The 457,163-nt window shown below is 69.6% G+C and carries 425 protein-coding genes, 3 tRNA genes, 10 pseudogenes and 1 riboswitch (2 of these 439 only partly in view); of the genes and pseudogenes, 228 read left to right on the top strand and 210 right to left on the bottom strand.

What is annotated here, in order from left to right; all coding sequences use genetic code 11:
* The 3 genes from Q0Z83_RS26815 to Q0Z83_RS26805 all read left to right on the top strand — a co-directional run.
* A protein-coding gene (locus Q0Z83_RS26815) for a hypothetical protein (protein ID WP_317796766.1) crosses the window boundary here: on the top strand, positions 1-730 show its 3' portion. 575 nt of this gene lie to the left of the window's left edge; only the last 730 of its 1,305 coding nucleotides appear in the window; its start codon lies off the left edge, out of view; its stop codon occupies positions 728-730.
* Positions 731-840: 110 nt separating this feature from the next.
* Positions 841-1,938 (top strand): LLM class flavin-dependent oxidoreductase, encoded by a 1,098-nt coding sequence (locus Q0Z83_RS26810; protein WP_317796765.1) that lies wholly within the window; start codon positions 841-843, stop codon positions 1,936-1,938.
* Positions 1,935-2,549 carry an FMN reductase gene (locus Q0Z83_RS26805; RefSeq protein ID WP_317796725.1) on the top strand — a complete coding sequence of 205 codons (615 nt, stop codon included), beginning with the start codon at positions 1,935-1,937 and terminating at the stop codon, positions 2,547-2,549. Before Q0Z83_RS26810 ends, Q0Z83_RS26805 begins: the two co-directional genes overlap by 4 nt.
* A gap of 455 nt (positions 2,550-3,004) precedes the next feature.
* On the opposite strand, the gene Q0Z83_RS26800 is transcribed toward Q0Z83_RS26805, so the two are convergent.
* From Q0Z83_RS26800 to Q0Z83_RS26775, 6 genes and pseudogenes are all read right to left on the bottom strand, one after another.
* The gene (locus Q0Z83_RS26800) at positions 3,005-3,244 is read right to left on the bottom strand and encodes a hypothetical protein (RefSeq protein ID WP_317797422.1); all 240 of its coding nucleotides are present in this window, start codon (positions 3,242-3,244) and stop codon (positions 3,005-3,007) included.
* A 130-nt stretch (positions 3,245-3,374) separates the two neighbouring features.
* Positions 3,375-3,494 (bottom strand): annotated as a pseudogene (locus tag Q0Z83_RS26795) (DUF397 domain-containing protein); the annotation flags it as partial.
* A 47-nt stretch (positions 3,495-3,541) separates the two neighbouring features.
* Positions 3,542-4,468: a Scr1 family TA system antitoxin-like transcriptional regulator gene (locus Q0Z83_RS26790; protein ID WP_317796764.1), complete on the bottom strand. Its 927-nt coding sequence runs from the start codon at positions 4,466-4,468 to the stop codon at positions 3,542-3,544.
* A 77-nt stretch (positions 4,469-4,545) separates the two neighbouring features.
* The gene (locus Q0Z83_RS26785; protein WP_317796763.1) at positions 4,546-4,866 is read right to left on the bottom strand and encodes a PHD finger domain-containing protein; all 321 of its coding nucleotides are present in this window, start codon (positions 4,864-4,866) and stop codon (positions 4,546-4,548) included.
* Positions 4,867-5,035: 169 nt separating this feature from the next.
* On the bottom strand, positions 5,036-5,476 hold the full coding sequence (locus Q0Z83_RS26780) for a hypothetical protein (protein ID WP_317796762.1): 441 nt from the start codon (positions 5,474-5,476) through the stop codon (positions 5,036-5,038).
* A 54-nt stretch (positions 5,477-5,530) separates the two neighbouring features.
* Complete coding sequence (locus tag Q0Z83_RS26775; RefSeq protein ID WP_317796761.1) at positions 5,531-5,869, bottom strand: hypothetical protein; 339 nt, start codon at positions 5,867-5,869, stop codon at positions 5,531-5,533.
* On the opposite strand from Q0Z83_RS26775, the gene Q0Z83_RS26770 reads away from it, so the two are divergent.
* The 5 genes from Q0Z83_RS26770 to Q0Z83_RS26750 all read left to right on the top strand — a co-directional run bounded on the left by Q0Z83_RS26770 (position 5,870) and on the right by Q0Z83_RS26750 (position 9,381).
* A complete protein-coding gene (locus Q0Z83_RS26770; protein ID WP_317796760.1) occupies positions 5,870-6,097 on the top strand; it encodes a hypothetical protein in 228 nt (75 codons plus the stop codon).
* A gap of 32 nt (positions 6,098-6,129) precedes the next feature.
* Complete coding sequence (locus Q0Z83_RS26765) at positions 6,130-6,684, top strand: hypothetical protein (RefSeq protein ID WP_317796759.1); 555 nt, start codon at positions 6,130-6,132, stop codon at positions 6,682-6,684.
* Between the two features lie 120 nt (positions 6,685-6,804).
* A complete protein-coding gene (locus tag Q0Z83_RS26760) occupies positions 6,805-8,085 on the top strand; it encodes an IS701 family transposase (RefSeq protein ID WP_396349889.1) in 1,281 nt (426 codons plus the stop codon).
* 340 nt (positions 8,086-8,425) lie between these two features.
* The gene (locus tag Q0Z83_RS26755; protein WP_317796758.1) at positions 8,426-8,557 is read left to right on the top strand and encodes a hypothetical protein; all 132 of its coding nucleotides are present in this window, start codon (positions 8,426-8,428) and stop codon (positions 8,555-8,557) included.
* 131 nt (positions 8,558-8,688) lie between these two features.
* Entirely contained in the window at positions 8,689-9,381 is a 693-nt protein-coding gene (locus tag Q0Z83_RS26750) for a GNAT family N-acetyltransferase (RefSeq protein ID WP_317796757.1), read from the top strand.
* Between the two features lie 42 nt (positions 9,382-9,423).
* Here the strand turns inward: Q0Z83_RS26750 and Q0Z83_RS26745 are convergent, their stop codons facing one another.
* The 4 genes from Q0Z83_RS26745 to Q0Z83_RS26730 all read right to left on the bottom strand — a co-directional run bounded on the left by Q0Z83_RS26745 (position 9,424) and on the right by Q0Z83_RS26730 (position 14,153).
* Positions 9,424-11,184, bottom strand: a complete 1,761-nt coding sequence (locus Q0Z83_RS26745) for an ABC transporter substrate-binding protein (protein ID WP_317796756.1) — start codon at positions 11,182-11,184, stop codon at positions 9,424-9,426.
* Positions 11,185-11,803: 619 nt separating this feature from the next.
* The gene (locus tag Q0Z83_RS26740) at positions 11,804-13,174 is read right to left on the bottom strand and encodes an IS30 family transposase (RefSeq protein WP_317796754.1); all 1,371 of its coding nucleotides are present in this window, start codon (positions 13,172-13,174) and stop codon (positions 11,804-11,806) included.
* Positions 13,083-13,610, bottom strand: a complete 528-nt coding sequence (locus Q0Z83_RS26735; RefSeq protein ID WP_317796753.1) for a DDE-type integrase/transposase/recombinase — start codon at positions 13,608-13,610, stop codon at positions 13,083-13,085. The genes Q0Z83_RS26740 and Q0Z83_RS26735 overlap by 92 nt, the downstream gene beginning before the upstream one ends.
* Before the next feature lie 243 nt (positions 13,611-13,853).
* On the bottom strand, positions 13,854-14,153 hold the full coding sequence (locus tag Q0Z83_RS26730) for a transposase (protein ID WP_317796752.1): 300 nt from the start codon (positions 14,151-14,153) through the stop codon (positions 13,854-13,856).
* A 154-nt stretch (positions 14,154-14,307) separates the two neighbouring features.
* On the opposite strand from Q0Z83_RS26730, the pseudogene Q0Z83_RS26725 reads away from it, so the two are divergent.
* Positions 14,308-15,707: pseudogene (locus Q0Z83_RS26725) on the top strand (IS30 family transposase).
* An 18-nt stretch (positions 15,708-15,725) separates the two neighbouring features.
* Here Q0Z83_RS26725 and Q0Z83_RS26720 read toward each other — a convergent pair.
* The 6 genes from Q0Z83_RS26720 to Q0Z83_RS26695 form a co-directional block, all read right to left on the bottom strand.
* Positions 15,726-17,312 carry an amino acid adenylation domain-containing protein gene (locus Q0Z83_RS26720; protein ID WP_317796751.1) on the bottom strand — a complete coding sequence of 529 codons (1,587 nt, stop codon included), beginning with the start codon at positions 17,310-17,312 and terminating at the stop codon, positions 15,726-15,728.
* 319 nt (positions 17,313-17,631) lie between these two features.
* Positions 17,632-17,973, bottom strand: coding sequence for a phosphopantetheine-binding protein (locus Q0Z83_RS26715; protein WP_317796750.1), 342 nt, complete (start codon positions 17,971-17,973; stop codon positions 17,632-17,634).
* Positions 17,973-19,847, bottom strand: a complete 1,875-nt coding sequence (locus tag Q0Z83_RS26710; protein WP_317796749.1) for a hypothetical protein — start codon at positions 19,845-19,847, stop codon at positions 17,973-17,975. Before Q0Z83_RS26710 ends, Q0Z83_RS26715 begins: the two co-directional genes overlap by 1 nt.
* Positions 19,844-21,100 (bottom strand): MFS transporter, encoded by a 1,257-nt coding sequence (locus tag Q0Z83_RS26705; RefSeq protein ID WP_317796748.1) that lies wholly within the window; start codon positions 21,098-21,100, stop codon positions 19,844-19,846. The genes Q0Z83_RS26710 and Q0Z83_RS26705 overlap by 4 nt, the downstream gene beginning before the upstream one ends.
* A gap of 1,001 nt (positions 21,101-22,101) precedes the next feature.
* Positions 22,102-22,287, bottom strand: coding sequence for a hypothetical protein (locus Q0Z83_RS26700; RefSeq protein WP_317797421.1), 186 nt, complete (start codon positions 22,285-22,287; stop codon positions 22,102-22,104).
* 134 nt (positions 22,288-22,421) lie between these two features.
* A complete protein-coding gene (locus tag Q0Z83_RS26695) occupies positions 22,422-23,126 on the bottom strand; it encodes an ISAs1 family transposase (RefSeq protein ID WP_378079234.1) in 705 nt (234 codons plus the stop codon).
* Positions 23,127-23,581: 455 nt separating this feature from the next.
* On the opposite strand from Q0Z83_RS26695, the gene Q0Z83_RS55925 reads away from it, so the two are divergent.
* The 3 genes from Q0Z83_RS55925 (at position 23,582) to Q0Z83_RS55915 (ending at position 24,926) form a co-directional block, all read left to right on the top strand.
* On the top strand, positions 23,582-24,220 hold the full coding sequence (locus Q0Z83_RS55925) for a hypothetical protein (RefSeq protein WP_378079233.1): 639 nt from the start codon (positions 23,582-23,584) through the stop codon (positions 24,218-24,220).
* 138 nt (positions 24,221-24,358) lie between these two features.
* A complete protein-coding gene (locus Q0Z83_RS55920; protein ID WP_378079232.1) occupies positions 24,359-24,646 on the top strand; it encodes a hypothetical protein in 288 nt (95 codons plus the stop codon).
* A complete protein-coding gene (locus Q0Z83_RS55915) occupies positions 24,528-24,926 on the top strand; it encodes a transposase (RefSeq protein WP_378079236.1) in 399 nt (132 codons plus the stop codon). Before Q0Z83_RS55920 ends, Q0Z83_RS55915 begins: the two co-directional genes overlap by 119 nt.
* 181 nt (positions 24,927-25,107) lie before the next feature.
* On the opposite strand, the gene Q0Z83_RS26685 is transcribed toward Q0Z83_RS55915, so the two are convergent.
* Complete coding sequence (locus Q0Z83_RS26685) at positions 25,108-26,121, bottom strand: LuxR C-terminal-related transcriptional regulator (protein ID WP_317796747.1); 1,014 nt, start codon at positions 26,119-26,121, stop codon at positions 25,108-25,110.
* Between the two features lie 268 nt (positions 26,122-26,389).
* Here Q0Z83_RS26685 and Q0Z83_RS26680 point away from each other — a divergent pair, with 268 nt between their 5' ends.
* Genes Q0Z83_RS26680 through Q0Z83_RS26640 form a run of 9 tightly spaced genes read left to right on the top strand, consistent with a single transcriptional unit; the run spans position 26,390 to position 37,855 of the window.
* Positions 26,390-27,529: an aldehyde dehydrogenase family protein gene (locus Q0Z83_RS26680; protein WP_317796746.1), complete on the top strand. Its 1,140-nt coding sequence runs from the start codon at positions 26,390-26,392 to the stop codon at positions 27,527-27,529.
* Between the two features lie 55 nt (positions 27,530-27,584).
* Positions 27,585-28,502: an iron-containing alcohol dehydrogenase gene (locus Q0Z83_RS26675; protein WP_317796745.1), complete on the top strand. Its 918-nt coding sequence runs from the start codon at positions 27,585-27,587 to the stop codon at positions 28,500-28,502.
* Positions 28,496-30,007: an arginine--tRNA ligase domain-containing protein gene (gene argS / locus Q0Z83_RS26670; RefSeq protein WP_317796744.1), complete on the top strand. Its 1,512-nt coding sequence runs from the start codon at positions 28,496-28,498 to the stop codon at positions 30,005-30,007. Before Q0Z83_RS26675 ends, argS (Q0Z83_RS26670) begins: the two co-directional genes overlap by 7 nt.
* A 13-nt stretch (positions 30,008-30,020) precedes the next feature.
* On the top strand, positions 30,021-30,944 hold the full coding sequence (locus Q0Z83_RS26665; protein ID WP_317796743.1) for a methyltransferase domain-containing protein: 924 nt from the start codon (positions 30,021-30,023) through the stop codon (positions 30,942-30,944).
* Positions 30,941-31,750, top strand: a complete 810-nt coding sequence (locus Q0Z83_RS26660; protein ID WP_317796742.1) for a hypothetical protein — start codon at positions 30,941-30,943, stop codon at positions 31,748-31,750. The genes Q0Z83_RS26665 and Q0Z83_RS26660 overlap by 4 nt, the downstream gene beginning before the upstream one ends.
* The gene (locus tag Q0Z83_RS26655) at positions 31,725-32,978 is read left to right on the top strand and encodes an MFS transporter (RefSeq protein ID WP_317796741.1); all 1,254 of its coding nucleotides are present in this window, start codon (positions 31,725-31,727) and stop codon (positions 32,976-32,978) included. The genes Q0Z83_RS26660 and Q0Z83_RS26655 overlap by 26 nt, the downstream gene beginning before the upstream one ends.
* A complete protein-coding gene (locus tag Q0Z83_RS26650; RefSeq protein ID WP_317796740.1) occupies positions 32,975-34,840 on the top strand; it encodes a hypothetical protein in 1,866 nt (621 codons plus the stop codon). Before Q0Z83_RS26655 ends, Q0Z83_RS26650 begins: the two co-directional genes overlap by 4 nt.
* A 10-nt stretch (positions 34,841-34,850) precedes the next feature.
* Positions 34,851-36,635, top strand: coding sequence for a non-ribosomal peptide synthetase (locus Q0Z83_RS26645; protein WP_317796739.1), 1,785 nt, complete (start codon positions 34,851-34,853; stop codon positions 36,633-36,635).
* A complete protein-coding gene (locus tag Q0Z83_RS26640; protein WP_317796738.1) occupies positions 36,632-37,855 on the top strand; it encodes a condensation domain-containing protein in 1,224 nt (407 codons plus the stop codon). Before Q0Z83_RS26645 ends, Q0Z83_RS26640 begins: the two co-directional genes overlap by 4 nt.
* Positions 37,856-37,885: 30 nt before the next feature.
* Here the strand turns inward: Q0Z83_RS26640 and Q0Z83_RS26635 are convergent, their stop codons facing one another.
* Positions 37,886-39,127, bottom strand: coding sequence for an MFS transporter (locus Q0Z83_RS26635; protein ID WP_317796737.1), 1,242 nt, complete (start codon positions 39,125-39,127; stop codon positions 37,886-37,888).
* A gap of 534 nt (positions 39,128-39,661) precedes the next feature.
* On the opposite strand from Q0Z83_RS26635, the gene Q0Z83_RS26630 reads away from it, so the two are divergent.
* Entirely contained in the window at positions 39,662-40,915 is a 1,254-nt protein-coding gene (locus Q0Z83_RS26630) for an ATP-grasp domain-containing protein (protein ID WP_317796736.1), read from the top strand.
* 107 nt (positions 40,916-41,022) lie between these two features.
* Here the strand turns inward: Q0Z83_RS26630 and argS (Q0Z83_RS26625) are convergent, their stop codons facing one another.
* On the bottom strand, positions 41,023-42,789 hold the full coding sequence (gene argS / locus Q0Z83_RS26625) for an arginine--tRNA ligase (RefSeq protein WP_317796735.1): 1,767 nt from the start codon (positions 42,787-42,789) through the stop codon (positions 41,023-41,025).
* Positions 42,790-43,507: 718 nt separating this feature from the next.
* Here argS (Q0Z83_RS26625) and Q0Z83_RS26620 point away from each other — a divergent pair.
* From Q0Z83_RS26620 to Q0Z83_RS26555, 14 genes and pseudogenes are all read left to right on the top strand, one after another.
* A complete protein-coding gene (locus Q0Z83_RS26620; RefSeq protein ID WP_317796734.1) occupies positions 43,508-43,648 on the top strand; it encodes a hypothetical protein in 141 nt (46 codons plus the stop codon).
* 137 nt (positions 43,649-43,785) lie between these two features.
* Positions 43,786-44,598 carry a phytanoyl-CoA dioxygenase family protein gene (locus tag Q0Z83_RS26615; RefSeq protein WP_317796733.1) on the top strand — a complete coding sequence of 271 codons (813 nt, stop codon included), beginning with the start codon at positions 43,786-43,788 and terminating at the stop codon, positions 44,596-44,598.
* A gap of 67 nt (positions 44,599-44,665) precedes the next feature.
* Positions 44,666-45,646 carry a heme oxygenase-like domain-containing protein gene (locus Q0Z83_RS26610; protein ID WP_317796732.1) on the top strand — a complete coding sequence of 327 codons (981 nt, stop codon included), beginning with the start codon at positions 44,666-44,668 and terminating at the stop codon, positions 45,644-45,646.
* A complete protein-coding gene (locus Q0Z83_RS26605) occupies positions 45,634-46,788 on the top strand; it encodes a class I SAM-dependent methyltransferase (RefSeq protein WP_317796731.1) in 1,155 nt (384 codons plus the stop codon). The genes Q0Z83_RS26610 and Q0Z83_RS26605 overlap by 13 nt, the downstream gene beginning before the upstream one ends.
* A gap of 20 nt (positions 46,789-46,808) precedes the next feature.
* Positions 46,809-48,440 carry a carbamoyltransferase family protein gene (locus tag Q0Z83_RS26600; protein WP_317796730.1) on the top strand — a complete coding sequence of 544 codons (1,632 nt, stop codon included), beginning with the start codon at positions 46,809-46,811 and terminating at the stop codon, positions 48,438-48,440.
* Positions 48,437-49,459, top strand: coding sequence for an aldo/keto reductase (locus Q0Z83_RS26595; protein WP_317796729.1), 1,023 nt, complete (start codon positions 48,437-48,439; stop codon positions 49,457-49,459). The genes Q0Z83_RS26600 and Q0Z83_RS26595 overlap by 4 nt, the downstream gene beginning before the upstream one ends.
* A 39-nt stretch (positions 49,460-49,498) precedes the next feature.
* Complete coding sequence (locus Q0Z83_RS26590; RefSeq protein ID WP_317796728.1) at positions 49,499-50,626, top strand: aminotransferase class I/II-fold pyridoxal phosphate-dependent enzyme; 1,128 nt, start codon at positions 49,499-49,501, stop codon at positions 50,624-50,626.
* A gap of 36 nt (positions 50,627-50,662) precedes the next feature.
* Entirely contained in the window at positions 50,663-51,889 is a 1,227-nt protein-coding gene (locus Q0Z83_RS26585; protein WP_317796727.1) for a cytochrome P450, read from the top strand.
* Complete coding sequence (locus Q0Z83_RS26580) at positions 51,886-53,031, top strand: GNAT family N-acetyltransferase (RefSeq protein ID WP_317796726.1); 1,146 nt, start codon at positions 51,886-51,888, stop codon at positions 53,029-53,031. The genes Q0Z83_RS26585 and Q0Z83_RS26580 overlap by 4 nt, the downstream gene beginning before the upstream one ends.
* A gap of 62 nt (positions 53,032-53,093) precedes the next feature.
* Positions 53,094-53,615 (top strand): annotated as a pseudogene (locus Q0Z83_RS26575) (LLM class flavin-dependent oxidoreductase); the annotation flags it as partial.
* The gene (locus Q0Z83_RS26570; protein WP_317796725.1) at positions 53,612-54,226 is read left to right on the top strand and encodes an FMN reductase; all 615 of its coding nucleotides are present in this window, start codon (positions 53,612-53,614) and stop codon (positions 54,224-54,226) included. The pseudogene Q0Z83_RS26575 and the gene Q0Z83_RS26570, both read left to right, overlap by 4 nt.
* A 265-nt stretch (positions 54,227-54,491) precedes the next feature.
* Complete coding sequence (locus Q0Z83_RS26565) at positions 54,492-56,189, top strand: phosphatidylglycerol lysyltransferase domain-containing protein (RefSeq protein WP_317796724.1); 1,698 nt, start codon at positions 54,492-54,494, stop codon at positions 56,187-56,189.
* Complete coding sequence (locus tag Q0Z83_RS26560; RefSeq protein WP_317796723.1) at positions 56,186-56,863, top strand: hypothetical protein; 678 nt, start codon at positions 56,186-56,188, stop codon at positions 56,861-56,863. Before Q0Z83_RS26565 ends, Q0Z83_RS26560 begins: the two co-directional genes overlap by 4 nt.
* Positions 56,860-57,933 (top strand): alpha/beta hydrolase, encoded by a 1,074-nt coding sequence (locus Q0Z83_RS26555; RefSeq protein ID WP_317796722.1) that lies wholly within the window; start codon positions 56,860-56,862, stop codon positions 57,931-57,933. The genes Q0Z83_RS26560 and Q0Z83_RS26555 overlap by 4 nt, the downstream gene beginning before the upstream one ends.
* Before the next feature lie 12 nt (positions 57,934-57,945).
* On the opposite strand, the gene Q0Z83_RS26550 is transcribed toward Q0Z83_RS26555, so the two are convergent.
* The 4 genes and pseudogenes from Q0Z83_RS26550 to Q0Z83_RS55905 all read right to left on the bottom strand — a co-directional run.
* Positions 57,946-59,238, bottom strand: coding sequence for an RICIN domain-containing protein (locus Q0Z83_RS26550; protein ID WP_317796721.1), 1,293 nt, complete (start codon positions 59,236-59,238; stop codon positions 57,946-57,948).
* Positions 59,239-59,352: 114 nt separating this feature from the next.
* Positions 59,353-60,138: an SAM-dependent methyltransferase gene (locus tag Q0Z83_RS26545; RefSeq protein ID WP_317796720.1), complete on the bottom strand. Its 786-nt coding sequence runs from the start codon at positions 60,136-60,138 to the stop codon at positions 59,353-59,355.
* A gap of 13 nt (positions 60,139-60,151) precedes the next feature.
* A complete protein-coding gene (locus Q0Z83_RS55910; protein ID WP_378079257.1) occupies positions 60,152-60,508 on the bottom strand; it encodes a methyl-accepting chemotaxis protein in 357 nt (118 codons plus the stop codon).
* A 150-nt stretch (positions 60,509-60,658) separates the two neighbouring features.
* Positions 60,659-61,606 (bottom strand): annotated as a pseudogene (locus Q0Z83_RS55905) (GAF domain-containing protein); the annotation flags it as partial.
* 269 nt (positions 61,607-61,875) lie between these two features.
* On the opposite strand from Q0Z83_RS55905, the gene Q0Z83_RS26535 reads away from it, so the two are divergent.
* Positions 61,876-62,649 (top strand): RNA ligase family protein, encoded by a 774-nt coding sequence (locus Q0Z83_RS26535; RefSeq protein ID WP_317796718.1) that lies wholly within the window; start codon positions 61,876-61,878, stop codon positions 62,647-62,649.
* A gap of 3 nt (positions 62,650-62,652) precedes the next feature.
* Here Q0Z83_RS26535 and Q0Z83_RS26530 read toward each other — a convergent pair whose 3' ends face one another.
* Together Q0Z83_RS26530 and Q0Z83_RS26525 are read right to left on the bottom strand one after the other, a co-directional pair.
* Positions 62,653-63,144, bottom strand: a complete 492-nt coding sequence (locus Q0Z83_RS26530) for a transcriptional regulator (RefSeq protein WP_317796717.1) — start codon at positions 63,142-63,144, stop codon at positions 62,653-62,655.
* Positions 63,145-63,294: 150 nt separating this feature from the next.
* The gene (locus Q0Z83_RS26525) at positions 63,295-64,083 is read right to left on the bottom strand and encodes a LamG domain-containing protein (RefSeq protein WP_317796716.1); all 789 of its coding nucleotides are present in this window, start codon (positions 64,081-64,083) and stop codon (positions 63,295-63,297) included.
* A gap of 121 nt (positions 64,084-64,204) precedes the next feature.
* Between Q0Z83_RS26525 and Q0Z83_RS26520 the strand changes: the two genes are divergently transcribed.
* Both Q0Z83_RS26520 and Q0Z83_RS26515 read left to right on the top strand, forming a co-directional pair.
* Positions 64,205-64,663, top strand: a complete 459-nt coding sequence (locus Q0Z83_RS26520) for a hypothetical protein (RefSeq protein ID WP_317796715.1) — start codon at positions 64,205-64,207, stop codon at positions 64,661-64,663.
* Between the two features lie 285 nt (positions 64,664-64,948).
* Positions 64,949-65,278, top strand: coding sequence for a hypothetical protein (locus tag Q0Z83_RS26515; RefSeq protein WP_317796714.1), 330 nt, complete (start codon positions 64,949-64,951; stop codon positions 65,276-65,278).
* Positions 65,279-65,285: 7 nt separating this feature from the next.
* On the opposite strand, the gene Q0Z83_RS26510 is transcribed toward Q0Z83_RS26515, so the two are convergent.
* The 5 genes from Q0Z83_RS26510 to Q0Z83_RS26490 form a co-directional block, all read right to left on the bottom strand.
* Entirely contained in the window at positions 65,286-65,711 is a 426-nt protein-coding gene (locus Q0Z83_RS26510) for a cupin domain-containing protein (protein ID WP_317796713.1), read from the bottom strand.
* An 18-nt stretch (positions 65,712-65,729) separates the two neighbouring features.
* On the bottom strand, positions 65,730-67,184 hold the full coding sequence (locus Q0Z83_RS26505; RefSeq protein ID WP_317796712.1) for an FAD-dependent oxidoreductase: 1,455 nt from the start codon (positions 67,182-67,184) through the stop codon (positions 65,730-65,732).
* Positions 67,185-67,206: 22 nt separating this feature from the next.
* Entirely contained in the window at positions 67,207-67,413 is a 207-nt protein-coding gene (locus Q0Z83_RS26500) for a hypothetical protein (RefSeq protein WP_317796711.1), read from the bottom strand.
* Between the two features lie 37 nt (positions 67,414-67,450).
* Entirely contained in the window at positions 67,451-68,353 is a 903-nt protein-coding gene (locus Q0Z83_RS26495) for a S66 peptidase family protein (RefSeq protein ID WP_317797136.1), read from the bottom strand.
* 74 nt (positions 68,354-68,427) lie between these two features.
* Entirely contained in the window at positions 68,428-68,724 is a 297-nt protein-coding gene (locus Q0Z83_RS26490) for a hypothetical protein (RefSeq protein ID WP_317796710.1), read from the bottom strand.
* Between the two features lie 74 nt (positions 68,725-68,798).
* Between Q0Z83_RS26490 and Q0Z83_RS26485 the strand changes: the two genes are divergently transcribed.
* Genes Q0Z83_RS26485 through Q0Z83_RS26475 form a run of 3 tightly spaced genes read left to right on the top strand, consistent with a single transcriptional unit; the run spans position 68,799 to position 71,340 of the window.
* Positions 68,799-70,121, top strand: a complete 1,323-nt coding sequence (locus Q0Z83_RS26485) for a hypothetical protein (RefSeq protein WP_317796709.1) — start codon at positions 68,799-68,801, stop codon at positions 70,119-70,121.
* A gap of 11 nt (positions 70,122-70,132) precedes the next feature.
* Positions 70,133-70,765 carry a response regulator gene (locus Q0Z83_RS26480; protein ID WP_317797135.1) on the top strand — a complete coding sequence of 211 codons (633 nt, stop codon included), beginning with the start codon at positions 70,133-70,135 and terminating at the stop codon, positions 70,763-70,765.
* Between the two features lie 47 nt (positions 70,766-70,812).
* Positions 70,813-71,340 carry a D-alanyl-D-alanine carboxypeptidase family protein gene (locus tag Q0Z83_RS26475; protein ID WP_317796708.1) on the top strand — a complete coding sequence of 176 codons (528 nt, stop codon included), beginning with the start codon at positions 70,813-70,815 and terminating at the stop codon, positions 71,338-71,340.
* Here the strand turns inward: Q0Z83_RS26475 and Q0Z83_RS26470 are convergent.
* Positions 71,337-71,801, bottom strand: a complete 465-nt coding sequence (locus Q0Z83_RS26470; RefSeq protein WP_317796707.1) for a GNAT family N-acetyltransferase — start codon at positions 71,799-71,801, stop codon at positions 71,337-71,339. The genes Q0Z83_RS26475 and Q0Z83_RS26470 overlap by 4 nt on opposite strands.
* A gap of 39 nt (positions 71,802-71,840) precedes the next feature.
* Here Q0Z83_RS26470 and Q0Z83_RS26465 point away from each other — a divergent pair, with 39 nt between their 5' ends.
* From Q0Z83_RS26465 to Q0Z83_RS26455, 3 genes are all read left to right on the top strand, one after another.
* The gene (locus tag Q0Z83_RS26465; RefSeq protein WP_317796706.1) at positions 71,841-72,197 is read left to right on the top strand and encodes a hypothetical protein; all 357 of its coding nucleotides are present in this window, start codon (positions 71,841-71,843) and stop codon (positions 72,195-72,197) included.
* Positions 72,198-72,327: 130 nt separating this feature from the next.
* Positions 72,328-72,798, top strand: a complete 471-nt coding sequence (locus tag Q0Z83_RS26460; RefSeq protein ID WP_317796705.1) for a hypothetical protein — start codon at positions 72,328-72,330, stop codon at positions 72,796-72,798.
* The gene (locus tag Q0Z83_RS26455; protein WP_317796704.1) at positions 72,795-73,112 is read left to right on the top strand and encodes a winged helix-turn-helix domain-containing protein; all 318 of its coding nucleotides are present in this window, start codon (positions 72,795-72,797) and stop codon (positions 73,110-73,112) included. Before Q0Z83_RS26460 ends, Q0Z83_RS26455 begins: the two co-directional genes overlap by 4 nt.
* Here the strand turns inward: Q0Z83_RS26455 and Q0Z83_RS26450 are convergent.
* Both Q0Z83_RS26450 and Q0Z83_RS26445 read right to left on the bottom strand, forming a co-directional pair.
* Entirely contained in the window at positions 73,105-73,434 is a 330-nt protein-coding gene (locus tag Q0Z83_RS26450) for a hypothetical protein (RefSeq protein ID WP_317796703.1), read from the bottom strand. The two genes, Q0Z83_RS26455 and Q0Z83_RS26450, sit on opposite strands and share 8 nt — an antisense overlap.
* 115 nt (positions 73,435-73,549) lie before the next feature.
* A complete protein-coding gene (locus Q0Z83_RS26445; RefSeq protein ID WP_317796702.1) occupies positions 73,550-74,566 on the bottom strand; it encodes a hypothetical protein in 1,017 nt (338 codons plus the stop codon).
* Between the two features lie 115 nt (positions 74,567-74,681).
* Here Q0Z83_RS26445 and Q0Z83_RS26440 point away from each other — a divergent pair, with 115 nt between their 5' ends.
* The 5 genes from Q0Z83_RS26440 (at position 74,682) to Q0Z83_RS26420 (ending at position 79,954) form a co-directional block, all read left to right on the top strand.
* Positions 74,682-75,059, top strand: coding sequence for a helix-turn-helix transcriptional regulator (locus tag Q0Z83_RS26440; protein WP_317797134.1), 378 nt, complete (start codon positions 74,682-74,684; stop codon positions 75,057-75,059).
* Positions 75,056-75,466, top strand: coding sequence for a VOC family protein (locus Q0Z83_RS26435; protein ID WP_317796701.1), 411 nt, complete (start codon positions 75,056-75,058; stop codon positions 75,464-75,466). Before Q0Z83_RS26440 ends, Q0Z83_RS26435 begins: the two co-directional genes overlap by 4 nt.
* Before the next feature lie 61 nt (positions 75,467-75,527).
* Positions 75,528-75,863 carry a VOC family protein gene (locus tag Q0Z83_RS26430; protein WP_317796700.1) on the top strand — a complete coding sequence of 112 codons (336 nt, stop codon included), beginning with the start codon at positions 75,528-75,530 and terminating at the stop codon, positions 75,861-75,863.
* 20 nt (positions 75,864-75,883) lie between these two features.
* Entirely contained in the window at positions 75,884-78,226 is a 2,343-nt protein-coding gene (locus Q0Z83_RS26425) for an excinuclease ABC subunit UvrA (RefSeq protein ID WP_317796699.1), read from the top strand.
* A 432-nt stretch (positions 78,227-78,658) separates the two neighbouring features.
* Positions 78,659-79,954 (top strand): hypothetical protein, encoded by a 1,296-nt coding sequence (locus Q0Z83_RS26420; protein WP_317796698.1) that lies wholly within the window; start codon positions 78,659-78,661, stop codon positions 79,952-79,954.
* 99 nt (positions 79,955-80,053) lie between these two features.
* On the opposite strand, the gene Q0Z83_RS26415 is transcribed toward Q0Z83_RS26420, so the two are convergent.
* Complete coding sequence (locus Q0Z83_RS26415; protein ID WP_317796697.1) at positions 80,054-80,836, bottom strand: MBL fold metallo-hydrolase; 783 nt, start codon at positions 80,834-80,836, stop codon at positions 80,054-80,056.
* A gap of 453 nt (positions 80,837-81,289) precedes the next feature.
* On the opposite strand from Q0Z83_RS26415, the gene Q0Z83_RS26410 reads away from it, so the two are divergent.
* The 10 genes from Q0Z83_RS26410 (at position 81,290) to Q0Z83_RS26365 (ending at position 91,375) form a co-directional block, all read left to right on the top strand.
* Entirely contained in the window at positions 81,290-82,753 is a 1,464-nt protein-coding gene (locus Q0Z83_RS26410) for an APC family permease (RefSeq protein ID WP_317796696.1), read from the top strand.
* Positions 82,754-82,779: 26 nt separating this feature from the next.
* Positions 82,780-83,733 (top strand): hypothetical protein, encoded by a 954-nt coding sequence (locus tag Q0Z83_RS26405; RefSeq protein WP_317796695.1) that lies wholly within the window; start codon positions 82,780-82,782, stop codon positions 83,731-83,733.
* Positions 83,730-85,004 (top strand): histidine decarboxylase, encoded by a 1,275-nt coding sequence (locus tag Q0Z83_RS26400; protein WP_317796694.1) that lies wholly within the window; start codon positions 83,730-83,732, stop codon positions 85,002-85,004. The genes Q0Z83_RS26405 and Q0Z83_RS26400 overlap by 4 nt, the downstream gene beginning before the upstream one ends.
* Positions 85,005-85,035: 31 nt before the next feature.
* Complete coding sequence (locus Q0Z83_RS26395) at positions 85,036-85,569, top strand: AAA family ATPase (RefSeq protein ID WP_317796693.1); 534 nt, start codon at positions 85,036-85,038, stop codon at positions 85,567-85,569.
* A gap of 84 nt (positions 85,570-85,653) precedes the next feature.
* Positions 85,654-86,283 carry a lysophospholipid acyltransferase family protein gene (locus tag Q0Z83_RS26390; RefSeq protein WP_317796692.1) on the top strand — a complete coding sequence of 210 codons (630 nt, stop codon included), beginning with the start codon at positions 85,654-85,656 and terminating at the stop codon, positions 86,281-86,283.
* A gap of 159 nt (positions 86,284-86,442) precedes the next feature.
* Entirely contained in the window at positions 86,443-87,981 is a 1,539-nt protein-coding gene (locus tag Q0Z83_RS26385; protein WP_317796691.1) for an ABC transporter substrate-binding protein, read from the top strand.
* Positions 87,978-88,943 carry an ABC transporter permease gene (locus Q0Z83_RS26380; RefSeq protein WP_317796690.1) on the top strand — a complete coding sequence of 322 codons (966 nt, stop codon included), beginning with the start codon at positions 87,978-87,980 and terminating at the stop codon, positions 88,941-88,943. The genes Q0Z83_RS26385 and Q0Z83_RS26380 overlap by 4 nt, the downstream gene beginning before the upstream one ends.
* Positions 88,936-89,808 (top strand): ABC transporter permease, encoded by an 873-nt coding sequence (locus Q0Z83_RS26375; protein ID WP_317796689.1) that lies wholly within the window; start codon positions 88,936-88,938, stop codon positions 89,806-89,808. The genes Q0Z83_RS26380 and Q0Z83_RS26375 overlap by 8 nt, the downstream gene beginning before the upstream one ends.
* On the top strand, positions 89,805-90,731 hold the full coding sequence (locus tag Q0Z83_RS26370; protein WP_317796688.1) for an ABC transporter ATP-binding protein: 927 nt from the start codon (positions 89,805-89,807) through the stop codon (positions 90,729-90,731). The genes Q0Z83_RS26375 and Q0Z83_RS26370 overlap by 4 nt, the downstream gene beginning before the upstream one ends.
* Entirely contained in the window at positions 90,728-91,375 is a 648-nt protein-coding gene (locus tag Q0Z83_RS26365) for an ABC transporter ATP-binding protein (protein WP_317796687.1), read from the top strand. The genes Q0Z83_RS26370 and Q0Z83_RS26365 overlap by 4 nt, the downstream gene beginning before the upstream one ends.
* Here the strand turns inward: Q0Z83_RS26365 and Q0Z83_RS26360 are convergent.
* Entirely contained in the window at positions 91,359-92,057 is a 699-nt protein-coding gene (locus Q0Z83_RS26360) for a hypothetical protein (protein ID WP_317796686.1), read from the bottom strand. The two genes, Q0Z83_RS26365 and Q0Z83_RS26360, sit on opposite strands and share 17 nt — an antisense overlap.
* 117 nt (positions 92,058-92,174) lie before the next feature.
* On the opposite strand from Q0Z83_RS26360, the gene Q0Z83_RS26355 reads away from it, so the two are divergent.
* Positions 92,175-93,332 (top strand): FAD-dependent oxidoreductase, encoded by a 1,158-nt coding sequence (locus Q0Z83_RS26355; protein ID WP_317796685.1) that lies wholly within the window; start codon positions 92,175-92,177, stop codon positions 93,330-93,332.
* A 297-nt stretch (positions 93,333-93,629) separates the two neighbouring features.
* On the opposite strand, the gene Q0Z83_RS26350 is transcribed toward Q0Z83_RS26355, so the two are convergent.
* Positions 93,630-94,001, bottom strand: coding sequence for a nuclear transport factor 2 family protein (locus Q0Z83_RS26350; protein WP_317796684.1), 372 nt, complete (start codon positions 93,999-94,001; stop codon positions 93,630-93,632).
* A 125-nt stretch (positions 94,002-94,126) separates the two neighbouring features.
* Here Q0Z83_RS26350 and Q0Z83_RS26345 point away from each other — a divergent pair, with 125 nt between their 5' ends.
* The gene (locus Q0Z83_RS26345; protein WP_317796683.1) at positions 94,127-94,348 is read left to right on the top strand and encodes a hypothetical protein; all 222 of its coding nucleotides are present in this window, start codon (positions 94,127-94,129) and stop codon (positions 94,346-94,348) included.
* A 1,093-nt stretch (positions 94,349-95,441) separates the two neighbouring features.
* Here Q0Z83_RS26345 and Q0Z83_RS26340 read toward each other — a convergent pair.
* Positions 95,442-97,601, bottom strand: a complete 2,160-nt coding sequence (locus Q0Z83_RS26340) for an MMPL family transporter (RefSeq protein WP_317796682.1) — start codon at positions 97,599-97,601, stop codon at positions 95,442-95,444.
* A gap of 85 nt (positions 97,602-97,686) precedes the next feature.
* Here Q0Z83_RS26340 and Q0Z83_RS26335 point away from each other — a divergent pair, with 85 nt between their 5' ends.
* The 4 genes from Q0Z83_RS26335 (at position 97,687) to Q0Z83_RS26320 (ending at position 101,077) form a co-directional block, all read left to right on the top strand.
* On the top strand, positions 97,687-98,259 hold the full coding sequence (locus Q0Z83_RS26335) for a TetR/AcrR family transcriptional regulator (RefSeq protein WP_317796681.1): 573 nt from the start codon (positions 97,687-97,689) through the stop codon (positions 98,257-98,259).
* Between the two features lie 9 nt (positions 98,260-98,268).
* Positions 98,269-99,663: a serine/threonine-protein kinase gene (locus Q0Z83_RS26330; protein WP_317796680.1), complete on the top strand. Its 1,395-nt coding sequence runs from the start codon at positions 98,269-98,271 to the stop codon at positions 99,661-99,663.
* Positions 99,664-99,767: 104 nt separating this feature from the next.
* On the top strand, positions 99,768-100,118 hold the full coding sequence (locus Q0Z83_RS26325; protein ID WP_317796679.1) for a GntR family transcriptional regulator: 351 nt from the start codon (positions 99,768-99,770) through the stop codon (positions 100,116-100,118).
* Positions 100,115-101,077, top strand: a complete 963-nt coding sequence (locus Q0Z83_RS26320; protein ID WP_317796678.1) for a hypothetical protein — start codon at positions 100,115-100,117, stop codon at positions 101,075-101,077. The genes Q0Z83_RS26325 and Q0Z83_RS26320 overlap by 4 nt, the downstream gene beginning before the upstream one ends.
* Here the strand turns inward: Q0Z83_RS26320 and Q0Z83_RS26315 are convergent.
* Both Q0Z83_RS26315 and Q0Z83_RS26310 read right to left on the bottom strand, forming a co-directional pair.
* Entirely contained in the window at positions 100,988-102,424 is a 1,437-nt protein-coding gene (locus tag Q0Z83_RS26315; RefSeq protein WP_317796677.1) for an MFS transporter, read from the bottom strand. The two genes, Q0Z83_RS26320 and Q0Z83_RS26315, sit on opposite strands and share 90 nt — an antisense overlap.
* Positions 102,421-103,377 carry an EamA family transporter gene (locus tag Q0Z83_RS26310; RefSeq protein ID WP_317796676.1) on the bottom strand — a complete coding sequence of 319 codons (957 nt, stop codon included), beginning with the start codon at positions 103,375-103,377 and terminating at the stop codon, positions 102,421-102,423. Before Q0Z83_RS26310 ends, Q0Z83_RS26315 begins: the two co-directional genes overlap by 4 nt.
* Positions 103,378-103,446: 69 nt before the next feature.
* Here Q0Z83_RS26310 and Q0Z83_RS26305 point away from each other — a divergent pair, with 69 nt between their 5' ends.
* Positions 103,447-103,989 (top strand): CGNR zinc finger domain-containing protein, encoded by a 543-nt coding sequence (locus tag Q0Z83_RS26305; RefSeq protein ID WP_317796675.1) that lies wholly within the window; start codon positions 103,447-103,449, stop codon positions 103,987-103,989.
* 380 nt (positions 103,990-104,369) lie between these two features.
* On the opposite strand, the gene Q0Z83_RS26300 is transcribed toward Q0Z83_RS26305, so the two are convergent.
* Positions 104,370-104,978 (bottom strand): TetR/AcrR family transcriptional regulator, encoded by a 609-nt coding sequence (locus Q0Z83_RS26300; RefSeq protein WP_317796674.1) that lies wholly within the window; start codon positions 104,976-104,978, stop codon positions 104,370-104,372.
* A gap of 8 nt (positions 104,979-104,986) precedes the next feature.
* On the opposite strand from Q0Z83_RS26300, the gene Q0Z83_RS26295 reads away from it, so the two are divergent.
* Positions 104,987-105,121, top strand: a complete 135-nt coding sequence (locus Q0Z83_RS26295) for a hypothetical protein (protein ID WP_317796673.1) — start codon at positions 104,987-104,989, stop codon at positions 105,119-105,121.
* 132 nt (positions 105,122-105,253) lie between these two features.
* Positions 105,254-105,895, top strand: coding sequence for a sensor domain-containing protein (locus tag Q0Z83_RS26290; protein ID WP_317796672.1), 642 nt, complete (start codon positions 105,254-105,256; stop codon positions 105,893-105,895).
* On the opposite strand, the gene Q0Z83_RS26285 is transcribed toward Q0Z83_RS26290, so the two are convergent.
* Both Q0Z83_RS26285 and Q0Z83_RS26280 read right to left on the bottom strand, forming a co-directional pair.
* Positions 105,819-107,048 (bottom strand): RNA polymerase sigma factor, encoded by a 1,230-nt coding sequence (locus Q0Z83_RS26285; RefSeq protein WP_317796671.1) that lies wholly within the window; start codon positions 107,046-107,048, stop codon positions 105,819-105,821. The genes Q0Z83_RS26290 and Q0Z83_RS26285 overlap by 77 nt on opposite strands.
* Positions 107,041-107,382 (bottom strand): YciI family protein, encoded by a 342-nt coding sequence (locus tag Q0Z83_RS26280; protein WP_317796670.1) that lies wholly within the window; start codon positions 107,380-107,382, stop codon positions 107,041-107,043. The genes Q0Z83_RS26285 and Q0Z83_RS26280 overlap by 8 nt, the downstream gene beginning before the upstream one ends.
* Before the next feature lie 80 nt (positions 107,383-107,462).
* Here Q0Z83_RS26280 and Q0Z83_RS26275 point away from each other — a divergent pair, with 80 nt between their 5' ends.
* Positions 107,463-108,557 carry a GNAT family N-acetyltransferase gene (locus Q0Z83_RS26275; RefSeq protein WP_317796669.1) on the top strand — a complete coding sequence of 365 codons (1,095 nt, stop codon included), beginning with the start codon at positions 107,463-107,465 and terminating at the stop codon, positions 108,555-108,557.
* Here the strand turns inward: Q0Z83_RS26275 and Q0Z83_RS26270 are convergent.
* From Q0Z83_RS26270 to Q0Z83_RS26255, 4 genes are all read right to left on the bottom strand, one after another.
* Positions 108,542-109,012: an NUDIX hydrolase gene (locus Q0Z83_RS26270; RefSeq protein ID WP_317796668.1), complete on the bottom strand. Its 471-nt coding sequence runs from the start codon at positions 109,010-109,012 to the stop codon at positions 108,542-108,544. The genes Q0Z83_RS26275 and Q0Z83_RS26270 overlap by 16 nt on opposite strands.
* Before the next feature lie 672 nt (positions 109,013-109,684).
* On the bottom strand, positions 109,685-110,170 hold the full coding sequence (locus Q0Z83_RS26265) for a cupin domain-containing protein (RefSeq protein WP_317796667.1): 486 nt from the start codon (positions 110,168-110,170) through the stop codon (positions 109,685-109,687).
* Positions 110,171-110,180: 10 nt separating this feature from the next.
* Positions 110,181-111,221 (bottom strand): NAD(P)-dependent alcohol dehydrogenase, encoded by a 1,041-nt coding sequence (locus Q0Z83_RS26260; RefSeq protein WP_317796666.1) that lies wholly within the window; start codon positions 111,219-111,221, stop codon positions 110,181-110,183.
* Positions 111,222-111,224: 3 nt separating this feature from the next.
* Complete coding sequence (locus tag Q0Z83_RS26255) at positions 111,225-111,692, bottom strand: DUF4334 domain-containing protein (RefSeq protein WP_317796665.1); 468 nt, start codon at positions 111,690-111,692, stop codon at positions 111,225-111,227.
* Between the two features lie 152 nt (positions 111,693-111,844).
* Positions 111,845-112,030, top strand: a riboswitch (cobalamin riboswitch).
* Positions 112,031-112,155: 125 nt separating this feature from the next.
* On the opposite strand from Q0Z83_RS26255, the gene Q0Z83_RS26250 reads away from it, so the two are divergent.
* Together Q0Z83_RS26250 and Q0Z83_RS26245 are read left to right on the top strand one after the other, a co-directional pair.
* Positions 112,156-114,510, top strand: coding sequence for a ribonucleoside-diphosphate reductase subunit alpha (locus Q0Z83_RS26250; RefSeq protein ID WP_317796664.1), 2,355 nt, complete (start codon positions 112,156-112,158; stop codon positions 114,508-114,510).
* Positions 114,510-115,505, top strand: coding sequence for a ribonucleotide-diphosphate reductase subunit beta (locus Q0Z83_RS26245; RefSeq protein ID WP_317796663.1), 996 nt, complete (start codon positions 114,510-114,512; stop codon positions 115,503-115,505). The genes Q0Z83_RS26250 and Q0Z83_RS26245 overlap by 1 nt, the downstream gene beginning before the upstream one ends.
* Positions 115,506-115,561: 56 nt before the next feature.
* On the opposite strand, the gene Q0Z83_RS26240 is transcribed toward Q0Z83_RS26245, so the two are convergent.
* Complete coding sequence (locus Q0Z83_RS26240; protein ID WP_317796662.1) at positions 115,562-116,575, bottom strand: hypothetical protein; 1,014 nt, start codon at positions 116,573-116,575, stop codon at positions 115,562-115,564.
* Positions 116,576-116,689: 114 nt separating this feature from the next.
* On the opposite strand from Q0Z83_RS26240, the gene Q0Z83_RS26235 reads away from it, so the two are divergent.
* From Q0Z83_RS26235 to ligA, 3 genes are read left to right on the top strand one after another with little or no spacing between them, the layout of a single operon-like run.
* Positions 116,690-117,307 carry a TetR/AcrR family transcriptional regulator gene (locus tag Q0Z83_RS26235; protein WP_317796661.1) on the top strand — a complete coding sequence of 206 codons (618 nt, stop codon included), beginning with the start codon at positions 116,690-116,692 and terminating at the stop codon, positions 117,305-117,307.
* Positions 117,308-117,318: 11 nt separating this feature from the next.
* Positions 117,319-117,843 carry a hypothetical protein gene (locus Q0Z83_RS26230; RefSeq protein ID WP_317796660.1) on the top strand — a complete coding sequence of 175 codons (525 nt, stop codon included), beginning with the start codon at positions 117,319-117,321 and terminating at the stop codon, positions 117,841-117,843.
* 40 nt (positions 117,844-117,883) lie between these two features.
* On the top strand, positions 117,884-119,884 hold the full coding sequence (gene ligA, locus Q0Z83_RS26225; protein WP_317796659.1) for an NAD-dependent DNA ligase LigA: 2,001 nt from the start codon (positions 117,884-117,886) through the stop codon (positions 119,882-119,884).
* Between the two features lie 447 nt (positions 119,885-120,331).
* On the opposite strand, the gene Q0Z83_RS26220 is transcribed toward ligA, so the two are convergent.
* From Q0Z83_RS26220 to Q0Z83_RS26210, 3 genes are all read right to left on the bottom strand, one after another.
* A complete protein-coding gene (locus Q0Z83_RS26220) occupies positions 120,332-121,174 on the bottom strand; it encodes an SDR family oxidoreductase (protein WP_317796658.1) in 843 nt (280 codons plus the stop codon).
* A 104-nt stretch (positions 121,175-121,278) separates the two neighbouring features.
* A complete protein-coding gene (locus tag Q0Z83_RS26215) occupies positions 121,279-121,803 on the bottom strand; it encodes a hypothetical protein (RefSeq protein WP_317796657.1) in 525 nt (174 codons plus the stop codon).
* Positions 121,800-121,994 (bottom strand): hypothetical protein, encoded by a 195-nt coding sequence (locus Q0Z83_RS26210; protein ID WP_317796656.1) that lies wholly within the window; start codon positions 121,992-121,994, stop codon positions 121,800-121,802. The genes Q0Z83_RS26215 and Q0Z83_RS26210 overlap by 4 nt, the downstream gene beginning before the upstream one ends.
* A gap of 215 nt (positions 121,995-122,209) precedes the next feature.
* Here Q0Z83_RS26210 and Q0Z83_RS26205 point away from each other — a divergent pair, with 215 nt between their 5' ends.
* Complete coding sequence (locus tag Q0Z83_RS26205) at positions 122,210-122,446, top strand: hypothetical protein (RefSeq protein WP_317796655.1); 237 nt, start codon at positions 122,210-122,212, stop codon at positions 122,444-122,446.
* Positions 122,447-122,871: 425 nt separating this feature from the next.
* Positions 122,872-123,603: an aminoglycoside phosphotransferase gene (locus tag Q0Z83_RS26200; RefSeq protein ID WP_317796654.1), complete on the top strand. Its 732-nt coding sequence runs from the start codon at positions 122,872-122,874 to the stop codon at positions 123,601-123,603.
* Between the two features lie 48 nt (positions 123,604-123,651).
* On the opposite strand, the gene Q0Z83_RS26195 is transcribed toward Q0Z83_RS26200, so the two are convergent.
* The 3 genes from Q0Z83_RS26195 to Q0Z83_RS26185 are packed head-to-tail and all read right to left on the bottom strand — an operon-like array spanning position 123,652 to position 125,579.
* Positions 123,652-124,317, bottom strand: a complete 666-nt coding sequence (locus tag Q0Z83_RS26195; RefSeq protein ID WP_317796653.1) for a hypothetical protein — start codon at positions 124,315-124,317, stop codon at positions 123,652-123,654.
* A gap of 6 nt (positions 124,318-124,323) precedes the next feature.
* Positions 124,324-124,803: a SigE family RNA polymerase sigma factor gene (locus Q0Z83_RS26190; protein ID WP_317796652.1), complete on the bottom strand. Its 480-nt coding sequence runs from the start codon at positions 124,801-124,803 to the stop codon at positions 124,324-124,326.
* A 50-nt stretch (positions 124,804-124,853) separates the two neighbouring features.
* The gene (locus Q0Z83_RS26185; RefSeq protein ID WP_317796651.1) at positions 124,854-125,579 is read right to left on the bottom strand and encodes an alpha/beta hydrolase; all 726 of its coding nucleotides are present in this window, start codon (positions 125,577-125,579) and stop codon (positions 124,854-124,856) included.
* Between the two features lie 87 nt (positions 125,580-125,666).
* Here Q0Z83_RS26185 and Q0Z83_RS26180 point away from each other — a divergent pair, with 87 nt between their 5' ends.
* The 3 genes from Q0Z83_RS26180 (at position 125,667) to Q0Z83_RS26170 (ending at position 129,140) form a co-directional block, all read left to right on the top strand.
* Positions 125,667-126,626, top strand: a complete 960-nt coding sequence (locus tag Q0Z83_RS26180; RefSeq protein WP_317796650.1) for a GlxA family transcriptional regulator — start codon at positions 125,667-125,669, stop codon at positions 126,624-126,626.
* Between the two features lie 242 nt (positions 126,627-126,868).
* Positions 126,869-128,029 carry a DJ-1/PfpI family protein gene (locus Q0Z83_RS26175; protein WP_317796649.1) on the top strand — a complete coding sequence of 387 codons (1,161 nt, stop codon included), beginning with the start codon at positions 126,869-126,871 and terminating at the stop codon, positions 128,027-128,029.
* 112 nt (positions 128,030-128,141) lie between these two features.
* Positions 128,142-129,140: a GNAT family N-acetyltransferase gene (locus tag Q0Z83_RS26170; protein ID WP_317796648.1), complete on the top strand. Its 999-nt coding sequence runs from the start codon at positions 128,142-128,144 to the stop codon at positions 129,138-129,140.
* A gap of 261 nt (positions 129,141-129,401) precedes the next feature.
* Here Q0Z83_RS26170 and Q0Z83_RS26165 read toward each other — a convergent pair whose 3' ends face one another.
* Positions 129,402-130,613: an alpha/beta hydrolase gene (locus Q0Z83_RS26165; protein ID WP_317796647.1), complete on the bottom strand. Its 1,212-nt coding sequence runs from the start codon at positions 130,611-130,613 to the stop codon at positions 129,402-129,404.
* A 143-nt stretch (positions 130,614-130,756) separates the two neighbouring features.
* On the opposite strand from Q0Z83_RS26165, the gene Q0Z83_RS26160 reads away from it, so the two are divergent.
* Positions 130,757-132,016: a sensor histidine kinase gene (locus Q0Z83_RS26160; protein WP_317796646.1), complete on the top strand. Its 1,260-nt coding sequence runs from the start codon at positions 130,757-130,759 to the stop codon at positions 132,014-132,016.
* A 453-nt stretch (positions 132,017-132,469) separates the two neighbouring features.
* Positions 132,470-133,114, top strand: coding sequence for a response regulator transcription factor (locus tag Q0Z83_RS26155; protein ID WP_317796645.1), 645 nt, complete (start codon positions 132,470-132,472; stop codon positions 133,112-133,114).
* A gap of 577 nt (positions 133,115-133,691) precedes the next feature.
* Here Q0Z83_RS26155 and Q0Z83_RS26150 read toward each other — a convergent pair.
* Positions 133,692-139,069, bottom strand: a pseudogene (locus Q0Z83_RS26150) (ATP-binding protein).
* Positions 139,070-139,323: 254 nt separating this feature from the next.
* Positions 139,324-139,758: a GNAT family N-acetyltransferase gene (locus tag Q0Z83_RS26145; RefSeq protein WP_317796644.1), complete on the bottom strand. Its 435-nt coding sequence runs from the start codon at positions 139,756-139,758 to the stop codon at positions 139,324-139,326.
* A 47-nt stretch (positions 139,759-139,805) separates the two neighbouring features.
* On the opposite strand from Q0Z83_RS26145, the gene Q0Z83_RS26140 reads away from it, so the two are divergent.
* The gene (locus Q0Z83_RS26140; protein ID WP_317796643.1) at positions 139,806-140,585 is read left to right on the top strand and encodes an MOSC domain-containing protein; all 780 of its coding nucleotides are present in this window, start codon (positions 139,806-139,808) and stop codon (positions 140,583-140,585) included.
* Here the strand turns inward: Q0Z83_RS26140 and Q0Z83_RS26135 are convergent.
* The gene (locus Q0Z83_RS26135; protein ID WP_317796642.1) at positions 140,582-141,364 is read right to left on the bottom strand and encodes a GNAT family N-acetyltransferase; all 783 of its coding nucleotides are present in this window, start codon (positions 141,362-141,364) and stop codon (positions 140,582-140,584) included. The two genes, Q0Z83_RS26140 and Q0Z83_RS26135, sit on opposite strands and share 4 nt — an antisense overlap.
* Positions 141,365-141,443: 79 nt before the next feature.
* On the opposite strand from Q0Z83_RS26135, the gene Q0Z83_RS26130 reads away from it, so the two are divergent.
* Positions 141,444-141,983 (top strand): hypothetical protein, encoded by a 540-nt coding sequence (locus tag Q0Z83_RS26130; RefSeq protein ID WP_317796641.1) that lies wholly within the window; start codon positions 141,444-141,446, stop codon positions 141,981-141,983.
* A gap of 106 nt (positions 141,984-142,089) precedes the next feature.
* On the opposite strand, the gene Q0Z83_RS26125 is transcribed toward Q0Z83_RS26130, so the two are convergent.
* From Q0Z83_RS26125 to Q0Z83_RS26110, 4 genes are all read right to left on the bottom strand, one after another.
* Entirely contained in the window at positions 142,090-142,785 is a 696-nt protein-coding gene (locus tag Q0Z83_RS26125) for a GTP pyrophosphokinase (RefSeq protein ID WP_317796640.1), read from the bottom strand.
* Positions 142,782-144,674 (bottom strand): GGDEF domain-containing protein, encoded by a 1,893-nt coding sequence (locus Q0Z83_RS26120; RefSeq protein WP_317796639.1) that lies wholly within the window; start codon positions 144,672-144,674, stop codon positions 142,782-142,784. Before Q0Z83_RS26120 ends, Q0Z83_RS26125 begins: the two co-directional genes overlap by 4 nt.
* 207 nt (positions 144,675-144,881) lie before the next feature.
* On the bottom strand, positions 144,882-145,751 hold the full coding sequence (locus Q0Z83_RS26115; RefSeq protein ID WP_317796638.1) for an excalibur calcium-binding domain-containing protein: 870 nt from the start codon (positions 145,749-145,751) through the stop codon (positions 144,882-144,884).
* Positions 145,752-146,057: 306 nt separating this feature from the next.
* Positions 146,058-146,768, bottom strand: a complete 711-nt coding sequence (locus tag Q0Z83_RS26110) for a hypothetical protein (RefSeq protein ID WP_317796637.1) — start codon at positions 146,766-146,768, stop codon at positions 146,058-146,060.
* A gap of 60 nt (positions 146,769-146,828) precedes the next feature.
* Here Q0Z83_RS26110 and Q0Z83_RS26105 point away from each other — a divergent pair, with 60 nt between their 5' ends.
* From Q0Z83_RS26105 to Q0Z83_RS26095, 3 genes are read left to right on the top strand one after another with little or no spacing between them, the layout of a single operon-like run.
* On the top strand, positions 146,829-147,527 hold the full coding sequence (locus Q0Z83_RS26105; RefSeq protein ID WP_317796636.1) for a GNAT family N-acetyltransferase: 699 nt from the start codon (positions 146,829-146,831) through the stop codon (positions 147,525-147,527).
* Positions 147,528-147,540: 13 nt separating this feature from the next.
* Positions 147,541-148,377, top strand: coding sequence for an MEDS domain-containing protein (locus tag Q0Z83_RS26100; protein WP_317796635.1), 837 nt, complete (start codon positions 147,541-147,543; stop codon positions 148,375-148,377).
* A 4-nt stretch (positions 148,378-148,381) separates the two neighbouring features.
* Positions 148,382-149,002: an HAD family hydrolase gene (locus Q0Z83_RS26095; RefSeq protein ID WP_317796634.1), complete on the top strand. Its 621-nt coding sequence runs from the start codon at positions 148,382-148,384 to the stop codon at positions 149,000-149,002.
* Here the strand turns inward: Q0Z83_RS26095 and Q0Z83_RS26090 are convergent.
* Positions 148,997-149,362, bottom strand: coding sequence for a DoxX family protein (locus Q0Z83_RS26090; protein WP_317796633.1), 366 nt, complete (start codon positions 149,360-149,362; stop codon positions 148,997-148,999). The two genes, Q0Z83_RS26095 and Q0Z83_RS26090, sit on opposite strands and share 6 nt — an antisense overlap.
* 112 nt (positions 149,363-149,474) lie before the next feature.
* On the opposite strand from Q0Z83_RS26090, the gene Q0Z83_RS26085 reads away from it, so the two are divergent.
* Positions 149,475-149,855 carry a winged helix-turn-helix transcriptional regulator gene (locus tag Q0Z83_RS26085; RefSeq protein ID WP_378079249.1) on the top strand — a complete coding sequence of 127 codons (381 nt, stop codon included), beginning with the start codon at positions 149,475-149,477 and terminating at the stop codon, positions 149,853-149,855.
* Here Q0Z83_RS26085 and Q0Z83_RS26080 read toward each other — a convergent pair.
* The 5 genes and pseudogenes from Q0Z83_RS26080 to Q0Z83_RS26060 form a co-directional block, all read right to left on the bottom strand.
* A complete protein-coding gene (locus Q0Z83_RS26080) occupies positions 149,828-150,217 on the bottom strand; it encodes a VOC family protein (protein ID WP_317797132.1) in 390 nt (129 codons plus the stop codon). The two genes, Q0Z83_RS26085 and Q0Z83_RS26080, sit on opposite strands and share 28 nt — an antisense overlap.
* Positions 150,218-150,229: 12 nt before the next feature.
* Positions 150,230-150,679, bottom strand: a pseudogene (locus tag Q0Z83_RS26075) (DinB family protein); the annotation flags it as partial.
* Positions 150,672-152,183: a PEP/pyruvate-binding domain-containing protein gene (locus tag Q0Z83_RS26070; protein WP_317796632.1), complete on the bottom strand. Its 1,512-nt coding sequence runs from the start codon at positions 152,181-152,183 to the stop codon at positions 150,672-150,674. The gene Q0Z83_RS26070 and the pseudogene Q0Z83_RS26075, both read right to left, overlap by 8 nt.
* Positions 152,180-152,779 carry a transcriptional regulator gene (locus Q0Z83_RS26065; protein WP_317796631.1) on the bottom strand — a complete coding sequence of 200 codons (600 nt, stop codon included), beginning with the start codon at positions 152,777-152,779 and terminating at the stop codon, positions 152,180-152,182. Before Q0Z83_RS26065 ends, Q0Z83_RS26070 begins: the two co-directional genes overlap by 4 nt.
* Positions 152,772-154,325 (bottom strand): TetR/AcrR family transcriptional regulator, encoded by a 1,554-nt coding sequence (locus Q0Z83_RS26060; protein WP_317796630.1) that lies wholly within the window; start codon positions 154,323-154,325, stop codon positions 152,772-152,774. The genes Q0Z83_RS26065 and Q0Z83_RS26060 overlap by 8 nt, the downstream gene beginning before the upstream one ends.
* Before the next feature lie 325 nt (positions 154,326-154,650).
* Here Q0Z83_RS26060 and Q0Z83_RS26055 point away from each other — a divergent pair, with 325 nt between their 5' ends.
* Positions 154,651-156,144: an ABC-F family ATP-binding cassette domain-containing protein gene (locus Q0Z83_RS26055; protein ID WP_317796629.1), complete on the top strand. Its 1,494-nt coding sequence runs from the start codon at positions 154,651-154,653 to the stop codon at positions 156,142-156,144.
* On the opposite strand, the gene Q0Z83_RS26050 is transcribed toward Q0Z83_RS26055, so the two are convergent.
* On the bottom strand, positions 156,122-156,841 hold the full coding sequence (locus Q0Z83_RS26050) for a hypothetical protein (protein ID WP_317796628.1): 720 nt from the start codon (positions 156,839-156,841) through the stop codon (positions 156,122-156,124). The two genes, Q0Z83_RS26055 and Q0Z83_RS26050, sit on opposite strands and share 23 nt — an antisense overlap.
* Before the next feature lie 191 nt (positions 156,842-157,032).
* The gene (locus tag Q0Z83_RS26045; RefSeq protein WP_317796627.1) at positions 157,033-158,643 is read right to left on the bottom strand and encodes a methyl-accepting chemotaxis protein; all 1,611 of its coding nucleotides are present in this window, start codon (positions 158,641-158,643) and stop codon (positions 157,033-157,035) included.
* A gap of 180 nt (positions 158,644-158,823) precedes the next feature.
* Between Q0Z83_RS26045 and Q0Z83_RS26040 the strand changes: the two genes are divergently transcribed.
* The 7 genes from Q0Z83_RS26040 to Q0Z83_RS26010 all read left to right on the top strand — a co-directional run bounded on the left by Q0Z83_RS26040 (position 158,824) and on the right by Q0Z83_RS26010 (position 169,557).
* Positions 158,824-159,588 carry a 3-hydroxybutyrate dehydrogenase gene (locus Q0Z83_RS26040; RefSeq protein ID WP_317796626.1) on the top strand — a complete coding sequence of 255 codons (765 nt, stop codon included), beginning with the start codon at positions 158,824-158,826 and terminating at the stop codon, positions 159,586-159,588.
* Position 159,589: 1 nt separating this feature from the next.
* Positions 159,590-161,506 carry a helix-turn-helix domain-containing protein gene (locus Q0Z83_RS26035; protein ID WP_317796625.1) on the top strand — a complete coding sequence of 639 codons (1,917 nt, stop codon included), beginning with the start codon at positions 159,590-159,592 and terminating at the stop codon, positions 161,504-161,506.
* Positions 161,507-161,606: 100 nt separating this feature from the next.
* Entirely contained in the window at positions 161,607-162,917 is a 1,311-nt protein-coding gene (locus Q0Z83_RS26030; protein WP_317796624.1) for an MFS transporter, read from the top strand.
* A 52-nt stretch (positions 162,918-162,969) separates the two neighbouring features.
* A complete protein-coding gene (locus Q0Z83_RS26025; RefSeq protein ID WP_317796623.1) occupies positions 162,970-163,368 on the top strand; it encodes a PLD nuclease N-terminal domain-containing protein in 399 nt (132 codons plus the stop codon).
* Between the two features lie 108 nt (positions 163,369-163,476).
* Positions 163,477-166,065: an MMPL family transporter gene (locus Q0Z83_RS26020; RefSeq protein WP_317796622.1), complete on the top strand. Its 2,589-nt coding sequence runs from the start codon at positions 163,477-163,479 to the stop codon at positions 166,063-166,065.
* Complete coding sequence (locus Q0Z83_RS26015) at positions 166,062-168,299, top strand: YhgE/Pip domain-containing protein (protein ID WP_317796621.1); 2,238 nt, start codon at positions 166,062-166,064, stop codon at positions 168,297-168,299. The genes Q0Z83_RS26020 and Q0Z83_RS26015 overlap by 4 nt, the downstream gene beginning before the upstream one ends.
* A 136-nt stretch (positions 168,300-168,435) precedes the next feature.
* Entirely contained in the window at positions 168,436-169,557 is a 1,122-nt protein-coding gene (locus Q0Z83_RS26010) for a 5-methyltetrahydropteroyltriglutamate--homocysteine S-methyltransferase (protein ID WP_317796620.1), read from the top strand.
* Here Q0Z83_RS26010 and Q0Z83_RS26005 read toward each other — a convergent pair.
* The 3 genes from Q0Z83_RS26005 to Q0Z83_RS25995 are packed head-to-tail and all read right to left on the bottom strand — an operon-like array spanning position 169,516 to position 173,189.
* Positions 169,516-171,153 carry a hybrid sensor histidine kinase/response regulator gene (locus Q0Z83_RS26005; RefSeq protein ID WP_317796619.1) on the bottom strand — a complete coding sequence of 546 codons (1,638 nt, stop codon included), beginning with the start codon at positions 171,151-171,153 and terminating at the stop codon, positions 169,516-169,518. The two genes, Q0Z83_RS26010 and Q0Z83_RS26005, sit on opposite strands and share 42 nt — an antisense overlap.
* Positions 171,154-171,196: 43 nt before the next feature.
* Complete coding sequence (locus Q0Z83_RS26000) at positions 171,197-172,354, bottom strand: aminotransferase class I/II-fold pyridoxal phosphate-dependent enzyme (RefSeq protein ID WP_317796618.1); 1,158 nt, start codon at positions 172,352-172,354, stop codon at positions 171,197-171,199.
* On the bottom strand, positions 172,296-173,189 hold the full coding sequence (locus tag Q0Z83_RS25995; RefSeq protein ID WP_317796617.1) for a DMT family transporter: 894 nt from the start codon (positions 173,187-173,189) through the stop codon (positions 172,296-172,298). The genes Q0Z83_RS26000 and Q0Z83_RS25995 overlap by 59 nt, the downstream gene beginning before the upstream one ends.
* An 83-nt stretch (positions 173,190-173,272) precedes the next feature.
* Here Q0Z83_RS25995 and Q0Z83_RS25990 point away from each other — a divergent pair, with 83 nt between their 5' ends.
* Positions 173,273-173,743, top strand: coding sequence for an Lrp/AsnC family transcriptional regulator (locus Q0Z83_RS25990; RefSeq protein WP_317796616.1), 471 nt, complete (start codon positions 173,273-173,275; stop codon positions 173,741-173,743).
* Positions 173,744-173,769: 26 nt separating this feature from the next.
* Here the strand turns inward: Q0Z83_RS25990 and Q0Z83_RS25985 are convergent, their stop codons facing one another.
* The 3 genes from Q0Z83_RS25985 to Q0Z83_RS25975 all read right to left on the bottom strand — a co-directional run bounded on the left by Q0Z83_RS25985 (position 173,770) and on the right by Q0Z83_RS25975 (position 175,650).
* Positions 173,770-174,522: a hypothetical protein gene (locus Q0Z83_RS25985; protein WP_317796615.1), complete on the bottom strand. Its 753-nt coding sequence runs from the start codon at positions 174,520-174,522 to the stop codon at positions 173,770-173,772.
* A 183-nt stretch (positions 174,523-174,705) separates the two neighbouring features.
* Entirely contained in the window at positions 174,706-174,936 is a 231-nt protein-coding gene (locus tag Q0Z83_RS25980) for a hypothetical protein (RefSeq protein ID WP_317796614.1), read from the bottom strand.
* A gap of 72 nt (positions 174,937-175,008) precedes the next feature.
* Entirely contained in the window at positions 175,009-175,650 is a 642-nt protein-coding gene (locus Q0Z83_RS25975; RefSeq protein WP_317796613.1) for a nuclear transport factor 2 family protein, read from the bottom strand.
* Positions 175,651-175,908: 258 nt separating this feature from the next.
* Here Q0Z83_RS25975 and Q0Z83_RS25970 point away from each other — a divergent pair, with 258 nt between their 5' ends.
* The 5 genes from Q0Z83_RS25970 (at position 175,909) to Q0Z83_RS25950 (ending at position 180,517) form a co-directional block, all read left to right on the top strand.
* Positions 175,909-177,384, top strand: coding sequence for an FAD/NAD(P)-binding protein (locus tag Q0Z83_RS25970; RefSeq protein ID WP_317796612.1), 1,476 nt, complete (start codon positions 175,909-175,911; stop codon positions 177,382-177,384).
* A gap of 100 nt (positions 177,385-177,484) precedes the next feature.
* The gene (locus Q0Z83_RS25965) at positions 177,485-177,907 is read left to right on the top strand and encodes a TOBE domain-containing protein (protein WP_317796611.1); all 423 of its coding nucleotides are present in this window, start codon (positions 177,485-177,487) and stop codon (positions 177,905-177,907) included.
* Positions 177,904-178,680, top strand: a complete 777-nt coding sequence (modA, locus tag Q0Z83_RS25960; RefSeq protein ID WP_317796610.1) for a molybdate ABC transporter substrate-binding protein — start codon at positions 177,904-177,906, stop codon at positions 178,678-178,680. The genes Q0Z83_RS25965 and modA overlap by 4 nt, the downstream gene beginning before the upstream one ends.
* Before the next feature lie 5 nt (positions 178,681-178,685).
* Positions 178,686-179,474, top strand: coding sequence for an ABC transporter permease (locus tag Q0Z83_RS25955; RefSeq protein WP_317796609.1), 789 nt, complete (start codon positions 178,686-178,688; stop codon positions 179,472-179,474).
* Positions 179,471-180,517, top strand: a complete 1,047-nt coding sequence (locus Q0Z83_RS25950; protein ID WP_317796608.1) for an ABC transporter ATP-binding protein — start codon at positions 179,471-179,473, stop codon at positions 180,515-180,517. Before Q0Z83_RS25955 ends, Q0Z83_RS25950 begins: the two co-directional genes overlap by 4 nt.
* A gap of 36 nt (positions 180,518-180,553) precedes the next feature.
* Here Q0Z83_RS25950 and Q0Z83_RS25945 read toward each other — a convergent pair whose 3' ends face one another.
* A complete protein-coding gene (locus Q0Z83_RS25945; RefSeq protein ID WP_317796607.1) occupies positions 180,554-181,111 on the bottom strand; it encodes a hypothetical protein in 558 nt (185 codons plus the stop codon).
* Positions 181,112-181,295: 184 nt separating this feature from the next.
* Complete coding sequence (locus Q0Z83_RS25940; RefSeq protein WP_317796606.1) at positions 181,296-182,057, bottom strand: enoyl-CoA hydratase/isomerase family protein; 762 nt, start codon at positions 182,055-182,057, stop codon at positions 181,296-181,298.
* Positions 182,058-182,163: 106 nt separating this feature from the next.
* On the opposite strand from Q0Z83_RS25940, the gene Q0Z83_RS25935 reads away from it, so the two are divergent.
* On the top strand, positions 182,164-184,071 hold the full coding sequence (locus Q0Z83_RS25935; RefSeq protein ID WP_317796605.1) for a GMC family oxidoreductase N-terminal domain-containing protein: 1,908 nt from the start codon (positions 182,164-182,166) through the stop codon (positions 184,069-184,071).
* Positions 184,072-184,131: 60 nt separating this feature from the next.
* Here Q0Z83_RS25935 and Q0Z83_RS25930 read toward each other — a convergent pair whose 3' ends face one another.
* The 3 genes from Q0Z83_RS25930 to Q0Z83_RS25920 are packed head-to-tail and all read right to left on the bottom strand — an operon-like array spanning position 184,132 to position 186,290.
* Positions 184,132-184,839, bottom strand: coding sequence for an OmpA family protein (locus Q0Z83_RS25930; RefSeq protein ID WP_317796604.1), 708 nt, complete (start codon positions 184,837-184,839; stop codon positions 184,132-184,134).
* Positions 184,836-185,546: a helix-hairpin-helix domain-containing protein gene (locus Q0Z83_RS25925; protein WP_317796603.1), complete on the bottom strand. Its 711-nt coding sequence runs from the start codon at positions 185,544-185,546 to the stop codon at positions 184,836-184,838. The genes Q0Z83_RS25930 and Q0Z83_RS25925 overlap by 4 nt, the downstream gene beginning before the upstream one ends.
* Before the next feature lie 48 nt (positions 185,547-185,594).
* The gene (locus Q0Z83_RS25920; protein ID WP_317796602.1) at positions 185,595-186,290 is read right to left on the bottom strand and encodes a GAP family protein; all 696 of its coding nucleotides are present in this window, start codon (positions 186,288-186,290) and stop codon (positions 185,595-185,597) included.
* An 83-nt stretch (positions 186,291-186,373) separates the two neighbouring features.
* On the opposite strand from Q0Z83_RS25920, the gene Q0Z83_RS25915 reads away from it, so the two are divergent.
* Both Q0Z83_RS25915 and Q0Z83_RS25910 read left to right on the top strand, forming a co-directional pair.
* Positions 186,374-187,552, top strand: coding sequence for a sensor histidine kinase (locus Q0Z83_RS25915; RefSeq protein WP_317796601.1), 1,179 nt, complete (start codon positions 186,374-186,376; stop codon positions 187,550-187,552).
* The gene (locus Q0Z83_RS25910) at positions 187,549-188,190 is read left to right on the top strand and encodes a response regulator (protein WP_317796600.1); all 642 of its coding nucleotides are present in this window, start codon (positions 187,549-187,551) and stop codon (positions 188,188-188,190) included. The genes Q0Z83_RS25915 and Q0Z83_RS25910 overlap by 4 nt, the downstream gene beginning before the upstream one ends.
* Here the strand turns inward: Q0Z83_RS25910 and Q0Z83_RS25905 are convergent.
* Entirely contained in the window at positions 188,187-188,846 is a 660-nt protein-coding gene (locus Q0Z83_RS25905) for a pentapeptide repeat-containing protein (protein WP_317796599.1), read from the bottom strand. The genes Q0Z83_RS25910 and Q0Z83_RS25905 overlap by 4 nt on opposite strands.
* Positions 188,847-188,869: 23 nt before the next feature.
* Between Q0Z83_RS25905 and Q0Z83_RS25900 the strand changes: the two genes are divergently transcribed.
* Complete coding sequence (locus Q0Z83_RS25900; RefSeq protein WP_317796598.1) at positions 188,870-189,184, top strand: MazG-like family protein; 315 nt, start codon at positions 188,870-188,872, stop codon at positions 189,182-189,184.
* Between the two features lie 139 nt (positions 189,185-189,323).
* The gene (purU, locus tag Q0Z83_RS25895) at positions 189,324-190,229 is read left to right on the top strand and encodes a formyltetrahydrofolate deformylase (RefSeq protein ID WP_317796597.1); all 906 of its coding nucleotides are present in this window, start codon (positions 189,324-189,326) and stop codon (positions 190,227-190,229) included.
* Positions 190,230-190,232: 3 nt separating this feature from the next.
* Here purU and Q0Z83_RS25890 read toward each other — a convergent pair whose 3' ends face one another.
* Positions 190,233-191,180 carry an Hsp70 family protein gene (locus tag Q0Z83_RS25890; protein ID WP_317796596.1) on the bottom strand — a complete coding sequence of 316 codons (948 nt, stop codon included), beginning with the start codon at positions 191,178-191,180 and terminating at the stop codon, positions 190,233-190,235.
* A 104-nt stretch (positions 191,181-191,284) separates the two neighbouring features.
* A complete protein-coding gene (locus Q0Z83_RS25885; protein WP_317796595.1) occupies positions 191,285-194,284 on the bottom strand; it encodes a serine/threonine-protein kinase in 3,000 nt (999 codons plus the stop codon).
* A 110-nt stretch (positions 194,285-194,394) separates the two neighbouring features.
* Here Q0Z83_RS25885 and Q0Z83_RS25880 point away from each other — a divergent pair, with 110 nt between their 5' ends.
* Positions 194,395-194,622, top strand: coding sequence for an NUDIX hydrolase (locus tag Q0Z83_RS25880; protein WP_317796594.1), 228 nt, complete (start codon positions 194,395-194,397; stop codon positions 194,620-194,622).
* 12 nt (positions 194,623-194,634) lie between these two features.
* Here Q0Z83_RS25880 and Q0Z83_RS25875 read toward each other — a convergent pair whose 3' ends face one another.
* Both Q0Z83_RS25875 and Q0Z83_RS25870 read right to left on the bottom strand, forming a co-directional pair.
* The gene (locus tag Q0Z83_RS25875) at positions 194,635-195,843 is read right to left on the bottom strand and encodes a hypothetical protein (protein WP_317796593.1); all 1,209 of its coding nucleotides are present in this window, start codon (positions 195,841-195,843) and stop codon (positions 194,635-194,637) included.
* Between the two features lie 28 nt (positions 195,844-195,871).
* Positions 195,872-196,546, bottom strand: coding sequence for a DNA alkylation repair protein (locus tag Q0Z83_RS25870; RefSeq protein WP_317797131.1), 675 nt, complete (start codon positions 196,544-196,546; stop codon positions 195,872-195,874).
* 63 nt (positions 196,547-196,609) lie between these two features.
* On the opposite strand from Q0Z83_RS25870, the gene Q0Z83_RS25865 reads away from it, so the two are divergent.
* Complete coding sequence (locus Q0Z83_RS25865; RefSeq protein WP_317796592.1) at positions 196,610-197,098, top strand: GNAT family N-acetyltransferase; 489 nt, start codon at positions 196,610-196,612, stop codon at positions 197,096-197,098.
* Here the strand turns inward: Q0Z83_RS25865 and Q0Z83_RS25860 are convergent.
* The gene (locus Q0Z83_RS25860) at positions 197,083-198,249 is read right to left on the bottom strand and encodes an MFS transporter (protein ID WP_317796591.1); all 1,167 of its coding nucleotides are present in this window, start codon (positions 198,247-198,249) and stop codon (positions 197,083-197,085) included. The two genes, Q0Z83_RS25865 and Q0Z83_RS25860, sit on opposite strands and share 16 nt — an antisense overlap.
* Positions 198,250-198,331: 82 nt before the next feature.
* Between Q0Z83_RS25860 and Q0Z83_RS25855 the strand changes: the two genes are divergently transcribed.
* From Q0Z83_RS25855 to Q0Z83_RS25825, 7 genes are all read left to right on the top strand, one after another.
* Entirely contained in the window at positions 198,332-199,222 is an 891-nt protein-coding gene (locus Q0Z83_RS25855) for a LysR family transcriptional regulator (RefSeq protein ID WP_317796590.1), read from the top strand.
* Between the two features lie 11 nt (positions 199,223-199,233).
* Positions 199,234-200,172 (top strand): serine hydrolase, encoded by a 939-nt coding sequence (locus tag Q0Z83_RS25850; protein WP_317796588.1) that lies wholly within the window; start codon positions 199,234-199,236, stop codon positions 200,170-200,172.
* Between the two features lie 56 nt (positions 200,173-200,228).
* Positions 200,229-200,600, top strand: coding sequence for a hypothetical protein (locus Q0Z83_RS25845; protein WP_317796587.1), 372 nt, complete (start codon positions 200,229-200,231; stop codon positions 200,598-200,600).
* Positions 200,601-200,701: 101 nt separating this feature from the next.
* Entirely contained in the window at positions 200,702-201,424 is a 723-nt protein-coding gene (locus tag Q0Z83_RS25840) for a hypothetical protein (protein WP_317796586.1), read from the top strand.
* Between the two features lie 11 nt (positions 201,425-201,435).
* Positions 201,436-202,119 carry a hypothetical protein gene (locus Q0Z83_RS25835; RefSeq protein WP_317796585.1) on the top strand — a complete coding sequence of 228 codons (684 nt, stop codon included), beginning with the start codon at positions 201,436-201,438 and terminating at the stop codon, positions 202,117-202,119.
* A 113-nt stretch (positions 202,120-202,232) separates the two neighbouring features.
* Entirely contained in the window at positions 202,233-203,540 is a 1,308-nt protein-coding gene (locus Q0Z83_RS25830; RefSeq protein ID WP_317796584.1) for a radical SAM protein, read from the top strand.
* On the top strand, positions 203,537-204,841 hold the full coding sequence (locus Q0Z83_RS25825) for a M20/M25/M40 family metallo-hydrolase (protein WP_317796583.1): 1,305 nt from the start codon (positions 203,537-203,539) through the stop codon (positions 204,839-204,841). Before Q0Z83_RS25830 ends, Q0Z83_RS25825 begins: the two co-directional genes overlap by 4 nt.
* On the opposite strand, the gene Q0Z83_RS25820 is transcribed toward Q0Z83_RS25825, so the two are convergent.
* Entirely contained in the window at positions 204,819-205,409 is a 591-nt protein-coding gene (locus Q0Z83_RS25820) for a helix-turn-helix domain-containing protein (protein WP_317796581.1), read from the bottom strand. The two genes, Q0Z83_RS25825 and Q0Z83_RS25820, sit on opposite strands and share 23 nt — an antisense overlap.
* Before the next feature lie 140 nt (positions 205,410-205,549).
* On the opposite strand from Q0Z83_RS25820, the gene Q0Z83_RS25815 reads away from it, so the two are divergent.
* Positions 205,550-206,494 carry an NAD(P)/FAD-dependent oxidoreductase gene (locus Q0Z83_RS25815; protein ID WP_317796580.1) on the top strand — a complete coding sequence of 315 codons (945 nt, stop codon included), beginning with the start codon at positions 205,550-205,552 and terminating at the stop codon, positions 206,492-206,494.
* A gap of 15 nt (positions 206,495-206,509) precedes the next feature.
* The gene (locus Q0Z83_RS25810) at positions 206,510-206,728 is read left to right on the top strand and encodes a hypothetical protein (protein WP_317796579.1); all 219 of its coding nucleotides are present in this window, start codon (positions 206,510-206,512) and stop codon (positions 206,726-206,728) included.
* Here the strand turns inward: Q0Z83_RS25810 and Q0Z83_RS25805 are convergent.
* On the bottom strand, positions 206,687-207,097 hold the full coding sequence (locus Q0Z83_RS25805) for a VOC family protein (protein WP_317796577.1): 411 nt from the start codon (positions 207,095-207,097) through the stop codon (positions 206,687-206,689). The genes Q0Z83_RS25810 and Q0Z83_RS25805 overlap by 42 nt on opposite strands.
* 65 nt (positions 207,098-207,162) lie before the next feature.
* Between Q0Z83_RS25805 and Q0Z83_RS25800 the strand changes: the two genes are divergently transcribed.
* Positions 207,163-208,032: a hypothetical protein gene (locus tag Q0Z83_RS25800; protein ID WP_317796576.1), complete on the top strand. Its 870-nt coding sequence runs from the start codon at positions 207,163-207,165 to the stop codon at positions 208,030-208,032.
* On the opposite strand, the gene Q0Z83_RS25795 is transcribed toward Q0Z83_RS25800, so the two are convergent.
* Positions 208,020-208,619, bottom strand: a complete 600-nt coding sequence (locus tag Q0Z83_RS25795; RefSeq protein WP_317796575.1) for a hypothetical protein — start codon at positions 208,617-208,619, stop codon at positions 208,020-208,022. The genes Q0Z83_RS25800 and Q0Z83_RS25795 overlap by 13 nt on opposite strands.
* Positions 208,620-208,643: 24 nt before the next feature.
* On the opposite strand from Q0Z83_RS25795, the gene Q0Z83_RS25790 reads away from it, so the two are divergent.
* The 6 genes and pseudogenes from Q0Z83_RS25790 to Q0Z83_RS25765 all read left to right on the top strand — a co-directional run bounded on the left by Q0Z83_RS25790 (position 208,644) and on the right by Q0Z83_RS25765 (position 214,183).
* A complete protein-coding gene (locus tag Q0Z83_RS25790) occupies positions 208,644-209,279 on the top strand; it encodes a DUF998 domain-containing protein (RefSeq protein WP_317796574.1) in 636 nt (211 codons plus the stop codon).
* A gap of 60 nt (positions 209,280-209,339) precedes the next feature.
* Positions 209,340-211,019, top strand: a complete 1,680-nt coding sequence (locus Q0Z83_RS25785; RefSeq protein ID WP_317796573.1) for a S8 family serine peptidase — start codon at positions 209,340-209,342, stop codon at positions 211,017-211,019.
* A 222-nt stretch (positions 211,020-211,241) separates the two neighbouring features.
* Positions 211,242-211,685, top strand: coding sequence for a protein kinase family protein (locus tag Q0Z83_RS25780; protein ID WP_317796572.1), 444 nt, complete (start codon positions 211,242-211,244; stop codon positions 211,683-211,685).
* Positions 211,598-212,869, top strand: coding sequence for a serine/threonine protein kinase (locus Q0Z83_RS25775; RefSeq protein ID WP_317796571.1), 1,272 nt, complete (start codon positions 211,598-211,600; stop codon positions 212,867-212,869). The genes Q0Z83_RS25780 and Q0Z83_RS25775 overlap by 88 nt, the downstream gene beginning before the upstream one ends.
* Positions 212,870-212,928: 59 nt before the next feature.
* Positions 212,929-213,739: pseudogene (locus Q0Z83_RS25770) on the top strand (alpha/beta hydrolase); the annotation flags it as partial.
* A 36-nt stretch (positions 213,740-213,775) separates the two neighbouring features.
* Complete coding sequence (locus tag Q0Z83_RS25765) at positions 213,776-214,183, top strand: hypothetical protein (RefSeq protein WP_378079255.1); 408 nt, start codon at positions 213,776-213,778, stop codon at positions 214,181-214,183.
* A 10-nt stretch (positions 214,184-214,193) separates the two neighbouring features.
* Here Q0Z83_RS25765 and Q0Z83_RS25760 read toward each other — a convergent pair whose 3' ends face one another.
* Positions 214,194-214,862 (bottom strand): HAD family hydrolase, encoded by a 669-nt coding sequence (locus Q0Z83_RS25760; RefSeq protein ID WP_317796568.1) that lies wholly within the window; start codon positions 214,860-214,862, stop codon positions 214,194-214,196.
* 109 nt (positions 214,863-214,971) lie between these two features.
* Positions 214,972-215,346: a PH domain-containing protein gene (locus Q0Z83_RS25755; protein WP_317796567.1), complete on the bottom strand. Its 375-nt coding sequence runs from the start codon at positions 215,344-215,346 to the stop codon at positions 214,972-214,974.
* 74 nt (positions 215,347-215,420) lie between these two features.
* On the opposite strand from Q0Z83_RS25755, the gene Q0Z83_RS25750 reads away from it, so the two are divergent.
* Positions 215,421-215,885, top strand: a complete 465-nt coding sequence (locus Q0Z83_RS25750) for a MarR family transcriptional regulator (protein WP_317796566.1) — start codon at positions 215,421-215,423, stop codon at positions 215,883-215,885.
* 34 nt (positions 215,886-215,919) lie between these two features.
* Positions 215,920-216,696, top strand: a complete 777-nt coding sequence (locus Q0Z83_RS25745; RefSeq protein ID WP_317796565.1) for an ArsR/SmtB family transcription factor — start codon at positions 215,920-215,922, stop codon at positions 216,694-216,696.
* Here the strand turns inward: Q0Z83_RS25745 and lipB are convergent.
* On the bottom strand, positions 216,676-217,392 hold the full coding sequence (gene lipB / locus Q0Z83_RS25740) for a lipoyl(octanoyl) transferase LipB (RefSeq protein ID WP_317796564.1): 717 nt from the start codon (positions 217,390-217,392) through the stop codon (positions 216,676-216,678). The genes Q0Z83_RS25745 and lipB overlap by 21 nt on opposite strands.
* An 18-nt stretch (positions 217,393-217,410) precedes the next feature.
* On the bottom strand, positions 217,411-218,295 hold the full coding sequence (locus Q0Z83_RS25735) for an AraC family transcriptional regulator (RefSeq protein WP_317796563.1): 885 nt from the start codon (positions 218,293-218,295) through the stop codon (positions 217,411-217,413).
* Positions 218,296-218,388: 93 nt separating this feature from the next.
* Here Q0Z83_RS25735 and Q0Z83_RS25730 point away from each other — a divergent pair, with 93 nt between their 5' ends.
* Complete coding sequence (locus tag Q0Z83_RS25730) at positions 218,389-219,024, top strand: class I SAM-dependent methyltransferase (protein WP_317796562.1); 636 nt, start codon at positions 218,389-218,391, stop codon at positions 219,022-219,024.
* Between the two features lie 70 nt (positions 219,025-219,094).
* Positions 219,095-220,255 (top strand): MFS transporter, encoded by a 1,161-nt coding sequence (locus tag Q0Z83_RS25725; RefSeq protein ID WP_317796561.1) that lies wholly within the window; start codon positions 219,095-219,097, stop codon positions 220,253-220,255.
* A gap of 205 nt (positions 220,256-220,460) precedes the next feature.
* On the opposite strand, the gene Q0Z83_RS25720 is transcribed toward Q0Z83_RS25725, so the two are convergent.
* The 3 genes from Q0Z83_RS25720 to Q0Z83_RS25710 form a co-directional block, all read right to left on the bottom strand.
* Complete coding sequence (locus tag Q0Z83_RS25720; RefSeq protein WP_317796560.1) at positions 220,461-220,925, bottom strand: hypothetical protein; 465 nt, start codon at positions 220,923-220,925, stop codon at positions 220,461-220,463.
* 191 nt (positions 220,926-221,116) lie between these two features.
* Positions 221,117-222,013, bottom strand: coding sequence for a hypothetical protein (locus Q0Z83_RS25715; RefSeq protein WP_317796559.1), 897 nt, complete (start codon positions 222,011-222,013; stop codon positions 221,117-221,119).
* Positions 222,010-222,618 carry a cysteine hydrolase family protein gene (locus Q0Z83_RS25710; protein ID WP_317796558.1) on the bottom strand — a complete coding sequence of 203 codons (609 nt, stop codon included), beginning with the start codon at positions 222,616-222,618 and terminating at the stop codon, positions 222,010-222,012. The genes Q0Z83_RS25715 and Q0Z83_RS25710 overlap by 4 nt, the downstream gene beginning before the upstream one ends.
* 17 nt (positions 222,619-222,635) lie before the next feature.
* Here Q0Z83_RS25710 and Q0Z83_RS25705 point away from each other — a divergent pair, with 17 nt between their 5' ends.
* The 4 genes and pseudogenes from Q0Z83_RS25705 to Q0Z83_RS25690 all read left to right on the top strand — a co-directional run bounded on the left by Q0Z83_RS25705 (position 222,636) and on the right by Q0Z83_RS25690 (position 226,548).
* The gene (locus Q0Z83_RS25705) at positions 222,636-223,592 is read left to right on the top strand and encodes an NAD-dependent epimerase/dehydratase family protein (RefSeq protein WP_317796557.1); all 957 of its coding nucleotides are present in this window, start codon (positions 222,636-222,638) and stop codon (positions 223,590-223,592) included.
* Positions 223,589-224,860, top strand: coding sequence for an XRE family transcriptional regulator (locus Q0Z83_RS25700; RefSeq protein ID WP_317796556.1), 1,272 nt, complete (start codon positions 223,589-223,591; stop codon positions 224,858-224,860). The genes Q0Z83_RS25705 and Q0Z83_RS25700 overlap by 4 nt, the downstream gene beginning before the upstream one ends.
* Positions 224,861-224,929: 69 nt before the next feature.
* Positions 224,930-225,634: pseudogene (locus tag Q0Z83_RS25695) on the top strand (alpha/beta hydrolase); the annotation flags it as partial.
* Positions 225,538-226,548 carry an alpha/beta fold hydrolase gene (locus Q0Z83_RS25690; RefSeq protein ID WP_378079246.1) on the top strand — a complete coding sequence of 337 codons (1,011 nt, stop codon included), beginning with the start codon at positions 225,538-225,540 and terminating at the stop codon, positions 226,546-226,548. The pseudogene Q0Z83_RS25695 and the gene Q0Z83_RS25690, both read left to right, overlap by 97 nt.
* Here the strand turns inward: Q0Z83_RS25690 and Q0Z83_RS25685 are convergent.
* The 6 genes from Q0Z83_RS25685 to Q0Z83_RS25660 form a co-directional block, all read right to left on the bottom strand.
* Positions 226,529-226,699, bottom strand: a complete 171-nt coding sequence (locus Q0Z83_RS25685) for a hypothetical protein (protein ID WP_317796553.1) — start codon at positions 226,697-226,699, stop codon at positions 226,529-226,531. The genes Q0Z83_RS25690 and Q0Z83_RS25685 overlap by 20 nt on opposite strands.
* A 27-nt stretch (positions 226,700-226,726) precedes the next feature.
* On the bottom strand, positions 226,727-227,452 hold the full coding sequence (locus Q0Z83_RS25680) for a phosphotransferase (protein WP_317796552.1): 726 nt from the start codon (positions 227,450-227,452) through the stop codon (positions 226,727-226,729).
* Positions 227,453-227,470: 18 nt separating this feature from the next.
* Positions 227,471-228,061 carry a hypothetical protein gene (locus Q0Z83_RS25675; protein WP_317796551.1) on the bottom strand — a complete coding sequence of 197 codons (591 nt, stop codon included), beginning with the start codon at positions 228,059-228,061 and terminating at the stop codon, positions 227,471-227,473.
* A 96-nt stretch (positions 228,062-228,157) separates the two neighbouring features.
* Positions 228,158-229,324 carry an RtcB family protein gene (locus Q0Z83_RS25670; RefSeq protein WP_317796550.1) on the bottom strand — a complete coding sequence of 389 codons (1,167 nt, stop codon included), beginning with the start codon at positions 229,322-229,324 and terminating at the stop codon, positions 228,158-228,160.
* Between the two features lie 137 nt (positions 229,325-229,461).
* Positions 229,462-229,941: a GNAT family N-acetyltransferase gene (locus Q0Z83_RS25665; protein ID WP_317796549.1), complete on the bottom strand. Its 480-nt coding sequence runs from the start codon at positions 229,939-229,941 to the stop codon at positions 229,462-229,464.
* Positions 229,942-230,072: 131 nt separating this feature from the next.
* The gene (locus tag Q0Z83_RS25660) at positions 230,073-231,347 is read right to left on the bottom strand and encodes an MFS transporter (RefSeq protein ID WP_317796548.1); all 1,275 of its coding nucleotides are present in this window, start codon (positions 231,345-231,347) and stop codon (positions 230,073-230,075) included.
* A 51-nt stretch (positions 231,348-231,398) separates the two neighbouring features.
* On the opposite strand from Q0Z83_RS25660, the gene Q0Z83_RS25655 reads away from it, so the two are divergent.
* Together Q0Z83_RS25655 and Q0Z83_RS25650 are read left to right on the top strand one after the other, a co-directional pair.
* On the top strand, positions 231,399-231,689 hold the full coding sequence (locus Q0Z83_RS25655; RefSeq protein ID WP_317796547.1) for an ArsR/SmtB family transcription factor: 291 nt from the start codon (positions 231,399-231,401) through the stop codon (positions 231,687-231,689).
* Between the two features lie 262 nt (positions 231,690-231,951).
* Entirely contained in the window at positions 231,952-233,163 is a 1,212-nt protein-coding gene (locus tag Q0Z83_RS25650; protein ID WP_317789516.1) for an ISAs1 family transposase, read from the top strand.
* A gap of 14 nt (positions 233,164-233,177) precedes the next feature.
* Here Q0Z83_RS25650 and Q0Z83_RS25645 read toward each other — a convergent pair whose 3' ends face one another.
* Positions 233,178-234,590, bottom strand: a complete 1,413-nt coding sequence (locus Q0Z83_RS25645) for an RICIN domain-containing protein (protein ID WP_317796546.1) — start codon at positions 234,588-234,590, stop codon at positions 233,178-233,180.
* Between the two features lie 121 nt (positions 234,591-234,711).
* Here Q0Z83_RS25645 and Q0Z83_RS25640 point away from each other — a divergent pair, with 121 nt between their 5' ends.
* Positions 234,712-235,713: a substrate-binding domain-containing protein gene (locus tag Q0Z83_RS25640; RefSeq protein ID WP_317796545.1), complete on the top strand. Its 1,002-nt coding sequence runs from the start codon at positions 234,712-234,714 to the stop codon at positions 235,711-235,713.
* A 417-nt stretch (positions 235,714-236,130) separates the two neighbouring features.
* Positions 236,131-236,559, top strand: coding sequence for a hypothetical protein (locus Q0Z83_RS25635; protein ID WP_317797130.1), 429 nt, complete (start codon positions 236,131-236,133; stop codon positions 236,557-236,559).
* Positions 236,560-236,654: 95 nt separating this feature from the next.
* On the opposite strand, the gene Q0Z83_RS25630 is transcribed toward Q0Z83_RS25635, so the two are convergent.
* On the bottom strand, positions 236,655-237,743 hold the full coding sequence (locus Q0Z83_RS25630) for a substrate-binding domain-containing protein (protein WP_317796544.1): 1,089 nt from the start codon (positions 237,741-237,743) through the stop codon (positions 236,655-236,657).
* Positions 237,740-239,473, bottom strand: a complete 1,734-nt coding sequence (locus Q0Z83_RS25625) for a heparinase II/III domain-containing protein (protein WP_317796543.1) — start codon at positions 239,471-239,473, stop codon at positions 237,740-237,742. Before Q0Z83_RS25625 ends, Q0Z83_RS25630 begins: the two co-directional genes overlap by 4 nt.
* Positions 239,474-239,714: 241 nt before the next feature.
* Here Q0Z83_RS25625 and Q0Z83_RS25620 point away from each other — a divergent pair, with 241 nt between their 5' ends.
* From Q0Z83_RS25620 to Q0Z83_RS25580, 9 genes are read left to right on the top strand one after another with little or no spacing between them, the layout of a single operon-like run.
* Positions 239,715-241,073, top strand: coding sequence for a DUF2264 domain-containing protein (locus tag Q0Z83_RS25620; protein WP_317796542.1), 1,359 nt, complete (start codon positions 239,715-239,717; stop codon positions 241,071-241,073).
* The gene (locus Q0Z83_RS25615) at positions 241,070-241,528 is read left to right on the top strand and encodes a hypothetical protein (RefSeq protein WP_317796541.1); all 459 of its coding nucleotides are present in this window, start codon (positions 241,070-241,072) and stop codon (positions 241,526-241,528) included. The genes Q0Z83_RS25620 and Q0Z83_RS25615 overlap by 4 nt, the downstream gene beginning before the upstream one ends.
* 2 nt (positions 241,529-241,530) lie before the next feature.
* Positions 241,531-242,817 (top strand): ABC transporter substrate-binding protein, encoded by a 1,287-nt coding sequence (locus tag Q0Z83_RS25610; protein ID WP_317796540.1) that lies wholly within the window; start codon positions 241,531-241,533, stop codon positions 242,815-242,817.
* A 55-nt stretch (positions 242,818-242,872) separates the two neighbouring features.
* Positions 242,873-243,763: a carbohydrate ABC transporter permease gene (locus Q0Z83_RS25605; protein ID WP_317796539.1), complete on the top strand. Its 891-nt coding sequence runs from the start codon at positions 242,873-242,875 to the stop codon at positions 243,761-243,763.
* Positions 243,763-244,644 (top strand): carbohydrate ABC transporter permease, encoded by an 882-nt coding sequence (locus Q0Z83_RS25600; RefSeq protein ID WP_317796538.1) that lies wholly within the window; start codon positions 243,763-243,765, stop codon positions 244,642-244,644. Before Q0Z83_RS25605 ends, Q0Z83_RS25600 begins: the two co-directional genes overlap by 1 nt.
* A complete protein-coding gene (locus Q0Z83_RS25595; protein ID WP_317796537.1) occupies positions 244,641-245,270 on the top strand; it encodes a hypothetical protein in 630 nt (209 codons plus the stop codon). The genes Q0Z83_RS25600 and Q0Z83_RS25595 overlap by 4 nt, the downstream gene beginning before the upstream one ends.
* Positions 245,267-246,415 carry a glycoside hydrolase family 88 protein gene (locus Q0Z83_RS25590; RefSeq protein WP_317796536.1) on the top strand — a complete coding sequence of 383 codons (1,149 nt, stop codon included), beginning with the start codon at positions 245,267-245,269 and terminating at the stop codon, positions 246,413-246,415. Before Q0Z83_RS25595 ends, Q0Z83_RS25590 begins: the two co-directional genes overlap by 4 nt.
* Before the next feature lie 14 nt (positions 246,416-246,429).
* Positions 246,430-247,254 (top strand): 5-deoxy-glucuronate isomerase, encoded by an 825-nt coding sequence (iolB, locus tag Q0Z83_RS25585; RefSeq protein ID WP_317796535.1) that lies wholly within the window; start codon positions 246,430-246,432, stop codon positions 247,252-247,254.
* 3 nt (positions 247,255-247,257) lie between these two features.
* Positions 247,258-247,944 (top strand): SDR family oxidoreductase, encoded by a 687-nt coding sequence (locus Q0Z83_RS25580; protein ID WP_317796534.1) that lies wholly within the window; start codon positions 247,258-247,260, stop codon positions 247,942-247,944.
* Between the two features lie 109 nt (positions 247,945-248,053).
* Here Q0Z83_RS25580 and Q0Z83_RS25575 read toward each other — a convergent pair whose 3' ends face one another.
* Both Q0Z83_RS25575 and Q0Z83_RS25570 read right to left on the bottom strand, forming a co-directional pair.
* Positions 248,054-249,010, bottom strand: coding sequence for a CU044_5270 family protein (locus tag Q0Z83_RS25575; RefSeq protein ID WP_317796533.1), 957 nt, complete (start codon positions 249,008-249,010; stop codon positions 248,054-248,056).
* The gene (locus Q0Z83_RS25570; protein ID WP_317796532.1) at positions 249,007-249,555 is read right to left on the bottom strand and encodes a SigE family RNA polymerase sigma factor; all 549 of its coding nucleotides are present in this window, start codon (positions 249,553-249,555) and stop codon (positions 249,007-249,009) included. Before Q0Z83_RS25570 ends, Q0Z83_RS25575 begins: the two co-directional genes overlap by 4 nt.
* 190 nt (positions 249,556-249,745) lie before the next feature.
* On the opposite strand from Q0Z83_RS25570, the gene Q0Z83_RS25565 reads away from it, so the two are divergent.
* On the top strand, positions 249,746-250,378 hold the full coding sequence (locus Q0Z83_RS25565; RefSeq protein ID WP_317796531.1) for an NADPH-dependent F420 reductase: 633 nt from the start codon (positions 249,746-249,748) through the stop codon (positions 250,376-250,378).
* Between the two features lie 62 nt (positions 250,379-250,440).
* On the opposite strand, the gene Q0Z83_RS25560 is transcribed toward Q0Z83_RS25565, so the two are convergent.
* The 3 genes from Q0Z83_RS25560 to Q0Z83_RS25550 all read right to left on the bottom strand — a co-directional run bounded on the left by Q0Z83_RS25560 (position 250,441) and on the right by Q0Z83_RS25550 (position 253,791).
* The gene (locus Q0Z83_RS25560; RefSeq protein WP_317796530.1) at positions 250,441-252,864 is read right to left on the bottom strand and encodes an MMPL family transporter; all 2,424 of its coding nucleotides are present in this window, start codon (positions 252,862-252,864) and stop codon (positions 250,441-250,443) included.
* A gap of 19 nt (positions 252,865-252,883) precedes the next feature.
* Positions 252,884-253,483, bottom strand: a complete 600-nt coding sequence (locus Q0Z83_RS25555) for a TetR/AcrR family transcriptional regulator (protein WP_317796529.1) — start codon at positions 253,481-253,483, stop codon at positions 252,884-252,886.
* 86 nt (positions 253,484-253,569) lie between these two features.
* Positions 253,570-253,791: a hypothetical protein gene (locus Q0Z83_RS25550; RefSeq protein WP_317796528.1), complete on the bottom strand. Its 222-nt coding sequence runs from the start codon at positions 253,789-253,791 to the stop codon at positions 253,570-253,572.
* A gap of 74 nt (positions 253,792-253,865) precedes the next feature.
* Here Q0Z83_RS25550 and Q0Z83_RS25545 point away from each other — a divergent pair, with 74 nt between their 5' ends.
* Complete coding sequence (locus Q0Z83_RS25545; protein ID WP_317796527.1) at positions 253,866-254,639, top strand: PhzF family phenazine biosynthesis protein; 774 nt, start codon at positions 253,866-253,868, stop codon at positions 254,637-254,639.
* 78 nt (positions 254,640-254,717) lie between these two features.
* Here the strand turns inward: Q0Z83_RS25545 and Q0Z83_RS25540 are convergent, their stop codons facing one another.
* The gene (locus Q0Z83_RS25540) at positions 254,718-255,884 is read right to left on the bottom strand and encodes a trans-sulfuration enzyme family protein (RefSeq protein WP_317796526.1); all 1,167 of its coding nucleotides are present in this window, start codon (positions 255,882-255,884) and stop codon (positions 254,718-254,720) included.
* 59 nt (positions 255,885-255,943) lie between these two features.
* Between Q0Z83_RS25540 and Q0Z83_RS25535 the strand changes: the two genes are divergently transcribed.
* Positions 255,944-256,159 (top strand): hypothetical protein, encoded by a 216-nt coding sequence (locus tag Q0Z83_RS25535; protein ID WP_317796525.1) that lies wholly within the window; start codon positions 255,944-255,946, stop codon positions 256,157-256,159.
* Between the two features lies 1 nt (position 256,160).
* Here Q0Z83_RS25535 and Q0Z83_RS25530 read toward each other — a convergent pair whose 3' ends face one another.
* The 14 genes from Q0Z83_RS25530 to Q0Z83_RS25465 all read right to left on the bottom strand — a co-directional run bounded on the left by Q0Z83_RS25530 (position 256,161) and on the right by Q0Z83_RS25465 (position 273,438).
* Positions 256,161-257,639, bottom strand: coding sequence for a serine/threonine-protein kinase (locus tag Q0Z83_RS25530; protein ID WP_317796524.1), 1,479 nt, complete (start codon positions 257,637-257,639; stop codon positions 256,161-256,163).
* A gap of 77 nt (positions 257,640-257,716) precedes the next feature.
* Entirely contained in the window at positions 257,717-258,781 is a 1,065-nt protein-coding gene (locus tag Q0Z83_RS25525) for a hypothetical protein (RefSeq protein ID WP_317796523.1), read from the bottom strand.
* Entirely contained in the window at positions 258,778-259,335 is a 558-nt protein-coding gene (locus Q0Z83_RS25520) for an RNA polymerase sigma factor (protein WP_317796522.1), read from the bottom strand. Before Q0Z83_RS25520 ends, Q0Z83_RS25525 begins: the two co-directional genes overlap by 4 nt.
* Positions 259,336-259,398: 63 nt before the next feature.
* A complete protein-coding gene (locus Q0Z83_RS25515; protein ID WP_317796521.1) occupies positions 259,399-259,875 on the bottom strand; it encodes a hypothetical protein in 477 nt (158 codons plus the stop codon).
* Positions 259,876-259,992: 117 nt separating this feature from the next.
* Positions 259,993-262,701 carry an exo-rhamnogalacturonan lyase family protein gene (locus Q0Z83_RS25510; protein ID WP_317796520.1) on the bottom strand — a complete coding sequence of 903 codons (2,709 nt, stop codon included), beginning with the start codon at positions 262,699-262,701 and terminating at the stop codon, positions 259,993-259,995.
* A gap of 5 nt (positions 262,702-262,706) precedes the next feature.
* Positions 262,707-263,543 carry a carbohydrate ABC transporter permease gene (locus Q0Z83_RS25505; RefSeq protein WP_317796519.1) on the bottom strand — a complete coding sequence of 279 codons (837 nt, stop codon included), beginning with the start codon at positions 263,541-263,543 and terminating at the stop codon, positions 262,707-262,709.
* On the bottom strand, positions 263,540-264,436 hold the full coding sequence (locus Q0Z83_RS25500; RefSeq protein WP_317796518.1) for a carbohydrate ABC transporter permease: 897 nt from the start codon (positions 264,434-264,436) through the stop codon (positions 263,540-263,542). The genes Q0Z83_RS25505 and Q0Z83_RS25500 overlap by 4 nt, the downstream gene beginning before the upstream one ends.
* Entirely contained in the window at positions 264,433-265,707 is a 1,275-nt protein-coding gene (locus Q0Z83_RS25495) for an ABC transporter substrate-binding protein (RefSeq protein ID WP_317796517.1), read from the bottom strand. Before Q0Z83_RS25495 ends, Q0Z83_RS25500 begins: the two co-directional genes overlap by 4 nt.
* A 251-nt stretch (positions 265,708-265,958) precedes the next feature.
* Positions 265,959-267,101 (bottom strand): alpha/beta hydrolase family protein, encoded by a 1,143-nt coding sequence (locus tag Q0Z83_RS25490; RefSeq protein ID WP_317796516.1) that lies wholly within the window; start codon positions 267,099-267,101, stop codon positions 265,959-265,961.
* Between the two features lie 80 nt (positions 267,102-267,181).
* Complete coding sequence (locus tag Q0Z83_RS25485; RefSeq protein ID WP_317796515.1) at positions 267,182-267,319, bottom strand: hypothetical protein; 138 nt, start codon at positions 267,317-267,319, stop codon at positions 267,182-267,184.
* The gene (locus Q0Z83_RS25480) at positions 267,304-268,215 is read right to left on the bottom strand and encodes a trypsin-like serine peptidase (RefSeq protein WP_317796514.1); all 912 of its coding nucleotides are present in this window, start codon (positions 268,213-268,215) and stop codon (positions 267,304-267,306) included. Before Q0Z83_RS25480 ends, Q0Z83_RS25485 begins: the two co-directional genes overlap by 16 nt.
* A 20-nt stretch (positions 268,216-268,235) precedes the next feature.
* Positions 268,236-269,114 carry an alpha/beta hydrolase family protein gene (locus Q0Z83_RS25475; RefSeq protein ID WP_317796513.1) on the bottom strand — a complete coding sequence of 293 codons (879 nt, stop codon included), beginning with the start codon at positions 269,112-269,114 and terminating at the stop codon, positions 268,236-268,238.
* Positions 269,115-269,288: 174 nt separating this feature from the next.
* Positions 269,289-271,058, bottom strand: coding sequence for an aa3-type cytochrome oxidase subunit I (ctaD, locus tag Q0Z83_RS25470; RefSeq protein WP_317796512.1), 1,770 nt, complete (start codon positions 271,056-271,058; stop codon positions 269,289-269,291).
* Between the two features lie 127 nt (positions 271,059-271,185).
* Positions 271,186-273,438, bottom strand: a complete 2,253-nt coding sequence (locus Q0Z83_RS25465; protein ID WP_317796511.1) for a putative bifunctional diguanylate cyclase/phosphodiesterase — start codon at positions 273,436-273,438, stop codon at positions 271,186-271,188.
* 130 nt (positions 273,439-273,568) lie between these two features.
* Here Q0Z83_RS25465 and Q0Z83_RS25460 point away from each other — a divergent pair, with 130 nt between their 5' ends.
* The 9 genes from Q0Z83_RS25460 to Q0Z83_RS25420 all read left to right on the top strand — a co-directional run bounded on the left by Q0Z83_RS25460 (position 273,569) and on the right by Q0Z83_RS25420 (position 285,597).
* Entirely contained in the window at positions 273,569-274,585 is a 1,017-nt protein-coding gene (locus Q0Z83_RS25460) for a LacI family DNA-binding transcriptional regulator (RefSeq protein ID WP_317796510.1), read from the top strand.
* A gap of 140 nt (positions 274,586-274,725) precedes the next feature.
* Positions 274,726-276,870, top strand: a complete 2,145-nt coding sequence (locus Q0Z83_RS25455) for a carbohydrate-binding protein (protein WP_317796509.1) — start codon at positions 274,726-274,728, stop codon at positions 276,868-276,870.
* A gap of 88 nt (positions 276,871-276,958) precedes the next feature.
* Positions 276,959-278,989: an alpha-galactosidase gene (locus Q0Z83_RS25450; protein WP_317796508.1), complete on the top strand. Its 2,031-nt coding sequence runs from the start codon at positions 276,959-276,961 to the stop codon at positions 278,987-278,989.
* A complete protein-coding gene (locus Q0Z83_RS25445) occupies positions 278,986-280,287 on the top strand; it encodes an ABC transporter substrate-binding protein (RefSeq protein WP_317796507.1) in 1,302 nt (433 codons plus the stop codon). Before Q0Z83_RS25450 ends, Q0Z83_RS25445 begins: the two co-directional genes overlap by 4 nt.
* Complete coding sequence (locus Q0Z83_RS25440; RefSeq protein WP_317796506.1) at positions 280,284-281,132, top strand: carbohydrate ABC transporter permease; 849 nt, start codon at positions 280,284-280,286, stop codon at positions 281,130-281,132. The genes Q0Z83_RS25445 and Q0Z83_RS25440 overlap by 4 nt, the downstream gene beginning before the upstream one ends.
* Positions 281,129-281,941 carry a carbohydrate ABC transporter permease gene (locus tag Q0Z83_RS25435; protein ID WP_317796505.1) on the top strand — a complete coding sequence of 271 codons (813 nt, stop codon included), beginning with the start codon at positions 281,129-281,131 and terminating at the stop codon, positions 281,939-281,941. Before Q0Z83_RS25440 ends, Q0Z83_RS25435 begins: the two co-directional genes overlap by 4 nt.
* A gap of 25 nt (positions 281,942-281,966) precedes the next feature.
* Positions 281,967-283,865, top strand: coding sequence for a ricin-type beta-trefoil lectin domain protein (locus Q0Z83_RS25430; RefSeq protein ID WP_317796504.1), 1,899 nt, complete (start codon positions 281,967-281,969; stop codon positions 283,863-283,865).
* Between the two features lie 96 nt (positions 283,866-283,961).
* The gene (locus Q0Z83_RS25425; RefSeq protein ID WP_317796503.1) at positions 283,962-285,173 is read left to right on the top strand and encodes a hypothetical protein; all 1,212 of its coding nucleotides are present in this window, start codon (positions 283,962-283,964) and stop codon (positions 285,171-285,173) included.
* On the top strand, positions 285,127-285,597 hold the full coding sequence (locus Q0Z83_RS25420) for an NUDIX hydrolase (protein ID WP_317796502.1): 471 nt from the start codon (positions 285,127-285,129) through the stop codon (positions 285,595-285,597). Before Q0Z83_RS25425 ends, Q0Z83_RS25420 begins: the two co-directional genes overlap by 47 nt.
* Positions 285,598-285,603: 6 nt before the next feature.
* On the opposite strand, the gene Q0Z83_RS25415 is transcribed toward Q0Z83_RS25420, so the two are convergent.
* Positions 285,604-286,482, bottom strand: coding sequence for a LysR family transcriptional regulator (locus tag Q0Z83_RS25415; protein WP_317796501.1), 879 nt, complete (start codon positions 286,480-286,482; stop codon positions 285,604-285,606).
* An 84-nt stretch (positions 286,483-286,566) separates the two neighbouring features.
* On the opposite strand from Q0Z83_RS25415, the gene Q0Z83_RS25410 reads away from it, so the two are divergent.
* A complete protein-coding gene (locus Q0Z83_RS25410; protein WP_317796500.1) occupies positions 286,567-287,865 on the top strand; it encodes an aspartate aminotransferase family protein in 1,299 nt (432 codons plus the stop codon).
* Here Q0Z83_RS25410 and Q0Z83_RS25405 read toward each other — a convergent pair.
* Both Q0Z83_RS25405 and Q0Z83_RS25400 read right to left on the bottom strand, forming a co-directional pair.
* Positions 287,860-288,120 (bottom strand): hypothetical protein, encoded by a 261-nt coding sequence (locus tag Q0Z83_RS25405; protein WP_317796499.1) that lies wholly within the window; start codon positions 288,118-288,120, stop codon positions 287,860-287,862. The genes Q0Z83_RS25410 and Q0Z83_RS25405 overlap by 6 nt on opposite strands.
* 68 nt (positions 288,121-288,188) lie before the next feature.
* A complete protein-coding gene (locus Q0Z83_RS25400) occupies positions 288,189-289,661 on the bottom strand; it encodes an MFS transporter (RefSeq protein WP_317796498.1) in 1,473 nt (490 codons plus the stop codon).
* Positions 289,662-289,809: 148 nt separating this feature from the next.
* Between Q0Z83_RS25400 and Q0Z83_RS25395 the strand changes: the two genes are divergently transcribed.
* Positions 289,810-290,712 (top strand): nitroreductase family protein, encoded by a 903-nt coding sequence (locus Q0Z83_RS25395; RefSeq protein ID WP_317796496.1) that lies wholly within the window; start codon positions 289,810-289,812, stop codon positions 290,710-290,712.
* 3 nt (positions 290,713-290,715) lie between these two features.
* Here Q0Z83_RS25395 and Q0Z83_RS25390 read toward each other — a convergent pair whose 3' ends face one another.
* The 7 genes from Q0Z83_RS25390 to Q0Z83_RS25360 form a co-directional block, all read right to left on the bottom strand.
* Positions 290,716-291,021, bottom strand: coding sequence for a DUF3349 domain-containing protein (locus Q0Z83_RS25390; RefSeq protein WP_317796495.1), 306 nt, complete (start codon positions 291,019-291,021; stop codon positions 290,716-290,718).
* A gap of 4 nt (positions 291,022-291,025) precedes the next feature.
* Positions 291,026-291,307, bottom strand: coding sequence for a hypothetical protein (locus Q0Z83_RS25385; protein ID WP_317796494.1), 282 nt, complete (start codon positions 291,305-291,307; stop codon positions 291,026-291,028).
* A 12-nt stretch (positions 291,308-291,319) separates the two neighbouring features.
* On the bottom strand, positions 291,320-292,537 hold the full coding sequence (locus Q0Z83_RS25380; RefSeq protein ID WP_317796493.1) for an inorganic phosphate transporter: 1,218 nt from the start codon (positions 292,535-292,537) through the stop codon (positions 291,320-291,322).
* Between the two features lie 106 nt (positions 292,538-292,643).
* Entirely contained in the window at positions 292,644-293,285 is a 642-nt protein-coding gene (locus Q0Z83_RS25375) for a DUF402 domain-containing protein (protein WP_317796492.1), read from the bottom strand.
* Positions 293,286-293,295: 10 nt separating this feature from the next.
* Positions 293,296-294,072, bottom strand: coding sequence for a hypothetical protein (locus tag Q0Z83_RS25370; protein WP_317796491.1), 777 nt, complete (start codon positions 294,070-294,072; stop codon positions 293,296-293,298).
* Between the two features lie 3 nt (positions 294,073-294,075).
* On the bottom strand, positions 294,076-294,231 hold the full coding sequence (locus tag Q0Z83_RS25365) for a hypothetical protein (RefSeq protein WP_317796490.1): 156 nt from the start codon (positions 294,229-294,231) through the stop codon (positions 294,076-294,078).
* A gap of 149 nt (positions 294,232-294,380) precedes the next feature.
* A complete protein-coding gene (locus tag Q0Z83_RS25360; RefSeq protein ID WP_317796489.1) occupies positions 294,381-295,169 on the bottom strand; it encodes a leucine-rich repeat domain-containing protein in 789 nt (262 codons plus the stop codon).
* Between the two features lie 80 nt (positions 295,170-295,249).
* Between Q0Z83_RS25360 and Q0Z83_RS25355 the strand changes: the two genes are divergently transcribed.
* From Q0Z83_RS25355 to Q0Z83_RS25340, 4 genes are read left to right on the top strand one after another with little or no spacing between them, the layout of a single operon-like run.
* A complete protein-coding gene (locus Q0Z83_RS25355; protein ID WP_317796488.1) occupies positions 295,250-295,642 on the top strand; it encodes a hypothetical protein in 393 nt (130 codons plus the stop codon).
* Positions 295,643-295,652: 10 nt separating this feature from the next.
* The gene (locus Q0Z83_RS25350; protein ID WP_317796487.1) at positions 295,653-296,087 is read left to right on the top strand and encodes a hypothetical protein; all 435 of its coding nucleotides are present in this window, start codon (positions 295,653-295,655) and stop codon (positions 296,085-296,087) included.
* Between the two features lie 47 nt (positions 296,088-296,134).
* A complete protein-coding gene (locus tag Q0Z83_RS25345) occupies positions 296,135-296,644 on the top strand; it encodes a hypothetical protein (protein WP_317796486.1) in 510 nt (169 codons plus the stop codon).
* Between the two features lie 48 nt (positions 296,645-296,692).
* The gene (locus Q0Z83_RS25340) at positions 296,693-297,052 is read left to right on the top strand and encodes a hypothetical protein (RefSeq protein WP_317796485.1); all 360 of its coding nucleotides are present in this window, start codon (positions 296,693-296,695) and stop codon (positions 297,050-297,052) included.
* Here the strand turns inward: Q0Z83_RS25340 and Q0Z83_RS25335 are convergent.
* Positions 297,049-297,720, bottom strand: coding sequence for a DUF2306 domain-containing protein (locus Q0Z83_RS25335; RefSeq protein WP_317796484.1), 672 nt, complete (start codon positions 297,718-297,720; stop codon positions 297,049-297,051). The two genes, Q0Z83_RS25340 and Q0Z83_RS25335, sit on opposite strands and share 4 nt — an antisense overlap.
* Positions 297,721-297,853: 133 nt before the next feature.
* On the opposite strand from Q0Z83_RS25335, the gene Q0Z83_RS25330 reads away from it, so the two are divergent.
* Positions 297,854-298,966, top strand: coding sequence for a sensor histidine kinase (locus tag Q0Z83_RS25330; RefSeq protein WP_317796483.1), 1,113 nt, complete (start codon positions 297,854-297,856; stop codon positions 298,964-298,966).
* Positions 298,963-299,604 (top strand): response regulator, encoded by a 642-nt coding sequence (locus Q0Z83_RS25325; protein WP_317796482.1) that lies wholly within the window; start codon positions 298,963-298,965, stop codon positions 299,602-299,604. Before Q0Z83_RS25330 ends, Q0Z83_RS25325 begins: the two co-directional genes overlap by 4 nt.
* A 2-nt stretch (positions 299,605-299,606) precedes the next feature.
* Here Q0Z83_RS25325 and Q0Z83_RS25320 read toward each other — a convergent pair whose 3' ends face one another.
* Positions 299,607-299,843 carry a hypothetical protein gene (locus tag Q0Z83_RS25320; RefSeq protein WP_317796481.1) on the bottom strand — a complete coding sequence of 79 codons (237 nt, stop codon included), beginning with the start codon at positions 299,841-299,843 and terminating at the stop codon, positions 299,607-299,609.
* 224 nt (positions 299,844-300,067) lie between these two features.
* On the opposite strand from Q0Z83_RS25320, the gene Q0Z83_RS25315 reads away from it, so the two are divergent.
* The 3 genes from Q0Z83_RS25315 (at position 300,068) to Q0Z83_RS25305 (ending at position 303,505) form a co-directional block, all read left to right on the top strand.
* Entirely contained in the window at positions 300,068-301,660 is a 1,593-nt protein-coding gene (locus Q0Z83_RS25315; protein ID WP_317796480.1) for a lysyl oxidase family protein, read from the top strand.
* Positions 301,661-301,760: 100 nt separating this feature from the next.
* Positions 301,761-302,423: a response regulator transcription factor gene (locus Q0Z83_RS25310; protein WP_317796479.1), complete on the top strand. Its 663-nt coding sequence runs from the start codon at positions 301,761-301,763 to the stop codon at positions 302,421-302,423.
* Entirely contained in the window at positions 302,420-303,505 is a 1,086-nt protein-coding gene (locus tag Q0Z83_RS25305) for a sensor histidine kinase (RefSeq protein ID WP_317796478.1), read from the top strand. The genes Q0Z83_RS25310 and Q0Z83_RS25305 overlap by 4 nt, the downstream gene beginning before the upstream one ends.
* Here the strand turns inward: Q0Z83_RS25305 and Q0Z83_RS25300 are convergent.
* Together Q0Z83_RS25300 and Q0Z83_RS25295 are read right to left on the bottom strand one after the other, a co-directional pair.
* Positions 303,466-303,891: a DUF6010 family protein gene (locus Q0Z83_RS25300; protein ID WP_317796477.1), complete on the bottom strand. Its 426-nt coding sequence runs from the start codon at positions 303,889-303,891 to the stop codon at positions 303,466-303,468. The genes Q0Z83_RS25305 and Q0Z83_RS25300 overlap by 40 nt on opposite strands.
* Positions 303,892-303,966: 75 nt before the next feature.
* Positions 303,967-304,461 (bottom strand): MarR family winged helix-turn-helix transcriptional regulator, encoded by a 495-nt coding sequence (locus Q0Z83_RS25295; RefSeq protein ID WP_317796476.1) that lies wholly within the window; start codon positions 304,459-304,461, stop codon positions 303,967-303,969.
* A 326-nt stretch (positions 304,462-304,787) separates the two neighbouring features.
* Between Q0Z83_RS25295 and Q0Z83_RS25290 the strand changes: the two genes are divergently transcribed.
* The 6 genes from Q0Z83_RS25290 to Q0Z83_RS25265 all read left to right on the top strand — a co-directional run bounded on the left by Q0Z83_RS25290 (position 304,788) and on the right by Q0Z83_RS25265 (position 313,728).
* Positions 304,788-306,545 (top strand): S8 family serine peptidase, encoded by a 1,758-nt coding sequence (locus Q0Z83_RS25290; protein ID WP_317796475.1) that lies wholly within the window; start codon positions 304,788-304,790, stop codon positions 306,543-306,545.
* 98 nt (positions 306,546-306,643) lie between these two features.
* On the top strand, positions 306,644-307,615 hold the full coding sequence (locus tag Q0Z83_RS25285) for an Acg family FMN-binding oxidoreductase (protein ID WP_317796474.1): 972 nt from the start codon (positions 306,644-306,646) through the stop codon (positions 307,613-307,615).
* Between the two features lie 35 nt (positions 307,616-307,650).
* Positions 307,651-308,898, top strand: a complete 1,248-nt coding sequence (locus Q0Z83_RS25280) for a sensor domain-containing phosphodiesterase (RefSeq protein ID WP_317796473.1) — start codon at positions 307,651-307,653, stop codon at positions 308,896-308,898.
* Positions 308,899-308,999: 101 nt separating this feature from the next.
* Positions 309,000-310,055: a D-alanyl-D-alanine carboxypeptidase family protein gene (locus tag Q0Z83_RS25275; RefSeq protein WP_317796472.1), complete on the top strand. Its 1,056-nt coding sequence runs from the start codon at positions 309,000-309,002 to the stop codon at positions 310,053-310,055.
* Positions 310,056-310,183: 128 nt separating this feature from the next.
* Positions 310,184-312,301 carry a transglycosylase domain-containing protein gene (locus Q0Z83_RS25270; protein WP_317796471.1) on the top strand — a complete coding sequence of 706 codons (2,118 nt, stop codon included), beginning with the start codon at positions 310,184-310,186 and terminating at the stop codon, positions 312,299-312,301.
* 146 nt (positions 312,302-312,447) lie between these two features.
* Complete coding sequence (locus Q0Z83_RS25265) at positions 312,448-313,728, top strand: IS701 family transposase (protein WP_396349889.1); 1,281 nt, start codon at positions 312,448-312,450, stop codon at positions 313,726-313,728.
* 304 nt (positions 313,729-314,032) lie between these two features.
* On the opposite strand, the gene Q0Z83_RS25260 is transcribed toward Q0Z83_RS25265, so the two are convergent.
* Genes Q0Z83_RS25260 through Q0Z83_RS25250 form a run of 3 tightly spaced genes read right to left on the bottom strand, consistent with a single transcriptional unit; the run spans position 314,033 to position 316,658 of the window.
* A complete protein-coding gene (locus tag Q0Z83_RS25260) occupies positions 314,033-314,458 on the bottom strand; it encodes an SRPBCC family protein (RefSeq protein WP_317796470.1) in 426 nt (141 codons plus the stop codon).
* Positions 314,459-314,496: 38 nt separating this feature from the next.
* Complete coding sequence (locus tag Q0Z83_RS25255) at positions 314,497-316,251, bottom strand: hypothetical protein (RefSeq protein WP_317796469.1); 1,755 nt, start codon at positions 316,249-316,251, stop codon at positions 314,497-314,499.
* 53 nt (positions 316,252-316,304) lie between these two features.
* Positions 316,305-316,658, bottom strand: coding sequence for an STAS domain-containing protein (locus Q0Z83_RS25250; RefSeq protein ID WP_317796468.1), 354 nt, complete (start codon positions 316,656-316,658; stop codon positions 316,305-316,307).
* A gap of 85 nt (positions 316,659-316,743) precedes the next feature.
* Here Q0Z83_RS25250 and Q0Z83_RS25245 point away from each other — a divergent pair, with 85 nt between their 5' ends.
* Both Q0Z83_RS25245 and Q0Z83_RS25240 read left to right on the top strand, forming a co-directional pair.
* Complete coding sequence (locus tag Q0Z83_RS25245) at positions 316,744-317,019, top strand: hypothetical protein (protein WP_317796467.1); 276 nt, start codon at positions 316,744-316,746, stop codon at positions 317,017-317,019.
* Positions 317,016-317,339, top strand: coding sequence for a hypothetical protein (locus tag Q0Z83_RS25240; protein ID WP_317796466.1), 324 nt, complete (start codon positions 317,016-317,018; stop codon positions 317,337-317,339). Before Q0Z83_RS25245 ends, Q0Z83_RS25240 begins: the two co-directional genes overlap by 4 nt.
* Before the next feature lie 113 nt (positions 317,340-317,452).
* Here Q0Z83_RS25240 and Q0Z83_RS25235 read toward each other — a convergent pair whose 3' ends face one another.
* From Q0Z83_RS25235 to Q0Z83_RS25225, 3 genes are read right to left on the bottom strand one after another with little or no spacing between them, the layout of a single operon-like run.
* Positions 317,453-318,109, bottom strand: a complete 657-nt coding sequence (locus tag Q0Z83_RS25235; RefSeq protein WP_317796465.1) for a response regulator transcription factor — start codon at positions 318,107-318,109, stop codon at positions 317,453-317,455.
* On the bottom strand, positions 318,106-319,308 hold the full coding sequence (locus tag Q0Z83_RS25230) for a sensor histidine kinase (protein ID WP_317796464.1): 1,203 nt from the start codon (positions 319,306-319,308) through the stop codon (positions 318,106-318,108). The genes Q0Z83_RS25235 and Q0Z83_RS25230 overlap by 4 nt, the downstream gene beginning before the upstream one ends.
* Entirely contained in the window at positions 319,305-319,544 is a 240-nt protein-coding gene (locus Q0Z83_RS25225) for a hypothetical protein (RefSeq protein WP_317796463.1), read from the bottom strand. The genes Q0Z83_RS25230 and Q0Z83_RS25225 overlap by 4 nt, the downstream gene beginning before the upstream one ends.
* 118 nt (positions 319,545-319,662) lie before the next feature.
* Here Q0Z83_RS25225 and Q0Z83_RS25220 point away from each other — a divergent pair, with 118 nt between their 5' ends.
* Both Q0Z83_RS25220 and Q0Z83_RS25215 read left to right on the top strand, forming a co-directional pair.
* Positions 319,663-320,454 (top strand): SAM-dependent methyltransferase, encoded by a 792-nt coding sequence (locus Q0Z83_RS25220; protein WP_317796462.1) that lies wholly within the window; start codon positions 319,663-319,665, stop codon positions 320,452-320,454.
* 19 nt (positions 320,455-320,473) lie between these two features.
* Positions 320,474-321,322, top strand: coding sequence for a polysaccharide deacetylase family protein (locus Q0Z83_RS25215; protein ID WP_317796461.1), 849 nt, complete (start codon positions 320,474-320,476; stop codon positions 321,320-321,322).
* A gap of 13 nt (positions 321,323-321,335) precedes the next feature.
* Here Q0Z83_RS25215 and bfr read toward each other — a convergent pair whose 3' ends face one another.
* The 3 genes from bfr to Q0Z83_RS25200 form a co-directional block, all read right to left on the bottom strand.
* On the bottom strand, positions 321,336-321,818 hold the full coding sequence (gene bfr, locus Q0Z83_RS25210) for a bacterioferritin (RefSeq protein WP_317796460.1): 483 nt from the start codon (positions 321,816-321,818) through the stop codon (positions 321,336-321,338).
* A gap of 55 nt (positions 321,819-321,873) precedes the next feature.
* The gene (locus tag Q0Z83_RS25205) at positions 321,874-322,062 is read right to left on the bottom strand and encodes a (2Fe-2S)-binding protein (RefSeq protein ID WP_317796459.1); all 189 of its coding nucleotides are present in this window, start codon (positions 322,060-322,062) and stop codon (positions 321,874-321,876) included.
* Positions 322,063-322,482: 420 nt separating this feature from the next.
* Positions 322,483-322,641: a hypothetical protein gene (locus Q0Z83_RS25200; protein WP_317796458.1), complete on the bottom strand. Its 159-nt coding sequence runs from the start codon at positions 322,639-322,641 to the stop codon at positions 322,483-322,485.
* 235 nt (positions 322,642-322,876) lie between these two features.
* On the opposite strand from Q0Z83_RS25200, the gene Q0Z83_RS25195 reads away from it, so the two are divergent.
* Together Q0Z83_RS25195 and Q0Z83_RS25190 are read left to right on the top strand one after the other, a co-directional pair.
* Positions 322,877-323,194 (top strand): DUF3311 domain-containing protein, encoded by a 318-nt coding sequence (locus tag Q0Z83_RS25195; protein WP_317796457.1) that lies wholly within the window; start codon positions 322,877-322,879, stop codon positions 323,192-323,194.
* On the top strand, positions 323,191-324,897 hold the full coding sequence (locus Q0Z83_RS25190; protein WP_378079160.1) for a sodium:solute symporter family protein: 1,707 nt from the start codon (positions 323,191-323,193) through the stop codon (positions 324,895-324,897). Before Q0Z83_RS25195 ends, Q0Z83_RS25190 begins: the two co-directional genes overlap by 4 nt.
* Here Q0Z83_RS25190 and Q0Z83_RS25185 read toward each other — a convergent pair.
* The 5 genes from Q0Z83_RS25185 to Q0Z83_RS25165 form a co-directional block, all read right to left on the bottom strand.
* Entirely contained in the window at positions 324,845-325,354 is a 510-nt protein-coding gene (locus Q0Z83_RS25185) for a hypothetical protein (protein ID WP_317796456.1), read from the bottom strand. The two genes, Q0Z83_RS25190 and Q0Z83_RS25185, sit on opposite strands and share 53 nt — an antisense overlap.
* A 111-nt stretch (positions 325,355-325,465) precedes the next feature.
* On the bottom strand, positions 325,466-326,062 hold the full coding sequence (locus Q0Z83_RS25180) for a DUF3558 domain-containing protein (RefSeq protein ID WP_317796455.1): 597 nt from the start codon (positions 326,060-326,062) through the stop codon (positions 325,466-325,468).
* Positions 326,063-326,142: 80 nt separating this feature from the next.
* On the bottom strand, positions 326,143-328,845 hold the full coding sequence (locus Q0Z83_RS25175) for a BTAD domain-containing putative transcriptional regulator (RefSeq protein WP_317796454.1): 2,703 nt from the start codon (positions 328,843-328,845) through the stop codon (positions 326,143-326,145).
* 58 nt (positions 328,846-328,903) lie between these two features.
* Positions 328,904-329,197, bottom strand: a complete 294-nt coding sequence (locus Q0Z83_RS25170; protein WP_317796453.1) for a hypothetical protein — start codon at positions 329,195-329,197, stop codon at positions 328,904-328,906.
* Between the two features lie 11 nt (positions 329,198-329,208).
* On the bottom strand, positions 329,209-330,897 hold the full coding sequence (locus Q0Z83_RS25165; protein WP_317796452.1) for a hypothetical protein: 1,689 nt from the start codon (positions 330,895-330,897) through the stop codon (positions 329,209-329,211).
* A 138-nt stretch (positions 330,898-331,035) separates the two neighbouring features.
* Between Q0Z83_RS25165 and Q0Z83_RS25160 the strand changes: the two genes are divergently transcribed.
* Both Q0Z83_RS25160 and Q0Z83_RS25155 read left to right on the top strand, forming a co-directional pair.
* Complete coding sequence (locus tag Q0Z83_RS25160; RefSeq protein WP_317796451.1) at positions 331,036-334,380, top strand: DUF4132 domain-containing protein; 3,345 nt, start codon at positions 331,036-331,038, stop codon at positions 334,378-334,380.
* 52 nt (positions 334,381-334,432) lie between these two features.
* The gene (locus tag Q0Z83_RS25155; protein WP_317796450.1) at positions 334,433-337,768 is read left to right on the top strand and encodes a DUF4132 domain-containing protein; all 3,336 of its coding nucleotides are present in this window, start codon (positions 334,433-334,435) and stop codon (positions 337,766-337,768) included.
* A 417-nt stretch (positions 337,769-338,185) separates the two neighbouring features.
* On the opposite strand, the gene Q0Z83_RS25150 is transcribed toward Q0Z83_RS25155, so the two are convergent.
* The 4 genes from Q0Z83_RS25150 to Q0Z83_RS25135 form a co-directional block, all read right to left on the bottom strand.
* Positions 338,186-338,761, bottom strand: a complete 576-nt coding sequence (locus Q0Z83_RS25150) for a sigma-70 family RNA polymerase sigma factor (RefSeq protein WP_317796449.1) — start codon at positions 338,759-338,761, stop codon at positions 338,186-338,188.
* Between the two features lie 401 nt (positions 338,762-339,162).
* The gene (locus tag Q0Z83_RS25145; protein WP_317796448.1) at positions 339,163-340,389 is read right to left on the bottom strand and encodes an enoyl-CoA hydratase/isomerase family protein; all 1,227 of its coding nucleotides are present in this window, start codon (positions 340,387-340,389) and stop codon (positions 339,163-339,165) included.
* Between the two features lie 55 nt (positions 340,390-340,444).
* Complete coding sequence (locus Q0Z83_RS25140; protein WP_317796447.1) at positions 340,445-340,954, bottom strand: SigE family RNA polymerase sigma factor; 510 nt, start codon at positions 340,952-340,954, stop codon at positions 340,445-340,447.
* Complete coding sequence (locus Q0Z83_RS25135) at positions 340,951-342,015, bottom strand: hypothetical protein (protein WP_317796446.1); 1,065 nt, start codon at positions 342,013-342,015, stop codon at positions 340,951-340,953. Before Q0Z83_RS25135 ends, Q0Z83_RS25140 begins: the two co-directional genes overlap by 4 nt.
* A 239-nt stretch (positions 342,016-342,254) precedes the next feature.
* On the opposite strand from Q0Z83_RS25135, the gene Q0Z83_RS25130 reads away from it, so the two are divergent.
* The 6 genes from Q0Z83_RS25130 to Q0Z83_RS25105 all read left to right on the top strand — a co-directional run bounded on the left by Q0Z83_RS25130 (position 342,255) and on the right by Q0Z83_RS25105 (position 348,982).
* Positions 342,255-343,778 carry a GGDEF domain-containing protein gene (locus tag Q0Z83_RS25130; RefSeq protein ID WP_317796445.1) on the top strand — a complete coding sequence of 508 codons (1,524 nt, stop codon included), beginning with the start codon at positions 342,255-342,257 and terminating at the stop codon, positions 343,776-343,778.
* 122 nt (positions 343,779-343,900) lie between these two features.
* On the top strand, positions 343,901-345,106 hold the full coding sequence (gene hppD / locus Q0Z83_RS25125; protein ID WP_317796444.1) for a 4-hydroxyphenylpyruvate dioxygenase: 1,206 nt from the start codon (positions 343,901-343,903) through the stop codon (positions 345,104-345,106).
* Positions 345,106-346,302, top strand: coding sequence for a homogentisate 1,2-dioxygenase (locus Q0Z83_RS25120; RefSeq protein WP_317796443.1), 1,197 nt, complete (start codon positions 345,106-345,108; stop codon positions 346,300-346,302). The genes hppD and Q0Z83_RS25120 overlap by 1 nt, the downstream gene beginning before the upstream one ends.
* Complete coding sequence (locus Q0Z83_RS25115) at positions 346,257-347,084, top strand: hypothetical protein (RefSeq protein ID WP_317796442.1); 828 nt, start codon at positions 346,257-346,259, stop codon at positions 347,082-347,084. The genes Q0Z83_RS25120 and Q0Z83_RS25115 overlap by 46 nt, the downstream gene beginning before the upstream one ends.
* On the top strand, positions 347,081-348,277 hold the full coding sequence (gene fahA, locus Q0Z83_RS25110) for a fumarylacetoacetase (protein WP_317796441.1): 1,197 nt from the start codon (positions 347,081-347,083) through the stop codon (positions 348,275-348,277). The genes Q0Z83_RS25115 and fahA overlap by 4 nt, the downstream gene beginning before the upstream one ends.
* Before the next feature lie 123 nt (positions 348,278-348,400).
* The gene (locus Q0Z83_RS25105) at positions 348,401-348,982 is read left to right on the top strand and encodes a DUF3455 domain-containing protein (protein ID WP_317796440.1); all 582 of its coding nucleotides are present in this window, start codon (positions 348,401-348,403) and stop codon (positions 348,980-348,982) included.
* Between the two features lie 45 nt (positions 348,983-349,027).
* Here Q0Z83_RS25105 and Q0Z83_RS25100 read toward each other — a convergent pair whose 3' ends face one another.
* Positions 349,028-349,558 (bottom strand): snapalysin family zinc-dependent metalloprotease, encoded by a 531-nt coding sequence (locus Q0Z83_RS25100; protein WP_317796439.1) that lies wholly within the window; start codon positions 349,556-349,558, stop codon positions 349,028-349,030.
* Positions 349,559-349,678: 120 nt separating this feature from the next.
* Between Q0Z83_RS25100 and Q0Z83_RS25095 the strand changes: the two genes are divergently transcribed.
* Complete coding sequence (locus Q0Z83_RS25095; RefSeq protein ID WP_317796438.1) at positions 349,679-350,335, top strand: DUF4190 domain-containing protein; 657 nt, start codon at positions 349,679-349,681, stop codon at positions 350,333-350,335.
* Positions 350,336-350,678: 343 nt separating this feature from the next.
* Here Q0Z83_RS25095 and Q0Z83_RS25090 read toward each other — a convergent pair whose 3' ends face one another.
* Together Q0Z83_RS25090 and Q0Z83_RS25085 are read right to left on the bottom strand one after the other, a co-directional pair.
* Positions 350,679-350,954, bottom strand: coding sequence for a cold shock domain-containing protein (locus Q0Z83_RS25090; RefSeq protein WP_317796437.1), 276 nt, complete (start codon positions 350,952-350,954; stop codon positions 350,679-350,681).
* A 9-nt stretch (positions 350,955-350,963) separates the two neighbouring features.
* Positions 350,964-351,446, bottom strand: a complete 483-nt coding sequence (locus tag Q0Z83_RS25085) for a DUF4265 domain-containing protein (protein WP_317796436.1) — start codon at positions 351,444-351,446, stop codon at positions 350,964-350,966.
* Between the two features lie 135 nt (positions 351,447-351,581).
* On the opposite strand from Q0Z83_RS25085, the gene Q0Z83_RS25080 reads away from it, so the two are divergent.
* Positions 351,582-353,531, top strand: coding sequence for a sensor histidine kinase (locus Q0Z83_RS25080; protein WP_317796435.1), 1,950 nt, complete (start codon positions 351,582-351,584; stop codon positions 353,529-353,531).
* Positions 353,495-354,142, top strand: a complete 648-nt coding sequence (locus Q0Z83_RS25075) for a response regulator (RefSeq protein WP_317796434.1) — start codon at positions 353,495-353,497, stop codon at positions 354,140-354,142. Before Q0Z83_RS25080 ends, Q0Z83_RS25075 begins: the two co-directional genes overlap by 37 nt.
* A 58-nt stretch (positions 354,143-354,200) precedes the next feature.
* Here Q0Z83_RS25075 and Q0Z83_RS25070 read toward each other — a convergent pair whose 3' ends face one another.
* Positions 354,201-355,508, bottom strand: a complete 1,308-nt coding sequence (locus Q0Z83_RS25070; protein WP_317796433.1) for a TolB family protein — start codon at positions 355,506-355,508, stop codon at positions 354,201-354,203.
* Positions 355,509-355,698: 190 nt separating this feature from the next.
* On the bottom strand, positions 355,699-356,826 hold the full coding sequence (locus Q0Z83_RS25065) for an NAD(P)/FAD-dependent oxidoreductase (protein WP_317796432.1): 1,128 nt from the start codon (positions 356,824-356,826) through the stop codon (positions 355,699-355,701).
* A 232-nt stretch (positions 356,827-357,058) separates the two neighbouring features.
* On the opposite strand from Q0Z83_RS25065, the gene Q0Z83_RS25060 reads away from it, so the two are divergent.
* Complete coding sequence (locus Q0Z83_RS25060) at positions 357,059-357,880, top strand: helix-turn-helix domain-containing protein (RefSeq protein WP_317796431.1); 822 nt, start codon at positions 357,059-357,061, stop codon at positions 357,878-357,880.
* A gap of 183 nt (positions 357,881-358,063) precedes the next feature.
* Here the strand turns inward: Q0Z83_RS25060 and Q0Z83_RS25055 are convergent, their stop codons facing one another.
* Both Q0Z83_RS25055 and Q0Z83_RS25050 read right to left on the bottom strand, forming a co-directional pair.
* Positions 358,064-359,554 (bottom strand): SMP-30/gluconolactonase/LRE family protein, encoded by a 1,491-nt coding sequence (locus Q0Z83_RS25055; RefSeq protein ID WP_317796430.1) that lies wholly within the window; start codon positions 359,552-359,554, stop codon positions 358,064-358,066.
* Positions 359,542-361,308: a flavin-containing monooxygenase gene (locus Q0Z83_RS25050; RefSeq protein ID WP_317796429.1), complete on the bottom strand. Its 1,767-nt coding sequence runs from the start codon at positions 361,306-361,308 to the stop codon at positions 359,542-359,544. The genes Q0Z83_RS25055 and Q0Z83_RS25050 overlap by 13 nt, the downstream gene beginning before the upstream one ends.
* Before the next feature lie 92 nt (positions 361,309-361,400).
* On the opposite strand from Q0Z83_RS25050, the gene Q0Z83_RS25045 reads away from it, so the two are divergent.
* On the top strand, positions 361,401-361,997 hold the full coding sequence (locus Q0Z83_RS25045; protein WP_317796428.1) for an RNA polymerase sigma factor: 597 nt from the start codon (positions 361,401-361,403) through the stop codon (positions 361,995-361,997).
* Positions 361,982-362,746, top strand: a complete 765-nt coding sequence (locus Q0Z83_RS25040; RefSeq protein ID WP_317796427.1) for a hypothetical protein — start codon at positions 361,982-361,984, stop codon at positions 362,744-362,746. Before Q0Z83_RS25045 ends, Q0Z83_RS25040 begins: the two co-directional genes overlap by 16 nt.
* A gap of 238 nt (positions 362,747-362,984) precedes the next feature.
* Here the strand turns inward: Q0Z83_RS25040 and Q0Z83_RS25035 are convergent, their stop codons facing one another.
* Positions 362,985-363,533 carry a TetR/AcrR family transcriptional regulator gene (locus Q0Z83_RS25035; RefSeq protein WP_317796426.1) on the bottom strand — a complete coding sequence of 183 codons (549 nt, stop codon included), beginning with the start codon at positions 363,531-363,533 and terminating at the stop codon, positions 362,985-362,987.
* Positions 363,534-363,671: 138 nt separating this feature from the next.
* On the opposite strand from Q0Z83_RS25035, the gene Q0Z83_RS25030 reads away from it, so the two are divergent.
* Together Q0Z83_RS25030 and Q0Z83_RS25025 are read left to right on the top strand one after the other, a co-directional pair.
* Positions 363,672-364,691, top strand: a complete 1,020-nt coding sequence (locus tag Q0Z83_RS25030; RefSeq protein ID WP_317796425.1) for an aldo/keto reductase — start codon at positions 363,672-363,674, stop codon at positions 364,689-364,691.
* A 1-nt stretch (position 364,692) separates the two neighbouring features.
* The gene (locus Q0Z83_RS25025; RefSeq protein WP_317796424.1) at positions 364,693-365,751 is read left to right on the top strand and encodes an LLM class flavin-dependent oxidoreductase; all 1,059 of its coding nucleotides are present in this window, start codon (positions 364,693-364,695) and stop codon (positions 365,749-365,751) included.
* Between the two features lie 251 nt (positions 365,752-366,002).
* On the opposite strand, the gene Q0Z83_RS25020 is transcribed toward Q0Z83_RS25025, so the two are convergent.
* The 7 genes from Q0Z83_RS25020 to Q0Z83_RS24990 all read right to left on the bottom strand — a co-directional run bounded on the left by Q0Z83_RS25020 (position 366,003) and on the right by Q0Z83_RS24990 (position 370,207).
* Positions 366,003-366,266 carry a hypothetical protein gene (locus Q0Z83_RS25020; protein WP_317796423.1) on the bottom strand — a complete coding sequence of 88 codons (264 nt, stop codon included), beginning with the start codon at positions 366,264-366,266 and terminating at the stop codon, positions 366,003-366,005.
* Between the two features lie 110 nt (positions 366,267-366,376).
* The gene (locus Q0Z83_RS25015) at positions 366,377-366,823 is read right to left on the bottom strand and encodes an OsmC family protein (RefSeq protein WP_317796422.1); all 447 of its coding nucleotides are present in this window, start codon (positions 366,821-366,823) and stop codon (positions 366,377-366,379) included.
* A 10-nt stretch (positions 366,824-366,833) separates the two neighbouring features.
* The gene (locus tag Q0Z83_RS25010) at positions 366,834-368,081 is read right to left on the bottom strand and encodes a multicopper oxidase family protein (protein ID WP_317797128.1); all 1,248 of its coding nucleotides are present in this window, start codon (positions 368,079-368,081) and stop codon (positions 366,834-366,836) included.
* Positions 368,015-368,329, bottom strand: coding sequence for a hypothetical protein (locus Q0Z83_RS25005; RefSeq protein WP_317796421.1), 315 nt, complete (start codon positions 368,327-368,329; stop codon positions 368,015-368,017). The genes Q0Z83_RS25010 and Q0Z83_RS25005 overlap by 67 nt, the downstream gene beginning before the upstream one ends.
* Positions 368,326-368,721, bottom strand: coding sequence for a hypothetical protein (locus Q0Z83_RS25000; RefSeq protein ID WP_317796420.1), 396 nt, complete (start codon positions 368,719-368,721; stop codon positions 368,326-368,328). The genes Q0Z83_RS25005 and Q0Z83_RS25000 overlap by 4 nt, the downstream gene beginning before the upstream one ends.
* 162 nt (positions 368,722-368,883) lie before the next feature.
* Entirely contained in the window at positions 368,884-369,117 is a 234-nt protein-coding gene (locus Q0Z83_RS24995) for a hypothetical protein (protein WP_317796419.1), read from the bottom strand.
* Between the two features lie 67 nt (positions 369,118-369,184).
* Positions 369,185-370,207: a zinc-dependent alcohol dehydrogenase family protein gene (locus Q0Z83_RS24990; RefSeq protein WP_317796418.1), complete on the bottom strand. Its 1,023-nt coding sequence runs from the start codon at positions 370,205-370,207 to the stop codon at positions 369,185-369,187.
* A gap of 134 nt (positions 370,208-370,341) precedes the next feature.
* Between Q0Z83_RS24990 and Q0Z83_RS24985 the strand changes: the two genes are divergently transcribed.
* A complete protein-coding gene (locus tag Q0Z83_RS24985; protein WP_317796417.1) occupies positions 370,342-371,208 on the top strand; it encodes a helix-turn-helix transcriptional regulator in 867 nt (288 codons plus the stop codon).
* Here the strand turns inward: Q0Z83_RS24985 and Q0Z83_RS24980 are convergent.
* The gene (locus Q0Z83_RS24980; protein WP_317796416.1) at positions 371,193-371,756 is read right to left on the bottom strand and encodes a dihydrofolate reductase family protein; all 564 of its coding nucleotides are present in this window, start codon (positions 371,754-371,756) and stop codon (positions 371,193-371,195) included. The two genes, Q0Z83_RS24985 and Q0Z83_RS24980, sit on opposite strands and share 16 nt — an antisense overlap.
* Before the next feature lie 47 nt (positions 371,757-371,803).
* Between Q0Z83_RS24980 and Q0Z83_RS24975 the strand changes: the two genes are divergently transcribed.
* From Q0Z83_RS24975 to Q0Z83_RS24955, 5 genes are all read left to right on the top strand, one after another.
* Complete coding sequence (locus Q0Z83_RS24975) at positions 371,804-372,382, top strand: TetR/AcrR family transcriptional regulator (RefSeq protein ID WP_317796415.1); 579 nt, start codon at positions 371,804-371,806, stop codon at positions 372,380-372,382.
* 114 nt (positions 372,383-372,496) lie between these two features.
* A complete protein-coding gene (locus Q0Z83_RS24970; RefSeq protein WP_317796414.1) occupies positions 372,497-373,711 on the top strand; it encodes a pectate lyase in 1,215 nt (404 codons plus the stop codon).
* Between the two features lie 93 nt (positions 373,712-373,804).
* Positions 373,805-376,159, top strand: coding sequence for a glycoside hydrolase family 65 protein (locus Q0Z83_RS24965; RefSeq protein ID WP_317796413.1), 2,355 nt, complete (start codon positions 373,805-373,807; stop codon positions 376,157-376,159).
* Between the two features lie 76 nt (positions 376,160-376,235).
* Entirely contained in the window at positions 376,236-377,159 is a 924-nt protein-coding gene (locus tag Q0Z83_RS24960; protein WP_317796412.1) for a hypothetical protein, read from the top strand.
* 9 nt (positions 377,160-377,168) lie between these two features.
* Positions 377,169-378,383 carry an alpha-amylase family protein gene (locus Q0Z83_RS24955; protein WP_317796411.1) on the top strand — a complete coding sequence of 405 codons (1,215 nt, stop codon included), beginning with the start codon at positions 377,169-377,171 and terminating at the stop codon, positions 378,381-378,383.
* Here Q0Z83_RS24955 and Q0Z83_RS24950 read toward each other — a convergent pair.
* Entirely contained in the window at positions 378,304-379,995 is a 1,692-nt protein-coding gene (locus Q0Z83_RS24950) for a sensor histidine kinase (protein WP_317796410.1), read from the bottom strand. The two genes, Q0Z83_RS24955 and Q0Z83_RS24950, sit on opposite strands and share 80 nt — an antisense overlap.
* A gap of 189 nt (positions 379,996-380,184) precedes the next feature.
* On the opposite strand from Q0Z83_RS24950, the gene Q0Z83_RS24945 reads away from it, so the two are divergent.
* Entirely contained in the window at positions 380,185-383,403 is a 3,219-nt protein-coding gene (locus Q0Z83_RS24945; RefSeq protein WP_317796409.1) for a chemotaxis protein CheB, read from the top strand.
* Here the strand turns inward: Q0Z83_RS24945 and katG are convergent, their stop codons facing one another.
* The 5 genes from katG to Q0Z83_RS24920 all read right to left on the bottom strand — a co-directional run bounded on the left by katG (position 383,404) and on the right by Q0Z83_RS24920 (position 388,883).
* A complete protein-coding gene (gene katG, locus Q0Z83_RS24940) occupies positions 383,404-385,629 on the bottom strand; it encodes a catalase/peroxidase HPI (RefSeq protein WP_317796408.1) in 2,226 nt (741 codons plus the stop codon).
* Positions 385,626-386,060, bottom strand: a complete 435-nt coding sequence (locus Q0Z83_RS24935) for a Fur family transcriptional regulator (protein ID WP_317796406.1) — start codon at positions 386,058-386,060, stop codon at positions 385,626-385,628. Before Q0Z83_RS24935 ends, katG begins: the two co-directional genes overlap by 4 nt.
* Before the next feature lie 52 nt (positions 386,061-386,112).
* Positions 386,113-387,162 (bottom strand): hypothetical protein, encoded by a 1,050-nt coding sequence (locus Q0Z83_RS24930; protein ID WP_317796405.1) that lies wholly within the window; start codon positions 387,160-387,162, stop codon positions 386,113-386,115.
* A gap of 32 nt (positions 387,163-387,194) precedes the next feature.
* Positions 387,195-387,854, bottom strand: a complete 660-nt coding sequence (locus Q0Z83_RS24925; RefSeq protein ID WP_317796404.1) for a DivIVA domain-containing protein — start codon at positions 387,852-387,854, stop codon at positions 387,195-387,197.
* 108 nt (positions 387,855-387,962) lie between these two features.
* On the bottom strand, positions 387,963-388,883 hold the full coding sequence (locus Q0Z83_RS24920) for an AEC family transporter (RefSeq protein ID WP_317796403.1): 921 nt from the start codon (positions 388,881-388,883) through the stop codon (positions 387,963-387,965).
* 222 nt (positions 388,884-389,105) lie between these two features.
* On the opposite strand from Q0Z83_RS24920, the gene Q0Z83_RS24915 reads away from it, so the two are divergent.
* Positions 389,106-389,531 carry a DUF6188 family protein gene (locus Q0Z83_RS24915; RefSeq protein ID WP_317796402.1) on the top strand — a complete coding sequence of 142 codons (426 nt, stop codon included), beginning with the start codon at positions 389,106-389,108 and terminating at the stop codon, positions 389,529-389,531.
* Positions 389,532-389,579: 48 nt separating this feature from the next.
* Here the strand turns inward: Q0Z83_RS24915 and Q0Z83_RS24910 are convergent, their stop codons facing one another.
* On the bottom strand, positions 389,580-392,387 hold the full coding sequence (locus Q0Z83_RS24910; protein ID WP_317796401.1) for a S8 family serine peptidase: 2,808 nt from the start codon (positions 392,385-392,387) through the stop codon (positions 389,580-389,582).
* 122 nt (positions 392,388-392,509) lie between these two features.
* Entirely contained in the window at positions 392,510-394,087 is a 1,578-nt protein-coding gene (locus Q0Z83_RS24905; RefSeq protein WP_317796400.1) for an MFS transporter, read from the bottom strand.
* A 156-nt stretch (positions 394,088-394,243) separates the two neighbouring features.
* Between Q0Z83_RS24905 and Q0Z83_RS24900 the strand changes: the two genes are divergently transcribed.
* The 3 genes from Q0Z83_RS24900 to Q0Z83_RS24890 all read left to right on the top strand — a co-directional run bounded on the left by Q0Z83_RS24900 (position 394,244) and on the right by Q0Z83_RS24890 (position 396,478).
* Positions 394,244-394,414 carry a hypothetical protein gene (locus Q0Z83_RS24900; protein WP_317796399.1) on the top strand — a complete coding sequence of 57 codons (171 nt, stop codon included), beginning with the start codon at positions 394,244-394,246 and terminating at the stop codon, positions 394,412-394,414.
* Between the two features lie 295 nt (positions 394,415-394,709).
* The gene (locus tag Q0Z83_RS24895) at positions 394,710-395,813 is read left to right on the top strand and encodes a sensor histidine kinase (protein WP_317796398.1); all 1,104 of its coding nucleotides are present in this window, start codon (positions 394,710-394,712) and stop codon (positions 395,811-395,813) included.
* Positions 395,810-396,478, top strand: a complete 669-nt coding sequence (locus Q0Z83_RS24890; protein ID WP_317796397.1) for a response regulator — start codon at positions 395,810-395,812, stop codon at positions 396,476-396,478. The genes Q0Z83_RS24895 and Q0Z83_RS24890 overlap by 4 nt, the downstream gene beginning before the upstream one ends.
* Here Q0Z83_RS24890 and Q0Z83_RS24885 read toward each other — a convergent pair.
* From Q0Z83_RS24885 to Q0Z83_RS24870, 4 genes are read right to left on the bottom strand one after another with little or no spacing between them, the layout of a single operon-like run.
* The gene (locus tag Q0Z83_RS24885; protein ID WP_317796396.1) at positions 396,453-397,919 is read right to left on the bottom strand and encodes a tetratricopeptide repeat protein; all 1,467 of its coding nucleotides are present in this window, start codon (positions 397,917-397,919) and stop codon (positions 396,453-396,455) included. The genes Q0Z83_RS24890 and Q0Z83_RS24885 overlap by 26 nt on opposite strands.
* A gap of 9 nt (positions 397,920-397,928) precedes the next feature.
* Entirely contained in the window at positions 397,929-398,759 is an 831-nt protein-coding gene (locus Q0Z83_RS24880) for a patatin-like phospholipase family protein (RefSeq protein WP_317796395.1), read from the bottom strand.
* A complete protein-coding gene (locus tag Q0Z83_RS24875; RefSeq protein WP_317796394.1) occupies positions 398,756-399,142 on the bottom strand; it encodes a VOC family protein in 387 nt (128 codons plus the stop codon). The genes Q0Z83_RS24880 and Q0Z83_RS24875 overlap by 4 nt, the downstream gene beginning before the upstream one ends.
* Positions 399,139-400,665 carry an FAD-dependent oxidoreductase gene (locus tag Q0Z83_RS24870; RefSeq protein WP_317796392.1) on the bottom strand — a complete coding sequence of 509 codons (1,527 nt, stop codon included), beginning with the start codon at positions 400,663-400,665 and terminating at the stop codon, positions 399,139-399,141. The genes Q0Z83_RS24875 and Q0Z83_RS24870 overlap by 4 nt, the downstream gene beginning before the upstream one ends.
* Positions 400,666-400,741: 76 nt before the next feature.
* Between Q0Z83_RS24870 and Q0Z83_RS24865 the strand changes: the two genes are divergently transcribed.
* Entirely contained in the window at positions 400,742-401,920 is a 1,179-nt protein-coding gene (locus Q0Z83_RS24865) for a glycosyltransferase family 4 protein (protein WP_317796391.1), read from the top strand.
* A gap of 198 nt (positions 401,921-402,118) precedes the next feature.
* Positions 402,119-403,651 (top strand): glucuronyl esterase domain-containing protein, encoded by a 1,533-nt coding sequence (locus Q0Z83_RS24860; RefSeq protein ID WP_317796390.1) that lies wholly within the window; start codon positions 402,119-402,121, stop codon positions 403,649-403,651.
* A gap of 46 nt (positions 403,652-403,697) precedes the next feature.
* Here the strand turns inward: Q0Z83_RS24860 and Q0Z83_RS24855 are convergent, their stop codons facing one another.
* The 6 genes from Q0Z83_RS24855 to Q0Z83_RS24830 all read right to left on the bottom strand — a co-directional run bounded on the left by Q0Z83_RS24855 (position 403,698) and on the right by Q0Z83_RS24830 (position 411,330).
* On the bottom strand, positions 403,698-404,678 hold the full coding sequence (locus tag Q0Z83_RS24855; RefSeq protein ID WP_317796389.1) for a glycosyl hydrolase: 981 nt from the start codon (positions 404,676-404,678) through the stop codon (positions 403,698-403,700).
* 72 nt (positions 404,679-404,750) lie between these two features.
* On the bottom strand, positions 404,751-407,300 hold the full coding sequence (locus Q0Z83_RS24850; protein ID WP_317796388.1) for a glycoside hydrolase family 2 protein: 2,550 nt from the start codon (positions 407,298-407,300) through the stop codon (positions 404,751-404,753).
* Positions 407,297-408,109, bottom strand: a complete 813-nt coding sequence (locus tag Q0Z83_RS24845) for a carbohydrate ABC transporter permease (RefSeq protein WP_317796387.1) — start codon at positions 408,107-408,109, stop codon at positions 407,297-407,299. Before Q0Z83_RS24845 ends, Q0Z83_RS24850 begins: the two co-directional genes overlap by 4 nt.
* Positions 408,106-408,978 (bottom strand): carbohydrate ABC transporter permease, encoded by an 873-nt coding sequence (locus Q0Z83_RS24840; RefSeq protein WP_317796386.1) that lies wholly within the window; start codon positions 408,976-408,978, stop codon positions 408,106-408,108. Before Q0Z83_RS24840 ends, Q0Z83_RS24845 begins: the two co-directional genes overlap by 4 nt.
* Positions 408,975-410,282, bottom strand: a complete 1,308-nt coding sequence (locus tag Q0Z83_RS24835) for an ABC transporter substrate-binding protein (RefSeq protein ID WP_317796385.1) — start codon at positions 410,280-410,282, stop codon at positions 408,975-408,977. Before Q0Z83_RS24835 ends, Q0Z83_RS24840 begins: the two co-directional genes overlap by 4 nt.
* 151 nt (positions 410,283-410,433) lie before the next feature.
* A complete protein-coding gene (locus tag Q0Z83_RS24830; protein WP_317796384.1) occupies positions 410,434-411,330 on the bottom strand; it encodes a LacI family DNA-binding transcriptional regulator in 897 nt (298 codons plus the stop codon).
* Positions 411,331-411,337: 7 nt separating this feature from the next.
* On the opposite strand from Q0Z83_RS24830, the gene Q0Z83_RS24825 reads away from it, so the two are divergent.
* Complete coding sequence (locus tag Q0Z83_RS24825) at positions 411,338-412,498, top strand: ROK family transcriptional regulator (protein WP_317796383.1); 1,161 nt, start codon at positions 411,338-411,340, stop codon at positions 412,496-412,498.
* A 317-nt stretch (positions 412,499-412,815) separates the two neighbouring features.
* Positions 412,816-413,442, top strand: coding sequence for a DUF4190 domain-containing protein (locus tag Q0Z83_RS24820; RefSeq protein ID WP_317796382.1), 627 nt, complete (start codon positions 412,816-412,818; stop codon positions 413,440-413,442).
* Between the two features lie 144 nt (positions 413,443-413,586).
* On the opposite strand, the gene Q0Z83_RS24815 is transcribed toward Q0Z83_RS24820, so the two are convergent.
* From Q0Z83_RS24815 to Q0Z83_RS24805, 3 genes are all read right to left on the bottom strand, one after another.
* Positions 413,587-413,667: transfer RNA gene (locus Q0Z83_RS24815), tRNA-Tyr, on the bottom strand.
* Positions 413,668-413,681: 14 nt separating this feature from the next.
* Positions 413,682-413,754 (bottom strand) — tRNA-Gln (locus tag Q0Z83_RS24810).
* 22 nt (positions 413,755-413,776) lie between these two features.
* A tRNA-Trp gene (locus Q0Z83_RS24805) sits at positions 413,777-413,850 on the bottom strand.
* Between the two features lie 252 nt (positions 413,851-414,102).
* Here Q0Z83_RS24805 and Q0Z83_RS24800 point away from each other — a divergent pair.
* Positions 414,103-415,185: an aldo/keto reductase gene (locus Q0Z83_RS24800; protein ID WP_317796381.1), complete on the top strand. Its 1,083-nt coding sequence runs from the start codon at positions 414,103-414,105 to the stop codon at positions 415,183-415,185.
* A pseudogene (locus tag Q0Z83_RS24795) lies at positions 415,172-415,291 on the top strand (TetR/AcrR family transcriptional regulator); the annotation flags it as partial. The gene Q0Z83_RS24800 and the pseudogene Q0Z83_RS24795, both read left to right, overlap by 14 nt.
* Before the next feature lie 164 nt (positions 415,292-415,455).
* Here the strand turns inward: Q0Z83_RS24795 and Q0Z83_RS24790 are convergent.
* Positions 415,456-415,707, bottom strand: a complete 252-nt coding sequence (locus Q0Z83_RS24790) for a hypothetical protein (RefSeq protein WP_317796380.1) — start codon at positions 415,705-415,707, stop codon at positions 415,456-415,458.
* A gap of 25 nt (positions 415,708-415,732) precedes the next feature.
* A complete protein-coding gene (locus Q0Z83_RS24785) occupies positions 415,733-419,761 on the bottom strand; it encodes a PAS domain S-box protein (RefSeq protein ID WP_317796379.1) in 4,029 nt (1,342 codons plus the stop codon).
* 105 nt (positions 419,762-419,866) lie between these two features.
* On the opposite strand from Q0Z83_RS24785, the gene Q0Z83_RS24780 reads away from it, so the two are divergent.
* Positions 419,867-421,900, top strand: coding sequence for an ATP-binding response regulator (locus tag Q0Z83_RS24780; RefSeq protein WP_317796378.1), 2,034 nt, complete (start codon positions 419,867-419,869; stop codon positions 421,898-421,900).
* On the opposite strand, the gene Q0Z83_RS24775 is transcribed toward Q0Z83_RS24780, so the two are convergent.
* Positions 421,888-422,691 carry a helix-turn-helix domain-containing protein gene (locus tag Q0Z83_RS24775; protein WP_317796377.1) on the bottom strand — a complete coding sequence of 268 codons (804 nt, stop codon included), beginning with the start codon at positions 422,689-422,691 and terminating at the stop codon, positions 421,888-421,890. The genes Q0Z83_RS24780 and Q0Z83_RS24775 overlap by 13 nt on opposite strands.
* A 360-nt stretch (positions 422,692-423,051) precedes the next feature.
* On the opposite strand from Q0Z83_RS24775, the gene Q0Z83_RS24770 reads away from it, so the two are divergent.
* Complete coding sequence (locus Q0Z83_RS24770; protein ID WP_317796376.1) at positions 423,052-423,249, top strand: hypothetical protein; 198 nt, start codon at positions 423,052-423,054, stop codon at positions 423,247-423,249.
* A gap of 42 nt (positions 423,250-423,291) precedes the next feature.
* Here the strand turns inward: Q0Z83_RS24770 and Q0Z83_RS24765 are convergent, their stop codons facing one another.
* Together Q0Z83_RS24765 and Q0Z83_RS24760 are read right to left on the bottom strand one after the other, a co-directional pair.
* A complete protein-coding gene (locus Q0Z83_RS24765) occupies positions 423,292-426,468 on the bottom strand; it encodes a DUF4132 domain-containing protein (RefSeq protein ID WP_317796375.1) in 3,177 nt (1,058 codons plus the stop codon).
* Between the two features lie 61 nt (positions 426,469-426,529).
* Entirely contained in the window at positions 426,530-428,560 is a 2,031-nt protein-coding gene (locus tag Q0Z83_RS24760; RefSeq protein WP_378079163.1) for a cellulose binding domain-containing protein, read from the bottom strand.
* A gap of 54 nt (positions 428,561-428,614) precedes the next feature.
* Between Q0Z83_RS24760 and Q0Z83_RS24755 the strand changes: the two are divergent.
* Positions 428,615-430,060: pseudogene (locus Q0Z83_RS24755) on the top strand (diguanylate cyclase domain-containing protein); the annotation flags it as partial.
* Here the strand turns inward: Q0Z83_RS24755 and Q0Z83_RS24750 are convergent.
* On the bottom strand, positions 430,061-430,582 hold the full coding sequence (locus Q0Z83_RS24750; protein WP_317796374.1) for a hemerythrin domain-containing protein: 522 nt from the start codon (positions 430,580-430,582) through the stop codon (positions 430,061-430,063).
* Positions 430,575-431,765, bottom strand: a complete 1,191-nt coding sequence (locus Q0Z83_RS24745; protein ID WP_317796373.1) for an MFS transporter — start codon at positions 431,763-431,765, stop codon at positions 430,575-430,577. The genes Q0Z83_RS24750 and Q0Z83_RS24745 overlap by 8 nt, the downstream gene beginning before the upstream one ends.
* A gap of 173 nt (positions 431,766-431,938) precedes the next feature.
* Between Q0Z83_RS24745 and Q0Z83_RS24740 the strand changes: the two genes are divergently transcribed.
* From Q0Z83_RS24740 to Q0Z83_RS24715, 6 genes are all read left to right on the top strand, one after another.
* Positions 431,939-435,556, top strand: a complete 3,618-nt coding sequence (locus Q0Z83_RS24740; RefSeq protein WP_317796372.1) for a nitrate reductase subunit alpha — start codon at positions 431,939-431,941, stop codon at positions 435,554-435,556.
* Positions 435,556-437,226 (top strand): nitrate reductase subunit beta, encoded by a 1,671-nt coding sequence (gene narH / locus Q0Z83_RS24735; protein ID WP_317796371.1) that lies wholly within the window; start codon positions 435,556-435,558, stop codon positions 437,224-437,226. Before Q0Z83_RS24740 ends, narH begins: the two co-directional genes overlap by 1 nt.
* Positions 437,223-437,816: a nitrate reductase molybdenum cofactor assembly chaperone gene (narJ, locus tag Q0Z83_RS24730; RefSeq protein ID WP_317796370.1), complete on the top strand. Its 594-nt coding sequence runs from the start codon at positions 437,223-437,225 to the stop codon at positions 437,814-437,816. Before narH ends, narJ begins: the two co-directional genes overlap by 4 nt.
* Positions 437,813-438,544 (top strand): respiratory nitrate reductase subunit gamma, encoded by a 732-nt coding sequence (gene narI, locus Q0Z83_RS24725; RefSeq protein ID WP_317796369.1) that lies wholly within the window; start codon positions 437,813-437,815, stop codon positions 438,542-438,544. The genes narJ and narI overlap by 4 nt, the downstream gene beginning before the upstream one ends.
* Positions 438,545-438,603: 59 nt before the next feature.
* Positions 438,604-438,933: a cupin domain-containing protein gene (locus tag Q0Z83_RS24720; protein ID WP_317796368.1), complete on the top strand. Its 330-nt coding sequence runs from the start codon at positions 438,604-438,606 to the stop codon at positions 438,931-438,933.
* Between the two features lie 136 nt (positions 438,934-439,069).
* On the top strand, positions 439,070-439,978 hold the full coding sequence (locus tag Q0Z83_RS24715) for an aldo/keto reductase (protein WP_317796367.1): 909 nt from the start codon (positions 439,070-439,072) through the stop codon (positions 439,976-439,978).
* Positions 439,979-440,167: 189 nt separating this feature from the next.
* Here Q0Z83_RS24715 and Q0Z83_RS24710 read toward each other — a convergent pair whose 3' ends face one another.
* Positions 440,168-441,631, bottom strand: coding sequence for an MFS transporter (locus Q0Z83_RS24710; RefSeq protein WP_317796366.1), 1,464 nt, complete (start codon positions 441,629-441,631; stop codon positions 440,168-440,170).
* A gap of 97 nt (positions 441,632-441,728) precedes the next feature.
* Here Q0Z83_RS24710 and Q0Z83_RS24705 point away from each other — a divergent pair, with 97 nt between their 5' ends.
* Together Q0Z83_RS24705 and Q0Z83_RS24700 are read left to right on the top strand one after the other, a co-directional pair.
* Positions 441,729-442,355 (top strand): TetR/AcrR family transcriptional regulator, encoded by a 627-nt coding sequence (locus tag Q0Z83_RS24705; protein WP_317796365.1) that lies wholly within the window; start codon positions 441,729-441,731, stop codon positions 442,353-442,355.
* Positions 442,356-442,428: 73 nt separating this feature from the next.
* Positions 442,429-443,637 (top strand): helix-turn-helix domain-containing protein, encoded by a 1,209-nt coding sequence (locus Q0Z83_RS24700; RefSeq protein WP_317796364.1) that lies wholly within the window; start codon positions 442,429-442,431, stop codon positions 443,635-443,637.
* Here the strand turns inward: Q0Z83_RS24700 and Q0Z83_RS24695 are convergent.
* Positions 443,627-444,697, bottom strand: a complete 1,071-nt coding sequence (locus Q0Z83_RS24695) for a hypothetical protein (RefSeq protein ID WP_317796363.1) — start codon at positions 444,695-444,697, stop codon at positions 443,627-443,629. The genes Q0Z83_RS24700 and Q0Z83_RS24695 overlap by 11 nt on opposite strands.
* Position 444,698: 1 nt before the next feature.
* Positions 444,699-445,337: a DUF7003 family protein gene (locus tag Q0Z83_RS24690; RefSeq protein ID WP_317796362.1), complete on the bottom strand. Its 639-nt coding sequence runs from the start codon at positions 445,335-445,337 to the stop codon at positions 444,699-444,701.
* 94 nt (positions 445,338-445,431) lie between these two features.
* On the opposite strand from Q0Z83_RS24690, the gene Q0Z83_RS24685 reads away from it, so the two are divergent.
* Positions 445,432-446,001 carry a hypothetical protein gene (locus tag Q0Z83_RS24685; RefSeq protein WP_317796361.1) on the top strand — a complete coding sequence of 190 codons (570 nt, stop codon included), beginning with the start codon at positions 445,432-445,434 and terminating at the stop codon, positions 445,999-446,001.
* On the opposite strand, the gene Q0Z83_RS24680 is transcribed toward Q0Z83_RS24685, so the two are convergent.
* Genes Q0Z83_RS24680 through Q0Z83_RS24655 form a run of 6 tightly spaced genes read right to left on the bottom strand, consistent with a single transcriptional unit; the run spans position 445,968 to position 451,982 of the window.
* Positions 445,968-446,780, bottom strand: coding sequence for a class I SAM-dependent methyltransferase (locus Q0Z83_RS24680; protein ID WP_317796360.1), 813 nt, complete (start codon positions 446,778-446,780; stop codon positions 445,968-445,970). The genes Q0Z83_RS24685 and Q0Z83_RS24680 overlap by 34 nt on opposite strands.
* Positions 446,773-447,153 (bottom strand): VOC family protein, encoded by a 381-nt coding sequence (locus tag Q0Z83_RS24675; protein WP_317796359.1) that lies wholly within the window; start codon positions 447,151-447,153, stop codon positions 446,773-446,775. The genes Q0Z83_RS24680 and Q0Z83_RS24675 overlap by 8 nt, the downstream gene beginning before the upstream one ends.
* A gap of 24 nt (positions 447,154-447,177) precedes the next feature.
* Complete coding sequence (locus Q0Z83_RS24670) at positions 447,178-447,840, bottom strand: response regulator (RefSeq protein WP_317796358.1); 663 nt, start codon at positions 447,838-447,840, stop codon at positions 447,178-447,180.
* Positions 447,837-449,021, bottom strand: a complete 1,185-nt coding sequence (locus tag Q0Z83_RS24665; RefSeq protein ID WP_317796357.1) for a sensor histidine kinase — start codon at positions 449,019-449,021, stop codon at positions 447,837-447,839. The genes Q0Z83_RS24670 and Q0Z83_RS24665 overlap by 4 nt, the downstream gene beginning before the upstream one ends.
* A 19-nt stretch (positions 449,022-449,040) precedes the next feature.
* Positions 449,041-451,302, bottom strand: coding sequence for an ABC transporter permease (locus Q0Z83_RS24660; protein ID WP_317796356.1), 2,262 nt, complete (start codon positions 451,300-451,302; stop codon positions 449,041-449,043).
* Positions 451,299-451,982 carry an ABC transporter ATP-binding protein gene (locus tag Q0Z83_RS24655; protein WP_317796355.1) on the bottom strand — a complete coding sequence of 228 codons (684 nt, stop codon included), beginning with the start codon at positions 451,980-451,982 and terminating at the stop codon, positions 451,299-451,301. The genes Q0Z83_RS24660 and Q0Z83_RS24655 overlap by 4 nt, the downstream gene beginning before the upstream one ends.
* Before the next feature lie 224 nt (positions 451,983-452,206).
* Between Q0Z83_RS24655 and Q0Z83_RS24650 the strand changes: the two genes are divergently transcribed.
* Positions 452,207-455,944 (top strand): GTPase, encoded by a 3,738-nt coding sequence (locus Q0Z83_RS24650; protein ID WP_317796354.1) that lies wholly within the window; start codon positions 452,207-452,209, stop codon positions 455,942-455,944.
* A protein-coding gene (locus Q0Z83_RS24645; RefSeq protein ID WP_317796353.1) for a GTPase domain-containing protein crosses the window boundary here: on the top strand, positions 455,941-457,163 show its 5' portion. The gene runs 352 nt beyond the window's last position; 1,223 of the gene's 1,575 nt are visible here — the first part of the coding sequence; it begins with the start codon at positions 455,941-455,943; its stop codon lies off the right edge, out of view. Before Q0Z83_RS24650 ends, Q0Z83_RS24645 begins: the two co-directional genes overlap by 4 nt.

The raw sequence follows: 457,163 nt of genomic DNA, 5'->3' as shown, positions 1-457,163 counted from the left end.
GAAACCGGAGGCGGTCAGCACCGACGGCGGCCGCACCTGGCAGCTCATCGAGGAGCCGGAGCCGGTCCCGTGGACCTCGCAGATCGGGCAGGTCACGTCACGGCGGCCCGCGCCGCCTCCGACTCTGTCACCGTCGACCTCGCTCTCCTGGCCGACCGCGGCCCCGCCCTGCTCCCGATCGGTCCCGAAGGTCTGTTATCGGGTGGTGCCCGGGCAGCTCGCTGTGCAGAGCGACACGGGTGACGCCGGCTGGCCGGTCAGCTGGCGGATCGACGGGCCGGACCGGGAGGCGCTGCTCCAGCAGTACGAGGGGAGCAAGCTGGCCTCGGTGTCACTCGCCGTGGCGGACGTGCCGGGCGGGCACGTGGTGGTGGTCGCGAACGGCCGGGACGGTTTCGCAATGCGTGACGTCGACGGCAGGTGGGCGCGGATCGGTTTCCCCGGTTTCGCCCCGGCCGAGGCGATCACAGCCCCGGAGCCGGCTGTCGACTACACGGTTCTTTCGATCGTGATCCTGCTGGTCGGCCTGGCGCTGACGACCTTTCTGATCCGGCGGCTCGGTCGGGGATGGGGGTGGCTGTTCCTCCCGCAGCTGGTGGTCTTCATTCTGCCCTTCACGGACGTCCACACGGTTTCCGTCCTGGTCACGGTCTTCGTGGTGTCGGTCGGATGCGTGGTGATCGCCGGGGTGGCGGGTGGCGCCTCGCGGCCTGACCACTATCGGATGTGACCCCCGCCGCAGCCCAACTTGTTTGAATCTGAAATAGTTGCGCAGTCAAACGCGTTGTGCGGGGCAGTCCGGGAAGTCAGATCCCCGGCCGATCAGTCCAGGAGCCGGTCATGCAGTTCGGAATCTTCAGCGTCAGCGACATCACGACGGACCCGACCACCGGCCGGACCCCGACCGAGGCCGAGCGCATCAAGGACATCGTCACCATCGCCAAGCACGCGGAGCAGGTCGGCCTCGACGTCTTCGCGCTCGGTGAGCACCACAACGAGCCGTTCTTCTCGTCGTCGCCGACCACCACGCTGGCCTACATCGCCGCGCAGACCTCGACCCTGCAGCTGTCCACCGCGACCACGCTGATCACCACGAACGACCCGGTGAAGATCGCCGAGGACTTCGCGATGCTGCAGCATCTCGCCGACGGCCGGGTCGACCTGATGCTCGGCCGCGGCAACACCGGCCCGGTCTACCCGTGGTTCGGCAAGGACATCCGCGCCGGCATCCCGCTCGCCATCGAGAACTACAGCCTGCTGCACAAGCTGTGGCGTGAGCACGTCGTCGACTGGCAGGGCAAGTTCCGCACGCCGCTGCAGGGCTTCACCTCCACCCCGCGCCCGCTCGACGAGATCCCGCCGTTCGTCTGGCACGGCTCGATCCGCAGCCCGGAGATCGCCGAGCAGGCTGCCTACTACGGTGACGGGTTCTTCGCCAACCACATCTTCTGGCCGGCGTCGCACACCCAGCGGATGGTGCAGCTCTACCGGCAGCGGTTCGAGCACTACGGGCACGGCTCGGCCGACCAGGCCATCGTCGGCCTCGGCGGGCAGGTGTTCATGCGTAGGAACAGCCAGGACGCGGTCAAGGAGTTCCGCCCCTACTTCGACAACGCCCCGGTCTACGGCCACGGCCCGTCGCTGGAGGACTTCACCCGCGAGACGCCGCTGACCGTCGGCAGCCCGCAGCAGGTCATCGACAAGACCCTCGGCTTCCGCGAGTACGTCGGCGACTACCAGCGCCAGCTGTTCCTGCTCGACCACGCCGGCCTGCCGGTCAAGACCGTCCTCGAGCAGCTCGACCTGCTCGGCTCCGAGGTGGTCCCGGTACTGCGCAAGGAGTTCGCCGCCCGCAAGCCGGCCCACGTGCCGGACGCACCCACCCACGCCTCCCTGCTCGCCGCCCGCGACGCCGCCAAGGAAGAAGTGAAGGCATGAAGCAGCGCAAGCTCGTCGTCATCAGCGCGGGCCTGAGCCAGCCGTCGTCGACCCGCCTGCTCGCCGACCAGCTGTCGGCGGCGGCGGCCGGCGCCGCCGCCCGGCTCGGCGTCACCCTCGACGTCCAGTTCATCGAGCTGCGCGACCTGGCCCACGAGATCACCGACAACATGCTCACCGGGTTCCCCGGCACCTCGCTCAAACAGGCCCAGGAGGCGGTCACCGCGGCCGACGCCCTGATCACCGTCACCCCGGTGTTCTCGGCGAGCTACAGCGGACTGTTCAAGTCGTTCTTCGACGTCCTCGACAAGGACGCCCTGGTCGACAAGCCGGTTCTGCTCGCCGCCACGGCCGGCACGGCCCGCCACTCGCTGGTCCTGGAACACGCCATGCGGCCGCTCTTCTCCTACCTGCGCGCGGCGATCATCCCGACCTCGGTCTTCGCCGCCAGTGACGACTGGGGCGCGAACTCGGTCGAGGGCCCGCTGCGCGCCCGCATCGACCGGGCCGCCGCCGAACTCGCCCGCGAGGTCGAGCGCCGCGAGCCCGCGGTGGTCACCGACCCGTTCGCGCTGACCGCGGACTTCGAGGACCTGCTGAAGAACCTCTGACCACCACCACCGACGATCGGCGCGGGACACCGGGACACCCGGGGTCCCGCGCCGATTGGACGACTACACGTCGCACCATCGTGACCGGCCCGAAGACCCCTGGGCCTGCTGGTCGCCCGAGTCCTGAACGAATCCTGATCTCGCGATTCGGGCAGTGCGACAGGTCCCTCCGGTTCACGAAGATCGGTCATCAGTGTTGCGTGGCCAGCGATCGGACCAACGCAGATCGGTTGTAGGGGCCGCTGCAACCCGGCGCGGTGCCACAGAGTGGCGTCCCGATGTGTCGTCGCCAGCGGTCTGGGCCCGCCGATTCGGCGCACAAGCTCGCTCTACTCCCCACCCTCGAATACTTCGTCGGCTCCGGCTCCACCGGCGCCCGAGCACCTGCACGGCGTCCCGATTCCTCCGGGGTGAGGGCTGGTGCGGGCCGACCGGGAAGCCAGCCCGCACCATTATCAAACGCTCCTGATGATGTAGATGCCGGCCACAATCAGCGCACCGAGCATGATTACGCCGAACACCGCCAGCGCCACCATTGCGAGAGATGTGTGAATCGCCCCGAAGGCCGAAGCCGTCAAGATGCCAATGATCGCGACGCCGGAACCCCCAGCCGTCCTGAGTGCCGCCTTGGTGACGCCAGGCCCTTGATCGGGATTCTTCTCGCCAGGTCCAGGCGGGGTGGTTACCGTGTCCATGCTGCTCCTTCATCTGATGTCCGTTGCGTGGCCATTTGTGAACTCGGGCAGCACGGGCGGCCCGCTGCAACGGGCCGCCCACCGCCCACGAGCGCCCGTCGGCGCAGGGAGCGATCTTGAAACCGGTCCGTTCGCCCGGGGTGAAAACCACGGCGGGCAGATCGGGGTTCGTGCTGTCACGCAGTTGAACGGTGCCGTCGACCCGCGCCACTTCGACACAGACCCCGCTGTTGCAGTAAGAACTACGCATCCACGCCGTTGTGGTGTCTCTCATGTCGAACCTCTCTTGCAGGCGACTCAGGACCGGTTGTCCTGAACCTGGTCGAGCCCTCTGGCGATGCGTGCGCGAAGGGTGTAGACCCGCTCCAGCAGGAGCACCCGGGTCGCCTCCTCGGGCAGCGACAGGCGCCAGTACCGCTCGAAGACATCACGGTGATACTGCACTTCGGGGAGGTCCTCGACCAGCTCATCCCGGATGTACGACTCCCGGTACAGCACGGCGTCCTCCGGGTCGTCGGCGAGATCGAGCACGGTGAACGCGCCGAACGTGCCGATCAGACCGCCCTCGTCCATCGGCACCACACGCACCCGCACATTGCGCCGGCGACTGGCCCCGGCCAGATCCTCGAACTGATCGGCGGAGATCGTCATGTCGCCGACCGTCCGCAACAGCGCCGACTCGTCGAGCAGGAGACGGGAGTCGGGTGCACCCTCGTCGCGCTCGATCACCCGGGACCGGCGCGCCAGGCGCACCTCACGCCGGACCCGCCGCCGCTCACCGCCGAGGTTGAGCTCATGGCTGGCCAGCATCGCCTCGGCGAACGCCGGCGTCTGAAGAAGCCCGGGAATCAGCGTGGGCTCGTAGGCCCGGATCGTGGTCGCCGCCATCTCGAACTGCATCAGCTGCAACAGCCCGGTCGGAAGATGATCACGATGCTCGGCCGCCGTCCAGTACCGCTCGCGGCGAGCGACCCGCGCCTGCTCGACGAGCTCGGCGATCCACGCCTGATCGGTCAACTGGTAGATGTCCACCAGGACGACGCGGCGATCGGTGGGCGAGATCGTGACCTCACCCAACTCGATGCGCTGCACTGTGGAGAGTGACCAGCCCAGCTTCTTGGCGACTTCGCTCTGGCTGAGACCGGTTCGTTCACGGGCCGCGCGCAACGCCAACCGCACCCGCCGTCGCGACACTGCGGGAAGGTCGTCACGCGCGACCGACATTCAGCTCCCACCAAACCCTCAAAAGCCGCCAATCGCCCTTGATTGCGACAACGCAGAGAGCAGCGCGTTCAGCCGTTTCATTCGAAACTCCTCGCGCCAGCCACAACAGCCCCGAGGCCGTCCCGCGCAGAAACGTCCTCGGGGCTTCTTTCTGCGCGCTCTGCGCCACCCCGAAACTGATCGCGCTCGTCGCTCTGCTCCGCGACCATTACGACGCCGTCGAGGCTGACCTTCAGCCCTTCTACAGTGTCGACCTTGCGGGCCTCTGGCGCGGCGAGCTGTCCGCACGGCGCGTGTATGCGCTCGTCAGGCACCTTCCTCCTGAGTCCGCCACGTGGACCGCAGAGCAGGGGCATCCCGGCCGGCACGACGGCGACGGCGATCCTGCTCGGCGACATCTTCCAGGCCGTAACCGGCCAGGCGCACCCGCTCCGGCCGCTGCCGTCGAGCACAGGCGCCACGAAGCACGAGTCCACCGCAGCCCGCCTCCGCGCTCAGCGTGCCCTCGTGGCAGCTCAGCGCCGGAAGGAGGCGTCATAAGCAACGTCGGCTACGCGACGCTCTCGATCATTCCGAGTGCGAAGGGCTTCCTGAAGAAGCTCCAGGCCGAGACCCACGCGCCGCCTGGCGAGCTTCGGCAAGGAGATCGGCGCGGCCATCAGCGAGCAGGTCGCCGAGGCTGTCAGCGATGGTCTCGGGGATCTCGACCTGCAGGGCCTGAGCGACCGGCTCAAGAAGTCCGCTTCGGAGTCCACGTGTGAGGGCCTGGGCACCGGCGCCGATGAGGGCGGCTCGGATCTCGAAACGAAGCTCCAGCACAGCGTCACGCGAGCGCTCGGCCGCGGTTTCAAGACCGGCTTTCGCAAAGCCTTTGCCCTCTCGCGGGAACAGGACGACCGCTTCCGCCGAAGTCTCGGGCTCGGTGTGGGCGGCGGCGTGCTCGGTGGTCTTCGAACCGCGTTCAGCGCCGCGCGTTCGCTGATCAGTGGCTTCGCCGAGAAACGTCACCGACGCGCTACGTGAGGGCGGCAAGGTCGCCCTGTCCGCGCTGACCGGCGCGATTCAGGCAGGGGCCGGCACCGTCGCGACCGGCGGTCTCAATCTGCTCGTCGGCGCGCTGCTGGCCGTGGCTACCGCGATTCCGGCGGCGATCGTGGGCTTTCTGGCGCTCGCGGCCGCGGTCATGTTGGTCGGCGGGGCGCTCGGTTCCGTGACGACTTTGATGTTCGGCACCGTCGCCGCGCTGGGCGTTGTGATCGTGGCCTCGGCGACGCGTTCTCCGAGCCGGGCGAACAAGGATTCGTCACTCAGAAGACCCTCGACAAGCTCGCGCCGAGCGCGCAGAACTTCGTCAAGGCGGTCGCGAAACTCCGCAAGCCGTTCCGCGACATTCAGCGCCACGTGCAGGGCCAGTTCTTCTCGGGCCTCGGCGGCGTGATCACCAAGCTGGCGAAGGTCTGGCAGGCGCCGCTACTCAAGACGCTCGGCGATCTGGCCTCAGACTTCAACGGGCTACTCAAAACCTCGGTGCGGCCCTGGGCAAGGCCAGCTTCGTCAAGAACATTCAGCGGGCGGTCGGTGGCTTCGGTGACTTCCTCAGCCGGATCGGCCGGTCTCTTGGTCCGCTGACGGACGCGTTCGGCCGGCTGGCCGCCAACTCCGTGCCATTCCTCGCCCGGCTCGGCGGCGCGATCGAGCGTTTCTCAGCCTGGATCGCCCAGGCCGACAAGAGCGGCGCCCTGGCGAACTTCATGCGCGACGCCGCAGACAGCCTGGCGCAGATCTGGCGCATCGGTGGTCTCGCGCTGCGCATCGTCGGCATCCTGTTCAAGCCGTCGCAGGAGGCCAGCGGCGGCGTTCTCGCTGGCGTCGAAACGACGCTCCAGCGCATCCACGACTGGCTCTCGAGCCCGGAGAATCAGAGGAAGATCGAGGAGTTCTGGCAGAACCCGAATGCCGGGGCGGAGAAGGCAGTCACCGAGCGGATCCCCGCGCTCGGCGACGCGTTCTCCACGGTCGAGGGCTGGATCAACAAGCTCGATTCCTGGGGGAAGTCCTGGGAGAACTTCAGTAGGCACGTCAACGCCGTAACTCGCGGCCTCGCAGCGGGCTTCGGCCTCTCGATCGGCAACATCGTCGCGACCTTCACCAACCTGCCCGTCATGCTCCTCGGTGCACTGGCCGGTCTAGTACGGCAGCCGCCGTTCGTGAGGTGACCTCGGATCCTGCGGGAACAAGGACGGCCACCGCATGATCGTCTGTGCGTTGTGGACACAACATCAGACCTTGCGGTGGCCGAGAGCCACAGCGTAGAGCCTGCTCGGTGGCGACGAACCATCGACCTGGTGATCGACTCGTTCGCGGGCCGGTTCTGCCGGGTTGAGCCCCGCCGGGCGGCGGCCGGGTTCGTCACCGGGCTGCTTGCCGACCTGGAGGTCAAGACGTGTTGGCAGGTGGCTGAGCAGGCCGGACATGCCCGACCGGATGCGATGCAACGGCTGCTCTACCGGGCCAAGTGGGACGCTGACGCGGTGCGTGACGACGTTCGCAAGGTCGTCGCTGACCGACTCGGTGACCCTGACGGTGTCCTCGTGGTCGACGAGACCGGCGATCTGAAGAAGGGCGTGCACTCGGTCGGTGTCCAGCGTCAATACACCGGAACCGCCGGGCGGATCGAGAACGCCCAGGTCGGAGTGTTCCTCGCCTATGCGAGCAGGCACGGTCACACTCTGATCGACCGCAGGGTTTACCTGCCGAAGTCCTGGACCGATGACCGTGACCGGTGCGAGCGGGCCGGCATTCCGCAGGACGTCACGTTCGCCACCCGCTCGGAGTTGGCCGACGACATGATCAACGCCGCGGTGAATGCCCTGGTCCCAGCCCGGTGGGTCGCCGCGGACGAGGCCTACGGCAATAACACCCGGCTCCGCAGTGAACTGCGCAAACTCCGCCTCGGCTACGTGCTGGCAGTCTCCTGCGATCACCTCGTGCCGATCGACGCAGGCAAGACCCGCTGCCGCGTCGACCGCCTCGCCGAGAACCTGCCCGCCACCGCCTGGACCCGGCGCAGCGCTGGTGACGGCTCGAAAGGACCACGGTTCTACGACTGGGCCTGGCTGGCCGACGTCGGCGCCGACGGTGACCCCGACGACGATGGCCGGCACAGCCTGCTCATCCGACGTAACACCACGACCGGTGAGCTGGCTTTCTACCGCTGCTGGGCACCGGGGCCGGCCACCCTCGCCCAGTTCGTGCGGGTCGCGGGAGTTCGCTGGATCGTGGAGGAAAGCTTTCAGGCCGGAAAAGGCCAAGTCGGCCTTGACCAGCACCAAGTCCGCCGGTGGACGTCCTGGCACCGGTTCACCACCCTGGCCCTGGCCGCCCTCGCCGTCCTCGCGATCTGCGCCGCCGACGCCCGCACCGCAGATCGTCGCGGTCAGCCCGACATGATCGACCTGACCGTCAACGAAATCCGCCGTCTGATCAACGTCCTGCTGATCCGGCCAACCCGCAGCATCGCCTACCGTCTGCGCTGGTCAAACTGGCGACGCCGCCACCAGGCACGAGCCAGACGAGCCCACTACGCCCGCCGCCTCACCCTCGAACTCCAACCATGATCACGAATGGCGGCTGCCGTACTAGGGCCAGTTGCGATCACGAGATGAGGGCCAGAACCAGAACCCAAATGCAACCGCCATAGCCAGAGAGCTGCGACGAGCACTAGGAACTCTGTCAACACACACATCGGCGCGAGCGGGCACCGGACGGCGGACCAGACGCGGGGCAACGAGTGAATCGCGGCAAGAGAGTTCGTTCTCCGAGGCACGATCTCAGCGGTGTGGCGGTCTTCGTGGTGGTCGGCCCGGCCGGCCTGCTCGGGTTCGTGCTGGCCAGCCAGTTCTCCGCGACGGCGGGCCTGATCGCCCTTGCCGGCCTGCCGGCCATCGCCGCCGGCTGGTGGGCCGGCGACCGGCTGTCGCCCGCCTCACCGACCCGTCCCGATTCCGCACGGTCGTCCTCTGGAGCCTCGCCGCCGCGTCGGCGATCACCCTGGTCCGGGCGTTGGCCCCGGTCTGGTGGACCCCGTGAGAGGCTGGCGGTTGCGCCTTTCGGAGGGGCGATTGTCATGTGGTGGACGGCGATCGTCTGAGATCGCTGGCGTTCGGTGTGGCCGCCGCCGCAAAAGGGACGCTGATTTCGGTAGCGGTATAATCTGGTGAATGGAAACGATGGGGCGCGGAGTGGCGGTGGCCGAGGAGCCGAAGTCGCCCAGCTGGCCAAGTGTGCAACCAGTCCTGTTCGGTGACAGGGTGACACTGCGCCCGTGGCATCCCAATGATGCGGCCATCGTGTATCGCATTTGCCAGGATCCTGACATTCAGTATTGGACCCGTATCCCCGTGCCGTATGAGCGCGGGCACGCCGCCGAGTTCACGGGACTTCACGCTCCCCGCTCATGGTCGGACGGAGCCGGGGCGGCGTTCGCCGTGACCGACTCACACAGCGCGGAAGTCCTCGGCTCCGTGGGTTTGGTCGCCATCGATGCTGAGGACATGGTCGGCGAGGTCGGCTACTGGATCGCTCCGGCAGCCCGACGTCGTGGCGTTGCGACCGCGTCCATTGCCATGCTCGCATCATGGGCGTTGGGCGAGGTCGGCTTGGCGCGGCTGGAGCTATTGATCGAGCCCGAGAATATCGGCTCGCGGAAGGCGGCCGAACGCGCCGGCGCTGTCCTGGAGGGCGTCATGCGCTCGAAGGCGAAGAATCGTGCCGGGCAGCGCTGCGACCTGTCCCTCTACGCGATTCTGCCTGACACCTGCCTGATCGACGGATTCAAGCAGAAGGTCTGTGGCGATGGTGCTGGGTCCAGCGGCCACGCCGGGCCATTCACCATCCTCGGCCGCACCGGATGATGTCGAAACGGCCGTGAGGGCTGCCGTTGCCCGGCGCAGCGATCAGCGAGTGGTTTCATCCGTTTTCGAGGCAGGACGTAATCCCATCACCGCATAGTCGTGCATCTGCAGGGCCGAGCTGACTCGGACGTTGGTGACATCCGGGTTCCGGAAAACTAATGACCGTGAATGGACAATCGGAAGAAATGCCGCCTGCTCAGTGATTCTCTCGGCCACTCTGCGATAGATGTCGTGGCGTTCCGTGGCGCTCTCGATCGTCATCACCACATCGAGCAGCGCGTTTACCAGCGGATCGTTCAACTCAGATATGTTGGAGTTGCTGGTCGGCAGGATGGCATCCCCATGGCAGATCGCGTGAAGAAAACCGAACCCGGACGGCCAGTCGGATCCCCAGCCAGTGATGTTGATGCCGAGGTTGTTCTCGTGCACGAAGGCGGGCGTACCCGGATATACGTCGATCTCGCCAGACGGATAGCCGAGAAGGTCCGCCTTGATACCGACGCGGGCCAGTGAATCCCTTAGCGCCTCGGCTGCGGCCTGTTCCTTCGGCCGGTTGTTCCGGAATGAGATGGCGGTGGCAAATCCGTCAGGGCAGCCGCCCTCGGCCAGAGCAGCTGCGGCCTTCTTCAGATCTCCGCGCGGCTTGCTGTGGAAGCCGTAGGGGTCAAAGGTCTCGGGTGGGGCTCCCGGAATTGTCTGCGGCAGCATGGTGGATACGATCTCGCCACCGGCGGAGCCGCCGAAGGCTTCCTGGAGTGCGACGTGGTCGGCTGCATACAGCACGGCACGCCGGCAGTGAACGTTGTCGAGAGGTGGAATGACGGTGTTGATGGCTGCGTACCAGACGAAGCCGTTGGTCGGGTTATCGGCATTGCTCCTGAGTGCGGGACTTGCCATGATCCTCGCCTGACCACGGTGCTGGACACCGCCGCCTTCCACCGCCAAGTGAGATCTGCCCGTGAAAAGTCTCTCGTCGATTTCGTCGGCATCGACGTTCAGATTGACGACGATCTTGTCGACTAGTTGCTTCCGGGCCGGATCGGTTGACGGGTCCCATTGAGGATTTCTAACCAGTGTCAACTGCTTTCCGGTAACGTAATGGTCAAACATGTAGGGTCCACTGGACAACGGATGCCTGTAGTATTCGGTACCCGTGTCCTTGGCGGGCGGGACTGGGGCGGTTTGTGGCATGCTAACCAGATGGTCGAACTCCGCCATAGGCCTTCTGAGGTGGAATACGATAGTCAACGGGTCGGGAGTGGAAATACCGACCTGTTCGCCCGTCCCGGAGGTGTCCTCGCCTGAATCCCCGAAGGAGGCGAGGAAGGTGCGCCAGTACACCGGCCCGATGGGAAGCGTGTCGGAATAGCTGGCGCTCCGCTCGACAGCGTGTTTGATCATGTATGAGGTGATCAACTCGCCGTCTTCCATCCGAAGATTCGGCTTGAGCCGGTACGTCCACGTGCGCCGGTCGGGGCTGACCTCGCCGAGATCGCGAGCCAGGTCCGGCACCAGTTCCTCTGCGCCCGAACCCGCTTTCGCCGAGTACGTGGTCAGGGTGCGTGTATACAGACGGGCGAAGTTCCACGCGTAGGCGACGTAGGAGTTGCCTGGATCGGTGGAGTCCCAGTCGCCGGAATTGTCGAAAACGAGCGTTCCACCGCGGTGACTGCTGGGATTCGCTGTGCCGTTGACCGCGGCGTTGAATCCGCATCCCGTCATGCTTGCGCCGCTGCGCGCTGCCGAAACGAGATCCGTCTTGACTTTGACATCGGCTAATGAGTTGGACCGTGTTTTCCTCACGTTCGCAATGCTAGACGAAGTGACCGCGACACTCCGGAGCCGATGAGGCACGAATATCGCCGTTGCCGCCGGGCGGGCACGAGGAGAGGAAGAGTCGAGGCTCTGACTGCAGTCATGGTCTAGAGACCGGTGGTGTAGCAAAATACGTGCGCCCTCCGACTGCCACCTGCTGGATGAGCCCCTACTGCTGCGAGTAGGTGCCAGACCCGCGGAGCCTGCCGTCCATCACTCGTAGGATCTGCGCGCCTATAGTGAAGTCCGTCTCTGTGCCGGGGTGGATGGGGGTTCGTGGGTGAGCGGAACGGGCGCGGTGGAGCAGCTGGTACTTGGAGCGGTGGCGGGTGCGGGTATCTGCGGCGAGTAGGCGGTTCACTGAGCCGGGATGGTCGTACGAGGAGCCGGTTGTCCGGCCATGCCCGGTCTGTGAGGGCCAGCTGCACAGCCCGCGGAAGCCGTACGAGAGCCGCGGCCGGCGCCGGCGAGCAACTCGAACTCCAAGGTCGAGTTGAACGACTCGGCGACCGCGTTGTCGAGGGCCGATCCGGTACGGCCCATCGACTGGCGTACCTTCGCCCGCCGGCAGGCCGCCTTGAACAGATTTCCGGTGTACTCCTTAGGTTCAAGGAGTCGTTGCAACACTGGCTCTCTGGAGCGATCTTAGATGCTCCTCGAAGGCTTCAGCAGGAGTTTTCCATTCCAGCATTTTGCGCGGTCGGCCGTTGAGTGCGGCGGCGATGGCGTTGAGGTCGCTGACGGTGTGTCGTGATAGGTCGGTCCCCTTCGGGAAGTACTGGCGCAGCAGGCCGTTGGTGTTCTCGTTCGTTCCGCGTTGCCAAGGACTGTGCGGGTCGCAGAAGTAGACGTCGAGGCCGGTGTCCAGTCGCAGTTGGACATGCTGGGCCATCTCGGCCCCTTGGTCCCAGGTCAACGAGCGTCGCAGTTGCTCGGGCAGGGTGAGGATCTGCTCCGCGATCGCGTCGCGCACGGCCTCGGCGCCGTGCCCGGCCAGCGGTGGACCGTTCTTCACGACAGGCTGCTGACCATGTCCTTCCATCCGGGGAAGATGCAGCAGCATCGTGAACCGTGTGGTCCGCTCGACCAGCGTGCCGATCGCGGACTTCTCGAGGCCGATGATCAGATCGCCCTCCCAGTGCCCGGGAATCGCCCGATCGGCGACCTCCGGCGGCCGCTGGCTGATCATGACCTCGGGGCTGACGAAGTGCTTCCCGCGGCGGCGTGTGCGTGCTCTCGGCGCCCGCAACGCCCGGCCGGTCCGCAAGCACGCCGTCAGCTCCCGACGCAACGCGCCTCGTCCTTGGACGTACAGTGCCTGGTAGATCGCCTCGTGCGAGATTCGCATCGACTCATCATCCGGGAAGTCCCGCCGAAGCCGGCGGCTGATCTGCTCCGGGCTCCATGCCGTTCCCCAGCGCCGATCCGCGCGACGGCCATGCCGGCGGCCTTTCCACGGGACGTTCGGGCCGGGGATCGGCCGGCCCTCACCATCGGTGATCGCCCCGGCGAGCCGTTCCTGCACGTAGTCACGAAGCCGCTCGTTGACCGCCAGCTTCGCAACCTTCGGGCGGCGGCCACGCCGCTCGGCGTGCCACTGCGCATTCACCGCACGGTAGTCGATGCGACCACCCCTGGTCGCCGCGTTGCGGCGCAGCTCCCGCGAGATCGTCGACGCGTCACGGCCCACCGCCCGGCTGATCTCGCGCACGCCCTTGTCCTGCGCTTTGAGCAGGGCGATCTCCTCACGCTCAGCGAAGGACAGATACCGGCCCGACAGCGGCGCGAGCGACAAAGGTGGCATACCGCCACCCTGGCGAAACCAGCGCCCGCCTACGGGCTGCGACACACCGCACGCCGCGGCAGCCTCCTCACTCGACAGCCCTTCAGCGATCCGCAGCCAGAACTGCCGCCGCACCTCCCGGTGCTCGTTCACGCCCGGACGGCCCGGCGACCGCAACGCCGGCCTGCCCGTCATCGCCGTTGTCCAGCCCGGAGGTCTTCCCATGACACACCCCTCGATCAGGGTGTTGCGACGACCACTTGAATCCGCCCTCCCCGCCCTGATCGCTGTGGAAGATCACCCCGGCCACGTCAACACCGCGGACCGCGATCGCGACCTGCAACGCGGCCGTGGCCAGAGCCGCATCGTGACGAGCGCCCATGGCGAACCCGACCACTCGGCGCGAGTGCAGGTCCAGCACGGTCGCGAGATAGAACCTGCCCTGCTCGCACGGGATCTCGGTGAGATCACCGACCCACACCGTGTTCGGCTCCGGCGGCGGGCTGAAGTCGCGGTTGAGCAGGTCGGGAGCCTTCCGCGCGGACTTGTCCGGCATGGTCAGGTTCCGGCGGCGCGGCTTCGGCCGGGCGACCAGGTGCTGCTCGGCCATGATCGCAGCGATCGTGTTCACGCTGACCTTCCAGCCCATCGCCCCGCAGATCTTCGGTGATCCGCGGGGAGCTGTAACGACCCTTACGCCGGTGAAACAGTGCGATGACCAGTGTGGTCAGCGCCTGACGGCGGGCCCGGCGCAGCGAGCCGTCACCGTGCAGCCACTTGTTCAGCCAGGCCGACGACACGCCGAGTGCCCGGCACGCGGTCGCGTGCGGGATACCGTGCTGTGCCCTCTGGGCGGCGATGAACCCGGCCATGACTACCGGATCATCGAGTCCTCGACCCAGAGGGCCAGACTGCGCTTGAGCACATCACACCGCATCCGCAGCTCGGCGTTCTCCCGCCGCAACCGGGCCAGTTCAGCCCGCTCGTGCTCACCGAGGCCGTCGCCGGGCGCGTTCTCTCGGCGGTGCCGGTCCAGGGCCACCCAGTTCGCCAGGGTCCCGTCCTTGATCCCCAGATCCCGGGCCACCTGCGCGATCGGCTTACCGGTCTCCCGGACCAGCCGCACCGCACCGTCTCTGAAGTCCTGATCAAACCTTCGCCGTGTCTCCGCCATCGCCAGTCACCAATCCTTTAAGGCGATGTCTCCACGGTACGAGGGGAAGCTCAGTCCGCGGTGGTGACGTGGCCGGGGTGATCTTCCACAGCGATCAGGGCGGGGAGCATGGATTCAACCGGTCGTTGCAACACCTCGTCAGAGGGGTGGGGCCATGGCTTATGGGCCGAGGCAGAAGCGGGTTCGGGCATACCGGGGTCAGATCCCGTGGCCGGGGCGTCCGACGGTGGCGTGGCGGGAGGACCGGGTCAAGTTCTGGGCCGCGATCAAGTCGGGTGTGATGACCGAGGACGCGGCCGCGACGGCGGGCGTGTCGGCGCCGGTCGCGTTCCGGTGGTTCCGGCACGCTGGCGGCGTGAATCCTGGACTCGCCGCGACGGTGTCGGGCCGGTATCTGTCGTTCAGTGAGCGTGAGGACATCGCCCTCATGAAGGCCCGGGGTATGGGCGTGCGAGAGATCGCCCGGGCAATGGGCCGGGACCCGTCGACGGTGTCACGGGGACTGCGGCGCAACGCCTCGACCAGGGCCTACCACCTTGATTACAAGGCGTCGACGGCGCAGTGGCATGCCGAACGTCGAGCCCGCCGGCCGAAAGCCGCCAAGCTGCTGACCAACGAACGGCTCCGGGAGTACGTCCAGGACCGGCTCGCCGGTGAGATCCGGACCCCGGACGGACGCGTGGTCGCTGGACCGCAAGGCCCACAGTTCAAAGGCCGCAACAAGCCGCACCGCGGTGACCGGGCCTGGGTGAGCGGGTGGAGCCCGGAGCAGATCTCGCGCAGGCTGCGGGCCGAGTTCCCGGACGATGAGTCCATGCGGATCAGTCACGAAGCGATCTACCAGGCACTTTACGTCCAGAGCCGTGGAGGCCTCAAACGGGAACTCGTCGCGTGTTTGCGCACCGGGCGGGCGCTTCGCGTTCCCCGGGCCCGGGCGAAACAACGTGCCTGGGCGCACGTCACCGACGCCACGCTGATCAGTGAAAGGCCCGCCGAGGCAGACGATCGTGCTGTCCCCGGGCACTGGGAAGGTGACCTGATCATCGGGTTGCAGCGCTCCGCTATCGGGACTCTGGTCGAGCGGAGCACCCGATTCACGATGCTCATCCACCTGCCCCGCGAAGAAGGCTGGGGTGTGATCCCACGGACGAAGAACGGGCCGCCGCTGGCCGGATACGGGGCTGTCACGATGAGCCGCGCCCTCGCCGCCACGATCACGACACTGCCGCAGCAGTTATGGCGATCGCTGACCTGGGACCGCGGCAAAGAACTGTCCGCGCACGCCGCGTTCACCGTCGAGACCGGAGTCCCGGTGTCTTCGCCGAGCCGCACAGTCCCTGGCAGCGCGGCACCAACGAGAACACCAACGGACTGCTGCGCCAGTACTTCCCGAAAGGCACCGACCTATCCCGATGGACTGCCGAAGAGATCAACGCGGTCGCTCACGCACTCAACAGCCGGCCACGGAAAACACTCGGCTGGAAGACTCCCGCCGAAGCCCTCGACGAACATCTACGATCACTTCAACAGGACGGTGTTGCGACGACCAGTTGAATCTGAGGGTGTATTTTCTCATCGGTGGTTGCCTTTCGTCTGAGAAACCTCGGCCAGCGCGCGACGGTCGACCTTGCCGCTGGGCGTTCGGGGTAGTTGGCGATCCCAGCAGACGAACCGCTGCGGCACCATGTGGGCGGGCATCACGTCGGCTAACGTGCCCCGCAGCACTTGCTCGGACAAGTGGGTGTTGTTGTTGGGTAGGTAGTGGGCGGTCAGATGGCCGCCAGCATTAGGCGAGTGCACGACAACGGCGTCTGCAATCCCGGGGACCGACCGCAGCACACTCTCAATCTCACCAAGCTCAACCCGATGGCCGCGGACCTTAACCTGGTCGTCCTGTCGGCCGAGTAGTTCGATCTGGCCGTCTGGGAGGAGCACGGCAATGTCACCGGTGCGGTACATCCGGTCGCCGCTCAGCGGCGCGGGCAGGAACCTCTCCAGGGTCTGGACGGGTGCATTGTGGTATCCACAGGCCACCGCGTCCCCGACGACGCAGAGTTCGCCCGGCACGCCGATCGGCTGCGGCCTCTGCTCGTCGTCCAGCACGCCGATCCGCACACGGTCGATTGGACGGCCCACTGATGGCCGGGCCGGCCAGGTCACCGGATCTCCGCTCAGTTCCAGGGCGGTCACCACGTGTGTTTCGGTGGGTCCGTATTGGTTCACCAGTCGCGCGTCGGGAAGATTAGCGAAGAACCGCCGTACGGCTGGAGTCACGTGCAACGCCTCACCCGCAGTGATTACTTCGGTGAGCGCTGACGGCGACTGCAAATCCAACACCTGAGCGTAGTGGCAGAACGCCTGTAGAGCGACGAATGGCAGGAAGATCCGTCGTACTGCCTGCGCCTCCATTAACGCAACGAGCGCGTCGAAGTCGAACCGAACGTCGGTGTCAATGAGTACGAGCGCACCGCCGGATGCCCAGGTGCTGAAGATCTCCTGGAACGATACGTCGAAGCTGAGCGCGGCGAACTGTAGGGTACGGTCCCCGCTACCGCAGCGCGAATGTCGGCACTGCCAGTCGATCAGGTTGGCCAAGGCACGATGCGGCATCGCCACGCCCTTCGCCCGACCGGTGGACCCGGACGTATACATCACATACGCGAGGTCGTCGCGGTCGATGGGGACCTGTATCGCCAGCGGCGCGCCCTCGCGGGGCCAGTCTGCAGCGTCTAGCGTGCGCACGTCATCATCGAGGACTACGGCGCCAGCCGCCGACTTGGAGGTCAACAGGATTCGCAACCCGCTGTCCGCGATCATGTGCTCCAGGCGCGCCGCGGGGTAGCTTGGATCCAGCGGCACGTACGGTCGACCGGACTTGAGGACGGCGAGGACCCCCACGGTGAGGTCGAACGAGCGCTCGAGCAGGATGCCGACGGGTCCGCCCGCCGGATCCAATTTGTTCAGGTGCACGGCGAGCCGGTCGGCTGCGGCGCCAAGCTCGTCGTAGGTCAGTAGCCTTTCGCCCCACACCACAGCGGTGGCGTCCGGTGCGGTGCGGCGCGCTCGTTCGAAGGCCTCTGTAACGAGCAACGCCTCGCCCTTAGGGAATCTACCGGCCGTCATCGCGGTGTCAGTGAATTCCTCACGGACCTGATTCATCATCATTCCTTCGAACAAAAGTGACTGGCCGGGCGGCGCCCCGCGGCTCCTCGAAAGCCGAGCGGCGCCACGGCCGGATGAGGCATGGACCGTGTAAGACACCGCCTTGGACGAGATCAACACCGCCTGACAGACTCAGGTGAAACCTCGGCATGCCACAATCCGCGAAGAAGTCATTAGGCTTAACCGCGGACCGCGAGTGGGGCGACCTAGACGTTCTACGGGAGGCGACTCGGATGATCCAGGAGACCGGTGCCATGTACAGCGAAGACGCGAGTCGAACTCTGTTCCTGCGCCCATAGGCTAAGTTTCTCCGCGGTTAAAGACGTGAAGGTAACGTCATCGGACGACCGGGTCCAGTTGTCGGCGCGGTGCTTTCCGCGTCGAGCCAGCCAGCGATGGCCGCAGCACTGCGGTGCCGCACGATGACGCGCAGCGGGATCTTGCGGTGTAACTGCTCATACAGGCGTGACGCGACGATGGGGACCAGCAGCGAGTTCCCGCCACGTAGGAAGAAGTCATCGTTCTCATCCAGCGAGTCCTCGCCCAGTTGCTGCTCGGACAGCACCGCCGCGAGCACACTGCGAACCAGCTCCGTGGTGTCCTTCCCAGCGTTCACATCCTCGGGAACGGTGTCATCTGACATCGGGCTGTTGGTCATTACCGGACTCCTGTCGTCATGTACGAACTGTCGAGAATCGCCGGGCTGGCGGCCACCCACAGGTACCGGCTATATGCGCTAATTCGCCCCTCCGCCACAGCGAACAGCCGGAGTCCGTGCCGATCTGCAACGTCGAAGTCGGCGGGGATGTGCCCTCCTACCTCGACGATGCGCACTTCGTGGGGGGCGAGAGTCAACAGTTCAGTACGCGCCCATTCAGTGCCGTACAACTCCTCGTAGAGCAGCGCGTATCCAAGATGAGCGCGGACGGTGCGGCCAGTGCGGTTATGCAGCACGGCTTGCTGCTTCAGGTGTTGAGTACGAGCGGTGTGCTGCACACCCACCAATCGGCACGTGACGACGGCGTCGGCGTCCTCGTCAGTCACCTCTCCACAGACGGCGCACAACAGCATGAGCCTTTCGACGTCGGCGTCCAGCACATGCCGCCAGCGGATCAAAACGGCAGAGTCGTTACACTCCGGGCACCGGGCGGGCCGCTTCTCGACGCGTTCACAGCTGTCCGAATAGCTGTCCATGAAGTGGTAGCGACTGCTAACGGTGAGATCGGTGAGCTGAGCCGCGACCGTGCGGTCGGCTGCATCGAGCAGCTTCTCGGCGCGGTCTAGGGCCGCTGCAGCCGTCTCAGAGACGAGAGTGTCGGCGAGTTCGGAATATGCCTCGGCGAGTGCTGCCCGGGCCCGCCCTGGATCCAGGTCGGGACCTACCAGGTCGTACGCCCAAAGCCGGGCGACGGCGCGGGCACGGGCCGCCAGCCGGCGCATGACGTCCCATAGTGGTTCGGTGGCGAGACCGGTGCTCACCTGCGCCGGGCCGCCTCGCGGGAGCACCAGCGTTTGGCCGTCACGTAGCCGCACGACATCTGCCAAGCCTTGCACGACGAGGCATTCCGGAGCGTCGAGCGGCGCGGGCCGGATAGCGTTGTCTTCGATAAAGAAGGGCGTCCTCGGGTCGGCGGCGGTGAGCCGTGTGCTCGGAAACGGTCGCAGGGATGCGTCACCGAGGAGAACGAACCGCCCGATCGCGCGGGTGTTGGCGTCGATCTCCTCGTTGACGACGGCCACCGCGCGACCCAAGGACATGCCGTCCTGGAGCAGAGCAGTGAACAGCGGGCCCGCCACGCGGTAGCCACCGCGGACCCACGGGCTGGCTACCACAGCAAAAGTTTCGCCTTCTAGCATGGTCAGGGCCAGCGTGGTGTCGCTGGTGAACTGGCTCGAACCCACTTTCTGCACCATGCAACTGTCGAGCAACACGATTCCGGCGCTGATCTCGGCCGCGGAAATCACCTCGTCCGGGCCGTAGTGCAATCGGTAGCAGCCCTCGTTCTGAACACAGGAGGTGAGCCCAAGCATCCGGCGGCCGTCCGGCCGCACCGATGGCTCCGATTCGGAGCGCCCACAGATGACACCGTCGGATAAGTGAACCAGGCACTCACGGCCATGCGCCCGTAGGGTGAGGGTTCCGGTATGCGGGGTGGTTGACGTGAGATCCGCACGAGCCACCGCGTTTGTTATCGCCTCAAGGTGCACCGACGACGTGGACAATTGGTCGTGCGCCCGCAGGGTCCGAGACACCAGTGCCGCCAGCCGACTGTGGTCGCGGGCGGTGAGAAGCCCCAAGCCGGCCCGTTCTGAGGCGGCGCCCAGCCAGTGGTCGTTGACAGTATCCGCTGTCGCGAGGAACGTAGTGGTGACAGCGTCGACGTCGAGCACGGCTTCAATACTCGGAACAGTCACGTGCTCGCGTCCGGTCAGGCTTGCCAGACTGATCGCGAGGTTGGTAATGGCGTCTCCAGCAAGGGACACCACGACCCCGGCGTCCCAAAGCGGGTGCTCCGCCGGATGGGTGCTCATGCCAGACCCTCCTTCGAGTCAGCCGAGGGCAAGGGCTGCCTGCCCAACATTCGAGACGGCCGCAAGGAGGCGGTGATCGCGGCGGTTGTGATCAGTGCGAGGGCAGCGGCGGCGAACGTGGCAACCATCCCTGCGGTCTGCGCTACGAACCCGACCAGGCCCATGCTGACTGGCCGAGACAGTGTGTAGCCGAGAAGGTCCCAGGACAGCACTCGAGAAAGCACGGCATCGGGCACGTGCGCCTGCATGGTGCTCTGCCAGAGGATGTCGGTGAACATGGTGGCTGCGCCGGCGATCACCTCCGCCGTGACGAGGACTGCGAACGGGGATCGGAGGCTGAATGCGAGCAGCAGTGGCGCGATGAGAACGGCGCAGCACAGCATCGTCAGCATCGGACGGCGCGGTTCGAACCGGGCAGCCACCAGACTGCCCAGTACACCGCCGCCGGCGAACCCCGTCAGCAGGATCCCCCAGGCGGCGGCACCGCCGAGGTGTTGTTCGGCCAGCACTGGTCCGAGAACAAAGAGCGGTCCCGTTATGCACAGCTGACTCACCACGAAGTAACCGACGCCAGCGGTCAGCCATGGACGGCTGAGCACTTCCCTTCCACCGGATCGCAGCTCGTGCAGAACCGACTCGCCTGACCGTTTCTCACCGGCCCGCTCGAACCGTGGCATCCTGCTCTGGCACGAGGCGATGAGCATCGCGCTGCCCAGGAAGGTCAGCGCATCGATACCCAGGGCCCAGGCAGGGCCGACAGTGGCGGTGAGTGCCCCGGCGAGAGCCGGTCCCGCCACGTTGGCGATCCCGGCCGCGGTGGTGATCGCTGCATTGGTCCGTTGCAACTGCTCCGTCGCCACCAGGCGCGCGATGAAACCGCCATAGGTGGGCAGAAAGCAGCCGGAGGCCAGCCCGTGCACGAGCTGCAGACCAATGATCACGGGCACTCCGACGTGGCCACTGAGCAGGCCAGCGGCCAGCACCGCCTGTGCGACGAAGCGAATCAGATCAGACCAAATCAGGATCGAACCGCGATCGAATCGGTCCGCCATCACCCCGCCGAAGAGCAGCGAGACGGTCAGGCCTACGACGCGGGCGGCCAGGGCGGCCGACAGCAAGGTGGTCGAGTCGGTCAGCATGACGACCGCGAAGGCCAGCGCCACGCTGTTGCACCCGTCGCCGATCACGGACAGCGCCTGGGCCGTCGACAACCGTCTGATCAACGGGTCACGAAGGGCGGTACGCAGTGTCATCGGCCCCTCCTCCTTGAGGAATATTCGTCGTGGTATGCCTGGCTGGCAGCTCGGCAGTACTGCGTCTGATAGGCGTCCAGCGGAGGGGGGAGTACGGGCGGGACCAGCGACTCCACCCAGCGCTCGACGCGCTCCGCACGCACCGCGAGTAGGTCGTCACGCAGAACGACATCGCCAACCGCCGCCAGGCGGGCGAGGGCGTCAGTGATGTTGGCGACGACGAGCTGCCCCCGAGGAGAGTGGCCGGTGGGCAGCCGCCACTGTTCCCACAAGCTCTGGGCGGAGAGTAGATCCTGGACTGAGATTTTGCCCCCAGGCGGCAACGCCAGACTCAGCTGCTGCCGCACGATCGCCTGGGCGCAGTGCGCCGCCACCTCAGCGTGCCGGTCGTGACCCGCGACCGCGGTCCCCGCGGCGACCATGCTGATCCAATACCGCCACGGCGCGTCCAGCGAAGCTGGCTCGAAACCCCCGTTCTGTTCCGCTGGAACGCGGCACCCGCTAGCGCCACCTCCAAGTCCGAAGAGTACGTCACCTCACCAGGCCATTCGAAGTCCGGCCGACGGGTGAATCGGCGGTGCAGCCAGCTGTATTCGGCGCTGAAGTGCAGACGCATCCGTACCGCTTCGTTCACCGGGGTCGTCGTCTTCAGCACGGCGATGACGTCGATGTCGGCGTCCGGGTCGTACCTGTCCGCCGCGCTGCCGGTCAGGCAGGCGAAGTCGAGGCACCGGCCGAAGGTCCGTCGGCCAACCACTCCGCCAAGACGCTGACCAACAACATTATGGCCACTCCAATTAGGATCAGGAATTAATTCGATGCACATTCGGATCCGGCGTATCCGCCTGCGCATGACCATGCTTCAACAAGATCCGCCGCCTGGTCTACATGATCATGCTGGCCTATAGTTGCCATCCTCTTGATGACAGCGGGAAGAGCCGGATGCAGCACTCAGCCTCGATCCACCGCTGAATGCTGAGACGGCGGGGCCCCGGGCAGGGTCATTGCGTTCTCGGGTAACTGCTGGTCACGGCGGCTATCAGGTCGTGTGATCGGCGGTTGGCCTGCCGGGTAGCGCGGGCGATGTTGGTCGCGCCGCTGATCCGGTGCCAGCCGATCGCGGTGTTACGCAGCGTCGCGATGATTTGTGGGTCCGTTGCCGGTCCGGGCTTGATGCAGGTCTTCACGGAAAGTCACATCGCGGACGTGGTGGAGACGGTTCTCGATGTGCCAGTGGCGGCGGATCCAGGTCTGCAGGTCGACCGGCAGGGCGTGGCCGGCGGGTAGCGACACCGTCAGGTAGGCCGCTTCGCGGCTGGTCTTACCAGCGACGATGCGGGTCCGGGCTACCCGGACGGCCTGCTGCGCGTGTGGAAGGCGATACCGCCGGGCGTGCGGACAGTGACGGCTTTGAGAGTGCGGGTCTCGCGGCGTCCGTGCCCGCGGTCACGGGTCCTGTCACCGACCGGGATCTGTGCCCAGGAAGCTGTTTGAGCTGCTTGAATAGGGCCGGCTGGTTACCCTTCACCTGAACGAGCAGGTGCGCGTGCCGGGCGGTGACCTCGTCGGCGTGGTCGGTCTGACTGTGCAGGGCATCCGCCATGAACAGCACCCCGGCGAGGGTTCCGAGCACCTTTTCCACCGCGTCGAGCAGCGGTGCGAACGACGTGATCTCGTTCGACTTCGTGTCCACCGTGACCTGGGCAATCACGATGCCGGTAGTGGTGTCCAGGGCGGACAGCAGATGAACCTGACGGCCATCGCGGAGGCGGGCGCCCCGCAGAGTCTTGCCGTCGATCGCGATCACCCGGCGATACCTGCGCGGCGACAGACCCAGCGGACGGGTCATGGAGTGCAACCAGCCGGCGAGAACGCTGGTCAGCAGGGTCGGATCCAGCCGGATCAACAGCCGCCACATCGTCGTGCCGGCGGGCACACCATTACCGAAACCGAACCGTGCCCGGGCCTGGTCATCGAGGTCATACAGCCAGTCGGCGATCGACGCGAACGAGGATGCGCCAGCCATGACCGCGCAGACCGCGACGGCGAGACCGCCGACAACGGGTAACGGACCCCGCGCGGGTCACGCGGGTCGGGGACCTTCGTCAACGCAGTCAGCAAACCGTTCTCGTCACCGTCAGCGACCAGGATCGGTGTAGTAATGGGGCGGGGGTGTCGTGACGGTCAGTGCGGTGATGAGAGATGATGCCATCGGCGGGTGAGGTCCTCGGGGTTTTGTAGCGTAGAGAACTTCATCATCACCGACGTGATCTCACCCGCTACCTTCGCCTCCACAGAGGCCATTCACCTCACGAATCCCCAGTTCAGGGCCTTGCAGTCCGACTATGCAATGACCCTGGGGCCCCGAGAGATAGAAAGTGCCCTCTGAACTGGGAGGATAGGAGTTCTGACGCTTCTATTCCGTCGGTCCGAGAGGGCACCTCGCAGGTGAGATTGCGCTATGACGCGCCAGTGACGGCCGTGACGTTCGATGACCGGAATCTGGTGTCGTGTGCCGGGCTGGTTCCGGTGATGCGCCTAACCCAGGAGGCCGGCCTGCACGACGCGGTCACCGACCGGGTCACCCTGCCGACCGACAAGGGCGTCAACCCGGCCGGGAAGATCGCCACGATCGTCGCGGGCATGCTCGTCGGGGCCGACAGCATCGACGACCTCGACATCGCCCGGCACGGCGGCATGCGGTCGTTGTTCAGCAGCGTGTACGCGCCGTTGACGCTCGGATCGTTCCTGCGCACGTTCACCCACGGCCATGTCCGTCAGTTGCAGGCCGCCGCCCGCGAAACCCTGATCGGCCTGGCCGCCCGGGTACCGCTGCTGGCCGGCGCCGACGTACTGGCTTTCATCGACGTCGACTCGATGCTGCGCCGGGTCTACGGCAAGCAGAAAGAGGGCATCGGGTTCGGCCACACCAAAGTCGGCGGCTACAACGTCATGCTGCGCGGCTACAACCCGCTGATCGCCACCCTCTCGACACCCCTCGCGCCGCCGGTGATCGCCGCCACCAGGCTGCGTGGCGGTAACGCCGGATCCAGCCGGGGGCGCGGCGAGCATGATCGCCGAGACGATCACCACGGCCCGCGCCTGCGGCGCAACGGGTGAGATCGTGCTCCGGGCCGACTCGGCGTTCTATGCCAAGGTCGTCATCGCCGCCTGCCGCCGCCGGGACGTGCGGTTCTCGGTCACCACCCGCATCGACACGAAGATCCGCACCGCCTGCGACGGCATCGCCGCCGATCAGTGGATCGACATCGCTATCCGCAGGCCGTCTGGGACGAGCAGGAACAGCGGTGGATCTCCGACGCGCAGATCGCCGAAACCGGGTACACGGCGTTCGCTGGCACCCGCCACGCCGTCACCGCCCGGCTGATCGTGCGCCGGATCCGCCGCGACGACCCCAGCCAAGCCCCTGGCCAGGAAGAACTCTTACCGGCCTACCGCTATCACGCGGGGTTCACCGACAGCCCGTTCACCCTGGTGCAGGCCGAAGCCCAGCACCGGCAGCACGCGGTCATCGAGCAGATCTGATCGCCGGCCCCTCGCGCACCTGCCGTCAGGGCGGTTCTCCGCCAACGACGCCTGGCTGACCTGCGCAGCGATCGCCCACAACCTCACCCGAGCGGCAGGACACCTGGCCGCTGGCGCTAATGCGACCGCCCGGACAGCCTCGATCCGGACCCGAATCATCAACGTCGCCGCCCGCCTCGCGCACCGGGCCCGGACCGTCCACCTGCACTTACCCGAACGCTGGCCCTGGCAGACCGCGTTCGAGAACCTGTTCACCGAGGTCCAGGCCACACCCGCCTGAAAACCCTGAACCTGCCGAAATCAGGCGGCCCACCTGCAGGCCACGAACCCCGCTCCGTCCCTTCGAAACCGCCACCCGGAGCAAGCCGTTCACGCAGTCGGCGATTTCGCATGCCCAGAAACATCCGACAACGCCCACCATTCACCAACGTTCGGCCTCAACCGCGTCGGTGGATCGAGGCTCAGGGCGCGTCGACGAGGCCGGACTGTATGGCGGCTACCGCTACCTGGAATCTGCTGGATGCTCCGAGTTCCGTCATGACAGCCGCCAGGTGGCGGCGGAAGGTCCTGGTGGACATACCGAGGCGACGAGCGGCGATCTCGTCCGTGGCGCCGGTCACCAAGGCTTGGAGGATGGACCGTTTCGTCTCATCTATGATCTTGTCCTCACCCGCATCCGAATTGAACGGGATTCCGGCTTCCCAGAAGCGCTCAAATAGGTCGCAGATGAAGGTCATCAGCTGTTGCTTCCGGATAACCACGCCCGCTGGGGTCCCGTTATCAGATGGTCGACTGGGCACGATGCAGAGTCGCCGGTCAATGATGATCATGCGATCTGGCAAGGTGTTGACGGTGCGAACCTCGGCGCCGCTTCGGGCGATCCGCTGGACGAAAGCCTGCGTGGACATGTTCTTGCGAGCGGTGTGCTGGTAGAGAACCCGGCGCCGAACTCCGCGTTTGAGGGCGGTCAGCTCCAGATCGAGGACTTGGTTCAGGGTGGCGGAAGGGCGGGCCCCGCCCGGCTGGATCGTCAGTACTTCGTCAGTTGCCCGCCCGAGCTCCTTGTCCACGAAGATCTGTACCTCTGAGGGTGGCAGCACCATTTCCCAGGAGTCGTCTGCCGAGTAATAGGGCAGGCAAGCAGCGTATTCGGCGCGAATCTCGTCGATGCGGTGCAGGCGTCGCCGAGTTTCTCGGGCGGCCTCGCCGAGCATCCGTTCGGCCGCTACCTCCGGGTAGACCACCGTCGCCAGGCCGCTTCCTGTGTCGGACTGGACCAGCCCCAGTCTGATCAGCCGATCTATCAATTGGTGAGCTATCGCCGGTGTGGTTCCCACATGCACGGCTAGGTCGTGGGGGTCGGCTCGACGCGTGTTGGCGACGTAGGCATACGCGAGTGTGTCGTCCTCGCTCAGCGACAACTCCGCGCTGAGGTAATCGTCTGTTGGCTCCATCAGGCTCTTTTCCGCTGACATAAAGACGACGGCAAGTATAGGCCAGCATGATCGTCTAGACCATGCCGCTGATGATGTTGAAGCATGGTGATGCAACGGGGAACGTACGTTTCCGGTGGTCAAAGTGGTGTACTCGCTTGATTGGAGCCGGCATGTTGGTAGTCAGGATCTCGATGGGGTTGGAGACCGGAACCCGGGTGGGTGCCGCAGTCGCACAGATGTCTCGTGACATCGGGTGGGACTAGTGGTCGAAACATTTGCGCAACGTTCCGTGCGAACTCGGAGCGCCGTGAAGTACTCGGACGAAGTTGCGGCCTTCCGCCGCTTGCTGGTGGCGAACCGGGCGGACCTCATTGAGCTCTGCATGTCGGTCGAGACGCTCCGGACCGCGGAAGTGGAGTGGGCATGGGCTCTTACGGATCCGGAGTATCGGCGTGTCGCCTGGCTGAGTGAGCGCCGCCCGCTCGGCACGATCTATGTGCGGATGCCGGCCACGCTTCCGGTGTACTCCTTCTTTCTTTTCGTGGTCGGCTCTCTGCTACCGGGTAACCGCGTCGTGGTGCGGCCCGCTGCCGCCAGTCGTCATGTGGTCGCGGCAGTGGGAGAGCTCGCTGTGGAGTCCGGCCTTCCTGTGGACGTACAGACGGGAGACTGGTCCTCGTTCGAGGCCTCTGCCAAACAGGAGGCCGATGGTGTGGTCTTCTGCGGCGGACCTGAACGCGCTGACCAGCTCGACTCGGTACTACCGGAGCGGGTTCGTCTGCTCTATCAAGGGCCGGGATCCTGTGCATTCGTTGTCACCGCGGAGGCAGACCTGGAACAGGCCGCGGCGGCGGTCGTGCGAACCAGGCTCTTCAACAGCTCACAGGATTGTCTGGCGACGGAGCGTGTCTATGTGGCCGAAGCGGTACGCGACGGCTTCTTCGCAGCGCTCGATGCTGTGCTCGACCGAGTGCGCTACGGCGAGAACCGCGACCCGCGGGTCGACGTCGGGCCTCTGCTGTTAGACAAGCATGCCGACGACTGGTACGGGCGGGTCGCCGGCGGTGAAGGGCGCGTCCACCGTGCCGGACGTCATCTCGGTGGATCGTTGTACGAGGCGTGCGTGGTGGAGGCTGCCCCGGATAGTGAACTCATGCTGGCAGAGAAGTACTGCCCGATCATCCCGGTGGCTACTTATGAGTCCGACCGGCGACTGCGCGACATGCTCTCGTTGGGGGACTATGCGCTCGGGCTGACTGTTTACGGCCGCCTTCCGTCCTTCGGAACCTTGGATTTCGGTCATGTGGCGATCAATAAGACGCAATACGACCTAGAGAATCCCATGTCGCCCTTTGGTGGGCGCCGACGCACCACGTTCGTACGAGCCGGCTCCGGTCGCCGCAGCGGTCCGGCGCTCGTGCCTTTTGAGATGTCCCTACCTCTTTGAATACCGGCTGAAAATCGCGGCTCGGAGGATCATGCCTACCAATAGAATCGTCGTATTGGACGACCTCGACCATATCGGCCTCGAACGCAGCGACGTAATCGTCACATCACCTCGAGCATGGCAAACGGTCAGCTCACGATTCCCTAAAGACGTGCGGCTCCTCGATGCCGACGGTCTGGCGGTGCACGGAGCCAGCCGTATCGTAGCCGTCGGGGCGGGCCGAACCATGGACCGGGCGAAAATATTGGCGGCAGATAGCGGCCTTCCGTTGATCACCATCCCTACGGTCCTTGCCACTGACGCTGCTTTCAGCTCCGTTGCCGCTTTTCGTGACCGCGGATTTGTCGAGTACCGCGAGACCGGTCTCCCCGAGGCCGTCGTCATCGACTCGAAGGTGCTGGCCCAGGCTCCGTTAGCTTGGCACCGGTGGGGTTTGGGCGATTTGATTAGCGTCGTCTCCGCGCTGAGCGACCGTCGCACGATCACAGGTGTTGATCCGTACGTCGAGGAGGCGGCGGCCGTTCTGGTCGGGGACACCCTGAAATGGGCTGGTGAAGCCACTGACGATCTCGTGGCGCTAGCCGATTTGCTGGTACGGAAAGTGGAACTCGGTCTCGCTGTGGACGCGGCCTGGCTGGAGGAGGGAACAGAGCACTACCTCGCATATCTGCTGGAAACCAAGATCAACAAATCGCTCTGGCATGGTGAGCTGATTCTTGCCCTGATGCCGGTGTGTGCGGCTGTTCAGCAGTGGCCAGCGAGCCAGGTCGCGACGGTCTCCGACGCGTTGCGCGCCTGCGGTGCGGTACGGCCTGCCAGGTGTCTACTGACCTCGGCGGCCTTTGTCGACATGGTGAACAGCATGCCCGAATACTGCCGTGAGCATGGCTACGACAACACTGTGCTGCGGGATGACCGGGTACTAGACGAAATCCGCACCGAGGCGATTCGGGCCTGGGAGACGGGATGGTGAGGCGCTACCGCGACCTGTCGGCCTCGCTCAACCCGATTTTGCAGGTCCTTCTTGACGGCCGTGCCAGCATCAGCGAACCGGTGTGGTGGGAGACCGATGGTTGGCTGAGCTACCGCGACCTCCGTGGGCGCCGGACTCGAACTCGTATTCAGTGGAGCGCACTGGCCGGACATAGCGTGCGGCATGGCCCTCGGGGCTACTGGGCCGATTGGGCTGCGCACCGCAGCGGACAACGGGCATTGGTGGAACACACCAGTATCAACCCGGTGCATCCGATGCATCTCGGCGCTCTGCGGAGCACCTTGATCGGCGGAACGCTTGCGCGTCTGCTCCGGTCATCTGGCGCTGACGTGACGGTCCACTACTTCGTGAACGATCTCGGTCGGCAGGTCGTGCTGCTCGACTGGATCCTGGCTCGGACCAACCTTTCCGTCGTGCCCAGCCATCTCCGGTTCGATGTCGTCGCTGGAGTTCTGTACTCCCTGGTCAACATGATCCTCGGCGAGCGTGGAAAGGACATCGACCGGCTTACCGAGGCGCACTCCTGGATCGCTTCAGCGGTTCCGCAACAAGTACGCGACCGGTCTGACCTGCAGCGCCGTCTTTCAATGGCGAAAGGGCCATCGGCCGGCTTCGTGTCCGACATGGTGCAGCTCGTGGTCGACGACATGGCGGCCGTGGGGGCCGGTGTGGACGTCTTCGAGCGGGAGAGCGACCTTCCTGACCCACTGGACACCCTGCTGTTCGAGATCCTTGCGGCCGAGGACGCGGTGTCGGTCAATGGCACCTGGTGCCTGCGCCGCGACGGTGGGCTCGTACCTGTCGGCCGGTCGAACGGATCGTCACTCTACTTCTTGCGCGACCTGGCGAACTGTCAGCGACGGGATGCGCGTATCACGCACATGTACCACGTGATCGGCGACGATCAGGCCCTGTTGCAACGCACGCTGCGCGACCTGCTCGCCCGTCGAGGTGTCGTCTCGGAACACGTTTCCTTCGGCGCGATCACGTCAGCCGGAAAGCGATTCTCGTCCCGCCAGAACCGACTGATCACAGTTGCCGAAATCCTTGGTGAGGAAGGCGATCGGCTCCAGGAAATTTCATTCGAGATGGCGTTGCGCCGACCGGACCGGGCAATTGACGTGGCGAAACTCGCCGGCTGGCCGTACCAACGGGTCAGGCGTGCGCATCAGGTGGCGCGAGACGGTGTGGGCGTGCGCCGTACCGCGGCAGCCATGAGCGACCCCCGTGCCCGGGTGCTGGCGATCTCACTCGCTCGCGGAATTGGTGCGACGCACACCGCCTTGCATAAACGCAGCCCCCATCCACTCGCCCGTTACCTGCTCGAACTCTCGGAGGCCTACTCGCGGGCCGCAGCCGCTGACGTCGTCATGCCGTGGGCGCGTGATTGGTACCTCGATACATACGACCGGTTCTCGGTCCTGATTGGAATCTCCGGTAACGGCTCTGAAAGTTCCGCATCGCGCATCACGCGAGCGGCGTAATTGAGGAGGAATTGTGTCTTTGGAATCGTTCAACATCGGCTACCGTAGTGCCGAAACCTACGAGACCATGCTGCCACCGCATTTCTATGGTGGGGTTGAAGACGTCGACATCGTCGCCGGGATCATGCGGGATGTCTACGGTCCGCACGTGCCCGGCGCCGCCGGCCTTCGTATCCTTGACCTCGGTTGTGGCCCAGGCCGCGTCACCGAGGTGCTTGCACCCTACGCCAGTGACTTGCACGGCACCGACAAGAGCGAAGGAATGGTGAGGCAGTTCGCCGCGACCTTCCCCGGAGCGAAGGCGACCGTAGGCGACACCGAGAGCGTCGTCGCCGCCCTTCTGGGCAGCGGGCACGCCGGAACCTACGACGTGGTCGGTTCGTTCTGGTCGATGAGCTATCCGCTGCTGGAATGTTTCGAGGAGACCGGCGCGGATGGGGTCTTCGTTGTCGGCGAGCGTGACGCAGGCGTACAGAGGGCCGAGCGGATCGTGGACGGGCTGACTCGTTTGCTCGGCGAGAACGGCAATCTCGTCATGATGTTCTTCGACGCATCGTCCGCTGAGCAGCAACTGGTCACCAGCCTCTGGGAGCGGGTGGCACCGTTCCCGGGAACCGGCCGGGACTACACCTGGCGACTTCTGGAGGAAGGCCTCCAGGGCGCAGAGCGGAAAGGCCGTGGAAGCCTCACTACGAGCCGTCTCTCCGGTGTCGCCGTGGCAGCCGATGCTGCCGCCGCGCGGGACTGGTTCCTGATCGGGCACCTCAACTCGTTCCCTGACTTGATCAACGACCCGGAGGTGGTCGCCGAGATCGACGAGTTCGCCGCCCGGCACACCGGCGCCGATGGCAGGGTGTTCATTCCCAGCGGCGTGCATGTGGTTCACTTCCGCGCCGGAAAGGGACCCGCGGATCACCTACCGTCCGCTGCCGAATGAACTCTGAGCTGGTGGACGTCGTTGCTGCCCTCACGGATGGCGCTTTCGGGGCGTACCTGGACTTCGCCTGCCTCACCGGTAGCGCTGTGGACAGAGCCGACCCGGACGCCGATGTCGATGTGATCGCCGTGTTGAAGGTTGCCACGCCACCGGATGAGGCGGTGCGGATGCGTCTCGACTTCAGCGCTGAATACGGTCGGCTGCACTACAGGCTGGGCCGGCGGCCCGATCTCGAGTGGCCAGGCGAGGTGGCCTTCGCATCCGATGTGGTGTCTGCTCGTACCGGAGCCGCGTTCCAGAGAGGCCGGCCCAGCGGCATCGAACCGGCGCCGCTCGACACGCCGTGGCGGTACTGGATAAGTATGGTCGCCTCGGGATTCCCGGTGTCCGGGTTTGAGAGACATGCCGACGAGGCTGGTCTATGTTCTCAGGCGATCGTGCGGCAGCAGCTCAGCTCGAAGCTGCCGCTCGGAGGATCGATCAGCTTGTCAGAGTTCCTGGCCGCTGAGAGCTGGTGGAAGCAGTGGCGTCTACCGACTGGATCGTCACTGCGAGGCAGATACGTGGTGGCGAACGTGACGCACGCGCTAGCTGCATTGAGTGCCACCCGGGAAGTCTCCATCCGAGATGGTGTCATCGCGGTGGATTCGCGAGGAGTCCGGCGTTGGGAAGAATCGCTGCGCCCCCCTGTCGAGCCGCCTTTTCTCGACGGATTCCAGCCTCAGTATTGCATCGCTGCCGTGCGGGCTCACGACGAGATTATCGAAAGTGAAGGAACCGATGAAGATTCACATCGCCCTTCGTGATCCGACGATCAGAAGGCTGTCGACGGCACAGGCTCTTTCGGTGATCGGCGATGGATGTAACAGCGTGGCGTTGGCATTCGCCGTTGTCATGCTGACGGATTCCACCACCCTGCTGTCCATGGCGTTGGCGGCTCGCGTGGTCGGCCTGACGATTTCCCTGCTGGCCGGCGGCGTAATGGCAGACCGATTCGATCGGCGGCGGATCCTCATCTGTTCCGATCTTGTTAGATTCGCCGCGCAGGGCGCGCTGGCATTGCTGCTTCTCGGCGATTCGACCGGCGTGCCGGCCATCGTCGGCCTGCAGTTGGTGCACGGACTCGCCTCTGGCTTTTTCCTCCCCACCTACGGTGGGTTCGTGGCACGTCTCGTGTCAGCGGATCAGTTGCAGCAGACCAATGCTGCGATCACCACCGTCGCGGGTATCGCCAGCGTGGTCGGTCCCGCACTCGCCGGCTCGCTCACCGCCGCAGTGGGACCGGCCTGGGCCCTTGGTCTCGATGCGCTGACCTTCCTGGGAAGTGCCGCGATCATCGCCTCGTGTGGACACTTCCTGCCGAGAGCCGACTCTCTTGCGGTGATGGACCGGCCGGCCCGGTCCGCATTGCAGGATATGTACTCGGGCTGGCGCGAAGTACTTCGGCGTCGCTGGCTGTCCGCCGGAATCAGCTACTTCGTCATCAGTCAGCTCTGCATCACGGGACCGCTGTACGTGCTCGGTCCGTTGATGGCGGATCAGCATCTGGGGGGAGCTTCGATCTGGGGCCTGCTACTCACCGCCTTCGCTATAGGAGGCGTCCTGGGCGGCATGCTCGCTGCTCGATATGAGCCGCGTCGTCCGATGGTGGCGATGCTGATCTGTGCCGTGTTCATCTGTCCGCTGCTGATTGCCTTCAGTGTTCGGTCGCATGTCGTCGTCCTGATCGCCGTGGAGATCCTCGCCGGCGCGGCGATCATGTTCACCGACATCCTGTGGCAGAGCACTATGCAGACACACGTTCCAGACGCCGTCCTGTCGCGAGTGCTGTCCTGGGACCTCCTGGGCTACACCGTGTCCCGGCCACTCAGCATCGGCCTGGTGGGACCGGCGGCACAGGCAGTCGGGGCCGGCGCCACCTTCATGGGCGCAGCAGTGGCACTGGGCGTGGTCGCTGCGCTGACGATGTCCCTGCGTGAGGTGCGCACGCTTGGCCGGCGAGCCACTGATCAACCGCTGGAGAGTTCGGTATGAGCAGACAGGACAGTGGTGTCCATGGCTGGGACAGCGGAGTGGTGGTCTCTCTTCCCGGCGCCTTCACCGCCGGTCTCGCGGCCGACCTGGCGAGATCAACCGGTCGTGAGCACCTCATCGTCCCCGATATCGAGGCGGCGCTGCGGATCAACGCCAGCACCACCACATTCGTCGCTACCGCCGCAACAGTGAACGACCACTGGTTGGCTGCGGCATCCGGCCGGGATCGGTTCGGGCTGCTGACCGCTCGCGACACCGACCGGTTGACAGCCCTGGTTTCCCGGACACTCCGCGCACACGAACAGCGCAGGACGGCTTCGGTCCATGTCGAGGCGATGGCCGATTCGGTCAGCCGTGCGGAACTGCGATCATCTCTGGCGCCGGCGGCGACCCTCGTCCTTCGGGCACACGGCCGCGAGTGCCTGATACATCTGTCCGACGGGGTGATATGCGGTCGGTCCGAAGCACCGCCCGTCGTACAACCGGACGGCCGGCGGATGCTCGGTCTGACCTCATGCGTCCAAGGCGAAGGCTGCTACCGCCTCCACTACGACCCGGAGCAGATGATGCCAGCGGCCGCAATGGGCGCAGGCATCGTGATGCTGGACAGCTGCATGGTCCAGAAGGTTGGGTCCAGCCAGTTCACCAGCGACACGACACTCGCCCTGAGCATCCTGGAAGGTGAGACCTACGCCGTTGTCGCGAGTCCATGGATTCGCGGCGGCTACCGCGCGGCGGGACCGTTGTTCACCGCGCTTCTCCGAGACGGAATGTCGCTCGGTGGTGCGGTCGCAGCAGTCAACGATGAGATCGGCGCCAATGTCCGGGCGATCGGGCGTCTGGTCCTGCTCGGCGATGCCGCCCTACGGCCGTTTCCCGTGGCGCGCCTCGGCACAGCTGATCCGCGGACTTCCGTTTCGATCGCAGACAATGCGGCTTGGCTGGCGCCGTTGGGAGCGGGTCAGCTTCTCGAGGTGGATGGCCAAGCCGATGTGGTACGGCTGCTGGACGGCCGGACGCTGGCACTTTCACAGGGTGGTCCCGTGCAGGTCAAGGTCGCGGGACCAGGCGAATCGCCACTTGAGAGGTTCCGGTGCTTGACGGACCGGACCCAGGCTGTGGCCCGGCTCTGGGCGTACGGTCTCGCTGAACCGTCATGTGATCCAACCGAGGCGCGGGCTGCGCTGTCTGCGGCATATCAGGAGCTTGCTGAAACACTTGTCTCCAAGGCGGCCTCCGCGTGCATCGAACGCGCCGAGAAGTCACTTTGCGACGCTGACCGCGCAGTGGCGGCGCGGCTCACCGCATTGACGGCGAGCAGCCGTTTCCATTTCGTGGACAGCTACTCGGATGACTGTGAGCGCATCGAGGAGCAACCTGCGCGTTGCCCTGAGTGCTACGGGCAGGCCGTGCTGATCAAGTGGCGGCACGTCCTGGACTCCGGCATCCAGCGTTTGATGCTCTCCTGCCCGGTCTGCGGTGAGGTGACCGACGAAGACTCGGAGGCAACTGTCACCTGTCGTCTGGTCGGTCCCCAGCACACCGCGCGAACCGCAGATCTGGTGCAGCAGGCGGTACTGACCAATCGGTCCCATCGGACCGTTGTGGCTCATCTCGGATACGCATTGCTGTACGAGGAGCTCTACGGCACGGAGTGGGCGCAGACGCGTCAGGTGACGCTCGCTCCGGGCGAAATCTGGACCGCCGAGGTCGGTGGGCACGTGCCGGCTGATTTCGATGTCGCCGATCGGCATGGGTTGCGTCTTTTCGTTGCAGCAGATGGCCGGATCAGTACATACAGCAGATACCTCTGGGTGACTGTTTCCCCGTCGATTCTCAATTCCCGCTACGCGACACGATAGGAGTCCGCTGATGATCGCCCTCAGAACGGCGCCCACCATGTATGGGCTGTTCGCTCATGTTGCCGACAGACACACCGACCGGGCCGCTGTGGTGACGCCAACCGGCGTGTCGACCTACGCTGAATTGGATGCCGCCGTCACGCGGCAGGCCGGAGGGCTGGCCGAGCGAGGCGTCGGGCCTGGTGACGTCGTTGCCATTTTCATGGGACGCGGCATGGAATTGATCACCGCGGTTCTGGCGGCCAGTGCCTGCGGCGCAGCCTGGTTGACCATCGATCCCGCGAATCCGAGGCGACGCGTCCAATCGATTGTGGAGCAGGCCGCACCGAGTCTGGTGTTGGTCGACGACACGACCGCCGGAGTGCTCGCGGGCTTCGAGACCACCACGAGCCTGGAACTGTCGACATCACCGATCAGTGGCCTGGTTCGAGAGGCGCCTGCTGACGACGTCGCCTACCTGGTGTTCACCTCGGGATCCACCGGTGTGCCGAAGGGGGTTCGTGTGCCGCAGGCGGGACTTGAGAACCTCTCGGCCGGTATCCAACAACACCTCGACATCGGTCCGGATGACCGCCTCCTTCAGTTCTCCAGCACCGGATTCGATGCCTTTGTCTTTGAAATCCTGATGGCTCTCACTACGGGAGCGTCGCTCTGGCTTGGCCCGCCCGAGTCGCTGATTGTCGGCGAACCGCTGGAGAACACCATTCGGGAACACGGGATCACCGCGGTCGTGTTGTCACCGACCGCACACGGGGCCATCAACCCCAGCAGGGTGCCGGCGTTGAGAATCCTCGTTTCCGGGGCCGAGCAGTTGACTCCGGCCGCCGTCGCCCGATGGTCTGCCCCCGGCCGCAAGATCATCAACGCGTACGGCCCCAGCGAGGCCACCGTCGCGGTCTCCATGGGCGTTGTGTCCGAAGGTGGACGGATCGATGTGGGACTCCCGCTTCCCGGGTTCACGGTCGCTATCGCCGACGGGGACGGTTGTCTGCACAATGAACCAGGGCGTGTCGGAGAACTGGTTGCCATCGGTGACGGAGTAGCACTGGGCTACCTGCCGGGAGCCGGGGAACGGATTGACGCCTTCCGCCTCATCGCTTCCACGGACCGTGCCGAGCCGGTCCGTGCCTACCACACCGGCGACCTTGCCGACTTGGCCTCGGACGGTCGAATCATGATCAGAGGTCGCATCGGTGACCAAGTCAAGGTGCGTGGGCATCGAGTGGAACTCGGCGAGGTCGACGCCGCCGCCGAACTCAGCAGTGATGTCGTGATGTGCCGGACGCGGGCGATGCCGGGCCCCGAGGGCGGCCTCGTGCTGCACAGTTTCATCGTGGCGGTCGACGGTACAGCCGATGCCGGCCTGGTGATCCGGTTGCGCAAACACCTCGCCGACTATCTCCTGGCCGCCATGATCCCCTCGGTGATCACCGTGGTGCCGGCTATTCCTCTGACCGTCAACGGCAAGACCGATTGGCAGGCGCTGGGGAGTCGGCAGGGTGTCGTCGGCGAGCCGGGCACCGTCAGGCAGGGAACCCTGGAAAGGGTGCTCAGCGTGCTTGCTGTGGTGCTTTCCGAGCACGAATTGGGTGAGGGCCGATTGGGGTCTACCGATGACTTCTTCATGAGTGGCGGACACTCCCTGCTGGTACCCATGGTAGCGGACCGCTTGCAGGAACAATTTGGGCGCAAGGTGCCACTGCGGGTGATCGTACGGTATCGAAGTGCCGCAGGCATCGCTGAATGGCTCGACAACAGTGAACCGGGCCTCCTAGACACACCGGCATCCCGATGAGCGTGATGTCCCGTCGGTTGACTCCGGAAGAGTTCAGTCTCTGGATCCACGAGCAGAGTTCCGACGTTCCTTCTCTTTACAGCGAGCCGACGACCTTCCTCATTCGGGGAGAACTGGACGCTCACCGTCTATGCGAATCCGTCGCGAACGTGCTGGCATCCCATCCCATCCTCGGCGCGTCGGTCCGGCTGTCCGGCGTGTGGCCGGTGTTGGAGGCTGGAGCCGAGGCCCAGTTACCAGGGCCTGTTCCTCTCGTCGAGTACCCGCTTCCACCCGGTGCCGACGCTCAAGAGCGCTTGAGCGACTATGTGCGGCGATGGTGGGCGGACGGGCTCGACCTCGAGGCTGGAGTCGTCTGCCGGGCCCGGGTACTCCGGCTCGGCCCGGAGATCCACGCTTTGGCCCTTCTGCTGCACCATCTGGTTACCGACGGCTGGTCGATGCGGGTGCTCGCCGCAGAGGTCGTTGCTTCCTACACGGGCCTCGACACGCTGTCGTCGTCGAGCTCTCTCGCTCCGCGGCCCTCGGCCGAGGCGGCCATGCCGGAGATCGGGGCCGACCCGGGATCGTTCGCCGATCCCTTTCCCGGGCACACCTCCTTCGGCAGCGGCGGATCGTTCGCTGTGCCGTGCCGCCGATGGAGCTTGCCCGCCGTAGCCGCCAGCCTCGGCGTGACACCATTTACGCTCCATGTGGCGGCATTCCAGCGCGCAATCCGGGAGATCAGCGGAGCGTCCCGCTATCTCATGGTCTTTCCGGAGTCGGGGCGTCGATCGTCGGATGCCCGATCGGTCGGCTATTTCGTCCGGACTCGCCTGCTCGTGGCGGACCTGTCACCGTCCGGCGATGGCGACCCAGCAGTCGGCCAGTTGTGTGACGCAATTCTCGACAGTATCGAAGGCGTCTCGCTCACTCCCGACGTTCAGGCGCACTTGGCTGCACTGGGACTGCCGGCGCCGGCCGTGTCCTTCGCTGTGGACCTGCAGGTCGACCTGCCGATTCCCGGCTGCCAGGCCGAATGGTTGCCGTTGCCGCTGCCACGTGCCAAATTTCCCCTCGCCCTCCTGCTCTCCCAGCCCTCTGACGATCGGACCGGCCAGACGTGGCTGGTTGTGGAGCACGATCCAGCCCGCGTGCCGGAGACCACGGCCAGAGCGGTGGCAGAACGCTATCTCCAACTCGTGGCGGAGCTCTCCGACGGCGGGCGTGGCACGCCATGATGTACCTCGACAGCATGCTCGACACATTGATCAGCGACTTCCGGGCCGGCGCCCGGCTGCGGTAGTCATCCAACCGGCCACAAGGAACAACCCGGCCAACGACAGCCACCCTGCCGCGCCCAACTGATGGATCAGCGCTGCCATGACGATCGGCCCGATAATCATCTGTGCCGTCAGGGTGGCGCTGAACAGGCCCAGGTACTGGCTCTTCGAACCCGCCGGTGACAATTCATACGAGAGTTCCCATCCAGCGATGGAATGTAGGTTCTCCCCAATGGACAGGGTGGCTACGGCAAAAAATGCTACGGCGATCGCCGCCGCAGTGGACACGCGCTCGGCGGCTAGGAACAGAACGCAGGAGAATGCCAGCAGTGCCGCGGCCCATCGAATCAGCCGCAGCGATGCGCTGAGACCTTGACTGAACCGGGCGAGATAGATTTGCAGAAGAACGGTGAGGGCAGTGTTGACGGCAAGCAGCACTGAAGCGGTGCTAGCCGGAAGTCCCGCGCTCTTTACCACCCAGATGGGCAGCAGTACGAAGAGGATGGAGTCGTGTAGTGATAGCATGATGTTGGCCGCGCAGACGATGAGAAACCGTCTGTCTCGGTAGAGCGAGAATTTCTGCGCATCAGGCTCCGGCCCGCTTTCCCTGGCCGATTCCTCTGACGCCGGTTCAGATTGTGAATGTAGACGGCTCTCCGTCAGCCGCAGCGCCCTCGCCAGGAAGAGAAGTGAAAGGCTGTTGGCCGCGAAGAGCGCGATGAATGCAATGGGAGTTTGAAATGCGATGATCGATCCGCCCGCGAGCAGCCCCACGGCCATCCCCGCGTTGCGCATGGTGCGAATCGACGCCATGGTCCGTGGTCGTTCTTCATCGGTCTCCATCTCGCCGACGATGACCTGCAGTTGTGGTGCGCAGGCTCGGTCGAGAATCGTGATAATGCATGTGATGGTCACATATGCTGCGACGTCTGTTGCAAACGGATATGCGGCATAGCCGACAGATCGGATCAAGAGCAGTATGCGATACACCGTCATGACGCCGATGCGGTCGACCATGATCCCTACCAGGACGGGACTCAGGAGACCGAGAAAGTTGGCTACTGAAATGGTAGCTCCGATAATCGTCGAGTCGATTCCGACGATGCTCACAAAATAGATTACGCCGCCAGCCAGGAAGAGGCCGGATCCTGCCGAGTCCACCGCAGCGGCCAACGCCAGCGTTCGGATCTGACGACTTTTCGGAAGAACACTATTTAGTATCAAGCTCATGGATGTCTCCGATGCCTTTAGGTGGTCTCAGGCGGCTGCATGGCATCGCTACTGCAACAGGCGTGTGAATTCATCAATTCGCGTTCATGACAGTCTGGAGGGTGGGGTGGGCAGCCGGTCACTACGCCCGTTGATCGTACTACGTAGATCGATCAGCTTGATCCAGGGCTCACTTCCGGGAGGCCGGGGGCGCAGTTTCACCCCGATGACGTCGGGCAATGTAATCGTGTGTGCCGGCGTGATAGCGGAAAGTAGCGTAGTCGTCGCTACTCCGATGTGAGTGCCGGCCGGCCTCATCCTCGCGGAATGATGAGGTGATACGCACTTCACCATTGGTTCACGTCAGCGTGTTGTTCCTGGTTCACCGAAGGTGACCGAGCGCTTGAGTGGTCAAGTCTGATCGATGTTGACCATCATCCGGTGCTGGTATAAATTCGGCATATAGGGCTGGGGCGCCTCGGTCACTTCTTGGCGCTAGGGTGCAGCAGGGTTGTGTGGGTGGCGAACCTGCCGGTGAATAGGGAAGAGTGATTAGTGCCAGCGCATGTCCTCGTCGTCGGTCCCGGTGCCGAGTTTCCCGGAATCATTCGGAAAATCGGCGGTCCCGATACGCGCACATCGGTGATATGTCGTAACAGCCGAGTCAAGCTGATCCAGGAACCCGATCGGCAAACGCGGATTGTCGCGCTACCCGCCGATGCCACTGCTCAGACTTGGGTGCAGTGGGCGCGCTCGATTCATGACACCGACCCGGTCACTGCGGTGGGTGCTTTCGGTGAGCAGGATCAGGATCGAGCTACGGACATCGCTCTCGCTCTCGGGCTGCCCACGCATCATCCTGACACCGTAGCGGCGATCCACAATAAAGCATTGATGCGGGCGCGCCTGAAAGATGCCGGCATCGACGACACGCCTGCCGCAGTCGTCAGCGACCATGAAGAGGCGCGCCGGTTCGCCGAACAACATGGATATCCTCTCATCGCTAAGCCGGTACAGGGAACGGCAAGCTCCTTCGTTGCCCGGATCGAGTCTGACAGTGAGCTTGCCGCGGGTTTCAACTACGCGGGAACAGCCTCCGATCGGTCGTCGGGAACCGTGCTGCTCGAAAAGTTCATGACCGGTCCCCAGGTCAGCGTCGAGGCCCTGAGTGAGAACGGCGAGCACCTGGTCGTCGGCGTGACGGCGAAGTTCTCCGATCCGGAGCACCTGATCGAGGTCGGGCATGCCTGCCCGGCCGACCTCGACATGGCGATGCACGATGAAATCGTCGCCTATGTGACCGACGTTCTGAATGCTCTGGGAGTACAGTTCGGAGCGACACATACCGAACTCGTGCTGACGGCTGAGGGACCTCGGATCATTGAGAGTCACCTCCGTCTTGGCGGCGACAGGATCGCAGACCTCGTCCGAGAAGCACTCGGCGTCGATCTGGTCGACTGCGTGGCGAAGCAGACGCTCGGGGTGGCAGTTCTCGAGGATGTGGCCAAGTCGCTTGCGACGGGCCCGCTGTGTGGCAGTGCCATCTGGTTCGTCGCTCCAGATCTCCGCGGCACGTTGCATGCGATCGAAGGCGTTGCGACCGCGACAGGCATGGCAGGAGTGACCGAGGTTGAGACGCTGATCATGCCGGGAGACGTCACCAGGCCGCTACGATCCTCCTTCGACCGCGGCGCATCGGTGCGGGCACAGGCCGGGACTAGTGCTGAAGCCGTTCGGCTTGCGCGAGTAGCAGCCGAGTCCATCGACTTTCTTGTCCGGAGCGATCAATCGGGTGCACTGACGCTCTGAGCCGGTCAGGTCTGCAAAGGCGGTTGCATAGCTGTTGCGTGGTGGCCCTTCTACTCCGATCAGGTGCCACCGCGCGACAGCCGCCAGGAAAGCTCAGCGCACTCGAATCACAGCTCGTCAGGAGCCTCGATGCCGAGCAATGCCAGACCAATTTTCAACGTATCTCCCGTCAGCCGGCAGAGAATCACTCGATTCGCACGTACTTCATCCGTCGGGGCACGGAGAACCGGGCATGCTTCGTAGAAGTCGGTGAAGGCCTGCGCGAGTGAGTAGAGATAGCCACACAATCTGTGTGGTTCCAGAGTGTCGGTCACTGAAACGATGGCCGGCGCTAGCTCGTCGAGCAGCATCGCCAGGCGACGTTCCGCGGGCTCCAGCGCACCGGTGGTGTCGATCGAAGCGGCCAGGTCTGCTGCGGATGCCTTCCGGAGGATGGAATGAATCCGGGCATGGGCGTACTGCAGATATACGCCGGTGTTGCCGTTCAACGAGACCATGCGGTCAATGTCGAAGACATAGTCGCGGGCCCGGCCGGTCGAAAGGTCCGCATACTTCACGGCGCCGATGCCGACCTCTCGTGCCCGCTGATCCAGTAGCTCGCCGACAAGGGACTGATTCTTTTCCTGCACCGTTATCCGGGCGCGGTCGAGGGCCTCGTCCAGTAGAGAGATTAGCCTAACCGTGTCGCCCGCCCGAGTCTTGAACGGCCGGCCGTCGGGGCCGAGGACCGAACCGAACGAGACGTGTACGGCCTCGACGCTGTCAGGTAGATAGCCGGCCCGTCGCGCGGTCTCGAAGACCATGCGAAAATGCAGCGCCTGGCGTGAGTCGACCACATACAGCAGGCGTGATGCCCCTAGTGTGCCGACCCGGTGACGGATCGCCGCAAGATCTGTGGCAGCGTACCCGAAGCCGCCGTCACTCTTCTGGATGATGAGGGGTGTCGGGTTGCCGTCCGGCCCGTTGACGCCATCGAAGAACACGCAGAGCGCACCGTCGCTGCGCTGCGCTACACCACGTGTCTCCAGGTCTTTGGCGATGTCCTGCAGCATTGGGTTGTAGAAGCTTTCGCCTACGGCGTCGGCGTCATCGAGCAGGACTCCGAGCCGATCGTAGACCTCGTTGAAGTAGACCTTCGACTCCGCAACGATGCGCTGCCAGCTAGCCAGGGTGGTTGCGTCCCCAGCCTGGAGTTCGACCACACGGGCGCGAGCGCGTTCGGCGAACTCGCTGTCGCTGTCGAACTTCGACCGAGCCGTTCGGTATAGGGCATTCAGCCGGGAGATCGCCTCCGATCCCGACTCGGCTCGGTCCGGTGCGGCCTGGTCGTCGGTGTGTTCGAGTAGGTACTGGATCAGCATCCCGAATTGAGTACCCCAATCTCCAAGATGGTTCTGCCGGACAACCTTGGATCCGTCGAATTCCAGGATGCGCACCAGGGCATCCCCGATGATGGTGCTGCGGAGATGCCCGACGTGCATCTCTTTTGCGATATTGGGCTGCGAATAGTCGACGACCGTGACTCGACCCGGGTTGCCCGGCCGCAAACCAGCTCGGGCGTCGCCGGATCGAAGGGCGACCTGGTTCAGGATCGCGGCATCGGTCAGTGTGACATTGAGGAAGCCAGGTCCCGACACTTCGCACGACGCGATGAGTTCGTCATTTGCGACGGACGTAGCGATCCTCGCCGCGAGCTCACGCGGATTCGTGCCGAGCCGTTTGGCGAGGGCCAGGGCGCCATTGGCTTGGAAATCGGCATGGTCGGAGGGGCGCACGATCGGATCGGCGTCGGCGGCCCCAGTGGGTAGGACGGCGGCCATCGCCCGCCGGAGACGCTGGTCAAGGGAAGCCGCGAGTGGGGTTACCGTGCTCATGTTGTGCGTGCCACTTCCTGTTCTGAGCTGTCGTCGAATCGGGTGAGTCGCGACCTGGCCTGCCGGATCGATCTGGCGCAGTCGTGTGGCAATACTGCCAGTCCGGGCTGCTGAGTCGTTTCTGGACGGTTACCTCAGCGCCGGAGTCTGGGGTCTGCGCAGGTCGGTGCCGCCGGCGGTCACCTCGATGCTCTTGAGACCGTCGCCGCCAGCATCCACCTGTTTTTGCATCGCCTGCAATCTACCGCATACATAGGCGAGCGCCTGGTTGCTGCCAGGGGTCTGAAGGCCTCGTGGTGTCGTCCGGTCTGGATTGGATCCGAGGGATGTACAGCTTGACCAGCGGAATCTGGTTATCGGCATGGCATAGGTGCTCGCCATCGTCCCTCGGAGGTGCGGATGAGTGCTCGAGTGGTCATTGACAGTGATCTGAAGCGATGAGTATGGTCGCTGCAAGATCATGCAGCCGGGCTTGCCCGGTGAATCTCGTCAACATTCGTGTCTACTGTGTTTCCGGCATTTGAGCTGGCTGAATCCCGTCGATCGAGTGAAGAGTCCGGTAGCTTCGATTGGTTTTGCCTACTCCATTGTGAGACCCAGCCGTGCGAAAGACGGATGCGTTCATTCAATTCCGCGGCGCCGGTGGTGCAGATCTTCGTGGCCAAATCGCAGAATTCCCAAAATTTTGTCGGCATCCCCATGGAAGGAGGTGAACAGAATGGCTGAAGATCAGACAGTCGATGGTCTCGATGAGACGCGTGAGACCAACACGTCGACCCTCGACGAGTCCTGGGCTGAGAACGAGGACATCGTCAGCGTGCCGAAGCGCTGCTTCTACGACCCGTTGACCCGGCTCTAGTCCGTCGGATTCAACGGTGTCAGCAATTTGGCAGCCGTAAAGAACCTGTTGTTGCGTTGCCGCCGATCGGCGGCAACGCAACAACAGGCCGCCAACCTGTTCATGATTGCAATCCGACGCGAATCAGGAGACCGACCGTGACGGTAGACGCCGCCCGAGTAGGGCCAGCATCGCTGACCTGGAGTGACGACGCTGGCGTGCGTGCCAGTGGTCACGCCGCATACTTCAAGGAGAACGGCTTCACAGTCGTTCGCGGCCTCCTCTCGGCATCCGAGGTTGCGGAGTGCGGGGCCGAGGTCGACCGAGTGATGGCGACCTGGAACGAGTTGCCCAACGTCCGGGTCATCGGGAAGCGAAACCCTCTTGCGCCGTCCTACGACTTGGAGGATCAAAAGGCGCCGGACGGGTCGCCGGTCGTCCGCAAGCTGACCGGCTTCGCGGCGCTTTCCCCGGTGCTCGAATCGAATCTCATCCAGCATCCGGCCCTACTCGATGTCCTCCATCAAGTCCTTGGCCCTCGCATTGAGCTCTACCGGGACGCTCTCATGTTGAAGTCGGCCCTGGTCGGACAGGAAAAGCCCTGGCACCAGGATGCTGTCTACTGGCCCTTCCGGCCGATGTCGCTGGTGAGCGCGATGATCGCGATCGACCCATCCACGTTGGCTAACGGGTGTCTTCAGGTCGTACCCGGCTCGCACCTTGAGGTGGCCGACCACGAGAAGATCAACTGGGAGCTCCAAGTGGATCCGGCGTCTTGTGAGCCGGACTCGGTGTACCTGCCGCTCGAACCAGGTGACTGCCTCGTCTTCCACAGCCTGATCTTGCATGCGTCGGAGAACAACCGATCCACAGACCAGAGGAGAGTCTCCATTACCAGCTACAGCCCTGGTGGACTCGAAATCCTCGATCCGGACATTGATGCACCGACCCTGATCAGCGAGCGGCCGTGACGTCGCCGCCCATCGCGAGGTTCTCTTCCCGAGTCTGAGCCACCTACTTACAACAAGAGGATCTCCCATGACCGAAGCGCAGGACAAAGGGCTGCTCTCGTACGACGCCAAGCCGGTGACGATCGTTCCGGTCAGCTACGAGAGCGGTGTGCTCGAGCCCATTGACATGGGCTGGTGCGAGTACCGATTCGGCGGCGCCACCGGATCACGGCTTGCGAGGATCATTGCTCACTGCGATGGTGAGCGGACCGTACGAGACATTGCAACGGCAGTCAGCGCCCCAGCGGAGGCCGTACTGCGCAGTCTCACCGCGCTGTACGAACGCGGTGTCGTAGCCGACGCAGGATTTGCACCGGTTCCCGCACAGTTGTACCAGGAGCACGCTGTCGCCTATGGGCGAACCCTACGGACCCGAATGAGCGAGAAGGCCGACCTGCTCGGCGGGGAGCTCAATCGGCGGATGCTGCTTGGCTCGCTGGTGGAGACCTACCACTTTGTGTCGTCCGCCCCTTACCACATCGGTGCTGCTGTCGCGCACGCTGCCGACGCAAGCGTCCGCGATGCGCTAGCGGAGTTGTTCAGCTCTGAGGCCCGCCATGGACGTGATCTCGAAGTCGGACTTCTGGCGGCTGGCATGACACCGGACGAGATCGCCCGATCCCTTCCCCTTCCGGGAACCCAGAACGTCATGAACTTCCTCTACGCATTGGCGTCGACGGACCTGCTCTCCTACGCGGTGTGTGCTTCCGTGAACGAAAGCCCGAAGACCGATACCGCGATCAAGGAGGGCTGGGACGAGCTAATCGCATTGGACCTGCTGCCTCGGGCGGCGCTCGAACCGTTCCGTGGCCATGAGCTGGAAGACGAGGAGTCCGACCATGCCAGCATCGCTCACGACATCTTCGGGGATCGAGCGACATTGTCCCCGACGGAGCAGCGGCGAATTCGGGCAAAGGTGGAGTCCTTCACCGCGGTGCAGCACGGTTGTTACCAGGAAATGAAGGAGTTCTACGGTACCCACGACGGACCGGCTGCGTGGAACCTCTGACGGATGAATCACTGACTCGCCCTGCCGAGGACCCGCTGTATCGGATGAATCCGGCTACCGTTCTCGTCGGAACCGGTTCCGGCTTCATCCTCCTCAGGCAGATCGACGGTGGCCGCAGCGCAGTTACCCGCGTCTCCCGAGGCGAGTTGTACGACCTCGTCACGCACTTCAACCAGCCGCGGACCGCGGCCTCGTGGCTCGCGCGGAGGCCTGGACGCGAGCAATCGGCGGTGCAGATTCTAGAGTCCGCGCTTGCTCGTGGGGTGCTGCTGCCGGCCGACGAGATGGCGGTCGTACCTGAATCGACGCCGGAAGAACTGGACGCCGTCCTTGAGTCTCTCATCGTTGATATGGCCCGTCTCCGCACCCGGTTGCGTACCGCGAACAAGGCTGATCTCGCGGAGATTCATAATGAGAGTGACATCCCACCCGGGCAGGTGTTCCAGCTCTTCCACCTGCTGATCGGAGACCTCGCCACCGGGGTGTCGAAACAACTGACGGAACGTATCCGGGCCGCCGCCGGCGAACTGAGAGACTCATCGACCGAGCCTTTACGACTGCACCTCGGATGCGGAAGTCACCGAATGACTGGATGGGTGAACATCGACCTGTTCGGGACCGGCGCCGACCTGCATCTCGACGTGCGGGACGGACTGCCTTTCCAGGACTGTTCGGCCGGTGCTGCGTATATCGCCCACCTCCTGGAACATCTCGAGTTCCCCGAGGAAGCCATGAGTGTGCTTCAGGAATGCCGCCGAGTGTTGCAGCCCGGCGGAACCATTCGGCTCGCTGTTCCGGATGTTCGGTCCTTCGCCACCGCTTATGTGCATCGTTCGGACGCCTTCTTCAGCCGCTTCCAAGAACTGTGGGAAAGGCCGGCCGCACCTTCGCAGCTCGCCTCATTCCTGCACTATGCAGGTGCTGGTGAATTCCCATGGGTAGGAGACCGGCATCGTTTCGGCTACGACGAGGAGACCCTGGCTGCTCTCCTCCGATCTGCCGGATTTGTGGACGTGCGCCGTTGCCTTCCTGGTGACAGCTCGATCGGTGATCCAGAACTTGACTACTCGTGGGCGAATAGCGCGAGCAGCGGCGGGCTGCCGTATTCGCTCATCATGGAAGCGGGGGTGCCAGGCTCGTGATCCCAACGGATCCGTACATCGTGGGTTTCTCAGACTCAGTGCACGACCGGTCCGTCTGCCTGTTCCACGGCACCCGGCCGGTCGTTGCGATCGAGGAAGAGCGGCTGACCCGCCAGCGTTATGGCATCGACTTCGGAGGCCTTGACCGTCGTGATGAGGGGGTGTTCAGGAAACTGAAGCTGGACGCCGGTTCCGGTGACGACCATGGGAGGAGGCTCAAGCCCCTCATCGACTACTGTTTGAATGCCGCCGGCATCAGAGAGTCGGATGTGACTCTTTGGATCGGAAACTCGCTGCACACCGCGTTCCCGCTATATGACCGGGCGGTGTACATCAACCATCACCTCGCGCACGCCGCGTCGACCTATTTCGGCTCCGGGGCCGCTCGTGCCGCGGTGCTCGTCATCGACGGGTACGGCGACAGTGTGTCGAGTGAATCCTACGAGACCGTATCGATCTATCGTGCCGAAGGCGCCGAGATGGAGCTCGTCCATCGGGTGGCAGGTGTCCCGGACGGCCTGCACCTCAGTAACTCCCTGGGCATCTTCTACCGCATTGCCACTCTTCTCTCCGGCTTCGGTGTGGTGGATGAGGGCAAGGCGATGGGCCTTGCCGGTCACGGTCAGCCCCGGTACTCCGCGGATATCATGAAGCACGTCCGTTTCGAGACGGACCGCGTGCTGATCGACAATGAGGCGATCTGGGCGGGCTGTCAGCACCTCCGCTTCGACGCGACCGGTGACCAGGCTGATGTAGCCGCTAGCTTCCAATCGGTTCTTGAGGAGATCGTCCTCTACTATGCGCGCCTCGCCAAGACTTTGACCGGTGAAGATCATCTATGTCTGGCCGGTGGAGTCGCGCTCAACTGCGTATCGAATCAGAGGGTGCTCGAATCTGCTGGACTCGCTACCGTCTGGGCGTTCCCGGCAGCAGCCGATAATGGGATCTCGTTCGGGGCCGCCTACTTCGGGGCTCACGTCCTCTATCGAGGCGGTCCGGCAGCCGGCCTCAAGACACCATTCTTGGGTCGCGGTTACACCCGGGACGAAATCCTTGCCGCGTTGGAGACCATCGCGGATGGGGTGGTGGTGGAAGAGGTCGGCCCGATGGAGTGCTCTCGCCGCGCCGCGGTGGCCATCGCTGACGGTCGCCTCGTCATGTGGTTCCAGGAGGGTTCGGAGATCGGCCCTCGTGCCTTGGGTCACCGGAGTCTGTTCGGTGACCCGCGCCTTCCGCACGCGCGCGATTACATCAATGCATCGGTGAAATCTAGGGAGTCGTTTCGACCGCTCGCTCCCATGGTGCTCGAGGAGGAGGCGCCCGAGTGGTTCTCCTGTGAACGCTCCCCGTACATGATGTTCACGCCGTCCGTGCGGTCTCAAACCCGACGGGTTACTCCGGCGGTGGTCCACGCCGACGGAACAGCGCGTGTGCAGACGCTCACTGCCGATGACAACGCGGTGGTCCACGCGATGCTGTGTGAGTTCAAGCGTCTCACCGGTGTTCCGATGGTGATCAACACGTCCTTCAATATTCATGGCGAGCCGATCGTGGAGACGCCGCTTGACGCGGTCCGCGCATTCGCTGACTCTCCGGTCCCGGTCCTCTGCATCGACGGCTTCCACGTCGTGAAACGCGAGCATGAGCAATGATCCCGCGACGCCGAGTGGGGGCCTCGGGCCTGCAAGTCAGTGCGCTCACCCTAGGAGCGATGACGTTCGATCGGAGCGGCCCCTTCGGGGCGATCGGTAGCGATCCGTCAGAACTGTCACGCATCGTGTCCGCAGCCGTGGAAGCCGGCATTGACACCTTTGACACCGCAAACGTGTACGGCGAAAGTGAGGAGTTGCTCGGACGCATACTCGGGCCCTTCCGTGAGGATGTAGTTATCTGTACGAAGGTTCGCTTCCCCTTCGCCGTGGGAAAATCGGAGAGCCTGCCGCCTTCGAATACGTACGGTCTCTCCCGTCGAGCCGTCATCCGATCGGTGGAGGAATCCTTGCGCCGGCTGGGGACCGAATATCTGGATGTCCTCTGGTTGCATATGCAGGATCGGTCGGTGCCCATCGAAGAGACTCTGGTAACCCTGGATAAGATCGTGCAGCAGGGCAAGATCCGGTACTTCGGGATATCCAACTTCATGGGCTACCGTCTGACGGAAGCGGTATTGCGCGCACAAATGCGGGATTTGGAAGGTCCCGTCGGGGTCCAGCTGTCCTGGTCTCTCGTGGAGAGAGGCGCCGAGCAAGAAGTTGTTCCGGCTGCCAGACACCTCGATCTCGGGATTTTCGCTTACAGCCCGCTGGCTCGCGGATTCTTGAGCGGCAAGTATCAAAGAGGAGCTGTGCCGGCCCACGGGAGCAGGCTCGCCGAGTGGCGTGACGAGTACGAACGCTACGACGTGGATCGCAACTGGGCGGTCCTTGCCGAACTGGTGCAGGTCGCTTCGGAACACAACGTCCCGGTCGGTGCCGTGGCGATCGCATGGCTGCTGGCCAAGAACCGGGTAGCGAGTGTGATCGTCGGGGCGAGGACCGAAGCCCAGCTGAGGGAGAACATCGTTGCGGCGCGGCTGGTGTTGACCAGGTCAGAGATCGATCGCCTCGACAAGGTATCGAAGCCGGATTGGGGATACCCCTGCGACTTCATCCAGCGCTTCGAGCCTTGGTGACGGGTAGACGTGCCCACATATCAGAGTCGCCGCCATTCTTTGGCCGCGGTCGAGACGGCCCCCGGCGCAATCGGCCTCTGGCTCGCCGAGATGGGATTCGCCCCGCCGGAATGTATTCGTGATGCGGTCATCGAATATCTGCACGGTAATGATCTCAGCTATGCGGCAGATCTCGGATTCGCCACCGATAGCATTCGACGATGGGTATCGCAGCGGTACGGTTGGCAGGCCGGCGAGGATCAGTTCCGCTGGTACTCGGGAGTGCTGCACGCCACCGCATGTGCGGTGATGGCGCTGACCCAGCCAGGTGAATCGGTCGTGGTGCTGTCGCCAGGTTACCCGCCCATGTTTCGCCTGGTCGAAGAACTCGGACGGCGCTTGATCCGATGGTCATTATGGGAAGAGCAGGGCAGATACCACCTCGACGCTGATGCCCTCGCGACGATCATCGATCAGCATCGACCCGGTCTGGTAATTCTCAATACGCCGCACAACCCGACCGGACGAGTGTTCACCCGTACCGAACTGCAAACGGTTGCCGAGGTGGTCGAGTCGACAGAGACCGCGGTGGTTTCCGACGAAATCTTTGCGGACGTGGTGTACGCGCCGGCATTTCATGTGCCCTTCGCTCTGGCCGCCGGCGAGAACGTCGCCGCGCGCACGGTCACAGTCCTGTCAGCTAGCAAGGCCTTCAACATGGCAGGGATGAAGTCGGCGGTGTGCATCGCCGGGTCGGCGGACTTGATGCAGAGGCTGACTGCGGTGCCGTCCTCATTGACCGGTACCACCGCTGTCGTCGGCGCGGTTGCCAGTGCAGCTGCGTGGGATGGCGGTGGTCAGTGGCTGGCAGAGACGAATGCACGCCTCGTGGTCAATCGGGATCTCGTCTTCCGGGCACTCGGTGACCGGATACCACTTCTGACGGGAACGCCCCCCGAAGGAACGTATCTCGCCTGGTTGCGGTCACAGGGAGCGTTGTCGGCCACGAGCGACGTGCACGCGGCGATACTCGGGGGCGCCGGTGTGGACCTGGCCGCCGGCGAGGCGTTCGGCGATGAATCCGGTCGCCGTGTTCGACTTTGTTTCGCCCATTCGCCGGAGCTGATAACTTCAGCGCTGGACTCGATAGGCGACGCCTTTAGTGGACTCACCACGAGGCGTCCATAACAGTGTGGACGCTGCCGGCGGCAGATAAGGACGACAATGGCAGTTCGGCAAGTCGACTTCGGTCGAAAGGAATTCCGTTCGGATCCCTACCCGCTATGGGAAGAACTGCGCCACGCCGGGCCCGTGCATCGAGAAGTCTCCGGTGGCTGGCTCGTGGTGACCCACGCAGCGGCAGAACAACTCCTTCGTGACCCGCGAACCGGTAAAGACCTCCGGCTCCTGAACGACGGGAGTGATCCGGGAGTTCCGAGCAGTGCGTCTCAGCGCTATATGGACCTTTGGACCGAGTGTCGGCTGCCGTCCATCCACCGCCAGTGGCGGCGCTTGGTCCAGCCCGGTTTCACTCCCAAAGCCGTCGCCAGCCTCCGGGAGCCGATGCGCCGGATCGCCGAGGATCTTCTTGACGCAGCACCGGCCGACGGCTCATTCGACCTGATGACTGGCTTTGCCCGTACCTTCCCGGTGGCAGCAGTCGCATCCGTTCTCGGGCTGGATAGCCCGGGAACGCAGACTCTCTTGCAGTGGTCGGATGCTATCGGGGCAGTACTGGAACCCGGTGTTGACGCCGGCACGCAGGCAATCGGTGACGCCGCCTTCGACGCTTTGGCCGACTGCATCATCGGCGGGATCAGCAGGCGCCGGCGGCAGCCCGCGGATGATTTTCTCACTGGCCTCATCGCCGGAGCCGACGAGACGCTGACAGATCAGCAGTTGGTCGCCACCATCATGCTGTTGTTCCTGTCCGGTATCGAGACGTCGGCGGCCCTCGTGGGGAACGGAGTCCTGGCGTTGTCCGATGCCCCGGAACAAGCCGACCTTCTGCGAACACGTCCGGAATTGATGCCCTCGGCCATCGAGGAGATCCTTCGATTCGACGGTCCGGCGTGTATCGTCGTCCGGGCCACGTACGAGCCTGTGAGGGTAGACGGCGTCCAGGTTCCGGCCGGGGAGCTTCTGTTGTTCGCTCTCGGTTCCGCCAACCGCGACCCGGCCCGATTCCACGACCCAGATCGACTCGTCCTCGACCGCCGCCCGAACCGGCATCTTGCCTTCGGTACAGGTGACCACCACTGTGCGGGTACCGGGCTGGCTCGGATGGAGGCCACCGTGGCGATGGAGGCCCTGATCGCCAGGTTCCCGTTGCTGGAGGTCGACAAGGAAGCGGTGCGCTGGATGGACTCCCAGTACCTGCGCGGCCCCGCATACCTGCCGGTGATGACGCATTCCATGATGCCCAGCGGGGAAGGAAAGAAGTGCCGTTGAAGCTGAGTACGTTCCGCGACATTCGGGAGATCGGCATCGATGACTGGGCTTCGGTGTCCGGTCAGGGTTCAGCCTTCTCGGGTTACCACTGGTTGGCCTATGTGCAGACCCATCGTGACGCGGAAGCAAGTTATCTGGTCGCGCAGCAGCGCAGAACCACGATCGCTGCCTTGCCCACATACTTTTTCGCTGATGAAGTGCCGCGATATTATGACCCTCATTGGCTATTGCGGGATCAGTGGCAGGGGAAGCGTCGGCCAGTCCTGCTCGGGGGGTGTCGGGAAGGATACCTGACCGATATTCTGGCGAACGATGCCACACCTGATGATGAGCGTAGTGCCGCCGTGTCGGCGATCGTCGAAGAGATACGCCGCCGTCGCGCTGAGGTCGATGCGGTAGCCGCCATTCTGTACCTGCCGGATACCGCGATGGAGAGGCTGGGGTCGGCTCTAAAACCAACTGACCGCAGGTTTGTGGTCGACGCCGAGGCGATCGTCACCGTGCCGGACGGCGGACTTCGGTCACACGTTGACAGCCTGCCGCGGAAGAGGCGAGCGTCAGTGCGTCACGATATGGAGCGCTTCGCCCGCAGCGGATGCCGGTTGGAGGTCGCCACGCTTACTGATTGTTATCAGAAGATTGGCCGGCTCTCGGCGGCATTGCTTGACCGGTACGGTCGCGTGGTCGACCCGGTCGAAGAGGTGGAACGTTTTCGGAGGCAGGCGGAGAACACGGTGGGAATGAATAGGGTGTTCTGCGCTTATCTCGGAGATGAAATGGTGGGGTTCGCGCATTTTGTTAGGTCGCGAGACGTTCTCTATGCACGCTCGGTTGGTTTTGACTATACCGTTGCTCGTGAGGCCGCTCTCTATTTCAACCTCACCTACTATGCGGCAATAGATTTTGCTGCTGAGAATGGCGTTCGATCCATCAACTACGGTTGCGACTCGTTTCAGACAAAAGTCTTCAAGGGCGCGAAACTTCATCCGCTCTGGGCGGTTGTTCTGGACGCTGATCAGTCCGGGTTCGATCGCATCGACTACGCGGTCGCGGAACAACGAGTCCTTGGCCCCATCCGAGATCTTGATGAATCGGTGATCACCGAGACGGTGAAAGAATGGTCGCCGGGAACCTGGACCTAGTGCGCCGTTCCGCAAATGGGTGACTATCGGTTGATCTGTCTCCTCCGTGACGATTGATGAAGTACGCCGACGGGTTCTTCGCCAACCACATCTTCTGGCCGGCGTCGCACACCCAGCGGATGGTGCAGCTCTACCGGCAGCGGTTCGAGCACTACGGGCACGGCTCGGCCGACCAGGCCATCGTCGGCCTCGGCGGGCAGGTGTTCATGCGTAGGAACAGCCAGGACGCGGTCAAGGAGTTCCGCCCCTACTTCGACAACGCCCCGGTCTACGGCCACGGCCCGTCGCTGGAGGACTTCACCCGCGAGACGCCGCTGACCGTCGGCAGCCCGCAGCAGGTCATCGACAAGACCCTCGGCTTCCGCGAGTACGTCGGCGACTACCAGCGCCAGCTGTTCCTGCTCGACCACGCCGGCCTGCCGGTCAAGACCGTCCTCGAGCAGCTCGACCTGCTCGGCTCCGAGGTGGTCCCGGTACTGCGCAAGGAGTTCGCCGCCCGCAAGCCGGCCCACGTGCCGGACGCACCCACCCACGCCTCCCTGCTCGCCGCCCGCGACGCCGCCAAGGAAGAAGTGAAGGCATGAAGCAGCGCAAGCTCGTCGTCATCAGCGCGGGCCTGAGCCAGCCGTCGTCGACCCGCCTGCTCGCCGACCAGCTGTCGGCGGCGGCGGCCGGCGCCGCCGCCCGGCTCGGCGTCACCCTCGACGTCCAGTTCATCGAGCTGCGCGACCTGGCCCACGAGATCACCGACAACATGCTCACCGGCTTCCCCGGCACCTCGCTCAAACAGGCCCAGGAGGCGGTCACCGCGGCCGACGCCCTGATCACCGTCACCCCGGTGTTCTCGGCGAGCTACAGCGGACTGTTCAAGTCGTTCTTCGACGTCCTCGACAAGGACGCCCTGGTCGACAAGCCGGTTCTGCTCGCCGCCACGGCCGGCACGGCCCGCCACTCGCTGGTCCTGGAACACGCCATGCGGCCGCTCTTCTCCTACCTGCGCGCGGCGATCATCCCGACCTCGGTCTTCGCCGCCAGCGACGACTGGGGCGCGAACTCGGTCGAGGGCCCGCTGCGCGCCCGCATCGACCGCGCCGCCGCCGAACTCGCCCGCGAGGTCGAACGCCGCGAACCCGCCGTGGTCACCGACCCGTTCGCGCTGACCGCGGACTTCGAGGACCTGCTGAAGAACCTCTGACCACCACCACCGACGATCGGCGCGGGACACCGGGACACCCCCGGAGTCCCGCGCCGATTCGCATCGGCGCGTCCCACGCCGGTCGGCGGGATCATCCCCGCCGATCGGCTGGCATGCCGTCGCGCCCCTTGGCGACCACGAGTCGGCGGGCAGGATGGCTTGGCCTCTCGGCTTGCGCGAGGCGGGCATGCTGCATGCAGCGGGGGACGGGGAGAGACGAATGTCATCGGTACGGCAAGCGAGCAGGGCGGAACAGTCGGGCGAGGTGGAGGCACCCGCTCGATGGTCACGCCCGCCGTCGTCACGGCGGATGGTCGCCCGGCTGGTGCAGTTCGTCGGCACGGTCGGCGCGGTGATGTCGGTGCTCCCGCCACGGCACCACCAGCGGGTGACACTGCTCGCCGACATGGTGCCCACCGCCGGGCTGCTCACCGCCCGGATCGCGTCCGCCGTCATCGGCGTGCTGCTGGTCTACCTCGGTTCCGGGCTGCGCCGGGGCAAACACCGCGCCTGGCAGGTGGCGCTCGTCCTGTCGTTGATCAGTGTCGTCCTGCACCTGGTCAAGGGCGGCCTGGTCCCGGTCCTGATCGCCGGGTCGATCGTCGTGGTGCTGGTGTGGCAGCGCGACGAGTTCACCGCTCCGGACGATCCGCGCAACCGGTGGCGGGCCGTGCGGGCGTGCGCCACGTTCCTCGGTGCCGGGTTCGTGCTCGGGTTCGCCGAGATCGCGGTGCGCGGTAACCACCTGGACGGCCACTTCGGGGTGTGGAGCTGGGCCGAACATGCCGCCCTCGGTCTGATCGGGGTCACCGGTCCGGTCCGGTTCGTCTATCCGCTGGGTGACCTCACCGTGTCGATCACCACCGGCGCGTTCGGGCTGCTGGCGTTCGCGTCCGGTGGGCTGTTGCTCCTGCGGCCGAGCACCGGCACCCGGCGCGAGCCCGCCGACGAGGACGTCCGCCTGCGCGAGATGCTGGACCGGCACGGTGACGGCGACTCCCTCGGCTACTTCGCCCTACGTCAGGACAAGCAACTGGTCTGGGCGCCCTCGGGTCGGGCCGCCGTGGCGTACCGCGTGGTCAACGGGGTGAGCCTGGCCTCCGGCGACCCGATCGGCCTGGGGTCGGAGTGGCCCCGGGCGATCGCCGAGTGGTTGGCCGAGTGCGCCGCGCACGGCTGGACCCCGGCCGTGCTGGCCTGCGGTACCGCCGGTGGCCGCGCCTACCAGAAGGCCGGCCTCGACGTGATCGAGCTGGGTGACGAGGCGATCGTGGAGGTCGCCGGTTTCACCCTGGAGGGCCGGCCGATGCGTGGCGTACGGCAGGCGGTGGCCCGGATCCGGCGGGCCGGCTACACGTGCACCGTGCTCCGCCAGCGCGACCTGTCCGCGGAGACTCTCACCGAGGCGATGGCCTGTGCCACCGCGCTGCGCGAGGGCAAGGTGGAGCGGGGCTTCTCGATGGCGTTGTCGCGGCTGGGCGACCCGGCCGACGGCGAGTGTGTGCTGGTGCTCTGCCGGGACGAGGCCGGTGCCCTGCGCGGTCTGCTGCAACTGGTCCCGTGGGGCCGGCGGGGACTGTCGCTGGACCTGATGCGCGGTGACCGGACCGCGCCGAACGGCTTGACCGAGCTGATGGTCGTCTCGGTGATCGAGGCCGCGGCCGGGCTGGGGGTGGCCCGGATCTCCCTCAACTTCGCCGTGCTGCGGTCGGTCTTCGCCCGGGCCGAGGAGCTGGGCGCCGGGCCGGTGATCCGGCTCTGGTCGCGGATCCTGCGGGCCGCGTCCCGGCTGTGGCAGATCGAGTCGCTCTACCGGGCCAACGCCAAGTACCAGCCGGACTGGCAGCCGCGTTTCCTGTGTTTCCCGTCCGCACGTGACCTGCCCCGGATCGCGATCGCCGCGCTGACCGCGGAGTCCTTCCTGCCCGGCCCGGGTTCCCGCCGTCCCTCCGGTGCCGCGTGAGCCTGACCGGATTGCCGCTGATCCTGAGCGCCTGGTCCCTGCTTGTCGCGGCGGCGGTGGCCACGGTACGGCTGTGGCGCCGGATGCCGGCCCGGATCACCGGCCTGGTGCTGGTCGAGGTCCTGACCGTGCTCGCGATCGCGCTGACCGCCAACCGGGCCGAGAGCTTCTACCCGTCCTGGCGGTCGCTCGTCGGTGACGCGACGGCCGCCACGGTGACCGAGCCGACCGAGTCGGGGCGGCTCGACCGCTCACTGGACGCCGGCACGGTCGTCTGGTCGCCCCCGGAGGCCGCCGGCTGGCACCTGGCCGTACCGCCTGCGCTGATCGCCGGGTCCGACTACGCCCGGCTCCCGGACCGGCGTTTCCCGGTCGTCGTGGTGCTCACCACCGAGGACGCCCTGACCGCCGTCAAGCACACCGCCGCCCGGGCCACCGGCGTGCTGACGGTCGTCCTGGTGCCGACCGGGAAGACCGATGCGGCGACCCTGTCCGGGTTGTCCGCCGTCCTGTCCCGCGACGCCCGAGCCACCGACGGCATCGCGGTCGTGGCGGCCCCGGCGTGGCGGAAGCTCGCCACCGCGTGGCCGGCGCACGCCGCCTTCGCCGACTTCGACGAGGCGGTACGGATGTCACCGCCGCCGCTGGCCGCTCCGATGCGGTTGCCGTCGTGAGCATCGACTCGGCAGCGACGATCACCCTGGCGGTGCTGCTCGTCCTGGCCCTCACCGCCGGGCTGGCCCTGTCATGGGACCGGCTGCGGATCGTCTGGCGGGCCCTGCTGGCGTTCGCCGTCGTGATGAGTCTCGCCGGTACCGCGGCGCTGCAGCTCAACCGGCTCACCGAGGCGTATCCGAGCTGGGACTCGCTGGCCGGTGCCACCCCGGACGGCCCCGGCCTCGACGAGCCGGACCTCGACGAGACCGTCCCGCCGGAGTCGCACGACAGCGAGCCGGGCCAGGGCCGTCTGGTGACCTATCAGGTGCCGGGGCCGGCCAGCGGCATGCACATGCCGATGCTGGTGTACCTGCCCGCCGCCTACTTCGACCCGGCACAGCAGACGGTCGCGTTCCCGGTGATCGAGGCGCTGCACGGCTATCCGGGCACACCGGAGACCTGGGCCCGCCGGCTCGACATCGCCGGACACCTGGACCGGGAGATCGCGGCCGGGCGGATGGCGCCGACCGTGGTGCTCCTGCCCTATCAGACACCCGATCGTCTGCTCGACACCGAGTGTCTCGACCTCACCGACGGGCCGAAGGCCGAAACCTATGTCACGCGGGACGTGCCCGCCTGGGCGCTGTCCCACCTGCGGGTACGTGGCGAGCGGGAGGCGTGGGGACTGATCGGATACTCGGCCGGGGCGTACTGTGCGATGAACCTCGCCCTCAAACACCCGGACCGGTACTCGGCCGCCGCTGCCCTCTCCGGGCTGGCCGGGCCCGGCATCAAGGTCGGCGACCAGAGTGAGAACACCACGAACGACATCGCCTGGCGCCTGCGTCACCTGCCGGCACCGGACGTCGCACTCTGGATCGGCTGGGCCGCGGATGAGAAGAACGCCCGCCTCGGCTCGCAGCAGGTCGTGGAGGCGGCCCGGCCGCCGCTGACGGTGGAGACCGCGGTGGTGGCGCACGGCGGGCACAGCCACGCGACGTGGCGTCAGATGGAGGCCCCGGCCCTGGACTGGCTGTCGGCACGACTGGCGCGCCCGGCTGTGCCAGTCGGCACAGCCGGGCGGTAGAGGAACCGGTCGTCACCCCAGGCGGAAGCTCTGGGCGGCCGTTCCGTTGCAGGTGTACTGGACGAGCTGGACGCTGTCGGCCGTGCTCGCGGCCGGTACGTCCAGGCACTTGCCGCTGTTGCGGTTGACGAAGTGGTAGTGACCGCCGCCCTCGGCGACGGGCTGCCACTGCTGGTTGGTGCCACCGCCGTACGCCCAAGTCTGGATCTTGGCATTGTCGGCCGTGGAAACGCCCGTCACGTCGAGGACCTGGGTCGCGTTGCCGCGGTTGTTGATCCGGACGTATCCGTTGCCGGCACTGGCGAACTGGTACTGCTGCGCGTTCGAGCCATTGCAGGTGTACTGCTGGATGGCGGTGCCGTTGACGGTTCCGGCCGCGCGGGCGTCGAGGCACTTGCCGCTGTTGCGGTTGGTGACCGGGTACCAGGCGGCCGGGTCGATCGGGCTGTCGGTGGGCGGAGGCGAGGTCGGCGGGGTGGTCGGATTCTGGCCGCCCAGCCACTGCAGACCCTGGATCAGCCACTGGTTCTGCTGTGCGCTGTCGAACGTCGACGACGTCCGCGTGTTGGTCTCGTAGTTCATGCCGTTGTGGCCGAAGTTGGCGTACAGCATCTTGTAGTTCTTGTTGGTCCACAGGATCGGGTAGTAGCCGCTGCGCCACTGCTGGTTCGGGTCTGTCCCGACCGGGAAGGTGGACGCGTCGAGCGAGGCCAGGACGTCGATGTTCGGGTTCTGGCGCAGGTCGTTGCTCCACGAGTACCACTCGCTGACCGACGACTGGATGGTGGCGGGCAGCCCGGCCGTGGACGGGTGGTTCCGGTTGTCGATCCGCAGGGTCTCGGCGGTCGGCCCCCACGTGTTGGTGGCGAAGTTCCCCGAGCCCAGGAACGTGTTGTAGTACCAGCTCCAGGAGCTCGCGCTGGTGGTGAACGCGCTCACGTGGAACCCGAGGAACCCGCCGCCGTTCTGCATGTACGTCTGGAACGCGGCCCGGCGCTCGGCCGGCGGCCCGTCGTCCAGGAACATGATCACCTGGTATCCGGCCAGGCCGGTGGCGCTCAGTCGGCTCCAGTCGGTGGTGGCCTCCCAGGTGAAGCCGTACTGGGCGCCGGCCCGGGGGAACCAGTCCCGGGCCTCTTTGTCGAAGTCGATGTGCGCGGCGTCCCAGGTGCCGTTGTAGAAGGCGAGCACCTTGAACGGTGCCGCGGCGGTCGCCTGGACGGTGTGGGCGAGCAGGCCGGTGGTGACTGCGGTGAGCAGGGCCAACGACGCCACCAGGGCGCGTTTGAGCAGCTTTGTGGCCAACGTGGATACCTCGGAGGACGGAGGGGCGGGGAGGGCGGCGCCGCTTGGCGTTCATCCTCAGGTATCGATACCCGGCCTCGCAAGGTTAACAGTCCTAATAGTTAAAACATCTTCCTAACCAGCCTTGCGGGCCACCCCGCCGTAGAGGGCGACCTGCGCGTCGGTGAACTCGACCACCTCGTCCGGCCGCCAGCGGGCGATCGGCAGCACCCCCGGATCGACCAGCTCCAGCCCGGCGAAGAACCGGGACACCTCGGCGTGGTCACGCAGCCGCGAGGTGATCCCCTGCCGGCGCATCACCTCGGCGAACCGGGCCCACGACTCCGGATCGTGGTCGGCGGTGATGTGCGAGATCACCAGGTGGCTGCCCGGCGCCAGCCCGGCCGTCAGCTCGTCGACGATCCGGTACGGCTCGTCGTCGTCGGCCAGGAAGTGCAGGACGGCGAAGAGTAATACCGCGACCGGCTGCCCGAAATCCAGCACGTCCCGCGCGCCGGCCAGGATCTTCGCCGGATCCCGCAGGTCGCCGTCGACATACGCGGTCCGCCCCTCGGGTGAGCTCGTCAGCAGCCCCCGGGCGTGTGCCAGCACCAGCGGATCGTTGTCGGCGTAGACGACCCGCGCCGCCGGGTCCACCGACTGAGCGACCTCGTGCACGTTCGGTGAGGTGGGCAGCCCGGTCCCGATGTCCAGGAACTGCCGCACCCCCGACTCGGCGAGAAAACGCACGGTCCGCCGCAGGAACGCCCGGTTCTGCCGGGGCGCGGTGGCGGCGTTCGGATTGACCTTCAGCCCCTCCGCGGCGGCCGCTCGATCCGCGGCGAAGTTGTCCTTGCCGCCCAGCAGCACGTCATACACCCGGGCGGGGTGTGGCCGCCCGGTGTCCAGGCCCTCGGTCATCCATAGAGGATACTCAGTTCAGGATCGCGCCGGTGACCGCGACCTGCTCCTTGAGGACGCCGCTGATCAGCCGCTGGGTCTGGTTGATCTCGTCGACCGCGTGGTGGATCTGGGCCAGCGAGGCGGTCACCGCGTCGACCCTCGCCTGGATCGCGTTCACCTTGGCGCTGACCTCGTCGGTGGCCCGCTCGGTCTCCGTGGACAGCTCCTTGACCTCGCCCGCGACCACGGCGAACCCCTTGCCCGACTCACCGGCCCGGGCCGCCTCGATGGTCGCGTTCAGCGCGAGCAACTTGGTCTGCGCCGCGATCGTCTGGATCGCCCGGACCACGTTGTTGATCTCGGTGCTGGCCTGGCCGAGTGCCGCCACTTGCTCGTTCGCCTCGGCCGCCAGGCTCTCGCTGTTCTCCGCGACGGCCGACGCGGACGTGACGTTGCGCTCCACCTCGGCGATCGAGTCGAGCAGGTCCCGACCGGCCTGGTGCAGCTGCTCGGTCGAGGCGAACCGCTCCAGAGCCTGCCCGACCAGGAACGCCGTGTTGCGCAGGGCGCTCTCCCGACCCGGGTACATGATCAGCGTCCGGGTGGCGAAGAAGTCCATCGTGCCGACGATCCGGCCACCGACCTTGATCGGCAGGCAGACGCCCGATTTGACCCCGACCGCCTGTGCCGCCGGGCGTCGGACACAGTCGGTCAGCTCCCCGAGATCCTCGACGAAGACCAAGTCGCCGCGGTCCCAGGCGCGACCGGACAGGCCGACCCCCCGGGCGAACGACGCGGTCATCGTCACCTGCCGGAACTCCGCGCCGGCGTCGCCGGACTCCAGGGCGAACCGCAGCACCTGGTCGCCCTCGTCGAGCGCCCAGAACGAGCCGTACTGCCAGTCGAAGTCGCGGCGGATCGTCTCCAGCGCCGACCGCAGCGCCTCGTCCCGGCTGGTCGCCTGGGTCATCTGGCGGATGACGGTGGACACCGCCTCCACGTCCTGCGCGGTCTTCTCCTGCTGGACCAGCTCGTGCAGGCGCACCAACGTGGCCGAGGCGAGCACCCCGATCGCCCGCAGCGCCGACAGCCGGCCCTCGGACGGGTCGAGTCGTTCGGTGGTGAAGAAGTCCATCGTGCCGACCACCCGGCCGGCCTCGATGATCGGGAAGCAGATGCCGCTGCGCACCCCGGCCCGCAGCGCGTCGGGCGCCCGCACGCAGTCCTTCACCTCGGCGAGATCAGGAACGAAGACCAGGTCACGGGTACGCCACGCGCGTCCCGACAGGCCCACCCCCTCGGCGAACGACGCGGTCAGGGTCACCTTCCGGAAGTCCTCGTTGACGGTCCCGCTGTCCTGCGCGAACCGCAGCACCCCGGCGTTGTGGTCGAGCTGCCAGTAGGAGCCGTACGCCCACCCGAACCGCTGCCGCACCAGCCGCAGAATCGCGGCGATCGCCTCGTCGGGCGAGGTGACCTTCTCCATGGCCGACACGATCGCGGTGACCGCTTCGACGTCCGCGGCCGCCTCGGCGAGCTCCGACTGGAGTCGGGTGATGGCGTGCGGCTTCCGCGGTCCGAACATGCAGGCTCCTCCGAGCGGGGAGTGGCCCGGCGCCACTCAGCCTCATCTTCGGGTCGCACCCGCTGCTCTTGAGCGTGACGAGCCCCGACGGAAAAGGTCAGGGCAACGCCTTCGCAACGTACGCCGAAAACCGATCGCCGTGGACCCGGCCGGCTTGCGAGCATCTCGGCATGTCCGGCTTCGATGTCCGTGCGGTGGATCTGGCCGCGCTCAATTCACTGACCAAATACCCGTCGATCCCCACCTACCACGCCCTCGACCCGAGCAACGGCGGCCTCACCGAGCAGCCGGTCCCGTTCACCGGGGCGGTCCTCGGCACCGAGAAGGTCGACGGCACCAACTCGCGGATCATCGTCCTGCCGGACGGCTCCTACCTGCTCGGCTCCCGGGAGGAGCTGCTCTACGCGCAGGGTGACCTGATCGGCAATCCGGCCCTCGGCATCGTGCAGCACCTGCGGCCCCTGGCCGAGCAGCTGGCCGGTTCCGGCGGCGACGGCCTCCGGGTCTACTACCTGGAGCTGTACGGCGGCAGGATCGGCGGTCAGGCCAAGCAGTATTCGGCCCGCGGCGCGCACGGCTGGCGGCTCTTCGATGTGGCGCTCGTCGACGACCTCGACGAGCGGCTGACCTGGGCGCCGCAGCGGATCTCGGCGTGGCGGGAGGGCGGTGGCCAGGCCTACCTGGGTGAGGACGAGTTGTCGGCGACCGGGCTCGACCTGACACCGCGGCTGTTCACCGTCGACGCCGCCGAACTCCCGGCGACGGTCGAGGGGATGAGCGCGTTCCTGGCCGAGCGGCTGCCCCGGACCCTCGTGGCGCTCGACGACTCGGGCCTGGGCGCCGCCGAGGGTGTGGTGCTGCGGGCCGCCGACCGTTCGGTCATCGCGAAGGCCCGCTTCCAGGACTACACACGCACGCTGAAGCGGCGGGCCGCGCGGGGCTGACGGTCAGACCGGCGGCCCGGCGATGATCAGGGCGGAGACGGCGAGCCAGCCGATGTGCCAGGCCTGGTCCAGCTCGAACAGCCCGGTGCCGGGTCCGCTCGTCGCCGGGCCGGACGCGCGGACCACCCCGACGTGGTCGAGGTAGCCGCCGCGGCCCAGGCGGCGGCCGAGACGGATCAGCGGGGTGCGCAGGTCGGCGATGAAGTGGGTGACCGCGTTGACCGCGATCCCGGCGACGAGCCAGCCCGGCTGGAGCGGCAGCCGCAGCCACAGGCCGGCGCCGAGCAGGAAGATCGTGGTGGTCGCGGTCCATGACATGACGTGCTTCGCGCAGTGCCAGAGCGCCACCGACCGGACGCAGCCCTCGTTGTCGAGGCCCTTGCCGTACGCCTGACCGCTCGTCTGCACCCAGTGGTCGCCGATGTAGTGCCCGGCCAGCATCACCCCGAACGCCACCGCAGCGGTGACCGCCCTGACCAGATCTTCGTGCTCCATGCCGCGATCCGCCTCCGCCGAGAGTGCCGTCTCATAAACCACTCCAGCACTACGACGCGGCTGGAACCCGCAAACGTGTCCGCGCACACTGCGTCACGTCCGTCACGCTGCAAACCTTAAAACCTTCGAAAACCCCCATGTGGTACGGGATCAGGCCCCGGTCCAGCCGCGGACCCGGTGGATCCGAGCCGTCCTCGGGTAGCGGCCGCTCACCGACCGGCCGCCGGTCTCGAAGAGGTCGACCATCAGGATCATCGGATAGTCCGGGGCCTGCGCGAACCTTCCGACGACCACTCCTTCGCAGCCGATCACGGTGCCGCCCGGACCCCAGATCGCGGTCCACGTGTGCGGGCCTGCCGCGTCGACCGGCACCGACACCTCGGTCATGTCGGTGCGTAGACGGTCGTCGTGGTGCGCCTTGATCCCGATCCGCGCGGTCGTGGTCCGGTCGCCGACCGCCTCGGCGTCGATCTCGAAGACGCAGATCTCGCCACTGTCCCGGGGGCTGAGGTGTTCGCTGCCGACCAGCCAGACGGCGAGCATGCCGCCCGGGTCGGCGGGGGCGGTCACCGTCACGTCCACCCGACCGGCCGACGGCGTCCAGAGCAGCCGGGTGGTGTCCGGGGTGCGCACGGCCAGCCCGTCCGGCCGGTGCCGGTGGGTGCCGCGAGTGGTTCCGGCCGTACCGGAGAAGTTGCCGGTCTGGATGTTGGAGACCCGTAGTGGTGCGTCCTCGGGCCGCCAGTCCGGCTGGTCCTCGTCGATCCGCAGCAGCAGCCCGTCGCCGTCCAGCGCGTAGCGTGCCCGGGACCGCTCGGGGGTGCTCCAGTGCGGCAGGTAGTGATCGATCCAGCGGTCCTCGCGCAGAACCGGATCGGTGAAGTCGTCGGCCAGGTCGGGTGCCTGGGTCGGCGGCGCGGGCAGCGCTTCGAAGGTCACGCCACATCCCACCACACGGGGTTGTCGGTGACGGTGCGTGACTCCCAGGATGCGGACGACTGCGTCACATCCGAACGGGGGTCGGGCCGGTTCAGGGTAAGGGGCAGGTAGCCTCCCGGTCATGCGAGGAAAGACCACCGCGGCCGTCGTCACCAGCACCCTTCTGGCGATGTCCGGCTGCGCTACCAGCGGACAGTCCGTCGAGCCGGCCGCCACCGCGGCCCCGGCGGTGACCATCAGCGGCCTGGACGAGGCGACCGCGACCGTGTGTGGCATCGCCAACCAGGCCACTCTCGGTGAGGGCGGCTACGATTTCGACGTCGCCACCGCCAACCGGATCGTGACTGTCGGCAATACGTCGAAGAGCACGGTGATCACCTCGGCGGCGAACGTGCTGGCGGTCTCCACCCGGCAGGCGCAGGCCTCGGCCGGGCAGCCGGAGGAGGCCTCTCACCTGGCCGAGCTGCGCACCGCGATCCTGAAGTTCCAGACCATCTGCCAGGACGTGGACGCCCTGGTCGGCAGCATCGAGCAGAGCGAGCACGCGGTCGACGACGACTCGGTCAAGTCGACCCGCTGACCGCCCGATCGTGGAACCCCCGGCCCGTACCGCGGCCCGGGGGTTTCTTGTTTTCCGCCTCCGACTCGGCGAGTGTCCACTATCGATCGACGCTCGTCATCGCGATCGACCGGCGTGCCCCGCCTGACATGGGCCCCGACGTGCTGATACGGTTCCGGGCGCTCACTGGCGAAGGAGTCGTTTGTTCGATGGGGAGGATCGGCTGTCCGGCCCATGTGAGCGGAACCGGTGTGGCGGTAATTTCACCGTCCACACGTCACCTGGCCTTGGGGGAGTGCCTTGCAGGTGAACGATCCGGCCCGGGACGCGTTACAGCAGGTGGAGAGCGCCGCACACCTGTACGCGGCGGGCGAGGACGAGATAGCGGCGTTCCGGGAGATCCTGTCCCGGCAGCACCCGAACGACCGTGGCACGTACGCCTGTGCCGCCCTGGACCGGGTGATCACCGACATCGCCTTCGATCACCGGACCGAGTGCGACGGCGGCCCGGACTGCCGGACCTGCGCGGGCCTGCGTGACGCGTTGACGATCGCGGTGGCCAGCGTCCGGTCGATGATCGCCGACGAGATGACCTGGCGGAACCGGCGGAACCGGCGCTGGTTCTGGAACCGCTGATCAGCCGTCACTGCAGGCGGAAGTCGGCGAAGTCGAAACCGGGCGCGACCACGCAGCTGACCAGGACCGGTTCGGTTCCGGCCGGTTCGGCGGCCTGCCAGACACCGGGCGGGATCAGCACCTGCGGCTCCTGACCGGCGGCGATGTCCGGCCCGAGCAGCACCTCGTCACCGTCGGCGGGCTGCTCGCCGGCACCGCCCCGGCGCAGCAGCAGCGGCCCGCCGGAGTGCCAGAACCACAGCTCGGCCGAGCGCACCACGTGCCAGGCCGACTGCTCGCCCGGGTGCAGCAGGAAGTAGATGGCCGTGGCGGCGTGCCGCGGGCCGCCGTAGCCGTCCGGCTCGAACGTGACGGGTGAACGCCAGGTCTCCCGGTACCAGCCGCCCTCGGGGTGCGGTTCCAGACCGAGGCGCTCGACAAGATCAGAAGCCATGGATCGGATCCTATGCCTTCACAGGGTGTACGTCGTACGGAACAGCCCGTCCGGGTCGACCGAGGCCTGGAGTCGCCGGAGCCGGTCGAGATGGGTGCCGTGGTAACGGGACGGGTCGACCGGTCCCGGCTCCAGGTAGTTGACGTAGCGGCCGGACGACCACGGTGCCACCGCGCGATGCCCGGAGTCGATCCACGTGTAGCCGTCGGCCACCGCGGCGGGATCCGCGGCCGGCAGGTCGACCAGCCACTGGAGCATGGTGCTCGCGCCGTGCCAGGGGAACGCGTTGGTGTCGGCCCTGACCCGGGCCGGCGCGCCGGTCATCCGTTTGAGCTTGGCCAGGCCCGGCCGGCGGGTCGCGGCCCGTGCCTGCACCACGGCGATCAGCGCGTCCACTCCGGCGGGCGGCACCGTACCGGTGAAGATCTCACTGCCGATGACGTGCGTGCCCCGTGCCGCTCCGGCCGCCCGGTCCTGCAGTAGCCGTACGTGCGGCTTGCTCTCGACGGCGGTCGTGGCGGGTTCCCGGCCGATCGCCTCGACCAGGGCGGCGGCCTCGGCCCCGGCGTCGCCGTCGAGGACGTAGCCGCCGATCCGCACCGACGGCGTCCCGGTCGCGTCGGAGACGAACTGGCACGCCGACCAGCAGTCGTCCGGCGCCACGACGTTCCGGGCCTGCCAGCCGGCGGCGACCGCGGCGGCATCCGTCCACGGATAGGTCAGCTGAAACGTGCTCGTGGTACCGGCCGGGTAGGTGCGTATCCGCCAGGACGTGACCACCCCGAACCGCCCGCCGCCGCCACCGCACAGCCCCCAGAACAGCTCCGGCTCCCGCTCGGCGTCCACCGTCCGGGAGTTGCCGTCGGCCGTCACCACGTCCGCCGCCACGACGTTGTCGCAGGTCAGGCCGTAGGCCGAGGCGGCCACTCCGATGCCGCCGCCGCTGGTGAGCCCGCTGATGCCGACACTTCCGCAGGTGCCCGCCGGAACCGACACCCCGTGTACGCCGAGCCCGGTGTACACGTCGATGAGCGGCGCGCCGCCACCGATCGTCGCGGTCCGGGTGGGCGCGTCGAACTCGACGGTCCGCATCGGCCGCACGTCGAGAACCAGCCCGACGGCGGTGGTCGACGCCCCCACGTAGGAGTGCCCGCCGCATCGGGGAACGATCGGCAGCCCCATCCGGGCCGCGAACCGCACCCCCTCGACCACGTCGGCCGGCCCGGCACAACGCAGGACCGCCGGCGGCAGCACGGCGTCGAACCGCGGCGAGAACAGCCGCCGAGCCTCGTCATATCCGGCGTCCCCGGGAAGTTCGAGGCTTCCTTGCACACCGTCGGCGAGCGCCTGCCAGTCGGCCGGCGTGGGCTCCGGCCCCGGCCTGATCACCTTCGGACCGGCCGGCCACCCGGTCTTCGGTGCAGCCAGCCCGACAAGCCCGGCCCGAAACAGCCCACGACGGGACAACAGCATACAAACATCCTGACATAAGCTGTTATGTCCGTTTGGGGCTTTCCTGGTGTGCCGCGCCGTCGGTCAACGGCTCACCGGTGGCGGCCGCCACCCAGTAGAGCTGCTTGTGCCCCCGGGCCTCCATCTCGGACGCCACCTCTTCGGCCTCCACCCGGGACGCCCGCCGCGTCACCACGAACCGGTTCCCGTTGTCGTCCTGCCGCCACACCACCCAGACCCCGTCAGTCACCCCACCATCCTCCCGTACGGCCCGGCCGGCCGCGGGATCAGTGGACCGCGGGCTCGACGGTGAGGGTTCCGGTGTCGGCGTTCAGAGCGGCCGGGACTCCCAAAGGGACGGCCAGTTGGGTTCGGCCGTGGCCGATCGGGAGGCCGGCCAGGACCGGGATGCCGCGGTCGTTCAGGTGTTCGGCCAGGACCTCGTCGGCGCCGGGGCAGGCCGTGAACGAGCCGACGGCCACCCCGGCCAACCCCTCGAACCAGCCGGAGCGTTCCAACTGGACGATCATCCGGTCGACGCGGTAGGCGGCCTCGTTCACCTCTTCGAGCAGCAGGATCGCGCCGGTCAGGTCGGGCTGGTGACGGGTGCCCGCGGTGGCGGCGAGCAGGGTGAGGTTGCCGCCGAGCAACGTGCCGTGCGCCTGACCGGGATGGTGCACGACCACCGGCGGCGCCGGATCGGGGCCGGGCTCGGCGGTGATGGTCAGTGGGGTCGTGGTGGTCAGGGACTGGCGGGCGGCGGCGGTGGTCGGCGGGTCGTTCAGCAGGGTGCTGCCGGTCGGGCCGTGGACCGTGGCCAGGCCCGCCTCGTGCCACAGGGCCAGGTGCAGGGCGGTGATGTCGGAGAAGCCGACCACCAGTTTCGGGTCGGCGCGGATCGCGGCGTAGTCGAGGTGGTCGACGATTCGCTGGGTGCCGTAACCGCCCCGCAGGCACAGGATCCCGCGGACCTCCGGGTCGCGGAAGGCCGCCTCCAGGTCGGACCGGCGCTCGTCGTCCGTACCGGAAAGGAAGGATCGCCGGCCGAGAGCGTGCGGGCCGCGCTGTGTGCGCAGCCCCCAGGATTTCAGGATCCCGGCCGCGTCGGCGGCCTGCGCCTCGGTGACCGGGCCGGCCGGTGCCACCAGGGCGACCAGGTCGCCGGGTTCGAGACGTCGCGGGCGGATCATCGTGCCGGCCCGGGCGGTGTCACCGGCGGCGGTGGAGACGGCGGACGGCAACGGAACGGGGGACGGCGGCCGGATCAGCGGCGGTCGGCGGCGGCGTAGGAGACGGCGGCCGTGACGGCGGAGACCGCGATCACCGACGGCCACGAACCGATCCGTCTGGCCAGCGGGTGGGAGACCGCGAACGCGCCGAGATAGGTCGCGACCAGCGCGCCGGTGGTGACCGGGCCGGTGCGGCGGGCCCACTCCCGGCCGGCGAGGAGACCACCCGCGGCGAGGACGGCACCACCCAACGGGCGGATGCCGGTGCGGCGGGCGATCTGCCAGCCGCCGATCAGGGAGCCGGCGGTGATGACCGCGGTCGGTACGCGCATGACCCCGACCGTACACCGCGGCCGGGCACCGGACGGGGCGGCGCGACGGGCGCCGGTCCGACATGATCACGGGTATGAATCAGTGGAGGTCCGTGCTGGCCGGCGTCGGTGGGGCGATTGTCGTCGTCGTCGCCGGCAGTGCCTTCTTCAACAACAGCCTCCTGCCGAAATACCATCAGGATGCGATCAACCCGACCGGCGTGTTCGCCCTGGCACTGCTCGTGATCGTGGTCGGTGCGCTGCTTCTGCTGCGCTGGTGGCCCTACCTGCTGCTGGTCGCCGCCCTGCTCGCGGTCCTGATCGTCGTCCTGGTCCTACCCGACGCGGACGAGGCGTTCTACTCCATCCCGGATCCGTTGTTGCTGCTGCTCCACTACGGTCCGTACCCGCTGGCGCTGATCGGCGCGCTCGGCTGCGCGCAGAGCCTGCGTGATCGGGGCGCCGTGGTGGCGGGGCTGACCGGCGGGGCGATGGTGTTCGCCGGTGCGCTGACCGGTTCGATCCGATGGCTGCACGGTCCGATCGACGCGTCGTGGCACACCGTCCTGATCGCTGTCGGTCTGGTCGCACTCCTGCCGGCGCTGTGGACGCTGCGTCACGGTGACACGGCGGCGGCTCTGCCGGCGGGCCCGCGCGGAGTCTGGCAGGCCGTCGCGACCGGGCTGGTGTTGTCGCTGGCAGTCCCGGCCGGCTGGATCGGTGACCAGATGATCGCGCTGCACATCGTTCCGTGGGAGGACCCGGGGCGGGTGGGTCTCCTGATCGGTCCGGCCATCGTGGTCGTGGCCACCGGGCTGATCGGGCTCGGTGGAGCGTGGACGGTCGCCGGCACCCTGACCGGCGCCGCGATCCTGGTGTCGGTGGCGATGCCGCTGTACCTCGCGGTCGGGAGCCTGCGGCAGGACGGACCGGCCGGATGGCTCGCGGCTGCGGCCGGGTTGGCGCTCGGCGCGGCGGTCGCGGTGACCCGCTGGCGGGTGTACGGCGCGGTGGCCCTGACCGTGGCTGCGGCGGTCACCCTGGTGCTGACACGTGACCTGATCTGGCTCGGTCTGCTCGCCGGCGAGCGGGACCCCCGGGCGTACCCGCTGGTGGTGGTCTGTGTCGCCGCGACCGTCGCGGTGTTCGCGGCGACCGCGACGGTCCTGGCCCCGCACGGCGCGGTCCCGGCGGCGCTGGGTCCGCTGGCCGTGACGGTCGCCATCGGCGGGCTCCACACGATCAACGGCGCGGCCCTGTGGTCCTCCGGATCCGAGGGCGTTCACTTCACCGTGTCGGCGGCCCTCGCCCTGGTCGCCGGCCTGGGTGTGGCGGGCCTCGGCCTGGCCGGGTACCGGATCGGGCGGCGTGCGAGCGCCGGTGACCCGGTGCCCGACGCGGCTACTGTGGCGCCGTGACGGTGCGGGTGATGGTGGTCGATGACCACCCGATGTGGCGGGACGGGGTGGCCCGCGATCTGACCGAGGCCGGTTACCTGGTCACCGCCGCGGTGAGCGAGGGCGTGCAGGCGCTGCGGGTCGCCCCGGCCGCCGCCCCGGAGGTGGTCGTCCTCGACCTGCAGCTGCCGGACCTGTCCGGGGTCGAGGTGATCCGGGGGCTGCTGGCGACACTTCCGGGCGTCCGCATCCTGATGCTCTCGGCCAGCGGCGAGCAGCAGGACGTGTTGGATGCGGTGAAGGCCGGCGCCAACGGCTACCTGATCAAGTCGGCCGGGCGGGCCGAGTTCCTGGACGCGGTCCGGCGCACCGCCGACGGCGACGCCGTGTTCACCGCCGGTCTGGCCGGTCTGGTGCTGGGGGAGTACCGGCGGCTGGCCGCCACCCCGGCCGCCGACGACCGCCCGCAGCTGACCGACCGGGAGACCGAGGTGCTGCGGCTGGTGGCGAAGGGCCTGACCTACAAGCAGGTCGCCGACCGGCTGGTCGTCTCACACCGCACGGTGCAGAACCATGTGCAGAACACGCTGGGCAAACTCCAGCTGCACAACCGGGTCGAGCTGGTCCGCTACGCGTTGGAGAACGGAATACTCAGCACCGATTGAGTACGCGTACTCATGCTCGCGGATCCACCTTCGGCGATCTTTCTTGCATGTCTGAAGAACGCCGCCGGGATCCGGTCTACCGCACTGTCACCCGGGTCACCGCCTATCTGCTGTCCCCGCTCGCCTGTCTGGTCGCTCCGGGCCGGGCCCGGGTCACCGCGTGCCGGTGGGCGCTGTCGTTGCGGTTCCCGGCGGAGAGTCTGGACGGGCTCCGGCCGGAGGCGCGGGCGGCGTTCGAGGCGGCGCGGACCCGGGCGCTGTGGAGGCACGGCGAGCTGATCGGCCTGACCTCCGGTTTCCGGACGGCGGCCCGGCAGGCCACGCTCTACGCCGAGGAGGTGCGACGCAGCGGGTCGGTGGCGGCGGCGCGGCGGTGGGTGCTGCCGCCGGGCGAGTCGCGGCACGTCGCCGGGACGGCCATGGACGTACGGCCCACCGAGGGCGCCCGCTGGCTGGAGGAGCACGGCGGCCGGCACGGGCTCTACCGGATGTACGACAACGAGTGGTGGCACTTCGAGTACTGCCCGGACGGCCCGCCGGTGCGGCTGCCGCATCCGGGAGTGGTGGCCGGTTAGCCCAGTTTCAGCACCACGAACTCGTCCGAGCCGTCCCGGACGACCTCCAGCTCGTCGAACCCGCAGCGTTTCAGCGCCCGGATCGACGGCACGTTGTGGACGGCGGCCTCGGCGTAGAGCGGCCGGGTCTCCTCCTGCCCGGCGCCGAGGAACTCGGCCAGCGCCCGCGTCCCGAGGCCGCGCCCCCAGAACTCGCGGCCCATCCAGAATCCGACGAGCCGCCGCCCGTCCTGCCACCAGGCCACGATGTTGCCCGCCACGGCGCCGTCCACGGTGATCGCCCGGGCACGCGCGGTCGGGTCACCGAGCACCCGTTTCGCCCAGTGCTCGACGAAGGCCTGCCGCTCCCGAGCCGGGAAGCTCGCCTGTCGCTGAGCCTCGGGGTCGCTCTGCTGCGCGAAGAAGACCTCGATGTCGCCGGCCTCGACCGGCCGGAGCCGAACCGACCCACTGTCGTCCACCCATCGACTCTACGCGTCGTCCGAGGCAGGATCACGATCGTGTTCCGTCGAAGCATCCTGCTGTTCAGCGCCATCGCCGTGGTCACCACGGCGCTCATCACGTGGGCGGTCGCCGAGGTCGTGCACGACATCGGCCTGGACCGCTGCGTCAGCGGGCGCCGGGTGGTGAGCTGCGGCGGCGACGGGTCCGAGACGTCCGGGGTGATCAGCTCACTGCTCGCCGTTCCGGCACTGTTCACCCTGGTCGGGGCCTATCTGTATCTGGCCGCACGGCTGGTCCGGGCGGCCCGCCCGAAGAACCGCGAGGCGTTGCGCAAGACGGTCCGCGTGCGGTTCACCCTGGCGTTCCTCGCCGCCGCGGTCATCTCCGTGCCCGCGACCCTCCTGCTCCTTTAGGGGTACGGCCACCCGTACCCCGATCGAGCGGCGACCGACACCCGTACCGTCCGTATCAGAAAGTACTTGCCCGCCTGGAAAGTGCTCGTGTACTTTCCAGTTAGGAAAGTTGATGCCTGAGGAGGAAGTGATGGACATTCCACCTGTCGACGCCGAGCTCGCCCTGGCCGAGATGCAGGCCCGCCGTGCGCAGGTCGTCGACACCAACCTGGTGCCGCAGTGGTTCTGGCCGGCGATCGGCGGCCTGATGCTGCTCTTCGTCGGCGCGGTCGAGACCGGCATCGGCTGGGTGATCGCGGTCGGCACGATCGTCTACACCCTGGGCCTGGGCGCGGTGATCCTCGCCGTCGTCCGCAAGGCCCGCGTGCAGGTCCGGTTCGACCTGCTGGGCGCACGCGGCATCGGCGCGATCCTCGGGTTCGCCGCCGGCCTGACCGCGCTCGGTGTCGGCCTCGGGTTCCTGCTGGAGGCGCTGTCCGCTCCGGTCCCGGCGTTCCTGGCGGTGATCCCGGTGGCTCTCGGCCTGACGGTCGGCGGTCCTCGCCTGATGTCCTACCTGCGCGGGCTGATGCTCTCCCGCCCGCTGGCGGGCTCCCGGTGACGCCCCGCTTCGACGACCTGATCCACGCCCCCACCCGGCTCTCCCTGGTGAGCCTGCTGGCGGCGACCGACTGGGCCGACTTCAAGTTCCTCCGCGACAGCCTGGAGATGTCCGACTCGGCCCTGTCGAAGCAGCTCGCCACGCTGGAGGAGGCCGGCTATGTGGAGATCCGCAAGTCGTTCGTCGCCAAACGCCCGCGCACCTCGGTCAAGCTGAGCGACCGCGGCCACGAGGCGTTCGCCGGTCATGTGGCGGCGTTGCAGGAGATCGTCGCCCGCGCCGGGCTGGCGGTCCTGCCCGACCAGGTCAGCTGAGCGGCAGGTCGATCCGGCGCCCCAGCCCCCACTCGGCGGCCTCGTCGTCGGTGACCATCGCGAACGCCCCGTCCGGCACGTCGTCGAGGGACACCGCCCGTGACGCGGTGGCGAGCAGTTCCGCCTCGGCGGCTCCGGCGATGAAGAAGACGTACACGTCCCCGAACTCCTCCCCGTCGTCGGCGACCTCGACCGTCCCGTCCTCCTCCAGTTCGGCGAGGAACTCCTCGATCTGGTCGATCCAGGGATAGGGGTAGGCGCCGCGGTCGAGCCCGGCGACGGGGGTCAGCGGGACGTGGATCTCGACGACGACTTCAGCCATACCCCCATGCTCAGTCACCCCGCCGTCGCCCGCAGCCCGTTCCACCTGTTGTCCGGCCGGTCGCCAGGGTTGTCCCGACGTCCGGCGACAACCCTGACGACCGGCCGCATCCCGGTCAGTCGGTGACGGCGGGCAGGCTCTGGGCGGCCTTGAGGGCGGCCGCGGCGGCCTGGTACGGGTTGTACGTGTAGCTACGTGACAGCGTCCCGGTGCCGCTGAAGTAGGAGGCGGCGAGCTTGGCCGGGTCGGTGGCGATCTCGCCGCGTCCGGGGGCGTCGTTGCCGTCGTCCCAGCCCCACGGCGCGTTGGCCGAGTTGGTGCCGCAGGAGAAGGTGCCGGTCCCACAGCCGCCCGAGGTGTCCCCGGCGAACGTGCCGAGCGAGGCGAACAGGTTCGTGTTGTTGCGCTGCGCCCACAGCCCGCCGTCGGCGAAGACGTCGATCAGCCGGTACCTGACGTCCCGGTCGTTCGCGTTGCCGGGCGACTCGGAGACGCTCGACGACGGGTAGTACACGACACCGTCGCCGTCGATGTCGTACTGAGGCCACGCCTTGAGCCCGTGCCCGCCCCGCTCCTGGGCGGTGACCGGGTGCTGGAACGAGTCGTGCGGCGACGACTGCAGCTGCAGGGTCCCGTCGATGGTCTCGGTCCCGTTGGCCCACCCGCTTGCCGACGGCTTGTACGAGTAGAAGTCGCTGTGCGCCACGGTGACCGCGGCCTTGAGGCTGCCGTACTCCGAGCCGTCCTTCTCGACGATCTCCAGCACGCCCTCGCCGTCGTTCTCGTGCTCGGTCTCGAAGAACGGGTGGTCGATCCAGTCGCGCGGGTGGAAGAACAGGTACGTCAGGTACCAGTGGGTGCTGGTCTCGACGACCGAGTAGTAGACCGCGGCGTCAGTGTTCGTCCCGGTGTTGTCCCAGTTGTCCCGGCCGTTCAGGTTCCCGTCGAAGTCATACCGCGTGATGTAGTCACTCTTGCCCGCGAGCGCGTGCGAGCCGGTCGTGTCGACGTCCTGGTAGTGGATCGGGGCCCAGCGCAGGGCGATCTCGGCCCGGCTGTGCGCCGCCTGCGCGGGCGTGGCCAGCGTGACCGCGACCAGGGCGCCGGCCGCCATTGAGCGGATGATTCGCACACGTCCTCCTTGTATCGGTGGACGTGAATATAAAAGATTCTTCACATAAAGAGGTGGAGGGCAGGTGAACTAGTCTGGGCCGGTGACCGACGCCCGCCTGCGCGAGTTGGTGCTGATGCGCCGCGTCCGCGACCGCATCGACCGTGACTACGCCCAGCCGCTGGACGTCGAGGCGCTGGCCCGGCACGTGCACCTGTCCGCCGGGCACCTGAGCCGGCAGTTCAAGGCGGCGTTCGGCGAGTCGCCGTACAGCTATCTGATGACCCGCCGGATCGAGCGGGCGATGACCCTGCTGCGCCGGGGCGATCTGAGTGTCACCGAGGTCTGCTTCGCGGTCGGCTGCTCGTCGCTCGGCACGTTCACCACCCGGTTCACCGAGCTGGTGGGCATCTCTCCGGGGGCGTACCGTCGGATGCCGTCCGGTCCGGTCGAGGGCCTGCCGGGCTGTGTGGTGAAACAGGCGACCCGACCGGTCAGGAGCCGACAGCAATGAGTCTCGTCATCCATTCCGCGTTCCTGCCCACCGACGACCACGAGAAGTCCCTGGCGTTCTACCGCGACGGCCTCGGCTTCGAGGTGCGCAACGACGTGGGGTATGGCGACATGCGCTGGATCACGGTCGGCCCGCCCGACCAGCCGCTGACCTCGATCGTGCTCACCCCGCCCGCCGCCGACCCGGGCATCACCGACGCCGAGCGCCGCACCATCGCCGAGATGATGGCCAAGGGTAGCTACGCCGGGATCGTGCTGGGCACGACCGACCTGGCGGCGACCTTCGACAGGCTGCAGGCCACCGGTGCCGAGGTGGTCCAGGAACCGGCCGACCAGCCCTACGGCGTGCGTGACTGCGCCTTCCGTGACCCGGCCGGAAACATGGTCCGGATCAACCAGCTGACCTGACCCCTCACCTGATCAGGAATCAAGAAGCGCGGCCGGCCGACGACCACATAGCGTGACTGGCATGACGAACGAAGGCATCAAGACCGTCCTGCACCCGGTCACCGACCTGGAGAAGGCCAAGGCCGTCTACACCGCCCTGCTGGGCGCCGAGCCGAGCGCCGACAGCCCGTACTACGTCGGCTACGACGTGGCGGGTCAGCACATCGGCCTGGTGCCGGGCGGCCCGAAACAGACGGTGGCCTACTGGCACGTGTCCGACATCGATGCCAAGCTTGCCGAGCTGACCGCGGCCGGCGCGACCGTCGCCGAGGAGCCGAAAGAGGTCGGCCCGGGCCGCCGGGTCGCCACCGTGACCGATCCCGACGGTAACGTTCTCGGACTGCTCCAGGACAGCTGAGTTTCAAGGGGGAGAGACTGTTGAGCGCCCATCGCTCGATCCGGGTGCACGGCGCCCGGGTCAACAACCTCAAGGACGTCAGTGTCGAGATCCCGAAACACCAGCTCACCGTCTTCACCGGGGTGTCCGGCTCGGGGAAGAGCTCGCTGGTGTTCGGCACGATCGCGGCCGAGTCACAGCGGCTGATCAACGAGACGTACAGCGCGTTCGTGCAGGGGTTCATGCCGAGTCTGGCCCGGCCGGACGTGGACGTGCTGGAGGGCCTGACCACGGCGATCATCGTCGACCAGGAGCGGATGGGGTCCGACCCGCGCTCCACGGTCGGCACCGCCACCGACGCCAACGCGATGCTGCGCATCCTGTTCAGTCGTCTGGGTGACCCGCACATCGGCTCCCCGCAGGCGTATTCGTTCAACGTCGCCTCGATCTCCGGGGCCGGTGCGGTCACCGTGGAGAAGCACGGCGCCACCGTCAAGGAGCGGCGCAGTTTCAGCATCACCGGTGGCATGTGCCCGCAGTGTGAGGGCCGGGGCAACGTCAACGACTTCGATCTGACCCAGCTGTACGACGAGACGAAGTCCATCAACGAGGGCGCCATCTCGATCCCCGGGTACAGCATGGAAGGGTGGATGGGCCGGATCTTCCGGGGCTGCGGGTTCTTCGACGTGGACAAGCCGATCGGCAAGTTCACCAAGCGCGAGCTGCACGACCTACTCTACAAGGAGCCCACCAAGATCAAGGTGGATGGGATCAACCTGACCTACCAGGGTCTGATCCCGGGCATCCAGAAGTCGTTCCTGTCCAAGGACGTCGACGCGATGCAGCCGCACATCCGCGCCTTCGTGGAACGGGTGATCACGTTCACCACCTGCCCGGAGTGCGACGGCAGCCGGCTGGCCGAGCACGCCCGCAACTCGAAGATCAAGGGCGTGAGCATCGCCGACGCCTGCGCGATGCAGATCAGCGACCTGGCCGAGTGGGTCCGCGCCCTCGACGAGCCGTCGGTCGCCCCGCTCCTGGAGAAGCTGCAGGCCACGCTCGACTCGTTCGTCGAGATCGGTCTCGGCTACCTCTCACTGGACCGGCCGGCGGGCACGCTCTCCGGCGGCGAGGCGCAGCGCACCAAGATGATCAGGCACCTCGGATCGGCGCTGACCGACGTCACCTACGTCTTCGACGAGCCGACCATCGGCCTGCACCCGCACGACATCCAGCGGATGAACGAGCTGCTCCTGCGGCTGCGCGACAAGGGCAACACGGTGCTCGTGGTCGAGCACAAACCCGAGGCCATCGCCATCGCGGACCGGGTGGTCGACATCGGCCCGGGCGCCGGCACGGCCGGCGGCAACATCTGCTTCGAGGGTACGGTCGACGGCCTCCGCGCCAGCGACACCATCACCGGCCGTCACCTGGACGACCGTTCGCAGCTGAAGCCGTCGGTCCGGACGTCGTCGAGCGCCCTGGAGATCCGCGGCGCGGCCACCCACAACCTGCGGGCCGTCGACGTCGACATCCCGCTCGGGGTGCTGGTCGTGGTGACCGGGGTGGCCGGCTCCGGCAAGAGCTCCCTGATCCACGGCTCGGTGGCCAAGCGCGACGGCGTGGTGGCGATCGACCAGACCGGGATCCGCGGGTCGCGGCGGAGCAACCCGGCCACGTACACCGGTCTGCTGGAACCGATCCGCAAGGCGTTCGCCAAGGTCAACGGGGTGAAACCGGCCCTGTTCAGCGCCAACTCCGAGGGCGCCTGCCCGACCTGCAAGGGCGCCGGAGTGACGTACACCGACCTGGGCATGATGGCCGGGGTGGCCACCCCGTGCGAGGAGTGCGAGGGCAAGCGGTTCGAGGCGTCGGTGCTCGACTACAAGCTCGGCGGCAAGGACATCAGCGAGGTCCTGGCCATGCCGGTGCTGGAGGCGGAGCGGTTCTTCGCCGAGGGCGAGGCCCGCATCCCGGCCGCACACGCCATCCTGAAACGCCTGGTCGACGTGGGCCTCGGCTACCTCACCCTGGGCCAGCCGCTGACCACGCTGTCCGGCGGTGAGCGGCAGCGGATCAAGCTGGCCACCCACATGGGCGACAAGGGCGGCGTCTACGTGCTCGACGAGCCGACGACGGGCCTGCACCTGGCCGACGTCGAGCAGTTGCTCGGCCTGCTGGATCGGCTGGTCGACGCGGGCAAGTCGGTGATCGTCATCGAGCACCACCAGGCGGTCATGGCGCACGCCGACTGGATCATCGACCTGGGTCCGGGCGCCGGTCACGACGGTGGGCGGGTCGTCTTCGAGGGCACCCCGGCCGACCTGGTGAAATCCCGTTCCACGCTGACCGGTGAGCACCTCGCGGAGTACGTCGGCGCCTGACTTCCTTTCCGGGCCGACCGCATCGTGTCTGATCGAGACCATTCTGTGTCGTGATATTGAGCACGCGAAATGGCTCGCCGCGGTCGGCTCGGTGCCGGTTTCGCCGGTTTACACGGGGTGAATTGCGGCAGGCCGTTCTGCTTCGGCAAAGGGATCTCCGTGACGATCGGGATACGGAGCGTGCGGACCGGGCGATCTGAGGGATCCTCCGACGGGTCACCGGACCGGCTCCGGACGTGCCCGGCGCAACCGCCCGGTAGGCCTGGCGGCACCGGTCGGAAGGCCGGTATCGGGAGACTGCATGGCGCGACTGGGCCGCCGGACGACCATGACCGGGGGAATTGACGCGCATCGTCTTGGCGGGTACTCGTACACTGCCAATTCGCGGCACGGGGGAGTGTCGCCCGAACTCTCGAATGGAGATCTCTGCGCATGAAGCGCTTCGTGGCCGGCGCGGTCGCCAGTATCACCGCCCTGACCCTCACGGTCGGGTGTGCGAACCAGATTCAGCAGCTGGAGCCCAAGCTCGAGCTGAAGAAGGCCGCGGAGGACCTCGGCGCCGCGGAGAAGGTCGGCTTCACCATCAAGGCGGGCGGGAGCGTCGACGACCTGATCGCCGTCGCGAAGAAGGAGTCCGCCGGTGACGAGGAGCCCTTCACCGACGAGGACGCCGACATCCTGCGCAAGCTCTACAACTCGTCGTTCACCGTCGCCTGGGACAAGGCCGGCGAGGGTGTCACCGACGACAAGGCGCTGATCAACGCCACGATCGACGGTGTCACCGGCGCCGAGGTCCGGGTCGTCGACCAGGTCGCCTACCTCAAGATCCCGGTCAAGGACCTGGCGACCAAGTTCGGCGCCACCGCGGCCGATGTCGACGAGATGGCCGCCGAGGCGAGCGCCGAGGTTCCCGGTGTGGAGAAGCTGGTCGAGGGCGGCTGGGTGTCGATCGCCGCGGCCGACCTGGAGAAGTTCACCTCCGAGGCCGGTTTCAACGTGACGCCCAGCGCGTCCTCCCAGGCGGAGAACGACAAGGTCGCCGCCGAGCTGAAGACCAGCGCGGAGAACCTGCTCAACGGCGCCGACGTGGTCCGCGACGCGGCCGACTCGACCCACCTCACCGTCACCACGACCACCACCAAGGCGTTCGCCGAGGTCAAGCGCTTCGTCGAGGCGCTCGAGAAGATCGCCACGAAGGACCAGGCCTCGATCCTGGACGAGGCGATCGGCAGCGAGCTCGACACCCCGCCGGCCGAGAAGCCGATCGTCCTGGACCTGTGGATCGACAACGGCAAGTTCAAGGCGTTCGAGGTCAACTACCTCCAGTTCGTCGACGGCGCCACCGGCCGTGCCTCGGTCCGGGTGGAGATCTCCACCGGCGCTGAGATCACCGCCCCGACCGACGCGACCAAGCTCGATCTGGCCCCGATCTTCGAGGCGTTCGGCGGCCTCGGCGGCGCTGGCCTCGGCACCGGCGGCGAAGGCGGCAACGACGCGAAGGTGTGGGCGGAACTGGTCGGTCAGCAGGCCGTGCTCTCCGCGCTCGCCCAGGGCGGCAAGCCCGCCAAGTACCTGAAGCAGGCCGCCGACGAGACCGCCTTCGGCGACATCAAGATCAAGGTAGTCCGCACCGGCGTCGCCCAGGTCAACTCGGGCGCCAGTGTCGCCTGCGTGACCGTCCCGGCCACCACCAGCGGCAAGCCCAAGGTCGTCGAGGCCGCCTGCTGACGCCCTGAGCCCTGACCGGAGCCCGGCCCGCCTTCACGGCAGGCCGGGCTTCGCCGTTTCGTGGACCGTGTCGGTCCCGGCGGAGTGGTTCCGGGATCGTCAGGCGGTGCGGGCCCGGCGGAGCAGTTCCGGGTCGTGGGCGTTGACGATGGTCAGGTCGGGGTCGGCGGCTGACCACAGCTCGGCCAGCCGTTCGTGGTTGGCCCGGACCAGGGCGCGGTCGTAGGCGATCATCCGTTCCGAGGCGGCCAGCATTCGCGGATGAGGGGTGGTCCCGTCGATCTGGCCGCGGTGGTAGAAGGCGTCCCCGGCGTGCAGGATCCACCGGTCCCCGGCGTCGACCGCGACGGCCGCGTGCCCCCGGGTGTGTCCGGCCAGGCCGATCAGGACGACACCGGGCCGCACCTCGACGGCCGAGGCGAAACCGCGCCACCCGTCGCCGGACGCCGGATCGTGTTCGATCAGATCGGGGCCGTGCGAGCGCTGCGCGGCCGGGTAGCGGTACCGCTCGTTGGCGGTGCGCGGGCGCTGAGCGGCGTCCGACTCGGCGGCCGTCAGGTGCACCCGTGCGTGCGGGAAGTCGGCCAGGCCGCCCGCGTGGTCGACGTCGAAATGCGTGAGCACGATGTCCCGTACCGAAGCCGGGTCGTGACCGAGACGCTCCACCTGCCGCAAAGCCGTCTCGGAGACGTCCAGGACCGGCTTGATCAGGTGGCGCGCCGTGCCGATCCGGCGGGCCGGATCGGCCGCGTCCTGCAGGCCGAAGCCGGAGTCGACGAGCAGCAGGCCGTCGCCGGTCTCGACGAGCAGGACGTGGCTGACCAGTCCGCCCGGTGTCAGGGCCGGCCGCATGGTGCCGCAGTTGAGGTGGTGGACCCGCATCGGCCGCCTCCGATCTTTCATTCATCCGGTGAATTCACCGGGGTCCGGAAATCCTATGCGCTGAGATCCAAAAGTGATGTCACGGTCTGTGGTCGACGATTCTTTCAGCGCTGAAAATCGGTTTCCATCGCTCGCGCAGGTGCTGTCGACGGATTCCTGCTTGCGATACCTGGTGCCGGTTCCGAATTCCGGTGTGTGCCGGAGAGTGTGCAGGCGGGGTGCGAGGTTACCGGTGCGGACGGTCACCCAAGGTGATCGGCGTGCGCGGAGTGCATTGAACGTCACTGATAGCCATACCCGTTCTTCACCACGTAAGGTTCTTCCGGCTCAGTTGATCAACTGTGGGCACGACCCTCGCGAAGGAGGCTGAACAGGACCAACTACTCTTCTGGCTTCGTCCACAAAGGACAACTTTCCTGCTGACTCCTTCCCCCCTCAAGGAGATAGACAAATATGGCTACAGTAGCCGCGGCCATGGCCCGCCGTACGGTCACAGCGGGCGCTGCCTGGGCACTGGGCGCCACCACGTCCGCCCCGATGGTCGTTCTCGTCGGCGGTATCGTCGCCACCTACGCCGGTTCCGAGGTGACGGCGCTTCCACTCCTCTTCGCTCTGGTCGGCGGTGTGGTCACACTGCTGCTCGTCGGATATGCCGCCATGGTCCGAGCGGTGCCGCACTCGGCCCCCTACTACGCCATCACCGCCCGCGGGCTCGGCGCGACGAGCGGTGTCGCGGCCGGCTTCGTCGCCCTGCTCGCGTACAACGCCCTGCAGATCAGCCTCTACGGACTGTTCGGCGCGATCATGTCCGGGATCACCGGCGTCGGCGCGTGGTGGCTGTTCGCCGCCATGGCGATCGGTGTCGTGACGGTCCTCGGTACCCGTCGCATCGTCCTGTCGACCCAGATCGTGATGGGCGTACTGGTGGCCTCGCTCCTGGTCGTCGGTCTGTTCGTCGTCTTCGGGTTCGTCGACGCGCAGAACGGCATCCCCACCGCCGCCTTCGATCCGGCCGGCCTCAGCGTTCCCGGTCTCGGCCTCGCGGTCGCCCTCACCCTGGCCGCCTACACCGGCCCCGAAGGCATGGCCGCGTTCATCGAGGAGGAGGACAGCGGCGAGGGCAAGCGCGGCCGGGCGATCAGCCGCGGCATGATGATCTGCGCGCTCAGCCTGATCGGCATCTACACCGCGGCGGCGTGGGCCATGCAGGCCGCGACCGGTTCCGACGAGGTGGCGGCGGCCGCCCTGGCCGACGACAACCTGCCGGTGACGCTGCTGTCCGACCGGGTGCACCCGGTCTTCGGCATCCTCGGCGTGGTCATCCTGGTCCTGGCGATCCTGACCTCACTGATCAGCTTCCACAACATCATCAACCGGTACGCCTTCGCGATGAGCCGCGAGCAGGTCCTGCACCAGTTCCTGTACCGCACCGGCGCCGGCACCGCGGCCGACGCCCCGGTCGGCGCGAGCCGGGCCCAGAACGCGCTCGCCGCCGTGGTGGTGCTGGTATGGGCGATCTCCGGCGCCGACCCGCAGAAGACCCTGTTCGCCTGGGCCAGCACCGTCGGCGCGATGGGCCTGCTCGCCCTGCTGATCGTCTCGGCGGCGGCCGCGCTGCGCTACTTCGCCCGTAACTCCGACTCCGGTGAGAGCGGCTGGGCCACCACCGTCGCGCCGCTGTTCGGTCTGGCCTTCGGCATCGCCATCCTGGTCACCATGCTCCTTCAGCTCGACGCCCTGGCCGGCGCCGAGCCCGGCTCACTGGCTCCGTACACGATGCCCGCTCTGCTCGTCGTCGCCGCGATCGCCGGCATCTGGCGAGCGCTGATCCTGCGCCGGTCCCGGCCACAGGTCTATGAGGGCATCAGTCACGGCGTGCCCAGCGTGTACGCGGTTCCCGACCGCATCGACCTCTGAGCCCCGCGAAGGGAAACCGAGACCCCATGTCGTACAACTTCCCCGGCCGACATGCTCAGCCCTCCCGGGACGACGGCTCCTCGACCCCACCCTGGGGGTCGCCCGTCCCGCCGCAGCAGTCCCAGCAGTATCCGACCCAGCAGTATCCGACGCAGCAGTATCCGCCGCAGCAACCACCGGCCTGGCATCAGCACGCGACTCCGCAGGCGCCGCCGCAGCAGCAGTGGCAGCAGCCGCAGAACGGTCCCTCCCCGGAGGACCGGCGCTGGGCGTATCTGCGGCACAGTGCCGGCACCAGTCTGCGCGGGATCAACGCCATCCACGTCACCCGGGCGCTGGAACGGCTGCACTCCCGGGACCAGCCGCTGGCCCCGCACGGCGTGACCCTCTTCTTCATCACCGAGGCGCCCTCGCAGCACCTGGGCTACCAGGTCCTCAGCGCGTCCCGGTGGGGTTACGCCGGTCCCGAGTACGACAACCTGATCGCGTTCCTGACCGGCCTGAACGCCACCGCGCGGACCTTCATCGCCCAGCACGAGAAGGCCGACCGGGTGTGGGATCCGCGTGACCCCGACTATCTGATGGTCAACGTCGGCGACATACAGCGTCCGTCGACACCGACCCGCTATGTCGGGATCGGCATGGAAACCCTCAACACCGACTCCCGGCAGTGGTACGACGTGGTGCCGGTCCTGCTCAGCTCGGGCATCAGCAGCCTTCAGGCGATGAGTTACGTACCGGGCGAGGGGGCGGCTCTGCTCGTCGACGGATCCGAGATAAGGGTGGTCCGCGACGACAACAAACGCGGCCGGGGCAACGACCTGATCTGCAACAACCCGCTCGACGCGACTCAGGTTTACTCCACCACCCAGAACGTGCCGGAGCGGTTCGGCGGGCAGTTGCGCCAGGCGTGGCCGGCGTTCCAGGAGTTGGCGCAGACCCTGGCCGCCCATCTGAACCCACACGGTCAGGTCTGGTGAATGAGGTGGACGCGCCTGCGATATGGCCGGGGGACTGGTCGGAAGCACTGAGGCTGGACCGGGCCCCCGGTCTGGCCGACGTCGACGCCGTCATGACCATGCTGATCGCCCGGGCCGATCAGGCCCAGCGCCGGACCATCGGGTTCCCGGCGGCCACCGACATCGACTGGAGCCGTACCCAGGGGTTGTTCACCAGGCTCTTCAACAACGTCGGTGACCCCGGTACGGCCCCGTCCGGTGCGGCGCACACCAACGCGCTGGAGGTCGAGGTCATCCGGTGGTTCGCCGACGTCGTCGGGCTGCCGCAGAACGACCGCTGGGGGTACGTCACCTCCGGCGGCACCGAGAGCAACATCGCCGCGCTCCGGGTCGCTCGTGACCGCTACCCGGACGCGGTGCTCTACCTGACGCACGCCAGCCACTACTCGATCCGTAAGACCGCCGGGCTGCTCGGCATCCACCCGCACGACGTGGCCATGGTCCGGGACAGCTGGTACGGCGAGATGGACTACGGCCACTTCGAGCAGCTGGTGGCCAGGCATTCGGGCCGGCCGGCGATCGTGGTGGCCACCGCCGGCACCACCCTGTGGGAGGCGGTCGACCAGCCGGACCGGATCGAGAGGATCCTCGACGAGTACGGGGTGACCCGCCGGCACGTGCACGTCGACGCCGCCCTGTCGGGCATCCCGCTCGCTCTGGACGGGATGCTTGGCCTGGGCGCCGGCAGCCCGGTCGACAGCATCGCCATCTCCGGGCACAAGTTCCTCGGTACGCCGATCCCGTGCGGCGTGGTGGTGATGCGCGACAGCGTCCGGGTGGAGCGGGGCGAGCACATCAGCTACACCGCCACCCTGGACAGCACGATCCTCGGCTCCCGCTGTGGGCAGGCGGCGGCCCTGCTGTGGACGGCGATCGCCGTCTACGGCCGTAACGGCCACCAGGCGCGGGCGCTGCGGGCCCGGCGGATCGCCGCGTACGCGGTGGAGCGGATCAGTTCGATCGGTTGGCCCGTCTATCGGCATCCGGACGCGTTCACCGTGGTGCTGCAGACCCCGCCGGCCGCGCTGACCGCCGAGTTCGGTTGGGTGCTGTCGGTCGACGGCGACTTCTGCCACATCATCTGCATGCCGGGCGTGACCAAGGAGGTCGTCGACGAGTTCGTGGCCGACCTGGGTCGGGTCGTGGCCCGCTGGGCGGTGATGGCCGAGTGCCGCAGCCGGCCGGTGTGGCGGGGCCTGGACGCGGGGGAGGACCGCATCCTGTCCGCGTGATCACTGCCCCGGGCGGCGCCCGGGTGACAACATGCAGTCTGTGGCGCACCGGCTGATACTGATCAACGGGCTTCCCGGGTCCGGCAAGAGCACCCTCGCCGGGCGGCTGGCGTCCGCGTTACGCGTACCGCTGATCGGTAAGGACGCCTTGAAAGAGGCGATGGCCGGAGCCGTGCCGGGTGTTCCGCCGGGTGCTCTCGGGCCGCTCGCCGCGCAGCTGATGTGGGAGCTGGCGACCGCCACACCCGGTGTGGTCATCCTGGAGAGCTGGTGGTTCCGGCCCCGCGATCTCGGGTACGTGGCCGAGGGGGTGGCCCGGTCGGGTGCCCGCAGCACGGTCGAGATCTGGTGTTCGGTGCCGCCCGAGGTGGCCGCCGAACGATACCGGGCCCGGGGCCGGCACGCCGTACACGAGGATGATCGTCGTCTTCGGGAGGACTGGCCGCGCTGGGCCGCCGAGGCCGAGCCGCTCGGTCTCGGGCCGACGATCGTGGTGGAGACCGATCGGCCGGTCATCGCGACGCACCTCATCCAGGCGATCACCGAGGCCATCGGTGGTGTGTAGCAGTTGGTAAGGCGTACGACCCCCCACGGTTGTACGAGCCGACGAGAATGGCATGGGTCAGCGGGGTTCACGGAGAGGGCGGACGTGTACGAACTGGTCAAGAGGGTCGTCCGATTGCGGGTGGAGGGGGCGGAACACGTGCCGGCCGACGGGCCGCTGCTGCTGGCCTCGAACCACCTTTCCATCACGGACTCGACGTTCCTGCCGATGGCGGTGGCCCGGCACGTCACCTTCATGGCGAAAGCCGAGTACTTCACCGGTCGCGGGCCGTTCGGGCGGTTCGTGTCCTGGTTCATGTCGCGGGACGGGCAGGTCGCGGTGGACCGGGACGACAAGCGGGCCGCGGTCGCCTCGCTCGACACCTGTCTCGACGTGCTGAACCGGGGGAACGCGTTCGCGATCTACCCGGAGGGCACCCGCTCGCCGGATGGCCGGCTCTACCGCGGCCGGACCGGGGTGGCCTGGTTGGCGCTGAAATCGGGGGCGCCGGTGGTGCCGGTGGCGATGTTCGGCACCGACCGGGTGCTGCCGCCCGGCTCGGTGATCCCGCGGCCGGCCCGGGTCCGGGTCGTGTTCGGTAAGCCGGTGCAGCTCGCGGCGATCGCGACCGACCCGGAGAACGCCCGTGAGCGACGCATCGCCACCGAGGCGATCATGGCTGCGATCGGCAAGATCTCCGGCCAGGAGTACGTACCGAAGTACGCCCGCGCCTGACCACACGAAGGGCGTCCCAGCTGCTGGATCATCGCGGCGGGACGCCCTTTCGCATGCCTGCTGTGCCCATCCTGCTGTAGTTGCCAGAAGTTTGCAATAGAATCGTCGGACTGATCACCCCTTGTTGCCATCAATATGCAACTACTTGAGGATGGCGACATGCTTCGTCTCCTCGGGACCGCCGCCGTGGCGCTGCTGGCCCTCACCGCCTGCTCGGCGCCGGCCACCCCCGGCTCCACATCGGCCGGCGGCGCCATCGTCGTCGCCACGTCCGGCGAGCCGGACACCCTCAACCCCATCCTCGGGTACGGCAGTGACGGCGCCGCCTTGATCTTCGACGGCCTCGTCGCCCGGGACGCGGAGAACAACCTGATCCCGGCACTGGCCGCCGAGCTGCCGGCCGTCTCCGCCGACGGTCGAACCGTCACCGCGAAGCTGCGCACCGGCGTCACCTTCCACGACGGCGGTCCACTCACCGCCGACGACGTGGTCTTCACCTACACCTCGGTGCTCGACCCGGCCGTCGACTCGACACTCCGCTCGGATCTGGACATGCTCACCGGCGTCACCGCCACCGACCCGTCCACCGTGGTCTTCACGCTGAAATACGCCTACGCCCCGTTCCTGCAGCGCCTCACTCTCGGCATCGTCCCGGCCAAGGCGCTGAGCGGCCAGGACGTCAACAAATCCGGCTTCAACCAGAAACCGGTCGGCACCGGGCCGTACCAGGTCACCTCGTGGACCCCGGGCGACCGGCTCGTCCTCGCCGCCAACGACACCTGGTGGGGCGGCAAGCCGGCCAACAGTGGTGTGATCGTCGCGTTCGTCGCCGACGACAACGTCCGCGCCCAGCGGGCCCGGTCCGGCGAGTTCGACGCCGTCGAGCTGGCCCCCAAACTGGCCACCGGGTTCGCCGGCTTCACCGTGCACAAGGTGCCGACCGCCGACTACCGCGGTGTCATGCTGCCGATGAACGACCCGGTCACCGGCGACGTCACCATCCGCAAAGCGCTCAACGCGGCCGTCGACCGGCAGGCCATGGTCACCGGCGTGCTCGCCGGCGCCGGCGAACCCGCCTACGGGCCGGTCCCGCCCACCTCGCCGTTCCACGTCGCCACCCAACCCGCCCCGGTGAACCTCGACGAGGCCGGCTGGGTCGCCGGCGCCGACGGCATCCGGGCCAAGAACGGGCAGCGTGCCGAGTTCACCCTGATGTACCCGGCCACCGACAGCCTGCGCAAGGAACTCGCGCTCGCCGTCACCGCCGACGCCAAGAAGGCCGGCATCGAGGTCAAGCCGGAGGGCCTCACCTGGGACGCGATCGAGCCGCGGATGAAGAACGACGCGCTGATCATGGGCTGGGGCACTCCGTACGACCCGGACTTCGTCTCGTACAAGCTGTTCGGCGGCCAGTTCGCCGGTCAGGGCTTCTTCAACCCCGGCTCCTACCGGTCGGAGGTCGTCGACAAGGCGCTGCAGGCGGGCCGCGACAACGCCGACCCGGCCGAGCGCAAGACCGCCTACGCCACCTTCCAGCAGCAACTCGCCGCCGACGCCCCGTGGGTGTTCCTCACCTACCTCCAGCACACCTATGCCGTCCGAGACGACCTCGCCGGGGTGACGCCGCGCGTCGAGGCGCACGAACACGACGTCGCCAACAGCCTCTGGTGGAACGTCCACACCTGGACCCGCAAGTGATCAGAGTGATCCGGCGGCGGCTCGCCTTCGCGCTGCCGGTGCTGATCGCCACCAGCATCGGCATGTTCCTGCTCGGCGCGGCGTCCCCGATCGACCCGGCCAAGCAGTACGCGGGCGCCGCCGCCTTCACCATGAGCGAGGAGAACCTGCGGCAGATCCGGGAGAACTGGGGAGTCGACGACCCGCTACCCGTGCAGTATGCGCGCTGGCTCGGCAACCTGCTCCAAGGCGACCTCGGCTGGTCCACCTCACGGCACCAGGCGGTCACCGAGGTGATCGCCGCCCGCGCGGGCTGGACGTTGTTGCTGATCGGGATCACCCTCGTCGTGGTCCTGGCCGGCAGCCTGCTGGTCGGCACCCTGGCCGCCTACCGACGCGGCGGCCTGCTCGACCGCGGGGTCCGCACCGTTGCGTACGCCGTCGAGTCGATGCCGGTCTTCTGGCTGGCGCTCGCCGCGATCGCCGTGTTCGCGCTGGGCCTCGGCTGGTTTCCGGCCGGCGGCCTGACCGACGTCCGGGCCACGTCGACGTCGTTCGGCGACGTGGCCCACCATCTGGTGCTCCCGGTGACCGTGCTGGCGATCTCCCAGGCGCCGTGGTTCGTGCTGTTCGTCCGTGACTCGGTCGCCGAAAGCCTGCGCGAGGACCACGTGCTCGCCGCCCGGGCCCGTGGCCTGGCCGGACGGACCGTCCTGTTCGGGCACGCTCTGCGCACCGGGCTCCTGCCGTTCCTCACCCTGATCGGCACACACCTGCCCGAACTCGTCGGCGGCTCGGTCCTGGTCGAGACGGTCTTCTCGCTGCCGGGGCTGGGTGCGGTGAGCGTGCAGGCGGCCCTCGGCAGCGACTTCCCGTTGCTGGCCGCGATCACCCTGATCACCACCGCGGTGGTACTGACCGCCAACCTGTTGACCGATCTGGCCTACACGGCCGCCGACCCCCGGGTACGAATCGATGGCTGACCTCGTTGCCACCCGCACCGCCACCGGGCGGCTTCGCCCGGCCGGGCTCCGCCCCGGCACTCTGCTCGCCGCCCTCGTCCTCGCGGCCGGTGTCGGTGCGGCCCTTCTCGTGCCGGTGATCGCCCCGCTCGACCAGAGCGCCGTCGCCCTCGACCGGGTCGCCCTCCCGCCCTCCCTCACCCACCTCGGCGGCACCGACGACCTCGGCCGCGACGTGCTGCACCGCAGCCTCTACGGCCTGCGAGTGTCGCTGCTGGTGGGCGTGGTCGCCGCCCTCGCCGCCACAGTCGTCGGCGGTCTCGTCGGCGGCCTCGCCGGACTGCTCGGCGGCTGGGTCGACCGCACCCTGATGCGGGTCGTCGACACCATCGCCGCCCTGCCGCACCTGCTCCTCGGCATCTTCATCGTGGCGATGCTCCGGCCCAGTCTGGGCGCGGTGATCCTGTCGATCGGCCTCACCCACTGGCTGTCCACCGCCCGGATCGTCCGCTCCGAACTACTGTCGCTGCGGACCCGCCCGTTCATCGACGCCGCCATCGCCGGGGGAGCCGGCCGGACCCGCGTCCTCACCCGGCACCTGCTTCCGCACGTGCTTCCGAAGATCGCCCTCGCCACCACCCTGATGATCCCGCACGCGGTCTGGCACGAGACGTCTCTGAGCTTCCTCGGCCTCGGCCTGCCACCCCACCTGGCCTCCCTCGGCAACATGATCAACGACGGTCAACGGTCGCTGCTGACTGGTGCCTGGTGGGCGAGCATCGTCCCCGGCGCGGTAATCGTCGTCGTCACCCTGGCCATCGCGGCGCTGGCCGCCCGCTGGCGCGACCACCTGGATCCCCGAGTCCGCGCGGAGCTGAACCTGTGACCGACCTGCTGACCATCTCCGGTCTCACCGTCCGCTTCCAGCTCCGCGACGCGGTGGTCGAGGCGGTGACCGACCTCGATCTGACGGTACGTCCGGGCGAGCTCCTGGCTGTGGTCGGCGAATCCGGCTGCGGCAAGTCGGTGCTGGCCCACGCACTACTGGGTCTGCTCCCGGCCAACGCGACAGTGACCGGCCGGGCCCACCTGGCCGACGGGCCCGTGGATCTGCTCCGCTGCGGCGAGAAGACGCTCGCCAAGACCATTCGCGGGCGGCGGATCGGGCTCATCCCGCAGAGCCCGGCCACGTCGCTCACCGGCGTCCGGCGTGGGCGGCGGCTGCTCGCCGAGACGCTCAAGGCGCACGGCCGTGATCCCGGTCTGGCCGATCACGTCGCTGAACAGGCCGGGCTCGACCCGGCGGACCTACACCGGTATCCGTTCGAGTTGTCCGGCGGCATGGCCCAGCGGCTGGCCACGGCACTCGCGCTCGCCGGTGAACCGCCACTGCTGATCGCCGACGAACCGACAGGTGGGCTGGACCGGCCGCTCGTCGAGCACACCCTCGACCTGCTCCGGAGCCGGTGCGACGGCGGGGCCGCGGTCCTGCTGATCACCCATGACCTGGCCGCTGCGGAACGCGTCGCCGACACCGTCGCCGTCATGTACGCCGGCCGCATCGTCGAGCACCGGGCGGCGGACGAGTTCTTTCGGGGGCCGGGTCACCCGTACAGCCGAGGGTTGTTGAACGCCCTGCCGGACCGGGAGTTCCGGCCGATCGCCGGCCATCCGCCGATGTTGACCGCGCTCCCGGAGGGATGCGCGTTCGCGGCGCGCTGCGATCGGGTCACCGCCGCGTGTGCGCGCCGGCCGACCGGGACGGTCGCCTGCCATCACCCGCTGACCGGTGCGGAGGTGCTCGCATGAGCCTCATCGCGGATTGTGTCAGCGCCGGGTATCGAGGCCGGCGCGTCCTGCACGACACGTCGCTGACCGTCGAGGCGGGTGAGACGGTCGGCCTTCGTGGTCCGTCCGGGAGTGGCAAATCCACGCTGGTACGGGTCCTCGCGCTCCTGCACGAACCCGACGCCGGGCACGTCATCCTGGACGGCGAACGGGTCACCGGGGTGCGGCATCGGGTGGCGGCGGGCGTGCGAACCAGGATCGGCGTCCTGTTCCAGAGCCCGCGCGCGGCCAGTGACCCGCGCCTGACCCTCGCCGACCTGATCGCCGAACCGCTCCGCGCCGTCGCACATCCCCGTGAGCGGATCGCCGGACGGGTAGCCGAGCTCGCCGACGCCGCCGGACTGACCGCCGACCTGCTGGCCCGCCGCCCGCACGCGGTCAGCGACGGTCAGCTGCAACGCGCCTGCCTGGCCCGCGCCCTGGTGCACCGGCCCCGCTACCTGCTGTGCGACGAGGCCACCACGATGCTCGACGCGTCCACGCAGGCGCTGGTCGCGGCCGTGATCACCGCCGAGCAGGAGGCGACCGGCCTGGGTGTCCTGGTCGTGTCGCACGATCCGGCGCTGCTCACCCGCTGGGCCGACCGGGTCACTGAACTTCGTTGAACCTCTTACCCGCCCGCAAGTCGTTGATCATGGTGAGGACGCCCGGCGCGCCACCGTGCTCATCCACCCAGTGGGTGACCACGCACGCCGCCAGCAGGTACTTGCGGTCGGATCCGGCCGGGCCGAACGTGTCCCAGTCGACGGTCGTGATCGGCGCCGCCTCCTCATACGGCACACGGCAGCGGTTGCCGCCGTTCGCCGGATCCAGGTAGCGGGTGTCGTCGGAGATCAGCACCGCTAGACCCTCGTCGAACCAGTCGGGCACCGACTCGTACGCCGAACCGAGCCGTTTGTGCAGTTCGATATGGGCCAGCTCGTGGGTCGCGATCGTCTCGTTCGCCCCGGCCGGCGACAGCCGTAGTGCCCAACGACCGAACGCCTGCCCCTTCTCCCCACCGCCGCCGATGCTCCGGTAGCACTCCTCGGTGGCGCAGATCAGCACCCGCGCATCCGAGACCCGCTCGCCGTAGAACCCACGGATCCGCTGCTCGGCCGCCGACACGACCCGCTGATAGGCCTCGTCGTCGCGCTCCGCGTAGACGCCGCCGCCCAGGCTGGAGAGCCCGTAGCATTGCGGGCAGGCGATCGCCGCGATCGACGGGGCGGCCACCGCGGTCGCGCCGATCGCGAGGCCGAGCAGACCCGCAACCACCCCGGTGATGATCCAGCGACGCTTGGGCATGCGGCCGAGGATAGCCCCTCGACCTGTCGGGTGATTCGCCGAATGCGACCCGGGTGGCCCATCGACAGGGCGCACCGCAAGCCTCCACTATGGCCTGAAGATCGGCTAGGGGAGAGAATGACGACATACGATGTGATCGTGGTGGGGGCCCGTGTGGCCGGGTCCCCGTTGGCCGCCTTGCTGGCCGAACGCGGTTTCCGGACTCTGCTCGTGGACCGCGACACGTTCCCGAGCGACACGGTTTCGACCCACGTCCTGCACCCGCCGGGCGTCGCCGCGCTCCAGCGGTGGGGTGTGCTCGACCAGGTCATCGCGACCGGCGTTCCGCCGATCAGCCGCTACACCACGGATTTCGGTCCGGTCACCGTCGGCGGTGCTCCCGGCACGCCCGACAACCCTTATGCGTACGCACCCCGCCGCACCCTCCTCGACAAGATCCTCCTGGACGCGGCCGCGGCCGCCGGAGCCGAGATCCGGGAGGGATATTCGGTCGAGGAACTCCTCGTCGACGACGACGGCCGGGTCACCGGCATCCGTGGCCTCGACGGAACCGTCGAGCACGCCCGCATCGTGGTCGGCGCCGACGGCCGTAACTCGATGGTCGCGAAAGCGGTGAACGCCCCCGCCTACGAGGACCGGCCGCCGCTCACCGTCGGCTACTACGCCTACTTCAGCAACCTTCCGATGGACGGCACCTTCGAGGCGTACAGCCGACCCGGCCGAGGCTGGGCGGTGTGCCCCACCAACGACGACCTCACCATGGTGATCGGCGGCTGGCCGCACTCCGAGCTGGCCGAACACCGCAACGACATCGACGGCACGTTCGCCGCGATGTTCGAGACGGCCCCCGCCTGGGCGGACCGTTTCCGGGACGCCAAGCAGGAGACCCGCTGGGTCGGCGCCTCGGTGCACAACTACTTCCGGGTTCCTCACGGGCCGGGCTGGGCGCTGGTCGGGGACGCCGGTTACTCCCGCGACTACATCACCGCGCAGGGCATCACCGACGCGTTCCTCGACGCCGAACTCCTCGCCGACGCCATCGCCGACGACGACCTGCCCGGCTACCAGACTCGGCGAGACGCGCGGGCGATGCCGTTCTACCAGATGACGTTGGGCATCGCGTCGCTCCAGCCGCCGGACGAGCAGATGGTCCAGCTGGTCATGGCGATCGCCGGCGACCAGGAGAAGATGGACGCCTTCACCCGCCTCAACTCGGGCGTGACGTCCCCGGTCGAGTTCTTCGCCCCGGAGAACATGGGCCGCCTCTTCGCCTGACGACTCATCCGCGACACACGCCCGGCCGCACCCCGCAGCCGGGCGTGCGCCGTTCCGCGCCGGTCGTGCCCGCCAGCGGTGCCCGCTGGTCGTTCCCGTCGGTCGTGCCCGCCGCCGGTGCCCGCTGGCCGTTCGCGTCGGCCGTTCCTGGTGGCCGGGCATGCGCCGTTTCCGCAAGGGCTCGGATCGCCCGGAAGAGACGAGTCTCGCCCGCTATCCCGGCACAGCGCGCGGCCCTCGTTCCTCCCGACGCCTTCTTCGCGTCGATCGGCCAGGCGAGGCGGGTGGGGTGGGCGGTCAGGCGGGGGAGAGCTGGGCGGCCACGATTCGCCAGCCGGCTTCGGGGTCGAACGTCCAGGTGCGTGCGTAGCGGAGCCGGGCCGCGAACGGCTCGCCGTTGAACGTCCCGGACACCGCGCACAGCGCGAACGTCGCCCCGGTCGTGCCGGCGACGAGAACTTCCAGGTCCTCCTCGATCAGGGAGTCGATCTTCGAGCTTCCGGACCGGTACGCGTCCAGGTCGTCGTCCTTGCGGAATCGGGTGCCGTCCGGCCCGATCGCGATCAGGCGGTCGTCGAGAAGCTCGTCGAGCACATCCACGTCACCGTCACGCTGTGCCTGCTGCAAGCGGTGCTCAGCGTCGAGAAGCCCGGCTTCGGTAGCACTCACCGTACCCTCCGTTCAGGAATTCTCCGCTGGTCCGATGATGGCACCCTACCGCCCGGTGCCTGCCGTAATTGATCAAGTAGGCTGCGCGCCCGGAAGATCCACTGTCGACATTCCGTGGAGGAAACGTGGCTGTCACCGCCGACCTGCAGAAGGTGCTGGACAAGGCGTACCAGGACAAGTCCCTGGAGGAGATCCTGGACGCCCCGGTCGAGGCGCTGGCCGGTGTGAGCGTGTCCGGAGGCAAGCTGATCCGCGAGGCCCTCGGCGTCAAGACCATCGGTGAGCTGGGCCGCAACAAGTACTTCCGGGCCGCCCAGGCCCTCGCCGCCCTGGCCGACGCCAGCTGACGAGCCGTCCGCCGGCTCAGTCGTCGTCGAGGTGGTGACAGCTTCGGGGTTTCTCGAAGCGGTCACCACCGCGCGATCTTCAGGCACGAGGTAGGCGCCCGGGACGGAATCTTCGTCGGCAGTCGGCCGCCCACCGGCCAGAGAGCCTCCGGAATCAGGGCCTGATCGGTTCACCGGTTCGGCCGCGATGGCTCCTTCCAAAGCCCGCCCCCAACGCGTCGCAGGCCTCGCGGCGAGCGACACGCCATGGCTGCTTCCGGGCCGGGGCGCAGCAGCGAGTGGCACGCCATGGCTGCTCCGGGTCTCGTTGTAGCGGTGAGTGGCACGCCATGGCTGCTTCCGGGTGTGGTTGTAGTGGTGAGCGGCATGCGACGGCTGCTTCCGGGCCGGGTTGTAGCGGCCAGCGGCACGGCATGGCTGCTTTCGGGCGTCAGGCGATCGGCCAGCGGCACGGCATGGCTCCTTCCTGAGCGTTTTAGGGTTCCTCCAGCACCGCAGGGGCGGCTTCGGCGGCGTTTAGGGTTCCTCCCGCACCGCCCGGGCTGAGGCTGTGCTGATGTTGATCTTCGGATGTTCAGGGGCGGCGTCGGCGGGCTGTCGGCGCTCGTCGCCGGGTGGGACTTCGGCCGCGAACTACTCACGAGGCCGCCGGGTGAGCGAGGCGGTCGCCGCGTGGAGGTGGCCGCGAACCGAGACGGGAGTGGTGGCCGGACCCTGATTGCGGAAGATCTCTTCAGGCAGCCCCCGTTCACCCGATCCGGGACTGGGCGGCCTGCCGCGGCTCGCTCACCGAACGACGACCGGTCCCGGCCGCTCGGAACGGTTCCGGAATCTGGCGGGTGGCGTCTCGACTGCTCAAACCGCGGTCTCGGCGGCCCACGGCGTCCTTGCCCAGGACACCACCGGCGGCGTTGATCTCCTTGATCGCGAGGTCGACACCGGCGAACTCCGGCGGGCCGAAGAACGCGAGCGAACCGGTCTGCGGCGAGCCGTGGCGTCGGCGGCCTGAGCCATGGCGGCGGCGGTGACCGGGCGCTCACGGGCAGCGAGCCGCTGAGGGTCATCAGGTCGTCGGGTGTGCGGCTGAGGGGCATCAGTTCGTCGGGTGGGGTGGGCGGCCGAGGGTTACCAGTTCGTCGGGTGGGGTGGGCGGCCGAAGGCCATCGGTTCGCCGGGTCGGGGGGAGGGCGGAGGGCCACCAGTTCGCTGGGCCGGCCAGGCGCATCAGGGCCGGGACCAGGATTGCGCGGATGATGGTGGCGTCGACCAGGATCGCCACGGCGGTGCCCACGCCGACCATCTGGAGATACATGACCTCGCCGGTCGCATAGAGGGCGAACGAGACGGCCAGGATGGTGGCCGCCGCGGTCACCAGTGGGGCGCTGCGCTGCAGGCCGTCCAGGACGGCGCGGGTGTTGTCGCCCGTCGCGTCGTAGCGCTCCTTGATGCGGGAGAGCAGGAACACCTCGTAGTCCATGGAGAGGCCGTAGGCGACGCAGAACATCAGGATCGGGAACGCCGGGTCGAGGGTGCCGATCGGGGTGAAGCCGAGAACGTCGGCGAGGAATCCGTTCTGGAAGACCGTCACCAGGACGCCGAACATGACGGCCAGGCTCAGCAGGTTGAGGATCGTCGCCTTGATCGGGATGAGCAGGCTGCGCGACATCGTGAACAGCACCGCGAACGAGATGGCCAGCAGCACCGCCGCGACCAGTGGAATGCGGTCGGTCAGCATGGCGCGGAAGTCGGTCAGCTCGGCCGGATAGCCGCCGACCTGTGCACCGCCCGGTGGTGCCGGGACCGCGCGGACGGCGGCGACCAGGGCCGGCGTGCCGGTGCCGGAGAGCACCTCGCGGGTGGGCACGGCCTCCAGTCGGGTGCCGGTGAGCCCGGCTGGGGCGGGGCCGATGCGGGTGCCGGCGACGAAGACCCCGGCCGCCGAGTTGACCCGGGCTATCCCGGAGATCTGGGAGACGGCGGCGGCGTAGGCGCCGGAGTCGGCCGAGGCGGTGACTATGTGCAGGGCGTCCTGGGGCTCAGTGGGCAGGACGTCGCGCATCACGTCATACGTCTGTCGGGTCGAAGCCGTCGGCGGCAGCACCCGGTCGTCGGGTAGGCCGAGCCGCAGGCCGAGCGCCGGGGCGGCGAGGACTCCGACGATCAGCAGGCCCAATGCGGTGAACAGGATCGGACGCCGCATGACGAGCCCGCCCGTGCGGGTCCAGAAGCCGTCCTCCCGAGGCGGAGGTGGGCGGCGGCGCAGTGCCCGCGGCCCGAGGGCGGCGAGGGCGGCCGGCAGGATGGTGAGCGTGCCGAGAACGGCCAGGATCACCACCAGAATGCCCGCATAGGCGAACGATCGCAGGAACGCGAACGGGAACAGCAGCAGCGCCGACAGTGAGGCGGCGACGGTCAGTCCGCTGAAGACGACTGTGCGGCCCGCGGTGCGTACCGTATCGAGGATCGCGGCCGGAACGGACGCGCCCGCGGTGAGCTCCTCCCGGAAGCGTGCGATGACGAAGAGGCTGTAGTCGATGCCGAGCCCGATGCCCATGACCAGGGTGATGTTGGCGGCGAACGTGGCCACCTCGGTGACCCCGGCGAGCAGGCGCAGCCCGGCGAGGGTGCCGATCACCGCGAACAGCCCGATGCCGAGGGTGAGCAGGGCGAGCCGGAACCGTCGGTAGAGGACGACCAGCAGCACGATCATGACGGGCACGATCAGCAGCTCGGCGCGCAGGAAGTCGCGGGTGGCCTGCTCGCTCACCTGGCCGGCGACCGCCTCGGCGCCGCCCACGCGGACCTGGATCAGACCGGTGTCACGGGTGTAGGCGGGCAGGATCCGCTCGCGGATGTGTAGGCGCGCGCTGGTGGCGTCGCCGGTGACGTGCGCCAGGATCAGCGCGTGCCGGCCGTCGGCGCTGCGCATCGTCGGATCCTGACCGCGAGACCAGTACGACCAGACGTCGAGCACCGCCTCCTCGGCGCGCAGCTCGGTCGCGACCGTCTGTGCGGCGGCGGCCACCGAGGGGTCGTCGATCACGCCGCTGACCAGGAGCACGAGGTTGGCGTTGCCGGTGCCGTGGTCGCGGTCGAGTAGCTCCTGGACCCGGACGGACTCGCTGCCGGGAGCCTCCCACCGGCTGAGCACGAGCACATTCATCGCACCGGCGGCGACGGCGGCGAGACCGGCGGTGAGAAGGGCGGCGACCAGCAGGATCAGGCGTCGATGACGGAAGAGCACAGGACTCACCCCTGTTAAGCTCCCGGTGAATACGAGCGGTCGCTCGTGAAACGAAAATACGAGCGACCGCTCGTAAAAGTCAAGGCGGTGCCTCTTGGTCAGACGGCAGGCGCGTGGCCGGCAACGCATCGCGGAGATCCTGGACGCGGCCCTCGTCCTCTTCGCCGAGACCGGTTATGACAAGACGTCGACGAACGCCATCGCGGCTCGGGCCGGCATCTCACCCGGCTCCCTCTACCAGTACTTTCCGAACAAGCAGGCGATCGCCGACGCGCTGTCCCAGCGGCTGCTCGACGAGCTACGCGAGGCGCACGCGACCGCTTTCGACGACACCGCGGTGACCGAGCTGCCGCTGCCCGACCTGGTCTCCCGGGTGGTCGATCCGCTGGTCTTCTTCCACGTGGCCAACCCCGGCGCCAAGGTGCTGATCGGCGAGCGTGGCCAGCCGCTGCACACCGGCGTCACCGACCGGGTCGCGGCCCTGCTGCGGGCCCGGTCGCCGGAGTTGCCCGACGACGACGTGCGGCGTAGCTCGACGGTCGCCGTGCAGATCGTGGCCGCGCTGATGGGCGGCATCGTGGCTGCTCCCGAGCCGGAGCGGGCGGCCCTGGTCCACGAGCTGAAAAGGGCGCTCACCGGATACCTCAACACGCCGGCCGGCCTCTAAGCTGTCGCGGTGCTTCAGGCCGGTGGGCGACTCGGAAACCGTTACCTCCTCCAGCAGCGCCTCGGCGCGGGCGGGATGGGTGAGGTGTGGCTGGCCGTCGACGAGGTGCTGCGGCGCACCGTCGCGGTCAAGGTGATGCTGCCGACGGTCGCCGACGACCCGGATTTCGCGAGACGGTTCGAGTCGGAGGCCACCTCGATGGCCAGGATCAACCACCCGGCCGTCGCCTCGATTCACGACTTCGGTCGTGACCAGGGCATTCACTACCTGGTGATGGAGTTCGTCGACGGTGAGTCGCTGGCGCAGCGGCTGGCTCGGGAGGGGCGGATCGCCCCCGAGGAGACGATGCGACTGATCGAGCAGGCCGCCATCGGGTTGCAGGCGGTCCACGACGAGGGCCTCGTGCACCGCGACATCAAACCGGCGAACCTGCTGGTCCGCCGCAACGGATCGGTGGTCATCACCGATTTCGGCATCGCCCGGCACGAGGCTGCCAGCCGCCTCACCGTTTCCGGCGCCATTCTCGGTACGCCCACCTACCTCTCCCCGGAGCAGGTGCGCGGCGAGCCGGCCGGCGCCCACAGTGATGTGTACTCGCTGGGCCTGGTCGCCTACGAGTGCCTGGCCGGGGAGAAGCCGTTCGTCGGTGACAGTCCCTATGCGGTGGCGCTCCAGCGCCTCCAGGACGGCCCGCGGACGATCAAGGTCAACCTCCCGGTGCCGGTGCAGGCGGCGGTCGAGCGGGCACTGGCGATCGAGCCACGGGACCGCTGGCCGTCAGCGGCCGCGTTCGGCGCCGCGGCTCGTGATTCGGTGCTGGTGGCCGTACCGAAGCCGGCTCTGACGCCACCGGCCGCGAAGCCGGCGGCGAACCGCCTGCCGGTGCTGCCGGCCGCGCTGTCCGTGGCTCTTCTCGCCATCGTCGGGGTGCTGGGATGGGGTCTGCTGTCCGAAAACGACAAGGGCGAGGCCACGATGCAGGTGCCGTCGACGTCGGCGGCGAAGCAGGGCCAGGAGTGGGAGCCGCAGGGGTTCGTGGCGTGCGGTGACGCCTATTGCCCGGTGGAGCCGATGTGCTGGGGCGGCCTGACCGCGAACAGCGGCGTCGCGGTCCCGCCGAGTCCGGTCGACTGCGCCGAGCCGCATTACTGGGAGACGTTCCGGGCGGTCGCGATGCCCGCCGGCGGGGTGCGCATCTCCGACGCGGACCCGCTGATCGAACGGTCCGGTCTCGCCGAGGCGTGTTCCGCGCAGGCGATGGCGTCGCGCAGCAGCGAACCGACCAAGACCCGCAAATGGCGGCGCGACGTGTGGCCGATTCCGGTCGGCGCGGACACCATGCTGCACTGCGTCGCGAGCGCGCCCGGCGGCGAGTCGACGGGCGGCTACTTCCGCCAGCCGTGACCGTTCCAGCCGGCTGAGCGACCACGGATTCCACTGGGTGAGGAACCCGCGCCGCCGCGTGCCCGGGATGGCAGTTGTTTTGATTGTTCGCATAGAATGCGAACATGTTGGTTCGCATCGACCCGGCTTCCGGGGTCCCTCTGGCCGATCAGATCGCCGCCCACGTGCGTGGCGCGGTCGCCGCGGGCACGCTCACCCCCGGTGACCGGCTGCCCGCCGCCCGAGATCTGGCGGAGTCGCTGCAGGTCAACATGCACACCATCCTTCGGGCCTACGCGCGGTTGCGCGACGAGGGCCTGATCGAGCTACGGCGCGGCCGCGGCGCCACGGTCCGGCGCGGTGACGCCGCCGACCGGGCCCGCCTGGTCGACGCCGTGCAGAACCTGCTCGATGCCGGCCGGCGACTCGGCCTCGGCGTCGAGGAACTCGTCGACGAGGTACGGAGGCTCGCGTGAACCCCATGAACAAAGCCCTGGCGTTTCTGCTGGCGGCCGCTCCGGTGCTGGTCGTGCCGCTGACCGAGCGGCTCTGGGGCGACCGGCTGCCCGACCCGCTGCCCAGCCACTGGGACTTCGCCGGCCGGGTCGACCGCACCACGAGTGTGTCGGCGCTGGTGACCGCGCTGCTGGTGGTGGCGGCGGTGCCGTTGGTGGCCGCCCTCGCCGCACTGCTCATCAAGTCCGTTCCGTGGCGGGTCCGGCGTACCGTCATCGCGATTGCCGGCGGGGTGACCGCCGGGGTCGCCGCGATCTGGCTGATGACCGTCTGGTTGTCGCTCGGCGCGGCCGTCGCCGCCGACGTGCCCAGTCCGTCCTGGCACATCATGGTGCTGCTCCTCGTCCCGGCCGGCTGGGGCGCGCTCACCGCTCTGGCCTGCGGGACGGCGCCCGAGCAGCCCGCCGCCGACGGCCGCCCGCCGGCCGGGCTGGCCCGGCTCGATCTCGCGCCGGGTCAGCGGGCCGCGTGGAGCGAGGCGCCGTCCCTGCCCGGGGCCGCGTACCTGGTGCTGGTCCCGTTACTGGTGACGGCGGTGGCGCTGGCTGTCGGGGCGGGCTTCTGGGCCGCCGTGCCGCTGTTGTTCGCCACGGTGGCCGTGCTGCCGGCGATGCGGACCCGGTTCACCGTCGACGCCAGTGGCGTGACCGTCGGGTTCGGACCGTGGAGTCGGCCGCGTGTCCGGATCCCGATGCGCGAGATCGTCTCGGCCGCGCCGACGACGGTGCGTTTCAGTCAGTGGGGTGGCTGGGGCTACCGTCGCAGCCTCGACCTCCGGGGTCGTGGCCTGATCCTGCGCAGCGGCCCGGGAGTGCGTCTCGAGCTCTCCTCAGACCGCTACTTCGTCGCCACGGTCCGCGACCCCGAGACCGTTGCCGCGCTGGTCAACACGCTTGTCGACACCGCTCGGACCGGTTAGGCCGAGCGCCGCGCACACCGCCGAGGCGGTCATCATGACCAGGCAGATCGTCAGCGCCGGGGTGACGCCGTGCCGGGTGGCCATCAGACCGGTCACCGCGGCCGTCGCCAGGGTGGCCGAGATCCGCTGGGAGACCTGCAGGAACGCCCCGGCCAGCCCGGCCGCCCCGGCGGGAGCGTGGGCCAGGGTGAGCGCCTGATTCGGTGACATCATCAGCCCGCCGGAGAACCCGGAGAGGAACTGGGTGCACGACAGGGCGATCCCGATCACCGCTGCCGGGGCGGTGTGCAGGACGACGATGGTCGCGGCGATCGAGAATGCCGAGCCGACCAGGGCGGCCACCACTCCGGCGCGACCGAAACGGGCCAGCAGACGCCGGCTCTGCGAGGAGGCCAGCGCGAAACCGATCGCGCCGGGCACGGTCGTCGACGCGGCGGCCAGCGGTGACCAGCCGAGTACGTCCTGCAGATAGAGCACCAGGACCAGGACGGTGGACAGCGACGCTCCGAACTGGAACATCGCGGTCAGCGTGCCGAGACTGAAACCGCGGGAGCCGAGCAGCTCGGGCATCAGGACCGGGGTGCGGCCGGACCGGGCATACCGACGCTCCCACCACCACAGCACCACCAGCGCGGCGACGACGATCAACGGCCAGACCACCGTCGCCGGCCCCTGCCCGGCCGGCAGCACGAACGGCAACAGCAGACCCAGCGTCACCGCCGCGAGGAGGGCCAATCCGGGCAGGTCGAGGGTGGTGCGGCGAGACGTCGCGGGCCGCCCTCCGGGCAGGAATCGCACGGCCAGGGGTACGGTGATCAGCCCGAACGGCACGGTCAGCAGGAGTACGACACGCCAGCCGCCGGTATCGCCGACCGCCCCGAGCACGGCGCCGCCGACGAGCGGCCCGAGGATCGCGGCGATCCCGCCGACGGTGGCGTAGGCGCCGAGGGCTCGGGCCCGGTCCCGCCCGGTGAACAGGTCCTGGATGATCCCGTACACCTGCGGGTTGACGATGCCGGCCCCGGCGCCCTGGACCAGCCGGGCGACGGCGACCACCCACGCCTGCGACGCGGTCCCGGCGACGACCGCGGCCGCCGTGAACAGGGCGATCCCACCGGCGAACAGCCACTTGCGGCCGTGCGCGTCACCGAGCCGACCGGCCGGAACCATCGCCAGCCCGAACGTCAGCGAATATCCCGCGATGATCCACTGGAGGGTCGACGGCCCGGCCCCGAGCTCGCTGCGCAGGGCCGGGATCGCGGTGTTCAGGCTGGCCTGGTCGACGAGCGTGGTGAACGCGGCGGCGAGACAGACGAGAAGGACCGGCCGGTTCCGGGCACGGGTCATATGGGCAGGGTCGCCTTTTCCGCGACGGGCTCGTCATCGACCGGCTGTGCCGCGGCGGGCTCAGCCGGAATCGACGCGATCCCGGCGAGGATCAGCACGCCACCGGCCATCTGCAACGGCGTGAGCCGCTCACCCACCACGATCCAGGCGAGGACCGAGGCGAACACCACTTCGAGCAGCCCGACGAACGACGCCAGCCGCGACCCGAGCCGCCCCGATCCGAAGATGCCCGTCGCGTACGCCACCGCGGTCCCGAAGAACGCCACCACCATGAGCGGCACCCACCACGGCACGACCGTCCCGAGCAGCGGAACCGCTCCGAACCGCATCTCCAGCGGCACGATCCCGGCCAGCCCGGCGAGCCCGAGCGTCAGCCCACCGAGCAGCAACCCGACCCCGGCGAGCGCGACCGGCGGCAGCCCGTCCGCCGGCCGGGCGGCGACCACGAAGTAGACCGCGCACCCGACGGCGGCGGCGAACGCGAGCGCCACCCCGACCGGGTCGACCGCACCGAGCGCACCGGGCCCGATCACCAGCACCAGACCGCCGATGGCCAGCACCGATCCGACCAGGACCATCGGTCGCGGCACCCGGCGGGTGGTCACGGCGACCCAGATGACCAGCAGCAGCGGCGCCAGATATTCCACCAGCAGCGCCGTCGACACCGGGATGAGCCGGATCGCCGCGAAATAGGTGAGCTGCGTGAACGCGACCGCGATGACACCCATCCCGGCGATCCGCCAGCGTCCCCGCCACAGCGCGTCCCACCGGCCGCGCAGCGAGAACAGCACGAGAGGCAGCAGCAGGACCCCGGCGACGATCGCCCGGGCGGTCACGGCGGCGGCCGGCGACCAGCCGGATTCGAGGAGCGGTTTGATGAACGCGCCGGAGGTGGCGAAGGTGGCGGCCGAGGTGACCGCGGCGGCCAGCCCGACGAGCTGCGGCGATTTCACGACGACCCCCAGTGATGGGCTATGTTGCTTACACCCCTGACGCTAGGTCGCCCTGGATAAGGAGTCAAATTGCTTTTTGCCCCTGACACAGAGGAGGCGCTGCACTTCGTCGTGGACCTCGCCAACACCACGCCCAGCGCCTCCCGCTCCGGCGAGGATGAACTCACCACGCCGGCCGAACTCGACGTGCTGCTGGTCGGCTACTCCGGCCGCAAAGACCGCGACCAGGCCGAACTGGACGCCGTCCGGGAGACCCGCGACCTGCTGCGCGAGGTGTGGACACTCGACCGCGACGACGCCGTGGAGGCGGTCAACCGGATGCTGCGTGAGGCGCACGCCGTGCCGTACCTCACCCGCCACGACGGCTCCGACTGGCACATCCACGCCACCGGGTCCGACGCGCCGCTGGCCGAGCGCATCCGGGTGGAGGCCGCGATGGCCCTGATCGACGTGATCCGCATGGACGAGACGGGCCGCCTCCGCGTCTGCGCCGCCGACGATTGCGACGGCCTGTTCGTCGACCTTTCCCGAAACGGCTCGAAACGCTTCTGCTCGGTCCGTTGCGGCAACCGGGTCAACATGACGGCATTCCGAGCCAGACGAAAACCATGATTTGGTACGGCTACCGAGAGCACCGTGGCTGTCCCCGCGACGCAGGCGAAACTCCAGGCCTCCAGAGCGCCCGCCGGGCGTATCCGGTCGAAGCGTTCCCGCGTTGACGCCTCACTTACGCGCTGCGCGAGAATCTCTCTTCCTCGTTTCGGGGTGATCCACCCTCTTCCTTATAGCGCGCAACCGTCCCTCTTCTTTGTTGCGCGTGAGCGTCTCTCCCGCGCCGCGCGTCAGCGTCTCCCGTTCGCGTTGCGCGCGATCGTCTCTCCCATGTTGCGGGCGAGCGTCTCACTCCCCGGCTCCGCGGGAACGTCTCGCTCCGGGTTTCATCTCGCGCCCGTGCCCGGCTCTCCGTGCGCCGTGCGTCGAGCGGGCGTGGGTCAGCCTCGATGTCGGGTTTGGGGCAGGGCGTCCAGGTGGTGGCGGAGCACTCTGCGGACGTGCCGAGGCTCGGTGAGCCCCTGCAGCGAGAGGCCGTCCAGTAGGGCGTGCAGACGGGCGGTCTCCAGGCCGATGTCGATTTCGGGGGAGAGGCCACCCTGGTCGCGGGCACTGGTCAGCACTCGATGGATGATCGCGATCATGGTGTCGCGCAGTGCCTCGGCGTGCGGACTCAGCTCGGCCCGGGTTCGAGCCGCGACGGTGAAGGTGTGCCGGAGAACCGTCTCCCTATGACGATCACCGTCGAGCGGTAGCCATTCCTCGAGTAGGGCCTCGCTGAGGCGCCGGCGCTCGGCGCGGTTGTCGGCGTTCGCGAAGATCTGCTCGGCGTGTGCCCGGACGCGCTGGCTGATCCGCCGGCCGAGCTCCTGTGCGGCGAAGATGATCAGCTCATCGTGCCCGTCGAAATAGTGCCTGATCGAGCCGATCGCCAGATTCGCCTCGGCGGCGACGTTACGCAGGGTCGCCGCCGCGAGACCGTCGCGGGCGCGACGGCCGCTCCTGGCAGCGTTACGACGGCCGGACATTCGCGGCCGTCGCCGGCTCACTCGCGATCATGGCCGCGTTCGGGGCGGCCGCAACGGCGTTCGGCGCCGCCCCCGACGCCCGCCCGATCCAGCTCGCCATTGGCCTCAGTTTCCTGGGCGAGGCCCTGGCGGTCACCCGCCGCGCAGTGACCGGCGCACTGTGACCCGCCGCGCGATGACCCGCCGGGCGGTGCGGCCTGGCCGTCCGGACGATCCGAGTGGTAGTGCCAGCACTACCACCGAAGCTAGCGCCTGCCGTATCCACAACGGACCACCCCCTGCCTAACGTCGACACCATGACAACGACGCAGATCGAACCGGCTCTCACACCCGCCCCGGTCGCCCGTGTCCTGCCCCGGCTGGCCGCCGACACCCGCTACGTGCTGACCGGCCTCCCACTGGCATTGGCCGCGGTTCTCGTCTGCGTCACAGCGCTGTCGATCGGCCTCGGGCTGGCCGTGCTCTGGGTCGGCGTCCCGCTGAGTTTCTTCGGGCTGATGCAGGCCCGCGGCTTCGCGACCGCTGAGCGGGAGCGGATCGCACCGGTCCTGGAGCGGGAGATCCCAGCCCCCGGCTACCGCACAGCCGGGGCGCCGACCCTCCCAGCGAGGCTGTTCGCGGTTCTGGCCGACGCACAGACCTGGCGCGACCTGGCCCACGCCGCGCTGCGCTGGGCCCCGAGCTCGATCGCGTTCACCGTGCTCGCCACCTGGTGGGCGGCGGTCCTCGGCGGCCTGACCTGGGTGCTGTGGGGCTGGTCGCTGCCGACCGACAGCAAGGAGCTGCCCGAGTTGCTCGGTTTCGGCGACGCCTATCTGACCAATGTCGCCTTCTACGGCGTCCTGGCCGTGGTCTTCCTGGTCACTCTGCCGGCTGTGGCGCGGTGGGCGGCGCTGTTCGAAGCCCGGTTCGCTGAGCGGCTGCTAGCCGGTGACTGAGCAGCTGTCGTTCCGCCTCGGTCGGCGCCAGTTCCAGCGCACGGCGCCAACTGTCGACCGCTTCATCGTCGCGACCGGCTCGGCGCAGCAGGTCGGCGCGGGTGGCGTGCAGCAGGTGATATCCGTCGAGCTCATCGATGGCGTCGACCAGTTCGAGTCCGGCATGTGGTCCGGAGGCCATCGCGACGGCGACGGCCCGGTTGAGGTCCACGACTGGGCTCGGCGCGACTCGGCGCAGATGTTCGTAGAGCCCGGCGATCTGCGTCCAGTCCGTATCGTCGGTGCCGCTCGCGGTGGCGTGACAGACCGCGATCGCCGCCTGGAGTTGGAACGGCCCGGCCTTCCCATGCCGCAGGGCTCGTTCGCAGAGCGTGGCGCCTTCGTCGATCCGCTCCCGGTCCCAGCGGGTCCGGTCCTGTTCGTCCAGGGTGAGCAGGGTCCCGTCGGCGCCGGTCCGGGCCTCGCGACGGGCGTCCTGCACCAGCATTAGGGCGAGCAGCCCGAGCGCTTCCGGCTCGTCGGGCATCAGCCCGGCCAGGGTCCGTCCGATCCGGATCGCCTCCCGGCACAGTTCTCCCGCGCCCGAGTATCCCTCGTTGAACAGCAGGTAAAGCACATGCAGCACCGCCGACAGCCGTTCCGGCAGCAGGTGGCCCGGCGGCACCCGGAAGGGGATGCCGGCCTGCTTGATCCGCTGCTTGGCCCGGAAGATCCGCTGCCCCATGGTCTTCTCCGGCACCAGGAACGCACGGGCGATCTCGGCCGTGCTCATCCCGGCGACACCGCGCAGGGTCAGCGCCACCTGAGCCTCCACGTTGAGCGCCGGGTGGCAGCAGGTGAACATGAGTTCCAGCCGGTCGTCCGGGATTTCCGCGTCGACCGTCCACGGTGCCGGCTCCATCGCCACCTCCCGCAGTTTCTCCCGCTCCACCGCCGCCCGGCGCACCCGGTCGATCGCGGTGCGCCGAGCCACCGTGGTGAGCCAGGCGAGCGGCTGATCGGGTGTCCCGCTCTCCGGCCAGACGCGCAACGCGGTCGCGAAGGCCTCCTGGGCGCACTCCTCCGCGAGGCTCCAGTCACCGGTGAGCCGGATCATCGTGGCGACGATCCGGCTCCACCCGTCGGCGTAGACCGCGGCGATGTCTTTACTCATCGCCCCAGGGCCACACCGGCCGCAGTTCGATCGCTCCGGCCCAGGCCATCGGGTGTTTCGACGCCACCTCGATCGCCTGGTCCAGGTCCTCGCACTCGAGCACGTCGAACCCGGCGATGACGTCTTTCGTCTCGGTGAACGGCCCGTCGGTGACCAGCACCTCCCGATTCCGCACCCGGACGGTGGTGGCGGCACTCGACGGCCTGGTCCGGTCGCCCATCAGCCGGATTCCCTTGCCGTCCATTTCACCGGCCCAGTCGTCGACGTCCGGCTTGCCGTCGTCCTCGCCCGGCGTGAAGTCCGGGTCGACGCACACCAGCATCAGATACTTCATCCTCGTTCTCCTCTCTTCACGAACACCCCCATGACGAACGAGCCCCCACGGTTTCTACCGGACTGCCTAAAGTTTTTTGAGTGACTGAGGTGACTGTGCGACAGATGACCGTGAGCGAGTACGACGAGTGGCAGCACGATCTCGCCACCGACTATGCCGAAGAGCAGGTCACAGCTGGGAACTGGCCGTCCGAGGGAGCCTACGAGCGGGCCCGCGAGGGGAATGCGGCACTCCTTCCGCAGGGCGCGGCCACCGACGGCATGCTGACCTTGATCGGCATGGTCGACGACGAGCCGATCGGCCGCCTGTGGATCGGGCTGACCCACCCGCGTGGCGTTCCGGACTGTGCCTTCCTCTACGACATCGAGGTGTCCGCCGAGCACCGGGGTCGCGGTCTGGGCCGGGCACTGCTCGCCGCGGGCGAGGTGGCGGCCCGTGACCGTGGGGCGCACGCGCTGGAGCTCAACGTCTTCGGGGCGAACCCGACCGCCAACGATCTCTACCGGACTTCCGGCTACCAGGTCGTCACCCAGCACATGCGCAAGGACCTGCGCCGGCCCGCCCCGCGTTTCGTGCCGTCGGCCGCCTATCGGCAGGCCGCGTTCGCCGGTGATCCGAGTGCCTTGGCCGGCGCCGACCGGCGGCTGACAGTCCAGGAGGCCGAGACCTGCCTGGACCGGGCGAAACTGGCCCACGCCAGGTTCCTCACCGGTTCCGGCGACCACGACGAGGAGTTGCCGCTGCTGGATCGGGCGGTCGCCCTGTTCCGCCGGGCCGGTGACGTGACGGGCGAGGCCGAGGCGCTGTGCTGGACCGGCATCTTCCACCAGGTGGTGCGCCAGGACGACACCGAGGCGGTGCCGTTCTACCGGCAGGCCGCCGAGCGCGGTGATCCGCTGACGCGTTCGTTCGCACTGCGGCACCTGGGTGTCGCCGAGCATCGGGCAGGCAATCTGACGGCCGCCCGCGAGTTGCTGGAGGAGTCGACAGCAATACGCCGCGAGCACGACTTCCCGATCGGCATCGCGGCGAACCTGGTGGGGCTGATCTACATCGCGGCCGCCGAGGGCCGCGACACCACCGAGATGATCACCGAGGCGCGTGCGCTGGCGACGGCGGCCGGCGCGACGTCCGTCTTGGCCGAGGTGGAGGAGGCGGCTCAGGCGACATCGTAACCTTCCTCCAGATAGGCGCAGATCCCGGCTTCGCGGGCCCGAATCGCCGCGGCGATCCGCCGCGCGAGCAGCGGCGACAGTCTCTCGCCGGCCTCCGCCTCGGTGCACCAGGCCCATCCGCGCAGTTCGTCGGCGGGCAGACGAATGGCGTCACCATCCGCGACGGTGCCGCCATCAAAGATCAACATCAATCCTTCGGTACGGCCATCGCGCGGCCCGATCCAGTCGACGACGAGCACGCGCCCGACGTCGACGGAAAGCCCCAGTTCCTCGCGGATCTCGCGCTGAGCCGCAGCCCGAGGCGACTCATCGGCTTCGACGCACCCACCGGGAACCTCCCAGTCCGGTTTGTACGACGGCTCAACCAACAGCACCCGCCCCCGCCCATCCCCGAACAGCACCCCGGCCCCCATCCGCTTACGCGGCAACGTGGCAGTCCACTCAGCAGCACTCACCGCCCGAGGCTATCCGCCGCCCACTCACTGCCCGAGGCTATCCGCCACCTCGTCCCGCCACGTCGTTACGCACGCCTATGTTCACCGGCTACTTCCAGCCGACTTCGACATATCGCCGACCACTCGGCCTCCGCAGGAGTCCCCTCAGCGTCCCCAAACGACGGGACGGTAATTTGTCGGCGGATCTCGATGTCTAGGGAGACGCCAAGATGACGACCGAACACCCTGGTCAGGAGCCTGCTGACAGCCTGTCGGTGGAGATTTCGGATGACCAGCTCGTCGCGATGCTGGTCGACCGGGCCGCGGCAAGGATCTGAAGCTGAGGGCCTGGCAAACGGCCGGCTGATCTTGATCTGTGAGTTGATGAGTGGGTGGCCGGGTCGAGGCGGCCTTCGAGGCGGTCTGGAGGGCGTCCAGAGGTGCTTTGCCGCGCTGCCGCCAGCCAGCGCCGGTCGGGTCGAGACTCACCAGGGCCAGGTAGATGCATTTCAGAGGCGGCGGTTTCGGTCGGGATGTGGCCGTAGGCCCGGATGGGGCAGGTGCTCTTGGGGTCGGCGGTCTCATTCGGGAAGTGGCCGCGAGCCTGGGCCGGAGTTCTGGTGGGCGTCGGGTGACGATCGATCGAAGCGGTCGTCACCCGACGCCGCCGCGGCGGGTGGATGCGGTGCCGGGTCAGTCGAGCCAGATGTTGTCGTGCTTCGCGTAGAACTCGGCTCGTTCGGTTTCGGTCATCTCGTCGACGTGTGCGATTCCCTCGAAATAGCTTTCCCGTGGGGCTCCGGGGGAGAAGTGCAGCAGCATCGACACCGGGGCGCCGGACCGGTTCTTGAAGCCGTGAATGCCGCCGATCGGCACGTGCACCCAATCGCCCGGTTCGGCCTCGATCCACTTGTCGCCGTTGAAGATGTTCATGACGCCGGACAGGATGTAGAACGACTCGCTGATCGTACGGTGGAAATGGGGGTTCGGGCCGGTCACGCCCGGGCCGCACTCCCACCGGTAGAGGCCGAAGAGACCGCCCGTGGACGCACCCGTGGCCAGGTGGTGCACCCTGGTGCCGTTGTTCGGGTAGACGAACTCGGGTGGTGTGCCCGCGGGCCGGTAGAGAGCCGTCTTCTCACCGGTTACCCCGTGGTACCGCGGTGGTGGATAAGTCATAGATCAATGTCTACCCGAAAGTCAGCACCGGTTTGACGACCTTTCCGGCGGCGGCGTCCCGTGCGGCTGACTCGATGGCCTCGAACGGGTATTCGGTGATCAGTTTCTCCACCGGGAGTCGTCCGAGACGGTGCAGGTCGACCAGTTGCGGCAGGAACACGGCAGGGGTGGCGTCGCCCTCGATGACACCGCGGATGCGCAGGCCGTTGTACATCACGGTCATGATGTCGAATTCGGCTTTCGTGCCGAGGCCGACCAGCGCGAGCGTGCCGCGGCGGCGCAGCAGCCCGATGGCCTGGGCGATCACGTCGGCCCGGCCGGTCGTGTCGATGACGTGGTGGGCGGTTTTGGGTTCGGTGCCGGCCGCGCCGAGTTCGACGGCCAGCTCACGGCGCGCGGCGACCGGGTCGACGGCGATCACCTCGCAGCCCAGCGAGACGGCGGCCATCACCGCGGACAGGCCGACACTGCCGGCTCCGAACACGAGAACCGTCTCGCCGGGGGAGGGGCGGAGCACGTTGAGGACGGTTCCGGCGCCGGTCTGAACGCTGCAACCGAGCGGCGCGGCTACTGTGGGTGACAAAGTGGGCGGTACCCGTACCACATTGGTTTGATAGGCCAGCAGATGTGTCGCAAAGCTGGACTGGCCGAAGAAGTTGCCGAAGACTTTGTCTTCGCCGCTGGTCAGCGGTGTGCTGCCGTCGGCGCGCGTGCCGCGCATGTTGAGATCGCTGAGCAGGCAGTACGCCGGATGGCCGGCCCGGCACAGTTCGCACTGCCCGCAACTGCGGTAACTCACCGCAACCGTGTCGCCGACGGTGACCGTGGTGACCGCGTCGCCGACCGCTTCGACGACGCCGGCGCCCTCGTGGCCGAAGACCATCGGGGAGATCCGGGCCGGCCAGCGTCGCCGCATGCTGAGGTCGGTGTGGCAGATGCCGGCCGCGGTGACCCGGATCAGCACCTCGTCGGCGCGCGGCGGTTCGAGGTCGAGGTCACGGAGGGTGAAGGGTCCGCCGGCCGTTTCGACGAGTGCCGCCCGGATGCGCACCGGTCAGTCCCGTTCGAGGACGAAGTAGTAGTGCCGGCCGGCGTCGAGCACGCCCTTGCCGTTCATCACGCCGAGCAGGGTGTCGTCGTCGACGCGTTTGAAGTGGTCGAGGACCGGTTGTCCGTCGTAGACCATGGTCGCGGTCGCCTCGCCACGGAACTCGACGGTCCACAGGCCGGCGCCGCCCTTGGCGCGTTCCTCGTCGTCGAACAGGTCGCCGTCGTCGTCGCGGCAGACCAGTGGCGCGACTTCGGTGAGTGAGGTGAAGCGTTTGCCGTACCACCGGATCTTTGGAAGATAACCCTCGAAACGGTGTCCGCTCACGAATTCGCTGCCCCGCCATTGGCCGAGGATCTCTTCGGGGCGGACTGTCGGCAGGGCGGCCCAGAGGGCGTCGAGTTCATCGATGGTGGTCTTTCCGGCATCGGCGCGGATGTCGGCGATGCGGCTGCGAGCGGTTGCGGCGTCCATGTCCCACCCCTCTTATTGGCGTCCCGCCAATATAGGGCGGCGGTCGTCGCGGGCGCTACGGGGCGATTGCGGTACCGCCGGGGAGTGACATGGTCAACACACCATGTTGGGTTAGGAAATTCGGATGTCGCCCATATATGGTGGCCCACGCAGCTGGTTCGGACAGGTCGCACAGGCCTGCCCGAGGCAACAAGGGAACCCGGTGCAAATCCGGGACTGCCCCGCAGCGGTGAGTGGGAACGAAAGTCGTCATCAAGCACTGGGCATCGCGAAGAAGCCTGGGAAGCGACGGCCGGTAGGACCGAGCTGGACGCCCACGAGTCCGAAGACCTGCCAGCGCGCCGCACGCCACCGTGGTGTGCGGCGGTCGAAGGCCGCGTGGGACGGCCGACGCCGAAGCGTCCCCGCATGCCCGGGGACCGTTGGTGTCTGCCCCCGCGCGCCCAGCTCGCGAGGAGAGGGCATGACACTCACGCCGCAGAAAGCGGGCGTGCCGGAGCAGCGACGGCACGTGATGCAGGTGCGCAAACGAAACGGCGACCTGGAGCCGGTCGACGTCAACAAGATCGTCAAGGCGGTCGAGTTGTGGGTCGCCGACCTCGGCGAGGTCGACCCGCTGCGCGTGGCGACAAAGACCATCAGCGGGTTGTACGACGGAGCGACCACCGCTGAGCTCGACAAACTCTCGATCCAGACGGCCGCTGAGCTGATCGGCGAGGAGCCGCAGTATTCGAAGCTGGCGGCTCGGCTGCTCGCCGCGTACGTCGACAAGGAGGTCCGCCTCCAGGGCGTGGCGAGTTTCAGCCAGTCGATCCGGTACGCGCACGGCCTCGGTCTGATCGGGGACGAGACCGCCGCATTCGTGGCCGCCAATGCCCGGAAACTCGACGACGCCGTGGACGCCGACGGTGATCTGCGGTTCGAGTATTTCGGGCTGCGCACGGTCGCCGACCGCTATCTGCTGCGCCATCCGCATGAGCGGCTGGTGGTGGAGACGCCACAGTATTGGCTGTTGCGAGTCGCCTGCGGCCTGTCGAAGGACGCGCGGGAGGCGATCGGGTTCTATCGGCTGATGTCGTCGCTGGCCTATCTGCCCAGCTCGCCGACCCTGTTCAACTCGGGGACCCGGCACACCCAGATGTCGTCGTGTTTCCTGGTCGACTCGCCGAAGGACGAACTCGACTCCATCTACGAGCGGTACCACCAGGTCGCGAAGCTGTCGAAATTCTCCGGCGGTATCGGGATCGCGTGGTCGCGGATCCGCGGCCGGGGCGCGCTGATTCGCGGCACGAACGGCCGGTCGAACGGCATCGTCCCGTTCCTGAAGACCCTCGACGCCGGGGTGGCGGCGGTCAATCAGGGCGGCCGGCGCAAGGGCGCGGCGTGTATCTATCTGGAGCCGTGGCACCCGGACGTCGAGGAGTTCCTGGAACTGCGCGACAACACCGGCGAGGAATCCCGGCGCACCCACAACCTCAATCTGGCCAACTGGATCCCGGACGAGTTCATGCGCCGGGTCGAGGCCGACGAGGAATGGTCGCTGATCGACCCGTCCGACGCCCCGGAGCTGCCCGATGTGTTCGGCGAGGCGTTCACCGAGGCCTACCGTGCGGCCGAGAAGAAGGCCGTCAAAACCGTCAAAGCCCGGGATCTGTACGGGCGGATGATGCGCACCCTCGCACAGACCGGCAACGGGTGGATGACGTTCAAGGATCGGTCGAACGCGCTGTCCAACCAGACCGGGGAGCCGGGCAACACGATCCACCTGTCCAACCTGTGCACCGAGATCCTCGAGGTCAACAACGACGACGAGACGGCGGTATGCAATCTCGGGTCGATCAATCTCGATGCACATGTCACCGTCGACGGTGTCGACTGGGAGAGATTGCGGGAAACCGTCCGGACGGCCGTCGTCCACCTGGACCGGGTCATCGACATCAACTATTACCCGTCGCCGCAGGCCGCTGCGTCGAATCCGCGCTGGCGTCCGGTCGGGCTCGGGCTGATGGGTCTTCAGGACGCGTTCTTCACGTTGCGGCTGCCGTTCGACTCCGACGAAGCGCGTTCGCTCTCCACCCGCGTTCAGGAGGAGATCTTCCTGACCGCTCTGGAGACGTCGGCCGATCTGGCCGCGCGGTTCGGCGCGCATCCGGCCTACGCCGAGACGCGTGCCGCCAAGGGGCGATTGCACCCTTCGCTCTGGGGTGCCGAGGTGTCGCAGGTTTCGCGCTGGGAGGACCTGCACGCCCGGATCGCCGAGCACGGGCTGCGCAATTCGCTGCTGATCGCGATCGCGCCGACGGCGACGATCGCGTCGATCGCCGGCGCCTACGAATGCATCGAGCCGCAGGTCTCCAACCTGTTCAAACGGGAGACGATGTCCGGCGAGTTCCTGCAGATCAACACCTATCTGGTACGGGAGTTGAAGTCCCGCGGACTGTGGACCGCCGCCATTCGGGAGCAGATCAAGCGGGCCGAAGGTTCCGTGCAGGGCATCACCGAACTCCCGGCCGATGTGCGGGAACTGTTCCGGACGGCGTGGGAACTGCCGCAGAAGTCGCTCATCGAACTCGCCGCCGCCCGGGCGCCGTTCATCGACCAGTCGCAGTCACTGAACCTGTTCATGGCCGCGCCGACCATCAACAAACTGTCGTCGATGTACCTCTACGCATGGAAGGCCGGTCTCAAGACCACCTACTACCTGCGTTCCCGCCCGGCGACCCGGATCCAGCAGGCGACCGTCTCGGTGATCCCGGCGCTGACCCCCGCCGAAGCCTGCTCCCTGGAAAACCCCGAATCATGTGAGGCCTGCCAGTAATGCTGCTCGACCCCGGAATGGACCTGACCCTGCGACCGATGAAGTACCCGCACTTCTTCGACAGGTTCAAGGACGCCATCAAGAACACCTGGACCGTCGAGGAGGTCGATCTGCACTCCGACCTCGCCGACCTGGCTCGCCTCAGTGCTGCCGAGAAACATCTCGTCTCACGGCTGGTCGCGTTCTTCGCCACCGGCGACACGATCGTCGCCAACAACCTGGTGCTCAACCTGTATCAGCACGTCAACTCGCCGGAGGGCCGGCTCTATCTGTCGCGGCAGCTGTTCGAGGAGGCCGTGCACGTCCAGTTCTATCTGAACCTGCTCGACACCTATGTGCCCGACGAGCAGGAACGGTTCGAGGCGTTCGCCGCGGTCGAGAACATCCCGTCGATCGCGCGCAAGGCCGAGTTCTGCTTCAAATGGATCGACTCGGTCTTCGACTTGCGGAAACTGGAGACCCGCGAGCATCGGCGGGCCTTCCTGCTCAACGTGATCTGCTTCGCCGCCTGTATCGAGGGGCTGTTCTTCTACGGCGCTTTCGCGTACGTCTACTTCCTGCGCTCGCGCGGCGTTCTGCAGGGGCTGGCGTCCGGCACCAACTGGGTGTTTCGCGACGAGAGCATGCACATGGCGTTCGCTTTCGACGTGGTCGACCAGGTGCGGGCCGAGGAGCCCGACCTGTTCGACGCCGGAATGGAACAGCAGGTCCGTGACATGCTCGCCGAAGCCGTCGAGTGCGAGGTCCAGTTCGCCGCGGATCTGCTCGAACAGGGGGTGAGCGGGCTGTCCCTGGCCGACATGCGCGAATACCTCCAACACGTCGCCGACCGGCGGCTCGCGGCGCTCGGTATCGACCCCGTTTACGGCAGTTCCAACCCGTTCGCGTTCATGGAGCTGCAGGACGTTCAGGAGTTGTCCAACTTCTTCGAGCGGCGCGTTTCGGCGTACCAGGTGGGGGTCTCCGGAAGCGTCTCCTTCGACGACGATTTCTAGAAACGATCAGCGGCCGCCCTCGGTTTTCCGGAGGCGGCCGCTTGCCGGACTGCTTCTCAGACCGTGACCGCCTCGGACGGCCGCGTGGTCGGCTCGGCGGCTGCCGGAGCCGACCGGCGGCCGGAACGCAACGCGCTGGCCAGGCAGAGCAGCGCGCCGAAGACGAGCCAGCCGGACAGGACGACGATCGGATGGGTCGCGGCGGCGCCGTCGAAAAAGGCGGTCGAGCGCAGCAGCGAACCACCCGCGCCCGGCGGCAGCAGCTGGCCGAGCTCGCCGGACCAGCCGGGCAGCATCTGCGGGGCTGACGACACGCCCGACAGCGGGTTGCCGACCAGCATCATCGTGGCCGCGCCGAGGCCCAGCCCGGCCGCACCGAGCAGCGATTCCAGGCCGAGCAGGGTGAGCGCGGTGGCGCCGATACTCAATGCGATCGCGCCCGCGTTGGCGAGGTAGTCGCCGTTGAGCGAACCCAGCCAGAACTGCAGGATCGCGGCCATCGCCAAGCCACCGGCGACCGCGAAGGCCAGCGCGCCGGTCACCCGCTGAGCGGTACCGCGGAGGCGGGCGGTGAGCAGGGCGGCGGCCATGATCCCGCCGATCACCAGGGGGAGGGCCCCGGCGGCCAGGCCGGCGCCGCGCGGGTCGTCGGCGGGCAGCGGCACCAGGTCGCGGGCCGCGACCGCCGGTGACTCACCCTGGGCCAGACCGGCGGCCAGCGCGGTCAGGGTCTGCGAGACCGGAGCGCTGGCCGCGGACGCCGTGATCACCTGAGGCTTCCCGCTGGTCAAATCGATGGCGCCGTACGCCTCCCGGTCACGGATCAGCTCCTCGGCCGCTGCCGTGGTGTCGACCGCGGTGATCTCGAAGGCGTCCGGCAGGCGCTGTTCGAGGGCGGCGGTGACCTGCTGGACCGCCGGAGCGGGACCGGCCACGGCGATCGGGATGTCGTGCACCGTGGACCTGACCGCCGGCCAGGCGAAGGCCGTGAGCAGCACGCTGATGATGACCGTGAGCAGCCCGACCGTCGCGGCTACCTGCGGCCAGGACGACGGTTTGTCGCTGGTCATGTCGACTCCTTCGCGCATTGTTCGTACCTGCGTAAGAGAACGGTTGTTCGTTTTTGAGAGTCCTCGAGGTGGCGGCGTTTGTCAAGAACGATCGTTCGTTTTAACTTGGGACGCATGCCACGCGTCACCGAGACACACCGCGCCGAACGCCGAGCCGAGATCCTCGCGGCTGCCGCCCGGCTCTTCGCCGACAACGGATTCCATGCCACCTCGATGGCCGGGATCATCGCCGAGTCGGGGCTGTCGGCCGGCGCCGTGTACAGCTACTTCCGCAGCAAGGAGGAGCTGATCGGAGCGGTCGCCGGGCTGGCCATGTCGACCGCTGACGAGGTGTTCGGCGAACTGCTCGCGAGAGACGCGGTGCCGTCACCGGCCGAGGTGACGACCGCCATGGTCGAGGCCGTCACCGAACGGTTCATCGAGGATTCGGTCATCGGGGTCGACATGACACGTCTGGCCGTACAGGTGTGGGCTGAAGCTCTTCGTAATCCGGACGTGCTCGCCCGCGTCTCGCACGTCGTGGTCCGGCTGCGCGGGCACTGTGCCGAGGTGGCCCGGCGTTGGCAGGCGGCCGGAAACCTGCCCGATTCGGCGAACCCGGACCAGGTCGGAGCGGCCATGCTCAGTCTCGTACAGGGGTACATCCTGCAGCGACTGCTCCTACCGGAGACCGACGCGCCCTACTATGTGGCCGGAATCGACGCACTGCTCTCGGGAAAGCCGCACTCGTGATACCTGTCTGGTTGCTCGACGTCGACGGGGTGATCAACGCCTTTCGCGCCGGTTGGTGGCATACCCGGCCCTGTCTGGTGCAGGTCTGGTCGACGGCTGACGCCTATGACTACCGGATTAGGTACGAGCCACGCCTGATCGATGTCATCCGTGAGGTGCATGCGCAGGGGCTCGCCGAGGTCACCTGGTGTACCACCTGGTGCAGCGATGCCGACGCTCTCGAGGAGGCGCTCGGGCTGCCCGTGCTGCCCCGGGCGTTCGACGAACCGGTCAAGGGGGCGGACGCCTGCGCGGCCAAGATCGCAGCGGCTCGGCGTGTGATCGCGTCCGGGCGGCTGCTCGTCTGGACCGACGACGTCGAGGTCGGGCATCACGCCGGCGAGTGCGCGGCCTGGGCGGAGACCGGAAAGGCGCTGGTCATCGCGCCTGATGAGAGCCGCGGGCTGCGGCCCGGTCATGCGCGGCGGATCCGGTCCTACCTCACCGGCAGACCGGTGCCGCCGCTCCGCTCGGCCGGCTCGCCCGCCCTGGACTGAAGCGGCGATTTTTGTCAGACCCTGGCCGTACCCTTCGGGCATGGTCAATCGTTCACCGGAAACCTTTGCTGATCGCGCTGCCTTCGACGCGGCGGTGGAGCTGGCGCGCGGCGCCGCCCAGGCGTATTACGACACCGGTGACGCGGTGATGACCGACGCGGAATATGACGAGTTGGCCGACCGGATCGCGGCGTCGGTGGCCGAGCACCCGGCGTGGGACGACCGTGGCATCACCACCGCAGTGGCCGCGGGGGCCTCTGCGGGCGGCGACGTGCGGCATCCGACGGCGATGCTCTCCCTCGACAAGATCAAGACGCCGGAGGAGGTCGCCGAGTTCGTCGCCACCCTCGGCGGTGACGGCTGCCTGGTCGAGGTCAAGCTCGACGGCCTCGCCATCCGCGCCGAGTTCGTCGACGGCAGGCTGGTGTTGGCCGCGCTGCGCGGCGACGGTGCCACCGGTGAGGATGTGACCGCACAGGTGCGGCGGGGCGTCGCCGGGTTGCCGGCCGAGCTGGGCACGTCCTGGAGCGGCGAGGTGCGCGGCGAGGTCTACATGACCGTCGACGACTTCGAGGCGGCCAGCGCCAACCGGGTCGCCGCCGGGGGTAAGGCGTTCGTCAACTCACGGGGCGCGGTCGCCGGGGCGATTCGCAGCATCGATCGGGCCTATGAGGCGCCGATGACCTTCGCCACCTATGAGATCACCGGTGACGGGGTGGATCCGGCCGGCACCCACCTCGGGCGGATGGATCGGGCCGAGGAGCTGGGCTTTCCGGCCGCCTGTCGGCTGATTCCCGAGGTCGCCGGGGAGTGCTTCACCGCTGAGCAGGTCAACGCCGCCATCGAAGTGATCGGCGGGCGGCGGGCCTCCCTGGTGTTCCCGATCGACGGTGCGGTCATCAAGGCCAACGCCGAGGCCACCCGCCGTCGGCTGGGGCTGGCCAGCCGCACTCCCTATTGGGCGGTCGCCTTCAAATATCCGCCGGACACCGCGTCCACCTACCTGCGTGACATCGAGGTTCGGGTCGGGCGGACCGGGCGGATCAGCCTGCGTGCCATCATCGACCCGGTCGTCGTCGGTGGCACCACCGTCACCAAGGCCACCCTGCACAACCCGCAGTGGGTTGCCGAGCAGGGTCTCGCCCTCGGGCAGAAGGTCGCGGTGTGGCGGGCCGGTGACGTCATCCCCCGAGTGACCTCGCCCATCGGTGATCAGCCACATGGCCTCACCCCCTGGGTCGCGCCTGAGCTGTGCCCGCAGTGCGGTGAGGCGTGGGACAAGTCGAGTCTGCTCTGGCGGTGTCACACGGCCTCGTGCGCGGCGGCGAACGCTCTGGCCTACTGGTGCAGCCGGGAAGCCCTCGACGTCGACGGGGCCGGGGATTCGTTCTGTGACGCGGTCATCGAGGCCGGGCTGGCCCGCAATGTCGCCGACCTCTACGCGTTGAGCGTCGACGACATCGCTGAGCTGCCGGTGGGGAAGACCGTCGCCGGTGGCACGGTGATGCTCGGGCGATCCAACGCCGAGCGGATCGTCGCCGGGCTGGCGGCCAGCAAGCAGCAGCCGTTCAACCGGGTCGTCACCGGTCTGGGCATCCGGATGACCGGCCGTAGTGTCGGGCGGTGGCTGGCGGCCCGCTTCAAGTCGATGTCCGCTTTGCGGGCGGCCTCCGTCGAGGAGATCGCCGAGATCGACAAGATGGGGTTGATCAAAGCCCAGCATGTCGTCGACGGGCTGGTCGCCATGGGCGATGTGATCGATCGTCTCGCCGAGTTCGGCCTGACCATGGAGGTGGTCGACGACGGCGGTGCCAAACCGCTGTCGGGGCAGACCTATGTGGTGTCGGGTTCGGTGCCCGGCTACACCCGGACCACGGTCAGCGAACGGATCGAGGCGCTCGGCGGCTCGGCCAGCAGCAGTGTCTCGGCCAAGACCACGGCTCTCGTCACGTCGGAGACGACTACCAGCAAGGCCAAGAAGGCGGCTCAGCTCGGCATTCCTGTGATCGAGCCCGAGGAGTTCGCCCGCATGCTCGCCTGACGTTCTTCCGTCGGCGCGGCTGTGTCGTGTTGTTGCGCGGTCGCGCGGCTGTGTCGTGTTGTTCCAGGTCGCGGGGCCGTGTCCTGTTGTTCCGCGTTTGTCTGGACACATTCACGTCGTGGAGATGGAGATCACACGATCGTCTGCAGCGGCGGCAAGCGGAGCCTTCGTGTCGTCTGCCAAACGATCCGAGGCACTGCCACTGGATCTGGGGCATCCTGGGCGCCGGAGCCGGTCGAACATTCAGGGCAATCCGGTGACCTGCGGAGACACGGTGCGCCTCGTGCTGGTTTGCCTCAACTCAACTGGCAGAACGAGCGTTCCGGCCCTGCCAATCAAGTTGAGGCACCGCAGGTCAGAGCCCATGCCGTGCCTCGGAACAACTGGCAGACGACACTTCGTAAAGAAGAACTCGACTCCTCCGGGGGTGCGTGCTCCAGCGTCGGGTTACTCGCGTGACGCCGATGGCGTCGCTGCGAGGAACTCGCGTGCGCCTCGGAGGCGCGTGTTCAGGCGTGCTTGAGTGTTGGCACTGTCCAACCGGACGTCGATGGGTCCGGGGAGGCCGGTGCCGGCGCGGAGCCCGGCAGAAAGGGTCGCCGGGTCGAGACCGTCCCGGCGTGCGATGAGCACTCCGAGTTCGTAGCGGCTGATGGCATCCGCGCCGGCGACGTGATGGACTCCGGCATAGGACGACGCGGCCAGCTCGATCAGTGCGCCGGCGAGGTCGGTGACATGCACCGGGCACCGCATGTCGTCGGTGAATAGGACACCGATCACGGCGCCGGTTGCCAATGCGTGCACGTGTCTCTCGTGCGGCGAATCCCCGTTACCGATGATCAACGAGGTCCGGGCGATGACGGCGGTCGGCGCAATGCCCTTGATCGCTGTCTCGGCGGCGGCCTTGGCGGCGCCGTATGGCGTGATGGGGTCTGGGACGTGCGCCTCGTCGTAGCGAGCGGTCGCGCCGGAGAACACTGCGTCACTGGACACATGCACCAGGCGAGCTCCGACCGCTGCCGCTGCGACGGCGACATGCATGCCGCCGTCAGCGGTGGTTGCCCAGTCGGATTGCCGGTAGGCAGCATTAATGATCACGTCAGGCCGTATCGCGTGGGCCAGGGCCATCACGTCGTCGCCGCGGCGGATGTCCAAACTTCTCCAGTCGACGTCGGCGACGTCGGGAACACGACTGTGGAAGGTCGCCGCGACGCCGTGACCGGCCCGCCGCGCCTGACGGGTGAGTTCCAGTCCGAGGAAACCGCTACCACCTACCACGAGAAGATCCACTCGGTCACGGTATAGCCTTTCGTCAGCCTCAAGCCATGCGGTGGCTCCGGTAGATCACATCACGGGCATACCTGCTCACAGCGGACAGTCGGCTGATTGGCCGATCACTCCGCGTTCGCAGCCGTCTCGTTGCCTGAGTTGGCCGGTGTGGTGGTGTTGAGTTCGTCGAGGAGTCTGCGGATGCGGTCGGCGGCGCAGCGGTGTCGTTCGATCTCGCGGGCCCAGCCGCGCTCGGTGGCGTCGGCGATGAGTCGTTCCTCGGTGCGCAGCCGTTCTTGTAGCCGAGGGACGTACTGGGGAGTGGCGACGAACTTGGGGCAGGTCAGATAGATGTCCCACTCGCATGGGCCTTCCTGGGGCAGGCGCAGGCAGTGGCCGAGTTCGAGTCCGGTCTTGTAGAAGTTGGTCTGCAGCCAGTCGAGCGTGGTTCGGTCCAGTTCACCGCGACGCAGCGTGTCAGCGAGGGCCGCTCCGGCTTGCAGGACCCCTTGATAGTCGGCCGCCAGCAAGTGGCCGTTCCCGGCGGTCAACGCGAGGTCCAGCTGCTGGGCCTTGCGGCTCGACGAACGGGTTCGCAACCACTCGATGAAACTCACCGCCAGCGCGGGCCGGAACTCCTCGACCGTCAAGCCACGCTCATGCAAAAACGGTACAGCTTCTGCAAATCGTACGCATAGGCACGGACCGTGTTCGGCGAGTAGTCCCGCACCGGCAACAGGCGGAGGATCCCGGTCACATCGGCTACCGGCACGCCGGCGTAGTCAACCAACTCGACCGCCGGCCGCCCGGGCCGGGCATCAACAACCTTCGTCACACGCACGCTGGACAACGTAGGGCTCCACGAACCGCTCGCAGAATCGCCAAACCTCGACTGTCCAGATAAGAAGGTCGCGCTGGTCCTGGCATTGCGTCGCGTGAGGTTACGCCGGGCTTTGCTCCGGCCGGCCGGCTTGGTGTCGGGTGGTCACGCATGGTATTCGTTCGTCCTGGGTAGACGGAGGGCATCAAGCAACTGCCGCCTGGGAGGAGCCCGAGATGTCGTACAGCACCAGCCGTCGGAGTGCTTCCGCTGCCCGAGTCTGCACGATCATCGCCTTCGTCTTCGCGGGGCTGGCCGTGCTGTTCTGGCCGTTCATGTTCGGCCTGGTCGCGATCATTCTCGGTCTGGTCGGCGGTTTCCTCGGCGACCGGCCGCTCGGCTTCTACGCCGCTGTCGCCGGTGCTGCCGGTGCCGTGCTCGGTATCGTGCTGGCCGCCGCTCTGCTCGGTTGATCCCGGCGCCACGCCGGCCTGCCGGGATCCTGACATCCACTCGCCTCGCGGGGCAGCACGCCTGGGTTCTTGTTGATCATCAGGTTCGCCTTCGTGCCTGAACAGCTCTTCGGCACCGCGGTGATCGGTGTCGGCGTAGGAATTTCAAGATGCGCGGATTCGGTCCGTCTACAGTGGCGGCGGTGAGTGTCGATCGGCGTTCCTCGCCTGACGGCCGGTTTGATGTCCGGTCTGTGTTTGGTGACCAGTCCGTGTCTCGTGGGGCCTTCCTGCCTGATCGGCGGCCCCTACTCGGGGCGGCGCCGGAAAGTGTTCGGGACGCGGTGGCCGGGGTGCTCGGGGAACCGGTCGTGAAGGAGTGGGCTGCGGAGGCTGGGTTCACGCCTTCGATCGCTTCGGTGGTGGTGGGGCGTTCCGGAGCTCGGATGTTCGTCAAGGCCGCGCCGGTGGGGGACGGCCTCGGCGAAGCCGTGGAAGCCGGGGCGGTGCTGGCTGATGCGGTCGGTGATCTCGGGCCTCGGCTCCTGGGCGCTGTCCGCTGTGAGGATTGGCGGGTCGCCGCCTACGAAGTGGTGGACGGGGTAACGGTCGATGCCTGGAGCTCGGCTGACGTCGATCAGCTGCTTCGGGTCATCGATCGGATGCGGGAGCGGCTCGAACCCTGCCCGGTCGGGGGCGTTTGGCCGTACGCGCGGGATTTCGTGCCCTTGCTTGGGGATTGGGCGACGCTCGGGGTGAGGCGGCCGCCGCCGGTCTCCGTGCCAGTGGCGCGGCTCGCCGAGCTGGAGGCGCGTTGGATGGAGGTGCTCACGTCGGGCGTCGCGCTGCACCACGGTGACCTGCGGCGTGACAACGTGATCCGGGAACCCGACGGGCGGCTGCGGATCGTCGACTGGACCCACATGTGGACCGCCCCGGGCTGGATGGACCTGGTCCGGCTGCTGCCGGACCTGGCGTCGGCCGAGCACGACCCGGAAACCGTGCTGCGGCGATCATGCTGGCGGGACACGCCTGACGAGGACGTGAACGTGGCACTGGCCGGGCTTGCCGGGCGAGCCTGGCGTGACTGCGCGTTGCCGGGTGACCAACGCCTCCGGCGCATGCAGCGTGAACAGGCTGAACACCTCCTGTCGTGGTTGGACACCCGGCTCGGATGAGAGTGACTCCGGATTCTCGGCGAGCTGGAGCCTGGGCACGGACCGTGGTCAGGCGGGCGTGATGCCGGCGGCGACCGACTTCAGGGTTTCGGCGGGGACGCGGGTGTTCGCCTCGATGGTGATCACGGTGCGGTCCGTGCCGGCGATGACGATGCCGTAGCCGGCGGCCTCCGCGGCGGAGGTTCTCGTCAGGCTGGCCCTTCCGGTGGGGACGTCGAACTTCTCGACCGTCGTGGTTCCGATCAGTTGGCGGTTCAGAAGAGCGTTGAACGTGGTCGCCGGAACCGTCTGGGCTGGTGGTGACGATGGGCGATACACCGTGATCCACATGTACGAGCCGCCGTTGGCCTGCTCGAACCGGCGCATCGACACCGCCACGTTCAGGTCCTGCGGGCCGGATGACGTACCCGCGTCGGTGCCGTCCGGCCTGACCATCAAGCTGCTGCTGCCGCGCTGTTCGTCGAGCCGGATGCCGTCCGGGATGTAGCCGATCAGGAAACGGTCCACATCGGCGATCGTGGGCGAGGCGGCCGCGACCGGATCCGGCACCCGCCTCGTCTGAGTCACGGCCACGACGCCTGTGACGGCCAGGACGGCCAGCCCCGCGGCGGCGACCCGGAACGCCTGGCGGCGCCGGACACCCCGCTGGACCCGGTGCAGGAACTCCTCCGTCACCGGAAGATCGAAATCGGTCGTCTTCAGAATGTCCGGCATGTGAGATCAGCCTTCCGCCGTCATGCGTTCACGAAGTGTGGCCAGGCCCCGCGAGAGGTGGGAACGGACCGTGCCCGCGCTGCAGCCGAGCACCGCCGCGATCTGGTCGTCCGGTTGATCGGCCAGGTAGCGAAGCGCGATCGCCGCCCGCTGCTGTGGTGGTAGGCCGGCCAGGAGTTGGCGGACCACCGCGGTGTCGTCGATCGACGCTAGTGCCGCGTCCTCATCCGCCCGATCCGGCAGGTCGGCCACCGGAATCGGCCATCGGCGGCGACGCTCGTTCAGGAACAGGTTGACCATGGTGCGCTGGGCATACCCGACCGGATTGCCGTCCCGGCGCACCCGCGACCAGGCCAGACCCACCCGGATCAGCGTCTCCTGGGCCAGATCCTCGGCGGCGGCCCGATCGAGGGTCAGCGCGTTCCCCAGACGCAGCAGCGCGGGGGCACTCTGCCGCAGGAACGCTTCGAACCCGTTACCTCTCATACCTATGACTACACGGCGGCCCCACGGATTTGTTGAGCTCCGGCGGCTATTCAGTGGCCGCCCCGGCCGAGATGGGCCAGTACGGTGTCGAAAGCCTGAAACACGGCGTTCCGGGACTCCTCGGTGTGATCGAGCATGTCGAAACCGTGACGGCCGTTGGGCACGTCGATCACATCCAGCCGCGTACCGTCGGCCGCCCTCACGAATTCCTCGACCCCCGCGGCGACCTCCGGCCGTTCGAGCCCAGCCCTGGTCAGCACGATCGGCGGCGTGACAGCGCCGGTGACCGCCTCCACCGGGCGAAACGCCGGATCGACCGGCCAGCCCGGCAGCGGCGCGAGCAGAGGGTAGGTGGCGGCCAGACAACGCAGCCACGACGGTGCGCCACGCAACCAGTCGGAGAGCAGCAAGCCGCCGCCGGAGAAGAACCAGACAGCGATCCGGTCCTCGTCGACCTGCGGTGACTCCCGTGCGATCCGGACCGCTTCGGAGACGTCCTCGGCGGCTGCCGGGTAGGCGGTCGGATGGTGTAGCCGGTGATCGACTGTCACGCCGACCACGCCACGGGTTGCCGCCAGCGAGCCGTATCCCCGATACACCGGCCAGTCGCGTGGGGTCGGGCGCAACTCGGCCGGCACCGGTCCGCCGTGCACGAACACGATCGCCGGCCGTGGCTCCTCCGCCTCCGGCAGATACACGTCGACGGATCCGCGACGATCCGGACCTACGGTCTCCACGGACAGGACGAACGGTTGAAGATGGTCCGGAAGTGCCATTCGGGCAGCCTATCGCTACCGGATCCGTCCGGTGGGTGACGTTCACGGCCCTCCTCCCGGCCGCGCCGATCGCCTAGCGTCATTGCCGTGAGCGGCGAGAACAGACCTAGCGGCCGGGTGGTCGTGCTGGTGCTGCCGGACGTCAACCTGCTCGACCTCGGTGGTCCGGTGCAGGCTTTCGACACGGCGGCGGAGCACGGTGCCGGGTACCGTCTGGAGTTCGTAGCCGCGGCATCCGGTGAGGTGCGGTCGGCGCAGGGTCTGCTGCTCGCCGGGCTCGGACCACTGCCCTCGGTTGTCTCCGGAGACCTGGTGCTGATCCCCGGTCCACGTCTGCGTGCGTCCGGGCCGGATCTGCCGGCGGCCGCCGTGACCTGGGTACAGGAGGCGGTCCGGGCGGGCGCCCGGGTGGCCTCGGTGTGTACCGGGGCGGCGCTGCTCGCCGAAGCCGGTCTCCTCGACGGTCGCCGGTGCACGACACACTGGGCGCTCGTCGACCTGATGCGAGCGCGATATCCCCGGGCCCGCGTCCGGGACGCGGTGCTCTACGTCCACGACGGGCCGGTCAGCACCAGCGCGGGAATCGCCGCCGGCATCGATCTGGCCCTGTCGCTCATCGAACGTGACCACGGGCCGTCGCTGACCGCGGCGGTGGCCCGGGACCTGGTGGTCTACCTGCGACGGGACGGATCTCAGCGACAGGTCAGCCCGTTCCTCCAACACCGTGGCCATCTGCATCCCGGTGTCCACCGGGTCCAGGACCATCTCGCTCAGCACCTTGACCTCCCGCACACCCTCGATGACCTGGCCCGACTGGCGAACCTGTCGCCGCGCGGACTGAGCCGAGCCTTCACTGCGGCGACCGGCTGCACTCCGCTCGAATACCAGCAACGCCTGCGCCTGGATCTGGCCGCCAATCTGCTCGCCGAGACGACTCTGACGGTTGAGGCGGTCGCCGCACGCTGCGGATTCCGCGACGCTCGGCATTTCCGGCGGCTGTACGGCGCCCGATACGGCATGCCGCCCTCGGCCGGTCGCCACACCTGACTCGCCTCACACCCGTGGCTCCACTGTGCTGCTCGGGCTGCCCGGAATCTCGTCATCCGCCCATGGAAAGGGCCGTCATGCTTCGGTTTCTTCTCGGATTGCTCCTGGCGACAGCTGTTCTCGGCGGTGCCGCTTTCGGCGGGGTGACGGTCACCATGGGTGACAGCTACCCCGTGGAGCTTGCGGCTGCCGGCGCTTGGCCGACACCACGCGGCACACCAGCGGGAACGACCGTCGTCGCAGTGATCCTCGGTAGCGGTGGGACGGTGATCAGCGACGCCTTGCTGCCCTACGAGGCGTTCGCCCGTACCCCTGGATTCTTCGTCTATACGGTGGCCGCGGAACGCCGGCCCGTTCCGCTCTCCGGTGGGTTGCAGGCCGTGCCCGAACACACCTTCGACACTGCTCCGCCGCCGGACGTGGTGGTCGTTCCCGCAGTCGTCCAGCAGGAGCCGGAACTCCTGGCATGGCTCACCGACCAGGCCGCTCGCGGCTCGTACATCCTCGGGGTCTGCGCGGGATCCGAAGTGCTCGCTGATGCCGGGCTGCTGGCCGGGCGACGGGCGACCTCGTTCTGGCAACGGCTCGGCGGTCTTCGCGACAGTCACCCTGAAACGGTCTGGGTTGGCGGCGAACGGTTCGTCGAGGACGGACGAATCGTCACGACCGCGGGCGTCAGTTCCGGGCTGGCCGGCAGTCTGCGGCTCATCGAGCTGATCGCCGGCTCGGCCGAGGCCTCCCGGGTCGGGCACGCGGTCGCCTATCGGGACTGGGCGCCGGCCATGCCCACCCGGATTTCTGAGCGAAGCCTGGCGATCGACGACCTCCCGTACGCCTTGAACGCCGCATTCCCCTGGCTGCGGCCGACCGTGGGTGTCGGCCTCGTCGATGGGGTCGGCGAGATCGACATCGCGTCGGCCTTCGAGACATACGCCGGAACATCCTTCGCCACCCGGACCGTGCCGATCGCAGCCCGGCCGACGGTGACCACCCGGCACGGCCTGTTGTTGACCGCCGACCTTGCCCCCGTGGATCGGTTGATCATGCCCGGTGTCGACGAGCCCAGCGCAGATCTGCCCGGTGCGGACCTGGTCGCCTGGGCCGCTGACCGTGCCATCCCGGTCTCGTTCCCGCACGCGAAGCGGCAACCTGGTGAGTTCTCGTTCGACCCGCTGTTGCGTGACCTTGCCGCGCACACCGATCGCGCGACCGCCCGCACCACAGCGAAGTTCACTGAGTATCCGGCCGATCATTTGCAGCTCACCGGAGCCTCTTGGCCTTGGCGATCGACGGCGCTCGGAGTCCTGGTTGCCGCGGCTGCCGTAGGTGCCGGACTGCTTCCTCGGCTGGTCTTTCGTCTTCGTCGCCGAGAAAGAGTCGAACCTTCGGCGGATCGTCGGTGACCTGCCGGAGTCCGGTCGGGGCTTCGACGGAGGTTGCGGCGGGATCCACGCGGCCTCGAAACGGTCGATAATCGCTGTCGATGACATCGGGGGCATCGATAGTCTCCCTTGGATGGAGATCCGGAAGCTGACGACTTTCGACGGGACCGAGGCCTCAGCCTGGTACGAGGCGCGGCACGCGGGGGCGACGGCCGACCGGCATGCGGCACTGGTGACTGCTCGTGACACCGAGCTGCGGTCGCTCGCCGCCAACGGCACCAACCCGAACCGGCATCGTGAGGCCTGGGGCGCCTGGGAGGGCGACACCTGCCTCGGTGGGATGCTCGTCGAGTGGGCGCGGCAGGAGAACCTGCATCGGGCCGAGATCGACATCGCCGTCCCGCGGCCGAACCGCGGGCGGGGTGTCGGCGCCGCGCTCTGGGAGGCGGGAGCACGACGTGCCGTCTCCACTGGGCGGGCCACCGTCAACGTCGAGGTGCACGTCCCTCGCGGGCGTACCCTCCAGGAATGGCCGGGTGGGCGGTTCGCGTTGGCCCGTGGCTTCGCCTCCGGACTGGCCGAGGATCGGCTGGTGCTCGATCTGCCAGTGCCCGAGCCGATCCTGGCCGCCCATGATCTCCCGGCTTCCGGCTATCAGACCCACTCCTGGCACGGGCCGATACCCGCCGAATGGCTGCCCACGCTCGCCGAACTCACGAGCGAGATGGCCGCCGACGTGCCGTCTGGTGAACTCGACGTGGAGGCGGCACGCTGGGACGCCGAACGTGTCGGCACCAACCAGGCACGGCTCAGCAAGATCGGGTACGCCCTGGTCACCACGATGGTCACCACGGACGGTGGAGAACCGGCCGGATATACCCAGTTGCTCGTGGAAAGCGACGGTCTCCACGTGCACCAGGACGACACCTATGTACGCCGGGCCCACCGCGGTCACCGACTTGGCGGCCTTGCCAAGACCCGTAACCTGCGTGAACTCGTTGCCCGACACCCGCGGGCGCGACACGTGCACACCTGGACCGCCGAGTCCAACGACGCCATGCAGGTGATCAACGAACGGTTCGGTTTCCGCTCGGTGGAGACCAGTCACTCGATGGAGTCGTCCGTCAGCTGATCGCCGCGGCATCAGGGGCCGATCGATTCGTCGGGTCCGGGGGCGTGTCCCGGCAAGGTGGATGCCCATGGAGCGGTCCTCCTGACGTCAGGTTCTCGGGCGAGCCGGCCGTTCCGTCGTTGTCTGAGGTTTCGGCCTCGAGGACGTCCGGGCAGCGGTCGGCGCTACTACATGACCCTGGCGAGGCCCTGACCTGCCGTGGCCGAATGATCGGAGTCTGTGGTCGGCCCCAGCGGGCCAGCAATTCGAAGGCATCCATGATCATTGCGGCTCTCCAGACGACGGGAGCCCTATGCCCGCACCATCGGTTGCCTGATCCGTGGCGCCTCCACCGGTTGTCACAGCCCTGCCGACACCTGACGGGGCGCCGGCGAGTGCCAGGCGCTCGTACGTCTGGTCGGTGGACGCCCGGCTATTGAGCGGCGGGCCCTCCGAAGCCTGGCCGATCGCGATTGCGGCCATCGCCGGCAGGGCGGACGCGTTGGGGTCGAAGTATCCGTCGTGGCCCTGGACGTCGTCGCATGGCAGCTGGTGCGCACCGAATCCCGGGTCGGAGGGCAACCGCCCGTGCCCGAGACCCAGCAGCCGCATGCCCGGGACCCGGCGGATCCAGTCGCCGGGCGCGGCACAGGACCACACCCGCGCCGATGTGCCCAGGTCGGAACTGCTGGACACGCCCATACCGGGACTGCCGACCGAGATCAGATCGGTGACCTGCCCGCTCAGCCGAGGCACCGCCAGACCGGCGACGGTGGAGCCGTAGCTGTGGCCGATGACGACGATCGAGCGGTGCGGAGCGTCGAGCACGAGACCATCCATGAAACGCTGGAGAGAATCGGCTCCGGAGGCGGCCCGGTCCTCCCGCACGGCGTTGATGTCGAGCCCTTCCGGGGAGTCGTAGCCCAGCCAGGCGATGACGGCGACCTGTGCGCTCGGGGCGATGGCGTGGATCCTGTCGAACAACTGCCGCGCCTGCCATGCCGGTGCCCGGCGCTGGACCCCGCCGTGGCCTGTGGCGAACTCGGGCAGCTCGTTGTCGGAGCCGGGGATGAGGATCACGATGTGGTCGGCGGTCTCGAGGTCACCCAGGACCTCGGCGATGCGTCCGTCGCCCCGGTCGTCGTAAAGGAGGGTCTGCCGGCCGGATGCCTCCGAAGGGCGCCGAGCCTGATTGGCGGCATAGCGCAGCGCCACGGGGGCGCCGTCGAGATTGCCGACGATCTCCGGATAGCGAGTGGTGAGCCCGGCCGCCTCGGCTGTGGTGAGGTGCTCGAAGAACAGAGCGATCTGCTCCGGCGTGGCCGTGACCGGATCGGGTGGAGCGGTGGGCTCGGCGAGCCAGGCGGGAAGCGAGACCGGCGGCATCGACGGCTCCGGACGGGCCGGGCCGAGCAGCGAGCCGCCGATCAGGCCCAAGCCGGCGAGCGTGGATGCCACCAGGGCTTTCCGGGAGGTGAATGCGATGCGAGGCATGGCATTGAGGCTCGCCGGGAAACGGACCGGGCACAGTGGAGCAGGCACGCGCTTGAGGGTTCGGTTATCCGAACCCTCAATGCTAGTGCTGGCACCATCGCGTTCGGCCGCCCGACGGGGCATGCTTTTGCGCGATGAAGCTATTGAGCACGATCTTTGACAGTCGTTCGCGCAAGGGCCTGGCATACCTGCTACTGGTCCTGCCGATCGATCTGCTGAGCTTTGTCCTCCTGATGTTGGGGAGTCTGCTCGGCGCCGTGCTGCTGCTCACTCCACTCGGGACGTGGCTGCTCGCGCTGGTGCTGCGTGGGGCAGCCGGTCTCGGCGGAAGCCGGAGGGCTCTGGCGGCACGGATGCTCGGCGATCGGGTTCCCGCGCCGGTTCGTCCGGTCGTGGCCGGCATCGGACTGTTCGGGTGGCGACGGGCGATCCTCAAGGATCCGGTCAGCTGGCGGGTGCTCGCATATGCGCTGGTCAAACCGCCGGTGGCGGTGCTGTCCCTGGCCCTGGCCGGTGGCTTCTACCTGTATGGGTTGATCAGCCTGATCTACCTGCCGTTCTATGACGATGAGCTGGGGGCCGAGGCGCTCGGCATCATGGTGACCAGCGTGATCCTTCTGCTGCTCGGTCCATGGATGCTGCGGTCCGTGCTCGCCGTCGAGCGGCTGATGATCCGTGGGCTGCTCGGGCCGACCCGGGCAAACCAGCGGATCAGCGACCTCCAGGACTCCCGTGACCGGGCGGTCAAGGACGCCGACAGCACACTGCGACGGATCGAGCGCGATCTGCACGACGGCGCCCAGGCCAGGCTGATCGGGGTCGGGATGCATCTGGCGATCGTCCGGGAGCTCGTCGGCGCGCAGGCGTCCGCCGAGCAGGTGGTGGCTGCTGTCGACACGGCCCAGGAGACCCTTGCCACGGCGGTCGCCGAGCTGCGTGATCTGGTGCGTGGCATCCACCCGCCGGTGCTGGATGCCGGGCTGGAGGCAGCGTTGGCCACCGTCGCGGCGGGCAGCACTGTGCCGGTGACGGTTGAGATCGACCTGCCGAGACGACCACCGCCGGCATTGGAGAGCATCGCCTACTTCACGGTGTGTGAGTTGCTGACCAACGCCGGGCGCCACGGTGGAGCTCGCGACGCTTCGATTCGGGTCGATCTCCGAGACGGGGTTCTTCGGCTCCGGGTTCATGATGACGGGCAGGGCGGTGCGCATCGGCGGCCCGGTGGTGGGCTGGCCGGGTTGTCCGAGCGGGTCCAGGTCGTCGACGGCCATCTGGTGATCGACAGTCCCGCCGGCGGGCCGACCACCATCACGGTCGAGATCCCATGTCCAGCGATGGATGATCCATCAGGATCGATAGAGGAGCCGAAGTTTTCTGAGATGCCGGTTCTCCGGGCGTAGTCGGTTCGGAATGTGGAGGCGGTGGGACATGGTCGGGTCTTTCGGGCCTCGGAGCGGCTGGTTGCCGGGGCGAGTGGAGGCCGGGGCCAGTCGACTTCCGGAAGTAGCCGGCGATTGGGAGCTGTCCGATCCGCGGGTCGGCGGGCGGACACGAGCGCCTGGTCGGTCGGGGTGAGTGACAGCCCGGGTGGGGAGATGGCCCGGGCCAGCTGATGGGCCGGAGTGACGGATGGTCCGGCCCAGCAGATGGTCAGAGGCGGCAGATGGCCCGGGAGGACGGATTTGTCGGGCAGCAGTGGCCTACGGACAGGCGTGGGGCCGGTGGCCGGTGGAGCCGGGTTGGGGTGGTCGATGGATTGGGCGTTCGGTGGCACGGGTGCAATGACCTGAGCGGGAAGGGGACTTGACCGGCGCGTGCGGGCGGACTTTTGGGGAAGGGCCGGAGGTGGAGAGATGCGCGTTGTCATCGCTGAGGACTCCGCGATTCTGCGGGAAGGCCTTGCCCAGTTGCTCAGTATGCGGGGGCATGAGGTGCTGGCTGCCGTCGTTGATGTGCCGGCGTTGTTCGAGGCCGTTGCCGTTCAGGCGCCGGATGTGGCGATCGTGGACATTCGGTTGCCGCCCAGTCATACCGATGAGGGGTTGAGGGCGGCGGTTCGTCTACGGCGTGAATGTCCTGGGGTCGGCGTTTTGATCTTCTCGCAGTATGTGGAGACCGCATTCGTGGCCGAGTTGTTGGCGGGTGGGTCCGAGGGAGTCGGCTATCTACTCAAGGAGCGGGTGGTTCAGCTGGACGACTTCGTTGATGCGCTGGATCGGGTTGCGGCCGGGGGTACGGCGCTCGATCCCCAGGTGGTGACTCAGATGTTCGGCCGGAGTCGGCATCGCGAGGTGCTCGCCGAATTCACTCCGAGAGAACGGGAGGTGTTGGCTCTGATGGCGCAGGGGCGGTCGAATACGGCGATCGCTACGGCGATTCGAGTCAGTGAGCGGGCCGTGGAGAAACACGTGACCAACATCTTCGGGAAGTTCGACCTGCCGCCATCTGATGCCGATCATCGGCGGGTGCTCGCGGTCATCCGCTATCTGCAGAACTGAATAGGGCGACCGGGCAGGTCGAAATTGGGTGGAAACGGCCTGGGGTGCCAGGGTCGAAAGTGGGTGGAAGCGCGACCTGGGTGGCGGGTTCGAAGAGGGGCCGAAGCGGCCTGGAACGGCGGGTCGAGCTGACGGAAGCGGCCTGGAATGGCGGCGCTGGAGTGTCGGTCCTTAAGGTGACAGCGAGGGGACGGATTCAACCCGGAAGGCGCGTTTCGGTCGGGAGGGGGGTGCGTTCGTGCGGTGTGGTCTGCGGCCTTGCGGGGCGTACCAGATGGGGAACGCGGCGGCCCGGGGTCGGCCGAGGGCTGCCGCAGCCGGCCGCGGGTTGGCCGAGGGCTGCCGCAGTCGGCCGCGGGTTGGCCGAGGGCTGCCGCAGTCGGCCGCGGGTTGGCCGAGGGCTGCCGCAGTCGGCCGCGGGTTGGCCGAGGGCTGCCGCAGTCGGCCGCGGGTTGGCCGAGGGCTGCCGCAGTCGGCCGCGGGTTGCCCGAGGGCTGCCGCAGCCGGTCGCGGGGTTGCCCGCAGGCTGATCGAAGCCTGCCGAAGCGGGCTTCGATCAGCCTGGACCGGGCTTTGATCAGCGCTTGAGGCCGTGTTCGATGGCCTCGATGATGCGGGGACGCAGGTCCTCGGTGCTCACGATCGCGTCCACCGAGCCGACCTCGACCGCCCGCTGGATGCTGTGGACGCGGTCGAATTCGGCGGCCACCTCGCCCAGCTTTTCGGCTCGGACCGAACCCTGCACCTCGGCCAGGCGGGCGTTCAGTGCCGCGCGGTCGGTTGCCGACGCGGCTGAGGCCTGGGCCTGGAGTTCGGTGACGCGCGGGTCGTTTGCGGTTCGGTTGTTGACCTCGCCGGAGAAGACCACCGCCGCCGCGGGGGCGCCACCCAGCACCGAGGCGAACGAGCCCTCCAGCGCCAGGACCGTCATGTTCGGGTTCAGGGCCTTGGAGAAGACCACGAACGCGCCACCGTGATAGCGGGAGATGACCGTGAAGACGATCGGGCCGTCGAAGTTGACGATCGCGCGGCCGATCTCGGCGCCGTATTCGAGCTGCAGGTTCCGCATCGACTCGGGGGAGCCGTCGAAACCGGACAGGTTCGCGAGGACCACGAGCGGGCGGTTGCCGGACGCCGCGTTGATCGCGCGGGCCGTCTTCTTCGACGAGCGGGGGAACAGGGTGCCCGCCGTGTACGTGTCGGGGCCGTCGGTGGGCGGGAAACCCCGCCGCGGAACGGACCGGGACTCGATGCCGATGAGACAGACCGGCCGGCCGCCGATGTGCACGTCCTGGACGACCGAGGTGTCGGCGTCCGCCATACCTGCCCAGCGCTCCAGGACCGGGTGATCCTGATCGGACACCGCCCGCATCACGGTGCGGATGTCGAAGGCCTTCTTACGGTCCGGGTTGTGTGTCGCCGAGAAGATCTGCCCGACCGTGGTGAAGTCGCTTCCGGCCCAGGTGTGCGGGAAGTCGGACACGTCCCGGTCGGCCGGGTCGGTGGTCGCTGCCGGGCGCGGGCCGGTCTCGCCGGGAGCGACATACGTGTGGTCGTAGTGCGCCATCAGCACGTCACGGGCGGCGGGCAGGGACGGCGCCCAGTACTGCGCCTGACCGTTCGGGCCCATCACCCGGTCGTAGCCGCCGATGCCGAAGTTGTCCTCGGCCGACACCCCACCGGAGAAGTCCAGCGACTGTTTGCCGGTCAGCACCATCGCCGAGTCGGGCGTCATGACCAGGATGCCCTTGGTGTGCATGAGCATCGTGGCCTCGGCGTTCCAGTACGGCTGGGCGCCCACGTTGATTCCCGCGACCACGATGTTGATCTCGCCACCGGCCTGGGTGAACGTGACGATGCGCTTGAGAGCGGCGGCCACCCAGTCCATGTTCTCGGTGCCGGACGTCATCGAGATCCGCGCACCCGCGGACAGCGCGAACCATTCGAGCGGGACCCCGAGCGACGCCGCCAGGTCGAGGGCGGCGATGACCCGCGCGCACTCCGGCTCGGACAGTGCACCGAGCGACTTGGTCGGGTCACCGAGCAGCACCACCCGGGTGATGCCCTCCGGATAGCGGTCGGTCGGTGTGGTCACCACACCGGCCACGATGGCGGCCGTGTTGCGCCCCTTCGGCCGGTCGACCGGCTCCAGCACACCGGAGGAGGCGAGGTCGTACTCGGTGAAACTGCCGAGGAGACCGGTCAGCTCGTACGGGTAGACCGTCCCGCGCCGAGCCGCCCGCAGCACCTTCTGCCGGTAGTCGTCGAGCGGCTGCACCGGATCGGTCGACGGCTCACCGACGTGCAGGTGTGCCCCGTTACCCGGCTCCAGCGTGATGGTCACCGCTACCTCGGTGAGTTCCCCACTGGACCGGCGCTGCCGCGCGATGAACTGGACCTCCTCCAGGCCGGCCCCGGAGGCGGTCGGCAGGATGCGCTGGACCAGGGCGTTCAGTTCGTCGATGGACAATTCGGTGACCGGCCAGACGTACATCATGATCCGGTTTGTGTCGAATCTCTTGTTCTGGGGCCGTTGCGCCTGGATGTTGCGGATCGCGTCGAGCGTGAGGGTGATGCCCTCCTCCAGAGCGGGCAGCGCGACGAGCCGGCCGTCCGTCTCGCGGAGTGCGGTCAGGTCGCGGACCTGGTACATCGCGATGAGCCGCTCGTCGGACGGGTTCGACTTGGCGACCGCCTTGAAGAGGTACATCTCCTCGTCGGTCGACGGCAGGCGGGTGAGGTCGAACTCGCGCAGTCGTTCGAGTTGGAGACGCAGCGCGATCTGCGGATGCAGCCCCCGGATAAGCCGGTCTTCAGTGAAATGTCCGTCCTGGTCCGCACGGAACGTGAAGTGGTGGTGCATGACGGCGCCGCTCGTGCCCGCGATGGTCGCGGTGATCCGCCGCGTTGCCGGGAGCCGCAGCCCGTCGAAGAGCCGGCTCAACTCAGAAGCCATCTCATCGGCCCCGGGCTGCCCGTCCCAGGCGACATAGATGTCCGCGACATCCGACGAAACCGCGGCCAACGTTTCCGGCAAGTCCGAAATGTCGACGGCGGCGGCCGAAACGCGGGTCACCCGCGTGGCAAGAGAGTGCGTCGTAGTCATGAAGCGGCCATCAGTCGAGAAATCCGACAGATCCCGGTTCTCGTAGTAGCGGCGAGTCAATACCTCGAGCAGCGGCATGTGATCCCGCCCGGGTCGCCCGATCCGCTGCCCCACCAGCCGGACCAGCGGCTCCGAACAGGCGACCATCCGCTGGATCCGCTCGGACCGGTCCGGCGAATCCGGGTGATGATCGAGATGCCGCAGATCAGCGCGGACGGCCGCATAGACCTCAGCCCGGGTACGCCGGAGCAGCGGCTGCGCGTACCACCGGAAGACGATGCCCCGAGCCAGGTCGGACACCGACGGGAACCGCACCTGCGTCGCCTCGATCAGGTGCTCCAGGGCGATACCGGCCCGCTCGGCGAGCGGCTCCGCCGGCGGCGATCCGGCGATCCACTGTCGGAGCAGGGCGGACACGATGTTGATGTTCGCGGCTGACTTCTGCAGTGCCAGGAAGATCCGGAAGACCGCGTCCTCCAGCTCCGGAGTCCGATCAAGACCGGTCACGCCGTAGTGCGCGAGCACCCGGGTCAGCCGGTCCTGGAACGCGGTCGGCACCCCGGCCCGCTCCACGTCGAGGCTCTGGAGATAGGTGTGGAAGTTCTCCCGCGGGCTGTGCACCGCGCTGCCGGGCTCACTCTTCCACCCGTCACCGGGCTTGTTGCGGCTGAGCTCGAGCAGGTCGGCGCTGATCGTGAGCAGGTCGATCTCTTCGGCGACCGGCCGCCGGCCGTGCGCGGCCGGGACCACCGGCTCGACGTCGTACCCGAGCAGCAGAGCCCGCAGATCGTCCAGCCCGTGATCGGTGGGCGATCCCGACGGCAGGTCGATCTCGACCGCGGCGGCCGGTGCGGCGACCTCTTCGGAGTCGGACGAGGCGAGTGGTTCCAGGCGCATCAGCGGCGCACCGGTCTCCACCTGGCTGCCGACCGCGACCGGGCACTCACGCACCCTGGCCCGGAACGGCGCCCGCAGCACGTTCTCCATCTTCATGCTCTCCAGCACGAGGATCGGAGCACCCGCTTCCACCTCGTCGCCGACGGCGAGCGGGGTCGCCACCACCAGGGCCGGCGCGGGGAGCGGACCACGCCGCCCTCGTCCCGGCTGACCCGGTGAGTGACGCCGTCGACCTCGATGGTGTGGATCGGCCCGTGCGTGGCGGTGGTCAGCCGGAAGCGGTGGCCGTTGACGTACATCTGGCCGCTGTGTTCGTCGAACCGCTCGCTGATCACGTCGGCGTGCCCGTGTGAGGCGCCGGAGAAGATGCCGACCCGGAACCGCTTGAGCCCGAGCCGGGACACCTGCACCCGGTAACCGACACCGCGCAGCTTCAGATCGAGCGGACGGCCGGTGTCGTGCTGGACCTGCGGGCGACCGCCGTGCGCGGTGGTGAGCAGCCGCTGCCGACTGATCTCCTCCTCGTCCAGGTAGGCCTCGATGCCGGCGGCGGCCAGCGCGATCGCCGAGTGCCGGTGGCTGACCAGGCGACCCTCGGCGCGCACGCGATCGATCCACCCGGTGTCGGCCGAACCGTCGATCACCTCGGGCTGGTCGAGCAGGTCGAGGACGAAGCTCTTGTTGGTGGAGCCGCCCTCGATGATCACGGTGGTCTCGGCCATCGCCCGGCGGAGGCGGCCGAGTGCCTCGTCACGGTCTTTGCCGTACGCGATGATCTTGGCAATCATCGAGTCGAACGCAGCGGGAATGCTGTCGCCCTCGCTGACGCCGGTGTCCACCCGGATACCGGGCCCGGCCGGCAGCGCCAGCCGGGTGATGCGGCCCGGCGACGGCGCGAAGTCACGGTCCGGGTCCTCGGCGTTCAGCCGCGCCTCGACGGCGTGGCCCTGCTCGGCCGGCGGCGGACCGTCGAGGCGGCCGCCCGCCGCGACGTGCAGTTGCAGCTTGACCAGGTCGGTGCCGGTGGTGATCTCGGTGATCGGGTGCTCGACCTGCAGACGCGTGTTGACCTCGAGGAACGCGAACAGCCCGTCACCGGGGTGGTAGAGGAACTCGACGGTTCCGGCGCCGCGGTAGCCGACCGCCAGCGCCAGCCGGACCGCCGACGCCTTCAGTTCGGCCGCCTGCTCGGGCGCCATCACGACCGACGAGGACTCCTCGATGATCTTCTGGTTGCGGCGCTGGACCGAGCAGTCCCGGACACCGAGCGCCCACGCGCCGCCCTGCCCGTCCGCGATCATCTGGACCTCGACGTGCCGGGCCCCGGTCACCAGGCGCTCCAGGAACACCACGCCCGAGCCGAACGCCCGCAGCGCCTCCTGGCTGGTCCGCTCGTAGGCGTCGGTCAGATCCTCGGCGGAATCGACGCGCCGGATGCCGCGTCCGCCACCGCCGGCGGTCGCCTTCAGCATCAGCGGATAACCGATCTCGTCACCGGCCCGCAGCGCGTCCTCGAGCGTCGCGACCTCGCCGCGGCTCCACGGCGCCACCGGAACGCCCACCTCTTCGGCGATCAGCTTCGAGCCGATCTTGTCGCCGAGCTTGCGCATCGCCTCCGCGCTCGGCCCGACGAACGTCACCCCGATCCGGTCGCACAACTCCGCGAACACCGGGTCCTCGGCGACGAAACCCCAGCCCACCCAGGCCGCGTCGGCCTCGGTGTCCTTGAGTGCCTGCTCCAGCAGCGCGTGGTTGAGGTAGGGCCGCGCGGCCGCCGGACCCAGCGGATACGTCAGATCCGCCTCGCGCACGAACGTCGACGTCCGGTCCTCGTCGGTGTAGAGGGCGACCGTCTCGATCCGGGTCCCGGTCTCCGCGGACAGATCCCGCACGGCGTGGATGAGCCGCATCGCGGCCTCTCCACGGTTGATGATCGCGACACGCCTGAACACTTGCCGAGCCTCCCTGACACCATCAGCAATCTCCACCCCCACCCTCCCGGCTACTGCCCGGTCGAGCCATGGGCCGGATCATGCATGTCGCGCAGCGTTAGTTGTAGGAATCCCACAAACCCCATTGTCTCCGACGGCAAACGGTCTGGTACGGGCCATCGCAACGACAACCGCACGAAACCCCGAACCGTGCCCTATCCCGCGACGCGCTCCGGACACCGGACCGCAGCGCGACCGCCGGGCTGAGGCGGCCCTCACCGATGTGACAGCCGAAACACTTTCGAGTCGCGGACCTGGAAACCGAGCCGTTCATACAGGCGATTCGCGGCGACCCGCGACGGCCGGGACGTGAGGTCGACGGTCCGCGCGCCGGCCGCCCCGGCGATCCGGACCGCCTCGTTCGTCAGCGCCGCACCCACCCCGTGGCCGCGGGCCTCCCCGTCGACCACGACGTCCTCGATCCAGGCCCGCAGCCCGGTCGGAATCGGGAAGGTGACGAGTGTCAGAGTGCCGACAATCCGGCCGTCGACCCGGGCCACCAGCACGTGGTTGCCCGGCCAGGCGATCAGCTCGCGCAGCGCCGCCGAGTCGAGGGCCGGCGCCGACCGGGACAGCTGCGGCAGCAGGCGTCCGAACGATTCGACCAGCTCATCGGTGACCGAGCGCACGACCTCGATGACCACACTCACACCGCTGACCCTAACAATCGGATTTCCGGATCCCCTACTGTCGGCGCGTGCAACTCGTCGAGATACGTCGCTACCCGGTGAAGTCCCTGCTCGGAGAAGTGGTCGAGACCGCCGGAGCCGACTCGCGAGGCCTGGCCGGTGACCGTCTGTGGGCGGTCCGTGACACCGACGGCAAGGTCGGCAGCGGCAAGAACACCCGCCGTTTCCGCCGCATGCCGGGCCTGTTCGACCTGCGAGCCCACACCGCCCCGATCCCGGCCTCGGCTGCGCTCCCGCCTGATGGCTCGCCGACCGGTGCCCTCGCCGGCCCGTCGAACGGTGCTCTCGCCGTTCCGTTTGTCGAATTGCCGGACGGTCGTCGTTTCGCCGCCGACGATCCGGACGGTCACCAGGCGATCAGCGACCACCTGGGCCGCCCGGTCACGCTGGTCCCGGAGTCGACGGTCCCGCACCACGACGAGGGTCCAGTCAGTCTGATCACGACCGCCGGCCTGCGCGCCCTGACCGGCCTGGCCGGCGCCGAGACTGACGGCGCCCCGGTCGACCCGCTGCGCTTCCGGGCCAACCTGCTGCTCGACGTGCCGGGCGTCGGTTTCCCGGAGGACGACTGGACCGGCCGCCGCCTGCGCATCGGCCCCGACGTGGTGCTGCGGGTGGTCCGCCCGCTGACCCGCTGCGCGATGGTCGACATGGCCCAGGAACAGGCCTCCGAACGCAGAGACCTGCTGAAAACCCTCGCCGAACACAACGACATGACCTTCGGAGTCTTCGCCACGGTGGAAACCCCGGGCCACCTGACCGTCGGCGACACCACGACCTGGGTCTAATGCGGTTCCTTGTTGTACGGGGTGGTGCTGGTCAGGACGGCGAAGCCGAGGCGCTCCAGGATCGGGCGGCTCTGGGACGAGGCGTCGACCTGCAGGTATTCGTAGCCCAGGTCGGCGGCGATCCGGGCTCGTTCGGCCACCAGGGCGCGGTAGATGCCGCGGCCCCGCCACTCCGGCGCGGTGCCGCCACCCCACAGGCCGGCGAACGCGGTGCCCTCGTTGACGTCCATCCGGGCGCCCGAGACCGGGGTGTCGCCGGCCATCGCCACGAACAGGTACGCGTTGTCCGGGTCGTTCGCCAGCTGGTCGAGCAGGCGGTGGCGGAGCCAGTCGGCGTTCTCGCCGAACGCCTGCTCGCTGGCGGTCACCATCAGCTCCACGCCGGCCGGATCGGTGACCCGGTCGATGCGAACGCCGTCGGGTAGGTCGGCGTCCAGGGACAGATCGCTGATCGCGGCGATCATAAGCGTCTCCTCGTCGTCGGCGACGAAACCGGCGGCGGTCAGTCGGGTACCGAGGTCAGCGGGCCTGTCGTAGCCGTAGTGCTTCCACTCGAAGGGAAAGCCCAGCTCGGCGAAACGGCGCACCGAACCGGCGATCGCTTCGTCCGCGGTGGTCTCGTCGAGATCCGACCAGACGACGGCGTTCCAGGCCTGCGGGCCGCTGCCGACGTGTCGCACCACCGGGCCGTCCCGTTCGATCCGGGACCCGTCACCTTCGGTTCGCATGTCCCGCCGCATCTGCCTGTCGAACAGGTCCAGCACCTTTTGATGATCCACGTGCTCAACCCCAGCACCCGCACCCCACCCGGGCAATGCATTTTCAGCATCTTGCCGCGCCCCGGCTACAGTGCTCGGCGTGCTGACCGACGACAGGCCGGCCGGCTGGGCCGCCCGCCTCGACGACGCCGTCCGGCAGGCCCTGACCGACGTCGTGTCGACATTCCCGTTCGAGGCTGACGAGCACTCGGTGGGGCCGCCCACCACCGCCGCTGACCTCAGCGAACTGCTCAGCCGGATGCCGTGGGCGCCGGACGGGCTGGTCGCCCTCCAGCGGTCGGTGGGACCGGTGTCGTTGCCGGACATCGGCAACGGCTACTTCCTGTACGACGTCCGTGGCCTGACCGGTGTCGTCGACCACGACGACGGCCGGCCGGATCGTCTCGCCGGACCGCATCAGGTGGACGTCGTGGTGTTCGGCGGGGACGGCGGCGGCGCTCAGTACGCGATCGCGCTCGACGACGGCCGGGTCCTCCGGCTGCGGGAAGCGGCCTATACCGGCGGCGAATACGACGGGCCGGGGATCACGGTCATCGCCCGTGACCTGCCGGACTTTCTGGAGAAGCTGCTCGGCGCGGTGCAGGCTTTCGGGGACGGCGGGCGGATCACCGATCTCTGAACCACCGCATCAGCCCGGCGGTCGCGTTTCGGTCGTGACCCGCCGCGGATCTCGCGCGGAGCAGACGGGGCGGGATGGGTTCGGCGGGCGGTGTGGCCGTACCGAATCAGCGTCTTGGTCCGTGGATTTCGCGGTGTAACCGTTCCATCCGGATGTCGAGACGCGCGGCATCCTCGGCCGCCGCGGTCAGCTCGTCGCGCAGGCGGGGTGGAACGACGTCCGGATCGTGCTTGTAGTAGATCTTGTGTTCGAGGCTGGCCCAGAAGTCCATGGCGACCGTGCGCAGTTGGACCTCGACCGGCACGGCGACCACCCGGTCGGACATGAAGACCGGGATCTCGACGATGAGATGCAGGCTGCGGTAGCCGTTGGCCTTCGGCTTGGCGATGTAGTCCTTGGTGACGACCAGATTGACGTCCGGCTGGCGGGTCAGCATGTTCGCGACCGTGTAGACGTCCGAGACGAAACTGCAGACGATCCGGATGCCGGCGATGTCACGGATCCGGGCGCGCAGGTCGTCGAAGTGCAGCGGGCAGTTGAGGCGGTGCGCCTTCGCGGTGATGCTGGCCGGTGACTTGAGACGTGGGCTGACGTGCTCGATCGGGTTGCCGGAACCGCGGTGGGTGAGCTCCTCGGCCAGGATCGTGATCTTCGTGTTGATCTCGGCGAGGCCGAACTTGTAAACCATGAGGAAGTGGTTCAGATCGGTCCACTGCTCGTGCCAGGCCTCGGGGTGACCCCGGCGCGCCAACTGGCCGGGCTGGTCGGTCGTCACGTCGCGCTTCTCCACGAAATCCGTCATCGTCGGCGGCTGGCCGATTTCGCCTGGTACATGGCGGCGTCGGCCTCCCGCAACAGCAGGTCGGGGTCGGCCGACCCGTCGCCGGACACCGCCGACCCGATGCTCAACCCCACCTCGACGACATGCCCGTCGATCGTGTACGGCTCGACCACCGCGGCCTCGATCCCGGCCCGGACCACACTGTCCCCTCCCGGCCCGGAGACGTCGTCGATCAACACGACGAACTCGTCCCCGCCCAGCCGAGCTACCGTATCGGTGCGCCGCAACAGCGCCGTCAACCGCCTCGCCACCTGGATCAGCAGTTGGTCTCCGGCGGCGTGCCCGAGACCGTCGTTGATCGCCTTGAACCCGTCGAGGTCCATGAGCAGCACCGCGAACCGGTAACCGGGCTCGCGCGCCGCCCGCAACCCGGCCTGGGCGAGCCGGTCCTCCAGCAGCAGCCGGTTCGGCAGACCCGTCAGGTGGTCGTGCATCGCGGCCGTACGCAGCCGTTCCTCGACCACCCGGTAGTCCAGGGCCTTCGCCAGCAGCGACCCGGAATGGTTCATCATCTCCCGGCCCGGTGGGGTGGTCGACTGGATCCGGCCCACCGCGGCGAGCATCCCCCAGTCGCGCATGCGGCTGCGGACCGGCACGGTGAACACGATGTCGCCGTCCGTCCCATCGGCGAGCGCGAACAGTTCGGCGGGTGGAAATTCATCCACCGGGAGGACCCGGCCGCCGGCAGCGGGGAAGCGGAAGGTGCCGACCGTCTCCAGCTTCTCCGGTTCGTCCGGATGCCACATGCCCAGACAACCGGCCCGGGCCGGCGTGCGGTCCAGCCAGTCCAGGTGTGCCGGGTCGCCGCCCTGCTCGCCGAGCAGCGCGATACCCAGCTCGTACTGCACGTTCAGGGTGTCCTGCAGATAGCGGACCTGCCCGAACAGCTCGCGGGTGTTCGCCTCCGACAAGGGCAGCCCATCCGAGGCGCAGCCGCACGACTCGCGCGGCTCGAATAGGGTCGCCACCTGGCGTTTCTGTGGCGGCTCGGACATCAGGTCGTAGACCGTGGCGCCCAACGCGTCGAGCGGCTGCCGCACACTCGACAGCGCCGGCTTCAGGTAGGCGGCGTCGGCGATGTCGTCGAACCCGACGACCGCCAGGTCCTTCGGCAGGTCGTAGCCGGCCGCGGTCAGCCGTCCGATCAGGCCGATCGCGTTCCGGTCGGTGCCCAGCACGATCGCGGTCACCGGCATGCCGGCCCGGATCAGTGCGTCGGCCACCGCCTCGCCACCCGACTCGTGGTTGTCGCCGGTGTCGAACACCATCGGGCTCAGATCACGCTCGGCCAGGCCCGCGCGATACCCGGCAAGTCGCTCACGCAGGTCGAAATGCACCATGTAGCCGGCGAAGGCGATGCGCTCATGACCGTGTTCGATCAGATGGGCGACGGCGTCGCGGACTCCGCTGCGGTTGTCGGCGGCCACCACGGACATGCCTTCGCCGGACGTCTCGGCCGCCACCAGCACTACCGGCAGCCCGGCCCGGCGAGCCGCCTCGGCATACTCCGAACCCACCGCGCCGGGCAGCACCGCCAGCCCCGACAGATGCCGCCAAGCCACCGGCCGGTGGAATTCCGGCAGGCCACTGCGGTCGGCGCTGTGGGCGCCGGGGTCCAGCGTCTGCACTGCCATCACCCGGTCCCCGCCGGCGACGGCCGCCGCGTTGATCCCCTCGATGATCGCCCCGTAGTAGTCCCCTCCGACGAACGGCGACAGGATCCCGAACGTGCGCCCACCACTCACACCGGTCATGATCCCGCAAATCGCCCGCGTCCACGCCCGGACCCGCTGTCCGTATTCGTTCGGCGCGGTCCGGTCCGGCGGTTTCGCGTTCCTGGTTGATTTCATTCAGGACAAATTTGTTGGTACGGGACAAAGCGTCGAGTTGATGTGGGTCGTCCCGTCGGCTACCGCGCGAGGTGTGCTGCCGGGCGCGGCCGCAGCGCGAGTTCCGGGCTGAGGCCGCTGGTCACCATTCCGGGGTCGTCACCGATTGGAGTCTTCGGCCGCTGGTCGTCGCCCGGGGTCGTCACCGATCGGGTTTTCGGTCACGGGTCATCTCTCGCAGACGATCCCGTCGCCGTCCCGGTCCTGGTACCAGTCGTACTCCGGGTCGACGCCGCGAACGTAATCGCCGTAGCCCGCGCTGTTGGCCGCCTTGCAGGTCGAGAAGCGCGGGTCGGTTCCTCCGGTGGGCTCGTCGTCCTCGATCGGTTCCTCGTCGTCGCCGCTCGACTCGCACGCGATTCCATCGCCGTCCCGGTCCAGGGCCTTGCGGTAGCCCGGGTCGCTGCGGCTCAGTTCGCCCGGTGCGGCGTCGCAGTTCGCGTAGTAGACGGCCTTCGGTGATTTCGACGCCGTCCTGGTCGGGGTCGCCTTCGGGTTCGTCGTCGCAGTGGGTTTCTTCGGGGCTGTCGACGTGGTCGGCCCGGCCTCCGGGGTCGCCCCGGCTTCCGGGGTCTTCGTGGCGGCTTGTTGTAGTGCGGCCACCTCGGGACTGTCCGCCGGCGCCGATGTCTTGTCGGTTTCCTGGTCCGGGCTGAACAGGGCCACCCCGCACACGCACAGCGTCAGCACACCGAGCACGCCGAGGAGCGGTTTGTGCCAGGATTTCCGGTTCGTGGTCGGAGCTGGCTGGGCCGCGAACATCGCGGTCGGCGGTGGGCCGAAGGGTGGCGGCGTTCCGTAGGCGGGCTGCCCGGAAACCGGCGGCCGGCCGTAACCGGCTGCCTGGCCGTAGGCGGGTGGCCGGCCGTATCCCGGGTGTGGCACGCCAGGCCGGCCCGGGGCGATCGGCGGACCGTAGTCGTGGTTCGGGTCGTTCGACGCCGTGGGTGGTGCCGGTGGGGTGGGCGGACCGTTACCGGGACGTGGTTGCGGTGGTTGTCCCGGCTGGCCGGCCCATGGGTCCTGGGGAGGCGGCAAGTTCACACGGTGAGCTTGCTGTCGACTGGTCACCTACGGTACTGGCCGTCCGGTTCGGGTCCGTAGACATACGTAGCTGTCTGTCCGGGTGAATCGCCAGGCACCCTTCGCCCGGGTGCGAACGCTGGTGGCCGTAGTGGGGTGGTCGGCGTCTCGGCTTGGTGGGGCGGACATCCGGGGTGACCGTGAGCCGGGGGATCGGCCCGGCGGGCGCGGGGGCGGGCGGGAGTGGGCAGCCCCGTCGCGGTGTAGTTCGGGGACGGCTCTCGTGCGGTCGGGTCTGGGGTGGTCGTACCAGATGAGGGGTTATCGGAGGCCCAGGGCGGAAAGGGCGGAGCGGATCGCGGCGCCGGTGGGGCGGAGGATTTCGTCGCGGAGCCAGCGCGCGGTGGGGGTGATGATGTGGCGCCAGACCGCGCCGAACGTGTATCGCCAGGTCACCGCGATGGCGATGCCCAGTGGGCGGAGCAGGAGGCGGTAGATCTGGCGGAACAGCCAGGTCGTGCCGTCCCAGCCGGTCTGCAGGAACCACAGCAGGGTGCGGCCGATCGGGACCAGGATCCACGACCACAGGAGAACGCCGGCTGGGCGGAGGACCCGGCGGTAGAGGGGGACCACGGCGTTCTCCCACAGCCACATCAGTGGTACGCCGATCAGCATCACCGGGATCGCCAGCAGCCAGCCGAAGACTGTGACCAGGGCCTTTCCGAGCCAGCGGGCCGGTGGGCGGAGCACGTTGATCCAGAGCCAGGTCAGCGGGACCACGATCAGCCATCGCCAGATCCAGGTGGCCGGGACCACGATCAGCCAGTGCCACAGCCAGAGCGCGGGGATGACGATCAGGTGGCGGCCCAGCCAGGCCAGCGGCATGATCAGGTAGCGGTGCAGGAAGCGGCCGATCGCCTCGAAGGCCATGCCGAGCAGGCGGAACGGCAGCACCACGACGACCGCGACCGCCCGGACCGGCCACAGCAGCCAGTCGGGGGCGGACTCGTGGGGCTCGTCGGCTCTCGGCATCGGCCCAAGGTATCGGACGCGGCAAACCGTTCCGGCAGGTGATCCATAAGATCATCGATCATGGGAAGCATCGCGAGGATCGAGGAACACGCCGTCGCCGCCTGGCCGGCCACCCACGCTGAACAGGCCGGGGGCTGGCTGCTGCGGCACACACCGGGCGTCGGGAAGCGGCGCAACAACTCGGCGCTGCCGTCCGGAGCCGAGGTGGCCGTCGAGGTGGCCGAGGCGTTCTATCGGGATCGCGACATTCCGGTGATCGTGCAGATCAGCCCGGCCGAGGAACACGCCGAGTTGGACGCCGCGCTGGCCGGGCGGGGCTACCGATTCGACGCTCCGACGCTGGTGCTGACCGCGCCGGTGGCCGAGGTGGCCGCCGCGGATCCCGTCGTCGTGATCGGGCCGGAGCTGACACCGCAGTGGCGGGCGGCCTACGGCAACCCGGCGGTCAGCGAGCACGTCCTCGAACACATCGCCGTGACCACCGGTTATGCGTCGGTCACCGTGGACGATGAGATCGCCGCGCTCGGGCTGTTCGTCGTGGCGGACGGGATCAGCGGGGTGTTCTGCATGGCCACCGATCCGCGGCACCGCCGGAAGGGATACGCCGAGTCGATTCTGCGGGCCGGTGCGTCCTGGTCTGCCGGGCAGGGCGCCGACCTGCTCTATCTCCAGGTCGAGGAGGACAACGCGGCGGCCCGGGCGCTGTACGGGAAAGTCGGCTTCACGCACTCCCACAGTTACCATTACCGAGTCAGCTGACAGAGGGGTCGTCATGATCGAGGCAGGGATGCTCGGGCGGCTCCGGCCGGGCGACCACGCATGCGTGATCATCGACGATGACGACGTCCGCATCAGAGGCCTGGCGACGTACATCAACGCCGGCATCCGTGCCGACGAGCGAATCCTCTATTTCGGACCCGACCCGGAGCGGCTCGCTGACGAACTGGGCGTGCACGACGCGATCGACCGCGGCCAGGTCGTGATGGTGACGGCCGAGGACTCCTATCTCGCGGGCGGCCGGTTCGACCCCGAGGCGACGATGGACGGCTGGCGCACCGAGGCGGCCCGGGCCCGCGCCGACGGATTCCGGAGCCTCCGGGCGATCGGTGACATGTCGTGGGCGGCCGGTCCGGTCGCCGGAGCCGAACGCCTGGCCTGGTATGAGGCGAACGTCAACCGGGTGTTCGCCGAGCGGCAGGCGATGGCGATCTGTCTCTACGATCGGCGGCTGTTCTCGCCGGCCGAGCTGCAACGAGTGACCTGGGCGCACCCGGCGGCCGTCGACCACAACACGGGCGCCGAGGCCGAGCCTGCTCTCCGGTTCGCCCGCCTCGGCGACCCACCCGGCATCCGGATCCGGGGCGAGGCCGACCTGTCGAACCGGCAGGCGCTGCGATCCGTGCTCGAACGCCTCGTCGACGACACCCCGGCCGGTGACCAGCCGATCGTCGTCGACGTGTCGGAGCTGCGGTTCGCCGACGCCGCGACGGTGCGGATCCTGCTGGAGGTCGCCGTCGCCGGCGCACCCCGGCTGCGGGTCGTCGGCTGCTCGCCCGGCCTGCGGCGGTTGCTCGTGTTCAACGGCGCCGACGCGATCTGCGAGTCGTGATGCCGTGTCGCGGCTGCTCGTGGATCTCGACAACACGCTGATCGACCGGGATGCGGCGTTTCGTGGAGCGGTGGTGGAGTTCCTCGACGAGCACGGGCTGCCGGCTGCCGACGTGGAGTGGGTGATGGGCGTCGACGCGAGCGGCTACGCTGCCCGGTCCGTGGTCGCCGACGCGATGACCAGCCGCTTCCGGGTCTCGGGGCGGGCCGTCCGGACTCTTCTGGACGTCGGTGCCGCCGATCGAGCCACCCTCACCGGGGCTACCGCCGACGCCCTCCGCCGGGTCCGCGCCGCCGGCTGGGTGTGTGTCATCGTCACCAATGGCCGTACCGTCCAGCAGGAAGCCAAGATCCGTAACACCGGGCTGGACCGCCTGGTCGACGGCTGGGTCGTCTCCGAGACGGTCGGCTGTAAGAAGCCCGATCCGGCGATCTTCCGCGCCGCCGCCCCGGATCTGGACGGTGCCTGGATGATCGGCGACTCGCCGCACGCCGACATCGCCGGATCGTCCGCGCTCGGCCTGACCAGCGTCTGGATCTCCGCGGGGCGGCCGTGGCCCGAGACCGCCTACCGCCCGACGCATACGGCAGCCGACATCGTCACCGCCCTTGACCTGCTCCTATAGCCAGATTGTGGCCAGCCACCCGGTGACCGCGCTCGCGATCAGCAGCCCGATGTTGAGCCCGATCACCTTCACCTCGCCACGCGAGACGTGCACGACGATCCCGCCTATCTGAACGACGGTGAGTCCGGCCGCCGCGGCCACTGCCAAGGCCGGTGCGATGCCGGTCAGTGGCGGCAGGATCAGACCGGCCGCGCCGGCGAGTTCCAGCCAGCCGATCGTCCGGACCAGCGGCATCGGCATGGAGTCGACCCAGCCCATCATCGGCTGGAGCTGTTCCCGGCTCTGGCTGACTTTCTTGCCGCCCGCGTAGCCGTAGAAGACCGCGAGGAGGACAGCCAGCACCCAGTAGGCGATAAGCATGGAAAGGCCCTTCGAAATCGATGGTTACCATCGGTAAGTGACCCCATCATGGGGTACTTTCGAGGGCCTTACAAAAGGCACAGAAATGTGCCTGACCGACAGGGGTGTCACCGTGGAGTACGAGCACACCTGCATGATCCGTGGCGACGGCGGCCGTGCGCTCCGCGCGATCCTCGACCAGATCTGCAACAAATGGACGCTGCTGGTGGTGGCCACCCTCGACCAGGGCATACTGCGCTTCACCGACCTACACCATCAGATCCCGGGCATCTCCCAGCGCATGCTCACCCTCACGCTGCGCAACCTCGAACGGGACGGCCTGATCACCCGGACCGTCCACGCCGAGGTGCCGCCCCGGGTCGAGTACGCGCTCACCCCCACCGGCGAAAGCCTCATCCCGCCCGCGTTGGCGCTGGCCGGCTGGGCCATCGCCAACGCCCCGGGCATCGAGGCGAGCCGCGAGGCCTACGCCGAGTACAGACAGAACGGGTGACCGGCCGGATCCAGCAGCACCCGCACGTTCTTCTGCGGCTGGTGAGCCGGTAGCTCCGCGCCGAGACCGACCGCGTGCGCCACCGCCGCCTCCAGGTCGGTGACCTCGAAATCCAGGTGCGACATCATCTGCTGGCGGCTGCTCTCGGTGGGCCACGCCGGGCGTACGAAATCGGGATTCTCCTGCACCGCGAGATAACCGACACCCTCACCGGCGTCGAGCACGATGTGCCCCGGATCCCGCCGCCAGATCGACCAGCCCCGCAACTCCGCATAGAACGTGGCCAGCGCGTCGATGTCGGGCCCGTCGAGCACCACACCCCACCAGTCGGACCGCGCCCACCTGTCGGCCGGCTGGGCCAGGATCTGCTCGCGGAGGATGTCGGCGTGCCCGCAGTGCTGGGCGATCTCCCGCAGGAAGTGCAGGTAGACCCAGCGCAGCGGCACCGGCCCACGACGGTTGCCGGTCACGATGTCGTCGAGGTGAAGGTTCGCCACGGCGGCCCGGGACGCCTCGCAAGCCTCCCGATACGCGGCTTGAACACCGGCGATGGTGTCCGACTCGTCGAGCGCGAACGACTCGTGCGGCGTGTCGGGGATCCCGATCTCGCTGCGTGGCCGCCCGGTGATCGCCTCGTCGAACCACACCCTCTCCACGAAGGTCATGTGCTTGACCAGGCCGAGCAGCGTCGTCTCGGACGACACGAGCCGGCGCCTGGCCTGTTCCTCGGTCAAGCCGTCCAGGCTGTCGTGCAGTGCCGTCCGATGTTCCTCGAGGAACGACTCCCACTGGACCCGAAGCGGCTGGTCGATGACTTCATCCATAGGCACGGGCCCAGGATAGAAGGCGATCCAGGTGCGGATCGGCGTCACCGGTGACACTCCCGGGATCACCGGCCACCACCTCGCCACCGGTGCCGTCGATGGTGATCACGGTGCCCTCCGGGAAGGAACCGGCCGGGGTGTGCACACAACCGGCGTCCGGGTCGACGGTGAGGGCCGCCGCGCCGACCACGGCCGGCCGACCCATCGAACGGGCCACGACCGCGGCATGGCTGGTGGGGCCGCCGATCGTGGTGACGATGCCGGCGGCGGCGGCCAAGCCGTGCATGTCGAGCGGCGACGTGTGCGGCCGGACCAGGATGACCGGCCCGGCGGCGGCCATCCGGGCGGCCCGGTCGGCCGTGACCGCGATCCGGCCGGAAGCCACCCCGGGACTCGCTCCGATGCCCCGCGCCAACTCCTCTGCTCCCGCACGGATCCGTGGGGTGCGGGCGGCCCGCAGTTGCCGGTCGGAGACCCGCCGCACCGCGGTCGCCCGGTCGATGACTCCCTCGTCGGCGAGGTCGACCGCCACCCGCACCGCCGCCCGCCCGGCCAGACCACCCGGCCGCACCTGAAGGAACCACAGCCGCCCGGCCTCGAACGTGAACTCGACGTGGCACACGTCCCGGTGATGCCGCTCCACCCGCCCGAGCCCGTCGAGCAGCGCGGCCCACACCTCCGGTTCACGCTCGGCGAGCTCGCCGAGTGGCCGAGTGGCGACCCGGCCCGACACGACGTCGTCGCCCCGGTGCCCGAACAGCACGTCACCATACGGAGTGCGGTCGCCGGAACGGGGATCTCGACTGAACGCGACCCCACTCCCACTACCTAAATCAAGATCACCAAAGACCATCAGCTGTACGACCACAGCCGTCCCCAGATCGTGCGGGATGCCGTGCACCTCCCGATACGACGTGGCGCGAGGGCTGTGCCACGACGCGAACACCGCCTCGACCGCGTCCCGGACCGGGCCGATTTCGCCGACCACATTCAGAAAGGTGCTCATCATGCCCGGCATCGACACCGAAGCCCCGGACCGCACCGACACGCGAGCCACACGCCGATCGTGTCCCGGCGCGGTGGCTGCGTTCGGCGTGGGGGTCGCCTGTCGGTCGTGTTCTGGTGCGGTGGCTGTGTTCGGCGCTGGGGCTGCATTTCGGTCGTGTCCCGGCGGGGTGGCTGTGTTCGGCGTGCGGGTCGCCTGTCGGTTGTGTTCTGGTGCGGTGGCTGTGTTCGGGTCGTGCATCGGCGCGGGGGACGCCTGCTCGTCATGCGTCGGCGCGACGGTTGCGGTCAGATCGCGTACCGCGTCGGCGAGCGCGGCTTCGAGACCGGGCGGCATGCGTCCGGTGTGCAGGAACTCCCGGCACGCCACAGTCGACACCACGAACCCGGCCGGCACCGGCAGCCCGAGCCGCATCATCGTGACCAGCCCGGCCCCCTTGCCGCCGAGCAGGTCGGGGTCGGCAGACGTCCGCGGGTCCAGCAGATGGATGTGGGTCATCGCGGAATCCCCAGCGTGACCAGCAGATCCTCGTGCAGCTGGAACCAGACGTTGTGATACGACGTGGTGGTGTCGGCCAGGTGCTCCAGCTTGCCGGACTTCGCCAGATCGAGCGCGCCGGTGAGCCGCCCGCGATATCGCCCGAACCGGGGCAGTGCCACGGTGAGCGCCGCACACACCGCCGCCGCCCGTTGATCGAGATCGACGAACCGGGCCAGCACCCGCCCGTCGTAGGCGGCGTCACTGTGGTCGTTGAGCTCGCTGACCCCATCGACCGGCCGCATGTGCCAAGCCGTGCAGAGATCAAGTAGCTCCGGGTTGAGCAGCAGAAACGCCTCGAACGCCACCCCGACCGCATCCCGTGCCCCGGCGTCGTCCAATTCGGTCGCCACGAGCCGGGCATCCGCGGCCTTGCCGGCGTCGGTGAGACCCCAACCCCCGAACGCTCCGGGGGTACGGGTGACAAGCCCCTCAACCGCAAGATCAATAAGCCGTGACTCGGCGTCGGACGTGTCCAGCCCCGCGGCCTCGGCGATCCGCTCCAGATCGGTGAACCCCATACAGCGCAGGGTGTGCAACACCAGCAGATCAGTCACGACCACTCACCCCACCGTCACGAAGAGCAACCGCCACCGCATGCCCGGCCCCACGCCCCGAGGCCCGGGCGACAACCCGGCCATCTTTGACCCGCACAGCAATCTCGGTGTCATCCCCGACCGAGAAGTCGGCCCACGCCCAGTCGCCGGCACTCGCCCACTGCGACGCGATCCGAGGCACCGGAACAACGGCTGGCGTGTCATCGGTGGCGCCGAGTGCGGCGTTCGACAGGCGCGCCGGCGCCGAGTCCGATGGCGGCGGCGACGTTGACGGAGGCTGGGGCGGTGACGCTGATGGGGTGCCGGGCGACGGGGCTGATGGGGGCTGGGGCGGTGACGCTGATGGGGTGCCGGGCGATGGGGCTGATGGGAGCTGGGGCGGCGACGTTGACGGAGGCTGGGGCGGCGAAGCTGATGAGGCGCCGGTCGACGGGGCCGAGGGGGGCTGGGGCGGCGACGTTGTTGGGAATTGCGGCGGCGACGTTGTTGGGGATTGAGGCGGCGAAATTGACGGAGGCTCGGGCGGCGCGGCTGATGGGGTGCCGTGCAACGAAACCGATGGCGGCTGGGGCGGCGACGTTGACGGGGGCTGGAGTGGCGGCGCGCTGAATGCGGCGGCGATGGCGGTGGCCAGGGCTGGGCCGTCGTCGAGCTCGATGTGCAGTGGGCGGGCGACGGCGGGTGGGAGGGACCGGCGCAGGCGCGCGGTCAGGGTGGTCAGCCGCAGGCGGACCAGGGCTCCGGTCTCGGCCGGGTCGCCGGCGACCACCGCCACGGTGACCTGGTCGTCGGGGCCGGCCGCTCGGATCACCTCCTCGGCGGCGCCGAGACGGGCCGTGCCGAGGACCACGAACAGGCCGTCATCGGTGATGCCGTCGGCGGGCTCCCACGGGGCGTCGCACAGCTCGGCCGGTCGCACGAACGGCAGGTGAGGTGGAGCCCAGTGATCGTCCAGAGTGATCTCGGCCAGATGGGCGCAGGCGCGGCTGAGGTCGAAGAGGTCGCCGAAGCCGGGAGCGGTGTCGGCCAGATGGTCGGCGCCGTGCAGGAGGGTGAGGATCAGCTCGGCCAGCCGGACCCGACGCGGCGCGACCGGTGGGCAGGACTCCAGTGCGAGAGCCAGCAGCAGCGCCTCCAGTCGGGTGATCTCGGCGAGGGCGGCGCGGCCGGGCTCGTCATCGAACACGCCGGTGACCGATCGTGATCGCAGCCGCCCGCCGGCCGCGGTGTCACCGGCCAGCGGGAGATGCTCGAGCCAGGCACGGGCGAAGCTCTCCACGGCCGTCGCCAGCGGAATGACCTCGGGCATGTCGGCGGCCGGTGTCAGCGGGGCGCCCGGCGGCGCGTAGTCGAGCAGGACCGCGAGATAGAGCGACCGTTTGCTCGCGAAATTCGAATAGACGGCCCCGCGGGTCAGGTCGGCGCGCGCGGCGATCCGATCGATCTTGGCGTCGGCGAACCCATGCTCAGCGAACTCCTCGACCGCGGCATCGAGCACGGCGGCCCTCGTGCGGGCCTGCTGCTGCACTCTCGTCAACCGAACCATGCCGCCAAGATACCTCCACCATCGGGATGATGAGAACATCCGAGTGGAAATCCTGTGGCCGTGGTCCGGAGTGGGCGGCTAGCCTCGTCGGCATGTCTCAAGGAGCTGTGCACATGGGGTTCGTGTTCATGAGGATTCGCGGCGGCCGCTGACGGCGGCGCTTCGACACTGATCTGCGAACTGCCCGCCGTCTCGGCGTTCTGCCGGGCGGCCACATCCGGCTACCCGGCTCGTTCTCGAGCTGCGGAGCACATCCATGTCCCTTGCGCATCTTCGTGCCGACGACGTCACCGTTCGTCTCGGTGCTCGACTTGTCCTCGACCGCGTGTCCGTCACCGTTTCGGCGGGGAACCGCCTTGCCGTCGTCGGGGAGAACGGGCGTGGCAAGACCACACTCCTGCACGTCCTCGCCGGTCTGATCGCCCCCGACGCCGGGCAGGTGCATCGGGCCGGCACCATCGGGCTGGCCGCCCAGGCGCTCCAGGCCGGGGTCGGTGACACCGTCGGCAGCCTCACGTCGGCGGCGCTGCTGGAGTCCCGTACCGCGCTGAATGATCTTGAAGTGGCGGCGGGTGACCTGGTCGCGGGCCGGACCGGCGCGGACGATCGGTATGCGGCGGCTCTCGAAGCCGCCGGGCGGCTGGACGCGTGGGACGCCGAACGCCGCGTCGACATCGCGCTGGAGGCGCTCGGCGCGTGTACCGAACGTGACCGTGAGCTGCTCACCCTTTCCGTCGGGCAGCGATATCGGGTTCGGCTGGCGTGTCTGCTCGGCGCGCACCACGACCTGCTTCTGCTCGACGAGCCGACCAATCATCTGGACGCGTCGGGGCTGGCGTTCCTGACCGGGCGGCTGCGGGCCCATCCCGGCGGGATCGTGCTGGTCAGCCATGATCGGCAACTGCTGCGCGACGTGGCGGACGAGTTCGTCGATCTGGATCCGAGTCGGGACGGGCGGGCCCATACCTATGCCGGCGGTTATGACGAGTGGCAGCGCGGCCGTCGCCGTGACCGGGAGCGATGGTCGCAGGAATTCGACGAGCAGCAGGCCGAACACCGTCGCCTGGCCGAGGCCGTCGATCGTGCGCGGTCCCGGCTGAGCACCGGCTGGCGTCCGGACAAGGGCGTCAACAAGCACAAACGACAGTCACACACGCCCGGTGTGGTACAGGCGCTGAACCGGGAGAGGGAGGCGCTGGAAGCACATCGGATCACCGTTCCGACGCCGCCCGCCGTGTTGCGGTGGCCGGAATTGAACACCCGCAAAGGGGTGCCGCTGCTTCGTGCCGACGGGGTGCGGGTGACCGGCCGCCTGGACCGGCCGGTCACCCTCAGTATCGACGGCGGCGACCGATTGCTGGTCACCGGCGCCAACGGCGCCGGCAAGTCGACACTGTTGGCGCTGCTGGCGGGGCGCTCGGAGCCGTCATTCGGTACGGTCCACCGCTCCCCGGAGGTCCGGATCGGGCTGATCGCCCAGGAGGTCCCGGACTGGCCTGAGGACACCACGGCACACCGGTTGCTCGCCGGTCGGGGCGGCCTGGGACTGCTCGACGCGGAGGCGCTGCGTACCCCGGTGCGGTTGCTCTCCCAGGGTCAGCAGCGCCGCCTCGACCTGGCCCTCCGGTTGGCCGGCGGCCCGGATCTGCTGATCTTCGACGAGCCGACCAACCATCTGTCCTCGGCGCTGGTCGACGAGCTGACCGAGGCCCTGCTGACCACCCCGGCCGCGGTCGTGGTCGCCACTCACGACCGTCAGTTGCTCGCCGACCTGGCCACCTGGCCCCGACTGCACCTCACCGCCGAGGCGGAGAGGTGAGCGCCTCCATGTCCGCGGCGAGCTTACGGGCGAGCGCGAGGACCTCGCCGAACTGAGGCCGCCGTTCGGCGGCCTCCGCCGGGACGACGACCGCCGAAGAGGGGGCCACGGTGGGCGAGGGGAAGGCGAATGGGAGGCCGGTGGCCGAAGAGGATGTCGCGGTGCGGGAGGGGAAGGCGGGTGAGTGGCCGGCACCGGCGGGGAAGGCCGCGGCGGGGGACGAGGACGCGGGAGAGAGGACAGCGCTCGAAGGTGAGGCGGCGGTCGGTGAGGGAGCCGTGGCAGGGGCGGAGAAGCGAGCCGAAGGCAGGGTGCCGGCGGGCTGGAGGGTGGCGGCCACCGCGACCGGCCGATCGAGCAGTCGGGAAAGGACCAGCGCGAGATCCGCCCGCAGGCCACCACTCTCGATCATGATCTGGGTGTAATGGTCGGGCGCCCAGATCAGGGCCGTCCCACCCACGACGGCGAGTAGCCGAGCCTCCCGCAGCACGGTGATGCGGCTCGGCGAGTGGACGGTGGCGGCCAGTTCGTCGAGGGCGTCCGACCAGACCCGGAGAAGGTCGGTGGCACGCGGGTCGCCGAGCCATGTCCGGTTGCGAAGGGCCTGGTCCAGCCACTGCCGGGGCGAGATCCCGGCAGCCGAGGCCGCCGATTCCAACTCGGTGAACGCATCGTCGGTGATCTTCACTTTGGGCATGCGGGCCATCAAACCCGAGGCGACGGTACGGCCGCCAGGCACCGATTCTTCGGGCCCGAACGTCCACTGTCATCTTCGGGTGCGTGTCATCTGGGAGGGCAGAGAACCGGGCCGATGGCAACGTACGCTCGTCGCTCGGATTGCAGCCGGAAGGACGACATGCTCGACGGTCGGCAGCCGGGACGCGGAGTTCACAGCCGGTAGTTGCTGACCGCGCTGCCGAGCCGCTGGGCCATCCCGGCGAGTTCGGCCGCGGTGGTCCGGGCCTCGTCGGCGCTCTGCGTGGTCTGGTTGGCGGTGGCGGCCACGTTGGTGATGTCGGCAGCGATGTGCCCGGAGCCGCTGGCCGCCTCGGCCACGTTGCGGCCCATCTCGCCGGTGGTCGCGGTCTGCTCCTCGACGGCCGCCGCGATCGTGGTGGCGTAGTCGTTGATCTGGGCGATCACGTCGCCGATGTCGCCGATCGCGGCGACCGCCGCGTCGGTGTCGGACTGGATCGCGGCGATCCGTTTACTGATGTCCTCGGTGGCCCGTGCGGTCTCCTGGGCCAGGTCCTTGACCTCGGACGCGACCACGGCGAACCCCTTGCCCGACTCGCCGGCCCGGGCCGCCTCGATGGTGGCGTTCAGGGCGAGCAGGTTGGTCTGCTCGGCGATGCTGGTGATCGCGTTGATCACCTCGGTGATCTCGGCGCTGGCCTGACCGAGTTTGGCCATCGTGTCGCTGGTCCGCTGGGCGGCCGTGGTGGCCGAGCCGGCGACCTGGGCGGAGGCCCCGGCGCTGGTGGCGATCTCCCGGATCGAGGCGCTCATCTCCTCGGTGCCGGCCGCCACCGTCTGCACGTTCGAGGAGATCACCTCGGCCGCCGCGGACACCGACCCGGCCTGTTCGGCGGTGGTCTGCGCGGATCTGGTGAGTTCCTCGGCGATCACCGACAGCCGGGCCGAGGTGCTGGAGAGGGCCTCGGCGTCGTCCCGGACCTGCCGCACGGTGGTGGCGACCGCCCCGGCGGTGTGGTTGAGGGCGGTGGCGAGCTCGCCGATCTCGTCGCCGCCGCCGATCTCGGTACGCGCGGTCAGGTCACCGTCGTCGATCCGGCGCAGCACCTGTACGCAGTGCGCCAGGGGCCGGGTGATGCCGCGGGCGAACAGCACCGCGACCGCGGACCCGACCAGTAGCACGACCACGATCGAGGTGATGATGATGGCCCGGCCGCTGCTGTACGCACCGTTCGCGCCCTCGTGAGAGTCACGGGCCTCGGCCACGGCGGCGTTGGAGAGCGCGGTGAGATCGTCGCGCATCGAGTCGACGAGTGGCTTGATGTCTTGGGCGCGGATGGTGCGGACCTGATCGATCCGGCCCTGTTCGGCAAGGGGGAACAGTCGGTCCGTGACGAGGGCGAGGTAGTTCGTCCAGTCGCCGGTGAACGATTCGATGCTGTCCCGTTCGGCCGGGGTCCCGGCCAGGGCCTGGTAGCCATCGGTGAGGGTGGCGATGTTCGCCACCTCGTCCTGGAACTCCTTCTGCTCGGTGGCCCGGGTGGTGTCGTCCCCGGCGAGCAGGTATTCCAGCGCGTTGATCCGGGTCCGGTTGAAGGCCGAGCGCATGTCGGCGATCGCCTGGGCCTTCAGAGTCTGGGCGTATTCGCCCTCGGCGGCGTCGGAGAGGGTGCTCATCTGGCGCAGCGCGAACAGTCCGACCGCGCCGCCGAGCGCCGCCACCATGAGAACGACCACCAGGATCTTGGTGCCGATGCGCACGTTGCCGGCCAGGCGGGCCGCGGATGGTACGGGCTCGCTCATGACGTCGTCCCCCTCGTCTGGAATCTGCCCCGAAAGGAATCATTGGCCATCGCCACCGGCTCGACAGGCTGATTGCGGGGAAAACGGGCCGGTGTTGTGGCTGGAGGCCATATCTGGGGCGGCCGGGATGTCGATCTCACACATGGATGTGTGTCGTGTGCGGCTCGTAGGGTGTGCGGCATGACGACGCGAGTGGTCTCGCTGGACCTCGACGGCCGGACCGCACTGGTGACCGGGGCCGGCAGCGGCATCGGCCGGGCCTGCGCGGCCCGACTCGCCGCGGCGGGGGCCGAGGTGCTGGTGGCGGACGTCGACGAGACGTCGGCCAAGGAGGTGGCGGCGGCGGTCGGCGGGCGCCCGCTGGTCGTCGATCTGGCCGATCCGGGCGCCGCGGATCGGGTCGGTGCGGATGTGGACGTGCTGGTCAACAACGCCGGGCTGCAGCATGTGGCGGCGGTCCAGGATTTCCCGCCGGACCGGTTCGCGCATCTGCAGAAGGTGATGGTGGACGCTCCGTTCCGATTGGCCCGGCGGGTGCTGCCGCACATGTACGCCCGGGGCTGGGGTCGGATCGTCAACATCTCCTCGGTGCACGGGGTGATCGCCTCGCCGTTCAAGTCGGCCTATGTCGCGGCCAAGCACGGCCTGGAAGGGCTGTCGAAGGTGATCGCTTTGGAGGGGGCGCCGCACGGGGTCACCTCGAACTGTGTGGGGCCGGCGTTCGTGCGGACCCCGCTGGTCGACCGGCAGATCGCCGACCAGGCCCGGGTGCACGGCATCGCGGCGGACCGGGTGGTCGAGGAGATCATGCTGGACCGGGCGGCGATCAAACGGCTGATCACCCCGGAGGAGGTGGCCGAGCTGGTCGCCTACCTCTGTACGCCGGCCGCGGCCCTGATCACCGGGGCGTCGGTGCCGATCGACGGCGGATGGACCGCGCACTGACATGCCGGACGGCCTCGACTATCTGGACCTGCTGGCCCGTGAGGCGGCGCTGATCGAGTTCGAGCGGCCGGTGGTGGCGGCCCGCACCGCGGGCGCGTCCGGCGCGGCCCTCGACGATCTGGAAAAGGCCAAGATCCTCGCGCTCCGGGTACGGGCCCTGCTGGAACGCCGCCGTCGGCGTGAGGAGGAGTTGTCCGCCCTCTACGACACGGCCGGTGACCTGGCCGGGCTGCGTGATGTGGACGCGGTGCTGCGGGCCATCGTCCATCGGGTGCGGACACTGCTCAACGTGGACGTGTCGTACATGACGCTGGACGACGCGGAGCGCGGGGACACGTACATGCGGATCACCGACGGGTCGGTGGCGGCGAGTTTCCAGGCGCTGCGACTGCCGCCGGGGGCCGGGCTGGGTGGTCTCGTGGCGTTGACCGGGGCGCCGTACGCGACCGCGAACTACCCGACCGATCCACGGTTCCGGCACACCGGCGAGATCGATCAGGGGGTGGCCGACGAGGGGCTGGTCGCGATTCTGGGCGTACCCATGCGATTGGGGTCGGCCGTGATCGGCGTGCTCTTCGCGGCCAACCGGGCCGAGCGCCCGTTCGCCCGGGAGGAGGTGGCGCTGCTGTCGTCGCTGGCCGCACACGCCGCGGTGGCGCTGGACACGGCCCGCCTGCTCGCCGAGACGCAGACCGCGCTGGCCGAACTGTCCGCGGCGAACGCGGTGATCCAGGCGCACAGCGCGTCGGTGGAACGGGCCGCCGCGGCGCACGACCGGATGACCGCCGTGGTGCTGCGCGGCGGCGGGGTCGAGGATGTCGCCGCCGACCTGGTCGACGTGCTGGCCGGCGCGCTGCTGGTGATCGACGCGGACGGTCGGGCGCTGACCACGGCCCGCAGCCCGGAGGTGTCGGCCGAGGTGCCGGAGCCGACCGGTGCCACGGTCGGCGAGGCGGTGGCCGCGTCCCGGGGCGAGGGCCGCAGCGTGCGCCGGGGCGAGTTGGTGATCGCCGCGGTGGTGGCCGGCGCCGACAACCTGGGTGCGCTGGTGTTCCGCCCGGAGCGGCCACTGGCCGATGTGGATCAGCGGATCCTGGAGCGGGCCGCCCAGGTGACGGCTCTGCTGCTGCTGTTCCGGCGGACCGTCGCCGACGCCGAGGCGCAGGTCCGCGGCGACCTGCTGGACGACCTGATCAGCCGCCCGGTCCGTGACCCGGACGCGGTCCGGTCCCGGGCCGCCCGGCTCGGCCTGGACGTGGACGCCCCCTGGGTGGTGGTCGCGGCCGGCGACGACACCGGGGACGGGCTGGGGCAGCGGGCCGCGTCGTGGGCGCGGACGTTCGCGGCGGCGAGGCGGGGGCTGGCGATGCCCCGGGACGGGCAGGTGGCGCTGCTGCTGCCGGGTGACGATCCGGCCGGGACCGCCCGGCTGGTGGCGAGGGAGCTGAGCCGGACCCTGGGGAGGCCGGTCACCGCCGGCGGCGCCGGACCGGGCCGGGGCTCGGCGGGGGTGGCCGGTGCCTATCGGGAGGCCGTTCGATGCCTGAGCGCCCTGGTCACCCTGGGCCGGTCCGGCGGCGGCGGGGGAGCGGCCGATCTGGGGTATGTGGGCCTGCTGCTCGGTGACCGCCGGGACGTGACCGGGTTCGTCGCCGGAACGGTCGGTCCGGTGATCGACTACGACCTGCGGCGGGGCACCGCGCTGGTGCGCACTCTGGAGGCGTACTTCGAGGCGGGCGGCGGGCTGGCCCGGGCCGCCGAGGCGCTGCACGTGCACGTCAACACGGTCAACCAGCGCCTGGAGCGGGTCGCCCAGCTGCTCGGCGACGACTGGCAGCGCCCGGCTCGTGCTCTCGATCTCCAGTTGGCGCTGCGGCTGCACCGGTTGAGCGGCCCCCTGGCGGACACCGACACCTGAACGGCCGTCAATGTGTGGACCGGATCCATGGGTTCACGGTTGGTCCCGGACGTAGCGTCCCGGTACCACCGAATCCTGTGAACATCCGAGAGGATCGCCCATGGCCACGATCGCCACCGAACGGGCCCCCATCGTCAAGGTCGTCTTCGCGTCCCTGGTCGGTACCGCCGTGGAGTGGTACGACTTCTTCCTCTACGGCTCGGCCGCCGCGCTCGTCTTCGGCACGCTGTTCTTCCCGTCGTCCGATCCGGTCACCGGCACCCTGCTGGCGTTCGGCACGTACGCGCTGGGGTTCGTCGCCCGCCCGCTCGGCGGCATCGTGTTCGGCCACTTCGGTGACCGGGTCGGCCGTAAGCGGATGCTCGTCGTGTCGCTGTTCCTGATGGGCCTGGCCACCGTCGCGATCGGACTGCTGCCCACCTACGCCACGATCGGCCTGGCCGCGCCGGTGCTGCTGCTGGTCTGCCGGCTGGCGCAGGGCTTCGCGGTCGGCGGTGAGTGGGGTGGTGCGGTGCTGATGGCCGCCGAGCACGGTGACGACGCGCGGCGCGGCTTCTGGTCGTCGTGGCCGCAGGCCGGGGTGGCGCTGGGCAACCTGCTGGCCACCGGGGTGCTGTGGCTGCTCGCTCTGGTGCAGTCGGACGAGGCGTTCAAGGCATGGGGCTGGCGGGTCCCGTTCCTGCTCAGCGCGGTACTGGTGCTGGTCGGCCTGTGGGTGCGGCTGAGCGTCGAGGAGTCGGCGGTCTTCAAGGAGGCCCAGGCCGCCGTCAAGAAGGATCACCAGCCGCTGCGCGAGGTGATCCGTCGCTACCCGCGGGAGATCCTGGTCGCGATGGGGATGCGGCTGGCCGAGAACATCGGCTACTACGTGATCACCGTCATCTCGATCACCTACCTCACGACGTACGCCGGAACGAGCGCCGACAAGAGCATGATCCTCACCGCCCTGCTGATCGGGTCGGGCGTGCAGTTCGTGATCATCCCGCTGCTCGGTGCGGTGTCCGACCGGGTCGGCCGACGCCCGCTCTACCTGGCCGGCGCGGTCGGGCTGGCGATCTGGTCGTACGTCTTCTTCGGCCTGCTGGAGAGTCGCTCCGAACCGAAGATCATCCTCGCCGTGGTGGTCGGTCTGTTCCTGCACGCGCTGATGTACGCCCCGCAGGCGGCGTTCTTCGCCGAGCTGTTCGGTACCTCGGTGCGCTACACCGGCGCGTCGGTCGGCTACCAGCTGGCGTCGATCCTGGCCGGGGCGCTGGCGCCGATCATCGCGCTGAAGCTGCTGGGCGACGTCACCGACCCGAACCCGACCGCGGTGGCGATCTACATGACCGTCGCGTCGGTGCTGACCGTGGTCGCGGTGCTCGCCGCGAAGGAGACCGCCCGGACGTCGCTGCGTCACGACCGGAGTTAGCACCTGCGCAATGGGGTCACGCCGGGGGTGATGCTCTGTCATCATCTCCGGCGTGATTCGCCTCTACTCACTGCTCGCGCTGATCGACCTCGTGTTGATCATCTGCGCGTTGATCTCTTGCCTGTCCGCCGAGGAGTATGAGATCCGGGCCCTGCCGCGGATCGTCTGGGTGATCCTCATCCTGCTCTTCTCCCCGATCGGCCCGATCGCCTGGTTCGTCGCCGGGCGTCCGGCTCGTCCGATCAAGCTCAGCAACGGCACCGTCTGGAAGCCCGGCAGTGGCTTCCCGGAGAACGAGCGGCCCCGCCCCATGGCGCCCGACGACGATCCCGAGTTCCTCAAGCGGGTCGCCGAGCGCAGCCGGAAGGAGGACGAGGACATGATGAAGAAATGGGAGGCCGACCTGCGGAAACGTGAGGAGGACCTGCGTCGGCGGGAGGCCGGCGAGTAACCCGTAATTGCACACCGGTGAGCAAGTAAGTAACCTGCACTTGACTGTGCAGTTTTTGCTCACCGGAGGTCGGCCCTGTCTACGACCCTGTACCGCGTCGCCGCAGCCGTGATCCGGCGCCGCGCCCGGACCATCGGCATCTGGCTCCTCGTGATCCTCGCCCTGGCCGGCGCCGGCAACCTGATCTCGGCCGGCGCCGACGACGAGTTCACCATCCCCGGTTCGTCGTCACAGGCCGCCCTCGACACCCTCTCCCGGGTATTCCCGCAGGTCAGCGGCGCGTCGGCGAAGATCGTCCTGACCCTGCCGGACGGCCGCGACGTCCGCGACCAGCAGATCCGCGAGGCCGTCGAGCACACCGCCGACCGGGCGAAGGGTGTCGAGCACGTCGTCGCCGTCGTCTCGCCCTACGACGAACGGATCAAGGGCGCGGTCTCCGCCGACGGGACCGCCGCGATCATCACCGTCCAGCTCGACGTCTCGGTCACCGAGGTGCAGCCGGTCACCCGCGAGCGCCTCGCCGCGGTCGCCGACGAACTCCGGCGGGACGCCGGACCGGGCGCCCAGGTGCTCGCGGGCGGCGACGCCTTCGCCGACCGGGTGCCGAGACTCAGCCCCACCGAAGGGCTCGGTCTGCTCGTCGCGCTCATGGTTCTGCTGATCACTTTCGGCTCGATGCTCGCCGCCGGGATCCCGCTGCTCACCGCCGTCCTCGGCGTCGGGCTGTCCGTGTCGCTGCTCTACGGCGTCACCGCGTTCACCGGGGTGCCGTCGACGGCGATCATGCTCGCCGTGATGCTCGGCCTCGCCGTCGGCATCGACTACGCGCTGTTCATCCTCTCCCGGCACCGGGACCAGCTCCGCGACGGCCTCGACGTGGACGAGTCGATCGCCCGGGCCACCGCCACGGCCGGCTCGGCGGTCGTCTTCGCCGGGCTCACCGTCATCATCGCCCTGGTCGGGCTGATGGTCGCCGGCATTCCGTTCCTCACCACGATGGGGCTGACCGCCGCCCTCGCGGTGGTGGTCGCCGTGCTGATCGCGGTCACCTTCATCCCGGCGTTACTGTCCGTCGCGGGCGAGCGGCTCCGTCCCCGCAGCCCTGTCAAGAGCCGACTTCGGAAGATCAACATCTTCGATCATTGGGTACGGCTGTCGACCCGCCGGCCCATCATCACGATCCTCGTGATCGTTCTCGGACTGGGCGCAGCGACCCTGCCCGCCGCCGACCTGCGCCTCGCCCTGCCCGACAACGGCAGCGAAGCCCACGGCAGCCCGGCCCGGGTCACCTACGACACCATCACCGAACACTTCGGACCCGGCTACAACGGCCCGCTACTCGTCACCGCGAACATCATCTCCAGCCGTGACCCGGTCGGTGACATGAACCGGCTCGGCACCGAGATCGCCGGACTACCCGGCGTCGCCCTGGTCGCCCTCGCCACCCCGGACCCGAAGGGCCAGGTCGGCATCGTCCAGGTGATCCCGGACAGCGCCCCCGACTCGGCGGCCACCACCGACCTCGTACTCCGGTTGCGCGACCACTTCGCCGGCTCGGACATCGCGGTCACCGGGATCACCGCCGTCGGCATCGACGTGTCGGCCCGGCTCGGTGGCGCACTCGTCCCGTTCGGGCTGCTCGTGGTCGGGCTGTCCCTGGTGCTGCTGACCATGGTGTTCCGGTCGATCGCGGTACCGATCAAGGCGACCGCCGGATATCTGCTGTCGGTGGGCGCCGCGTTCGGGGCCACCGCGCTCGTCTTCCAGCACGGCCGGCTCACCGACGTGCTGCACGTGTCACACACCGGCAGCGTGATCAGCTTCCTGCCGATCATCCTGATGGGCGTCCTGTTCGGCCTGGCCATGGACTACGAACTGTTCCTCGTCTCCCGGATCCGTGAGGAATACGTGCACACCGGGGACGCCGACCACGCGATCGACGCCGGATTCAAGGCGTCCGCCCCGGTCGTGGTCGCCGCCGCGCTGATCATGTTCGCGGTCTTCGCCGCGTTCGTGCCGGACGGCAGCGCCACCATCAAACCCATCGCGTTCGCCCTGGCCGTCGGGGTGTTCGTGGACGCGTTCATCGTCCGGATGACCCTGGTCCCGGCGGTGCTGCGGCTCCTCGGCGACCGGGCCTGGTGGCTGCCGTCGCGACTCGACCGGGCGCTGCCCTCCCTCGACGTCGAAGGGGAGGGGCTCACCCGGGAACTCGCCCTCGCCGACTGGCCCGCACCCGATGCCGACGACATCGTCGCCGTCGCCGGGTTCACACCCGACGTGTTGCGGATCGGTGCGGGCGAGATCGTCGAGATCGTGGGGGAGCCCGCCGTCACCCGGGACCTGCTCTACGCGATCGGCGGGCGGGTCACCGACCTTCCCGGGGCCGCGAAGACGCTCGGGTTCGTGTTGCCACAGCGCGCTTCGGCCGTACGACGACGGGCGGTCCTGATCAGGTGTCCCGCGCTCGCCGAACCCGGCCGGGAAACGGTGACCGCCGCCTGCCTGGCGCCGCCGTTGTTGCTGGTCGAAGGCCTTGACCGGATTTCCGGGCGCGCCGACCGGGACGACGCGCAGCGGGCCCTGCGGGCCGCCGCCCGCACCGGAACCACCGTGATCGTCACCGCCCGCGACCACGATCCGCGTCTCGACGCGACCCGCACGATCGATCTCGACCCCTCCGAGGTGTACGCATGACCCGCCTCCGCCGTATCGGCATCCTCCTCGCGCCGGTGGTCATCGCCGGTGCTCTGATCGGCGCCTTCGAGGGCCCCGCGGACCGGCTCGGCACGGTCACCGCGGCCGTGGTCAACGACGACGAACCGGTGCAGCGCGACGGGCAGACCGTGCCGCTCGGCCGGGAGCTCGCCGGACGCCTCGTCAACCACACCGGCGACGACTACACGTGGGTGCTGACCGACGCCGACGACGCCGCCGAGGGTCTGCGCACCGGCGCCTACGCCGTCGCCGTGACCATCCCGTCGAACTTCTCCGCCGCGGCCGTCTCCACCGGCGGCCCCTCCTCCGCCGCCGCCCAGGCCCGCATCGACGTCACCGCCTCCCGGACCGTCACCGGCGTCGACCCGGTCATCACCCGCACCCTCACCGACTCGGCCGTCACCACCCTCAACCGGACCATCGTCGAGACCTATCTGGACAACGTGTACCTCGGCTTCAATCGGATGCACGACCAGCTCGGCCGGGCCGCCGACGGTGCCGGTGACCTCTCCGACGGCGCCGGCCGGCTCGCCGACGGCAGCGAACGCCTCGTGGTGGGCCTGAACCGGCTCGCCACCGGCAGCGACGAACTCGCGGCCGGGCTCGGACGGCTCGACGCGGGCAGCCGGGAACTCGCCGACGGGCTCGAACAACTCGACGACGGCGCCGGTGACCTCGCCGGTGGCGCCCGCGAGCTGGACTCCGGCGCCACCGCACTGGCCCGCGGCACCGGCGCGCTCGCCACCGGCACCAAGCAGCTCGCCACCGGCGCCGGAAAGCTCTCCACCGGGCTCGGCACCCTCGCCGACAGCACCGCCGCCCTGCCCGGACAGACCCGGGCGCTGGCCGACGGGGCTCGGCAGGTCGCCGACGGCAACCGGAGACTCGCCGACACCGTCGTCCCGCTCGCCGACCGGGCCGTCGACGGCATCGACGCGCTACCCGACCTGACCGCCGAGGCGGCCCGCATCCGGCAGCTCGCCGAGCAGTGCGAGACCCCCGCCGACCTGTGCACCCGGCTGCGGGCCCTGGCCGACCGGATCGTCGCCCGGGCGGGTGACGCCGAAAACGCCAAAGCGGGGGTACGGGGTCAGGTCACCGAGGTCCGCGACGGCATCACCGCCCTGGCCGACGGGTCGCAGAAGGTGGCCGACGGGACCGCCACCCTCGCTGGACAGACTCCACGCCTGGTCACCGCCATCGGCCAGGCCGCGACCGGCGCCGACTCGCTGGAGCGTGGCGCCCGCCGAGCCGCCACCGGCGCCGCCTCCGTGGACCGCGGCGCCCGGCGACTGTCCACCGGCGCGGACACGCTGTCCCAAGGCGCGGGCCGGCTCGCCTCCGGCACCGGTGACGCCGCCTCCGGGGCACAGCAGCTCGCCGACGGCACCGCCTCGGCGGCCACCGGGGCCGGACGGCTCACCGGCGGCGCCCACGAGGCGGGCGCCGCCGGGCAGAAGATCTCCGACGGATCGGGCAAGCTCGCCGAAGGTGCGGGCAGCCTCGCCGGGGCGCTCGGCGACGGGCGTGACCAGGTCCCCACCTACACCGACGCCGACCGTGACCACCTCAAGACCGTCGCCGCCACCCCGGTCGCCGCGGTCACCGGCGACGACGCCGGGATCGGCGACCTGATCGCCGGCGCGGTCATCGCCATCGCACTGTGGATCGGCTCCATGCTGATCTTCCAGCTCCTCCCGGCCGCCGCCCACGATCCGCTGGCCTGGCACGGCAGCACGGCACGGCTCGCCCTCCGCAACGCCCGCCGCCCCCTGCTGCTCGCCGCCGGCCAGGCCGTCCTGGTCACCGCCGTCGCCGGGGCGCTGCTCACGCCCGGCCCGGTCGAGCTGCTCGCCCTACTGCTGGTCGACATCCTCGTCGCCGTCACGTTCCTGCTGATCAACCAGGCGATCGCGGTGGCCTTCAGCAGCGGCGGCCGCCTACTGGCGATCATCGTCCCGGTGCTGACCCTCGCCGCCGCCGTGGTCTCCAGCGTGCCCCCGTGGGTGACCGCCCTCGACGGCCTGCTTCCCGGCCACGGCCCGGTGCTGGCGATCCGCGCGATCACCGCCGACGCCGGCCTCGGCCCCACCGGAGTCGCGCACACCCTGGCCTGGCTGGCCGCCGGAGCGGTCGGCTACCTGCTGGCCACCGCCCACCGCCGGACGACAAGCCCGGGCCGGCTCACTCCACTGCCCGCCCACCCGGCCTGACGACCACCGCCTCGCGGTCGCCGCGCCTGGTCGAGAGGGGCTCGGGGAATCGACACGCGGAACGTTGCGACATCGATGGTCATTGATCATCCTCCGGCGTAGGTTGACATCGGAACCTTACTGAGGAGGCCAGCCGATGACGCTCCGTGACAAACCTCCGTTCCGGGCCGACCACGTGGGCAGCCTGCTCCGGCCACCGCAGCTGTTGCGGGCCCGTGAGCAGCGCGCTCTCGGTGAGATCAGCGCCGAGCAGTTGCGTTTCGTCGAGGACGACGCGATCCGCGAGGTGGTCCGGATGCAGCGCGACGTCGGCCTGCGTTCGGCCACCGACGGCGAGTTCCGGAGAACGTCCTGGCACATGGACTTCATCTACCGGCTGGGCGGGATCCGCCCGACCGACGAGAAGATCCAGGTCCACTTCCGCAACGCGACCGGCGAACTCGACTTCGAATCAGCCGCCCTGGCCGTCGACGCCCCGATCGAACTCACCGAGACGATCTTCGGCGACGACTTCGCCTTCCTGAACGCGGAGACCGCCGACGGGGTGACCGCGAAACTTACGATCCCGTCACCGAGCATGGTCCACTACCGGGGCGGTCGGGCCGCCATCGATCCGGCGGTCTACCCGGACGAGGAGGAGTTCTGGGCCGACCTGAGCGAAGCCTACGCCGAGCAGATCCGCCGGGTCGCCGCCCTCGGCTGCCGCTACCTGCAACTCGACGACACCAGCCTGGCCTACCTCAACGACCCGGCCCAGCGGCGGCTGCTGACCGACCGCGGCGACGACGCCGAACACCAGCACCTGCGCTACATCAGGCAGATCAACGCGGCGATCGCCGACCGCCCGGCCGGGCTGAACGTCACCACCCACATGTGCCGCGGCAACTTCCGGTCGTCGTGGGCGGCCGAGGGCGGCTACGACTTCGTGGCCGAGGCGCTCTTCAGCGAACTGGCCGTCGACGGGTTCTTCCTGGAGTACGACGACGACCGCTCCGGAGGTTTCGCCCCGCTGCGCTTCGTGCCGCCCGGCAAGATGGTGGTGCTCGGCCTGGTCACCACGAAACGGGGCACGCTGGAGTCCAAGGACGACCTGAAACGCCGCATCGACGAGGCCGCCCGCTACGTGCCGCTGGAGCAACTGTGCCTGTCCCCGCAGTGCGGCTTCTCCTCCACCGTCGAGGGCAACGTCCTCACCTACGACGAGCAGGTCGCCAAGCTAAGACTGATCGCCGAGACCGCCGACGAGGTGTGGGGCTAGCGCCTCGCCGACGGTGGCCAGTAGTTCTACGGCGGTGAAGGGTTTCTGGACTATGCGGGTCGCGGGTGGGATGTCGTAGCGGCGGCGCAGCTCGGTGTCGCTGTAGCCGGACATGAACAGCACCCGTAGGGCGGGGCATCGGGTTCGCAACTGGGCGGCGACGGTCGGGCCGGAGCGGCCGGGCAGCACCACGTCGGTGATCAGCAGGGCGACGTCGGTCAGATCGGCGGCGCCCACGGCGTCCTCGCTGATCGCCGTGGTGCGGTAGCCGTTCTCCTGGAGGATCCGGACCACCAGGTCGCGGACGTAATCCTCGTCCTCGATCACCAGCACCCGTCGCCCGTCGCCGCTCGGACAGGCCCGCAGCGGCTGCCCGTCGGCCCGGTCCGCCCGCCCGGCGGCGTGCGGCAGCAGAATCCGGAACGTGGTGCCCACCCCGGGTGTCGAGTCGACGCCGATGTGCCCTCCGGCGTCACCGACGATCCCGTAGACCGTGGACAGACCCAGTCCGGTGCCGCGATCGGCGGGTTTCGTGGTGAAGAACGGCTCGAAGAGCCGATCACGGACCTCCGCGGTCATCCCGGTTCCGGTGTCACTCACCGTCAGCCGGGCATAACGACCCTGCGGCAGCGGTACGCCCGACCCGCCCCGAAGCTCGACGAGGTCGGTCTCCACCACCACGACCCCGCCGTCCGGCATCGCGTCCCGGGCGTTGATCACCAGGTTGAGCAGGATCTGATCGAGCCGTCCCCGGTTGGCCCGGACCGGAACCGTCTCCCCGCACGGCCTGCACACCAGCCGGATGTCGGCGCCGATGGTCCGGGCCGGCAACTCCCCGGAGCCGGTCACCACCTCGTTGAGGTCGACCACCTCGACCTGGGTGGGTTCGCGTTTCGCGAAGAGCAGCAACTGCCCGGTCAGGGAGCGGGCCCGGTCGGCGGCGTCGCGGATCCTGGACAGGTCGGCCGCACCGTCCCCGGTGACCTCGTCGGCCAGGAAGTCCGCGTAGTTCAGGATGATCGCGAGCAGGTTGTTGAAGTCGTGGGCGACCCCGCCGGCGAGCTGCCCGAGGCTCTCCAGCCGGGCCGCCCGTACCGACCGCTCCATGGCCTGTCTCTCCTCGGCCTCGAACCGGCGCTTCTCGGTGATGTCGCGTTCGGTGGCGGCCGCCGCGACGACGACACCCTGCTCGTTGCGGATCGGCGAGACGGTCACCGACACCAGCAGGGTGCTGCCGTCCCGCCGGACCCGGCGACTCTCCTCCAGGTGGATGTGCCCGCCCGCGGCCAGCACGGCGAGCGCCTGGTCGAGAGCGGGACCGGCACCGGGTGGCAGTATTCCGCGGAACGGGGTGCCCAACACCTCCTCGGCGAGCCAGCCGTACATGGCCTCGGCGCCGCTGTTCCACACGGTGAGCGTGCCGTCCAGGGTGCACGCGATGATCGCGTCGGCGGACTGGTCGGCGACGGCGGCCAGCATCTCCCGCTCCTGGGTGTAGCCGGCGGCGGGTCCGCGCAGGTAGCGGCCGGTGAGCCAGCCGAGCAGCCCGGCTCCGGCCGCGGTCGCGGCGGCCAGGGCGCTGACTCTCGGAAGCATGACCACCTTCCCGTTTCGCCGAATAACGCGAACGGTAACCCGCTTAGGCCGACATTTCGTGGTTTCGTACGCCAACCGACCTGATGGCTGAGGCGACCGCCTCGATTCGGGAGGACGGGATGCCGGCCAGGTTGATCCGGCCGGACGGCAGCCCGTACACCCCATGGATCTGCCGTAGGCGAAGCATCGCCGCAGCGTCCAGGGGGAGGGTGAGGAACATGCCGCGCTGATTTCCGAGCCCGGCGAAGCCGGTGCCGGTGGCCAGACCGTCACGCAGGCGGCCGAGCCGACGGCGCATGCCCTCGAGCTCGTCGCGCCAGCTCACAGAGAGGATCGGATCGGTCAGGATCTCCTCGACGATCGCCGCGCCGTGCGCCGGTGGCTGCGAATAGGAGATCCGGGCGATCGTCTCCAGCATGGTCCGCGCCCGCTGTCGCCGCCCCGCGTCGGCACTCAGCACGAGCGCGCAGCCGGTGCGTTCGCTGTACAGGCCCCACGCCTTCGACGCGCTCACCGCGACGACCGCTTCCGGCACGACCCGCAGCAGTCGCCGCATACCGGCCAGGTCCTCGTCGAGGCCGTCGCCGAGACCGAAATAGGCCTGGTCGATGAAGGGCACCACACCGCGTCGGCTCAGGGCCGCGGCCAGCTCGTCCCACAGCGCGAGCGACATGCCCAGACCGGTCGGGTTGTGGCAGCAGCCCTGCAGTAGCAGCACGTCACCGGGCTGCGCGGCGTCGACCGCGGCCAGCATCGCGGCACCGTCGGCGGTCACCGGATACCGCGTGGTGCGCAGGCGGGCGGCGGCCAGGATGGCCGGATGGTTCACGTAGGCGGGTGTGCCCAGCAGTACCGTGCGGTCCGGGCCGGTCGCCGCCAGCAGCTCGGCGAGCAGCCGCAACGCGCCGGTGCCGGCGACCGTCTGGAGACCGTCGGCCCGGGCCTCCAATGCCGGGTCGGCCAGGAGCAGCCTGGTCATCTCGTGCCGGAAGCGAATGTTGCCGGACGGGCCCACGTACTCCTTGGACCGGGCACGATCGGCCAGCCGCAGTTCGGCGGCATGGACCGCGGCCGGCACCGGGGCGGCACCCGAGTCGTCCCGGTAGACACCGACGAGCAGGTCCAACCGGTCCGGGCGGGGGTCAGCGGCGCAGTCCGCCGTCAACTGCCAGAGCGGGTCGGGGGCGGTCGTCGACAGCATGCGGTTCTCGTTTCAGCAGGTTGAAGAGGATGACACCGGCGACCACGACGGCCAGCGCCGGAAGACCGGTCAGCGGTTCGCCCAGCAGCGGGACGGCGGCGAGCGCGGTCACCACCGGGCTCAGCGCGCCCAGCGTCGCGGCGGTGCGACTACCGAGGCGCCTGATCGCGATCGGGTAGCAGATCCCGGCCAGCACGCCGACACCCGCGCCCTGCACGATCAGGTAGAGCGTCAGGTCGGCCGGGTTCGCGTGGACCAGGTTCGAATCGACGGTTCCGGTCGTGATGAGCAGGGCGGTCAGCAGGGACGACGGCAGGCAGAGCACGATGGCCGTACCCCTGGGGTCGAGAACGCCGGCCCCCAGCGACAGGGTGTAGACCGCCCAGATGGAGCCCGCCAGGAGAAGGACCGCGGTGCCGGCGTCGGGCGGCCCGCCGCCCGCGACGGCGACACCCGCGACGATCCCGCCGAGTGCGGCCAGCTGCGGCAGACTGATCTTCTGTCGGTACGTGAGAAGCGTGACGAAGATCGGGACGGTCCCCGGGATGATCAGGCCGACCAGGGCCGCGCTGGTCATTCGCCCACCGGCCGCGGCCACCAGGAAGTAGGGCAGCCCCGCGCCGACGAACAGCCCGATGAGGACGATCGGCCGTTCCCGCCGCACTGCCCTCACGGTCTGCGGAATCCACGGTGCGAGGATCAGCAGCGGAACCGTGAACCGGATCAGCGCCGCGTCCATCGTGGTCAGGCTGGACGCCCCGATTCCGCGCACACTCAGCGCGAATCCCGCCCACACCACGACGGTCATCGCCATCGCGATCAGCCCTCTACCCATGGGTTGAAACGCTAGGCTTTCGGTCGGGGCAGACGATTGCCAATTCGTGCTCGCAGCGGCCCGGCTTTGGCAGAATCTGCCACGTGAAAGCCTTGGACGAGATCGACCGCCGGATTCTGCTCGAATTGCAGCGCGACGGCCGGATCAGCAACCAGGACCTCGCCGACCGGGTCGGCCTGTCCCCGTCACCGTGCCTGCGCCGGGTCCGCCTGCTGGAGGAGGCCGGGGTGATCGCCGGCTACCGGGCGGTCGTCGACCAGGCGGCGGTCGGCCTGCCGATCACCGCGTTCGTCCGGATCACCCTGGAGACCCACGGCCGCGACGCGGTCGAACGTGTCGAATCGGAGATCCGCCAGGTCCCCGAGATCGTCGAGGCCTACCTGCTGGCCGGCGACCAGGACTACCTGCTCAAGGTGACGATCGACTCGTTCGCCTCGTACGAGACCTTCGTCCGCACCCGCCTGCGCACCATCCCGGCCCTGGCCTCGATCCAGACGACCTTCGCCTTCGGGGTGACGAAACCCTCCGCCCCACTGCCCCTACCCACCCGGTAGCCGGCCCATCGTCCGAGCGACAGCCGTTACTTGCCGGCCTTCAACAGGATCTTGCCGTCCGAGCGCGTGCACCCGCCCCACCGGTCGTTGGCGGTGCTGACCTTCAGCACGTAGGCACTCTTCGGGTCCAGACCCGTGTATTTCAAGCTGCGACCGTTCGCGGTGTAGGTGGCGGTCGGAGTCGAGGTGACGACTCTGTTGTCGGCCATCCGGATCAGCGTCGGGGTCATCGCGACCGACACCGGCATGATGTGGTCCGGCCAGCGAATCCCGATCTTGGGGCTGCCGGACATACCCCGCCACTGCGGCCAGTCGTAGGAGAAGGTCGCGGTGGCGGGGTCGGTGCCGCGGACCGCCTTCGCCTTGACGACCATGGAGGGCATCAGCGACCCGATCCAGGAGCTCTGCGGCTTGCCGGCGCCGTTCGCGTTCTCCGGCGTCACCGTGATGCGGTAGGAAGCACACTTGTCCGGGGTGGCGATGGTGAGGCCCATCATCTGCCCGGCGGCCACGTCCGCGGGCACGACGGACTCTGTCGTCTTGGTGCCCTCCACGACCGAGACCCGGTAACGGGTCGCGTCCGCCTGCGAACGCCACTGCACGTACGTCTTCTCGCCCAGCAGGGCGGCATTGTTCGGGGCCTGGGTTCCCCGAACGGCCGCGATTCCCTTCAGTGCGCCCGGAGCTGACGCCGTTGCGGCGTAAGCGGACTGCGGGGCGACCAGGGTGGTGCCGGCCAGGGCCACACCGAGCGCGGCGACGAGGCGCGACATCTTCATGAGGACTTCCCTTCGAGTCTTCGTGCTGACTCAGGGAACCATCGGCCGCGACCTCAAGCTGCGCTCAAGCGTGCCTCCAGGTTGCCTACAGATGCATCACGCACCGTGCCGTCGAGCGACCGCGCCGTCAGGGAACGCACCCTCGCGCGATTTGGTGGCGCTGACCGCCTCATGGAATACGCCTCAGTCGGTGGGGGAGGAGGAGCCTCCGCCGAGGCCGCCGCCTCGTAGGGAGCCCTTCTGCAGGCGCTTGTTGTCGCGGGTGATCTGGCCGGAGGCCTGGCGGGCGCGACGCAGCAGTTCGTCGCGGTCCGCGGGGTGACGGTTCGCCCGGGTGCGCCGGACCAGGAGGGTGGTGACGAGCAGGATGACCAGGAGTGCCGCGCCGATCCCGCCGATGAGGTAGCCGGTCATTCTTCGGACGGTAACCGGGCCGGTCAATGAAACGGCCCGGGCCGGCGGGGAGGCCGGCCCGGGAACGGGACGTCAGTGCGCGACCGGGCAGCCGCCGGTGAGCGAGCCGAGGAACGCGTTCGGGTCGTAGTAGTGCTCGACCTCGAGGAGTTTCAGGTCGTCGTCGACCTTGGCGACGCTCATGCCGAACATCTCGATGGTCTTACCGTTCGGCTGGAAGCCGTGGTACTCGCCTTCGAAGGCGCCCCAGTGCCGCCACTTGAAGGCGACCACCGGCGGCGGGCTGAGAACCTGGAGGACCTCCCAGTAGAAGCCGCCCGGGAACGCCCCGTGGAAGATGTCGTGCTGGCTGTCGAACGACTCCTTGCCGACCCGGTAGAACGGGCTGTCACCGATGAGCACGTTGTAGCTGCCCTGGTCGGCGATGTCCTGCGCGGAGGCCCAGCCGCCACCGTTGATGTTGGTGCGGAACTTCTCGGAGACCATCGAGACCCAGGTCGCCGGGTCGTGCTTGTGCGAGACCTCCATCTCGAAGACCTGCACGATCGACTCGACGATCGCCTCCAGGGAACCGGGCGCGTGGTCGGTGGTGCGCTGCCCGGGCATGACCGTGTGTGACAGGTGGTAGTCGGGCGTGCCGTGCCGGAATTCCGACGGGTCAGCGGCTTCGATGACGGCCGACCGGCCCTGCAGCCACAACGGAGTCTCAGACAAGACGAAATGTCCTTCCGGAATGAGGGAAGGGGGTATCAGTTTGTTGCGCTTCGGTTACCCCCCGTAGTGCCAAAGGCGGTGATCACCATATCCACGTTGGACTGGACAGGGAAGGCCGTAAATGTTAACAACTGAATTCGCTCCAGATAGCCTATAAAGCCGACGGGTTATGTGGTTTGCTTGGGGCGGGAGCGAACCGCAGGAGGAACCAATGCACTGTTGCTGTACCGAGCGGCCGGCGATCGAGGTGGCAGCGCGATGACCAGTGTCGTTGCCCGCAATACGGTCACGGCCGCAGCAACCGGACGGCATCGGAATACCGTCGCGATCATCGGCGGTGGGTTCAGTGGGGCTCTCGCCGCGGCGGCGATCACGCGAAATCCCGCATGGCGGACAGTTCTGATTTCACCTGAGGAGCGTCCCGGCCGGGGTGTCGCCTACGGCGCCGCCGAACCCTGGCACCTCCTCAACTCCCGCGTCGCCACGATGTCCGCCGATCCGGCCGACCCCAAGCACCTGCTGCGCTGGTGCCGGACCCGCGGCCTTCCGGCCGACGCGGCGACCTTCCTCCCGCGTGCCTGGTACGGCGACTACCTCTCCGACCATCTCGCTGCCGCGGCGTCCGCGGCCGGCTCCCGGCTCGTCCATCACCGATCAACCGCAGTGGAGGTACGGCCAGAGCACTCCGGTTACACCATCACCGACGCCAACGGTTGCCGGATCCACGCCGACCAGGTGATCCTCGCTCTCGGCAACCCGCCGCCCAGCCCGCCGTCCGCGGTCTCGGCAACCGCCCGCCGAAGCCCCGCCTTCGTAGCCGACCCATGGATCCCCGGCGCCCTGACCCGGGCCCTGGCCGCCGCTTCGGCCGGGGCCGCCGCCGTCCCGAGCGGCACCGGCGCTGTCTCGGCCGGGATCGTCGCCGATGCCGTCTCCGAGGCGACGTCCGACGCCACGCCGGGTACGGGCCGTCCGGCGTCGGTGCTGCTGCTCGGCACCGGGCTGACCGCGATCGACGTGGCGCTGACGATCAACGAGCAGGTGCGCGGCGTACAGCTGGAGGCTCTTTCTCGCCGCGGACTGCTGCCGCGGACCCACCCGCAGCGACCCGCGCCCGCCGTCGATCTCGCGCTGCCGGAGGCAGCCGAGCTCGGCCCACTGTTGCGCCGCGTCCGGGCCGCCGTCGCCGAAGGCGCCGATTGGACCGCGGTCGTCGAGTACGTCAGGCACCACGCCGACCGGTTGTGGAACGGCCTGAATCCGGACGCTCAGGAGCGGTTCCTGCGGCACGTCCAGCGGTACTGGGAGGTGCACCGGCACCGGATGGCCCCGCCGATCGCCGCCCGGATCACCCGCCTCCGCGAACAGGGCACCCTGCGGATCCGCTCCGGTCGCCTGCTCTCGATCGAACCGGACCCGCGCGGCGGCCTCCTGGTTCACATCGAGGGCGAGGCACCGCGCCGCTACGCCGCCGTGATCTCCTGCACCGGCCCGGCCCCGCTGCCGTCCTCGGCCGGACCGCTGCTCTCCGACCTGCTCGCCGCGGGCCTGGTCGAAACCGGTCCGCACGGCCTGGGCCTGGAGTCCGACCCGGACGGCCGGATCCGCACCGGCCTGTGGTTGGTCGGTCCGCTTCGGCGCGGCCGCTCCTGGGAGTCCACCGCCGTTCCGGAGATCAGATCCCAGATCGAACGCCTGGTGGCGGCCCTCCCGCAGCCTGCCCCGGCTCGATAGCCACCTCGCAGGTGCGATGATAGAGATGCGGTGAGGGCCGAATCTGCCAGTGATCAAGGCCGCCTATGGTTGCAAGTGCGAAACCGATAGAGTGCCGTCCGTGACGGAGTTTCGGATCGGTGAGGCGGCAGAGCTGCTCGGGGTCAGCGCGGATACCGTGCGCCGGTGGATCGACGCCGGTCGGCTGCCCGCGGGACGTGACGAGGCCGGTCATCGGGTGATCGACGGGGTGGAGCTGGCCGGGTTCGTCCGGGCCAAGGGCAACGATCCGGACGATCGGGCCGACGAGTCGTCGGCCCGCAACCGGCTCCGGGGGATCGTCACCGCGGTCGTCAAGGACACCGTCATGGCTCAGGTGGACATTCAGGCCGGGCCGTTCCGGCTGGTGTCGCTGATGAGCCGGGAAGCCGTCGACGAGCTGGACCTGCAGGTCGGCTCGGTCGCCGTGGCAGTGATCAAATCGACCACTGTCGTGGTGGAGCGTTCGCACCCGACGGTGGCCCACAAGGGGAGGCCCAGTTGAGGATCGTGGCCATCGGCCTGGCGGCCCTGATCGCGCTCGCCGGATGCGGCGACAGCGGCACCGACGAGCCGGGCACGACGAGCTCCGGCAGCGCGGTGACCGGCTCGGTGAACGTCTTCGCGGCGGCGTCGCTGACCGAGTCGTTCACCACCATCGGCAAACAGTTCGAGACCGCCCACCCGGGCACCACCGTGGTGTTCAACTTCGCCGGCAGTTCGGCCCTGGCCACCCAGATCAACGAGGGCGCCCCGGCGGACGTGTTCGCCTCGGCCTCCCCGAAGAACCTGAAGGTCGTCGTCGACGCCGGCAACAGCGAGGGCACGCCCACCACATTCGTGAAGAACCAGCTGGTCATCGCGGTCGCCAAGGGCAACCCGAAAGGGATCGCCGGGCCGGCCGACCTCACCAGGCCGGACCTCAAGGTCGCGCTCTGCGCCGAGGCCGTGCCGTGCGGTGCGGCCGCGAAGACGGCGATCGAGGCGGCCGGCGTCAAGGTCACCCCGGTGACGTTGGAGCAGGACGTGAAAGCGGCGCTGTCCAAGGTGAAACTGGGCGAGGTGGACGCGGCACTGGTCTACCGGACCGATGCCAGGGCGGCCGCGGCCGACGTCGACGCGGTCGAGTTCCCCGAGTCGGCCAAGGCGATCAACGACTACCCGATCGTGGCTCTGAAGGACGCGAAGAACGCGGCCGGGGCGCAGGCGTTCATCCGGTACGTGCTGTCCGCCGAAGCCGGCCGGGTCCTCACCGAGGCCGGGTTCCAGGCACCCTGATCACCATGAAGACGGCACGTGTACCCGTACCCCTGCTGGTGCCTGCGGTTTTGGGTCTGTTGTTCCTGATCCTGCCGTTGGTGGGGTTGCTGGCGCGCACGCCGTGGTCGACCCTGCCGGCTCGGCTGGCCGAGCCGCAGGTGGTCGAGGCGCTGAAGTTGTCGCTGCTCACCTCGACGATGGCGACGGTGCTGTGTCTGGTGTTGGGGGTGCCGTTGGCGTGGATGCTGGCCCGGGTGACGTTTCCGGGGCGGCGTCTGGTCCGGGCGCTGATCACCGTGCCGCTGGTGCTGCCGCCCGTGGTCGGGGGCATCGCGCTGCTGCTGGCGCTGGGCCGGCGCGGCCTGGTCGGGCAGTGGCTGGACTCGACGTTCGGGATCACGCTGCCGTTCACCACGACCGGGGTGGTGATCGCCGAGTCGTTCGTGGCGCTGCCGTTCCTGGTGATCGCGGTCGAGGGGGCGCTGCGCGGCGCCGACAGCAGATACGAGGAGGCCGCCGCCACCCTCGGGTCGACCCGCTGGACGACCTTCACCCATGTGACGTTGCCGCTGGTGGCGCCCGGGATCGCGGCCGGTGCGGTGCTGTGCTGGGCGCGGGCGTTGGGGGAGTTCGGGGCGACGATCACGTTCGCGGGAAACTATCCGGGCATCACCCAGACGATGCCGCTCGCGGTCTACCAGACGATGGAGAGCGGTGACCTGGAGGGAGCGGTCGTGCTCAGCCTGATCCTGCTGATCGTCTCGGTCGCCATCCTGGCCGGGCTGCGCGACCGCTGGCTGACCGCGCCGTGAGTGCCCTGCTGGACGCCCACCTGGTGGTCCGCCGGGGCACGTTCCTCCTGGACATCGAGCTGCGGATCGCTCCCGGCGAGACGGTGGCGTTGCTCGGGCCGAACGGCGCCGGGAAGACCACCGCGCTGCGTGCCCTCGCCGGGCTCGCGCCGCTCGACGACGGCCACCTCACCCTCGACGGCCGCGACATCCGCGACGACCCGCCGGAACGACGGCCGATCGGCGTCGTCTTCCAGGACTACCTGCTGTTTCCGCACCTCACCGCCCGCGACAACGTGGCCTTCGGCCCACGACGGCAGGGTCAGGATCGCAAGCAGGCGTACGCCGTGGCCGACCGCTGGCTCGACCGCGTCGGACTCGCCGAGCACGGCCGCCGCAAGCCCCGGCACCTGTCCGGCGGGCAGGCGCAGCGGGTCGCGCTGGCCCGGGCGTTGGCCGTCGACCCGGTCCTGCTGCTGCTCGACGAGCCGCTCGCCGCCCTGGACGCCCGGACCCGTCTGGAGACCCGCGGTGAGCTGCGGCGGCACCTGTCCGCCCATCCCGGCGCGACTCTGCTGGTCACCCACGATCCACTCGACGCCCTGGTGCTCGCCGACCGGCTCGTCATCGTCGAACAGGGCCGGGTCGTGCAGGAGGGTGACGCGGCGACGATCACCGCCCGGCCGCGGACCGACTACGTGGCGCGGCTCGTCGGCCTCAACCTCTACCGGGGCCGCGGCGACGGCCACACCGTCACGATCACCGACGACTTCGCGCTGACCAGTACCGACCGGGTCGACGGGGATGCCTTTGTGGCCTTCCCGCCGGCGGCCGTGGCGTTGCACCCGAGCCGCCCGGACGGCAGCCCGCGCAACACCTGGCCGGCGGTCCTGGCCGACGTGCAGCGGCACGGGGACAACCTGCGGGTCCGGCTGGACGGTCCGATCAGCGTGTCCGCCGACATCACCCCGGCCGCGGCCGCCCACCTGCATCTCGAACCGGGCCGTGAGCTGTGGGTGGCGGTCAAGGCCGCCGAGACCCGCGCCTACCCCGGAGACGGCTGAGGCCGGCGCCGGTCGCGGCGCCGGCCTTTCACCGGGTCAGACCCGGCACTGCCAGGTGGACGCGTCGTAGAAGTTCACGAACCGGTCCAGCTTGGCGTAACCGTGGGTGAGGGTGTTGCACGCCGCGGCGATGTCGATGTCGTAGTAGGTCGGGCCGGCCCGGCTGTACTGGACGCAGTGCCAGTCGTAGACGGTGGTGCCCAGCAGGGCGGCGTCGCTGTAGCCCTTGCCGGTGCAGTAGTCGGCGAAGACCGGGGTGACCACGTCCCGCTGCACCAGCCAGCAGCGCACCGAGGTCGGGTCGTAGAAGTCGCCGATCCGGTCGACCGCGTAGTCGGAGGAGTACGTCCACCGGCACGCCGCGTCGAAGGCGAGGGAACCCTGCTGCCCGCTGCCGCTGACACAGTGCCAGTCGTACGCCGTCGACCCGGTCAGGGTGGCGTCCGAGTACCCGATCGACCGGCAGTAGGCGCCGAGGTCGAGCCCACCGAGGTCGGTGGGCGGAGGCGGGGACGCCGAGGCCGGTCCGGCGACCGCCAGAACGCCGGCCAGCCCGACGAGCAGGGCGAGCAAGAACTTGCTGACAGAGCGCATAGCTCTCCCGAAATGACGATGGTCCGGCTGAACAGCGTGAATCAGCCGGAGCCTCCTCAGTGGAGGGGGCGGTGTCAGCTTAGTGAAGGTCGATGGGTTTGCAAGTTCTTGCACCCATTGCGTCTTTGTTTCGTAAGCTGTGGTTCGCGGCCGTGTCATCGACGCCGCGGCGAGGGGCGGGCGGTCACACGCCTCGGAAGATCGGGGGGCGACGGGCCAGGCTTGCGGCGATGCCCTCGGCGCTGTCCTCGGTGGCCCAATGGATCTTCTGCTCGGCCAGTTCGTGGGCCAGGGCCTCGCGGACCCGGGCGGCCAGGCCCGCCCGTAGCGTCGCCCGGATCGAGCGGACCGCCAGTGGGGCCGCCGCCGCGATCTCGGTGGCCAGGGCGAACGCCGTCTCCCGTAACGTGCCGGGAGCGGCCAGGCGGTCGGCCAGGCCGATCCGCAGGGCCTCCTCGCCGGTGATCCGGCGGCCGGTCAGCAGCATGTCGGCCGCGGCCTGCCGGCCGACGATCTCCGGCAGGGTCACACTGGTGCCGAAACCCTGATGGAAGCCGAGGCGGGCGAAGTTCGCCACGAAGCGGGTGGACGGCTCGGCGACCCGGAAGTCGGTGGCGCAGGCCAGCCCCAGCCCACCACCGACGGCGGTGCCCTGCACGGCGGCGACCATCGGGGTACGCACGTCGAACAGCTCCGCCGCCCGCCGGTAGAGGCGCTCCGCCGCCGCCACGTGATCGTCGGCGAAGTCGCCGCCGCCGAAGTCCGCGCCGGCGCAGAAATGCCGGCCCTCGGACGCCAGCACGATCACCCGGCAGGCCGGGTCGTCATCGAGGCCCGTCGCCGCGTCGACGACCTGGCCGATCAGCGTCTCGTCGAAGTGGTTGGCCGGCGGACGCCGCATCTCGAGCAGCGCCACACCATCGGAGACCGAGACGGAGAGATCCACGTTCCCATCGTCGCACGTGCATGATCAGCAGGGCGGACCGTACCGCAAAGTGTGATTCTCGATTTACATTGTGGGCACTTCTCCACCGAAGCAGGAGGACCGACACGTGCTCACTCCGGAACAGACCGACGTCTTGCGACTGCTCTGCGACACCGTGGTTCCCGCTCTCGACCATCCTGACGACCACGACGGGTTCTGGGCCCGTAAAGCCACCGACACCGGCGCCGACCAGGGAGTCCTCGCCCTGATCGGCGGCCTGCCGGCCGAACACCGGCAGGGCCTGGCCGCCCTTTTCGACGCACTCGCCGCCAACGGCTTCACCACCGGCCCGCAGGCCGCCCGAGAGCAGATGCTGGCGGCGATCCCGGAGACCGGCCCGCTGGTCAGCATGATCCTGCTGATGACGTACGGCCTGGCCGGGCCGGACGGGCGCAACCCGAACTGGACCCGGTTCGGCTATCCGGGCCCGGCGCCTGTCACGGCGCCGGGTGGCCGTACCGCCGAGGTTTTGAGAATCGACGGGGACCAGGACCTGGACGCGGACGCCGTGGTGATCGGATCCGGCGCCGGAGGCGGGTTGATCGCCGGGCGGCTCGCCGCCGCCGGCCTGCGCGTCGTCGTCCTGGAGGCCGGCCGGCACCGCACCGCGGCCGACTTCCACCAGCTGGAACTCGCCGCGTACCAGGCGTCCTACTGGCGCGGCGGACCGGTGCCGACCGCCGACGGCAACATCAACCTGGTGGCCGGCGCGGGCGTCGGCGGCGGCACGGTGATCAACTGGACCAACTGCCTGAAGACCAGGGCGGGGGTACGGCGACAGTGGGCCACCGAGCACGGTCTGACCGATGTCGCGACGAGCGATTTCGACAGGCACCTGGACGCGGTGTGGCGGGAGCTGTCGGTCAACGACAGGTGCTCGGAGTTCAACCGGATCCACGAGGCGATGGCGCGGGGCGCGGAGAAGCTCGGCTGGTCGTTCGCCACGATCTTCCGCAACTGGGACGAGAAACGCCATGACGCGCGGGTGGCCGGGCATCTCGGGTTCGGTGATCCGTCCGGGGCGAAGCAGTCGACGCTCAAGGTCTACCTGGAGCCGGCGATCCTCGACCACGGCGCCCGGCTGATCGACGACTGCCGGGTGGAACGGATCCTCGTCGAGGGCGGGCGGGCCGCCGGGGTCGTCGGGCGGACCGGCTCCCAGAATGCGACAGTCACGGTCCGTGCCCCGATCGTCGTCGTCGCGGCCGGCGCCCTCGAATCACCAGGGGTGCTGCTGCGGTCCGGGATCGGTGGCCCGGCCGTCGGGCGGTACCTGCGACTGCACCCGTGCACGGTCACCATGGGTGACTACGGCGAGGACATGCGCGGCTGGTGGGGACCACCGCAGGCCGGGCTGGTCAACGAGTTCGCCGAGGTCGACGACGGCTACGGCTTCCTGATGGAGAGCGTCCAGTACGCGACCGGGCTCGGCGCGTCGTCGGTGCCGTTCACCTCGCCCGCCGAGCACAAGGAGGCGATGGCCGGGTACCGCGACAACGGGTCGTACATCGGGCTGATCCGCGATCACGGGCACGGCCGGGTCACCCTCGACCCGGCCGGCAACACCGTCGCCTGGTACGACCTCACCGACGAACGCGACATCGGCAACACCCACCGGGCGCTGGAGGCGCAGATCCACCTGCACCGGGCCGGTGGGGCGCGGCGGATCCAGGCGTTCGGGCGCGGACTCGGCCCGTGGACCGAGGGTGACGACCTCGACGCCTACATCGCGCAGGTCAAGCGGGTGCCGTTGCGGGCGGGCGGGATGACGCTGTTCTCGGCGCACCAGATGGGCAGCTGCCGGATGGGAACCGACCCGGCCACGAGTGTCGCCGACCCGCGCGGGGAGCTGCACGACACGCCCGGCGTGTGGATCGGCGACGCGTCGGCGTTCCCGACACCGTCCGGCACCAACCCGATGATCACCATCATGGCGCTGGCCTCGCGGACGGCGTCCCACATCACGTCCTCCTGAGGCCGGTCGTCGGTGCTGTCCCAGCCGGGCCGGGACGGCACTGACAACCGGCCGGTTCCCTCACGCCACGGACAGTTCGACGCGGCGGTTGGCGGCTCGGTGCTCGGCGGTGTCGTTCGGCACCACCGGGCGGGCCTCGCCGTGGCCGGTCGCGACCATCCGGTCGGCGGTCACCCCGAATTCCCGCAACGCCGACCGGACCGCATCCGCCCGATCCCGGCTGAGCTGCAGGTTCGGCTCCTTCGAACCCCGAGCGTCGGTGTGCCCGTCGATCCTGATCCGGGCCTCCGGATGGTCCGCGAGCGCGGCCGCGACCTTGCCGAGGGCGGCGCGCGACTCGGCGGTCAGTTCGTCACCACCGGTTCTAAACCGCAGCGGGGGTACGGCGGAAAGCCGCTCGCGGAGCACGAAGAGGTCAAGTGTGGCCTTGACGTTCTCGGTCATGGCCAGTACCTGTCGCGGGGCGGCATGGGTCACCACCACCGCGGTCGGGACCAGGCGGGTGTCGACCGCGCGCACCCCGGACACCGCCTCGACGACCGTCCGGGCCTGAGCGGCGTCGGCCTCGGACGCGGTGATCAGAGCGTCCCGGCCGGTGAACTCGACCCGGGTGCCGGTCTGGCCGGCGGCGGTCAGGGCGGCGGTCGCGCGGCGGGTCAGTTCGTCCTCGATGTGGTGGCGGTTCGGGCCGAGCTGGACGGTGATGATCGCGGCGAGTCCGAGCAGGACGGCCAGGCCCGCGATCCAGCGGCTGACGGCCCGGCTCATCGGATGGCGGCCTTCTCGTCGGCGCCGGCCTTGTCGTGGGCGTCGGCTTTCTCGTGAGTGCCGGCCTTGTCGTGGGCGTCGGCCTTCTCGGAGGCGTCGGCCTCGTCGTGGGGGTCGGCTTTCTCGTGGGCGTCGGCTTTCTCCTCGGTGCCGGCCGGTTGGGGCCTCGGCCTCGGCCGGGGTTTGCCCGCCGCCTGGGTCGTGCCGGCCCGGGTCGTGTCACGGCCCGCGATCAGTCGGGCGGTGAGTTCCGCGAACGCCACCTCGTCTCCGTCGGCGAGCAGCCGTGCCTGCCGGCTCCACGTGGTCAGGCTCGGCGCGAAGCTGAGCCCGGCGACCCGGATGGCGTCCCGCTTGGTGTCGTCTCCGGATTCGGCGAGCTGTTCGAAAGTGCGGATCCCGGCGGCGCGCAGTGCATTCGCCATGGCCGGCCCGACGCCTTCGATCCGCTCCAATTCGTCGTCAATTGTCACCGCCGGTTCCGGTGCCTTTTTGGCGGACCATCGGGAAAGGCGTCCGGTAATGACGCCGAGAACGAATGCGAGCAGGATGAAGACGAGCGACTGGCCGATGAACCAGGCCACGATGACCTCCGGAAACGCGTGGGAAACCGCACCTTGACGCCCGCATGCGAAGGCGGTGCGGCAACGGTTTCCCGCGTCCGGGAGCCGTGACGACGCGATCATGCTAACGGTCATGATCGTCATTTACAAAATGGACTGTCGACGCCTTTGAGTGATTACTTCGCTACAATTTCAGCGACCGATGAGCATCAGTTTGGCGGCGGCGTCCCGGGCCAGGAGGAAACCGACGATCCCGACGATCCAGGCGATCGTCTCGCTGTTGGACATCCAGTCACCGATCCGGGTCAGCAGCGGGTCCAGGCGCTTGCCGGCGAGCAGCCGCCCGGCCAGCAGCAGGAGGGCCGGCGTGATCATCACCAGGCAGTAGCCGGCGAGCGTCAGAGCCACCGTGGCCGTTGGCAGCGCCGCCGTCGTGATCAGACCGATCGCGGCGATGTACGGCAGCATCGAACCCACCTCCACGGCGGCCGCGGTCAGCGCCAGCCCGGCCAGCGGCAGCGCGCCACCCTCGTCGTTCAGCGCCCGCTCCCGCCACCTGTGCATCCGCCCCTGCCCGGCCGGTTTCTTGTTGCGGCCCATCACGAAACTCCAGAAGAACAGCGCCACCCCGAGCACCAGTTGTGCCCACTGCACCGGCCGGGTCGCCAGCAGGGAACTGATCTGGGGGAGCAGGGCGCCGGCGCTGAGCGTGACGATCAGGCCCAGTGCGAAGTAGAAGGCGGCGACCGTACCCAGGAAGATCAGAATGCGGCCGGAACGCACCCGGCCCGGATGCAGCAGCAGCCAGATCGGGATGAGCAGGGTCCCGAAGCTCGTCGAGTCGATCAGCGCGAGGACGGCCAGCGAGGCCGGCAGGGTGGCATCCATGGCTGTCACGATGGCCGTCCCGGCGGCCGGGCGCGTCCGCCGAAGGATGCGCGGCGGAATACATCTTTCGATGGACGCCGCACGTGACCGGGCGTGATGGGATGGTCGTCGTGAACGTGCGGGAGTTGCTGCGGAAGGACTACGTCCCGGCGCTCGGCACGTTCGCGGCCGGGGTGCTGCTCGACATCGTCGGCCTGACCGACGTCTGGGACGTCCCGCACATCGAGGCCCCGGAGAGTTGGCATCTGGTTCCGCTGGCCGCCGGATGCCTCGCGATGCTCGGCGCCCGCCGCCACCCGATGCTCGCGCTCGCCGCCGGGACCTGCGCGTTCGCCGCCGACCTGGTGCTCGGCGGCAGCATCGCGTTCATCCTGGTGATCTTCGATCTGCTGTTCTCGGTGGGCCGGTTCGCGTCGCCCCGGGCCCGGGCTGCCGTGACCACCGCGGTGTTCGTCCTGGTCGGTACGGTCAGCGTGGTCGGCGGGCTGGCCACCGGTCAGATACGGATCGCCGTGTTCCTCGTCCTGCAGCTGACGTCGGTGCTGTTCGTGCCGCTGTGGTGGGCCGCCAACATCCGTCAGCAGCAGCAGATCGGCGCGCTCGACGCGGAACGCATCGCCGGGGAGGCCGTCGTCGCCGAGCGTGCCGCGATGGCCCGCGACCTGCACGACGTGATCGCCGCCCACCTGGCCACCACGGCCATGCACTCCGGCGCGGCGCTGGCCATGCCCCCGGACACCGGCCGGGACCGCGCCGCCCTGCAGGCGGTCCGGACCAGCAGCCTCGCCGCCCTGGAGGAGATGCGATCCATGATCCTGCTGCTACGTGCCGCCGCCACGTCCGCCGCCTCGTCCGCGGACCGGGACGCGGTGCTGCCCGGCGGCCTGGACCGGCTGCCCGACCTGGTGGCCGCCGCGACCGCCGGTGGACTGCGGGTCGACGTGCGCACCGGTGACGTCCCGGACATCCCGGTGGTGGTGGCGCACACCGTCTACGGCATCGTGCGGGAGGCGCTCACCAACGCGGGTAAGCACGCCCCCGGTTCCGAGGTCGATCTGGACGTGCGACGTGCCGGCGGTCGGGTCACGGTCACCGTCACGAACACCCTGACCAGGGCCGGTCTCGACCATCAGGCGCTGAGTGCGGGCACCGGCCTGTGGTCCATCCGCGAGCGGGCCGCCCTGCTCGGCGGCGAACTCACCGCCGGCCGCTCCGGCGACCGTTGGCGGGTCCACGCCTCGTTGCCGACGGCCGCCGCATGATCCGGGTCCTGGTCGCCGACGATCACGCCGCGATCCGGGCCGGGATGCGGCTGATGCTGGAGCAGGCCGACGACATCGAGGTGGTCGGGGAGGCCGCCGACGGCGCGGTCGCGATCCGGCAGGCGAACGCGCTGCGGCCGGACGTCGTGCTGATGGACATCCGGATGCCCGGCACCGACGGCATCCAGGCCACGCGGGAGATCACCGCGGCCGGGCTGGCCGACGTGTTGATCCTGACCACGTTCGACCTGGACGACTATCTGTTCGGTGCGTTGCGGGCCGGCGCGGCCGGGTTCCTGCTCAAGTCGGTCGAGCCGGCCGCGCTGGTCGAGGCGGTTCGCCGGGTCGCCGCCGGGGACGGTTTCCTCGCGCCGGAGGTGACCCGCCGTCTGCTCAGCGCGTTCGTCGGCGCGACACCGCGCCCGACCCGGGCGCCCGCGGAGTTGAGCGGGCTGACCGGCCGCGAACGCGACGTCCTGGCCGGTCTGGGCCGTGGCCTCTCCAACGCCGACCTGGCCGCCGCCCTGTCCATCACCGAGGCCACCGCGAAGACCCACGTCTCCCGGGTGCTGGCCAAACTGGGCTGCACCTCCCGGGTCCAGGCCGCCATCCTGGCCCGCGAGGCCGGCCTGGCCTAACTCCGGACGACGATGCCCAGCGCCCCGGCCAGCACATACGACAGGCCGATCAGGTCGTCCGGGTGGACGATCGCGCCGGTCCAGCTGGTGATGCCGCCGATCCCGGCCAGTTCGCAACGTTCGAACCGGGCGCCCTGCATGGTGGCGCCGCTGAACTGGGCGCCGGTCAGGTCACAGTCGGTGAACCGGGCGCCGCGCAGGTCCGCGTTGGTGAAGTCGGCGCCGGTCAGGTTGCAGCCGGTCAGCGTGACCGCGTCGAAGCGGGCCATCCGCCAGTTCGTCAGGTCGATCTTGCTGTCGGTGGCCGTCACGTCGCGGAGCAGCCCGCCGTTCCAGGCCAGGCCGGTCATCCGGCAGCCGGTCAGCGCGACCCGTTCCATCGTCGCGTTCTCGGCGCGCAGGTTCGACCAGTCGCAACGCTCGACCACACAGTCGGTGAGCCGCACCTTCGGCAGCGTCGCCCCGGCCAGTCGCGCTGATCGGAATCGGACCTGACCGAACTCGACCGACTGCGCGAACACCCCCGACAGGTCGGCGTCGGCGAACATCACCTTCTCGTGCAGATCCTCGGACTCGAGGTCGAAGAGAACCTCCGGAAGCGCGTCGGGCACGATGGGCGCCCGAGGCGAGGCAGTGGAAGCCCCGAACCGTGACATCAGGCCACTCTACGAGGACACGCATGGACGACATGATCTGGGACGCCGCCCGCCGCTGGCAGCGGTTCCTCGACGACCAGAACGGCGACGACCCGTTGGAGATCGCCTGCCGGATCATGAAGGTCACCGAGGAGGCCGGTGAGGCGACCCAGGCCTGGATCGGCATGCTCGGCCAGAACCCGCGCAAGGGCGTGACGCACACCAGGGACGACGTGGTGGGCGAACTGGCCGACGTGGTCTTCACCGCGCTGGTCGCCATCGCGAGCCTGGGTGCCGACCCTCGGCAGGCGATCCGAGACGTGGTGACCAAGGCGAACGGCTACCTCCCGACCCCCTAGGCGGTACGGCCGGCCGTACCGCCGCACGGGTTTGATCTCGGGGTGATGCTTGCCTCGCGGGGTGACCTTCCGCCGGGCGGGCGGGTTAGGTTTCTAGACTTCGGTGGCCGATGGACGAATCGCGGAAGGACGCCTCGACGTGACCCTGACCCAGCACGCCCCCGCCTCGCACGAGACGCAGCCGAGCCCCGGTGACCAGGCCGTGCTCATCGTGCACGGGCGCGACCGGACCGGGATCGTGGCGGCCCTCAGTGCGGTGCTCGGGCGGCACGGGGCGAACATCGTGTCGCTCGACCAGTACTCGGACAACCCGCAGGGTGGGGCGTTCTTCCAGCGGACCGTCTTCGGCCGTCCGGACCTGAAGGCGGCACTCCCGGCGATCGAGGAGGACCTGCGGCGGGAGCTGGCGAACGGGTTCGAGCTGGAGTACACCCTGCGGGACCTGTCGGTCCCGAAGCGGGTGGCGATCTTCGCGTCCAAGGCCGATCACTGCCTGCTCGACCTGCTGTGGCGTAACCGTCGTGGTGAACTGCCGATCAACATCAGCATGGTCATCTCGAACCACGCGCACACCGCCGACGAGGTGCGCTCGTTCGGGATCCCGTTCTTCCACGTGCCGTCGCAGGGGCCGGACAAGACCGCCGCCGAGGCTCAGCACCTGCAGCTGCTGACCGGGAACGTGGACTTCATCGTGCTGGCCCGCTACATGCAGATCCTCTCCGCCGACTTCATCGAGAAGGTCGGCGTGCCGATCATCAACATCCACCACAGTTTCCTGCCGGCGTTCATCGGCGCCGACCCGTATGCGAAGGCCCAGCACCGCGGCGTGAAGCTGGTCGGGGCGACCGCCCACTACGTGACCGAGGACCTGGACGAGGGCCCGATCATCGAGCAGGACGTGGTCCGGGTGAACCACGCGCACACGGTTGCCGAGCTGCGCCGCCGGGGCGCCGACGTGGAACGGGCGGTCCTGTCCCGGGCGGTGCTGTGGCACGCCGAGGACCGGGTCATCCGCCACGGCAACCACACCATCGTCTTCCAGTAGAGGTCAGCGGCGCCACCAGAGGCGCCTGGCCGGCGGCTGGGTCCGGGCCAGCCCGCGCAGCAGCGCGTGCGGGTCGCGGACGGTCCGCTCCGGCGCCAGGCCCAGATCCGACAGGGCCGTGCTGACCTGGGCGTCCTCGCCGACCTGGACGACCGCGCCGACCCGGTCGACGCCCGCGTCGGCGAGCAGCAGCTTGACCGCGTCCGGCAGGCGGTCCAGGTGGACCGCCTTCGTCGCGGCCAGGTCGTCGCGGGTCAGGACGACCGCCTGGTGCGGTTCGGGCAGCAGCATCGCGGCTCGGCGCTGCAGGCCCAGGGTGGCCCGGGCGCGTTCGATCTCGCGGGTCAGCCGCCAGTCGTCCGGGTCGGCCTCGGCGCCGCCGCGGGTCGCCGCCACCCGTAGCAGGGCCTCGTCGATGGCCGGTGCGCCGGGCGCCCGCACGGCTGAGGTGGCGAGTTGCCGCTGACCGTCCAGCACGGTGATCTCCGGCCAGGCCGAGCCGGCCACGCACACCAGCACCGGCCCGGACCCGGCCGGCGCGGCGGCCGCGGCGGCGGTGGAGACGATGCGGGGGCGGGGGAGCCCGGCGGTGCCGGCGGCCTGTTCGAGGCGGGCGCGGGCCGGGCGGTCCCATTCCTGGGCGGTGACGACGGTGAGGGCGGCCGGCCGTCCGGTGCGTTCGGTGACGTGGGAGAGGACCGCGGCGACGGCCGCCGGTGGGCCGCCGTGCCGGAGCAGTGTCATCGGATCAGGTCGATATGCCTCGGGGTTGGCGAGGCCGGCGCGGAGGGCGGTGGCACCGGCGGTGTAGACACCGGATCCCTGGAAGACCCCGCTGGGTGCGCGGGCCCGCCCGTCGAAGAGGACGGGACGGTCGAAACCCTCGGACTCGAACACCGCGGTGACCCACCATGCGGCGATGTCGACGACCACAAGATCCGTCGCTGGCATGTCCGGCAGTGTCTCAAATGGACGAATCTTCTGGCACTCCTTGTCCGGAATTTTCCACGCATAGTGATAGATCGTCAACACTACGTTAGTCTGGCCGGATCGGTTCAGGAGCAGGCCGGTTCGTAGCGCAGTGTGGGCACCTGACCGGCCCATTCGCTCGAGGTGAGACCGCCCTGCCGCAGGCAGGCCTCGGAGTGCGGATCGCTCAGCGTCATCTGCAGGGCACTCACGTCCCAGACCGTGGTGCCACCCGGATCGCCGACCGCCAGCAGCGGCCCGCGCGGGCTGAACGCGGCCGACGTCGGCTCCCCCGGCAGCACCGCCACCAGCAGCGGGTCGGCACCCGGCGGCAGGCTCCACAGCTCGGTGCCGGACCGGCCGGTGATCGCCAGCAGCGTGCCGTCGGCGGACAGGGTGACCGCGCCGACCCCGGCCACCCGGTTGCCCGGCCGAGGCGCGGACCGGACCGTGCCGGCGGCCCACGTGACCACGTTGCGGTCGACGGTGACGACCGTGCCGGCGCGGGCCTCGAGCGCCTGCACCCCGCCCTGAGCGGCGAGGACCGCGACCCGGCGTGGGACGGGGGCGGTCAGGTCCCAGACGGTCAGCGCCGACTCCGCGCCACCGTTGTCGTCGGCGATCACCACCTGGCCGGTGACCTGGTCGAACACGACCGCGGCCAGGTACGCGGCGGGGATCTCGGCCAGCGGTATCGGCTCGGCACCGGCCGCCAGCCGGTAGATCAGCACCCGTTCGCCGTCGCGCAGCACCGCGGCCAGGCCCCGGTCCGGGTCGGCGTCGACCACCCCGGCCAGCAGTCTCCGGGGATCGTTTCCGGACAGGTCGTAGACCGAGCCGTTGGCGAAGAGCAGCCCCGTCGACGGGCGGACCCGGGACGCGCCGGACGACGACGTGAACCCCGGCCGGGCCGGGACCGGACGGGACGGGTCACGCAGATCCCAGAACTCGACCCGCCCGCCGTCCGGGGCCGCCACCGCCAGCACGTCCGTGCTGGAGACGCCGACCAGCCGGATCGGGTCCGGTGCGGCGTCGATCCGGGACCGCTGGACCGGGGCGAACGGGGTCACCCGCCACAGTGCCGCCGACCGGGCGGTGCCCTGCCGGCCCGCGATCAGCAGTCGGTGCCCGTCCGGGGTGAAGTCGATCGAGGAGATCCAGCCGCCGTCGCGGCGCAGTGTCCGCAGCGGCTGGGGACGGGCCGGTTCGGCGACACTCCACAGGCCGACGGTGCGCTGCTCACTGCCGACCGCCAGCAGTGTCCCGGTCCGGTCGAACGCCACCGTCGTCGCCGTACCGCCGTCGGCCGCGAACGTCGACAGCAGCCGTGGCCGGGCCGGATCGGCGAGGTCGTAGAGGCGTACCCCGTCGCTGACCGTCGCCGCCGCGAGCCGTTTCCCGTCGGGGCTGAACGCCAGGTTGATCACCGCGTCGGCGTCGTTGATCACCGCGAGCCGCCGCGGAGTGCCGTCCACCGCCCACACCGTGAGCAGCTCACCCTCGGCCACTCCGGCGAGTAGCCGACCGTCCGCGCTGAGCCGCGCGCCACCCCGGGTCGCGGTGCCGGCCGGGGCGCTCCAGACCGATCTCGGGTGCGCCCGGTCCCGGACGTCCCACAACTCGAGCCGATCCGCCACGGTGAGCAGCCGATCACCGCTGAACTGCACTCCGTCCCACGCCTGCCCGGTCAGCTCGGCCAGCGGATACGCCCCGGCGGTGTCCCACAGCTGCAGCCGGGCCCCGGCCGTGGCGATGGTCCGTCCGTCCGGGCTGAACGACAGATCGGTCGTCTCCTGACCGGCCGTCGCCAACGTGCCGACCCGGGTGAAGCGGGTGCCCTGGACCGACCACAGCCCCACGTCACCGGCTCCGGCGGCGGCCACCATCGCCCCGTCCGGGCGGAACTCGGTGGTGTAGACGGCCTCGTCCGGGTTCAGTTCACCCTCGTAGCCGGTGGCCAGGGCGGCGTCGATCGCGGCCCGCCCCCGGTCCGACGGGCTGACCGTCTCCGCGCTGACCGCCAGGCGTAACGCCAGCCCCGGATCGGTCTCCAGAGCCTTCGCCGACCGGTCCAGCAGATCCCGCTGGACCAGCGCCCGGTCCTGGCGGACCACCTCGTCCGACGAACGGGCCACCGCGACACCGGCCGCCACCAGCAGACCGGCCACCAGTACGGCCGCGGCCCGGCCCAGCCAGCGGCGGGTCCGGCGGTTCCCGGCTTGCGCGGCCAGGGCCACCCGACGCAGTTCCGGGGTCATGTCCGGGCGACCGGCCGAGAGCAGGGCGTCCAGCAGCTCGTTCGCGGTCGGGCGCCGGACCGGGTCCTTCTCCAGGGCGGCCGCGGCCAGTCGGCGCAGCGGCTCTGGAACACCGTCCAGATCGGGCGGCTGGGTCAGGATCCGGCCGATCGTCGCCAGCGGGGACTCCCCACCGAACGGGGTACGGCCGGTCGCCGCGAACCCGACCAGGACACCCCACGCGAACACGTCGGCCGGTGGGCCGACCCGCCCGCGCCGGTCGGTGTCCAGGCACTCCGGCGCCAGGTAGCCGATCGTGCCCACCACGTGGTCCGGGCCGGTCAGTTCGGCGCTCAGATCGGTGCCCCGGGCGATCCCGAAGTCGATCACCTTCGGCAGGCCGACCGCGAGCAGCACGTTCGCCGGTTTCAGGTCCCGGTGCACGACACCCGCCCCGTGGATGGCGACCAGCGCCGTGGCCACGCCGACCGACACCGCGTACGCCTCGGACGGGGGCAGCGGCCCGTTCTCCCGGATCACCTCGGCCAGGCTCGGCCCGTCGACATACTCCACGACCAGGTATGGCGGATCGTGCTCCAGGTCGTCGTGCAGCACGGCCGCGGTGCAGAACGGCGGCACCTGCCGGGCCCGACGCACCTCACTGTGGAACCGGGCCAGGAACCTCGGATCGGCGGCCTGCTCCGGACGGACCACCTTGATCGCGACCCGCCGCCCGTCGGGTGACCGGCCCAGGTAGACGGTGCCCATCCCGCCGGAGCCGAGCCGTCCGGCGAGCACGTGCTCCCCGAGCCGCTCCGGGTCGCCGGCCAGCAGCGGGGTCACCGGCACGGTCGGTTCCCCGTCCCGATGGTGCGCGACCGGCAGCCCATGATGAAGAGTCTCGACAGGATGAACGCGTCCCGTCAACGCCACCGGCGCCGGGTTTCTGTCGTACCCCCGTGGTGGAATCCGGGCATGCCGACGCACCGCATCCCCGCCGTCCGGGCCGCCCGACGCATCCGGTCGACGTGCTGCTCCTGCTCACCGACGGTGAGCATGTCCTGATGGCGCTGCGCTCCGGCACCGGTTATGCCGACGGTCAATGGCCGGCCTCGACCTACCCGTATTCGGCGGCGTGCGTCACGGCCTGGCGGGCCAGCACGCCGTTGACGCTGAGCGGCTGGTGATCTCTGTGGCGATCAAGCCGGTTGATCAATCGCGGGGCGGGCGAAGCCCATCGTCGGGTGGGGGTGGGAGCCCAGCGCCGAGGAGATCGCGTCGACCACCGTCCAGTACTCCTCCTTGTTCCTGTCCCATGCCTTCGCGGCCAGATCGTGGACGATCTCATGCCAGTCCCCGCCGGTCAGCGTCACCGTGATCCGTTTGGTCTTCCGCTTGGCCTTCTTCACCGCGTTCTCGATCGGCACGTGAACCGACGCCCCGTCGCCGACATGGTTGATGACCGGTCCCATCGCTTCCAGGACGGTCCGCCAGTCTTCAGTGGGCAGTTCGACCGAGTATTCCTGATCATTCGTCAATCCCAGATCGTCGCGCGTCTTCTCGGCGACGGTGAACTCGCACCACGGCGACCAGTCGTCGCCGGCGATCTGCTGCGGAGTACCACGAATCCGCCACCGGTACGTCTCGCCGTGCTCGAGTGGCCGGATCAGGTGGAAGTCGAGTTGGGCGGTGAGCCCGGAGGCGGTGGGCTGTCCCGAGGTGAGCAGGTCGACGGTGATGGCCCGGCCGAGCCCCCTGACCTGAAATGTCGGATAGACCGTGGTCAGGCCGGGCACCTCGGTGAAGGAGGCAGTGAGTTTGGGGGAGACAGTCTCCAGCACGGGCCGGTTCGGACCTGTCGCGCAGATGGCGCCGTCGGAGGCCAGGTCGGTCGGCAATGCCGCCCCGAAGTACCGGAGATCGGAGAAGTCCGCGGCCGGCTGGTAATTCGGGTGACGTGCGCCGGTCGTGGGGTAACCGCAATCCGGCCCGGAGCGGCTGGTCCACTGCTTGAGGAGCTCGGCCTGGCAACGTGCCAGGGACAGGGGCGTCGTCTGCGGCGACGGCACGACGGCGGTCGGCGCGTCCTCGGGAATCGCGGCGACGCCGACCGCAGCGGCGACCGCCACTACCGTCAGAGCCGCCGCCCCGGTGACGATCCGGACCGGTGTCCTCGTCCGCCGCGGCGCGGACCGCGGTTCCAGGGCGGATGGGCCAGGCGGGAGCGGCAGGCCAGGCGGGAGCGGCAGGCCAGGCGGGAGCGGCGGGTCAGGGGGCGCCGCGGCCCGCAAGCGTCGGTCGACGTACACCGCGGCTGCTCCGGCCACGGCAACGCCCGTCGCGGCGATCAGGGCCACCCGCCATACCCGGCGTGGCGGCTTGCGTGGCGTCGTCATGACCCGGTGCATCGGCCGATCGTGGCCGAAAAGGAGGGTTTCAGGCCGGTTGCCCGCGGCGGACCATCTCGGTGATCCAGATCGGGGCGTAGGGGGAGGTGCAGTTCGGCGGGGTCGGGTAGTCCTTCAGGACCTCCAGCCGCTCGCCGATCTCCAGGGCGCGGGCCCGCTGCGACGGGTGGGAGATGCCGATCTGGGCCAGGCAGTGGTTCATCGCCCACTGGAGGCGGTCCGGGGCGTCCTTCATCTGCGCGTCGATCACGTCGAGTAGGCCGTCCAGGTCGAGGCCGTCGGGCTTCTTCGCGACCCGTTCGACGGTCAGGGCCCAACCGGCGCTCGCCACCACCGGGTCCGGGTCGGCGGTCCACGTGACACGCAGCGCCTCGGCGTGCGGGCTCTTCTTGACCACGTAGTTGACCAGCCAGTCCTGCACCTTGGGGGTGCGCGACTCCCGCAGCATGGTGTCCAGCTCGTTGCGCTCGAAGGCCCGCGGACGGCAGATCAGCAGAGCCAGCAGACGGGCCGCGCCGTCCCCGGTGGCCCACAGCTCGCGGGCCAGCTCCGGCTGGGTCTTGAGGCGTTTCGCGATGGCCCGCAGCGCGCCCAGGTTCACCCCGTGGTCGTCGCCGTGCCGTTCGTTGACGGCTCGCGCCTTCGGATCGTCCAGGGCTGCGAGCTCCGCCATCAGTCCGGTCACCGTCGTCTCGGCCACGATCTGCCCCCCGATCCGTGCGCATCTGCGGTAGAACGCTATCTCAAGCCAGGGCAAGGGGAACCGGTGACTGAAGTGGCACTGCGGCCGGTCGAGGACGCCGACCTCGACGCGCTGTTCGAGCAGATGCGTGACCCGGAGTCGGTCCGGATGGCCGCCTTCACCGCGGCCGATCCGGACGATCGGGCCGCCTTCGACGCGCAGATGGCGCGGGTCCGTACGTCACCCGGGGTCACCCACCGGGCGGTCACCGCCGACGGGACGCTGGTCGGCACCGTCGCCGCCTTCGTGATCGAGGGCGACACCGAGGTGACGTACTGGATCGATCGCTCCCGCTGGGGGCAGGGCATCGCGGGCCGGGCGCTCGCGCTGCTGCTGGCGGCGGTTCCGGAGCGGCCGCTGTTCGCCCGGGTGGCCGGTGACAACGCCGGTTCGCTGCGGGTTCTGCGGAGGGCCGGGTTCGAGGTGATCGGCACCGAGGTCTCCTACGCGAACGGACGTGGGGCCGAGATCGAGGAGACGATCATGCGGCTGGACGGTCAGGCGGCCGACTGACGGGTCAGCGCGGCGACCGCCGCCAGCATGCTCAGCAGGACGCCCGCGAACCAGGTCATCACCGTGATCACCGGGGTGGTCACGGCGGCGATGCCGATGGCCAGGGCGGAGACGGCCAGGGCCACGTAGGCGATCAGGAAGATCCCGGCGAGTGCCGCGCCTCGCTCCGGTGCGGTGGCGAGGGCGGCGACCGTACCGATGCTCGCTTTGAAGAGGACGCCGGCGCCCGCGGCGGCGAGCAGGCCGCCGAGCAGGAAGGTCGGCAGGCTCGCCTGATGCATTCCGGTCACCAGGGTGATCGTGCCGACCGCCTGGGCGGCCAGGCCGAGCGTCGTGCGGCGTCGCGCGCCGAGCCGGGTGGTGAGGGTCTGCGCGGCCGCCGAGCCGCCGAAGACGGCGAAGACGATCAGGCCGGCTACCGCGCGTGACTCGTGGTGCAGGGTGCCGGCGACGAAACCGGGCGCGACCGAGGTGAAGAAGCCGAACACCGAGAACGCCGCGAAGGCACCTGTCGCGGCGGCGAGATAGGCGGGGCCGTGGCCGGTGCTCACCCGCTGCGGCCGGTACCGGTAGGCGGGATTCGGACGCACGGTCTCCGGTGCCGACGCGACTGCCGCGATGGCTGCCATCAGCAGAAACACAAACAGGAGGTACGGCGTACGCAGCGGCGTGGCCACGAGAGAGGCGATCAGGCCGGCGACGAGCGTACCGAGCCCCAGGCCCCCGATGTTGGCCGCCGTCGACACGATCTCGAAGCGCGCGGGCGAGGCTCCGTTGAGTTCGAGCAGATGCGCGGTGGCCGTGGCGGTGATCATCCCGACCCCGAGCCCGGTGATCAACCGAGCCGCGAGCAACACGGGCAGTGACGTCCCGGAGAGGAACAGCAGCGCCGCCACGAGTTCGAGACCGAGTGCCGGGATCAGGATCCGCCGCCGCCCGATCTGATCGGAGACGTGCCCCGCGAGCAGCAGGCTGACCACCACCCCCACCGCGTAGGCCGCGAACACGACGGTGACGGTGAACGTCGAGTAGCCGTAGAGCGGGTAGAGCGGCGCCGGGACCGTCGAGAACGCCATCGCCACGGTGAACGCGAACGCGACCGGCCAGAATCCTGCGTTCCGGGTCGGGACCCGGGCTTCCAGAAGTGCCATGCGCCGACTGTGCGCCGCACCGATCATCACCGCCAACGAAAGTCGATGACCGTACCGATCGCGATCGTTGATACTTCGATGCGTGGAACTCCGCCAGCTCGAATACTTCGTCGCGGTCGCCGAGGAGCAGCACTTCACCCGCGCGGCCGCCCGCCTGCACGTGGTCCAGTCCGCGGTGTCGGCCGCGATCAAGTCGCTGGAACGGGAGCTCGGCGCACCGCTGCTGGACCGCAACGCCAAACGGGTCCGGCTCACCGACGCCGGCCACGCCCTGCTGCCTCGGGCCCGGGTCGCCCTGGACGCGGCCCGCGACGCCCGGGACGCGGTCGCCGAGGTGCGCGGCGGCCTGCGTGGCACGCTGCGGATCGGCACGCTCACCTCGATCCGGGTCATCGATCTGCCCGCGCTGCTCGGCGAGTACCACCGCCGGCATCCGGGGGTGCTGATCCAGACCGCGGTGTCGCCGATGGGCTCGCGCGGGCTGGTCGGCCTGCTCGCCGAGCACCGGCTCGACCTGGCGTTCGTGTCGGTGCCCGGGCCGCGGCCGGCCGGGGTGCAGTTGGTCGAGCTGACCAGTTCGGTGATGGATCTGGCCGTGCCGCCCGATCACCCGCTGGCCGGGCGGGCCTCGGTGCCGATCGAGGAACTGGCCGGGCTCGACTTCATCGATCTGCCCGCCGGTTACGGCAACCGGGACGTCGCCGACCGGGCGTTCACGGCGGCGAGTGTGCGCCGGCACGTGACGATTGAGATAACCGACATCGGAACGAGTGCGGATTACGTACGAAATGGTCTCGGTGTTGCTCTTCTGCCGCGTTTTCTGCTGGCCGGTGGAAAGGGACTGGCGACGATTCCGGTGACCGGCGCCGATCTGCGGTGGCCGTTGTCGCTGGCGGTTCCGGCGGATCGTCCGCCGGGCGCCGCCGCGCGTGCCCTGATCGCCCTGACCGCGGATTTCCTGCCGGTGCCATAGAGTGGGCCGCCATGAAGGTCTGGATTCTCGCGGTGGCAACGGTCGTCACGCTCGGTGGAGGTGGCCTGATCGTGGCCGGTCTGACGGACGACGCACCGCAGGCGGCCCAGCGGGGTAACGACGGTCCGGTGGTCGCCGCGGCGGTGGTCCGGCCCGCGACACCCGCGCCGTCCTCGGCCGCTCCGGTCGCCTCGTCGGCCGGCTCTCCGGTCGCCTCCTCCGCGGCGATCGACCGGGCCACCCGGGTGAAGAATCTCAACGCGGCATTGAAAGCGGTCAAGGGCGATTTCGCGGTCGCGGTTCTCGATCGCAAGACCGGTCAGCGGTACGTGTATCGCGGCTCCGTTCAATACGACACCGCCAGCATCGTGAAGGTGCAGATCCTGACCTGCATGCTGCTCAAGGCCCAGGACGCCGGCCGCGCACCGACCGCCGCCGAGATGAAGCTGGCCCGGCCGATGATCCGGCTCAGCGACAACACCGCCACCACGTCGCTCTACCAGCGGATCGGTGGCAAGACCGCGGTCACCAGATGCAACAAGCGGCTCGGCCTGACGCAAACCGTCGTCAACAGCCGGTGGGGCCTGACCCGGACCACCGCCGCCGATCAGGTCGTCCTACTGTCCGAACTGGTCGACACCCGGGGGCCGCTGTCGGCGAGTTCCCGCAAGACGGCGTTCACCCTGATGAACACGGTCTCCACGGCGCAGGACTGGGGCGTCCCGGTGCTGGCCCGCACCGGTGAGGTCTTCACGGTCAAGAACGGATGGGACACGCGTACGGCCGACGGCGGCCTGTGGGCGGTCAACACCATCGGCCGGATCACCGCGAAGAACGGCACCGTCGACGTGTCGGTGGCCGTCCTGACCCGCCGCAACAAGAACATGAGCGCGGGCGTCACCCTGGTCGAGAAGGTCGCCAAGCTGACCCGCAAGCACCTGGCCTACTGACGGCGACCGATACTGACGACGACCGGCGGATACCGGTCGGGGTCGAGGGGTTGCCGATGGTGACCGACCTGCGCGAGGCTGATCGGGTGGGAGAACCGGGTGCCCGGGCCGCGCTCGGGTTCGTGCGTGCCGTTGCCGTCCTCGCCTCCGACGCCGAGGTGCAGGTGGCCTGGCTGAGCCGGGTGCACGCGGTCGTCGACGAGTTGGTGCTGGAGTTCGACCAGGGGTTCCGGCTGCTGTCCACCTTCGTGGACCGCGACTGGATCGACGCCGGGGCGGTGCCGGCACTGGCCGAACTCGACAGGCAGCTGGCCGACATGGGCGGCGATCATCAGCGTGTGCTGTGGACCGCGGAGGCGCTGGCCACCCGTCCGGAATGGGACCGGGTGCGGATTCTGGCCCGGGCGGCGCTGATCCTGTTGCCCTGATGTGGCGGCCGGGTCTTGCGGCGTACGGCCCTGGGCTCGATCGTGGTGACGAGCGTCGCTATCGTGTGCGGCGCCCGCTGGTTCGATCATGGGGAATGCCGATGTCGTTGCGTCGCTGGACCCGGCTGTTGGGACGCTGGGCACTGACCGTCCTGGCCGCGGTGACCTGGTTCGGCGCCGTGTGCGGGCTGGGGCTGATCTTCATGACCGGCACCGGCGCGCTCAGCGACACCACGCCGGGCCGGATGTGGGCGGTGTGGCTGCTCCTGGTCGCCGCCTGTTTCCTGACCCTGCTGGCCGACCGCACCCGGCCCGGCGGGGTGCTGGCCCGGCACGCGGAATCGGCCGGCTGGGAACAGGCCGACACCGATCGGCGGAAGTGGCCGTGGGCCGAGCCGGTCGGCGGCACGATCCGGGTGCGTCAGGCGTGGTCGTTCACGGCCGGCGGCTTCCCGGTCACGGCGGGCGAGGTGCGCTGGACCGGCCGGGCCTTCGGCGGGGCCACCGACGACGCCGACGGTCGGGGTGTGGTCGTGGTGGTGCACCTGTCCACGCCGGTGCCGTCGATGGCCTATCACGTGCCGTTCGAGCGGATCGGTGACTCGCCGTTGCTCGACCGGGTCGAGCTGCGCAAGGCGTTCCTGACTCGGCGGATCCCACCGTGGACGATCCGCGAGCAGTGCCTGTTCACCGTCGAGCCGGCCCACGAGGGGATCACCCCGGCCCTGATCGGCTCGGCGGTCCGGCGGGCCCGGCTGGTCGCCTCGCTGCTGGATCTGACCACCGAGGTCAGATCCAACGGCCGGGCCGGTGTGGCGGCCTGACCTTGCGCGCCGTGGGCCGTTTCCTGGGCGTGGTCGCCGTGATCTTGTTCGGCACTCTGCTGGTCGGGTACGTGATGTCGTACGTCGATTGGGGGTTGCGGACGCTCTTCTACAGCTACCCGGGACCGACCTGGGGCGGGTTGCTGCTGATCATCGCCATCCCGTTCCTGGTCCGGCTGATCAACCGCACCGGCGCCGTGCTGGCCATGGACCGGCACATCGAGGAGTCCGACTGGCAGCCGATCGATCCGGTGGGCCGGGAGTGGCCGTGGACCGACCTGCGGCTGCGCGGCACGATCCGGGTGCTGCGGGCGTGGTCGTTCGAGACGAGCGGCTTCCCGATCACCGCGGGCGAGATCAAATGGACGGGTAACGCCCTCGCCGGCGCGGTCGTCCCGGAGCGGGGCAAGGGCGTGTTCGTGATCGTCCACCTGCCCACCGAGGTGCCGTCGATGGCGATGCGCAACAGGTTCGACCGGGTCGGCGACTCACCGATGCTGGACAGTTCCGCGTTGCGGCTCGCGCTGCTGAACGACGACATCCCGCCGTGGACCGCCCGGGGCCGCACGCTGTTCACGATCGAGGTACCGAAGGCGTGGATCCACCCGTCCGTGGTCGACGGGATCGTCCGCCGCGCCCTGCGTGTCGTCGAGCTGCTCGGCCTGACACCCGACCAGGCCCCGGACCGATCGTGACCTGCCCGGAAGTGGTGACCATGCCGCTGACCTGGGGTTTGGTGATTTGTGACACGGGTGCCTGGCTCCGGGTGTAAGGACCTGGGCGTGCTACGGTCCGTCGGGGAGGACGCATGCAAAGGCGCACGGATCTCATCGAAGATCTGATGGGACGGTTCCCGCACATCCCGCGTGAGGCGGTGATCAAGGAAGACCTGCTGCGGGGCGGGCTGGCGTTCGACGACTCGGCGCTCACCGACAACGAGAACGGCGACGTGAAGCCGAAGTCCTACTTCATCTTCTCGTTCGACCACCGGACACTGCCCGAGCTGGGTGAGGCGGCCCTGCGGCGGCCGCCGGAGGAGATCGTGCTCACCGGCGGGCCGTATGACCTGCGCCGCACGGTCGTGTCGGTGCGGATCAACCCGTCGTCGCCCTATCGGGTCAAACCGACCGACGACGGCAAGCTGATGCTGCACCTCGACGACCGGCCGATCGCCGACGTCGGGTTGCCGCCGATGCCGGATTACTACCGGCACACGCTGGCCAACGGCAAGCAGGTGATGGAGGTCGCGCCCACCATTCAGTGGGGCTATCTCGTCTATCTCACCGTTTTCCGGGTCTGCCAGTATTTCGGCGCCAAAGAGGAATGCCAGTACTGCGACATCAACCACAACTGGCGTCAGCACAAGGCGGCCGGGCGGCCCTACACCGGTGTGAAACCGGTCGACGAGGTGCTCGAGGCGCTCGCGATCATCGACAAGTACGACACCGCCAAGACGTCGCACGCCTACACGCTGACCGGCGGCAGTGTCACCAGCAAGGTCGACGGGCTGGCCGAGGCCGACTTCTACGGGCGGTACGCCCAGGCCATCGAGGAGCGGTTCCCGGGCCGGTGGATCGGCAAGGTCGTCGCGCAGGCGCTCCCGAAAGAGGACGTGCAGCGCTTCTACGATTACGGCATCCGGATCTACCACCCCAATTACGAGGTGTGGGACAAGTATCTTTTCGAACGTTACTGTCCCGGTAAGGAACGCTACGTCGGCCGGGAGGAATGGCACCGCCGCATCCTTACGTCGGCCGAGGTGTTCGGGCCGCGTAACGTCATCCCGAACTTCGTGGCCGGCATCGAGATGGCCGCGCCGTTCGGATTCACCACCGTCGACGAGGCGATCGCGTCGACCACCGAGGGCCTGCAATATTTCATGTCCCGGGGGATCACTCCGCGGTTCACCACCTGGTGCCCGGAGCCGACCACCCCGCTGGGCAAGATGAACCCCGAGGGCGCTCCCCTGGAGTACCACATCCGGCTCCTGGAGGCGTACCGCGCGACCATGGAGGCCAACGGACTGAGCAGTCCGCCCGGTTACGGCCCGCCCGGCGCCGGTAACGCGGTCTTCTCGGTCAGCTCGTTCATGGACACGCTGCCGGCCGCTGAATGATCGAGGCGTTCCGTGACCTGCTCCGCATTCCGACGGTTTCCACCAGGGATGCCGCTGCCTGGGATCATGCCGCCTTCGACGCCTTCCTGGAGGCGTTGAAGCGGCATTTCCCGCGGCTGCACGAATTGCCGCTGACCCGGGTCGGCCGGCACGGTCTGCTGTTCCATTGGGCGGGCACGTCGAGTGCGAAACCGATCGTGTTGATGGCCCACAGCGACGTCGTGCCGGTCGAGGGGGAGTGGACCCATCCGCCGTTCGACGCGGTCGTCGAGGACGGGATCGTCTGGGGCCGCGGCACCCTCGACTGCAAGGGCAGCCTCGTCGCGATCTGCCAGGCCGTCGAGGACCTGCTGGCCGCCGGGCACACCCCCACGCAGGACGTGTGGCTGTCGTTCGGCTGTGACGAGGAGGTCGCCGGTGACGCGGCACCGCTCGCCGTCGAGGAGTTGCGGCGACGTGGTGTGACCCCGTGGTTCGTGCTCGACGAGGGTGGCGCGGTCGCCTATGACGCGTTCCCCGGTGTGGAGAAACCGATCGCGGTCATCGGCGTCACCGAGAAGGGCATCACCTCCCTCGAGTTGCGTGTCGACGGCCGCGGCGGGCACGCGTCCACCCCGGCGCCGCTCGGCCCGACCGCTCGTCTCGCGCGGGCCATCACCCGCCTCGACCGGTCGCCGATGCGGGCATCGGCGCCGGACGCCACCGTCGAACTCTTCCGGCGGGCGGCCCCACACGCCAAACCTCCGATGCGGTACGCGTTGACGACCGCCGTCCGCAGCCGTGCCCTGCTGACCCGGCTGCTGTTGGCGGCCGGTCCCGAGTCGGCGGCGATGGCCCGCAGCACCTTCGCGGTGACCACGCTCAGCGGTTCCCCGGCGATGAACGTGGTCGCCGCGACCGCCACCGCCGGGGTGAACATCCGCATCCTGGTCGGCGACACGATGGCCGGGGTGATCAGGCACGTCCGCCGGGTGATCAAGGACCCGCAGGTGCGGATCACCGTGATCGACGAGGGCGAGCCGTCCCCGTCGTCACCGCTGGACGATGCGTTCGACCTGCTCGCCGACGTCACCTCGGCACATTTCCCGGAGGCGCTGACCTCGCCGTACGTGATGATGGCGGCGACCGACGCCCGCCACTTCACGAAGATCAGCGAGCGGGTCTACCGATTCACCCCGTTCGAGATGACCAAGAGGCAGCGCGAGTCGATCCACACCAACGACGAGCACATCACGGTCGACGCCTACCTGAAGGGCGTCGCCTGGTACGGCAGCCTCATCAAGAGTCTTCCCGCTGCGTAGTCGATCTGGCCCGGACGTGCATCCGTTCGCCCTGCCGACCCAGGATGCTGATGATCTCGACGGCGTTCTCGCCGGTGCTACCGAACCAGTGCGGCAGCCGGGTGTCGAACTCGGCCGCCTCCCCGGCACCGATCACGAAGTCGTGGTCGCCGAGGACCAGCCGTAGCCGTCCGGACAGCACGTACAGCCATTCGTAGCCCTCATGGGTCTTCGGTTCCGGCTCGGTCTGGTCGGCCGGGATGATCACCTTCCAGGCCTGCAGCGAGCCGGCGTGCGGGGTCAACGGCAGCACGATCCGCCCGTTGACCCGCCGTGGCGCCGGCCGGACCCGTGGGTCGGCGATCTGCGGCGCCCCGATCAGCTCGTCGATCGGCACCCGGTGCGCCTGGGCGATCGGCAGCAGGAGCTCCAGGCTGGGTCTGCGCTGGCCGCTCTCCAACCGGGACAGGGTGCTCTTGGAGATCCCGGTGGTCTCGGCGAGCGCGGTCAGGGTGATGTTGCGCTGGGTGCGCAGCCGCCGGAGTCTCGGCCCCACCTGGGCCAGTGCGGCGGTGATCGCTTCTTCCACCCGGCCATTGCACCCTCGCCGTCCCGGAATCGGCAACCCGGGTTGCTGAATCTGCGACGCGCGACACGCCTGCGGCAGTGATTTCCCGGAAACGGCAACAATGATTGCCGGATCCGGCGGCCCACCCGACGCTTGGCCGCATGAACGAATACGACGTGGTAGTGGTGGGTGGCGGCGCCGCCGGACTGAGCGCCGCCCTGGTCCTGACCCGGGCCCGGCGCCGGGTCGCGGTGCTCGACGCGGGCCGGCCCCGGAACGCTCCGGCCGCGCACATGCAGGGGTTCCTGTCCCGGGACGGCATGCCCCCGGCCGAGTTACTGGCCGCGGGCCGGGCCGAGGTCACCGGATACGGCGGCGAGCTGATCAGCGGTACGGTCCGCGAGCTCCTTCCGACCGGCGCCGAGGGCTTCCGGGTCCGTACCGCCGAGGGTCGTCTCCTCTTCGCCCGCCGGATCGTCGTCGCCACCGGGCTGCGCGACGAGATCCCGGACATCCCCGGCCTGGCCGGGCGGTGGGGCCGCGACGTGCTGCACTGCCCGTACTGCCACGGCTACGAGGTCCGTGACCGTCCGCTCGGGGTACTCGGCGGCAGCCCCGAGACCGTGGGGCACGCCCTGCTGATCAGGCAGTGGTCGGACGACGTGACCTTCTTCTCGAACGGCTATGAATCGACCGCCGACGAACGGCAGCGCCTCGCCGCCCGTGACATCCGCATCGTCGACGGGGCGGTGAGCAGGATCGTCATCGACGGTGACCGGCTGGCCGGCATCGAGCTCGACTGGGCGAGCGTGGTCGCCCCGCACGCCCTCTTCGTCCGGCCCCGGCTCGTCCCCGCCGACGGCCTGCTCGCCGCCCTGGGCGCCGAGGTCATCGACGTCCGTACCGGCCGGACCAGCGTCGCCGGCGTGTGGGCGGCCGGGAACGCCGTCGACCCCCGAGCCCAGGTGATCACCGCGGCCGGGGCTGGTTCGGCAGCCGCCATCGACCTGAACGCCGACCTCGTCGACGAGGACGTCCGCGCCGCCCTGCCGTTCTCGGCCGCCCAGGAACGCCGGGTCGCCGCCATCCTCGCCAACACGCACTGACCAGGAGAAATCGCCATGCCGAATAAATCGAGCCGCCACCAGACGGCCGTCATGATCTGGCTCGCCGTCGCACCGACCCTGATCGTCCTGCAACTGCTCCTCGGTGACCTGCTGCGGGACGCCCCGATGGTGGTCCGCACCCTGATCACCGCCACCATCGCGGTGCCGATCGTGGTGTACGGGCTGCTGCCCCTACTGCAGCGCCTCCGGGCTCGGCTGATGGAACCGTCGTAGCGCCACCGGATTCTGCACCAGCTCGAAGACCTTGCCGTCCGGCGCCCGGAAGTGCTGCCACCGATATCCGTCGCCGCCGTCCTCCACCGGCCCGATCAGCTCGATTCCGGCCTCCCGGAGTTCGGCGGCGGCCGCGGCGACATCGTCGACGAGTAGTCCGGCGACGACCTTCTCCCGGGCGAACTGCTCCGGCGGATCATCCGCGCCGGACCCGAAGATCTCCACCTTGCCACCGTCGGGCAGCCCGAACACGGCGAATTCACCCCGCTCACCGTCGAGCCGCAACCCGGCGACCTCGGCGAGGAAGTTTCGCATCGCCCGATACGAATCGGTCTTCACCCCGACCCAGGAGATTCCGTGAACACGCATCCGCCCAGCCTCCAGCCTGAAGTCGGGTTCAGGTCAACCCTCCGTCGGCCGGGTAATCTCTCCTGGTGAGAAGTCGTAGGTTCGCGCTGGTCCGGGCGGATCTGGAGGATACGGTCTGCCCTCTGCCGGATGATCTGGCCGCGACGGTCGCCGGCCGTGAGTCGGTCACCGTCGTGCTGGAGCACCGGGAGCTGGGCGTCACCCCGGTCCGCGAGTCGTTCGAGTCGGCGATCGCACCGGACCCGGGGCTGCACCTGACCGGGATCGCCTGGCCGGCCGACGTGCGCCCGGGTGTGCTGGTCACCGTGGCCTGGCGCCCGTCGGAGGAGTATGTGGTGGTCAAGACCACGCCTCTGGACGAGCCGCTGCGGGTCGACGGCGTCGACTACTTCCACGACTACGACCCGAAGGTGATCACCCGAGAGTTCGATCCGGGGCTTTCCAATCGGGGGCAGGTGCTGAAAGCGGTCCGCCGGCTGGGCCGGGTCTTCGACGACGGCTCGGCGGTGTTCCCGGAGGCGGAGCTACCCGCCCACTGCGGTCTGGGCCGCGGCAAGAAGGGCACGTTCCTGCTGCGCAACGCCGTCGACCAGCTGCTGCGCGAGGGCTATGTCACCCGGGTCACCGGCAGCACCGGGCCGGAGGGCGAGCTGAACTATCCGGCGGTCGACGGCGAGGACCCGATCGACCTGCTGTTCTACGCCCCGCTCGTGGAGGAGGCGCCGCTACCCGGCGAGGGCGGCGGGGACGGTCACGGCGACGCCGGCGATCGCCGTGACCACTGGGTGAACGGGTTCGTGCGGCGCCTGCCGGCCGGCGCCCACGCGTCGAAGAAACAGCAGAGCCTGCATCAGAAGGCGATCGAGAAGGAGCAGATAGACGGCTTCACGCTGGAGCCGGGTTACACCTTCGTCAAACGCCATCACCGGGGATAGTCGATCTCCGCGATGTCGTCGTCGAGGTACTCCACCGTCACGTCCGGGTTGAGCCGCCGCACCAGCTCGTCGGTCAGTGGCCGCAACCCGAAGACCGCGGTGACCGCCTCCAGGTCGACGTCCTCCTCGTAGTAGTCCTCGGCGAACTCCCGGTACGCCTCCGGGGTGCCGTCGACGAGCATCTCGAACACCCACGACACGTCGTCGAGCCCGCGGCCGTGCCATTGCTCGTCGCCGGTCTCCCGCCACAGGCAGATGTTGGCGCCACCACTGAACGCCGGTTCGCCGACCTGGCCCGCGAACACCGCCGGCACGTCGTCGAACAGCCCCGGATCCTGGTGCGCCTCGTGGTCGAGCCCACGGATCCAGACTCCGGCGGGGGAGAACACGATCGAGTACTCGTCACCCGACCCGTTTCGCATCGACGCCAGGTGCTCGCCGCGCTCGATGCTCCACCTGGAGTCGTACGAGTAGTAGCGACTCTCCCAGTCGGGACTGATGATCGCCTCGCACATGGCCAGCGCCTGCGACCGTCGCCGCAGCTCCTCGGCACCGGGCAGGGCCCGCACCACCTCAAGAACACTCACAGGAAGATCCTGCACCCTTGGCGGATGAAAGCCCTCGCCGGCCTCGGTGTCCTCGGTGTCCTCGTCTCGCTCGGCCTGTACGCGTCGCTGCACGTGCTGCCGCCCTCGGCCGAACTGGACTGGACCCGCCGCACCATCAGCCAGTACGCGCTGATGCCGGACGGCTGGGTGTTCGACGCCGCGACCCTGCTGCTGGCGGCCGGCTCGGCGGCGATCCTGGTGGCTCTCCAACGGACCGGCCGGCTGACCCGGGCCGCACTGACGGTGCTCGCCCTGTGGGTGGTCGGCCTGGTCGGGGTGGTCTGGTTCGAGAAACACAACTGGCAGGCCGGCCCGTCGTCGAGCGGCACCGTGCACCGGGCGGCGAGCGTGGTCGCGTTCCTCAGCCTGCCGATCGGCGCGTTACTGGCCGCGGGGCGCAAAGCCGGGGCGGCTCGCTGGGTGGCCGCCGGCGGGGTGGTGTCGCTGCTCTGCCTCACGCCGATCCTGTGGGCGGTGCTGGCCGAGCCGTGGACCGGGGAGCGCTGGTGGCGGGCCATTCCGCTGGGCACCGTGGAGCGGCTGCTCGGCCTGGCCGAGGTGGTCACGGTGCTGTTGCTGGCCTGGTGGGCGGTCCGCTCCGAGAAGGTTCGGGGGAGCGTGCCGGTAATGTCCGACTGATACCTGACGGCAACCGATCCGCACGGCTGTTGCACTCAGGCCTCCGTAATTTTTCGAACCATGCGGTATCGAACCCTGACGGTCGCGGCGGCTCTGACCGCGGCCTCCCTGACCGGCGTCACCCCCGCCGAAGCAGCCGCGACGAGCACGACCGTGACCATCGGCCTGCGGACCGGTGCGTCCGCCGCCGGCACGGTCGCGGCCCTCGACGCGGACCCGACGGTCCGGGTCCTGGACAGCGATGTGTCCCCGCAACTGGACGCGGTCACGGTGAACGTCACCGGCGATGTGGCCACGGCACTGGCCGGTCGTCCGGAGGTGAGCTATGTGGAACCGGTGCCGGTGGCGCGGGTCACCCGTACCCCGGATGATCCGCTGCAATCGCAGCAGTGGGGCAACCTGGTGACCGAAGGCACCGCGGCCTGGGATGTCACGACCGGGTCGGCCGATGTCACCGTGGCGGTCCTCGATACGGGCGTCACCGCGGTCAGCGAACTCGCGGGCCGGGTGCTGCCCGGATACGACTTCGTCAACGACGACGCCGACCCGGCCGACGACAACGGGCACGGCACGATGGCCGCCTCGGTGATCGCGGCGGCCGGCGACAACGGCGCGGGCCTCGCCGGTCTCTGCTGGACCTGCCGGATCCTGCCGGTCAAGGTGATGGACGCGAGCGGCTCGGGCGGGCACGACCTCATCGCGAAGGGCGTCGTCTACGCCGTCGACCAGGGCGCCGACGTGATCAACATGTCGCTCGGCGGGCCCGGGGCGTCGCAGATCCTGTCCGACGCGGTCGACTACGCGGCCGAGCGCGGGGTGCTCGTGATCGCGTCGGCCGGGAACGACGGAGTGACCACCCGGTCGTATCCGGCGGCCTATCCGAGCGTCGTCGCGGTCGCCGGATCCACCGCTGCCGACGCCCGGCAGGACTGGTCCAACTACGGTTCCGACTGGGTCGACGTGGCCGCGCCGGGGGTCAACGTGGCGCAGGGGCGGGACGGCGCCTACTACTGGTTCTCCGGCACCTCGTCGGCCGCGCCGATGGTCGCCGGGGTGGCCGCGCTCGGTCTCGCGGCGCGTCCCTCGGCGACCGCGGCGCAGTTACGGACGGCGATCGAGACGACCGCGGATCCGGTCGGCTCGTGGGTGGACAGGGGGCGGGTCAACGCTTCCGGCACGGTGCACGCCCTGCTCCCACCCGATGTCACCGCGCCCGCGGTGGGCTGGTCATCACCCTCCGCGAGCAGCACCCCGCGTCGCGGGAAGATGGGCGTCACCGCCTCCGCCACCGATACGTCAGGAATCGCCTGCGTCGAACTGCTCCGCGCCGGGCGCGTCGTCGCCACCGACACGACGGCGCCGTGGACGTTCACCTTTGACAGTGCCGGCCTCGACGGAACGCACACGCTGACGCTGCGCGCGACGGACCGGGCCGGCAACACCCGAACCGCGAACCGGACGTTCCTCTTCGACAACACCGCCCCGACGATCTCGAAAGTCAAGATCACCCGCTCCTCGCGGACCGTGACGATCACCCCGTCGATCCGGGACAACATCGGTCTCCACCAGGTGAAAGCGGTGATCACGGCCGGTTCCAAGAAGATCACCCAGGCGTCCGCGAAGTCCCCGTGGACCCTGAAATGGAAGCCCGGCACCCGCCACGGAACCAACCCGCTGACCCTCACCGTCACCGACCGCGCCGGAAACACCAAGACCTTCAAATCCAAGATCAAGACCTGATTCCGGTACGGCTACCCGCCCCCGGCGACCAGCCGGATCTTCGGTGAGGGGCCGCCTCCGCCCGAGAGGCGCCCTGGTGGGCAGGAGGAGACGCCTGCGTCGCGTCGTAGTTCGGGACGGCCCGGGTTCGGCGGGGCTGGGTGGCCGTACCGGATGAGGGTTGTTCGGAATCGGGGTTTCCTGGGGCTGCGAATGGTCGACATTGGCGGCAGACTGGCGGGGATGAAAGATCCCGGTGCATACGAAGGGCTGCTTCTCGGCGGGCGTTATCGGCTGGTCGCACCGGTCGGGGTCGGGGGGATGGCCGTCGTGTGGCAGGCGCGCGACGAGGTGCTCGGGCGGGCTGTGGCGGTGAAACTGCTGGCTCCGGCGCACACCGGCGATGCGCGTTCCCGAGAGCGGATTCGGCGTGAGGCCCGAGCCGCCGCGGCATTGTCACATCCGAATATCGCGCAGGTTCACGACTACGGGGAGACCGGTCTGGCCGGGCAGGTCTTCCCGTATGTGGTGATGGAGTCGTTCCGGGCGGGACCCTTTCGGCCCGGCTTCGGGCGGGTGCGCTGGCACCTCAGTTCGCGATGCGGATCGGGGCCGAAATCGCGGCCGCGCTCGCCGCCGCGCACGCTGAGGGGCTGGTGCATCGGGACATCAAGCCGGGCAACGTGATGCTCGCTCCGACCGGGGCGAAGGTCGTCGACTTCGGGATCGCGGCCGCCGTCGCACCCGACGGGTCCGGGCTTCCCGATGATCCGGAGGAGGTGCTCGGCACACCCGCCTATCTCGCGCCGGAACGGCTCGTCGGGGATTCGGTGGTGCCCGCCTCCGATGTGTATGCGCTCGGCGTCGTGCTTTATCGGATGCTTTCCGGGCGTTCGCCGTGGAGCAGTGAGGACACCCGGCAGATGGTCCGGGCGCATCTTTACATTCCGCCGGCGCCGCTGCCGTCCGTCCACGGGGTTCCGGAGTATGTGGTGCGGCTCGCCGATCGGTGCCTGGCCAAGAATCCGGGGCAACGGCCCAGCGCTGAGGAAGCCGCTTCGGTTCTCGCGCATGGGGCGGGGATCCGCGTCGTCGCTGATGCCGCTCCGGCGCCTCCGAATTCCGAATCGCCCTCCGCGGCGCTTCCCCTGCTTTCCGCAACGCCGCCTGTGGCGTCGTCCGCTGTTTCTTCCGCGACGCCGCCTGTAGCGTCGTCTGTTGTTTCTTCGGGGGCGCCGCCGGTGGCGTCGTCTGTTGTCTCTTCGGGTGCGCCGTCCGGTTCGGTGTCCGAATTGTCGCCGTCGCGTCGGCGAATCGCGGCGATCTGGTGGATCGCCGCCGCATTCGCCGTGATCGCGGCAGTCGGTGTCGGTGTCTGGCTGCTCGCCGACCGGCCGATCGACGAGGCCTCCCAAGCCGACGACCGGACCGTCGCGGCGGGCTCCTCGGCGCCGGTCCCGCCCGTCCCGCCCGGAGCGACTGCCGGCGCGACGACCGCGACCGCCGGCCAGGCCCCGGGAACGAAGCCTGAGCAGCGATCCCGTCCGGCAGTGGTCGAGCAGGCGCCGTCCCGGCAGCAGATTCCGTCGCCGGGCACCGTGGCGCCGACCGCGACCACCGCCTCGCCGTCGCCCACCCCCACGGTGGAGCGCACGCTCTCCTCCGACGGCGGGACCGTCGTCGCCACGTGCACCGACCCGGCGACCGCCCGGTTGCTGTCTTGGACGCCGGCCCGGTCCTACCGCGTGCAGTCGGTCGACCCGGGCCCGTCGACTTCCACCAGCGTCGCGTTCAAGCACGGCAACGACGTGATCACCATGACGGTGACGTGTGTCGATGGGATTCCGGCCGCGGATATTGCCCAGCCCTGACCCGCCCGTAATACTTGCACAGACCGTGCAGAAATCACGGCTGTCTATCGGGAGGGTCGATGGGGATTACTCGCCGAAGTCTGATGGTGGTCCCGGCCGGCGTGGCACTCGCCGCCGGAACGGGCGCACCGGCACTGGCGGGCGGAGGTCGGCCACCACGCCCGCTGATCTTCATCCACGGCAGCGCAGGGTCGGCTATGCAGTTCCGGGTCCAGGCGAAACGCTTCGCGAGCAACGGCTATCCAGCGAAGATCATCGAGGCCCACGAGTACGACTCGCCGAACATCGCCACGATCGTCCAACAGGTCTGGGCGAGCCTCGACGAGCGGATCACTCGCCTCCTGGCGCTGACCGGATCTGATCAGGTCGACCTGGCCGCGCACTCGCTCGGCACCTTCGTCACCCAGGGCTACCTCAACAGCTCGCCGGAGCGCGCGGCCCGGGTCGCCCACTACGTCAACCTGGACGGGCGACCCGCCACTGCGCTGCCCGGCGGTGTGCCGACGCTCGCGATCTGGGGCGAGGGCGACCCGTCACGAACCGTGGTCGGCGCATCAAACGTGTACCTTTCCGATCAGTCCCACACGCAGACCGTGTCGTCGACCGAGTCGTTCCGGGAGGTCTTCCGATTCCTGCGCGGGCACCGGCCGCACACCACCGACGTCCGCTGGGAAGGGGTCGCGCACGTCTCCGGCCGGGCCGTGCTGTTCCCCAGCAACGCCGGCGTGACCGAGGCGTCGCTGGAGATCTTCCGGGTCGACGGTCGGACCGGCCGCCGTCGGTGCCGACGGCCGCTTCGGGCCGGTGGCGCTCTCACCCCATGAGAGGTACGAGTTCGCGCTGCTCCGCGCCGGGCAGTCCACCCACCACTTCTACTTCCAGCCGTTCCGGCGCTCGGATTCGTTCGTGCGACTGCTGACCAGCCGTCCCGGCGAAGGCCTCGGCGGACTGGTCGACACCAGTGACCGGCACACGGCGCTGACGTTCCAGCGGCAGAAGGAGTGGTGGGGTGGCGAGGGCGACCATCTGTGGATCAACGGGCAGGACATCCTGAACCCGGCGACCGCCCCGCACAACCGCCGGGTGATCGGCGTGTTCGCGTTCGACGACGGCAGCGACGGGGTGAGCGACCTGACCGCGCCGCTGCCCGAGTTCATCGCGCAGACGTTCATCTCCGGGGTCGACCTGTTCATCCCGGCCTCGGCCCGGGGAACGGTGTCGATCGTGGCGCAGGAACGCGGCGGCGGCCTGACCCGGTTGCCGGTACCGGCCTGGCCGTCCAGCGGGCATCGGATCAGCGTCGAATTCGGCTGAACCGGCCAGGTCACCGCCGACCTGTGCCGAGCGCCTCCACCACCGCCACCACCTCGGGGAACGCGGCGACCGACGCCGTCACGTAACGGCTCTCGAAGTCGTCGGGACGCCGCACCCCGCTCTGCATGCACGCGATGAACGCGAGACCCGCCCCACCGGCCGCGACCGCGTCACCTGGCGAGTCGCCGACGTAGACACATTGCGCCGGCGACAACCCGGTGTGCGCCAGCAACTCGTCGAAGGCCCGTGGGTCGGGCTTTCCATGCCTGGTGTTGCCGCGATGCCAGATGCCGCTGATCCGCGTCGCCAGCACATGGTCCGGCTCCAGCATGTGCCGGACCTCGTGGCCCTCGCGGGAGGTCAGCAGCATCACGCTGCGGCCGGAGAGGACCAGCTCGTCGAGGGCGGCCAGGTTTTCCGGCGGGATCACGTCGAGCCGACCCTGCTCCAGGTAGCGGTCCATCATCGTCTGGAACAGCGGTGCGAACACGGCCAGATCGATACCCGGCGAACGGTGCGGCATCGCCTCCAGCAGCGGCTCGCCCCACGTCGCCAGGTGCAGGCTCCGCGGCATCGCCGGCCGGCCCATCGCGGCCAGCACCTCGTTCTCCAGTTCGAACGACGCCGCCTCGGTCATGCACAGGGTGTCGTCGACGTCGATCACGACTGCCTTGATCATCCCGCGAGGGTACCGCCGCGGCCCGTCCGTCGATGTCTCCGTTGCCGGCGTCCCGGGTGCCGGGGCCCCGGGGGTGCCGGCCTCTCGGGTACCGGCCTCTCGGGTGCCGTCAGAGGATGAAAGCGGCGATCATCTGGCCCAGGGCGCGGATGTCCGAACTGGACTTGAACTCCAGCCGCACCTTGCCGAGGCCGCTGAAATACAGCTCCAGCTCGGCGTCCCGGTCGAAATTGCCGGCCGTCTCGATCGAGAAGGCCTGGATCTTGTTGTACGGCAGGGAGGTGAAGTCGACCTTCTTGCCGGTCATCCCCTGCACGTTCACGGCGATCAACCGCTTGTTCGTGAACGCCACGAAGTCGCGGGTCGTCTTGAACGCGTAGATCAGCTGCTCGCCCTGGATGAGCAGCGGCGCCACCTGTGAATACACCGCCCCGGGGTCGACCTGGGTGAGCTTGAATACCGACGGGCTGGAGAAATCGATCACGGGACCACGGTAGCCCGCGCCCGCCAGCCGTCGGGCTTGATCTCAAGCCCGGTTGACGTCCTACCGTTCGCCGCATGACCGTTCACCAGCTATCCGACGACGAACTGGCCGGGCAGCCCGCCGCCTACTGGACCGGGGTCGCCTACGAAGCGCTGATCGCCTTCACCCGGGCCCGGCAGGAGGAGGCGGGCTTCCGGCAGCCGCAATTCTGGCTGCTGCGCAACCTGTCTCCGAACGACCTCTCGCCGGACGGGGCAGGGCGCACCATCGCCCAACTCGAAGCGGCGATGAGCAGCTATCTGCGGGCCGAGGACGACCTGGTCGTCGAGGCCGAGGCGCTGGTGGAGCGCGGCTGGCTCACCCGCGACGGCGATCGGCTGTCGATCACCGGAGCCGGTGAGACGGCCCGCCTGGAGATGAAGAAGGCCGGCCCGGCCATCCGAGCCCGGATCCACGAGGGCATCCCGGACGCGGACTACGTGACGGCCCTCAAGGTGCTGCATCGGATGATCGCGAACGTCGGCGGGAGGCATGTTTGACATTATGCAGTCTGCGGACTGCATAATGCACGTCATGGACTTGGTTTTCCGGGCGCTCGCCGATCCGACCCGCCGCCGACTGCTCGACCGGCTCCGCGAGGAGACCGGGCAGACGCTGGGCCGGCTCTGCGAGAGCCTGGACATGACCCGGCAGTCCGTCACCCAGCACCTGACCGTGCTGGAGGAGGCGAATCTGATCAGCACCGTCCGGCGCGGGCGGGAGAAGCTGCACTACCTCAATCCGGTCCCGATCTACGACTTGCAGATGCGCTGGATGGCCCCGTTCGAGGAGTCGCGGCTGCGGATCCTCTACGACGTCCGGCGGCACGCGGAGGAGCACAGGGTGAAACCTGATTTCGTGTATGTGACGTATATCCACGCCACCCCCGAGCGGGTCTGGGAGGCGCTGACTTCAGCCGACCTGACCGGCGAGTTCTGGGGGCACAGCAACGTCTCCGACTGGCGGCCGGGCTCGCCATGGGAGCATCGGCGGACCGACGGGTCCGGCATCGCCGACGGTGGTGGCGTGGTCCTCGAGGTCGACCCGCCGACCCGGCTCGTCATGACGTTCGGCGAGCCGGGCTCCGGCGCCGGGCCCGATGCGTCGACGGTCACCTTCCTGATCGAGCCGCATCAGGAGATCGTCCGGCTGACCGTCACCCATGTGCGGCTGGCGACCGACGCCGACGTGGAGGCCGTCTCACACGGCTGGCCGGCCGTGATGGCCAACCTCAAGTCACTGCTGGAGACCGGCCACGTCCTGCCACAGGCTCCATGGGAGATGCACGCCTCACTGCGCGCGGGCGGGTGAGCGTTGCTCGCCGACGGGTGAGCGTTGTTCGTGGGCGGGTGAGCGCTGTTCGCGGGCTGCGGCGCCCGCCGTCAGCTCGGCCGTGATCGCGTCACGGATCTCGGCCTCGGTCGGCATCCGCAGGCCCTGTTCGTCGGCGAGCCTGCGCAGCGAGGTCATCGCCACGTCGTCCAGGCTGCACGCCACGAATCGGTCGAAGACAGAGAGGTCAGGGTCGATGTTGAGGGCGAATCCGTGAGTCGTCACCCCACCTCGGATGCGCATGCCGATCGAGACGAGTTTCCGTCCGTCGGGTGTCCACACACCGACCAGGCTGGGCGAGCCCGGGGGCGTGTCCCGGCGCTCGGTGGTGAAGCCCAGCCCGGCCAGCGCGTCGATCAGGCCGTTCTCCAGCCAGCGGATCACGTCGACAGGTCCCCACTCACGCAGGTCCATCACCAGATATCCGACAAGCTGTCCCGGCCCGTGATAGGTGGCGTTGCCGCCCCGGTCCACCTCGACGACCGGGATCGCCGACAGGTCCTCCGGCAGGTCACCGGGTGGGGTCCGGCGGCCGTAGGTGATGACCGGTGGATGGCTGAGCAGGAAGAGGCGATCCGGTGCGGTGCCCGCCCGGCGTTCCTCGGCCCACCCCGCCATCCACGTGACGGCCGTGCCGTAATCCACCTCGTTCAGATCAACCCGATGGAGTCGCATGGACTCCATCAAACACCGTCAGGCCGGTTCGACAGGAAGCCACAGCTCGGTGGTGGCGGTGCTGAAATCGTCGGCCCGTTCCAGGATCGTGACGATCGACGGTCCCGGCCGCAGCCGCCACGGGTTGGACGGGAACCATTCGGTCGCCGTCGCCGCCCACGTCGCCTGCAGCACGTCCGGGAAGGGGCCGCTGGCGCGGAACACCGCCCACTTCCCGGCGGCCACCTCGATGGCGTCGAGATCGTCCGGCAGCGGTGTCTGCCCGGTGACGGCGACCCCGTGGAGATAGGTCAGCTCGCTGCCCTCCGGGGCGTCCGGCTCGACGCCGTCGGTGACCTGGAGCAGTCCGGCCGGTTCGGTGTTGCCGAGCGCCTTCAGCCGCTGATGCGCCTCCGGTGGCAGCGAGGCGATGTGCTGCTGGATGTGCGGGTTGACGCCTTCGTAGATCAGCGGAACCCTCGCGGCGTGGCCGGCGAGCCGGAAAGCGGGCTGTTCGGCGATTCGGGTGTCCATGGGGGTGCTCCCTTCGACGGTCAGGCGGAACCTGAGTTGTGGTTGGGTCCGAAGGGGACCTCCGTCCCGGCGCACCTCACCGGGCCCGGCGCCGTGCACCGCCCGGAAGGCTCGTCCGAACGCCTCGGTCGAGCCGTATCCGTAGCGGACCGCGATGCTGAGCAGATCGTCCTCACCGCGGACGACGTCACCGGCGGCCACCGTCATCCGGCGCCGCCTGACGTATTCCGACAGCGGCATCCCGGCCAGCGACGAGAACATCCGCCGCAGGTGGTATTCGGTGGTGCCGAGTGTCTTCGCCACCACGCCGAGGTCCAGCTCCGCGCCGCGGCCGTCGACGCTGAGATGCGCCTCGACCATGTCGATGAGCCGGTTGAGTGCCGAGATCATGAGGTCTCCCTTCGGCTTCCACTCTCGTCCGCGGGGCCAGGCCGGCGCCCGATCGTTCTGGCCCGATCCGATCATTCCTGGAAGGGTGTCGAGGTGGATCTTCTCGATGATCAGACCCTGCACGCCTCGTCGGTGGTCGCCAACAACGCGATGAACCGGGAACGGCAGCTGCGCGGGGTCAACAGCTATGCGAAGGTGCTCGGGTTCGATCCGCTGACCCGGGCCGGAACGGCATGGCTGGATCTGTGCTGCGGCAGCGGGCGCGCCCTGATCCAGGCCGCTGAGCAGACCGACGGCGTGACGCTGACCGGGGTGGATCTGGTCGACGCGTTCCGGCCCGCCCCACCCGGGGTGACCCTGGTGGCGGCGCCGCTCGAGACATGGGTGCCGGGCCGCGAGTTCGACCTGATCACGTGCGTGCACGGGCTGCATTACGTGGGGGACAAACTGGGGGTCCTCGCCCGGATCCTGAAGTGGCTGACGCCCGGTGGGATGTTCGTCGCCGACCTGGATCTCGCGTCCGTCCGGCCGGGCGGGCGACCACTGACCGCCCGGCTGCGGGCGGCCGGGATCAGGTATGACGGGCGGCGCAAACAGATCACCTGCACCGGGCCACGGGAGCTCGATCTGCCCTACCGCTACCTCGGCGCCGACGACCGGGCCGGGCCCAACTACACCGGTCAACCGGCGGTGACCTCGTATTACGAACGTCAGGAGAAAATCGTTTGACGGCACCGATAATCTGATCCTCCGTGCCTGCGAGGGGGGCTTTCGCCCACCTCGACTCACGGAGCCGACGTTGAAATTCCTGCTCGTCACCGTCTTCCTCGACATGCTCGGGCTCGGTCTGATCGTGCCGATCCTGCCCGCACTGATGACCGAGGTCACCGCCGATCCGGCCACCGCGGTCCTCTGGTCCGGAGTGCTCGGTTCGACCTACGGCGCGTTGCAGTTCGGGGCGTCGCCGCTGCTCGGCCGGATCTCCGACCGGTATGGCCGGCGGCCTGTCCTGCTCGTGTCGCTGACCTGTCTGGGTGTCGACTGGCTCGCCCACGCGTCGGCGTCCGGGCCCTGGACACTTTTGGCGTTCCACGCCGTCGCCGGGGCCTGCGCTGGCACGAACACCGTGGTCAATGCGTATGTCGCGGACGTCACCGAGCCGGACGGGAGGGCCCGGGCGTACGGTCTGATCGGTGCCGCCTTCGGTCTTGGTTTCGTCGCGGGACCGGTGTCGGGCGGGCTGCTCGGTGCGGTCGACGTGCGCCTGCCGTTCCTCGTCGCCGGGTTGCTCTGCTTCGTCAACGTGGCGTACGGCTGGCTGGTCCTGCCGGAGTCACGCCCCGGTGACCGCAGCACACCGATCACGCTGCGGACCGCCGACCCGATCGGGGCCGTCCGGGTCGTCCTGCGCCGTCCGGTGCTGGGCCGCCTCACCTACGCCCGCCTGTGCGCCGACATCGCCCGCATGATCCACCAGTCGGTGTGGACGTTCTTCCTGACCGTCCAGTTCGCCTGGAACACCACCCACGTCGGCGTAGTCATGGCCGTCAGCGCACTGGCCGGCGCCGCCTTCCAGTCGTGGGCGACCGGCCCGATCGTCCGAGTGCTCGGTGATCGGCGGGCCGCGGTCGTCGGCAGCCTGATCGGCGTCGTCTCCCTGGCCGGAATCGCGTTCGCGGCGACACCATGGATGCTCTACACCTGGCAGGCGGTCGGAGTGGCCGGTTCGTTCGCCGGCGCCGCCGCCCAATCCTGGATCTCCCGCACCATCGGCGCCGCCGAACAGGGCACCGTCCAGGGCGCGCTGACCAGCGTCAGCGCGATCGCCGAGGCCTGCGTCCCGGTCGTCGCAGGCGTCCTTTTCAGTTCCCTCATCGGGTACGGCCACCCGCCCCTGATCTTCGCCGTCGCCGCGTTGTTCGCCACCGCCGCAACCTTCCTGCTGGCCACGACCCGCTAGCCGACCAACCCTCGCCCCACCACCCACCCGCTGCCCGAACACCCCTGACGACATGGCCGCTTTCGGTTCGGGCCCGGGTTTCGCCCGGGCCCGAACCGCCCCCACGAAACTCGCCCGAGCCCTATTCGCGGTTGGGGAGGCAGATCGGATTGTCCGCGGTTGGGGAGGGGGATCGGATTGTCCGCGGTTGGGGAGGGGGATCGGACTATTCGCGGGAGGGAAGGAGCATCGGATCGATATCGGTGAGCATCGCGATGAGCTGAGGCGCTCCGGCGCGAACGCGGTCATCCGGATCCAGGGGCAAAGCTTCACACAGCAGCAGCACGGCATCCCGCTCGTCCCCGAACACCCCGAACACGTCGAGCACCGCGGTCTGAATCCAATCGGCGTGGTTGGAGTCGGCCCCGGCCAGAGCCGTCGCCACCACCGCCAGCCCGGCGGTGTCCTGACGACGGAGTAGCGCCTCCGCCGTCACTCGCGTCACGAACGTGTCCGCGGCATCGAGAAGGAGATCCACCAGGGCCGCGCGGGCGTCCGGGTCCGCCACGAACCCGGCCAGACTCCGACCGGCATCCGCCCGATCGCTGACGTCGCGACTTGTCGCCAGCTCGATCAGTGCGATCGTCACAGCCCGCCTCGCCGGATTGCTCATGGCGACATTCTTCGCCATCCCCGAACCTTCCCGGTCGGCGGTAGCCATCGATCACCCACCCACTACACCGTTCCGGCGGCCGATCACGTCCCACCGGAATGTCGGGAGCCGACATCAACGCCCCAGCGACCTCGGCGGCGCGCCACGGTCGCAGAATCGGGCCCGGAGGCAGCCGCCGAGCGCCGTCGGGCGATCAGCCCGGATCGCGGTCAGCCGATGTGGCGTAACAGGGGCCGCCACGTGGCCATCTCCGGGGCCGGTGGCGGTGGTGGCGGAACGTCGTCGGCGGCGCAACGGAGGAGGGCCAGCGTCATCCGGGAGCGGCGGACCACGTCCGGTGACCGGGTGCGCCAGTCGCGAGGTAGCGCCGCCGCCTCGTCGGCGGTCATCGGCAGGGCGGCCAGGCACACCCGGGTGACCTCGCCGACCGGAACCGTGCCCGGCCGTTCCAGGACGAACCGGGACCACCGCCACGCCCATTCGTCGGCCGGCCACACCTCGGCGGCCCGTTCCAGCACCCGGAGACCGTAGGCGGTCCAGACCGGACTCCGCGCGGGCTCGTCACGATGCAGGTTGTGGACGGTGGCGATGACGTGTGGCCAGGCGGCCGGCGGAATCCCCGGCCACTCGCTCGACGGTCCGGCCGCCGCCGCACGGACCCGGCGGCGCAGGTGGGCGGGAGCCGCGGCGGGACGGGTGAGCGGCGGCGCGGCCGGAATGCTGATCTTCTGAAGGCGCCCGGTGTCCGCGTCGATGCACGCCTCGCTGTCCGAGGCGACCACCCGGATGTACTCCGAACCGGGCACCGCGAGATCGCCCGGCACCAGGTCGAAGTCGCCGAGCTCGCGGAGCAGGCGTCGCCATTTCGGTGGCTTCCGCATCCGGTGGGCCTGGACCACGATGAACTGGCACTGCCACGGCTGGTCCACCGTCCAGCGGGTGTAGTGGGCCTCGTACAGGCCGAAGTCGCGGACCATGCCGTGGTCGCCGAGAACGGTCTGGAAGAACGGGGCGTGCGCGGGATCGTGATTGGGGGAGACGCCGTGGACGCGGCCGGTGGCCAGCGCCTCCAGGCAGAGTTCGACGGCCTCGGCGCGTGTGGTCACCCGGGCAGACTATCGGCGACGGCCCCGACCGAAAGAACCTGAACACCGATGGAGGCCAGGTCGGCGAGTCGCTCACCGCTGGTCTGCGAGACTGCGTCAGACACGATGACGGTACGGAAATCGCGCTCACTGGCTTCGAAGAGGGTGGCACGCGGACAGTTCGGAAGGTTGCAGCCCGCCACCACGACCGTGTCCACGCCGCGCTCGCGCAGCCAGGCCTCCAGATCGGTCCGGTAGAACGCACCCCACCGTGGTTTGAACAGCACGATCTCGTCGTCGCCGACAGTCTGCGGCCGCCCGGACAGCAGCAGCGCGGGATCGAGCGGGACCGGCCCGGGCAACCCGGCGATGATCTCCGACCCGGGACTGCCGGGTGCCACCGGAGGATTGTCGAGGGCTCGCCGGGGAAGGTCGATGTCGTCACTGCCCGGCGCATAGAGCCGCACGATGTGCACGATCGGCCGTCCCGCCGCACGGAACGCCGACGCCAGCGCACCGACCTGCGGGATCACCTCGACCGTGCCCTCGATGCCGGTGAAGTCGGCCTGCATGTCGATGACGACGAGGGCCGCGGAGTCCCAATGCGGTGCCAGGTGATCGCTCACCTGTTTGAATCTATCCAATGCGACATGCTCTAGTCATCGGCGGCACCGGGATGATCGGCGGGGCGGTCAGCCGCCACCTGATCGAAGCGGGCTGGCGGGTCACCGCCACCGGCCGTGGTCCGCGTCCGGTCCCGCCCGGCGCCACCCTGCTCCTGGCCGATCACGACACCCTGCCCACCGGCCAGTACGACCTTGTCGTCGACTGTGCCTGCTACACCGCCGCGCACGCCGCGCAGGTCCTGCCGTTGATGCGCGACGCCGGTTCGGCGGTGATGATCTCCAGTAAGGCCGTCTACGTGGACGACGCCGGCAACCATGTGAACTCGCCGGAGCCGCCGCGTTTCGACGGTCCGATCACGGAGGAGCAGGCGACTCTGCCGCCCGGCGACATGGACTACGACTCGGCCGAGGGCTACGGGCCGAACAAGGTCGCCGCCGAACGGTTGCTGCTGGACAGTGGCGCCCCGGTGACCGTGCTGCGCCCGTCGAAGGTGCACGGCGCCGGTTCGAACCCGGCACGTACCTGGTGGTTCCTGAAGCGCGCCCTCGACCGCCGCCCGTTCGTGCTGCTCGCCGACGGTGGCCGGGGTGTCGACCACACGTCGGCCGCCGCGAACATCGCCGCGCTGGTCGCGTGCGTGGCGGACAAGCCGGGCCGCCGGATCCTGAACGCCGCCGACCCGGATGCCCCGGACGGCCGCACCATCTCCCGGGTGATCGCCGCCCGGGCCGGACACACCTGGACGGAGATCGACGACCAGACCGGATGGCACCCGTGGCACCGGATCCCGCCGATCGTGCTGGACATGACCGCGGCCGCCGACCTCGGCTACCGGCCGGTCGGTGACTTCGCGGCCACCGTCACCGAGGAGATCGACTGGCTGCTGCGCAACCGTCCGGAGGACCCCGAGGGCTGGTTCGACTATCCGGCCGAGGACGCACGGGTCCGGACGGGATCTAGATTGGATACGTGACGGGGTTCGGGGGGCGGTTGCGTTCGTTGCGTCGCGGGGCCGGGTTGACCATGGAGCAACTGGCCGAGGCGTCCGGGGTCAGTGTTCGGGCGATCAGCGACATGGAACGCGGGCACAGTCGCGCGCCTCAGCCCCGTACCCTCGCTGCTCTCGCCTCTGCTCTGGGAGTGACCGAAAAGGAGCACGATCTGCTCGCCGGGTCGGCGCGCGCGCAGCGGATGAAGACGGTCCGGCCGCGCCTGTGTGAGCCGCCGCGGCCGGTCGACGACTTCATCGGCCGCGTCGCAGAAATCGGGAAGATATCGAGAAGCGCCGATAGGATTGTCGTGGTGCACGGTCAGCCGGGCGTCGGGAAGACCGCGTTGGTGGTGCACGCGGCGAAGGCGGGGATGCCCGGACATCCCGACGGGTCGCTGTATCTCGATCTTCGCGGCGTCGACCCGGAACCCCTCGAACCGGGCGAGGCGGCCCGCCAGCTGCTACGCGCCCTGGAGATCAGCCCGCGCCGGATCGCCGACGACCCCGACGAGCGGTGCAGCCAGATCCGCGCCGAGCTCGGCGGACGACGCTGCCTGCTGATCCTCGACAACGCCGCCGACGAGGCGCAGCTGCGCCCGCTGTTACCCGGCCCCGGCGGCAGCACCGTCCTGATCACCAGCCGCCGCATGCTCGGTGGTCTGGAGGGGGTGCTGCGGATCGGCCTGGACCCGCTGGCCCCGGACGAGTCGGCGGGCCTGCTCCGCTCGATCGCCGGGCAGGCCGGTGACCCGTCCGTGGCCGGGCAGGTCGGCGAGGTGGCCCGGCTCTGCGGCCATCTGCCGCTGGCGCTGCGGATCGCCGGCACGCGACTGGCCACCCGTACCGCCTGGACCGTCGGCAACCTGCTGGACCGGCTCGCCGACACGGACCGCCGCCTGGCCGTCCTGAGCACCGGCGACACCGGTGTGGCGGCCGCGTTCGCGCTGTCGCACGCCCAGCTCTCCGGTGAGGGGCGGGCCCTGTTCCGGCGGCTCGCTCACGTGCCCGGCCCCGACTTCGCCGCTCCGATCGTCGCGGTCCTGACCGGTTCCGATCCGCACGACGCCGAGGACCGTCTCGACGAACTGGTCGAGCTGGGCCTGCTGCAGGCCGAGGGCGCCGACAGGTACCGCTTCCACGACCTGATCCGCCTGTTCGCCGCGGAACGACTGCGCGTCGAGGAACCCGAGGGTGCCCGTGTCGCCACCCGGCAGCGGATGAACAGGTGGCTGCTGGACCAGGCGGCTTGAGGCGGCGGACCGGTTTCTGCCGGTCGTTCCGCATGGTCCGGGTGGCCGCGGGACGGTTGGCTCAACGGTATGAGTTCCGTTTCCCGTCGTACCGTTCTGGCCGGCACCGCGGCGGCTGCCGTGGCCGTCGCCGCCACCGGCGCCCCGGCCGCCGCGGGCGGCCACCAGGTCAAACCCACCATCGTGCTCGTGCACGGCGCGTTCGCCGACTCCGCCGGCTGGTCCGGTGTCGTCAAGCGACTGATCCGCGCCGGCTACCCGGTCCTCGCTCCGGCGAACCCGCTGCGCGGCGTGGTCTCCGACAGCGCCTACCTGGCCAGTGTGCTGGCCACCATCAGTGGACCGATCGTGCTGGTCGGGCACTCGTACGGCGGTTTCGTCATCACCAACGCGGCGACCGGCAACCCGAACGTCAAGGCGCTGGTCTACGTGGCCGCGTTCGCGCCGGAATCCGGTGAGGACCTGGCCCACCTGCAGAACCACTTCCCGGGCACCGAGCTGACCCTGGACGCCCTGGACTTCCGCCCGCATCCCGGCGGACTCGACGGCTACGTCAAGCGGGAGTTCTTCCACCGGGTGTTCGCCGGTGACCTGTCACCCGCCGACGCCGATCTGCTGTGGGCCACTCAGCGGCCCGGCGACACCAGCACCCTGCAGACCCCGTCCGGGGAGCCGGCGTGGAAGACGATTCCGTCGTACTTCCTGGTCGCCCGGGACGACCGGCTGATCCCGGCGGCCGTGCAGCGTTTCATGGCTCAGCGCGCGGGTGCCCGTACCGTCGAGGTCCGCTCTTCGCATGTCGCTCTCGTCTCTCAGCCCAAAGCAGTCGCCGACCTGATCGAGAGGGCCGCCCGATGAGTTTCGTGACCACCGCCGACGGTACGCACATCTTCTACAAGGACTGGGGTGCCGGCCGTCCGGTCGTGCTCAGCCACGGCTGGCCGCTGAACTCGGACAGCTGGGAGGCGCAGCAGCTGTTCCTGGCCGACAACGGCTACCGGGTGATCGCCCACGACCGTCGCGGACACGGCCGGTCCAGCCAGACGTGGCACGGCAACGAGATGGACACGTACGCCGACGATCTCGCCGCGGTGATCGACCACCTGGACCTGACCGAGGTGACCCTGGTCGGTTTCTCCACCGGTGGTGGCGAGATCACCCGCTACATCGGGCGGCACGGGAGCGCCCGGGTCGCGCAGGCGGTCCTGGTCTCGGCGGTGCCACCGTTGATGGTCCGTCAGGACGACAACCCCGGCGGGGTGCCGATCGAGGTGTTCGACGGCATCCGGGCCGGGTCCGCCGCCGACCGTTCCCAGCTGTACCGGAACCTCGCCGACGGCCCGTTCTTCGGCAACAACCGGCCCGGCGCGGACGTGTCCGAGGGCATCCGGCAGGCGTTCTGGCTGCAGTCGATGGCCGCCGGGCACCGCAACGCCTACGAGAGCATCGCCGCGTTCTCAGCCACCGACTTCCGCGACGACCTGGCGAAGTTCGACGTGCCGACGCTCGTCATCCACGGCGACGACGACCAGGTGGTGCCGTTCGAGGTGGGTGGCAAGGCGTCGGCCGAGCTGGTCAAGGACGCCCGGCTGATCGTCTACCCGGGCGCTCCGCACGGCATCACCGACACGCACAAGCAGCAGCTCGGCGACGATCTGCTGGCCTTCCTCAGGGAGTACGACGCCTGACCGTGCCGGCGGCCTCCGCCTCGGTGGGGGCCGCCGTGCTCGCCGGATGCCTGGGCAGCCGGCTGATGTCGGGCTTCGGCTCCCGGAACGCCTCGGCCAGCTTGTCGCCGTGGATCTTCTTGGGCGCTTCCGGTACGTGTGTCTCTCCCATACGTCCATGGTCGGCCCGTCCGGCCGCTCAGGAGAGGACTTTCGGTGACCCCGGCTCCAGCTCCGCGCGGTGCCGTGATGTCCACTCGTACGCGGCCCGGATCTGGTCGACGATCCCGTCGTCGCGCAGCCGGACCATGGCCGGATCACCGGCGTCCGCACCGGCCAGGATCCCGCGCCAGGTGGCGTCCTGCCACCACAGGATGGTGTCGACCAGCACGGCCCGGTCGGCGGCGTTCAGCTCGTAGCCGTCGGCGATCGCCCGTATCTTCGGTCCGGCGTCGGTCGCGTCCGGGCCCAGCCTCGCGAACTGCCAGCAGGCGTGCGCCACGTCCTGCACCCGACGGCCGGGCGCCGCGTCGTCCCAGTCGATGAACGCGACGGGTTCGGTGCCCCGGTAGACGGTGTTCTTCGGGGACAGATCGTGATGGCAGACCACCTCCTGGTCACCGGCCGACGGAGTGCCGGCGGTCAGGTCGTGGAACTCCCGGATCAGCCGGCCCACCGCCGCCAGCCCGGAATCGGGTGCACGCTGCCACGGCACCGTTCCGTCCAGGAACTCCAGCACGTCGCGCCCGCTGTCGTCACTGCCGAGGAACCGCGGCGCGCCACGCCAGCCGGACCGCTCGAAGAACAGCAGCAACCCGTGCACGAACTCCGGATCGCGCGGTGGCCGTTTCCGCACGGTGTCACCGACCCGGACCGCGGCCGCCACGAACCCGCCCGACAGTGCCTCTTCGGTGGCCTCTTCCACGCGGACGACCGTACCGCCTCAGCCGTCGGTTATCGGCTTTGTCAGATAGACGCAGGTCAACGCCGCCTGGGCGGGTTTCCCGGCGATCATCTCGCGGATCTCCGGGTCGTCGGTCTTCGGCATCCTGCAGGACTTCCGCGCCTCGGTGATCACCCGCAGCGCCTCGGCGATCTCGGTCTCCCGCTGCGGGCAGCGGTATTCCACGTCCAGGTGCACGTCGGCCAGGGTTCCGTCGTCCGTGTTGACCGCCACCCAGCCCGCGAACTCCTCCCGGTCCCAGCCGCAGACCTGCTCGGCGACCTCTTCGATCTCGGCGAAACCGGTGTCCGACAGATGATGACCGATCTGGCCCTCGAGAGCCTTCCGGTAGCCGTCGGCGTCGTAGAGGGCCTCGGCGACCGGCTCGCTGACCACCGGTCCGGCCGGCGCCGAATATCCGGCGGGTGCGGTCACCGGCTGGGCCGGCTGTCGGAGCACCCCGGTCTGGGTGACCCCGGCGGCGACGGCGCCGGCCAGCGCGAGCACCACCACGGCCGCACGGGTACGGCGGGACCTCCGGCGTCGGTGCAGCGCGCGGCGGGTGTGTACGCCCCGGTACCGCTCCTCCATCCGTTGTTCCCCTCCGTCTCCGCCGATCAGCCGTTCCACCAGTCCATTCGGCCGGTCGGGCTCGGGGCGAAGGAGTTCGGGGCAGATCTCACCTCGTCAGTCGCCCTTGACGTTGACGATCTGGCGCAGCGTGTGCCGGATCTCCACCAGATCGTCCGCGTCGCGCATGACGACGTCGATCGGCTTGTACGCCTGCGGAATCTCGTCCAGGAACGCGTCGGTGTCGCGGAACTCGATGCCCTTCATGGCGGTGCGCAACTGGTCGCGGGTGAAGGTCTTCCGGGCCCGGGTACGGGAGTACGCCCGGCCCGCCCCGTGCGGCGACGAATTCAGGGCGGTGGCGTCGCCCTTGCCGACCACCACGTACGACGCGTCGCCCATCGAACCGGGGATCAGGCCGGGCACACCCCTCGCCGCGTTGATGGCGCCCTTGCGGGACAACCACACCGTCTCGCCGTAGTGGGTCTCCTGCTCGGTGTAGTTGTGGTGGCACTGGACCCGTTCGCGCTGCTCGACCGGCCCGCCGACGAACTCACCGAAGCAGGCGATCACCCGGTCCATCATCTCGTCCCGGTTGAGCAGTGCGAAGTTCTGTGCCCATCGCAGCTCCCGCAGGTAGGCGTCGAACTGCTCGGTGCCCTCCTCCAGGTAGGCGAGGTCGCGGTCGGGCAGGGTGACGCCGCGTTCGGTGATCAGGGTCTGCGCCACCCGGATGTGATGGCTCGCGATCTTGTTGCCGACGCCCCGCGAACCCGAGTGCAGGAACAGCCAGACCGCGCCCTTCTCGTCGTGGCAGACCTCGATGAAGTGGTTTCCGCTGCCCAGGGAGCCGAGTTGCAGGGTCCAGTTCCGGGCGTACTGGGCCGGGTCGAACCCGGCCGCCTCGGCCTCCGCGGTCAGCCGCTCCACCCGTTGCTTCGCCGAGTCGGTCAGCTTCGAGTTGTACGCGCCCGCCGACAACGGCACCGCGCGCTCGATCGACGTTCGTAACCGGCTCAGGTCGCCGCGCAGATCGTCCCGGTGGTACTGGGTGCGGACGGCGGCCATCCCGCAGCCGATGTCGACGCCGACGGCGGCCGGGATGATCGCCCCCAGGGTCGGGATCACCGACCCGACCGTGGCGCCCTTGCCGAGGTGCGCGTCGGGCATGAGCGCGATGTGCGGGTGGATGAACGGCAATAGGGACGCCTTCTCGGCCTGCCGCAGCGTCTCCTCTTCGAGGATGCTGGCCCAGCTGATCAGCCGGTCATTGATCTTGCGCATCATTTGTCCACCGTACGGTCGGGGCGCCCGCGAACTGTGGTGGTCGCTTCGGACCGCGACCGTCGGGGCGTCATCGGATCGTGAGAGTCGGGGTGTTTTCGGACCGCGACTGTGCGGGTGTTTTCGGATCGCGGCGGTCAGGGCGTCGTCAGGTCACGGACGTGCCGGATGCCGCCTCGGTCCGAGTCGCCGACCGCCTCGAAACCGGTGGCTCGCAGTACCGCCAGCGACGCGAGATTGGCCCGGCCGGCGCCCGCGGTCAGCCGGGTCAGGCCGTAGTCGTCGCGGGCCCGGTCGATCACCTGACGCACCCCGAGCTTGGCCACCCCGCGACCGGTCACCCGCGCCGCGACCCGGTAGCCGAGCTCGGCGCTGCCGTCCGCGACGTCGAACAGGTTGAACCGGCCCACCACGGCGCCGTGTTCGTCGACCAGCACGTGGAAGTGGCAGGTCCCGGTCTCCTGCTCGGCGAGCAGGGCGGCGTGCCGTTCATCGAAACGAGCGAAGTATTCGTCGCCCCGGTCGTCGATGCTGCGGGCGAAGAACTCCCGATTGGCCAGCTCGAACTCCAGCAGCGCCGCCGCATGATCATCCCGGACCCGCTGAAGCTCGAACACGCGGCCATCCTAGGCGACCTCCCCGGGCCGGCCGCCAGTGCTTTTCCGGGGCGGGCGAGCCGGCACCGGCGGGGTTGCGGATCGGCTGATGCCGATCTACCGGCTGCGCCCGCCCCGATTGCGGAAGCTCGTCAGGTGAAGGTCAGGGCGGTGCCGGAGTGGCCGACCCGCTGGGTCAGGTGGGTGCCGGAGAGGCGGTAGGCGGCTGCGGTGACGGCGGCGGTCGCGGCCAGGGTCAGCCACAGGGCGGTCGGGTCGATCGACAGCAGGGTGCCCACCAGCAGCGGGGCCAGCGCGCTCGAAACGCCCCAGGCCAGCTGGTAGACGGCGGTGTAGCGGCCGGTCAGGTGTGGCGGGGCCAGAGCCAGGGGTACGGCGTCGGCGGTCGGTTCGTAGAAGGCCTGGGCCAGTGCCAGGACCACGGTCGCGGTCAGGGCGGCCGGGATCGGGCTCAGCCCGGCCGCGATGAGGACCAGGCAGCCGGCCGCCCAGAGCAGGCAGGCCAGGGCGAGCACACGCAGGCGGCCGGTGCCCCGGGTCAGGTGGGGTGTGCGGGTCATGGCCAGGGCCACGAGGCCGGTGAGCAGGCCGGCGGCGAGGCCGGGTAGCCACGCCGGGCCCCGCACCGAGTCGATCAGGTAGACCGGCATGGCGATGATCGGCGCCGAGACGAGCAGCGTGCATGCGGTGTTGAGCACGGTGAGCCGCAGGAGCGCGCGGTCACGCAGCACGGCGCGGTAGGAGGCCGGGGCGGGTGGCGGCGCGGCGGGATCGAGCGGCTCGGCGGGATCGAGCGGGGCGGTGGGATCGAGTGGGGCGGTGGGATCGAGCGGGGCGGTGTGACGGAGTGGGGCGGTGGCGACGGCGGTGAGGACGCCGGCCAGGGCGTAGGTCGCGGTGTCGACGGCCAGCATGATGATCAGGCCGTGGTGGCGGTCCAGGGTCAGGACCGCCGATGCGGCGAAGCCGCCGAGCATCACGCCGGTCAGGCGGGCGCTTCGCAGGTAGCCGAGCCAGCGTTCGGCGCGGTCGGCGGTCACCGCGGCCACCAACGGGGCGAACGACGACCAGAACATCCGGGCCGAGGCCACGCCCAGCACCGACGCCAGAGTGAACAGCCACAGGTCGCGGGCGGTGAGCAGGAGCAGGCCGCCGAGTACGGCCACGGCATTGGCCAGGATCACCACGCGGGCCGGGCCGAGGCGGTCGACGAGGGCTCCGGCCAGTGGGCCGGCGGTCAGGGCCACGGTGCCGGCCACTCCGATCGCCGCCCCCGCGACGGCGAGCGGGAGACCGGCCACCTCGTGGGCGTAGAGCAGGCCGAACGGGCCGAACAGGCCGCTGCCGAGAGCGTCGAGGGTCATCGAGGTGGCGAGTAATCGCAGTCGCGGGGCGGTGAGATTCATAGGCGAAAGGCTATATAGCGAGCTGGCTAATTATCAAGGTAGGATCCGTCTGTGACGATCTCTGACGACCTGCCGGTGCGATTGCGGGCGCTCGCTCACCCGGTGCGGCTGGGCATCCTGCGGGAGCTGTTCGAGCAGGGCGAGGTGTGTGCCTGCGACCTGGGCACGGCGTTCGGGGTCAGCCAGCCGACGATCTCCGAGCATCTGCGGGTGCTGCGGCAGGCCGGGCTCGTGCAGACCCGCCGCGACGGCACCAAGATCTGCTACTCGCCGGACGGGTCGGCCCTCGACGCGGTCACCACGGGACTCGACGCACTACGGCCGGCCGTCCCGGCGAGATGAAAGCGGTGACCTCGGCCCCGGCCCGCAGCTCGCGCTGCGGTCCGGGGCCGAGGTCACGTCGCGTCGTGGTTCCGGGGCGGCGTGGATTCTGCGGGGCGGCTCACCCCGTACCCCAGGGCGATTGCGTAGTCTGATGGTAAGGCATTGAGCTGCGGATTCGCGGTGTGAGTGGCCTCTGTAGAGGCATAAGAAGCGGGTGAGGCCGCATCGGTGATCATGGAGTTGCGACGCTTCACGACTCCGAGGAAGACCCCACCCGCCGATGGCATCATCTCTCATCACGGCACTGACCGTCACGACACCCCACACCACCGCCGCACCGGTCCCGGTCACCGCCGGTGAACGCAACGGCCTGCTGGAAGCGTTGGCGAAGATTCCGGACCCGCGTGACCCGCGCGGAATCCGTTACCCGCTGTCCGCAGTCCTGGCTGTCGCGGTCTGCGCGGTCATGGCCGGTGCGTCCTCGTTCGCGGCGATCACCGACTGGCTCCATGACCTCGAAGGACATGCCCGGACCAGTCTCGGTTTCGGTGACGCCGTGCCGGTCGGCACGACGATGTGGCGATTGTTGATCCGTCTCGATCCGACCCTGCTGGCCACCGTTCTCGCCGGCTGGCTGCATACCCGCGCCCAGCGGCCGGGATCGCCGTCGCGCAGGTATCGCCGGGTGATCGCCCTGGACGGCAAGACGCTGCGCGGCGCCCGTCTGGGCGACGGCCGCCAGGTGCATCTGTTATCTGCTCTGGATACCTCCACCGGGCTGGTGATTGCCCAGGTCACGGTGGACACGAAGTCGAACGAGATCACGTCTTTCGTGCCGCTGCTCGACGCCGTCGAGACCGTGCTCGGCACCCTGGCCGGGGTGCTGTTCATCGCCGATGCCCTGCACACCCAGACCGGACACGCTGACGAGGTCACCGCCCGCAACGCACACCTGCTCGTCCAGGTGAAGGGCAACCAGCCGACCCTGTTCAAACAGCTCAAACGGCTTCCCTGGGCGCAGATACCGGTCGGTGACCGAACCCGCGACCGTGGTCACGGCCGCCGTGAGACCCGCACCGTCAAAGCCGTCACCGTCGCCACACCCGGCGGCATCGCCTTTCCACACGCGCAGCAGGCCGTCCGGATCACCCGAACCCGCATCATCGCAGGCCGGACCAGCCGCGAGACCGCCTACCTGACGGTATCGCTGCCCGCCGGCCACGCCACGGCCCGCGATCTGCAGACCTGGATCCGCCGGCACTGGCACATCGAAAACAAGATCCATCATGTCCGCGACGTCACGTTCCGTGAAGATCTGCACCAGGCCCGGACCGGCACCGGACCGGCTGTCATCGCGACCCTGCGTAACACCGCGATCGGCTGGCACCGGATCACCGGCGCCACCAACATCGCCCGCGCCACCCGCCAAGCAAACCGCCGATCACACGACCTAATTATCGCTGTGACCAGCAGCTACCCGAGAACGCAATGACCCTGCCCCGTACCCTATGAGGTTGTCCTCGACCATTGCTGATTGGTTCCGGAACCGCAGGTGTACTGCTGGATGTCGGCGCCGTCGGCGGTGTTGGCCGAGACGACGTCGAGGCATTTGCCGCTGTGGCGGGCCCTGATCTGGAAATAGCTTCCGGTGGCGACCCACTGCCATTGCTGGTTGGTGCCGTTGCCGCAGGTGTACTGGATGATGTTGGCGCCGTCGGCGGTCGACGAGGAGGCCACGTCGAGGCATTTCCCGCTGTGCTGGGCGACGATCTGGAAATAGCCGCTGCCGGCGTCCCGGAATTCGAACTTCTGATTGCTTCCGCTGTTCCAGGTGTACTGCTTGATCTCGGCGCTGTTGGCCTGCGACGCGCTCACCACGTCCATCACCTTTCCGCTGTTGCGGTTGGTGACGCGGTAATAGGTGGCCGCGTTCCCGGTGATCGTGCCCGCGGCGGCGTCCACGGTGATCGTCGGATACCAGGTCAGTGACATCGAGGTGGAGCTGGGGAAACTGATCGGCAGCCAGACGTAACGGGAGTCGTTGACCGGCCCGGACCAGGCGCCGGCCCAGCGGTCGCCCATGTAGAGGTAACCGGTGCCGGACGTGCCGGTGATCGGCAGGACGTACGCCGGCTGCGAACCGTAGGTGGTCGAGTCGCCGACGTTCGTCCAGCCCGACCACGGCCCGCTGATGCTGGTCGCGGTGGCGTACTTGGACTGGTTCGGGTTCCACCCGGACGTGCCCGACGTGACCAGGAAGTACACGCCGTTGCGTTTGAACATGGCCGGCGCCTCCCGGGTCGCGTTGTCCCAGAAGTTGCCGACCACGGTGGAGACCTGCAGGTAGTCGGCGGTCAGGCGGTAGATCATCAGATCCCGGTTCTCGTCGGCGGCCGAGATCATGTACGCGGTGCCACCGTCGTCGTAGAGCGTGATGTCCCGCGACATGTAGGTGCCGAACGGCCGGAAACTACCGTGGTACGTGTACGTGCCGTCGATCGTGGCCGACGACGCCACCGCGGCCCGGGCCTCGCCGTAGTCGGTCCCGTTCTCCTTGTGCATCCACATCACGTAGCGCCCGGTCGACGCGTTGTAGATCACCTTCGGACGCTCGATCTTGGCGCTGCCCAGCTCGGACGCGGACGACGAGGTGAGGACGTCGTTGCGGAACTCCCAGTTGCGCAGGTCGGTCGACCGGTAGACGGAGACGGCCCGGAACGTGTCGTCGGAGTTGCGGTTCTCCCCGAACCAGTACCAGTAGGAGCCGACCTTGAGCACCCCGCCACCGTGGGCGTGCACCCCGGCCCCGGACGTGTCGGTGAACTGCACCCCGTTGGTGACCGTGACCGGTGCGGCCTGCGCCGGCGCCGGCAGCACCACGATCAGCAGGAAGGCCGCGACGGCGGCGAGAAGTCTCATCCAGGACCCCGATCGATGCGTAAGAATGTGCGTAACGTCTTCGTAAACGGTCGGAAACGGTGATGCCATGGTGCGATCCCGCTCGGTCGCAAACGCAACCAATCGAACAGCCCTGTTCCAGGTGCAGAGGCACGAGCGGCTGCTCACCGAGTTGCGGCGCTGCGGTGCGGTCCGGGTCAGCGATCTGGCCCGTGATCTCGGCGTGAGCGAGCTGACCATCCGCCGCGACATCACCGCCCTGGCCGCCCGCAACCTGTGCCATCGTGTCCACGGTGGTGCCACGCTGCCCGCCCCGGTCCGGCCGTCCCCGGTGCCGAAGACCGCGTTCACGATCGGCATGGTCGTACCGTCGCTGGACTTCTACTGGCCACCGATCGTCGCCGGAGCCCGTGCGGCCGGTGCCGCCCTCGGCGTCAACGTGCAGTTGCGCGGCTCCAGCTACGACCCGGAGGAGGACCGGCGGCAGATCAGCCGGCTCGTGGAGGCCGGCCAGGTGCAGGGTCTGCTGCTGGCGCCCGGCCTGGACGACGGCGAAGCCGACCGGACCCTCACCTGGATCAGCCGGCTGCCGGTCCCGACGATCCTCGTCGAACGCCAGCCCCGCGGCTGGACCAGCACCCCGAGACAGATCGAATGGGTGCGCAGCGACCACGCCCTGGGCCTGGAGATCGCCGTCCACCACCTGTACGAGCAGGGCCACCGCCGGATCGGCCTGCAACTGTCCGGCGGCAGCCCCACCTCGATGTACCTGCTGCAGGGCTGGCACCGGGCGTGCGCCGACCTGGGCCTGCCCGGCGACGCGGTGAACACCGGCCTCAAGGGACTCACCGGTCTGATCGTGCACAGCGACCCGCAGGCCATCGCGATCGCCCGCAACGCCACCGACCAAGGCCTCCGGATCCCCGACGACCTGGCCATCGTCTCCTACGACGACGAGGTGGCCCACCTGGCCGAACCGGCGCTGACCGCGATCCGCCCACCGAAGAACCACGTCGGCCGGCTCGCCGTCGAGCTCATGGTCTCCCGACTGCTGGACGGCGACCGACGCCCGGTCCAGGGTGTCCTGGTCGCCCCCGACCTGGTGGTCCGGCAGTCCTCGTTGTCACGCAGAATCCGGGTGTGACCGAAAATGTCAGACTCGCCGTCGCCGGGGTGGGCAACAACACCTCGGCGCTGGCCCAGGGGATCGACTTCTACCGCCGCACCGGCAGTGACACCGGTCTGAGCCGCCCGGTGATCGACGGGCTCGGCGTCGGCGACATCGAGTTCGTCGCCGCGTTCGCCGTCTCCGACGCCAAGGTGGGCCGGGACCTGCACGAGGCGATCCTCGTCCCGCCCAACAACTACCCGTGCCTCGACGGCTCGCTGCCGCCGGCCGGGGTGACCGTCCGGCGCGGACTCACCGACGACACCGGCATCGACGCCGTCGCCGACGCGATCAAGGGCGCCGAGGTGCTGCTCTACTCGGCGCCGAGCGGCCACCCGTTGATCGCCCGCGCCTACGCCGAGGCGGCGCTGCGGGCAGTTCGGCACGTCGGTTCTGCACCCGGCACTGCTCCGGCTGCTCACCGAACGCGGGCTCACCCTGGTCAGCTCGTATCAGGTCAACCTGGGTGGCACCGAGGACTTCCGCAACCTCGTCGAACGTCCCGAGACCAAGAAACAGTCCAAGCTGAACGCCCTCGGCGCCGACGAACGGGTCCAGGTCGCGCCCCTCGGATACCTGTCCCAGCTCGGTTCCCGCAAGATCGCCCACATCAACCTGGAGGCGGTCGGCTGGGCCGGCAGCCAGGTCAGCGTCGACCTGAAACTCTCGGTCCACGACCCGACCGGCGCGGCCGGCGTCAACATCGACCTGATCCGCTTCGCGGCCACGGCCATCCGGTCCGGCGTCGGCGGTTTCTCCCGGAGGCCGTCTCCCTCCTCAAATCCCCTCCCGGTACGGCTACGTGACCCGTGCCTCTCCTGAGGCGCCCACCCCGTCCCGCTCTTCACGCAAAGCCCACCACCGCCGGCCGTCGCCTACGCGCGCTGTTTTCCCGTGCGGAGCGACGGCCGGCGGGCTTACGGGTTCGGGGCGCCGGCGGAGTCGCGGATGCGTAGCGAAGGGCTTATCACGATGCGGTGGGTGGGGCGCTGGGGGTCGGCCAGGCGGTCGGCGGCCAGCCGGACGGCGGCCCGGCCGATCGAACCCCGGGGCGGGCGGACCGCGGTCAGGGCCGGGCTGAACAATCCGGCCACCTCGTCGTCGTAGGCGATCACCGACAGGTCGCCGGGGACCGACAGGTGGCGCTCCTCGCAACGCTGCACCAACGCGATCGCCTCGGCGTCGGCGTGCACCAGCAGCGCTGTGGTGCCGGTCGACAACGCCTGGTCCAGGGCCTTGTCGAGGGCGTCCTTGCTGTCCGGGGTGCGGGCGTCGGGAACGAGCTCGTCGACCGTCCCGGTGGTGTCCAGGCCCAGCTCGGTGACCGCCTCGTGCCAGCCGCGGTGGATGTGTGGACTGGTCGGGCTGAGGGCGGCCAGCACCACGCCGACCTTGCGGTGGCCCAGGCCGGCCAGGTGGCGCACGGCCATCCCGGCGCCCTGCGCGTGGTCGGAGACGACCGATTCGAGGTGGGCGTGGTGCGGCCCGGCGGTGGCGGTGCGTTCGAGTAGGACGATCGGGATGCCGAGGCCGGCCAACCACTCGATGGTCTGCTGGGCGGTCGGCGCGTCCATCCGCGGTGCCACGATCAGCGCGTCGACACCCTGGTCGACGAGCCGGTTGAGCTGGGGCCGGTCGTCCTCGGTCTGATACGACGAGCCGCGCAGCACGATCCGCAGGTCGAGCTCGCGGGCGGTCTCCTCGGCACCGCGGGCCACATGCGGGTAGTAGTAGTCGAGCGACGGCACCAGCATGCCGATGCTGCCGCTGAACACGTCCTCGCTGTCGCGCTGCTCATCGCCGCTGGGCAGGGCGACGCCGCCGTGCACCCGGCGGACCAGGCCCTCGGAGGCGAGCTGCGCGATGTCGCGGCGGATCGTGACCGTGGAGGCGCCGAGGGCGTCGGTGAGGTCGGAGACCCGTAGCACGCCGTCACGCTGCAACTGTTCGAGCAGCCGTGCCCGGCGGGCCACCTGCAACGGCCCCCGCTTGTCTGTGTTGCTCACCGCTTCTCCTTCACGGACAGTTCGAGGGTACCGACGGGACCCAGGGTGGTGACGTCGATGTCGAGACGGGTCAGCCGGTCGCCCCAGACCTCGGTGAGCATCGGGTCGTCGAGTCGTCGACTGGTGACCGTGCAGGGCCGGTCGCCCCAGGTCACGCTGATGCCGTTGACGTCGGCGCCGCCGCCGGTGAGGGTGACCTCGCCCGCCACGATCAGGTGCAGGACGGTCCGGCCGGTGCCGGGCCGCAGCTCCCACGAGTCACGGATGGTGATCGTGCCGGTGTCCCGGTCGAGCCGGGCGGTACGGATCCAGCGCCGGACGTCGTCGCGCGGGTAGGCGCCGGCCAGATCGGCGGTGAACGAGCCGGCGTCGAGGTCCACGACCACGTCACGGGCCGCGAACGACCGGCCGGCGGCCTGCTCCGTACCCCTGATCGACGGCGTGTTGTGCCAGGTCGATCGCATGGTCCAGATCTCGTACCGCCGCGGCCCGAAGGTTTGTGCGGTGTAGGTCGGCCGCCCCGGGTCGACCAGCACCGGCACCCCGTCGCGGGCCACGATGAAGCTGCCGACGTCGTTGTGGTTGTGGTTCTCGTCGTTGTGCCCGCCCTTGATCGCCAGGGTCAGCCCGGCGGCGCTACCCGTGGTGGGCCGGGCGAGCAGCACCTGGGTGGACCGGAACCACACGTCACGGGGCAGCGGCGACGGGCCCGGGATGGCGGCGATCCAGTCCCGGTCGAGGACCGCCTGCAGCAGGTGACCGAGCCCGTGACTCTCGTGCGCGACCGCCTCGCCGGGCCGTCGGTGGGCGGCCGCGTGGGCCAGGGCGTCGCGGGCGCCGACGGTGCGGGCCAGCCGGTGCAGCACGTGCCACGGCTGATGCGGCGACGGGCGGGCCGGCCCGTCGGCGTGGTTGAGATACCAGGGACCGCCCAGGTGGACGCGATGTGGGAAGTCGATCAGCGCCGGGTCGAGGTCGCGGCCGAGCCGTTCCAGGGTCTCCAGATACGGCAGGGCGCCGTGCCACCAGTAGTGGTATCCCTCGTCGATGGCGCCGTCGGCGGGCACGGCCGCGCCGTACAAACCGATCCCCTCGGTGATGAGGTCGGTCAGCTCCGGATCGAGGAAGCCCAGGAAGGTCGCCGCGAGAAGGACGTTGCTGTGGATCCAGGGGTTCCAGTTGTGCACGCGACCGTCGAGGCCCAGCCAGTGCCAGTCGCGCCGATTGATGAACGGCCGCAGCACGCGCACCGCGACCTCGTGCCGGATCCGGGCGCGTAACCCCGGATAGCGCTCGTCGAGCTGTGCGCCGAGCACGTGGTCGGTCCACGCCAGGTCGGCGGCGACCTCACCCGCGCCCAGGTCGAGGTAGGGATCGGTGACCGTCGGCAGCACCGAGCCGTGGCGGGTGAAGGTGTCGTCGTGGGCCGGCCAGCACCAGGTGCTCTGCTCGCAGAACAGGGTGACCCCGTCGGCGACCTCGTCGAGCCAGACCGGGTCGAGGGTGGCCGCGGCCAGCACGACGGCCCGGGCCAGCCGCTGATGCCGGCCCCAGATCGCCTGCTCATAGGTGTCCCGGTCGCCGTCGCGGAAGTAGCGGGCGAAGTCACGGGCCAGGGGAGTGGGCCAGGGGGTGCCGAGGGTGGCACGGGCGCGCTCGGACAACTCGTGGAGGGTCGGCTCGTCCGCCGATCTCCACACCGCGCGGTCGGTCGCCGCCGGCACGAGCATGGTCACCTCCCCGTGATCGAAAGCGATCGTATCAGATCACTTTAATCGTCCTGTGACGATCAGGTCGCGCTCGGGGAGCCGATCGGCTAGCTGTAAGTCGTCCTAAACGGCCAGGTCACGGCGTTATCCGATCACTTCTGTCGCTGTCTGAGCGAAGAACTCATTGACATGGTCGATTGTGAGCGTTTTACTTCCCGGAAACCGATCACAGGTACCCGCCCGACCGACTCCGGAGCGTGAAGTGCCACCTGCCTTCGACACCCGTGCCGACTGGACGGGGTTCGCCGACCGTCTGCTCGCCGCCGCGTCCCGGCACGCGTCGCCGTCGCACGCGCTGATCACCCTGCCCGGTGCCGAGGGCGGTTACGGGCGTGCGGTCGACGGTCTGGAGGGCTTCGCCCGCACCTTCCTGCTGGCCGGTTTCCGCCTGGCCGGCGAGCGCGGCCAGGGCCTCGACCACCTGGTCGAGCGATACGCCGCCGGCCTCGCCGCGGGCACCGATCCGACAAACCCCGATCGATGGGTACGGCTACCCGAACACGCCCAGGCCAAAGTGGAGGCGGCGTCGATCGCGCTGATTCTCGACATGACCCGCGACTGGATCTGGGACCGCCTGGACCCCACCGTCCAGGAGCGGATCGTCGAGTACCTGGCCCCGGCCGTCGGTGACGACACCTACCCGCGGATCAACTGGGTCTGGTTCCGCCTGGTCGTGCAGACGTTCCTGCGTTCGGTCGGCGGTCCGTACTCGGCGGCGGAGATGGCCGAGGACCTGGCCACCCACGACACGTTCCGGCGGGCCGACGGCTGGCTGTCCGACGGCTCGTCACGTGCCTACGACCACTACACCGGCTGGGCCCTGCACCTCTACCCGGTCCTCTGGTCGCGGATGACCGGCGCTCCCAGCCTGCGCCCGATCGACCGGGATCTGCTCGACCGGTTCCTCACCGACGCGCTCACCCTGACCGGCGGGAACGGCTCGCCACTGCTGCAGGGTCGCAGCCTGATCTACCGGTTCGCCGCGGCCGCCCCGTTCTGGGCCGGCATCCTCGCCGACGTCCCCTCCCACGCGCCCGGTCGGCTGCGCAACGCCGCCGGGAAGATCGTCGGGCACTTCGAACCGCACGGGGACCTGCTCACTCTCGGCTGGCACGGGCCGTGGCCGCGGCTCGCCCAGTCCTACTCCGGTCCAGGCTCGCCCTACTGGGCGAGCAAGGGACTGCTCGGAGTGGCCCTCCCGGCGGATCATCCGGTGTGGGCCGCCCCGGCCGAGCCGCTGCCGGTGGAGACCGGTGACGTGCTCCGCGCCGTCCGCGCCCCGGGCTGGCTGATCGCCGGCACCCGCGCCGACGGCATCGTCCGCGTCATCAACCACGGCACCGATCACGGCGACGAGGGCGTGCCGGGCGGCGACTCACCGCTCTACGCCCGGCTCGGCTACTCGACGGCGACCACGCCCGTGCTCGACGAGAGCGGCTGGACCGACCCCGAGGACCAGTCGGTGGTTCTCGTCTGCGCGGGCGGGCGGCACTCGCACCGCACCGGCATGCGCACTCTGGTCGTACGCGCCGAGGGTCTTTGGGTCTTGCCGGATCGGTGACCGACGCGCATTGGCTGGATCCGGACCCGCCGGGCCGCGACCACGGCTCCGGCCGCACCGGAAAGCTCCGCCGAGCCGGGCGGATCACCACGTTCTCGCTGGTCCGGGGGCCTTGGGAGGTCCGGCTGGTCCGGGTCGAGCAGGCCGCGCCGGACGCCGTCCGTCTGCGGATCGGCGGCTGGCCCGCGACCAGGGGGCTCGTCTCGCGTCTCACGCCGATCATCGGCGCGGGCGCGGCGGGCGAAACCGAACACGACGACGCGTCCCCGCTCGGCGGCCCGGTCCGGGTGCCGTGGATCGAGTTCCCGATTCCGGAGAGCTGGATCGCCGTGCTCGTCGAGCTGTCCACCGACCCGGCGGAGACGACGTGCCGCACCGAGATCCACCAGGGGCACGTCCGGGTCGTCTGGCCCGACGCCGTTCTCACACACACCAGAATCGACATAGAGGAGTAGAGATGAAGCGCTCCCTCGCCGCTGTCACGGCGCTCCTGCTCGGCATCACCGGCTGCAGCAGCGGCGGTGATGCCGAGGAGTCCGGCCCGGTCACCCTCACCCTGGCCGGGTGGAGCCTGGCGACCACGCCGGAGTTCAAGACCCTCGCCGACGGATTCAAGACCTCGCACCCGGACATCGTGGTCGAGCTCAAGGAATACGACGCCGCCAACTACGACACCCAGATGATCGCCGACCTGGCCGCCGGCAAGGCCCCGGACGTCTACGTGCAGAAGAACCTGAAGAACTTCTTCACCTACCAGGACGGCAAGCAGCTGGTCGACGTCTCCGACGTGGCGGCCAAGCTCGGGCCGAAGGTCGGCGGGGTCAGCGCGTACCAGGTGGACGGCAAGACCTGGGCGATTCCGTACCGGGCCGACTCGTGGGTGCTCTATTACAACAAGGCGCTGTTCGACAAGGCCGGCGTCAAGCACCCGGACGGGAGCTGGACCTGGGCCGAGTACGCGACCGCCGCCAAGGAGCTGACCACCAAGCTGAAGGCGGCCGGCGACAAGGCGCTCGGGACCTACCAGCACACCTGGCAGTCCACCGACCAGGGCTTCGCGCTGGCGCAGAGTGCCGGGGCCAGCCTGGAGAGCGGTGACTACGGGTTCCTCAAGCCGTACTACGAGACCAGCCTCGACCTGCAGAACGCCGGCGCCCAGGTCAGTCTCGGTGACGCCACCACCAACAGCCTCACCTACCAGGCCCAGTTCGGTAAGCAGTCGGCCGCGATGATGGTGATGGGTACCTGGTACATCGCGACGCTGCTCAACCAGCAGGCCAAGGGTGACGCCGACGCCTTCGAGTGGGGCATCGCGCCGGCGCCGCAGTTGACCAAGACCACCACCGGCACCTCGGCCACCCCGGTCACCTTCGCCGACCCGACCGGTCTCGGCATCAACCCGAAGATCAGCGACAAGAAGATCGCCGCGGCCAAGGAGTTCCTGGCCTACGCGGCCGGCGCGGACGCCGCCAAGGCTCTGGCCGGGATCGGTGTCACGCCGGCCGACAACAGCTCGGTGGCCGACACCATCTTCTCGCTCAAGGGCGCGCCCTCCGACGACCTGTCGAAGTTCACCTTCGCCACCCACGACACCAAGCCGGAGAACCCGGTCTCCAAGTACACGGCGCCGCTGCAGAACATCCTCAAGGACCTGCACACCGAGGTGCTGTCCGGCACGACACCGATCGACGCCGCCATCACCAAGGCACAGGACCGGGCCAAGAACGAGGTCCTGAACAAGTGATTCTCCGCGGGCCCGGCACGGGGACCGGGCCCGCGGTACCTCTAGGAGACCGTTCATGACGACGATGACGACGAGCCGCCGGCGGTGGCGTAACACCGCGGTGGGGCTGAGCTTCCTGTTGCCGAACCTCATCGGCTTCCTGATCCTCACCCTGATCCCGGTCGGCCTGCTGTTCTACTACGCGTTCACCGAATGGAACGTGTTCGGCGGCGCCACCTGGACCGGGCTGGACAACTTCCGGCAGATGGCCGCCGACACCACGTTCTGGACCGCGCTGCGCAACACCCTCTACTACGCGGCCTTCCACATCCCGCTCACCCTGGGCGTCTCGCTCGGGCTGGCGCTCCTGCTCAACCGCAAACTGCGCGGGGTGGCGTTCTTCCGTACGGTCGCGTTCTTCCCGTACATCACCTCGATCGTCGCCATCGCGCAGATCTGGAACATGCTGTTCAGCCCGGGATTCGGGCCGATCAACGAGCTGCTGCGGTGGATCGGCGTGGACAGCCCGCCGGGCTGGACCACCTCGGCCGACTGGTCGATGCCCGCCGTCATCATCGTCGGCACCTGGCGCGACATGGGCTACTACATGCTGCTCTTCCTGGCCGGGCTACAGACCATCCCGGGCCAGCTCTACGAGGCGGCCACCGTGGACGGCGCGTCGGCGTGGCAGCGGTTCCGGGCGGTCACCCTGCCCGGCCTGCGGCCCACCACCTTCTTCATCACGGTGCTGCTGACCATCGGCAGTTTCAAGGTCTTCGACCTGATCCTGGTGATGACCAACGGCGGGCCGGGGCAGTCGACGCTGGTGCTGGCGCAGTACATCTTCCGGAAGGGCTTCGAGGAGAACCAGTTCGGGTACGCGTCCGCGGTCTCCATCGTGCTCTTCGCGATCTGCCTGGTGGTGACGGTCATCCAGTTCGTCGTCAACAAACGCAGGAGGTCGTGATGACCACCCTCCTCTCCGCTTCGGTCTCGGAGAAGGTCGACGTCGCCTCCTCTCCGCGGAGGCCGTCACGCTGGTGGCGTGTGATCGGGTACGGCGCTCTCGGCGCTGCCGGGATCGTGGTGTTGCTGCCGTTCTACTGGATGGTGCTGTCCTCGCTGAAGACCAACAACGAGGTCTTCACCATCCCGGTCCAGTGGATCACCACCGACCCGGTGTGGAGCAACTACGCCGACATCTGGTCGAAGTCGAACATGACCACCTGGCTGGGTAACACCGTCTTCCTGTCGGCGGTCGTCACCCTGCTCCAGGTCCTCACCGGCAGCTTCGCGGCGTACGGCTTCGCCAAGATCCAGTTCCCGGGGCGGGACGTGCTGTTCCTCGCCTACATCGGCACCCTGGCTGTGCCGTGGCAGTCCTACATGGTTCCGCAGTTCGTGATGATGACGAAGCTGCAGCTCACCGACACGCTCTGGTCGATCGTCGCGCTGCAGGCGTTCGGCGCTCTCGGCGTGTTCATGATGAAGCAGTTCTACGAGACCATCCCGGACGAGCTGCTCGACGCGGCCCGCATCGACGGGATGAGCGAGTACGGCATCTACCGCCGGATCATGCTGCCGCTGTCCGTTCCGGCGCTGGCCAGCCTCACCCTGATCACCGCGGTCACCACCTGGAACGACTACATGGGGCCGCTGATCTACCTGCGCAGCCCCGACCTGTGGACGATCCAGATCGGGCTCAAGTCGTTCATCAACCAGTACAACGCCGAATACGCGCTGATCATGACCGGGTCGGTGCTGTCGGTGCTGCCGATCGTGGTGGTCTTCCTGCTCGGGCAGAGGTACTTCGTCGAGGGCATCGCGACCACGGGGCTCAAAGGATGAACTGGGGCCGGATCTTCGAGGCGGTGCACGTCGCACTGCTGACGAACCTGCTGCTGGCCATCGCCTGCGCGCCGCTCGTACTGGTCGTGCTCGCCACCGACCCGGGACGGACCTGGCCACTGCTCGTGCTGTTCGCGCCGCTCGGCGGGCCGGCGCTGGTTGCGGTCTTCGCGGTGCTCCGGTCGTACCCCCAGGGCGTCTCCCGGGTTTTCTGGAACGCCTGGCGCGCCTCGGCGCGACGCGCGCTGACCGCCGGATCGCTCGCCACCGTCGCGCTGCTGGTCCTCGGGGTGGACGCGGCGTGGCTCGCCGGGCGCACCGCCGGCGCCGTGCTGCTGCCGGTGGTCGCGGTGGTCATGACGCTGATCGTGATCACCACCGTGCTGACGCTCGTGGCCCTCGCCGAACGACCCGACGCCCGGCTGCGCGACCTCGCCCGGATCGGCGCCTACCTGGGGCTGCGCCGCTGGTACCTCAGCCTGTTCTCGCTGGTCGTGCTGGTGCTGTTCGAGGTGCTGCTGGCGGCCCGGCCGGCGATCGCGATCGGTGTGGCGGCCAGTCCGCTGCTCTACATCGTGTGGGCGAACAGCCGGTTCACCCTGACCACTACCGGAAGGACGACATGACGGCGATCGCCGACCAGACCGGAACCGCGGTGAGCGCCGCCCTGCGCACCATCGACGCCAACATCGCAGAGTTCGGGGATCGGTACCCGGATGACACGACCGTCGATGACCGTTATCGGCCGCGGCCCGCGAACACCGGGTGGACCACCAGTTTCTGGCCGGGAATGCTGTGGCTCGCGTACGACCTGTCCGGGGACGAGGGCTATCAGAAGGCGGCGTCCGGGCATGTCCGGTCGTTCGTCGAGCGCGTCGATCAGGAGATCGACCTGGACACCCATGACCTCGGGTTCCTCTACACGCTGTCGTGTGTCACCGCCTGGCGGCGGACCCGCGACCCGGAGGCCAAACGGGCCGCGCTGTCCGCCGCCGATCACCTGATGCGGCGGGTGCTCCCGTCGGCCGGGATCATCCAGGCCTGGGGTGACCTCGCCGACCCGCGGCAGCAGGGGCGCACCATCGTGGACAGCCTGATGAACACGCCGCTGCTCTTCTGGGCCAGCCGGACCAGCGGAGACCCCCGGTACGCGGCGGCGGCCCGGCGGCACACGGCCCAGCTGCGCGATCACATCCTGCGGCCGGACGACACCACCTATCACACGTTCTACTGGGATCCGGTCACCGGTGCGCCGCTGCGCGGGGAGACCGAGCAGGGCAGCGCGGACGAGTCCTGCTGGGCCCGGGGACAGGCGTGGGGGATCTACGGGTTCACGCTCAACCACCAGTACACCGGGGATCCGACACTGCTGCGCGCGGCGATCAGGTGTGCCGACTACTTCCTGGCCCATCTGCCGCCGGACGGGGTGGCGTACTGGGACCTGATCTTCGCCTCGCCGCATTCCCCTTCCCTCCAGGAGGAACGGGACAGCTCGGCGGCCGCGATCGCGGTCAACGGGCTGCTCGAACTGGCCACCTTCGTCCCGTCGCCGCTGGCTGATCACTATCGGGCTGCGGCCGGGCGGATTCTGCGGTCGCTGATCGACGACTACTCGACTCTGCACCACCCCGGTTCCAACGCCCTGCTCCTGCACGGCGTCTACGACAAACCCAAGGCCGTCGGGGTCGACGAGGGAAACCTCTGGGGCGACTACTTCTACCTGGAAGCCCTCGCCCGCGTGACCCGGCCCGGCTGGACCCACCCCTGGTAAAGGAGCACCTGAAGATGGACTACAAGTACCACTGCTACATCCCGGCCGCGTCCGGCCTCAACACGCTGCCGTTCAACCCGTGCGAGCTGCTCGACTTCCAGCTGCTCACCCTCGCGCCCGGCGAGACCTGGACCGGGTCCTCCGGCGACCGGGAGATCCTGGCCGTGATCCTGGGCGGAACCGCGAACTTCACCGTCGGAGGGTCGAAGTTCGCGTCGGTCGGCGGCCGGGCGGACGTGTTCAGCGGCAAACCGCACTCGGTCTACATCCCGCGGGACGCCGACATCTCGATCGAGGCGGTCAGCGCGGTCGAGATCGCCCTGCCCAGCGCCCCGAGCGACCTGGTCACCGACCCGTACGTCATCGAGCCGTCGCAGGTCGCCGACGGACGCTGGGGCGGGGCCAACTTCGGCCGCAACTACCACCAGATCCTGACCGAGATCGCCCAGCCGTCGCTGCCCGCCCGGCGCCTCATCGTCGGGGAGACGTACACGCCGTCCGGGAACTGGAGCACCTACCCGCCGCACCGCCACAAGACCGACAACCTGCCGGCCGAGGCCGCGCACGAGGAGATGTACTACTTCCGGGTCGCGCCCGAGGGCGGCTTCGGGATCTGCCGCCTCTACACCGATGAGGGCTACGAGGAGAACTTCACGGTCCGCGACCACGGCATGCACATGATGCCCGAGGGGTACCACACGGTGGTCAGCGCTCCCGGTTACACCACCTACTACCTGTGGTTCCTGGCCGGTACCCAGCGCACCCAGGGCGCCCACGAGGACACCACCCTGAAGTGGGTCGGCCAGACCGTCCCCACCCTCCGGAACCTCGGTCTCTGACCGGTGATCCTGGACAGCTTCCGTCTCGACGGGCGGGTGGCCCTGGTCACCGGCGGCAACCGTGGTCTCGGCCGGGCGTGCGCTGACGCCCTGGCCGAGGCCGGTGCCTCGGTGATCGCGGTCGGCAGCAAGGAACTCGATCTCGCCACCGCCGACCTCCACGCCTACGTGTCCGAACTCGATCAGATCGACATCCTGGTCAACAACGCCGGGATCATCCGCCGGGCCCCGGCGGCCGAGGTCACCGCCGACGACTGGGACGACGTCCTCTCGGTCAACCTCGACGCCGCCTTCCACCTCAGCCAGGCCGCGGGCCGCCGGATGATCGCCCAGGGCCACGGCAAGATCATCAACATCGCCTCGATGCTCTCCTTCCAGGGCGGCATCCGGGTGCCCGCCTACACCGCCAGCAAGCACGCCATCCTCGGGCTGACCAGGGCACTGGCCAACGAGTGGGCCGCCCTCGGCGTCAACGTCAACGCCATCGCACCCGGCTACATGGAGACCGACAACACCGCCGAGCTCCGCGCCGACCCCACCCGGGCCCCAGCCATCACCGACCGCATCCCGGCCGGCCGCTGGGGCACCCCGGACGACCTCAAAGGCGCGGTCGTCTTCCTGGCCTCCGACGCGGCCCGTTACATCCACGGCACCGTCCTGCCGGTCGACGGAGGCTGGCTGGCCCGCTGACCTCCCGGATCCCCGTCCGGCCCGTCGCCGGATCGGTTCGGTGGGGATCGGATCGGTCGCGGGCCGGTCCGCCGGTGGTGTGCCTCTCGTGGCGTGCCACCGGCGGCGGTCACCGGGCCGGTCGCTCGCCGACCTCGTCGACGACCGCCTGCTCGGTGGTGTCGACGTCGCTGCCGAGGAAGTCGTGGGTCTTCGGGTCGAAGATCCACATCATGCTGTGCTTGCCGAACGTCCACGTCACCCCGGTGCCGGTCCGCCCGGCGGCGTCCACCGCGTCGTCCACCACCGTGATCCCCGGAATGCGGGCCGTCGCCTGGAACAGCGCCGCCCGCTGTGCCGGCCGTAGGAACTTCGACGAGCCCAGCGTCCACATGTCCTTGGCGATGCCGTTCGTCTTGTTCTCCGCCGGGTCGTCGTCGAGGTGAGCCGACGACAGGTCGAGGTATCCGGCCATCGATTCGGCGTCCTCCGGCAGATCGGGCAGGTAGGCGGGATCCGCCTCGCACGGCCCGCCCCGGTCCGGCCCGGAGATTTGGCGCCCGTCGCGGCACCCGGGGAACGCGAACCGATCGACCACACCGCCCGGCTCCACATTGAAGCCCAGACCGTCGTGGGCGCCGTCGATCGAATACCAGCGCTCGGCGAGGATCCGGCCGTCCCGGCCCACCGTCCGCGTATACAGGAACTGGCCCGGCTCGGGAACCACGTCGGCCGCCTTCGCGGCGGTGCCCGCGGCCAGGTCCAGAACCTGGGCCACCGGCCGCATCGACAGACGCGTGCCCGGTCCGTAGCCGGGCGTCGCCGACAGCGTTCCCGGCGCCCGGACCGGGTCGGTGGGTGGGGCCGCCACCTGGGGGAACGGCACCGGCTCGGGCGCGGACGGCCACACCGCGAACGCGCCGGCGGTGACCGCGACGACGCTCGCCGCCAGCGCCCAGGCGCCCGTCCGCAGTCGCTGCGCACGGGCGGCACGTCGAGTCCTGGTCAGCAGGTCGGCTGGTCGCGGGGCGGCGTCCGCGTCGGCGGCGAACAGGTCACGCAACTGCTGCTCGATCAGGTCGCTCATCGTCCCTCCAGGACATTCCCGGGCGCGGTGATCCGCCCCGTCGTCGACGCGGTCGGTGCGGTGCCCGCGGCGGTGGTGCGGGTGTTGCCGCGGAGCGTGGCCAAGGCTCGGGAGGCGGTGGCGCGGACCGCGCTCTCGGTGATGCCCATGGTCTCGGCGATGGCCGCGTCGGGCAGGTCGGCGTAGTAGCGCAGCACCAGCACCGTCCGGGCCCGTGGCGCCAGGCCGGCCAGCAGGGTCCGCAGATGATCGCGCTCGGCGAGGGCGTCGCCCGGGTCGGGCAGCAGACCGGCCGCGGCCTCGCCCATCTCGGTCGGGCGCTCCGTCGTCCAGCGGCGTCGTCGCCAGCTCAGATGGGCGTTGACCAGCACCTTGCGGACGTAGGAGTCGGGTCTTCGAGCTGCCGACACCTTCGCCCAGTTGCGGTAGGTGTCGACCAGCGCGCTCTGCGCCAGGTCCTCGGCGTGCTGCCGGTCGCCGGTGAGCACGAACGCCAGCCGAATCAGTGACTGACCGTGCTCGGCCACGAAACTCTCGAACGTCATCACTGCCTCATCAGTAGCCATCACCCTCGAAGACGCACCGGCGGACGGCGTCCGCTGCACCCGGCTTCACACGGCCGTGGAGGTGCGTCCATCGTTCCGGCCGAGTTTTTCCGGGAGCTGCTCGACGGTGGGGAATGATCGGCTGTTCCGGCCGGTTGGATGACACGTCAACCACCTGGGAGGGGTAGCCATGACGACCATCGGCATTCTCGGAGCGGGGAAACTCGGCACCGTGCTGGCCCGGCTCGCGGTCGCGGCCGGTCACCGGGTGCTGATCGCCGGCTCCGGTGACCCGGCGAAGATCGAGCTCATCGTCACGGTGCTGGCTCCCGGTGCCACCGCCGTCATCGCGGTCGAGGCCGCCGAGCAGGCTGACGTGGTCGTGTTGGCGCTGCCGCTCGGTAAGTACCGGACCATTCCGGCCGAGGCGTTGCGCGGCAAGTTGGTCATCGACGCCATGAACTACTGGTGGGAGGTCGACGGCATCCGTGACGACCTGCGGTCGGACACCAGTTCGTTGGTGCGTGACCTCCTGCCCGGGTCGCGGGTCGTCAAGGCGTTCAACCACGTGGGCTACCACGTCCTCGAGGAGGAGGCCCGGCCCGCCGGTGCCCCCGGGCGCAAGGCGGTGGCCATCGCCGGAGACGATCCGGCCGGCCTGACCGAGGTCGCGGCGATCGTCGACCGGCTCGGTTTCGACCCGGTCGTGGCCGGCGCACTGGCCGAGGGGGTCCGGATGGAGCCGGGCACCGAGCTGTTCGGCGCCAACAGCGACGCCACCGAGGTCCGGGCGATGCTAGACCGCTTCCAGCAGCGAGTCTGACCCGTACCGGAGAAGGTCGGAAAGGCTGCCGGGAACGGTGACCCGGCAGCCTTTCCGGAAGGTCAGCGGAGGGCCGGCTCAGCCGGTTCCGAGTGGGACGGGTGGTGGACGACGGGGTGGGCGCGTTCGAGAGCGGCGCCCTCCACGTCGACGTTGGGCAGGATGCGGTCCAGCCAGCCGGGGATCCACCAGGCCGAGCGGCCGAGCAGGTGCATGACCGCCGGGATGAGCAGCATCCGGACCAGGAAGGCGTCGACCAGGACACCGAACGCCAGACCGAAACCGAGCGAGCGGATCATCGCCGTGTTGGAGAAGATGAAGCCGCCGAACACCGAGATCATGATGATCGCGGCGGCGGTGACCACCGTGCGGCCGGCGTGCACGCCCTGCTGGACGGCGAGCCGGGCGGGCGCGCCGTGTGCGTAGGCCTCGCGCATGCCGGACACCAGGAACAGCTGGTAGTCCATGGCCAGGCCGAACAGGATGCCGATCAGGATCGTCGGCAGGAAGCTCAGCACCGGGCCCGGGTCGTGGATGCCGAAGAGGGCGCTCAGCCAGCCCCACTGGAAGATCGCGGTGATGCCGCCGAACGTGGCGAACAGGCTCAGGATGAAGCCGAGTGTCGCCGTCACCGGTACCAGGATCGACCGGAACACGAAGATCATGATGATCAGTGAGATGCCGATGACCACCCCCAGGTAGAGGGGGAGCACGTTGTCCAGCTTCTCCGAGATATCGATGTTGCCGCTCGCCGAACCGGCCACGCCCAGGGTGACGTCACCGGACACCGGGGACAGCGCGCGCAGGTCGTGGACCAGCTGTTCGGTCTCGGCGGTGGTCGGGCCGGTCTCCGGGATGATCTGGAAGCCGAGGGTGCGGCCGTCCCCCGAGGCGCCGATCGGGGCGACCGCCGCGACGTTGTTCTGGGCGAGGAGCAGGTTGCCGAGGCGGGCCTGTTCGGCCTGCTGGGCGTCACCGGTGACGGCGGCGGGCAGATCGGCGACGACGACCAGCGAGCCGTTGACGCCTGGGCCGAACCGGTCGGCGATCAGTTTGTACGCCTGGTACTGGGTGGACGCGGTGTCCTCGGACGAGCCGTCCGGCAGGCCCAGCCGCATCGACATCGCCGGGATCGCGACCGTGATCAGCGCGACCAGCAGGGCCAGCACGGTGACCACGGCCCGGGCGGTGCTCATCGGCTTGACGCCGGTGTTCGACACGGCGTGGGCCTTGCGGTTGAGGACCCGCTTACCGATCAGCGCGAGCAGGGCCGGGGTCAGGGTGACGGCCAGGAGTACGGCCACCGCCACACAGATCGCCGCGACGGTGCCCATCAGCCCCAGGAACGGGATCCCGGTGATGTTGAGGGCCAGCAGGGCGACCAGCACCGTGGATCCGGCGAACACCACCGCGTTGCCGGAGGTGCCGTTGGCCAGGCCGATCGATTCGTGGAAGTCGACACCGTCGAGCAACTGCCGTCGATGCCGGTTGAGGATGAACAGGCTGTAGTCGATGCCGACGGCCAGCCCCAACATGACACCGAGGACCGGGGTGATGGACAGCATCTCGACCACGCCGGAGAGCGCCAGCGACGCGGTCACGCCGATGCCGACACCGGCCAGGGCGCTGAGGATGGGCAGGGCGGCGCCGATCAGCGTACGCAGCATGACCAGCAGCGTGATCGCGGCGATGACCAGGCCGACCACCTCGCCGACACCGACGATCTCGGGCAGGCCCTGGGTGATCTCGTTGGAGTACTCGACCTCGACCCCGCCGGGCAGGCCCGCGTCGACGTGGCTGACCACGCGTTCCTTGGTCTCCGGGGTGACGTCGAGCTGCGGAACCGTGAACCGCACCTGCGCGACCGCGGTCGAGCCGTCCGCCGACACCTGCCGGATCGGCGACGACATGGTGAGCAGCTGCTGGCCGACCGCGAGCTTGGCGGCCTGCGTCTCCAGCTCGGTGCTCTTCTCGATGAGCAGGGCCTGCTGCTCGTCGACCTTCGCGCGGGTCGCCGCGTCCAGGTCGTCCCAGAGGCCCTTGGCCTGGTTGATCTGCTGCTGGCCGTCGTTGATCTGGGCACGACCGGCGGCGATCTGCTTCAGGCCGTCGTCGACCTGGGCGTGCCGTTCGGAGATCTGCTCGGAGATCGCGAACGGGTCGGTTGCGGACGCGACCCCCTCCAGTTCCCCGGTCGACGTGAGCAGGGCGGAGATCGCCGTCTTCTGCGAGTCGGTGAGCGGAGCGCCGTCCGGGGTGTGGAAGACGAGTTTGCCGTTGCCGCCGGCCGCGACCGGGAGCCGCTCGCCGAGGCGGTCGCTCACCTTCGCGGTCTCGGTGCCGGGGATGTCGACGACCGGGGACAGCTCGCCCCGGGCGACGAAGTAGCCGGTGACGGCGAGACCCAGGACCACCAGCCAGGAGGCCAGGACGACGCCGGCACGCCGGGCGCAGAAGCGGCCCAGGCGGTAGAGGAGCTCGGCCAATGTGGTTCGTTCCTTCGAGCTAGTAGCCGGTGCGGACAGTGCCGATCATGCGTTCGAGCAGGTTGCGCCAGAGGTCGCGGGATTGCTCGTCGATCTCCGCGGCGGTCACCGCGAGCCAGTGGATGGCGATCACCACGGTGCCGTTCATCAGTGAGCTGACCAGGATCGCGGCATCCAGGGGGTCGGCTTCGGGATATTTGCGGGCCAGTTCGAGGGCCATCTCCTCGGAGGTGCGCGCGACGGTGGCGAGGAAGATCTGGGACGCCTGATGGTCGTCCGGGGTGAAACCGCCCAGGGCGCGCCACAGGTACGCGATGATGCCCGGCACGTCGGTGGCCCGCAGTGCTCCGGCGACGTCGGTGAACATCGACTCCCGCTCGCCGGAGGTGACGGTGGTGCGGAATCCGTCGATCACGACGTGGAGCATCTCGGTGCAGACGGTGATCACCACGTCGTCGATCGACGCGAAGTGGTTGAAGATGGTGCGCCGGGAGACATCGGCCCGTTCGGCGAGCTGGTCGACGCTGAACCGGACGCCCTCGGAGATGAGCGCGTTCGCAGCGTCGAGAATGGCCCGCCGATGACGGGCCTTCACGGCCGACCGGCGATCGATGGTCACGCTTCTACACTAAGTGCATCGTTGCACTAGGTGCAAAGCAGCCCCCTGTCGAACGTACGACAGGGGGCTGCTTCTCCCGAAGAGGATCAGAGCTTCTGGGTTTCCGTCGTGGCCGAGTGCAGCTCAGAGGTGGTCTCCGTGACGAACTTGCCGGTCTTCGCGCTGCGATTGACCTCGCGGTCACCGCGCTCGGCGTCACCGCCCACCTTCTCGGTGGTCGTGGTGTCCGGGTTCCGCTCCGCGGTGCTCTCCTTCACGAACCGCCCGCTGCGAGCGCTGCGGTTGACCTCGTGCTCGTTGCCGGCCATCGGGGGGCCTCCTCGTCCGGTGTGACTGTCGTTGCACCCCTATTCCTGCCCGCTTTCGCGGCCGGGAAACTACCGTGGCCGATGTGGTCACCGTGGTCGACGCGTGCGTCCGGGACGGAAGCGGCGGCAGCCCCACCGTCGTCGCCGATGACGACGCCGCCTTCAGCGACGCCGATCGCTGCGCGATCGTCCGATCCGGTGGAGCGTCGCACGGCGCTTTCCTCGACCTTCCGGTCGTCCGCTTCTTCACCGGTACGGAGGAGTTGCGCAACTGCGGACACGGAACGATCGCGGCGCACGCGGTCCTGCTGGACCGCAGTGGCCGGGCCGAACAGCGGGTCGTCCAGCACACCGGCGGGCGTACGTTCGAGGCGACCGCCACGCGGCTGGCCGGCGGCCGTGTCGAGGTGTGGTTCGACCAGGGGCCGGTCACCGTCTCGCCGCCGGCCGGCGATCTCGGGGGAGTGCTCGCCGCTCTCGGCATCGACGGTGATCCGGGCGGGATCGTGGTCGCCTCGCCCGGCACTCCGCGCCTGCTCATCCCGTATGCCGGGCTGATGTCGCTGGCCCCCGACCTTCCCCGGCTCGCGGTCGAGTGCCGTGCCCGTGGCCTGCTCGGCTGTTTCGTCTACCACCTCGACGGCCCGATCGCGTGGGCCCGGCTGTTCGCGCCGGCGATCGGTGTCGACGAAGACGTGGCCAACGCCAACAGCTCCGGCTGCCTCGCCGCCCACCTCGGGCGGCCGGTCGAGGTGTGGCAGGGGGATGCGCTGGGACGGCCGTCGGCGGTCCGGGCGGACACCGACGGCCGCACGACCCGCGTGGGCGGGGTCGTCAAGCTCCGCTGAGCCCGCCCGGTCGCGCTGAGCCTGCCCGGTTGCGCTGAGCCCGCGCGGTCGCGCTGAGCTCTTCGGTTGTGCCGGGCTTCAGGTCGCGTTCAGTGCCTGGTCCAGGTCGGCGATCAGGTCGTCGGGGTGCTCGATGCCGACGGCGATGCGGATCGTGCCCGGGCCGATCGACGCGGCCCGTAGCGCTGCGGCGTCCAGTTGGCGGTGCGAACTCGACGCCGGGTGCAGGATCAGGGTCTGCGTGCCGCCGAGTGACGGCGCGAGCTTGATCACCCGTACCCCCTTCTGAAATCGCAGACCCGCCTCGTGACCACCGGCCAGGTCGAAACAGAACGGCGCGGCGAAGCCGCGGACGAACGCCGAGGCGATGGCGTGACTCGGATGATCGGCGGCGCCGGTCCACGACACCCGCTCGACCGCCTGATGGCCGGCCAGGAAACCGGCGACCCGAGCCACGTTCTCGGTGTGCCGGGTGATCCGCAGGGGCAGCGTCTGCAGGCCGCGCAGGGTCAGCCAGACCGCGAACGGATCCGGGGTGGCGCCGAACTCGACCGCCTCCGACCACACCTCCCGATAGCGGGCGTCGTCGGCGAAGATCACGACACCGCCCGTCACATCGCTGTGCCCGCCCAGGAACTTCGTCACCGAATGCAGCACCACGTCGGCGCCGTGCTCGATCGGGCGGCACAGCAGCGGTGTCGCGAACGTGTTGTCGACGATCGTCACGATCCCGGCCGCCCGGGCGATCGGCGCGAGCGCGGGCAGGTCACTGACGTGGCCGGTCGGGTTGGCCACGGTCTCCAGATAGAGCACCCGGGTACGCGGGGTGATCGCCGCCCGTACCTCCTCGGGATCGTGCCCGGACACGAAGGTCACCGTGAGATCGTTGCGGTCGGCGAGTTTGCGCAGCGCGGCATGCGTGCCGCCGTAGAGGGTGTGCTGCGCGATCACGTGATCACCGGCCCGGAGCAGACTGTGCAGCAGCAGCGAGACGGCGCCCATGCCGGAGCCGGTGGCGATCGCGGCGACCCCGCCCTCCAACTCGGCGATGGTCTCCTCGAAAGCGCGCACCGTCGGATTGGCGAAGCGGGAGTAGACGAACGATCCGTCCGGCCGATGGAGACCGTCGGCCAGCGGATCCGGATCGTCGAACGCGAACGACGACGTCTGGTAGAGCGGCACGCTCAGCGGCGTGCTGTCCGGGATCGGGACGCGGATGTTGACGACGCGAGTGTCGGGATGCATACACCGATCCTGTCGCCGGGCTTCCAGAAATGTCAGAGGGTCCGGGCATGATGCGGGGCATGTTCGAATTTCCTGACCTTGCGGCCGCGGCCGACACCGTCCAGCGTCTGCGTGTGGTGCAGGCCGTCGCCGCCCTGCCGGCCGGCTTCGAGGGTGTCCTGCCCTGGCTGACCAGGGTGTCCGCCGACGAGTCGGCCGAGCCGGAGGTGCGGCTGGCCGCGCTCGTCCACCTGGTGCGTCGCACCGCCGATCAGCGCCTGGTCCCGTCCCGCTGAGTCACGACCTGGTCAGTGACGCGGTCGCGATGTTGAGCGGCTCGCCGAGGTCCTGCCAGGTCATCTCCATCCGATCGTCGTCGCCGATGCGCAGGGTGACCTTGGCCGCGTCGACGCAGGTCCCGCGAGGGTTCCAGCCGGTCTGCTGCCGCAGGTGGATCTCCCGGCCGGTGGGCCACGGCTCGACGACGGCCAGGGTCCCGTCACAGGCCAGCGACGTGTCGAAGGCGCCGGTCGGCGAGGCCGCGGTGAAGGTGATCGTCACCTGCCACGAGTCCACCACACCGATCGGCTGTTTCGCCGTTCCCGACCACTTCCCGACGAAGGCGGCGGGGATCGCCTGCGGTGCCGCCGACGACGGGGAGCTGCTCGGTGTGGGGCTGACCTCGGGGTCGGGTGCGGCCGATCCATCCAGCTGAAGCCATGTCGTCCGGAGGATCGCCCCGGCGGCGGTCAGGGTGCAGACGACCAGCACCAGCACCCAGAACGCCTGCCACGGAAACCCGCGCCGCGGGTTGTGCGCGGGACCCGCCGGATAGCCGGGCCCGGCCGCTCGCTGGGCGGGTCCGGCCGGCTGCCGGGCGGGGACCGCGACGGTGGTACGGACCGGCGTGGGCTCCGGCAGCGTGGCCGCGAGCTGCCGGCCGGTGGCGACCGTCTCGGGCCGGTCGCGGATGATCGCGGCCAGCATCGGGGCGGCCTGGTCGGCGGTCAGGCGCGCGGCCGGGTCCTTGAGGAGCAGGCCCGCGATGACCGGCCACAGCAGACCGGCGCCGGCCGGCGGCTCGGGATCGTGGTGGAGGATCGCGGCCATCGCGCTCTGCAGATCGTCACCGGGGAACGGCGAGCGGCCGGTCACCGCGGTGTACAGGGTGACGCCGAGCGCCCACATGTCGGTCGCGGCCGAGGCGGGCCGCCCGTTGACACGCTCCGGCGCCAGGAACGCGGGGGAGCCGATCATCTGCCCGGTCGACGTGATCGAGGTGGCGTCGTCGATCGCGGCGATGCCGAAGTCGGTGAGGACCACCCGGTCGGTGTCGAGCAGGATGTTCGCCGGTTTGACATCCCGGTGCAGGACACCCTGGCGGTGCGCGGCGCGGAGCGCGTCGAGCACCTGCGACCCGATGTCGGCGGCCCGCCGCTCGCCGATCGTGCCGTGCTCACGGATGGCCGCGGCCAGCGACGGCCCGTCGATCAGCTCCATCACGATCCACGGCCGGCCGTCCTCGGTGACCACGTCGTGGACGGTGACGATGCCCCGATGCCGCAGCCGGGCGGCGGCCCGGGCCTCGCGGAAGGCACGCCGGATCGACGGATCGTCCGGGCCGGCGGTCTCCTCCGGCAGGAAGATCTCCTTGAGTGCGACATCGCGCCCGAGCAGGGTGTCGTGGGCCGCCCAGACCGCACCCATGCCGCCCCGGCCCAGCCATCCGGACAGCCGGTACCGGCCACCCACCACACGCGCCGAACCCGCGGACATGCCGCGAATGTACCCGCCTCGATCGACCGGTCGACCCGGGGCGGCCGCCCCGGATCCGACCGGCCGGGCTGACCCCGTTATTCGGTGCAGCCCGCCAGGTTCTGCACGTCGCGCGGCATGTCCCGGCTCTGTCCACTGGTCGCGTCCCAGAGCATCCTGGACCAGTCCCCGCGCTTCGACTCGTCCATGTCGCTCAGGACCGGCCAGTTCTCGCTGCTGCGCAGCGCCGCGACGGCGGTCTCGGCGGCGGCGTCGTCACCGGCCTTGTCGGCACGCACCCACTCGGCGGCCCAGCCGCAGGCGACGAGCTTCACCACCCGGGCCTGGAACTGGTACGGCGTGTACGCCCCGTCCAGTCCGAGCTTCCCGGCATCGAACCCGGGCGGGCGCGGCACCCCCGCCAGAGCCTTCTCGCCCTCGGCCGTCGCCTCACCGGGGGTGACCACCTCCGGTGGCAGCGAGGCCAGGAACTCCTCCGGCTCCACCCGCTTGATCCGCCTGAGCAGGGTGTCCAAGAAGGCGGGACTCACCCCGTCGCCCTGGACGCGGAGCTCGACGAAAGTGCCGTCACGCGGGTCGAGCATGACCGCGAAGTCGTTGCGGCTGTAGGTGAACACCTTCGCGGCGACTCCGGCCACCCGGGTGGCCCTCGGCTTGCTGACGTGCAGCCGGTCCTCGAGGTAACTCTGATAGCGGTCGGCCCGATACCACGTGATGCCGACGGTCCGCGGGCCGTACTCGTAGTCGACGGAACCGGTCCCGTCGGCGAACCCGTAGATCACCAGTAGCTTCCACCCGGGCTGGTCGATGAGCAGGCGCGGATGGCTCGCGGCGTACCTCAGATCGAGTGGATGACCGGCCCCCGCGCCGCCGGTCGAGGCGCTCGGCGACACCTGCGGCCCGTTGCTGGGCAGGGTGAGCGGGGTGGGTTGCGGGCGGCGATCCGGCAGCAGCGTGGACGCGCCGAGGATCCCGGCCACCGCGGCGGCCACGGCCACCGCCCCGGCGAGCCGGCGGCGCCGCGGGATGGACGGGACGGCGGGAACGGACATGATCTCCTCCAGGAGACTCTGCTCCGCCCCGTCGAGCCGGCCTGCGACAGGCCGGTACGGGTCTGCGTCGAGAAGGCGTTCGTCGTTCATCGGCCCTCCTCCGGGACGGTCGCGGTCAGGACGTCGAGTACATGTCCGGGCGTCGGCGGACCGTCACCGACGAGTTCCCGTAACCGTGCCCGCGCCCGGGACAGCCGGGTCCGTACCGCACCCGCGTTCAGCCCGACGACCTCGGCCACCTCCCGGGGCTGGAGTCCCTCCCAGACGGTGAGCATGAGGACTTCCCGGTCGGTCTCCGGCAGCCGGGCGAGCGCCGCCCGCACCGCGAGCCGCTGCGGCACCTCATGTCCCGGATCGACGGCGATGAGGCTGGTGATCCGCTGACGCAGCCGCTCCCCGAGACGTTCCCGGCGGACGCCGCCACGGTGGTGGTTGGCCAGGACGCGACGGGCCACCCCGTACAGCCACAGGGTGACCTCGTCGTCGGGCGGTAGCTCACGGCTGCGCCGCCAGGCCACCAGAAACGTCTCGGCGACGACGTCCGAGGCGTCCTCGGCCTGCTCGACGCGCCGCATGGCATAGGCGAGCATCGCCTCGAAGTTGGCCGCGTAGACCCGCCGGAAGCGCTCCTCAGGAGAGATCACGTCACGTCCATGTCCGGTCCGGCCCCGAACGTTACCGCTACCTTCCGGCGGTGACCGCATCGGTCAGCGAACCGCGCGCCAGGCCTCCGCCTGTGCCGCAGTGACGCCGTAGGTGCCGCTGACCTGCGAGAAGGGTCTGTCGCTACGGCCGAAACGCGACGGTATGTAGCGGTTCAGCCACCTCAGGGCGGCGGTGACGCTGCCTTCCGGTACGTCGATCTCCTGAGCGATGAGACTGGATGGGTAGAACCGACCCGGCTGATCCGAGAGATGATCGAGCATCTTGGTGATGATGCCGGCGGTCTTCGCCTGGTGATCACGAGAAAGCGCAAGCAGATGTTCGGCAGGCCAGATATCGGCCTCGCCGGTGAAGTCCGGTATCGGCGGAAGCTCGAAAGCGATGACCGGTTCACGGCCCGCGGGAGTCCTCGCCGGTTCTTCGGTGTCGATCTCCTGCTCGACCCATTCCGTGATCGAGGACATCACCCGAAGAACGAACCTCTCCGGTATCGGTACCTGGTGGAAGACCTCGCCGGCCATCTTCACTCCCTCCCGCGGACGCTCGACCAGGTAATTCTCGAGGGCAAGGCCGACGCGACGGGCCGATATCGCCGGCAGGTGATGGGTGCACACCTGCCGGCGCTACGGTGGAACGGGTCAGCGGAGCAGGGCCAGGTTCTGGATGGCGGCCAGGCCGTACAGGGCCGTGGTGTTGGTGTCGACCCACGGGGCGTCGTCGACCGGGTTGAGGACCTCCGGGCCGGTCAGCGGGACGGTTCGCCACGGGTTGGCATCGGTGTAACCGTCGGTGGCGGTGAACTCCTTCCAGGCCCGGGCGGCCAGGGCGGCGTCGCCCAGACGGGCGGCGGCGTACGCGGTCAGCCGGGAGTGGCCCTGCTTGAGGATCAGGTTGCCGAAGTCGGCGCCGGTCTCGGCGGCCTGTTCGGCACGGGTGGCGTTGAACAACCTGCAGTACTGGAGCCACGCCGCCTCGAACTCCGGCATGTCGACCAGTGCGATCAGCTCCGCACAGACCTCGACCTGGCCGAACATGGCGCTCAGATGCGACACGCTGACCGTCTTCGCGGCGACCGCGAACTCCCCGGTGTCCAGGTCGTAGAGGCCGCTGCCGGTGACGAAGCCGTTCGGCATCCGGCCGATCGTGCGCATGGTGGCGAGCAGCTTCTTCTCGGCGATCGCGGCTTTCGGGCCACGCCGTTCCCATTCGGTCAGCCAGGCCGCGGCCAGACCACTCCAGTCGGTGCCCAGGCCGATCGACAGGGCGTGCGGATCCGGGGTGTACGGCTCGGTGCGGATCTTGCGGAGCGGGTCGAGGGCGAGGAACGTCCGGTCGGAGTCGACCAGTTCGTGCATCAGGTCACCGACCCGCTCGTCGGCGGTGAGGAAGTAGAAGATCCGCCGGTAGACGGCGGTGCTGATGCGCTGCTGCTTGGCGCTGTCGGCCCAGTGCTGCACCCCGTGCCGGGTGCCCAACCCGGCCCATCTACCCAGGTGGTAGACGTCGACCTCACCGGTGTGCCGGGTCATCGCCTCGGCGAACCGGAAGATGTCGGCGCGCCCGGACCGCAGGTAGGCGAACCACAGCCACAGATCCGGCGACAGTTCGGAGTTGTCCCAGGCGTAGCCGCCGACGTCGTAGCGCCACACGTGCCGGTCCACGTCCGGGGTGTGCATCACGTCGCCGTAGTTCCAGAAGCCGTACCAGTGGCGGGATTCGACCTGGTCACGGTAGTAGTCGAAGAGGAAGTCGAGCCGGTCCTCGATCTTGGCCCGGTCCGGCGTGGACCGGTCGACGGGTGCGAACAGACCCCCGAACGCTCCGGCGGCGGCCAGGTGGGCGGGCGGCGCGACGATCTGCGGTGGATTCTTGACGGTACGGGCCAGAGCCGCCGCCTCCACCGAGGACGGGGTGGCCGCGAGCGCGAAGAAGCTGAGCTCGGTGGTCCGCGCGATGCCGTACGGCGTACCGAATCCGGGCTCGTAGTCCTCGTAGGTGATGTTGAGCCCTTCGAGCTGCTCAGGATAGGTGTCCTGGCCCAGCCCGTCGTGGTAGAACCGGGTGTCCATCGGCCCCGCCTCGGGCGACCACATCCAGATCGTGGCCTGCGCCTCGGCGGTGTCGGCACCCCGGATGTCGAGCTGCGCCGGATACCGCTGCCAGAAGTCCCGCATCCCGAAGCCGAGCCCGCCACCGACCCCGCCGACGTAGGCGAACCCACCGGCCCGCTGACCGGAGTCCACGTCGATCCACCCGTGCCCGGCCTTGGTCCGCTTGCGGATCGTGTACCCCTGCGAGCTGAGCTGCGCGAGCGTGTAGTCACCCCAGGTAGGGATGAGTGGCAGTCGGGTGGTGACCCGCTGGTCCCAGGTGGCCGGGTCGGGCAACTTCTGGCCGGCGAGCTGCGCGTTGCGTACCACCGCTCCGGGGTCCCGGCGAAGGCCGGTGATGCCCTTGACCGCCTCACGCAGGAGCCCGTCGCCGTCCCCGGAGATCCGGATGTGCCGGTCGTAGGCCTCGTCGCGCATCGGCACCCCGACCCGCACGCCGAGCCCGGCCACGAACTCCTTCTGCCCCTCCGAGTCGAACAGGAACGTGTGCACGACACGTACGTGCTCGGCCCCCGCGTACAGGTAGAGCCGCACGATGAACGGCAGCCAGGACCGCCCGCGCCGCCGATGGTCTCCCTCGATCTTGACGACCGCCCGCACCGGCCCGCGCTGCTCGACGGTGACCCGCCGGATGTTGCCGGTCAGCCGCTCCCGTGCGGTACGGCGCTCGTCTTCGTCGTCGGCTGTCGTCTGGCGCAGGCTGACGAGCTCCAACTCGCGGGCGATCTCGACGCCACCCCGGGTGATCGACTTGATCAGGGCGGAGCCGCGACGGCCGATGACCACGTTGATCACACCGGTGCCGACGGTGATCGTGTCGTGTTTCTCAGCGACCGTGACGGCGGTGGTGACCGGCGCGCCGGCCGACCGCGAGAGTGTGTACGACCCGGACAGCGGCGCATTCGCCGGCAGCGCGTGGGCGCTCCACTTCAGCGACCCGTCCGGCCAGTACCCGATCGGCCAGCTCTGCACCGGAACCGCGGCGCCCTCCGCGCTGGTCAGCGCGAACGGCGAGTCGGCCGACACCGCGCCCTGCGGCCACGGCACGCCCCAGGTGCTGCCGACATTGGTGCCGGGCTGGTCCTCCAGCCATTTCAGCGTCACGGTCTCCGGCGCCGGAAAGGAAGCGGCACGCAGTGGGGGAGGCGCGGCCGCGGCGGGGGAACCGGGGACCGCGGCGAGCAGGGGAGTGGCGGCGACGCCGCGGACGAAGGTACGGCGGGAGAATTCCTGCATGGGGATCAACCTTTGAGTCCGGAGGTGGCGAAACCTTCGACCAGCAGCCGCTGGAACGCGGCGAAGAACAGCAGGATCGGCACGATGGCCAGCGCGGACAGCGCCAGCATCGGCCCGAACGCGTTGTAGTCGGTGGTGTCGATGAACAGGCGCAGCGCGAGGGGCAGCGTCAGGCGTTCCGGCGAGGACAGATAGATGAGCTGGGTGAAGAAGTCGTTCCAGGTCCAGATGAACGTGAAGATCGCGGTGGTGACCAGGGCCGGCCGGACCAGCGGCAGCATGATCGTGCCGAAGATCCGGATCGAGCCGCAGCCGTCCAGCCGGGCCGCCTCGTCCAGTTCCCGAGGAATGGTCCGCATGAACTGCACCATCAGGAAGATGAAGAACGCGTCGGTGGCCAGCAGTTTCGGCAGGATCAGCGGCCAGAACGTGTCGACCATCCCGAGCTTCTGGAACAGCGAGTACTGCGGAATGGTGATGATGTGCACCGGCAGCATGATGGTGGCGAGCGTGAACGCGAACAGCACCCCGCGCATGCGGAACCGCAGCCGGGCGAACGCGTAGGCGGCCAGCGAACAGCTCGCCACGTTGGCCAGGGCACACGCGCCGGCGACGATCGTCGAATTCACGAAGAACGTCCACGCCGGCACCCCGGCCAGGTCGTCACCGAGCGCCAGGTAATTGTCCAGGATGTATTCCCGGGGCAGCAGCGCGAGGCTCTGCACGATCTCCGAACCGGACTTGAACGACGCCAGGAACAGCCAGGCGATCGGATACAGCAGCGGGATCAACAACAGAATCACGGCGGCATGCCGGCCGGTCACCCGCAGCCGCCCGGTCACGACTCGTCCCCGGAATAGAAGACCCAACCCTTGGCGGTACGGAAGAGCAGCGCCGTGATCACGGCGATGACCACGAGCAGGAACCATGACATGGCCGACGCGTAACCCATCTTGAACTCGACGAAGCCCTTCTCGTACAGATAAAGGGTGTAGAAAAGGGTGGAGTCGCTCGGGCCGCCGGTGCCGTTACTGACCACATAGGCGCCGGTGAAGACCTGGAATGCGCGGATCGTGTCGAGCACCAGGTTGAAGAAGATGACGGGCGACAGCATCGGAATGGTGATCTTCAGGAACGACCGCCACGGCCCGGCCCCGTCGACCGCGGCCGCGTCGTAGTACTCCTGCGGAATCTGCTGCAGCCCGGCCAGGAAGATCACCATCGGCGCGCCGAACTGCCAGACCGCCAGCAGCACCAGGGCCAGCAGCGCCCGGTCGGGATGCCCGATCCAGTCGTGGAAGATCACCCGCCAGACCAGGGCCACGCTGACGCTCGCACCGAGCAGGGACGGCGCGTAGAACGCCGACCGGTAGAAGCCCTGGGCCCGACTCTTGCGGTGGATCAGCAGGGCGACCCCGAGGGCGGCCGCCAGCTGTACCGGCACCGAGATCAGCACGAACTTGGAGGTGGCCCAGACCGCGTTCCAGAAGTGCGGGTCGACCGTGAGCATCCGTACGTAGTTGTCCAGGCCGACCCAGCGCGGGGCGGTGAACAGGTCGTACTCGGTGAACGACAGGTACAGCAGCCACAGCATCGGGCCGAGCGTGAGCAGCAGCGCCCCGGCGACCCACGGCGTGAGGAAGAGGTAGGCGATCGACGGGCGTTCGCCGTACCTCCTCGCTGGTGTAGACGTTGACCTGGGTTTTTGGACAGGCCGGTCGAGCACGGTCGTCATGCGCCCAGGGCCTGCTGGATCTCACTCATCAGGCGCGGCGCCGCCGCCTCCGGAGTGGCCTTGCCGTGCATGACGTCGTCGTAGATCCGCTGGAACTGGGTCTTCACCACACCGGCGCCCTTCGGCGGCGGGGCCGGGGCGGGCAGCAGCTGCGGCGACACCTTGGCCTCGTAGTCGGCGACCATCTTCCACTCGTCGGTCAGCTTCGCCGACAGGGTCTCCCGGATCTTCAGGTTGGGCGGCAGGCCGCGGGCCATGCCGAGGATCGCGCCCGCCTCCGGGTCGTTGATGAAGAAGTCGGCGAACTTGAGGGCGACGTCCTTGTTCTTGGTGCGCTGGGCGACGCTGAGCATCATCGGCGGCTGGGTGAACTGGCCGATCCCGGTGCCCGCGGTGGGGAACTGGGTGAGCGCGAACTCGCTGCCGTACGTCTCCCACGAGGTCATGCCGACGGTGCTGTCCGGGCAGAACTCGGCGGTCGACTCCTTACGCGGGAACGGGGTGAGGGTGGTGTTCGCGGTGATCTCCGGCGGGGTGATCGCCTTCGCCTCGCGGAACTGCACACCCAGCTTCCACCACGCGACCACCTCGGCCTCGCCGTAGCCGAGCTTGCCGTCCGCGGTGTACAGGTCTTTGCCCTGCTGGCGTAGCCAGTCCCCGAACCAGTCCTCGATGCCGAACGGGTCGCTCAGCCCGCTCACCTTCGGGCCGAACTTCGCCGACACCTGCGCGGCCGCGGTTTTCAGGTCGTCCCAGGTCCAGCCCTCGGCGGGCAGTTTGGCCCCGGCCTCCTCCCAGCGCTTCGCGTCGTACTGCAGCACGTGGGTGGTCTGGCCCATCGGCAGGCCGTACGTCTTGTCGCCGATGTTGCCCGCCGGGAACAGCTTCTTCTCCAGGTCGGCGGTCTGCACCTCCTTACCGAGGTGCGGGGTGAGGTCGAGCAGGGTGTTGCGTTCGGCGTACTCGCGCAGGTAGCGGTCGCCCATCTGGAGCACGTCCGGGGCGTTGCCGCCGCTCATCTCGGTGGCGAGCTTCTGGAAGTACGGGTCGTAGGCGGCGTAGGTGGTCTTCACCTCGACACCCGGGTTCTTGCCGACGAACAGGTCGACGACCTGCTGGGTGAGCTTGGCCCGCTCCTCGCTGCCCCACCACGCGAACCGCAGCGTGGTCTTGCCGTCGCCGCCGCCGTCGCTGCTGCACGCGGTGGTGGTGAGCCCGGCGCCGGCCAGGGCGAGGCCGGTGCGCAGAAGGGTGCGCCTGCTGACCGTCATGGGAGTCCTCCCCGTGTAACGTTTCATATGCATGCGAGAAAAGACCCCCGGTTCGTCGGGGGTAGAGATCGAATTATCGAACTGCTTCGATTGAATGACGGCAGCTTTGCATGCGGATCAACAGCACGTCAACGCCCTGCTCGCATCGATAAGAAGCTTTATGATGGCGAGCGAGGGCGGGCTGCCGGTAACTTAGCGGAAACCTTGACAGGTTCCAAGTGATCGCTAACATCCGGTGGCCCGCCCGTCTCTCACCGGGCCACTATGCTCACCTCGGGGTAGCGGTTCGACGCCTTGTTCAGGAGGGGCTGCCGGCGGTGCCTCAGGTGCTCGTCGAACATCGCCCGCACGTACCGTCGGGTGATCTCGGTGGCCCGCACCCCGGGGGTCGTCGCGCCGATGTCGATGCCCAGCTGATCGGCGAAGATGCCCAGGTCGGTGAAGGACGCGTGGTCGGCCCCGGTGACCGCGATCCATCGCTTCCACCCGGTGAGGTTCGTGAAGTCCGCGGCCAGCCACTGGTCGTGCCCGTCCGGCAGGTGGTCGTCGCTGGTGAGCACCAGAGCCGGCCGGTTCACCCCGGTCACCGGGACCACCGGGTCGCCACCGGAGTTCGTGGTGCCGTCCACGTCGATCCCGGCGTCGATCCGCCGGTCCCGCACGAGTGCCGCCAGCGCGGAGGCGCCGCCCGCCGAGTGCCCGGCCACGCCGATCCGGCTCGGGTCGATCAGCCGGGCGCCCGGCCACTTCGGGTGCCGACCGGTCAGCTCGTCGAGGACGAACGACACGTCGGCCGCCCGGCTCTGGTAGAGCTTGCCGAAGAACTTCCGGTCGTTGTCGAACGCGCACGCCGCGCACCCGGTGATCCGGCCGTCCGGGAAGGTGATCGCGTACGTCTCGTAGGTGTGGTTGATCCCGGCCACCACGTATCCGTGGCTCGCCAGATCTTCGGCCAGGCCGGTCAGGGTGACGATCGGTTGGGTCCAGCCCGGCGACAGGACGATCAGCGGCAGGCTGTGGGCCCGGCCGGCCGGTTTCGCGCCGTCGATGGCGTAGGTGCCGACGGTGCTGAAGATCTCCGGTGGTACGCCGTCCAGATGTTTGCCCTCGATCAGCAGGCGGGACTCCTCGGCCGACAGATACTCGGTGCGGGTGCCCTGAGGGGTGTTCGTCGGGTACCAGAGGGTCACCATCAGCTCCCGGGCGGTCTGCTCGGGCACCCACGGGTCGGGGCGGGAGGTGTCCTTCAGGTAAAGCTCGGTGGCGCCGACCGGGAACCGGCCGGTCGGCGCCGACAGTTGCAGCGGCTCGGCGGCGAGCGCCGCGGTCCCGGTCGCGACCGGGGTGAGCAGGCCTGCGGCGAGGGCGCAGACCGCCAGGAAGGTTGTTTTCATGCCGCGATGCTAGGAACGGCGGAAGCCTCGAATCGTCTGCCCGCGGGCGGACATCCGGCGGGCCGCGTCAGACCGCGGTTCTACATCGGTCGATGGACTCTGCTCACGATCTCGTCCTCGGCCGGTGTGTCCTCGACGATGGCGTACGGAACGAGCCGGCCGGACTCGTCGAGGACCAGGCCGACCCGTTCCGGGGACGAGCTCAGGCGGCGGGCCATCCGCCGTCCTGCGCGACCCACTCGGTGACCAGGGCGAGCAGCTCCGGGGTGATTCGCGGGGCGGAGTTCGCGGTGATGCCCAGGGAGGCCGGGGTGCCACCGGTGCCGTACGCGTGCACCCCCACCGCGACCGGCTTGGTGACGTCGTCGTTCTCGTAGATCCACACCGGTGCGCCGCTCTGCCCGCCGAACGTGTCCACCTCGTAGAAGACCCGGCGCTCGCCGACCCGCAGGATCCGGTTGTGGCCGTGGAACTGCGCGGCCCCGTCACCCCGGTCGGCCGGATAACCGGACACGTTGACCAGGAAACCCTCCAGTTGCTCGGCGGTGCGCACCCCGACCGGGAACCAGCCGACGGTCGCGCCGAGCGGCTCGTCGAGGTGGATGCAGCCGATGTCGAAGTCCGGGTCCTCGGTGCTCTGCCAGCGGTCCACGGTGGAGAAGCCGGTGCTGGTCACCCGGCCGAACGGCTCCGACTCGGCGGGCGGGCCGAACCCGTTGCGGCCCGGGATGACGTCGATGGTGGACGCCCAACCGCCGAAGAAGAAGTCGCTGAACACACAGTGCCCGGCGGTCAGCACGGTTCGGGGGCCGACGAACCAGCCGGTGCCGATCGCGCCGGACCCGGTCGGTCCGCGCATCTGCAGCGAGCAGATCATCCGCCACGGGGTCAGGTCGGTGTCCAGGATCCGGACCCGCTCGTCGCGGCCGATCACCGACTCGAACGGTGGCAGGATCGGGCCGCTGCGGCCTTTCACGGTCAGGAAACGCACCGACCGGGACCGCTCATCGGTGGCCGTGCCGAGGGATCCGGGGGTGGACGCAGGGCGTACCGGAGCCGTGTCGATGCTTTCGAGCGGTGACCGTGGTTTGGTCACCGATTTGATTTCGGTCATCTTTCCGGGCACCTCCCCGGTCACTGCTGGAAGATCTGCAGAATCGGCTGGCGGGCCGCGACGCCGGCCAGATACTCGCCGATACCGTGATGATTCCAGCTGTCATTGACGACGGCGAGATCAGCACATCGGGCGGCCGGAGTGAATTCCGGGCGGATGGTGTGATCGAGCGCCACCAGGTCGCGGAAATCGGAGACGTTGCGCCATTGTGCGACGGGTGCCGGAACCTGCAGCGGGCGGACCACGAGATCCTGCACCTCGGTGACGCCGAGCGGTGATCCGGCGGTGACCAGCAGCGGCACGTTCAGCGTCTGGAAGGCCGGTTCGCGCAGTACGTCGTAGGCGATGATCGAGCCGAGGCTGTGGCCGACCACGACGACCGGGCCGTCCAGCCCGGCCAGCGTGTCGCGTAGGACCTGGCGCATGGCGTCGCCGCGGTTGTCGAAGAAGTATGCGTACACATCCTTGAAGGTCCGTTTCACCAGCTCCCGGAAGGCCGCCTGGCGCAGCGGCTTGGGCAGTGGGAGGGCCTCGAACGGGGATGAGACCGGGGGTGCGGCGTTCTCCCCGTCGACGATGGCGTCTCCGGTGTAGACCAGGTCGCGTAGCCAGGGTTCGAGTTGGCGGGCCTTGTCGCCGGCCTCGAGCAGCAGCTCGGCGGTGAACTCGTCGGGTGGTGGCGACTCGGGGACGAACGACTCCAGCGGCGACACCGGCAGCTGCTGGATCTCGTCGGCCTCGGCCATGCCGAGCGGGCTCGGATGCAGCACCGGTGCCCAGTAGGCCATCCGGGAGCGGGCGCCCATGTCGCGTCCGAACAACGCACGGTCCCATTCGCCGCGCAGCCGGTCGGAGGCGATCTTGTTACCGTTTCCGTGCACATATACGATCGTTGGCATATAGATCTCCTGCCCGAATCCGAAAATGATCTCGGGCGCGTTTTCTGCGCTCCGGGGGCGAAATGAGTATCCACTGCCGCCGGCCCGATCAGGCCATCGCTTCATGCTCCTTCTGCACGTTGTCGTCTTCCCGACAAGAAAAAGGCCGGGCGAATCGCCCGGCCTTTCGCTGATTCATTTTTTCTTCTTCCGATCCCGGTCCGACGCGATGTCCTCGGCGTAGGTGGCGCCGCCGTCGGACTCCTTGTGTAACGGCCGTGCTCCGCCCTCCGGTGGCCCGGCCAGCGACTGTTCGCCGGCCGCCAGATGCGGGAACTTCTGGTCGAAGGCGGGCCGTTCGGAACGGATCCGCGGCATCCGGTCGAAGTTGCGCAGCGGCGGTGGGCTGCTGGTCGCCCATTCGAGTGAGTTGCCGTGCCCCCACGGGTCGTCGGCGGTGGTGACCTTGCCCATCTTGTAGGACTTCCACACGTTGTAGACGAACGGCAGGGTCGCGGTGCCGAGGATGAAGGCGCCGATCGTGGAGAACGTGTTGAGGAACGTGAAGCCGTCGCTCTCCAGGTAGTCGACGTACCGCCGGGGCATGCCCTTGGTGCCGAGCCAGTGCTGCACCAGGAACGTGCCGTGGAAGCCGATCATGGTGAGCCAGAAGTGGATCTTCGCCAGGCGTTCGTCGAGCATCCGGCCGAACATCTTCGGGAACCAGAAGTAGATGCCGGCGAACACCGCGAACACGATCGTGCCGAAGAGTACGTAGTGGAAGTGGGCGATCACGAAGTACGAGTCGGAGACGTGGAAGTCGATCGGCGGGGCGGCCAGCAGCACCCCGGACAGGCCGCCGAACAGGAAGGTCACCATGAAGCCGATCGCCCACAGCATCGGTGACTCGAAACTGATCTGGCCGCGCCACATGGTGCCGATCCAGACGAAGAACTTCATGCCGGTCGGGACCGCGATCAGGAAGCTCAGGAAGCTGAAGAACGGCAGCAGCACCTGGCCGGTGGCGAACATGTGGTGCGCCCACACCGACATGGACAGCGCGCCGATCAGCAGGGTCGCGGCGACCAGGCCCTTGTAGCCGAAGACCGGCTTGCGGCTGAAGACCGGCACCACCTCGGTGATGATGCCGAAGAACGGCAGCGCGATGACGTACACCTCGGGGTGGCCGAAGAACCAGAAGAGGTGCTGCCACAGCATCGGGCCGCCGGTCTCGACGGCGAACACCTTGGCGTGCAGTACCCGGTCGGCGGCCAGGGCGAACAGGGCGGCCGCCAGGAACGGGAAGATCAGGATCACCAGGAGGCTGGTGACCAGCATGTTCCAGGTGAGGATCGGCATCCGGAACATGGTCATGCCGGGGGCCCGCAGGCACAGGATGGTGGTGATCAGGTTGACCGCGCCGAGGATCGATCCGAGACCACCGATCGCCAGGCCGACCACCCAGGCGTTACCGCCGATGCCGGGCGAGTGCAGGCTGTCGCTGAGCGGGGTGTACGCGAACCAGCCGAAGTCCGCAGCCCCGCCCGGCATGATGAACCCGCTCATCGCGGTCAGCGTGCCGAACAGGTACAGCCAGTAGGCGAACGCGTTGAGTCGCGGGAACGCCACGTCCGGTGCGCCGATCTGGATCGGGATCACGAAGTTGGCGAAGGCGAAGACGATCGGCGTGGCGAAGAACAGCAGCATGGCCGTGCCGTGCATGGTGAACAACTGGTTGAACTGCTCCGGGGACAGCATCTGCATGCCCGGTTTGGCGAGCTCGGCCCGCATCAGCAGGGCCATCAGACCGCCGACCATGTAGAACACGATCGACGTGATCATGTACATGATCCCGATCTGCTTCGCATCGGTGGTGCGCAGGATGCGGGCCAGCGCCGAACCCTTCACCTGTCGGCGAATCGGATGAGGCCGGATGGGCACCGGCCTCGGCGCGACGGTAGTCATGCAACAGCTCCTCGGCTACGGATGCGGATACTTCTGGCCTATACCCGTTATAGGCGTCTACCGCAGCAATCCGCTCCGAATCGGCGTAAGAGCCGCATTCAGTGCATGACTTCATGTATAGGGGTCGCTAGGCGGCCATCCCCACGCCCGGGTCCAGCAGTTCGTCGATGGCGGCGACCGTCATCGGCCGGGCGAACAGGAAACCCTGCGCCCGGCGGTAGCCCAGCTCGTACAGTCGGCGGGCCTGCTCCGGGGTCTCCACGCCCTCGGCCACCGTGCCCAGCTCCATCTTCTCGGCGATGTCGGCGATCGCCCCGGCGATGGCCTCCTGGTGGAGTGTCCCGTTGAGGCCGTCGACGAACGACTTGTCGACCTTGATCACGTCGACCGGGCAGGTGCGCAGCAGGCCCAGCGACGAGTGGCCGGTACCGAAGTCGTCCAGGGCGATGTGCACACCCAGCTCGGACAACGCCTGCACGGTGGCCAGTGCCCGGCCGCCGCCGAACACCGCGGTCTCGGTGATCTCGACGGTCAGTTGCTCGGCCGGCAGCCCGTGTCGGGCCAGGGTGGCCGCCACCCGCTCGGGCAGGCCCGGGTCCAGCAGTTGGCGCGCCGACACGTTGACGCCGACCGAGTCCAGGGCGTCCGCGCCGTACCGGCGCCGCCACTCGGCCGCCTGCGCGCAGACCGTGTCGATGATCCACTCGCCGAGCTCCAGGATCAGCCCGGTCTCCTCGGCCACCGGAACGAAGTCGGCCGGCGAGATGGTCCGGCCGTCCGCCCGAGTCCACCTGATCAGCGACTCGACCCCGGTGATCAGGCCGTGCGGCAGCGCCACGATCGGCTGGTAGAGCATGTGGAACTCGCCCGCGTGCAGCGCCCGCCGCAGGTCGGCGGCGATCGTCGCGCGCTGGTTGACGTGTCGTTCCAGGGAGGCGTCCCAGCGGACCACCCGGGCGTCGGTATGTGCACCGGCCTCGCGCAGCGCGATCTCGGCCCGCCGGTACATGTCGGGGCCGTCGGCGATCCCGATCGACACCTCGACCACCACCTCGTGCCCGGCCGCCGACAGCGGTTCGTCACCGGCGGCCACCAGCGGGTCCACGATCGTCGCGGTCTGCTCCGGGGCGCCCGGCAGCAGCAGGCCGAACTCGTCACCGCCGAGCCGGGCCACCACCGCGCGGTCACCGGCGAGCCGGGTCAGGCGGGCGGCGTACTCGGTGAGCAGCGCGTCACCGGCGGCCGGCCCGAGGCTGTCGTTGATCGCCCGGAAGTCCTTGAGGTCGATCAACGCCACGGTGTGCGGGCCCTCGGCCCCGGCCACCGCCGTGGTGAACGACCGGCGGCTGTACAGGCCGGTGAGTTCGTCGTGCATGGCCTGGTGGGCGACGGTCTCCAGCAGCGTGGCGTTCTCACCCAGGGCGAACGCCTGCCGGGTCACCACGAGCAGCAGCAGCAGCGTGGTGCCGGCCACCTGGATCGTGGTGAGGTGCCCGGTACGCAGGTAGACCGTGCCCACGAGCAGGCTGGTCAGTCCGGTCGCGATGAGCGGGATGGCGGCGCCGCGCCGGTACACGGCCGGGTGCGCGACCCGCGACGAGGTGGCACCGTGCCCGGCGTAGGCGCGCTGCTGGGCGTTTCCGGCCAGCGCGCCGAACAGCCCGACGAACGCCAGCACCGCGGCGCTGCCGTTGAGGTGGGGCCAGGGCCGGAACGCGGTCATCAGGATCACCGACAGCGGGCCGGCGATCCCGATCGGGGCCAGCCACCACAGTGCGGTGCGGGCAGCCGGGCTGCGGCTGGCTGACATGATCTTGACGACCACGGTCACCCCGGCCACACCGATCGCGACCATCGCCAGGTTCAGCCACCACGCCGAGGCGCGGCCGTCGAACTTGTCGACGGCCCAGCCCAGGTACTCCGAGGCGGCCACGCCCGCGGTCACGGCGACCACCGCCAGATCCAGCACGGCGGTGGTGAGTTGACGCCAGGTCCGGCCGCCGCCCGGGAGCCGGAGCAGCGCGATGATCGCGAGCAGCGTGCCGATCACGTAGCAGAGCAGGGTGCGTGAGCCGAGCGGCGGCATCCCGTTGAACGGGACGACGGCCACGTCGACGGTCTGGCTCGCCGCGCCGATGAAGACGGCGCCCATGGCGACCGCCACCCGCCGCCAGAACCGGTCGAGCGGGCTGCCGGACGGGGCCCCGCCGGCGGTCGCGATGAAAGCGCCCACCGCGATCGCGACGCCGCCGACCGCCGGGATCCACACCAGCAACCTGTGGAAGGCGACGTGCTGGCCGACCATGATCAGGATGACCTCGGTCACCGCGAGCAGCGTCGCGATCGGCACGAACCAGGAGCGCCAACGAGGAAGGGCCACGTCCGCCTCCCATTTCCGCTCGAGTTCCGCCGCAGATCGTGAATCGGCACGGCCGATTTTGATCTGAGAATTCCGGTACGGCGTGGGGCCGGGACGTACGACACAGTTCGTTTCGGATACAAGTTAGTTCGTGGACAACATTGATCGGCCGGGCCGGCGGCGGGAACCGGGGCCGCAGATCCGGGACGTGGCGGCCGCCGCCGGGGTCTCCTACCAGACCGTGTCGCGGGTGCTGAACAACTCGCCCCGGGTTCGGCCGGAGACCCGGCAGCTGGTGCTCGACGCCATGGAGCAGCTCAAATACCGGCCGAACCGGGCGGCCCAGACCCTCGGTTCGGGGCGGGCCAACGCGGTCACCGTGGTCACCGCCAACACCACGCTGTACGGCTACGCCGGCGTCCTGCAGGGTGTCGAGGAGGCGGGCCGGCAGCTCGGTCTGGCGGTCGGGGTGCGGGTGGTGGAGTCGGAGGCGCCCGGTGACGTGCGCCAGGCGGCCGACTACGTGAGCGATCCGAGTGCCGGCAGCGTGGTGGTGGTCGCCTTCGACCCGGCGGGCGCGGCGGTGGTGCGCGCGCTGCCGGAGGAGGTGCCGGTGGTGGCGGCGACCGAGGCGGGCGGGCTGTCCGGCGCGACCCGGGCGATGCTGTTCCTGGACGAGCGGCAGGCCGCCGCCGAGGCCACCCGGCATCTGCTGGAGCTGGGCCACCGCACCGTGCATCACGTGGCGATCCCGTCCGAGGCGCGGGCCAGTGCCCGGCAGAGCGGCTGGCGGGACGCACTGGAGGGGGCCGGCCGGGAGGTGCCGGAGGTGGTGGCCGCGGGCTGGGACGTGGCGTCGGCTCACGTGGCCGGGCGGGAGCTGGCCGCCGATCCGGCGGTCACCGCGATCCTGTGCGGCAACGACGACACCGCGCTCGCGGTGCGCCGGGCGCTCTACGAGGCGGGTCGGGACGTGCCGGGTGACGTGAGCATCATCGGGTTCGACGACGTGCCCGGTGCCGCCTTCTGGACACCGGCGCTGACCACCGTGCGGATGGATTTCCTGGGCCTCGGCCGGGCGTGCGTGCAGCAGCTGGTGGGGGAGCCGATCGTCGCGCCGCAGGTGCCGCACCTGGTGGTCCGGGAGTCGACCGCCGGACCGCGTTGACGAAACGGAGACCCCACACCTTGGTAACGAAACCGTAACGCGCTCTTCCGGTCGCGGCGTGTGACCGGTCACACTAGCCACGTCCTCCACTCGTGTGACCGGTCACATGGACAACTGTCAACCCCGGACAGAGGAGCACCATGAGACGCAAGATCGCCGGCGCGGTCGTCGCCACCATGACCGCGAGCCTGCTCACCGCCCTGCCCGCGCAGGCCGCTCCCGCCCAGATCACTTTCGACCTCGCCACCGGTACCGGCCCGCTGCGCTACGGCGCGACCGGGTTCCTCTACGGCCTCGGTGACGAGGGCATCCCCAACGAGACCATGCTCGCCGCGCTCAAACCCCAGGTCACCGCGCAGAAGGCGCCGGACGGGCTGCAGCATCCCAACGGCGACGCGCTGCGGATCGCGCCGATGTTCAAGCGCGCCGGCGGTCGCGAGATCCAGATCTACATGCAGGACGTCTACGCCCAGTGGCCGTACGAGAAGCTCGGCATCAACGACTACCTGGCCAAGGTCGAGACCCAGGTCCGCAAGGTGATCGCCGACCCGTACCGCAGCTCCTACGTCTACGTGCCGTTCAACGAACCCGACCAGATCTGGTACGGCGGCAACCTGAACGGGCTGCTCGCCGACTGGAAGACCGTCTTCCAGCGGATCCGCTCGATCGACCCGTCGGCGCGGATCGCCGGCCCGGGCTTCGCCGCCTACCGGTCGGCCGACCTGCGGACCTTCCTCACCTTCGCCCGCGACAACAACGTGCTGCCGGACGTGATGGCCTGGCACGAGCTCGGCGACGACTTCTACTCCAGCTGGCACCTGCACTACGCCGACTACCGGGCGATCGAGACGAGTCTCGGGATCAGCGCGCGGCCGATCACCATCAACGAGTACGCGCGGATCAACGGTGACCTCGGTGTCCCCGGCAACCTGGTGCAGTACGTGGCCAAGTTCGAGAACAGCAAGGTCGACGGCTGCCTCGCCTACTGGACCACCGCGGGCGGACTGAACGACCTGGTCACCCGCAACAACCAGGCGACCGGCGGCTGGTGGCTCTACAAGTGGTACGGGGAGCTGACCGGCAACACCGTCGCGGTCACCCCGCCGTCGGCCGGTGGCTCCCTCCAGGGGCTCGGGGCCGTCGACTCGGCCAAGCGACAGGCCCGGATCATCCTCGGCGGCAACAACCCGTCCTCCGGCACCTACGACACCGACGTCGTGGTCCGGGGTGTGCCGAGCTACCTGGGGACGACCGTGCACGCGACGGTCTGGGGTGTCGACAACACCGGCACCAACCCGTCCGGCGGTCCGTACGTCGTGAAAGAAGGCGACTTCAGCACGACCAACGGGCAGCTCACCGTGCCTCTCACCGGATTGAGAGGCGCTTCGGCGTACCAGATCATCCTGACGCCCGACCGGGACCTGACCGCCGCGGTGACCAACCGCTACGAAGCCGAATATGCCGCCCTCGGCGGCAGCACGCGGATCACCTACGGCACCAACACCGGATATTCCGGGACCTACTTCACCGAGGGGTACGGCGCCAGCAGCACCGCCTCGACGAAGTTCGTGGTGACCGCCCCGAATGACGGCTACTACAACCTGAGCCTGCGCTACAGCGCCGGCCCCTACACCGGCGCACCCGCCGCCCGGTCGATCCGCCTGCGGGTCAACGGCTCGGACCTGACCGACGTGGCGCTGCCCGGCACCGCGAACTGGAACACCTGGAACACCGTCACCACCAAGGTGTACCTGCCGGCCGGGATCAGCCGGATCGAGTACAACGCCTACGCCTCCGACGACCGCGACGCCGTCAACCTCGACTACCTGGACCTCGCCCCCGGCAGCGGGACGGTCACCGCCTACGAGGCCGAGAGCAGCGCCAACACACGAGGTGGAACCGCGGTGGTGACCGCCGACAGCGCCGCCTCCGGTGGGAACCACGTCGGCTGGATCGGTGCGGGCAGCGCCAACACGCTGCGGTTCAACGGGGTGACCGCCCCGGCGGCCGGCCGCTACCGGCTGGTCGTGAGCTACGCGAACGCCGAGGTGGTCGGCGACCACGCCTACAACAACAACATCGTCGACAGGTATGCCGAGATCAGCGTCAACGGCGGCACGGCGCGCAAGCACTACTTCCGCAACACGCTGGCCTGGAACACCTACCGCACCACGGTCGTCGACGTGGACCTGGCCGCCGGGGCCAACACGATCACGTTCGGCAACGCCTCCACCGGTTACGCCCCGAACATCGACCGCATTCAGATCGCCGCCGTACTCGGCTGACCGTTAGATCCGGCTGGTCGTGAGGGCTGTCGAAGCGCGGCCGAGACAGCACCCACGACCAGCCGACGAGATCCTTGAGGAGTCATCAGTGAGCTTGGCCTGGGGTCCGCTCGTCATCGACACCCCCGCAGACGGGCCGGTCACCGCACGTCTCGCGAACGCCGCCGGCGCCGCGAACCAGCCGATCGTCGAGGTGCTCACCGCCGGCAGCGGCCGCGGGCACGTCTCGGCACGGTTCTCGCAGACCGTGATCGGCCGCCGGTTCCGTCTCGCCCACAGCTACTCCGGCGCGGAGGAGCTGCGGCTGCGGCTGCACGATGCGGAGAGCGGGCTGACCGCGGAGGTCGTGATCAGCTCGGGCCTCCAGGCCAGGACCACCATCATCAACGACGGGCCGGTGCCGGTCCTGCTGCTCGGTGTGACGACGTTCGCCCTCGGGCTCGGGCCGGTCGACGACCTCGACCTGGTGTCCGGCGACGGCGAATGGCTGGGCGAGGGCCGTTGGACCAGGCGGCCGCTGCGCGACGTGGTGCCCGACCTCAACCTGCGGATCCACGGCCAGGACGGCCGCGGCCGGTACGCGGTGACCAGCACCGGAACCTGGTCGACCGGAGCACGCCAACCGGCCGGCGTGCTCGCCGACCGGGTCACCGGCGCCGCGGTGGCCTGGCAGGTCGAACACAACGGACCGTGGCGCTGGGAGACCGGCGAACAACTCGGCGGCGCCTACCTGGCGCTGACCGGGCCCAACGACATCGACCACCAGTGGCAGCAGCCGCTCGCGCCGGGCGAGTCGTTCACCACGGTGCCCGCCTCGATCGCGGTCGGCGACGGGTGGCACGGCGCGGTCGCCGCCCTCACCGCCCAGCGGCGCGCCCTGCGCCGGCCCGACCCGACGCTGCCGGTGATCTTCAACGACTACATGAACACGCTGATGGGTGACCCGACCACGACCAAGCTGCGCCCGCTGATCGACGCGGCCGCGGCGGCCGGGGCGGAGATCTTCTGCATCGACGCCGGCTGGTACGACAACGACACCACCTGGTGGGACAGCGTGGGGGAGTGGCAGCCGTCGACCACCCGCTTCCCCGGCGGCCTGGCCGAGGTCGTCGACCGGATCCGGGACCGCGGCATGATTCCCGGGCTGTGGCTGGAGCCCGAGGTGATCGGCGTGCGCAGCCCGATGGCCGACAAACTGCCGGCCGAGGCGTTCCTGCAGCGCGGCGGCGTCCGGCTGGTCGAACACGGCCGCTACCACCTCGACCTGCGCCACCCGGCCGCGGTCGCCCACCTCGACGAGGTCGTCGACCGGCTCGTCGAACAGTTCGGTGCCGGTTACTTCAAATTCGACTACAACATCGATCCGGGTACGGGCACCGATCTCGCCACCCACAGCGCCGGGGCGGGCCTGCTCGACCACAACCGGGCGCACCTGGCCTGGCTGGACGGGGTGCTCGCCCGCCACCCGGACCTGATCCTGGAGAACTGCGCCTCGGGCGGGATGCGCGCCGACTACGCGCTGCTCAGCCGGATGCATCTGCAGTCCACCAGCGACCAGCAGGACTTCCGGAAGTATCCGCCGATCGCCGTGTCCGCCCCGCTGTCGATCCTGCCCGAGCAGGCCGCCAGTTGGGCCTACCCGCAGCCGGACATGACCGACGCGGAGATCGCCTTCACCATGTGCACCGGGCTGCTCGGGCGGCTATACCTGTCCGGCCGGCTCGACGCCATGACCCCGGAACAGCAGCGACTGGTCCGGGACGGGGTGGACACGTTCCGGGCGATCCGGGCCGACCTGGCCGCGGCGGTTCCGGTGTGGCCGCTCGGGCTGCCGGGCTGGGACGACACCTGGCTCGCCCTCGGACTGCACAGCGGCACCACCACGTATCTCGGGTTGTGGCGGCGTCCCGGGGCCTCTGCCGAAGTGACCATCGATCTTGACAACCTGCGGGGACGGCGGGTCGAACTCGACGTCCTCTACCCGAGTCGGGCGGTCGTCTGGCCGTACCACTGGAACACCGAAACCGGCTCACTGACGGTGACCACCACACCCGACGAGCTGTATGCCGCGCGGATCCTGCGGATCCGCGTCCTCCCTGAAACCGAAGGATCACGATGAAACGTTGGATAGCCCTCGGCGCGGCCCTCACCCTCGGGCTGGCCGCCTGCTCCGACCCGTCCGCCGCGCCGGAGACCGCCACCGGGACCGTCACCTGGGCCGACCCGACCGCCAAGCTGGACGGGGTGAAGCTGACGATCTGGGCGGCGCAGAACAGCAACACCGTCCCCAAGTCGGTCGTCGACGCGTTCCAGCAGGCCACCGGTGCGACGGTCGAGGTCGTCACGGTGCCCGACCCGTACGAGCAGAGCGTGCAGACCAAGGTCGCCACCGGCGACAAGCCGGACCTGGCGTTCTGGCAGCCGACCGCGTCGATGCTGACCGCGATCAACGCCAAGACCAACCTGCAGCCGCTCACCGACGCGCCGTGGCTGTCGAAGCTCGATCCGTCGCTGAAGGACATCACCGGGCTGCTCGACGGCACCCGGTACGCGGCGCTGGTCACCAGCCCGGCGGTCGAGGGCGTCTACTACAACAAGGAGGTCTTCGCGGCGAACGGCGTCACCGCCACCCCGAAGAACTTCGACGAGATGATCACCCTGGCCAAGACGCTGAAGGGTAAGGGCGTCACGCCGTTCTACGAGATGGGCGCGGACCGCTGGGCCACCCAGTGGTGGGTGCAGGTGCAGCTGGCCGACGCGGCCAAGGCGGGTCTCTGGGACCGGATCAACACCGGTCAGGCCAAGTTCACCGACCCGGACGTGGTCAAGACGATCAAGACCTACGACAACCTGATCAAGGAGGGACTGTTCAACAGCGACATCAAGACCGCGAAATTCGAGGATCAGGGTACGGCCCTGCTCGACGGCAAGGCGGCCATGGTGGTGCAGGTGAACTCGTTCTTCGGACAGCTCCAGGCCAAGGCCGACACCGCCACGCTGGATAAGAAGATCGGCTTCTTCCCGATCGCGCCGTCCGGCAACATCGGCACGTTCATCCCGGACCAGTCCAACGCCCTCGTCGCGTTCAAGACCGGTGACGCCAAGCGCGAGGCGGCCGCCCGCCAGCTGCTCGCCTACTGGATGGGCCCGGGCTACCAGGCCTTCGTCACCGACCGCAACACCGTCTCGCTGGAACCCGCCGTGCCCAGCCCGGCCGGTGTGCCGAAGGCGCTGCTCGACGTGCACGCCTCGCTGCCCACCTCGGTCGGCTCGATGCAGGCCCTGGCGGTGGCCAACCCGGACCTCTACATCAACCTGGCCGACATGATCGCCGGCACGATGACCCCGGAACAGGTCGCGACCGCCACCCAGGACCAGTTCGTCCAGCTCGCGAAGGCCGCCGGTTACTTGAAGTGACGATCCTCTCCGCGGGTGCGCCGGGCTCCATCGTCCGGCGCACCCACCCGCTCTGGTTCCTCGTCCCGGCGTACGTGCTGCTGCTCGTCTTCTTCTTCCTGCCGACCGTCTTCAACTTCGTCTACGCGTTCACCGACTGGTCCGGGTTCAAGGCGGCGATCAACCCGGTCGGGTTCGACAACTTCGTCCAGCTCACCTCGGACGGCACGCTGTTCCGGTCGCTGCGGATCACCATCGTGTACGCGGTGCTGGTCGCGGTCTTCCAGAACCTCTTCGGTTTCGGGCTGGCCGTCCTGCTCGAACGCGACACCCTGGTCAACCGGATCGCCCGGGTGTTCTTCCTGATCCCGGTGCTGATGTCGGCGCTCGCCGTCGGCTACATCTTCCAGGCGCTGCTCAAAGGCACCGAATGGCTGGCCGACACCACGTGGACGATCGTCGTGGTGGCGCTGATCCACGCGTGGAAGTGGATGGGCCTGTCCATGCTGATCTACCTGGCCGGGCTGAAGACCATCCCGCTCGAGGTGACCGAGGCCGCGCACATCGACGGCGCCTCCCAGTGGCGCACGTTCTGGTCGGTGCGGGTCCCGTTCCTGGCGCCGGCGGTCACGTTCAACGTGGCGACCGCGCTGCTCGGCTCGATGAACGGCTTCGACATCGTGCAGGCCACCACCGGTGGCGGCCCGGCCCGGACCACCGAGATCCTCAACATCTTCATCTACCGGACCTTCGGGCAGGGCCTGTTCGCCCAGGCCACCACGATGAGCCTGGTGCTGTTCCTGCTGGTCGCGGTGATGGCGTTCCCGGTCATCTACGTGCTCCGCAAACGGGAGGAGATCCTGTGACCCGCCGCCTGCAACCGGTGGTCGCGCTGCTGCTGGTCGCCGTGGTGATCGGGGTGCCGCTGTGGCTGGTCGTGGCCACCGCCGGCAAGTCACAGGGCGAGGCCGTCGACCCCGACCTGACTCCGCCCACCACGTGGCACCTGTGGGAGAACCTACGGCAGGTGTGGGTGGACGCCGACATCCCGGCCGCGTTCCTCGGCAGCATGCTCATCGTGGTGCCGACCGTCGCGATCGTGCTGATCATCGGCTCGATGGCGGCCTGGGTGCTGGCCCGGCGCTCGACCCGGCTCACCGCGATCCTCTACGCCCTCGGCATCAGCGGGATCATCCTGCCGCCGGCCGTCGTCACGGTCGTCCTGCTGCTGCGGCAGCTCGGCCTGGCCGGCACGGTCACCGGCATGATCGGGGTGTACGTCGGGATCTACCTGTCCACCGTCATCTTCTTCGTGACCGGCTTCGTGCGTACCATCCCGGAAGCCCTGGAGGAGGCCGCACGGATCGACGGCGCCGGACCGGTCGCGGTCTTCCGGCGGGTGGTGCTGCCGCTGCTGCGCCCGGTGCTGGCCACCGCGACCATCCTGATCTGCCTGTACGTCTGGAACGACGTGTTCTACGCGTTCTTCGTGATCGGCGGGCGCATCGACACCCTGCCGCTGAACCTGTTCCAGGTGGCCAGTGCCGGGCTCTACCTGAACAACTGGCATCTCATCTTCGCGTACGTGATCCTGATGAGCCTGCCGCTGGTCGTCACCTTCGCGCTGGCCCAGCGGAAGATCATCGCCGGCATCACGAGCGGGGCGGTGAAGTAGCGCACTTATCGCTATAAATCTCTCTGTGTTGATTCCCGTACTCGCGGCTCTGCTGGCACTGCCGGTGGTGACCGTGGACCCGGTCCCCATACCCGACCCCTACGTCTTCACCGTCGACGATGTGGGCTTCGCCGACGGCGGTGACTCGACCACCGCCGCCGGCCGCATCGCGGAGATGGACGACTACCTCGGCCCCAAGAAGCCGATCCTGCGCCTCGACCTGTTCTGGGAGCTCATCCAGGAGAAACGGGGCGGTGAGATCACGTGGAACAGGGGTCACCTCGACGACCGGGTCGACGCCGCCTACGAGCAGGGCGTGCGGGTGCTGCTGATCCTCGACTACGCGCCGTCCTGGGCCGGCGGGCACGAGGAGAAACACAACTGGTTCCCGACCAGAGACGACGACTGGCGGACCATCGTCACCGAGACCGTCGAACACTTCGGACCCAAGGTGCAGGCGTACGAGGTGTGGAACGAACCCAACCTCAAGACGTTCGGCAACTACGGCGACAACAGCCTCGCTCAGCGGGCCGGGCGCTACTGGGAGCTCGTCTCGATCGCGCACGACGTGATCGACGCGAAGTGCCCCGACTGTGTGGTTCTGGCCGGCGGGTCCGCGGGGGGCGACGCCGACACCACGGTCAGCCCGATCCGCAACGACAACGAGGCGGCGGACTGGCTCGAACACGGGTACACCCTCGGAATGGGCGGCAAGTTCGACGCCGTGACCTACCACCCGTACCCCGACATGGGCGGCGGTCACCTGCCGACCTTCGCCAAGACCACCTGCACCGGGACGATCTGGTATCGGTTCTGGTCCGGGTTCGGTCCCGACGGCGATCCGCAGTGCGGTGGCGCGGCGGCGCTTCACGACGTGCTGAAACGGCACGGGCAGGGCGACAAGAAGATCTGGGCCACCGAGTTCGGCTTCTCCACCCTCGGGCCGCGTGACCCGCTGGCTCTGCGCTACGTCCGGGACGCCCTCGAAGAAGGGGTACGCAACTGGCGCACCCGATCGTACGCCGGGCCATTGTTCATCTACGCGTTCCAGAATCCCGACCCGGCCGCCTCGATCTGCACGGAGATCCCCGGTGAGTGCGCGTTCGGGCTGCGGGACGCCGGCGGCGTGCCACGCGAACCGATGTACACCGATGTCGGCATCGCGCTGCGTGGCGACCCGTGGCCGTCGACGCTGGCGCCCGGTCGCTCGCTGTTCCGTGGCTCGGCGCTGCGCTCGACCAACGGGAAGTACCACCTGTGGATGCAGGGCGACGGGAACCTGGTCCTCTACGAGGGCAACCGGGTCCTGTGGGCCCGGGGCGGGCTCAAGGCGTACCGGCTGACCACCCAGGACGACGGGAACCTGGTCCTCTACGACCACACCCGCGACCACACCGTGAAAGCCGGTGACGCCTACGCCAACCCGGCGATCTGGGCCTCCGGAACCGCCGGGAAGGGCCCGGCCACCCTGCGCCTGCAGGACGACGGCAACCTGGTCCTCTACCGCGACAGCACGCCGCTGTGGGACACCGCCACCTACTCGATCACGTTGGCCGGCGCCCTCGGCAAGTGCCTGGACGTGCCCGAGTCGAACTTCGTCCGTACCGTGCGCCCGCAGACCTACACCTGCAACAACACGGCCGCCCAGCAGTGGATCCACTCCGACGAGCGCATCCTCACCCGCAACGACCTGTGCCTCGACGTCCTCGGCGGCGCCACCGCGAACGGTGCGGTGATCCAGCTGGAGACCTGCAACGGTGACCCGGCGCAGCGCTGGCAGCACACCGCGGCCGGAGCCCTGCTCAACCCGCAGTCCGGCCGCTGCCTGGACATCCCCGGCAGCAGCCCGAACAACAACGTCCGCCCCCAGCTGTACACCTGTAACAACACGGCGGCCCAGATCTGGCGGAAGACCCAGATCTGACCATGAGAGATCCGGCTGGTCGTCAGTGCTGTTCTCGCTCCCGCGCGGGAGCACTGAGGACCAGCCGAGGTGGAAAGGCATCGGTAGGGTGGGCCGGTGTCGCGGGTTCGGAAGGTGTTCGCGGGGGTTCTGACGATCCTTGCGGTTGTCGGGATCGTTCGGCTTGTCGCTCCGGCCACCTCGACCGACGGGGTGCGGCGGCAACTCGCCTTTCTGCGCGAGCAGCTCGACGACGGCGCTGACACCGATGCTCAGGCGCTCTTTCCGGAGGGGTACTTCTTCCTCAATGTGCTCTACGGTCTGACCTGGGTCGACCTCGGGAAACGCGGCGTCGAGCCGGACCGGGCCGCTGAGGAGGCCGCCTGGGCCCTGGCCCGGATGGAGTCTCCGGCCGGGCGGGCCCCGTTCGACGCGGCGGCGATCCCGGCGTACGGGGTGTTCTACGCGGGCTGGACCAACTGGCTGCGCGGCGGCCTGCTGACACTGCGGGAGGATCCGGCCGAGCGGGCCCGTTTCGAAGCCGACTCGCAGACCCTGGCGGCCGCGTTCGACGCGTCGCCGTCACCGTTCCTGACCGCGTATCCGGGGCAGGCCTGGCCGTGCGACTCGACCGTGGCGATCGCGTCACTACGGCTGGCCGGGACGCGGTTCGCGCCGACCGTGGACCGCTGGGTGACCCGGGCCCGCGGGCTGCTCGATCCGGCGACCGGGCTGCTCCCGCACTATGTGGACCCGGCGACGGGCGCGCTGGTCGACGGGGCGCGCGGCACGTCGCAGGCGATCATCCAGCGGTTCCTGGTCGACGTCGATCCGGTGTTCGCCCGCGAGCAGTACCTGGTGTTCCGGGACCGGTTTCTGGACCGGCCACTGTGGCTGGGCCCGGCGATCCGCGAGTACCCGCACGGCGTCGACGGTGCCGGGGACGTCGACTCGGGTCCGCTGATCCGTGGCATCAGCCTGTCCACGACGGTCGTCGCGATCGGCGCGGCCCAGGCGCAGGGCGACGAGTCGCTGGCCGGGGCGCTGGCCGAGTTCGGCGAGGTGGCCGGGATCCCGCTGACCACGTTCGACACCAAGCGGTACGCGTTCGGCCTGCTCCCGATCGGGGACGCGTTCCTGGCCTGGTCGAAGGCGGCCCGTCCGTGGACCACCCCGACACCGGCGGCACCCGACGCGGTGATCGGTGCCGGCTGGCGCGTACCGCTGCTGCTGTTGTTGCTCCTGATCGGTCTTCTGCCGTGGCTGCGGCTAAGGTCGCTGCGTGACCTTCCGGCTCGCCGCCTACGGCGTGTGCATCGTGAACGATGAGGTGCTGCTGGCCCGCTGGGTGTCGCCGTACGGTGTCACGCACTGGACGCTGCCGGGCGGCGGTGTCGACCTCTACGAGGACCCGTTCGACGCGGTGATCCGGGAGGTCGCCGAGGAGACCGGCTACCAGGCCGTGGTGGAGCGCCTGCTCGGAGTGGACTCCCGGGTGATCCCGGCGGCCGAGCGGCTGGAGCGGACCGACGACCACCAGAACGTCGGTGTCTTCTACCGGATCCGGATCGCCGGCGGCACGCTGCGCCCGGAACCCAACGGCGACACCACCGAGCCGTGCTGGACGCCGTTGTCCGAGGTCCGGTCCCGGCCGCGCTCGTCCCTGGTGGACATCGGCATCACGCTGGCGCTGACGCTCCCGCCGACCGGGCACGTCCCGCCGGTCCCGATCACCGGTCTGCTCCGGCACTGAGCCGGATCAGGAGCGCAACGCGGTGAGGACGGCGGTGATCTCCGGGCGGGGTGTCGGCGGCCGTCGGGCGGCGGCGATGATGCGCCTGGTCACCGGCGGTTTCAGGGGTCTCGTCGTCACCCGGTAACGGGAGTCGACGGCCAGGCTTGGCAGCAGGGTGATCGAGCGGCCGCGCTCCACGTGGCCCAGCGCCAGCATGTAGTTGTTGAAACGGCAGACCACGACCGGCTCGAACCCGGCCTCCCGACACAGGCGGGTGGCCAGTTCGGACATGTAGGCACCGGTCGCCTCGAAGGTCCACCGCTGGTCGGCGCACGCCTGGATCGGCACCGTCTCGTGCGCGGTCAGCGGATGGTCCGGGGGCAGGACCAGCACTATCTCGTCGGAGGCGATCGGGACCAGATCGATCGCCGGGTCGAGTTCGGTGCCGACGAAGTCGGTGGTGGTGATGACGTCCACGTCGCCGCGGCGCAGGGCGGGCATGCTGTCGTGCGGTTCCAGCTCGTGCAGCACGACTGTCACGTCCGGGTGCAGGGCGGCCAGGCGGGTGATCGCCGGTTCGGCCAGGGTGTGCACGGCGCTCTGGAAGGCGGCCAGCGTGACCGTGCCGGCCGGTTCGTCGGCCAGCCCGCGCAGCTCGGCCTCGGCCGCGTCCATCAGGGCCAGGATCTCCCGGGCCCGACCGGCCAGCTGCACTCCGGCGGCGGTCAGTCGGACCCGGCGGCCGGTACGTTCCAGCAGCGTGGTCCGGGTCTCCCGCTCCAGGGTGGCGAGCTGCTGGGACACCGCGGACGGGCTCAGGTTGCCGCGCTGGGCGACGGCCCGGACCGTGCCGTAGGTGGCCAGGTCGGTCAGCAGCCGCAGCCGCCACGGATTGAGGGTCACGACCCCGGACTGTACGGCTCCGCTTAACAGCGACGGCAGAAATGTGAGATGGACGTGACGCTCGGCGGTTTCTAGCGTCGGGGTATGTCTGAAACCTTCTGGTCCGACGCCGAGCGTCACCTGGTCCGCTACATCGGCGCGAGCAGCTTCACGCCGGAGATCATCGAGCGGGCCGAGGGTGGTTTCGTGTGGACGGCCGACGGTCGCCGAATCCTCGACTTCACGTCCGGGCAGATGAGCGCGATCCTCGGGCACTCGCACCCGGCCGTCGTCGAGACGGTCCAGCGGCAGGCGGCCACCCTCGACCATCTGTTCAGCGGCATGCTCAGCCGCCCGGTCGTCGACCTGGCCCGGCGCCTGTCCGAGTCGCTGCCCGACCCGCTCAGCAAGGTGCTGCTACTGACCACCGGCGCCGAGTCGAACGAGGCGGCGATCCGGATGGCCAAGCTGGTCACCGGCAACCACGAGATCATCTCGTTCGCCCGGTCGTGGCACGGCATGACACAGGCGGCGGCGAGCGCCACCTACAGTTCCGGGCGCAAGGGGTACGGCCCGGCCGCCCCCGGCAACTTCGCCATCCCGACGCCCAACGCGTACCGGCCGGACTTCACCACCGCCGACGGGGAGCTCGACTGGCGGCGGCAGCTGGACTTCTCGTTCGAGCTGTTCGACGCGCAGTCGGTGGGCAGTCTCGCGGCGTGCATCGTCGAGCCGATCCTCAGCTCCGGCGGGGTGATCGACCTGCCGCCCGGCTATCTCGGCGAACTGCGGGACCGGGTGCACGCGCGGGGCGGGCTGCTGATCCTGGACGAGGCGCAGACCGGGCTGTGCCGGACCGGGGACTGGTACGCGTTCCAGCGCGACGGCGTCGTGCCGGACATCCTGACCCTGTCCAAGACGCTCGGCGCCGGACTGCCCCTGGCCGCCGTGGTGACCAGCCCGGAGATCGAGCGGACCGCCCACGAGCGGGGTTTCCTGTTCTTCACCACCCACGCGTCGGACCCGTTGGTGGCGGCGGTCGGCAACACCGTGCTCGACGTGCTGACGGCCGAACGGCTCGACGTGCGGGCGGGGGAGCTCGGCTCGTACCTCACCAAGGGTCTGTGGGAGATGGCCACCCGGCACCGGGTGATCGGTGACGTGCGGGGCCGCGGGCTGCTGATCGGTCTCGAACTGGTCGAGGACGGCGGCCGCCAGGCCGACGAGATCGGCGCGGCGGTGACGCGGCGCTGCCTGGAGCTGGGGCTGCACATGAACGTGGTGCAACTGCCGGGGATGGGCGGGGTGTTCCGGATCGCGCCGGCGCTCACCTCGACGACCGGCGAGCTGGATCTCGGCCTGGAGATCCTGGATCAGGCGATCGGCGAGGTCACCGGGTCATAGCCGGTCGTCGGGCAGCGCCAGCGGGTGTCGTTCCGCGTCGCGGGCCGCCAGCCGGGCCTGTTCGGCTCGGTACTGCCGTTTGTTGATCTTGCCGCTGAGGAGTTGGCTGGTGAGCGTGCCTTCCAGGGTCGTCGGTGGCTCCGGCTCCGGTGCCGCCGTCGCGGTCGGCGTCGACCCGGACTCCTCCGGCTCCGGCCACAGTGCGGCGCACGTGACCAGCAGGACCATCCCGACAATGATGAGCGTGACCAACACCAGAGACCACCTCCGTCGATGCACAGCTTCGTCGGAGGTGGCCTCGATGGGCAGGGCCGAAGGTCCCGTCAGGCGTTGGTGCGGTGCAGGACGTGGATCTCCTCGGGCTCGTCCGGCACGTCGGTGACACCCGCGGCGACGGCCTGCTCGTGGCGCTTGTGCGCACCGGGCAGCAGCAGTGCCGCGACGATCGCCAGGACGGCGACGCCGGTGCAGACCCAGAAACCGTCGGTGAACGCGGCGTCGGTCGGCAGGCCCTGCGGGGTGGTGTTCGAGGTGATCACCGCGGCCACCACGGCGGTGCCGATGCTGCTGCCGATGGTCCGGGCGATCGAGTTGACGCTGGTCGCCTCACCGGTCTGGGCCGGCGGCACGCTCTCGATGATCGCGTTGGACATCGCGGCGAACGCGAAGCCGATACCGGCGCCGGTCAGCAGGCCCGAGGCGAGTACCTGCCAGATCTCGCCGTGCCCGAGTGCGGGGATCGCGAACGCCGCCACCACCAGCACCGAGCCCAGGAACATCGGGACCTTCGGGCCGAACCGGCGGTTGAGCAGACCGGCGATCGGGCCGAAGACCACCATCATGACGACCGTGGGCAGCAGGAACAGGCCCGCTTCGGAGACCGACTTGCCGAACCCGTAGCCGGTCGCCTCGGGCAGCTGCAGCAGCGTCGGCACCAGCAGGAAGGTGCCGAACATGGCGAAGCCGAGGATCAGCGCGACCAGGTCGGTGGCCCAGACGCCGCGGATGCGCATCAGCTTCATGTCGATCAGCGGCTCCTTGACCCGCAGCTCGACCATGACGAACACGACCAGGCCGATGACACCGCCGGCGAGCAGGCCGATCGTCTCCGGGTCGGTCCAGCCCCAGGACTGGCCCTTGCTGATCGCCAGCAGCAGGGCGACCAGTGACACCGACAGGATGGTGGCACCGAGGACGTCGAGCTTGCCGGGGGTGCGGACCGGCGATTCCTTCATTCCGAAGATCGCGCCGATCAGAGCGATCCCGACCAGGACCAGCGGCAGCCAGAACAGCCAGTGCCAGGAGAGGTGCTCGACGATCGGGCCGGCCGCCACGATGCCGATGCCGGCGCCGACGCCGAAGATCGCCGAGATCATGCCGACCGTGGTGGCGACCCGCTCGCGGGGCAGCTCGTCGCGGACCATGCCGATCGACAGCGGCATCATCGCGCCGCCGGCGCCCTGCAGGATCCGGCCCAGGATCAGCACGGTCAGGTTGGTGGCCAGCGCCGAGACGACGGTGCCGACGGCCAGGATGGACAGCACGACGATCAGGATCTTGCGCTTGCCGACCATGTCGCCGAGGCGCCCGAGGATCGGCGTGAGGACCGACGCCGACAGCAGGTACGCGGTGACGATCCAGCTGACGTCACTGGTCGACACGTTCAGCTCGTGACCGATGGTGGACAGCGCGGGCGAGACCAGGGACTGCAGGCACGCGAACGCCAGACCGCCCAGGGCCAGGTAGAGCACCAGGAGGCCGCCGCCCCGGCCGCGGTTTTCGATCGTGGGGGTCATGTCGTCCTCGACGCTAGTAGTAAACAATCGCTGACTTAATATAGGCCTACTCTCGGTGAAGTAAACGGTTGCTTACATCACATCCGGGCCCCAGGTCCCTATCGGCCGGGACGTCCCGGCGCGCACTCTGAACGGGAAGGGAGCAGCGATGACCAGATCCTTCGCCCCACCGTCACGGCGGGTGCTCGCCGACTGCGTGCGGGCCGCCATCGCGGCGCCGTCACTGCACAACAGCCAGCCGTGGATGTTCCGGATCACCGGGCCGGCCGTCGAGGTCCGCGCCGACCCGGCCCGCCGGCTCGCCGCCGCCGACCCGGCCGGGCGGGAACAACTGATCAGCGTCGGCGCGGCGATCCTCAACCTGCGCCTCGCCCTCCGCCGGGCCGGATACCGGATCGAGGTCCACCTGCTGCCCGACCCGGCCGACCCGGACTTCGCCGCCCGGGCCGTCGCCGTCCATCCGGCGCCCGCCGACGAACTCACCACCTCGCTCGCCGCGGCCATCCCGCACCGGCACACCAACCGGGACGAGTTCGCCCGGGTGCCGGTGCCCGCCGCCGCCCTCGCCCGGCTGCGGGACGCCGCCGCCAAGGAGGACGCCACGCTCACCGTCTCCGACCCGTCGGTCGTCGCCGAACTCGCCCGCTCGGCCGACCGCCGGCTCCGTTCCCAGGACGACTACCGGCGTGAACTCCTCCGCTGGACCGGACCGGAGGCCAGACACGACGGGGTGCCGGGCTGGGCGGCCGGATCGGCACCGATGTTCGGGCCGCACACCACGATCATGGTGCTCGCCACCGACGGCGACACCCCGCTCGACTGGCTGCGTGCCGGTCAGGCCCTGCAGCGGGTCTTGTTGACCGCGACGCTGCTCGGGCTGGCCACCACACCGATCAGCCAGCCGGTCGAGGTCCCGGCGGTACGGGCGGCGCTGCTCGGCGGATCGGCCGGAGCCTGCCCGCAGATGGTGCTGCGCGTGGGGTACGGCCGGGTCTGCGGCCGTTCCCCACGTCGGGCCCTCGACGAGGTCCTCCAGCCGGAGGGCGACTGACGGTCAGTCGGCCGGCGGATCGGCCAGTGGCCAGCCGCCCGCCGCCAGGTGCGCCGAGACCCGGACCACGTCCTCCGGGCTCGCGTCCTGCAGCACCGTGCTGTTGATCATGTCTTCGATGTCCGAGGGCGTGATCGGATCGTGCCGGCCGGCCAGGCTGCGGGCGATGCCACGGATCTCGTCCTCGGTCAGCTTGCGGCGCAGCAGGCCGAGCAGCGCCACGTAGTCCTGCCGGGGCACCCCCTCCGGGTAACCGGCCCGCAGCCACTCGACCGCGCGCTTGACGAAGTTGGACCGGTCCTCACTCACCGCGTCACCCCTTGTCGGTGATGGTCGGAAGCACGCCGTCGACGGAGAGCTGCTTGCCGAAACCGGACGCCACGATGAACGTGATGCCCAGCGCGACACCGAGCAACACCAGGGCGAAACAGAGGTAGCCCGCGGCGGTGCCGACCGGCCTGCGGGTGGGGCCGTCGGTGCCGTACGCCAGGGACCTGATGCCGACGGCGAAGAGAGCCGGCAGGCCCGCGCCCAGGATCAGGCCGGCGAGAAGCACCTTCCAGGCGGCGTCCAGAGCCAGGGTCAGATTGTGCATGCCGCAGCCTCCTCAGCTCGCCGCGCCGGCCGGCTCACGGCCGGGGACCGGCGCGTCCCAGTCGTCGTTGACGTTGTTGTGATCGATCGGGGCCCGGCGCGAGCGCATCCACATCAGCGCCGAGAGGGCCACCAGGACCAGGAAGATCGTCGCCGCACCGGCCGTGCCGCCGATCAGGTCGGCCACCCACCACATCAGCGCGCCGACCACCGCGGCCGCGGGCAGCGTGATCAGCCAGGCGGTCACCATCCGTCCGGCGACCGCCCACCGCACCTTCGCGCCCGGCCGTCCGACGCCGCTGCCCAGGATCGACCCGGTGGCGACATGCGTGGTGGACAGCGCGAACCCGAGATGGCTGGAGGAGAGGATCACCGCGGCGGCGGCCGATTCGGCCGTCATCCCCTGCGGCGGGGCGATCTCGACAAGACCCTTTCCGAGGGTACGGATGATCCGCCAGCCGCCCAGATAGGTGCCGAGCGCGATCGCCAGCGCGCAGGAGACCTTCACCCACAGGGGGATCTCCCCGGCCCGGGTCCACTCGCCGGCCGCGATCAGTGCCAGCGTGATCACACCCATCGTCTTCTGCGCGTCGTTGGTGCCGTGCGCGAGCGACACCAGGGAGGCGCTGCCGATCTGGCCCCAGCGGAAGCCCTGCTCGGTGAACCGGGTCGCCACGCTGACGGTGATCCGGTAGATCAGCCAGGTGCCGGCCGCGGCCACCGCACCGGCGATCACCGGCGACATGACCGCCGGGATCACCACCTTGCCGACCACACCGTCGAGTTTGCTGCCGTCGCCGGTCCAGTTCACGCCGGCCCAGCCCAGGCCGGCGATCGCCGCGCCGACCAGACCGCCGAACAGCGCGTGCGACGAGCTCGACGGTAGGCCCAGCAGCCAGGTCAGCAGGTTCCACAGGATGCCGCCGATCACGCCGGCCAGCACGATCAGCAGCAGCGCGGTTCCGCCGCCGTCCAGAAGCTCGGACTTCGGCGTGCCGTCCGAGTTCTGGATGCGGATCACCGCGTTGGTCACGGTCAGCGCCACCTCGACGGAGAGGAACGCGCCGACCAGGTTCAGGAGGGCGGACAGCAGGACGGCCACCTTGGGCCGGAGCGCGCCGGTGGCGATCGACGTCGCCATGGCGTTCGCGGTGTCGTGGAATCCGTTGGTGAAGTCGAACCCGAGGGCGGTGACCACCACCAGCAGCAGAATCACGGTTGTCTCGGTCACCAGGTCATCGTCACGCCGCCCGGGCCGGCCCGTCGCGTCCGTGAGCGACCGTTCCGCAGGTATTGCCGATGGTGGACTCAGCTGTTCACGGATCGCTCATCGTCGATCAGGTTTGGATCCGGTCCCAGCCCGGCGGCAGCTCGCGGGGCAGCGGCGGCCAGGCCGGATCCGGGCGGAAGTCACGCCAGGTGCCGTCGAACGGGAACTTGCCCGCCTCGGCCAGGGCGATCACCTCCTGGCCGGCGCGGCGGACCCGGTCCTCGTCGTCGGCCCAGTACGCCTCGGGCATGGTCAGCCGGGTCGCGAACAGCTCCTCGTCCTTCCAGCGCCAGCCACGGTCCGGTTCGACCACCACGTCCAGATCCCAGTCGGTGGTGTCGAGGCCGGTCAGGTCGCCGTGGCGCCACAGTGCGGGCGGGGCCTCCAGGTTCGCGTACCACCTGAAGAAGGTGCCGTCGGGCCGGAAGAACCAGCGGATCGAGTAGTCGCGCTCGCGGGGATGCCAGCTCAGCACGCCGTGGTCGATGGTGTGCGGCACCGGGATCCGGTCCGAAGCCGACCACTCGGGCAGCGGCACCTCGCCCATGCCGCGCCCGTCGGGCAGGGTGAAGTGCCAGGCCGCGTTATCGGCCGGCGCCCACAGCAGGACGGCGTCGCCCAGGTCGGCCACGGCCTGGAACGGCACGACGAGGCCGATCCGGCGGCGCTGGAGGTGGCGGAGCCAGACGGTGTCCCCGGGTGCGAGCATGAACCGAAGGTTAGCCGAGCAGCAGGCGCGCACCGGTGAGCGTGAGGTACCACTGCGAGTCGGTGAAACCGGGGCCGGTCTCCTCGCCGATGTAGGCGTCCAGGTGCCTGGGTCCGCCGAGTCCCGGCGTGAACTCGTCGGTGATCTTCCAGGCGGCGGCGCGCAGGGCCGCGCACACCTTCCGCGGAGCGGCGGAGCCGTCCTCCAGGGTGCCGCAGCCGGACACGGTGAATCGGGTGCCGCGGGACAGCACGTCCGGGTCGGTGGCGGCCGACACGAACGGCACGAGGGTGCCGCCGTCACTGGTACGCGGCGCCGAGTCCAGCCAGAACCCGGTGTCGTACGACCAGTTGAGGTATTCCCCGGAGATGGTGCGGCCGGTGCCTTCGTCGCGGACCGCGTCGACGAAGTCGGCCGGATAGGTGCCCAGGTCGTCGTCGCCGTCCGAGCAGTCCAGTCGTGGGCAGCCGGTGACGGTCGTGGGGTCGCCGTCGTGGAACCGCTCGACGGCCGTGTAGTACACGGTGATCTCCCAGTCGGTGCTGGTCCGGCCGGTGGGTGCGGTCGACGCGGACGGCTTGCTGCTTGTCGAGGGGGAGATCGAAGCGGATGTGGACGGGAACGGGGACGGTGCGGCTGAGGTCGGAGAGGCGGACGTGGGAAGGGCGGACGTGGGAATCACTGATGTCGGCCGGCCGGGCTGCGCGACCGTCGGCGGGTCGGGCGCCGTGCCGCAGCCTGCGACGGCGAGGACCAGTCCGGCGGCCCACACGAAGCGTGCGGCCATCGGCTAAACGGCCACGGGCAGTTCCGGTAGCCCGACGGCGACCGGGTCCGGCACCTCGTCCACGACACGGGCCCACACGTGCTGAGGCGGCAGGATGACGGCGACCCGGCGGTCCAGAATGCTGGCTTCGGGGAAGGCGATCGTCTTGAACTTCGGCATGGTGCCTGGCATCGGCACGATCGCCGCCGGCCTTGAGCTTTTCTTGACCTTTCAGCCGTTCGGACGATCCGCGCCACGGATCGTCACGCGGGCTGGAACGGGCCGTCCGCGGACGCTGGGATCGTGAACAGCCGCGGCCCGCGCGGCCCTCACCAGCCGGATTCCGGCTGGACCACGTCGGGGCCGCCCAGGTGCGGTGTGGGCACATGGTTGCGGGCCGGTACGGGCAGCGCGTCCACGCAGGCCTGCGAGCACGCGTTCACCAGGAACGGCCACACGTCCGTGCCGGCCCCACGGGAGATCCACACCTGCCGCATCTCGCCGCCGACCGGCTGGTCGCAGACGCTGCACGTGCGTACCCCCTCGGTGCCGTGCAGATAGGGGTCGAGATCGGTGAGATCGCCGCGGGTTACCGCGCGCAGCGCGGGAAACGGAGGCCGGTGCTTGAAGTTGCCGTAGATCGCCCGGGTGCTGACCGTGCTGTCGATCAGCGCCGTGCACCTGGTCAGCTCGTAGGGGAACCAGTGCAGCCGGTACGACGTGTACGGGTCGAACCGTTCCAGAGCGCTCATCCGCCCGATCTCCGGCGGGATCCGGACCAGGTTGCTGCCGTACAGCACGAGGTGCTTGACCCTGGTCAGCCGACCGATCTCGCGCGGCAGGGTGATCAGGTCGCGGCGCTGCGCGGCGGTCATCTCGACCAGCGGCCGGAACACCTCCCGCTCGTCGGCCACCGCCTCGTCGATCAGCTCCAGCATCCGCAGCCACCCGGCCGACGAGGTGTCCTGACGCTCCCCGTGGAAGGCCACCGCCACCGGCCGGGCCCGCGACGAGCCGACACACCGGCAATGGTCCCGGGCGAGTTGCTGCGGGCCGGGCCCGACGGCATCGGCGAACTGGTTCACGAACACCCGGGGCGGCACCTCGTCCGACGTCATCGCGCCAATGTATCGACGGGCGCCGCGGAACTCCGCCCGGTTTCCTTCAGGTTGGCGTTCGGTTGCCGATGCGGTGGCCCGTGATCGAACCACCCAAGTCCGTGCTGCCCCGGTGGCTTCCGCTGGCCGCCGCGGGCGTCGCCGGCCTCGCCGCGGCGGCCACCGTGATGGCCCGTCGCCGGAAATCCGCCGCCCCGGCCGTCCCCGTCGTCGTCGAGGCGACACCCCCGCCGCTCCCGCCGCCGCCCCCGCCGTCGGCACCGCCGGTGCGACGGACGCGTGTCCGCGTGGTCCTCCTGGCGCTCGTGGTCGGTGTCGCCGCGGGGTGGGGGCTGGCGGTCCTCCACCACGACTCGGTCGAGGCCGAGTGCGCGGAGGCCCGGGCGTCCCGATCCCGCTATCCGTCCTCGTCCTTCAGCGTGGGAGGCGGCTCGATGGGCAGTCTCAGCAGCCTCCCCGACGAGTGCCGGTGAGGGGCGTCCGGTGACCGAACCGTCCGAGCCCACCCGGCCCCGCCTGCTGCCGGCGGCCGCCGTGACCGCGGTGGCCGTCATCGGGGTCCTGGCCGCCGCGGTCGCTCTTCGCCGCAAGCCGGTCGTCGCCGAGGAACCCGACCGGCCGTCGCCGCCCCCGGCACCGCCGGCGCCCGGCCCGCCCGCCGAGCGGTCCGACCCGCCGTGGTTCCGGGCCGTCCTGCTGGCGATCGCGGCCGGTGTCGTCGGGGTGTGGGCGCTGGCGGTCCACACCAACGAGTCGTACGGATCGGTGTGCGGCGCCGCCTCCTACCGCCCGGATCACCGGGAAGCGGAACTCAAGGTAGACGCCTATCGAACGGTGGACGACTATTCGTCTGATGTCGCGAGCAACGTCTACGGCGGTCTCGACATCGTCCTCGGCTCCTGCACGGCCCGGCCTTGAGGTCCGGTTCCCCTCAGGTTGGTGTTCGGTTGCCGATGTGGTGGCCCGTGACCGAACCGTCCGAGCCCACCCTGCCCCGGTGGCTGCGGCTGGCCGCCGCGACCGCCGTGGGTATCGCCGGCGTGGCGGCGGTGACCGCCGTGGCCGTCCGCTGCCGGCCGTCGCCCGTCCCGGAACCGCCGGTCGCGCCGCCCCCGCCGCCACCCTCGGATGCCCGGCGCTTCGTCGAGGCCTTCCTGGGCGCCCTGTCGGCCGAGAAGCCGAACCCGGACCAGGCGAGACAGCCGGAACCGGTGGAGACGGCGCCTCGGTCGGAGGAGCCGGACTCTCCACGCTTCCGCGCGATCCTGCTGGCCATCACCGCCGCGGTCGTCTGTGTCTGGGTGACCGCCGTCGCCCACAACGCGCTGGCCGACCCGTGCGATCGAGCTGACCGGCAGTGGGCCTCGTCGGATGGGGCCCGCCTCGGCCATGACGTCGTTCAGTTCGAGGACGACGACCTGGATGACGAGATCGACCTCAGCAGCTGGGCCATGACTGGTTGCCGCGGCTACTGACCCTCCGGTTTCCTTCAGGTTGGTGTTCGGTTGCCGATGCGGTGGCCCGTGACCGAACCATCTGCCTCCCGCCTGCCCCGGTGGCTGCCGCTGGCCGCCGTGGGTGTCGCCGGCCTCGCGGCGGTCGCCGCCATCGCGGTCTGCCGCCGGACGGCCGCCGAGGAGCCCGCACTCCCGGAGGCGCCAAAGCCCCCGCCTCCGCCGCCGAGCCCGGATTCTCGCCGCTCCGTCGGAGGTCTGTGGACCGTCCTGCCGGCGGAGCAGACCGGGCAATCGAGGCGACTGCCGCTCCCGCCGGAGACCCCGGAGTCCCGGCGGTCCCGCATCATCGTCCTGGCCGTCGCGGCGGTGGTCGTCTGGATCTGGGTGGCCCTGACCCTCGTGCATGCGATGGCCGTCCTGGGCTAGGAGCCCACGGTCGATCTGGACAGTTTCTGACGGTTCGCCCGGCGCCCCGATGCCGGCCGGCCGCGGATCAGCCATTCGGCCACCAGGGCGTTGATCAACCAGGCGGCGGCCATCATGGCGGTACGGCCGGCCGGGGTGAACTCGCCGGCCGTGACCTGCCACGCGGTCAGGGTGAAGAACTGGGTGCCGGCGCCCATCCCGATGGCGTAGCCGCGGATCATCCACGCCCGGTGCGCGCCGAAGTCGCGGCGCAGAGCCGCGGCCACGCCCAGGATCAGCGCCGTCACCATCCACCCGACGACCACGACCCGGATCAGGGAGAGGGCGAGGCTGTCCGCCGCGGCGGCGGGCAGGAACACGGTCAGCCACAGACCGCTGACCGCGGCGATCACACCGGCCGGTGCCACGATGCGGCCGGCGGTGCGGTGCCACCTGCGGAAACGACGGCGTACGCCGGGCGCGAACTGGAACGCGCCGAGCACCCCGAACACGATGACGCTGACGATGTGCGCGACCAGCGCGACCGGGGACTGGGTGACCCGTTCGCCGTCGGGGATCACCGCGGCGCCGCCGGCCATCTCGGACAGCCGCAGCGAGCCCGCGACCGCGGGCACGAGGGTGAGCGCCAGGAGCCCGGCCGGGATGAGCCAGTGCGATGAGGACTTCATGACGTCGATGCTGGCTGTCGGACGGGGTCGTTCTCATCGGTGCCGGGGCCGCTGTCGCACCGGCCGAAAGTGGGGGAGAAGGGCCGTACTTCAGGCCAGTCCGTGGCGGGCGCGCGCTGCGTACGATCGGATCGTGTTGGGACCGTTGCTTGCCGAGCCTCGTCCTCCGGATGCGCCGGCTCGCCAACGGCGCGACTGGGTGCTGGTCGCCGTGCTGATGGTGGCCGTGCTGGCCGAAGGCCTGCTGCGGCCGGACGTTCCGGCTCGGGTGGCCACCGTGGTGATGACTCTGGCGCTGGTTCCGGCGCTCCTGTGGCGGCGGCAGCGGCCGTTGTCGACGGTCGCGATCGTCTTCGGTGTGAGCTGGATCGTTCCGCTGTTCACCGGGCACCAGCCGGCCCTGGTGTCCGGCGCGTTCGTGTTGTTGCTGGCGTACGCGCTGGTGCGCTGGGGTTCGGGCCGGGAGATCGTGGCCGGTGCGACGCTGATCCTCGCCAAGATCGCGGTGTCCGCGGTCACCGGGGCGATCACCGCGACCGACCAGATCGCCGGCTATCTGGTGATGTCCGTGGTGTTCGCGGTGGCGGCGGCCATGCGCTACCGGTCGCGGCTCCGGGTCCGTGAGCTGGACCAGGCGAAACTGCTGGAACGGGAGCGGCTGGCCCGCGACCTGCACGACACCGTGGCCCATCACGTGTCGGCGATGGCGATCCGGGCACAGGCGGGCATCGCCGTGTCGCGGACCTCACCGGAGGGGGCGGTCGACGCGTTGCGGGTGATCGAGGCGGAGGCGGTGCGGGCGCTCGGCGAGATGCGCACGATGGTGCGGGCGCTGCGCGGTGGTGATCCGGCCGAGCTGGCGCCGAGCCCGGCGGTCGCCGATGTGGCCGGGTTGGCCGGTCCGTCGCCGGAGGGCCCGGAGGTCGAGGTGCAGATCGACGCGGGGCTGGGCGAGCTGCCGCCGGCGGTGGGCACCGCGATCTACCGGCTGGCGCAGGAGTCGGTGACGAACGCCCGCCGGCACGCCCGGCACGCCACCCGGATCTCGGTGCGGGTGTCGGCCGGGGCGGGGACGGTGCGGCTGTGCGTGACCGACGACGGCGACGGCGGCGGTCCGAGGTCCGGCGGATTCGGGCTGGCCGGGATGCGGGAGCGGGCGGCGCTGCTGGGCGGGGTCTGCGAGGCCGGTCCGGGTGAGGGGCGCGGCTGGACCGTGACGGCCGAGTTGCCGCGGGGCCTGGCATGACCGTGCGGGTGGTGGTCGCCGATGATCAGGAGATCGTTCGGACCGGGCTCACGATGATCCTCGACGCGGAGCCCGACATCGAGGTGATCGGCCAGGCCGCGGACGGGTTGCGGGCCGTCGAGTTGGCCCGGCGGCTGCGTCCGGACGTCTGTCTGTTCGACATCCGGATGCCCGGCGTCGACGGCATCGAGGCGACCCGCAGGCTGGCCGGGCCCGGCGTCGCCGATCCGCTCGCGGTGGTCGTCATCACGACCTTCGACCTCGACGAGTACGTCTACGCGGCGCTGCGGGCCGGGGCGCGGGGTTTCCTGCTGAAGGATGCCGGCGCGGCGCTGCTGGCCCAGGCGGTGCACGCGGCCGCCGTCGGGGACGCGCTGATCGCGCCGAACGTGACGACCCGGCTGCTGAAGGCGTTCGCCGGTTCGGGGCCGGCCGGGCCGCCGCGGCAGCCGGTGGACCCGCTGACCGACCGGGAGGAGGAGGTGCTCGGCGCGGTCGCCCGGGGGCGGACGAACACCGAGATCGCGGCCGAGTTCCACATCAGCCTGAGCACGGTGAAGACGCACGTGGCGAGCCTGATGGCGAAGCTCGGGGCACGCAACCGGGTGGAGGTCGCGATGTGGGCCTATGAGAGGTGAGCTCAGCTCGGCGCGTTGGCCTTGACGAATCCGTAGATCACCGCGGCCGCGATCACGACGAGCAGCGCGACGAACCGGAACAGCGCGAAGAACGCGGCCCAGGACTTCTTCCGGGCACCCGGAAGGTCGGTGTTGGCTTTCTTGTAGCCGGATTTCGCGCCCTTGCGGCCGTCGATCAGGCGGGCCAGCCGCATCCCGACGAAGAGCGCGACGGCCACACCGAGGATGAACCCGCCCACTCAGCCTCCTCAGACTCCGGTGCCAGCCTTCCGGCGGTACCGGTGCATGTCAATGCGCCGATGCGTTCGTTCCCGTCACCCGGCGGGGCGACCCCCGCCGACCGGCTGGACTCTCTACCGGATTCGTGCCCCGGAGGGTGCTTTTCACAGGGCCTTCACAGGCGGTCGCGTGGGATCCCCCTCACAGGGCCGGAACACCTCCGGCCACATCGAGGGGGGAACGGATGACTGACGCGCAGAACCGCCGTCGGCGGTCACGCTGGCCGGTGGTCGGCGTAGCGGCGGGTGCGCTCGTGCTCGCCGGAGGCGGGGTCGGCGTGGCCGAGGCGGCCGCGACGCCACCCGCGCTGAACTTCGTCGCCGCGACCGGCACGGTGACAGCGGAGCGGTACGCCGCCGAAGGGGAGGTGTACGTCTCGCTGGACCTGGGCCTGCACGTGATCGCGGGTAAGGATCCGTTCGAGGTCCGGGCCAAGCGCACCGGCTACGACAAGCCGATCGTGGCGTACCGGACGGTTCGTAAGAACGGGAAGAACACCCAGGTCAAGCTTCCGGCCGGGACGGTGAAGGACTTCACCGGCCTGACCGACTTCACCACGATCACCTTCAAGGACAGGTCCGGGAAGGTCGTCACCAGCTACAAGACGTCCTTCTGCGGGAACTCGTACAGCTCGGCGCGGACCCGGCGGGACGCTCCGGCGACCAACCCGTACCCGACCCGGTGCGGTGGCGAGAACCCGTTCACGCTCGGCTCGGTCTGGGGTGTCCAGGCCGGGTGGAACGCGCAGGTGCCGGACCAGCCCGCCTCGTCGGCGCCGCTGGCCAAGCTGGCCGCCGGGAAGTACACCGCCGAGGCGTCGGTGAACCCGAAGTACCGCAAGGCGTTCGGTATCCCGGCCAAGAACGCCACCGCCAAGATCACGGTCAACGTCGTCGACGTCAAGACCGACGAGTCGGGTCTGGCCGCGGCCCGGTCGGCGGACACCCGGGAGGAGCCGGCCCTGGCGCTGGCCACCACGGCCGCCGGTCACGACCGGCACACCGCCGAGGGCGACGCGAGCCGGCAGGTGTCGGCGTTCCGGCCCGAGTTCCGGGCGGCCGCCAGCCGTCCGGCCACGCTGAAGGCGACCCCGAAGGCCGGCCCCAAGCCGGACCTGCGGTCGCTGCCGGCATGGGGCATCTCGATGTCCCGGGAGAACAACCGGACCTACGTCAACTTCGGCGCCACGGTCTGGAACGCCGGCACGTCGCCCCTGGTGGTGGACGGGTTCCGGCGGACCGGTACCGAGGTGATGGACGCCTACCAGTACTACTTCGACGCCAAGGGCAAGCAGGTCGGCTCGCGGCCCGCCGGCACCATGCAGTGGGACGCGCGGGAGGGCCACATGCACTGGCACTTCACCGACTTCGCGCAGTACAACCTGCTGAAGGCGGACAAGAGGTTCGCGGTGCGCAGTGGCAAGGAGGCGTTCTGCCTCGCCAACACCGACGCCGTCGACTACACCATCAAGAGCGCGAAGTGGCGGCCGGACAACACCGACCTGTCCACCTCGTGCGGCGCCAACACCGTCGTCGCGGTCCGTGAGGTCCTCGACATCGGCAACGGCGACACCTACAGCCAGGACCGTCCGGGCCAGTCGTTCGACGTGACGAATCTGCCCAACGGCACCTACTACATCCAGGTCGTCGCCAACCCGGCGAAGCGGCTGGGCGAGCTGAGCACCGCCAACAACACGGCACTTCGCCGGATCATTCTGGGCGGTACGGCCGCACAGCGGACCCTCCTGGTTCCGAAGGTGTACGGGATCGCCGGCTGATCCAGCCCGGTGGCGGGGGCGTTCCCGCCGGTCGGCGGAGTGGCCGGCCGGCGGGAACGCTCTAGGGTGCTACCGGCATTCTCAACGGGGCAGAGCGGCGGTGCACGTGATCCGGGTGGTGGTCGTCGACGACGAGGCGCTGGTCAGGTCGGGTTTCCGGCTGATCCTGAACGCGGCGCCGGACATCGAGGTCGTCGCGGCGACGAGTGGTGCGGGCGCGTTCGAGGCGATCCGGGAGCACCAGCCCGAGGTGGTCCTGGTCGACATCCGGATGCCCGACGTGGACGGGCTGACCGTCCTCAGCCGGGTCCGTGAGCTGCCCGAACCGCCCGTGGTGGCGATGCTGACCACGTTCGACGCCGACGAGTACGTGCTCAAGGCCCTGCATCTGGGCGCGGCCGGCTTCCTGCTCAAGGACACCGAGCCGGAGCACCTGGCCCAACTGGTGCGCACCCTGGCGATGGGCGGGGTGGTGATGTCGCCGAAGGCGTCCCGGACCCTGCTGCGCAGCCTGCCCCGGACCGACGAGGCCGGCGCCGACCGGGCCGACACCCGCGTCGAACGGCTCACCGACCGGGAACGCGACGTGCTCGTGCTGCTGGCCGAGGGCCTGTCCAACGCCGAGATCGGGGTCCGCCTGCATCTGGGTACCGGCACGGTCAAAGACCACGTCAGCGCGCTGCTCACCAAGCTGCGGGTCTCCGGCCGGGTCCAGGCGGCGCTGCTCGCCCAGCGGGCCGGGCTGCTGGACACCGGGCGATGAAGGTTCGCCTGATCGAGATCGTCCTGATCGCGGCGGCCGCCGCCGACATTTGGGTGGACCTGTGGAGCGATCACCCGGTGGCGATCGGCTCGGCGGTGGTGGCGTGTGCCGCCCTGGCGTTCCGGCGGCGGTTCCCGCTCGCGGTCGTGCTGCTCACCCTGCCCGCCACGCTGCTGGAGGCCGCCCTGGTCGCACCGTGCGTGGCCCTCTACACGCTGGCTGAGCGCTCCCGCAACCGGGTGCTGCTGTCGGTCTGTGTGGTGCTGGCCGCCATCGCGTCGGCCTCGCCGTCACCGCTGGAACCGGACGGCGACCCGATCGGCGACAGTGTCATCTACTTCGTCTACGCCCTGGCCACCGTGGTCCTGCCGGTGCTGCTGGGTCAGCTGGTGCAGACCCGCCACGACCTGTCCCGCCGGCTGGAGGAGATAGAGGAGGTCAAGGAGCACGAGCGGGTGCTGCACGCGCAGGCCATCCTGGCTCAGGAGCGCGCCCAGTTGGCCCGGGAGATGCACGACGTGGTGTCGCATCAGGTGAGCCTGATCGCCGTACAGGCCGGGGCGCTGCAGGTGTCGGCCGGTGACGACGACACCCGGCAGGCGGCCCGCACCATCCGGTCGCTGAGTGTCGGCACCCTCGACGAGCTGCGCACCATGGTCACTCTGCTGCGGGCGTCGGGCGACGACGTCACCCAGCTGACCCCGCAGCCGACCCTGGCCGACCTGTGCACCCTGATCGGCAACAGCGGCATCGACGTCGACCTGACCGGAGACCTCAGCCTCGCCGTCGGCACCCCACGACAGAGGGCCATTTATCGTACGGTCCAGGAGGCGCTCACCAACGTCCGCAAGCATGCTCCCGGCGCCGCCGCGACGGTGGAGCTGTGGCACGACGGCAAGTTCGTCGGGGTGACCGTGACGAACGGCCCGCCGTCGCGCCCGTCGCTCCCGCTGCCCGGCGCCCACCAGGGCCTGATCGGCCTCCAGGAGCGGGCCGACCTGCTCTGCGGCACCCTGGAATCGGGCCCGACCGAGGAGGGCGGCTACCGGGTCCGGATGCGCCTGCCGATCCACACCGACTGACGCAGCCACCCGGTCATCGTGCCGAACGACGGCCCCCCGGCCAGGCACCACAGCGCGATCACCGGGTCGCAGATCGCGCAGCCGAACGACGAGCCGTGGTCGAACGGCAGGATCGGCTCGCCGCGCAGGTGGTGCACGACGTCCCAGGCGGTGTGCAGCAGCCAGCCGAGGCCGATGAACCGCCAGGACGTCAGCCCGCGGTAGGCCACGAGCGCCATGACCGAGGTGAACAGCACCTCGCCCACGCCGAGGCCGCCGCCGCTGAGATAGGCGGCGCCGGCTCCGGCCACCATGATCGCGTTGAACGGCCGTCGGTGCGGCTCCGGGATCAGCGAGCTCAGCAGGACGTAGACGACCCCGATGAGCAGCGGAACAAGAACAGACATACCGACGATCCAAGTACGGTCCACCGGCACCGGACAGTGGCCGTCGAGCCGCACCTCAACGGGTTCTGGCCATCGCTATCGGAGGCGGGGGAGAGCGTCGCGGGCCGAGTGGCTGAGCAGGCGCAGGTCCTCGGCGAAACGGGTGCGGTGGTCGGCCGGGAGCGGCTCGACGAAGTAACGGCGGATGTTCGTCACGTGCACCTGCGCCGCCCGTACCACCGTGGTCTCGCCCTCCGGCGTCAGCCGGACCAACGTGCCGCGCCGGTCGGCCGGGTCGGCCGCGCGTTCCACCAGGCCGGCCGCCTCCATCCGGTCGACCAGGCGGGTGGCGCCGCCGGTGGTCAACACCTGCTCCTGGGCGATCGACCGCATCGACAAGCCGGCGTCGCCGGCCCGGCCGAGGATGAGCAGAACCTCGAACATCAGGTGGCTGATGCCGCACTCCTCCTCGAGCGCCCGGCCGAGAATGTATTCGAGCCGGTTCGCCGCCCCCTGCAATCGGCCGAACGCGAGGACCAGCTCGTGGTTCGCCGCGTCCCCAGCCGTCGTGATCTCTGCCTGCTCGCCCATCGCGCCCCTCCTGTGCCGGGATCATCATGCCGGGCGGTGCCCTCGCCCTGATACACCGACGCCTGGCTAAACCTTTTACGCAACTTCTTGCAGTGATGTTCGGGACAGTTTGCCGCCGTGTTTCGCGGCTCCTGAATTCCATCGAGATGTTTTCATTCATTTCATAACACCAGTTCAGTAGGCCGATTTAATGGGCTGTAACCGTTTCCGGCCGCATTGATCGTGTTCTGCGCCATTGACCCGGCGCTGATGTCGGGCCAGCCTCCTTCGGGTAAGAGCCTGATTGTTCTTGCAATAGGAGCAAGATCTTTCCGAGGAGGATCGAGATGGGACGGCGTCGACGCACGATCGCGCTGCTCACCGCGGCGATGTGCGGGTTCGTTCCGATGGCGGTGCCGACCGGTCCGGTGTCCGCGGCGCCGGTCGCCGCCGACGGCCTGCAGGACGGCCGGCTCTACAGTTCGTTCATCGTCACACCCGAGCCGGGGGCGGCCGCCGCGGTGTCCGGCGTGCGCACCCTCGCCACCGGCGGCGAGACGGTCCGGGCCGATGAACCTCTGGACGCCGCCGGCGCCCGCGCGTTCATGGCCGAGTTGGCCGCCGCGCCCGGCGTCGCCTCGGTCGAACCGGACCTCCCGGTCGCCCGCACCTCCACCCCGGACGACCCGCGCTACGGCGAGCAGTGGCCGCTCTGGCAGGTGTACGGCCAGACCGACAGCGCCTTCCGCGTCGACGAGGCATGGGACACCGGTGCCGACGGCAGCGGTGTGACGGTGGCCGTGCTCGACACCGGCATCCGCCCGCACGCCGACCTCACGCCCAACCTGGTGGCCGGCTACGACTTCATCGCCGACGCCGCGAACACCGCCGACGGTGACGGCCGCGACGGCGACGCCGGTGACCCCGGCGACTGGAACGACGAGGGCGACTGCGGGGCCACCGCGTTCTCGCCGAGCAGCTGGCACGGCACCCACATCGCGGGCATCATCGCCGCGGTCCGGGACAACGGCATCGGCGTCGCCGGGATCGCGCCCAAGGCCCGGATCCAGCCGGTACGGGTCCTGGGCACCTGTGGCGGCCTGGACTCCGACATCGCCGACGCCATCGTCTGGGCCTCCGGTGCGCCGGTCCCCGGTGCGCCGATCAACACCACTCCGGCCCGGGTGATCAACATGAGCCTGGGCGGGTACGGGCCGTGTGGTCCGACCCTGCAGGCGGCCGTCGACAAGGCGATGTCCCGCGGCGCGAGCGTGGTCGTGTCGGCCGGGAACTCCGCCGCCGACGCCGCCGCCTACCACCCGGCCAACTGCGACGGCGTCATCACGGTCGGCGCCACCGGGGACGACGGGTACCTGGCGTCGTACTCCAACTACGGCGACACGGTCGAGGTGGCCGCGCCCGGCGGGTGGGGTTACTGGCGCAACAACGATCCCGCGCACCGGGTGCTGTCGACCGTCGACGCCGGAGCCCGGGAGCCGGCCGGTGACACGTACGCCGTCATGCGCGGCACCAGCCAGGCCGCCGCGCACGTCTCCGGGGCGGTCGCCCTGCTGCTGTCCCGCCGCCCCGGCCTCACCCCGGCCCAGGTGAGTGAGAGCCTGGCGGCCGGGGCGCACCGGCTGCCACTCGGTGGAGGGTGGTACAACAGCCCGTACCCGATCGGCGGTGGCCTGATCGACGTGGCCCGGATGATCTCCGGCAGCGAGTGCCGGGTCTGCGCCGGATCGGCGGCGATCGTCGACCTGACCGTCCCCGCGGACACTCCGGGCCCGGTCCATCTGGCCGGTGACCTGTCGGTTCTCGGCACCGGACGGCCCGACTGGGATCCGGGTGCGGTCAAGGCCATGCGCTACCGGCGCACCTCGTGGGACGGGACCGGTACCCCGGCCTGGCGGATCCAGTTGGCCGGGGTCACGCCGGGAACCACGGTGAACTTCAAACTGACCCTGGGCGGCTGGTCCACCGTGGAGAAGGACCGGGAGTGCGCCGAGACCGCGAACCGGGTCGTCACCCTGCCCGATGAGGGGACCCTGTGGGCGTACGCCACGGTGGAGAACTGGAACGGCACCACCCCCTGCGTCTGAGCGGCCCCTCCGGGCGGGTCCAACGGCCCTCTCGCCGGAGGGTGCATCCGGCGAACACTCGGAGTCGTCGAGAGCAACGCCAGCCCCGGGAGGCCGTGATGATCGTCGATGACAGCGTGCAGCAGCGGCTCCTCCTGGAGGAGTGCGTACGGGCGGCCACCCTCGCCCCGTCCCTGCACAACAGCCAGCCCTGGCGGTTCCGGATCGGTGCCGGCGTCGTCGACGTCCTCGCCGATCCGGGCCGGCGCCTCGACGTGCTGGACCCCGGCGGCCGGGAGCTGATGATCAGTGTCGGGGCGGCCGTGTTCAACCTGCGCCTGCGACTACGGGCCGAGGGCCGGCTGCCCGCACCCGCCTACTTCCCCGACCCGGACCAGCCCGACCTGGTCGCCCGGGTGACCGTCGGCGACACCGTCCCGGCTCCCGGCGACGTGCTCCGCCTGGCCGCCGCGATCGAGCACCGGCACACCAACCGGCAGCCGTTCGCCCGGGCGGTCATCCCGGCCGACATCGTGGAGAGCATGACCGCCGCGGCCGCCGTCGAGCAGGCCACCCTGACCGTGGCCGACCCGGTCAGTCGCAACGCGATCATCGCCCTCTCCCAGGTCGCCGACCGGCGGCTGCGCGCCACCGGCGGATACCGGGCGGAACTGGCCCGCTGGACGACCCATCGGCTACCGCACCGGGACGGGGTCCCGCAGACCGCCGTCGGGCCGTGGGACGCACTGGAGACGATGCCGATCCGCGACTTCGGGCTGCTGCAACCCAGCCCGGCCCGGCCTGCCGAGGCGTTCGAGCCGTACCCGGTGATCATGGTCCTGGCCACCGCGGGCGACGACCATCCGGCCTGGCTCCGGGCCGGGCAGGCGCTGCAGCGCGTGCTGCTCACCGCGACCTGGCACAACCTGGCGACCACCCCGATCAGCCAGCCGGTCGAGATCCCGGCGATCCGGGAACAGCTCAGCGACACCGGTTCCGGCGTGTGGGCGCAGATGGTGCTGCGCGCCGGATACGGCCGCCCGACGGTGTCCACCCCGCGCCGACCGCTGGGTGACGTGATCGACGACTGACTCAGCGGTGCGGTCCGGGTGCCGATAGGTGGTTGGTGAGTTCCACGAGCACCGTCCACCGCATCAGTCTCGACGCACTCCTCCGCGACGGGCTGTTGCACTGCGTCTATCAACCGTTCGTCGACGTGGACAGCGGCGTGGTGCCGGCCTTCGAGGCGCTGCTGCGGGCGCCCGCCGACTCCGGCTGGCAGTCGCCGGTCGAGCTGCTGGACACCGCCCGGGCCACCGGACGGCTCGCCGACCTGGAACGGGCGTCGCTGCGGGCCTCGCTCGCCGACGCCGAGCGACTCTCCCACGGCCGGCCGATGACGCTCTTCGTCAACCTGGAGCCGGACACGCTGACCCGGCGGCGCGACGTCGTCCTGGAGGTGCTCGCCACCCGGCCCGCGCACGTGCAGGTGGTCGTGGAGATCACCGAGCGGGCGCTGGCCGCGGACCTGGCCGGAGTGCTCGCCGGGGCCGAGCAGCTGCGGGCGGCCGGGTGCGCCATCGCCCTGGACGACGTGGGTGTGCACCCGGAGTCGTTGGCCTTCATCCCGCTGCTGCGGCCCGAGGTGGTCAAACTCGACCTGAAACTGCTGCGTACGGTCAAGGACCCGGCGACCGTGGCGGTGGCCGGGGCGGTCCGCGCCTACGCCGAGCAGGCCGGGGCGGAGGTGGTCGCCGAGGGCATCGAGACCCCGGACGACCTGATCCGGGCCCAGGTGCTCGGCGCCACCCTGGGGCAGGGCTGGTTGTGGGGGCGCGGCGACCGGGTCTTCCCGCCGTCGGTGTCCCTGCCCGGACGGTTCGCGGCCCGGCCGATCGGCGCGGCGCTGGCGGCCACCCCGTACCAGCTGATCGGCGCCGGTCGCCGGATCCGGCACGCGCCCAAGCACCTGCTCGTGCCGGTGTCCAAGACGCTGGAGCTGATGGCGCTGGAGGCGAGCGTGCCGCCGGTCGTGCTGGCCGCGTTCGAGGACTTCAGGTTCTTCCGGCCGTCGACGTCCCGACGGTTCACCGAGCTGGCCGCGCGACTGCCGTTCGTCGCCGCGCTCGGAGTCGGCATGCCGCCCGCCCCGGCGCCCGGAGTCCGCGGCGCCGCGCTGAAACCGGACGATCCGCTCGCCCGGGAGTGGACCGTGGTGGTGCTCGGCGCGCACACGTCGGCCGCCCTGATGGCCTTCGACCTGGGCGACACCGGCGCGGACCCGGACCGGCAGTTCGAGTTCGTGGTCACCTACGACCGGGGGCTGGCCACGGCGGCCGCGCACTCCCTGGTGGGGCGACTCACCGCCGGATAGAGCCGTGCAACCGATCCGCACTTCGACCGGGCCGTAATCGCACCTCCCGCTGCGCACAGTCGGAACCGCACTGACGACTGAGCTTGAGGAGCGTACGCCCGGTGAAGAAGCGCAACCGTGGAATCCGTCTCATCGCCGCTGCGGCCCTGACCCTCGGGAGCCTCGCGCCCGTGGCCGCCGCGCCGGGAGCGGCGCAGGCCGCGGTGCCCGGCGTCGCGAAGAACTACGCGAGTCTGATGTACCGGAGCCTGACCGCTGACGCGACGATGGCGAACCTGCGGGCCACGCTCGTCAAACAGCAGGCCGACCTGAAGAAGCGCAGCGCCGACGCGACCAAGGCCCAGAAGGCGAGTGTCGGCGCGCAGAAGAAGCTGGCCACCGTGGCCGCCGGGCACGCCGCGGTGTTCGAGAAGCTCAAGTCGGCCGAGCGTGCGCTCACCGACGCGAAGAACGCGCTGGCCCGGCAGTCGAAGCAGAAGCCCCGCAACAACGCCGCCATCGCCCGGGCCAAGCGGGCGGTGACCGCGGCCACGACCGTGCGCGACGCCCGCCGGACCCGCCTGCACCAGGCCGCCGCCGAGCTGCGCTCGGCGAAGAAGATCGCCGGGGTCACCACCTCGGCGGTGGTCAACTCGCTGGCCTCGGTCGGCCAGACCTCGGCGGCCGTCGAGCAGACCCAGAACCGGATCGCCACGGCCGGCACGGCGGCCGGTTATGCCGCCCAGGCGGCCACGATCAGCCGCAGCGTCGTCGACGAGGTCCGGCCGGTCTTCACCGTCGCCGACACCACCAGCGTGTACGGCACGACGGTGCACAAGAACATCGCGTACGCCTTCAAGCGCCTGATCGACGACGCGAAGGCCGACGGCATCGCGCTGTCCGGCGGCGGTTTCCGTACCAAGGAGCGGCAGATCGAGCTGCGTACGATCAACGGCTGCCCGGACGTCTGGACCGCCCCCGCCTCGTCGTGCCGGGTGCCGACCGCGATCCCGGGCCGCTCGCTGCACGAGATCGGCCTGGCCGTGGACGTCACCTCCGGCGGCAGGACGCTGACCCGCAAGAGCAAGGCGTTCGAGTGGATGACCGCCCACGCCGCCGAATACGGCTTCGTGAACCTCCCGTCGGAGGCGTGGCACTGGAGCATCACCGGCGGATGATTCATAGCCGTTTCTCAGCCTGCCTACAGGTTTGCGCAACTCCGTTCCGGGATACCGCATGTGACGGATTTCCCTAACCCTGAACGTTGCCGTTCCTGCTCGTTAGCCTGAGTGGAGTGAATACCGGAATGCCTGTTCCTGAACGTCGTGTCGTCCGCAGCGTGGCAATCCTGACCACCTGCGGCCTGATAGCCGGTCTCGTGGTCGCCGCGGCGTCCTTCCCGGCGGTCGCGATGTCCGGGCTGGCGGCCAAGGCCGGTGCGGAGGAGTTGGGTGAGCTGCCCCCGGCGCTGGTCGAGCAGTCGTCGCCGCAGGTCTCCCGGGTGTATGCGTCGGACGGCAAGACCCAGATCGCGCTGATGTACGACGAGTTCCGCAGCGACGTGCCGCTGTCACAGATGTCCGAGAACATCCAGGGCGCGATCGTCGCCGCCGAGGACCACAAGTTCTACGAGCACAACGGGGTCGACCTGAAAGGTGTGGCCCGCGCATTCGTGAACAACAACCAGGGCGGCGGCAAGCAGGGCGCCTCCACCCTGACCATGCAATACGTGCGGATGGCTCTCGCCTATTCGACCACTGATCCGCAGGAGGTGGTGAACGCCACCAAGGACACCGCCGAGCGGAAACTGAACGAGATGAAGTATGCGATCCAGGTCGAGAAAGAGCTGTCCAAGCAGCAGATTCTGGAGCGCTATCTGAACATGGCTCCGTTCGGCAACGGCGCCTACGGGGTGAACGCGGCGAGCCAGGTCTACTACGGCAAGAAGCCGGCCGACCTGTCGATCGGCGAGGCCGCGCTGCTGGCCGGCATGGTGAAGGCGCCGACCGCGTTCGACCCGACCACCGAGACCGGCTACCCGCAGGCGGTGGCCCGTCGCGACTACATCATCGACAACATGGTCGACCTCGGGCAGATCACCGCCGCCCAGGGTGCGGAGGCGAAGAAGGAGAAGGTGGCGCGCACCGCGAAGCGGCCCAGCCGGGGCTGCGTGTCGGTCGCCAAGAACCACTGGGGCTTCTTCTGCGACTACTTCTACCGGTGGTGGCTCGAGCAGTCGGCGTTCGGCGAGACGACGTACGACCGGGAGCGCCTCCTGAAGAGCGGTGGATACCGGATCGTCACCACCCTCGACCTCGAGGCGCAGTCCGCGGCGCGTAAGCGGGTCACCGAGCACATCGCCGACACCAGCCAGAACGCGTTGATGCTGGCCGCCGTCGAGCCCGGCACCGGCGAGGTCCGGGCGCTCGCCGCGAACCGCAAGTTCAAGATCGACGACGCCGAGCACCCGCAGAACAAACTGTCGTCGAACCCGGATCAGGCCCGCGAGGGGATCCGCGGCACCTACCCGAACACCACGAACCCGATCATCACCGGCAGCACCGGCGTCCCCGGTTACCAGGCCGGCTCGGTGTTCAAGATGTTCACCATGGTCGCCGCCCTGGAGAAGGGCATGGGCCTGGACACCACCATCTACTCGCCGCAGCGCTACAAGTCCCGCTACCTCGACTCGGCCGCACCGGCCGGATGCGACGGCTACTACTGCCCGAGCAACGCGTCGGCGAGCGAGGCCGGGAACTTCAACATGTGGACCGGGTTCGGGCGGTCGGTGAACACCTACTTCATTCCGCTGCAGGAGCGGGCCGGCGCGGAGAACGTGGTGGCCGTGGCCAAGCGGTTCGGTGTGCAGTTCCGGTCGGCCGACGACGCGACCCGGGCGAATGACCCGGCTCAGGCGCACGAGTGGGGCGCCTTCAGCCTCGGTGTCTCGGCGTCCACGCCGCTGGACATCGCGAACGCCTACGCCACCCTGGCCGCCGACGGCATGTACTGCGCGCCCACCCCGATCCAGCAGATCACCACCGCCGACGGCACCAAGATCGACACCGGGAAGTCGACGTGCACCCGCGCCACCACCAAGGACGTCGCCCGCAAGGCCCTCGACGCGGCTCGCTGCCCGGTCGGCGACCGCGCCCAGCTCGGCAGTTGCGGCGGATCGACCGCTCCGCAGGTCCGCAGCGTGGTCGGACACCCGGTGTTCGGCAAGACCGGCACCACCGACAGCGACAAGACGGCCGCCCTGGTCGTCGGCACCCGCGACCTGGTCGTCGCTGGATACCTGGCCAACCCCGACTGGGCCGCGCACACCGACCGGATGTCACACGGCATCGTGAACCCGGCCGTCTACGAGACTCTCGCCGATTACATGAAGGATCGGCCGGAGGAGGAGTTCCCCACCCCCTAGTACGGCAGCCGCCGTTCGTGAGGTGACCTCGGATCCTGCGGGAACAAGGACGGCCACCGCATGATCGTCTGTGCGTTGTGGACACAACATCAGACCTTGCGGTGGCCGAGAGCCACAGCGTAGAGCCTGCTCGGTGGCGACGAACCATCGACCTGGTGATCGACTCGTTCGCGGGCCGGTTCTGCCGGGTTGAGCCCCGCCGGGCGGCGGCCGGGTTCGTCACCGGGCTGCTTGCCGACCTGGAGGTCAAGACGTGTTGGCAGGTGGCTGAGCAGGCCGGACATGCCCGACCGGATGCGATGCAACGGCTGCTCTACCGGGCCAAGTGGGACGCTGACGCGGTGCGTGACGACGTTCGCAAGGTCGTCGCTGACCGACTCGGTGACCCTGACGGTGTCCTCGTGGTCGACGAGACCGGCGATCTGAAGAAGGGCGTGCACTCGGTCGGTGTCCAGCGTCAATACACCGGAACCGCCGGGCGGATCGAGAACGCCCAGGTCGGAGTGTTCCTCGCCTATGCGAGCAGGCACGGTCACACTCTGATCGACCGCAGGGTTTACCTGCCGAAGTCCTGGACCGATGACCGTGACCGGTGCGAGCGGGCCGGCATTCCGCAGGACGTCACGTTCGCCACCCGCTCGGAGTTGGCCGACGACATGATCAACGCCGCGGTGAATGCCCTGGTCCCAGCCCGGTGGGTCGCCGCGGACGAGGCCTACGGCAATAACACCCGGCTCCGCAGTGAACTGCGCAAACTCCGCCTCGGCTACGTGCTGGCAGTCTCCTGCGATCACCTCGTGCCGATCGACGCAGGCAAGACCCGCTGCCGCGTCGACCGCCTCGCCGAGAACCTGCCCGCCACCGCCTGGACCCGGCGCAGCGCTGGTGACGGCTCGAAAGGACCACGGTTCTACGACTGGGCCTGGCTGGCCGACGTCGGCGCCGACGGTGACCCCGACGACGATGGCCGGCACAGCCTGCTCATCCGACGTAACACCACGACCGGTGAGCTGGCTTTCTACCGCTGCTGGGCACCGGGGCCGGCCACCCTCGCCCAGTTCGTGCGGGTCGCGGGAGTTCGCTGGATCGTGGAGGAAAGCTTTCAGGCCGGAAAAGGCCAAGTCGGCCTTGACCAGCACCAAGTCCGCCGGTGGACGTCCTGGCACCGGTTCACCACCCTGGCCCTGGCCGCCCTCGCCGTCCTCGCGATCTGCGCCGCCGACGCCCGCACCGCAGATCGTCGCGGTCAGCCCGACATGATCGACCTGACCGTCAACGAAATCCGCCGTCTGATCAACGTCCTGCTGATCCGGCCAACCCGCAGCATCGCCTACCGTCTGCGCTGGTCAAACTGGCGACGCCGCCACCAGGCACGAGCCAGACGAGCCCACTACGCCCGCCGCCTCACCCTCGAACTCCAACCATGATCACGAATGGCGGCTGCCGTACTAGCGGCCGCCGTGTTCGCGGAGCTGCCGGGGATCTCGACATCGGCAGTTCCGGGCGGCCGGCCAGCGACGTGAGCTGGGAACGTTAGAGCGGCACTTTCGTGGGCCAGCGGCACGGCGGGAACGCTAAAACGGCACTTTCGTGGGCCAGCGGCACAGCGGGAACGCTAAAACGGCTCGGTAGCAGCCGTGGTGTGTCGCTGGGTGGTGGGGTGGTGGGCGGTAGCAGCCGTGGTGTGCCGCTGGGCGATCGGCCGTCGGCACTCAGCGGCACGGGCGAGCCTCATCCCGGCGGGGCGGGCGGGGCCGCGGCGGCTTCCAGGACCTGCTTGATCTCCAGGATGCCGCGGGACACCCGGGCCTCGACGTGCGCGGCCATCGGGTGCGGCAGCACGTCGGTGATCCACACCAGGCGGCTGCCGTCGCCCTCCGGAAGGACCTGGAACGACGCGTGATGGTAGGTCAGCGGCATCCGCTGACCGTCCACCACGGCGTACGCCAGGCGCCGCTGCTCATGGTCGACCGCGACGATCAGCTCCCGCACCTCCCACCCGTCCGGCATGGTCAGGATGCGGGTGTCACCGTCGATCCGGGCGGCGGCGACCCGGCCCGGCAGCAGCCGCTCGTGAACGGCCCCGACATCGGCCACCGCCTCCCAGGCGACATGGGCGGAAACGGACAGGGAGGTCTCAACACGGACGGTGGCCACCGGGCGACGATACCGGGCGGCGGTCCCGCGCGGGCCGGTCAGCGTCGGGTGGCCTCGCGGATGTTGACCAGCAGCACCAGCAGGGCGGCCGCCGCGCAGGCGAACGTCACCACGTAGCGGCCCTCCAGCCACAGCACCGCCAGCACGATGAACAGCACGAACGCCAGCAGGATCCGCAGCACCACGGCCAGGAACTTCTTCCGGACCAGCCCCTCCACGCCGAGCATCACCAGCAGCAGCACCAGGGCGGTCAGCTGGCCGGAGACCGGCGGCGGCGCCACCACGGCACCGATGGCCAGCAGGATCAGCGGCGTGCTCAGCACCGCCCACCAGGACAGCGCCCGGCCCAGGAAACCGCCGACCTGATCGATCGGCAGCCGGCGGTGCAGCAGGTGGGCGTGCGGATGCTGAGCGACCGGCGTCGCCGTCGTGGCCCGCCGCAGCTCGTCGGCCAGCCGGGTGCGTTCCATCCGCAGCGCGAGCAGCTTCTGCTCCCGGGCGGCCAGCGACCGCACCTCCGGCGCGGCCGCCGGAAGACCCGCGGCGGCCACCGTCAGCTCATGCCGCAGCGCGTCTATCTCGTCGTCCAACTCGGCGAGACGATCAAGATCACGCTGGGTACGGATGGCGACGAGCCGCCGCTCCTCGGCCTGATCCGGTACGACCTTCGCCAGCCCGGCCCAGCCGACCGGATCCGCCCACGCCGGCCGGACCGTGCCGTCGCGCCCGTATCGTGGCCCGGCCGGCCCGCGCTCGCCGCCGAGCCGGTCCCGGGTGTCGCGCCCCCACAGGCCGCGGAAGTCACGTACCCAGCCGGTCTCGTCGCCGATCTGCACCGGGTGCCACGCCTCGGACTGGCCGGGGCCGACCGCCCGGCCGTCGCCGCGCGCGTAGTCCACGTACGGAATCCCGACGTTGCTCTGATCCTCGGGGGACCAGGGCGCCAGCAGCCGCGCCGACCACCGCAACGCGCCGACCAGGCCGCGCAGCCGTGGCGGCCGGACCGTGATCAGGTAGTCGCCGGGCAGATAGGCCCCGGAGTGCGAGCCCGCCCCGACGAACACCACCGGATGCCGGCCGCCGACCGTGGTCAGATCCGGGTCGTCCCAGCGGCGCCGCAGGTCGTCGCCCACCTCGTCGTGCGCCGAGAACACCACCCACGACGGCGCCGGCAGCCCGTCCGGCCCGTCCGGGGCGGCCGCGTCGACGAACACGGTCACCTGCTCCCAGTCGGCCTCGTGCTCGTTGACCCCGCCGAACGCCGACCGCCAGTTGTTGAAGTTGTAGAAGAACCAGTACTGGCAGACGATCCACGGCCCGTCCCGTACCACCCGCCCGTAGTAGGTGGGCTCATTCGTCTCCAGATGGTCGCGCTGCAGCAGGAACGAGCGGGCCGCCGAGCCACCCGGCACACTGCCTCGGAACAGCAGCGAGAACCGGTTGAGCGTGTCGACCATCCGCCCGGTGAGCCCGACCGCGCCGAGCCGGCTGGACCGGGACAGATGCGGTGGCCGGTCACGCAGCGGGATGTGGGTGAGGTGTTTGTCGCCGGTGCCGATGCCGGACAGCGCGTGGCCGAGGCCCTGTTCGGCCCCTCCGGCCGTGGCCAGCTTGTCGAGGCTCAGGTCACCGGGCGCGGCGATCTGCACCGGGCCCTGGCCCGGTTCGTGGCGCCACAGGCTGGCGCGGCTGACATAGCGCTCGACCGAGACGGGGAAGAAGTATTCACCCTCGGTGAACCTGGCCACCGGCTCGTAGGCGCGCAGCAGCCGCAGGTCGTCCCCGTTCCCCAAGACCCCGTGGCCCCTTCCCTCGTGCTTGTCCGCGCCCCGAGGTTAGCGCCCGGTCACACCTGGTCCTGATCACCACCGGCTTCCGGCGGGTCCAGGAGGTGGTCGAGCCCGATCACCCGCAGCACCCGTTCGACGATGCCCCGCGCTCCGGCCAGCCGAAACTCGATTCCGTCCCGCTCGGCGGCGAGGTATCCCTCGATCAGGGCGTTGATCGCCTCCGAGTCGATGAACGTCACCCGCCCGAGGTCCACCACGATCCGCGACCCGGGATCACCGCCGATCAGGTCGTGCAGCGCCTTGCGCAGGTCCTCGCGGGTGCCGATGTCGAACGCGCCGGCGAGCCGGACACGCGACGCCGCGCTTCCGCCCGCTGGTTCCAGCGCGATGGTGTAGTAGTCGTCCGCCACGGATAGTTGTCTACCAGCAAATAAACACAGACTCGTCACGAAGGGGCCATTGGACGCCGTCTGACGAACGTTTTACGCTGGTGGTGTGGGGTACGAGTGGCTGACCGAGGCCTTGGCGCGTCTGCGTGACATCGAGTCGCAGGAGGTCACCCAGGTTCTGTCCGCCCAGCGGCGTCTGCCGCTGGCCGCGGAGAGCGCCGGGGTGCATTTCCTGACGATCAGCGGGCGCACCGGCACCGGCCGTCCCCTCGTCGTCGCCGTGCGGCTGCTCGGCGGGCATCGGCAGCAGATCATCGGCGCCCGCGAGATGACCCCCGACGAGTTGGTGCGGTTCAAGGCCTGGGAGGCGGACGCGTCATGAGTCAGCAGTACAGCGACGAGCAGATCTCGGCGGCCGCGGCGGCGTTCGCCGCCGGCGACGTCACCTACCACGAGGGTGTGCGGGTGAGCCTGCCCCCGGCCCCGGAGACCGAGCCCATGGTGCCCCTCGGCATCCGCGTCCCGCCGGTGCTGGCGCAGCGCGTGCGGGCCGCCGCCGATCAGGCCGGCATTCCCTACTCCCAGCTGATCCGCGAGTGGATCGAGCTCGGCCTGACCGACATGGCCGGAGACCTGACCGTCTCCGTGGCGGTCCTGCGCCGGGCGATAGCCCACGCCGCCCAATCCGGCCACGCTGCCTGACCTCGGCCCCCCCCGGAGCGGGTCCCGCACCCACCGGGACGGCCCCACCGGGACGGCCCCACCGGGACGGCCCCACCGGGACGGCCCCACCCCGGGCGGTTCGGGGCGCGGCGCTACCGGGTCAAGCCGTGGCGGGTGGCGTAACCGGCGGCCTCGGTGCGGTTGCGGGCGCCGATCTTGGCGAAGGCGTTGTTGATGTGGGTCTTGACGGTGGCCTCTGCCACGAACAGGGCGGCGGCTATCTCGGCGTTGGTCCGGCCGGCGGCGATCTGTCCCAGGACCTCGGCCTCGCGCTGGGTCAGGCCGTCGGGTAGTCGATCCACCGGAGCGCTCGGGATCGGGCGGGACATCGCGTCGGCGAGTCGGCCCGCCACGGCCGGATCGAACATGGCATGCCCCGCCGCCGCGGCTCGCAGGGCCAGGGTGATCTCGGCTCGGCCGGCGTCCTTGGTCAGGTAGCCGCGAGCCCCGGCGGCCAGCGCGCCCGCGATCGAGTCGTCGTCCGCGTAGGTGGTCAGCACCACCACGGCGACCTCGGGGAACTCGGCACGGATGCGGGCGGTCGCGGTGATCCCGTCGAGCACCGGCATGCGCAGGTCCATCAGCACTACGTCCGGCCGATGAGCGGCGACCAGGGTCAGCGCCTGCTCACCGTCGGCGGCGGCGCCGAGCACCTCGATGCCTTCGGTCAGCTCCAGTAGCGCGGTCAGCCCCTCCCGGACCAGCGCCTGGTCGTCGGCGACCACGACCCGCAGCGGGTGTTCGCTCACTCCGGAACCTCCACGCCGACCAGCCACTCGCCGCCCTCGACACCGGCACGCATGGTCCCACCGACCAGCGCGACCCGTTCCCGCACCCCGATCAACCCGTGCGTGGCCAGCGGGGTCTCGCCGGGGGCGGTCGTGCGGACGGTTGGGGGAGGAGGTTCGCCCGGTTCGATCGGGTCGGGCGTGGCCGTACCAGAAAAGGGGTTGCGGACCGTCAATCGGACGCATTGCGGGAGATAACCGAGGGTCAGGGTGATCGGGGCGCCGGGAGCGTGCCGGGATGCGTTGGTCAGGGCTTCGCGGGCGATGCGCAGCAGCGCGATCTCGGCCTGCGGCGACAGAGAGCGATGGTCACCTTCGAAGCGCAGCGTGATCGCGGCGTGGTGATCGGAACGGAAGGCCGCCGCCAGGGTGGCCAGTGCCCGCGGCAGCGGCGGCACGTCGGCGCGTAAGGCGGCGACCGCCGAACGAGCCTCGGCCAGGCCTTCGGCGGCGAGGCGCCGGGCCCTCCGGATGCGGGCGGCGGCTCCGACGACGTCGCCCCTCTCGGTCAGCTGTGCCTCGGCGACCTCCAGCTGTACGCCCAGAGCGCCCAGCGAATGCGCGAGGACGTCGTGCAGTTCCCGGGCGATCCGGGCGCGTTCGTCGAGGGCCGCCGCCCGGGCCTGCGCCTGCTGTGTGCGGGAGGTCTGTTCGAGCAGGAGCGCCGTCTGTTCGGCGCGCAGCCGATGCTCGCGCCGATGCAGGCTGAACAGCACGAGCACCGCGATCAGTGCCGGTTGGGTGAGCATCGCGGCGGGCCCGCGCCCGGCCAGCCACAGCCCGGTGAGCAGGGCGATCAGGACCGCCGCGGTGAGGGTGAGGATCGCCCACATCGGGGTGCGGGGCAGTAGCACGAACGTGAACAGCGCCGCATACAGGTAGAGCAGCGAGTGCGCGTCGTCCGGCAGCCCGGCGACCGTCGCCGGGAGCAGCGCCGCCACGGCGAGCGCCGCCCGCGACACCCGCGGCGAGCGGTGATCGGCCGCCAGGAAGACGAACCACCCGGTGAGGGCGGCGGCGAGCACCGGCCGGACGCCGGGGCTCGCCGCACCCGCGGTCAGGAAGGCCCACAGCATCAGGGCGCTGAGGACGATCCGGACCAGCCAGCCGGTCTCCGGATCGTCGGCCCGGAGCCGGCGGACGCCGTCCCGGAAGGTCAATCGGACTCTCCCACCAGGGTCAGGATCAGGTCGAGCATCAGCAGACGGTAGGCGACGAAGGCGAGGCCCGCCACGCCCAGTATGACCAGGCCCGCGACGATGACCCGGCCGGTGATGCGGCCACCGTCGCGGGCGGTGGCCCGGCCCAGGATCTCCCCGGCGATCCGGGTGGTCGGGCTGCCTTCCCGGTCGCCGGTGAGCAGGTAGTTGACGGCTTTCCTACGGTTCTCATCCATGGCCCGGACGTTACGGAGAGTGCCGGGTGGAGCGGCACCACCGCGGGGTGGAGATAAGGGTGGAAGTGCGGCATCATGGGCGCCGTCGATGTGCACTGTGGACTGACGGAGGATGTTCGTGGCTGAGGCGGCGGGGACGAATCTGGACACCGGTACGCCGCATTCGGCGCGGTTGTGGAACTACTGGCTCGGTGGCAAGGACAACTTCCAGGCCGACCGGGAGGCCGGGGACGCGATCGCCGGGATGCTGCCGTCGATCGTGGCGCTCGCCCGGGAGGACCGGAGGTTCCTGCGCCGCTCGGTGGAGCACCTGGTCCGCGACGGCGGGATCCGGCAGATCCTGGACATCGGCACCGGTCTGCCGACGGCCGACAACACCCACCAGGTCGCGCAGGCCGTGGCGCCGGAGACCCGGGTCGTCTACGTCGACAACGATCCGCTGGTCCTGGTGCACGCCCGGGCCCTGCTGTCCGGCACCCCCGAGGGCGGCACCAACTACGTCGAGGCCGACCTCAACGATCCCGAGTCGATCCTGCGGGCGGCCCGGGACACCCTCGACTTCTCCCAGCCGATCGCGTTGACACTGCTCGGGATCGTGCACTTCATCCGGGACGACGAGGCGGCCCGGGCGGTGATCCGGCAGCTCGTCGACGCGTTGGCGCCGGGCAGCTACCTCGCGATCGCGCACGGCTGTCACGACATCAACACCGCGGAGGCGCACCGGATCGTCGACTTCTGGAACGAGCGGGGCACCCCGAAGATCAAGTATCGGAGTTCGGCGCAGATCACCGAGTTCTTCGACGGCCTGCGGCTGCTCGAACCGGGCGTGGTGCCGTGCAACAGGTGGCGGCCGGAGGGTGAGCCGGGCGCCGACGTGAATCAATACTGCGGCGTCGCGATCAAGGAGTAGGCCTGCCATCCTTGCCGGCATGTTCTTCGATCGGCGGATGCTCGCCCTCGTCACGGTGCTGATGCTGGCGGGTTGCGCGGAGCCGGCGCCGGAGCCGGGGCCGGCGGTGTCGACGCCGACGGTCGAGGCGGCCCCCGTGGTGACCACCGCGCCGTCCACCGTGCCTTCGACCGTTCCCGGCGCGGTCGCGGCGGGGGCGCTTCCCGCGGTGATGCAGCACGGGCCGCGGAGCTCGAAGCGGGTGGCGTTGACGTTCGACGCGGACATGACCGACGCGATGGCGGCCCGGCTGCGCCGGGGCGAGGTGAAGTCGTACGCGAACCTGCGCCTGCTCGGCATCCTGGAGCAGCGGCGGATCCCGGCCACGTTCTTCGTCACCGGCCAGTGGGCCGAGGAGTATCCCGAGGTCATGAAGCGGATCGTGGGTAACCCGCGGTTCGAGGTGGCGAACCACAGCTACGAGCACGCCGCGTTCACCGGCGACTGCTACAACCTGCCGCGGGTGAAGCCGGCCGACATGACCGAGGACGTGGCGAAGACGTTCCGGGTGCTGGAACCGTTCGGCGGGCGGCAGACCCGGTACTTCCGGTTCCCGGGTCTGTGCCATGACCGGGCGGCGCTGCGGGCGCTGGCGCCGCTCGGAGTCACCGTGGTCGACGGGGACGTGGTGAGCGGTGATCCGTTCGCCCGCGGCCCGGACCCGGTGGTGAATGCGGTGTTGTCGCAGGTGAAGCCGGGCTCGGTCGTGATCATGCACGTGACCGAGGCGAACGCCCTGTACACCGACGACGCGCTGCCGGCCATCCTCGCCGGGCTCAAGCGCCGTGGCCTGGAGCCCGTCACGCTGTCGGAACTGGCGGCCGGCTAGCGCGCCTCACCTCCTACCCGGCTTCCGGGTGCTCCGTGACGTTCTGCAGGTAGAGGGCCTCGCCGAGCTTCTCGATGAGGGCCATCTGCGTCTCCAGGTAGTCGACGTGGTGCTCCTCGTCGGCGAGGATGTCCTCGAAGATGCGGGCGGACGTGACGTCGCCGATCGAGCGCATGTACTCCAGGCCGCGACGCAGCCGGTCGACCGCCTCGACCTCGATCTTCATGTCGCACTCGAACTGCTCCTTGACCGTCTCGCCGATCCGCAGCACGGACAGCTTCTGGTAGTTGGGCAGTCCTTCGAGGAAGAGGATGCGGTCGGTGAGGACCTCGGCGTGCCGCATCTCGTCGATGGATTCGTGTTTCGTGTGCTTCGCCAGCACGGTGTAACCCCAGTTCTCCTGCATCTTGGCGTGCAGGAAGTACTGGTTGATCGCGGTCAGTTCCGCGGTGAGCTGCTCGTTGAGAAACTCGATGACACGGGCGTCACCTTGCATGCCAAATACCCCCAGTTATGGCCAAACTGGGGTTGAGCGTAACGGATCGGTGACGCTATGCGACTTTTGATAGGCGCGTGTCGGTGGTCTCCTCTTCGATCAGGTCGCAGATCCGGTCGAGGCAGCTGCCGCAACCCGTCCCCGCGCCGCAGGCGTCGCCCACGGCCTCTTCGGTGCGCGCGCCGAGTCGGATGACGGCGCGAACCTCGCGTTCGCGGACGTGGTGGCATATACAGACGTACATCGACCGTGGATCCTTCGTTTTGCTTAGCCTTACCTTCGTTAGGCTGCCCTAAAACCCCTGGTCACGCAAGCCCTACCGGGGGAGACGTCAAGATCACTCCACGTGCGGGGTGGATCGGTGAATTCCACTGTGCGAGCACTGTGCATCGACTAGGAATGACGTAAGGGAGTGTCGGAATGCGTTGACGGTTTCCGTTCAGCTTTCCTACGGTCTTCTCAACGAAATACCGGCTCGTTTTCGGAGAGTTCCCATGTCGCTTGCCGTCCCCTCGGACATCCAATTTCTCGGCCTCCGTCTGCCGATGCCGCGGTGGCTGGTGGAGGATGCCCCTGAGCTGCGGGAAGACTTCGAGTACGAGTACGACGACCTGGACGAGGACGACGTCGAGGAGCATTTCCCGCGCCTATGAATCACGGCGGTTCAGATAGCCCCGAACCATTCGAGAGAGGCCTGCGGATCAGTGTGGATGCGGGACAGGGTGACTCCGGCCGCGACGGCCAGGACGACCATGATCAGCAGGGTCACGAGGAACCGGCGGACGCCTTTCGCTGATCGTGGTGGTTCATGCTGCTCTGTCACCGTTCCTCCGTGGTGTGCGCCTTTCGTGGCACTCTAGGGTCACCATGATCACGGTGTGGGTGGTGGCGGGGCGCATGGCACGAAGCCGGTACAGCCCGCGTTAAATAACCAACGTTACTCACCATTAATCAGCCGTTCGGATGAGGTGGCATCGTCCGAAAGTTGGGTGATCGTGACGTGCGTCACCTGCAAACATTGCGGCCGGTGGACGCATGATCACCCTCCGGAGGCTGCCATGGTGGACAGGCGATACGGATCAGGATCTCCCGACCGGCACCACGCCGTGCAGAGCCCATCGCAGGCCTGGCCCGTACAGCCTCGGCACGCCGCACCACCCCGGCAGTTCCGCTCCCTGCGCGGCTTCTTCCGCCGGCCCGACGCGCACCGGCGTAACTGGCTGCTGCTGATCCCGATCGTGGTGCCGCTGACGCCGTTCCTCTACAACCGGGTCGAGCCGACGTTCATCGGGCTGCCGTTCTTCTACTGGGCCCAGCTCGGCTTCGCGTTCCTGGCCAGCATGGTCATCGCGTACGTGCACACCAGGACACGATGACCATGGGCGATCAGAAGGTTCAACTGATCGTCTTCACACTGATCTTCGGGGTCGTCGCGATCATGGGATTCGCGGCGTCCCGCTGGCGGCGCCCCAACGACATCCACAGCCTCGAAGAATGGGGACTGGGCGGCCGGGCGTTCGGCAACTGGGTGACGTTCTTCCTGCTCAGCGGGGACGTCTATACGGCATACACCTTCGTCGCCGTGCCCACCCTGGTGTTCGGCGTCGGCGCCGCCGGGTTCTTCCCGGTGCCGTTCCTGGTGATCGTCTACCCGATGCTGTTCGTGGTGCTGGCCCGTTTCTGGTCGGTCTGTCACGTGCACGGGTTCGTCACACCCGCCGAATTCGTCCGCGCCCGGTTCGGCTCCAAGGGGTTGGGCACCGGGATCGCCGTACTCGGCATCGTGGCCACCATGCCGTACATCGCGTTGCAGTTGATCGGCATCGAAGCGGTCTTCGAGGTGATGGGCCTGCCCAAGGGCTGGCCGCTGACCATCGCGTTCCTGGTCCTCGCGCTCTACACGTTCAACTCGGGGCTGCGCGGGCCGGCGCTCGTCTCGATCGTCAAGGACACGCTGGTGCTGTGGTCGGTCCTGTCGGTCATCATGATCGTGTCGATGATGCCCGGCGGCTGGGACCCGGTGTTCCGGCTGGCCGAGGCGAAGTACGCGGCCTCGCCCCGCGTCGACGACGGACTGCTACTCGCCCCGGAGAGCCAGCTCAACTACGTGACCCTGGCCCTCGGATCGGCGCTCGCGCTCTTCCTCTACCCGCACACCCTCACCGGGGTGCTGGCCTCGCGTAACCGGGGCACGCTGCGACGCAACCTGGCGGTGCTCCCGCTCTACACGCTCACCCTCGGCGTGCTGATGCTGGTCGGGTTCGCGGCGATCTACAGCGGCACCGAGGCGGTGGGCGGGAACGCGAACACCGTCGTACCCCAGTGGTTCGACGAGAACGCGCCCGCCTGGACCGCCGGCATGGTCTTCGCCGCCATCGGCGTCGGGGCCATGGTGCCGGCGGCGATCATGTCGATCGCCGCGGCGAACCTCTTCACTCGCGACATCTACCGCGTCTACATCCGGCCGGACGCCACCGCCAAAGAGGAGACATACGTCAGCAAGACCGTCTCGCTGACCGTCAAATTCGGTGCGCTGCTGGTGATCCTGCTGCTCAACACGCAGTTCGCCATCGACCTCCAGCTGATCGGCGGCGTGGTGATCATGCAGACGCTGCCGGCCGTGGCGCTCGGCCTCTACACCAACTGGTTCCACCGATCGGCCCTCGCCTGGGGCATCGGGTCGGGGCTGCTGGTCGGCATAGTCATGCTCTATCAGATTCCCAAGACCAACGGCACCACTGTGGTACGGGAGCACTTCGGCGGTTCGGCCTGGCCCCTCGACACCATCGGGATCGACAGCGACGCCAGCATCTACGTGGGAGTCGTCGCGCTCGCGGTCAACCTGATCGTCACGTTCGCGCTCACCCCGGTGTTCCGTAACGCCCGTGTGCCGGAGGGCCGTGACGAGACCCACGACCACGACTACGTGGCCGACGAGGGTGACCCGACGATCCGCCGGATGACCGAGATCATCGACGGGGAGAAGGCTCCGGAGCCGGTGTCGGTGCCGACGCTCGGCGCCCGGTTCACGCCCCTGGGACAGCGGCGGCCGACTGCTGGTCCACGTCCTCGATCGTGACCTCGTAGTCGTAACCGCAGGCCAGCGGGAAGTCCCAGCTCTGGAACCAGAGCAGCCGGCTGGACTGCGCGATGTCGAGCACCTCCACGCCGAGGACCGCCGGTCCGTCCTCGGCGCCGGGGCTGGACGGCGCCGGGACACTGATCCACGACCGGTGGCTGTCCGGGCCGGTGAACGTGCTGGACGAGAAGATCAGCGGGCCGCGGACGAACGCCGGGTAGTCGGCGTAGTCGCTCTTCGCGCCGCCGACCAGCATGGCGGTCAGACCGTGCACCCCGGTGTACTTGGCCCTGATGTTGGCGCGGCCGTCCCGGCACAGGGTGTCCGCGTCGGGGCTGCGCCGCTGGGTCGCCTCCCAGGTCACCTCACCCGGCACGGCGGCGCGGGTGGCCGCGTGCGCCGGGGCCGGCAGGACGGCGAGCGCCAGGCTCGCCAGCACGGTGACTGATTTCGACATGGTCGGCCTCCCCGGGCGGTCGCAGTTGACGGTCCAGGGAACCATCCGGGCCACGACCCGCGGGCCGGATCAGCCGAAACCTGTCTGTTCGGCTGATCCGGCCCCGCGGGCTCAGATCCTCGGGATCAGAGTCGTCGCGACCGCCTTGGCGTCGGCCAGGTTCCTCGCGTCCGAGGCGCCACGCGAGTAGACGTCGATCTGGACCGTGCCGGACCGGACGTACAGGTGGCCGGAGTGCGTGTAGGCGTCCTCGCCGATCCCGTCGACCCACTCGGCCTCGTCGATCGTGACCTGGAAGTCCTCGGGCGTGGTCCGGCTCAGGAACACGGCGAGCTGGCCGCCGGACTGCTGCCACTGGCAGTAGCGGGTCGAGTCGCCGGGGGCGCCGCCGTCCTCGTCGATCTGGGTGATCTCCCGGTGGGTCAGGTCGACGACCTCGGTCTCGTCCAGCAGCGTGCACGGGTCGGGGAAGCCGGTGCTGTGCTTCTTCTCGGCGGGCGTCGTCGGCTCGGCGGTCGCACTCTTCGGGGTGGCCTTGCTCGTCGGGGTCGCGGTGCTGGTCTTGCTCTCCGTGGTGCTGGTCTTGCTCCCCGGGGTGCTGTGGGAAGCGATGTCCGACGCGCCGGCGGCGGCGTTGCCGAGCACGCCACATCCGCCGGTGAACGCGACGGCGACGACAGCGGTCAGGGCGACGAGGCGGTGCTTCATGGGTTTCTCCTGTGGGAAGAAGTGAGGCGGTTGCCGTTGCCGAGAACGATCCGCCCACCCGCCAAAGAAACCCCAAAGACTCACCTGAGCAGGGCGTTCACTACATCCGAAAGAGTCAGGGCGTCGGCCTCCCGGTAGATCGTGGCGCGTTCCGCCGTACCCAATGATGATCTTGCAGTGGCCTCGGCCGACTCCTTGTCGGCGATCTCGTCGGGGGTGAAACTGGGGGCGCCGAGCGCGGCGCGCTCGCGTTCGGCGAGAGCCAGCAGGCGCAGGCCGCCGGACGCGTCGCCGGCGGCGATGTCCAACTGTGCGAGGCCCTCCACCGCGTCGAGCTGACCCTCCGTGATGCCCAGGTCGGTGTAGATCGTCAGTGCCGAGAGCATCGCCTCCCGCGCCGGGGCGTGCCGCCCGCGTCGCCTGTGGGTGGTCGACAGGTTGGTCAGCGCGGCCGCCTCGCCACGTCTGTCGCCGAGCGCCCGGAAGCCGTCGAGTGCTCTGGTGAACAGCGGCTCGGCCTCGTCCAGACGGCCCATGCAGCGCAGTGTCCCGGCGGTGTTGTTCGACGCGGCGGCGAGCATCCGCTGATCGCCGGCCTCTTCGGCGGCCCGGATCGCCTCCCGCCCGAACTCCAGCGATGCCGGATAGTCCTCCTGCGCCTGCGCGGTGATCAGCAGGTTGTTGAGGGCGGCGAGGACACCGATCCGGTCATCGGCTTCACGGAACGTGACCAGACACTGCTCACCGAGCGTGCGTGCCTCGGCGAGGTCGCCGGAGTTCCGGGCCAGCGCGGCAGCCGCACGCAGCGCTCGTCCGCGCAGCGCCGGAGCGGCCGCCGGGGCCGCGGCGAGGGCCCGGCCCAGCCACTCCCGGCCCTCGATCATGCGACCGGCGATCCACCAGTACCACCACATGCCGGACGCGACGGTCAGGCCGCGTTCCGCGACACCGTCCCGCAACGACCAGTCGATCGCCGCCACGATCGTGTCATGATCGGCGGCGATGCCGCTCAGCCAGGCGGTGTGTTGCGGTCCGTCCGACGGCGGCGGCACCGCGAGGCGTTCCACCCAGAGATCGACGAGCCGCTGGTACGCGTGGACGCGCTCGTCGCCGGTCAGGCGCTCGCGGGCGTAGGCGCGGATCGTCTCGATCAGCCGGTATCGCCCGTCGCGCCACTCGACCATGGATCTGTCGACGAGCTGCGTCAGCGGGTCGAACGGGTCGTCGCCGTAGACCGCCTCGGCCGCCGTCAGGTCGAAACCGCCGGCGAACACCCCGAGCCGCCGCAACAGGTCCTGCTGGGTCGGGTCGAGCAGGTCGTAGCCCCAGTCGATCGCCGCCCGCATGGTCTGGTGGCGGGCCACCGGGGAGGTGCCTTTCAGCAGGTCGAGCCGCCGGTCGAGCCGGGACATGATCTCGGCCAGCGGTAGCGCCCGCAGGCGGGCGGCGGCCAGTTCGATCGCCAGCGGCAGACCGTCCAGCCGCCGCACCAACTCGGCGGCGACGACCTGCTCGGCCGGTGACAGCTCGGTACCGCCGCGTGCGGCCGCGACCCGGTCGGCGAGCAGCCGGACCGCGTCCGTCTGGGGATCGGTCACGCCCGGTGACGGAGTGGTGAGACCGCCGAGCGTGAAGATCACTTCACCGGGCAGGCCCAGCTGCTCGCGGCTGGTCGCGACGAGCCGCAGGCCGGGACATGCCGCCAGCAGGATGTGCGCCAGTTCGGCGGCCTCCGCCCGGACGTGTTCGCAGTTGTCCAGGATCATCAGCACCCGCCCGCCGGGCTCCGCTGCCGGGCCCAGCATCCGGCCGCTGAGCTGGGCTATCACCGTGTCCAGGACCGGGATTCCGGGTTCCTCGCGGATGCCGGCGGCGGCCGCGACCCGCACCGCGAGCGGCCCGTCGCGGTGTTCGGCCAGCTCGACGACGTGCACCGCGGCGTACTCGTCGCCGATCTCCCGGGCGACCTCCAGGCTGATCCGGGTCTTCCCGGCCCCACCCGGACCGACCACGGTGAGTAGCCGCGCTTCGCCGAGCAGAGCGAGCAGTCGATCGATTTCGGCCCGCCGCCCGATGAACCGGTTCCGCTGCGCCGGAAGCCCCGGAACCGGCCGGTCCAGCGTCGGATCCTGCCGCCGCACGGCCGCCGCGAGCGCCTCCAGCTCACCACCAGGCCGGGTCTCGAGATCTTCGAGAGCCTGCGCGGTACGCCCGAACGCGCTCAACGCCTCCCCGGCCCGCCCCGACCGGTACAGGGCCAACATGAGTAACCGGGCGAGGCCCTCATCGGTGGGCTGCTCGGCCGCCCACCCGGCCAGCTCGGTCGCCGCCGCGACGTGCCGCCCCTGGTCGAGGGCCTCCTGCGCCCACCGGAGCCGGGCCGCGAGTCGTCTCTCGTTGAGCCGGGCCGCGTCCGCCGCCACCGACGGCCCGGCGGTCACGCCCTCGTAGGCGTCCCCGCGCCACAGTCGCAGATCGGCGCGGTCCTCGAACTCGGCGGCGTCGAACCCGGCCCCGTCCAGATCGAGCTGATAGCCACCGGGCGCGGTCCGAATCCGATCACCGACCACTTTGCGCAGCGCCGACACGTGCATCTGCAGGGTCGCGCTCGCCGTGGACGGCGCGCCGTCCGGCCAGAGTTCGCCGAGCAGCCGGTCCACGGTGACCGGCCGCCCCCGGGCCGCGAGTAGAACGGCCAGCAGCGCGCGCGGCTTGGGCGGCAGCGCGAGCTCGTCGTCACCGGCACACACCCGGACCGGCCCCAGAACCTCAAACCGCACCACCAGCCCGATGCTACGGCCCGAACCCCCACCCACCCGGTACCTCGGAAGCGTGGCTGACTCAGAGCACGGTCACCGGGAACAGCTCGGTGCGGGCGATCACGGCGTCCCGGGTGGCGGCCAGGGCGGCCCGGCGCGGGTCGGCGAGGAAACCGTCGTAGCCCGCCTGGCCGCCGAATTCGATCAGCTGGGTCTCGTCCGGGGCGCCGTCCGGGCCGCCGGGCCGGGTGCGGGCCCGCTGCAGGAGGCGGCCGTCATGCTCGGCGAGCAGCGCGAGCACGGTGTCCTCGTAGGCGGCCATCGCGTCGGCCGCGCCCGGCCGGGCCCACAGCAGCACACACAGTTGGATCGTCACAACGGCAGAATCTAATGCCTCTTGATCTGTACGGTCACCGAGCCGCCCTGATCCTCATCGGGGTCGATCTCCAGCTGATACGTGCCGGACGCGGGCGGGCGGAACGTGATGGTCTCCCCGTCGGTGTCTCCGGCGGACAGCGTGGTGCCCGAACCGTGGCCGGTCACGTCGTCCGGGGCGAGCAGACGGAGCGAGATGCCGTCGGACGGCACCCGGTCCGGGCGGACGACCACGTCGAGCCACTGACCGGCGGTCACGTCGAAGCGGACGAAGGCCCGTCCACCCGGCTCCGCCCGGGCGGTCACCGCGGGCCGGCCCACCCTCGTACGGATCGTGGACGATCCGGCGATCTGCACCGTGAACCGGCCGGTGGTCGTTCCCGGCGGCCTGATCTCGACGGTCTGCGGGCCGGCCGTCCGGGTGGTGAACGGGGCGTCGCCGTAGTCGCCGCGTGGTCCGGCGCCCAGTGTCGCGTACCCGATCTCGGTGCCGTGCGGCGAACGGACCGTGACGTGCATGAGGCCCTCGTCGGAGGAGATGCTCTTGGTGTTGATCATTGCGGTGAGCTGCTCGCCGGCCTTGGCCGGGACGGTGACGAAGGCGGGCCGGCCGGGCCGGTCGATGTCGACCTCGACGGCCGGACCGCCGATCGCGGCGGTCGCGGTGGCGGCCTCGAAGACGGCCAGGTCCACCCTGCCGTGCGCGAGGGGGGCGGCGTTCAGCCGCAGGACGTGCCGGCCGGTCGCGTGCACGTCGAAGTCGAGGACGGTCAGGTCGGGTGTCTCCGCGGCGGCGGCGCCGAGCGTACGGCCGTCCGGTCCCTCGGCGGTCAGCTGCACGAATCCGGTGTTCTTCAGGGCGGCGCCGCGGGCCACCGCGAACAGGTGCCGCCCCTCGGTCGCCGGGAAGGTGACGGCGATTTTCTCCCCGGGCCGGCTGAACGTCAGTGGCTGGTCCGGACCGTTCACGGTGATCGGTTTCGGTTCGGCCGGCGCCGTCACGTGGACGGTCATCGTGCCGACGGTGTCGTCGTCGGTGGTCATCTCCAGGAAGTAGGTGCCGGTCGCCGGGGCGGTGAAGTCCATCGCGACCGGAAGCGAGTCGTAGCCGGGCTGGAGGAGCAGGCCCAGTTCCCGGCCGCCCGGCTCGTTGACGGTGAGCCGCAGCTCGTCCTCCGTCTCGACCATCTCCGGGTTGCCGCGCCCGACCACGGTGAACTCCCGGCCGGCGACCGCCGGGAAGGTGACGAAGACACGTTCGCCGGGCCGTTTGATCGGCAGGACGACCGGCGGGCCGTTCACCGTGGTGGTCATCCGGGTGGTGCCGACCAGTTGCAGCGTGCCGGTGCCACCGGTCGGGTCGACCACCGCGACCGTGTACGTCCCGCCGGTGAAGGCGTCGACGTGGGTCACCAGCAGATCGCCGACGCCCTCGACGGGCTCGTGGACCGGGGTGCCGTCCGGGGTGCGGATGTCGACTGCGAGCCGGCTGTCCGCGGGCAGGGTGCCCCGGCGCAGGACCACCGACAGGCGATCGCCGTCGTCGGCGTGGAACGTGGCCCGGTTCGTGCTGATCGGCTCCGCGTTCAGGGTGAGCACCCGGTCGGCGTACGCCCGGAGAGGCCCGGACGTCGCGCCGGACAGCGAGACGACGACCACCGCAGCTGTGACGACCGCCGCAAGGCGGCGAAGAATTCGCACGTCAGCCAACGCTAGGCGGTTTTCGGCGGCTTCGTCGGCGGTTCGGCGGCCCGGTCCACCCGGGGGAGTGTCGTACTCCGGCGGTACCGTTCGCGGACCGTCGGGACGGACGGCGGTCGATCGAGAACGGGGACGGGTGTGCGCGATTCCGAGGATGTCGTCGAGATGCCCCGGGCCTGGCTGCGGCACCGGCGGCCACGGCGGGAGAGCGCCGGTGTGCCGGCGTTCGTGCCGGTGCCGCAGGCCCACGGCCGGATCGACCGCATGCGTGCCGGTGAGCCGGGCTCGGTGCCCGAGGTCCTCGACCGGGCGGCCACCGACGCGTCGCTGCGAGCCGCCGGTCTGGCTTGGGAGGCGGGCGATCCGGAGGCGTCACCGGCCGGCGCCGCCGCCTCCGCGGCGATCATCGAGTTCCATCGGCGGGGCAACGGTGACGACGTCAGTCTGTTCGCCGACCTGTGGATCACCGAGCGTGGGCTGCCGTTCGCCGCGGCGGCCGCCGTCGAGATGGCGGCGATGGTGGTCATCGACGACTCGCTGCCGACGCGACAGCGATACCAGCGGACCCGTGACGCCGGGGTCCGCTACCTACGGGCCGGGGAGGCTCGTCCGGAGTATTTCGCCGACACGCCGCTGCAGGTGCTGCTCCGGGTGCGTCAGGCGCTCGCGGTCGCCCCGGAGGCCGAGTTCCAGCAGGTGGTGACGTCGCTGGAGGGGCATCGGGCGGGGTCGGCACACGCGCGGGCCGCGTGCTCGGTGCTGGTCCCGCAGGCGGACCGGGTGGAGGAGGACGTGGCCGCCGTGGTCGCCGACGCCGACGGTGTGCGGGCGGCGATGCTGTTCTACGCGGCGTGCACCGGGGCGCAGGCCGCGAGGTTGGTCGAGGTCGCCGGGGCGTGGATGCTGTTGCGCCACCAGACGGCGCTGGTGTCGGCGGCCGAAGCGCTCGGTGCCGAGGCCGGGCCGGCCCTGTTCCACTGGATCGATCAGGACGTCGCCGCGATCCTCGGGGTCAACGGCCGGCGCTGGGTGCTCCAGGTGCTGTCCGTGCTGCCCGGCGACGACGTGATCCGTGGTCTGATCAGGCGGGTCGCCGTCACCGACGTCAAGCCGGCCCTGATCGAGGCGGCCGCGCGGTTCCCCATGCGGGCGATGCGGATCCTCGCCGAGGAGGCGACCACCCCGGCCGTCACCGAGCTGCTGCGGGCCCACGTGCTCGCCCACGCCGACCTGGTCGATCGGGTGTCGGCCGGCCTCGGTGCGGACACCGCCGACCGGATCCGGGCGATCGTCGACACGGCCGACGCGGTGGTGACCGCACCGCTGTCGCGGGTGCCGCCGGTGCTCGCCGATCCGCCGTGGCGGCGCCGTGTCAAAGCCGCCAAGCCATCCGTGGTGGCCGATCTGACCTGCACCGATGAGCCGTCGGTGCGCTGGGCGCCGGGCGAGCGCGAGGAGTGGGCGGGCAGCCCGTTGCCGTATTTTCGTGACATGTCGGCCGACTGGCCGCAGGTCGCGGCCAAGGTCGCCGACGGGTCGGCGTGCTGGTGGGAGCCGAACCAGTTGTTCACCATGGCCCCGGAGGAGATCGCGCGGCCGGTCCTGGTCCACTGGCGGCCCCGCCCCTCGTGGAACGCCGAGTCGTGGATGCGGGTGACCGCCGCCAAATACGAGACGGACGCCCTGCCCGGCCTGCTCACGGTCGCTCGGGAGCGCCCGGCCGGGTATGGGCCACTCCTCCTGCCGTTCGCGTCGCCGCAGGTGGCGGAGCTGATCGCCGACTGGCTGACCCGGCTCAAGCCGATGCGTGGCCTGGCCCGAGCCTGGCTGGCGAGGCACCCGGCGGAGGCGGCCTGCGCGCTGATCCCGGCCGCCCTCGGCAAGCCGGGTCCGGCCCGGCGGCACGCCGAGAAAGCGTTGCTGCTCCTGCCCGCCGACCGGGTGCGCGCCGCCGCCACCGGGCACGGGCCGGCCGCCGAGACCGCGGTGGAGACCCTGCTGACCAGGGATCCGTTGACGCTGTTGCCGAGCCGGATGCCGGCGCCACCGACGTGGGCGGCGCCCGCCCTGCTGCCACCGGTGCGGCTGCGCGACGGATCCGGGGCACTGCCCGCCGAGGCCGCCGGGCACCTGGTCGGCATCCTGATGATCTCGCCGCCCGCGGAGCCGTATGCGGGGTTGGCGATCGTCCGGGAGGCGGTCGAGCCGGCCGACCTCGCCGAGTTCGGCCGGGCGCTGTTCCAGCTGTGGCAGTCGGCCGGTGCCACCGCCAAGGACAACTGGGTGCTCGACGCGCTCGCCCTGACCGGTGACGACGAGACGGTCCGTCGGCTGTCCCCACTGATCCTGGCCTGGCCCGGTGAGGGCGGGCACGCCAAGGCGGTCGCCGGGCTGTCGGTGCTGGCCGGCATCGGCACCGGTGTGGCCCTCCTGCACCTGCACCGGATCGCGCAGCGCGCGCGGTTCAAGGGCCTCAAGTCGGCGGCGGCCGCCAAGATCGACGAGGTCGCCGAGGGGCTGGGGCTCACCGCCGAGCAGTTGGCCGATCGGCTGGTACCGGACTTCGGCCTGGACGCCGACGGGAGCCTGCGCCTCGACTACGGGTCCCGGCAGTTCGTGGTCGGGTTCGACGAGCAGTTGCAGCCCCTCGTCATCGACGGCGGCGGCAAACGGCTCAAGACCCTCCCCAGGCCGGGGGTACGAGACGACGCCGCACTGGCCGACGAGGCGTACCGGCGGTTCGCCGCCCTGAAGAAGGACGTGCGCACGGTCGCCGCCGACCAGGTCCGCCGCCTCGAACAGGCCATGGTGACCGGCCGCCGCTGGACCGGCGCCGAGTTCCGGGAGCTGTTCGTCGGCCACCCCCTCGTGTGGCACATCGCGCGGCGCCTGGTGTGGGCCCGTTTCGACGACTCCGGGGCCGTGCTGGGCGCGCTGCGCATCGCCGAGGACCGCAGCTTCGCCGGGGCCGACGACGAACCGGTGGCCCTCGCCGACGACGACGTGGTCGGGATCGCCCATCCGCTGCATCTGGGCGACCGGGCCGCCGCGTGGGCCGAGCTGTTCGCCGACTACGCGATCGGGCAGCCGTTCCCGCAGCTCGGGCGGGCGGTCCACGCCCTGACCGGGGCGGAGGCGGAGGGCAGCCACCTGGCCCGGTTCGAGGGGCTCACCGTGCCGACGACCAGGGTGCTCGGGCTGGAACGGCGTGGCTGGCGACGCGAGGACCCACAGGACGGTGGTGTACAGGGGTCGATCGAGCGCACCGTCGCGGCCCGGCGGGTGATCTCGATCGAGCTGGATCCGGGCATCGTCGCCGGGGAGGCCGGCCACTTCGCCGACCAGAAACTGATCGGGGTGTTCCTGCACGACGGCACCGGTAGCGGGTGGGCCGGCCCGGATCGGGGGCGGGTGCCGCTGAGCAGCCTGGATCCGGTCGCCGTGTCGGAGATCCTGCGGGATCTGACCGACATCGCCGGCTGACGATTCTCGTCGTACCCGGATCTTGTCGTACCCGGAGGATAGGTTGCGCGGCATGGAACTCACGGGGGCCTCTTTCGTCCTGCCGGATGCCTGGCTGGAGCACGTGCATCCGCGTCGCGGCGGCGCCGGGGTGCGGCCGTTCACCGCCGACCGGCGCGCGCGGGCGCGGACCGATCGGCTTCTTCCCTCACGGCCGGGCGGGGTGGCCGGAGTGCTCGCCGCGCCCTCCACTCCCGACGACGTCCGGGCCGCCGCGGAGCAGTGGGCGGCCGGTCACGCCACGCCGGTCGGGGCGGCCGCCGTCGCCGTCATCCGGGCGAGCGGCCGCAACGACCGCGGGGTCGACCCGGCCATGTTCGCCGACCTGTGGATCGGTGAGCACGGGCTGGTCTTCGCCGCGGTCGCCGCCGTCCAGATGGCCTCACTGGTGCTGATCGACGACAACGCCGGGGCGGGTCAGCAGCGCTACCCGTCGTCCGACCTCGGGGTCAGGTTCCTGCGGTCCGGTGAGTCGCCGGAGTCCTCGATGACCGTGCCGTCCGTCCTCCTGCGGGTCCGGGCCGCGCTCGCGGTGGCGACGGATGACGAGTTCGAGCAGGTCGTCGCGGCTCTGACGCCGTTCCGGGCGGGCCTGCCCCATGCGCGGGCCGCGTGTTCGGTGCTGGTGCCCCGGCCCGACTGGGTGGCTGCCGACGTGGCCGACGCTCTCGCGGACCGCTGCACGGTCCGGGCACGCATGCTGCTCTACGCCACGAGTGATCCGCGCCAGGCCCGGCAGCTGGCCGAGATCCCCGAGCCGTGGTCCATTCACGTCGACCGGAGCCTGGTCTTCACCCTCCTCGCCGCGGTCGGTCCGGAGGTGGTGTCCACTCTGTATTACTGGCTCGACCAGCGGGTCGTTCAGTTCTCCGGGGCGGGCACCGAGCGATGGCTGTTCTCCGTGGTGGCCGCCATCCCGCGCGACGACGTGCTGACCTGGCTGCTGGCTCGTGCCGACGACTCGCGTGCCGGTAAGGCGGCCCTGCTGGAGGCGGCCGAGCGGTTCCCCGGCCGGGCCTTGCGGGTCCTCGCCGAGCAGGATGCCACCGACCTGCTGCGCGTCCACGTCGTCCGCCACGTCGACCTGGTCGACGAGGTGGTGCCGCAGCTGAGCCCGGCCGCCGCCGGCCGGGTGCGGGCCATCGTGGACTCGTGGGCCGCGGTGGTGACCGCGCCGGCGTCCGCGGTTCCGCCGGTGCTCGCCGACCCGCCGTGGCGCAGCCGTAAGAAAGCCGCGAAACCACCCGTCGTCGCCGGTCTGACCTGCTCCGATCCGGCCGCGGTCAGTTGGCTGCCGGGCGAGCGGGAGGGGTGGGCGCAGGGAGACGGCTACCACGTGGCCGCCGGGACCGACTGGGCGGCCATGGCCGAGCGCGCGCTCGGTGGTGGCGGTCGCCGCCGGTGGGACGAGCCGGGCAAGCTGTTCTGTCGGGGGCCGGAGGAGATCGCCCGCGAGACGCTCGCCAGGTGGAAACCGCACGCCGAGTGGAACACGCCGTCCTGGCTCCCGACCGTCGCGGTCCGTTTCGGGACCGGCGTGCTGCCCGCGCTGCTCACCCTCGCCCGCACGGCGCCCGCCGACTACGCCGCGCTACTGATGCCGTTCACGTCGCCCGAGGTGGCGGTGCTGATGGCCGACTGGTCGGCCCGGCTCAAGTCGGTGCGGAGCATCGCCCAGGGGTGGCTGCTGCGGCATCCCGCACCGGCCGCCCGGGCCCTGATCCCCGCCGCTCTCGGTAAGGCGGGGCTGGCCCGGCGGCAGGCTGAGCGCGCGCTGCTCCTCCTGCACGGCAACGGTCACACAGCACTGCTCCGCCAGACCGCCGAGGGGTTCGGGCCGGAGGCGGCCGCCGGGGTGGAGGCACTGTTCACCGCCGATCCGCTGCTGGCACTGCCCGCCCGGATGCCCAACCCGCCAGTGTGGGCGGCACCCGGGGCGCTGCCACCGGTGCGGCTGCGTGACGGTTCCGGGGCGCTACCGGCCGAGGCGGTCACCCACCTGGTCCAGATGCTGATGATCTCCCGATCCGACGAGCCGTATGCGGGGCTCGCCCTCGTCCGGGAGGCCATCACACCGGCCGAGTTCGCCGAGTTCGGGTGGGCGCTGTTCCACCAGTGGCAGACCGCCGGCGCTCCGGCCAAGGACGGGTGGGTGCTCGACGCGGTCGCCCTGACCGGCACCGACGAGATCGCCGACCGGCTCGCCCCGTTGATCCTGGCCTGGCCCAGCGAGGGCCTGCACGCCAGGGCCATCGCGGGGCTGTCCGTGCTGGGTGGCATCGGCACCGACGGGGCGCTGATGCACCTGCACCGGATCTCGCAGCGGGCCAAGTCCACACCGCTGCGTAAGGCCGCCGCCGCACGGATCAGTGCGGTCGCGGAGGGGCTGGGGCTCACCTCGGAGGAGCTGGCCGACCGGCTGATCCCGGATTTCGGCCTGGATTCCGACGGGAGCCTGCGGCTCGACTACGGGCCACGGCAGTTCGTCGTCGGGTTCGACGAGCAGTTGCGGCCGTTCGTCACCGGCGGGGACGGCAAGCCGCTCAAGGAGCTGCCGAAACCCGGGGTCCGGGATGACGCTGAGCCGGCCGCGGCGGCCTACCAGCGGTTCGCCGTTCTGAAACGGGCCGTCCGGAAGATCTCGGCCGATCAGGTCCGGCGGCTGGAGGAGGCGATGGTCGCCGAGCGCCGGTGGAGCGGAGCCGACTTCCGGCGCTTGTTCGTCGAGCACCCGCTGATGTGGCACATCGGGCGCCGGCTCCTCTGGGCCCGCTTCGACGAGACCGGGGCCGTGGCCGGTGCGCTGCGGATCGCCGAGGACCGCAGTTTCGCGGGCGCCGACGACGAGCCGGTCCGGCTCGGTGACGACGACGTGGTGGGTGTCGCGCATCCGCTGCACCTCGGCGAGGACGCCGCCCGGTGGGCTGAGGTGTTCGCCGACTACGAGGTCCTTCAGCCGTTCCCGCAGGTCGGGCGGCCGGTGTTCGCGCTGACCGAGGCGGAGCGGGCGACCGGGCGGCTGGCCCGGTTCGAAGGGGTCACCGTGCCGACCACCAAGGTGCTGACCCTGGACCGGCGTGGCTGGGTCCGGCACGAAGCGGTCAACGCCGGAATTCAGGCGGGTTTCGATCGGCTGGTCGGGCCGGGCCGGGTCCTCACCGTGCACATCGATCCGGGGATCGTCGGGAAGGTGGGCTACCACGCCAAGCAGAGCCTGGTCGCGGTCTTCCTGCACGACGGCAGCGTCAGCCCGTGGGATCTCACCGGGGCCAAGACACTGCCGTTCGGTGTGCTCGATCCGATCGCCGCGTCGGAGATCCTGCGCGACCTGACCGACGTGACGGCCTGACCGCCGCGGAACCGGTCCGCGGCGTTCACCGGTGCCGCTGGTTTCCGGGCGGGCTGCCGCGGCTTCGGCCGTGCGGGCTTCGGCTCCGTGGGTGGGCTGGCGTGGGGCGGCTTCGCGCGGTTTTGGCTTTGCGGCGGCAGCTCCGCGGGTGGGCTGCTGTGGGGCGGGTTCGCGCGGCCTCGGCCGTGTGGGCGGCGGCTTCGCGGGTGGGCTGCTGTGGGGCGGGTTCGCGCGGCCTCGGCCGTGTGGGCGGCGGCTCCGCGGGTGGGCTGCTGTGGGGCGGGGTCAGGCGGCTCTGGCGGGGCTCCGTCACCATGCGGCCCGGCCCGTGTGTTTACCGGCGTAAGGGAGGCTGCCGGCGTGTTCGAGCAGGTCCTGGGCGGTCGGGTGGTCGCGGGTGGTGGCGACGGGTGGGGGTCAGATGGCGGACGGGGCCGCGCGCTGCGCCGGGGTGGTGTGGGTGGCGGCCAGGGCGGTGACCAGGTCTTCGCGGGCGCGGGCCACCCGGGAGCGGATCGTGCCGACCGGGCAGTCGCAGACTTCGGCGGCCTCCGCATACGACAGGCCCAGCACCTGGGTGGCGATGAACGCCTCGCGCCGGTCGTCGGGTAGACCGGCGAGCAGCGAGGTGAGCGCGTGCTCCTCCTCGAATCGGGGGCGGCCGTCCGACTCCGCAGCGTCGGCGCTGGTCACCCAGTCGGTGACGGCCGCGATCCGGGGGCGGCGGGTGATGTGCCGGATGTGGTCGGCGGCAACCCGTCGGGCGATGGCGAACAGCCACGTCCGGACCGAGGAACGGCCTTCGAAATCGGGCAGCGACCGCAGCGCGCGCAGGAAGGTGTCCTGGACGAGGTCGTCGACGTCGGACTCACCGGACAGGGTCCGCAGGAATCTGGCCACCTCGAACTGGGTGGCCCGGATCAGGTCGGCTGCCGCTTCCCGGTCACCGCGTCCGGCGGCGAACGCATAAGCGGTCAGGTCGGCGTCGGCCATGCGGGCGTCCTCTCGCTGTCGTGGTTCCGCGTTCAGGTACGAGTACGCGGCGGCAGTCGGTTCACCCTAGGCGCGGGCTACCAGGTGGTCGTCGGCCCGATCGATTTAGTTCCCGCCATGATGTGCCGACATTCGACCGATCCAGCCGACCGCCATCCTCCGCGCAGGTCAAGCCCACGAACGGCCGCCCCGGAAAGCCCGGTTTCCGTGCTTAGGAGTCGCCCGGTCTGACGCGGCCAGGGTTCCCGGAGTCAGCGGTGGTGAGGATTTCCGGGGTCGGCAACAGCAAAGGTTCCCGGGGTCGGCGGTGGTGAAGGTTTCCGGGGCCGGCAACAGCGAGGGTTCCCGGGGTCGGCAACAGCAAAGGTTCCCGGGGTCGGCGGAAGTGAAGGTTTCCGGAGTCAACTCGTAGCGAAGCAGGCGTCGATCAGCGCCGGGGAGACCTCGCCGAGGGTGGCTGGTCGCCATTGGGGGCGCCGGTCCTTGTCGATGATCTGGGCTCGGATGCCCTCGGCCAGATCGGGCAGGCGCAGCAGCGCCGCCGACAGGCGGTACTCCTGGTCGAGCGCCTCGCGCAGCGTCGACAGACCGGCCGCCGACCGGATCGAGCGCAGCGCCACGACCAGCGACGTCGGTGACTTGGTGGCGATCTCCTTGGCCGCCGCCTGGGCACCGGGCGCGGTGGAGGAGGCCAGCCGGTCGATGATCGCGGCGACGTCGTCGCCCGCGTAACACTCGTCGATCCATCCGCGTGCGCCACCGAATTCACCGGGCCGGAAGGCGGCGGTGTCGCCTTGGACGGCAGCGGCGGTGTCGCCTTGGACGGCAGCGGCGGTGTCGCCTTGGACGGCAGCGGCGGTGTCGCCTTGGACGGCAGCGGCGGTGTCGCCTTGGACGGCAGCGGCGGTGTCGCCTTGGACGGCAGCGGCGGTGCCGCTCTGGACCGCAGCGGCGAAACCGCCGGTGAGGTCGCCGGGCGGCGGTGTCTCGGCGAACGAGGCCACCACCTCGGCGGCATCCGACGTCCGGAGGGCCACGGCGAGATCGGCGAGGCGGGCGGACGGCACGAACACGTCGGCGAGACCGGCGACGATGGCGTCGGCCGCACCGATGGTTCCTCCGGTCAGGGCGAGATGCGTGCCGATCTCGCCCGGAGCGTGCGACAGCAGCCACGATCCGCCCACGTCCGGGTGGAAGCCGATGCCCACCTCGGGCATCGCCAACCGCGACCGTTCGGTGACGATCCGCAGCGACGCGTGGGCGGAGACACCGATGCCACCGCCCATCACCAGGCCGTCCATGAACGCCACGACCGGTTTCGCATACTCGGCGATCTCGGCGTTGAGTCGATACTCGTCGGCCCAGAAGTCCAGCGAGCCGCTGCCTCCGGAGACGGCGTCGGCGTGCATGGCCCGCAGGTCGCCTCCGGCGCACAGGCCGCGCGGTCCGGCACCGTCGATCAGCACGGCCCGGACCCGGTCCGTTTCCGACCAGTCCGCGAGCGTACGCCGAAGGAGCCCGACCATCTCGGCGGTGAGTGCGTTGATCGCCCCCGGCCGGTTGAGGGTGACCCGGCCGAGCCCGCCGATCACCTCGACGAGTACCGGCGGCACGCTCTGCGACGACATGCCCCCGATCTTGCCCGCACCCCGGCCGTCGAACGAGTCCGGGGTGCGGGCCGGTTCAGGGGGCGGCGTGGGCGAAGGCCTCGGTCAGCGGCCCACCGGTCCGGCGCAGCTCGGCGATCGCCCGGCTGGCCCGGCTCTTCACGGTTCCGGTGGAGCAGCCGAGCTGGCCGGCGATCTCCTGCTCGGACAGACCCGCCCAGTAGCGCAGCACGAGCACGATCCGCTGCCCGGCCGGCAGTTGACGCAGCGCGGCCAGGACCACCTCGGTGGTGTCTCGCAGGTCGTACGCATCCCCGTCGACGGCGCGGTCCGGTGGCGCGGCCGCGGGCAGTTCACGACGCCACAACCGGCGTCCGGCGCGCCATGCCGCCCGTACCATGATCTGCCTGGTGTAACCCTCGGGGTCGCCGTCGGGATGCAGCCGCCGCCAGGCGCGATGGGTTTTGACCAGGGCCTCCTGGGTGAGGTCCTCGCCGTGCCCGCGGTCGCCGGTGAGCAGCGTGCCGTAGCGGACGAGGGCCGGATAGCGTGCGCCGACGAACGCGGCGAACTCGTCGTCGGTCACTCGGCACCGATCCCGAAGACCGTCTTCAGCTCGGTGACCGTCGCGTCGCTGAGCCGGACCCGGCCGCCGTGTGAGGAGACCGCCTCCTGGCAGCCGCCGCCGAGCGAGATCACCACCCGGAACACGGTCGGGTCGGCCGGGGAGTGGAACTGCGTCAATGGGGCGGCAGTGGGCAGGAACGTGATCTCGGCGGTCTGTTGTGACTCGTTGGCGCAGGCGTCCGCGTTCGCCACCACGTCGGTCTGGGCGCGCAGGGTCTGGATCAGCCCGGTGACGGCGGCGCTGTCGTCGAGATCGCCGTGCCCGTCCGGGCCGGACCAGTAGGCGTCGGCGGCGGTGTCGGGCAGCCGGAGGACGCCGGCGCCGGTCGGTGTGGTCCGGATCGTCGACACCAGCGTGCGTTGCGCCGGGCCGTCCATCAACCAGTGAACGGTGACCTGCGACCACGGCATGACCATCAGGTTCCGGGCGGTGGGGATGCCCGGCTTCAGGTACCTGTTGTCGAAGTCGACGGCGAGCCAGGCCGGTTCACCGCCGGGCAGGGTGATCGTCACTGGCGGGTCGGTCACCATGCTGACGACACCGTCGGCGTCCTGCTGCCGGCGTCCCATCCGGTCGATGCTGCGTTCGCCGGATCCGTACACCAGGATCTGCTTTTTCGGGCAGCGGCCGTCCCCGCTCGGAACGACCATGACGAGGGTCTGCCATGTCTGCGGGACGCACGACGCCGCCTGTTCGGTCGTCAGAGCCCGCCATTTCGGGGGCACCGGCATCTTCAGGGCGCCGGCGACGATCTTCCCGTCGATGACCAGGGGTGTGGGCGTGGCGTCGGCGGTCCGCCGCGGTTCGGCCGGTTGCGGGGTGGGCCCGTTCCGGATCAGGCCACTGGTGGTGATCGCACCGACGGCCAGCACCGCCACGGCGGCCCCGGCCACCCCGGCCGTCACGGCCCGCCGCCGGGCGGCCCGTCCACGGCGCAGGACGGATCCGACCGGGTCCGGGTCGCGCGGTTCGAGCTCGCCGACCGCGTCGTCCAGTAGCTGTCTGAGACGTTCCGTCATCCCCGCTCCGTTCGGTCCGATCCGTCGTCACCCTCCCGAAAGGCATCACCGCGCGGAAAGGTTCCATCAATCGGCCATCGATGTCGAGGGTGGCCGGGCGACCGGGGCGGGGGCTGCCGGGGCACGATGTCGAGGCCGGTTCGCGTACTTCGACGATCAGTGACCGGTATGGTGACGGCGGCGGAAAGTGATCGCCGCTCGCGGCGGAACGTGAGGACAGGGTGCCTGACCGCGACCCGATGAGTACCGGACACGAGGCTGCGATCGAGCATGCCTACCAGCTCATCGAGGCTGCTCAGGGTCATGACGACCCGGCTGCGGTGGAACGGGCCGAGCACGAGGCGCGGGCCTGCGGTTGGGAGGACGTGCGGCTGCTGCTGCACATGGCCCGGTCGTTGGCCTGTCTGGAGGCGGGGGTCGACGACACCGAGCATGTGAACGCGATGCTCGACACGGCCCTGCTGCTCGGCGATCCGGACCTGCTGGCCCTGTCGATCGCGCTCAAGGCGTTGCGTTGCGCGAGCCGCCGCCGGCTCGCGACGACCGGGGAGTCGGCGGCCGCGCTGCTGGTCGAGGCCGTGGTGCTGCTGGACGAGGCGGACGGCACCGGGCTGGTGCTGCATCGGGCCAACGCACTGATCGAGGTCGCCTGCGTCGCCCACGAGCTGGGGTTCTGGGAGCTGGCGCAGGAGTATTACCAGCTCACCGAGCAGACGCTCGCGCCACCACAGCCGCGCTGGGCGGAGACGATCCGCCGGCAGGCCCGGGTGGTGTCGATCAACTCGTTCGACCTGGCGCTCGACTGGGCGAGTTGTCTCGCGGGGATCGGTCAGTGGGAGGAGGCGGCGGCCCGGGCGCGTACCGTCCTCGCCGTCGGGGACCCGACCGATGCGGAATGGCCGCCGGGCTGGGTCGGCGAGGTGCACGGCATGCGGCATCTGCTGGCCACGATCGCCGGTGACGAGCCGGTTCCGGCCGAGGGGCGGGTGGCGGCGCTGGGCGCTGCGATCACCGCGGCCCGTGAGGGTGCCGCCGAGACCGCCGCGCTGCTGGCCGTGCAGGCCGGCGACGACGTCGGGATCCCGCTGCCGACCGGCACGAAACTGCTGCGCCTCGGCATCGCCGCGAAACGGCCGGGGACCAACCCCGAGGCCATCCGGTACGGCGACGAGCTGGCCGTACTGCGCTGGAACGACCGCCTGGACCGGATGTCCGGGATGCGCGACGCGATCGCCGTGGAGCGCCGCCGCCGCGACCACGAACAGTTGCGCCGGGACCTGGTGGTGGACGAACTGACCGGCCTGGCGAACCGTCGTGGCTACCAGGCGTACCTGTCCGGGCTGGGCGGTGACGTGAACCTCTCGGACGAGCAGGCCTACGCGGTCATGATGATCGACGTCGACCATTTCAAGGCGGTCAACGACAATTTCGGTCACGACGTGGGCGACCTGGTGCTGGCCCGGCTCGGGCAGATCCTGGCGCTGCACGTGCGCCCGATCGACCTGGCGGCCCGGCTGGGCGGCGACGAGTTCGTGGTGATCCTGGCCGACGTGCACACCGACATCCCGACCGCCCGGGCGCAGCAGATCCTCGACGCGGTCCGGACGCACCCGTGGGACGACCTGGCGGTCGGGCTGAAGGTCTCGGTGAGCATCGGCGTGCACCATGGCAGCCGGCGTGAGTTGCCCGCCCTGCTGACCGACGCGGACCGCAGCCTGTATCACGCCAAGCACGACGGCCGCGGCCGAGTCTGGGCAGATTGACCAGGGAAAAGGACCAACGACCCGCCGTTCTGGGCAATCTGTCAGGCGAAAATCGTACTTGTTGTGCAGTGACCGGCGTCTCGTAAAGCTGTGGGCAGAGCAGGCCGCTGAAGGGAGCGCCGATGTCCGTCAACGACACGCTGACCAACGAGGAACGCCTCGCGGAACTCGATCTCGACACCCTCAAACAGTTGGTGGGCCTGGTCGAGTACGACTCCGCCGGCGACCCGTTCCCGGTGACCGGGTGGGACGCGATCGTGTGGGCGGTCGGCAACGCCACCCAGACCGCGCATTTCTTCCAGTCCGCCTTCGGGATGGAGCTGATCGCCTACTCCGGTCCGGAGAACGGCAACCGTGACCACATGTCGTACGTGCTGAAGAGCGGCGCGATCCGGTTCGTGATCAACGGTGGGGTCGACCCGGACAGCCCGGTGATCGCCCATCACGCGGTGCACGGCGACGGGATCACCGACATCGCCCTGACCGTCCCGGACGTGGACAAGTGCATCGAGCACGCCCGCGCCCAGGGCGCCACCATCCTCGAGGAGCCGCACGACGTCTCCGACGAGCACGGCACGGTCCGGATCGCGGCCATCGCCGCCTACGGGGACACCCGGCACACCCTGGTCAACCGGGCGCACTACTCCGGCCCGTACCTCCCCGGTTATGTCGCCCGGACCACGACGCACCGGAAGCGGCCCGGGGCGCCGAAGCGGATCTTCCAGGCTCTCGACCACATCGTCGGCAACGTCGAGCTGGGCGCCATGGACGAGTGGGTGCAGTTCTACAACCGGGTCATGGGTTTCACGAACATGGCCGAGTTCATCGGCGACGACATCGCCACCGACTATTCGGCGCTGATGTCGAAGGTGGTGGCGTCCGGCAATCACCGGGTCAAGTTCCCGCTGAACGAGCCGGCCGTCGGCAAGAAGAAGTCGCAGATCGACGAGTACCTGGAGTTCTACCGCGGGCCCGGCGCGCAGCACCTGGCGCTGGCTACCAACGACATCCTGCGTGCGGTGGACGCCCTGGTCGAGGAGGGTGTCGAGTTCCTGGCCACGCCCGACTCGTACTACTCCGACCCGGAGCTGCGGGCCCGGATCGGTGAGGTGCGGGTGCCGATCGAGGAACTGCAGAAGCGCGGCATCCTGGTCGACCGGGACGAGGACGGTTATCTGCTGCAGATCTTCACCAAGCCGACCGGTGACCGGCCTACCGTGTTCTTCGAGCTGATCGAGCGGCACGGGTCGCTCGGGTTCGGCAAGGGCAACTTCAAGGCCCTTTTCGAGGCCATCGAGCGGGAGCAGGCGAAACGCGGGAACTTCTGATGGCTCATTACCAGCGAGCGGGTGACATCCCGCCGAAACGGCACACCCAGCACCGCGACCCGGACGGGAAGCTGTACTACGAGGAGCTGATGGGCGAGGAGGGCTTCTCCTCCGACTCGTCGCTGCTCTACCACCGGCACGTGCCGTCGGGGGTGGCCGGCGCCCGTATCTGGCAGCTGCCCGACCAGGCGACCGAGGCGAACCAGCCGCTGCTGCCCCGGCACCTGCGCCTGCACGAGCTCTTCGACGGCGAGGAGTGGAAGTCGTGCGACGCGGTCCGGGATCGGCGGCTGGTCCTCGGCAACGCCGACGTGCGGATCGGGTACGTGGTGGCCGGCACCGCGTCGCCGCTGTACCGCAACGCCACGGGCGACGAGTGCGTCTACGTCGAGGCCGGTACCGGCACGGTCGAGACTGTCTTCGGTGATCTGGTCGTCGGAAGCGGTGACTACGTCATCCTTCCGCGGGCCACCACGCATCGGTGGGTGCCGTCCGGGGACGCGCCGCTGCGGCTCTACACGATCGAGGCGAACAGTCACATCGCGCCGCCGAAGCGTTACCTCTCCCGGTACGGCCAGTTCCTCGAACACGCGCCCTACTGCGAACGCGATCTGCGTACCCCCGAGGCCCCTCATGTGGTCGAAGGGGAGAACGTCGAGGTCTACATCAAGCATCGGGGCGACGGGCCGGCCGGGCTCGCCGGGACCGTGCACGTCCTGCCGCACCACCCGTTCGACGTGGTGGGGTGGGACGGGTGCCTGTACCCCTACGCGTTCAACATCGCCGACTTCGAGCCGATCACCGGGCGGGTCCACCAGCCGCCGCCGGTGCACCAGGTCTTCGAGGGCAACAACTTCGTGATCTGCAACTTCGTGCCGCGGAAGGTGGACTACCACCCGCTCGCCGTGCCGGTCCCGTACTACCACTCGAACGTCGACAGCGACGAGGTCATGTTCTACGTCGGTGGTGACTACGAGGCCCGAAAAGGATCTGGGATCAACGTCGGCTCGGTGTCGTTGCACCCGGGCGGGCACTCGCACGGGCCGCAGCCCGGTGCCATCCAGGGGAGCCTCGGCGCGGAACGGTTCGACGAGCTGGCGGTCATGGTCGACACGTTCCGGCCGCTCGGGCTCGGTGAGGCCGGACGGCTGTGCGACGACGGCGTCTACGCCTGGACCTGGGCGCGGAACTCATGAACGCCCTGTTCGCGGGGCTGTTCGACGACGCGGCGATCTTCCCGCCGGGGAACCTGCCGATGGGCGAGGCGGTCGCCGCTCATCGAGCCCGGCAGGGGTCGCCGCTGGTCGGGCCGTTCGTGTGCTCCCTGGCGCGCTTCGACGAGCTGGCGCGTTCCGACGAGCCGGCGCGCTTCGAGGAGCCGGCTCGTTCGACGGACGGCCCGGACCTGGACGTGTCGCTGGTGCTGCCGGGGCCGGTCGACGAGCTGCCGGTCGCCGAGGGCATCCGGATCGTGGCGCTGGAAGGGCCCGCGCTGGATGGGGGCGCCCTCACCACGTACACCGAAATCGCCTGCACGGAGGTGACCGCGACGCGCGTCGCGGCCCTGCGCGACGCGGGCTTGCGATTGAAGATCAGGACCGGTGGGGTACGGGCGGACGCGTTCCCGAGCGAGGCCGAGTTGGCCGGCGCGATCTGGGCGGCGGTGCGTGGTGGTCTCGCGTTCAAGCTGACCGCGGGTCTGCACGACCCGATCCGTCATCGTGACCCGGTGACCGGTTTCGAACATCACGGCTTCCTCAACGTGCTGCTCGCGACGGCCCGCGCCCTGCAGGGTTACGCGATCGAGCGGGCGCTCGCCGACCAGGACGGTGACCGGGTCGCGGCCGCGGTCGCCGGCATCGACGACGTGTTGGCCAAGGCGGTCCGGCACCACTTCATCAGCTTCGGCACGTGCAGCATCGACGAGCCGGTGGCCGGCCTGCGACGCTACGGACTCATCTCGGAGGCAACGCTGTGACCTGGCTCGACATCCCGTCCGGCCACCCGTTCGGCGTCGCCGCCCTGCCCTACGGTGTGTTCAGTACCCCGGCCGACCCGCACCCACGGACCGGCGTGGCGATCGGTGACCTGGTCATCGACCTGCCCGCGACGGTCCGCCGGCTGGCCCCGTCGCTGGCCGGCGCGGTCGCCGGGCCGTCGCTCGACGCGCTGCTCGCCGCCGGGCCGGCCGTCTGGGCGGAGCTGCGCGGACTGCTGACCACCTGGGTCACCGACGAGGTGCACCGTTCTCATCTCGTGGTCCGCGACGACGCGATCATGCACCTGCCGTTCACCGTGGCCGACTACGTCGACTTCTACGCCTCCGAGGAGCACGCCACCAACCTGGGCCGGATGTTCCGGCCCGACCAGGCGCCGCTCACCCCGAACTGGAAGCATCTGCCGATCGGCTACCACGGCCGGGCCGGCACGGTCGTCGTGTCCGGAACCGACATCACCCGGCCGAGCGGCCAGCGCCGCAGCCCGGACGGCGAGATCACCTTCGGGCCGTCCCGGCGGCTCGACATCGAGGCCGAGCTCGGTTACGTCGTCGGCGCCGGATCGGTGTTGGGGGAGCCGGTCGAGCTGGGCGCCTTCGACCGGCACGTGTTCGGGGTCTGCCTGGTCAACGACTGGTCCGCCCGCGACATCCAGGCCTGGGAGTACGTTCCGCTCGGCCCGTTCCTGGGCAAGAGCTTCGCCACCTCGATCTCGCCGTGGATCCTGCCGCTGGCCGCCCTCGACCACGCGCGGGTCGGCCCGCCGGAGCGGACCGTGCCGCTGCTGCCGTACCTCGACGACGAGAAGGCGCAGCCGTGGGGCTTCGACATCCGCCTGGAGATCCGGCTCAACGGGCACGTCGTGTCGCAGCCGTCGTTCGCCGGCATGTACTGGACCGGTGCGCAGATGCTCGCGCACATGACCGCCAACGGCGCCTCGCTGCGTACCGGCGATCTGTTCGCCTCGGGCACGATCAGCGGCGGCTCACCCGGCTGCCTCATCGAGCTCTCCTGGAACGGCACGAAGCCGGTGCGCCTGGCCGACGGCTCGGAGCGGACCTTCCTCGCCGACGGTGACGAGGTGGTGATCAGCGCGACCGCGCCAGGACCGGACGGCTCGGTGATCGGGCTCGGCTCGGTGGCCGGTCGAGTCCGTTCTCCTCTTGCCGAGTAAACAAACGGACAGTTCCCCGACTTCTTCGAACCGTCACGGGCCGTGATCCGTGTCATGTCGCGGACGGCGGGCTGCTTCCACCCGCCGCCGCCTCATACGTTTTCGAGCAGGCAGGGGAAAGTCATGCTCACCACCCGTTCCCGGATCAGTGCTGTCGCGGTCGCCGCGGCGATCGGTGTCGCCACCGTCGCCAGCCCGGCGCTGGCCGGAGTGCACAACGACAGTGTCGAGACCGGTGCCCGCCAGATCGGGGTGCCGCTGATCGCCAAGGAGATCCGGCCGCCGGCCGGGTCCAAGCTGGTCGGCGCGTACATCGTCGTCAGCGGCACCCAGACCTACACCTGTGCGGTGCCGGCCGGCGCGACGACAGGCGTGTTCACCGGCACCCCGTCGGTGCCGGAGGCCCAGCTCATCGGCACCGGCGGGCGCATCCACCACTTCGGCGGGCCGAGCTGGCAGTCGCTGCGGGACGGCTCGCTGGTCACCGCGTCCCGGGTGAACGGGTCGAATGTCGAGGGCGCGATCCCGGAGCTGCTGCTCAAGGTCGAGACCCACTCCGGCAAGGGCGTTCTCAGCCGGGCCGACTTCATCAACCGGCTGCGCACGTCCGGTGGGGTCGCCCCGTCCGGCAGCTGCGTCGCCGGGGAGAAGGCGTCCGTACCGTACGGCTCGATCTATGTCTTCTGGGACGCTCCCGGCGTCTAGGTCGTCGCGCGGCCCGGGGACGTCTCGCCCCCGGGCCCGCTTCTTCTACTGCCAGGCATAGACCTTCGACGGTACGGCCATCGCGGCGCTCGCGAAGTTGTTGTTGACGGTGCGCGCTTCGGTGGCGTTCGGGTTGGCGTTGGTGCAGCTCACCGGGGCGCTGCTGCCGGACATCAGGTCGGCGCACAGCCCGGTCCGCCGGTCCGGCAGGCCGAGGATGTGACCGAACTCGTGGGCCGAGATCCGCGGCGGGTTGTAGCCCTGGTTGACCGCCTGGCGGCCCATGTACCAGTAGCCGTTGCCGAGCGAGCTGGAGTAGGTGCGCGGCCAGCCGTTGTCGGCGTAGATCCGGATGTTCGGCGTGCGGCCGGAGGTCACCGGGAGCAGGCGAACGTTGGTGACGCTGTTGTTCCAAATCTGGGCGCCCTGGTCGACGACGGCCTTGAACTCCTGGGCCTGGCTGGCGTCGTAGTACAGGATGCGGGGCGCCGCGGTGGCGGGGGCGGCGGTGACCGCCTGGACGCCGCCGAGGGCGAGGATCGCGAAGACGGCTGCCGCGATCTTGCGGATCAGCATGGCTTCCTCCGGGGGAACGGGGGTAGGGACCCTCCCTTCATATCGAGAAACGTCGATTAATGCGGCATATCGGTTCGGCCCTCTGCATGGTGATATCGACGTGGTTGTAGGTTGATCCCGGTGGATCAACAGAGTTACCCCGCCGTTCCCTACGCGTCGCCCATGCCGCCGCCACGCTGGAACGGCAAGACCAATGGCTTCTCCATCGCCTCACTGACACTCGCGCTGATCTGCCTCGGCGGTGGTGTGCTCAGCCTCGTCTTCGGCGTCATCGGGCTCGTCCAGAGCATCCGCAACGGGGACAAGCGCGGCCGGTTCTTCGCCATCGCCGGGCTCGCCATCAACGGCATCCTGATCATCCTCGTCGTGGTCGCCGGGGTCCGTGCCGTCGTCCGCGACGTCGCAGACGGGCCGGACCGGGACGCTGCCGGAGCCATCCGCGGTGAACGGTCCATCGCGTTGCGGGACCTGCGGGCCGGGGACTGCGTCAAGGATCTCGAGGAGCAGGTCGGGCGCTCTGTGGACGTACTGCCCTGCACGTCGGCGCACAGCAGTGAGGTGGTTGGCATCTTCGATCTGCCGGGGGCCACCGAGGAGACCGCAGAGGCCGGTTGCGAACAGCGATTCGAGGAGTACACCGGGCAGAAGCGTCCGGACGGGGCCGGCTACTTCGTCTTCACCGCGCGGATGAGCGAGTTGGGCTTCACCGGCGACGATGGTGTGCTGTGCTTCGCCCACCAGTTGACGGGGACGACCGCCGGCTCCCTGAAACGCTGATCGCCTCCGGGTCTGTATCCGGCCCGCTCTCGTGGTTGATCGTCTTCGGCCTGGGGGTTCGCTTCGTTCCGATGTTGGTCGTCTTCGGTCCCGGTGACTTCTCCGCCGGCCTGGCCGGTCTCCTTTTCCGCCGGCCTGGCCGGTCTCGGGCTGGTGTCCTTTTCCGCCGGCCTGGCCGGTCTCAAGCCGGTGGCCTTCTCCGCTGGTCGTACCGACTCCGCGCCGGGCCGGTCTGGTCGCCCGGGTGTGCGGGTCGACGCGCGCCCTCGGCACAACCGCCCCCGGCCACCTGCACCGCGGGCACGCAACACCCTCACCCGAGCCCGATGACCGGGCGATCGTGTCAGGCCGGTGGGCCCTTCGCTGGTTGTGCGGACGTCGCGGTGGGCCGGTCCGGTACCTGGTCGGCCGGCCAGAAGCGGAACGCCCGGAAGGCATAGCCATCCTGACCGGCGGCCTCGAACTCGACCTGGACCTCCTGGCCGGCGGTGAACGTCGCATACCCCCGGACCGCGGCGTTGCTGCGATGCGCCCAGCACCCGCCCGGCGTCTCGGTGGAGTCGAGTACACCCCATCCCTCATCGTCGTGCCACTCACGGATGAACGCGGTGATCGCCATCAGCTGCTCCTAGATCCGGAAGGCCTCGACATGACTCCATTCCCAGGACGCGCGACCGGTGTCGACATGGTCACGGATCACCGGCTCCAGCGGGTCGAGCTCGACACCCGGCGGTACGTCGATCACCACGTGCCGGTCGCCGCTCCACTCGCAGCCCAGGCCCATCCGCTCGATGGTCGCCTCCACTCCGGCCCGCAGCATCGCCGCATCCTCCTCGGAACACTTGGAGAAGTGCAGCCGGAACGCCTGATGACCGGACGACCGGAGCAGCCGCCGAACCCGCCGCCGATGGGTGTCCAGCCCGACCACATCGTTGAGTGCCAGCCCGTAGGCCCGGAACGGAACACACGCCATCGCCGCGGTGGTCCCGGACGGCGGGGTGATCCAGACCTGCTCCATCTCACCGGGCAGTCCGAACGGCTCCAGGTCGATCATGGCGGTGATATTCGACGGCGCCCGGCGCAGTGGCGCCTCGTGAACGATGTATCGCATGTGAGAATCCAAACCCGCAGTAGCTGCCAGAAGCGAGCATATAGGACAAATTGCCCAATCAAGGTGCACTTACCTCCACCGTGCTCGGTAGCCTGCTGGCATGTGCTGGCGGTCGCCGTGGCGAAGACTCGGTTCATGACCCGTCACGCGCTCGCCGTCCTACGATGTGCCTGCCTCTCGCTGCTCACGGTCGCCGGTTTCGCGTACGCCCTGCTGATGTTGATCTCCGTGACCCTCGTCGTGCCGTTTCCCGCGGCGGTCGCCGGGCAGCAACGACTCGTCGCGTTCGGGCGGCGGCTGGTCCGTCGCTGGACCGGCGCCGACGTGCCGGACGTCCGGCGAACGCCGCCGACTCCACCGCAGCGCCGCGCCGACGGCTGGTACCAGCACGGCGCGACGCTCTACCGATCCCCGCGGACCGCCCACTGGATGTCCAAATTCGATCATTACGGCAATGACCCTCTCGCCGCCGTGGAATGGCGATGGCTCACCGTCGCCCCCGTCACCAGCGCCGTTCCGGCCCTGCTGCCACCCGCGCTGATCACGCTTGGTCTCCTGGCGGTGGGTACCGGGCCATGGGACTGGCTCGTGGCCGGAGCAGCGATCACCGCGGCGTTGCTGGTCGCCCCTACGTGTCTGCGTTGCTACGGCCAGAGCACGCGCTCTCTTCTCCAGGAACGCCCGCACCCGCCCCGCCGCGGCCTGATCAGCCGAGCCTGGACCGTCACCTGGCGCCTCGCCGGCCTCGCCGGACTGCATCTGGCCGCCCTCGGCGCCGCCGTGCTGACCCTCGGCGCCGTCATCCTGTCCTGGGGTGGCCTGCTGCCGACGGTCACCACCTTCACCCGCCCGTTGACCGAGATCTATCGGCGCCGCGCGCATCACTGGACCGGTGTGCTCCTGCCCAGCCCGTATCGCCCGCTTCCGCCGCCGCCAGAACCCGACGAGGACGGCAACTATCGATACGGCCGCACCCTCTACGCCGAACCCGACTTCGCCATCAGCCTCCAGCGCTACCGATGGGTCAGCCACGACCCGGCCACCTGGCGCGACCAGCTGTGGGCGTGGGGTGCCGTCCTCTGGGCGCCGATCACGCTGCTTCCCGCGATCCTCGTGTCCGCCGGTTTCTTCGGCCTGCTCTGGCAGCCGATCACCTGGGCGCCGTGGGCGGTGCCGATCGGCCTGTTCACCGATTACTGGATCACCCCGTTCTATCTGTGGCACGCCCTGGAGTTGGGCGGCGCCGTCCCCAGCATGGCTCCCGGCTGGACCAGCCTCCTGGCCGGCCTGGCCCTGACCCTGCTCGGCCTGGCCCTGGCCGCCCCACTGACCTGGGCCCGCACCTGGTGGGACACCCTCCTGCTGCGCCCGACCGCCGCCACCGACCTTGCCCTCCAGCTCGACGAGTTGAACAGCAGTCATGACGTCCTCGCCGGTCGTGTGGAACATCTCCATTCCAGCCGGGCCGACACCGCGGACGCGGCCGCCGCCGAGCTACGGCGGATCGAACGCGACCTGCACGACGGCGCACAGGCTCGACTGGTCGCCGTCGGTCTCGGGCTCGGAGCTGTCGCCCGCCTCATGGAGACCGACCCGGACCGGGCCCGGGAACTGCTCACCCAGGCACAGGAGACGTCCGCGACCGCCTTGGCCGAACTCCGCGACCTGGTCCGTGGCATCCACCCACCGGTCCTCGCCGAACGTGGCCTCACCGACGCCGTCCGCGCCATCGCCCTGGACACCCCCCTTCCGGTCACTGTCGACACCGACCTACCCGGCCGCCTCGAACCAGCCGTCGAGTCGGCCGTCTACTTCGCGGTCTGCGAAACCCTCGCCAACGCCGCCCGGATCGCCTCCACCGTCACGCTCACCCTCCGCCACCAGGACGGCCTGCTGCGTATGGTGGTCACCGACGACGGCCCCGGCGGTGCGAACCCGTCAGCCGGCACCGGTCTGCGCGGCATCATGCGGCGGCTCGGTGTCTTCGACGGCACTGTGACCCTGCACAGTCCCGCCGGTGGCCCCACCGTAGTGATCATGGAGGTGCCGTGCGCGTTGTCATCGCCGAAGACCTCCACCTCTTGAGAGACGGCCTCGCCCTGCTGCTGGAGAGCCACGGATTCACCATCACCGCCGCCGTCGCCGACGGTCCCGCTCTGCGTGATGCGCTCGGCAACCATCGTCCCGACGTGGCAGTGGTCGACGTACGCCTGCCACCCACCTTCACCGACGAGGGCCTGCAGATCGCCCTCGAAGCCCGTCGTGCCACACCCGGCCTCCCGATCCTCGTGCTGTCCGCCCACGTCGAACAGCTCTACGCCCGTGAACTCCTGGCCGACGGTGCCGGAGCGGTCGGCTACCTGCTCAAGGACCGCGTCCTCAACGGCGACCAGTTCGCCGACGCGGTCCGCCGAGTAGCGACCGGCGGCACCGCAATGGACCCTCAGGTCATCGCCAAACTGCTGACCGCCGGGGGCGCCGCGACCCCGCTGTCCCGCCTGACCCCACGCGAACGCGAGGTCCTCGAACTGATGGCCCAGGGCCGCTCCAACGCGGCCATCGCCCAGCGCCTCTTCCTCAGCGACAGTGCGGTCAGCAAACACATCGCCGCCATCTTCACCAAGCTGGACCTGCCACCCTCCGACGACGACAACCGCCGGGTGATGGCTGTCCTGACCTTCCTGAACGCCACCTGACAAGTAATCCTCCGCGACCAGGTGCAATCGGTCGTCCCGCACTTCACCTCCCGCGCCCCTACCACCCTCGTGCGAACACGTCGAGGAGTTGATTGCCGTCGTTCGGCACCAGATTCGTTGCGTAGGACACGAACGCCACGCGACTGCCGTCGGCACTCAAAGCAGCTGAGTTGCTGACGCTGTCGCCCTGACCGTTGGAGGCGGAGACACTGACCCGCCGGGTTGAGCCCGTCCACCGGTCCTGTACGAAGACGTCCTCGACGCCGTTGGTGTCGCCCGGCACAAGGTTCGTTGCGTAGGACACGAACGCCACGAACCGGCCGTCCCCGCTGATCGCGGGCATGGAGCTGTTGTCGTTGCCCTGCAGGCCCTTGCTGGTCAGGCCGGCACGACTGGTCGAGGCGGTGCGAAGGTCGCGGACGAAGATGTCCTGAACGTCGTTGGTGTCGCCTGGTACGACGTCGGGCGCGTCGGTGTAGAAGGCCACGAACCTGCCCTCCGCGCTGATCGTCGCGGCCAACCCGAGGTTTCCTCCGGCAGGTTGGCCGGCACTGGTGACGCTCGCCAATTCAGTGCGGTTCCGCCATACATCCCGGACGAAGACGCCGCCGGCACCGCTCGGCACGAGATTGGAAGCGAGGGAACCGAAGGCTACGTATCGACCGTCCGTGGTGATCGTCGGGCCGATGCTCCGCTCGTTTGCCTCGGCACCGGCGGTGGAGACGCTGACCCGCCGGGTGGAATGGGTCTGCCGATCGTGGACGAAGACGTCCTCGACGCCGTTCGTGTCATCGGGCACCAGGTCGGCGGCATACGACACGAACGCCACGAACCGGCCGTCAGCGCTGATCGCCGGGCTGTGGCTGGTGTTGTCTGCCTCCGCGCCCGCCCCGGTGACACTCACCCGGGTCGTCGTGGCTGTCACGCGGTCACGGACGAAGATGTCGCCGCGCTCGTTCGTGTCGCCGGGCACCAGATTCGTCGCATGGGAAGAGAAGGCGACGAACCGTCCGGAACCACTGATCGACGGTTCGGACGCCTCCTGATCAGCCTCCGCGCCGCCCGTGGACACGCTGACGCGGCTGGTCGTCCGGGTCCGTAGATCCCGGACGAACACGTCGGCTGTGGCATTGGCGTCCCCGCTCACCAGGGACGAAGCCGCCGACCAGAAGGCCACATATCGGCCGTTGCCGCTCACCGAGGGAGCGAAGCTCTCAGCGTCCGTCTCGGCGCCCGAACTGGACACACTGGCCCGGGTCGTCGGCCCGTCAGCAGTGGGTGCGGCGGCGGCCGAGGAGGTCGCCCCCATGACCAGTAGACCGGAAACCGCGATCAGTGTCCTGGTAGTGCCCGGCAAACGTCCCATTGAAATTTCCCCTCATCACAGCGCGGATCAGGGCCAGGCGGTCGGCAGGTTCCGCGACAGCAGCCGCCATGGCCAGGGAGGAATCTCAGCCTTTACCGCCGGTCGGATGGCGGCAAGACGGGCTGCATGCCAACCGACGTCGATGTCAACGCCTCCACCGCACTCTCGACGCCTTTGATTCCGTCACCCGTCACGGGAGGCCACCCCCCTTGGACGGCTGAGCGGCTTCCATCCCCAACGGCTGGTCGGCACCGAGCAGAGACCGGTAGTGATCCAGCAGGAAGGTGGCCTTGAACTGAGCGGCCGCCTCGGCGTTGAAGAAACCGAACTCGGGGGCGTATCCGGCACCGCCGGACGGGCCGAGGGTGAGGATCATGCCGTCTGCGAACGGCTCATACGTGGTCAGTGTCTCGCCCTCGATCAGGGCTCGGATGTTCGCTGCGGCGACCTCCGCTTGGCGCCCGGCCGCGCGACCGGTCTTCAGCTCCGGAGTGTCATTGAGGTCACCGACGGCGAAGGCCCGATCGTGGCCGACCACCCGGAGGTGCTCGGTCACCGGCAACCGCCCGTCGGGCCGACGGGCCGCGGCCAGGCTCGTGCCGAGGTGATCGCCGGGCACTGTCGAGCCGTAGCAGGCGAACCACAGATCGGCGGCGATCGTCTCGCCGGTGCTGGTGGCCGCGGTGAACGGGCGGACCGTGCCGGCCGGGGTGTCCGGCAGGGCGTCGATCTTGGTGCCTAGCAGGACCCGCACCCCCATTTCGTCGAGTTGCCGGGCGAGTTCGGCGCGCATCTCTCCGGTGAACCGGCCACCCAGCAACTCGGGCGCCGGGTCGATGACGGTAACCGGTTTGCCGGGCCAGGCAGCCGCGATCTCACCGGCGAACTCCAGGCCGATCGCGCCGGCGCCGAGCAGCAGAACCCCGGACGATCGCTCCAGCGACGCGTGCAGCTCATGCATCTGCTCGGCCGCCGCGGCACGGCCGGTGGCGGCGAGTCGAGCCGGGAACGGGCCGGTCGAACCGGTGGCCAACACGACGTAGTCAGCCTCCAGCCGGGCGCCGGAGGCGAGCTCGACCGCGTCGGGCCGCACCTCGGTCGCGGTGTCACGAACCACCCGGCCGCGGGCCAGCAGCCCGTCGAACGGAAAAAAGATCTTGTCGATCCAGGCGGGGTCGGCCACCGCCCGCAGATGGGCGACGTGGTGCACGAACATCTCCTTCGGCTCGACCAGCGTCACCTCCGCGACGTCGTCGAGGGACCGGGAGACCACGATGCCGGCGTAGCCGCCGCCGACCACTACCACTTTCGGAGCCATGTCGAGACTCACCTTCCGTTGGTTGGTCTCGACTTTGGCGCGCCCGGCGGCCGGTAGGGAGGCCGTGTCCGGGCTGGTAGTGGCGGGGATAGCCCTGGGAAGGCTGGTACCGAACCGGGGCCGGAAGGGTCGCCCGAGGGTGGTAGCGGGCGGCCGGGCCAGGGCTGGGAACGGCCCGGGTAGTAGTGGCAGGGCCACCCTATCGGCACGGCAGGTGGCTAGATTCGTCTGCATGAGCGACAACGAGCTGGGCGGTTTCCTACGGGCCCGGCGGGCCGAGGTGACGCCCGCCGAGGTCGGGCTGGCGCCGGGTGACCGGCGGCGCACGCCCGGTCTGCGCCGGGCCGAGGTGGCGTTGCTCGCCGGGATCAGCGTGGAGTATCTGACGCGGCTCGAGCAGGGTCGCGACCGGCATCCGTCACCACAGGTCCTGGCCGCGCTGGCAGGCCCGTTGCGACTGACCGCTGCGGAGCGCGCTCATCTCTACCGGCTGACCAGAGCGTCGACCGTGACCTGCGGTCGGCTGGTCACCGACCCGGCCCGGAGCGTGCGTCCCGGCCTGCGGGCGATGCTGGACCAGTTGGAGCCGGCGGCGGCGATGCTGGTCAACCAGGTCGGTGATGTGCTGGCGTGCACAACGGGCATGCGGCGCCTGGCCGGGCCGATCGGCCTGCTCGACGGCGACCAGCCGAATGTGAATCGTTACGTGTTCGCCGATCCGCGCTCGCGGGTGGCCTTTCCCGACTGGGCGCATGTCGCCGACGAACAGGTCGCGGCGTTGAAGGACGGTCCGGCCCGCCCGGAGTTCGCCGGCGAGTTGACGGCGCTGGCGGGGGAGGAGTTCACGGGCCGAGCCGAGCGGGTGCCCGGCCTGCCCCGATCCCACGGCGTGCTGCGCCTGGAGCATCCCGAGGCGGGCCGCCTGCGCTTGGCCTACGAGGTGATGGTGCTTCCCGGCGACCACGGCATGCGGCTGTTGGTCTACCTCCCAGCCGACGAGCGCAGCGCCGAGGCGCTGCGCCGGATCTCCCCACTCCGTCTGGTCGCCGGTTGAGCGGCTTGGGTCGCCGGTTGAGCGGCTTGGGTCGCTGGCTGAGCGGCTTGGGTCGCTGGCTGAGCGGCTTGGGTCGCCGGTTGAGCGGCAGGCTGCCGGATGAGGCAGCGCTGAGCGTCGTGGTTGCCGGCCGGTCGGCCGCCGCCCGGCGGGGGCTGTTGTGTCGTGGGTGGCACAGGTGCGTCAAGGGACAGGGAGGCGGAGGATGCTGCCGTCGGCTGAGGCGCCCAGCAGGAGGGCGCCGTCGGGTGTGGTGGCCAGGGCGGCGAACTGGCGGGGGACTCCGGGTAGTCCCTCGATCAGCAGCGCCGGCTGGACGGGCCGGGGTGGCGCGACCGGCAGGTCCTCCAGCAGGACGCTGACCTGCGGGGCGGCCGAGACGAGGCGGCGGCGGCCGGCCTCGACGACCAGGATCCGGCCGTCGGCGGTTACTGCCAGGCCCTGCGGGGCGTGCAGGCCGTCGGCGACCACGGTCGGCTTGCCGTCCTCGAGGCGGTAGACGGTGCCATGGTCCTCGTCGGAGATGTAGCAGCGGCCGTCGGCGTCGACCGCCACGTCGACTGGGCGGCCCAGGCCCTCGGCTACGACGGACAGCGCGTCGTCGGGAGCTATCGACAGCACGCGACCCGCACCCGCCTCGGCGATGAGAAGGGTGCCGTCCGGGCGTACCGCGAGGCCCTGGGGTTGATCGAGGTTTTCGGCCCGGGTGCGGGTCTCGGCCCGGGACAGGGTCAGGACCTGGCCGTACTGGGAGGTGAAATGCAGGTCGCCGGCGGCGGCGACCGCGTGGGCGAACGGCAGGAACGCGCCGTCGAGCCGGTAGTGGTCGGCGATGTGGAGTTCGCCGGCCGGGTCGACGGCGATGCCATAGGGGCCCGCCAGGCCGCGTGGCACCACCTCGCGCAGGCTGCCGTCGGGACGGACCTCGGTGATTCCGGCGCTGCTGAAGCTGGAGACGTACATCCGGTTGTCGGCGTCGAAAGCGGCGTTGTCCAGGCCGGCTATGCCGGTGACGATCTCGGTGCGATGTTCGCCGTCGATGCGGGTGATGGTGCCGGCTTCGTCGATCGACAGCACGTAGAGCACGCCGTTGCGGTCGAAGCGGACCGCGACCGTCTGGGCGACCTCGGCGACCAGCGTCGGGGTGCCGCCTTCGGGGCTGATCCGGTAGACCTCGCCGGGGAACATGTGCGGGTAGTAGAGGTTGCCGTCCGGCCCGGCCTGCATGGCGTTGCCCAGCATCAGACCTTCGACGAGCACACGAGGCGAAGACGTGCCATGCGACGGCGCCGGAATGGGGGGTGATGTGGTGAGTTCGAGGACGCGGCCGCCGGGGACCATCTCGTTGACGAAGATCCGGTTGCCGATGGCGGCGATGCCGTTGGGATTGAGGATGCCGCCAGCGGCGATCGTGAGTTCGCCGTCGGGGCTGCGACGCCACACCCGGCCGGGGGCGACATCGGTGATCCACAAGTTGCCATCGGTGTCGAAGACCAGGTCGTCCGGGGATTGCAGCGGCCCGTCAGGGGCGACGATCACGTCGACCCGGCCGGTGGCGACGTCGACGGCGCTGATCCGGCCGGGCAGGTATTCGGCGACCCACAATCGGCCGTCGGGGCCGAAGGCGATTCCGTTGGAGCCGCGCAGTGGGGTGGCGGCGATCAGTCGTTCCACAGCAGCTGCTCCAGACTTCCGTCGGTGCGCCACGTGCGCAGGAGTTCATGAAAGGCGATCGGGCCGGGGCCGAAGGAGACGTTCAGCGGCAACGGGTTGCCCTCGTTGTTGTAGTAGCCGGGGGTGCACTCGCTCTGGAACCGATAGCTGTCGGCGGCGGTCGCGTCGATGGTGGCCGACCACGCGTCCTCGGCTTCGAGGGTTGGTTCGATCCGGCGAGCGCCACGCTTCTCGGCCGCGTCGACCAGCGCGCCGATGTGGATGGCCTGCTCATCCAGGATGTGCACGAAATTGACGGCCCTGGCGTTGTGGAGTGGCCCCAGCTGGAACAGGTTGGGAAAACCATGAGAGGTGAAGCCGTGGAGGGTACGGAACCCGTTCGCCCAGTGTTCGAAGATGTGCTTCCCGCCGCGCCCGTACACCTGCAGGTTTCCGGACAGGATGCCGGAGATGCCGACCTCGAAGCCGGTGGCGAAGACGACGCAGTCCACCTCGTATTCGGTGTCACCGACGACGATGCCGGTCGGGGTCATCCGGGTGATGCCGCCGTGTCCGGACGTGTCGACGAGCGTCACGTTCGCCCGGTTGAACGTCGGCAGGTACTCGTCGCTGAACGTGGGCCGTTTGCACATGTACCGGTACCAGGGTTTGAGCATCTCGGCGACGGCCGGGTCGGTGATCACCTCATCGACGCGGGCGCGGATGTCGTTCATGGTGGCGAAGTCGGCGAGCTCCAGTTGTTCCTCGGTCAATTCGGTCGGGGTGCCGGCCAGAAAGGTGCGCTGCAGTTTCGCGGTCGCGGTCCAGCGGTCGTCGATCAGGTCGACGTCGGCCTGCCCGCCGGTCACCACGGTGAGGAAGTTGTCCATCCGTTCCCGCTGCCAGCCGGGCCGTACACGATCCAGGATCGCCTGGTCGGTGGGCCGGTTGTCGCGCACGTCGACCGACGACGGGGTGCGCTGGAAGACATAGAGGTGTTGGGCGTCGCGGCCGAGGTGCGGCACCACCTGGATGGCGGTCGCGCCGGTTCCGACGACGGCGACCCTCTTGTCGGCGAGCCCGGTGAGACCGCCGGTCTGATCGCCGCCGGTGTACGCGTAGTCCCAGCGGCTGGTGTGGAAGGTGTGCCCGCCGAACTCCGCGATGCCCGGGATGCCCGGCAGCTTGGCCTGGGTGAGCAGCCCGGACGACAGCACCACGTACCGAGAGCGGAATACATCGCCGCGGTCGGTGGTGACCGTCCATTCCGCAGCGTCGTCGTCCCACCGCAGGTCGGTGACCTTCGTGTGGAAGAGGGCGTGCTGGTACAGGTCGAACCGTTTGGCGATGGCCACGGCGTGCTGCCGGATCTCGTCGCCCGGCGCGTACCGCCATTTCGGGACGTATCCCACCTCTTCGAGGAGTGGCATGTACACCGTCGCCTCGATGTCGCAGTGGATGCCCGGATACCGGTTCCAGTACCAGGTGCCGCCGAAGTCACCCGCCTCGTCGATCATCCGCAGGTCCTGGAGGCCGGCCTGCCGCAGCCGCGCGCCACTGAGCAGCCCGCCGAACCCACCGCCGACGACCGTCGCGTCGACTCGGTCGGTCACCGCCTCCCGTTCCACCCGTTCGGTCCAGGGATCGGTGGCGTAGAAGCCGAACTCACCGGTCGTCGGCCGATACTGACTTCCGCCGTCCGGGCGTGCCCGCCTGTCCCGTTCGGTCCGATACCTCGCGCGCAGGGATTCGATCTCATGCGGTGTGAAGGCCACCCCGACAGTCAAAACATAGTGACGGACATGAATCAAGCATTTTTCTGACGCGGGGGTGTGGCAGACTTCCGCCTCCCGGACAGGTAGGGGGCATGGACCAACAAGAGCGGTTCCGGGCGCTGCACCGGGACACCTACGCTGACCTGCTGCGGTTCGTCGAGAGGCGAATCCCGGCGGACGAGGCCGAGGACGTCGTGTCGACCGTCTTCCTCACCGCCTGGCGGCGGCTCGCCGACGTTCCCGCGGAGGCCCGGCCATGGCTGTTCGCGGTGGCCCGGCGGACCATGGCCAACCAGACCCGCGGCTGGTTGCGGCGTCAGGCTCTGGATGTACGGCTGACCGGCGCCGAAAGCCACGTGCCGGACGGTTCGGCCGCGGCCGCGGAGCGTATCGACCTGGAGCGGGCCTGGCGGACCCTCAGCCCCGCCGACCGTGAGGTCCTGGCGTTGGTCGCCTTCGACGGGCTCACCTCCGAGCAGGCGGCCACCGTTCTGGGGTGCCGTCGTTCCACCTTCGCGATGCGGCTCACCCGAGCCCGCAAGCGCCTCCACACCGCACTCAGCCCGGTCTCGGCGGCCTCGCAGCCTGCGCAGGCGGCCTCGCAGCCTGCGCAGGCGGCATCCGGAGCCCACCTCACTTCGACACCGACCCCCGTCATCAAGGAGCAGCAGTCGTGGACGAACGCATGAACGACCTGGACCGTCTCGCCGTCCTCGACCCGGCTCGCGACCGGGAGCCCAGCCCGATGGAGTGGGCCCGCGCGGAGGCGTTCGTCGAGCGGGTGATCAGCGGGTCGGCCGAGAGTGTCACCCGCCCGCCGATGCGGCGCTGGCTGTTCGCCGGTGCGGCCGCCACGGCACTCGGTGCGGTCGCCGCGGTCGCGGTGCCGGCGCTGGTTCCGGGAGCGACCGAGCGGGCCGTCGCATCGTGGACCGCTCAGCCCACCGCGCGTACCGGTGACCAGGTGCTGCCGCAGGCGCAGGCCTGTGCCGCCAACGGTGTCGCCGGGGAGACCGTGGCGAAGGCGTCCGACGTGCTCCTGGCCGAGCAGCGCGGCGAGGCGACGCTGCTGATCCAGCGCAAGGGCGGCACGATCGTCGAGTGCCTGATGGTCGGCGACGGTGACGGGGCCGCCTCGATGAGCCTGATCGACGAGGCGGCGATCGTCGCCCCGCAGGCGGGCACCGTCAATCTGGAGACGATGAGTTCCTACGGCGACGGCGACGACCAATGGTCGAACATCGTCGGTCTCGCCGCGCCGGACGTCACCGCGGTCGAGGTGCGTCTCGACAACGGCACGCTGGTCAAGGCGAGTGTGAAGGGCGGCTGGTGGGCGGCCTGGTGGCCGGGCGCCGAGGGCGGCGAGGTCGACACCCTGTCGGTCATCGTGCACGCCGGTTCCGCCGCCACCACGCACCGCCCTTCCAGCCTGCCCTGACCGTCGAGAACCGAGCGAAACGGAGGCCGAGAGGGAAGGCGCCAAACCGGAGAGTGGTCGGGCCGGAGGGCGGCCGGACCGGAAGGCGGCAGCCCGCGGCGCAAACGGCAGAGCGGCAGGCAACTGGGCCGACGAACGGGGAAGTCGCCAACGCCGCGGAGTCGCCAAGGCCGGGGAAGTCGCCAACGCCGCGGAGTCGGCAAGGCCGGGGAAGTCGGCAAGGCCGGGATGGTGGGCGTCAGGTGTGCAGGCCGGCGATCAGGAAGCCGACCATCCGGCGGGCGTTGTAGCGGGGGTCGTCGCCGTCGCCGATGCACAGGTTGCCTACGCCGCGCATCAACTCCAGAGCGCCGACATCGGGGCGGATCTCGCCCGCGTCGGCGGCGGCTTTCAGTAGGTCGGCGCAGACCGGTAGCAGCCGGTCCAGGAAATACGAGTGCAGTTTCTGAAACGCGGCGTCGTCGGAGTGGAAGGCTCCGGCGAGGCCGTGTTTCGTCACCAGGAAGTCGACGAACAGGCCGATCCACTCGGCCAGCGCCGCGTGTGGGGTGCCCGCGGCGGCGAGGAGAGTCGGACCGGCTTCGGCGCACGCCTCGATCTGGTGGTGGTAGACGGCGACGATCAGATCGGCCCGGGTCGGGAAGTGTCGATAGATGGTGCCGACCCCGACTCCGGCCCGCGCCGCGATCTCCCGCACCGGCACGTTGACACCGGCCTCGACGAACGCCGCGGCCGCAGCCGACAGCAGGGTCGCCTGATTGCGGCGGGCGTCGGCCCGCTTCTCCACCACTGAACTGTTACCCCCGTCACGTCTCTTGGGAACGGAACCCACTTGGTAAACGGAACACTGTTCCGTATGTTTGTCGCAGGGCCGGAACGTTGTTCCGCTTAGCCTCAGCATGACAGACACCCAGGAGGAACGACCATGCAGTACCGTAGTTTGGGCCGGACCGGCGTCCAGGTCAGCACCCTGGCGCTCGGCGCGATGAACTTCGGCGCGATGGCTCGCACCGGTCAGGACGAGGGTGGCGCGATCATCGACGCCGCCCTCGAGGCGGGCATCAACCTGATCGACACCGCCGACATGTACAGCCAGGGCGAGTCCGAGCAGATCGTCGGCAAGGCCATCGCCGGCCGCCGCGACGACCTCGTGCTGGCCACCAAAGCCACCCTGCCGATGGGACCGGACCGCAACCAGCAGGGCGGCTCCCGGCGCTGGCTGGTCACCGCCCTCGACGACAGCCTGCGCCGGCTCGGCGTCGACCACGTCGATCTCTACCAGATCCACCGCTGGGATCCGGCGACCAGCGACGAGGAGACCCTGTCGGCGCTGACCGACCTGCAGCGGGCCGGGAAGATCCGCTACTTCGGCTCGTCGACCTTCCCCGCCTACCGCATCGTGCAGAGCCAGTGGGCCGCCCGCGAACATCACCTGAGCCGGTACGTCACCGAGCAGCCCAGCTACTCCATCCTGCAACGCGGCATCGAGACCCACGTGCTGCCCGCCACCCAGGAGTACGGCATGGGCGTGCTCGCCTGGAGCCCGCTCGCGTCAGGCTGGCTCTCCGGTGCGATCCGGGCCGGGCAGGAGATCAGCACCTACCGTGCGGGCCTGCTCCAGCAGCGCTTCGACCTGACCGTCCCGGCCAACCGGGCTCGCCTCGACGCCGTCGAGCAACTGGTCAAGGTGGCCGATCAGGCAGGGCTGACGCTGATCCAGTTGGCACTCGGGTTCGTCACCGCGCACCCCGGCGTGACCAGCGCGATCATCGGCCCGCGCACGCTGGACCACCTGCACTCGCAGGTCGCCGCGGCCGACACGGTGTTGTCCGCCGACGTCCTGGACGCGATCGATGCGATCGTCGCACCCGGCGTCGACCTGGCCCCGGACGAGAAGATCGACACCCCGCCGTCGCTGCTCGACGCCTCGCTACGGCGGCGCTGAGGTGGCCGGCAGCACCGAAGCGGCGGCCGGCGGCGCCGAAATGGCGGCCGGCGGCGCCGAAATGGCGGCCGGCGGCGCCGAAGTGGCGGCGGGCGCTGGGATGGTGGGCGGCACCGAAGCGGCGGCCGGCGGCAACGAAGTGGAGGCCGGTGCTGAGATGGCCGGCGGCGTAGAGGCGGCACGCGGAGTCCGGCGGGTTCGTTTCGGCATCATGACCGCGCCGATGCAGGTCGGCTACCAGGACATTCAGCAGGTCTGGCGGGACGCCGACGGCATCCCCGAGATCGAGCACGCCTGGCTGTTCGACCACCTGATGCCGATCGGCGGCGATCCCGGCGGCCCGGCGTTGGAGGGCTGGACCCTGCTGGCGGCCCTGGCCGCACAGACCCGACGGCTGCGCCTGGGCCTGCTGGTGACCAGCAACCGGTTCCGGCCGCCGGCGATACTCGCCAAGATCGCCACCACCGTCGACATCGTCTCCGGAGGCCGTCTCGACTTCGGCATCGGCGCCGGATCACGGCCGAGTCACCCCATGGCCCGACGGGAGTACGAGGCGCACGGCCTGCCGTACCACGACTTCGCGTCCTCGGTGGCGGCTCTCGACGAGGCCTGCACGGTGATCCGGAGACTGTGGACCGGGGCCGAGCCGTTCGACTTCCGCGGTGAGCACGTCCAGCTCACCGGGGCGTTCGGCAGTCCCAAGCCGGTCCAGCGGCCGCATCCGCCGATCATGATCGGCGGGCGGTCGTCGGCGCTGCTCCGGGTGGTCGCCGAGCACGCCGACCTGTGGAACATCCCGGGCGGCGGCGACATCACCGACGTCGTCGGTCGCAGCGTCCTACTGGACCGGTACTGCGCGGAGATCGGCCGCGACCCCGCGACGATCACCCGCTCCATCCATCTGCCGGTCTCCTATGACCGGCCGGCCGACACCCGCGACAAGATCCGTGAGGCGATCGACGCCGGATTCGGCCACATCATTCTCGGGCTCACTCCGCCATACCCGTCCGGTGTGGCCGAGTGGACGGCCGACGAGTTGATCAGCCCCACGGCGCGGTGAGCGGGAAAGAGAAGCGCTGTGAGCGGGAAAGAGAAGCGCGGTGAGCGAGGAAAGAGAAGCGCGGTGAGCGAGGAACGGGAAGCGCGATGAGCGAGGAACGGAAAGCGCGGTGAGCCAGGAACGGGAAGCGCGGTGAGCGGGAAGAGGTGAAAGGCGCTGAGCGCGAAAGAGGTAGCCCGGTGGGTAGGAGGAGAAGCGCGCTGAGCGGGAAGAAAAGGCGCGCTGAGCGGGAAGAGTGATAAAAGACAGGATCAGGCGACCAGGGCCCATTGGCGGCGGCGCGGCGGGTACAGCCTGGTGACGGTCTCCAGGGCCCAGCGCATCCGGGGTACGGCCAGCTCCGGATGGTCACCGAACTCGGCGGCCATGTCGGCGGCGCAGGCGCGGGTCCCGCCGCGGGTGCGGACCGCGGTGCGGATGGCCTCGTCGACCACTTCGAAGGCCGGGCTGCTGCCGGTCGCCAGACCGGTCGTGAACAGGGCTTCGGCTCGGGCGGCGGTGAGGTTGGCGGTCATGGTGGCGCTCCTTTCGAGGCGACGTGCTCTACCGATATGGAGACCGCCCGGCGACCGGTGATTCATCGAAGGGCTGTCAGAAAGTTGAACCCCGCCGCCCCGGGTACGGTTCAGGCCGGCTCGTGCCGGACCGGGAAGTTCACCGAACGAGCGATGTAGCACAGCTCATGGGCCCGCTCGTGCAGACCGGCCAGCCGATCGGTCTGGCCCGGGTCGGCCAGCGTCACCCGTGGACGCAGCACGACCTCCTCGAGGCTGCCACCACCGTCGGCGGCCTCCACCATCACGCCGGTGGGGGAGTCGGTGTACCCGGTGACCACCACCCCGTCGGCGGCACACAGGTGCAGGAACCACAGCATGTGGCACTGGGCCAGCGACGCGACCAGCAACTCCTCCGGGTTCCAGCGGGCCGGGTCGCCACGGAACGCCGGATCGGAGCTGCCCGCGATCGGCGCCTTGCCGGCGGCGGTCACCTCGTGGGCCCGCTCGTACGACCGGTACGAGCGGGTCTCCCCGGTCCAGCTGACCATCACCTCGTAGTGGTGCGAGCGTCCCATCGGATCCCCCTCAAACGATGTCGAAGTTGGCCATCATGGCCATGTCCTCGTGTTCGAGATTGTGGCAGTGCAGCATGTAACGCCCGCGGTGCCCGGTGAAGTCGACCAATACCTGGACCGTCTCGTACGGCCGCACGTCCACCGTGTCCTTCCACCCCGCGTCACCGGGTTCGGGGCCGCCGGCACCACGCGACAGCACCTGGAAGTGCCCCATGTGCACGTGGACGGGGTGATGGAAGTCGCTGGTGAACCGCCACAGCTCGACCGTGCCCTCCCGGACCGAACACATCGTGGCGGCTGGATCGTACGGCTGATCGTTGATCGTCCAGCGACCCCCGCCGAACCGGAAGTCGAATCGCCTCTCGGCCACCGCCCGCGTCCGGTCGAGGGTTTCCAGGGTGGTGAGGGTGACCGGGATGCGGGTGTCGTCGGGCGCCGGGCCGGTGATCACGAAACGCATGACGTCGGCGGTCGGCCCCTCACCGAGGGTGTTGGCCATGGTGACCTCGGTCCCGGCCGGCAGGCCGGTGAAGTCGGCGATGACGTCGACCCGCTCACCCGGCGCGAGCAGCACGTCCTCCCGAGGCAGGGGTGCTGCTAGCAGGCCGGCGTCGCTGCCGATCTGGGTGATCGTCCCGGCCGACAGTGACAGTCGGTAGCGGCGGGCGTTGGAACCGTTGACCAGACGCAACCGGTAGCGGACGGCGGCCGCCTCGGTGCGCGGCCACGGGGCGCCGTTGACCAGGATGACGTCGCCGAAGATGCCGGCGTGGAACATGCCGTCGGCGCCCGGATGGGTCATGTCGCGCTGCGGATACTTCAGCGAGCCGTCGGCGGCGAACGACCTGTCGCAGATCATCAGTGGCAGGTCCCGGTCGTCGCGGGGCAGCGGTAGCGCGGACTCGATCTCGTCGGTGATCAGAAACAGTCCGGCCAGGCCGCGCCACACCTGAGGGCCGGTGAAGTCCATCCGGTGGTCGTGGTACCAGAGCGTGGCCGCCCGCTGGGTGATCGGATAGGTGTAGTCACGGGTGGTGTCGTGATGGCGGCCGGTGGCGCTGTGGTGCCCGGGCGGGGCGGGGGAGTAGCCGGCCGGCAGGATCAGGTCGGTGGGGAAGCCGTCCGACTCGGCCGGGGTGACGCCGCCGTGCAGGTGCGTCGACGTCGGCACGGGCAGTTCGTTGCGGACGGTCACCACCGTCCACCGCCCCTTGCGGGCTCGGAACGTGGGACCGGGAAGACTCCGTCGTACCCCCAGATCTCGGTTTTGATCCCGGGGATCAGCTCGGCCTGCGCGACCCGCTGGGTGACCAGGTAGTGATCGGTGTCGGCGGTGACCTTGACCGGGCGGGCGACCGGCGGGATCGGCAGTTTCGCCTGGAACCGCTCCGGCCGGAGCTCGCCGGCCAGCAGTTCGCCGGTGCCGGGGCCGTCGACCGGCCTGGTGCAGCCGGCCAGCGTGGCGGCGCCGGCCAGGGTGAGGACACCGCGCCGGGAGACCCTCATGCCGTCACCCGCCGCGGCCGGTAGCCGCATGACCACCAGACGAACGCGCCGGTCAGGGCCAGGATCGCGGCGCCCAGCGGGATGTGGAGACCGACCAGCCGGGCGAAGCCGACACCGACCTGGATCGCGATCATCCACCACAGGAGGACGCTGAGCAGAATCGGCCACCACGGGCCGCGGCCGGGGCGAAACAGCAGGACCGTCGAGAGACCCAGGAACATCGCGGTGACCGGGAGCAGAGTGCCGTTGACGCTGTGCGCGGTCAGGTAGCCGACGTGGCCGCTGATGAAACCGCCGGCCAGTGCGGCCTGCAGTAACACCTGCAGCAGAGTGATGATCGAGAACGCTCGGACCAGGGCTATCGGCCACCGGCGGGGCTGGATTGTGGACACACCAGAAGGCTATTTTCCAGGGAAAACGTCCGGATCCGGTGCGACCCCGGAGGGCCTCCTTAAGTTTTCCGGCGGGTCCGGTCGCCCTTCGAGGTATTCCTCCTCAGGGAAGACCCTGACCCCGCCCATCGAGGGATGGACGGGGTCAGTGGACCGGGTGGCTCAGCGGAACCGGCCGAGCGGCAGCTTGTCGAGGAACTGCTGCCAGCGGCTGCGCGAGCGGCGCGACTGGGCGTACTTCCGGCCGCCGATCACACCCGCGGCCGCGACTGCGGCGACGGCGAGCGCGGTCGCCGAGGACGCCACCGGCCGCTTGCGGACCGGCTCCACCGCGTCCTTGATCTTCTCCTGGGCGGTGGCGGTGTTCATGCCCGTGGTGCTGTCGAGTGTGGTCATCGTGATGCCTCCTGGCGTTGCCTGTCCGTCCACCCATCGATATGCCCGCCGCCGGCGTTCTTAATCCTCAAGGACGGAGCAGGGCCTTGATCGCGGCACGGTCGTCCATCGCCCGGTAGGCGTCGGCGGCCCGGTCCAGCGGTAGTGACAGGTCGAAGACGGCGCCCGGGTCGATGGTCCGCTCGGTGATCAGGTCCAGCAGGTCGGGCAGGAATCGGCGGACCGGGGCCGGGCCGCCGTGCAGGTGCACACCGGAGAAGAACAACTCCATGCCGGGCAGCTCCACGCCGTGTGTCACACCCACGTAGCCGACGTGACCGCCCGGGCGGGTCGAGCGGATGGCCTGCATCATCGACTCCTGGGTGCCCACCGCTTCGATCGTGCTGTGTGCCCCGTACCCACCGGTCATGTCCTTGATCTTGGCGACGCCCTCGTCGCCGCGCTCGGTGACGATGTCGGTGGCGCCGAAGTCCAGGGCCAGTTTCTGCCGGGACTCGTGGCGGCTCATCGCGATGATCCGCTCAGCGCCGAGCTGCTTCGCGGCCAGGACGCCGAGCAGGCCGACCGCGCCGTCGCCGACCACGGCGACCGTCTTGCCGGGGCCGGCCTCGGCCGCGACCGCGGCGAACCAGCCGGTGCCCAGCACGTCCGAGGCGGCCAGGAGCGACGGGATCAGATCGGCGTCCGGGACGTCGGTCGTGGCGACCAGGGTGCCGTCGGCCAGCGGGATCCGGGCGAACTCGGCCTGCGTGCCGGATTCGCCGACCGGCCGGGCGTGCGCGCAGCGCGACTGATAGCCGGCCCGGCAGATCTCGCAGGTGTTGTCGGAGGCGAAGAACGAGCCGACCACGAACTGCCCGGGCCGGACGGTACGGACGTCGCGGCCGACCTCCTCGACGATCCCGACGTACTCGTGGCCCATCGGGGTGGGCCCGTCGATCTCCTGAATGCCACGGTACGGCCACAGGTCGGAGCCGCAGACGCAGGTGGCGGTCAGCCTGATGATCGCGTCGGTGGGCGCGACGATCCGCGGGTCATCACGGTCCTCGACCCGGACGTCACCTGGAGCGTGCAGGACGACACCACGCATGATCGGTTCTCCCTCGAAACTCGTGTGGTCACGCCGTCCAGCACACCGCCGCCGCCCGTACCGGAGAAGTCCCTGCCGATGGGTGTACTCCCAGTACATCCCTGATCCGGGCGGGGAGTCGTACCGTCGGAAGCGTGGACAACCGGGCAGAGGTGCGTGACTTCCTCACCACGCGGCGGGCGAAGATCAGCCCCGAGCAGGCCGGCCTGCCGGTCTTCGGGCAGCGGCGGGTCGAAGGGCTGCGCCGCAGCGAGGTGGCGGCGCTGGCCGGGATGAGCGTGGAGTATTACGCGAAACTCGAACGCGGCGCGCTCGCCGGGGTGTCGGCCGGGGTGCTCGACGCCATCGCGCGGGCGCTTCAGCTCGACGAGGCCGAGCGGGCCCATCTGGTCAGCCTCGCCCACGAGGCGAACGGCAGCAACGCCATCCTGCGGCCGGCCCGCCGGACCAGGCAGTGGACGCTGCGGCCCAGTCTGCGCTGGTCACTGGAGGCCATCACGAGTCCGGCGATCCTGGCCAATCCCCGGCAGGACATGCTGGCGGCCAACCATCTGGGCCGGGCCATGTACAGCGATGCCTACGCCGATTCGACGGGTACGCCGAACTTCGCCCGATTCACGTTCCTGGACAGCGCGGCCCGCCGGTTCTACCCGGACTGGGAGCTGTTCGCCGACATGACCGTGGCGAACATCCGCACCGCGGCCGGTAAGAACCCGCACGACAAGGGCTTGCACGACCTGGTCGGGGAGCTGTCGACCCGCAGCGACGACTTCCGCCGCCGCTGGGGGTCGCACAACGTCCGCACCCATGCGACCGGGACCAAGCATTTCCGGCACCACGTGGTCGGCGACCTCACGCTGGCCTGGGAGAGCCTCGACCTGCGGGCCGAACCCGATCTGACCCTCACCGTCTACACCGCCGAGCCCGGCTCGCCGTCCGCCGAGGCGCTCGGGTTGCTCGCGTCGTGGGCGCTGCAGAGCGCGGATCAGGCCGCGCGGTAACGCATCACCTGGACACCGTCGGCCAGCACGGTGGTGCCCGTCGGGACGAATCGGTGCGGCTGGAAACCGGCCGCGGCCAGCGGGATGCCGCCGCCGGCGATCACCGGGTTCAGCTTGAGCACCAGCTCGTCGACGGCCGGGAGCAGCTGCCCGGCCAGGTTGCCGCCACCGGCCAGCCAGATGTCGCCGCCCGGCTGCTGCTTCAGCTTCTCGACGAAGGCGAGCGGGTCGTCGGCGACGACGTCGACCCCGTCCGACCCGGCGAGGGTACGGGAGAAGACGACCTGTTTCAGATGGGCGTAGGGACTGGTGATCCCGGCCTGTAACGCCGGCTCGTAGGTGTGGCGTCCTATCAGCACCGTGTCGAACACCCGGTTGGGCACGTCGACGCCGAGCGCCGCGCGCACGTGTGTGGGCAGCGTCTCCGGGAACTGCTCGACCATGAAACCGATCGACGCGTCCGGGGCGCCGAAGAACTCCCACGAACCGTCCGGCGCCGCGATGTAGCCGTCGATGCTGGCGGCCACGAAGTAGACGAGCTTTCGCATGGGAACCCCTAACCACTATGCCTGTAGTGGTTTAAAGTTACCTCATCATGCCGAGAAATCCAGACCGTCGACGGCTGCTCGCCGACGCGGGCCTCCGGGTCCTCGCCGGCTCCGGCGCTCGCGGGCTCACCCACCGGGCCGTCGACACCGAGGCCGGAGTGCCTGCCGGGACCGCGTCCAACTACTTCCGCTCCCGGGACGCGCTGCTCGGCGCCCTCGGTGAGCGGATCATGGAACGGTTCGCGCCGGACGCCGCCGTCGTGGCCGCGCTGTCCACCCGCCCACCCGGACGGGAGCTGTTCGTCGACTACCTGCGCTACATCGTCGAGCGGACCACCCGGGAGCCCGAGCTCACCCGGGCGCTCATCGAGCTGCGTCTGGAGGCGGCTCGTCGGCCCGGACTCGGCGAGATCCTCGGTGGCACCCTGCGGCAGGGGTATCACGACGACGTCGCGTTCCACGCCACCACCGGACTGCCCGGCGGCGCCTTCGAGATCGCCCTGCTGCACTACGCGCTCGACGGTCTGCTGCTGGACATGCTCGGAGCCTCGATCGGCGCCGACGCCGACCCCGACCGGGTGGTCGCCGCGTTCGTGGACCGTCTGATCATCTGGACCGACGCTTAGGCCGCGGAAAGTCACTGCTTGTGATCACATCAATTGCTGTCTATCCTCGCCAGGAAAGCGCTTTCCCCCCGCTTGAAGGCGCTGCCCAATCCCCAGATGAAGGTGAGAACCGCAATGAGAAGACCAGTCGCCCTACGGTGGTTGGCCGTCGGAGTGACGGTGACCGCGAGCGCCGCGATCACCCTCTCCCTGCCGCTGACCAACGCCATGGCAGCTGACAACCTGAGCCTCAGCGGCGGTGCCGACGGCTCCAGCAAGGCCAGCGGCACCAGCTACGGCAACGTCAAGGACGGCAACACCGGCACCTACTGGGCGCCGAACGCCACCACCGGCTACGTGTCGGTCAAGTGGAGCAGCGCCACGACGGTCTCCTCGGCCGTCATCAAGCAGGCCTCCGGCGGCGGCTCGATCAGCGCCTGGCGGGTGCTCAACGGCGACTCGGGCTCGCAGTTGGCCAGTGGCAGCGGCAGTCCGAGCACCATCAACTTCTCGTCGACCTCGTTGAAGAAGCTCACCTTTGAGATCACCAGCGCGTCCAGCGCGCCGCGGATCTCCGAGTTCGAGACGTACTCCAGCGGCGGCTCCACGCCGACGACCAGCCCCACCTCCGGGCCGACCAGCCCGACGCCGGGCCCGACCGGCGGCACCGGCACCCCGACCGGCGCCTGGCCGTCCTCGGCCGGCAACGTCTCGATCTCCGGCACGGTCAGCGTGTCCGGCACGTTCGACGGCGGCATGAAGACCTACTGCTGCATCGGCGACGGCTCGCAGAACGAGTCCCAGGACCCGATGTTCAAGATCGCCAACGGCGGCACCCTGCAGAACGTGATCATCGGATCCCCGGCCGGCGACGGCGTCCACTGTGAGGGCACCTGCACCATCCGCAACGTCTGGTGGAACGACATCGGCGAGGACGCGGCGACGTTCAAGGGCACCGGCGGCGGTACGAGCTACGTCATCGGTGGCGGCGCCCGCAACGGCAGCGACAAGACGTTCCAGCACAACGGCAACGGCACGGTCAGCATCTCCGGCTTCTACCTGAGCGGCTCCGGCAAGCTGTACCGTGGCTGCGGCAACTGCACCACGTCGTACCAGCGGCACGTGAAGATCGACAACGTGTTGGTCAACAACATCGACATGGTCGCGGGCATCAACAGCAACTGGGGCGACACCGCCACCATCACCCGGGTCACCGTCACCAACAGCTCGGACCTCACGGTCTGCGGCAAGTACCAGGGTGTGGCCAAGGGCAGTGAGCCCAAGTACCTCGGCGAGGGCTGGAACGACAGCAACTGCAAGGTCAAGGAAAGCGACATCACGTACAAGTAGTTCGTCACCGGCCGGGGCGTCCATCGCGAGGTGGGCGCCCCGTACAGCGAATTCGCAGTTTCTCGAGGGTGTGACGCGGTAATCGAGAGACTCATGATCGATGAGGAGATCTGTCCCGCCGACCCGTGGCAGGTCCGGGAGACACGCCTGCAGACCTCGCTGCTGGGTCCGATGGAGTCGGTGTTCGCGCTGGCCAACGGCTATCTGGGGCTGCGCGGAAACCTGGACGAGGGTGAGCCCTACGAGATCTCCGGCACCTACCTGAACTCGTTCCACGAACAGCGGCCGCTGCCGTACCCCGAAGGCGGCTACGGGTATCCGGAACAGGGCCAGACCGTCGTGAACGTGACCGACGGCAAGCTGATCCGGCTGATGGTCGACGACGAGCAGTTCCATATCGGGCGCGGCGTGCTGCACCGGCACGAGCGGGTCCTCGATCTGCGGGCCGGGATGCTGCGGCGCGAGGTCGAGTGGGAGTCACCGGCCGGGCGACGGGTGACCGTCCGCAGCCGCCGGATGGTGTCGTTCACCCAGCGTGCGGTGGCCGCGATCAGCTACGAGGTGGAAGCCGGTGAGCAGGAGGTGCGGATCACCGTGCAGTCCTGCCTGGCCGCCGACGAGGAGCAGGTCAAGGTCTCCGACGATCCGCGGGTGGCGGCCGCCCTCGGTGATCCGCTGCGGGCCGTCGAGCAGGACACCGAGCAGCACGGAGCGGTGCTGCTGCACCGTACCCGCCGAAGTGGTCTTCTCCTCGCCGCCGGCATGGACCACATCGTCGAGACCGCGGGCGACTACGAGGAGGAGACCGACGTCCGAGCGGACTGGGCGCGGACCACCGTGGTCACCGTCCTGCCGCCCGGCGGACGGCTGCGGATCGTCAAGTTCCTGGGGTACGGCTGGAGCACCTCCCGTTCCACCGAGGCCCTGCGCGACCAGGTGGCGGCCGCGCTGAACGGCGCCCGCCACACCGGTTGGGACGGTCTGGTCGCGGAACAGCGCGCCTACCTCGACGACTTCTGGGACGCCGCCGACGTGGCCATCGACGGTGACGCCGGTCTGCAGCAGGCGGTCCGGTTCGGTCTGTTCCACGTGCTGCAGGCGGGTGCCCGCACCGAGCGTCGTGCGATCCCGGGTAAGGGGCTGACCGGCCCGGGTTACGACGGGCACGCGTTCTGGGACACCGAGGGCTACGTGCTGCCGCTGCTGATGTACACGACTCCGCGGGCGGCCGCGGACGCTCTGCGCTGGCGGCACACCATCCTCCCGGCGGCCCGCGACCGGGCGCGGACGCTGGGGCTGGCGGGAGCGGCGTTCCCATGGCGGACCATCGACGGTCAGGAGTGTTCCGCTTACTGGCCGGCCGGCACGGCGGCGCTGCACCTGAACGCGGTGATCGCCCGCGCGGTCGACAGGTACCGGTTGGTCACCGGCGACGAGTCGCTGGAACGCGAGTGCGGCCTGGAGATCCTGGTCGAGACGGCCCGGCTGTGGGTGTCGCACGGGCACCACGACGCGGACGGGGTGTGGCATGTCGACGGGGTGACCGGCCCGGACGAGTACAGCGCGGTCGCCGACGACAACGTCTTCACCAACCTGATGGCGGCCCGGAACCTGCGGGCCGCGGCCGACGCCTGCCGCCGCCACCCGGAATCGGCCGAACGGCTGGGGGTGCGGCCGGAGGAGCCGGATGTGTGGCGGGCGTGTGCGCACGCCGTGCACGTCCCCTACGACGATCGGCTCGGTGTGCACTCCCAGTCGGAGGGTTTCACCAGGTACGCGCCGTGGGACTTCCCGGCGGAGCACCCGGGCGAGCCGCTGATGATGCACGCCCCGTACTTCCAGCTCTACCGGCGGCAGGTGTGCAAGCAAGCCGACCTGGTGCTGGCCATGCACTGGTGCCCGGACGCGTTCACCGACGAACAGAAGGCCCGCAACGTCGACTACTACGAACGGATCACCGTGCGTGACTCGTCGCTGTCGGCGTGCACCCAGGCGGTGATGTGCGCCGAGGTCGGCCATCTGGAGCTCGCCCACGACTACGCGTGGGAGGCCGCCATGGTCGACCTGCGCGACCTGCACGGCAACACCCGTGACGGTCTGCACATCGCGTCACTGGCCGGCTCCTGGTCGGCGGTCGTCGAAGGCTTCGGCGGTCTGCGTGAACGCGATCACGGCCCGGTGCTGTCGCTGGCGCCGCGACTGCCGACGGGCATCACCCGGTTGCGGTTCAACCTGCGGCACAGCGGCGTGCGCCTGGAGGTCGAGGCCGACCACGAGGCGGTCCGGCTGCGGCTCCGCGAGGGCGAGATGACCCTCATGCTGTACGGCGAACGCGTGACCGTGTCCACGGGAGAGGCGGTGACCCGCCCCGTGGTCCCTCTGCAACCGGCACTCCCCGCTCCCCGTCAACCGCCCGGTTACGCCCCGCACCGGCCGCGGGCGGGATAGCGTCCCGAGCCGCATGTCGGCAAACTGTCCGGCTCCGGTGGGCACAACGGGCATGTCGGCGGCTACCGTGCCTGTTGTGTCGATGTCCGCCCGGCTGCGCCTGCACGCCGCCCACCTGGACGAGTTGCGGGTCCGTCTGGGCCGGGTGCGGGCGGTGGTCCAGCGGTTCGAGAAGGACCAGACCGCTTTCGGGGCGTTGTGCGGCTGGGTCCTCACCGGACTGGGTGAACGCCATCTCCGCCACGACGAGCTGATCGCCTATGTGGAGGAGACGTTCGTCATCACCGTCGACGGGCTGCGTGGGGTGGCCGACGGACGGCAGAGCCTGGCCCAGTTCGTCGGCGAGCCGGACGACGGCCCCCGCTCGGCCACCGAGATCATCGACGGGGTGCTGGCCACCGTGGAGAGCCGCGAGTGGGTGGAGCCGCTGCTCGCCGAGGAGGCGCCGGTCGCCGAGTTCGCGATCCCACTCGACGACACCGAGGCCGCGGTCCGGGCCGGTGGGCTGGACGTGGCGATGGACCGGATCCCGCCGCTGCGCCGGATGGTCGACGACCTGGCCGGGATGCCCGAGGTGGTGGCCGAGCAGGCCCGGCTGTGGGCGGACATGGCCGGCGACCTGCGGGTCATCGGCGATGACCTGCGGCGCTGCCTGGACGCGGACTTCGCCGGCGAGGACGGCCCGGACGTGCGGGCCTACCTGACGCTGATGGGCAACAACGTCGAAGCGCTACGAGGGCTGGTCGCCACCTGTACCGCGATGACGGTGATCACCAAGGCCGCGGGGGACCTGATCCTGCTGGCCCGTGACATCGTTCGTGGCCTGATCGGTGACCTGGTGGCCCGGGTGAGCGGCTGGGTCGCCGACCCGGCGGTGGTGCCGCTGCCGGTGCTGGTGTCCCGGCTGGGCACCATGGTCGCGGCCACCTGGCGCATCGACGCCTACCTGACCGCCCTGGTGACCAGCATCGCGAACCTGTCCCGCAGCATCGACGGATAGGGTCGGATCATGAGCGGTGACTGGGTCCGGCACGTCATCTGGTGGCACGTCTACCCGCTGGGGTTCGTCGGTGCCGAGCCCGAGGCCGGTCCGGGGACCGGGGTCACGCACCGGCTCGGGCACCTGACCGAGTGGCTCGACCACCTGATCGGGCTGGGCTGCAACGGTCTGGCGCTGGGTCCGGTGTTCGCCTCCGGCACCCACGGCTACGACACCGTCGACTATCTGCGCGTCGATCCGCGGCTGGGTGACGACGGCGACTTCGACGCGCTGGTGGCGGCCTGCCGGGAGCGCGGCATCCGGATCCTGCTGGACGGGGTGTTCAACCACGCCGGCCGTGAGTTCCCGCCGGTGCGGGCCGCTCTCGACGGCAGCGGGCCGCGGGAGTGGGTGAGGTGGAGCGGAGAGTATCCGTACCTGTTCGAGGGCCACGACCGACTGATCACCCTGGACCACACGTCGCCGGTGGTGCGTGACTTCGTGGTCGACGTAATGTGCCACTGGCTGGAGCGCGGCGCCGACGGCTGGCGGCTGGACGCGGCCTACGCGGTCGACCCGGAGTTCTGGGCGGCCGTCCTGCCTCGGGTGCGCGAGCGGTTCCCGGAGGCCTGGTTCGTCGGCGAGATGATCCACGGCGACTACGGCGACTACGTGAAACGGTCGAGCCTGGACGCCGTCACCCAGTACGAACTGTGGAAGGCCGTCTGGTCGTCGCTGAACGACCGGAACCTGTTCGAGCTGGCCTGGGCACTGGACCGGCACCGGGCGTGGACCGCCGACTTCCTGCCGCTGACCTTCCTGGGCAACCACGACGTCACCCGGATCGCCAGTCGGCTCACCGATCCACGGCACCGGGGCCACGCCGCCGCGCTGCTGTTCTTCCTGCCCGGCGTGCCGAGCGTCTACTACGGCGACGAGTTCGGCTACCAGGGCGTCAAGGAGGACCGGCCGGGTGGCGACGACGCGGTCCGCCCGGCGATGCCGCCGGTCCCGGCCGGGGGCGGCGAGGAGTATCAACGTCTGATCGGCATCCGCCGCCGCGACTCGTGGCTGACCAGCGCCCGGATCAGCACCGACGGCCTCACCAACGAAACCGTGGCGATCATCGCCGAGGGTCCCGCCGGTCAGCGCCTGGCACTGCTGCTCAACCTGGCCGACAAGCCGTTCGGGTACGGCCACCACGACCCGGTCCCGCCTCATTCCTGGGCGATCGTCCCGGGTTGACGGCAGGCGGGAGCCGGATCTCGAAGGTGGCACCGGCCCCCTCGGCGCTCTCCGCCGACACCTCACCGCCGTGGTCGTGCACGATCTGCCGGACGATGGCCAGACCGAGCCCGCTGCCGCCGCTGCCACGGCCCCGGGACGGGTCGGCCCGCCACAGCCGGTCGAAGACGAACGGCAGATGCTCGGCGGCGATCCCGGTGCCGGTGTCGGTCACCCGCAGCACCGCCCGGTCCCCGTCGGTCGCCGCGGTCAGCGTGACCGTCCCGCCGGCCGGGGTGGCCCGCACCGCGTTGCGGACCAGGTTGCCGACCACCTGCCGGATCCGGTCCGGGTCCACGTCGGCGATCACCGGCCGGTCGGCGTCCACGACCAGGGCGACCTCGGCGGCGTCGGCGGCGGCCCGATGGGTGTTGCGGACGGTCCCGATCAGATCGGCCAGGTCGGTCGGTGACCGGTGGTAGATCAGCGCCCCCGCCTCGGCCAGCGCCAGCTCCTGGAGGTCACCGACGATCCGCTGGTTGAGGACGACCTCCTCGTGCAGCGACGCGAACAGGTCGGCGGTCGGCTCGACCACCCCGTCCTGCAGGGCCTCCAGATAGCCGCGGACGTTGGCCAGCGGATTGCGCAGCTCGTGCGCCACATCGGCGATCAGCCGCCGCTGGTCGTCCTGTGCGGCTCGCACCGAATCGGCCATCTGATTGAACGCGCGGGCCAGCTCACCCAGCTCGTCGCGGCCCTCGTCGGGCACCCGGCCGTCCCGGTCGCCGCTGCCCAGGCGCCGGGCGGCGGCGGTCAGCGTGCCGATCGGGCGCAGCACCCGGCGGCTGATCAGCAGCGCGCCGCCGGTGGCCAGGGCCGCGACCACGAGGGTGATCAGCAGGACCGGGCCGGCGTCCAGCGTACGTACCGGCTCATTGCCCGCACCGATGGTGAGCAGCAACGGCGCCGGAGCGATCTCGCCGGTGGCGATCTGCCGCCGGAAGGCGGCCCGCAGGCAGTCGGCCTGGACCGGACCGCACTGCCGCAGTTGTGCCAGGTCGTCGGCCCGCTGCCAGGGCGCCGGCCGGGCCGGACGGCACTCCTCGACCGCAGCGGTCTCGCCACCGTCGGCCAGCCCGTGCCGGTGCACGCCGTCCGGACCGGGGGTGACGATCAGTTCGTAGCCGTGCCGGTACAGGCAGGCGGCCAGCAACGTCTCGGTCCGGTAGGTGTCGATGGCGGCGAGCGTCGCCTGCCGCCCGTCGGCCCGGTCGGCGACGATCAGCTCGGGCAGCGGATCGACGAACACCGCGACCGATCCGGGCGGTCGCGCCACCCGGCGGTCCAGATGGTCGGTGTCGGCGACCACCATGCCGTACGGGTCGACGAGCCGCAGCCGCTGTCCGGTCATCCCGCGCAGCCGCCGCAGGGTCTGGTCCACGCCCTCCCAGGTGCCGTTGCGCAGCGCCTGCTCCCGCAGCTCCCGCTGGATCAGCTCGGTGGTCTCCCGGGACGCCGACGCCGCCTCACTGACCTGGTCGCGGGCCTGCCACCAGGTGAGTGCCACGGTCGTCCCGGTGGCACCGAGCGCGACCAGCGCCATCAGCACGAAGACCCGGATCCGGAAACTCACGGGGCACCCCGTTGCGGGGCCTCGTGGGTGGTCGGGATCTCGATCGGCACGCACCGATCCAAACATCGGCCCGCAGCGGGTGGCGTCACTCATCCGTGCACGCGGCACGATCTATGGACTTAAGCACGGACGGGCCGGTTCTGACATGCTTGACGAGAGATGTGAGCCCGTCCCACGGAAGCCTTTTCGATGCGGAGAGACCCGGTCATCGCTCTGGTGACCTCAGCGGGTGGGGTCGGTGCGCTGACCACGGTGCTGCGTGACCTGCCGGGTGGCCGGCCGGTGGCGATGGTGGTCCAGCAGCACCTGAGCGCCCACGGCAGCGCACTCGTCAAGATCCTGCGGGAGCGTAGCGGCCACGACGTGGTGTGGGCCGAGCGCGGGACCGCGCTCGCCGGGGGCCGGGTGGTGGTGTGCCCGCCACGCTTCCGGCTGGAGGTGCTGCCGGACGGCACGTGTGAGCTGATCGGCAACGAGCCCGGGGCGCGGAGCCATCCGCACGACTGGTTCCTGCGGTCGTTGGCCGACGCGTACGGCGTGCGGGCGGTGGCCGTGGTGCTCAGCGGCATGGGCCGGGACGGCGCCGCCGGCGCCGCCGCGGTTCGCGACGCCGGCGGTCTGGTGATCGTGCAAGACGGCGACACGGCGGAGTTCCCATCGATGCCGAAGGCGGCCGAGGCCGGCGCCCATCTGGTGCTGCCGCTCGGCCAGATCGGTGGGGTGCTCGCCGACCTGGTCGACGGCCGTCCGCTGCCCCGGCCCCGGACCGAGATCGAGGCGGGTGCGGCGCTGTTCCGGGGGCCGGGCGAGGTGGAGCGACTGCTGCGGGCCAAGGACTGGTCGGTGACCCCGCTCGGGCCGGTCACCGGGTGGCCCGAGGTGCTCCGGGCGGCCGTCCGGATCACGCTGGACTCCGGCTTCCCGGCCGCGGTGTGGTGGGGTCCCGAGCTGATCCAGGTCTACAACGAGTCGTGGCGGCAGTTCCTCGGCTCGACCAAGCATCCGCAGGCCCTCGCCGGCCGGGCCGACCAGACGTGGCCCGAGCTGTGGTCGGTGGTCGGCCCGATGATCGCGGACGCCCAGTCCAACGGGGTGGCGTCGGGTGCCGAGAACATGCCGATGCTGATGGACCGCAACGGGTCTCTGGAGGAGGTCTACGTGACCTTCACCTTCTCGCCGATCACCGACGACCGGGGCTCGGTCCTGGGTGTGCAGAACTCGATTCTGGACACCACCGCCACGATGGTCGCCGAGCGGCGGATGGCCCTGCTGCGTACGGTCGCGGCCGAGACCGCCGGAGCCCGCCAGCCGGAGCACGCCTGTGAGCTCGCCGCGGCCGCCATCACGCGGGTGCCCGCCGAGGTGCCGTTCGCGCTGCTCTACGTGATCGATCACAACCGGCGGGAGGCGCGGCTCGCCGGCGCGTCCGGTCTGGAGGCCGGGTCGTTCGCCGCCCCGCGCGTCATCGACCTGGCCGGCGAAACCCCGGTGTGGCCGCTGCCGGCCCTGCTCGCCGCACCGGCCGCCCGGCGCGGGCTGCTGCTGGACGGGCTGGGTGAGCGGCTCGGCGGGGTGCTGGCGCCGCTGCCCGGCCTGCCCGGTGCGATGCCGCCGGACGCCGCGCTGCTGGTGCCGATGATGGCCGGCCCGGACGACACGGCGACCGGAGTGCTGGTGGCCGGGCTGAACCGGCATCAGCCGTTCGACAACGCCTACCGGGATTTCCTGAATCTGCTGGCCGGGCAGATCGGTGCCGCTCTGGCGCTGGCGCACACCCGGCACCGCGAGCGGCAGAGCCTGGACAAGCTGGCCGAGCTGGATCGGGCCAAGACCGAGTTCTTCTCGAATGTGAGCCACGAGTTCCGTACCCCGTTGACGTTGATGCTCGGTCCGTTGGAGGAGATGCTGCGCCGGCCCGGCGAACCGATAGACGTGGGCGAGGTCGGGTTGATGTATCGCAACGCGCAGCGGTTGCTGCGGCTGGTCGGTACGCTGCTCGACTTCTCGCAGGCCGAGGCGGGCCGGTTGCGGGCGGCGTTCGCGCCGACCGATCTGGCCGCGCTGACCACGGACATCGCGTCGATGTTCGGCAGCGCCGCCGAGGCGGCCGGCCTGAACCTGACGATCGACGCGCCGCCGCTGCCCGGGCCGGTCTGGGTCGATCCGGAGATGTGGGAGAAGATCGTCTCCAACCTGCTGTCGAACGCCTTGAAGTTCACCTGGCAGGGCGGGGTCGAGGTGATCCTGCGGCCGGTCGAGCGGCACGCCGAGCTGATCGTGCGGGACAGCGGAGTGGGTATCCCGGAGGGCGACCTGCCGTACGTGTTCAAGCGTTTCCACCGGGTCCGGGATGCCCGGGGTCGCACCCACGAGGGCGCCGGGATCGGCCTGGCGCTCGTCGACGAGTTGGTCCGCCGCCATCACGGCCGGGTCCGGGTGACCAGCCGCCCGGACGTCGGCACCGCGTTCACCGTGTGGATCCCGATGGGCCGCCGCCCCGATCCCGCCGACGGCAGGCCGGAGCCGGTAGTGGTCGGCGGGCTGGCCGAGTCGATGGCGCGGGAGGCCGCGCACTGGGATGTCACCCCGTGCCAGGGCGACGAGGTGGCCGGGCCGGACGATGCGGCGACTCTCCGGGATCTGCCGGTGCGGTTCACCTCGGACGTGCGGGTGCTGGTCGCCGACGACAACGCCGACATGCGTGACTATCTGACGCGGCTGCTCGGCTCGTCATGGACGATCCTCGTCACCTCGAACGGCGAGCAGGCTCTGGAGGTGGCGCGGCGGGAGATACCGGATCTCATCCTGGCCGATGTGATGATGCCCCGGATGGACGGGTTCGCTCTGCTGCGCGAGGTGCGGGCCGACGAGTCGCTGGCGGCGACGCCGGTCGTGCTGCTGACCGCCCGGGCCGGTGAGGAGACCGCGATCGAGGGGCTGCTGGCCGGGGCCGACGACTACGTGGTCAAACCGTTCGCGGCGCGGGAGCTGGTGGCCCGGATCGACGCCCAGTTGCAGATGGCGCGGCTGCGGCGCGCCGGTGAGCGCCGGTTCCGGGCCCTGCGGGAGGCCGGTTTCGACGTCGTCTACCGGATGAGCGCCGACTGGAGCAGCATGCACGCCCTGGACGGGCGCGGTTTCCTGACCGACACCACTGAACCGACGGCGAGCTGGCTGGAGACCTATATCGACCCGGCCGACCAGCCCGAGGTGCTCGCGGCGATCAACGCGGCCATCGAGGCCAAGGGGGTCTTCCAGCTGGAACACCGGGTCCGCCGGCCGGACGGCACACTGGCCCGGACCCTGTCGCGGGCGGTGCCGCTGCTCGACGACGACGGCGAGGTCATCGAGTGGATCGGCACCGCCACCGACCTGACCGGAGTCAGATCGGTGGCGGACCGGAAATGATCAGGCCAGGTCGAAACGGTCCAGCTCGGTGACCTTCGTCCACGCCTTGACGAAGTCCTGAACGAACTTCTCCCGGGCGTCGGCGCTGGCGTAGACCTCGGCGAGGGCGCGCAGCTGCGAGTTCGAGCCGAAGATCAGGTCGACCGCGGTGGCGGTGAACTTCACCTGGTCGGTGGCGAGGTCGCGGATCTCGTACACGTGCTCGCGGTCCTTCGACGCCGCCCACCGCGTGCCCGGGGAGAGCAGGTTGACGAAGAAGTCGTTGGTGAGCACGCCCGGCTTGTCGGTGAGCACACCGTGCTCGCCGCCGGCGAGCGACCGCAGGCCGCCGACCAGCACGGTCATCTCCGGGGCGGTCAGGCTCAGCATGTACGCCCGGTCGACGAGCAGCACCTCGGGCTGGGTCTTCTCGCCCGGCCGCAGGTAGTTGCGGAACCCGTCGGCCCGCGGCTCCAGGACGGCGAACGACTCGACGTCGGTCTGTTCCTGGGTGGCGTCGGTACGGCCCGGGTGGAACGGCACGGTCACCGGCACACCGGCGTCGGCCGCGGCCTTCTCCACCGCCGCGTTACCGGCCAGCACGATCAGGTCGGCCAGCGAGATCTTCGCGTCGCCGGACGCGTTGAACTCCTGCTGGATCTTCTCCAGGGTGTCGATCACCGGGATGACCGGCCGGTTGACCTCCCAGGAGCGCTGCGGCTCCAGGCGGATCCGGGCGCCGTTGACCCCGCCGCGCTTGTCGGTGGAGCGGAAGCTGGCCGCCGCCGCCCAGGTGGCCTGCACCAGCTGTGCGACGCTCAGGCCGGAGTCGAGCACCTTCGCCTTCAGGTCGGCGACCTCGGCGTCACCGACCAGCGGGTGGTCGACGGCCGGGACCGGGTCCTGCCAGAGCTGCGCCTCCGGCACCCACGGGCCGAGGAAGCGCTCGACCGGGCCCATGTCACGGTGCAGCAGCTTGTACCAGGCCTTCGCGAAGGCCAGCGCGAACTCGTCCGGGTCGGCCAGGAAACGACGGGAGATCTGCTCGTACGCCGGGTCGACGCGCAGCGACAGGTCGGTGGTCAGCATCGTCGGCTTGTGCTTCTTCGACGGGTCGTGTGCGTCCGGGATGATCGCCTCGGCGTCCTTGGCGACCCACTGCTTCGCGCCGCCGGGGCTGGTTGTCAGCTCCCACTCGTACCCGAAGAGGATCTCGAAGAACCGGTTGCTCCACTGGGTCGGCTTGTCGGTCCAGGTGACCTCCAGGCCGGACGTGATGGTGTCGGCGCCCTTGCCGGAGCCGTGCGTGCTCAGCCAGCCGAGGCCCTGCGACTCCAGCGGCGCGCCCTCCGGCTCCGGGCCGACGTGGTTGTCGGCGACACCCGCGCCGTGGGTCTTGCCGAAGGTGTGACCGCCGGCGATCAGCGCCACGGTCTCCTCGTCGTTCATCGCCATCCGGGCGAACGTCTCGCGGATGAAGTGCGCCGCGGCGGCCGGGTCGGCGTTGCCCTTCGGGCCCTCCGGGTTGACGTAGATGAGGCCCATCTCGGTCGCGCCGACGCCCTCGGACATCGTCTTCTCGGAGGCGTACCGCTCGTCACCGAGCCAGGTGTCCTCCGGGCCCCAGAAGATCTCCTCCGGCTCCCAGACGTCGACGCGGCCGAAACCGAAGCCGAACGTCTTGAAGCCCATCGACTCCAGGGCCACGTTGCCGGCCAGCACCAGCAGGTCGGCCCAGGAGATCTTCTGGCCGTACTTCGCCTTCACCGGCCACAGCAGGCGGCGTGCCTTGTCCAGGTTGGCGTTGTCGGGCCAGCTGTTCAGCGGGGCGAAGCGCTGGCCACCGTCACCGGCACCGCCACGGCCGTCCTGGATCCGGTACGTCCCGGCGGCGTGCCAGCTCAGCCGGATCATCAGGCCGCCGTAGTGGCCGAAGTCGGCCGGCCACCAGTCCTGCGAGGTGGTCAGCACGGTGGTGATGTCGGCCTTGAGCGCCTCCACGTCGAGCTTCTCGAACTCGGTGGCGTAGTCGAAGTCGGGGGAGAGCGGGTTGCCCTTCGACGAGTGGGCGTGCAGCACCGAGAGGTCCAGCTGATTGGGCCACCAGTCCCGGTTGGAGCGCGGGCGGCCGCCGGTCTTCGGTGTCGGCGAGTCGATCGCCGGGTTCTCGCTCTCGCTGCCGTGCGCGGTCACCGAATCGTGGGCGACCGGGCACTTCGCGGTGCCGTTGTCCTGAGCGTCGGTCATGACATTCCTTCCGGACGTTTACTCACGCAGGCGGGGCAGCTGCCCCAATAGACGACCTCCGCCTCGTCGATCACGAACCCGTGATCGTCGGAGGCGGTCAGACAAGGGGCGTTTCCGACAGCGCAGTCGACGTCGGCGATCGCGCCGCACGAACGGCACACGACGTGGTGATGGTTGTCCCGCACCCGCATCTCGTAGCGGGCCGTCGCACCGGCGGGCTGGATGCGCCGCACCAGACCGGAGTCGGTCAGCGCACGCAGCACATCGTAGACCGCCTGGTGGGAGACGGTCGGGAGATCCGCTCGCACCAGGGCGATCACGGCGTCGGTGTCGACGTGGGGGTGGTCGGTCAGTGCGGCCATCACCGCGAGCCGGGGCCGGGTCACGCGCAACGAGACCGCCCGGAGCCGAGCCTCGAAGTCGGACGTCATGCCCCCGACCTTAGCCCCCTTTTCTGGAATCATTCCACTTTGTGGCCGGTGATCACACGTAGGTGGCCCGCCGGGGCCGCACCGACACCGCCAGTGCCAGGTAGCCGGCCAGCATCGCCGCGGCGCCGATCGCACCCTGATCGGTCGTCGCCGCCAGCATCGTCAGGTAACCGAGCACCACCGCCGAGACCTGCCACGCCGGCCGCAGATCGTCCGGCAGCAGCGCCACCAGCAGCACCGAACCCACCGACGCGGGCAGCCAGTAGTAGTCGAACATGATCGGATCGGTCGCCAGGCGCAGCAGGGCCGCCACCAGCGGCGCCGCGGCGACCGCCACCGGCCGCCCGCGCAGCAGGACCGCGGCCAGCGCGCACCCGCCGGACACCACCACCGCCTGCATCAGCCGCGCCGTCCAGGTCGCCGCACGCAGGCCGAGCAGATACGGCAGCGTGCCCGGGTTCACCGGCCACACGTGCCCGAACATCCCGAACTCGCCGCTCACCACGAACGGCAGAAAACCCGACAGCGCGATCCCGGCCGCCATCAGCGCCGTCCGGGCGGCCCGCACCGGGCCGGCCACCGCCAGCAGACACGGGAACCCCAGAACCGCGATCGGAGCGATCAGCACCGACGCGCCGAGCAGCGTCGCGGCGACGACCCACCGGCCGTCCCGCTGCAACACCATGGCACAGCACCAGAGGATCGGTATCGCGACCTCGACCGGGTGCCCGGCCCACGGGGTCGGCCCGAGCAGCCACAGCAGCGCCAGCACCGCGACCACGCATTCGCGGACCGGCCGGCCCCGGCAGGCGGCCATCGCGCCGAGCGTGAGCGCCACATCCACCACGATCCGCACCACCGCCGCCGGCATGGCGGCCTCGCCGCCGATCAGCAGCCACCGGCTGAGCACCAGTTGCAGCGGCCCGGCCTGGGTGAACGCGCCCGCATACACCTCGTCGAGCCGGCCCGCCAGCACCTTGCGCCCCAGGTCGGCGAAGGCCAGCAGGTCCTCCGGCCGCGGCTGGGCGATCAGGCCGATCAGCGCGGCGAGCAGCCCCGCCACCCAGCGCCGGCGGCGCAGCAGGAACGATCCCGGGCTCACCTGATCAATATCGGTCCCCGGGCCGCCCCGGCTTAACCCAGGCGCGGGGTGCCCTCGGTGCCCTCCAGCTGATGGTCGACATGCCGGCTCAACGCCTGCCGGTAGTGCGTGGCCAGGCCGCTGAGCTGCTCCACCTCGTCGATCAGCGCGGCCCGGCGACCGGCGATCCCGTCCATCGCCTCGGCATGCCGCCGCCGGGCGTCACCCTCGATGTCGGCCGCCCGCGCCCGGGCCTCGGCGGCCAGCTGCTCGGCCTTGTCCCGGGCGGTCGCGATGATCTCGTCCGACTCGCGGCGCGCGTCGTTGAGATGCTCGTCGGCGGTACGTTGCGCCATCGCCAGCACCCGCAGGTGACGGCCGTCGTCGGCGGGCGCGATCTCCGCCCGCCGGGCCTGTTCCACCTGCGCGGCCAGCTCCCGGGCGTGCTGTTCGGCCCGGTCCCGGGCCTGCTCCAGCATCCGCAGCCGGGCGGCCAGCTCCCGGATCTCGTCGTAGTCGACGTCGGCCTCGTAGTCGTCGTCGGGGGCGGCGCCACCGCGGACCCGGCCCTTGAGGGCCGAATTCTCCGCCATCAGCCGGGCGAGTTCGCGTTCCACCTCGTCCAGGAACGCGTCGACCTCCTCCTCGACGTAACCACCACGGCCGGGTTTGGTGAAGGAGACATTGTGAACGTCAGCAGGGGTGAGCGGCATGTTTCTCCCTAGAAACGCCGTCGCGAGTGCGCACACGTTACGCCGTTCCGCGTCCGTCCTCTACCGCTGCGTGGCGTGTCTTCACCATTACCTAAAGACAGATCTAGGTCAGGTCAGGAACAGCGCCGCGACGATCATGGCCAGAGCGGACGCCAGGGTGGAAAGCATCACCACGTCCCGGGCCAGCGACTCCGACTGCCGGTAGCGCAGCGCGAACACGAACACGTTCTGTGCGGCCGGCAGCGCCGAGGTCACCACCGCCGCGAACGATTCCGGCCGGTCCAGGCCGATCAACCGGCCGATCAGGTACGCCAGCAGCGGCTGCACCACGATCTTCAACGTCACCGCGAGATAGCGGTCCGAGGCGTCCGGCCCGGGTCGCAACGGCCGCGCGCCGGGCAGCGACATCCCGAAGGCGAGCAGCGCGGCGGGCACCGCGGCCGCCCCGACCAGGGACAACGGTTCCAGAAGCAGTGTCGGCGGCGTCCAGCCCGAGGCGGCCACGGCGACCCCGGCCCCGGACGCGATCATCAGTGGATTGCGGGCCGGCAGCAGCGCCAGACGGCGCAGCGACGGTCGGCCCTGACCGGACGCGAGATCAAGAACGGTCAGCGCGAACGGTCCGGCGAGCAGGACCTGAAAAATCAGCACGGGTACGACCAGCGAGACGTCCCCGAGCACGTAGGCGGCGACCGCGAGCCCCATGTTGCCGGCGTTGACGTACGACGCGCCGAGCGCCCCGATCGTGGTGGCGCCGACACCCCGCTTCCACACCAGTCGCGCGACCAGCACGTAGACCGCCGCCACCAGAACCGTGGACCCGACGAACGCCAGCAGCGCCCCGGTGAGGATCCGGTCCAGGCTGGTGTGGCTCAACGTGACGAACAGCAGAGCGGGCGCCGCCACCGAGAACACCAGCCGGGCCAGCACCTGCGGCGCGTGCTCGCCGAGCACCCGGCCCCGGGCCAGCAGATAGCCGAGGGCGGCGAGCGCCCACACCGTCGTGAACCCGCTGAGCACCCCCGCCATGCGGTCGATCCTCCCCGCCGCCCCGGCCCGGCACGTAACGACTGTGACCGGTTCGTTGATCCGCCCGTCCGGGTATGCCGCCGGTCGAGCGGGAGATCGACATCGGCCCGAAGGAGCCGCGTCGTGCCGCTACCCGGTCGGTGTCTGGATTTAAGGTCTTTTTAGGAAAGCGTTGGCTACGGTCCTGCCGTCAGTTGTCCGACGGGCGGATCGGAGTGGGTCGTGGTGCCGGTAATGGTGGCCGACAACGGCGCTGGTTGGCGTCCGCGTCAGGGGCGGACGCTCGACCTGCTGGCCGGGCGGAAGTTGGAGTACGTGTGGCTGGGGCACGCCGTCGTGCTGGGGTTCGCCGGTGGCTGCCAGGTGCTGATCGAGGCGGTCGCGCACCTGGACGGGCCGGGTGGACCGGCCGATGTGGAACCCGGGGACGACCCGTCGGACGCGGTCGCGACGCTGCTCAGTGACGTGGTGCGGACGGCCCGGAGCCGGGAGACCGGTGAACTGGAGATCACCTTCACCAGTGGGGCGACCCTGGTGGTCGACGCCGACGCGGACGCCGAGTCCTGGGCGGTGACCGGCCCGGACGGCTACCTGATCGTTTGTCTGGCCCACGGTGAGCTGGCGGTGTGGGGAGACGCCGCGGCGTGAGTGGGGACCGGCCGGGGCGCGTCGCGACGCGCCCCGGCCGGTTGTTTCTCAGGCCGGTTCGTAACCGGTCAGGTGCAGGGCGAACGCCCGGATGGAGCCGATGTCGGAGCCCACCCGGTCGGCGACGTGCAGGGTCCACGTGCCGTCGGCGGCGGAGAGCCGCAGCGAACCCAGCGGGTCGTTCGGCTTCCAGGTTCCGGTGAACGGCGCGTTCGTCGACAGGGCCGACGAGAACGGTGTCGCGGCGGTGTCGTCGAACACCACCTGGCACAGGTTGTTGCCGCCTCCACCGGTCCGGGAGAACAGCGTCGCCCGGCGCCCGTCGGGTGCGGTCAGTGTGCCGACCAGGTCGCCGACGAAGGTGTGGTCGACACCCACGGTCGTCGCTCCGGTCGTGGTGCTGCACTCGGTGCCGTCGATGGAGAAGGTCAGCGACGACGCGTACCCGACGCCGGTCACGGCCACGGTGGCGCTGACGCCGGTCGGGTCGTTGTCCGGAATCGGCAGGGGCGCGCCGGCGTAGGCGAAGTTCTGCACCGTCGACGACGGCTGTCCGGTCGCCACCGTCACGGTGCCGGTGGTGGGGGAGAGCGTGCCGGCGAAGGTGGCCCGCACGTTCAGGCCGACCGGACGTCCGAGCGGGTACCCGGCCGCCAGTTTCAGGGTGTAGTCCCTGGTCTTGGAGGCGCCGGCGGCGATGTTGCCGTACGAGCGGGCGCGCGGCGTGACGGTCGCGAGCGGACTGTCGGAGTCCACCACGACGCTGACGCCGGTGGCCGTACCGTCGCCGACGTTGTTCGCCGGAAGGGTGACGGTGGCCTGCTCGCCCGGCTCGAGGAAGGCATCGCCGTCCCCGGTCGTCGGGGTGACCGTCGGGGTGCCCGCCTGGACCAGCGGCTGCGGGGTGGCGCCGGTGTTGCGCAGCACCAGGTCGGCGCGGATCACGCCGCTACCGGTGCGGTTGTCGGCGCCGGCCGGGGTGAGGTCGAGGGCGGTGCCGGTGAGGGCGGCCCGGATCTCGGCGCCGGATAGGCCCGGGTTGCCGGAGAGGGTGAGCGCGGCGATCGCGGCGGCGTGCGGAGCGGCCGCCGAGGTACCGAAGAAGGGCTGGAAGTCGGGCACCGACGTGGCCACCCCGTCGGCCGCGGTGATCTGCGGCTTCGCCCGGACGAAGCCGCCGGTCGAGGAGAAGTTCCCGGGGGTGATGGCGGTGCCGTCGGCGTTGAAGAACACCCGCCGCGGGCCGTCCGAGGTGAACCGTTCGGGCAGCGTCTGCCGGATGAACACGTTCGGGTACGGGCCGGCCGGGTTGGCCGGGTCACCGGTCTCCAGGTCGAACGGCAGCGGGTCCTTGGCCGGGGCCGCGGCCACCGAGAACGCGTCGACGGCGGCGCTGTGCCCGCGGGTGATGCCGGGCGTGGAGAAGCCCTTGAGCGTCCCGTCCGGCGTGTCCTTGAACCGGCCGCGGAACGCGGACAGTTGCAGGTAGCGGTCGGCGCCGGCGAACTTGACGACGGCCAGCCGCTGCCCGGTGCTGTTGGCGGCCTGCAGGATCTCCCACGGGTCGTCGTCGCCGTCCTGCACGTCCTGGGAGAACGAGGTGACGTTGCCCAGCGAGTTGATCAGGTACAGGTCGTAGTCGTTGCCCGAGGCCGCCAGCGCGTCGGCCCACCACAGCGTGACGACCCGACCGGCGCTGCCCGGCGACAGCGGGTTGAACTCCTGCACTCCGGCGCCGGGGTCGAAGTCGTGGGCGTCACCGGCGAACTTGCCGATGCCCCGGCCGGAGTCGACGAAGTCGCCCTCCCAGTTGCCGGCGGTGCCGTCGATGACGTTGCCCTCGTTGCCGGCCGAGCTGAAGTAGTAGGCCCCGTCGGCGGTCACCGCGTTGACCGCCTGCGCGATGACGCCGTCCTGGAACGGGCTCTCGTGGAAGTAGATGATGTCGTCGACGATGATGTCGCAGGCGGCGTCGAAGCGCAGCGCCCGGATGTTCTCGGCGAAGCTGGCCTCGCTGGTGAACGCGGTGGCGTAACCGAGCTTCGCGTTCGGCGCGAGGTCGTGGATGATCTCCAGCATCGCGGTGCCCTCGTCGCCGCTGCCCTCCTGGCCGGGCAGCACGTCGACGTCGGCGGGCAGGTCTCCGCCGGCCTGCGAGTCGGCGAGCGAGTCGACCCCGTCGGAGAGGGCGCAGACCTTCACGCCGGTTCCGGTGACCTTGAATCTGGTCCGGGCGGTGTCGGCGGCGTGCGTACGATCGCCCTCGGAGACCACCGAACCCTGGCTGACGGTGACCGCCGCGCTCTTCGGGGCCGTCGCCTGCGCCGCGCGCAGTGCCGACTCGATCCGGGCCGTCTTGTCGACCTTGGACTCGGTCTTCGGCTTGACGTTCGGATCGGTCATCCGTGCGGTGATCGCGCCCGACTTGAGGCTGACGCTGGTGACGTCCTTCCACTCGGCGATCGTCGGCAGCGCGGTCAGTGGCGCCTCGACCAGCACGGTTCCGGTCGCCGGAGAGGGGAAGCGGATGCCGGCGCCCGCGTCGCGCAACCGGTCGAGCAACTCGTCACCGACCTTGTCGGCGTGGATCTCGACCTCAGTGGTGCCGGACTTGCTGACCGGCACCCCGGTGCCCAGCGCGGGCAGGGCGCTGGTGGTCGCCTGGTTCGTGCGTTTGCGCAGCTCGATGGCGAGGCGGCTGTCCAGTTTGCGTTCGGCCGGGGTCAGTGACTTCTTGATGTCCTGGAGTGCGGCGATCTGCTGGTAGGCCCGCTCGGCCGGGCCGTCCGGTGCTTTGGCGGATGCCCCCGGTGCGGTGATGCCCACGACGGTCGCCCCGATCGCGAGGACCGTCACCGAGCGGCGGAGGTTTCCTTGACTGAAGATGTTCAATTCTCAGTCCCCCATAGAGATCAGTAAATCTCAATGTCAGGGACTCTATCGGTCTCCGTCGATGGTGGACAGATCTCCGACGCGGGTCAGCCGCGCGCCGACAGCAGGTGGGTCACCTCGGCCGGGCCGTCGGCCAGCGCCAGCGCCCGTTCCTCGGTGTCCCGGTCGGCGCCGGTCAGGCGGCCGGTGTGCTGGCGCAGGTGCTCGTCCCAGGTGGGCACCACGTACACCTCGACCATCCGGCCGGTCCGTTCGCCGTCGTGGAACAGGCCCCAGCGGACCGCGCCGGTACGCATACGGCTACGGCGTACCCCCTCCATGGCCTCGGCGAAGGCCTCCTCCCGGTCGGGGCTCACCGGATAGCTCGCGATCACCACCACCGGGCCGTCGTGACCGTCGGGATCCAGCTCGAGGTGCGGCTCCGGCCAGTAGACGGCCGGGTCCCGGTCCAGACCGGCGGTGTCCCGCAGCGGCCACCAGCGCAACGTCACCGCACCGGCCAGCATCATCACCACCGCCGTCAGATGGGCGGTGGCCAGGCCGGCCACGTCCGACAGCACACCCCAGGCCAGTGCGCCCGCCGCCTGCGCCCCGGCGAACACGATCTGATAGATGGCCAGACCACGGGCCCGGACCCAGTTCGGCAGGAACAACTGCATGGCCGCGTTCACGCTGGACAGCACCATCACCCAGGCCACTCCGGCCGGCAGTAGCACCACCACCACGACGGCCGGCACATGGCTGGTCGCCAGCACCGCCAGGATCCCGGCGAACAGCACACTCGCGATCAGCAGCAATCGGTTCAGCGACCAGCGCGACCGCAGCCGGGGCAGTAGCAGAGCCCCGGCCACCGCGCCCACCCCGACCGCGCCGAGCAGCACACCGTAGCCGCCCGAACCCAGACCCAGACCGCGGCTCGCGACCAGTGGCAGCAGCGCCCACAGTGCGCTGCCCGGGATCAGGAACAGGCCGGCTCGCAGCAGGATCCGCCGGACCACCGGAGAGTGCCGCACATATCGGCCACCCGCCCGGACCGCGGCGGCGAACCGCTCCGGCACGCCCGGCCCGCTGCCCGGCCCCGGCCGCCAGCGCCACAGGACCAGTGCGAACACGGCAAACGACAGGGTGTTCAGGCCGAACACGACGCCCGTTCCGGCCCGGGCGATCAGCAGGCCGGCGATCGCCGGGCCGACCGCGCGGGCCAGGTTCATGCTGATCGCGCCCAGCGCCGACGCCGACGCCAGCTGCGGGCGCGGAACCAGCTCCGGGATCACCGACTGCCAGGCCGGAGCGGTCACCGCCTGCCCGGCGCCGAGCACGAACGTCAGGGTCAGCAGCAAGGTCGGCGGCATGTGATCGAATACGGTCAGAGTGGTGAGCAGCGCGCCGACTCCGGTCAGGAACACCTGGACCGCGATCAGCAGCCGCCGCCGGTCGAAGATGTCGGCCAGCGCGCCGGCCGGCAGCGCCAGCAGCACGATCGGCAGGGTGCTGGCCGTCTGCACGACCGCGACCAGGGTGTCCGTCCCGGATTTCTCGACGAGCAGCCACTGCGCGCCGACGGTCTGCATCCAGGTCCCGATGTTGCTCGCCAGCAGGGCGAGCCACAGACTCCGGAACGCCGCCACCCGCAACGGCGCCCACGCCGACGATTCGACACTCACCCGAGGAGGGCTACCCCGGGCAGGCGTTCCCCTACCGTCAGATCCTCCGGCGGTACGGCCGTCGCCGGCCGTGCGGATGGGGTTCCGGCGGGCCGCAGTGAGGGTTCGCGGGGAGCTGGGCGGGTATCCCAGCGGTTCCGAGTGGAAGGGGCAGTCGTGGACGAGAAGCCGGGCACCGTTGCGGGCGCGAGCACCGATCAGCACGTCACCGGGGCCGACGAGACGGAGGACATGCCGGTGGACGCCGAGCCGACCGCGGACACGCCGTCGCACGGCGGCGCGAGCACGCCGGTCACCACCGTCCGTGCGCCCGATGAGCATGACTGATCGCCGGGTCACCGCGGGCGAGCTCGGGGCGTGGCTGATCAAGGGCAACGCCGACCGCGTCGATCTGGTCGGCCGTTCCTGACGAAACGGCAGTTCGCGGCGTTGCGCCGGGTGTTCGGGTGGTGAGCGGGCAACCAGCCCGGCGGCCGCGTCGCGGCCTTGACCGGGCGGATGGTCGCGCGGCGCGGGCGGGGCGGTCATGGTGCGGTCGAGGGCTTCTCCGATCGTACGATCACCGGGTCGGTACTGCATTTGCGGTAGTTTTCTCTCCTCTCGCGGGCGTTAAAGTGCGCCTATGCGGACGGCGAACTGGTTGATCGCGCTCGGGGTGACCGGTGCCCTGGTGGCCGCCGCCCTCGCCCAGCGGCACCCGCCGTCCGATCTGGACGTTCTCGGGTTCGCACTGGTGGTGGCGAGCGGGCTGGCCCTGGTCGCGCTGCGGAGGGCGCCGGGCGCGGTACTGGCCGTCACCGGGTTGTGCGTCGTCGGATACACGGCGGTGGGGTTCCCGGTGCCGGCGCTCGCGTTCCTGGTCGCCGTCTACGGCGGATTCCGGGCCGGGCGCCGGAGGGTGACGTTCGCGGCGGCCGCGCTGCTGCTGATCGCGCTGCCGGTGGCGATCCTGGCGTCGCCCGCCGAGCAGGCCGTCAAGGAGGCGTTCGCGCAGGCCCGTGGGGTGCTGGAGCTGGCCTGGGTGGTCGCCGCGGGATTCGCCGGGGAGGCGCTGCGGCAGGCCGAGCGGCGCGCTGACGAGGCGGAACGGACCCGGGAGGAGACCGCCCGGCTGCGGGCCACCCAGGAACGGCTGCACATCGCCCGGGAGTTGCACGATTCGCTCACCCACCAGATCTCGATCATCAAGGTGCAGTCCGAGGTGGCGGTGCACCTGGCACGCAAGCGGGGCGAGCAGGTGCCGGACTCGCTGCTGGCGATCCAGGCGGCGGGCCGGGCCGCGACAGGTGAGTTGCGGGCCACGCTGGCGACGTTGCGGCAGGCCGGTGATCCGCCGGCGCACGGGCTCGATCATCTGGCGGAGCTGCTGGCCGGGGCGGAGGGCATCGGGCTGCGGACCGAATTGACGATCGCCGGGGAGCGGGCCGACGTGCCCGACGCGGTGGGGCGGACGGCGTACCGGATCGTGCAGGAGTCACTGACCAACACGGCCCGCCACGGCGCCGCGTCGACCGCGACCGTCCACATCGACTACCGGCCGGACGCACTGGCCATCCGGGTCGACGACGACGGCACCGCGAAACCGGGTGTGACTCCGGTGCCCGGAGTCGGCCTGCAGGGCATGCGGGAACGGGTGACGGCGCTCGGTGGCCGGTTGCGGGCCGAGCCGCGCCGAGAGGGCGGCTTCACCGTTCAGGCCGAGCTGCCGCTGGAGCCGGTCCGTTGATCCGGGTACTGCTCGTCGACGACCAGCCACTGCTGCGCAGCGGGTTCCGGGCGCTGCTGGAGGCCGAGGACGACATCACCGTGGTCGCCGAGGCGGCCGACGGGAGACAAGGTGTCGACCTGGCCCGCATGCACCGGCCGGACCTGGCGCTCGTCGACATCCAGATGCCGGTGATGGACGGCATCGAGACCACCCGGCGGATCGCCGCGGACCCGGCCCTCGCCGGGGTCCGGGTGGTGATCCTCACCAACTACGGCGACGACGAACACGTCTTCCAGGCGTTGCGGGCGGGCGCGGCGGGCTTTCTGGTCAAGGACATCACCCCCGACGACTTCCTGCATTCGGTACGGGTGGCCGCCCGCGGTGACGCGCTGCTAGCCCCGTCGATCACCCGGAGACTGATCAGCCACTACGTGAACGAGCCACCCGGCGGCGGGGCGAACCGGTTCGTGGCCGAGCTGACCAACCGCGAGCGGGAGGCGGTCGTGCTGGTCGCGCGCGGCCTGTCCAACGGCGAGATCGCCACCCGCATGGTGATCAGCCCACTGACGGCCAAGACCCACGTGAACCGGGCGATGACCAAACTCCACGCCCGTGACCGGGCCCAACTGGTCGTCTTCGCCTACGAGTCGGGGCTGCTCAGCCCGCGTACCGGGAGTCACTGAGCCGGTGCCGGAACTCGGCCTGGGCGGTGCCGAACACCTCGTTGAGCCGGTTGATCTCGGCCTCGGTCGGCTCCCGCCGCAGATGCACGTCGATCTTGAAGTCGCCGTCGACGATCGCCACGTCCAGATGGTCCAGCAGGTCGGCCGGCAGTCGGGTGAGCACGAACTCGCGGAACGCGGCGGCGATCGTCTCCGGCATGTCGCCGCACCCGCAGGTACGGCCGTCCAACACGGCACCGAGATGACTCCGGCCGACGATGGCGTCCCGGTGCACCGGGTCCATCACGGCCAGCGCCTCCTCGAGGGTGTCGCGGGCTTCGTCGAGTCGGCCCTCGTGCTGCAGGAACAGGCCCAGCGCGACCCCGGCCCGGCCGACCGTCTCGTGGTCGGCGCCCCGGCGCGCCGTCTCCAGGGCCTCGGTCATCCGCTGCTCGGCGGGACCGGTCTGCCCGGCCTCCTTCAGCGCGAGTCCCCAGTTGCGCAGCACCTGGCTCGACACCTCGGGACGGTCGATCCGCCGCGCCCTCTCGTGCGCCGACTCGTACGTCCGCAGCGATCCGGCGGTGTCACCGGCGTCGTCCTGCGCCATGGCCAGTCCGAGTGCCGCCATCAGCGCCTCCTCCTGGCGGCCCTGCCTGTCGTAGGCGGCCAGCACCCGGCTGATCGTGTCGACCCGGCCGGACTCGTCGCCGATGTCGCGGCTCACGTTGGCCAGCGTCGACAGCGCGTTCACGGTGCCCTGGTGGTCCGGGCCGAGACGCTGTTCCATGGCCGCGGCCAGCTCGGTCAGCAGCCGCTTGCGGGCCGGGCCGTCCTCGATCGGAAGCCGGCCGGCGTCGGCGGCGATCTGCTCGACGATGTGGTCGGGCAACCGGTCCAGGCCGGCGAACGGCGGCTCACCGGTGTCGCCGGCCAGCACCACCGCCGCGCGCAGCGCCAGCGCCGAGGCGACCCGCTCGTGACCGTTGTTCCAGAAGTTCGCGACCGTCTCCTCGACGACCTGCCGGGCGCCGGGTACGTCGCCGCGTTCCAGTAGCACCGACGCCAGTGGTTCCAGGCCGAACGCGTACCCCGCGTGCTCCCGCCCGTAGAACGCCAGCCGCTCCTCGGCGCCCTTGCGCAGTTCGGCCTCGGATTCGTCGAGCCGCCCGGCCATCCGCAGCGCCAAGCCCACGTTGAGCCGATAGGTCAACCGGTCCTTGTGCGTCTCGTGGTCACGCGGCGCGACCGCGGCCGCCTGCCGGAAACACTCGATCGCCCGGCCCAGTTGGTCGGCCTGGAGCAGCACGTTGCCGAGGTCGCACTGCGCCGACGCCCATTCCGGGCTGCCGTGGCCGTGTCGGGCGGCGACCGCCTCGACCTCGCGGGTCACCAAGGTCTCGGCGTCGCCGAAGCGGCCCTCGCGGAGCAGCCCGAACGCCATGTCAGCCGGAGTCGTCACCGGCGCAGTCTAGGACCAGACGGAACGCACCGTGTCGGCAAGCGCCGCACCCTGTCGAAGTCCGGCCAGCACCGACGCCGGGCGGCGGGACGCGTCCATGAAGTTCGGGCCGAACGCGGTCAGTGTCTCCTGGTCCGGTTCGATGAGCAGGGTCTTGCCGGCGCCGGTCGACGCGATCTCCTCGACGATCCGGTCCCGGCCCAGCATCGCCAGCGGGGCGAGCACGACGAGACGTTGGCTGCCGGCGGCCAGGTCGGCCCCGGCACCCAGGCGCACCCCGCCGTCGATGTAGCGGCGGTCGCCGATGGTCACCGGCGGCATCAGACCGGGTACGGCACAGCTGGCCGCCACCGCCTGCAGCAGCGTCGCCCCCGAACCGGAGTCGAGCACCACGTCCCGCCCGTCGGCGGCGTCGACCACGACGATCCGAAGGTCCCGCTCCGGCCACTCGGTGCCCGGAAGGAGCTCGGCCATCCGGGTCAGGTAGGTGTTCTCGTCCAGCCCCACGGCCAGGGCCATCGCCCCGACCCGCGCGCGGGCCTCCCGTGCCGGGACCGACGGGTCGAGCAGCACCGCCATCGCGGTCAGCCACTCGCCGCCACGGCCCGGACCGGAGCCGGTGCGGGGCGGCTCGGCCGGCGCCGCCTGCTGCTGGGCCACCGCGGTCTCGACGTCGACGCCGGCGGCCAGCAGGGTGCCGACGACCGATCCGGCCGATGTGCCGATGATCGTGTCGGCGTCGCCGAGGCGCACACCGGCGCGCTGGAGGCCGCAGATCAGACCGAGATGCCACGCGATGCCGGTGACGCCGCCACCGCCGAGAACGAGAGTTCTGCTCACGAATCCGAACCGTATCGACCCGGCCCGCGGTCGGCAACGTGCAGCAGGCAGAACTCGTTGCCCTCCGGATCGGCCAGCACGGTGAAACCCTCGTCGCCGGTCTGACCCACGTCGACCGGGGTCGCGCCGAGCGCCAGCAGGCGGGCCACCTCGGCGTCCACGTCACCGTCGGCGACGACCAGGTCGGGATGGTTGCGGTTCTTGCCGGACTTGGGCGCGGTGGTCGGCTGGAGCCAGACGCTCAGCCCACCGGCGGGCGGCCACAGGTGGGCGTCGCCGTCGTCGCCGAAGTCGACCGTGTAGCCGAGCGCCGCCGACCAGAACTCGGCCTGCCGCGCGAGATCGTGCACGTCCAGCGTCCACTGGGTGAATCGGCTGGTCACAGACCCTCCTCGGTCGATAGTGGACGGTTGGCCGGCCCCTGCAGCACCTGGCCGTCGACGCCGAAGCGGGACCCGTGACAGGGGCACTCCCAGGCGGTCTCGGCGTCGTTGAACCGGACGATGCAGCCCAGGTGGGTGCAACGGGCGGACACCGCGTGGACCTTGCCGTCGTCGTCGCGGTAGACGGCGCACTGCCGCCCGCGCACCCGCACGACGGCTCCGGTGCCCGGATCGACGTCGTCGACCGAATCGGCGTGCGACGGGCGCAGCCGGTCACCGACGAAATGCGCGGCCACTCCGGCCCCCGACTTCAGCAGAGGTACGGCCTCCCGCACCGGATGCAGGCGGAGTGGGTCGTAGAGCCCGCTCCACTCCGGTTCGACGCCGGTGACCCGGGCGGCCAGCAGTTGCCCGGACATCACGCCGGTGCTCATGCCCCAGCCGCCGAACCCGGTCGCCACGTACACGTTGCGGGTGCCCGGGTGCAGCCGGCCGACGAACGGAACCCGGTCGGTGGTGGTGTTGTCCTGTGCCGCCCATCGATAGGCGAATTCGGTCACCCCGAACCGCTCCCGAGTCCACGCCGCCAGCCGCTCCCAGCGCTGGGTGACGTCGTCGTCGCCGGGGGTGAAGTGCTCGCCGGTGACGATCAGCAGGCGCTGCCCGTCGCGGTAGGGCGCCGTGCGTACCGACCGGGTGTCGTCGTCCGGGGTCAGGTAGACGCCGCCGAGATCGTCGCCGGCCGGGATCGGCGCGGCGACCACCAGTTCCCGCCGCGGTTCCAGACGGGCGAAGAGCAGCGCCCGGTCGAAGACCGGGTAGTGGGTGGCCACCACCACCTGCTCGGCGGTGATCGTGTGGCCGTTCTCGGTGGTGACCGTGCAGGGGTTGCCGTCGTCGAGCCCGGTCGCGCGGGTCCGTTCGAAGATCATCCCGCCGCGCCGGACCAGGTCCTCGGCCAGCGCCGACAGGTACTTACGCGGATGGAACTGGGCCTGATCCTCGATCCGGACCGCGCCCGCGACCGGAAACGGCAGCCCGGTCTCCGTGACGAACGAGGCGGCGAGTCCGGCCTGTGCCGCGGCGTCGGCTTCGGCCCGGATCCGGTCGATCTGGTCGATTGACTCGGTCCAGGTGAAGGCCGGCACCCGTTCCAGTTCGGAGTCGATGCCCAGCCGGGCGGTGACGGCGACGACTCGGTCGATGGCCTGCCGCTGCGAGCGTGCATAAAGTTCGGCGGTCGCTGGTCCATGGGTGTCGCGGAGGTCGCTGTAGATGAGGGTGTGCAGGGCGGACAGTTTGGCGGTGGTGTATCCGGTGACGCCGGCCGCGATCCGGTCCGACTCCACGAGCGCGACCCGCAGGCCGGCCTCGGTCAGCTCCCATGCGGCGGACAGTCCGGCGATGCCGCCGCCGATCACCACGACATCGGTCGCGGTGTCCGCGGCGAGCCGGGGATAGGATGTCCTCGATGTCGACTCCATCCACCAGGATTCCTCGGTGACCCAGGGTTGCTCTGTCATGGCCGTCGGCTACCCCGATGGCCGGGGACTATTCGGCCGCGTACAGCTGATTGACAGCGGTATCTAGGTTGTGCCCGTGAAGATCAGGTACCTCCTCCACAACGCGTACGGGGTCGGTGGCACGATCCGTACGGTCTTCAATCAGGCCAACGCGTTGTGCGCCACCCACGACGTCGAGATCGCCAGCGTGTACCGGACCGCGGAGACCCCGGCCTTCCCGCTCGATCCGCGGGTCCGGCTGGTCTCGGTCACCGGCCTGCGTAACGACGGCTCACGATGGACCGGCAAGCCGGATCGCCGCCGCCGGCTGCTGCGCCGGACCCGGATGCTGCCCAACCCGCTGCCGCACGGCAACGACTTCCGGTACAACAGGTGGGACCCGATGGTCGACCTGAAGATCATCCGGTACATGCGGGCGCAGCGGGACGGGATCCTGATCAGCACCCGGCCCGCGCTGAATCTGCTGTCCGCCTGGTTCGGCCCGCGTCGCCTGATCAGGATCGGTCAGGACCATATGAACTTCAGCAGCTACAAGCCGAACCTGCAGGCCCAGATCGTCCGCGCCTACCCCCGGCTCGACGCGGTGACCGTGCTGACCCACGCCGACCTGGAGTCGTACCGGGCGGCGGTCGGCGACACGGTCAACCTGACCCGCATCCCGAACGGCATCCCGCCCCGCGAGGCGGCGCCCGAGGGTGACCGGGCGAAGGTCGTGGTGGCGGCCGGTCGGCTGTTCCGGCAGAAGGGCTTCGACCTGCTGATCGAGGCATGGGTGCGGGTCCACGAACGACACCCGGACTGGCGGTTGCACATCTTCGGCGAGGGCAAGCTGCGCCCGAAGCTGGCCGAGCAGATCGCCGAGCACGGCCTCGGTGACGTGGTCAAACTCCGCGGGATGTCGCGCACCCTGGACGCCGAGTTCGCCAAGTCGTCGATCTTCGTGCTGTCCTCCCGCAAGGAGGGCCTGCCGATGGTGCTCCTCGAGGCGATGGGCACCGGCCTGCCGGTGGTGTCCTTCGACTGCCCGACCGGCCCGGCCGACGTGGTCCAGGACGAGGTGAACGGTCTGCTCATCCCGGCTGAGGACGTGCCCGGCCTGGCCGACGGGCTGTCCCGCATGATCGACAGCCCGGCCGATCGGGCGGCCTTCGGCGCGGCGGCCAAGGCGACCGCCGCCGGCTACGAGATGCCCGTCATCGCCGCCCAGTGGGACGACCTGTTCCAGCGAGTATCGAGGGAACTCGCCGCCAGGTAATCCGCCCCGACCGCGATCAGCGCCGAGCCCCGCCGGGGCCGGCGTTGATCTTTTTTGTGCCTTGGAACTTCTGCCGAATGGCGAAAGTTTCAGTTCGGGTTCCGGGCGCGTATACGAATTCACGCACTTGAATTCACCGATACATCTTCGTAACGTCACGGCCATCGCTCTCCCCGTCCCCAGGAAGGAGCTTCCCCCGTGACACAGCTCCGCACGAGAGCGACCATGATCGCGGTGTCCGTCCTCGGCGCCGCCGCGATCGTGTTCGCCGTTCCCACCACCGCCCACGCGGCCGTCGAGGACGACGGCGCCGACTGCCCGGTCGCCGGCTCACCCAACACCGGCACCGCCCAGCTCCCCGACCCGTTCACCCGCATCGACGGCACCCGCATCACCACCACAGGCGACTGGCGATGCCGCCGCGCCGAGATCCGCGAGATGGCCGAGCGTCATGTGTACGGCCAGAAACCCGCCCGTCCGTCCACCGTCACCGGCACCGTCAGCACGTCGTCGATCAACGTCAACGTCACCGATCAGGGCCGGACCGCGAGCTTCTCGGCGAGCGTCCAGCTGCCCACGACCGGCAGCGCGCCGTACCCCGCGGTCGTGGTCTTCGGAGGTTTCGGCGCCGACACCACCACCATCCGCAACGCCGGCGCCGCGGTGATCAGTTTCGACCCGCTCGCCGTCGGCAAGGAAGGCACCGGCCGGGCGAACAAGCAGGGCGCGTTCTACACGCTCTACGGCTCGAACAGCGGCACCGGCATCCTGATGGCCTGGGCCTGGGGCGTCAGCCGGATCATCGACGTCATCGAGCAGGCCGGCGGGTCGATCCTGCGCGCCGACTCGCTCGGTGTCACCGGCTGCTCCCGCTACGGCAAGGGCGCCTTCGCGGCCGGGGCCTTCGACCAACGGCTCGCCCTCACCATGCCGATCGAGTCGGGTACCGCGGGCGTACCCCTTCTGCGCGGTGTGCCGGGCGAATCCGGCGCCCAACCGCTGAGCAGCGCCTACAACGAGCAGCCGTGGCTCGGTGACGCGTTCAGCTCCTACACCGGCAACCCGAACAGCCTGCCCGTCGACACCCACGAACTCGTCGGGCTGGTCGCGCCGCGTGGACTGTTCATCATGGAGAACCCGCACGTCGACTGGCTCGCCGCCCGATCCGGCAGCGTGGCCGCGCTCGGCGGGGCGGAGATCTACAAGGCCCTCGGCGTCGGCGGCAACATCAGCTACTGGTCCGACGTCAGCGACGGCACCCACTGCGCCTCCCGCAGCGAATGGCGCGGCCCGCTCCAGGAGAACATCCAGAAGTTCCTTCTCAAGACCGGGAGCAGCACGGGTACGTTCCGGATCTCGAGCCGCAAGCAGGGCGACCTGTCGCAGTGGCGCTCGTGGTCGACCCCGAACCTGAGCGGAGGCCCGACGTCACCGCCGACGTCCTCGCCGCCGCCGTCTTCGGGAGGTTGCTCCGCCACCATCACCCCGGGAACCGTCTGGGGTGACCGCTACAACACGTCCGTCACGGTGTCCGGCAGTACCGGCTGGACGGTGACCGTCGCCGTCACCGCACCGCAGCAGGTCACCACCACCTGGAGCGGCAGCTTCACGTCGAGCGGAAGCACGCTGACCGTCCGCCCCAACGGCAGCGGCAACACGTTCGGCTTCACGACGATGATGAACGGGAACAGCTCCGCCCGCCCGCGCATCGTCTCCTGCATTACCGGGTAGAGGGGGCCGGTGCGGCCGGGTGATCCCCGGCCGCACCGGCGTATACCTACGGCAGGACGAGCTCACCCTGATTCAAGACCCGGGGATGGAAGTACGCCGCCTGGATCTCGGCGTTGCTGTTGCCGCCGCGCAACTGCTCAGACCACACCATGAAGTACGCCCACCGCGTCTGGCTCGTCAGCAGCGCGGCGTTCGGCACCTTGCCCATCTCGGCGATCGCGATCGGCTTGCCCGCCGCGATCGTCTGCATCTGCTGGTAGTCGCCGGCCGACGGGTGACCCTTGTACCAGACGTCGAGCGACACCACATCGACGTAACTCGCACCCGGGTAGTAGCCCGACCATCCGCCCGCCGGGTTGTCCTGCACGTTCCACACCCAGATCAGGTTGGTCAGGCCCTGGCTGTCGAAGTAGTCCTTCATCTGCTGGTAGATCTTCGCGCCGCCGTTCGCGCCGGACCGGCCGCCCCACCAGTTCCACGTCTCGTTCATCTCGTGGAACGGGCGCCACAGCACCGGCACCCCGGCGTCGCGCAGTTGCCGCAGATAGGGCACGACCTCGGCCATCCGGCTGCGCCACGTCTGGTTGAGCGCGGTGCCGCCGGTGACGATCTGCTGGAACTGGGCGTTCGAGATCTGCGTCTTCACACCACCCTCGAACTCGCATGTCCGACCCACGGTCGGCGAACAGGCGTGCCACGTCAGCGCCACCAGCGAACCGTTGGCCCACTCCTGTCTGGCCTGGTCCACGACGCGCTGGCGGTTGCCGACGTCGTCGGCACGGAACATCATGTCGCCGCCCCAGAGGCCCGGCCACTGTCCGGTGACGTCGTACACCTGCTTGGTGTACTGGCCGGGGGAACTCGCCGGTTCCTTGTTGTGCTGACCGGAGACGATCTTGTTGCCGGTGATCGACCGCAGATAGTTGAGGACGGTGGTCTTACTCGTCGCCGGGAAGGCGGTTGCGGGGACGGGGAGCAGGGCGGCGCCGAGCAGCAGCGCCGCACCGATCGCCAGGGGGACTCGCACGGGGTGTTACCTCCTTCTTCCAGTCGTGCTTCCTTCGGTCGTGCTTCTTTCGGTCGTGCCGTACTTCTTCTTTCAGTCGTGCCGGAGCGCCGACCAGAGATCGGTCAGCACCCACGGCGCCTTGATCGAGCCCGGGTCGAGCTCGACCCGGGCCCGCACGGCGAAGACGGTGGACTCGCCGGGCAGCAGAGTGGTGAAGCCGCGATCGACGACGGCTTCCGGATGGATGCGATCGGGTTGCAGCAGCACATCCCGGGCCAGGCCGGTGGCATGCACCTGAACGTCCAGCCCACCGGGAACGACCTCAGCCGAGACGGTCAGCCCGGGATCCCCGCCGAACACCATGTCCGCGGTGACCTGCCTCGCGGCATCGGACCGAGCCTCGTCGGCGAACCAGAGCGCTCGGGTTCCGTCCATCTCGGCGACGATCGGACCGCCGCCGTTCGGCGCCGGGTCTCCCTCGCCGTCGACCCTCGCCGCATCGCCGCTGATGTCGGCCGGCACCGGAATCAGGGCGACCGAGCGCGGCGGTGCGGAGACCTCGACGTCGGCCTCGTTGATCTGGAGGATGCCGGTCCACGGGTGCGGGGAGTCGTTGAGGACCGCCACGACCAGGCCGCCGTCGCGGGGCTGAATGGTGAGGGCGCGCTCGGCGTACATCTCGCGGAGCGCGAAGTACAACGGCTTGTACCGGCCCGCGCCGTCGATCGCCGCCCACGACGTGACCGGCCACAGGTCGTTGAGCTGCCACAGAATGGTCCCGGCGGTGTGCGGCCAGAACGAACGCCAATGCTCGATTCCGGTACGCACGGCCCGCACCTGATTCAGCTGGGTCAGATAGTGCCAGACCTCCACCGTGGACGGCGCCGGAAAGTGCGGGGCCAGACCGCGCGCGAGCTTGCCGTTGCCGTCCTCGGCCTTCTGGTGGTGCAGTACTCCCGGCGAGTCCGGCCGGATCGGCTCGTCGGAGACCGCGTCGCGCAGCGTGCGCCACGCCGGCGGTCCCTGCCACCCGAACTCGGCCACGAACCGCGGCGCGCTGTCGCGATAGTGCAGGTAGTCCTGACGGTTCCAGACCTCCCACGAGTGGAACGTCTGATGCGCCGGATCGTTCGGCTCGTGCTCCCAGGACCCGGACCACGGGCTGCCTGCCTGGTAGGGCCGCGACGGATCCAACTCGGACAGCAGGTCCGGCAGTAGCGACAAGTAATAGGCCTCGCCCCAGCTCCGGTCACCGCCCGGGTCGTCGGTCCAGCCGTGTGCGCCGCGCAGCCACAGGTTCTCGTTGTTGCCGTTCCAGGTGATCAGGCTCGGATGCGGGGACAGGCGGAGCACGTTGTCACGTGCCTCGGCGAGGACCTCCGACCGGATCGGCTCCTCTTCCGGATAGCAGGCACAGGCGAACAGGAAGTCCTGCCAGACCATCAACCCGAGCCGGTCGCACAGTTCGTAGAAGTCGCGGTCCTCATAGATGCCGCCACCCCAGACCCGGATCAGGTTGACCCCGGCCGCGACCGCTTCACGGAGCCGCAGTTCATAGCGTTCCCGTGTCATGCGGGACGGGAAGATGTCGTCCGGGATCCAGTTGACACCCTTGATCAGCACGGGCGCACCGTTGACGTGAACGACGAACCGCGTACCCGCCTCATCTTGACTGGAATCAATGTTGACGCTGCGGAATCCCGTCAACTGTTGATAGCGGTCAAGCTCAGTGCCGTCGTCAACATCAGTCAATATGACCGTCAACATGTACAGGGCGGGCTCGCCGTGGCCGACCGGACTCCACGGCGTCACACCAGGCACATCGACCCGCGCATGCAGGTTGTTCTGCCCGGCCGGAACGTCCACCACCGCGATCTCGCGGTCGTCCACCAGGACGCGCGCCCGTAGCGGCCGATCCCGGGTGCGCTCGATGTCGGCCGTCAGGTCGAGCCGGCCGACACCACCGCTGTAGGTGGCGAGCGGCCGAACCGTAGCGAGCCGCGCGATGCTCCATCCGTCAAGGTGGACCCCGCGCCAGATGCCCGCGGTGACGAGCGTCGGCCCCCAGTCCCAGCCGAAGCTGCACGCCATCTTGCGGATGAACTGAAACGGCTCCGGATACGCGTTGGGCCTCGGCCCGACCAGTTCCCGCACCCGCTCCGCCTCGGTATAGGCCGAGGTGAAGTGCACACTCAGCATCCGCTCGCCGCCCGCGTCGTCACCGCCCGCCGCGGCGGGGACTGCGGTGTTTTGGGCGGGTTTCGGCCTTTTCAGGGCCTCGGTCACGTTGAAGCGGTAGGAGCGGTGCATGTTTCGGGTCTCGCCGACCAGGTGGCCGTCGATCTCGATGCGGGCGACCGTGTCCAGGCCGTCGAAGACGAGGTCGATCTGGTCGTGGGCGGGGCCGTCCCAGCTGATCGGGCGGCTGTAGGTCCAGTCGGTGCGACCTACCCAGGCGACCTTCAACTCGTTGTCGTCGAGGAACGGGTCCGGGATCAAGCCGGCGGCGAGCAGGTCGGTGTGCACACACCCGGGCACGACCGCCGGAATGTCCAGGAAAGCCGAGGTGTCCATGGTGGACGCCGGGATGTTCGGGCTGGTGGGGCGCAGGGTCCACGTACCGCTGAGGGATTTGATCATTTGGTTGCTCCCGCGGTGATGCCGTTGTAGATGAGCCGCTGCAGCAGCAGGAAGATCACGACCGTGGGGAGGATGACGATCATGGTGCAGGCGGCGATGGTCTCCCACTGCGCTCCGTATGGGCCCTTGAAGCGGAACAGGGCCGTGGAGATGACTCCCAGATCGGGGGAGCGCAGATACAGGAACGGGATGTAGAACTCGTTGTAGATCGCTATTCCCTTGATGATGGCCACCGTGGCGATGGCCGGTTTCATCAGTGGCAGCACGATCCGTCGGTAGACGGTGAAGCGGGACGCGCCGTCGATCATCGCGGCCTGGTCGAGGCTCGGCGGAATGGACTGCATGAACTGCAGGAAGATGTAGACCGAGATGATGTCGGTGCCGAGGAACAGCACGATCGCCGAACCGGAGGTGTTGACCAGGCCCATCGATTTGACGATCTGGTATGTCGCGACCTGTGTGGTCACCCCGGGAACGAGCGCGGCCACCAGGAACGAACCGAGAACGAGACGCTTGAACGGGAATTCGAACCGGTTGATGGCGTAGGCGGCGAGGGTTCCGACCAGGATCGTCCCGGTCAACGAGACGGCCAGGATGACCGTGGTGTTCCAGAACCCGAGCAGCATCCGCCCCTCCGACCAGGCGGTGGCGAAATTGTCGAAGTTGAGCCAGTTCGACGGTGGGGTGAGTGGCCCGGTCGCGCTGTATTCGGCGTGGGTCTTGAACGCCGCGAAGAACAGCACGGTCAGCGGTAGCAGCACTACCACCGACATGGCCACCAGGGACAGGTATTTGGCGAACGCCTTCACGTCAGCTGCACCTCCTCGTCGGGGACGAGCCGGCGCTGCACCCACGTCACGATCAGGACGACGATCAGCAGCACCACGGCCATCGCCGACGCGAGACCGATCTGCCGGAACTGGAACGCGGTCTCGTAGGCCTGGACGACGAACGTGCGGGTGCCGTTCGCGCCGCCGGTCATGATGAACGGGATCTCGAAGACCGACAGGCTGCCGGAGATCGCGAGAATGAACGAGAGGCTGATGATCCGGCGGATCCCGGGCACGATGATGTGCCGGAACTGGTGCCACCGCCCGGCCCCGTCGATTTCCGCGGCCTCGTAGACCTCGCCGGGAATCGACTGGATCGCCCCGAGGAAGAGCACGAAACTCAGGCCGGTGAATCGCCACACCGAGGTGCCGGCCAGCGAGATGTTCGCGACGTCCGGGTCGCCCAGCCAGAACCGGGTGTGCTCGCCGAGACCGATTCCGCCCAGAACCGTGTCGAGCGTTCCGCCGGGCTGGAAGAGATAGAGGAAGACGAAACCAACCGCGACCCCGTTGAGCAGGTACGGGAAGAACAGGATCCCTTTGAACAGGTTCCGGAAGCGGGTCTCGAAGGACAGGATGACCGCGAAGTACAGGGCGATCGCGATCTGCACGAACGAGGCGGCGAAGTAGTAGCCGCTGACCAGGAAGACCCGCCAGTATCGTTCGTCGGTGAACACCCGCACGTAGTTGTCGAGCCCGGCCGGTTCCATGGTGACGTCCAGGCCGTCCCACGAGGTGAAGCTGTAGAGCAGCATGTTGCCGACCGGCACGTAGGTGAAGGTGATCAGCAGCCCGAGCGCCGGGAGCAGATAGAGCCACGGCATCCAGCGGCGTTGCCCGAGTGTCACTTCATGACCTGCGACTGTGCCTCGCTCCACCGCTTGTTCAGTTCGGCGAAGTAGGAGTCCTTGTCACCGTCGGCGGCGCCGCGTGCGATGTCGACGAGTTTCTGCCGGTAGATGTTCCCGGTCAGGTCGATCTCGGAGGACTTCATGATCTGGTCCTCCTTGCCGCTGTTGGTGGTGGCGGCCGGAAGCTCCATCAATTCGACACCGGTGGCCTGGAAGTCCTTGAGCGCGGCGGGCAGTTCCTGGTCGACGGCCGGGGGAATGGACTGCTGGTCGGCGGCGAACCCGGATTCGGTGACGAACCATTCCAGCCAGGCTTTGGCGGTCGCCTTGTTCCTACTGGTCTTGCTGACGGCGCCCTTGTAGTCGCCTTCGATGCGGGCGTGGAACTTCCCGTCGGTCTGATAGGGGAACGGCCAGAACACGATGTCGGCCGGATCCGAACCGGCGGCCTTGGCGGCGTCCCGCATCTGCGGTAGGGCCCACGAGCCGAGCAGCATCGAGGCGACCTTGCCGGTGCCGAGCATCGGTTTGGACCCTTCCCAGTTGGTGGTGAGCGGATCCGGTTCGCTGAGCTTGCCGTGCACGATGTCGAACAGCAGCCCGTCGGTGATGTGCTGGATCTTCCCGGGCTGCCACGGATTCGGGTCCGCCGGGAACGTCTCGTTGGCGTCGGCCTTCCCGAGAACGGCGCGCTGGCTGTTCCAGAAACTGAGCGGCCAGCCGTCCTTGTAGTTGGTGTAGAACGGGATGGCGTCGGTCTTCTCGTCGACGGCTTTCAGGCCGGCCAGGAACTCGTCGGGCGTCTTCGGCGGCGCGGTGATTCCGGCCTGCGCCCAGATCCGCTTGTTGACCACGAAACCGTTGGCGACACCGCCGAGGGACAACCCGTAGACCTTGCCGTCGTACGCCTTCTCGTCGGCGAATCGATACTCGGCGCGGATCTCGTCGATCGTGCCGAGCGGTTCGAAGAACTGTCCGAGTTGGTCGACGGCGACGGTGTTGGGAATGAGTAGCACGTCGCCGTATTCGCCGGAGCTGAGCTGGGTGGTGACGTCGCCCTCGTAGTTGGTGACCGGCTCGAAGGTCACTTTCGTTCCGGGGTACTCGGCCTGGAATTTCTTCGCGTACTCGGGCAGGGCGGTGGTGGCCAGGTCGGTGCGGTTGGTCAGCACCGTGATGTCCCCGGTGATCTGGCCGGAGAAGTCGGCCGGCCCCGGTTCGGACGCGCCGCCGGTGCAGCCGGTGGCCAGCGCCAGCACGGCCGCCGCACCGAACCCGAGGAATCGCCTTCTATCAGTCATCGCGCTCATCCGTTCGTCATCTGATCGACCCGAGCGGATGTGACGGCCGCCCGTTGAGGGCACAGCTTGGTGCCCCTGTTGCGGCCACGTCAAGGTTAAATTAATAATTTATGTAGTCGGAGGGCGACGTGAGCCCAGCCCTGGAACAGCGTCAGGAGGCGGGGGCTTGAGTGCTCGAGCGCACCACGATGTGGGCGGGCGACGCCTGGTAGACCTCGGCCGGAGCGCCCGCCATCGCGGCCAACACCGCCTGCGCGGCCAGCTCGCCGATCCGCTCCACGTCGTGGCTCATCGCCGACAGGGCCGGGACCGCGAGCTGGCACTGCGGGGAGTCGTCCCACGCGACGACGGACAGGTCGGCCGGCACTTTCAGACCGCATTCGGCGGCGGCTTCGAGCCCGGCGAGCGCCATCACGTCGTTGTCGAAGACGATCGCCGTCGGCCGTACGGCATGGGTGGTCAACAACCGCAAGGCGGCCGCGCGGCCTCCGTCGTACGAATAATCGCCCTCGGCCACCAGCAGCGTCATGCCGCGCTCGACCGCCTCGGCCTGCAACCCGCCGCGTCGCAGTTGGGTGTGCGCGAACGCCGGCGGCCCGGTGACGTGCCCGGCCACCCGATGCCCGAGCCCGGCCAGGTAGCCGACCGCCTCCCGGGCGAACCCGGCGTCGTCGGTCCACACCGTCGGCAGACCCTGCGCGGTCGACGGGTCGCCGAGCACCACGGCCGGCAGCCCGAGCCGTGCGACCAGCTCGACCCGTTCGTCGTCCGGCCCCAGGTCGACCAGCACCACACCGTCCACCCGCGCCTGCGCCGCCCACCGCTCGTAGGTCGCGGTCTCGGCCGCCCGGTCGGTAACCACCTGCACCAGCACCGACACCCCGGCCGGCGTCAGGACCCGCTCCAGTCCCTCCAGGAACTCGTGGTAATACGGCTCCTCGCCGAGCACCTGCGCCGCGCGCTCCAGCACCAGACCGACCCGACGGGACGCCTTGGGCACCGATTCCTCCAGGTAGGGTGTCGCTGTCGGCACGAGACTCGGAGACACTACCTCGATGGCACGTCGCGAAACGCCCGCCGCCGGACCGGGCAGCCGGGCCCTCGTCGTCGACGTGATCCGCTCCGCGGCTGCGATCAGCCGGGTCGAGCTGGCCGATCTCACCGGCCTCACCCAGCCGTCGATCTCCAACATCGTCCGCGACCTGATCGCCGACGGGATCATCCACGAGGTGGGCTCGGCCGACTCGATCCGCGGCAAGCCCCGCAAGCTGATCTCGATCAAGCAGGCGTTCCGGTTCGGGATCGGGTTCCACCTCGGGCCGGACACGGTCACCTGCGTCGCCGTCGACCTGACCGGTGGTGTGGTCGGGCGTGAGGTGGTGCCGCGCCAGCCGGCCGACCGGCTGGCCGGGCAGTTCGACGACTTCACGGCCGGGCTGGACCTGCCCCGCGACCGGGTCGAGGGGCTCGCGATCGTGGCGCCCACGCCGTACCCGGGCGGTCCGGAAGCCCCTGACCTGCACGCCCTGCGGGCGGAACTCGCCGATCGGCTGGGCCTGCCGGTGATGGTGGAGAACGACGCCGCCGCGGCCGCGCTCGGTGAGTTCTGGAGCCGGCGGGTCTCCCGGGAGCAGGCGTTCGGGTGCGTCTATCTAGCCGGCGGCATCGGGGCGGGGCTCGTCTTCGGCGGGGCGCTGTTCCGCGGGGCGAGCTTCGACGCGGGTGAGCTCGGGCACATGTCGATCGACTACGCCGGGCTGCCCTGCCCCTGCGGAAACCGGGGCTGCGTGGAGCGCTACGCGTCGATGGCGGCGGTGGTCGACGCGGCCCGGGCCGACGGCCGGCTCCGGCTCGATCCGGCGGCGACCGTCTCCAGCGCCTACGACACGGTCGCGCGGGCTGCCGTACACGGTGATGCGGTGGCCTTCGATCTGCTCGATCGGGCCGCCGGGCATCTCGCCGTCGCCGTCACGTCCATGGTCAACCTGCTCGACCTGGGGCGTGTCGTGCTCACCGGCCCCGGCGTCGCCCTGGCCGGGGCCATCCACGCCCGCCGGTTGCGGGCCCACCTGGAACGCACCGCGCATGCTCGGCAGCGGCACCCGGTGGTGGTCGAGTTGTCCGCCCAGCCGCGCGACGCCGCCAGCATCGGTGCGGCCGCGCTCGTGGTTCAGGCGTCGGTCGCGCCCGGACACACCAACACGCCGCCCGCCTGATCCCCGGATCGGTGCCGATGTCAAGTCGAGATCGATATGGACGTGACGTGAGCCGCGCTCGCAATTAACGTGCGACCGTGCACAACCAGGTTCCCCCTGATCCCACTCAGCCGCCGGCCGAGCCTTCGCCATACGCCGCCGCGCCTCCGCCCTACGGGGGCCATCCGCCCTACGCCGCCAGTGACATGCCTTACGGTGGCCCGGCCCCCTACGCCGGTGCGGCGCCGTACGGTAGTCCGCCGCCGTACGGGAGCCCGGGGCCCTATGGGAGCCCGGCGGCCTTCGGTGCTCCGTCGCCGTTCGGCGGACCGGCCCAGTTGGGGACGTTTCAGGGCCCGCAGCCGATGGTGGCGTCCGGGCCCAACGGGCTCGCGATCGGCGCGCTGGTGGCCAGCATCTGCGGCGGGCTCGGCCTCGGCACGATTCTCGGCTTCGTGCTCGGCATCTCGGCGCTGGTGCAGATCCGGCGGCGGCCGCAGAAGGGGTTCGGGCTCGCCGTCGCCGCGCTCGTCATCTCCAGCATCACCCTGGTGATCAGCATCATCGGGATCACCGGATACATCTTCGACGAGATGCGGAACAGGGCCGCCGGGATCGAGGCCGTCGAGACCACCGAACTCAAGCCGGGCGACTGCATCAGCAGCCTCGACGAGTCGTCCGCCGTCTACGACATGCCTGTCGTGCCGTGCGACAAGCCGCACAAGGCCGAGGTCTATCACGTCTTCCGGTTCCCGGCCGGCGCCTACCCCGGCGAGAAAGCGGTTGAAGAAGAGAGCGACGAGCGATGCGGTACGGCGTACGAGCCGTACGACACCCCGGAGAACGAGGACCTGGAGATCTACTACCTGTACCCGGAGAACGCGGCCGGTTGGAACGACGACCGCAGCGTCCTGTGCATCGTGGCGGCGCCGGTCACACCCCGTACCAAATCGATCATGAAGTGAATCCGGTCGCCGTCGTGCCGTCCGGTGCCGGACGGCACGACGGCTGACCGCCGAGGCCAGGGCCGGAGTCGAACCGGAGCGCCCGAAGGACCCGTTTTGCAGACGGGCGGCCCCACCGGGGACCCACCGAGGCCGGGAAACGCGTGCGGGAGGCGGGATTCGAACCCGCTCAGCGAAGCAACCGGTTTACAGCCGGCCCCGACTCTCCAACGTCGGCGCTCCCGCGTGTGATGGTGCAGCTCTCTCGCCAGGATTCGAACCTGGATCTCCCGGTCCAGAGCCGGGCGTCACTACCAGTTGGACTACGAGAGAATGGTTCCGGACAATGCGAAAGCAGGGGTGACAGGATTCGAACCTGCAACCTTCGGATTTGGAGGCCGCTGCGCTACCGAATTGCGCCACACCCCTAAGTGTGAAACGAAGAAAGCCGCCGTCCCGTGACCGGGAGGCGGCGTGGAAGCCGGGCGCTAGCTGCGCCTCCCGATGGGTCCGGGGTAGTGACAAGGCTGCTGCCAGCAGTACATCGGGACCCTCCTCCATCGGTGCGGCTCACTTCGTTGAAAGAGACACTAGTGCGACCGCCCGGCCGCGACAAACCATTTTCCGACCTGGGGTCTTCTGGACTTGCCGGTCCATTTTCGGCGAGGCACCGTCGGGCCCATGAACGATTACTACCTGCTCGGCCGGTCCGGGCTCCGGGTCAGCCGGCTCGCTCTCGGCACCATGAACTTCGGCGTCGGCGGCTTCCACGCCGCTTACGGCCGGTCCGAAGAGGAGGCGGAGGCGATCTTCCGGCGGTACGTGGAGGCCGGCGGCAACTTCATCGACACCGCCGACTTCTACACGGCGGGGGAGAGCGAGCGCATCCTCGGCCGGTTGATCGCCCGCATCGGCCTGCGTGACCGGCTCGTACTGACCGGCAAGTTCACCAACAGCATCGACCCGGCCGACCCGAACGCCGGCGGCAACGGGCGCAAACACATGATCCGGGCACTGGACGAGTCGCTGCGGCGGCTCGGCACCGATCATCTGGATCTCTACCTGCTGCACACCTGGGACCGGATCACCCCGGTCGAGGAGGTGGTGCGGACTTTCGACGACCTGGTCCGGGCCGGGAAGATCAGGTATGCGGGGCTGTCCGACGTGCCGGCCTGGTACGCCGCCCGGGCCCAGAGTGTCGCCGAGGCGCACGGCCTCACCCCGATGGTGACCGTGCAACTGCCGTACTCGCTGGTGGACCGGGCGATCGAGCCGGAGTTCGTGCCGATGGCGCAGACCCTCGGGATGGGCCTGTCGGTGTGGAGCCCGCTCGGCGGCGGTCTGCTGACCGGCAAGTACCGGCGGACCGCTGACGGCGTGAGCGGCGAGGGCCGGCTCGCCGGGGCGGCGCAGATCAGCGACCGGGACTGGCGGGTGGTCGAGGCGCTGGAGAAGGTGGCGGACGGTCTGGGGCACGGCATGGCCCAGGTCGCGCTCAATTGGGCGGTGACCCAGCCGGCCGTCGCCTCGGCGGTGATCGGGGCGAGTACCGTCGCCCAACTCGACGCCAACCTGGCGGCCCTCGACTTCACGATCCCGGCTGACGCGCGGGCGCTGCTGGACGAGGCCGCCGCCTGGCCGCTGCCGAAGCCGTACTCGATGTTCACCCCGCAGTACCAGTCGTGGATCGTCAGCCCCGGACTCACGATCGGGGACAAGCCGGCCGGTTACGCTCCACCTGTGGTGAACGGTGCTCACGCGTAAGGGTGAGCAGACGCGTTCCCGGATCGTCGCCGGTGCGGCCGACGAGATCCGGGAGCGGGGCGTGGACGAGGTGCGCCTCGAGGACGTGATGGCCCGGACCGGGACGAGCAAGAGCCAGCTGTTCCACTACTTCCCGGACGGCAAGGAGCAGCTCCTGCTCGCGGTGGCCCGGTACGAGGCCGACCGGGTGCTCGACGACCAGCAGCCGATGCTCGGCGATCTGACGTCGTGGGACGCGTGGGAGCGGTGGCGCGAGCGGGTGATCGAACGCTATCGGGCGCAGGGCACCGACTGCCCGCTCAGCATCGTGATGGGGCACACCGGGCGCCGGTCGGCGGCCGCCCAGTCGGTGGTGGACGGACTGATGAGCCGCTGGCAGGCGGCGCTCGCGGACGGGATCCGGCACATGCAGGCGGCCGGGGAGATGTCCGGCGAGCTGGACTCCGACCGGGCGGCGGCCGGGCTGCTCGCGGGTATCCAGGGTGGGGTGCTGTTGCTGCTGCCAATGGCCGTACCGATCATCTGGAATCTGCTCTTGATCTCGGTTTCAGCGCACTGCGGGGTTTCTCGACAGATCGCCGGTGATGGCCTGGACCGCCTCCAGGGTCACGGTGGCGGCCGACCGCAGCTCGGTCACCGCGACCACCGCGGTGTCCAGGTCACCGGCCCGGGCGGCCTGTTCGACCCGGTCGGCGACGTCGGCCAGGTCCTGTGCGCCGAGATTACCGGCGGCGCCCTTGAGTTGATGGGCGGCGTTGCGCAGGGCGGTCGCGTCGTCCATCGCGAGGGCCTGGAAGGCGTCCTCGACGAGAGCCGGCACCTGGGCGGTCAGCCGTTGCAGCAGCCCGGTGAGCGCGGCGTCGTCCAGGTTCGGTGCGGCGGCGCGCAGCAGGGCCAGGCGCTGTTCGATCTGGCGTTTGGCGGCCGGTTCGGGCGTCGGCACCCGTCCACCGGCGCAGCGTCGCAGAGCGTCGGCGATGTCCTGCGGCATGACCGGCTTGGCCACATGATCGTCCATGCCGACGTCCAGACAGCGGGCCCGGTCCTCGGGCATGGCGCCGGCCGTCATCGCGATGATCGGGACGTGCTGTCCGGGCTCCTCCCGGCGGCGGATCTCGGCGGTCGCGGTGTAACCGTCCATCTCCGGCATCAAGCAGTCCATGAAGATGGCCAGGTAGTCGTGGGTGGTCGCCATCGACACGGCGACCCGGCCGTCAGGGGCGACGTCGGCGCTGTAGCCGAGCCGGGCCAGGATGCCGAGGGCGACCGTCTGGTTGATCGCGTTGTCCTCGACGAGCAGTACATGCCCCTGTTTCTCCAGGCTGCCCGGCATGTCGTCGAGGGCGTGCTCGGTGGCCGGGGCGACCACGTCGACGAGCAGGTCGTACAGCTGTGACTGGCGGATCGGTTTGGTCAGGGCCGGTCCGCTGCCGTCCGGTGGCGGGCTGCCGGCCGTCGTGATCAGCACGATCTTCGGCGCCGGGGTGACGTCGGCGCCGGCCAGGGTGGCCGCCACGCCGATGTCGCAGAGGGCCAGGTCGAACGGCCGGCCGGCGGCCGCGGCGCGGATCAGCAGGCGGGCCGCGGCGCCACCGTCCTCGGCGGTGACCGCGGCCATCGACCAGGCGCCGAGCTTGTCGAGCAGTTCACGGCGTTCGTCGTCGTCAGCGGTGACGACGAGGACCCGCAGGCCCTCCAGGACGGGGTGGTGCATGGGCGTGGCATCCTCCGGTGGGCTCAGCGGAACGGTGAAGGCGAACGTGCTGCCCTGACCGGGCCGGCTGGTGACGGTGACGGTGCCGCCCATGACGGCGACCAGTTCCTGGCAGATGGCCAGGCCGAGACCGGTGCCGCCGAAGCGGCGGGTGGTGCTGGCGTCGGCCTGGGTGAACGGTTCGAACAGCCGGCGCTGCTTGTCCTGGTCGATCCCGATGCCGGTGTCGGTGACGGCGAACCGCACCGGGACCTCCGGGCCGGCGGCGTCGGTGACCGGCACCGCGGTCACCTCGATCCGTCCCCGTTCGGTGAACTTGACGGCGTTGCCGAGCAGGTTGAGCAGCACCTGCCGAAGCTTGCCGGCGTCACCGCTGACCGGCTGGGACAGGCGCGAGTCGCAGCGGGCCACCACGGTGATGTCGCGGCCGCCGGTGGTGTCGGCGACCAGGGCGACGACCTCGTCGAGCAGCCGCCACACCTCGAAGTCGATGCGTTCGGGCAGCACCTTGCCGGCTTCGAGTTTGGAGAAGTCGAGGATGTCGTTGATGACCGACAGCAGGCCCAGCCCGGCGTTGCGGATGCCCTCGGCGTACCGGTGCTGGGTGTCGTCGAGGCTGGTGTCCAGTAGCAGCCCGCTCAGGCCGATGACGCCGTTCATCGGGGTCCGGATCTCGTGACTCATCGAGGCGAGGAACTGCGACTTCAGCCGGGCCATCTCGATCGCCTGGTCGCGGGCCTGTTCGAGGGCGATCTCGGTCTGCCGGCGTGCGGTGATGTCGCGGCCGAAGGCATGGAAGGTGGTACGGCCGTCCCGCTCGGTCCGCCACAGGGTCAGTTCGATCGGCACCTCGGCGCCGTCGCAGCGCAGTGCGTACATCTCGGTGGGCCGGTCCAGCAGCCAGTCCCACCGGCCGTCGAGGACCCGGCCCAGACCCTCGGCGTAGCGGATCGGCAGGATCATGTCCAGGATCGGGCGGCCCACCACCTCGTGTCGCTGCCAGCCGGAGAGCCGTTCGGCCTGGCCGTTGAACTCGGTGATCCGCCCCCGGGCGTCCATGCTGACGAACGGGTCGCTGGCCGCCGTCATGATCATCTGGAACTGTTCACGTTCCACCCGAAGCCGCTGCTCGGCCTCGACCGCCGCGGTGATGTCGTGCGAGATGGTGGAGGCGCCGATGATGACGCCGGCCGGGTCACGCAGCGGGCCCATGCTCAGCGACACGTAGATGGTCTGGCCGTCCTGCCGTACCCGCTGGGTCTCGTGGTGCCGGATCAGCTCGCCGCGGCGGACCCGGGTCAGCATGTTCTGCTCCTCGCCGGGCCGGTCCGACGGCAGCAGGACCGTGACGTCCCGGCCGATCATCTCGGCGGCGGTGTAGCCGTAGAGGCGTTCGGCGCCGGGATTCCAGGTCAGGATCATGCCGTCGAGGTCCTTGCTGACGATGGCGTCATTGGACGCGTCGACGATCGCGGCGAGCTGCGCGTCGGTCCGGGCCTGGGCGAGCCGGTCGGTGATGTCCTGGACGGCGGCGAAGACCACGGTGCCGTTGTCGCCGTCGACGGTGGCCAGGCTGATCTCGACGGGGATCTCGGTACCGTCCTTGCGGACCGCGGACAGCCGCATCCCGTGCCCCATCCGTTGCGGCGACGGATTCGCGGTGTATTCGCGGCGGTGCGCGATGTGCCGAGCCCGCAGGGCGGCCGGCACGAGTGTCTCGACCGCGGTGCCGATCAGCTCGTGTCGCTCGTACTGGAAGACCTGCAGCGCCCGGTTGTTGGCCAGCACGATGCGGCCCTCGGCGTTGACGCAGAGCATCGCCTCCGGCGACGCCTCGAGCAGACCCTTGAACTTGCTCTCGGCGATCCGAACCTCGGTGATCTCAGTGATGGCGTTGCAGATCGCGATGATCTCCCCGTCGCAGTCGCGCATCGGGAAGATCGAGGTCACGAAGGTACGGCTACCGATCTCGTCCTCGTACGTCATGGCCTCGCCGCGCTGCAGGACGGCCCGGTCCCGCCGGACGATCTCGGCCAGTTCCTCGGACGAGTGCAGGTCGTGGTCGGCCAGCCCGAGGACCTTCCCCTCGTCGAGACCGTGCAGTTTCTCGAACGCGGCGGACGCCAGCAGATAGTGGCCGTCCAGCCCTTTGACCGAGAACGCGGTCGGCGTGTGGTGCAGGATGTTGCCCATCTCCTGGCGCTGGCGCAGCTCCCGCTGGGCGGCCGCGTCGGTGGCCTCCATCCGGGCGCCGGTGAACAGCCCGATGACGGTCACCAGCGTGACGTTGGCAGCGACCATCAGCGCGAACCGGGTCGGCAGCGAGTACAGGCCGGCCTCCTGCCCGACGATCAGCACCAGGCCGATCAGCGGCAGCGCGATCAGTGCCGAACCGGCCAACCGCCGGGTGAGCACCGCACTGACCGAGCGGTCGAAGAGCAGCCGGCCCATACCCGAGTCCGGACTGTCGGCGAGGGTCGCCAGCGCGACCAGGAACGTGGTGGCGGCCAGCGCGAGCTGCTTCGGGTCGGCAGCGCCGAAGAGTACGGCATAACAGTCGACGATGGTGAGAGCGCACCCGGCGAGGGCGAGGCACTGGCTGGTGAACCGCAGCCACGGCCGGGACGCGCCGGCCAGCAGTATCGCCTGTGCGACGGCCAGCGGCAGCAGGGCGATCGCACCGTCCGGACTGTAGGGCACCGCGGCCATCGTGAGCAGCGGAAACAGCAGGGCGACGCGGCGCGGCCAGGGCCGGGTGAGTCGACCGATGGCGATCATCGCCGCGCCCGCCGAGGTCAATCCCCATCCTCCGGCGAAGAACCCGAGCATCAGGGCGAGTGCTCCGGCTGCGAGCTGGTACATCGCAGGCGTACGCCGTGCAGCGAACGGAGGCATTTCTTTGAGTTACCACTTTCAGAGTGCTTTGCGAGGAAGATTCTGAATAGCGTTACTTACGAGGAGGCCGTCATGGCAACCGTTCTGGTCGTCGACGACGTCGCCGAGAATCGTGACCTCGTGACCATGCTGCTGAGCTGCCGTGGCCACGAGGTTCTCGAAGCCAGCGACGGAGTCGACGCGCTGGACGTGGTGCGCGCCCAGCATCCGGACATCGTGGTCTCGGACGTGCTGATGCCCGGCATCGACGGCCTGGAACTGGTCCACCGGCTGCGCTCCGACGAGGACCCGGTGACCGCGAGCTCGCCGGTCATCTTCTACACCGCCAACTACCTGGAGCCGGAGACCCGGCCGATCGCCGACGCCTGCGGGGTGTCCCGGGTCGTGCTGCGCGGCGCCGACCCGCGGGAACTGCTCGACGCGGTCGACGAGGTGCTGGCGGCCGGCCCGGTGGACGTCAGCGTCGGCTCCGCGGCCGACTTCGCCCGGGTGCACAGCAAGGCGGTCAGCGCCAAGCTGGTCGAGAAGGACCGTGCCCTGCGCCACCGGGAACGGCAGTTCGAGGCGATGGCGACCGTGTCACCGGTCGGAATCGCCCTGCTCAACGCGGACGGTGACGCGACCTACGTGAATCCCCGGCTGGCCGACATCACCGGCCGGCCGGAGAAGCGCCTCGGCGGGAGCGGCTGGCTGATCTGCCTGGACCCGGCCGTCCGTGGCGAGGCGGTCGAAGCGGTCCGGCACACCACCGCGGCGCCGATCGAGCACCGGTACCGGACCCATCTGATCCGCGAGGACCTGTCCGACAGGTGGCTGCGGGTGCACCTGCGGCCGTTTCCGGACACCGGCAGCGGCATGGCTGGTGCGGTGGTCATGGTCGACGACATCTCCGACGTGGCGGCGGCCGAGAAGCGGATCGAGTACGAGGCCCGGCAGCGGCAGGAGGAGGCGGCCGGCCACGACGCCGAACGCCTGGACAGCCTGCGCCGGATGGCCGGTGGCATCGCCCACGACTTCAACAACCTGCTCGGCTCGATGCTCGGGTTCACCCAGCTGGTCTGTGACGCGATCAGTGACGAGTCCGAGCACGGCGGGATCGCGAAGGCGGCCGCCGACACCATGCTGGAGGATCTGCGGCAGGTGACCCAGGGCGGCCGCCGAGCCACCAAACTGACCGAGCAGCTGCTGGCGTTCGGCCGCCGGGAGATCAACGAGCCGGTCGTGGTCGACCTCAAGGCGTTCATCACGGCGTTCGCGGGTGACCTGACCGGCGAGCATGTCGGCGTCACCGTGTGGCTGTCCGACGACACGCCGTCGGCCCGGATCGATCGGCGCGGACTGGACCGGTTGCTGCACATCCTGCTGCGCAACGCCGGTGAGGCGATGCTGGACGGCGGGGTGGTCACGATCAGCGCGGTGCACGATCCGGTACGCGCGATGGCCGTGATCGAGGTGGCCGACACCGGCGGGGGGATGACACCCGAGGTGCAGCGGCGCGCGTTCGAGCCGTTCTTCTCCACCAAGCGGGACGTGCGTTCCGCCGGGCTCGGTCTGTCGACGGCGCACGGGATCGCCACCCAGGCGGGCGGCGAGATCACCCTCGATTCGAGACCCGGATCCGGTACGACCGTGCGGGTGCGCCTGCCGGCCGTGGCGACGGTCGGGCCGGGGGAGCAGCCGAACGTCCCGCCGACCGAGGCTCGGGCCCGCGCCGGAGAGACCACGGTGTTGCTCGTCGACGACGACGAACCGCTGCGCAAGGCGGCCGAACGCTTCATCGCCAAGGCCGGCTACCGGGTGCTGACGGCCGGTGACGGGGTGGCCGCGCTGGCGCTGGCCGAGACCCACCCCGGGCCGATCCACTGCCTGGTCACCGACGTGGTGATGCCGGAGATGGACGGCCGGCAACTCGCCCATCACCTGATCAGCGCACGACCCCAGCTGAAGGTCATCTTCATCTCCGGCTTCGCCGAGGCGCTGATCGCCGAGGACGGCACCTCTCTGGAGCCGGACCGCACGATCATCGCGAAGCCGTTCACCGCCACCGACCTACGCGAGGCGATCAGCGCCGCCCTGACAAACGGCCCCGAGGTTCACACGCTGTGACGGGCTGAGGCCTCCGGCGAGGTCTTCATCCGTTCCACGTGCACCCGGTACAGGTTTCGCATGCGCTGGTAGTCGAAGTCGCTGCCCTGCGGCGTCCGTGTGACCGTGAGTAGCTGGTGACGCTCCAGCTCTTTTCGCGCCCTGGTCCAGGTGTCGGTCGACAGCCCATAGCGTTCATGTCGCTGCCGGGTCACGTAGCGGGGGCCGGCGTGACCGCCCTGCAGTTCCATCAGCACCATGAGAATCGCCAGCCCGGTCGTGGACAGATCCAGGATCCAGCCCTTCGTCCACAGCTCGACGGGTACACCGATGTAGCGGCCTTTGCCGGACGGGCGTTCGTACTTGCGGCGCGGGGCGATACCTGTCTGGGCAGTGAACTCCCGCTGCGCGCGAGAGACGGTGGGGTTCAGGAGGGTGATCACCGCGGTGCTCCCCGGCCGCGGGCGTAGCGAGATGAAGCCGTTGTCCGCCAGCCACCTGAGGTTGCTGCTGACGCGTCGTGGGCCGGTATCCGGATCCAGCCCCAGCAACCGGGCCCACGACGCGGGTGTCGGGGCATTGCGCAGATCGTAAGGAGGACTCGTCGCCATCATCGTGATGCACAGGTACAGCTTGAGCCGGACCTGACCGCCGCGTCCGCCCTTGATGAGTCGTGCCAGCGGCGTCTCCTCGCCGTCTTCGGCACTGATCACGAAGGCCGGCGCAAAAGGCACGTTCCCGGCCCGTTTGGCCTTGGCCGCAGCGGCGGACAGCAACTCGACAGCGCGGGCGCGTCGCTCCTCATCGGACAAGAACTCGACCTTCCTGAAGGAGGAACAGGGGGTAAGGGGGTATTGGGTGTCTGGGGGTACGGACGTTCCTATTCCTCGGCGCCGAGACCGCGAATGCGCGGCAGCGCAAACGTACAAACCTTCCGCCAGAGGCACCCTAATGCCCTGCTCAAATGGTGCTCGGACTCCGCTGTAAACGTCGTTCCAGCCGTTTGACCTGCAGTTTTCGAGATGTCACGGTGGGTCTCGCTAGTGACGACGACCCAGTCGGGACTCCGGCTCGGTTCGGAGGCTGAGTCTGACGGGGGCAGAATCTCCCCCCGCATCGAGTCGTGGTCGCCGGCGATGACCGCACCGTTACGAAACAGGAGTGGGAACCGAGTGAGCAAGAACGACACAGTGTCGCGTGGCCTGTGGCTGGCCGTGATTCTGCTGGGTGGAGGTCTCGCCGCCGTGACCGGCGGCCTGGTGGTCAGGGTGGCGGGGGCCTCGCTTCAGCAGGCACTCGGGGCGGCCTTCGCGGTCTTTCTGGGCCTGGCCACGCTCGGCCTGTCGATGCGACGTTTCATGACCGAGTAGGTGGGCGCCGTGTTGCGGGGCGCCCACCCGGCGGCCCCGCAGCTAATTGACGACCGTCTTGAGGTCTCGGATCACCTCGGACACCGCTACCGGGCCGAGCGCGGTGAACGGCTGCCGCCCCGACGTGGTGCTCACCTGGATCTCCGTCAGGGTCTGGTCGCCGAGCTCGTCCGGAATACCGACCGGGATGCCCGGGTCGAGCTCGACGATCACGGTGCGGCCGGCGATGGTCCGCTCGATCCGGTTCTGCACTCCGGCGTCCTCTGGCGTATCGCGCCGCCAACCACGCCGCTCCAGACCGAGCAGGCGTGTCGTCGGCACCTCGGCGCCGACCAGGTCCTTGAGGTCGGTCTCGGTGTAGACCTCGCGCCCGAGCTGCGGAAACGGCTGGAGGATCTCGTAGTCGTCGAAGACCTCGCTCCACCCGGCGGCGAGGTCGAGGGGGTGTGCGACACCGACCGTGACGTCATCGGGCAGCGTGTACGGCTCGTCGGCGACGTCGGCGTAACCACGGTCCTCGCCGACCCGGAACGAGTCGCCGTTGGACACGGTCCAGACCAGTCGCCGCACGATGTGCCACAGCAGCGGGTGGCCGGCGAAGTAGCGGGCGAACTCGTCGGGTGTCCACCGGCGGCCGGTGACCATCGCCTGCTCCAGCCGTCGCACCTGATCGGCGGCGACCGTCCGGACGTCCTTCTTCAGAGCCGAGAACCGTTTCTGTGCCTCCTCGGCGATCGGGCCGGACGGTTTCGGCAGCGCCTTGAGCCGCTTTCCGTCGGTCTCCGACACATACGGCTTGAGCTGCTCGTCGAACCCGACGGTGAACTGCCGTGACCCGTAGTCGAGCGTCAGACTGCCGTCGGCGGCCAGCCCGAAGTCGGGCACCAGCCGGTCGGCCAGCTGCTCGGCGGTCAGGCCGAGCCCGTCGGCGACCTCGATGATCTTCTCTTCGGCGGCCGTCTTGAGCCCCTTGAACTTCGCCCGCTGCGAGATGCCGTAGAGCCGCATCAGCGCCGTGTCGGAGCCGATCGTGGCCAGCGCCCGCACCCCGGCCACCGCCTTGGTGTGGCCGCCCTCGCCGGGCCACGCGAGGATCAGCGGGGTGAGCTGTCGGACCGTGGTGTCGTCGCCGAGCAGTGCCAGGGCGTCGAGCACCCAGCTCTGCTTGGGGTCGGCCCCGGCGAGCTGCCAGGCCTCGAGCAGCCCCCACGCGAACCGGGCCAGGTCACCGGGCTCGCACACGTCGGCGACCAGGGCTATCCCCGCATACGGCTCGTCCATCTTGGTGATCGCCAGCATGGTGATCAGCGCGTCGACGGCAGATGGTGGCAGCGCTCCCGAGCCGTCGCGCAACCGGACCGGCGGCAGGATCGCGGGCACCGCCCACGCCGGGTTCGCCGGCAGCCGCGCGGGCAGCTGTGTCAGCGGGTCACGGGCCAGCAGCGCGGCGATCGCCGCGGCCGCCTCCGGCCCGTAGCCGGAGGCCGCGGCGTGGACCGTGTCGGCGGGCAGGGCGAGCAGTACCGTCTCGGCCTGCCGCCGGGCCGGCCCGGCCTTGTCGAGCGCGGCCGGCACCAGCGCCCGGGCGGCCGAGACGGCGTGCCGCCGCAGCCAGGAGTGCGCCGCCGGCCGGGCGCTTTTCATCCGGGTGTAGCGGTCGGCCATGAACACGGCGATCGCGGGCGACGAGAACGGCAGCAGCACGTCGGTCAGCGCGGGAGAGCGCCCGGCCGCGTCCTGCAGGAGCCCCAGAGCCGCCAGCTCGAACCGTGCGGCGGCGACCCGCAGCCAGATGTCGTAGAACTGCGGCCGGCTCGCCCGCCAGCTCAGTAGCGGCCGGGCGAGGTCGTCGGCGCCGGCGGTGAAGACCATCGACGCGAACCCCTCGTTGTGACCCGATGCCACCACCTCGGCGGCCCGCTCCCACGAGATCCACGGCGCCTCCCAGTTGCCGGGCGTGTTGAGCCATCGGTCCCGCTCGCCGGGGCGCCAGCACACGGTCGCTGGATCGTCGCAGCTCAGGCCGGTGATCACGACGGGTTTCGCGGCCTTGACCCGGTGCTGCCAGGGTGGGCTCGCCAGGACCGGCGGGACGGCCTCGGCCGGGGCGTAGGTGACGGCGGCAGCGGCGTCGGCCAGCTCCCGCACCCGCTCGGCGGCAGCCGGCGTCAGGCGGGGCCGGACCTCGTCGACCAGGTCGAGATGGGCCGGCACGTGTGCGCGCAGCAGTGGCGTGTCGGCCTCGGCGAACAGTCGCATCGCCCGGGCCGGGAACCGCGCGGCCGCGTCGAGCACCGCCGCCTGCACATATCGCCGGTCGAGCCGGTCGAGGAGAGCGGCGAAGGCGGCGTCACCGTCCAGTTCGGCGACCACGGAGAGGATCCGCTGCTGGATCTCGGCCCGCATGTACGGAATGTCGAACCAGGTCAGCAGCGCACCGGCGGCGTCCGGACCGACGCCGTCGGCGACGGTCGCGGCGAAGGGGAGCACCGGGATGTGCCACCAGTCGACGACGAACGGGGCGAGCGCCTCCGCCTGTGCTTTGGTGCCCGCCGCGAGCAGCAGGAGCTCGGCCGCCTGCGACCCGTCGGCCCGGGCGATGTCCTGCTCGACCCAGTCGCTCTCGCTCGGCAGCAGGACGGAGGTGGCGACCCGCGCGGTCCAGCCCCGGTCGCGGTAGGGCCGCACCGCCGCCAGCATCTCCGCATACTCCCTGTCGGTGGCCGCGGCGACGGCGGCCCGGACCCGGAGCAGGATGGCCCGCACCGGCCCCCGGAAGCCGCCCTGCGTCATCGGTGTCTCGGTGAGGTGGATCGGGCCGTGACGATAGGGGTCGGGGCGCTCGCGCTCGTGCCCGGCCAGCAGCGCGTGCTCGATGGCCGCCCGTGCGGCGAAGACCAGGCCCCGACGGCCGAGCCAGACGTCGGCGAAGGGGGTGAGAACCTCCTCCGGCTTCTCCGGGTGCTGGACCCGGGGACTGAGAGCCGTGACCTCCGCCGCCGCGCCGAGCGGCGGCGCGTCGGCCTCGTCGTCGAGCCAGGCCCGGCCGGCCGCGGTGATCTCGGCGGACGTCCCCTGATCGTCGAGGACGGCCAGCAGAGCGGCACGATCAGCGGCCGACCGACGTGCGGCGGACGCCCCGCCGCTCGTGTCGATCACGAACGGCGGAACGTCCACACTGCCACGACGCACGAACCTGTTGCGTTTGACGACACCCACCCCGAACCGCCCTCCCCGTGTGAACAGCCCGAAGAGTAGCGGCGAGGTACGACAACAAACCCTAAGCGCCGGTACAGACCGTGCCGTTGAGGGTGAACACGGTCGGCAGCACGTTGGGCCCGCTGTAGTTGCCGACGAACCCGACGCTCGCGGCAGCACCGGCGGCCAGTGCGGCGTCGCTGGTCACCCGGACCGTACGGCCCTCCTGGCTCCAGGTGGCGCTCCACCCGCTGCTCACGCTCTGCCAGTCGGTCGGCCAGGTGAACGCGAGAGTCCACCCGTTGATCGGGGCGGTCGCGTTGTTGGTGATGTCGATCGAGCCGACGTACCCGTTGCCCCAGTCGTTGACGTCGCGGAACTTGACCGTGCACGTCGAGGTGGCCGGGGTGCCGGTGGTGAAGGTGAGCGGCGGTGACGCCTGCGACTGCCGGCCGGAGCCGTCCCGGGCCAGCACGTTGATCGTGTACCGGCGCCCGGGCTGCAGGTTGCCGATGGTCAGCGAGGTGCCGGTGGTCTCGCCGAGCTGCTCGCCGACGCCGGCGTTCTGCCGGAACACCTCATATTTCAGCCCGGCCGCGCCGGCCGGCCAGGAGATAGTCGCGGTCCGGTCGGTCACCGTCGCGGAGGGTTGACCGGGCGCCTTCGGCGATCCTGATTCGGTACGCCCGGAGCGCACCGTGACGAGCGAGACCGAGTACGGCTCCAGAGTCTGAGTCGAGGCACTGCCCACCGCCGCGGTGCTGACCGCGTCGTCCCCGTTGCCGAACGACGCGACCGTGGGCGCCCCGGAGGCCGGCGTGAATCCCTGATAGTTGAGCGACACGGTGTGCGCCGCGTCCGGGTCCTTGTTGACCAGGAGCACCGCCAGATCCCCGTTGGTCCGCCGCACGGCGTGCGCGCTGACCAGCCCGTTGTCGCTGCCGGTCCCGACGAACCGGTCCCCGGCCCGGGCGAGGTCGCCGACCAGTGAGAGTGCGTGGTAGGGCGCGAACGGCGTGTTGAGCGCGGGCTGGCAGACCGTGTTGTCGGCGTTGCAGTTGCCGCTGGACAGCAGCCCGTAGTCGCCGTAGTCGGTCTCGCCGGCCACCTCGGAGACGGTGCCGAGGCCGTTGTGGACGTTCCACCACTGCACGGTGAACACACCCTGGGCGAGTAGCCCGCTGTACACGTCGGCGAGGAACAGCGCACCGGGCTGGGTGTTGCGCCCGACCTCGACGTTGGTCTCGGTCATGCTGATCCCGATCCGGCTCGCGCCGGTGCCCGCGTACTGGTTGATCTGTTGGCGCAGCAGGTGCACGGCGTCCTGGATCTGCGCGGTCCGGGTGAGGGTCTCGGCCGGGGTGCTGCCGCCCGGGTACCAGTGCACGTCCACGAAGTCGATGGCCGAGCCGGCGCGGGTCAGCACCTCCTGGTTCCAGGTGCCGGTGTCGCCGGCGCCGATGATGCCGTCCGGCCAGTTCCCGGGCATGGTCAGCACGGCACCGACCTTGATCGTCGGGTCGACCGCCTTCATCGCCTCCGAGTAGGCGACGACGTGGGCGGCGTACTCCTTGGGGCTCTTGTCGGCGTGGTCGTCGGCCTCCCAGGCCGAACCGTAATGGCCGTTGCCGTAGTTCTCGTTGCCGATGGTCCAGTAGGCGGCGCCGTAGCCCTTGGTGACGTTGGCGTAGCGCACCCAGTCGGCGGCCTCCTGGGCGGTGCCGGTGCCGTAGTTGGCGATGATCATCGGCTGGGCGCCGGTGCGCCGAGCGCCCGCCATGAACGTGTCGAAGTCGGTGTTCGGCGCGACGTAACCGCCGGGGGCGGTGTGGTCGCGCCAGTGGTAGATGTCGGCGTAGGAGCCGCCCGGGTAGCGCAGCATCTTCACGCCTGCGTCGCCGAGCAGGTCGGACACGGCCGGAGTGCCGAGCTGGGAGTCCCAGATGGCGTGGTTGACGCCGACCGCGGTGTCACTGACGGTGGCGAGTCCGGCCCGTACGTCGATGTCGATCCGGGTGTCGGCGGCCGCGGCGGCGGACGCGCCGCTGGAGGAGGGGAGGACGGCGGTGACCGCGGCGAGGAGCACGGCACCGGCGAGGGAGGGGATCTTCACGGTGTCTCCACGAACGAGGGGATGTTGGGAGCGCTCCCATCTTTGACGTAACAAATGAAATATGTCAATGAAGCCGGGTTCTCTAAAGTCGATGCCCCGGTAGCCGTTGTGGGGGGCGTGACGACGTCTCTGCGCGCACGATTGTCGGTGGTGGCCGGGGTTGCGGCCGTCTTCCAGGCGATCGTGCCGTTCGTCTCCCTGTCGGCGGGCCGTGCCGTGTCGGACGCCGTCATCGTGGTCCTGGTCGGCGGTGCCCTCCTCGGATTCGGACGGCGCATCCGCACCGACCGGGGCCGGAGCCGGGCCGCCGCCGTGGTGGCGACGATCGGTGCCGCCGCCTGGGCGTCGGCCAACGCGTTGTTCCTCGTGAACGAGCTGATCCCGGTGACGTTCGTCTTCGTCGCGGCGGCCGTGCTGTCGGTGGTCGCGGCCCTGGCCCTGCCGGTCGGCATGCACCTGAGCAGCCCGCCGGTCAACGCCACCGAGGGCATCCGCGTCCTGTTCGACGTCGCCGCCGTCTCCGGCGCCGTCCTTGCGCTCACCTGGATGTACGTCCTGGAGCCCGCGAAGAGCACGGCCGACATGATGGCGAACGGCGGTTACACCCTCGGGCTGATCGGCCCCGAGGTCGTCGCGGCCACGGTCGCCCTGGTGATGATGGCGCGCAACCTGCCGGAGGCCTCCGGCGACGGCCCACGGCTGCTCGGTTCGGCCGCGATCGTCCTGGCGTTCAGCGCCCTGCTCACCCTGCGCAACCAGGGCGCCGGGCACCCGTGGCACTACGGCGGCGCCGGCGCCGGGTTCATCCTCGCCGCCGGCCTGGTCATGATCGCCAGTCGGGTCCGGCCGCCCGAGTCCGCGCCGGTCGGCACCCACCGTCACTTCGCGGGCGGCTGGGTGATCCTGCCGTATGTCCCGATCGTCCTGGCCGTGGTGGCCACCGCTGTCGAGCTGGTACACGACGACACCCTGGCCGCGCCGCTGGTCTGGGTCCTGCTGACCACGTTCAGCCTGGTCCTGATCCGCCAGTTCATGACCGTCGCGTTCATCGGCCGCCTCGCCGTCACCCTGCAGGAACAGCAGGCCGAACTCGCCTACCAGGCCCACCACGACGCGCTGACCGGCCTGCACAACCGGGCCGCCTTCAACGACCTCGGCCCGCGGATGACCTCGGCCCCGGGTGGCGGCGCGGTCCTGCTGATCGACCTGGACGGCTTCAAACCGGTGAACGACCGCCTGGGTCACGCCGCCGGCGACGACGTGCTGGTCACGGTCGCGGCCCGGCTGACCGCGGCGGCCCGCCCCGGCGACCTGGTCGTGCGCCTGGGCGGTGACGAGTTCGCGGTGGTCCTGGCGGCCCCCGCCACCGTGTCCGCCGGGCGGCGGCTGGGCGTCGACATCCTGGACGCGGTGTCCGCCCCGATACCGATCCAGGGCGAGCAGGTCACCGTGGGCGGCAGCATCGGCATGGCGGCCGGCCCCCACCCGCTGGGCGAGCTGCTACGCCGGGCCGACATCGCCATGTACGCCGCGAAGGCCGCCGGAAAGGGCGTGATCCGCATCTACGAACTCCCCGCCGGTGCGGGCACGGACGGCGTCGACGGTGTCCCAGTCGGTGGGGGTGAGGGTGGTCAGGGCGGCCGGGAAGACGCCGTCCTGTTCCTTGAGGATGTGGGTGCGTAACTCGTCCAGGACGGCGACGAAGGTGGACGGCCAGGACGGGTCGGCCGGGGTCGTCGTGGCGGCGGCGTTCAGGACGGACTCGACGTGGCGGTGTTCGGCGCGCAGCACGGCCACCTGATCCGGGAACTCCGGGGCCAGCAGCGGGAACAGGCCCTCCTCTTCGACGACCGTGTGCGGGCCGAGGATCGCGGCGATGCGGCGGGCCAGTTCCGCCATGGCGTCGATGTCGCCGGTGGCGTGGGCGGCTCGGACATCCGCCATCAGGCCGACGACCTCGTCGTGTTCGCGGGTCAGCTCGCCCAGGGCGGTGATCTCCTGGCAGCCGCAGTATTCACACATGCGCGGTCCGGTCCCGGCCGACCGAGAGGACGTCCAGCAGCAGGGCGGCCAGGGCGACCACGGCGAGCAGGGCCAGGCCCAGGGCGTACGACTGGAGCTGGCCGTAGATCGTGCCCATCACCAGCGGCGGGACGAAACCGCCGAGGCCGCCGGCCGCGCCGACGATGCCGGTCACCGAACCCACCTGGTTCGCCGGGGCGGTCTGGGCGACCAGGGCGAAGGTGGCGCCGCTGCCCGCGCCGAGGGCGGCCGCCATGCCCAGGAACGCGATGGTGCCGATCGGGGCCAGGCCGGGGGTGAACGACTGCACGACCGCACCGAGGACGACCACGCCGAGACCCACCGCGAGGACCCGGCTGGCGGAGAAGCGATCGGACAACCAGCCGCCGATCGGGCGCATGATCACGGCGAGGAGCACGAAGCCGGCCATCCGGTTGGCGGCGTCGGCCTGGGTGAGGCCGTAGGCGGTCTTCAGGTAGGCGGGCAGGTAGACGGAGAAGGCGACGTAGCCACCGAAGGCGACGGCGTACAGGGCGGACGCCTGCCAGGTGATCTTGAGGCGAAGGGCGGTGCCGAGCCGGGTGAGCAGCGGCGCGGTCGGTACCGACCGGTCCGGTGCGTCGCGCAGCAGGGCCCACGCCACGGCGGCGTAGACGGCGAGCACTCCCGCGGTGATCAGGAACGGGGTGGCGGTGCTCCCGGCGTCGACCAGTTTGACCGTGGTGAGCGCGCTGATCGCGGTGCCGCCCATGCCGGCGCCGAACACACCGACGGCGAACCCGCGCCGGTTCGGCGGGAACCAGGCGTTGACGAACGGGACACCGACCGCGAACGCGGTGCCGCCGATGCCCAGGAAGAACCCGCCGACCAGCAGTGACGTGAGCGCGTCGTGCCCGAACAGGCCCAGGTACAGGACCGGCACGATGGTCGCCAGCGACACCAGCGGGAACATCACCCGACCACCGAACCTGTCGGTCAGCGCGCCGACCGGGATCCGCCCGACCGAGCCGACCACCACCGGGACCGCCACCAGCAGGGCCTGCTGGAACGAGGTCAGGTGCAGGGCCGCGGTGAACCGGACGGCGAGCGGGCTGAGCAGCGCCCAGGCCCAGAAGTTGACGGCGAACCCGACGGTGGCCAACGCCAGCATCAACTCGGGCCGACGGGCCGGTGAGGTGCTCATAGGCCAATGCTTACCAACGACGTGGCACCTCGGGCAGGGACTTCCGACTCTGGCCCACGGGACCCTCGGCACGACATCGTGATTTCTGCCGGGCCGAAAACGGCGATCGGATTGCACGGACGGGCAGAGGCGACGAACGTGGGCGACAAGGTCATCCGAACCTGGGGGTGAGCGTGACAGACACGACGAGTGCTGCTGGCCGGGCGTTGTTGGGTGTGGGCGGGCTGGTTCGCCGGGCGGCGGTGTCCCCGGACGGCCGGGCGCTGTATCAGATCGGCGGGCGGGAGGCCGATTCCTTCTACCGGGACCGATGGTCGTACGACAAGGTGGTCCGCTCCACCCACGGGGTGAACTGCACCGGTTCCTGTTCGTGGAAGGTGTACGTCCGCGACGGCATCATCACCTGGGAGCAGCAGCAGACCGACTATCCGAGTGTCGGCCCGGACAAGCCGGAGTACGAGCCGCGCGGATGCCCGCGTGGGGCGGCGTTCTCCTGGTACACCTACTCGCCGACGCGTGTGCGGTACCCGTACGCCCGCGGGGTTTTGATCGACATGTTCCGGGAGGCGCGTAAGCGGCTCGGTGACCCGGTGCTCGCCTGGGCGGAGATCCAGGGTGATGCCGCGAAGCGGCGAACCTATCAGCGAGCCCGGGGTATGGGCGGCCTGGTGCGGGTGACCTGGGACGAGGCGCTGGAGATGGTCGCGGCCGCGCACGTCTACGCGATCAAGCGGTACGGTCCGGACCGGGTCGCCGGTTTCTCGCCGATTCCGGCGATGTCGATGGTGTCGCACGCGGTCGGGGCCCGGTTCATGAGCCTGATCGGCGGCACGATGCTGTCGTTCTACGACTGGTACGCGGATCTGCCGGTGGCGTCGCCGCAGGTGTTCGGGGATCAGACCGACGTGCCGGAGTCCGGTGACTGGTGGGACGCCTCGTATCTGATGATGTGGGGCTCGAATGTGCCGGTGACCCGCACGCCGGACGCGCACTGGATGGCCGAGGCTCGCTACCGGGGCCAGAAGGTCGTCGTGGTGAGCCCGGATTTCGCGGACAACGTGAAGTTCGCCGACGAGTGGATGCCCGCTCAGCCGGGCACCGACGGCGCGCTCGCGATGGCGATGGGGCACGTGGTGCTCAAGGAGTTCTTCGTGGACCGGCGAACCCCACGGTTCGTCGACTACGTCCGTAGATACACCGACCTGCCGTTCCTGGTCACCCTGGAGCCGGGCGCGGACGGAGCCTACCGGCCGGGCCGGTTCCTGACCGGCGACGACGACCCGTTCAGGCCGTTGCTGTGGGACTCGGCGACCGGTGCGGCCGTCGCGCCGCGTGGCAGTCTCGGCCACCGGTTCGGCGAGCCGGGGGAGTGGAACCTGGACCTGGGTGCCATCGAACCGGCCCTGACCTGTCTGGAGACGGGCGAGTCGGTGGAGGTGGAACTGCCCCGGTTCGACACCACCCCGGCCGGGGTGCTGCGCCGCGGGGTGCCCACCCGCACGGTCGACGGCAAGCTGGTGACGAGCGTCTTCGACCTGCTGCTGGCCCAGTACGGGGTGTCCCGGGCGGGACTTCCCGGGCAGTGGCCGACCGGGTACGACGACGCGGCGGTGCCCTACACGCCGGCCTGGCAGGAGCCGATCACCGGTGTCCCGGCGGTGCAGGTGGCCCGGGTCGCGCGCGAGTTCGCCGACAACGCCGAACGGTCCGGCGGCCGGTCGATGATCCTGCTCGGCGCCGGTGTCAACCAGTGGTTCCACGGCGACGCCACCTACCGGGGCATTCTGGCGCTGGTCACGCTGACCGGTTGCCAGGGCGTCAACGGCGGCGGTTGGGCGCATTACGTGGGCCAGGAGAAGTGCCGTCCGGTGACCGGCTGGCAGCAGCTGGCGTTCGCCCTGGACTGGGTGCGCCCGCCCCGGCAGATGATCAGCACGGCGTACTGGTACACCCACACCGACCAGTGGCGGTACGACACGTACTCGGCCGACACGGTGGCCTCGCCGACCGGCACCGGGCTGTTCGCCGGTAAGCACACGATGGACCTGCTGGCCCAGTCGGCGCGGCTGGGCTGGATGCCGTCGATGCCGACCTTCGACCGCAACCCGCTCGACCTGGCCGACGAGGCCGGCGACGACCCCGGGTCCTATGTCGCGCAGGCCCTGCACGAGGGCCGGTTGGGGTTCGCCTGCACCGACCCGGACGACGAGCGGAACTGGCCTCGGGTGTTCACGGTGTGGCGGGCCAACATCCTCGGCTCGTCGGCGAAAGGCAACGAGTACTTCCTGCGGCATCTGCTCGGCACCGGCTCGAACCTGCGTGCCACCGAGGCCGGCCCGGAGTACCGGCCGCAGGACGTGCGGTGGACCGAGCAGGCGCCCGAGGGCAAGCTCGACATGCTGGTCAGCATGGACTTCCGGATGACGTCGACGACGCTGCTGTCGGACGTGGTCCTGCCCGCCGCCACCTGGTACGAGAAACACGACCTGAACACCACGGACATGCACCCGTTCGTGCACGCGTTCACGCCGGCGATCAGCCCGCCGTGGCAGACCCGTACCGACTTCGACATCTTCCATGCTCTGGCCCGCAGCTTCTCCGCCCTGGCCAAGACCCACCTGGGGGTCCGTAAGGACCTGGTCGCGGCTCCGCTGCTGCATGACACCGCGGACGCGATGGCCACCCCGCACGGCCGGGTCCGGGACTGGAAGACCCTCGGTGAGGTCCCGGTGCCGGGGAAGACGATGCCGAAGATCGTGGTGGTGGAACGCGACTACGGTGCCGTCGCCGACCGGCTGGCCGCCCTGGGCCCGCTGATGGACCGGCTCGGCACCCTGGGTAAGGGGGTGGCGGTCGACGTCAACCCGGAGGTCGAATACCTGCGCCGCAAGAACGGCACGGTCCTCGGCGACCGGCCGTCGCTGGCCAAGGACATCCACGCGTGCGAGGCGATCCTCGCGCTCTCCGGCACCACCAACGGCCGGGTCGCCACCGTCGGCTTCCATGACGTGGAGAAACGCACCGGGGTGAAACTGGCCGATCTGGCCGCCGAGCACGAGGGCAAACAGATCACCTTCGCCGACTGCCAGTCCCGGCCGGTTCCGGTGATCACCAGCCCGGAGTGGTCGGGCAGTGAGTCCGGCGGCCGTCGCTACTCACCGTTCACGATCAACGTGGAGCGCCTCAAACCGTGGCACACGCTCACCGGGCGGCAGCACTTCTTCCTCGACCACGACTGGATGCACGAGGCGGGGGAGGCGCTGCCGATCTTCCGGCCGCCGCTGGACATGCACCAGCTCTTCGGCGAGCCGCGGCTCGGCCCGAAAGGCGAGCTGGAGATCACCCTGCGCTACCTCACACCGCACTCGAAATGGTCGATCCACTCCGAATATCAGGACAACCTGATCATGCTGACGCTGTCCCGCGGCGGCCCCACCATGTGGATCAGCGAGGCCGACGCGGCGAAGGTGAAGATCCTGGACAACGACTGGATCGAGGCGGTCAACCGCAACGGCGTGGTGGTCTGCCGGGCCATCGTCAGCCACAAGATGCCCGAGGGCACGGCCTACATGTACCACGCCCAGGAACGAGTCATCGACGTGCCGAAAGCCGAGATCAACGGCCGGCGCGGCGGCATCCACAACTCGCTGACCAGGCTGCTGGTCAAACCCACCCACATCATCGGCGGGTACGCCCAGCTGTCGTTCGCGTTCAACTACCTCGGCCCGACCGGTAACCAGCGCGACGAGGTCACCGTGATCCGCCGCCGCTCGCAGGAGGTGGAGTACTGATGCGCGTGATGGCCCAGATGGCGATGGTGATGAACCTCGACAAGTGCATCGGCTGCCACACCTGCTCGGTGACCTGCAAACAGGCGTGGACCAACCGCTCCGGCGTCGAGTACGTGTGGTTCAACAACGTCGAGTCCCGGCCCGGCCAGGGCTACCCACGCACCTACCAGGACCAGGAGAAGTGGCAGGGCGGCTGGGTGCGCACGGCGAGCGGCCGGCTCAAGCCGCGCTCCGGCGGCCGGGTCAAGCGGCTGCTCAGCATCTTCGCCAACCCCAAACTTCCCGCCATGCGGGACTACTACGAGCCTTGGACGTACGACTACGAGCACCTGCTGACCGCGCCGGCCGGCACGGACCTGCCGGTGGCCCGCCCGAAGAGCCTGCTCACCGGGCAGGACACCAAGGTGACCTGGTCGGCGAACTGGGACGACTCCCTCGGCGGCGGCAACGAGGTGCTGGCCGCCGACCCGATCCTGCAGCAGGTGTCCGACCAGGTGCGGCAGGACTACGAGAAGGCGTTCCTGTTCTTCCTGCCGCGCATCTGCGAACACTGCCTCAACCCGGCCTGCGCCGCGTCCTGCCCGTCCGGGGCGATCTACAAACGGGCCGAGGACGGGATCGTGCTCGTCGACCAGGACCGGTGTCGGGGCTGGCGGATGTGCGTGACCGGGTGCCCGTACAAGAAGGTGTATTTCAACCACCGCACCGGCAAGGCCGAGAAGTGCACCTTCTGTTTCCCGCGCATCGAGATCGGCCAGCCGACCATCTGCTCCGAGACGTGTGTGGGGCGGCTGCGCTACATCGGCCTGATGCTCTACGACGCCGACGCGGTGGCCCGGGCGGCCGCGGTCAAGGACGAACACGACCTGTACGACGCGCAGCGCTCGGTCTTCCTCGACCCCCGCGACCCGGCGGTCGTCGCGGCGGCCCAGCGGGCCGGGATCCCGGACGACTGGATCGACGCCGCGCAACGGTCCCCGGTCTGGGACCTGATCATGCGGTACGAGGTGGCGCTGCCGCTGCATCCGGAGTACCGGACCATGCCGATGGTCTGGTACATCCCGCCGCTGTCCCCGGTCGTCGACGTGCTCCGCGACACCGGTCACGACGGTGAGGACCCGCACAACCTGTTCGGCGCCGTCGACGCCCTGCGCATCCCCCTCGAATACCTGGCCGGACTCTTCACCGCCGGTGACCCGGAACCGGTCCGCGCCGCCCTCAACCGGCTCGCCGCGATGCGTTCCCACCAACGGCGGATCAACCTCGGCGAGAAACCCGACGGCTCGATCCCGGCCGCGGTCGGGATGACCCCGGACGAGATGAACGACATGTACCGGCTGCTGGCCATCGCCAAATACGAGCAGCGGTACGTGATCCCGGCCGCTCACGCCGAAGACGCGCACCGCCTCGAACAGCTTGCCGGTGAGTGCTCGCTCGACTACGACGGCGGCCCCGGCATGTACCAGACCGGGCCGTTCGGGGAGGCGTCCGGAACCCCGGTGCCGGTGCAGGTGGAGACGTTCCACATGCTGCGCAGCCGGCAGACCTCCGACGGGTTCACCGATCCGGGCGACGAGCCGCGGCGGGTCAACCTGCTCAACTGGGACGGCAACAGTGACGCCGCCGGGCTGTTCCCGCCGCGCCGCGACAACGGGCCGGACCCGTCATGAGCGGGGACTGGCGGCCGGTCGCCGCCCGGGCCGCGTCGCTGCTGTTGCGCTACCCCGACGAGACCGTCCTCGCGGCCGGGCCACTCATCGGCGAAGCTCTGCCCGGCCTGCCCGTCGCCGGGCTGCTCGGCGAGGTCGCCGCTCACCGGGCCGGCGCCGACCCGGGCACCCTGCGCGCCGAATACGTGGAGCAGTTCGACTTCCGCCGCCGGGCCTGCCTGCACCTGACCTACTACACCTGCGGCGACACCCGCCGGCGCGGCGAGGCCCTGGCCGACTTCGCCTCGGTCTTCCGGCGGGCCGGGTTCGAGGTGGTCGACGGGGAACTCCCGGACTACCTGCCCGCGGTCCTCGACCTGGCTGCTTCCGACGACGCCGGCTGGCGGCTGCTGCAGACCAACCGGGTCGGCCTCGACCTGCTCAGCGCGTCGCTGGCCAAGGACGGCTCGGTCTACCGGCACGCCGTCGACGCGGTCCGGGTCATGCTGCCCGCGCCGACCACCGGCGACCTCACCGCCGCCGCCACGCTCGCCCGCACCGGCCCACCCGCTGAGCAGGTCGGCCTCCAGCCGTTCGGGAGTCTCCGTTGAACACGTTCCTGTGGGTGATCTACCCGTACCTCGCGATGGTGATCTTGATCGGTGGCTCGGTCTGGCGGTACCGCTACGACAAGTTCGGCTGGACCACCCGATCGTCGCAGCTCTACGAGACCAATCTGCTGCGCTGGGCCAGCCCGCTGTTCCACTTCGGGGTGCTGTTCGTGCTGCTCGGCCACATCGGCGGTCTGCTCATCCCGAAATCGTGGACCGAGGCGGCGGGTATCAGCGAGCACGCCTACCACCTGATGGCCGTCTTCGTCGGCACGGTCGCCGGCCTCTGCACCCTGATCGGGATGGCCCTGCTCATCGCCCGGCGCCGGCTGACCGGGCCGGTCTTCGCCGCGACCACCAAGAACGACAAGGCGATGTACGCCGTACTGGCCGCCGTGATCACGCTGGGCCTGTGGGCGACCGTCAAGGCCAACATCGCCGGCGGTGGGTACGACTACCGCGAGACCGTCTCGCCCTGGCTACGGTCACTGTTCATCTTCCAGCCGGACGCCGAGCTGATGACCGCCGTCCCGGCCACCTTCAAGATCCACGTGATCGCGGCGTTCGCCCTGTTCGCGTTCTGGCCGTTCACCCGACTCGTGCACGCCTTCAGTGCACCGGTCGGCTACCTCACCCGCCCGTACGTCGTCTACCGCTACCGCGACCCGCGCGGCGGTCTACGCCCCACCCGCCCCGGCTGGGAACGCCCGGCCGCACCACGCCGCTGACCCTCTCTGTCGCTGTCCCTTGCCGCTGACCTCTTGCGGCTTATCCCTTGGAGCCCCCCATGAAGACCGAGTCGCTGTCCGGACTGGCCGAGCAGCACCTGGCCATCGCCCGCCAGGCATCGAACGGCCGCAGCGCCCAGACCGTGCACGGCGGCCACGCCGGCGTGCTGCGGCAGACCCTGATCGCGTTGGCGGGCGGCCGGCAACTCGACGAGCACGAGAGCCCCGGCGAGGCCACCCTCCAGGTCCTGCACGGCCATGTCCGCCTGATCGCCGGCGCTGACGAACAGGCCGCGACCACCGGCGAGCTGCTGGCCATCCCGGACGCCCGGCACAGCCTGAAAGCCGTCCACGACAGCGTCGTCCTGCTCACCGTCGCCAAACCGTAGCCACGTGGCTCGCGCGGTGGGCGGACTCTAGGCTGACGGTGACGGCTTAGGGGGTCGGCCGGGAACGGCGGTGGGGGTGGAGTTCGCAAGGCTGGGGCGGACCGGGCTCAAGGTGAGTCGGGTCGGGCTCGGATGCATGAGTTACGGCGTGGCCGGGGCCGGGCTGCACCGGTGGACCCTGGACGAGGAGGCCGCGGCCCCGTTCTTCCGGCAGGCCGTCGAGCTCGGGGTGACGTTCTGGGACACCGCGAACGTCTACCAGGGCGGCAGCTCGGAGGAGTTCGTCGGGCGGGCGATCAACAGGTTCTCCCGGCGGGCGGACATCGTGCTGGCCACCAAGGTGAGCGGGCGGATGCACGACGGGCCGGGCGGCGGTGGGCTGTCACGGAAGGCGATCCTCGAACAGGTCGACGCCTCGCTGCGGCGGCTCGGCACCGACTACATCGACGTCTACTACGTGCACCGGTTCGATCCGGAGACGCCCGTCGAGGAGACCATGCGGGCGCTCGACGATCTGGTTCGGGCGGGCAAGGTCCGCTATCTCGGCGCCTCGTCGATGTGGGCGTGGCAGTTCGCGAAGATGCAGACCGCCGCCGTCGTACACGGGTGGACGCCCTTCTCGGCGATGCAGGATCAGTACAACGTGCTCAAGCGCGAGGAAGAGCGGGACATGATCCCGATGTGCCTGGATCAGGGGGTGGGGCTCACCCCGTACTCCCCGTTGGCCAAAGGCCGCGCCGCGCGGCCCTGGGGTGCGCGGACCACCCGGTCGTCGTCGGACGTCGTCGCCGAGTCCTTCGACCGCGACGTCGACGAGCCGGTGGTGAACGCGGTCCAGGCCGTCGCCGAGGCCCGTGGCGTGCCGATGGCGCAGGTGGCGCTGGCCTGGGTGCTCGCCAAACCGGCGGTGTCCTGCCCGATCGTGGGCGCCACCAAGCCGCATCACCTGTCCGACGCGGTCGCCGCTCTCGACCTGACGCTCACCGACGACGAGATCACCGCGTTGGAGAGCCCCTACCGGCCTCAGGAGAATTACTGGTGGTGACGGCGTTCCGGGTGGAGATCGAGCGGCGGTTCCCGGCGATTCAGGGGTTGCCGTCGCCGGTTCGTGCCGCTCACGGCCAATCGTTGCGAGCTGGTGGCCCGCCATCTGTTCGGACAGCTGGCGGGCCGGATCCCGCAACTCGCCTTCGTGGAACTGCGCGATGAGACGTTCGGGGTGACCACCCGTTACTCAGCGGCGGACCGGGACTTCTAATCCGGCGGCGCCCAACACCTCGTCGGCCTCCACCTCGGCCACGGTCAGCTGCGGCTGCGGCTGCGGGGCGCGGGGCAGTAGCCGGGCGACGGTGACGGCGGCCGCCACGGCGAGGGCGGCGCCGACCACGAAGACCGTCACCAGCTGCGCTTCGCGGGGCAGCGGCACCGGGCCGGGGATCGGGTTGCGGGTCATCATGGTGACCACGAACGCGGTGCCCAGCGACATGCCGACCGAGCGGGCGATCGAGTTCACGCTGTTCGCGATGCCGGTCTCGGCCGGTTCCACGTGGGCGATCAGCAGGGCCGGCAGGGCGGCGTACCCGAAGGTGACGGCCGTGTTGACGGCCAGCGCTCCGAGGATCACCTCCCAGGTGGCCGCGTGCAGCACCGCCAGCCACGCGAAACCGGAGCCGGCCAGCGTCGCCGCGATCACCAGTGTCGCCTTTGCGCCGAAGCGGGCGACCAGTCGGCCGCCCAGGGGCGCGGTGAACACGCCGCTCGCGGTGCCGGGCAGCAGGTAGATGAGGCTCGTCGCGAGCACCGAGGCGCCGAAACCGTAACCGGCCACCGCGGGCGGTGTCTGGACCAGGGTGGAGACCGCGAGGAACACGGCGAACATCGAGAAACCCAGGAACAGGCCGGCCGCGTTGGCGACCACGATCGGGCGGTGGCTGAGCATCCGGGTGCTGACCAGCGGATGCGTCACCCGGCGTTCGAACAGGACGAACAGGGTGAGTACCACCACCGCGCCGACCAGCAGGCCGACCACCCGGGGCGAGTCCCAGCCCCAGCCGTTGCCCTCGGCCAGGGGCAGGAGCAGGAGCATGAGACCCAGGCCGAGCAGGCCCGCGCCGGCCCAGTCGAGGGTGCCGGTGGCCGCGCCCGGGCGGGCCGGTAGCAGCCAGGCGCCGATCAGGCCGATCACGGTCAGGGCGGTGGCCAGCCAGAACAGGCGGTGATAGTCGCCGCCCGGGCGCATCAGCAGGCCGGTGATCACCAGGCCCAGGCCGGCGCCGACCGACAGCATGCCGCTGACCAGGGCCATCGCGCCGGTCAGGCGGTGTGGCGGCAGTTCTTCCCGGAGCACGCCGATGGCCAGCGGGAACAGCCCGAAACTGGCGGCCTGGGCGACCCGGGCGACGAGCAGCAGCGGCAGGCTCGACGTGGTGGCGGCGAGCACCGAACCGAGCAGGACCGCGACCAGCACACCGAGCATCACGGTACGGCGGCCGTAGAGGTCGCCGAGCCGGCCCAGCATCGGCGTGAGCACCGCCGCGGCCAGCAGGTTCGCGGTCACCACCCAACTCGCCGCGCTGGTCGTGACGTCCAGGTCGGCCTGGATGTCGGCGACGACCGGGACGACGAGCGTTTGAAGGGCGGAGACGAGCAGGACGACGTACGAGGCGACGGGCAGCGCCAGGCGCGTTCGGAAGGACATGCGCTGAACGTAGACCCGTCGCCAAGGATTTTCAACGTCGTGTCAAAAACTGAAGATGCGTCGTCAATTACATTTGATGGGCTGTAGAGTCGTCGCCGTGCCAGCCATCAAGAGTCGTCGTGCCCCCACGAAAGGTGACCAGCGGGAGCAGGCCCTGGTCGACGCCGCCCGGGCGGTCTTCCGGGACAAGCCGATCAACCAGGTCACGATCGACGAGCTGGCCGGGGCGGCCGGGATCACCCGGTCCGGGTTCTACTTCTACTTCGAGTCCAAGCAGGCGCTCCTCGCCGCGGTCGTCGACCAGGGCATCGCCGAAGCCGACGTGGAGTTGGCCGAGTGGCTCGGCTCCGACGGTCTCGACCGGGCGGCGTTGCGGCGCGGGCTGGCGGCCGGGCTGGCGCGGTGGAAGGTCGACGGGCGGTGGTTGCGCGAGGCGTTCCTCGCCCCCGACCCCGGGCCGGACGTCATGCAGGTCCGGGACCGACTCGTCGACAAGGGGTGCACGCTGTTCAGCGCCCGCATCGAACGCGACGCCCGCGCCGGGCTCACCGTCGGCGGCTCACCGGCCCTGCTCGCCCGGATGGCGGTCAACCTGCGCAGCACGATGTTCTCCGACGTGTACGCCGACCCGGCCGCCTACGACGAGGACGAACTCCTGGACACCCTGACCGACGCCATCCTGCGCCTGGTCTACGGCGTGAGCCCCGGCGACAGCGACCGCTGACCGGCCGGGGTCGGACCGGTGCTGGTACACGCATGTACCGGCCCCGGCTCGGAGGCGGGTTACGGTCCGAGGCATGACACCTCGAACGAGCGGTGACCCCGGCATCGGGGAGCGCATCAGGGCACGTCGCCTGCTTCGTGGATGGAGCATGCGGTACGCCGCCAGCCGGGCCGGGCTTTCACACGCCACCTGGAGCCGGATCGAACGGGGTCGACAGGCCGCCGACAACAGGTTCACCCTCGCCGACATCGCCACGGCCCTGGAGTGTGCGCCGGCCGAGCTCACCGGGGTTCCGGTCCCGGCGGCGGACCGGGAGGTGGTGGCCGCGCACGCCCACGTGCACGCCGTCCGGCAGGCGCTGATCGACACCGACCTGTCCGAGCCTGCGGCTCCGTCCGGTGCGCCGGTCCAGGAGATGGCCCGTACCGTCGCGCTCGTCGACGAACTGCGACAGGCGTGCGACTACGCGGGTGCGGCCCGGCTGATCCCCGCCCTGTTGTGTGGCCTGCACGCGGCGGCCGCCGGCCCGGAGCGTACAGCCGCGATCAGGTTGCTCTGCGACGTCACCTTCATCGCCTCGTCGGTCCTGCGGAACCTGGGCCGCCAGGCCGACGCCTGGCTCGGCGCCGAACGCTGCCGCGACGCCGCCGAGGCCTCCGGCGACCCCACCCTGATCGGGTACGCCGCCTACGCCCGTGCCTGTGCGGCCACCGGATGCGGCTCCTACCAGCGCGGACTCACCCTGGCCGAACGCGCGGTCGACGACCTGCGACCGCACGCCGGCCACCCCGGCGTCGCCGAGGTGCTCGGCTCGCTGCTGCTGATCGGCGCCCTGGCGAGCCGAGGCTGCGGCCGCCCCGACGACAGCCGCACCTGGTTGACCGAGGCCGCCGAACTGGCCGCCCGCACCGGCGAGACCTCCACGATGGGCATGTACTTCGGCCCGACGAACGTCGACTTCTGGCGGATCGGCATCGAAGCCGACGGCGGCGATCCGGGCCGGGCCGCCGAGGTCGCCCGCACCACGAATCCGGCGGCCCTGCCGCTCGGGTTCCGGCAGGTGTTCTACTACGCGGACACCGCGCGGGCGCTGGCCCGACTGCGTGGACGCGACCGGGAGGCGGTCCGGTTCCTGCTCACCGCCGAACGACTGGCGCCCCAGCACGTGCACACCTCGGCGATGACCAGGGAGACCACCCGGACGTTGCTGGACCGTTCGAACCGCAGCGCCGGCGGCACCGAACTGCGCGGCCTGGCCGAACGCCTTCAGGTCACCGCTTGAGTTCCGTGTCGATGCGGTCCTGCTCGGCATCCCGCAGCCGCTCGTAATGCGCCACCCGGCCCCGGTCGCCGACCCGCAGGGCCGCCGTGACGGCGTCGCGTAACACCACCACCGGCAGACGCGGCACGACGGCCGCCCGCCGGTCGGCCTCGGCGAACACCGGGCCGGCGAGATCGTCACCGGCCGCGGCGGCGAGGAGGAACAACTGGTGTACGAACATCCGGCCCAGCCCGACCTCGGTCCACCCGGGCACGTCGTCGATCGCCCGACCGGATTCCCGCAGAGCGGCCCAGGCCGCGCCGAGATCGCCGGCCCGCCGTTCCAGCCCGGCCAGGTCCTGCCACGCCGACGCCCGGTCCCAGTCGCTGTCGGCGAACGTCACCAGCTCCCGCTGCGCGGCGGCCGCCTCCGCGAACGCGTCCAGATCGGCCAACTGATACCGCAGCCGAGACAGCGTGTCCCGGTCCCGCGGGCGGCCCGCCGACCACCTGTCCAGCCACTCCCGGGCCAGCGCCTTGTCACCGACCAGCCGAGCGCGTTCGGCCCAGGTCAGCGGGTCCTCGTCGGCCGGATCGGCGGGGAACCACAGCCGCCTCTGCTCGGCCCACTCGGCGACGTCCTCCTCGGACAACTCCGGCTCGCCGTCGTCATCGAGGAGACGTTCCAAAACCTCCTGCTGGTACGGGTGCACGCTCCCGCGTACGAAATCGATCGTGGCTTGAACCCCGGCGGCGACCAGGTGCTCGACGTCGTAGCCGCACCACGTGTCGAAGTCGGCCCTTTTCAGCTCCCACTGCGTCCAGACGTCCTCGACCTGCCGGTATTCGGCGAGCAGGAATCCGGCCAGCTCAACGCCCTCGGTGAGCCCCTGGAAGCCGCCCTCCCGCCGGCACCGCGCCTCCTCGGCGGCCAGCCACCGCACGAGTGCCAGATCCTCCGGCCGCCGGTCGTACTGCAGCGCCCACAACACCTGAGCCCGCCGCACCTCGTCCCGCAGCTCCGGCCAGGCCTCCGCCGACTCCCGCATCCGCCGCAGCTCACGCCGCCCCGCCTCGATCACCTCACAGACTCCCCGACTCGGGCCAGAACGACCAGTGGGTGTTCGGCCGTCCGGCGGGCATGTACCGGCCCGGGTCACCGGTCGCCAGGACCTCGGCGATCTGCTGGTAGAAAGGCGATTCGCTGGGCACGGACTCGTACAGGTCCGGCTGGCGCCATTCGTCGAGGCGAAGGATCTCGGGAAGATCGGCGGGGATCCGGCGGCGCAGTTCGGTCTCGTCGGCCAGGAGGAGTTCCCGGTGTTCGGGGACGAGCCGCCGCAGCACGTCGATCAGGTCCTCACCGGCCCTACCCGGCACGGTGACGGTCCGGCCTCGGACGACCAGCGGGGCTCCGGTGTAGCCCTCGGGCTCGTCGCAGTCCTCGATATCGTTCCAGTTGTCGATCCGGCCCAGGAAGTCGCCGTTGTCGAAACCGGGTTCACCCGAGGTCAGGCAGTTGCCGAAGACGTGCAGTACGTCGATCAGATCCCCGGCCCGCGGCGAATAACCGACCGCCTCGACGATCAGGGCCCACCGTTCGGCATCGCCGTAGGCGTGCAGGCGGACGTCGACGGCGTAGTAGTAGCCGTTGTTCAGGTCCGGGAACTCGAATTCCTCGGCGGCCTCGTCGAACTGGGCGAGGATCTCGACGGTGTTCACGGCAGCGCAGTGTAGTTGAGGTGGCGTCACGCGGACGGGCGAACCGGTGGCCCGGACGGGCGGTGATCCGGCGTCGGCGTCCGATGATGAACCGATGCCGTCCTCCTACGCCGTACGCCTGGCCTGTCTCCCGGCCATCGCGGTCACGCTGCTCGCCACCCTGACCGCGCCCGCACTCGGTGAGAGGCCTGCTCCGGTCGAGCACGCCACACTGGAGCTCACCCCGGCGGCGGTCGGGCGGATCGCCGTGGGCGGGTCGGCCAAGGCCGCGGAGAAGATGCTCCGCCGCGTTCTCGGGCCACCCGACCGGGCGATCGACAGCAAGGGCTGCGAGCTGGATGCCACGGCTGACCCACGCCGTACCCTCACGTGGGGTGCCCTGACGGTGAGTCTCGCGCCCGCCGGTGCGGGCCGCCTGGTCGGCTGGACGATCGGCGTCGGCCGGATCCCGCCGCACGTGACGCTGCCGCACGGAGTCACCAACGCGACGACCGTCCGGGACGCGGTCCGGGCCATCCCGGGCGCCAAGACCAAGTGGGATGAGGTGTTCCAGATGTACTGGATCACCGCCCCGGCCGAACCGGCGATGATGTGGGCCGGCGACCACGAGGACGGTTCGGGCCGGATCGCCTACATCACCAACGCGTTCGAACCCTGCGAGTAGCCGACCCCCACCAGCGTGGTGGCGTCGAACTCGGTGACCCCGTCCCGCAACAGCGAGTCGAGGTAGACGGCACGGACCTCGGCGGTCTGTGCCTCGTCCAGCCCGGACAGCACGGTGACGAACCCCGAACCGGTGACCACCAGCCAGGCGAGTTCCGGGGTGACGGCCAGCCGCAGCTCATGGGTGGTGACGGTGACGTCGGACAGGCCGCGTTCGGCGAGCCAGGAGCGGAACGCCCCGGCGACGTCGATCTCCTCGACCGGCCCGGACGGGCGCGGCTCGGGCGGGTTGCCGGTGACCCGGCTGACCGCCTGCCGCAGATACGTGCCGGGTGCGACCATCGCGTCTCGCCGCCAGATGGTGAACCCGGCCCGCCCACCCGGCCGGGCCCGGCTGATCAGATGTTCGGTGCCCGCGGCCATGTCCGGGAAGAAGAAGATCCCGAGCGCGGCCTGCACCACGTCGTACCCGCGGCCGGGCCAGGACGTGACGTCGGCGGCATGGGTGGCCAGTGACGTCAGCCCCGAAGCTCGGGACCGTAGATCCTCGATCAGTGCCGGTGACCTGTCGACGGCGTCGACGAGCCCCCGGTCACCGACCCGCACGGCGGCCGGAATCGCCGAGGCGCCGTTGCCGCAGCACGCGTCGAGGACCCGATCACCGGGCTCCGGCGCGGTCCGCTCCACGGTGGCCCGCCCGATGGGTTTCCACAGATGCTCGCCGAGCCGTTCGAAGTCGGTGGCGGCCGTGTCGAACGCCTTCTGGTAGCGATCAGTCAAGACAGAACTCGTTGCCCTCGACGTCCTGCATCACGATGCACGACTCGTTCTCCTCATCGGCGACCAGCACCTGGAAGACCGTCGCCCCGAGCGCGACGAGCCGCTCACTCTCGGCGGTGAGCACGGCGAGCCGCTCCGCCCCGACCAGCCCGGTCCCGACCCGCACGTCGAGGTGCACCCGGTTCTTGACGGTCTTGCCCTCGGGCACCCGCTGAAAATACAGCCGGGGCCCCTCACCCGCCGGATCCTGCGCGACGGCGGCATCCCCGAAGTCCCCGCCGGAGACATACCCGAGCACCGAACACCAGAAGCGAGCCACCCGCTCCGGCTCCGCACAGTCGAACGTGACCTGAACCTTGCGAACCGTCCCCATCGGTCCACCCTAGATCCGCGTCGGTCAGGACGGGTTGCCGGGCCGGACCAGACCCGACTCGTAGGCGAAGACCACCGCCTGGACCCGGTCGCGGAGGCCGAGCTTGTTGAGGATCCGGCCGATGTGGGTCTTCACGGTGGCCTCGGCGACCTGGAGCCGACCGCTGATCTCCAGGTTCGACAGGCCCTGCGCGACCAGCAGCAGCACCTCGTGCTCCCGGTCGGTGAGGCCGTGCGGGCCGGAGGCGGCCTGCTCGTCGGCGGTGAAGCGGCCGGCGAACCGGTCCAGCAGCCGCCGGGTCACCCGGGGTGCCACCACGGCCTCCCCACCGGCCACCACCCGGATCGCCTTGAGCAGGTCGTCCGGTGGCACACTCTTGAGCAGGAAGCCGCTCGCCCCGGCCTGCAGCGCGGCGAACGCCTCCTCGTCGGTGTCGAACGTGGTCAGCACCAGCACCCGGGGCAGCGGCCCGGCGGCGCAGATGCGCCTGGTCGCGGTCACCCCGTCCATCACCGGCATCCGCAGGTCCATCACCACGACGTCGGCGGGGGTGTCCCGGAGCAGGCGCAACGCCTCGGCGCCGTCCCCGGCCTCACCGACGACGGCCATGTCGTCCTGATAGTCGAGGACCATCCGGAATCCGGCCCGCACCAGGTGCTGGTCGTCGACGAGCACGACCCGGATCATGCGGACACCGCTCGCACACCGGAGAGCGGCAGCCCGGCGTGGACCCGCCAGCCGCCGTCCGGCAGCGGCCCGGCCTCGAACGTCCCGCCGTAGAGGGCGACCCGCTCCCGCATCCCGACCAGCCCGTGCCCACCGCGGGCCGGGGGCGCCGGTGAGGCGCCCACCGACCTGTCGGTGACCTCGATGTCGATGCGGCCGGGGCGGTAGTCGACGGTCACCGTGGCGGCCGAGTCCCGGCCGGCGTGTTTCCGCGTGTTCGTCAGCGACTCCTGCACGATCCGGCACACCGCGAGCGCCACACCGCCGGGCACGTCGGGCGGCGTGCCGTGCACCGCCAGGGTCACCGACAGGCCCGCGTCGCGGGCCCGCTGAACGACGGCTTCGACCTGATCGAGAGCGGCGGGGGTACGGTCGGACGCCGCGCCCCCGTCGCTGCGGAGCATCTCGACGAGCTGACGGATCTCGTCCAGGGCGTCGGCCCCGGTGGCCCCGATGGTCCGTAACGCCTCACGCACCCGCTGCTGATCGTGGTCGAACGCGTACGCCGCCCCGTTGGCCTGCAGGACGATCACCGACAGTGAGTGGGCGACGATGTCGTGCAGTTCCCGGGCGATCCGGGCCCGTTCCTCGGCGACCGCGATCCGCGCGTTGTCCCGCCGTTCGCGTTCGGCGCTGAGCCGTCGCTCGACCGCGTTGGCCCGCAACTGGCTGAGGTAGCGCACGCTGAGCCCGGCCGCCCAGACCACGCCCCCGTAGCCGACCACCACCCCGAAACCGTCGGCGATGTCCAGCAGGGTCACCGCGTGCAGCCCGGAGGCGGTCTGGTTCAGCGGCAGCACCAGCGCGGCGACCAGCGAAGCGGCCACTCCACCGGCCACCGCACGCCGCAGGGTCGGCTCGTGCACGATGGCCGCCCACATCGCGAGAGCCAGCGTGATCAGCAGCATCCCCTCGTGCAGCTGGGAGTCGTTGACCTCGACCGTCGCCGTCGCGACGGTCAGCGCCGACACACCGGCCAGCACCGCGAGCGGGTGGTGGCGGCGCCACAGCAGCACCGTCCCGGCGAGCAGGCCGAACGCCAGCCCACCGGCCCGGAACTGGTGCCACCACCAGGTCGCCAGGACGACCACGAAGACCGAGACCAGCAGATCGGCCGGTGAGAGACGCAGACGGACCGGCATGCCGCCCAGCCTAGGAGATTCACTCACTGCGCAGCTCGTGGACCTGAAGCAGCCGGAACAGCAGCGGCAGACCGGCCGCGGTGACCGCCAGGATCATCCCCGCGACCGTGGCGGTGACCAGGCCGATCGCCGACCAGTCGACGGTGACCGGCGCCCGGGTGGCGGCCAGTAGCACCGCCGACAGGGTGCCGCCGACCAGCACCGCCAGGAGCAGCCCGGCCGACGCGGGAATGGCGACCTGGTAGAGCACCGACGCCGACAGGGTCCGTCGTCTGGTGCCGAACGCGGCCAGCACCGCCAGCAGCCGGCGCCGTTCCCGCAGCTGTTCGGTCACGTTCACGAGCATGCTGGCGCCGATGAAGAGCAGCAGCAGTACGGCGCAGGCCTGGGCCACCTGGCGGGCTCCGGCGAACTGGTTGCCGATCCGCTGGTCGTCGAACAGTTGCAGGGGAGCGGCCGGGGCGAGCCTGGTCATGGTGTTGCGGACCTGCTCGATGGCGTCCGGGGCGGCCGGATCCAGCCGCACCAGATGACCGTCGGTGATCAGGCCGGACAGGTCGGGGCGGATCTTCAGGGCGCCCGGGGTGGCCAGGTAGTCGGCCGGCCCGGCCTCACTCGGATAGAGCGTGACCTCGGGTACCCCGTCCGGCACGGTCCATGAGGAGAGTGGCGTGTTCTCGTCGGCGCCGTAGAACGAGGAGCCCGGCTCTTCGACAGTCTTGTCCCAGCCCGGCATCACAGCCGAGAAGCTGTCACCGTCGGTACACGAGGGCAGCGGGGCGTACTGCCGCAGAACTTCGCAGTCGCCCACCCGTACCGTCGCCCCGGTTTGTTCTTCGGCACCGGTCCGGAGAGAGCCGTAGCCGGACAATCGCACCTCCGCGACCCCCGGCGTGCCCGTCAGGGCCGCCTGCCATCCGGTGCCGTCGGCGCCGTTCGTGTAGGCGACCGCCTGGAACCGTTCGGCCGGCGCCTGTGCCCCGCCGGTCGCCGCGATCGAGGCACCGAGCAGGCCCTGAACGGCGATGACACCGGCGACCGACACCGCGATCCCGGAGACCGACCGGATCGCGGTGTCGCTGTCGAGTTGCAGCCGCCGCACGCCCAACTGCCAGGCCACGCCACCGCCGCCGAGCCGCCGGACCAGTGCCTGCACGAGCCACGGCAGCAGCACCACGACCCCGGTCAGCAGCAGGATCGCCCCGGCCGCGAGCTGCCCGCGGGTGCCGTCGCCGATCTCCGCGGGCAGGCCGCCGGCCAGTGGATACAGCAGCGCCAGCCCGGCCGCCGGCGGAACCAGCCGCCACCACAGCCGTCGTCGGCGCGGCACGCTCTGCCGGACCACGCCGAGCGGCTCGATCACCACCCGGCGCAGCGCGGTCAGCGTCACCAGCACGGCGCCGGCCGGCACGACCAGCAGGATCAGAACGACAAAGACCGGAACCGGGCGGAGATCCGAGGGGTACGGGCTGAAGTCGGCCGGCAACAACGACCCGACCACGTTGCGCAGCCCGAGGAAGACCGCACCGCCGACGGCGAGCCCCAGGACCGCGCCGATCAGGGTGTCCCCGGCCGCGATCAGCCTGGTCATCCGGCCGTCCGCGCCGACCAGCCGGATCGCGGCGAGCTGCCGTTCCCGGCTCTCGCTGCCGAACCGCACCGCGGTCGTGACGAACGCCAGCACCGGCATCAGCATGATCGCCGCACCGATGATCGCGAGCACCACGATCGTGCCGTCCGTCGTCGGTGTCCGGTCGGCTCCGAACGAGCTGATCCGCTCGGCGCCGTCGTCGCTGGTCAGCGTGTCGGAACCGGCGTAGAACCACATCTCGTCCGGCCCGGACAGACCCTCCGGAGCGATCGTTCCGGCCACCCGTGCCGACCAGCGTCCGGCCAGCACGTCACCGCCCGGTCCGGCGATCAGGCCGGCCAGCGCCGGGGACACGAACATCTCACCGGCCGCCGGAACCCGGTCCAGTCCCGGCGGAACCGGTGGCCGGTCACCGTCGGGCCGCAGGATCCGCCCGCGGACGGCCTCCTCCCGGAACCGGCTCTCCACCGCCAGGACCAGCAGCGTTGCGGGCCCGGCCGACTCGGCGGCGGCGCCCGAGGCGCGGTCGTCGCGTCGTTCCTCGCGGGCCGCGACCGCGGTCGGTGTGGCGGCCAGCACCAGCAGCATCCCCACGCCGAGCCCGACCCCGGCGGCGATCAGCGCCAGCCGCAGCCACCCGGACCGTCCGCCCGCGACGCTCAGCCGTACGCCCAGCAGCAGCGCGGTCATCGGGTGACCGCCGCGTCGAGGTTCGCGCCGTCGTGGAACACGACCACCCGGTCGGCGCACGCGGCGATCCGGTCCTCGTGGGTGACCAGCACGACCGCGCTGCCACGTTCCTTCGCCGCCGCCACCAGCAGCCGGATCACCTGCTCGCCGTTGCGGGAGTCGAGTGCGCCGGTCGGCTCGTCGGCGAAGATCACCCGAGGGGTGGTGATCAGGGCACGGGCCACCGCGACCCGCTGCGCCTGCCCGCCCGACGCCTGACCGGGCCGTTTGCCCGCCACGTCGGAGACCTGGAGCCGGGCCAGCAGCTCACCCGCCGACTGCTCGGCCCGCCGGCGGCGGACACCGGACAGCCGCAGCGGCAACGCGACGTTCTCCAGACAGGTCAGCTCGGGAACCAGCTGTCCGAACTGGAACACGAAACCGAACGCGTTCCGGCGCAGCGCGCTGCGTTCCCGGTCACCGAGCGCGCCCAGATCGCGGCCGTCGTAGCCGATCCGGCCGCCGTCCGGTCGCAGAATCCCGGACAGGCAGTGCAGCAGGGTCGACTTGCCGGACCCGGACGGTCCAGTCAGTGCGAGCACCTCACCGGGGAAGACCTGCAACGACGCGCCGGTCAGGGCCTGGGTGGCGCCGAACGACTTGGTGACGTCGTCGGCGGCGAGTAGGGGTTGGGTAGACACGTCAACGACGCTAGGCAGGCGACGGATCGACGGCGTCCACCCCGAGATTGAACCCGGGCGTACGACTTGAGTCGTACTCGTAGTCTTCCGGCATGACCGATTCGGGGTCGTTCGGCATCCGGCATCCGGTCGAATCGTCCGACAGTTCAGGGGGATGGTCAGGCGCGGTTCGGCGCGGCAGCATGATCCAAGATCATCATGGGTGGCGAGGAGCGGGACACACGTTGAGCACCGAAGAGGTGTCGCTCGAGGAGGCCGTTCGATCGGCCGTCGAGCAGGGGCACGCGGAACTGACCCGTCTGGACGCCGTCACCGACGAGCTGGCCGCCGCCTTCGGACCGGACTCGCCCAGCCCGGTCGCCCGGCTGGACGGCTTCCTCCGCTGGTTCCCGGACGACCTGCGCCGGCACCTCGACCGGGAACGCGAGTCGCTCGGATCGTTCAACATCGCGTTCTTCGGGCGTACCGGCGTCGGCAAGAGCACGCTGCTGTCGGTGTTCGGCCGACTCGACGGCGAGTACGTCTCGCCCGGCGTCAGCGACTGGACCACCGAGGTGCAGCCGATCGAGTGGCGCGACTGCCGGCTGTTCGACACACCGGGGATCAACGGCTGGGGCCGGACCCGGAGCCGCGATTCGCTGGAGGCCGAGGCCCGCCGGGCGGTCGAGATCGCCGACATCGTGCTGCTGTGTTTCGACAACCAGGCCCAGCAGGAGATGGAGTTCACGAAGATCGCCGCCTGGATCCGGGACCACGGCAAACCGGCGGTGGCCGTGCTCAACGTCCGCAACGCGCGGTGGCGGCACCCGGCGATCGTCCCCGAGGCCCAGCGGCGTAACCCGTCCGAGGCGGTACGCCAGCACGCCGACAACATCCGTACCCAGCTCGCCCAGATCGGGTTGCCGGACATCCCGGTCGTCGCGATCCACAGTCAGCGGGCGCTGTTCGCGCGGGCCACCACCCCCTTCCACGGACCCGACACGCTGCAGAAGGCGTTCCACCGGCAGCGCGAGGAGTTCGGTACGGACTATCTCGAGCGGTGGTCGAACTTCGCGACGCTGGAACGCCTCATCGTCACGTCGATCGCCGAGGGCAGCGCCGACCTGCGACTGGCCGCGCTGCGTGAGGACCTGCGATCCCGGTGCGGCCGGGGGATCGGTGAACTCGAAGCGCTCGCCGCACAGCTCGACCGGGAGGCGGAGACGCTCGAGAAGGACGTCGAGTCGCTGTTCGACCTGGTCGGTTACCCGGAGGACACCGAACGCGCCGCGTGGCTGTCCGGCGCGGATCCTCTCGGCGCGGACCTTCTCGAGCAGGCCGAACGGGCGCGGGGGGTGCCCTATACGTCACCGGCCGGCGGGGCACTGGACCGGTTCGTCCGGCACCTCGCCGCCTCACATCTGGCGGGCTGCCGCCGGGAGGCGAAGGCCCGGGCCGACGACCTGATCCGGACGGCGTTCGACGAGCAGAAGGCGATCGACGAGGCGACGTTCACCGAGGCGGTCTTCGATCAGGACGCCATCTCCGCCGCGGTGGCGGCCGTCTGGTCGGGGCGCCGGGAGTTCCTACGGCGTGAGCTGGAGATCGCGGTGGACCGCACCGCCGATCAGAGCGGCCCGGCCGTGTCGCACGCCGCGAAGATCCTCGGCGACGAGGGCGGCGGTGTCACCGGTGAGGTCGTCCGGGGCACCGGCATCGCCCTGGGCGTGGGCACCGTCGCGGCCGCCCTGATCTGGAACCCGGCCGGTTGGGTGCTCGGCGCGGTCGCCGCGGGCATCGGGATCGCCACCCAGGTGCAGCAGTACTTCGGCAAGAAGATGAGCCAGGAGGCGGCCGAGCGGGCCCGGAAGGCGAAGGCCGACGCCATCGCGGACTGCCATCGCGCGGTCGAGCAGACGTTCGCCGACTACGAGGACACGCTCGTCCGGGACAGCCGGACCGACGCGTGGACACTGGTGGCGCCGGCTGTCGGCGAGTCGCTGCGCGCCGCGGTCGAGCTTCGTACCGCTCGCGACCGGATCGTCCGGTTGATCGCCGACATGCGGGCCTACTCCGAGTCGATCCAGCCGGCCCCCGCGGTGACCGGCGTCCTGCGGCGGGCGTTACGCCGGATGGGGGAGTCGCCGGCCGAGGTGACCCGGATCCTGCTGGGCGAGGACTGGCTCGGGTCGGCCGCCGACCATCGTCCGGCACGGATCGACCCGGCCGTCCACGAGGTGTTTTCGCGTCGCCGGGAGCAGGACGAGCTGCGGCTGACCCAGGCCCTGACCGCGGCCTGGAACCCATCGTCGACGATCGGCCTGCACGCGTGGCGGGACGAACTGGAGGAGGCGGCCCGGCACGACCCGGCTCTGTTCGACATCGTCCGGACGTTCTGGCGGGTCGACGGGGCGCGACCGGCGCTGGCGGTGCTCGGCGACTACAACTCGGGCAAGTCCTCGCTGATCCGGCGGCTTGTGGTGGACGGCGGCCGGACGCCGGACGCGGCCTTCGACATCCGGGCGTCGCCCGCGACCGCCGTCGCACGCCGATATCCGCTGGGCCGGGTCGACCTGGTGGACACTCCGGGCCTGCAGAGCGGACAGGACGGCCACGATGACGCCGCCATGGCAGCGGTCGTCGAGGCCGCCCTGGTCTTCGTCGTCGTCCACATCAACCTGTTCGTCGGCGACACCGCGCTGCTGGAGCAGTTGGCCGCGGCCAAGGGCGCGCGGCTGGTGTTCCTCGTCAACCGGTGCGACGAGCTGGGTGTGGATCCGATGGCCGCGCCCGAGCAGTTCCTGAACGCGCAGGACCACAAGCGCGCGGAGTTGCGGGCCGCCTTCGCCACCCGTTCCGTGGAGGTCGCGGCCGAGCAGGTGCACTGCCTGTCCGGTGATCCGTTCGGCCTGGTGAGCGGCGACACGACGGTGGCGCCCGCCGACTTCGACGAGAACCGGCTGTGGGACGGCGTGGCCGCGGTGACCGGCGTGCTGGCGGACCTGTCCGACGAGCAGCTGTCCGCGGCGTCGTCGTCGGCGGCGTTCGACGCCGCGGTCACCGGCCTGGAACGGCATCGGCAGACCCTCCGCCGGGTCGAGGCCGACGGCACGCGGGACCTCGCCCGGGTGGAATCGCTGATCACCACCCTCCGGGCGGCGGTGAGTGACGCCGAGTTCCTCGGGGACTCGTTGCGCGAGGACGCCCGTCGGATGGTGGAACGGCACGCCGCGGCGGCCAGATCCACGGTCGCCGAACTCGATCGGAAGGACGCCGCGAAGCTGGCCGAGCTGGTCGACTCCTGGTGGAAGGCACCGGCGGTCGCCGCCGACCTGGAACGGTATCTGGCCGTCGCGTCGCAGAAACTGGACCAGTGGCAGAACGACCACATCGCGGCGATCGGCCGGGAGATGCGGGCCGCCGCGTTCTCGGTGACGCCCGAGTTCGCGGCCGAGTTCGAGGCGCACGGCCTGACCTGGCAGGAGACCGTCGCCGAGGGCACCGGCACGGTGGCGGGAGCGGCGGCGACGGTGGCGACCGCCCTGGCGAGCCGGGACGCGGTCTACGCGATCGGCAAGTTCATCGGCCACAACTTCAAGCCGTGGGGCGCGGTGAAGGGCGCCGGCAACGTGGCTCGTGGCGCCGCCTTCCTCGGCGCTGTCGCCGCCGTCGTCGACGCCGCGTCGATGGTCAGCGACCACCGCAAGGCCGGTGACCACAAACGGCAGCAGGAATCGGCGCTCCAGGCCATCGACGAATTCGCGGCCGGCCTGGTCGACCGGATCCTGCACGGCGAGCAGGGCGACGGCCCGGTCGGTGAGCTCGACCAGCGGGCCGCGGCGATCAGGGAACTGCGCGACGAGCAGTCGGCCCTCGCCTCGTCGATCACGGCACGGATGGCGGCGGCACAGACCCGGGCCGAGGTGACCGAGGCCCTGATCGTGGCCGCCGAGAAGATCGGCACAGCAGAGGGGAACGAGTGACAGTGGTCGACATCGGCGCAGTGCGGGACTGGCTTTCGCGGCTGCCGGGCGGATCGCCGGCCGGGGAGCACGCCGACGAATGGGACGCCTTCACGGCGCTGGACCGGCCGGTGGTGACGCTGTTCGGTTCCTACGACACGGGTAAGAGCTCCCTGCTGCGCCGTCTGCTCGTCGACACCGGCGGTGACGTTCCCGACTGGCTCACGATCAGCGCACGTCACGAGACGTTCGCGGTCAACGACGTCGAGATCGGTGGGTGTGTCGTCCGGGACACGCCCGGGTTCGTGGTCGGCGGGTCCGACATCCGTGCACAGAACAACTCGCGCCGGGCGATGGCCGCGGTCGGACTCACCGACGTCGGTATCGCGGTGCTCACGCCGCAGTTGGTGACCGCCGAACGGGACGTCCTGCAGAGTCTGTTCACCCAGGGCTGGCCGACCGGGACGATGTGGTTCGTCATCTCCCGATTCGACGAGGCCGGTGTGGACCCGGAGTACGACCCCGACCAGTACCGGGAACTGAGCGACCGCAAGGTGCGTGAGCTGCGCGAGCTTTTCGGCCTGGACGACGGGGTGCCGGTGTTCGTCGTCTCCCAGGATCCGTTCCAGACGGCCGGGCCGGACACCGATCTCGGCCCGGAGACCTGGGATGCCTTCCGCGCCTGGGACGGCATGGGCGGCCTGGCCGACGCCCTGGAATCGGTGACTCCGTCGCCGGCCCGGCGGGCCGCGGCCGGGCAGCGGTACTGGACCGCGATCCTCGATGAGACCGTCACCGAGCTGCGCAGTCAGCTGACCGACTACACGGCGCGGGCCGGGGAGGCGGCCCACGGTGTCGCCCGTCGCGACGGGTGGGAGAAGGAGCTCGACACCCTCGATCAGGCCGCCCGGGCCGGGCTCGACGGTCTGGTCGACGAGGTGCTGCGGCGGGCCGGGGAGCCGGGCGCGGGCGACCCGCAAGGCGAGATCCAGCACAGCCTCGACGAGTGGTTCACCCGGCATCAGGTACGTCTGGAACGGCTGCGGCAGTCGATCCGCAAGACCCGGGAACGGGAGCGCGCTCGGCCGTCGTGGACCGACTTCGCGTCGCTGGTCACGGCACTGGAGTCCGGTGAGGCTCCGGGCCCGGACCGGACCGGCGGCGGTGCCGCGGAACATGTCGAGAAGGTCGGCACCATGCTGCTCGGCGCGTTGAAGGTGGCGAGCGAGGCGGCCGGGTC

This window comes from Actinoplanes sichuanensis, from assembly GCF_033097365.1.
GTDB classification, from domain to species: domain Bacteria; phylum Actinomycetota; class Actinomycetes; order Mycobacteriales; family Micromonosporaceae; genus Actinoplanes; species Actinoplanes sichuanensis.
Note: the sequence above shows the minus strand (reverse complement) of the source record. Positions and strands in the feature narration are given on the sequence as shown.

Excerpts from the sequence above, each read along its gene's own strand:
- Q0Z83_RS25185 (WP_317796456.1), bottom strand. The coding sequence starts at position 325,354 with ATGTCGAAATCAGTCACCGTGCTGGCGAGCCTGGCGCTCGCCGTCCTG.
- Q0Z83_RS24835 (WP_317796385.1), bottom strand. The coding sequence starts at position 410,282 with ATGACTGATAGAAGGCGATTCCTCGGGTTCGGTGCGGCGGCCGTGCTG.
- Q0Z83_RS25970 (WP_317796612.1), top strand. The coding sequence starts at position 175,909 with ATGACCAGTGTCGTTGCCCGCAATACGGTCACGGCCGCAGCAACCGGA.
- Q0Z83_RS26195 (WP_317796653.1), bottom strand. The coding sequence starts at position 124,317 with ATGCCGGACATTCTGAAGACGACCGATTTCGATCTTCCGGTGACGGAG.
- narH (WP_317796371.1), top strand. The coding sequence starts at position 435,556 with ATGCGCGTGATGGCCCAGATGGCGATGGTGATGAACCTCGACAAGTGC.
- Q0Z83_RS26650 (WP_317796740.1), top strand. The coding sequence starts at position 32,975 with ATGAGCAGACAGGACAGTGGTGTCCATGGCTGGGACAGCGGAGTGGTG.
- Q0Z83_RS25850 (WP_317796588.1), top strand. The coding sequence starts at position 199,234 with ATGAAGGTCTGGATTCTCGCGGTGGCAACGGTCGTCACGCTCGGTGGA.
- Q0Z83_RS25840 (WP_317796586.1), top strand. The coding sequence starts at position 200,702 with ATGTCGTTGCGTCGCTGGACCCGGCTGTTGGGACGCTGGGCACTGACC.
- Q0Z83_RS26420 (WP_317796698.1), top strand. The coding sequence starts at position 78,659 with ATGAAGCGCTTCGTGGCCGGCGCGGTCGCCAGTATCACCGCCCTGACC.
- Q0Z83_RS26015 (WP_317796621.1), top strand. The coding sequence starts at position 166,062 with ATGACCCGCCTCCGCCGTATCGGCATCCTCCTCGCGCCGGTGGTCATC.
- Q0Z83_RS25180 (WP_317796455.1), bottom strand. The coding sequence starts at position 326,062 with ATGAAGCACCGCCTCGTCGCCCTGACCGCTGTCGTCGCCGTCGCGTTC.
- Q0Z83_RS25135 (WP_317796446.1), bottom strand. The coding sequence starts at position 342,015 with ATGACGGAACGTCTCAGACAGCTACTGGACGACGCGGTCGGCGAGCTC.
- Q0Z83_RS25650 (WP_317789516.1), top strand. The coding sequence starts at position 231,952 with ATGGCATCATCTCTCATCACGGCACTGACCGTCACGACACCCCACACC.
- Q0Z83_RS26125 (WP_317796640.1), bottom strand. The coding sequence starts at position 142,785 with ATGACGGATTTCGTGGAGAAGCGCGACGTGACGACCGACCAGCCCGGC.
- Q0Z83_RS24825 (WP_317796383.1), top strand. The coding sequence starts at position 411,338 with ATGGCACGTCGCGAAACGCCCGCCGCCGGACCGGGCAGCCGGGCCCTC.
- lipB (WP_317796564.1), bottom strand. The coding sequence starts at position 217,392 with ATGCGACTCCATCGGGTTGATCTGAACGAGGTGGATTACGGCACGGCC.
- Q0Z83_RS26245 (WP_317796663.1), top strand. The coding sequence starts at position 114,510 with ATGCTGCTCGACCCCGGAATGGACCTGACCCTGCGACCGATGAAGTAC.
- Q0Z83_RS25745 (WP_317796565.1), top strand. The coding sequence starts at position 215,920 with ATGGACTTGGTTTTCCGGGCGCTCGCCGATCCGACCCGCCGCCGACTG.
- Q0Z83_RS26505 (WP_317796712.1), bottom strand. The coding sequence starts at position 67,184 with ATGCTGTTGTCCCGTCGTGGGCTGTTTCGGGCCGGGCTTGTCGGGCTG.
- Q0Z83_RS25215 (WP_317796461.1), top strand. The coding sequence starts at position 320,474 with ATGTTCTTCGATCGGCGGATGCTCGCCCTCGTCACGGTGCTGATGCTG.
- Q0Z83_RS26715 (WP_317796750.1), bottom strand. The coding sequence starts at position 17,973 with ATGACCAACAGCCCGATGTCAGATGACACCGTTCCCGAGGATGTGAAC.
- Q0Z83_RS25315 (WP_317796480.1), top strand. The coding sequence starts at position 300,068 with ATGACTGACGCGCAGAACCGCCGTCGGCGGTCACGCTGGCCGGTGGTC.
- Q0Z83_RS25410 (WP_317796500.1), top strand. The coding sequence starts at position 286,567 with ATGTCTGAAACCTTCTGGTCCGACGCCGAGCGTCACCTGGTCCGCTAC.
- Q0Z83_RS26290 (WP_317796672.1), top strand. The coding sequence starts at position 105,254 with ATGACAACGACGCAGATCGAACCGGCTCTCACACCCGCCCCGGTCGCC.
- Q0Z83_RS25370 (WP_317796491.1), bottom strand. The coding sequence starts at position 294,072 with ATGGCCGCACGCTTCGTGTGGGCCGCCGGACTGGTCCTCGCCGTCGCA.
- Q0Z83_RS25240 (WP_317796466.1), top strand. The coding sequence starts at position 317,016 with ATGAGTCAGCAGTACAGCGACGAGCAGATCTCGGCGGCCGCGGCGGCG.
- Q0Z83_RS25485 (WP_317796515.1), bottom strand. The coding sequence starts at position 267,319 with ATGGCCCGCCGCCTGAGCTCGTCCCCGGAACGGGTCGGCCTGGTCCTC.
- Q0Z83_RS26750 (WP_317796757.1), top strand. The coding sequence starts at position 8,689 with ATGGAAACGATGGGGCGCGGAGTGGCGGTGGCCGAGGAGCCGAAGTCG.
- Q0Z83_RS25815 (WP_317796580.1), top strand. The coding sequence starts at position 205,550 with ATGAACGAATACGACGTGGTAGTGGTGGGTGGCGGCGCCGCCGGACTG.
- Q0Z83_RS25080 (WP_317796435.1), top strand. The coding sequence starts at position 351,582 with ATGACCCGTCACGCGCTCGCCGTCCTACGATGTGCCTGCCTCTCGCTG.
- Q0Z83_RS25925 (WP_317796603.1), bottom strand. The coding sequence starts at position 185,546 with ATGACGATCATGACCGTTAGCATGATCGCGTCGTCACGGCTCCCGGAC.
- Q0Z83_RS25760 (WP_317796568.1), bottom strand. The coding sequence starts at position 214,862 with ATGATCAAGGCAGTCGTGATCGACGTCGACGACACCCTGTGCATGACC.
- Q0Z83_RS26105 (WP_317796636.1), top strand. The coding sequence starts at position 146,829 with ATGGGAAGCATCGCGAGGATCGAGGAACACGCCGTCGCCGCCTGGCCG.
- Q0Z83_RS25490 (WP_317796516.1), bottom strand. The coding sequence starts at position 267,101 with ATGAAAACAACCTTCCTGGCGGTCTGCGCCCTCGCCGCAGGCCTGCTC.
- ligA (WP_317796659.1), top strand. The coding sequence starts at position 117,884 with ATGGTCAATCGTTCACCGGAAACCTTTGCTGATCGCGCTGCCTTCGAC.
- Q0Z83_RS26070 (WP_317796632.1), bottom strand. The coding sequence starts at position 152,183 with ATGACCCACATCCATCTGCTGGACCCGCGGACGTCTGCCGACCCCGAC.
- Q0Z83_RS25595 (WP_317796537.1), top strand. The coding sequence starts at position 244,641 with ATGAACTGGGGCCGGATCTTCGAGGCGGTGCACGTCGCACTGCTGACG.
- Q0Z83_RS25305 (WP_317796478.1), top strand. The coding sequence starts at position 302,420 with ATGAAGGTTCGCCTGATCGAGATCGTCCTGATCGCGGCGGCCGCCGCC.
- argS (WP_317796744.1), top strand. The coding sequence starts at position 28,496 with ATGGTGAGGCGCTACCGCGACCTGTCGGCCTCGCTCAACCCGATTTTG.
- Q0Z83_RS26810 (WP_317796765.1), top strand. The coding sequence starts at position 841 with ATGCAGTTCGGAATCTTCAGCGTCAGCGACATCACGACGGACCCGACC.
- Q0Z83_RS25685 (WP_317796553.1), bottom strand. The coding sequence starts at position 226,699 with ATGGGAGAGACACACGTACCGGAAGCGCCCAAGAAGATCCACGGCGAC.
- Q0Z83_RS26610 (WP_317796732.1), top strand. The coding sequence starts at position 44,666 with ATGACCGAAGCGCAGGACAAAGGGCTGCTCTCGTACGACGCCAAGCCG.
- Q0Z83_RS26450 (WP_317796703.1), bottom strand. The coding sequence starts at position 73,434 with ATGGCTGAAGTCGTCGTCGAGATCCACGTCCCGCTGACCCCCGTCGCC.
- Q0Z83_RS26200 (WP_317796654.1), top strand. The coding sequence starts at position 122,872 with ATGTTCGTCAAGGCCGCGCCGGTGGGGGACGGCCTCGGCGAAGCCGTG.
- Q0Z83_RS25325 (WP_317796482.1), top strand. The coding sequence starts at position 298,963 with ATGACCGTGCGGGTGGTGGTCGCCGATGATCAGGAGATCGTTCGGACC.
- iolB (WP_317796535.1), top strand. The coding sequence starts at position 246,430 with ATGGACTACAAGTACCACTGCTACATCCCGGCCGCGTCCGGCCTCAAC.
- bfr (WP_317796460.1), bottom strand. The coding sequence starts at position 321,818 with ATGCAAGGTGACGCCCGTGTCATCGAGTTTCTCAACGAGCAGCTCACC.
- Q0Z83_RS25480 (WP_317796514.1), bottom strand. The coding sequence starts at position 268,215 with ATGACCGAAATCAAATCGGTGACCAAACCACGGTCACCGCTCGAAAGC.
- Q0Z83_RS26570 (WP_317796725.1), top strand. The coding sequence starts at position 53,612 with ATGAAGCAGCGCAAGCTCGTCGTCATCAGCGCGGGCCTGAGCCAGCCG.
- Q0Z83_RS26510 (WP_317796713.1), bottom strand. The coding sequence starts at position 65,711 with ATGGCTTCTGATCTTGTCGAGCGCCTCGGTCTGGAACCGCACCCCGAG.
- Q0Z83_RS26315 (WP_317796677.1), bottom strand. The coding sequence starts at position 102,424 with ATGACCCGTGCCCGGAACCGGCCGGTCCTTCTCGTCTGTCTCGCCGCC.
- Q0Z83_RS24945 (WP_317796409.1), top strand. The coding sequence starts at position 380,185 with ATGCGGAGAGACCCGGTCATCGCTCTGGTGACCTCAGCGGGTGGGGTC.
- Q0Z83_RS25675 (WP_317796551.1), bottom strand. The coding sequence starts at position 228,061 with ATGGAGGAGCGGTACCGGGGCGTACACACCCGCCGCGCGCTGCACCGA.
- Q0Z83_RS24790 (WP_317796380.1), bottom strand. The coding sequence starts at position 415,707 with ATGATCGGTACGGCCATTGGCAGCAGCAACAGCACCCCACCCTGGATA.
- Q0Z83_RS26280 (WP_317796670.1), bottom strand. The coding sequence starts at position 107,382 with ATGAAGTATCTGATGCTGGTGTGCGTCGACCCGGACTTCACGCCGGGC.
- Q0Z83_RS25020 (WP_317796423.1), bottom strand. The coding sequence starts at position 366,266 with ATGACCGCCAACCTCACCGCCGCCCGAGCCGAAGCCCTGTTCACGACC.
- Q0Z83_RS25955 (WP_317796609.1), top strand. The coding sequence starts at position 178,686 with ATGAAGACGGCACGTGTACCCGTACCCCTGCTGGTGCCTGCGGTTTTG.
- Q0Z83_RS25570 (WP_317796532.1), bottom strand. The coding sequence starts at position 249,555 with ATGACGTTCGAGAGTTTCGTGGCCGAGCACGGTCAGTCACTGATTCGG.
- Q0Z83_RS26250 (WP_317796664.1), top strand. The coding sequence starts at position 112,156 with ATGACACTCACGCCGCAGAAAGCGGGCGTGCCGGAGCAGCGACGGCAC.
- Q0Z83_RS25900 (WP_317796598.1), top strand. The coding sequence starts at position 188,870 with ATGGACGACATGATCTGGGACGCCGCCCGCCGCTGGCAGCGGTTCCTC.
- Q0Z83_RS25910 (WP_317796600.1), top strand. The coding sequence starts at position 187,549 with ATGATCCGGGTCCTGGTCGCCGACGATCACGCCGCGATCCGGGCCGGG.
- Q0Z83_RS26695 (WP_378079234.1), bottom strand. The coding sequence starts at position 23,126 with ATGGCTGGCGCATCCTCGTTCGCGTCGATCGCCGACTGGCTGTATGAC.
- Q0Z83_RS24675 (WP_317796359.1), bottom strand. The coding sequence starts at position 447,153 with ATGGGGACGGTTCGCAAGGTTCAGGTCACGTTCGACTGTGCGGAGCCG.
- Q0Z83_RS26545 (WP_317796720.1), bottom strand. The coding sequence starts at position 60,138 with ATGACCGAGGGCCTGGACACCGGGCGGCCACACCCCGCCCGGGTGTAT.
- Q0Z83_RS24975 (WP_317796415.1), top strand. The coding sequence starts at position 371,804 with ATGCCGAGAAATCCAGACCGTCGACGGCTGCTCGCCGACGCGGGCCTC.
- Q0Z83_RS26710 (WP_317796749.1), bottom strand. The coding sequence starts at position 19,847 with ATGAGCACCCATCCGGCGGAGCACCCGCTTTGGGACGCCGGGGTCGTG.
- Q0Z83_RS26040 (WP_317796626.1), top strand. The coding sequence starts at position 158,824 with ATGACGACGCGAGTGGTCTCGCTGGACCTCGACGGCCGGACCGCACTG.
- Q0Z83_RS26485 (WP_317796709.1), top strand. The coding sequence starts at position 68,799 with ATGAATCAGTGGAGGTCCGTGCTGGCCGGCGTCGGTGGGGCGATTGTC.
- Q0Z83_RS26165 (WP_317796647.1), bottom strand. The coding sequence starts at position 130,613 with ATGCCTCGCATCGCATTCACCTCCCGGAAAGCCCTGGTGGCATCCACG.
- Q0Z83_RS24660 (WP_317796356.1), bottom strand. The coding sequence starts at position 451,302 with ATGACCGCGCTGCTGCTGGGCGTACGGCTGAGCGTCGCGGGCGGACGG.
- Q0Z83_RS26235 (WP_317796661.1), top strand. The coding sequence starts at position 116,690 with ATGCCACGCGTCACCGAGACACACCGCGCCGAACGCCGAGCCGAGATC.
- Q0Z83_RS26285 (WP_317796671.1), bottom strand. The coding sequence starts at position 107,048 with ATGAGTAAAGACATCGCCGCGGTCTACGCCGACGGGTGGAGCCGGATC.
- Q0Z83_RS26720 (WP_317796751.1), bottom strand. The coding sequence starts at position 17,312 with ATGAATCAGGTCCGTGAGGAATTCACTGACACCGCGATGACGGCCGGT.
- Q0Z83_RS26520 (WP_317796715.1), top strand. The coding sequence starts at position 64,205 with ATGCGAGGAAAGACCACCGCGGCCGTCGTCACCAGCACCCTTCTGGCG.
- Q0Z83_RS26375 (WP_317796689.1), top strand. The coding sequence starts at position 88,936 with ATGGCTGACCTCGTTGCCACCCGCACCGCCACCGGGCGGCTTCGCCCG.
- Q0Z83_RS26460 (WP_317796705.1), top strand. The coding sequence starts at position 72,328 with ATGGACATTCCACCTGTCGACGCCGAGCTCGCCCTGGCCGAGATGCAG.
- Q0Z83_RS25905 (WP_317796599.1), bottom strand. The coding sequence starts at position 188,846 with ATGTCACGGTTCGGGGCTTCCACTGCCTCGCCTCGGGCGCCCATCGTG.
- Q0Z83_RS25540 (WP_317796526.1), bottom strand. The coding sequence starts at position 255,884 with ATGCATCCCGACACTCGCGTCGTCAACATCCGCGTCCCGATCCCGGAC.
- Q0Z83_RS26685 (WP_317796747.1), bottom strand. The coding sequence starts at position 26,121 with ATGTCAGCGGAAAAGAGCCTGATGGAGCCAACAGACGATTACCTCAGC.
- Q0Z83_RS25100 (WP_317796439.1), bottom strand. The coding sequence starts at position 349,558 with ATGCTGATCCGCAAGATCGCGGCAGCCGTCTTCGCGATCCTCGCCCTC.
- Q0Z83_RS25335 (WP_317796484.1), bottom strand. The coding sequence starts at position 297,720 with ATGAAGTCCTCATCGCACTGGCTCATCCCGGCCGGGCTCCTGGCGCTC.
- Q0Z83_RS24920 (WP_317796403.1), bottom strand. The coding sequence starts at position 388,883 with ATGGCGGGGGTGCTCAGCGGGTTCACGACGGTGTGGGCGCTCGCCGCC.
- Q0Z83_RS25780 (WP_317796572.1), top strand. The coding sequence starts at position 211,242 with ATGAAAGATCCCGGTGCATACGAAGGGCTGCTTCTCGGCGGGCGTTAT.
- Q0Z83_RS25195 (WP_317796457.1), top strand. The coding sequence starts at position 322,877 with ATGGTGGACAGGCGATACGGATCAGGATCTCCCGACCGGCACCACGCC.
- Q0Z83_RS24925 (WP_317796404.1), bottom strand. The coding sequence starts at position 387,854 with ATGCCGCTCACCCCTGCTGACGTTCACAATGTCTCCTTCACCAAACCC.
- Q0Z83_RS25825 (WP_317796583.1), top strand. The coding sequence starts at position 203,537 with ATGATCGAGGCGTTCCGTGACCTGCTCCGCATTCCGACGGTTTCCACC.
- Q0Z83_RS24895 (WP_317796398.1), top strand. The coding sequence starts at position 394,710 with ATGCGGACGGCGAACTGGTTGATCGCGCTCGGGGTGACCGGTGCCCTG.
- Q0Z83_RS26660 (WP_317796742.1), top strand. The coding sequence starts at position 30,941 with ATGAACTCTGAGCTGGTGGACGTCGTTGCTGCCCTCACGGATGGCGCT.
- Q0Z83_RS26595 (WP_317796729.1), top strand. The coding sequence starts at position 48,437 with ATGATCCCGCGACGCCGAGTGGGGGCCTCGGGCCTGCAAGTCAGTGCG.
- Q0Z83_RS25150 (WP_317796449.1), bottom strand. The coding sequence starts at position 338,761 with ATGGCCGACGCCGACCTGACCGCTTATGCGTTCGCCGCCGGACGCGGT.
- Q0Z83_RS26155 (WP_317796645.1), top strand. The coding sequence starts at position 132,470 with ATGCGCGTTGTCATCGCTGAGGACTCCGCGATTCTGCGGGAAGGCCTT.
- Q0Z83_RS26535 (WP_317796718.1), top strand. The coding sequence starts at position 61,876 with ATGTCCGGCTTCGATGTCCGTGCGGTGGATCTGGCCGCGCTCAATTCA.
- Q0Z83_RS25790 (WP_317796574.1), top strand. The coding sequence starts at position 208,644 with ATGAAAGCCCTCGCCGGCCTCGGTGTCCTCGGTGTCCTCGTCTCGCTC.
- Q0Z83_RS26395 (WP_317796693.1), top strand. The coding sequence starts at position 85,036 with ATGCAGTCTGTGGCGCACCGGCTGATACTGATCAACGGGCTTCCCGGG.
- Q0Z83_RS25660 (WP_317796548.1), bottom strand. The coding sequence starts at position 231,347 with ATGAATCTCACCGCCCCGCGACTGCGATTACTCGCCACCTCGATGACC.
- Q0Z83_RS25530 (WP_317796524.1), bottom strand. The coding sequence starts at position 257,639 with ATGTCCGCGGGTTCGGCGCGTGTGGTGGGTGGCCGGTACCGGCTGTCC.
- Q0Z83_RS26785 (WP_317796763.1), bottom strand. The coding sequence starts at position 4,866 with ATGTCGCCGAGCAGGATCGCCGTCGCCGTCGTGCCGGCCGGGATGCCC.
- Q0Z83_RS26005 (WP_317796619.1), bottom strand. The coding sequence starts at position 171,153 with ATGCTTCCGAGAGTCAGCGCCCTGGCCGCCGCGACCGCGGCCGGAGCC.
- Q0Z83_RS25500 (WP_317796518.1), bottom strand. The coding sequence starts at position 264,436 with ATGACGACCGTGCTCGACCGGCCTGTCCAAAAACCCAGGTCAACGTCT.
- Q0Z83_RS24785 (WP_317796379.1), bottom strand. The coding sequence starts at position 419,761 with ATGTACCAGCTCGCAGCCGGAGCACTCGCCCTGATGCTCGGGTTCTTC.
- Q0Z83_RS26325 (WP_317796679.1), top strand. The coding sequence starts at position 99,768 with ATGTTGGTTCGCATCGACCCGGCTTCCGGGGTCCCTCTGGCCGATCAG.
- Q0Z83_RS26435 (WP_317796701.1), top strand. The coding sequence starts at position 75,056 with ATGAGTCTCGTCATCCATTCCGCGTTCCTGCCCACCGACGACCACGAG.
- Q0Z83_RS25750 (WP_317796566.1), top strand. The coding sequence starts at position 215,421 with ATGACCGTTCACCAGCTATCCGACGACGAACTGGCCGGGCAGCCCGCC.
- Q0Z83_RS25030 (WP_317796425.1), top strand. The coding sequence starts at position 363,672 with ATGCAGTACCGTAGTTTGGGCCGGACCGGCGTCCAGGTCAGCACCCTG.
- Q0Z83_RS25225 (WP_317796463.1), bottom strand. The coding sequence starts at position 319,544 with ATGGATGAGAACCGTAGGAAAGCCGTCAACTACCTGCTCACCGGCGAC.
- Q0Z83_RS26620 (WP_317796734.1), top strand. The coding sequence starts at position 43,508 with ATGGCTGAAGATCAGACAGTCGATGGTCTCGATGAGACGCGTGAGACC.
- Q0Z83_RS25190 (WP_378079160.1), top strand. The coding sequence starts at position 323,191 with ATGACCATGGGCGATCAGAAGGTTCAACTGATCGTCTTCACACTGATC.
- Q0Z83_RS26035 (WP_317796625.1), top strand. The coding sequence starts at position 159,590 with ATGCCGGACGGCCTCGACTATCTGGACCTGCTGGCCCGTGAGGCGGCG.
- Q0Z83_RS25270 (WP_317796471.1), top strand. The coding sequence starts at position 310,184 with ATGCCTGTTCCTGAACGTCGTGTCGTCCGCAGCGTGGCAATCCTGACC.
- Q0Z83_RS25575 (WP_317796533.1), bottom strand. The coding sequence starts at position 249,010 with ATGAGCGACCTGATCGAGCAGCAGTTGCGTGACCTGTTCGCCGCCGAC.
- Q0Z83_RS26805 (WP_317796725.1), top strand. The coding sequence starts at position 1,935 with ATGAAGCAGCGCAAGCTCGTCGTCATCAGCGCGGGCCTGAGCCAGCCG.
- Q0Z83_RS26800 (WP_317797422.1), bottom strand. The coding sequence starts at position 3,244 with ATGGACACGGTAACCACCCCGCCTGGACCTGGCGAGAAGAATCCCGAT.
- Q0Z83_RS26090 (WP_317796633.1), bottom strand. The coding sequence starts at position 149,362 with ATGCTTATCGCCTACTGGGTGCTGGCTGTCCTCCTCGCGGTCTTCTAC.
- Q0Z83_RS25590 (WP_317796536.1), top strand. The coding sequence starts at position 245,267 with ATGACGGCGATCGCCGACCAGACCGGAACCGCGGTGAGCGCCGCCCTG.
- Q0Z83_RS24745 (WP_317796373.1), bottom strand. The coding sequence starts at position 431,765 with ATGAGCACCTCACCGGCCCGTCGGCCCGAGTTGATGCTGGCGTTGGCC.
- Q0Z83_RS25360 (WP_317796489.1), bottom strand. The coding sequence starts at position 295,169 with ATGACGTCGGACGAGGTGCCGCCCCGGGTGTTCGTGAACCAGTTCGCC.
- Q0Z83_RS25385 (WP_317796494.1), bottom strand. The coding sequence starts at position 291,307 with ATGCACAATCTGACCCTGGCTCTGGACGCCGCCTGGAAGGTGCTTCTC.
- katG (WP_317796408.1), bottom strand. The coding sequence starts at position 385,629 with ATGACCGACGCTCAGGACAACGGCACCGCGAAGTGCCCGGTCGCCCAC.
- argS (WP_317796735.1), bottom strand. The coding sequence starts at position 42,789 with ATGAGCACGGTAACCCCACTCGCGGCTTCCCTTGACCAGCGTCTCCGG.
- Q0Z83_RS26060 (WP_317796630.1), bottom strand. The coding sequence starts at position 154,325 with ATGGTTCGGTTGACGAGAGTGCAGCAGCAGGCCCGCACGAGGGCCGCC.
- Q0Z83_RS25495 (WP_317796517.1), bottom strand. The coding sequence starts at position 265,707 with ATGACGGTCAGCAGGCGCACCCTTCTGCGCACCGGCCTCGCCCTGGCC.
- Q0Z83_RS24980 (WP_317796416.1), bottom strand. The coding sequence starts at position 371,756 with ATGCGAAAGCTCGTCTACTTCGTGGCCGCCAGCATCGACGGCTACATC.
- Q0Z83_RS24870 (WP_317796392.1), bottom strand. The coding sequence starts at position 400,665 with ATGACAGAGCAACCCTGGGTCACCGAGGAATCCTGGTGGATGGAGTCG.
- Q0Z83_RS24995 (WP_317796419.1), bottom strand. The coding sequence starts at position 369,117 with ATGACCACACTCGACAGCACCACGGGCATGAACACCGCCACCGCCCAG.
- Q0Z83_RS26355 (WP_317796685.1), top strand. The coding sequence starts at position 92,175 with ATGACGACATACGATGTGATCGTGGTGGGGGCCCGTGTGGCCGGGTCC.
- Q0Z83_RS26740 (WP_317796754.1), bottom strand. The coding sequence starts at position 13,174 with ATGACGGGCAGGCCGGCGTTGCGGTCGCCGGGCCGTCCGGGCGTGAAC.
- Q0Z83_RS24720 (WP_317796368.1), top strand. The coding sequence starts at position 438,604 with ATGAAGACCGAGTCGCTGTCCGGACTGGCCGAGCAGCACCTGGCCATC.
- Q0Z83_RS24670 (WP_317796358.1), bottom strand. The coding sequence starts at position 447,840 with ATGATCCGGGTCGTGCTCGTCGACGACCAGCACCTGGTGCGGGCCGGA.
- Q0Z83_RS25735 (WP_317796563.1), bottom strand. The coding sequence starts at position 218,295 with ATGATCTCGGCACTCAACCGGCTCATCGACATGGTCGAGGCGCATCTC.
- Q0Z83_RS25090 (WP_317796437.1), bottom strand. The coding sequence starts at position 350,954 with ATGGCGATCACCGCGTTCATCCGTGAGTGGCACGACGATGAGGGATGG.
- Q0Z83_RS25005 (WP_317796421.1), bottom strand. The coding sequence starts at position 368,329 with ATGAGGGTCTCCCGGCGCGGTGTCCTCACCCTGGCCGGCGCCGCCACG.
- Q0Z83_RS25300 (WP_317796477.1), bottom strand. The coding sequence starts at position 303,891 with ATGTCTGTTCTTGTTCCGCTGCTCATCGGGGTCGTCTACGTCCTGCTG.
- Q0Z83_RS25455 (WP_317796509.1), top strand. The coding sequence starts at position 274,726 with ATGAGACGCAAGATCGCCGGCGCGGTCGTCGCCACCATGACCGCGAGC.
- Q0Z83_RS26385 (WP_317796691.1), top strand. The coding sequence starts at position 86,443 with ATGCTTCGTCTCCTCGGGACCGCCGCCGTGGCGCTGCTGGCCCTCACC.
- Q0Z83_RS24990 (WP_317796418.1), bottom strand. The coding sequence starts at position 370,207 with ATGCGTGGTGTCGTCCTGCACGCTCCAGGTGACGTCCGGGTCGAGGAC.
- Q0Z83_RS25105 (WP_317796440.1), top strand. The coding sequence starts at position 348,401 with ATGCTCACCACCCGTTCCCGGATCAGTGCTGTCGCGGTCGCCGCGGCG.
- Q0Z83_RS25565 (WP_317796531.1), top strand. The coding sequence starts at position 249,746 with ATGACGACCATCGGCATTCTCGGAGCGGGGAAACTCGGCACCGTGCTG.
- Q0Z83_RS26010 (WP_317796620.1), top strand. The coding sequence starts at position 168,436 with ATGACGCTCCGTGACAAACCTCCGTTCCGGGCCGACCACGTGGGCAGC.
- Q0Z83_RS26265 (WP_317796667.1), bottom strand. The coding sequence starts at position 110,170 with ATGACTTATCCACCACCGCGGTACCACGGGGTAACCGGTGAGAAGACG.
- Q0Z83_RS25775 (WP_317796571.1), top strand. The coding sequence starts at position 211,598 with ATGCGGATCGGGGCCGAAATCGCGGCCGCGCTCGCCGCCGCGCACGCT.
- Q0Z83_RS26205 (WP_317796655.1), top strand. The coding sequence starts at position 122,210 with ATGTCGTACAGCACCAGCCGTCGGAGTGCTTCCGCTGCCCGAGTCTGC.
- Q0Z83_RS26255 (WP_317796665.1), bottom strand. The coding sequence starts at position 111,692 with ATGGACGCCGCAACCGCTCGCAGCCGCATCGCCGACATCCGCGCCGAT.
- Q0Z83_RS25290 (WP_317796475.1), top strand. The coding sequence starts at position 304,788 with ATGGGACGGCGTCGACGCACGATCGCGCTGCTCACCGCGGCGATGTGC.
- Q0Z83_RS25610 (WP_317796540.1), top strand. The coding sequence starts at position 241,531 with ATGAAGCGCTCCCTCGCCGCTGTCACGGCGCTCCTGCTCGGCATCACC.
- Q0Z83_RS25510 (WP_317796520.1), bottom strand. The coding sequence starts at position 262,701 with ATGCAGGAATTCTCCCGCCGTACCTTCGTCCGCGGCGTCGCCGCCACT.
- Q0Z83_RS25045 (WP_317796428.1), top strand. The coding sequence starts at position 361,401 with ATGGACCAACAAGAGCGGTTCCGGGCGCTGCACCGGGACACCTACGCT.
- Q0Z83_RS25085 (WP_317796436.1), bottom strand. The coding sequence starts at position 351,446 with ATGCGATACATCGTTCACGAGGCGCCACTGCGCCGGGCGCCGTCGAAT.
- Q0Z83_RS25365 (WP_317796490.1), bottom strand. The coding sequence starts at position 294,231 with ATGCCGAAGTTCAAGACGATCGCCTTCCCCGAAGCCAGCATTCTGGAC.
- Q0Z83_RS26120 (WP_317796639.1), bottom strand. The coding sequence starts at position 144,674 with ATGAAATCAACCAGGAACGCGAAACCGCCGGACCGGACCGCGCCGAAC.
- Q0Z83_RS25705 (WP_317796557.1), top strand. The coding sequence starts at position 222,636 with ATGCGACATGCTCTAGTCATCGGCGGCACCGGGATGATCGGCGGGGCG.
- Q0Z83_RS24955 (WP_317796411.1), top strand. The coding sequence starts at position 377,169 with ATGAGCGGTGACTGGGTCCGGCACGTCATCTGGTGGCACGTCTACCCG.
- Q0Z83_RS25285 (WP_317796474.1), top strand. The coding sequence starts at position 306,644 with ATGATCGTCGATGACAGCGTGCAGCAGCGGCTCCTCCTGGAGGAGTGC.
- Q0Z83_RS26530 (WP_317796717.1), bottom strand. The coding sequence starts at position 63,144 with ATGGAGCACGAAGATCTGGTCAGGGCGGTCACCGCTGCGGTGGCGTTC.
- Q0Z83_RS26790 (WP_317796764.1), bottom strand. The coding sequence starts at position 4,468 with ATGTCGGTCGCGCGTGACGACCTTCCCGCAGTGTCGCGACGGCGGGTG.
- Q0Z83_RS26360 (WP_317796686.1), bottom strand. The coding sequence starts at position 92,057 with ATGCCCAAGCGTCGCTGGATCATCACCGGGGTGGTTGCGGGTCTGCTC.
- Q0Z83_RS25890 (WP_317796596.1), bottom strand. The coding sequence starts at position 191,180 with ATGCCAGCGACGGATCTTGTGGTCGTCGACATCGCCGCATGGTGGGTC.
- Q0Z83_RS26190 (WP_317796652.1), bottom strand. The coding sequence starts at position 124,803 with ATGAGAGGTAACGGGTTCGAAGCGTTCCTGCGGCAGAGTGCCCCCGCG.
- Q0Z83_RS24850 (WP_317796388.1), bottom strand. The coding sequence starts at position 407,300 with ATGATCAAATCCCTCAGCGGTACGTGGACCCTGCGCCCCACCAGCCCG.
- Q0Z83_RS26645 (WP_317796739.1), top strand. The coding sequence starts at position 34,851 with ATGATCGCCCTCAGAACGGCGCCCACCATGTATGGGCTGTTCGCTCAT.
- Q0Z83_RS25720 (WP_317796560.1), bottom strand. The coding sequence starts at position 220,925 with ATGGCGAAGAATGTCGCCATGAGCAATCCGGCGAGGCGGGCTGTGACG.
- Q0Z83_RS26730 (WP_317796752.1), bottom strand. The coding sequence starts at position 14,153 with ATGGCGGAGACACGGCGAAGGTTTGATCAGGACTTCAGAGACGGTGCG.
- Q0Z83_RS25065 (WP_317796432.1), bottom strand. The coding sequence starts at position 356,826 with ATGGCTCCGAAAGTGGTAGTGGTCGGCGGCGGCTACGCCGGCATCGTG.
- Q0Z83_RS25155 (WP_317796450.1), top strand. The coding sequence starts at position 334,433 with ATGGAACTCACGGGGGCCTCTTTCGTCCTGCCGGATGCCTGGCTGGAG.
- Q0Z83_RS26655 (WP_317796741.1), top strand. The coding sequence starts at position 31,725 with ATGAAGATTCACATCGCCCTTCGTGATCCGACGATCAGAAGGCTGTCG.
- Q0Z83_RS26110 (WP_317796637.1), bottom strand. The coding sequence starts at position 146,768 with ATGCCGAGAGCCGACGAGCCCCACGAGTCCGCCCCCGACTGGCTGCTG.
- Q0Z83_RS25810 (WP_317796579.1), top strand. The coding sequence starts at position 206,510 with ATGCCGAATAAATCGAGCCGCCACCAGACGGCCGTCATGATCTGGCTC.
- Q0Z83_RS25645 (WP_317796546.1), bottom strand. The coding sequence starts at position 234,590 with ATGAGACTTCTCGCCGCCGTCGCGGCCTTCCTGCTGATCGTGGTGCTG.
- Q0Z83_RS25295 (WP_317796476.1), bottom strand. The coding sequence starts at position 304,461 with ATGGGCGAGCAGGCAGAGATCACGACGGCTGGGGACGCGGCGAACCAC.
- Q0Z83_RS26000 (WP_317796618.1), bottom strand. The coding sequence starts at position 172,354 with ATGCTGTCGACGACCGCCCCCGACCCGCTCTGGCAGTTGACGGCGGAC.
- Q0Z83_RS25375 (WP_317796492.1), bottom strand. The coding sequence starts at position 293,285 with ATGCTCGCACCCGGGGACACCGTCTGGCTCCGCCACCTCCAGCGCCGC.
- Q0Z83_RS24715 (WP_317796367.1), top strand. The coding sequence starts at position 439,070 with ATGAGTTACGGCGTGGCCGGGGCCGGGCTGCACCGGTGGACCCTGGAC.
- Q0Z83_RS24685 (WP_317796361.1), top strand. The coding sequence starts at position 445,432 with ATGCCGTCCTCCTACGCCGTACGCCTGGCCTGTCTCCCGGCCATCGCG.
- Q0Z83_RS25830 (WP_317796584.1), top strand. The coding sequence starts at position 202,233 with ATGCAAAGGCGCACGGATCTCATCGAAGATCTGATGGGACGGTTCCCG.
- Q0Z83_RS25605 (WP_317796539.1), top strand. The coding sequence starts at position 242,873 with ATGACGACGATGACGACGAGCCGCCGGCGGTGGCGTAACACCGCGGTG.
- Q0Z83_RS26495 (WP_317797136.1), bottom strand. The coding sequence starts at position 68,353 with ATGATCCGCCCGCGACGTCTCGAACCCGGCGACCTGGTCGCCCTGGTG.
- narJ (WP_317796370.1), top strand. The coding sequence starts at position 437,223 with ATGAGCGGGGACTGGCGGCCGGTCGCCGCCCGGGCCGCGTCGCTGCTG.
- Q0Z83_RS26185 (WP_317796651.1), bottom strand. The coding sequence starts at position 125,579 with ATGGCACTTCCGGACCATCTTCAACCGTTCGTCCTGTCCGTGGAGACC.
- Q0Z83_RS25070 (WP_317796433.1), bottom strand. The coding sequence starts at position 355,508 with ATGGGACGTTTGCCGGGCACTACCAGGACACTGATCGCGGTTTCCGGT.
- Q0Z83_RS24935 (WP_317796406.1), bottom strand. The coding sequence starts at position 386,060 with ATGACGTCCGACTTCGAGGCTCGGCTCCGGGCGGTCTCGTTGCGCGTG.
- Q0Z83_RS24665 (WP_317796357.1), bottom strand. The coding sequence starts at position 449,021 with ATGCCGGTCCGTCTGCGTCTCTCACCGGCCGATCTGCTGGTCTCGGTC.
- Q0Z83_RS26045 (WP_317796627.1), bottom strand. The coding sequence starts at position 158,643 with ATGAGCGAGCCCGTACCATCCGCGGCCCGCCTGGCCGGCAACGTGCGC.
- Q0Z83_RS25130 (WP_317796445.1), top strand. The coding sequence starts at position 342,255 with ATGAGTACCGGACACGAGGCTGCGATCGAGCATGCCTACCAGCTCATC.
- Q0Z83_RS25535 (WP_317796525.1), top strand. The coding sequence starts at position 255,944 with ATGTTCGAATTTCCTGACCTTGCGGCCGCGGCCGACACCGTCCAGCGT.
- Q0Z83_RS26430 (WP_317796700.1), top strand. The coding sequence starts at position 75,528 with ATGACGAACGAAGGCATCAAGACCGTCCTGCACCCGGTCACCGACCTG.
- Q0Z83_RS25860 (WP_317796591.1), bottom strand. The coding sequence starts at position 198,249 with ATGGCACTTCTGGAAGCCCGGGTCCCGACCCGGAACGCAGGATTCTGG.
- Q0Z83_RS25845 (WP_317796587.1), top strand. The coding sequence starts at position 200,229 with ATGGTGACCGACCTGCGCGAGGCTGATCGGGTGGGAGAACCGGGTGCC.
- Q0Z83_RS26295 (WP_317796673.1), top strand. The coding sequence starts at position 104,987 with ATGGCCGCGTTCGGGGCGGCCGCAACGGCGTTCGGCGCCGCCCCCGAC.
- Q0Z83_RS25205 (WP_317796459.1), bottom strand. The coding sequence starts at position 322,062 with ATGTACGTCTGTATATGCCACCACGTCCGCGAACGCGAGGTTCGCGCC.
- Q0Z83_RS25145 (WP_317796448.1), bottom strand. The coding sequence starts at position 340,389 with ATGTCGTCGCAGAGCGTGCCGCCGGTACTCGTCGAGGTGATCGGCGGG.
- Q0Z83_RS25995 (WP_317796617.1), bottom strand. The coding sequence starts at position 173,189 with ATGGGTAGAGGGCTGATCGCGATGGCGATGACCGTCGTGGTGTGGGCG.
- Q0Z83_RS26490 (WP_317796710.1), bottom strand. The coding sequence starts at position 68,724 with ATGCGCGTACCGACCGCGGTCATCACCGCCGGCTCCCTGATCGGCGGC.
- Q0Z83_RS26030 (WP_317796624.1), top strand. The coding sequence starts at position 161,607 with ATGGCCACGATCGCCACCGAACGGGCCCCCATCGTCAAGGTCGTCTTC.
- hppD (WP_317796444.1), top strand. The coding sequence starts at position 343,901 with ATGTCCGTCAACGACACGCTGACCAACGAGGAACGCCTCGCGGAACTC.
- Q0Z83_RS26410 (WP_317796696.1), top strand. The coding sequence starts at position 81,290 with ATGGCTACAGTAGCCGCGGCCATGGCCCGCCGTACGGTCACAGCGGGC.
- Q0Z83_RS24970 (WP_317796414.1), top strand. The coding sequence starts at position 372,497 with ATGAGAAGACCAGTCGCCCTACGGTGGTTGGCCGTCGGAGTGACGGTG.
- Q0Z83_RS26475 (WP_317796708.1), top strand. The coding sequence starts at position 70,813 with ATGTCTGAAGAACGCCGCCGGGATCCGGTCTACCGCACTGTCACCCGG.
- Q0Z83_RS25930 (WP_317796604.1), bottom strand. The coding sequence starts at position 184,839 with ATGAGCCGGGCCGTCAGCCGCTGGATCGCGGGCCTGGCCGTCCTGCTC.
- Q0Z83_RS26365 (WP_317796687.1), top strand. The coding sequence starts at position 90,728 with ATGAGCCTCATCGCGGATTGTGTCAGCGCCGGGTATCGAGGCCGGCGC.
- Q0Z83_RS26050 (WP_317796628.1), bottom strand. The coding sequence starts at position 156,841 with ATGCCCAAAGTGAAGATCACCGACGATGCGTTCACCGAGTTGGAATCG.
- Q0Z83_RS26585 (WP_317796727.1), top strand. The coding sequence starts at position 50,663 with ATGGCAGTTCGGCAAGTCGACTTCGGTCGAAAGGAATTCCGTTCGGAT.
- Q0Z83_RS25945 (WP_317796607.1), bottom strand. The coding sequence starts at position 181,111 with ATGCGCTCTGTCAGCAAGTTCTTGCTCGCCCTGCTCGTCGGGCTGGCC.
- Q0Z83_RS25875 (WP_317796593.1), bottom strand. The coding sequence starts at position 195,843 with ATGCACCGGGTCATGACGACGCCACGCAAGCCGCCACGCCGGGTATGG.
- ctaD (WP_317796512.1), bottom strand. The coding sequence starts at position 271,058 with ATGACTACCGTCGCGCCGAGGCCGGTGCCCATCCGGCCTCATCCGATT.
- Q0Z83_RS24710 (WP_317796366.1), bottom strand. The coding sequence starts at position 441,631 with ATGTCCTTCCGAACGCGCCTGGCGCTGCCCGTCGCCTCGTACGTCGTC.
- Q0Z83_RS24700 (WP_317796364.1), top strand. The coding sequence starts at position 442,429 with ATGACACCTCGAACGAGCGGTGACCCCGGCATCGGGGAGCGCATCAGG.
- Q0Z83_RS25600 (WP_317796538.1), top strand. The coding sequence starts at position 243,763 with ATGACCACCCTCCTCTCCGCTTCGGTCTCGGAGAAGGTCGACGTCGCC.
- Q0Z83_RS26440 (WP_317797134.1), top strand. The coding sequence starts at position 74,682 with ATGCGCCGCGTCCGCGACCGCATCGACCGTGACTACGCCCAGCCGCTG.
- Q0Z83_RS25445 (WP_317796507.1), top strand. The coding sequence starts at position 278,986 with ATGAAACGTTGGATAGCCCTCGGCGCGGCCCTCACCCTCGGGCTGGCC.
- Q0Z83_RS25985 (WP_317796615.1), bottom strand. The coding sequence starts at position 174,522 with ATGAAGATGTCGCGCCTCGTCGCCGCGCTCGGTGTGGCCCTGGCCGGC.
- Q0Z83_RS25015 (WP_317796422.1), bottom strand. The coding sequence starts at position 366,823 with ATGGGACGCTCGCACCACTACGAGGTGATGGTCAGCTGGACCGGGGAG.
- Q0Z83_RS25670 (WP_317796550.1), bottom strand. The coding sequence starts at position 229,324 with ATGCGCAAGATCAATGACCGGCTGATCAGCTGGGCCAGCATCCTCGAA.
- Q0Z83_RS26705 (WP_317796748.1), bottom strand. The coding sequence starts at position 21,100 with ATGACACTGCGTACCGCCCTTCGTGACCCGTTGATCAGACGGTTGTCG.
- Q0Z83_RS25060 (WP_317796431.1), top strand. The coding sequence starts at position 357,059 with ATGAGCGACAACGAGCTGGGCGGTTTCCTACGGGCCCGGCGGGCCGAG.
- Q0Z83_RS25525 (WP_317796523.1), bottom strand. The coding sequence starts at position 258,781 with ATGAACGACGAACGCCTTCTCGACGCAGACCCGTACCGGCCTGTCGCA.
- Q0Z83_RS25120 (WP_317796443.1), top strand. The coding sequence starts at position 345,106 with ATGGCTCATTACCAGCGAGCGGGTGACATCCCGCCGAAACGGCACACC.
- Q0Z83_RS24800 (WP_317796381.1), top strand. The coding sequence starts at position 414,103 with ATGAACGATTACTACCTGCTCGGCCGGTCCGGGCTCCGGGTCAGCCGG.
- Q0Z83_RS25920 (WP_317796602.1), bottom strand. The coding sequence starts at position 186,290 with ATGGATGCCACCCTGCCGGCCTCGCTGGCCGTCCTCGCGCTGATCGAC.
- Q0Z83_RS24965 (WP_317796413.1), top strand. The coding sequence starts at position 373,805 with ATGATCGATGAGGAGATCTGTCCCGCCGACCCGTGGCAGGTCCGGGAG.
- Q0Z83_RS26415 (WP_317796697.1), bottom strand. The coding sequence starts at position 80,836 with ATGCGGGTCCACCACCTCAACTGCGGCACCATGCGGCCGGCCCTGACA.
- Q0Z83_RS26100 (WP_317796635.1), top strand. The coding sequence starts at position 147,541 with ATGATCGAGGCAGGGATGCTCGGGCGGCTCCGGCCGGGCGACCACGCA.
- Q0Z83_RS26480 (WP_317797135.1), top strand. The coding sequence starts at position 70,133 with ATGGTGGTCGATGACCACCCGATGTGGCGGGACGGGGTGGCCCGCGAT.
- Q0Z83_RS26640 (WP_317796738.1), top strand. The coding sequence starts at position 36,632 with ATGAGCGTGATGTCCCGTCGGTTGACTCCGGAAGAGTTCAGTCTCTGG.
- Q0Z83_RS25515 (WP_317796521.1), bottom strand. The coding sequence starts at position 259,875 with ATGGCCGGCGAGGTCTTCCACCAGGTACCGATACCGGAGAGGTTCGTT.
- Q0Z83_RS26240 (WP_317796662.1), bottom strand. The coding sequence starts at position 116,575 with ATGACCAGCGACAAACCGTCGTCCTGGCCGCAGGTAGCCGCGACGGTC.
- Q0Z83_RS25550 (WP_317796528.1), bottom strand. The coding sequence starts at position 253,791 with ATGGCCGGCAACGAGCACGAGGTCAACCGCAGCGCTCGCAGCGGGCGG.
- Q0Z83_RS25400 (WP_317796498.1), bottom strand. The coding sequence starts at position 289,661 with ATGACCCCCACGATCGAAAACCGCGGCCGGGGCGGCGGCCTCCTGGTG.
- Q0Z83_RS26170 (WP_317796648.1), top strand. The coding sequence starts at position 128,142 with ATGGAGATCCGGAAGCTGACGACTTTCGACGGGACCGAGGCCTCAGCC.
- Q0Z83_RS25980 (WP_317796614.1), bottom strand. The coding sequence starts at position 174,936 with ATGACCGGCTACCTCATCGGCGGGATCGGCGCGGCACTCCTGGTCATC.
- Q0Z83_RS25475 (WP_317796513.1), bottom strand. The coding sequence starts at position 269,114 with ATGCCAACGATCGTATATGTGCACGGAAACGGTAACAAGATCGCCTCC.
- Q0Z83_RS25805 (WP_317796577.1), bottom strand. The coding sequence starts at position 207,097 with ATGCGTGTTCACGGAATCTCCTGGGTCGGGGTGAAGACCGATTCGTAT.
- Q0Z83_RS25625 (WP_317796543.1), bottom strand. The coding sequence starts at position 239,473 with ATGCTCGTGCCGGCGGCGACCGACCGCGCGGTGTGGAGATCGGCGGAC.
- Q0Z83_RS24750 (WP_317796374.1), bottom strand. The coding sequence starts at position 430,582 with ATGTGTGAATACTGCGGCTGCCAGGAGATCACCGCCCTGGGCGAGCTG.
- Q0Z83_RS25785 (WP_317796573.1), top strand. The coding sequence starts at position 209,340 with ATGCGGTATCGAACCCTGACGGTCGCGGCGGCTCTGACCGCGGCCTCC.
- Q0Z83_RS25395 (WP_317796496.1), top strand. The coding sequence starts at position 289,810 with ATGACCAGATCCTTCGCCCCACCGTCACGGCGGGTGCTCGCCGACTGC.
- Q0Z83_RS24780 (WP_317796378.1), top strand. The coding sequence starts at position 419,867 with ATGGCAACCGTTCTGGTCGTCGACGACGTCGCCGAGAATCGTGACCTC.
- Q0Z83_RS26405 (WP_317796695.1), top strand. The coding sequence starts at position 82,780 with ATGTCGTACAACTTCCCCGGCCGACATGCTCAGCCCTCCCGGGACGAC.
- Q0Z83_RS26635 (WP_317796737.1), bottom strand. The coding sequence starts at position 39,127 with ATGAGCTTGATACTAAATAGTGTTCTTCCGAAAAGTCGTCAGATCCGA.